The organism is Dactylosporangium maewongense (genome assembly GCF_039531485.1).
Classification (GTDB): domain Bacteria; phylum Actinomycetota; class Actinomycetes; order Mycobacteriales; family Micromonosporaceae; genus Dactylosporangium; species Dactylosporangium maewongense.
This window is the reverse complement of record NZ_BAAAQD010000001.1, coordinates 1,191,276-1,541,469: the sequence shown is the minus strand read 5'-3', so window position 1 is coordinate 1,541,469 and position 350,194 is coordinate 1,191,276. Positions and strand designations below refer to the sequence as shown.

At 72.7% G+C, this 350,194-nt stretch carries 290 protein-coding genes, 1 tRNA gene, 2 pseudogenes and 1 CRISPR repeat array (1 of these 294 running past the window's edge); of the genes and pseudogenes, 119 read left to right on the top strand and 174 right to left on the bottom strand.

Annotation, left to right across the window (positions count from 1 at the left end; genetic code table 11):
• Positions 1–179: 179 nt before the first annotated feature.
• From ABD332_RS06850 to ABD332_RS06830, 5 genes are all read right to left on the bottom strand, one after another.
• The gene (locus ABD332_RS06850) at positions 180–2,258 is read right to left on the bottom strand and encodes an FG-GAP repeat domain-containing protein (RefSeq protein WP_344500650.1); all 2,079 of its coding nucleotides are present in this window, start codon (positions 2,256–2,258) and stop codon (positions 180–182) included.
• 200 nt (positions 2,259–2,458) lie between these two features.
• Positions 2,459–2,626 (bottom strand): hypothetical protein, encoded by a 168-nt coding sequence (locus ABD332_RS06845; RefSeq protein WP_344500648.1) that lies wholly within the window; start codon positions 2,624–2,626, stop codon positions 2,459–2,461.
• 343 nt (positions 2,627–2,969) lie between these two features.
• Positions 2,970–4,238, bottom strand: coding sequence for an MFS transporter (locus ABD332_RS06840; protein ID WP_344500646.1), 1,269 nt, complete (start codon positions 4,236–4,238; stop codon positions 2,970–2,972).
• A 141-nt stretch (positions 4,239–4,379) separates the two neighbouring features.
• Positions 4,380–5,234 (bottom strand): DUF4253 domain-containing protein, encoded by an 855-nt coding sequence (locus tag ABD332_RS06835; RefSeq protein ID WP_344500644.1) that lies wholly within the window; start codon positions 5,232–5,234, stop codon positions 4,380–4,382.
• Positions 5,235–5,315: 81 nt separating this feature from the next.
• Complete coding sequence (locus ABD332_RS06830) at positions 5,316–7,424, bottom strand: MMPL family transporter (RefSeq protein WP_344500642.1); 2,109 nt, start codon at positions 7,422–7,424, stop codon at positions 5,316–5,318.
• A gap of 134 nt (positions 7,425–7,558) precedes the next feature.
• Between ABD332_RS06830 and ABD332_RS06825 the strand changes: the two genes are divergently transcribed.
• From ABD332_RS06825 to ABD332_RS06815, 3 genes are read left to right on the top strand one after another with little or no spacing between them, the layout of a single operon-like run.
• Positions 7,559–8,842, top strand: coding sequence for a sensor histidine kinase (locus ABD332_RS06825; protein ID WP_344500640.1), 1,284 nt, complete (start codon positions 7,559–7,561; stop codon positions 8,840–8,842).
• Positions 8,794–9,444 carry a LuxR C-terminal-related transcriptional regulator gene (locus tag ABD332_RS06820; RefSeq protein ID WP_344500638.1) on the top strand — a complete coding sequence of 217 codons (651 nt, stop codon included), beginning with the start codon at positions 8,794–8,796 and terminating at the stop codon, positions 9,442–9,444. The genes ABD332_RS06825 and ABD332_RS06820 overlap by 49 nt, the downstream gene beginning before the upstream one ends.
• Positions 9,445–9,491: 47 nt before the next feature.
• Entirely contained in the window at positions 9,492–10,061 is a 570-nt protein-coding gene (locus tag ABD332_RS06815) for a hypothetical protein (RefSeq protein ID WP_344500636.1), read from the top strand.
• Between the two features lie 8 nt (positions 10,062–10,069).
• Here ABD332_RS06815 and ABD332_RS06810 read toward each other — a convergent pair whose 3' ends face one another.
• Positions 10,070–10,837: a helix-turn-helix domain-containing protein gene (locus tag ABD332_RS06810; RefSeq protein ID WP_344500634.1), complete on the bottom strand. Its 768-nt coding sequence runs from the start codon at positions 10,835–10,837 to the stop codon at positions 10,070–10,072.
• 85 nt (positions 10,838–10,922) lie between these two features.
• On the opposite strand from ABD332_RS06810, the gene ABD332_RS06805 reads away from it, so the two are divergent.
• On the top strand, positions 10,923–11,345 hold the full coding sequence (locus ABD332_RS06805) for a hypothetical protein (protein WP_344500632.1): 423 nt from the start codon (positions 10,923–10,925) through the stop codon (positions 11,343–11,345).
• A gap of 33 nt (positions 11,346–11,378) precedes the next feature.
• Here ABD332_RS06805 and ABD332_RS06800 read toward each other — a convergent pair whose 3' ends face one another.
• Positions 11,379–12,080, bottom strand: a complete 702-nt coding sequence (locus ABD332_RS06800) for a Clp protease N-terminal domain-containing protein (protein ID WP_344500630.1) — start codon at positions 12,078–12,080, stop codon at positions 11,379–11,381.
• Between the two features lie 75 nt (positions 12,081–12,155).
• On the opposite strand from ABD332_RS06800, the gene ABD332_RS06795 reads away from it, so the two are divergent.
• The gene (locus ABD332_RS06795; protein WP_344500628.1) at positions 12,156–13,268 is read left to right on the top strand and encodes a hypothetical protein; all 1,113 of its coding nucleotides are present in this window, start codon (positions 12,156–12,158) and stop codon (positions 13,266–13,268) included.
• A 7-nt stretch (positions 13,269–13,275) separates the two neighbouring features.
• On the opposite strand, the gene ABD332_RS06790 is transcribed toward ABD332_RS06795, so the two are convergent.
• The 11 genes from ABD332_RS06790 to ABD332_RS06740 form a co-directional block, all read right to left on the bottom strand.
• Positions 13,276–14,787, bottom strand: a complete 1,512-nt coding sequence (locus ABD332_RS06790; protein ID WP_344500626.1) for an ATP-binding cassette domain-containing protein — start codon at positions 14,785–14,787, stop codon at positions 13,276–13,278.
• The gene (locus ABD332_RS06785; protein ID WP_344500624.1) at positions 14,784–17,492 is read right to left on the bottom strand and encodes a cysteine peptidase family C39 domain-containing protein; all 2,709 of its coding nucleotides are present in this window, start codon (positions 17,490–17,492) and stop codon (positions 14,784–14,786) included. Before ABD332_RS06785 ends, ABD332_RS06790 begins: the two co-directional genes overlap by 4 nt.
• 2 nt (positions 17,493–17,494) lie before the next feature.
• The gene (locus tag ABD332_RS06780) at positions 17,495–18,589 is read right to left on the bottom strand and encodes a tetratricopeptide repeat protein (protein ID WP_344500622.1); all 1,095 of its coding nucleotides are present in this window, start codon (positions 18,587–18,589) and stop codon (positions 17,495–17,497) included.
• A 110-nt stretch (positions 18,590–18,699) separates the two neighbouring features.
• Positions 18,700–18,966: a hypothetical protein gene (locus tag ABD332_RS06775; protein WP_344500620.1), complete on the bottom strand. Its 267-nt coding sequence runs from the start codon at positions 18,964–18,966 to the stop codon at positions 18,700–18,702.
• Positions 18,967–19,300: 334 nt separating this feature from the next.
• A complete protein-coding gene (locus ABD332_RS06770; RefSeq protein WP_344500618.1) occupies positions 19,301–20,329 on the bottom strand; it encodes a hypothetical protein in 1,029 nt (342 codons plus the stop codon).
• Positions 20,330–20,351: 22 nt separating this feature from the next.
• A complete protein-coding gene (locus tag ABD332_RS06765; RefSeq protein ID WP_344500616.1) occupies positions 20,352–27,254 on the bottom strand; it encodes a polymorphic toxin-type HINT domain-containing protein in 6,903 nt (2,300 codons plus the stop codon).
• Between the two features lie 448 nt (positions 27,255–27,702).
• A complete protein-coding gene (locus ABD332_RS06760) occupies positions 27,703–28,770 on the bottom strand; it encodes a TFIIB-type zinc ribbon-containing protein (protein WP_344500614.1) in 1,068 nt (355 codons plus the stop codon).
• 3 nt (positions 28,771–28,773) lie between these two features.
• Positions 28,774–29,883 carry an SPFH domain-containing protein gene (locus tag ABD332_RS06755; RefSeq protein WP_344500612.1) on the bottom strand — a complete coding sequence of 370 codons (1,110 nt, stop codon included), beginning with the start codon at positions 29,881–29,883 and terminating at the stop codon, positions 28,774–28,776.
• A gap of 160 nt (positions 29,884–30,043) precedes the next feature.
• On the bottom strand, positions 30,044–30,994 hold the full coding sequence (locus ABD332_RS06750) for a glycosyltransferase family 2 protein (RefSeq protein WP_344500610.1): 951 nt from the start codon (positions 30,992–30,994) through the stop codon (positions 30,044–30,046).
• A 191-nt stretch (positions 30,995–31,185) separates the two neighbouring features.
• Entirely contained in the window at positions 31,186–31,986 is an 801-nt protein-coding gene (locus ABD332_RS06745) for a class I SAM-dependent methyltransferase (RefSeq protein WP_344500608.1), read from the bottom strand.
• A complete protein-coding gene (locus ABD332_RS06740; protein WP_344500606.1) occupies positions 31,983–33,143 on the bottom strand; it encodes a glycosyltransferase in 1,161 nt (386 codons plus the stop codon). The genes ABD332_RS06745 and ABD332_RS06740 overlap by 4 nt, the downstream gene beginning before the upstream one ends.
• Positions 33,144–33,237: 94 nt before the next feature.
• On the opposite strand from ABD332_RS06740, the gene ABD332_RS06735 reads away from it, so the two are divergent.
• The gene (locus ABD332_RS06735; RefSeq protein WP_344500604.1) at positions 33,238–34,236 is read left to right on the top strand and encodes a lysylphosphatidylglycerol synthase domain-containing protein; all 999 of its coding nucleotides are present in this window, start codon (positions 33,238–33,240) and stop codon (positions 34,234–34,236) included.
• A gap of 19 nt (positions 34,237–34,255) precedes the next feature.
• On the opposite strand, the gene ABD332_RS06730 is transcribed toward ABD332_RS06735, so the two are convergent.
• The 3 genes from ABD332_RS06730 to ABD332_RS06720 form a co-directional block, all read right to left on the bottom strand.
• Complete coding sequence (locus ABD332_RS06730) at positions 34,256–36,409, bottom strand: hypothetical protein (protein WP_344500602.1); 2,154 nt, start codon at positions 36,407–36,409, stop codon at positions 34,256–34,258.
• A 114-nt stretch (positions 36,410–36,523) separates the two neighbouring features.
• Entirely contained in the window at positions 36,524–38,095 is a 1,572-nt protein-coding gene (locus ABD332_RS06725; protein ID WP_344500600.1) for a hypothetical protein, read from the bottom strand.
• Complete coding sequence (locus ABD332_RS06720) at positions 38,092–39,654, bottom strand: DUF2079 domain-containing protein (protein ID WP_344500598.1); 1,563 nt, start codon at positions 39,652–39,654, stop codon at positions 38,092–38,094. Before ABD332_RS06720 ends, ABD332_RS06725 begins: the two co-directional genes overlap by 4 nt.
• 125 nt (positions 39,655–39,779) lie before the next feature.
• Here ABD332_RS06720 and ABD332_RS06715 point away from each other — a divergent pair, with 125 nt between their 5' ends.
• Positions 39,780–40,094, top strand: a complete 315-nt coding sequence (locus ABD332_RS06715; RefSeq protein WP_344500596.1) for a PadR family transcriptional regulator — start codon at positions 39,780–39,782, stop codon at positions 40,092–40,094.
• Positions 40,091–40,942 carry a hypothetical protein gene (locus tag ABD332_RS06710; protein ID WP_344500594.1) on the top strand — a complete coding sequence of 284 codons (852 nt, stop codon included), beginning with the start codon at positions 40,091–40,093 and terminating at the stop codon, positions 40,940–40,942. The genes ABD332_RS06715 and ABD332_RS06710 overlap by 4 nt, the downstream gene beginning before the upstream one ends.
• Positions 40,943–41,111: 169 nt before the next feature.
• Here ABD332_RS06710 and ABD332_RS06705 read toward each other — a convergent pair whose 3' ends face one another.
• Positions 41,112–41,510, bottom strand: coding sequence for a nuclear transport factor 2 family protein (locus tag ABD332_RS06705; RefSeq protein WP_344500592.1), 399 nt, complete (start codon positions 41,508–41,510; stop codon positions 41,112–41,114).
• Between the two features lie 59 nt (positions 41,511–41,569).
• Between ABD332_RS06705 and ABD332_RS06700 the strand changes: the two genes are divergently transcribed.
• Positions 41,570–42,139 (top strand): TetR/AcrR family transcriptional regulator, encoded by a 570-nt coding sequence (locus ABD332_RS06700; protein WP_344500590.1) that lies wholly within the window; start codon positions 41,570–41,572, stop codon positions 42,137–42,139.
• Between the two features lie 12 nt (positions 42,140–42,151).
• On the opposite strand, the gene ABD332_RS06695 is transcribed toward ABD332_RS06700, so the two are convergent.
• Positions 42,152–42,994, bottom strand: coding sequence for an SCO6745 family protein (locus ABD332_RS06695; RefSeq protein ID WP_344500588.1), 843 nt, complete (start codon positions 42,992–42,994; stop codon positions 42,152–42,154).
• A gap of 188 nt (positions 42,995–43,182) precedes the next feature.
• Here ABD332_RS06695 and ABD332_RS06690 point away from each other — a divergent pair, with 188 nt between their 5' ends.
• A complete protein-coding gene (locus ABD332_RS06690) occupies positions 43,183–44,193 on the top strand; it encodes an ATP-binding cassette domain-containing protein (protein ID WP_344500586.1) in 1,011 nt (336 codons plus the stop codon).
• Entirely contained in the window at positions 44,190–44,981 is a 792-nt protein-coding gene (locus ABD332_RS06685) for an ABC transporter permease (protein WP_344500584.1), read from the top strand. Before ABD332_RS06690 ends, ABD332_RS06685 begins: the two co-directional genes overlap by 4 nt.
• Before the next feature lie 61 nt (positions 44,982–45,042).
• On the opposite strand, the gene ABD332_RS06680 is transcribed toward ABD332_RS06685, so the two are convergent.
• The 4 genes and pseudogenes from ABD332_RS06680 to ABD332_RS60005 form a co-directional block, all read right to left on the bottom strand.
• On the bottom strand, positions 45,043–48,288 hold the full coding sequence (locus ABD332_RS06680) for an ATP-binding protein (protein ID WP_344500582.1): 3,246 nt from the start codon (positions 48,286–48,288) through the stop codon (positions 45,043–45,045).
• Between the two features lie 135 nt (positions 48,289–48,423).
• Positions 48,424–48,551: transfer RNA gene (locus ABD332_RS06675), tRNA-OTHER, on the bottom strand.
• Positions 48,552–48,675: 124 nt separating this feature from the next.
• Positions 48,676–49,383, bottom strand: coding sequence for a DUF4386 domain-containing protein (locus ABD332_RS06670; RefSeq protein WP_344500580.1), 708 nt, complete (start codon positions 49,381–49,383; stop codon positions 48,676–48,678).
• 172 nt (positions 49,384–49,555) lie between these two features.
• Positions 49,556–49,612 (bottom strand): annotated as a pseudogene (locus tag ABD332_RS60005) (transcriptional regulator); the annotation flags it as partial.
• Here ABD332_RS60005 and ABD332_RS06660 point away from each other — a divergent pair.
• Both ABD332_RS06660 and ABD332_RS06655 read left to right on the top strand, forming a co-directional pair.
• Positions 49,587–49,790 (top strand): YciI family protein, encoded by a 204-nt coding sequence (locus tag ABD332_RS06660; RefSeq protein ID WP_344500578.1) that lies wholly within the window; start codon positions 49,587–49,589, stop codon positions 49,788–49,790. The pseudogene ABD332_RS60005 and the gene ABD332_RS06660 overlap by 26 nt on opposite strands.
• Positions 49,791–50,107: 317 nt before the next feature.
• On the top strand, positions 50,108–51,595 hold the full coding sequence (locus tag ABD332_RS06655) for an arabinofuranosidase catalytic domain-containing protein (RefSeq protein WP_344500577.1): 1,488 nt from the start codon (positions 50,108–50,110) through the stop codon (positions 51,593–51,595).
• A gap of 24 nt (positions 51,596–51,619) precedes the next feature.
• On the opposite strand, the gene ABD332_RS06650 is transcribed toward ABD332_RS06655, so the two are convergent.
• Positions 51,620–52,534, bottom strand: coding sequence for an SDR family NAD(P)-dependent oxidoreductase (locus tag ABD332_RS06650; protein WP_344500575.1), 915 nt, complete (start codon positions 52,532–52,534; stop codon positions 51,620–51,622).
• Positions 52,535–52,636: 102 nt separating this feature from the next.
• On the opposite strand from ABD332_RS06650, the gene ABD332_RS06645 reads away from it, so the two are divergent.
• From ABD332_RS06645 to ABD332_RS06635, 3 genes are all read left to right on the top strand, one after another.
• Positions 52,637–53,488 carry a helix-turn-helix transcriptional regulator gene (locus ABD332_RS06645; protein ID WP_344500573.1) on the top strand — a complete coding sequence of 284 codons (852 nt, stop codon included), beginning with the start codon at positions 52,637–52,639 and terminating at the stop codon, positions 53,486–53,488.
• Positions 53,489–53,513: 25 nt separating this feature from the next.
• A complete protein-coding gene (locus ABD332_RS06640; RefSeq protein ID WP_344500571.1) occupies positions 53,514–53,783 on the top strand; it encodes a hypothetical protein in 270 nt (89 codons plus the stop codon).
• A gap of 218 nt (positions 53,784–54,001) precedes the next feature.
• Positions 54,002–54,577, top strand: coding sequence for a TerD family protein (locus tag ABD332_RS06635; RefSeq protein WP_344500570.1), 576 nt, complete (start codon positions 54,002–54,004; stop codon positions 54,575–54,577).
• Positions 54,578–54,773: 196 nt separating this feature from the next.
• On the opposite strand, the gene ABD332_RS06630 is transcribed toward ABD332_RS06635, so the two are convergent.
• The 3 genes from ABD332_RS06630 to ABD332_RS06620 all read right to left on the bottom strand — a co-directional run bounded on the left by ABD332_RS06630 (position 54,774) and on the right by ABD332_RS06620 (position 56,556).
• Positions 54,774–55,337 (bottom strand): DedA family protein, encoded by a 564-nt coding sequence (locus ABD332_RS06630; protein ID WP_344500750.1) that lies wholly within the window; start codon positions 55,335–55,337, stop codon positions 54,774–54,776.
• Positions 55,338–55,375: 38 nt separating this feature from the next.
• Entirely contained in the window at positions 55,376–55,900 is a 525-nt protein-coding gene (locus ABD332_RS06625) for a phosphatase PAP2 family protein (RefSeq protein ID WP_344500568.1), read from the bottom strand.
• Positions 55,901–56,151: 251 nt separating this feature from the next.
• A complete protein-coding gene (locus ABD332_RS06620) occupies positions 56,152–56,556 on the bottom strand; it encodes a hypothetical protein (RefSeq protein WP_344500566.1) in 405 nt (134 codons plus the stop codon).
• 198 nt (positions 56,557–56,754) lie between these two features.
• Between ABD332_RS06620 and ABD332_RS06615 the strand changes: the two genes are divergently transcribed.
• From ABD332_RS06615 to ABD332_RS06580, 8 genes are read left to right on the top strand one after another with little or no spacing between them, the layout of a single operon-like run.
• Positions 56,755–57,036 carry a hypothetical protein gene (locus ABD332_RS06615; RefSeq protein WP_344500564.1) on the top strand — a complete coding sequence of 94 codons (282 nt, stop codon included), beginning with the start codon at positions 56,755–56,757 and terminating at the stop codon, positions 57,034–57,036.
• A 10-nt stretch (positions 57,037–57,046) separates the two neighbouring features.
• Entirely contained in the window at positions 57,047–57,427 is a 381-nt protein-coding gene (locus ABD332_RS06610) for a COG4705 family protein (RefSeq protein ID WP_344500562.1), read from the top strand.
• A gap of 8 nt (positions 57,428–57,435) precedes the next feature.
• Positions 57,436–58,122, top strand: coding sequence for a response regulator transcription factor (locus tag ABD332_RS06605; protein WP_344500560.1), 687 nt, complete (start codon positions 57,436–57,438; stop codon positions 58,120–58,122).
• On the top strand, positions 58,122–58,883 hold the full coding sequence (locus ABD332_RS06600) for a phosphatase PAP2 family protein (RefSeq protein WP_344500558.1): 762 nt from the start codon (positions 58,122–58,124) through the stop codon (positions 58,881–58,883). Before ABD332_RS06605 ends, ABD332_RS06600 begins: the two co-directional genes overlap by 1 nt.
• On the top strand, positions 58,799–59,140 hold the full coding sequence (locus ABD332_RS06595) for a hypothetical protein (protein ID WP_344500556.1): 342 nt from the start codon (positions 58,799–58,801) through the stop codon (positions 59,138–59,140). Before ABD332_RS06600 ends, ABD332_RS06595 begins: the two co-directional genes overlap by 85 nt.
• Positions 59,137–60,126 (top strand): UDP-glucose 4-epimerase GalE, encoded by a 990-nt coding sequence (galE, locus tag ABD332_RS06590; protein ID WP_344500554.1) that lies wholly within the window; start codon positions 59,137–59,139, stop codon positions 60,124–60,126. The genes ABD332_RS06595 and galE overlap by 4 nt, the downstream gene beginning before the upstream one ends.
• Positions 60,127–60,166: 40 nt before the next feature.
• Positions 60,167–60,544, top strand: a complete 378-nt coding sequence (locus ABD332_RS06585) for a BlaI/MecI/CopY family transcriptional regulator (RefSeq protein ID WP_344500552.1) — start codon at positions 60,167–60,169, stop codon at positions 60,542–60,544.
• On the top strand, positions 60,541–61,449 hold the full coding sequence (locus ABD332_RS06580) for a M48 family metalloprotease (RefSeq protein ID WP_344500550.1): 909 nt from the start codon (positions 60,541–60,543) through the stop codon (positions 61,447–61,449). The genes ABD332_RS06585 and ABD332_RS06580 overlap by 4 nt, the downstream gene beginning before the upstream one ends.
• Before the next feature lie 123 nt (positions 61,450–61,572).
• On the opposite strand, the gene ABD332_RS06575 is transcribed toward ABD332_RS06580, so the two are convergent.
• The gene (locus ABD332_RS06575) at positions 61,573–62,958 is read right to left on the bottom strand and encodes a sensor histidine kinase (RefSeq protein ID WP_344500548.1); all 1,386 of its coding nucleotides are present in this window, start codon (positions 62,956–62,958) and stop codon (positions 61,573–61,575) included.
• Between the two features lie 57 nt (positions 62,959–63,015).
• Positions 63,016–63,756, bottom strand: a complete 741-nt coding sequence (locus ABD332_RS06570; protein WP_344500546.1) for a methyltransferase domain-containing protein — start codon at positions 63,754–63,756, stop codon at positions 63,016–63,018.
• Positions 63,757–64,005: 249 nt separating this feature from the next.
• Between ABD332_RS06570 and ABD332_RS06565 the strand changes: the two genes are divergently transcribed.
• The 3 genes from ABD332_RS06565 to ABD332_RS06555 all read left to right on the top strand — a co-directional run bounded on the left by ABD332_RS06565 (position 64,006) and on the right by ABD332_RS06555 (position 67,894).
• Positions 64,006–65,166, top strand: a complete 1,161-nt coding sequence (locus ABD332_RS06565; RefSeq protein ID WP_344500544.1) for an alkaline phosphatase PhoX — start codon at positions 64,006–64,008, stop codon at positions 65,164–65,166.
• A gap of 178 nt (positions 65,167–65,344) precedes the next feature.
• Entirely contained in the window at positions 65,345–65,863 is a 519-nt protein-coding gene (locus ABD332_RS06560; RefSeq protein WP_344500542.1) for a GAF domain-containing protein, read from the top strand.
• 48 nt (positions 65,864–65,911) lie between these two features.
• Entirely contained in the window at positions 65,912–67,894 is a 1,983-nt protein-coding gene (locus ABD332_RS06555) for a sensor histidine kinase (protein ID WP_344500540.1), read from the top strand.
• Between the two features lie 84 nt (positions 67,895–67,978).
• Here ABD332_RS06555 and ABD332_RS06550 read toward each other — a convergent pair whose 3' ends face one another.
• The gene (locus ABD332_RS06550; protein WP_344500539.1) at positions 67,979–69,082 is read right to left on the bottom strand and encodes a hypothetical protein; all 1,104 of its coding nucleotides are present in this window, start codon (positions 69,080–69,082) and stop codon (positions 67,979–67,981) included.
• A 339-nt stretch (positions 69,083–69,421) separates the two neighbouring features.
• Between ABD332_RS06550 and ABD332_RS06545 the strand changes: the two genes are divergently transcribed.
• Entirely contained in the window at positions 69,422–71,365 is a 1,944-nt protein-coding gene (locus tag ABD332_RS06545; protein WP_344500537.1) for a DUF4118 domain-containing protein, read from the top strand.
• A gap of 78 nt (positions 71,366–71,443) precedes the next feature.
• Here ABD332_RS06545 and ABD332_RS06540 read toward each other — a convergent pair whose 3' ends face one another.
• Together ABD332_RS06540 and ABD332_RS06535 are read right to left on the bottom strand one after the other, a co-directional pair.
• Positions 71,444–73,969, bottom strand: a complete 2,526-nt coding sequence (locus ABD332_RS06540; protein ID WP_344500535.1) for a cellulase family glycosylhydrolase — start codon at positions 73,967–73,969, stop codon at positions 71,444–71,446.
• Between the two features lie 121 nt (positions 73,970–74,090).
• The gene (locus ABD332_RS06535) at positions 74,091–75,122 is read right to left on the bottom strand and encodes a glycoside hydrolase family 26 protein (RefSeq protein ID WP_344500533.1); all 1,032 of its coding nucleotides are present in this window, start codon (positions 75,120–75,122) and stop codon (positions 74,091–74,093) included.
• Positions 75,123–75,436: 314 nt separating this feature from the next.
• On the opposite strand from ABD332_RS06535, the gene bglS reads away from it, so the two are divergent.
• The gene (gene bglS, locus ABD332_RS06530) at positions 75,437–76,177 is read left to right on the top strand and encodes a beta-glucanase (protein WP_344500531.1); all 741 of its coding nucleotides are present in this window, start codon (positions 75,437–75,439) and stop codon (positions 76,175–76,177) included.
• Positions 76,178–76,184: 7 nt separating this feature from the next.
• Here the strand turns inward: bglS and ABD332_RS06525 are convergent, their stop codons facing one another.
• The 7 genes from ABD332_RS06525 to ABD332_RS06490 form a co-directional block, all read right to left on the bottom strand.
• The gene (locus ABD332_RS06525) at positions 76,185–77,198 is read right to left on the bottom strand and encodes a LacI family DNA-binding transcriptional regulator (protein ID WP_344500529.1); all 1,014 of its coding nucleotides are present in this window, start codon (positions 77,196–77,198) and stop codon (positions 76,185–76,187) included.
• Positions 77,199–77,423: 225 nt separating this feature from the next.
• Entirely contained in the window at positions 77,424–78,713 is a 1,290-nt protein-coding gene (locus ABD332_RS06520) for an FAD-dependent monooxygenase (RefSeq protein WP_344500527.1), read from the bottom strand.
• Positions 78,714–78,862: 149 nt separating this feature from the next.
• Positions 78,863–79,444, bottom strand: a complete 582-nt coding sequence (locus ABD332_RS06515; protein WP_344500525.1) for a dihydrofolate reductase family protein — start codon at positions 79,442–79,444, stop codon at positions 78,863–78,865.
• A 65-nt stretch (positions 79,445–79,509) separates the two neighbouring features.
• Positions 79,510–80,349 (bottom strand): helix-turn-helix domain-containing protein, encoded by an 840-nt coding sequence (locus ABD332_RS06510; RefSeq protein ID WP_344500523.1) that lies wholly within the window; start codon positions 80,347–80,349, stop codon positions 79,510–79,512.
• A 926-nt stretch (positions 80,350–81,275) separates the two neighbouring features.
• A complete protein-coding gene (locus ABD332_RS06500; protein WP_486303837.1) occupies positions 81,276–83,192 on the bottom strand; it encodes an ABC transporter permease in 1,917 nt (638 codons plus the stop codon).
• Between the two features lies 1 nt (position 83,193).
• Positions 83,194–83,910 carry an ABC transporter ATP-binding protein gene (locus ABD332_RS06495; RefSeq protein ID WP_344500519.1) on the bottom strand — a complete coding sequence of 239 codons (717 nt, stop codon included), beginning with the start codon at positions 83,908–83,910 and terminating at the stop codon, positions 83,194–83,196.
• On the bottom strand, positions 83,907–84,446 hold the full coding sequence (locus ABD332_RS06490) for a PadR family transcriptional regulator (protein ID WP_344500517.1): 540 nt from the start codon (positions 84,444–84,446) through the stop codon (positions 83,907–83,909). Before ABD332_RS06490 ends, ABD332_RS06495 begins: the two co-directional genes overlap by 4 nt.
• Before the next feature lie 273 nt (positions 84,447–84,719).
• Between ABD332_RS06490 and ABD332_RS06485 the strand changes: the two genes are divergently transcribed.
• The gene (locus ABD332_RS06485; RefSeq protein ID WP_344500515.1) at positions 84,720–85,208 is read left to right on the top strand and encodes a hypothetical protein; all 489 of its coding nucleotides are present in this window, start codon (positions 84,720–84,722) and stop codon (positions 85,206–85,208) included.
• Between the two features lie 16 nt (positions 85,209–85,224).
• Here the strand turns inward: ABD332_RS06485 and ABD332_RS06480 are convergent, their stop codons facing one another.
• Together ABD332_RS06480 and ABD332_RS06475 are read right to left on the bottom strand one after the other, a co-directional pair.
• On the bottom strand, positions 85,225–89,433 hold the full coding sequence (locus tag ABD332_RS06480) for a hypothetical protein (protein WP_344500513.1): 4,209 nt from the start codon (positions 89,431–89,433) through the stop codon (positions 85,225–85,227).
• A gap of 457 nt (positions 89,434–89,890) precedes the next feature.
• Complete coding sequence (locus ABD332_RS06475) at positions 89,891–93,433, bottom strand: tetratricopeptide repeat protein (protein WP_344500511.1); 3,543 nt, start codon at positions 93,431–93,433, stop codon at positions 89,891–89,893.
• A gap of 247 nt (positions 93,434–93,680) precedes the next feature.
• On the opposite strand from ABD332_RS06475, the gene ABD332_RS06470 reads away from it, so the two are divergent.
• Complete coding sequence (locus tag ABD332_RS06470; RefSeq protein ID WP_344500509.1) at positions 93,681–95,912, top strand: Hsp70 family protein; 2,232 nt, start codon at positions 93,681–93,683, stop codon at positions 95,910–95,912.
• Positions 95,913–95,994: 82 nt separating this feature from the next.
• On the opposite strand, the gene fumC is transcribed toward ABD332_RS06470, so the two are convergent.
• From fumC to ABD332_RS06455, 3 genes are all read right to left on the bottom strand, one after another.
• Positions 95,995–97,449 (bottom strand): class II fumarate hydratase, encoded by a 1,455-nt coding sequence (gene fumC, locus ABD332_RS06465; RefSeq protein ID WP_344500507.1) that lies wholly within the window; start codon positions 97,447–97,449, stop codon positions 95,995–95,997.
• Positions 97,450–97,453: 4 nt separating this feature from the next.
• On the bottom strand, positions 97,454–99,169 hold the full coding sequence (locus ABD332_RS06460) for an NAD-dependent malic enzyme (RefSeq protein WP_344500505.1): 1,716 nt from the start codon (positions 99,167–99,169) through the stop codon (positions 97,454–97,456).
• 86 nt (positions 99,170–99,255) lie between these two features.
• The gene (locus tag ABD332_RS06455) at positions 99,256–101,313 is read right to left on the bottom strand and encodes a hypothetical protein (protein ID WP_344500503.1); all 2,058 of its coding nucleotides are present in this window, start codon (positions 101,311–101,313) and stop codon (positions 99,256–99,258) included.
• A gap of 172 nt (positions 101,314–101,485) precedes the next feature.
• On the opposite strand from ABD332_RS06455, the gene ABD332_RS06450 reads away from it, so the two are divergent.
• The gene (locus tag ABD332_RS06450; RefSeq protein ID WP_344500502.1) at positions 101,486–102,475 is read left to right on the top strand and encodes an LPXTG cell wall anchor domain-containing protein; all 990 of its coding nucleotides are present in this window, start codon (positions 101,486–101,488) and stop codon (positions 102,473–102,475) included.
• 68 nt (positions 102,476–102,543) lie between these two features.
• On the opposite strand, the gene ABD332_RS06445 is transcribed toward ABD332_RS06450, so the two are convergent.
• Complete coding sequence (locus ABD332_RS06445) at positions 102,544–103,710, bottom strand: TetR/AcrR family transcriptional regulator (RefSeq protein ID WP_344500501.1); 1,167 nt, start codon at positions 103,708–103,710, stop codon at positions 102,544–102,546.
• Positions 103,711–104,023: 313 nt separating this feature from the next.
• Here ABD332_RS06445 and ABD332_RS06440 point away from each other — a divergent pair, with 313 nt between their 5' ends.
• Positions 104,024–105,217 carry an oxygenase MpaB family protein gene (locus tag ABD332_RS06440; RefSeq protein WP_344500499.1) on the top strand — a complete coding sequence of 398 codons (1,194 nt, stop codon included), beginning with the start codon at positions 104,024–104,026 and terminating at the stop codon, positions 105,215–105,217.
• Here ABD332_RS06440 and ABD332_RS06435 read toward each other — a convergent pair.
• The 5 genes from ABD332_RS06435 to ABD332_RS06415 are packed head-to-tail and all read right to left on the bottom strand — an operon-like array spanning position 105,214 to position 111,804.
• Entirely contained in the window at positions 105,214–105,552 is a 339-nt protein-coding gene (locus ABD332_RS06435) for a hypothetical protein (RefSeq protein WP_344500497.1), read from the bottom strand. The two genes, ABD332_RS06440 and ABD332_RS06435, sit on opposite strands and share 4 nt — an antisense overlap.
• Positions 105,553–105,571: 19 nt before the next feature.
• Entirely contained in the window at positions 105,572–106,606 is a 1,035-nt protein-coding gene (locus tag ABD332_RS06430; protein WP_344500495.1) for an ABC transporter ATP-binding protein, read from the bottom strand.
• The gene (locus ABD332_RS06425; protein ID WP_344500493.1) at positions 106,603–108,204 is read right to left on the bottom strand and encodes an ABC transporter permease; all 1,602 of its coding nucleotides are present in this window, start codon (positions 108,202–108,204) and stop codon (positions 106,603–106,605) included. Before ABD332_RS06425 ends, ABD332_RS06430 begins: the two co-directional genes overlap by 4 nt.
• A complete protein-coding gene (locus ABD332_RS06420; RefSeq protein WP_344500491.1) occupies positions 108,188–109,213 on the bottom strand; it encodes an iron ABC transporter substrate-binding protein in 1,026 nt (341 codons plus the stop codon). Before ABD332_RS06420 ends, ABD332_RS06425 begins: the two co-directional genes overlap by 17 nt.
• Positions 109,192–111,804 carry an AMP-binding protein gene (locus tag ABD332_RS06415; protein WP_344500489.1) on the bottom strand — a complete coding sequence of 871 codons (2,613 nt, stop codon included), beginning with the start codon at positions 111,802–111,804 and terminating at the stop codon, positions 109,192–109,194. The genes ABD332_RS06420 and ABD332_RS06415 overlap by 22 nt, the downstream gene beginning before the upstream one ends.
• A 113-nt stretch (positions 111,805–111,917) precedes the next feature.
• Here ABD332_RS06415 and ABD332_RS06410 point away from each other — a divergent pair, with 113 nt between their 5' ends.
• Positions 111,918–112,268, top strand: coding sequence for a hypothetical protein (locus tag ABD332_RS06410; protein ID WP_344500487.1), 351 nt, complete (start codon positions 111,918–111,920; stop codon positions 112,266–112,268).
• Between the two features lie 59 nt (positions 112,269–112,327).
• Positions 112,328–113,614 (top strand): YibE/F family protein, encoded by a 1,287-nt coding sequence (locus ABD332_RS06405; RefSeq protein ID WP_344500485.1) that lies wholly within the window; start codon positions 112,328–112,330, stop codon positions 113,612–113,614.
• Positions 113,615–113,635: 21 nt separating this feature from the next.
• Here the strand turns inward: ABD332_RS06405 and ABD332_RS06400 are convergent, their stop codons facing one another.
• Genes ABD332_RS06400 through ABD332_RS06385 form a run of 4 tightly spaced genes read right to left on the bottom strand, consistent with a single transcriptional unit; the run spans position 113,636 to position 117,433 of the window.
• On the bottom strand, positions 113,636–114,526 hold the full coding sequence (locus tag ABD332_RS06400) for a dihydrodipicolinate synthase family protein (RefSeq protein WP_344500483.1): 891 nt from the start codon (positions 114,524–114,526) through the stop codon (positions 113,636–113,638).
• An 11-nt stretch (positions 114,527–114,537) separates the two neighbouring features.
• Entirely contained in the window at positions 114,538–115,968 is a 1,431-nt protein-coding gene (locus tag ABD332_RS06395) for an FAD-dependent oxidoreductase (protein WP_344500481.1), read from the bottom strand.
• On the bottom strand, positions 115,968–116,204 hold the full coding sequence (locus ABD332_RS06390; protein WP_425552136.1) for a (2Fe-2S)-binding protein: 237 nt from the start codon (positions 116,202–116,204) through the stop codon (positions 115,968–115,970). Before ABD332_RS06390 ends, ABD332_RS06395 begins: the two co-directional genes overlap by 1 nt.
• Before the next feature lie 56 nt (positions 116,205–116,260).
• Positions 116,261–117,433: an NAD(P)/FAD-dependent oxidoreductase gene (locus ABD332_RS06385; protein WP_344500477.1), complete on the bottom strand. Its 1,173-nt coding sequence runs from the start codon at positions 117,431–117,433 to the stop codon at positions 116,261–116,263.
• Between the two features lie 174 nt (positions 117,434–117,607).
• Between ABD332_RS06385 and ABD332_RS06380 the strand changes: the two genes are divergently transcribed.
• The 4 genes from ABD332_RS06380 (at position 117,608) to ABD332_RS06365 (ending at position 122,388) form a co-directional block, all read left to right on the top strand.
• Positions 117,608–118,354, top strand: a complete 747-nt coding sequence (locus tag ABD332_RS06380; protein WP_344500475.1) for a GntR family transcriptional regulator — start codon at positions 117,608–117,610, stop codon at positions 118,352–118,354.
• Positions 118,355–118,498: 144 nt separating this feature from the next.
• Entirely contained in the window at positions 118,499–120,070 is a 1,572-nt protein-coding gene (locus tag ABD332_RS06375) for a diguanylate cyclase domain-containing protein (protein WP_344500473.1), read from the top strand.
• Between the two features lie 91 nt (positions 120,071–120,161).
• The gene (locus ABD332_RS06370) at positions 120,162–121,364 is read left to right on the top strand and encodes a PucR family transcriptional regulator (protein ID WP_344500471.1); all 1,203 of its coding nucleotides are present in this window, start codon (positions 120,162–120,164) and stop codon (positions 121,362–121,364) included.
• A gap of 88 nt (positions 121,365–121,452) precedes the next feature.
• Positions 121,453–122,388 carry a proline dehydrogenase family protein gene (locus tag ABD332_RS06365; protein WP_344500469.1) on the top strand — a complete coding sequence of 312 codons (936 nt, stop codon included), beginning with the start codon at positions 121,453–121,455 and terminating at the stop codon, positions 122,386–122,388.
• A 19-nt stretch (positions 122,389–122,407) separates the two neighbouring features.
• Here ABD332_RS06365 and ABD332_RS06360 read toward each other — a convergent pair whose 3' ends face one another.
• The 3 genes from ABD332_RS06360 to ABD332_RS06350 form a co-directional block, all read right to left on the bottom strand.
• Complete coding sequence (locus tag ABD332_RS06360; protein ID WP_344500467.1) at positions 122,408–123,772, bottom strand: aldehyde dehydrogenase family protein; 1,365 nt, start codon at positions 123,770–123,772, stop codon at positions 122,408–122,410.
• Complete coding sequence (locus ABD332_RS06355) at positions 123,769–124,770, bottom strand: proline racemase family protein (RefSeq protein ID WP_344500465.1); 1,002 nt, start codon at positions 124,768–124,770, stop codon at positions 123,769–123,771. Before ABD332_RS06355 ends, ABD332_RS06360 begins: the two co-directional genes overlap by 4 nt.
• Before the next feature lie 177 nt (positions 124,771–124,947).
• Positions 124,948–126,294, bottom strand: a complete 1,347-nt coding sequence (locus tag ABD332_RS06350; protein ID WP_344500463.1) for an aminopeptidase P family protein — start codon at positions 126,292–126,294, stop codon at positions 124,948–124,950.
• Positions 126,295–126,659: 365 nt separating this feature from the next.
• Between ABD332_RS06350 and ABD332_RS06345 the strand changes: the two genes are divergently transcribed.
• Positions 126,660–128,474 (top strand): ABC transporter substrate-binding protein, encoded by a 1,815-nt coding sequence (locus tag ABD332_RS06345; protein ID WP_344500461.1) that lies wholly within the window; start codon positions 126,660–126,662, stop codon positions 128,472–128,474.
• A 65-nt stretch (positions 128,475–128,539) separates the two neighbouring features.
• Here ABD332_RS06345 and ABD332_RS06340 read toward each other — a convergent pair whose 3' ends face one another.
• Positions 128,540–131,101 (bottom strand): collagenase, encoded by a 2,562-nt coding sequence (locus tag ABD332_RS06340; RefSeq protein WP_344500459.1) that lies wholly within the window; start codon positions 131,099–131,101, stop codon positions 128,540–128,542.
• A 292-nt stretch (positions 131,102–131,393) separates the two neighbouring features.
• Between ABD332_RS06340 and ABD332_RS06335 the strand changes: the two genes are divergently transcribed.
• Complete coding sequence (locus tag ABD332_RS06335) at positions 131,394–132,110, top strand: response regulator transcription factor (protein WP_344500457.1); 717 nt, start codon at positions 131,394–131,396, stop codon at positions 132,108–132,110.
• On the opposite strand, the gene ABD332_RS06330 is transcribed toward ABD332_RS06335, so the two are convergent.
• The 5 genes from ABD332_RS06330 to ABD332_RS06310 form a co-directional block, all read right to left on the bottom strand.
• Entirely contained in the window at positions 132,098–132,985 is an 888-nt protein-coding gene (locus ABD332_RS06330; protein ID WP_425552125.1) for an ABC transporter ATP-binding protein, read from the bottom strand. The two genes, ABD332_RS06335 and ABD332_RS06330, sit on opposite strands and share 13 nt — an antisense overlap.
• A 104-nt stretch (positions 132,986–133,089) precedes the next feature.
• Positions 133,090–134,118 (bottom strand): ABC transporter ATP-binding protein, encoded by a 1,029-nt coding sequence (locus ABD332_RS06325; protein WP_344500453.1) that lies wholly within the window; start codon positions 134,116–134,118, stop codon positions 133,090–133,092.
• On the bottom strand, positions 134,115–135,092 hold the full coding sequence (locus tag ABD332_RS06320) for an ABC transporter permease (RefSeq protein ID WP_344500451.1): 978 nt from the start codon (positions 135,090–135,092) through the stop codon (positions 134,115–134,117). Before ABD332_RS06320 ends, ABD332_RS06325 begins: the two co-directional genes overlap by 4 nt.
• A 75-nt stretch (positions 135,093–135,167) precedes the next feature.
• Positions 135,168–136,922 carry an ABC transporter substrate-binding protein gene (locus tag ABD332_RS06315; RefSeq protein ID WP_344500449.1) on the bottom strand — a complete coding sequence of 585 codons (1,755 nt, stop codon included), beginning with the start codon at positions 136,920–136,922 and terminating at the stop codon, positions 135,168–135,170.
• 123 nt (positions 136,923–137,045) lie between these two features.
• The gene (locus tag ABD332_RS06310) at positions 137,046–138,047 is read right to left on the bottom strand and encodes an ABC transporter permease (protein WP_344500447.1); all 1,002 of its coding nucleotides are present in this window, start codon (positions 138,045–138,047) and stop codon (positions 137,046–137,048) included.
• Positions 138,048–138,172: 125 nt separating this feature from the next.
• Between ABD332_RS06310 and ABD332_RS06305 the strand changes: the two genes are divergently transcribed.
• The 4 genes from ABD332_RS06305 (at position 138,173) to ABD332_RS06290 (ending at position 141,587) form a co-directional block, all read left to right on the top strand.
• Positions 138,173–139,135 (top strand): LysR family transcriptional regulator, encoded by a 963-nt coding sequence (locus tag ABD332_RS06305; protein ID WP_344500445.1) that lies wholly within the window; start codon positions 138,173–138,175, stop codon positions 139,133–139,135.
• Positions 139,136–139,428: 293 nt separating this feature from the next.
• Positions 139,429–140,457 carry a Bug family tripartite tricarboxylate transporter substrate binding protein gene (locus ABD332_RS06300; RefSeq protein ID WP_344500443.1) on the top strand — a complete coding sequence of 343 codons (1,029 nt, stop codon included), beginning with the start codon at positions 139,429–139,431 and terminating at the stop codon, positions 140,455–140,457.
• A 124-nt stretch (positions 140,458–140,581) separates the two neighbouring features.
• Positions 140,582–141,328, top strand: coding sequence for an ABC transporter permease (locus ABD332_RS06295; protein ID WP_344500441.1), 747 nt, complete (start codon positions 140,582–140,584; stop codon positions 141,326–141,328).
• 10 nt (positions 141,329–141,338) lie between these two features.
• The gene (locus tag ABD332_RS06290; RefSeq protein WP_344500439.1) at positions 141,339–141,587 is read left to right on the top strand and encodes a hypothetical protein; all 249 of its coding nucleotides are present in this window, start codon (positions 141,339–141,341) and stop codon (positions 141,585–141,587) included.
• A gap of 118 nt (positions 141,588–141,705) precedes the next feature.
• On the opposite strand, the gene ABD332_RS06285 is transcribed toward ABD332_RS06290, so the two are convergent.
• Complete coding sequence (locus ABD332_RS06285) at positions 141,706–143,490, bottom strand: EAL domain-containing protein (RefSeq protein ID WP_344500437.1); 1,785 nt, start codon at positions 143,488–143,490, stop codon at positions 141,706–141,708.
• Between the two features lie 243 nt (positions 143,491–143,733).
• Positions 143,734–144,525, bottom strand: a complete 792-nt coding sequence (locus ABD332_RS06280) for an SAM-dependent methyltransferase (protein WP_344500435.1) — start codon at positions 144,523–144,525, stop codon at positions 143,734–143,736.
• 152 nt (positions 144,526–144,677) lie between these two features.
• Here ABD332_RS06280 and ABD332_RS06275 point away from each other — a divergent pair, with 152 nt between their 5' ends.
• Entirely contained in the window at positions 144,678–145,142 is a 465-nt protein-coding gene (locus ABD332_RS06275; protein ID WP_344500433.1) for a hypothetical protein, read from the top strand.
• Complete coding sequence (locus tag ABD332_RS06270) at positions 145,139–145,432, top strand: winged helix-turn-helix domain-containing protein (RefSeq protein ID WP_344500431.1); 294 nt, start codon at positions 145,139–145,141, stop codon at positions 145,430–145,432. Before ABD332_RS06275 ends, ABD332_RS06270 begins: the two co-directional genes overlap by 4 nt.
• Here ABD332_RS06270 and ABD332_RS06265 read toward each other — a convergent pair.
• The 8 genes from ABD332_RS06265 to ABD332_RS06230 all read right to left on the bottom strand — a co-directional run bounded on the left by ABD332_RS06265 (position 145,410) and on the right by ABD332_RS06230 (position 153,580).
• On the bottom strand, positions 145,410–146,663 hold the full coding sequence (locus ABD332_RS06265; RefSeq protein ID WP_344500429.1) for a sugar efflux transporter: 1,254 nt from the start codon (positions 146,661–146,663) through the stop codon (positions 145,410–145,412). The two genes, ABD332_RS06270 and ABD332_RS06265, sit on opposite strands and share 23 nt — an antisense overlap.
• 151 nt (positions 146,664–146,814) lie before the next feature.
• The gene (locus tag ABD332_RS06260; protein WP_344500427.1) at positions 146,815–147,639 is read right to left on the bottom strand and encodes an HTD2 family dehydratase; all 825 of its coding nucleotides are present in this window, start codon (positions 147,637–147,639) and stop codon (positions 146,815–146,817) included.
• On the bottom strand, positions 147,632–148,462 hold the full coding sequence (locus tag ABD332_RS06255; protein WP_344500425.1) for an HpcH/HpaI aldolase/citrate lyase family protein: 831 nt from the start codon (positions 148,460–148,462) through the stop codon (positions 147,632–147,634). The genes ABD332_RS06260 and ABD332_RS06255 overlap by 8 nt, the downstream gene beginning before the upstream one ends.
• On the bottom strand, positions 148,459–149,364 hold the full coding sequence (locus ABD332_RS06250; RefSeq protein ID WP_344500423.1) for a polysaccharide deacetylase family protein: 906 nt from the start codon (positions 149,362–149,364) through the stop codon (positions 148,459–148,461). Before ABD332_RS06250 ends, ABD332_RS06255 begins: the two co-directional genes overlap by 4 nt.
• Positions 149,365–149,377: 13 nt before the next feature.
• Positions 149,378–150,157 (bottom strand): SDR family NAD(P)-dependent oxidoreductase, encoded by a 780-nt coding sequence (locus tag ABD332_RS06245; RefSeq protein WP_344500421.1) that lies wholly within the window; start codon positions 150,155–150,157, stop codon positions 149,378–149,380.
• Positions 150,157–150,804 (bottom strand): cysteine hydrolase family protein, encoded by a 648-nt coding sequence (locus ABD332_RS06240; protein WP_344500419.1) that lies wholly within the window; start codon positions 150,802–150,804, stop codon positions 150,157–150,159. Before ABD332_RS06240 ends, ABD332_RS06245 begins: the two co-directional genes overlap by 1 nt.
• On the bottom strand, positions 150,801–152,888 hold the full coding sequence (locus ABD332_RS06235; protein WP_344500417.1) for an MmgE/PrpD family protein: 2,088 nt from the start codon (positions 152,886–152,888) through the stop codon (positions 150,801–150,803). The genes ABD332_RS06240 and ABD332_RS06235 overlap by 4 nt, the downstream gene beginning before the upstream one ends.
• A 101-nt stretch (positions 152,889–152,989) precedes the next feature.
• Complete coding sequence (locus ABD332_RS06230; protein WP_344500415.1) at positions 152,990–153,580, bottom strand: MarR family winged helix-turn-helix transcriptional regulator; 591 nt, start codon at positions 153,578–153,580, stop codon at positions 152,990–152,992.
• An 80-nt stretch (positions 153,581–153,660) separates the two neighbouring features.
• On the opposite strand from ABD332_RS06230, the gene ABD332_RS06225 reads away from it, so the two are divergent.
• Entirely contained in the window at positions 153,661–154,404 is a 744-nt protein-coding gene (locus ABD332_RS06225; protein ID WP_344500413.1) for a maleate cis-trans isomerase family protein, read from the top strand.
• An 83-nt stretch (positions 154,405–154,487) separates the two neighbouring features.
• On the opposite strand, the gene ABD332_RS06220 is transcribed toward ABD332_RS06225, so the two are convergent.
• From ABD332_RS06220 to ABD332_RS06200, 5 genes are read right to left on the bottom strand one after another with little or no spacing between them, the layout of a single operon-like run.
• The gene (locus tag ABD332_RS06220; protein ID WP_344500411.1) at positions 154,488–154,958 is read right to left on the bottom strand and encodes a hypothetical protein; all 471 of its coding nucleotides are present in this window, start codon (positions 154,956–154,958) and stop codon (positions 154,488–154,490) included.
• On the bottom strand, positions 154,955–156,412 hold the full coding sequence (locus ABD332_RS06215; RefSeq protein ID WP_344500409.1) for an aldehyde dehydrogenase family protein: 1,458 nt from the start codon (positions 156,410–156,412) through the stop codon (positions 154,955–154,957). Before ABD332_RS06215 ends, ABD332_RS06220 begins: the two co-directional genes overlap by 4 nt.
• The gene (locus ABD332_RS06210) at positions 156,409–157,779 is read right to left on the bottom strand and encodes a UbiD family decarboxylase (RefSeq protein ID WP_344500407.1); all 1,371 of its coding nucleotides are present in this window, start codon (positions 157,777–157,779) and stop codon (positions 156,409–156,411) included. The genes ABD332_RS06215 and ABD332_RS06210 overlap by 4 nt, the downstream gene beginning before the upstream one ends.
• Entirely contained in the window at positions 157,776–159,287 is a 1,512-nt protein-coding gene (locus tag ABD332_RS06205) for a 4-hydroxyphenylacetate 3-hydroxylase family protein (RefSeq protein ID WP_344500405.1), read from the bottom strand. The genes ABD332_RS06210 and ABD332_RS06205 overlap by 4 nt, the downstream gene beginning before the upstream one ends.
• On the bottom strand, positions 159,284–159,844 hold the full coding sequence (locus tag ABD332_RS06200; RefSeq protein ID WP_344500748.1) for a flavin reductase family protein: 561 nt from the start codon (positions 159,842–159,844) through the stop codon (positions 159,284–159,286). Before ABD332_RS06200 ends, ABD332_RS06205 begins: the two co-directional genes overlap by 4 nt.
• A gap of 97 nt (positions 159,845–159,941) precedes the next feature.
• On the opposite strand from ABD332_RS06200, the gene ABD332_RS06195 reads away from it, so the two are divergent.
• The 3 genes from ABD332_RS06195 to ABD332_RS06185 are packed head-to-tail and all read left to right on the top strand — an operon-like array spanning position 159,942 to position 163,181.
• Positions 159,942–161,141 (top strand): CoA transferase, encoded by a 1,200-nt coding sequence (locus ABD332_RS06195; protein WP_344500403.1) that lies wholly within the window; start codon positions 159,942–159,944, stop codon positions 161,139–161,141.
• Between the two features lie 28 nt (positions 161,142–161,169).
• Positions 161,170–162,381, top strand: coding sequence for an acetyl-CoA C-acetyltransferase (locus tag ABD332_RS06190; protein ID WP_344500401.1), 1,212 nt, complete (start codon positions 161,170–161,172; stop codon positions 162,379–162,381).
• A complete protein-coding gene (locus ABD332_RS06185; protein ID WP_344500399.1) occupies positions 162,378–163,181 on the top strand; it encodes an enoyl-CoA hydratase/isomerase family protein in 804 nt (267 codons plus the stop codon). The genes ABD332_RS06190 and ABD332_RS06185 overlap by 4 nt, the downstream gene beginning before the upstream one ends.
• Before the next feature lie 4 nt (positions 163,182–163,185).
• Here ABD332_RS06185 and ABD332_RS06180 read toward each other — a convergent pair whose 3' ends face one another.
• The 18 genes from ABD332_RS06180 to ABD332_RS06095 all read right to left on the bottom strand — a co-directional run bounded on the left by ABD332_RS06180 (position 163,186) and on the right by ABD332_RS06095 (position 182,703).
• Positions 163,186–164,106 carry an SDR family NAD(P)-dependent oxidoreductase gene (locus ABD332_RS06180; protein ID WP_344500397.1) on the bottom strand — a complete coding sequence of 307 codons (921 nt, stop codon included), beginning with the start codon at positions 164,104–164,106 and terminating at the stop codon, positions 163,186–163,188.
• Between the two features lie 76 nt (positions 164,107–164,182).
• A complete protein-coding gene (locus ABD332_RS06175) occupies positions 164,183–165,016 on the bottom strand; it encodes an enoyl-CoA hydratase/isomerase family protein (protein ID WP_344500395.1) in 834 nt (277 codons plus the stop codon).
• Positions 165,013–165,882, bottom strand: coding sequence for an acyl-CoA dehydrogenase family protein (locus tag ABD332_RS06170; RefSeq protein ID WP_344500393.1), 870 nt, complete (start codon positions 165,880–165,882; stop codon positions 165,013–165,015). Before ABD332_RS06170 ends, ABD332_RS06175 begins: the two co-directional genes overlap by 4 nt.
• The gene (locus tag ABD332_RS06165; protein ID WP_344500390.1) at positions 165,879–167,030 is read right to left on the bottom strand and encodes an acyl-CoA dehydrogenase family protein; all 1,152 of its coding nucleotides are present in this window, start codon (positions 167,028–167,030) and stop codon (positions 165,879–165,881) included. The genes ABD332_RS06170 and ABD332_RS06165 overlap by 4 nt, the downstream gene beginning before the upstream one ends.
• A 17-nt stretch (positions 167,031–167,047) precedes the next feature.
• Positions 167,048–167,851 carry an amidohydrolase family protein gene (locus ABD332_RS06160; protein WP_344500388.1) on the bottom strand — a complete coding sequence of 268 codons (804 nt, stop codon included), beginning with the start codon at positions 167,849–167,851 and terminating at the stop codon, positions 167,048–167,050.
• Positions 167,838–168,887: an LLM class flavin-dependent oxidoreductase gene (locus ABD332_RS06155; RefSeq protein ID WP_344500386.1), complete on the bottom strand. Its 1,050-nt coding sequence runs from the start codon at positions 168,885–168,887 to the stop codon at positions 167,838–167,840. Before ABD332_RS06155 ends, ABD332_RS06160 begins: the two co-directional genes overlap by 14 nt.
• Positions 168,884–170,965, bottom strand: a complete 2,082-nt coding sequence (locus ABD332_RS06150) for an acetate--CoA ligase family protein (RefSeq protein WP_344500384.1) — start codon at positions 170,963–170,965, stop codon at positions 168,884–168,886. The genes ABD332_RS06155 and ABD332_RS06150 overlap by 4 nt, the downstream gene beginning before the upstream one ends.
• Before the next feature lie 7 nt (positions 170,966–170,972).
• Positions 170,973–172,715, bottom strand: a complete 1,743-nt coding sequence (locus ABD332_RS06145; RefSeq protein ID WP_344500382.1) for a thiamine pyrophosphate-binding protein — start codon at positions 172,713–172,715, stop codon at positions 170,973–170,975.
• A gap of 85 nt (positions 172,716–172,800) precedes the next feature.
• Positions 172,801–173,688, bottom strand: a complete 888-nt coding sequence (locus tag ABD332_RS06140) for a polysaccharide deacetylase family protein (protein ID WP_344500380.1) — start codon at positions 173,686–173,688, stop codon at positions 172,801–172,803.
• Positions 173,675–174,391 carry an isochorismatase family protein gene (locus ABD332_RS06135; protein WP_344500378.1) on the bottom strand — a complete coding sequence of 239 codons (717 nt, stop codon included), beginning with the start codon at positions 174,389–174,391 and terminating at the stop codon, positions 173,675–173,677. The genes ABD332_RS06140 and ABD332_RS06135 overlap by 14 nt, the downstream gene beginning before the upstream one ends.
• 117 nt (positions 174,392–174,508) lie before the next feature.
• Positions 174,509–175,666: an acyl-CoA dehydrogenase family protein gene (locus tag ABD332_RS06130; RefSeq protein WP_344500376.1), complete on the bottom strand. Its 1,158-nt coding sequence runs from the start codon at positions 175,664–175,666 to the stop codon at positions 174,509–174,511.
• Between the two features lie 22 nt (positions 175,667–175,688).
• Positions 175,689–175,847 (bottom strand): hypothetical protein, encoded by a 159-nt coding sequence (locus ABD332_RS06125; RefSeq protein ID WP_344500374.1) that lies wholly within the window; start codon positions 175,845–175,847, stop codon positions 175,689–175,691.
• A complete protein-coding gene (locus tag ABD332_RS06120; RefSeq protein WP_344500372.1) occupies positions 175,844–177,415 on the bottom strand; it encodes a GMC family oxidoreductase in 1,572 nt (523 codons plus the stop codon). Before ABD332_RS06120 ends, ABD332_RS06125 begins: the two co-directional genes overlap by 4 nt.
• Positions 177,416–177,419: 4 nt before the next feature.
• Positions 177,420–178,283: an ABC transporter ATP-binding protein gene (locus tag ABD332_RS06115; protein ID WP_344500370.1), complete on the bottom strand. Its 864-nt coding sequence runs from the start codon at positions 178,281–178,283 to the stop codon at positions 177,420–177,422.
• Complete coding sequence (locus tag ABD332_RS06110; RefSeq protein WP_344500368.1) at positions 178,280–179,191, bottom strand: ABC transporter permease; 912 nt, start codon at positions 179,189–179,191, stop codon at positions 178,280–178,282. Before ABD332_RS06110 ends, ABD332_RS06115 begins: the two co-directional genes overlap by 4 nt.
• Positions 179,191–180,201: an ABC transporter permease gene (locus tag ABD332_RS06105; RefSeq protein WP_344500366.1), complete on the bottom strand. Its 1,011-nt coding sequence runs from the start codon at positions 180,199–180,201 to the stop codon at positions 179,191–179,193. The genes ABD332_RS06110 and ABD332_RS06105 overlap by 1 nt, the downstream gene beginning before the upstream one ends.
• Positions 180,198–180,995: an ABC transporter ATP-binding protein gene (locus tag ABD332_RS06100; RefSeq protein ID WP_344500364.1), complete on the bottom strand. Its 798-nt coding sequence runs from the start codon at positions 180,993–180,995 to the stop codon at positions 180,198–180,200. The genes ABD332_RS06105 and ABD332_RS06100 overlap by 4 nt, the downstream gene beginning before the upstream one ends.
• 133 nt (positions 180,996–181,128) lie before the next feature.
• Positions 181,129–182,703 (bottom strand): ABC transporter substrate-binding protein, encoded by a 1,575-nt coding sequence (locus ABD332_RS06095; RefSeq protein ID WP_344500362.1) that lies wholly within the window; start codon positions 182,701–182,703, stop codon positions 181,129–181,131.
• A gap of 218 nt (positions 182,704–182,921) precedes the next feature.
• Between ABD332_RS06095 and ABD332_RS06090 the strand changes: the two genes are divergently transcribed.
• Positions 182,922–184,385 carry an aldehyde dehydrogenase family protein gene (locus ABD332_RS06090; protein WP_344500360.1) on the top strand — a complete coding sequence of 488 codons (1,464 nt, stop codon included), beginning with the start codon at positions 182,922–182,924 and terminating at the stop codon, positions 184,383–184,385.
• A gap of 66 nt (positions 184,386–184,451) precedes the next feature.
• A complete protein-coding gene (locus ABD332_RS06085) occupies positions 184,452–185,723 on the top strand; it encodes a glycosyltransferase 87 family protein (protein ID WP_344500358.1) in 1,272 nt (423 codons plus the stop codon).
• A gap of 587 nt (positions 185,724–186,310) precedes the next feature.
• On the opposite strand, the gene ABD332_RS06080 is transcribed toward ABD332_RS06085, so the two are convergent.
• The 3 genes from ABD332_RS06080 to ABD332_RS06070 form a co-directional block, all read right to left on the bottom strand.
• The gene (locus ABD332_RS06080) at positions 186,311–188,659 is read right to left on the bottom strand and encodes an Hsp70 family protein (protein WP_344500356.1); all 2,349 of its coding nucleotides are present in this window, start codon (positions 188,657–188,659) and stop codon (positions 186,311–186,313) included.
• Positions 188,660–188,813: 154 nt separating this feature from the next.
• Positions 188,814–189,722 (bottom strand): LysR family transcriptional regulator, encoded by a 909-nt coding sequence (locus ABD332_RS06075; RefSeq protein ID WP_344500353.1) that lies wholly within the window; start codon positions 189,720–189,722, stop codon positions 188,814–188,816.
• An 80-nt stretch (positions 189,723–189,802) separates the two neighbouring features.
• The gene (locus ABD332_RS06070; protein WP_344500351.1) at positions 189,803–190,825 is read right to left on the bottom strand and encodes a YeiH family protein; all 1,023 of its coding nucleotides are present in this window, start codon (positions 190,823–190,825) and stop codon (positions 189,803–189,805) included.
• 166 nt (positions 190,826–190,991) lie between these two features.
• Between ABD332_RS06070 and ABD332_RS06065 the strand changes: the two genes are divergently transcribed.
• The gene (locus ABD332_RS06065) at positions 190,992–192,443 is read left to right on the top strand and encodes an alpha-amylase (RefSeq protein WP_344500349.1); all 1,452 of its coding nucleotides are present in this window, start codon (positions 190,992–190,994) and stop codon (positions 192,441–192,443) included.
• A gap of 10 nt (positions 192,444–192,453) precedes the next feature.
• On the opposite strand, the gene ABD332_RS06060 is transcribed toward ABD332_RS06065, so the two are convergent.
• The 3 genes from ABD332_RS06060 to ABD332_RS06050 form a co-directional block, all read right to left on the bottom strand.
• Positions 192,454–192,927 carry a hypothetical protein gene (locus ABD332_RS06060; RefSeq protein ID WP_344500347.1) on the bottom strand — a complete coding sequence of 158 codons (474 nt, stop codon included), beginning with the start codon at positions 192,925–192,927 and terminating at the stop codon, positions 192,454–192,456.
• A gap of 126 nt (positions 192,928–193,053) precedes the next feature.
• Positions 193,054–193,785 carry a hypothetical protein gene (locus ABD332_RS06055; RefSeq protein WP_344500345.1) on the bottom strand — a complete coding sequence of 244 codons (732 nt, stop codon included), beginning with the start codon at positions 193,783–193,785 and terminating at the stop codon, positions 193,054–193,056.
• 148 nt (positions 193,786–193,933) lie between these two features.
• A complete protein-coding gene (locus ABD332_RS06050) occupies positions 193,934–194,896 on the bottom strand; it encodes a hypothetical protein (RefSeq protein WP_344500343.1) in 963 nt (320 codons plus the stop codon).
• Positions 194,897–195,042: 146 nt separating this feature from the next.
• On the opposite strand from ABD332_RS06050, the gene ABD332_RS06045 reads away from it, so the two are divergent.
• Complete coding sequence (locus tag ABD332_RS06045) at positions 195,043–195,570, top strand: SigE family RNA polymerase sigma factor (RefSeq protein WP_344500341.1); 528 nt, start codon at positions 195,043–195,045, stop codon at positions 195,568–195,570.
• Positions 195,554–196,801 carry a WD40/YVTN/BNR-like repeat-containing protein gene (locus ABD332_RS06040; RefSeq protein ID WP_344500339.1) on the top strand — a complete coding sequence of 416 codons (1,248 nt, stop codon included), beginning with the start codon at positions 195,554–195,556 and terminating at the stop codon, positions 196,799–196,801. Before ABD332_RS06045 ends, ABD332_RS06040 begins: the two co-directional genes overlap by 17 nt.
• A 67-nt stretch (positions 196,802–196,868) precedes the next feature.
• On the opposite strand, the gene ABD332_RS06035 is transcribed toward ABD332_RS06040, so the two are convergent.
• On the bottom strand, positions 196,869–199,823 hold the full coding sequence (locus ABD332_RS06035; RefSeq protein ID WP_344500337.1) for a fibronectin type III domain-containing protein: 2,955 nt from the start codon (positions 199,821–199,823) through the stop codon (positions 196,869–196,871).
• 172 nt (positions 199,824–199,995) lie between these two features.
• Between ABD332_RS06035 and ABD332_RS06030 the strand changes: the two genes are divergently transcribed.
• The 4 genes from ABD332_RS06030 (at position 199,996) to ABD332_RS06015 (ending at position 205,612) form a co-directional block, all read left to right on the top strand.
• A complete protein-coding gene (locus ABD332_RS06030; RefSeq protein ID WP_344500335.1) occupies positions 199,996–201,327 on the top strand; it encodes a sensor histidine kinase in 1,332 nt (443 codons plus the stop codon).
• Complete coding sequence (locus ABD332_RS06025) at positions 201,324–201,962, top strand: response regulator (protein ID WP_344500333.1); 639 nt, start codon at positions 201,324–201,326, stop codon at positions 201,960–201,962. Before ABD332_RS06030 ends, ABD332_RS06025 begins: the two co-directional genes overlap by 4 nt.
• 125 nt (positions 201,963–202,087) lie before the next feature.
• Positions 202,088–202,522 carry a DUF6326 family protein gene (locus ABD332_RS06020; protein ID WP_344500331.1) on the top strand — a complete coding sequence of 145 codons (435 nt, stop codon included), beginning with the start codon at positions 202,088–202,090 and terminating at the stop codon, positions 202,520–202,522.
• 36 nt (positions 202,523–202,558) lie between these two features.
• Positions 202,559–205,612, top strand: a complete 3,054-nt coding sequence (locus tag ABD332_RS06015; RefSeq protein ID WP_344500328.1) for a hypothetical protein — start codon at positions 202,559–202,561, stop codon at positions 205,610–205,612.
• 73 nt (positions 205,613–205,685) lie between these two features.
• Here ABD332_RS06015 and ABD332_RS06010 read toward each other — a convergent pair whose 3' ends face one another.
• Both ABD332_RS06010 and ABD332_RS06005 read right to left on the bottom strand, forming a co-directional pair.
• Entirely contained in the window at positions 205,686–206,042 is a 357-nt protein-coding gene (locus tag ABD332_RS06010; RefSeq protein WP_344500326.1) for a DUF1214 domain-containing protein, read from the bottom strand.
• Positions 205,931–206,176 carry a DUF1254 domain-containing protein gene (locus ABD332_RS06005; RefSeq protein ID WP_344500324.1) on the bottom strand — a complete coding sequence of 82 codons (246 nt, stop codon included), beginning with the start codon at positions 206,174–206,176 and terminating at the stop codon, positions 205,931–205,933. The genes ABD332_RS06010 and ABD332_RS06005 overlap by 112 nt, the downstream gene beginning before the upstream one ends.
• Between ABD332_RS06005 and ABD332_RS06000 the strand changes: the two genes are divergently transcribed.
• On the top strand, positions 206,061–207,194 hold the full coding sequence (locus ABD332_RS06000) for an oxygenase MpaB family protein (protein ID WP_344500322.1): 1,134 nt from the start codon (positions 206,061–206,063) through the stop codon (positions 207,192–207,194). The genes ABD332_RS06005 and ABD332_RS06000 overlap by 116 nt on opposite strands.
• A 39-nt stretch (positions 207,195–207,233) precedes the next feature.
• On the opposite strand, the gene ABD332_RS05995 is transcribed toward ABD332_RS06000, so the two are convergent.
• Complete coding sequence (locus tag ABD332_RS05995) at positions 207,234–207,362, bottom strand: hypothetical protein (RefSeq protein ID WP_344500320.1); 129 nt, start codon at positions 207,360–207,362, stop codon at positions 207,234–207,236.
• A gap of 108 nt (positions 207,363–207,470) precedes the next feature.
• Here ABD332_RS05995 and ABD332_RS05990 point away from each other — a divergent pair, with 108 nt between their 5' ends.
• Positions 207,471–207,920, top strand: a complete 450-nt coding sequence (locus ABD332_RS05990) for a DUF4440 domain-containing protein (protein ID WP_344500318.1) — start codon at positions 207,471–207,473, stop codon at positions 207,918–207,920.
• A 254-nt stretch (positions 207,921–208,174) separates the two neighbouring features.
• On the opposite strand, the gene gad is transcribed toward ABD332_RS05990, so the two are convergent.
• On the bottom strand, positions 208,175–209,575 hold the full coding sequence (gene gad, locus ABD332_RS05985) for a glutamate decarboxylase (RefSeq protein ID WP_344500316.1): 1,401 nt from the start codon (positions 209,573–209,575) through the stop codon (positions 208,175–208,177).
• 161 nt (positions 209,576–209,736) lie between these two features.
• Between gad and ABD332_RS05980 the strand changes: the two genes are divergently transcribed.
• Positions 209,737–210,927, top strand: a complete 1,191-nt coding sequence (locus ABD332_RS05980) for a cytochrome P450 (protein WP_344500314.1) — start codon at positions 209,737–209,739, stop codon at positions 210,925–210,927.
• Between the two features lie 12 nt (positions 210,928–210,939).
• On the opposite strand, the gene ABD332_RS05975 is transcribed toward ABD332_RS05980, so the two are convergent.
• The 13 genes from ABD332_RS05975 to ABD332_RS05915 all read right to left on the bottom strand — a co-directional run bounded on the left by ABD332_RS05975 (position 210,940) and on the right by ABD332_RS05915 (position 226,998).
• A complete protein-coding gene (locus ABD332_RS05975; protein WP_344500312.1) occupies positions 210,940–211,878 on the bottom strand; it encodes a hypothetical protein in 939 nt (312 codons plus the stop codon).
• A 35-nt stretch (positions 211,879–211,913) separates the two neighbouring features.
• Positions 211,914–212,924: a type I glyceraldehyde-3-phosphate dehydrogenase gene (gap, locus tag ABD332_RS05970; protein ID WP_344500310.1), complete on the bottom strand. Its 1,011-nt coding sequence runs from the start codon at positions 212,922–212,924 to the stop codon at positions 211,914–211,916.
• 25 nt (positions 212,925–212,949) lie between these two features.
• Positions 212,950–213,969, bottom strand: a complete 1,020-nt coding sequence (locus tag ABD332_RS05965) for a GlxA family transcriptional regulator (protein ID WP_344500308.1) — start codon at positions 213,967–213,969, stop codon at positions 212,950–212,952.
• A gap of 99 nt (positions 213,970–214,068) precedes the next feature.
• Entirely contained in the window at positions 214,069–216,471 is a 2,403-nt protein-coding gene (locus ABD332_RS05960; RefSeq protein ID WP_344500306.1) for a beta-glucosidase, read from the bottom strand.
• 168 nt (positions 216,472–216,639) lie between these two features.
• Entirely contained in the window at positions 216,640–217,599 is a 960-nt protein-coding gene (locus ABD332_RS05955; RefSeq protein WP_344500304.1) for an alpha/beta hydrolase, read from the bottom strand.
• Positions 217,596–218,285, bottom strand: a complete 690-nt coding sequence (locus ABD332_RS05950; RefSeq protein WP_344500302.1) for an N-acetylmannosamine-6-phosphate 2-epimerase — start codon at positions 218,283–218,285, stop codon at positions 217,596–217,598. Before ABD332_RS05950 ends, ABD332_RS05955 begins: the two co-directional genes overlap by 4 nt.
• A gap of 27 nt (positions 218,286–218,312) precedes the next feature.
• Positions 218,313–219,263 (bottom strand): ROK family protein, encoded by a 951-nt coding sequence (locus ABD332_RS05945; RefSeq protein WP_344500300.1) that lies wholly within the window; start codon positions 219,261–219,263, stop codon positions 218,313–218,315.
• Positions 219,260–220,240 carry a dihydrodipicolinate synthase family protein gene (locus tag ABD332_RS05940; RefSeq protein WP_344500298.1) on the bottom strand — a complete coding sequence of 327 codons (981 nt, stop codon included), beginning with the start codon at positions 220,238–220,240 and terminating at the stop codon, positions 219,260–219,262. Before ABD332_RS05940 ends, ABD332_RS05945 begins: the two co-directional genes overlap by 4 nt.
• Positions 220,237–221,295 (bottom strand): oligopeptide/dipeptide ABC transporter ATP-binding protein, encoded by a 1,059-nt coding sequence (locus tag ABD332_RS05935; protein ID WP_344500296.1) that lies wholly within the window; start codon positions 221,293–221,295, stop codon positions 220,237–220,239. Before ABD332_RS05935 ends, ABD332_RS05940 begins: the two co-directional genes overlap by 4 nt.
• On the bottom strand, positions 221,292–223,247 hold the full coding sequence (locus tag ABD332_RS05930; RefSeq protein ID WP_344500294.1) for a dipeptide/oligopeptide/nickel ABC transporter permease/ATP-binding protein: 1,956 nt from the start codon (positions 223,245–223,247) through the stop codon (positions 221,292–221,294). Before ABD332_RS05930 ends, ABD332_RS05935 begins: the two co-directional genes overlap by 4 nt.
• Entirely contained in the window at positions 223,244–224,206 is a 963-nt protein-coding gene (locus ABD332_RS05925) for an ABC transporter permease (RefSeq protein WP_344500292.1), read from the bottom strand. Before ABD332_RS05925 ends, ABD332_RS05930 begins: the two co-directional genes overlap by 4 nt.
• Positions 224,207–224,315: 109 nt before the next feature.
• Complete coding sequence (locus ABD332_RS05920; protein WP_344500290.1) at positions 224,316–225,917, bottom strand: ABC transporter substrate-binding protein; 1,602 nt, start codon at positions 225,915–225,917, stop codon at positions 224,316–224,318.
• A 355-nt stretch (positions 225,918–226,272) separates the two neighbouring features.
• Complete coding sequence (locus ABD332_RS05915; RefSeq protein ID WP_344500288.1) at positions 226,273–226,998, bottom strand: FadR/GntR family transcriptional regulator; 726 nt, start codon at positions 226,996–226,998, stop codon at positions 226,273–226,275.
• 164 nt (positions 226,999–227,162) lie between these two features.
• Between ABD332_RS05915 and ABD332_RS05910 the strand changes: the two genes are divergently transcribed.
• Together ABD332_RS05910 and ABD332_RS05905 are read left to right on the top strand one after the other, a co-directional pair.
• Positions 227,163–227,906 carry a FadR/GntR family transcriptional regulator gene (locus ABD332_RS05910; RefSeq protein ID WP_344500286.1) on the top strand — a complete coding sequence of 248 codons (744 nt, stop codon included), beginning with the start codon at positions 227,163–227,165 and terminating at the stop codon, positions 227,904–227,906.
• A gap of 189 nt (positions 227,907–228,095) precedes the next feature.
• A complete protein-coding gene (locus ABD332_RS05905) occupies positions 228,096–229,847 on the top strand; it encodes an exo-alpha-sialidase (protein WP_344500284.1) in 1,752 nt (583 codons plus the stop codon).
• A 70-nt stretch (positions 229,848–229,917) separates the two neighbouring features.
• Here ABD332_RS05905 and ABD332_RS05900 read toward each other — a convergent pair whose 3' ends face one another.
• From ABD332_RS05900 to ABD332_RS05880, 5 genes are all read right to left on the bottom strand, one after another.
• A complete protein-coding gene (locus ABD332_RS05900; RefSeq protein WP_344500282.1) occupies positions 229,918–230,538 on the bottom strand; it encodes a dihydrofolate reductase family protein in 621 nt (206 codons plus the stop codon).
• Entirely contained in the window at positions 230,538–231,044 is a 507-nt protein-coding gene (locus ABD332_RS05895) for an SRPBCC family protein (protein WP_344500280.1), read from the bottom strand. The genes ABD332_RS05900 and ABD332_RS05895 overlap by 1 nt, the downstream gene beginning before the upstream one ends.
• 3 nt (positions 231,045–231,047) lie before the next feature.
• Positions 231,048–231,389, bottom strand: a complete 342-nt coding sequence (locus tag ABD332_RS05890; RefSeq protein WP_344500278.1) for an ArsR/SmtB family transcription factor — start codon at positions 231,387–231,389, stop codon at positions 231,048–231,050.
• Positions 231,390–231,481: 92 nt separating this feature from the next.
• On the bottom strand, positions 231,482–232,567 hold the full coding sequence (locus tag ABD332_RS05885; RefSeq protein WP_344500276.1) for a hypothetical protein: 1,086 nt from the start codon (positions 232,565–232,567) through the stop codon (positions 231,482–231,484).
• Complete coding sequence (locus ABD332_RS05880; RefSeq protein WP_344500274.1) at positions 232,564–233,073, bottom strand: SigE family RNA polymerase sigma factor; 510 nt, start codon at positions 233,071–233,073, stop codon at positions 232,564–232,566. The genes ABD332_RS05885 and ABD332_RS05880 overlap by 4 nt, the downstream gene beginning before the upstream one ends.
• A 79-nt stretch (positions 233,074–233,152) precedes the next feature.
• Here ABD332_RS05880 and ABD332_RS05875 point away from each other — a divergent pair, with 79 nt between their 5' ends.
• Positions 233,153–234,823 (top strand): aminotransferase-like domain-containing protein, encoded by a 1,671-nt coding sequence (locus ABD332_RS05875; RefSeq protein ID WP_344500746.1) that lies wholly within the window; start codon positions 233,153–233,155, stop codon positions 234,821–234,823.
• Positions 234,824–234,872: 49 nt separating this feature from the next.
• On the opposite strand, the gene ABD332_RS05870 is transcribed toward ABD332_RS05875, so the two are convergent.
• Positions 234,873–235,424 (bottom strand): hypothetical protein, encoded by a 552-nt coding sequence (locus ABD332_RS05870; protein ID WP_344500272.1) that lies wholly within the window; start codon positions 235,422–235,424, stop codon positions 234,873–234,875.
• Positions 235,425–235,509: 85 nt separating this feature from the next.
• Between ABD332_RS05870 and ABD332_RS05865 the strand changes: the two genes are divergently transcribed.
• Together ABD332_RS05865 and ABD332_RS05860 are read left to right on the top strand one after the other, a co-directional pair.
• Positions 235,510–235,959, top strand: a complete 450-nt coding sequence (locus tag ABD332_RS05865) for an NUDIX hydrolase (protein ID WP_344500270.1) — start codon at positions 235,510–235,512, stop codon at positions 235,957–235,959.
• Between the two features lie 144 nt (positions 235,960–236,103).
• The gene (locus tag ABD332_RS05860) at positions 236,104–238,422 is read left to right on the top strand and encodes a putative bifunctional diguanylate cyclase/phosphodiesterase (RefSeq protein WP_344500268.1); all 2,319 of its coding nucleotides are present in this window, start codon (positions 236,104–236,106) and stop codon (positions 238,420–238,422) included.
• Positions 238,423–238,440: 18 nt separating this feature from the next.
• Here the strand turns inward: ABD332_RS05860 and ABD332_RS05855 are convergent, their stop codons facing one another.
• Positions 238,441–239,628: a ThuA domain-containing protein gene (locus tag ABD332_RS05855; protein ID WP_344500266.1), complete on the bottom strand. Its 1,188-nt coding sequence runs from the start codon at positions 239,626–239,628 to the stop codon at positions 238,441–238,443.
• 187 nt (positions 239,629–239,815) lie between these two features.
• On the opposite strand from ABD332_RS05855, the gene ABD332_RS05850 reads away from it, so the two are divergent.
• Genes ABD332_RS05850 through ABD332_RS05835 form a run of 4 tightly spaced genes read left to right on the top strand, consistent with a single transcriptional unit; the run spans position 239,816 to position 244,968 of the window.
• Positions 239,816–240,574 carry an ABC transporter ATP-binding protein gene (locus tag ABD332_RS05850; protein WP_344500264.1) on the top strand — a complete coding sequence of 253 codons (759 nt, stop codon included), beginning with the start codon at positions 239,816–239,818 and terminating at the stop codon, positions 240,572–240,574.
• Entirely contained in the window at positions 240,571–243,063 is a 2,493-nt protein-coding gene (locus tag ABD332_RS05845; RefSeq protein ID WP_344500261.1) for an ABC transporter permease, read from the top strand. The genes ABD332_RS05850 and ABD332_RS05845 overlap by 4 nt, the downstream gene beginning before the upstream one ends.
• Positions 243,064–243,082: 19 nt before the next feature.
• Positions 243,083–244,336, top strand: coding sequence for a sensor histidine kinase (locus ABD332_RS05840; RefSeq protein WP_344500259.1), 1,254 nt, complete (start codon positions 243,083–243,085; stop codon positions 244,334–244,336).
• Positions 244,324–244,968: a response regulator transcription factor gene (locus ABD332_RS05835; RefSeq protein ID WP_344500257.1), complete on the top strand. Its 645-nt coding sequence runs from the start codon at positions 244,324–244,326 to the stop codon at positions 244,966–244,968. Before ABD332_RS05840 ends, ABD332_RS05835 begins: the two co-directional genes overlap by 13 nt.
• A 132-nt stretch (positions 244,969–245,100) precedes the next feature.
• Positions 245,101–245,556: a CRISPR direct-repeat array (repeat unit 29 nt; unit sequence GGGACCATCCCCGCGTGCGCGGGGAGCAC).
• 499 nt (positions 245,557–246,055) lie between these two features.
• On the opposite strand, the gene ABD332_RS05830 is transcribed toward ABD332_RS05835, so the two are convergent.
• Both ABD332_RS05830 and ABD332_RS05825 read right to left on the bottom strand, forming a co-directional pair.
• Positions 246,056–246,565: an HD domain-containing protein gene (locus tag ABD332_RS05830; RefSeq protein ID WP_425552123.1), complete on the bottom strand. Its 510-nt coding sequence runs from the start codon at positions 246,563–246,565 to the stop codon at positions 246,056–246,058.
• A gap of 64 nt (positions 246,566–246,629) precedes the next feature.
• Entirely contained in the window at positions 246,630–247,691 is a 1,062-nt protein-coding gene (locus tag ABD332_RS05825; protein WP_344500255.1) for a helix-turn-helix domain-containing protein, read from the bottom strand.
• Positions 247,692–247,882: 191 nt separating this feature from the next.
• On the opposite strand from ABD332_RS05825, the gene ABD332_RS05820 reads away from it, so the two are divergent.
• Both ABD332_RS05820 and ABD332_RS05815 read left to right on the top strand, forming a co-directional pair.
• Complete coding sequence (locus tag ABD332_RS05820) at positions 247,883–248,368, top strand: hypothetical protein (protein WP_344500253.1); 486 nt, start codon at positions 247,883–247,885, stop codon at positions 248,366–248,368.
• 157 nt (positions 248,369–248,525) lie between these two features.
• Positions 248,526–248,912, top strand: coding sequence for a hypothetical protein (locus ABD332_RS05815; RefSeq protein ID WP_344500251.1), 387 nt, complete (start codon positions 248,526–248,528; stop codon positions 248,910–248,912).
• Here the strand turns inward: ABD332_RS05815 and ABD332_RS05810 are convergent.
• Positions 248,884–250,221 (bottom strand): MFS transporter, encoded by a 1,338-nt coding sequence (locus tag ABD332_RS05810; protein ID WP_344500742.1) that lies wholly within the window; start codon positions 250,219–250,221, stop codon positions 248,884–248,886. The genes ABD332_RS05815 and ABD332_RS05810 overlap by 29 nt on opposite strands.
• 143 nt (positions 250,222–250,364) lie before the next feature.
• Between ABD332_RS05810 and ABD332_RS05805 the strand changes: the two genes are divergently transcribed.
• Positions 250,365–251,354 carry a LysR family transcriptional regulator gene (locus tag ABD332_RS05805; RefSeq protein WP_344500249.1) on the top strand — a complete coding sequence of 330 codons (990 nt, stop codon included), beginning with the start codon at positions 250,365–250,367 and terminating at the stop codon, positions 251,352–251,354.
• Here ABD332_RS05805 and ABD332_RS05800 read toward each other — a convergent pair.
• On the bottom strand, positions 251,323–251,943 hold the full coding sequence (locus tag ABD332_RS05800) for a TetR/AcrR family transcriptional regulator (RefSeq protein WP_344500247.1): 621 nt from the start codon (positions 251,941–251,943) through the stop codon (positions 251,323–251,325). The two genes, ABD332_RS05805 and ABD332_RS05800, sit on opposite strands and share 32 nt — an antisense overlap.
• An 87-nt stretch (positions 251,944–252,030) precedes the next feature.
• Here ABD332_RS05800 and ABD332_RS05795 point away from each other — a divergent pair, with 87 nt between their 5' ends.
• Both ABD332_RS05795 and ABD332_RS05790 read left to right on the top strand, forming a co-directional pair.
• Positions 252,031–252,396 (top strand): ester cyclase, encoded by a 366-nt coding sequence (locus ABD332_RS05795; RefSeq protein ID WP_344500245.1) that lies wholly within the window; start codon positions 252,031–252,033, stop codon positions 252,394–252,396.
• A 260-nt stretch (positions 252,397–252,656) separates the two neighbouring features.
• Positions 252,657–253,343 carry an alpha/beta fold hydrolase gene (locus ABD332_RS05790; RefSeq protein WP_344500243.1) on the top strand — a complete coding sequence of 229 codons (687 nt, stop codon included), beginning with the start codon at positions 252,657–252,659 and terminating at the stop codon, positions 253,341–253,343.
• A gap of 335 nt (positions 253,344–253,678) precedes the next feature.
• Here ABD332_RS05790 and ABD332_RS05785 read toward each other — a convergent pair whose 3' ends face one another.
• On the bottom strand, positions 253,679–253,876 hold the full coding sequence (locus tag ABD332_RS05785; RefSeq protein ID WP_344500241.1) for a hypothetical protein: 198 nt from the start codon (positions 253,874–253,876) through the stop codon (positions 253,679–253,681).
• A gap of 178 nt (positions 253,877–254,054) precedes the next feature.
• Between ABD332_RS05785 and ABD332_RS05780 the strand changes: the two genes are divergently transcribed.
• Positions 254,055–254,687 carry an AAA family ATPase gene (locus ABD332_RS05780; RefSeq protein WP_344500239.1) on the top strand — a complete coding sequence of 211 codons (633 nt, stop codon included), beginning with the start codon at positions 254,055–254,057 and terminating at the stop codon, positions 254,685–254,687.
• A gap of 53 nt (positions 254,688–254,740) precedes the next feature.
• Here ABD332_RS05780 and ABD332_RS05775 read toward each other — a convergent pair whose 3' ends face one another.
• The 4 genes from ABD332_RS05775 to ABD332_RS05760 all read right to left on the bottom strand — a co-directional run bounded on the left by ABD332_RS05775 (position 254,741) and on the right by ABD332_RS05760 (position 262,318).
• Entirely contained in the window at positions 254,741–258,016 is a 3,276-nt protein-coding gene (locus ABD332_RS05775) for a glycosyl hydrolase family 95 catalytic domain-containing protein (protein ID WP_344500237.1), read from the bottom strand.
• Entirely contained in the window at positions 258,013–258,369 is a 357-nt protein-coding gene (locus ABD332_RS05770; protein ID WP_344500235.1) for a beta/gamma crystallin family protein, read from the bottom strand. Before ABD332_RS05770 ends, ABD332_RS05775 begins: the two co-directional genes overlap by 4 nt.
• Positions 258,366–260,864, bottom strand: coding sequence for a discoidin domain-containing protein (locus tag ABD332_RS05765; RefSeq protein WP_344500233.1), 2,499 nt, complete (start codon positions 260,862–260,864; stop codon positions 258,366–258,368). The genes ABD332_RS05770 and ABD332_RS05765 overlap by 4 nt, the downstream gene beginning before the upstream one ends.
• Positions 260,865–261,130: 266 nt before the next feature.
• Positions 261,131–262,318 (bottom strand): ROK family transcriptional regulator, encoded by a 1,188-nt coding sequence (locus ABD332_RS05760; protein WP_344500231.1) that lies wholly within the window; start codon positions 262,316–262,318, stop codon positions 261,131–261,133.
• 139 nt (positions 262,319–262,457) lie between these two features.
• On the opposite strand from ABD332_RS05760, the gene ABD332_RS05755 reads away from it, so the two are divergent.
• On the top strand, positions 262,458–263,321 hold the full coding sequence (locus ABD332_RS05755; RefSeq protein WP_344500229.1) for a LacI family DNA-binding transcriptional regulator: 864 nt from the start codon (positions 262,458–262,460) through the stop codon (positions 263,319–263,321).
• A gap of 124 nt (positions 263,322–263,445) precedes the next feature.
• Here the strand turns inward: ABD332_RS05755 and ABD332_RS05750 are convergent, their stop codons facing one another.
• Positions 263,446–264,354 carry an alpha/beta fold hydrolase gene (locus tag ABD332_RS05750; protein WP_344500227.1) on the bottom strand — a complete coding sequence of 303 codons (909 nt, stop codon included), beginning with the start codon at positions 264,352–264,354 and terminating at the stop codon, positions 263,446–263,448.
• A 368-nt stretch (positions 264,355–264,722) separates the two neighbouring features.
• Here ABD332_RS05750 and ABD332_RS05745 point away from each other — a divergent pair, with 368 nt between their 5' ends.
• The 5 genes from ABD332_RS05745 (at position 264,723) to ABD332_RS05725 (ending at position 272,290) form a co-directional block, all read left to right on the top strand.
• Entirely contained in the window at positions 264,723–266,006 is a 1,284-nt protein-coding gene (locus ABD332_RS05745) for an ABC transporter substrate-binding protein (protein ID WP_344500225.1), read from the top strand.
• Between the two features lie 100 nt (positions 266,007–266,106).
• Positions 266,107–267,060 carry a carbohydrate ABC transporter permease gene (locus ABD332_RS05740; RefSeq protein ID WP_344500223.1) on the top strand — a complete coding sequence of 318 codons (954 nt, stop codon included), beginning with the start codon at positions 266,107–266,109 and terminating at the stop codon, positions 267,058–267,060.
• Complete coding sequence (locus ABD332_RS05735; RefSeq protein ID WP_344500221.1) at positions 267,057–267,893, top strand: carbohydrate ABC transporter permease; 837 nt, start codon at positions 267,057–267,059, stop codon at positions 267,891–267,893. Before ABD332_RS05740 ends, ABD332_RS05735 begins: the two co-directional genes overlap by 4 nt.
• Complete coding sequence (locus ABD332_RS05730; protein WP_344500219.1) at positions 267,890–270,427, top strand: glycoside hydrolase family 2 protein; 2,538 nt, start codon at positions 267,890–267,892, stop codon at positions 270,425–270,427. The genes ABD332_RS05735 and ABD332_RS05730 overlap by 4 nt, the downstream gene beginning before the upstream one ends.
• Positions 270,428–270,637: 210 nt before the next feature.
• Positions 270,638–272,290 carry a glycoside hydrolase family 71/99-like protein gene (locus ABD332_RS05725; protein WP_344500217.1) on the top strand — a complete coding sequence of 551 codons (1,653 nt, stop codon included), beginning with the start codon at positions 270,638–270,640 and terminating at the stop codon, positions 272,288–272,290.
• A 28-nt stretch (positions 272,291–272,318) separates the two neighbouring features.
• On the opposite strand, the gene ABD332_RS05720 is transcribed toward ABD332_RS05725, so the two are convergent.
• Positions 272,319–273,518, bottom strand: coding sequence for a hypothetical protein (locus ABD332_RS05720; RefSeq protein WP_344500215.1), 1,200 nt, complete (start codon positions 273,516–273,518; stop codon positions 272,319–272,321).
• A 265-nt stretch (positions 273,519–273,783) separates the two neighbouring features.
• On the opposite strand from ABD332_RS05720, the gene ABD332_RS05715 reads away from it, so the two are divergent.
• From ABD332_RS05715 to ABD332_RS05685, 7 genes are all read left to right on the top strand, one after another.
• Positions 273,784–275,163 carry a cytochrome P450 gene (locus ABD332_RS05715; protein WP_344500213.1) on the top strand — a complete coding sequence of 460 codons (1,380 nt, stop codon included), beginning with the start codon at positions 273,784–273,786 and terminating at the stop codon, positions 275,161–275,163.
• A 5-nt stretch (positions 275,164–275,168) separates the two neighbouring features.
• Entirely contained in the window at positions 275,169–276,794 is a 1,626-nt protein-coding gene (locus ABD332_RS05710) for a prenyltransferase/squalene oxidase repeat-containing protein (protein WP_344500211.1), read from the top strand.
• A 187-nt stretch (positions 276,795–276,981) separates the two neighbouring features.
• Positions 276,982–279,441, top strand: coding sequence for a sensor histidine kinase (locus tag ABD332_RS05705; RefSeq protein ID WP_344500210.1), 2,460 nt, complete (start codon positions 276,982–276,984; stop codon positions 279,439–279,441).
• 33 nt (positions 279,442–279,474) lie between these two features.
• Positions 279,475–279,894: a roadblock/LC7 domain-containing protein gene (locus ABD332_RS05700; RefSeq protein WP_344500208.1), complete on the top strand. Its 420-nt coding sequence runs from the start codon at positions 279,475–279,477 to the stop codon at positions 279,892–279,894.
• Entirely contained in the window at positions 279,891–280,271 is a 381-nt protein-coding gene (locus tag ABD332_RS05695) for a DUF742 domain-containing protein (protein ID WP_425552122.1), read from the top strand. Before ABD332_RS05700 ends, ABD332_RS05695 begins: the two co-directional genes overlap by 4 nt.
• A complete protein-coding gene (locus ABD332_RS05690; RefSeq protein ID WP_344500206.1) occupies positions 280,252–280,845 on the top strand; it encodes a GTP-binding protein in 594 nt (197 codons plus the stop codon). Before ABD332_RS05695 ends, ABD332_RS05690 begins: the two co-directional genes overlap by 20 nt.
• 15 nt (positions 280,846–280,860) lie before the next feature.
• Complete coding sequence (locus tag ABD332_RS05685) at positions 280,861–281,736, top strand: terpene synthase family protein (RefSeq protein ID WP_344500204.1); 876 nt, start codon at positions 280,861–280,863, stop codon at positions 281,734–281,736.
• Positions 281,737–281,803: 67 nt separating this feature from the next.
• On the opposite strand, the gene ABD332_RS05680 is transcribed toward ABD332_RS05685, so the two are convergent.
• Together ABD332_RS05680 and ABD332_RS05675 are read right to left on the bottom strand one after the other, a co-directional pair.
• The gene (locus ABD332_RS05680; protein WP_344500202.1) at positions 281,804–282,643 is read right to left on the bottom strand and encodes an MBL fold metallo-hydrolase; all 840 of its coding nucleotides are present in this window, start codon (positions 282,641–282,643) and stop codon (positions 281,804–281,806) included.
• Positions 282,637–283,233 carry a dihydrofolate reductase family protein gene (locus tag ABD332_RS05675; RefSeq protein WP_344500200.1) on the bottom strand — a complete coding sequence of 199 codons (597 nt, stop codon included), beginning with the start codon at positions 283,231–283,233 and terminating at the stop codon, positions 282,637–282,639. The genes ABD332_RS05680 and ABD332_RS05675 overlap by 7 nt, the downstream gene beginning before the upstream one ends.
• 74 nt (positions 283,234–283,307) lie before the next feature.
• Between ABD332_RS05675 and ABD332_RS05670 the strand changes: the two genes are divergently transcribed.
• Positions 283,308–283,835: a winged helix-turn-helix transcriptional regulator gene (locus ABD332_RS05670; protein WP_344500198.1), complete on the top strand. Its 528-nt coding sequence runs from the start codon at positions 283,308–283,310 to the stop codon at positions 283,833–283,835.
• Between the two features lie 111 nt (positions 283,836–283,946).
• Entirely contained in the window at positions 283,947–284,288 is a 342-nt protein-coding gene (locus tag ABD332_RS05665) for an STAS domain-containing protein (protein ID WP_344500196.1), read from the top strand.
• Between the two features lie 12 nt (positions 284,289–284,300).
• Here ABD332_RS05665 and ABD332_RS05660 read toward each other — a convergent pair whose 3' ends face one another.
• The gene (locus ABD332_RS05660) at positions 284,301–286,226 is read right to left on the bottom strand and encodes an amino acid transporter (protein WP_344500194.1); all 1,926 of its coding nucleotides are present in this window, start codon (positions 286,224–286,226) and stop codon (positions 284,301–284,303) included.
• A 108-nt stretch (positions 286,227–286,334) separates the two neighbouring features.
• Positions 286,335–287,426: an AI-2E family transporter gene (locus ABD332_RS05655; protein WP_344500192.1), complete on the bottom strand. Its 1,092-nt coding sequence runs from the start codon at positions 287,424–287,426 to the stop codon at positions 286,335–286,337.
• Positions 287,427–287,568: 142 nt separating this feature from the next.
• On the opposite strand from ABD332_RS05655, the gene ABD332_RS05650 reads away from it, so the two are divergent.
• The 9 genes and pseudogenes from ABD332_RS05650 to hpnH all read left to right on the top strand — a co-directional run bounded on the left by ABD332_RS05650 (position 287,569) and on the right by hpnH (position 297,048).
• A complete protein-coding gene (locus ABD332_RS05650; RefSeq protein ID WP_344500190.1) occupies positions 287,569–288,282 on the top strand; it encodes a polysaccharide deacetylase family protein in 714 nt (237 codons plus the stop codon).
• A gap of 144 nt (positions 288,283–288,426) precedes the next feature.
• The gene (gene hpnC / locus ABD332_RS05645) at positions 288,427–289,293 is read left to right on the top strand and encodes a squalene synthase HpnC (protein ID WP_344500188.1); all 867 of its coding nucleotides are present in this window, start codon (positions 288,427–288,429) and stop codon (positions 289,291–289,293) included.
• Positions 289,290–290,171 carry a presqualene diphosphate synthase HpnD gene (gene hpnD, locus ABD332_RS05640; RefSeq protein WP_344500186.1) on the top strand — a complete coding sequence of 294 codons (882 nt, stop codon included), beginning with the start codon at positions 289,290–289,292 and terminating at the stop codon, positions 290,169–290,171. The genes hpnC and hpnD overlap by 4 nt, the downstream gene beginning before the upstream one ends.
• Positions 290,168–291,565 (top strand): hydroxysqualene dehydroxylase HpnE, encoded by a 1,398-nt coding sequence (gene hpnE / locus ABD332_RS05635; protein WP_344500184.1) that lies wholly within the window; start codon positions 290,168–290,170, stop codon positions 291,563–291,565. The genes hpnD and hpnE overlap by 4 nt, the downstream gene beginning before the upstream one ends.
• A complete protein-coding gene (locus tag ABD332_RS05630; RefSeq protein ID WP_344500182.1) occupies positions 291,562–292,575 on the top strand; it encodes a polyprenyl synthetase family protein in 1,014 nt (337 codons plus the stop codon). Before hpnE ends, ABD332_RS05630 begins: the two co-directional genes overlap by 4 nt.
• Positions 292,575–294,485: a squalene--hopene cyclase gene (gene shc / locus ABD332_RS05625; protein WP_344500180.1), complete on the top strand. Its 1,911-nt coding sequence runs from the start codon at positions 292,575–292,577 to the stop codon at positions 294,483–294,485. Before ABD332_RS05630 ends, shc begins: the two co-directional genes overlap by 1 nt.
• A pseudogene (locus ABD332_RS05620) lies at positions 294,482–294,919 on the top strand (phosphorylase family protein); the annotation flags it as partial. The gene shc and the pseudogene ABD332_RS05620, both read left to right, overlap by 4 nt.
• Positions 294,920–295,093: 174 nt before the next feature.
• Positions 295,094–296,047: a 4-hydroxy-3-methylbut-2-enyl diphosphate reductase gene (locus tag ABD332_RS05615; RefSeq protein WP_344500738.1), complete on the top strand. Its 954-nt coding sequence runs from the start codon at positions 295,094–295,096 to the stop codon at positions 296,045–296,047.
• On the top strand, positions 296,044–297,048 hold the full coding sequence (gene hpnH / locus ABD332_RS05610) for an adenosyl-hopene transferase HpnH (protein WP_344500178.1): 1,005 nt from the start codon (positions 296,044–296,046) through the stop codon (positions 297,046–297,048). The genes ABD332_RS05615 and hpnH overlap by 4 nt, the downstream gene beginning before the upstream one ends.
• Before the next feature lie 7 nt (positions 297,049–297,055).
• Here hpnH and ABD332_RS05605 read toward each other — a convergent pair whose 3' ends face one another.
• Complete coding sequence (locus tag ABD332_RS05605) at positions 297,056–297,808, bottom strand: SDR family NAD(P)-dependent oxidoreductase (RefSeq protein ID WP_344500176.1); 753 nt, start codon at positions 297,806–297,808, stop codon at positions 297,056–297,058.
• Between the two features lie 75 nt (positions 297,809–297,883).
• Between ABD332_RS05605 and ABD332_RS05600 the strand changes: the two genes are divergently transcribed.
• Genes ABD332_RS05600 through ABD332_RS05590 form a run of 3 tightly spaced genes read left to right on the top strand, consistent with a single transcriptional unit; the run spans position 297,884 to position 300,333 of the window.
• Entirely contained in the window at positions 297,884–299,035 is a 1,152-nt protein-coding gene (locus ABD332_RS05600) for an MGDG synthase family glycosyltransferase (protein ID WP_344500174.1), read from the top strand.
• A gap of 18 nt (positions 299,036–299,053) precedes the next feature.
• Positions 299,054–299,962, top strand: coding sequence for a DMT family transporter (locus tag ABD332_RS05595; RefSeq protein ID WP_344500172.1), 909 nt, complete (start codon positions 299,054–299,056; stop codon positions 299,960–299,962).
• A gap of 26 nt (positions 299,963–299,988) precedes the next feature.
• Positions 299,989–300,333, top strand: coding sequence for a transketolase C-terminal domain-containing protein (locus ABD332_RS05590; RefSeq protein WP_344500170.1), 345 nt, complete (start codon positions 299,989–299,991; stop codon positions 300,331–300,333).
• Here ABD332_RS05590 and ABD332_RS05585 read toward each other — a convergent pair.
• Both ABD332_RS05585 and ABD332_RS05580 read right to left on the bottom strand, forming a co-directional pair.
• Positions 300,324–301,226 (bottom strand): DMT family transporter, encoded by a 903-nt coding sequence (locus ABD332_RS05585; protein ID WP_344500168.1) that lies wholly within the window; start codon positions 301,224–301,226, stop codon positions 300,324–300,326. The genes ABD332_RS05590 and ABD332_RS05585 overlap by 10 nt on opposite strands.
• 284 nt (positions 301,227–301,510) lie before the next feature.
• Positions 301,511–301,987, bottom strand: coding sequence for an SPW repeat protein (locus ABD332_RS05580; protein ID WP_344500166.1), 477 nt, complete (start codon positions 301,985–301,987; stop codon positions 301,511–301,513).
• 273 nt (positions 301,988–302,260) lie between these two features.
• Between ABD332_RS05580 and ABD332_RS05575 the strand changes: the two genes are divergently transcribed.
• A complete protein-coding gene (locus ABD332_RS05575; protein WP_344500164.1) occupies positions 302,261–304,195 on the top strand; it encodes a multicopper oxidase family protein in 1,935 nt (644 codons plus the stop codon).
• Positions 304,196–304,270: 75 nt separating this feature from the next.
• Here the strand turns inward: ABD332_RS05575 and ABD332_RS05570 are convergent, their stop codons facing one another.
• Positions 304,271–304,519, bottom strand: a complete 249-nt coding sequence (locus tag ABD332_RS05570) for a helix-turn-helix domain-containing protein (RefSeq protein ID WP_344500162.1) — start codon at positions 304,517–304,519, stop codon at positions 304,271–304,273.
• Positions 304,520–304,532: 13 nt separating this feature from the next.
• Positions 304,533–305,954 carry a Fic family protein gene (locus tag ABD332_RS05565; protein ID WP_344500160.1) on the bottom strand — a complete coding sequence of 474 codons (1,422 nt, stop codon included), beginning with the start codon at positions 305,952–305,954 and terminating at the stop codon, positions 304,533–304,535.
• Positions 305,955–306,200: 246 nt separating this feature from the next.
• Here ABD332_RS05565 and ABD332_RS05560 point away from each other — a divergent pair, with 246 nt between their 5' ends.
• Positions 306,201–309,413, top strand: a complete 3,213-nt coding sequence (locus ABD332_RS05560) for an ATP-binding protein (RefSeq protein WP_344500158.1) — start codon at positions 306,201–306,203, stop codon at positions 309,411–309,413.
• A gap of 92 nt (positions 309,414–309,505) precedes the next feature.
• Complete coding sequence (locus ABD332_RS05555; RefSeq protein ID WP_344500156.1) at positions 309,506–310,648, top strand: beta propeller repeat protein; 1,143 nt, start codon at positions 309,506–309,508, stop codon at positions 310,646–310,648.
• On the opposite strand, the gene ABD332_RS05550 is transcribed toward ABD332_RS05555, so the two are convergent.
• The 13 genes from ABD332_RS05550 to ABD332_RS05490 form a co-directional block, all read right to left on the bottom strand.
• Complete coding sequence (locus tag ABD332_RS05550; RefSeq protein WP_344500154.1) at positions 310,649–311,257, bottom strand: thioredoxin-like domain-containing protein; 609 nt, start codon at positions 311,255–311,257, stop codon at positions 310,649–310,651.
• On the bottom strand, positions 311,247–313,016 hold the full coding sequence (locus ABD332_RS05545) for an ATP-binding cassette domain-containing protein (RefSeq protein WP_344500152.1): 1,770 nt from the start codon (positions 313,014–313,016) through the stop codon (positions 311,247–311,249). Before ABD332_RS05545 ends, ABD332_RS05550 begins: the two co-directional genes overlap by 11 nt.
• A gap of 82 nt (positions 313,017–313,098) precedes the next feature.
• Positions 313,099–314,799, bottom strand: a complete 1,701-nt coding sequence (locus ABD332_RS05540; RefSeq protein WP_344500150.1) for an ABC transporter ATP-binding protein — start codon at positions 314,797–314,799, stop codon at positions 313,099–313,101.
• Between the two features lie 76 nt (positions 314,800–314,875).
• The gene (locus tag ABD332_RS05535) at positions 314,876–315,004 is read right to left on the bottom strand and encodes an ALQxL family class IV lanthipeptide (RefSeq protein ID WP_344500148.1); all 129 of its coding nucleotides are present in this window, start codon (positions 315,002–315,004) and stop codon (positions 314,876–314,878) included.
• 66 nt (positions 315,005–315,070) lie between these two features.
• Positions 315,071–315,199 (bottom strand): ALQxL family class IV lanthipeptide, encoded by a 129-nt coding sequence (locus ABD332_RS05530; protein ID WP_344500146.1) that lies wholly within the window; start codon positions 315,197–315,199, stop codon positions 315,071–315,073.
• Positions 315,196–317,922: a class IV lanthionine synthetase LanL gene (gene lanL / locus ABD332_RS05525; RefSeq protein WP_344500144.1), complete on the bottom strand. Its 2,727-nt coding sequence runs from the start codon at positions 317,920–317,922 to the stop codon at positions 315,196–315,198. The genes ABD332_RS05530 and lanL overlap by 4 nt, the downstream gene beginning before the upstream one ends.
• 191 nt (positions 317,923–318,113) lie before the next feature.
• Entirely contained in the window at positions 318,114–319,205 is a 1,092-nt protein-coding gene (locus ABD332_RS05520) for a Gfo/Idh/MocA family protein (RefSeq protein ID WP_344500142.1), read from the bottom strand.
• Positions 319,190–319,807, bottom strand: coding sequence for a ThuA domain-containing protein (locus ABD332_RS05515; protein ID WP_344500140.1), 618 nt, complete (start codon positions 319,805–319,807; stop codon positions 319,190–319,192). The genes ABD332_RS05520 and ABD332_RS05515 overlap by 16 nt, the downstream gene beginning before the upstream one ends.
• The gene (locus tag ABD332_RS05510) at positions 319,804–320,631 is read right to left on the bottom strand and encodes an NAD-dependent epimerase/dehydratase family protein (protein ID WP_344500138.1); all 828 of its coding nucleotides are present in this window, start codon (positions 320,629–320,631) and stop codon (positions 319,804–319,806) included. Before ABD332_RS05510 ends, ABD332_RS05515 begins: the two co-directional genes overlap by 4 nt.
• Positions 320,628–324,488, bottom strand: coding sequence for a glycosyl hydrolase family 28-related protein (locus ABD332_RS05505; protein WP_344500136.1), 3,861 nt, complete (start codon positions 324,486–324,488; stop codon positions 320,628–320,630). Before ABD332_RS05505 ends, ABD332_RS05510 begins: the two co-directional genes overlap by 4 nt.
• Positions 324,485–325,315 carry a carbohydrate ABC transporter permease gene (locus tag ABD332_RS05500; protein WP_344500134.1) on the bottom strand — a complete coding sequence of 277 codons (831 nt, stop codon included), beginning with the start codon at positions 325,313–325,315 and terminating at the stop codon, positions 324,485–324,487. The genes ABD332_RS05505 and ABD332_RS05500 overlap by 4 nt, the downstream gene beginning before the upstream one ends.
• Positions 325,312–326,229, bottom strand: coding sequence for a carbohydrate ABC transporter permease (locus ABD332_RS05495; protein WP_344500132.1), 918 nt, complete (start codon positions 326,227–326,229; stop codon positions 325,312–325,314). The genes ABD332_RS05500 and ABD332_RS05495 overlap by 4 nt, the downstream gene beginning before the upstream one ends.
• A 5-nt stretch (positions 326,230–326,234) precedes the next feature.
• Entirely contained in the window at positions 326,235–327,611 is a 1,377-nt protein-coding gene (locus ABD332_RS05490) for an ABC transporter substrate-binding protein (protein ID WP_344500130.1), read from the bottom strand.
• Positions 327,612–327,693: 82 nt separating this feature from the next.
• Between ABD332_RS05490 and ABD332_RS05485 the strand changes: the two genes are divergently transcribed.
• A complete protein-coding gene (locus ABD332_RS05485; RefSeq protein ID WP_344500128.1) occupies positions 327,694–328,959 on the top strand; it encodes an enolase C-terminal domain-like protein in 1,266 nt (421 codons plus the stop codon).
• A 9-nt stretch (positions 328,960–328,968) separates the two neighbouring features.
• Here ABD332_RS05485 and ABD332_RS05480 read toward each other — a convergent pair whose 3' ends face one another.
• Together ABD332_RS05480 and ABD332_RS05475 are read right to left on the bottom strand one after the other, a co-directional pair.
• Positions 328,969–330,201: an ROK family transcriptional regulator gene (locus tag ABD332_RS05480; protein WP_344500126.1), complete on the bottom strand. Its 1,233-nt coding sequence runs from the start codon at positions 330,199–330,201 to the stop codon at positions 328,969–328,971.
• A gap of 142 nt (positions 330,202–330,343) precedes the next feature.
• Complete coding sequence (locus ABD332_RS05475; RefSeq protein WP_344500124.1) at positions 330,344–330,880, bottom strand: ABATE domain-containing protein; 537 nt, start codon at positions 330,878–330,880, stop codon at positions 330,344–330,346.
• Positions 330,881–330,929: 49 nt separating this feature from the next.
• On the opposite strand from ABD332_RS05475, the gene ABD332_RS05470 reads away from it, so the two are divergent.
• A complete protein-coding gene (locus ABD332_RS05470) occupies positions 330,930–331,469 on the top strand; it encodes a GNAT family N-acetyltransferase (protein ID WP_344500122.1) in 540 nt (179 codons plus the stop codon).
• 155 nt (positions 331,470–331,624) lie between these two features.
• Positions 331,625–332,308 carry a hypothetical protein gene (locus tag ABD332_RS05465; RefSeq protein ID WP_344500120.1) on the top strand — a complete coding sequence of 228 codons (684 nt, stop codon included), beginning with the start codon at positions 331,625–331,627 and terminating at the stop codon, positions 332,306–332,308.
• Positions 332,309–332,353: 45 nt separating this feature from the next.
• On the opposite strand, the gene ABD332_RS05460 is transcribed toward ABD332_RS05465, so the two are convergent.
• From ABD332_RS05460 to ABD332_RS05450, 3 genes are read right to left on the bottom strand one after another with little or no spacing between them, the layout of a single operon-like run.
• Positions 332,354–333,373, bottom strand: coding sequence for a zinc-dependent alcohol dehydrogenase family protein (locus ABD332_RS05460; protein WP_344500118.1), 1,020 nt, complete (start codon positions 333,371–333,373; stop codon positions 332,354–332,356).
• Between the two features lie 26 nt (positions 333,374–333,399).
• Positions 333,400–333,726: a carboxymuconolactone decarboxylase family protein gene (locus ABD332_RS05455; protein ID WP_344500117.1), complete on the bottom strand. Its 327-nt coding sequence runs from the start codon at positions 333,724–333,726 to the stop codon at positions 333,400–333,402.
• Between the two features lie 52 nt (positions 333,727–333,778).
• Complete coding sequence (locus ABD332_RS05450; RefSeq protein ID WP_344500115.1) at positions 333,779–334,657, bottom strand: helix-turn-helix transcriptional regulator; 879 nt, start codon at positions 334,655–334,657, stop codon at positions 333,779–333,781.
• A gap of 524 nt (positions 334,658–335,181) precedes the next feature.
• On the opposite strand from ABD332_RS05450, the gene ABD332_RS05445 reads away from it, so the two are divergent.
• Positions 335,182–338,028: a M36 family metallopeptidase gene (locus tag ABD332_RS05445; RefSeq protein WP_344500113.1), complete on the top strand. Its 2,847-nt coding sequence runs from the start codon at positions 335,182–335,184 to the stop codon at positions 338,026–338,028.
• A 59-nt stretch (positions 338,029–338,087) separates the two neighbouring features.
• Here the strand turns inward: ABD332_RS05445 and ABD332_RS05440 are convergent, their stop codons facing one another.
• Positions 338,088–338,528 carry an ester cyclase gene (locus ABD332_RS05440; RefSeq protein WP_344500111.1) on the bottom strand — a complete coding sequence of 147 codons (441 nt, stop codon included), beginning with the start codon at positions 338,526–338,528 and terminating at the stop codon, positions 338,088–338,090.
• An 88-nt stretch (positions 338,529–338,616) separates the two neighbouring features.
• Here ABD332_RS05440 and ABD332_RS05435 point away from each other — a divergent pair, with 88 nt between their 5' ends.
• Together ABD332_RS05435 and ABD332_RS05430 are read left to right on the top strand one after the other, a co-directional pair.
• Positions 338,617–339,729 (top strand): helix-turn-helix transcriptional regulator, encoded by a 1,113-nt coding sequence (locus ABD332_RS05435; RefSeq protein WP_344500109.1) that lies wholly within the window; start codon positions 338,617–338,619, stop codon positions 339,727–339,729.
• A 128-nt stretch (positions 339,730–339,857) separates the two neighbouring features.
• Positions 339,858–340,529, top strand: coding sequence for a hydrolase (locus ABD332_RS05430; protein WP_344500107.1), 672 nt, complete (start codon positions 339,858–339,860; stop codon positions 340,527–340,529).
• A gap of 72 nt (positions 340,530–340,601) precedes the next feature.
• Here ABD332_RS05430 and ABD332_RS05425 read toward each other — a convergent pair whose 3' ends face one another.
• A complete protein-coding gene (locus tag ABD332_RS05425) occupies positions 340,602–342,143 on the bottom strand; it encodes a glycosyltransferase family 2 protein (protein WP_344500105.1) in 1,542 nt (513 codons plus the stop codon).
• Positions 342,144–342,323: 180 nt separating this feature from the next.
• Positions 342,324–343,310 (bottom strand): glycoside hydrolase family 5 protein, encoded by a 987-nt coding sequence (locus tag ABD332_RS05420; RefSeq protein WP_344500736.1) that lies wholly within the window; start codon positions 343,308–343,310, stop codon positions 342,324–342,326.
• A gap of 380 nt (positions 343,311–343,690) precedes the next feature.
• Between ABD332_RS05420 and ABD332_RS05415 the strand changes: the two genes are divergently transcribed.
• The 3 genes from ABD332_RS05415 (at position 343,691) to ABD332_RS05405 (ending at position 347,563) form a co-directional block, all read left to right on the top strand.
• The gene (locus ABD332_RS05415) at positions 343,691–345,031 is read left to right on the top strand and encodes a condensation domain-containing protein (RefSeq protein WP_344500103.1); all 1,341 of its coding nucleotides are present in this window, start codon (positions 343,691–343,693) and stop codon (positions 345,029–345,031) included.
• An 82-nt stretch (positions 345,032–345,113) separates the two neighbouring features.
• Entirely contained in the window at positions 345,114–346,451 is a 1,338-nt protein-coding gene (locus ABD332_RS05410) for a type I glutamate--ammonia ligase (RefSeq protein WP_344500101.1), read from the top strand.
• Entirely contained in the window at positions 346,439–347,563 is a 1,125-nt protein-coding gene (locus ABD332_RS05405; RefSeq protein WP_344500099.1) for an amidohydrolase family protein, read from the top strand. Before ABD332_RS05410 ends, ABD332_RS05405 begins: the two co-directional genes overlap by 13 nt.
• Positions 347,564–347,620: 57 nt before the next feature.
• Here ABD332_RS05405 and ABD332_RS05400 read toward each other — a convergent pair whose 3' ends face one another.
• Together ABD332_RS05400 and ABD332_RS05395 are read right to left on the bottom strand one after the other, a co-directional pair.
• A complete protein-coding gene (locus ABD332_RS05400; RefSeq protein WP_344500097.1) occupies positions 347,621–348,274 on the bottom strand; it encodes a DUF2306 domain-containing protein in 654 nt (217 codons plus the stop codon).
• A gap of 138 nt (positions 348,275–348,412) precedes the next feature.
• Entirely contained in the window at positions 348,413–348,964 is a 552-nt protein-coding gene (locus ABD332_RS05395) for a TetR/AcrR family transcriptional regulator (protein ID WP_344500095.1), read from the bottom strand.
• A gap of 133 nt (positions 348,965–349,097) precedes the next feature.
• On the opposite strand from ABD332_RS05395, the gene ABD332_RS05390 reads away from it, so the two are divergent.
• Together ABD332_RS05390 and ABD332_RS05385 are read left to right on the top strand one after the other, a co-directional pair.
• Positions 349,098–349,538 carry a Rossmann-fold NAD(P)-binding domain-containing protein gene (locus ABD332_RS05390; protein WP_344500093.1) on the top strand — a complete coding sequence of 147 codons (441 nt, stop codon included), beginning with the start codon at positions 349,098–349,100 and terminating at the stop codon, positions 349,536–349,538.
• A gap of 100 nt (positions 349,539–349,638) precedes the next feature.
• Positions 349,639–350,194: the 5' portion of an SGNH/GDSL hydrolase family protein gene (locus ABD332_RS05385; protein WP_344500091.1), read on the top strand. The gene runs 188 nt beyond the window's last position; 556 of the gene's 744 nt are visible here — the first part of the coding sequence; its start codon is at positions 349,639–349,641; its stop codon lies beyond the right edge, outside the window.

Here is a 350,194-nt window from a genome sequence, read left to right as displayed (position 1 = left end):
ACGCGCTGTTCGCCGAGACCTCCAACGCAGCAGCCACGCCCAACGCCGTGACGCCCTCCGCGAACAGCTCCCCGGCCCGACGACGCACCAACTCCCGCCGCTCCCGCGCAGCCGAGTTCAGACCACCACCATCGCCGTACCGCATACCCCCAGCACACCGCCGCCACAGGCCAAAGCGATCACCCACAAAGAAGGAGCAACCCAAACCCTGACCCCGAAAGGTCTCTAGCCAGCCGCCACTTGCCGGTCGCGTCGTCCAGGACCAGGTCGCCGGAATGGCTGCCGAACATGACGGTGGCGTTCTGCGACCGCCAGCACGAGTCCGAGGTGGCATTGGAGTAGAACGGTGCGTAGCTCGCCGCAGTCTTGCTCGTGTTCAGCCACGCCCGCAGCGTGTCCCCTTCACGGCCAATGATGTCCGTGGCACCGTCGCCGTCGAAGTCACCCGCCGTGAGCAGGTTGACGGAGTACCAGACGTTGCTGTTGAACACGCTCGCGGCCTTCGACGGCGCACCGGGCGTCGAGGTGTTCTTGTGGAAGTACATGTCGGAGCCGTAGACCGTCATGATGTCCGGCTTGCCGTCACCGTCGTAGTCCTTCAACGGCAGGAACGTGCCCCAGATCGCCCAGCCCGTCCCCCAGACCGTCGCCGCCCCGAGGCTCAGCGTGCCCGCCGCGCCGTTGCCGGGCCACAGGTACAACGCGTCGCCGGACCGGCCGAGAATGTCACGCTTGCCGTTGCCGTCGAAGTCGCCCTCCATGAACGAGTTGACGGACCCCCACCCGGCACTCAACAGCGACGACGACACCGAAAAGGTCCCCGGCGTCGATGTGTTCTTGTGGAACCACATCTGCCCCGACGAGTTGACCGCCAGAATGTCGACCTTGCCGTCGTTGTCGTAGTCCGCCATCGGCAGGAACGTGCTGTACCCCGACCAACCCGACCACACCACTGGCGCCGCCGTCGAGAACGTCCCCGGCGTGCTCGTCCCCCGCCAGATGTACAGACTGCCACCAGCCCGACCGACCAGATCCACCTTGCCGTCAGCGTCGAAATCCCCAGCCATGAACGAGTCGACCGAACTCCAGCCGCTGCTCACGAACTGCGCCGCCGCCGTCGCCGCACCCGCATGCGACGTGTTCCGCCAGAACCACATGTCCGCCCCGGCCACCGCCAACGCGTCGACCTTGCCGTCACCGTCATAGTCCAACGTCGGCAACATCTTGCCATACCCCGACCAACCCGACGACACATCGATCCGGTTGTTGTAGTCATCCACACACGACCGGAACGACCGCTCGATGTACCCAGGCTCGTAACCCCAACCCTCACCCACCCACGACGTCTGCGCCCCACTCGCATTCGTCCGACCGTCAACAGCGCTCGACGAATACCCCAACGACACATCCGGCACAGGCCCACCCAGCGCTGGCGGCGCTGCTAGCGGGTACGTCCAGGAGAACTCACCGGACTGCGTGCCCGCCTGCCACGACGCCGACGCCGCCAGCGGCGTGTGCGAATAGTCCGGGCCGTCCGCCGACGAGGACAACGCCGTCACCGCGAGCACCGTCGGCGACGATGCCACCGAGGTCCCCGACCGCGACGCCTCAGCCAGATCCGCCTTCGACGCAACCTGTGCCCCCACCGAGATGTCCGCCGTCAGCCGACCGGTCACAGTGTCGTTGCGGGTGGCCAATGCAGTGCCTAGTTGGCACGCCTTCATCTGCGGCGTGCTCACCGCACACTCCGGAAGTTGCACCAAGCTCAGCCGCGCGGACCAGTCGCCGCCGTACGCATCCCGGAACCCGGAATAGTCGAACTCCACCGACGCCGACCCGACCGCGGACACGTCATCCGCCCACGACATGCGCAGCACCACACCCGCCACGCCGACGGCCGCTGCCGCTGCCCGGTCGAACACCTCGACCTTCAACCTTGACGGGCCGGTGCCAGTGGTCTTCGCCTGCGCCGAACGACCTGCCCGTACAGGCGAACTCCCCGCTCTGGTCCGAGCGCCGGCCGCCGGCACGGAGATATCCACCTCCGACGACCCCGCCGCCGGCCAGGTCACCGGGCGCGGCGACCATCCGGCAGCGGTCTCCGTCGCTGACATCGCCTTCGACTTCGTGGGCAGCGTTGAGACCGTCGCCGACTTCTGTGACGGCACGTCCGGCTTGACCGGCGCCGGCGCCGCTTGTGCCGGCAGCGCCACAAACACAGCAGCGACCAGCATGCCTGCCGCTGCGACCGCGGTCACCCGCCGACCGATCCACGTGCGAGCAACCACGACATGCCTCCCCGTTCAGGACATCGAGCAAGAGGAAGGCTAAGGATCGAACGACGTTTTCCGACAGAGTATTCACCGCAAGATCACGCACCGCTACGACCTCCGCAGACCGAACGCTCAGCCAGCCAGCATTGCGTGCCCGCCGGGGTGACGCACATCACGGGAGGCGCTCACCGCACGCATTCAATCGTGCCCATGTGTTCGCGGATTGCCCGAGCGATGAACTCGTACGGGCGGGAGGCGTCATTGGCATCCGGCAGGTGCATCAGTCCGCGGTGCTCCGGGCCGGGCCTCGCGAGCGCCATCAGGAGATCGACCTCAACGACGAACGCCGCCATGTCGTCCGACCCGAAACGCGTCACTCTGTATGGATCAACTTGGCTGAGCAGGGGAAACGCCGCTGTGAACCCGGTTCAACAGTGCCCGACGCAGAGTCACGAGGGTGGAAACGACGGGCGCGTCCGGGGTAGCGAGGTGTTTCCGCCGGTCCCGCCCGCGCTTGCACCCGAGACCGATGGCACCGACCCGACGGGCGGCGAACAGCGCCCCGGCGTATCACTCACCAACTTCCGCTTCGCCAGCAGCGCGGCGACCGCCCGCATCCGGGCGCCGGTGCCGTGTGCGTCCCGGACGTTCGGCACGCCGGTGCGGCCTGAAGCCGGGTCCGCGGGCGGTGGTGGGTCACGGGACAGGGGTCTGGGTCGGGAAGTCGCGCAGGGTGCGGGTCTCGGTGGTGAGCAGGGGCAGCGGGGCGATGACGTACAGGGCGGCGAGCGCCCACATGGCGGGGCGGATGCCGAGTGTCGAGGCCAGCAGGCCGGCGGTCGCCGCGCCGAGTGGGACGGTGCCGAAGACGAAGATGCGGGAGGCCGCGGTGACCCGGCCGAGCAGGTGTGCGGGGACGAAGCTGCCGCGGAAGGTCATGGTCATCACGTTGGACATCGTGGCTCCGGCGAGGGCGATGAAGGAGCCCGCCGTGAACAGTGCCAGGCGCCAGCCGTGGCCGCCGAGCGGCAGCAGCAGGACGAAGGGGGCGGCCGCAAGGTTCGCCAGCAGGTAGGTGCGGGCGCTGCCGAAGCGGCGGGACGCGCGGGAGGCGAGGGCGGCGCCGAGGATGGCGCCGAGGCTGCCGACGCCGATCACGAGGCCCGCGGTCCCCGGTGGAGTGCCTTCGGCGCGGACCAGGAAGACGACGCGCAGCGCGGTGATGCCCAGCATCGCGAAGTTGGTCACCGCCGCGACCACCAGCATGGCCTGCAGGAGGCGTCCCCGCATGATGAAGCCGATGCCGTCGGCGATCTGGCGCAGCATGCCCGGGCGGTCGCCCGCGGCGGGGCCCGGCTCCGGGTCGGGGCGTAGGCCGAGCAGGCAGGCCGCCGACACCAGGAAGGTGCCGGCGTCGATGAGGATGCCGCTGACCGGGCCGGCCGCCTGGGCCAGCAGGCCGCCGAGGCCAGGTCCGGCGACGAGGGCGACCGACGCGCTGGTCTGCAGCTTGGCGTTGCCCTCCATGAGGTCGTCCGCGCCGACGAGATGGGGCAGGAAGGCGTTGAACGCCACGTTGGCGAAGACCCCGGCGGTCCCGGCGAGCAGCGCGGCCACCAGCAGGACGGGCATGGTCAGTACATCGGTCCAGGCCGCGATCGGGACGGCCGCGAGCACCGCCGCGGAGGCGACGTCGGCGATCAGCAGGGTACGCCGGCGCGGCCACCGGTCGACCCAGACGCCGACCGGCAGACCGATCAGCAGCCATGGCAGCCAGGTGGCGGCCGTGAGCAGGGCGACCATGGCCGGACCGGCCTGCAGGGTCGTGACGGCCACCAGCGGGAGCGCCACCGTCGTCATCGCGGAGCCGACCGCGCTGGTCGACTGCCCGGTCCACAGCAGGGCGAAGTTCCGCGTCCGCAGCAGCCCACCCGCGGGCCGTACCGACGCCGGAAACGACTTCATGGACGGAGCGGCCGATGCGTCAGACCGTCGATCATCTGGGCAGCGTCACACGACGGGCCTGGAACGTCGACTGGTTTTTGCAGCCAACCATGTGCGGCGGTAGCTGGTACATCTTCTGGATGCAACCCGACGGCGAACGCGTCAGGGTCGGTTGTGCACGAACCACGCGTCGCCGGCGGTCAGGGCGACGGCGACCTCCCACCGGCTCAGGTCGAGGTTGCCGGCGAGCCCCTTGAGCTGACCGGCCGCGGTCCACGCCTCGTCACCCGCGGCCGGGCGGCGACCCACCTGGAACTGCAGCATGGTGCCCCACGACGCGACCAGCCGGGCATCCCACCGGTCCTGCCACTGCGCGAGGAGCTCGGCCAGCTTGTACTGGTACTCCCGGGTCTCCGCCCCGTAGAAGTCGACCCAGTACGCCGAGCTGCGGACGTCGCCGGTGGGCAGCAGCATGAGCAGGACGCTGTCGGGCGTGTACCAGTAGCCGGTCTGCGTCACGAACCGCACGCTGTCCAGCACCCGGGCGTGCAGGTCGGGGTCGGCGAGCACCCTGTCGTACAGCGCCCGCTCCAGCGCCTGCCGCGGCACCGGCAGCGCCACGTCCGACACCAGGCCCGTCAGGTCGACGCCGGCGATGCTCCGCGCGTAGTACTCGAGCTCGCCCTCAACGACTTCGTCGTCCTCGCCGTAGTGGCGGTACGCCAGCCACGGCTCGGACGCCCGGGCCGCCTCGGCGAACGCGCGCAGCTCCGGCTCCGACGGACCCGGCTCACTCTCGGACAGCATGCGCATCGAATCGTCGAAGTCGTCGGTGACCAGGACCGGCCGGCGCCCGGTGACCGGCACCAGCGCCTCGGCCGCCCGCCACCCCTCGTGCAGCCGGTCAGGGTCGACGTCCGCGACGATGACGGTGCCCGACGGGCCGTGCCCGACCGGCAGCCCGGCCAGCGGAGTACCGACGAAAGCCGCCGTAATGAGGTCGAGGTCATTCAACACGGTGACAGTCTCTCCGATGCGGCGGCATGGAGGTGCCCGGGCTGCCCCGTGGCAGCCCGGGCGGACAAGGGCGAGGAGCGGTCAGTGCACCGGCACGGCCGGCTGGTCGGCGTGGGCCGGAGGGTGGGAGCCGGTGCGGGACAGGCGGCCGGGCCACCAGGCGGAGCGTCCGATGTGGAGGGTCAGGGCGGGCACGAGCAGGCTGCGCACCAGCAGCGTGTCGATGAGGACGCCGGCGGTGACGATGACGCCGATCTGGGCCGAGGGCACCATCGGCAGGATGGTCAGGGCCGCGAACGTGGCGGCGAGGACCACGCCGGCGCTGGTGATGACGCCGCCGGTGACCGTCAGGGCGTGCAGGACGCCCGCGCGGTGGCCGAGCTGGGCGGTCTCCTCGCGGGCCCGGGTCATCAGGAAGATGGTGTAGTCGACGCCGAGGGCCACGATGAACAGGAACGTCTGCAGCGGCACCGCGCTCCACAGCCGCGGGTGGCCCATCGCGTCGAGGATGAAGCCCGCCGCGCCGAGCGCCGCCGCGTAGGACAGCACGACGCTCGCCAGCAGCACCAGCGGTGCCACGACGGCGCGGAGCAGGAACATCAGGACCAGCAGGATGACGGCGAGGACGAGCGGGATGACGACGAGGTTGTCGCGGCTGGTGACGGCGTCGCCGTCGGCCTCGAACGCGGTGTCGCCGCCGACGATCGCCTCCGAGCCAGGAACCCCCCGCACGGCGGCCCGCAGCCGCTCCAAGGACGCCAACGCGACGTCGCTGGTCGGTTCGGCGGTGAACGTCGCCTCGATGCGCACCCAGCGCCCGTCCGCCGAGCGCACCGGCGCGCCGACGGTCGCGACGCCGTCGACGGCGCGGGCCGCCTCCAGCACGGGCGCTTCGGAAGCGGCCGTGGCGAGGACGACGGCGGGTGCGAGGGTGCCGCCGGGGTAGTGCCGTTCGATGAGCCGCTGCCCGGTGATCGAGCCGACCTCCTTGGTGAAGATCTCCGCGCCGGGCAGGCCGATGCTCAGGTTCGTGACGCCGAACGTCAGCGCGGCCAGCACCGCCGCGGTCGCGAGCCAGACCGTGCGGGGGCGGGCGCCGACGACCCGGGCGATCCGCGCCCAGACCCCGTGGTCGGCGGCGACGTCCTGGTTCGCGATCCCCGGCGTGTACCGCGGGACGAACGGCCAGAACACCCACCGGCCGAACAGCACCAGCACCGCCGGCAGCAGGGTCGTCATCGCGCACAGGGTCGCGACGACCGCGACGGCACCCACCGGTCCGAGGCCGTGCGTGGCGGGCAGGTCGGCGGCGAGCAGGCACAGCAGGCCGATCGCGACCGTCGCCGCCGACGCGCAGATCGCCGGGAAGGACCGGCGCAACGCGATCGCCATCGCCTCGTGCCGGTTCTCGTGCCGGCGGAGTTCCTCGCGGTACCGGGCGATGATGAGCAGCGCGTAGTCGACGCCGACGCCGATGGCGAGGATCGTCATGATGTTCTGGCTCTGCAGGTCGACGGCGAGCCCGGCGTGCTTGGCGAGCAGGTAGACGACGCCGCCGGCGACCTGGCTGGCGACCGCCGCGGTCAGCAGCGGGATCAGCCACAGCACCGGGCTGCGGTACGTGAGCAGGAGCAGCAACGCGACCGCGCCGACCGTGGCGAGCAGGAGGGTGATGTCGACGCCTTCGAACGCGTCGGCGAAGTCGTCCTCCGCACCGGCGGATCCGGTCAACGCGACCTGCAGCCCGTCCGGGCGCTGCGCGGCGAGACGGTCCTTCACCGGGGCGACCGCGGCCGTCTGCTCCTCGTCGGTACCGGCGAGCGCGAACGACAGCAGCAGCGCCTTGCCGTCCGCGGCGGGCACCGGCTCCGGCACCGTCCCACCGGCGGCGTGCGCGGCGAACGCGGCCCGGTCCCCGGCCACCTTCGCCCGGTCGGCGTCGGTGAGCCCGGACTCGCGGACGTACACGGCGACGGCGACGAGCGTGTCCGGCTCGGGGAACGCGGCCTCGGCGAGGGCGGCGGCGCGGCTGGCCTCCGCGGACGCGGGCAGCGAGCCGAGCGAGTCGTTGTCCTGCACGTCGGTGAGCTTCAGCGCGAGCGGGCCCAGCACCGACGCGATGACGACCCAGAGCGCCAGCATGAGCAGTTTCGTACGGCGGCCGGACGGCAGCCTGGACAGCGTGGACATCGCGGGTTCCTCCCTGGAGTGGCGATGCCTTCGATCCAACGCACCGCGCGCCGCGCGGGCAGGAGTGGCACGTCCCGAACCGTGGTGGTGATAGCACCACCGCCACCGCCGGGCGCGTGGGCGAGAATGGGACCGTGCCTGCATCCGATCGCGTCAAACGCGGACTGCTGGCGGGATTGCGCAGCATCCTGCTGGCGATCGGCACGCTGTCCACGAACATCGCCCTGCTCGTGCTCTTCGTCGTGTCGGTCGTGCTCACGGTCGCCGGCGTCGGCATCTTCCTCGTGCCGCTCGTCGCGGTCGGCGTCCGCGCCGTCACCGACCTGCACCGCCGGCTGCTGACGGAGTGGACCGGTGTCGTGATTCCGCGTCCGTACCGGCAGCGCCCCGCCGACGCCGGCCTGTGGCGCCTGTACCGCTGGGTGGTGACGGACCCCGCGACCTGGCGGGACCTGCTGTGGCTGGTGTTGTCCGTGCAGGTGGTGGGGCTGCTGCTGATCACCCCGCCGGCCCTGATCGCCAGCGGCGTCGAGGGCGTGCTCGGCGTGCCGGTGCTGCTGTACTTCGTGATGGACTGGTACGGCTACGGCGTCTTCTGGCCCATGGACAACCTCGCGAAGGCGCTGGCGAGCTGGCCGCAGGGGGTCGGCATCCTGGCCGCCGGGCTGACGCTCACCCCGTACACGCTGCGCTGGTACGCGCAGTTCACCCAGTGGTTCCTGGCGCCGACGCGGGCAGCCGCGCTCGCCCAGCGGGTCGACCGGCTCACCCAGACCCGCACCGACACCGTCGACGCGCAGGCGACCGAGCTGCGGCGGATCGAGCGGGACCTGCACGACGGCGCGCAGGCGCGGCTCGTCGCGGTCAGCATGAAGCTCGGCCTCGCCGAGGAGCTGATGGCCCGTGACCCGGAGGCGGCGATGCGGCTCATGGCGCAGGCCCGCGAGCACAGCGGCCTCGCCCTGGCGGAGCTGCGCGACCTGGTCCGCGGCATCCACCCGCCGGTCCTCGCCGAGCGCGGCCTCGACGGCGCCGTCCGCGCGCTCGCGATCAGCGCGCCGCTGCCCGTCGACGCCGACGTCGACCTGCCGGGCCGCCCACCGCCGCCGGTGGAGTCGGCGGCCTACTTCGCGGTCGCCGAGGCCCTGACGAACATCGCGAAGCACAGCGGCGCGTCCGGCGCGCGGATCCGCCTGTCGTACCGGCGCGACCGCATCCTCATCGAGGTCAGCGACGACGGCCGGGGCGGCGCCGACCCTGCCGCCGGCAGCGGGCTGAGGGGGATCGAGCGACGCCTCGCCGCGTTTGATGGCACCATGTCCGTGGCCAGTCCGCCCGGCGGACCCACCACCGTGACGATGGAGCTGCCGTGCGAGTTGTCATCGCCGAGGACCTCGCCCTCCTCCGCGACGGACTGATCCACATCCTGCAGGCGTTCGACTTCGAGGTCGTCGCGGCCGTCGACAACGGTCCGTCGCTGCTGCCCGCGCTGCTCACCCACCGCCCCGACGTGGCGGTCGTCGACGTGCGGCTGCCGCCCACCTTCACCGACGAGGGGCTGCAGGCCTCGATCGCGGCCCGCGCCGAGGTCCCCGGGATGCCGATCCTCGTGCTCTCGCAGCACGTCGAGCAGCTGTACGCGCGGGAGCTGCTCGCTTCGGGCGCCGGCGGCGTCGGCTACCTGCTGAAGGACCGGGTCTCCAACGTGGGCCAGTTCATCGACGGGGTCCGCCGCGTCGCGGAGGGCGGCACCGTCATGGACCCGGAGGTGATCGCGCTGTTGCTGGCCCGCCGCCCCGCCGACCGGATCGCCGACACGCTCACCGCCCGCGAACGCGAGGTCCTTGCCCTGATGGCGGAGGGCCGCTCCAACGCGGCGATCGCCGGCCGGCTGTTCGTGACGGAGAAGGCCGTCAGCAAGCACATCAACAACATCTTCAGCAAGCTCGGCCTCCCCCCGTCCGGCGACGACAACCGCCGCGTCATGGCCGTGCTCACCTACCTCGACCAACTCGCCTGACGCAACTAATCTATATATCTGGGGTGATGCTCTGCGGGGGAGACGGCATGAGGTTCTATCGCGGTCCACGGTCGTTGCGCGGTGTGCTCTGGTTCTTCGGTGTCTGGATCACGTTCGCGACCGTCCTGGTCGGGCTGGGCCTGTGGCTGACGTGGGAGGACACCCACGGCGGCGAGGCCATCGCGACCGTCCAGCGGGTCGACCGGTACCCGACCCTCCCGAGTGAGTTCGCCGCGATCGACGACGCCGCATGGTCGAACACCGATCAACTGCAGTGGCAGTACACGTCGGTCTTCGTGCTGCCCGACGGCACCCGTTGTGAGACGACCGCCCGGCTGTTTCCGGACGACCGGCGGGTCGAGGTCGGCGATGCCACCGAGGTGCACTACTCGCGCTGGCAGCCGTGCTCGAACGTGCAGCGGGCCGACCGGCCGCGCCCCGACATGTCCACCGTGCTCGGCGGGGGCGCCACCATGCTGGGCATCAGCCTGGTCGTCTTCGTCATGACGATCGCGTTCGTCCGCGCCCTCCCCGCCAGAGCGGCGGCCGGGGTGACCGGTCCCGAGGATCACGGGCCGGCCCAGTCCGCGCGGCGGCTGCCGGGCTGGCGCCCCTGACGGCTGCCCTATCTCGCGTCCACCAGGTCGTTGAGTGCGGCGGCGGTCGCGTCGTCGGCCGGCAGGAACGCTTCCAGCCGCAGCTCCGCCACGGTCACGTCGGTCGCGGTGCCGAAGTGGGTGAGGGTGGTGACGAGCCGCAGCTCGTGACCGGCCGCTCGCAGCCGTAGCGGCACCGCGAACCCGAGGTGGTCCTGCGGCACCTGCCGTGGCGGCGCGTACCCGGCGAGCTCTTCGGCGAGGCGGGCGAGCCGGTCGCTCGGGTTGCGTTCGCTCTCCGCCCCGACCCGGTCGATGACGTGCCACGCCCACTGGGCCAGGTTCACGATCCGTGGCGCGAGCCCTTCCGGGTGCAGGAGGATCCGCGGTACTGACACTGGCGCCGCCCGCAGCGACGGGGTGACGCCGCGGGTGATGGCGTCGAATCCGGCGTTGGCGGCGACGAGGTCGCCGTGCCGGTCCACGACGACCGCCGGGTACGGCAGGTGCCCGTGCAGCACCCGTTCGAGCGCCGTCCGGACCGACCTGAGCTCGGGCCCGTCGAGGTCGCCGTGCGGGTACGCGGGCGCGAACCCCGCGGCGAGCAGCAGCTCGTTGCGCTCCCGGATCGGCACCTCCAGGGACTCCGCCAGCCGGATGATCATCGAGCGTCCGGGTGCCGACCGCCCGCTCTCGATGAAGCTGACGTGCCGCTGGGTGGTCCCGGCCCGTGCCGCCAGCTCCAGCTGGCTGACCCGCCGCCGGGTCCGCCACGTCCGCAACGCTTCGGCGATCATGCCTTCTGTCTACCGGTTCGCCGGCCGCCTGACGATTCCCTGCGGGGAATTGCCGGTAGGCGGTGGACGCAGCACAGTTCGGCGCATGTCCGATCACGATCTGCAGCAGCTCATCGACCGTTACGTCGCCGTGTGGGGCGAGCCCGACCCGGCCCGCCGCCGCGCCGCCGTGTGTGACCTGTGGACCGGCGACGCCGTGCACGTCCTGCAGCCGCCGCTGGAGATGCGCCAGGCGGCCGCCGGTCTCGGCTTCGGCCGGCTCGCGCTGGAGGCCCGCGGCCATGACGCGCTCGAGTCGCGGGTGTCTCGCGCGTACGAGGAGTTCGTCGCGCCCGGTGGCTACGTCTTCCGCGCCCGGGGCGACGCCGACCGCCTCCACGACGTGGTCAAGTTCCACTGGGAGATGGTGCCCACCGGCGGGGGCGCCCCCGCCGGCGTCGGCCTGGAGATCCTCGTCCTCTCCCCCGACGGCCGGATCGCCGCCGACTACCAGTTCATCGAGGCCTGACCCGTCCCATGCGGCCGCGATGGACCGACGGTCCTACGCGGCCGCGATGGACGCTTCCGCCGCGGCCTTGTCGACGCCCAGGCCGGCGAGGACGCCCGTGCCGTCCTCGAGCTCGAGCAGCGCGAGCAGGATGTGCTCGGTGCCCACGTGGTTGTGGTTCATCCGCAGGGCCTCCCGGAAGGTCAGCTCCAGGCCCTTCTTGGCGTGCGCGTCGAACGGGATGAGCGCGGGCACGGCGTCGGCGGCCGGCGGCAGGGTCGCGACGGCGGTCTCCCGGACGGCGTCCAGCGACACGCCCTGGGCGACGATCGTCTGGGCGCCGAGCGCGGTCGGGTCGGCGACCAGGCCGAGCAGCAGGTGCCCCACGCTGATGTGGTCGTTGCCTCTGGCACGGGCCTCCTCCTGCGACGCGACGACGACCTTCCGGGCCCGGTCGGTGAAGCGGCTGAAGCCCTGGCTGGCGTCGAGGTCGGGCGCCTCGCCCTTGGCGACGAACCGCTTCTGGGCCGCCTGCTTGGTGACGCCCATGCTGCGGCCGATGTCCGTCCAGGAGGCGCCGGAGCGGCGGGCCTGGTCCACGAAGTGCCCGATCAGGTGGTCCGCCACGTCGCCGAGGTGGTCGGCGGCCAGCACCGCGCTGGTGAGCTGGTCGAGGGCCTCGGGGTGCGTCTTCTTGATGGCCTCGATCAGGTCGTCGAGCCGGATCTGGCTGGTGGCGGGTTCAGGTGTCGTCATGCGTCAACCATAGGTTGACGATTCGGTTTGCGTCAACTCAGCGTTGACGATCCTGGTGGCCATTAGACTGCCGAAGTGACCGAAGCTGGCAGGCAGACGGGGAGCTACACGGACAGCTGGCACCGGCAACCGCTGCCCCCGCCGCTGGACGGCGCTCCGTGGCCGACGTCGGCGCAGTGGTCGGCGATCGCCGCCGTGTGGCTGCTGGCCGCGTGGACCGGCGAGGCGACGCCCGGCTGGCGCGGCGAGTGCGTCACCGGCACCGCGCCCAGCCGCGACGCCGAGCAGTGGCCGCAGCCGCCGGCGCTGGAGTCGATCGCGGCCATCGGCGGCTTCCCCACCGGGCCCGTCGCGGCCGAGGTCCTGATCAGCCTGGTCCAGCCGGCCCCCGGCCGCCCGTTCGACTCCGCCCGCCCCGAGGCCGACGTGGCCGCCGACGTCGCCGCGCTGCTGGCCGCCCGGATCCCCGCGACCGACCACCGGGCCGCCGTGCTGCTGGAGTACCTCGCCGGGCGGCTGACCGGGCCGTACACCGACCTGCTGCGCGTCTCGACCGGCCACGACGACCTGCACCTGCTGCACCGCGACCCGTCGCACGGCCGGACGCTGCGCCTGACCGTGTCCCCCGCGGCCACGACCGAGCCGCCGCCGGTGCTCGCCGCCGACGGCGCCGACGGTCCGCTGCGCACCCGGCTCGCGTGCCTGCTGACGCTGCTGAGCGCCGAACTGTGGGTGAACAACAACAACCCCGTGACGTTCCGGGTGTGGATCGGCCCGCGCGACACCGCCGACCCCGTCGCCGACGCCACCTCCTGGTGGACCCGCACCCGCGAGGAGCCACCCGACGAGCCGCCGCACCTGCACCCGGTCACCGTCGAGGAGCTCGACCTCGGCGTGTACACGATCGTGCGCGGCTCATTGCGCGACCTGTTCGACGACGACTGGGACGGCGTCGAGGAGTGGCCGCACGTCCCGCAGAACCACCTCACCCGGCACCTGTACCGCGACCTGCTCGACCTTCTCCTGACCCGCACCGCCGGCCAAGGCACCCCGCCGGACGTCCTGTACACCGGCTACCTGCCGATCACCGGCCGCCCCGACGACACCGAGGACGACGACTTCCTGGGCACCGTCATCTTCGTCGGCCCCACCGACGTCGCCGTCCTCGACCTCGACCTCAACTGCTGACCACCGCTCACTGGCGGATGACCAGCAGCGTCCTCGCGCGTTCCCGGGCGACCGCGAGCGCCCGCTCCAAGGTGTGCGGGTCGAGCGCGCCGAACGTCTCGTCGAGCACCAGCACCTCCGGCTCCTGCAGGAGCGCCCGGGCCAGGAACACCAGCGACCGCTCGCCGTGGGACAGCTGCCAGCCGGTCTCACCGACGATCTGCGCGAGCCCGGACGGCATCCGGTCGAGCAGGTCGCCGAGGCCGAGGGCGCGGCAGACCGCGTCGGCGTCGGCGAGGTCGCCGGGCGTGGCCGGCCAGCCGCGACCGATGAGCAGGTTGAGCGCGAGCGGGCCGAGCATCAGGTGGTTGTGGTCCGGCTGCGGGACGGTCAGGACCCGGCCGCGCCACCCGGCGGCGCCGACCTCGGCCGGCGTCGCGCCGTGCAGGCGCAGGACGCCGCTGGACGGGACGCGCTGCCCGCCGAGCAGTCCGGCGAGGGTCGACTTGCCGCTGCCGGACGCGCCTTCCAGCAGGATCCGATCGCCGGCGTCGACCCGCAGCGTGACCTGTTGCAGGACCGGCCGCTCACGCCCGGGATAGGTGTAGCCGACGTCATCGGCCTCCAGCAGCGGGACACCGTCCGTCCCGTCCGGACACAGTGGACCGTCCTCTGTGGAGCCGCTGGGCAGCAGCGGACGCAGCGCGTCCCAGGCGCATCTGGCGTCGGCGACCCCGGCCAGGCCGCCCACCAGCCGGCCCAGCGCGCCGAAGGTGAACAGCACGCCGCCCGCCGCGGCGGCCACGCTCACCCGGTCCGCGCCCTGCGCGGCCCGCGCCGCGAGCAGCACGACGCCGGTCAGCGCCCAGCCGCGCGGCACCAGCGCGGTGAGCGCCGTCCAGCTGCGGTCCATCCGGCGGGCCAGCGTGGCGTACAGGTCGTGGGTGCCGTCGCCGGGCGGGTCGTCGGGCTGCTGCACAGCCCGCGTCCGGTGCCCGGCGACCTGCTCGGCGAGCGTGTTGCCCAGCGCCAGCCGGACCGCGCTCCACCGGCGGCGGCGCTGCTCGTACCGGCGCAGCAGCACCGCGGCGACCACCAGCCAGGCGGCTAGCAGCAGACCCGCGACCGGCCCGAGCGCGGCGGTGAGCAGCACACCGGCGAGCACCAGCTCCAGCCCGCCGGCCAGCCCGGCCAGCGCGCCGCCGACCGCGAGGTCCTCCAGGCTCTCCGCCTCCAGGACCCGGCCGAGGAGGTGGCCGGTGCCCTCACGCCGTACGTGGGACTCGTTGAGCGCCAGCGCGCCTCGCAGCAGCCGGCCGCGCAGCCGGCGGCCGATCACCGTCGCCAGCTCGCCCTGCAGCCGGACCGCCGCCGCCCGGCAGAGCAGGCTCCCGGCGAGCGCGGCGGCCCAGAGCGCGATGCTACGGCCGGTGACGTCGCCGTCCAGCGCGGCGCCGCCGAGCACCAGCCAGGAGCCGAGGAACAGCCCGTACTGCGCGGCGTGGCAGACCGCGAACGCGACCACGAGCACCCGGATCACGCGTCCACCTCCACCGCGACGGTGCCGCCGGCGACCCGCACGCGCCGCCACGACGGGTCCGCGAACCGCGCGTCGACGGTGCTCTCCGCGTCGAGCAACGCGCGGAACCGGGACGCCGGATCGGCTGCGAGCGCCGAGGGGATGCCGTCCTCGGCGATCCGTCCACCGTCGACCACCAGGACCCGCGGGAAGGTCAGCGTGTCGGCGACGTCATGGGTGATGAACAGCAGGGTCGCGCCCGGCCACCAGCCGCGGGCCCGGGCCAGCAGCTGCCGGCGCCGGTCCCGGCTCAGCCCGCGGAACGGCTCGTCGAGCAGGACCAGCCGCCGGCCCGGCTGGTTGCGGGCGCGACCGAGCCGGACCCGCTGCGCCTCGCCGCCGGACAGCAGCCCGCCGCGCTCGCCGAGCACTCTGAAGAGTCCCGAGCCGGGCCCCGGAGCGAGCTCCGGACCACGTCCCGAGCCGGGCCCTGTGTCGAGCGCGTCGACGACCGGCCCGAGGTCGGCGTCGATGATCGCGCCGGACAGTGGCGCCACCGGGTCGCCGCCGTAGCGGAGGTTGTCGGCGAGGGAGGCGTTCCACAGCGTCACGCCCGGCTCGACCCATGCGGTCACCCGGCGCAGCGCGGCCGCGTCGAGCGCGACGCCGTCGACCTCCACGACCCCGGCCGCGGCGGTATGCCAGCCGAGCAACAGCCCGGCGAGCGTTGACTTGCCCGAGCCGGACCGGCCGACGACGGCGATCTGCGCGCCCGCGGGCACGTCGAGGTCCGTCACGCTCAGGATCGGCCGCCCGCCGGCGACCACCTCGACATCGCGAAGCCGAAGCCGTGTACCCCCGGGATGCGGACGGTCCGCAGTGGCCGGCGGCTCGGCGGCGGCCGGCGGCTCGGTGATGGCCGGCGGCTCGGTGATGGCCGGCGTCGCGAAGGGCTCGACGAGGCGCAGGGTGACGCTGCGCAGTCCGGGAAACCGTCGGGCCAGCACCGCCAGCTGCTGGCCCAGGGCCGGGATCGCCGCCGCCCAGTACACCAGGAGCAGCAGCGCGGCGGGGTCGGTGACCCGGCTGGTCGCCCCGGCCAGCAGCCACGCGACACAGCCCAGCCCGATCGCGCCCTGGACCAGGTCCGCAGCGGCGGCGGTGCGGTGCACGGCGCGGACGGCCGCGGCCCACGGGCCGAGCATCCGCTCGTGCATGCCCTGCACCACCGCCTCGGCCCGGTGCGCGCGGATCGCGGTCAGGCCGGTGAGCGCGTCGAGGTAGCAGCGGGCGATCGCCCCGACGTGGCTGCGCATCCGCAGGTCGCGCTCCGCCTGCACCGGCAGGAACAGCCAGCCGGCGAGCGTGCCGAGCACCGCCGCGCACGCGGCCGGCAGGGCGCTGCGCGGGTCGACGAGCCCGATGACGACCGGGAGCAGGAGCAGCAGGGTGCCCGTGCGGGCGGCGTCGACGACGAGCGCCGGCAGCTCCCGCAGGCGGTGCAGCCGGTGTGCCCGCTCGGCCAGGTCGGACAGGGGACGGCTGCGGATGTACCGGTCGGGCAGGCGCGGCAGGCGGCCGGCGAGCGCGGTCCGCAGGCCCTGTTCGAGGCGACGGCCGGCGGCGGCGACCTGGCCGGCCACGACGCCGTCCAGCGCGAGCAGCGCCACCGCGAGCGCGACGAGCGCCGGCACGACCCGGCCCGGGTCCGCGGAGAGCAGCGCGCGCACGAGCACCACCTCGGCGAGGACGCCGGCCGCCGCGAGGACGGCACCGGCGGCGACCGCGACGAGCCGGAGACGACCGAGGCCGCGCAGCCGCTCCCGCAGGAAGCGCGACGGTGCGGGGTCCGGCCCGGCGAGCGCGGCACGCAGGTCCGGCGGAAGCGCGGCCGGGTCTGGAGGGTCGCCGGCCCGGCCGCGCACGGCGACAAGGACCGCGCCGCGGATCGTGACCGTGCCCGTCTCGTCCAGCTCCGGCTCCAGGTCCGGCGATGACTCAGGCGATGACTCAGGCGATGGCGATGACTCAGGCGATGGCTCCGGCGATGGCTCCGGGCGGGCGAACCAGTGCTCGTCGGCGATCGACGCCGGATCGTCGGCGAGCGCCCGCAGCGCCGCCTCACCGCGCACGCCGGTGGCCGCGGCCTGGCGGGTGGCCGCGTCCAGCGCGGCGAGCGGCTGCCAGCCGTCCCGGGCCGCATAGTCGTCCAGGACGGTCCCGGGCACGCGTACGCGCGACAGCAGCGCCCGCAAGGGGTCGCCGAACGCGGCCGATCGGATCCAGCGCTCGAACGCGTCGGCCGGGACGCCGAACTCGTGCAGGTACAGCTCGTCGCGCCGGAACGCCGCGGCGGGCACCCAGCGGCGGCCGACCGCCGGGTCCATGATCTGCAGCAGCCCGCCGTGCCGCCGCCAGACGACCACGAAGTGCGTGAGACCGTCGGGGTTGCGGCTGACGACGATCGCCGGCAGCGCGCCCGCGGCGTCGAGCTCGAGATGGTCGGCCGGCAGCATCACCTGCTGGACCTGCAGGCCGAGCTGCGCGGCCGCGTCTTCCAGCGCGTCGATCGAGGTGCCGTCGACGTCGGTCTGGCAGGCGTCGCGCAGGCGGGCATAGCCGGCCCGGATGCCGAACCCGGCGAGCAGGCTGGTCAGCGTCGCCGGGCCGCAGTCCATCGTGGAGGTCTGGACCACCTCGGGCGCCAGGAGCCTGCGCGTTCGCATGCTCAGCCCCGCCCGGCAGGTCGCAACGACGCGAGGTTGGTCTCGGCGGCGCGGCGGGCGGGATGTTCGGCGTCGACCGCCGCGGTGAGGATCCGCAGCGCCTCGGTGGCCAGTTCGGTCGCGTGCCGCAGGTCCCCCGCGTCGGCAACGAGGACCGCGAGGTTGTTGAGCGTGAACGCGAGCTCCGGATGGTCCGGGCCCAGCGTCGCGCGTTTGCCGGTGAGGGCCTGCCGGTAGAGCGCGCCGGCCTCGTCGACCCGCCCCTGCGCGGCGAGGACGGCCGCGAGGTTGTGCTGGTTGACGACGACGTCGTAGTGCTCGGGGCCGTACCGGTCGGTGAAGTATCCGACCGCGTCCCGCAGCAGCGGCTCGGCATCGGCCGGTTTGCCCGCGGCGTGCAGGATCACGCCGAGGTGCGCGGCGTCGGCGACCACGGCGGGGTGATCCGCCGGGTACGCGCGACGGTGCAGCCGCAGCGAGCGGCGCGCGCGCGACTCGGCCTCCGCGGGCCGCCCCCGGCTGTGTTCCAGCCCGGCCAGGTTGTGGCACAGGCCGGCGAGCGCCGGATGGTCCGCACCGTGCCGGGCCGTGAGGGCCGCCTCCACCTGCTGGTAATGCCGCTCGGCGTCCGCGAGGCGCCCGGCGAACTTGTAGAGCACTCCGAGTTCGTTGTGGATGGAGGCGAGCGCGACGTCGTCGTAGGCCTGCGACGCCTGCGCCGCGTGCAGCGCGCCGAGCAGCAGCGGCTCGGCCTCGGTGTACCGCGCCTGGCGCCGCAGCGTGCCGGCCAGCCCGACCCGGGCCGCGACGAGCAGCCGCAGCAGGTCGCCGTCGCCGTGCGGCAGCGCCTCCATGACCCCGACGGCCCGGCGGTGGTGTTCCTCGGCAGCGGTGTGCCGGCCCAGCTCGTCCTCGGCGGTCGCCAGCAGCGTCAGTACGTTTGCGACGTCGGGATGCCCGGGACCGCAGTGCGCCTCGAACGCGGCGAGCGCGGCCCGGCACAGCAGCACCGTCTCCGGGAACCGGTGCAGGGCCATCGCGGACAGCGCCCGGTCGTGCAGTGCGACCGCCTCGTCGAGCGGGTCCGTGATCGTCATGGTCCGGCGTGTCTCCGTGCTGTGGTCCGGCAGGGGTACGGGCTGGGGGCACGGGCCGGCGTCCCGGCGCCGGCCGGGACGGTGCCCGCCCCGGCCGGCGATCTTCGGTCCTACGCCTGGCTGCGGGCGGTCAGCGCCTCGCTGTGCTGGGTGTGGAAGCCGCCGGCCGGCAGCCCCGTGCGGACGGTCAGGGCGGTGCTGTGGTTCAGGATCCGGATCCCGCCGGCCTTGACGGCGCTGCGGACGGTCAGCGCCTCGGTGTGGTTGGCGATACGGATCCCGGCGGTGATGCTGGTCCTGGTGGTCAGGGCCTCCGGCTGCACCGGCGGGCGCCGGTCCGTCTCGCCGTCGGTCTTCTTCGACGTCTGCTCAGACATGCTCACTTCCTTCTGCTCGGATCACACGGGCCGCCGGCGGCGCGTGGCGTCCCGGTCCCCGGGTCGGAGCACGTCTCGCCGGTCGGGTGCCACGAGGGTAGAAGCGCTGTTCCGGCGCGAATTGTCGGTAAGAAGACCACCGAAAAGTGGCCGGGGTCACACCGGTGAGGCCCTCTGCCCCGAATGTGCGTGACCGTCTCCGGGCCGTTGTTCGCACTGATGGCGAGGTCACAGGCACCGCAGGAATCGATCACACCCGGTGTCAAGCGGCCGGGCCCACTGTCACCTTTCCGCCAAACACGAGCGCGTTCGCGCAGCGACCTGTCCGGCGCTGTCAGGCGGCGTCGCGCAGGACCTCGGACGGGTCGGTGTGCAGGGCGCGCAGCAGGGTCCCGGCGGCGTTGTCGGGGACGGTCAGGGCGGCGCTGAGCAGCTGGGCGCTGCCGGCCGGGACGCCGGCCGCGGCGGCGGTGGTGCGGGCCTGGTCCGCCGCGGCGGCCGCGGCGGTGGACCAGGGTGGGTTGTTCGGGTTGGTGCGCCAGGCTCTGCGCCGGGCCGGCCCGGCGACGGCGGGGTCGTCGGTGTCGGTCGCGGTGGTCGCGGCCAGGGCGGCGTCTGCCGAGGTGAGGCCGCGGACCGTCAGGAGGCTGCGGTGGGCCTGCACGGGTCGCAGCCGGCGGGCGGCCAGCTCGTCCTCGAAGGCGGCGACGGCGAGCACCAGGTCGGCGGTCGTCACCCGGTCGCGGCCGAGGCGCACCGCCTGCCGGATCGCCTCGAGCTCCAGGTTCGCCAGGACGACGTCGGCGCCGGCGGTCAGCGACGTGTAGGCCGACACCCATCGGGCCGGGGGTTTCTGCTGCGGCTGCGGGTCGGGCGTGACATACCGCCAGTGCAGCAGATAGTCGGTCAAGGGACGCAACGGCCGGTCGTCGTCCTTCGGCCAGGCGATACCGCCGGTGCCGGGCAGGGCGGAGTAGCCGGTGAACAGCACCGCGGCGAGGTCGCCGGTGCCGACGGCGGGCCGGGCGGGCGGGGCCAGGTCGATCGCGCGGCGGATGGCGGCCGGCACGTCGTCGCCCCAGTGGATGGCGTCGCCGGGGCGCCGGCGGCCCGGCGACCTGAACGCCTCCCAGCGCGCCTGCCGGAGGGTGGCGGCGACCTCGAATCCGGCCCAGCCGCCGGGCCGGTCCGCGAGGGGACCGGCGCCGGCGAGCCTGCCCGGGACGAAGTTCGGGATCCTGCGCCGCATGCTTTCCTGGATGTCGTCAGCGCCGATCGTTGCCTGCTGCCGGCTCTTCGCGACCTGGCAGGCACCGACCAGGATCCGGTACAGGCCCTGAGCGACGAACACATGCTGTCCCACGGACGACATCTCTCCTACCCAGCTATTTCGGGTGCCGGATCGCTCGATAGCCCTTCACGTAACCATACGCGAACATGACTCCCCGGCCGCCCCACAGGACGTACCCGCTGAAGGGCTCCTTGATCAGGCCGATCGACGCGCCGAACCGGTCGGTGAAGTTGCTCTGCGCCTGGTAGCCGGTGTTCACGCCGTTGCGGTGGGCCAGCGAGCGGTCGAACCAGTTGAGCGGACGGTGGCTCCGGACGCCGTTGTCGATCTCCCACTTGCGGTGCTTGCCGACGTGGTCGTTCGGTTCGGCCTCCTCGTCCGAGGCGTGCCGCGGCTGGTACTCCTCGGGCTCGCCGTCGCCGGCGCCTTCATCCTCGTCGTCCCCGCAGTTGTGCACGAGGACCGGCTTGCTGCCGGCGAGCACGTAGTACGTGTGGAGCTGCGCGACGGTGAGGTCGTGCATGTACTTCGCGCCGGTCCACACAACGGAGCCGGTGACGACGGTCGTGGAGCCGTTCGGCGCGACCAGCTGGTCGCCCGACGCCAGGTCGCCCGCGCGCTGCCACTGGTCGAGCGACTCGTTCCAGAACGGGTGGTTGGCGGTCGTCTCCAGGGTGGCCTTGACACCCGCTCCGTCCACCACATCGAGGGTGGCGAACTCCTTGTCGAGGTTGAGGTGGGTGACCTCGACGGCCTCAGCGCGGGTTTCGCCGGTCTCCGGGTCGGTCGCCAGGACCTCGTCGCCGATCCGGACGTCCTTGATGGCCTTGACGGTGCCGCCCGCCATGAGCACCTTGGTGTCCGGGTCGAAGCTGTGCTTGCACGAATCGCCCGAGTCATCGTCGGTCTTGCCCGGCTTCTCCGGGTCCTTCGAGTCGTCGGTGCCGTCCCCGTCACGCTTGGGCTTGTCGGTGTTCTTGTCGGACCCTGGAACGCCGGAGTCGTTGTCGGGTGGCGAGCCGTTGCTGCCGCCGTTGCCGTCGTGATGGTCGTGGTGTGAGGGTCCGGTATCGATGCCGGGGATCTTGACGTGGAACTTCTCGGCCAACCGTTTGGCGAGGCCGGCAGCCTTGGCGGACACGCCGCCCGCGCCGCCGGTCAGGGCCGACATCGCCATCTCGACCACGAGCTCGCCGATGGTCACGCCGCACTCGTAAGCGCTGGCGTCACCGCCGATGCACGAGGCGATCTGGTCGCAGATCCCACTGAGTGCGCAGGCCCAGCCCATGAGCCAGTTGCCGGTCTTCTCCTCCCACTTCTTCGCGTCGCCCTCCATGGCCTTCCAGGCGCCCTTGGGGTCCTGGAACATCTTCTTGAGGCCGCGGTACATGGCGAGGATGTTGATGGCGTTCCACATGCCCTTGAGCAGGCCGCGGAGGAAGTCGCCGGCGTCGGACTTCAGGCCGCTCGGGTCCGACCACGTGGTCGGGTTGTTGTTCGAGTACGAGTAGCCGTGCAGCTGTTGCGGGTCGTTGAAGTCGACGATCGGGTCGACGGAGATGAACCGCCCGGTGTTCGGGTCGTACTCGCGGGCGCCGAGATGCACCAGGCCGGTCGGGTCGGTGTCGCCGCCGACGAATCCCTTCTTGTTCGGCCACGTCACCGCGGCGCCACGGGCTTCTCCGTACGGCGTCTGGCGGCGGCGGGTCACGGTCTGCGCGGCGTCGGCGCTGATCGCGACGGTGCCGGTGCCCTGCTGGTCACCGCAGAGCCAGGCGATGCCGCTGCCGGTCCGCTGCCCCACGACCTGACCGTTGAACATGTAGTAGCGGGTGGCGGACAGGGAGGCGCCGGTGAGCCGGATCTCCATCCCGCCCAGGTACAGGGTGGCGCCGGTGCTGTCCTTGGCCAGCAGCCGGTTGCCGGTCCCGTCGTAGACGTACGACGTGGTGCCGGTCGGGTCGGTCACTGAGGTGAGGTGCCCCTCGGCGTCCCACTGCAGGTCCTGCTGCCCGTTCGGACCCGGCCGGGAGACGGTGTTGCCCGTCTTGTCGTACTCGAAGGTCGAGGTCTTGAGGACCTGCCCGGTGGAGTTCTTGAGCGTGGAACCCTTCAACAGGTGCGGCTGCGTCCCGGCGACGCCCTGGTTCGGGTACGTGTAGTCGGTGGTCTGCAACCCGGTCGGGGTGAGGTGGTCGGTCTCCTTCAGCCGCGAACCCGTCCGCCCCTTGGGGTCGGTGGCGGCACCGAAGTCCCACTCCTGCCAGTACGGTGCCGGACCGCCCATCGTCGTGGACGCGGGCGCGGTGGAGCAGTCGCCGCTCTGCGGGGTCCACGCCTGCTTGAGCCGGCGCACGTGGTCGTACTCGAAGCACTGCGTGTCGCGCTGCCCGTTGAGCGGGTTGTCGTCGATCTTGATCAGGTTGCCGGCGGGGTCGTACTTGTACTCCGCGTCCGCGACGTACGCGGAGCCGACCGACTTGAGGACCGCCTGCCGCTTCACCTGGTGCGTGACGTCGTCGTACTCGGACTTGCTCTGCACGAAGGGTGCACCGGTCAGCGCCGTGGACCGGATCACCGAGCTCGACTCGCCGAACTCCGTGTAGGTGGCGTCGGTGACGTAGTGGGTCACGTCGCCGTAGTTCGTGCTCAGCGCCTTCGGCAGAGCAGAGGTGCTGTCGTACTCGTACGTCAGCGTCTCACCGGCGAGGTTGCCCGTGGTCGGCAGCACCACCGTGTTCGGGCTGCCGTCGACCTTGTACGTCATGCGCACCGAGTACGACGTGCCCAGCAGACCCTCGGAGGTCGGGATGGTCACCCGGGTCTGGGTCGGCCGGTACAACGTGTCCGCGGTGATGAGTTCGGTCTTGTATTCGTTGGTGCCGACGAACCGGGACACCGACTTCGTCAGGCCCTTCGCGGGCAGGTCGTAGACCGTCTTCGTCCGCAGCGCTCCGGTGATGCTGCCGTCGCGGGTCGTCTCCGGCCGGCCGAGGTCGTCGTAGGTGAACGCCAGGATCCGGTTCTCGGCGTCCTTGCTGGTCTCCACCTCGTCCCAGGCGTTGTACGTCAGCTCGACCGCGCCCTTGTCCGGATCCACGGACTTCTTCAGCCGGCCGAGGTCGTCGTACTCGTAGGACCACACGTTGCCGGACGCGTCGGTGACCTTCTCCAGCTGGCCGGTCTTGCCGTACCCGTAGCTGAGCTCGTCGTACGTGCCGGTCGGCGTGCCACCGTGGTACTGACGCAGCTTCGTCGTCTGCCCACGGTTGTCGGTGAACGTCGCACCCGCGGTCCCACCCAGCGGCGGCGTGACCGTCGTGTAGTCGCCGTAGTAGTTCACGAGCGTGCCCCACTTGCGCACGTTCTCGGAGTACAGCGCGGTCTCCGTCGTGCGGCCCAGCGTGTCGAACGAGACCCGGGTCTGCGCCGGCACGTCGAGATCCGCCGGCTGGTGCAGGGTCGTGCCGGCCGTGCCGGTGGTGTCGTAGGCCTGGTTGGTCTTCCACACCCGGCCGAACGAGTCGTAGAAGTTGGTGTCGGCGATGATCCTGCCCCCACCGACCGCCTGGGTCTGCTTCTGCCGGGGCCGCAGCAGCCCGTCGTACAGGTCGAACAGCGACTGGTAGTTGCCGTTCGCGTCCTGGGCGCGGGTCTCGACGGCGTTCACCGAGGTTTTGCTGATGGTGTACCGGTATTCGACGCTGGGCGTGTTCAGGTTGCTGGCCTGCGGCCGGTCGGCGTACCACACCTTCGTGCGACGGCCGAGCCCGTCGTACTGCGCCGAGGTGATGCGGGTGTTGATGTCGGACTCGGTGAGCACCTCGCCGTGGGCGGGGTCGATGGTGACCGTGGTCTCCCACAGCTTCGGGTTCTTCGTCGTCATCCCGACCAGCGGGCCACCCGTCGCCGGCGAGTAGTCGGTCTTCGACAGCCGTCCGGCGATGTCGGTCGACTCGGTCGTGCGGCCGTGGACGTCGTGCTTGTACGTGCCGACGGTCTGGAACTGGACGTTGCCACCGTTCCAGGCGCTCATCCGCTCGATCTTCGTGACCAGGCCCGTGGTCGGCGTTGCGCCGTACGCCAGGTCGTCATACGTGAACCGCATGTCGGAGATGACCTGATCCGCCGCGGACGGCGCACTCGCCGAGCAGTCACCGGCCCAGGACCGCACCCGCTTCACCGAGTGCAGAAGCCACACGTTCGGGTCGGTGTTCGGCAGGTACTCCTGCAGCGTGCACTTGTCGTCGGTGGTGTCGGCGGGGTTGCCGAGGTCCTTCACCTTGAGCGGCACACCCCGCTGATCGTTCTCGATCACCGTCTCGAACCGGCGCCACTGGTTGTTGCTGATCGACGCCCGGGTCGCGGTCTTCTCGGTGCCCGCGTACCGGGACTCGGTGACGACGTTGTTGATCGTCCGGCTCGCGGCGGCCGTCGTCGACCGCCACGGCGTCGTCACCGTGCCGGCGTTGACCGCACCGTCCAGATAGACGAGCTGTTCACGAGGCGACCCGGCGAACTGCTCGTAGTCCGGGAACGGACCACCCTCGAGGCCTTCCACGTTGACCGTGCGGGTGCCGGATGCCGTCTTGTCGCCGTGCATGCCGCGGAAGTACAGGGTCTTCATCACCTGCTGCTTCGCGCCTTCACCGAACTTCGTCTTCACGTACGGGTAGCCGCGCCACTGACCCCACGACTTGTACTTCGCCTGGACCAGGCCGTCCTCACCGTCCCAGTGCCACAACGGAAGATTCTGCGGGTTCTCGTACTCGTAGAACGTCTTCGTCGCACTGCCACCGGCGGTCAGGTCGATCTGCTGCACCGAATCGACCACGTACGTGTGGAAGTAGTCCGTCCTGGGCTGCGTGTACCCCTGCGGCACCCACTTCACCGGATAGCACCGCAACGTGTTGCTGTCCAACGCGTTCACGTTCGGCAGCCGGCCCGGGTTCACACAGTCGGGGTCGCTGTAATCAACAGCGATCTCCGCACCCGCCTCGGTGCGGATGGACGTGATCCGCCACCAGTTCATTGCCGGCGCGAAGTCCGACCAGACCGCGTCGACCCGGTTCGGTAGCTGGATGCCCTCGAACGTCACCTCGGGAAGCGTCACCGCGGTGCCGTTGAGGCCCTTGTGGGTGATGCCTTCCAGCCACAGGCCGGCGCGGGTGCCGTCGCCCGGGTCGGGGAACGACTGCCGCAGGATCCACTGGTCGACGTCCTGGTATCCGCTGCCCTTCCGCACCTTCGTGGTGACGCTGGTGAGCCGCTTGCTGCTCCAGAACGACGGCCCCGACTGCCAGCACGTCCCGCTCGACGCGCAGTTCTGGTCCCACGGCGTGTCCGGCCAGTTCGTCTTGTCCTTCGTCCCACAGTTCGCCGTCACGCACCGGTCCGACACACCGAAGTGCACCTGAGCCGGCGCGGCCGTCCCCGTGTACGCGGAGTCCGTCCGGGCCCCGTTGACGACGGTGCGGTTGTCGGTGCCGTAGTCGATCCGGACGGGGTAGGCGTCGCGGTGGTAGACGACCGGCGAATTCTCCTGCTTGTTCTTCGCGTAGTAGTTCGTGTCCCGCGCGTACCACAGCGACGCCGTGTTCCCGTACACGTCCTCGATGTAGTCGAGGTTCCACCGGTACGCCTGGGTGCAGAACGACGCCGCGAACGTCGCAGCCTTGCACGGCTCGCCCGTCTGGTTACCGGCGACCGGAACGGTCTGGACCGAGTTGGTCTCCAGCTTCCCGGCTGTCCAACCCTGCAACCGGCTCCGCCCGAAGAAGTACTTCGTGCCGTCGGACGCGGTGACCTTCCAGTACTCACCGTTGTCGTCACCGTTGGTGTTGGCCCCGCCGACCACCTTCTCGATCCGCGACCCGTCATCCTGCACCGGATGCCACAGACCGTTGGCGTCCTTGAGCAGCTCGCCACCGCCGCCGTTGAGCGACATCACCGCATTGTCCGTGGCCCAGCACAGGTCACCGGTGTCCTCGGTGTTGTTCCCGTTGGTCTTGTCGTCCGCGCAGCCCACGTACCGGCGCTCGATGAAGCCCGTGTCGTACGAGAACCCCTCACCGATCCAGCCCGGCTGGTTGTTCGACGCCGCCTGCCGGCCATCCACCGACTGCGACGAGTAACTCAACCCCACCGTCGGGGCGGGTCCACCGACCGCCGGCGGGACGCGCATCGGGTAGGACCAGGAGAACCCGCCGGCCGAACCACCGTGCGACCACGTCGAGGACGGCGCGAGGGTCGTGGCACCGAAGTCACCAGCACCGCCTGACGCCCCCGCCGCCAGGGCCACCGTGACACTGCCCGAGGTCAGCTTCGATGCGGCCGCGGTCGTGACGGCCGCCGGCAGCGTCACCTCACCGGACACCGTCTTCGTCTTCACGTTGTTGTCGGACTTCACCGGCACCGGCCGGCACGCCGCGTCATCCGGGGTGGTCTGGTGGCACTCCGGGACGACCAGGAGCCGCAGCCGGCTCCCCCAGTCCGCACCGAACGCCGACTCGAACGCCGCGTAGCTCGTCTCCAGCTTCACCGCACCCGTGGCGGCGGCGTTGTCGGTCCGCGCGACCCGGAACATCACGCCCTGCACGCCCGCCGCGCGGACCTCGTCCTGCGACAGCGTCTGCACCCGGACCCGCTCCGGACCCTTCGCGCCGGACACCACCCGCAACGGCGCACCAGGCACCGACACCGACGTCTCCGCCGGCGACGCGCTGCCAGAGGCCCGCAGCTGCGACCGCGCCGCGGCGATGTTCACGTCCGCGGTCGCAGCGGCCGGCCACTGCACCGAGCCGACCGACGCGCGGCGCGCCGCCGCCGACGCCGTCCCCGGCTGCGGCTCCTTCACCGCCACCGTGCCACCAGGCACATCCTTGTAGCGCTGCGCCGCCTCAGGCTTCGTCACCTGCGGCGCCGCCTGCACCGGCGGCACGACAAGGTTGGTGGCGGCCAGCGACAGGATCGCAGACGCGGCGACGACACGCGTCACGCGCCCGAACAGCCGGCGAGACCGGCGTGGCAGCAATGGCAGGGCAGGGCTGAAGGACACGGTTCCTCCGCGGCAATGAGTGAGCGGCCACCGTCCACAAGTGACGGCGGCTGGGCGAAAGTCGAACGACGGCAGATGAAGAAGAGGAATCCGGCCGGTCTACGCCGGCATACAGAGCATCCGCGGACTCAATGTCGGCCGCTGTCTCGAGCGCAGCGCGCACCCATCACTGAACATGTGAAGCCTCCCCGTCAGGCCCATGCAGTCGCACCGGGATCAATACCCGGGCAGGGCGAAATCTAGGGGCTCACATCCACCGAAGTCAAGGTCTCGCCTTGTGTACGCGCCACGGCTCCACCGAGCTCGTACTGCTCAGGCACGAAAATGAGGGCTTCCGCAGGCTTGTGACCTGTGGAAACCCTCACGCTTTCGGGACGGCGGGATCGCGCTATCGGCGTAGGACGAAGAACGCGACGATGGCGGCGATGAGCAGGACCGCGGCGGCGATGGCGGCGGCGATCTTTGCGGTGCTGTAGGGGCGTTCGCCGGCTACCTCGCCCGTGCGGCCGTTGACCTGGATGTTGTAGGTCTTGCCGGCGTAGATGTAGCAGGCCAGCCAGACCGGCAGGAGCATCAGCTTGAAGGTCAGGTCGTGGTACTCGGTGTCGACGTGGTCGACGCGCTGCTCGTCGCCGCCGATGTCGTGGCGGCAGTCCTGCTCGATGGCCGGGGCGATCTTGCGCTTCGCCTGTTCCAGGCCGGTTTCGGGTTCGACGTCGTAGCGGAGCGTCTCGTGGCCCGCCAGGTACTGGGCGTGGAAGGGCTGGGCGTCGGGCAGCGGCCACGGCTCCAGGGCGTCGAGGTGCTCCTGGGTGACCTTGGTCGTGCCGGTCACGAGCACGTCGTCGAAGGCGCGCCCGACGGTGCCGCTCGCGTGGTGCCACCGGGTCTTGCGCACCTGGCGGGTCTTCGTCTCGCCGTTCTCGGTGTAGGTCTCCGTCACCCAGTAGTGCTCGCCGCGCTGGCCCTGGTAGTGCGAGACGGTCCGGGTGTCGTAGGTCCAGTGCGGCAGGTAGGTGCTCTTCGCGGACTCGGCCTCGGAGACCTTCTTCAGCCCGTTGGGTGCGAACCAGCGCGACGCCGCCCACGTGCGCAGCTGCTCACGCAGCTGCTGCTTGGTGAGGGTGAACGGCAGGACCGCCTCGGGCACGACCTGGTCGCCGGGGTTGACCTCGGCGACGACGGCCGCGCCGCAGAACCGGCAGCGGTCGGAGATCGCGTCGGACTCGGTCGCCGCGCCGCAGTTCTGGCACTTGAAGACGTGCTTGGCCAGCAGCGCGATCGGCTTGCGGGGCAGGCCGGCGAACTGGTTCCAGTCGTGCTCGGCGATCTGGCGGGTGGCGGGGGCGATCTGGGTCTCGTGCCCGCAGTACGGGCACCGCAGCGCGGTGGTGCCGGGCGCGAACTCGACGTTGGCGCCGCACCCGGCGCACGGGTACTGCGTCTGTGTGATCACGGCTCAGCCCTGCGGCGGCAGCGGCGGCGGGACGGCGGCGAAGAGCGCACCGAGCTCGGCGACCTGACCGGCGGGGGTCCACTGCGCCATGCCGTTCTTCCAGACCAGCGTGGTGCGGCTGACGGTGCCCGACCGGACCTGCGCGCCGAGCGCGTCGAGGTCGAACGGCCCCGCCTGCTGGCCGTTGACGCCGGCGAACCACTGGTCCTGCTGCGGCAGTGGCGGTGGGCCGGCCGGCGGTGGAGGGGACGACACCGGCTGGTTGAGCGCGTTCGCCATCCGCTGCCCGGCGGCCATGCCCAGGCCCAGGCCGAAGCCCTCGCCGGCGCCGCCGCCCGGGTTGTTGGCGGCGTCCTCCATGGCGTTGGCGGCCTGGAACGTCGTGTAGGCGTTCAGGTTGCCGACCACGCCCATGGAGGTGCGCTTGTCGATGGCCTCCTCGACCTCCGGCGGCAGGGAGATGTTCTCGATGATGAACTTCGGGATCTGCACGCCGTAGCCGGTCAGCTCCTCGGTCAGCACCCCGGCGAGCTTCTGCCCGATGACCAGCTGCTGCGCGGCCAGGTCGAGCGCCGGCACCTGCGCCGCCGCGAGGGCGCTGCCGAGGTGGCCGACGATGAGCTGGCGCAGGAACTCCTGCACCTCCTCGGTGCGGAACTGCGGGTCGGTGCCGACCAGCTCCCGCAGCAGCTTCGCCGCGTCGACGACCCGCAGCGAGTACGCGCCGAACGCCCGCAGCCGGACCATCCCGAACTCGGCGTCGCGCATCATCACCGGGTTCTGCGTGCCCCACTTGAAGTCGGTGAACTGCCGCGTGTTGACGAAGTAGACCTCGGCCTTCCACGGCGAGTCGAACCCGTACTTCCAGCCCTTGAGCGTGGTCAGGATCGGCATGTTCTGCGTCTGCAGCGTGTACGTGCCGGGGGTGAAGACGTCGGCGACCTGGCCCTCGTTGACGAACACGGCCGTCTGCGACTCGCGCACGATCAGCTTGGCGCCCATCTTGATCTCGTTCTGGTACCTCGGAAAGCGCCAGACGATCGTGTCACGACTGTCATCGAGCCACTCGATGATGTCGATGAACTCGCCTCGTAGCTTCTCCACCAAACCCATGACGGGTGCTCCTAACTCCGCATGCACCGTTCACACCGCGGCCAGACCATAGAGAATCCCATGATCCCGGACAAGCACCATAGACACTGTGTCGGCTTGTCGGCACTCACCGCGGGCACCTGGCGCTCAGCCATCTGGCATTGCCGGGTGGGCGGTCCGCCTACGGCTCGGGCCGGGACCGCACGATGAGGTCGGCGAGCAGGGCGAGCGACCCGATGATCAGACCGGTCAGGAAGATCATGACGGTGTTGTTCGCGAGCCTGATCGGGTGGACCGCGAGATCGAAGATGCTCTTGACGACGCCGATCATGACGAGCCACAGCGCGAGCGGCATGAGGGCCTTGAGCGGATCGAAGTACATCACCATCCGCAGGACCTGGAGGATGTACCGGTAGGCGTCGGCGATGAACCGGAACTTCGACGTGCCCGCGCGCTTCGCGTATTCGATCGGCACGTAGAGGATGTGATGCTGGTTGGACAGGAACGCCAGCGTGATGGTGGTGACGCAGGAGAACCCCGGGGGCAGCAGCCGCAGGTAGGGCTGCGCGACCTCGCGGCGGAAGGCCCGCATCCCGGAGTTGAGGTCAGGGATCGACTGGCTGGTGAGCCACTCGGCGATCTTGCGGATGACCCACTTCGCCGGGACCCGCAGCAGCTTGTGGCTGCCCTCCTCGGTCGTGCGCGCGCCGACGACCTGGTCGATGCTCGGGTCGTCGTGCAGCAGGCGGACGAGCTCGGGAATCCGGGTGTTGGGGTAGGTGAGGTCCGCGTCGGTCCAGACCACGATGGCGCCCGCGGCCATCCGGGACCCGAGCCGGCGGACGGTGCCGGATCCGCCGTTGCGGTGCAGCGCGACGACCTTGAGGTGCGGGAACGACGGTTCGGCCTCCCGGAGCACCTCGAGGGTGGCGTCGGTCGACGCGTCGTCGATCGCCAGCAGCTCGTAGGTGTAGCCGGACTCGTCGAGCGCGGCGCAGATCCGTTCGATCTCCTGGCGCACGTGCGCCTGCTCGTTGTAGCACGGCAGCACGACCGTGACGTCGAGGCTGCTGCTGGAACGGGCCGGCACGCTCCCGCCGCCCGCGATCGGGACCTGTTCTGTCAACGTCACTGCTGCCTCACTCGTGGACGGTGGTGCCGGCACAGCGTGCCGTTTTGCGTTCGGGTGCTCGCGCCGGGGCTACGGCACAGGGGGTGACCGTCACAGTAGGCCGCTCCGGTGCCGGTCGCGAACCAGGGCGGCCTCGGTGAGGCGTATCACTCGCCCCGCCCTTGCCCGGGCGGCCGCACGCCGGTGACGGTCTACGGTCCCGCCGGCCGGCGGGCCGCGGCGACCAGGCCCGGCCCGGTCTTCGGGAAGGCCCGTTGCAGCAGGCGGAAGGGTGCGGAGCCGCACCGGTTCAACGCGCCGCGCAGGCCGGACGAGGGCTGCAGGAGCCGCCCGGATCCGGCGCTGCGCTGCTGCGGTGACGTCGAGCCGGCCGCCCGGAGCCGTCTGCGGGCGATCACGTTCCGGCCGCCTTCCAGCACGTAACCCAGCGGCATCCCGTAGTGACGGATCCGGACGTCGACGAGTCCGGCGGCGGTCAGCAGGTTGTGCAGTGGTCCGGGGTCGTACCGGCGGAAGTGGCCGACGAGCTCGTCCGCGGCGGCGTACCGGCGCTGATACGCGGGCACGGACAGCAGCAGCAGGCCGCCGGGCCGCACCCGCTCGACCCAGGCGGCCAGCGCCGCGGTGTCGTCGTCGAGGTGCTCGAGCACCTCGAACGCGCACACGACGTCGAACTGGCCGGGCTCCAGCAGCTCGAGGCGGGCGTTGCGGACCTCTCCCCCGCCGGCGTGGCGCAGCCGCTGCTCCGCCACCGTGAACGACGCGTGGTCGGGTTCGATGCCGAGGTACCGGTGCCGCTGGGCGAGCCTGGCACCGAAGCCACCCTGCCCGCACCCGATCTCCAGCACGTCCGTCGCGCCGGAGGACGGGAACAGGTGCATGACGGCGTCATGGCGGAGCCAGCCGTTCGGCGACAGCGGCGCGACGGCGTCCATCCGCCAGGCCGACATCGGCGCCCGCGGTGGCCCGGACCGCACACTCGGATCGCTCATCGACGCCCCCGGGACGCGAGCCGTCCGGCGCCGGCGGGCTCACCGGCGCCGCCGTCACCGAGCCGCTCCCACAGGGGCGTCACGACGTGTTCGGGGGTGAACCGGGCCTCGGCGAGACGGCGGGCGGCCTGCCGCAGCCGGGCCGTCTCGGACCGGTCCGTGGCGAGCCGCCGCAGTGTCGTGGCCAGCGCGTGCGGGTCACCGGCCGGGACGAGCAGCGCCGCGTCGCCGAGGGCGCGCCGCTGCGGCGGGGAGTCGGACGTGACCACGGCGCAGCCGGCGGCCGCACCCTGGAACACCTTGTTGGGCACCACCCGCATCGCCTTGTCGCTGGTGCCGAAGATGCCGAGGCACACGTCGTGCCCGGCAACGAGCGCGGGAAGGTCGCCGGCCGGCACCCAGGGCAGCCAGGCGACGTCGGCGCCCTCGGCGGCGTGCCGGGTCGCCGCCTCGTCCTGCCCCTGCCCGACCATGGTGAAGGTGACGCCCTCCCCCGCCAGCAGGCGCGCCGCTTCGCCGATGACCGTGGCGCCCTGCAGCGGCGTGTAGAGGCCGAAGAACACCACCCGCAGCGCGGGTGCGTCCGGCGCCTGCCGCGCACCGGCGTCCGTGGCCTGCTCCCGGCCGGCCGTGAACCAGGCCGACGGCGCGCCGACGGCGACCGCGACGCTCCGGGCGTGGTGCCGGGCCGGGAGCGCATCGCGGTGTTCGTCGGTGTCGACGACGATGAGGTCGGCGCGGCGGAGCGCGGCCCGGTCGACGGCGGCGAGCAGGCGGCGGCGCAGCCGGCCCCCGAGACGGCGGTCCGCGGCGGTGTCCCCGGCGCCGGTCATGTGGTCCAGCACGATCGGCACCCGCCGGAACAGCAGCCGCGCCAGGTGGACGTCCAGCAGCCCGAGATACCCGACGACGACGGCGTCGACGGCACCGACGCGGCGGGCCGCCCGCGCCAGCGAGACCCAGCGCCGCGCCACCGTGAGGACCAGGCTGGGCAGGCGCCACGGCTGCGCCACCGCCGCCACCCGTGCGGCGGTGCCGACACCGAGCGGGGCGTTGCACTCCACGACGTCGGCGCCGTGACCGCGGAGCCCTTCGGCGAGCACACCGACGCGTGGGTGCATCGCCGTGTCGTACGTGCCGAAGAACAGGACCCGCATGGCGCCCTAGCCTAGGTCATCGCCCGCGGCGGCCTTGGCGCACGTCAGCGGGGACTCCGGCGGCGGCCCGTCGCCAGGACGGTAGGCTCGCCCGGTGCCTGATCGCGGAGCCGAAGCCGGGCAGCCACCCGCGAAGGCCGGCACGCGGAGGCGCATCGCGTCACTCGTCGGGCGAGCACTGACCAACCGCTGGACCAAGTGGTCGCTGCTCGGTGTCGCGGTGGTCGGCGGCGGTGTCGCCGTGGCGCGGCAGCGCGCCGACGTCGGCGCCGCGGTCACGCAGATCGGTGCCGGGGCGACCGCCGCCGCGGCCGCGCTCGTCGCCGTCGGCCTCCTGGCCACGATGCAGGTCTGGCGGACGCTGCTGGGCGGGCTCGGTTCGCCGTTGCCGGTCACCACGGCGGCCCGGATCTTCTTCGTCGGGCAGCTCGGCAAGTACCTACCCGGGTCGATGTGGCCGGTGGTCGCCCAGATGGAGCTCGCCCACGCCCACCAGGTGCCACGCAGCCGCACCGCGACCGCCGCCATCCTGACGATGGCGGTGTCGCTCGGTGCCGGCCTGGTCACCGCCGCGGTCGTGCTCGCGGCGGGTGCCGGGGCGGTGACCGAGCGGTACTGGTGGGCGCTGCTCGGCGTGCCGGTCCTCGGTCTGCTGCTGCGCCCGAAGGTCGTCAACGCCGTCATCGGGATGGCGCTGCGCGTGCTGCGCCGCCCGCCGCTGCCCCAGCCGCTGTCCGGCCGGACGATCGTCGTGTCGCTGGCCTGGGCGGTGGCGTCGTGGCTGCTGCTGGGCGCGCACGCGTGGCTGCTGAGCTGGCCGCTGACCGGCAGTCCGGGCGGGGTCGCGGCGCTGGCGGTCGGCGGTTTCACGCTGGCCTGGTGCCTGGGGTTCCTGGCGGTGATCACGCCCGCCGGGGCCGGTGTCCGCGACGTGCTGCTGGTCGCGATCCTCGGCGCGCAGCTCAGCACCGGCCAGGCGACCGCCGTCGCGGTGCTGTCCCGGGGCCTGCTGACCGCCGGTGACCTCGTCCTGGCCGGCGTGACGGCCGTCGCCGCCTACGTGGCCGGGCGCGACCCCGGCCGGTCACGGTGAGCGACGCGGCGACCTCGCGTCAGGGGCGGACCAGCCAGCACTCCAGCCGCCGCGGGTCGGTCCCGGTCGGGCGCCACGTGAGCACGTGCTGGTCCTCGTGGGTGTCCAGGTAGACGATCCGCTCCAGCGGCAGTCCGTAGGGCAGCAGCGTCAGCGTCGACGACGACATCAGCACCGGCACCTGGCCGGCCGCGCGGATGCCGGCGACGACCTGCTGCATACGCTCCACCGTCGGGTCCTCCAGGGCCGCCACGGGCAGGCCGCACTGGTTGCGGATCGTGGGTGACCACTGCGTGTCCATCATGACGACCGAATCCGTCGGCCGCAGCGCCCGGCACACCGCGGCCGCGGCGTCCGGCTCGCCCAGCTCGGTGCGGTTCGGCCCGAGCCGCGCGGTGACCACCAACGCCGGTGCGGCGATCGCCAGCAGCACGAGCAGCCGGGCGAGCGCACCCGTCGGCGTCGGCGCGAGCAGGCGTCCGGCCGCACGCCACCCGCCGGTCGCGGCTGCCCGGATGCGGCCGGTCTCGCCCGAGCGGGTCAGCGCGGCAAGGGTCCAGGTGGCGAACAGCGCCACGGCGGGCAGCACCTCGACGACCAGCCGGCGGTCCGCCCACGGATGGTCGGGGGTGATCGCGGGGCGCAGCAGGGAGGCCACCCCGGATCCGCCGTACACCAGCAGGATCGGCAGGAAGCGCCAGCCACGGCCGCGGGTGGCGGCGTACACGACCCCGGCGGCGCCGATCCAGGCCAGCACCAGCACCGGCCAGCCCGTGTACCACGAGACCCAGGACACCGTCTGCTCCGCGTAGCTGCGGGTGCCGTCGACCGGAAGCCCGAACTGCTCCTGATGCGACGCGACGTACTCGATCGTGTTGGCCGCGGTGATGGAGCGGTCGACGTACAGCAGCGGCCGCGCGGCAAGGAGCAGCCCCAGCACGAGGGTGCCGGCCGCCGCGACCGGCGGTGCCCAGCGCCACCAGCGCATGGTCCGCACGTCACGGTGCCGGCGGCGCAGGAACAGCGCCAGCGCGGCGGTCACGACGGGCGAGAGCACCAGGACCACGATCATGAGCCGGACCGACGACCAGTTGACCAGTACGTACGGCCAGGTCACGAACCGGCAGTCGATGAATCCCAGGCCGCCGCCGATCACGGCGCCGCCGGCGAACGGCCAGACCCCGCCCCGCCGGCGCAGCCACCACCAGCCGATCGCGGGGATCATGAGGGCGAAGTCCACCCCCATGTCGAGGCGGACCAACTCACCGGCGGACAGCAGCAGGCCTGACAGCGCCATCGACCAGCCGACGTCCCGGCGGGACGCGGCGCTCCTCGCCGACGCGCCGGCTTTCCAGGCACCGGCGACCAGGCACAGCCCGGCGGCGAGCATGAGACACGCCAGCGGTTCGGAGTACGTCGTCTGGCTCACCCGCAGCATCGGCCACGCCGAGCCCAGCAGCAACGCGGCCACCGGCGCCCACCGCGCCCCGAACAGGCGCCCGGCCAGCCCGCCGACGGCGAGCAGGGCCGCGCCACCGACCAGCGCCGGCAGCACGAACATCCCCTGCCAACCGGCGACCCAGTGGGCGGCGGCGAGCATCGTCGGCCAGCCGGTCATGAACTGCGGCACGATCATGCCGTCCTGCACGTAGAAGCCGGGGTGCGCGAACGTCAGTTGCGCCGCCGCGGCCCCGAAGGCGTCGACCGGCACCGGGGTGGCCAGCCCCGGATGGTCGCTCAGCCAGAGCCCGACCTGGGCGTAGGTGCCGGCGTCACGGTGCAGCACCGCCTGCTGGCTGGACCTCACCGCGGCGAACCCGGCGAACCCGACGGCGATCGCCGACGTCGCGACGACCGCCGACCACGGCGCGGTGAACGACCCCGCGCCGCTGCGTCGCGGCAACCGTGTCGCGCACCGCACCAGCGGGATCGCCAGCACCACCGCGGCCGGCACCACGACACCCGGGCGGAAGTGTCCCGTCGCCGCGAGCGGCACCGCGACCAGCAGCCATGCCGTCACCGTCACCGCGGGCACCACCGCCAGCAACAGCAGCAGCCGACCTGCCCGGGCGCTGTCCGCCGACGCGGCGTCGAGCAGACGACGGACTGCGGGGGCACGACGCGAAGGCGGGGCAGCGGGCTGCCCCGGCACGGTCGCCGCGGTAAACGACACGATGAACCAGACTCCACATCCTCGACCGGCACGGATCACCACGGCACCCGATGTCCGGGACCGGCGATCCGCCGCGGAGAGCATAGTCGGACCAACTGGGAACCGACCGGGACGTCAGCGCCCCGTCCGGTGACCGGGCGTCTGGAGGACGGTCAGCGTCGCCAGCGGCTCGGGTCCGACCGCGATCTCGTCCACGACGCCGCCGGCCAGGGCGGCGTGCCAGGCGGCCCGTTCGTCGGCATTGACGTGGCTGCGCACGAGCCAGATCCGCCCGCCCGCGCCGGCCAGCCGCTCGGCGGTGGCGACGAGGTCGGCGACCGCGGCCGTGTCACGTCCGGACGCGACGAGGATCCGGCTGCCGTCGGCGTACGAGACGTGCCATCCGGTGGCCATCGGGCCACCACGCCGCAGCAGCGGCGGGTCTTCGGACCAGTAGTACGCGAAGCCGAACTGACCGGACATGTTCACGGCGATCACGTCATCGGGCCGGCGGTGCGACGCGACGTACGCCACCTGGGCACGGACGTCCTCGCCTGGGTCGCCGGGGGCCGGCGGGTGCAGCAGCACGCGGCTGTTCGCCATCGCGTACGCGGACATTGCGGTGACGACCAGGACCGCCGCCACCGCGCTCCGTGTCCGTGTCCGTGCCCTTGTCTGTGCCGGCAGGTGGCCGGTCAGGTCGGCCGCCGTCCGCACCAGGCCGGTCCCGGCCACGGCCGCCGCGACGACCAGCAGGAAGTGCGACGTGCGCTGGTCCAGCAGCGGGTACACGCCGGCCAGCGCCGCCGCGACGGCGATCACCGGAACCAGCAGCAGGGCCAGCGCTGTCGCCGGCCGGCCCAGCCGCGCGACCGCCACCACGCCCACCGCCGCCGCGGCGGCCACCAGCTGCCACGGGGCGCCCAACGCCGGCGTCAGCTCCGCCAGCCGGTTGCCCAGGTAGGACGGAAGCCCGCCGACCGTCGGGAAGAACCCCGACCAGTAGTCGGCCAGCGCGACATTGCGGTTCGGCCGGTCGAGCACCACGTACACGAGCAACGCCGCCACCGCGGTCCCGGCGCTGACCAGGGCGGTGTCCCGCAGCCGGCCCCGACGCCCGCCGACGGCCGACGTGAGCAGGAGCGCGCCGAGCACCGCCGCGCCGATGAGCGCCGCGGGATGGCTGAACAGCATCCCGGCCACCACGCCCGCCCCGACAAGGACCAAGCGGCGCCGGGACCAGGCCGATTCCAGCCACGCGGTCATCGCCGGCAGCAGCAACGCGACCGCACCTTCGGCCGTGTACTGCTTCAGGTCGTGGCGCACCACCTGCGCCGGGATCAGCAGCGTCGCGGCGCCCGCGGACAGCCCGGCGGCGACGGCCCAGCCGCGGCCCGGCCAGCCGAGGAAGCGCCCGAAGGCGTAGCCGGCCAGCACCGAGCCGGCGAGGAACAGCAGCGGGATCAGCCGCTGGAGCTGCCCGCCGCCCGGCACCGACCAGACCAGCAGCGTCCATCCGAGCGGTGTCGACGCCGTCACCCACGGCAGGTCCACCAGGGGCGCCTTGGCCGCCAGCGCCACCCACGACTCGTCCAGCCAGTAGGGAGCGTCCAGCGCCGGGCCGATCCGGTGCACCACAGGCACGGCCGCCAGCAGCGCACCCACGGCGACGGCATCCGCGCGCCGCGCCGCTCCCGCGTCGGTCACGATCCGCCGCATGGTGGTGCGGGTGGGGCCGTCAGCCGCGGCACCGCGTCCGGGTTGTGCAGCACGACGAAGTCACGTTCCCGGAAGACGACCCGGTAGCCGCTGCCCTGCAGCAGGTCGACCCGCGCGCGCTGGTCGTCGAGGCCGCAGAACGGGAACTGCGGGCGGGCGACGTCGGCGACCACCCACGGGGCCCAGCGGGGGATCCGGTCCCACAGCAGCACCTGGGTGCGGCTGCTCAGGCGCGGGCCGAGACTGGAGGCGGTCTCCACCAGCGCCCCGTCCGGGACCTGCGCGGCCGCGTGCTCCATCGCCCGCATGTCGTCGGTCCACCGCCACTGCGACGGCCGGGCCAGCTGACCGAACGCCGAGCCAGGCAGCGCCAGTACCGCGGCGACGACCACCACGGCCGTCCAGACGGTGCCGGACCGGCGCATCCGCCGGTGCCGCGCGATCCGGGCCGCCCCGTCGACACCCGCGCACAGCAGCGGGACCACCACGAAGGCGTTGTAGTGCGCCCCGGTGTCCCACCAGCCCGGCGACTCCGACAGCATCCGCTCGGCGATCAGCGGCAGCGTCACCGCCAGATACGGTGAGACCAGCGGCGTCAGTCCGGCGAACGCCAGCAGCATCAGCATCGTGTGCGTCTTCGTCGCCGGGTTGAAGAAGGTGTACAGCGCATCGCCCGGCTGGCTGACCACGTGCCACAGCACGGCCGGGACGGTCGGCCCGAAGTGGTCGTACGACCAGTAGTAGTCGGACCGGCCGCCGAACGCGGGGATGACGACCTGGGTGGCCAGGACCGTGTACGCCGGCCCGCCGAGGAGGCAGCCGAGCCCGAGAAGCACGTCACCGCGCCGCCGCGGCCGGCCGCGCTGAGGCAGCAGCGGGGGCAGCAGCAGGCACACCCCCACCCCGGCCAGCGCCAGCCCCATGTCCTCCTTCACGAGCAGCAGCGCCGCGCAGGCCAGCGCCACGTGCCGGCGCCGCCCGCAGCCGTGCCGGTAGGCGGACAGCTGGTCGAACAGCACGGCGAAGAGCAGCGGGGCGAACGCGACCTCGTGGAAGTCGAACCCGACGGCACCCGCCACCGGCCACGACAGCGCATACGCCACCGCCACCCCGTGGGCGGCCGTGACACCCAGCTCACGGTGCGTGAACCGCCACAGCGGCACGACCGCGCCGGCCAGCAGCACGGCCTGCGCCACCAGCAGCGTGCGAGGGTCGTCGTACACCAGGTACAGGGGGGCGAGCAGCACCAGCAGCGGCGACACGTGGTCACCGAGCACGCTGAAGTGCGGCCCGAACCCGTTGTGCACGCCCTTGACGATCGCCACCGGCAGATGCCCCTGGGCGTAGGAGCGCACCGCCTGGTCGAAGATCACCAGGTCGTACGTGGACGAGCGCCACGTGCGGAACCGGTTGAGGGCGAGCACCGAGTAGCACAGCGCCGCCGCGACCACGATCGCGGCGACGGCGACGCGGTGCGCCGACCCGGTTGCCCGCCGTGCCGGGACCACGGCGTCGCTGACCGCCGTGACCGCCCCGGAGCTGGTCACGGTCGCATCAGCCCGGCCACCGTCATGGCGGCCAGCGTAGCGCCCGCGCTTCCGCCCGCCGGCGTGGAGTTGACGGCCGCTACTACGTCCTGCGATGCTACGTCCCACGTAGTAGTGGAGGTGGCATGTCCGGACTCACCGAGTTCGGCCGGTTCTCAGAACCGGCGTTGCTCGTGCTCGTCAGCCTCGCCGAAGGCCCCAAACACGGGTATGCGATGCAGGACGACATCGCCGCCATCACCGGCGACCGCCCCGGCCCCGGCACGCTGTACGGGGCGATCCGCCGCCTCGAGGACCTGGCTCTGATCGAGGCCCTGCCGGAGCGCGAGCGCCGCAAGCCCTACCAGCTCACCGCCGCCGGCCGGGCCGCGCTGCAGGCGGAGCTGTCGCGCATGCGGGCCGTCGCCGGCACCGGCCTGCGCCGGTTGGCCCTGTCGTGAACCGCGCGGTCCGGCTGGTCATCGCCCTGTACCCGCGCCACTTCCGGGACCGGTACGGCCCGGAGATCGCCGACCTGCTCAGCCACTCCCAGCGGCCGCTGCGCGACCTGGCCGACGTGGCACGCTGCGCGCTCGCCGAACGCGTGCGGGCACTCACGTACGCCCGGCTGCGCCCCTACGTGCACGCGACCACCGGCCTGATCGCCGCCCCCGTGGCCTTCGCCGGCGCCTTCCTCGTCTTCTACACCCTCTGCGCGTGGCTGTTCGCGGCCGTTGCCGCCGTCGCCGGCGCATCGCTCACCGCCGGTTCCGCGCGCCTCGTGCCGGCCGCAGCGGCCCTGCCGGTCGCCGCCGGTGCGGTCTGGCTGGCCGGCCACGCGCGGCTGCCGTTCACGTCGGCGCTCGCGCCGGCCGGGCTGACCCTCGGCGCCCTGCCGGTGATGCTGCTCGTCACCGATCTCGGCGGCTGGCCCGTGACCGCCGCCGTCGGCACCTGGGGCCTGACGACGTGCGCACTGTCCACAGTGGCCACCGCCCTGACCCGCCGGGGACACCGCCGCCGCGCGGTGCTCGCGATGGCGTTCGGCGGCCTCCTGGCCTGCGAGCTGGCGGTCGCCGTGTACGGCCTGGCGGTGTTCGGCTCGATGGGCATGGCGGTCGCCGCCTACCCGGTCACCTCGCTCGGCATCGACCCGTCCCTGATGGGTGACCCGTCCGGCCGCATGGCCGACGCGATGACGATCCTGCCCGCGCTGCTCACCGCCTGCACCGCCTACGCCCTCGGCCTGGCCACCACCACCCGACCCGACACCTCGACGCCCGCTCCCACACCGCAGGGAGCCGCATGAGCCACACCGCGATTGTCATCCAGACTCGGCGATGATGGTGAGCAGCCTCGTCACGACATCTTCGTACTCGCCGAAGCCGGCTACGCTGCGATACGTGCCACGAGCGCGGAAGTGGGACCGCACCGGCTCCATCTGCGATTCGTACCTCGGCAGCGCCCGGAGGGCATCGTCATGGCTGCAGGGGGACGCGGCGGGGGCGGACGACCCGGTGCGTGATCCTCCAGCCGTCGTCGCCGTGTCTGAGGGTGTCCTCGTAGGTTCCGCTCGCGACGGACCCGTCCGTCATGACGCCGAGGTACTTGGACAGGGCCTGGACCGTCCCGCCCGGCGCTTCGTCGAGGACGATGTTCGTGACGTGGTGGGCCAAGGGGTTCGCCTCGCCGAGCGCGAGTGCGGCGTCCCGCGCGCCGGCCAGCCCGGCGAGCACGCCGCCGCCGAGGGCGGTGACGTCGTACGTGACGTCCTCGATGAACAGGTCGGGCATGCCGGCGAAGTCGCCGCGGTCGGTCAGGTGCCCGTGCAGGTTGATGACGTCCTCGATGGCGAACCGGTCCTCGGTGCTCAGCATCGTGTACCCCTCCACTGAAGTGGGGCTGTCCCCGTTTACTTGCCGTACCATATTCGGGGATGTCCCCGGATAGCAAGCGCCGGCCTCGATCCGACGCGCAACGCAACAGAGAACGCCTGCTCACCGCCGCACGTGAACTCGTGGCCGAGGTCGGCAGCGAGGTCGCCCTCGACGACGTCGCCCGGCGCGCCGGCGTCGGCAACGCGACGCTGTACCGGCACTTCCCCACCCGCGCCGAGCTGCTCGCCGCCCTGTACACCGACGAGGTGACGGCACTGTGCGACCACGGCAACCAGCTCCTCGCCGCCCCCGCACCGGTCGAGGCGCTCTTCACCTGGCTCGACGCGTTCGTCGCCCACGTGGCGACCAAGCGCCCGCTCGCCCTGGCGGCCACCGACGTCCCGGACGGCCGCCGCACACCGATGTTCGAGGAGTGGCACGCCGCCATCACCACCACGGCCACCGCCCTGGTACGGCGCGCTCAACCGGCGCTCCGGCCGGACATCACCGCCACCGACGTGCTGGCCCTCGCCAGTGGCGCGGCACTCACCACCGACGCCCAGAACGCACGCCGCCTGGTCGCGGTGCTCCGTAACGGTCTGACCGCCCCGCACGACAACGACAGGTGAGCGCTGCGCCGGCTATCGCGAGCCGGCGGCGTCGAGCACCGCGACGATGGGTTCGAGGTCGGCGATGAGCTGGTCGCGCTCGCCCGGCTCCAGGATGGCCAACGCCGCCGAGGCGAGGTCGTCGGTGACCGCCTCGATCTGCTGCTTCGTCTCGCGGCCGACCTCGCTGAGCGAGCCGGAGTCGTCGATGAGGCCACGGACGCGCATCCCGTCCACAACCGCGGCCAGCTGGTCCGCGGGCAGGTGGTGGACCCTGCCGTACTTCTCCGCAGGGATGCCCTCCGACAGCGCGTGCAGCACGTGGGCCTCCGTCCCGCCGATGCCGGCGGCGACCAGGGCGGCGTTGTGACCGTCCCCGCGGTGCTCGCGCAGCAGGGTGGCCGCGTGCCAGAGCCGGGCCACGGGCTCCTCGGGCACCGGCAGCGTCCGCAGCGCGGCGTACAGGACCCGTCCTTCCGTCGGGGCGCTGGTCGCTGCCTTGGTGGCCAGGTCGGCGGCGCGCACGACCGTGTCGGAGTCGGCGAGATCGCCGAGGATCCGCCGTAGCGCCGCGGCGCTGCCCTGCTGGCGGGCGGCGGCCGCCTCCTCGGGAGTCGTGATGTCCCAGACGCGCGGGATGTGGCGGGCGACCTCACCGGCGGCGAAGTTGTAGAAGACGGCGTCGACCACCTCGGCCGGGACCCGGCCCAGCGGCGCGGCCCGCCCGGCGAAGTAGGCGTCCCAGGTGTTGCGGAGCCCGAGCGCGAAGAGGGCGACGTCCGGCTCGTCAGCGAAGTACGTGACCAGGTGGATCGGCTCCACGAGCTGGTGCAGGCGGCGGGCGGTGTCGCCGGCCACGGGAACCAAGGACTGCATCCGGAACATCTCCTGTGATCGAGGACGGCGACCCCGCGATCGGGGCCACTCACCTCTGCTACGAACGACTCCACCGCGATCCGACACCGCCTCCCGAATTTTCTGCACCTGACGCGGTTCAGGCCGGACCGGGGCGCTGAAACCACGGTAAAACCGCCGTGATCCGGCCCGACGGCACCGTCGTGCGCATGACGAACATCCCGACCGGGCCGGCGATAGCAGTGACCGGCCTGCGCAGGTCATACGGCCGCCAGGTGGTGCTCAACGGCATCGACCTGCAGGTGCCTGAGGGCATCATCTTCTCGTTGCTCGGCCCGAACGGGGCCGGCAAGACCACCATGGTCCAGATCATGTCGACCCTCATCCGCGCCGACACGGGTGAGGTCCGCATCTGCGGTCACGACGTGCTCCGTGATCCCGATCGCGTACGGGCGGCGATCGGTGTCACCGGCCAGTTCTCCGCGGTGGACAACTTCCTCACGGGCGAGGAGAACCTGCTGCTCATGGCCGACCTGCACCACCTGCGCCGGGCCGAGGGGCGGCGACGGACAGTGGATCTGCTGGAGCGGTTCGATCTCGGGGAGGCGGCGAGGAAGCCCGCCGTGATGTACTCGGGCGGCATGCGGCGCCGGCTTGACCTCGCCATGGGCCTCATCGGCAATCCTCGGGTGATCTTCCTGGACGAGCCGACCACCGGGCTGGACCCGCGCAGCCGGCGCGACATGTGGCAGATCGTCCGGGACCTGGTCACCCAGGGTGTGACGATCTTCCTCACCACGCAGTATCTGGAGGAGGCGGACCAGCTCGCCGACCGGATCGCCCTGCTCGACCACGGCCGGCTCGTTGCCCAGGGCACCCCGGCCGAGCTCAAGCGGCGGGTGCCGGGCGGGCACGTCGAGCTGCGGTTCGCCGACGGCCGCGCCCTGGCCGCGGCCGCCGCGATCCTGGACGTCGTGCCGGACCCGGTTGACGAGTCGCTGGTGCTGAGGGTGCACGGCGACGGCGGCGTTCGCTCGCTCAAGGCTCTGCTCGACCGGCTCGATGCGGCCGTGGTTGAGGTTGACGGGCTGACCGTCCACACGCCTGACCTCGACGACGTGTTCTTCGCTGTGACCGGCCAGCCGGCCTCGACGGCCGCTCCCGCTGCTGCTTCGGCAGCCGTTTCCGCTTCCAGCTCCGGGAAGGTGACCGCACGGTGACCACGGTGACTTTGGCCGTCCGTGACTCGGCCACGATGCTGCGCCGCCAGTTGCGGCACATGTCGCGCAACCTGTCCACGATGCTGATGCTGCTCGCCGTGCCGATCGTCTTCTTGCTGCTGTTCGTCTACGTGCTCGGCGGCACGCTCGGCGACGGCCTTGGCGGCGGGTCGGGCGGTCGTGGCGTCTACGTCAACTACGTCACGCCCGGCATCCTGCTCATCACCATCGCCGGCGCCGTCCAAGGCACCGCGATCGCGGTGGCGATCGACATGACGGAGGGCATCATCGCGCGGTTCCGGACCATGGCGATCGCGCGGGTGTCGGTCCTGACCGGACACGTGCTGGGCAGCGTGTTGCAGACCCTGCTCCAGCTCGCCGTCGTTCTCGGAGTGGCCGTGCTCGTTGGCTTCCGGCCCAACGCGACCACGATCGAGTGGCTGACGGTCGCCGGGGTCCTCACCGCGACGACGTTCGCCCTCGTGTGGCTGGCCGTCGCGATGGGCCTGGCGGCGAAGACCGTCGCGGGGGCGAGTAACGTGCCCATGCCCCTGCTGTTGTTGCCCTTCTTCGGAAGCGGGTTCGTGCCCACCGACTCGTTGCCGGTCGGGCTGCGGTGGTTCGCCGAGTACCAGCCGTTCACTCCGATCATGGAGACGCTGCGCGGCCTGCTTCTCGGCACGCCGATCGGCAACAGCGCCGTGATCGCGCTCGGCTGGTGCGCCGTGATCTCGCTGGTCGGGTACGTGTGGGCGAAGCGGCTCTACAACCGGGACCGCACCCGCTGATCAGTCCCGCCTCCCAGGCCCGGCGGTTTGCCGGGCCCGGGAGGCATCGTCGGGCCCGATCTCATACCGTCGGAGCCCAGTGATCGGGCGGGCGCTGGTCCGCGGTCGCGTCCTGATCGGTCGGGCGTTCGCGTAGCAGGTCCAGCGCCGCCGCGCGGAGCCCGGCCCGGTCCAGGTCGGCGTAGGACGACACTGCCTCCTCGTACGCTGCCCGGTCGGCCTGCTCGGCGTCCGCGCGGGCCGTCGCGGCGGCCATCGTCGGCTGGAAGTTGCGCAGGAACCGGAACCGCTCGGCCAGCGCGATCATCTGGGCCGCTGACCGCGCGAGGGCCGGGGCATCGGTCCGTCGGGCGCGCGCCAGGTCCGCCATGGCTATGGCCAGGAGCAGGGTGCCGCAGATCGCCTGCTCGATCAGGTGCGGCGGCGGATTGACCAGCGGATGGGTCAACAGGTGCGTCAGGCGCCCGGGCAGCGCGTCGGCGACGTCTGCGACGAGGTCGGGCCGGCCGTGCCGGGCGTGGGCGACGACGGCCACCGACCGCGCCTCCACCACCCACGGGTCCAGGTCGAGTGGGACGCCGGAGGACGCGACGATGCTGACGTCCCGGACCTGGTCGACGACGCGGCGCCACAGCCGCAGGCCGGCCTCCACCTCACCCTGGGCGAACAGCACCTCGCCCCGGATGCCGAGGTCGTAGCCGACCGTCCTGGCCTCCTCCTCGTCGAGCGCGGTCTGCGTGAGCCCTTCCAGCCACCGCTCGGCCTCGACGGTGTCGCCGATCTGCAGGTTGGCCAGCACGAGCCACGCCCGGACACCGACCGCGTCGACCCGGGCGCCGAGTCGCTGCAGCAGCGGCAACGCCGCAATCAGGTGGTCGCGGGCCTCCGCGCCCTGCTCCAACCGCAGACAGAGTTCGGCTGTCCGGCCGTGGCCGAGCGAGCGCAGCCACGGCAGGTCCCGGTCGGCGAAGAGCTCGAGTGCCCGCCGGGCCGTCTCCAGCGCCGTGTCGATGTCGCCGGCGGATTCCCAGTAGTAGCTGGCGAGCATGTTCGCGGCGCCGGACAGCAGCGGCTCGGTGCTGTCGCACAGCCGTTGCAGCTCCACCGGGTCGCCCAGCGCGCCGATCACCCGGCCGATCGCCCGAATCACCGTGTCCGGCTGCGCCAGGCCGAGCCGGCGCAGCGCGACGACCGCCCGCACCGGCCGTGGCCCCTCGAAGCCGAACGTGGACACCACGGCGATGGTCAGGGCGGTCCGGGTCATCTCGACAAAGGCCGGCTCCGGCCGGTAGTGCGACAGCGGCCAGGAGGTCTGCCGGATCAGCGTCGTGAGCCGCGGGTGGTTGGACTGAACGCCCCACAGGCCGCCGAGGACCGCGGCGATCGCCGCGATGGTGGGCCGGTCGTCGCGGACGAGGGCAAGCCGGAGCGCCTGGACCAGATTCTCCTGCTCCGCCTGGACCGCGACGACCGTGTCGTAGGGGTCGGAGCCGAGCAGGTTCGTGTGGTTGGCCAAGCCGAACACCCGCGCCCACCCCAGAAACGCGGTGGTCACGTCGTCGGTCTCACCCGCCGCCGCCAAGCGCGCGGCACTGAACTCCCGGACCGTCTCGAGCATCCGCAGTCGGGTGCCCGACGGGGTGTCGAACACCTTGATCAGCGAGTGGTCGACCAGGTGCTCGAGCACCATGAGCACGTCCACTCTGCGCGTGTCCGTGGGCGACGCTTCGAGCAGCAGGCGCGCGGCGTCGGTGGTGAACCCGTCGGTGAACACGGACAGCGCCCGCATCGCCGCCTGACCAACCGGATCCAGCAGGTTCCAGCTCCAATCGACGACCGCGTGCAGCGTGTGGTGGCGCTGCGGCGCATCCCGGGCACCGCCGCGCAACAGGCCGAACCGGTCGTCGAGCCGCCGGGCGATTTCCGCCACAGACATGATCCGCACCCGGGCGGCGGCGAGCTCGACCGCAAGCGGCAGCCCGTCGAGGTGGCGGCACAGCTCCTCCACGGCCGCCGTGGGCAGGTCGACGCCCGGCCGCGCCGCCCGCGCCCGCTGCCCGAACAGCTCGACGCTCGTCGACAGGCTCAGCTCCGGCAGCTGGTGGACCGACTCCGATGACAGTCCCAGCGGCGTCCGGCTGGTGGTGAGGATCCGCAGCTCGGCGGTCATCGACACCAGGGTGCGGACCAGGTCGGCGGCGCCGGCGACGACGTGCTCGCAGTTGTCCAGCACCAACAGGGACGGGGCGGCGAGCGCGGCCGCGATGGCGACGGCGACGGCACCAGTACCCGCGGTGTGCCCGACCGCGCCCGGCGTCCGGTGCTCGCCCACACCGAGGGCCGTCGCCACCTCGCGGGCCACGTCGTCGTCGGCGACGATGCCGGCGAGCGGCACGACGGTGACCGTCGGCACCTCGGCGCGGCGGGCGACGACGTTGGCGAGCCGGGTCTTGCCGAGGCCGCCCGGCCCGACGATCGAGGTCACACGGGAGGTGCGCAGCAGAGCCTCCACCGCGGCGATGTCGTCGTCCCGGCCGAGCAGCGGGTTGGGCTCGTGTGCGACGCCGTGCCGGACCGTGGGCACCAGGCCCTGGAGCAGCCGCCGGTGCTCGGCCTGCAGCGCCGCGCCCGGATCGGCGCCGAGCTCATCGCGCAGCGCCCGCCGGTAGGCGTCGTAGCGGCCCAGCGCCGTGGCTGGACCGACCGTCACCGCCTCGCACCGCAGCAGCTCGAGCAGCACCTCCTCGTCGCGCGGTCGCTCGGCGGCCAGCTCGGCCAGCCGGTCCACCGCCTCGGCCAGCCGGCCGAGACGAGCGAGGGAGAGCGCCCGGCCCCGCACCAGCGTGCGGTAGGTGCGCCGCCGCTCCGCCCGTAACGCGCTCACCGGGCCGTCGGCGTCATCGGCCGGGCCGGGCCCAGCGCCACCCCACAGCGCCAGGCCGGCGTCGGCGTGTGAAAGCGCGGCGGCATGGTCGCCGGCACGCGAGCACCGGGCGCTCGCAGCGGCCCGGATCTGCACCGCCGCGCTGTCGACCTGGTCCTCGGTCAGCGTCAGCCGATAGCCGGTCGGGGTCCGGTCGATGACGTCGGCGCCGAGCTGGGACCGCGCCCGGGAGACAAGGATCTGCAGGGCCTTGGGCGGGTTCTCCGGCTGCTCGTCCGGCCAGAGCCCTTCGACCAGCCGTCCGACGCCGCAGCCGGTCCGCAGGTCACCGGCGAGCAGGGCGATGAGACCTTGCAGCCGTGGACCCGCGATCTCCTGGCCACGGAAGGCTATCCGTGACAGCAGGACAAGATCAGGGGTCACGGCACCAGCCTATCGATCCCAGACGCGGCATGTGCTGGTCAGCGAGGCGGACCACCTCCGCCGGTCTCGTTGCTCGGCCGGACCAGTAGCTGGGCGACAGGAAAGCGCCTGCCGCACCGGCAGATCAGGGGCTGTCGGACCGGAGGGGATTTGAACCCCCGGTGGGGCTTGGCACGCCAGCGACCCCACGCGCCTTCGAGTCGCCCGGGCGTGCCCGGCATTCGGCTCTGAGCGCTGCAATAACCCGGCTCTGCCACCGGTCCGGACACAGTTTGGTCCGATCTCGCCGACCACGCAGCCGAGTTGCTGTCCTCGTCCCAGCAGACGACGGTCCCGTCAGCTGTTCGACCCCATTCGGCGGGGAAGGCCAGCACGAGGCCCTCTGCTTCAGGTCGCCGCCGGGGTCGGGGTGTGGACGGCTGGCGGCGCTTCGGCCAGGGCCTGCCGGCGTACGCCGCGGATGAGCAGGTAGCCGACCATCCAGAACTCGCCGATGGAAGCGGGATACGCGGGTGCCTCGGCGACGACCTGTGCGTCCGGGGCGAGGTACCTGATGAACGCGCTGAGCACGTATCCGGCACCGCCACCGACGAGGACCCAGCCCAGGGCGCGGGGCATCCAGCCCGATCGCAGCACGCACCAGCCCATGGGGATGAGCCACAGGCCGAAGAACAGGGCTCCCACGCCCCACAGGTTGTCGCTGACCAGGTACAGCACCTGGACGTTGGCCGCCGCGTCGCCGACCGGGTCGGACGACAGCCCGACCGCCGTGGCCAGCATCGCTGCGCTCGCGAGGCCCACGACCGCGTTGACCAGGCCGAAGGCGGCGATCCCGCTCGCGGCGACGGGGTCCGCGGTGCGGAACAGGCGGGCGAACCAGACGGCGGCGAGGGTCTGGGTGACGACCATGCCCAGCTCCAAGGCGACGCCGGTGCGGGCGAGCGACTCGTGCGCGACCAGGTTGGCCAGCGTCGCGCCGGGGTCGTCGGCGGCGAAGAGCTGCGGGCGGACGATGAGGAACCCGAGTATGCCGGTGATGGCGTTGCCGAGGTAGAACAGTCCGGTCAGGCGGGCGGTACGGGTCAACGCGTGCATCGTGGCTCCTTCTCGGTCCGGGCGAGGCCCTTGGTTTCGGGTGCGTGGAACCGGGCCGCGAGGTGGTTGCCTCGCGCGCCGTGTCACGTTGTGGGGTCTGTTCCTGGGTGTCGGAATATCCGAAGACGTCGTCGAGCGGCACCTGGAACACCCGCGCGATCTGGAAGGCCACCTCCAACGACGGCGAGTAGCGGCCCTGCTCGATGGCGATGATGGTCTGGCGGGTCACGCCGATGCGGTCGGCCAGCTCCGCCTGGGTCATCTCCCCGTGCGCGAAGCGCAGCGCCCGTGAGGAGGCGCTGGGGTGGGCCGCCAGGTTCGCCGCCGCTTGCCGCAGCGCGCAGGAGGTCCGGGAGATCATGCACAACCAGGAGCTGGACGCGATGCTCCGTGAGGCGGCCGGGTGACGGTACGCCTGACCCGCCATGGCAGCGCGGCGTGGATCCGCGCATCGCCCTGAGACAGGGCACAGGGCGATGACCCGCGAGGTGATCCGCGGTCCGAGGGCGGTGCCGCTCGGGCTGATCGTGCCGTCGGTGGGGCTGCGCAGACCGGCGAGCCCTGCGCGGCCGCGCCGACGGCGTCCCCCACTTGACATCGTCAATGTGAGCGATAACACTCACCCTCGAAACACCAGGGGCCCCTGTGTCGGATTCGAATGTGATCGCTCACATGAAGGCAGCGTCCGCCAGTACAGCTGCCGACACCCCGGGAAAGGCGCACCATGCATCTCAGGTCTCTGCGGCGCACGGCACTCGCCGCCGCCGCTGCCACGGCGATCGTCGCCGCGGCGCTGGTCGCACTGTCGACCACGGTCGCGCAGGCGGCCGGCACGGGCCCCTGCGACCTCTATGCCGGCGGCGGCACCCCCTGCGTCGCCGCGCACAGCACCACCCGCGCGCTGTTCGGCTCCTACAGCGGCTCGCTGTACCAGGTGCGACGCTGGTCCGACGGCGCGACGTCGAACATCGGCGTGCTCAGCGCCGGCGGCTACGCCAACGCCGCCGCGCAGGACTCGTTCTGCAACGGCACGTACTGCACGATCGTGCGCATCTACGACCAGACGTCGCGGCACAACGACCTCACGATCGCTCCCGGCGGCGGCGCCAACCCGACCGCCGACCAGGGCGCGAACGCGGCGGCGCTGCCCATCACCGCCGGCGGGCACAAGGTGTACGGCGTGTACATCTCGGCCGGCAACGGGTACCGCAACAACAACACCAACGGCGTCGCCACCGGCAGCCAGCCCGAGGGCATGTACATGGTGACCGAGGGCACCCACGTCAACGACCGGTGCTGCTTCGACTACGGCAACGCCGAGACGAACAATCTCGACACCGGCAACGGCGACATGGACGCCATCTACTTCGGCAACCTGTGCTGGTTCTCCCCCTGCTCGGCCGGGCCGCGGGTCGCCGCGGACCTGGAGAACGGGCTCTTCGCCGGCGGCAACGGGTCCTGGACGGCCAACACCGGCCGCAACAGCGCGTTCGTGACCGCGATGCTGAAGAACAACGGCACCACGACGTACGCCATCAAGGACGGCAACGCGCAGTCCGGCAGCCTCGCCACACGGTACGACGGCGGCCTGCCGACCCAGTCCGGTTACCGCCCGATGACCAAGCAGGGCGCCATCATCCTGGGCATCGGCGGCGACAACAGCAACGGCTCCGTCGGCTCGTTCTTCGAGGGCGTCATGACCAGCGGCTACCCGAGCGACGCCACGGAGAACTCGGTCCAGTCCAACATCGTCGCCGTCGGGTACAGCAAGAGCGTCACGTTCCCCGTCAACGGTGCCACGTACCGGCTGACGAACCTCGCCAGCGGCAAGGTCCTCGACGCGGTCAACTGCGGCACCGCCAACGGCACGCAGATCGACGTGTGGCAGGCGCTGGGCAACACGTGCCAGCAGTGGCGCTTCAACAGCGTCGGCCCCAACAAGTGGACGATCACCAACGTCAACGCCAACAAGGTCCTCGACGCCGTCAACTGCGGCCTGGCGCTCGGCACCGCCACCAACCTGTGGCAGTCGCTGGGCAACACCTGCCAGCAGTGGGCGGTCATCCCGGCCGGCAACGGCCGCTACGAGCTCGTCGTCGAGAACAGCGGCATGGTCCTCGACGACCAGAACTGCGGCACCGCCAACGGCACCAAGGTGCAGCTGTGGATGTGGCTCAACAACACCTGCCAGCTCTGGCAGATCGCGGCGTAACGCACGCGGTGGGTGGCGCGGTCGTCAGACGGCCGCGCCGCTCGCGGCGAGCAGCTCCGCGGTGGCGGTCCACAGGCGGCGCTCCCGCTCGCGGTCGTGGGCGACCGGGCGGACCTCGGTCAGCCGGTCCTTCACCACGAACGCGCCGTCGCGCAGGTGCGCCCACCGCTCGTCCAGCGCCACGGAGGCGAGCATCGGGCCGGAGCGGCGCGGGGTGGACACGAACGGCAGGCGGCCCAGCCCGTGACCGATCGCCTGCAGCGCCCGCGGGGCCCCGCGGCTCAGGGCGGTGCCGGGCATCCAGCCGGGCTCGAACACCGACACGCCCGCCCCCGGGGCGTGCCGTTGCAGCTCGTGGGCGTAGTACAGGATCGCCAGCTTGGCGGTGCTGTAGGCGACTCCCGACGCGGTCATGTCCGGCTTCGCGCCGGCGGGCGCAGGCCGGGCGAGCTCCACGGGGTCGCGCCACCGCGCCTCCGGCACCCCGAGCACCCGGCGCCAGAAGTTGGCGCTGTACGTGTTGGAGCCGAGCAGCACGATCCGGGCCGGCTCCGCCGGCGAGCCGAGCAGGTCCGCGATGAGCTGGGCGTGCGCGAGGTGGTTCACGGCGAAGGTCAGCTCGTAGCCGTCGGCGGACGCGGCCCGCGTGTCGGCCGACATGTGGCCCGCGTTGGCGATCAGCGCGCCGATGGGGCGCACCGTCCCGGCGGCGACGAGGTGCCGGACGGTGGCCGCCGCTGCCCGTACATCGGCCAACCGCGACAGGTCGCAGCCGATCTCATGGACGGTGGCGCCACGCGCCCGCGCCTCGTCGGTGACCTCGCGCAGCGCGGGCCCGGCCCGGCCGACCAGCAGGAGCTCGGCGCCCGGCCGGTCGGCCGCGGCGAGGGTGGTGGCGCGGCCCAGACCTCGGGTCGGGCCGGTGATGAGCGTTGTCATGCTCCGAGCGTGGCCGCCCGGAACGCCGTCAGGCAGTCGTCGCGTTGTCGTAGGACTGCCAGGGCCAGGACACGCCCGCCGGCGTCGGTGGAGACTGGGCGGGTGGAGCAGTGGGAGTTCGGCCGGGCGGTGCGCCGCTGGCGTGACCGGGTCGCGCCGGAGACCGCCGGCCTGCCGGTCGGCCGGCGCCGCCGCGCCGCGGGACTGCGCCGCGAGGAGCTCGCCGGGCTCGCCGGGATCTCCGCGGACTACCTGACCCGGCTGGAGCAGGGGCGGGCGACGGCGCCGTCGGTACAGGTGGTGCAGGCCCTCGCGCGGGCGCTGCGCCTGTCCGGTCCCGACCGGGACCTGCTCTACCGGCTCGCCGGCCACGCCCCGCCCGGCGCCGACGTCGTGCCGTCGCACGTCCCGCCGAGCGTGCAGCGGCTGCTCGACCGGCTCGCGCACACCCCGGTCGTCGTGTACGACGCCACCTGGACGCTGGTGGTCGCGAACGCCCCGTACGACGCGCTCATGGGCGAGACGTCGGGCTGGCACGGCCTGGAACGCAACGCCGTCTGGCGCAACCTCGCCGGCTTCCCGACCCGTGTCGTCCACACCGCGCAGGAGCAGGCCCGTCACACGGCGCTGCTGGTGGCGGACCTGCGCCAGACCGCGTCGCGGTATCCGGCGGACCGTTCGCTGCGCCGGCTGATCGACGACCTCGCGGCCGCGAGCCCGCGCTTCACCGAGCTGTGGGAGGGCGAGGCGCCCGCACCGCCGTCGGAGCCGTCGCGGCACAAGACCGTCGAGCACCCGGCCGTCGGCCGGATCACCCTGGACTGCGACACGCTCGTCGTCACCGCCGACGACCTGCGCATCACCGTCTACACGGCCGAGCCGGGCACCGACGACGCCGACCGGCTCGCCCTCGCCGTCGTGCTCGGCACGCAGACCCTGACCGGTTCCGCGTGACGGCGCTTCGATGGACAATGCCGCCATGCAGGTTTACCGGGGTGTGTCGGCGTTCCACCTGACGGCGGTCAACGAGGGCGTCGACATGGTCGAGCAGGCGCTGCTGGCCGCCGGGATGACGTTCACCCGGACCGCGGTGACCGTCGGCTGGCCGGGCGGCCGCGGCGAGGGCGCCGAGTTCGTCTTCGTGCTGCCCGGCACCAACCAGCGCCCCGGCCTCGACCTCGTCCAGCACCTGCGGTCCACCGGCATGTGGCTGCTGATTCGTAAGGTCGACGGCACGACGCCAGGGTGACGATGCAAAAATTGGTCGTGTCTCGTCGTGACTCACAGCGAACGTCCAGGGTCGCGGAGCATGATGGACCGGCGAGCGGTGACTGCATCCTCGCTGGGGGGTCTGTGCTGCACCCGGCCTGGCCGGCGTCGCAGGGCAGTTCGGCGTCACCTGTAGCACCGTCTGCAAACGTCAGCCGGCGCGGACCGCACTCGTGCCGGCATCGATCTGGAGGATTCATGGGAGTCAGCCTCAGCAAGGGCGGCAATGTCAGTCTGACCAAGGCCGCGCCCGGCCTGGCCGCGGTCAACGTGGGTCTTGGCTGGGACGTGCGCACCACCACCGGCGCGGACTTCGACCTGGACGCCAGCGCGCTGCTCGTGGGCGCGGACGGCAAGGTCCTGTCCGACCAGCACTTCGTGTTCTTCAACAACCTCAAGTCGCCCGACGGCACGGTCGAGCACACCGGTGACAACCTGACCGGTGAGGGCGAGGGTGACGACGAGATGATCAAGGTGAACCTCGCCGGGGTCGCCCCCGAGGTTGACAAGATCGTCTTCCCGGTGTCCATCCACGACGCCGACGCCCGCAACCAGTCCTTCGGGCAGGTCACCAACGCGTTCATCCGGGTGGTCAACTCCGCCGACAACAACGAGCTGGCCCGGTACGACCTGAGCGAGGACTACTCGACGGAGACCGCGCTGGTCTTCGGCGAGCTGTACCGCAACGGCGGCGAGTGGAAGTTCCGCGCCGTCGGGCAGGGCTACGCGTCCGGCCTGGCCGGCATCGCGAAGGACTACGGCGTCAACGTGTAACCAGGCGTCACCAGACCGGCGGGCCCCTCCGATCCTGGATGGGCCCGCCGCGCTGTGCGTGAGCCGGGCGGCCTGGAGACCATCGACATGAAGGCCTTCCTGGCCGAGGCGCAGAAGGGTGCCGGCGGCGCTGGCAAGATCGTCGGCTGAGCCGGCGGGGCGCGGACGTGCGTTCAGGACGGTGGTGCCGGACCGCTCACCGCCGGCGCGAACGGGCCCGCAGGAACTCGACGCCGATCGGCACCACCGACAGCACGACGACGCCGATGAGGATCAACTCGATGTTGGACTTCACGAACGCGATCTGCCCCAGGAAGTAGCCCAGCACCGTGACGCCGGTGCCCCACAGCGCGCCGCCGACGGCGTTGTACAACACGAACGTGCGGTAGTGCATGCCGCTGGTGCCGGCGACGATCGGGGTGAACGTCCGCACCACCGGCACGAAGCGGGCCAGGACGATCGACCGGGCACCGTACCGGGCGAAGAACTCCTGCGCCTTGGCGAGGTGCTCCTGCTTGAACAGCCTCGAGTTCGGCCGCCGGAACAGCGCGGAGCCGACCCGCCGGCCGAACAGGTAGCCGAACTGGTCGCCGGCGAACGCGGCGACCGACACCAGCAGGCACACCAGCCACAGCGGCTGGTGCAGGTAGCGGCCGTCGGCGACGAGCAGCCCGGTGGTGAACAGCAGTGAGTCGCCCGGCAGGAAGAACCCGATCAGCAGGCCGGACTCGGCGAAGACGATCGCCAGGATGCCGAGCATCCCGAAGGTGGAGATGAGCCATTCGGGGTCCAGGAACTTCACACGGTCTTCCTTACGACGGTTGCGGCCGGAGCTGATGCGACGAGGGCGACCGCCGCGGCGGCGATGCCGAGTGCGGCGAGGATGTCGCCCGGGTAGTGCACGCCTACCCAGATCCGGGCCACCCCGACCGCGACTGCCGCGACCAGCAGGGCGACGCCCGCGCCGCGGTGCAGGAACACCCCGACGGCCAGAGCGATCGCGAACGCGGCGGTGGCGTGGTCGCTGGGCAGTGACACCCCGCCGGCGTGCGCGACGAGCTGGTGCACCTGGTGCGTCTGGAACGGGCGCAGCTGCCCGTTCAGGTGGTTCAGCAGCTGCGCGCCGAGAAACGCCACCAGCAGCGCGGCGAACACGTAGGCGACCTGGCCGCGCCGGCCGCCCCGCAGCGCCCACACGACGACCGCGGCGAACGCCGCGAACACGACGTAGATGAACGGGCCGGCGAGGAACTCCATGATGTCATCGACCCCGTCGACCCGGCCGGCGTGGTCGTTGATCAGCTGGAACAGTCGGTAGTTCATCCTGGCCAAGGTAGGGATCCGAACCTGAGAATCCGATGAAGGCGCCGCCGGCCGTCACGGGCGCGCGACGACCGCGGTGCGCGGCGCGGGCCGGAAGAACAGGGCGAGCACGACGCCCGCGAACAGCAGCCAGGCGGTGACCTCCAGGACGCAGACCGTTCCCACGAGCCGCTCCGAGCGTAGGCTCACCTAACGTCGCCAATCTCCTACACGTTGTGGGAATACGCAAGCGGAGCGGCCGTGGCGGCCACTCAGGGCGTCGGGCTGGCGGTCGGGGACGCGCCGGCAGGGGGCACGGACGGGGAGGCGGTGGCCACCGGCCCGTCGTCGTCGCGTTCCCCGCCTTCGTCCCGGTCGGCCTGTTCGCCGCGGTCCCGGCGGTCGCCGTGGTCGGCGTGCTCCCCGTGCCGGTCGCCACCCTCGCCGTGCAGGCCGACGATCGCGGCTCCGGCGACCGCGCCCAGGGCGGCACAGGGAACCACCGCCAGGACCAAGGTTGCCGCGACGGCCACCGCTGCGGCACGGCCGGGCGTGGCGACGAGCCCCGACCAACGGGACCGCGTCGTCGCTGAGGCCGGCGCCGGGCCGGGCCACAGAGGTTGGCCGTTCTCGATCTCGGGCAGGTCCGGAGCTGCGGGTTCGTGTTCAGCACTCATGACCGGCGAAGGTAGGGCGGCGAACCTGAGAATTCGATGAACGGCGTGCTCAGCGCAGCTGGAGCGGAGCGCGTCCGGCGGACTCGCCGAGCGGCGGCAGCCCGTACCACTGCTGGACGGTGCGCAGGATCGAGTAGTGGTCCTGCTGTGGCCGATGACGGCGTCGTACCGCTGGTTCTCCATCACCACGATCACCACATGGTCGGCGGCCCGGGATCGGCCGCGGGGCCGGTCGTCACCGGCGTCCCAGATCCCGGGGTCGTCGTCGGCGCCGCGATCTGGGACGTCCTGGGCTCCCGCGCCGCGTGGCCGTGGTGGACCGCGTCCGCGTGCCTCGGCCTCTTCACCGCCCGGTGGGTGCCGATGCCGGACGCCGCGCACGGCTGGCTGACGCTCGCCTACGTCGTGGCGTGCGCGGCCCTGCTGCCCACCCCGTTCGGGTGCGGGCGCTTTCAGCGACCGTTCAGGTCCCAACTGTGAGGCTCCCGTCATGAAGGTCGCCCGCCGTACGGCGAACAAGGTGCCCGAAGTCACCGTCTACTTCTGGATCATCAAGGTCCTGGCCACCACGGTGGGCGAGACCGCCGCCGACCTGCTCGACATGAACCGGCTGCGCGCCCTGGGTCCGGTCCTGGCGTTCTGGGCCGCGTACGTGCTGACCCGACCGCTCGGCGCGTCGCTCGGCGACTGGCTTTCGCAGTCCCGTGACGCCGCCGGTCTGGGCCTGGGTACGGTCGGACCGAGCGTGGTGTTCCTGCTCGCGTCGGTCCTGCTCGTCGTCCACCTGACCCGCAGCCGGGTGGACGTCGTCGACGAACGGGCCGGCGGGCCCGGCGAGCCGGTCCCGATCAACGCCCGGACCTACCCCTAGGAGGCGGAGTGCGGCTGCTGCTGGTCGAGGACGAGGTCGGGCTGGCCGAGACGATCCGGGACGGCCTGCGCATCGAGGGCTTCACCACCGACGTGATGTTCAACGGTGTGGACGGACTGTGGGCGGCGACCGAGTCACCCAACGGCGCCTACGACGCGATCGTGCTGGACATCATGCTGCCGGGGCTGAGCGGCTACGAGGTGTGCCGGCAGCTGCGGCAGCGTGACGTGTGGACGCCGGTGCTGATGCTGACCGCGAAGGACGGCGACTACGACGAGGCCGACGGGCTCGACCTCGGCGCCGACGACTACCTCACCAAACCGTTCTCGTTCGTGGTGCTCGTCGCCCGGCTGCGGGCCCTGATCCGCCGCGGCGCGCCGCAACGGCCGGTCGTGCTCAGCGCCGGCGACCTGCGCCTGGACCCGGCCCGTCGGCGGGTGACCCGCGGCGACGACGAGATCCCGGTCACGCCGCGGGAGTTCGCGCTGCTGGAGTTCATGATGCGGCACGCCGGTGACGTGGTCACCAAGACCGCCATCATCGAGAACGTGTGGGACGCCGCGTTCGACGGCGACCCGAACATCATCGAGGTCTACGTCGGCTACATCCGCAAGAAGATCGACCACCCGTACGGACGGTCCGCGATCCGCACCGTCCGCGGCGCCGGCTACCGCATGGACCCGGACGGCGGCTGATGCGTCGCGTCCCGGTGCTCTGCGCGGCCGCGCTGGGCCTGCTCACCGTCCTCGTCGTCGTCCGGTTCGGCCCGCTGGTCCGCCTCGACTCCGCGGTCAGCGAGGCGGCCCGCCACGCCGCCCTGCGGCACGACGGCTGGCGCGCGGTGATGTCGGCGATCACCCACAGCGCCGACAGCCGGGTGCTGGTGCCGGCCGGGCTGCTGCTCGCCGCGGTCCTGCTGTGGAAGCGGTGGCGGACCGGCCTGTGGTTCCTGCTCGGCACCGCCACGGCCGCCACCGCCGTCCGGCTCACCGTCATGACCCTGGTGCACCGGCCGCGCCCGGTCGACCGGCTCACCCCGACCGCCGGATGGGCGTTCCCGTCCGGGCACACCACGTCCTCGGCGGTGACCGCCGGCGTCCTCATCGTGCTCGGGTGCGCCGTCCTGACCGGCCGCCGGTCGCGCCGCGTCCTCGTCGCCGTCGCCGGCACCTGGGCCGTGCTCGTCGGCGTCAGCCGGGTCGCGCTGCTCGCGCACTGGCCCAGCGACGTCCTCGGCGGCTGGCTCCTCGCCACCGCCGTCACCGTCGCCCTCGCCCGCGGTCTGCGGGTTCAGCGTTCCTTCAGGACCGCGCGGCCACCATCCCCTCAGCGTGACGACGGCCGGACGCACCGGCCGGAGGGGAGCCCGGAATGCACCATCCAGCGGCACGACAGCGCACCGTCGTCGTCTCGGCCAGCTTCGGCGCCGGACACGACGGCGCCGCCGCCGAACTGACCCGCCGCCTGCGCGCCAGCGGGCACCAGGTCGACCGGCACGACTTCGTCGACCTGGTGCCACGGCGGGCCGGGGTGCTGCTGCGCGGCCTGTGCCGGCGGCAGCTGACCACACTCCCCCGCACCTGGGGCTGGCTGCTCGCCCTCGCCGGCTCGCAGCGGCTCACCGGCGGCGCCGCCGCGCTCACCGCCGCAACCGACGCCGCGATGCAAGCCGCGGTCGGCACCCTCGCCGCGCATCAGGCGGTGCCGCGATGACGTGGCTCGTCACCGGCGGCGCCGGATACATCGGCGCGCACGTCGTCGCGGCGCTCGTGGCGGCCGGGGAGCCGGTCGTCGCCCTCGACGACCTGTCCACCGGCGACCCCGCCCGCCTTCCCGCCGCGGTGCCGCTCGTCGTCGCGGACGCCGGCGACCCGGTGCTGCTGCGGGCGACGCTCGAGCGGCACCGCGTCACCGGGGTCATGCACCTGGCGGGCAGCAAGTCCGTGCCGGAGTCGGTGCGCCGTCCCATCTGGTACCACCAGCAGAACGTCGGACTCGTCGCAGCGCTGCTCGCCGCGATGGTCGACACCGGTGTGCGCCGGCTGGTGTTCTCGTCGTCGGCCGCCGTGTACGGCGTGCCCGGCACCGCGACCGTCGCGGAGGACGCGCCGGCCCGGCCGGTCAACCCGTACGGGCAGACGAAACTTGTCGCGGAGGACCTCGTGGCCGCCGCGGGCCGGGCGCACGACCTGTCCTGGATCGCGTTGCGCTACTTCAACGCCGTCGGCGCGGGTGCCCCGCACCTCGGCGACCGCGGCGCCACGAACCTGCTGCCGCTCACGTTCGCGGCGCAGGAGACCGGGGTGCCGTTGACCATCGCCGGCACCGCGTTGCCGACCGCGGACGGCACCGGCGTGCGCGACTACGTGCACGTGGCGGACCTCGCCGAGGCGCACCGGCTCGCCGCCCGCCACCTCACCCGCGGTCACCGTGCCGCGGTGTACAACGCCGGCGCCGGCCGCGGGCACTCGGTGCTGGACGTCGTGCGGGCCGTCGCCGCGGTCACCGGCGCGCCGGTCCCGGTCAGGTCCGGCCCGCCACGTCCGGGTGACCCGCCGGAGGTCGTCGCGGCGATCGACCGCATCCGTGCCGACCTGCGCTGGCGGCCCCGGTACACGCTGCTGGACGCCGTCACCTCGGCCTGGCAGGCCCGCACCGCCACGCTCACCGCCGCCGGCGGGCGCGGACAGCACGGGTAGCGCGCGGGCCGCCGGGCAGGTCACGGATATGGTGGTGATCGTGGCTGACTCCAACGCGCGCCGTGCCCCGGGCTCACTGGAGGCTCAGGCGATGGCCGCGCTGTGGGCCGCCGGCGAGCCGCTGTCCCCGGCCCAGCTGCAGGCCGCGCTCGACGCCGGCCTGGCGTACAACACCGTGCAGACGATCCTCGTGCGGCTGCACGACAAGGGTCTGCTGGAGCGCCGGCCCGCCGGGCGCGGGCGGGGTCACGTGTACTGGCCGGCCCGGGACGCGGCGACGGCGGCGGCCCAGCAGATGCGGGCGGTGCTGGACGGGCCGACGGACCGGCAGGCGGTGCTGCGCCGGTTCACCGACGACCTCGCCGAGGACGACCTGGCGACGCTGCGCGCGCTGCTGCGGCAGGAGCCGCCGGCGTGACCGTCGCCGTCTACCTGCCGCTGCTGCTGCCGGCGCTGCTCGCGGTCGCCGCGCGCTCGCTGGCCGCCGCGGCCGCGCCGGAGCGGACGGCCCGGGCACTCGCCGCCGCTGCCGCCCTGGCGGCCACGGTCAGCACCGGCAGCCTGGCGCTGCTGGCGCTGACGCTGCTCGATGACCTGCCGGCGCTGGAGGCCCGGGAGCACGCGGCCGCCTACCCGCTGCCCGAGCCGGTCCCAGGCGTGGTGGCGCTGGCCGCGGCGGCCGCCCTGGTCTGGGTCGGCCGGCGTTGCGTGGCGCACCTGCGGCAGGAGCGGGCCGTCACCCGGGACCTGCTCGCCGCTGGGGTGCCGCACGACGGGCTGCTCGTCGCCGACCTTCCCGAGCCGCACGCCGTGGCGGTGCCGGCGGGCGCCGGCCGGGCCGGGCACGTGCTGGTGACCGCGGGCCTGCTGCGGCTGCTGGACCGCACCGAACGCGCCGCGGTCCTCGCCCACGAGCACGCGCACCTGCGCCACCGCCATCACCGGACGGTCGCGTTCGCCGCCGCGGCCGCGGCCGCCAACCCGCTGCTGCGCCCGGTCTCCCGGGTCGTCGCGCTGCTGGTGGAGCGCAGCGCGGACGAGACGGCCGCCGCCGCGGTCGGGGACCGGCACGTCGTGGCCCGGGCCATCGCGAAGGTCGCCCTGGCCGGCGGCGGGCGGCGTCCCGCCGGTGGCCTCGCGGCCGGCGGGTCCGACGTCGTGCGCCGCGTCCAGGCGCTCACCCGGCCGGCCGCCGGCCGTTTCCGCGCCGCGGGCCGCTTCCGGGCCGCCATGGCCGCGAGCACGGCGGTCGTGGTCGTCTGTGTGGCGGCGGGCGGCGCCGCGGCCGCCGACTTCGTCGCCGTCGCCCGCGCCTGGCTGTAAACCGCGCGTGGTGGCCGATCACCGGGCGGGCAGCGCCGCGGGCGCCGACTCGTCGCCGTCGCCCGCGCCTGACTGGAGTGGCCGCGGTCGCATGACGGCCGGGCCGCGCGGGGTGGTGTCCGGTCAGCCGGGCGCCATGGGCAGCCGGATCCGCAGCAGCGCGCCGCCGTGGGGCCCTTCGTGGACGGTGAGCGTGCCGCCGTGCGCGGCGACGACGTCGCGGGCGATCGGCAGCCCCAGTCCTGTGCCACCGGCCTGGCGGGAGCGGTCGTCGTCGAGCCGCACGAACCGGCCGAAGACCCGCTCCCGCTCGGCCGCCGGGATGCCGGGCCCGTCGTCGGCGACGGTCAGCTCGGCCGTGCCGCCGGCCGCGCTCAGGTCGATCTCGACGCGGCCGCGGGCGTGCCGGGCGGCGTTGTCGAGCAGGTTGCGCAGGACCCGCTGCAGGTGGTGCGGGTCGCCGTCGACGCGGACGGGGCTGACCCGAGCCTCCACCCGCAGGCCGGGGTGGCCGGCGCTGAGCCGGTCGCGTTCGGTGTAGACGATGTCGTCGAGGTCGACGTCCTCCCGGCGCAGCTGCGGACCGGACTCGTCGATGCGGGCGAGCAGCAGCAGGTCGGCGATGAGCCGGGCCATCCGGGCGCTCTCGTGCCGCATCCGGGTGACGTGGACGCCGGCGGCCGGCGGCAGGTCGGCGGCGGCCAGCAGGTCGAGGCCGGCGTGGATGGTCGACAGCGGGCTGCGCAGCTCGTGGCTGGCGTCGGCGACGAACCGGCGCTGGGCGTCGGAGGCCGACTCGATCCGGTCCAGCATCGTGTTCATCGTCGTGGCGAGCGCGGCGATCTCGTCGGCGGTGGCCGGCACCGGCAGCCGGGTGTGCAGGTTGCGGGCGGTGATCGTGTCGGCCTGGCGGCGCATCGCGTCGACCGGGCGCAGCGTACGGCCGACGAACAGGAACGTGGCCGCGCCGACGACGAGGGTGAGCAACGGCATCCCCACGGCGAGCGCGCCGATGACCGCCTCGGTCCCGTCGTTGACCTCGTCGAGCGACTGCGCGACCAGGACCGTCCGCGGCCCGTCGGGGGTGCTGACCCCCAGCGCGACGATCCGGAAGTGATCGTCGCGGGCGAGCTCGAGCCCGCGCTGCTCGCGCAGCGTCTGCCCCGGCTGGGGTCGCAGCGGGGAGATCGCGCCGCTCCCGGCGACGGCGGCCGACGCCGCGACGACCCGCCCACCCCCGTCGACCACCTGGACGACGGTGCGGTCCCGCGCGGTCGGCCGCAGCGTGGCGGCGAGACCGGCCCCATCCGCGGTGCCGAGCGCCGCGGCGACCTGGGTGGCGCGCTGGCCGATCGCCTGGTCGATGTTGTCGGTGAGGATGAACCGGGCGGCGACCACGAGCGTCGCCCCGCTGGCGAGCGCCGCGACGGCGACGACGGCCGCCGCGGCGAGCGCGGACCGCATCCGCACCCCGAACCGCCCCGTCAACCGCCCCCACCACCTGGTCATACTCCTGAACCTAGCGGTGGCGACCTGAAGCGGCGCTGAAGACGCCCCCGAGCGTGGTTACCCGCGGCGCGCGACGTAGACGACGTTGACGGCGAACTCGTCCGCGCCGGGCACCTTCCCCGCGACGGCATCGAAGGCGCGCGCCGCACGGTTGAGCCCGGGCCGCTCGTACCAGCCTTTGCTCAGCATCGCGAACCCGCGCCGCTGCACGACCTCGAACCCGTGCGACCGCAGCAACCCGTACATCTGCCGGTGGGACAGCTCGGCGAACCACGGGTTGTCCGCCTGCCGGCGGGCCCGCAGGTGACGCACCGACCGGGCGTTGCCGTGGTTCTCGACGACGAGCAGCCCCGCCTCGGCGTTCGGCAGCGCCTCGGCGGCGAACGACAGGGCCCGGTGCCGGACATCGTCCTGGACGTTGAGCATCAACCGGAACATGGTCACGATCGCCGGACCGTGTGTCGGCACCGGCGCGGGCACGGGCCCGCCGGCCGCCACCTGGTGAAACGCGGCATTGACGCCGAGCTCGGCGGCCTTGGCCATCATGTCGGCGGAGGTGTCGTAGCCGTGCGCCTCATGGACCAGGCCGTGCAGGGCACGGATCGCCCGCCCGGTCCCGCAGGCGAAGTCGTGCTGCGTCGGCCGCCAGGTCCGGAACGTCCGCCGCACCAGCGCCCGCAGGTACGCCCGTTGCCGGCTGCCGACATGCGACGCGTACGTGCCCGGCGCGTACGTGGTGTGCTCGTACTTGTCGACCGCGTCGGCGTTCTGGAACACCTTCGTGTAGCCGTTGGTCATGCGCCTGCCCTCCCGGGCGGCCCCCGCCTGCCCGCCCACGTCACCTACAACGAGTAGGAGCCAGCTGGGACACCCCCTCACACGGCCGTTGACTCAAACGGAGGACACCCGCCGCCGAGCAGACACCTCGCGGGCAGGGCCGCGGCTCGTGGCCGTGTGATGTTCAGACAGCCATAGACTCACGTTCATCGATGACTCGGGACGGTCCGGAAGGGTCGGTCTCCTTGGTTCCGCAACCTGGGAGGGCTCATGGATCGTCGTACGTTGCTGCGCGCCACCGTCGCTGGGGCCGGCGGGCTGGCGCTGCCCTTCACCGCGTGGTCGGCGGCGTACGCCGCGCCCGCGCAGAACGCCGCCGGGCCGTACGGGGCGCTGCAGGCCGCCGACGCCAACGGGATCCAGCTGCCCGCCGGGTTCACGAGCTCGGTCGTCGCCCGGTCCCGGCAGACGGTGCCCGGCACCTCGTACGTGTGGCACGACGCGCCCGACGGCGGCGCCGTCATCCCCAACGGCACCGGGTGGATCTACGTGTCCAACGCCGAGACCAGCTCGGGCTCGGGCGGCGGTGCGTCGCGGCTGGTCTTCGACGCCAGCGGCGCCGTGGTCGGGGCGTCGCGGATTCTCTCCGGCACCAACAACAACTGCGCCGGCGGGAAAACGCCGTGGAACACGTGGCTGTCGTGCGAGGAGATCAGCCTCGGCCGGGTCTGGGAGACCTACCCGCTCGGCGGCACCGCCGTGGCCCGTCCGGCGATGGGCCGGTTCAAGCACGAGGCCGCCGCGGCCGACCCGGTTCGCCGCGTCATCTACCTGACCGAGGACGAGACCAACGGCAAGTTCTACCGCTTCGTGCCGACCACGTGGGGCGACCTGTCGTCGGGCACGCTGCAGGTGCTGGTGGCCGGCAGCGCCACGTCCGGCTCGTTCACCTGGGCGAACGTCCCCGACCCGGACGGCTCCCCCACCGCCACCCGCAGCCAGGTCTCCGGCGCGAAGTCGTTCAACGGCGGCGAGGGCTGCCACTACGCGGACGACACCGTCTGGTTCACCACCAAGGGTGACAACCGCGTGTGGCAGGTCAACCTCGCCGGCGGCACGTACGAGCTGGCCTACGACGACAACCTGGTCAGCCCCGGCACCGCCCCGCTCACCGGCGTCGACAACGTCACCGGGTCCACCGCCGGGGACCTGTACGTCGCCGAGGACGGCGGCAACATGGAGATCTGCCTCATCACGCCGGACGACAAGATCTCCGTCTTCCTGCGCATCACCGGGCAGAGCTCGTCGGAGATCACCGGACCGGCGTTCACCCCGGCCGGCAACCGCCTCTACTTCTCCTCTCAGCGCGGCACGACCGGCGCCTCGTCGGGCGGCATCACGTACTGCGTCACCGGCCCGTTCCGCACCTGACCCACCCACCGCGGCAGCGCCGGGCGAGGCATCCCGCACCGCCACGCCCGGCGCTGCCGCCACCGAACCACCCGCCCGACGTTTGCCGGCACGGCCGGAGCGTCGAATACTGGAGCTGAGGGTGTCAACCGAACCACCTCGAGGGCGTGCGACGTCGTGACCGGAAGGACCATCGATCATGGATGCGTCCGAGCTACTGAACACCGCGGTGGCCGATCTGGCCCTGGTGCAGGACGTCGAGCAGGCTCAACGCATCATCCGGGGCGCCGCGAGGCGCCTGGCGAACGCGCACGGCTCCACCGTGGTGCTTCTGGAAGATGGGTACTGCTTCTACGCCGACGAGGACGCGGTGAGCCCGCTGTGGAAAGGGCAACGATTCCCCGTGCGGCAGTGCATCAGCGGGTGGTCGATGCTCAACCGTCAGCCGGCCATCGTGCCGGACATCCAGTTCGACGAACGGGTGCCGCAGGAGGCGTACCGGCCGACATTCGTGAAGAGCCTCGCCATCGTCCCGATGCGTGTCGAGGATCCGCTGGGGGCGATCGGCGCCTACTGGATCCAGCCGCACCGGGTCACCGACGAGGAACTGGCCCGGCTCGAGGCACTGGCCGGAGCCGCCGGCGCGGCGTTGACCCGTCTCATGGCCCCGGAGACGGCCGAGCTGGTGAGCGCAGAAGCAGCCGGCGCACTTGCGTAGCGCGGCACATCATCGTGCGATCCGGCTCGCCAGCGCGGGCCGGGACGAATGGCGGGCTGCGTGCGTCCGCTCCGCGATCGGCGGGCCGCCGGCGCGATCACACCGCTGCCGTGCGGTAAGATACTCGTTCAGGAATTGTGTCAGCACGACCGCAATTGCGGGCGTCGTGTTGACGGCGAGGCGAAAGAACGATCGCCGGTGTCGGACTACCTGGTGCCGTTGCTGCTGAGAACGAAGCCTCCGCCCGCCTGGCTCGGGCTGGTCGTCGCCTTCGCGTGCGTCGCGGCGGAGACCCTTGTGATGTTTCCCCTCCGGGACGGCTCTCGGACGGCCGCCACCGGCGTGGTCTACCTCTGCGGCGTCCTGGTCGTCTCGATGGTGTGGAAGCCGTGGCTCAGCGTCCTGACGGCCGTCGCCAGCGCCTTCGCCTTCAACTACGTTCACGTCGCGCCGTACTGGACGCTGGACTTCACCGCGCGCCGGGACCTGCTGACCGTCTTGGTGTTCATCGCGGCCGGGCTGGCGGTCGGTCACCTGGCGGATCTCGCCCGCGCCCGAGCCGCCGAGGCGGCCGAACGCCGCCAGGAAGCCACCCTCGCCACCGGGCTGGCCAAGCGCATGCTGTGCGCAGCCGATCTGCATTCGGCGCTCGGCTCGGCGTCGCAGCGGCTCGCGCAGGCGCTTGAGCTACGGTCCGCGGTGATCGAGCTCGACGTGATTCCCGGGGACGGGCAGCGGGTCGCGCTCCCGCTGTGTGACGGTGCGACCCGCCTGGGCACCCTGCTGGTCCCGGCCGACCTCCCCGAGCGGACGCTGGAGCGCCTGCGGCAACACGTGGTGCCGACGCTGGAGTGGCTGCTGTACGCGGCACGTGACCACGACGCGATCGTCGACTCGCTGAACGCGAGCCGCAAGGTCGCCCTGCTCGTGGACGAACAGGCCGCGTGGCGGCGCGTGGCCATGCTGGTCGCACGGGGCTGCGCACTCATCGACGTGTTCGACGCGATGACGGAAGAACTCTGCCGGGCCCTCGGTGACGTCCGCACGGCGCTGATGCGCTACGAGCCGAACCGCACCGCCACCTGCCTTGCGGGTCTGAGCGAGCTGGGCGCCCCGATGTCGATCCCGCTCGAAGAAGACAGCATCGTCGCGACGGTGCTGCGCACGAGGCGTCCGGCCCGGATCGACAGCTACGACGGTGCCCCCGGTCCGGCCGCGACGACCGAACGCGGACTGGGCATACGTGCGGCGGTCGGCGTTCCCGTCATGGCCAACGGGCGTATCTGGGGCATGCTCGCCGTCGTGTCGTTCACGACCGAGGCGGTGCCGCCCGCGGCCGAACGGCGCCTGGCCGACTTCAGCAACCTCATCGCGAGCGCGATCGCCAACGCCGAGCATCACGCGCAGCTCGCCGCATCCCGTGCCCGCATCGTCGCCGCCGCCGACAACACCCGGCGACAGTTCGAACGGGCGCTGCACGACGGTGCGCTGCAGCGGGTCGTCTCGCTCGGACTCGAGCTCAGCATGACCGAGGCGTCGATGCCACCGGAGCTGAACAGGTACAAGACGCAGCTGTCACATACCGCACAGGGCCTGAACGGCGTGTTCGAGAGCCTGCAGGAGGTCTCGCGGGGCATCCATCCGGCGATCATGTGCACGGGCGGGCTCGGCGCCTCGATCAAGTCGCTCGCCCGCCGGACCGCGATTCCGGTGGACCTGAACCTGAACATCGACCGGCGGCTGCCCGACCACACCGAGGTGGCCGTGTACTACATCGTGTCCGAGGCGCTCGCCAACGCCGTCAAGCACGCCAAGGCGACCATGGTGCACGTCAACGCCGAGGCGGAGAGCGCGGTGTTCCGGCTCTCGGTGCAGGATGACGGCGTCGGCGGAGCCAGCCTCGGCAAGGGGTCCGGACTGATCGGCCTGCAGGACCGCGTCGAGGCCCTCGGCGGCCACATGGAAGTCGTGAGCCCGGTCAGGCACGGCACTGCGCTCCTGGTCAAGATCCCTATCGACGAACGGTTATAGCTGTTCACCGCCGGCCCGGCGCTCCGCGAGCGCGTCCCACGGCGCCCGCCCAGCTCGGTAGCGAGCGGACGCCGTGGACCCTGATCACTGCGGGAAGTCGCCGGGGTCGACCGAGTCGGTGTCGGCGTTGCCGCCGACGCTGGCCTTGAGGGTGATCTCCCAGGTGGTGTACTGCCTGCTCGTGGTCTTGAACTCGAAGAGGTCCTCGAACTTCTCGAACTCGCAGGAGCGGGTGAACCCGGCGACGCCCGCGTCCCAGTCGACGCCGGTGGCCATGTACACCTGGTAGTTGCCGTCCTTGACCTTCTTGACCTTGTACGTCTTGCCGGCCGAGACGTAGACCGTCCAGGCCGCGACCTTGCCGCCGTTCGGGACGAGGCTCACGACGACGTCGGTCGTGCTGCCGCTGTTGTTGATCGTGAACTCGCCGGACCCGTTGAGGGTTCCCTTCTTCACCATGGTGCCGTTCGCCAGCGTGCGGGTCTGCTGGGCGACCGGCGCCGGCAGCCACGCGCCGAACTTGAAGGCGGCCCCGAAGGCCTTGACCGCGTCCCGGAGGTAGGTCGCCGCCGGCAAGCCGCTCACCTGGGCGACCGCCGCGGGACCGGCGCAGATCTCGCCGTTCTTCGCGTCTCCGGTCAGCGCCACGAAGTCGCTGCCCAACGCGTCGAACGCCCGCTTGAGCTGCTCGTGGCCGGCGGCCGCCTCGTTCGGCGGGGTGACGGACGTGAACCGGGGCGCGCTCGTCTTGACCGCATCGGCCAGGGCCTGCGCGGCCTCGACCGTCGCCGCCTGGTTCTTCGCCGCGGCGACCTTCTGCCACGCCGGTCCCATCACCGCGTCGGCGTCGGTCAGGAGCGTCTGGTACGCGGTGGCGGTCAACGGCTCCGGCGCCTTGCTCGGCGTCGGGCTCGCCGATGCGCCGCCCGCCGCACCCGAGGAGGTCCGCTTCTGGTCGGGGTCACCGCCGACGAAGGCCGCAGCCACACCGACACCGCACACGAGCAGGAGCACGGCGGCGACGACGCCGATGATCAGCTTGTTCCTCGACCCCGTGGGCGTGCCCCGGTCGCCGCTGGGCCACCCCGCGCCCGGGCCGCCGATGACGGGACCGGTGGGCGGCGCGTTCCAGCCGGGCGCACCCGTGGGCGGCATCCCGGACGCGTCCGGCATCCCGTACGCGGGCATGCCAGAGGTCGGCGCTCCATACGCGGGCATACCAGAGGTGGGCGCTCCATACGCGGGCATACCGGAAGTGGGTGGACCGTACGCGGGCATGCCGGAGGTCGGCGCACCGTACGCGGGCATACCGGGGGCGGGTGCACCATATGCGGGCATACCGGGGGCTGGCGCGCCAAATGCCGGCATACCGGAGGCGGGTGTCGCGGAGGTAGGCATGCCGGACGTGGGAATGCCGGAGGTCGGCATGCCCGGGGCGGGGGCGTCAGGTGCGCCCCACGCAGGGAAGTCCGGGTTCGGCCCGGTGGGAGAGGGCGGCGTTGTCACGCGTGCACCGTACCGGTTCAGATGCAAGTGCAGGTGCCCCGACCGGCAGTTGAAGATCACTCTGGCGGACCCCGGCGCCGCGACGGCGAGCATCCGATGCGCCGTGGTCGGACTAGACTGATGTCAGTGCAGATCGGTGCGCTGTCCCGGCTGGTGCGACCGACACCCCCGCCCATTGAGTTGGGGATCGCGGTCGCCACTGGACTGACCGTGGTCGAGACCCTGCTGGTCTATCCACTCCGGCAGGCCATGGTGCCGTATTTCCCGGGCATGATCTACATCGTCGGCGTGCTGATCACCTCAATGGTTTGGGGTATGTGGCTCGGGATGGCCACCGCGGTGGCGAGCACCCTGGCGTTCGTCTACTACCACGTCCGGCCCTTCGAGAGTTTCGCCGCCGGGGACGTACGGCAGGTCGTCGACCTGGCGGTCCTGCTCATCGTCGCGGTGGCCACGAGCGCGGTGGCGAATCTGTCCCGGGTGCGTGCCGTCCAGGCCGAGGAGTCCGATCTCACCGCTGAGATGGCCCGGCTGCTGCTGTACGCCGAGGACCTTCCCGCGGTGCTGCCCGCCGTCGCACAGCGCATCGCGCGATCCCTCCAGCTGCCGGACGCCGCGATCCACCTCGCGACCGTCCCCGGCGATGACCGGCACGCGGCGTTTCCCCTGTACATCGACGCCGCCCAGCGCGCGACCCTGGTGGTGCCCGCCGAGACGCCCAAGCAGACGATGCAGCGGCTGCGGGACAGCATCGTGCCGTCGTTGACGCCGCTGCTGAACGCCGGCTGGGAACGTGCCGCCGTGCTGAACTCCCTCGAGACGAGCCGGGAGCAGCTGCGCCGGCTCGCCGCCGAACAGGCCGCGCTGGGGCGGGTGGCGAAGCTCGTGGCCGGCGGCAGTCCTCCGGCCGAAGTCTTCGACGCGATCACCACCGAGCTGCATGGACTGATGAGCGAATACAGCACGTGGCTGTGCCGCTACGAACCCGACGGCACGGCCAGCGTCGTCGCGACCAACCTCACCGACGACCTCACGACCGACGTGCGCTGGCCCATCGACGGCGAGAACGTCCTGGTCAAGGTGCGGAACACGGGGTGCGCCGCCAGGGTGGACACCTTCGACGGCGCGGCCGGCCCCGTCGCCGCGTACGCCCGTGACATGGGTATCCATTCCGTGGTCGGGGTGCCGATCGTGGTCGACGGGCGGCTGTGGGGCGTGGCGGGCGTGGCGTGGGTCCGGTCCGAGCCGCTGCCGCCCGGCACCGAGGCACGCGTCGCGGAGTTCACCGACCTCGCCGCCATCGCCATCGCCAACGCCGAGGGCAAGGCCGAGCTCTCCGCGTCCCGAACCCGGCTCGTCGCCGCCGCGGACCAGGCCCGCCAGCGCATCGAACGCAACCTGCACGACGGCGCGATGCAGCACTTCCTCGCCGTGGCGATGCAGCTCGGTGCCGCGGAGGCCATCCTGCCGCCGGAACTGACGGAGGCCAGGGCGGAACTGTCGCACGCCCGGCGCGGTCTGATCAGTGCCATGGACAACCTGCGCGAGATCTCGCGGGGCATCCATCCGACGTTGCTCGCCTCGGACGGTCTGCCGACCGCGCTCAGGGCGCTCGCCCGCAGATCCCCGGTGCCGGTCGACCTCGACGTCCAAACCGACCAGCGCATGCCCCCGGTGGTCGAGACGGCCGCGTACTACATCGTCTCCGAGGCGCTGACCAACGCGGTCAAACACGCCCACGCCACGGTCGTGCACGTGCAGGCGACCCGGAACGACATGCTGCACCTGTCGATCGACGACGACGGCATCGGCGGCGCCGACCCGCACCGCGGCACCGGCCTCACCGGCCTCCAGGACCGGGTCGAGGCACTCGGCGGGCACCTCACCATCAGTAGCCCCGCCGACGGCGGCACCCGGCTGTCGGCCACCATCCCGACCGATTCCATCCCCCTGCAACTGTCCTGAGTCGGCGCACCGCGGCGGGCCGCCGGTCGAGACGCTGCGGCGGATCAGCCGGCCGGCTGGGTCCCGGGCAGCCCTCGGTCAGGTGGCAGCGATGGAGTAGGCGCCGCTCGCGCAGCCGGTGATGCGCCAGCCGCCCGGCACCCGCTCGGCCGACGCGTTGCGGACGTTCGTGGTGCGGACGGTCGGCTCGGCCTCGCCGGGGAACCAGACGTCGACCTGGCAGTTCGCCGGGTCGGGCGGGGCGGTCGCGGTGATCCGCAGGTCGGTGCCGCGCGGGCCCGCCGTCAGTGACGCCAGGCGGCCCGGGAAGGCCCGGGGGTAGGCGCGCGACAGCGGTTCGGCGAAGGGTGCCGGCGGTGGGATCGATTCGCCTGTACGGCAGTCGACCGCGACCAGGTTGCCGGACCTGGTCGCGTCGGCGCCGGTCTCCGGTGAGCCGCAGCCCTGCCGCCAGACCCAGAACGCGCCGCCGATACCGAGCCGGTCCTGGGCCGCGGCGAACCGCCGCACCTTGGCAGCGTCCGTCGCGGGTTCGCCGAACCAGCCCCATTCGCCGGGCCACAGTGCGGCGCCGTAGGCGGCGGCCGCGCGGGCCGACACGGTGAGGTTCCGCTCGATCGACGCGATCGTCAGGCCCAGGCTCTGATCCATGCTGATGGACTCGCTGTACGGGTGCGGGGCGAACACCAGTTGCCGGTCCGCGGTGAACCCGGGTGGCGGGGCCACGTCGAAGCCGAGGCCGGACCACAGCACGCTCGGCTGGAAGAAGACGAGGTGGGGGAAGCCGCCGGCGGCGCCCTCGGCCGCGCGGATCGCGGTGATGGCGGCGTCGTAGAACCGGCCCAGCAGCAGCCCCGAGCTGGTCGGCGGGTTGGGCCCGATGCCCGGCTCGTTGAGCAGGTCGTACCCGGCGACGGCCGGTTCGCCGGCGAAGGCGCGGGCGACGAACGCCCAGGCGCGGACGAGCTCGGTCTGGAGGCCGTCGCGGTCGGCGTACAGGTTTCCGTACGCCGTCGCCACCGCGGGCGCGAGGTCCCGGGCCAGGAACTGGCAGTGTGCCGTGCCGTCGGTGATCGTCGCCCAGGCCGGCGCGCCGTCCCAGCCGGTGGTCGGGGTGGTGCCGCCGCCGCATTGCTCGGACGGCCGCGCGAGGGCGTTGCCCCACGCGTCCTGGTGCATGTCCAGCACGGTGTAGATCCCGTGTGCCTTGGCGCCCGTGACCGCCGCCTGGATCTCGCGGAGGTACGACTGGTCGAACCTGCCCCGCTCGGGCTCCAGCCGCGACCACGACATGCCGAGACGGATCACGTTGAAGCCCATCGCCGCCATCTGGGCGAAGTCGTCATCGGTCAGCGGCCGCGTCGCCGGTACCGCCGGATCGCGCAGGTAGTAGTCGATCAACTGGTTCACGTTGACGCCCCGCAGGATCACCTGCCGGCCGGTGACGTCGCCGATCGTGGCCGTCCCGTCGCGCCGCGACGCCGGGTGGACCAGGAGCCGCTGCATGCCGCCGGTCCCCGCGACCGCGGCGACGGACGGCGGTCCGGGCTGGACCGGCGCGCCGATGACCGGCGCGAGCGCGAGGAGCAGCACCCCGACCGCCACGAGGACCACCAGCCGCGGTCGCGTGTCGGGACGCAGCAGCAGCACGGACGGCCACCGCGAGCCGATCCCGGCAACGACGAGCGCCGCGGCCAGGCCGAGGGCCGCGCCGTAGCTGAGCCCCGTCGCGACGCTGATCAGCGCGGTGCTGATCCACCAGCTGTCCGGCCCGGCGCCGGAGAGGTGGTCCGACAGCGGCGCGGTCGCCGCGCCGACGACCCCGAGACCGAGACCGCCGACCACCGAGGCCAGCCACACGGTCACGCCGCTGCCGGACAACCTGCGCCCGAAGGCCCGCACGACCGCCGCGACGACGGTGAGGAACACGGCCATGCCGAGGAGGAAGCCGAGCACGCCGTTGGCGGCGGTCGGAGCGATGAGGAACCCCGCGAATGCGTACCCGACCGGGCCGCCGCGCCACCACTGCGCCGCCGGTCCCACCGCGGCGAGCACGGCCACGGCGAACACCACGAGCACTGGCGCGAGGACCGGCTGCGCCGCCGGGGGCTCGTCCCGGGAGCGGGCCGCCGGGCCGACGCGGACGGCGAGCGCGGCGCAGCCCGCCACCAGCGCGCCGACGACGACGTACTTCAGCGCCGCGAAGCCGCTCGTGCTCACCGCGTACCGCAGCGCCGAACCGACGGAAAGATGCCGTCCCAGCACGGGAATCGCCGACACGAAGCCACTCGCGGCGCTCGCCCAGGCGCCCGCGCCGATGGTCGCGACCCAGGCGGCGACGAACACCCACCGGGCCGCCAACCGCCCGCCGGCGAGCAGGACCGGGAGCGCCGCGCCGGCCAGCAGGACCGGAAGCCCGACGACGAGGGGTGCCCAGCGGTAGGTGCTGCCGGTGCCGGCGAGGGGCAGCCCTCGACCGCCGACCGGCGCGAGCAGACCCGAGGGATCCGTCGCGGCGCCGACCGCGACGACGGCGATGAGCAGGGCGACCACGGTCGCGGCGGCGCGGGCCTGCGGCGCGGCCCAGATCCGTCGGAGGGTCATGAGCGCGAGTTGGCAGTCATAGTGAACGCGATTCTTACTCGCGTTCGGCGGTTTGTCAGCCCCTTCCAGCCACGTCGTCGGCCGGTGTGGCGGCGGGTGCAGCACCCGCCGCCACAGCAGCTCACCTTCTGTAGTGCACGGCGATGCGGGCCAGCTCCGCTCCTCGCCCCTTCATGTACCGCTGCCCGACCCAGGACGTGAAGGCGGCGAGCGCGGCCGGCGACGAGCCCGGCGACCACGCCTCCTCCTTGGTCAGGTCGAAGTAGGTGAGCAGTTTGAGATCGGGGTACGCGCCCGTGCGCAGCGTCGCGTTCATGTTCCTCAGCCACTGCGCCTTGTCGCCGCCGTCCTCGGTCGACGCGAACTCGGCGATCGTCACCGGCCGATTCGGCGCGACGGCGCGGGCCTTGGCGTACGCGGCGGCGAACGTCTCGTCGAACGTGGTCCAGTGATCGCCGGCCGGGTCCCACGACGGGCCGAATCCCCAGTTGTATCCGTCGATGCCGACCCAGTCGACGTACGCGTCGCCGGGGTAGGCGGCCGCCGGGTCGTTGTAGGGCGCGTCCGGTGACGAGCCGTTGTTGTAGGCCCACACCCATTGCACGTTGCGCGCGCCGGCGGCCACGACGAGGTCGTGCACGTGGCGGTACGCCCGCACGTACTGGGCCGGGTCGGCGTTGTTGTTGGCGATGCCCCACGGATACCAGTTGCCGTTGAACTCGTGGCCCCAGCGGACCAGGATCGGCATGCGCACGGCGGCGAACTCCTTGGCGCGCGCCGTGATGTAGCCGTCCCACGAACCGTCGATGATGTCCTGCAGGTGGATCTGCGCGGGGTCGTCGGGGCCGAGGGCGGTGTCCCAGGGTTCCCAGGTGTAGTGCGGCATGATGCCGTGGCGCCAGAGCGTCCTGGCCTCCGCCACCGGGAAGGGACGGCCGCTCGCCCAGCTGTCGAACCACATCACGCTGGCGGGCGTGACGCCGTACAGGCTTCTGACGTTGGCGGCGATCGTGGTGGGGTCCTCCTCCCGGAATATGCCCAGGTACCGCGTCGGCGCCGTGTCCCGGCCGGCGCCGGCCGCGGCGGTGCCAGCGCCGGACACCACCAACGCGACGGCGGCGGCCGCCGCGCACAGCAGTGTTCGCATCCGCATGTTGCCTCCCTGTCGATGTTGAGAGCGCTCTCTCGTCGGCCCATTGATAGACGCCGACAATTGGTAGCGCTTCCAGTTTCAAGCTAGCGGCGGGCGGTCACGACGTAAAGAGGCAGGGCTCGATCCTTGACAACAGCGCCGCAGGGTCACACGCTGTCATCGACGCAGCCGGGTCAGATCGACTGGAAGCGCTTCCGGTCTCCCCCAACCTGCCGGCACCGCGTCCGGGATCCCGCCAAATCCCCGTTCGTCGTGCGTGAGCAGCGGCTCCGCACGGCTTGTAGGACTGGAGACCTCACATGTTGCGGACTCGATTGACCGCGTTGGTCCTCGCCACCATCGGCCTCACGGCCGTGCTGAGCGTGCCCCACGCGGAGGCCGCCATCGGACCCAGCTTCGTGGACAACCTGAACTCGTTCGACACCGGTCGCTGGCACAAGGCCGACGGCTACAGCAACGGCGGCATGTTCAACGCCGGCTGGCGCGCCGACCACGTCTGGTTCAGCGGCGGCGTCATGGGCATCAACCTGGACACCGCGTCCTGCCCGGGCGGCTGCTCCGGCAAGCCCTACGCCTCCGGCGAATACCGCAGCAACGACCTGTTCACGTACGGGCGATTCGAGGCCCGACTGAAGGCCGTCAAGAGCCCCGGCACGGTGACCTCGTTCTTCACCTACACCGGGCCCAGCGACGGGCAGCCGTGGGACGAGATCGACGTGGAGATCCTCGGCAAGAACACCAACCAGCTGCAGACCAACTACTTCACCGGTGGTGTCGGCGGGCACGAGACCGTCATCAACCTCGGGTTCGACGCCTCGGCCGGCTACCACGACTACGCCTTCGAGTGGTGGAACGGCGGCACCATCAACTGGTTCGTCGACGGCAGGCTCGTCCACCAGGAGAACGGCTCGCGCGGGGCGCTGCCCACCCACCCGCAGCGCATCATGATGAACCTGTGGCCCGGCGTCGGCGTCGACGGCTGGCTGCAACCGTTCAGGTACCCGGGCAGGACCCTGACCGCCACCTACGACTGGGTGAAGTACACCCGGTACTGAACCGGGGTCAGGCCGACTCGCGCACGACGAGCTTCGCGGGCAGGATCAGCGACGCCGGCTGGGCCCCGTCCAGCAGTTCGACCAGCATCCGGGCGGCCTCGCGACCCAGCGACTGCACCGGCTGGTGCATGGTGGTGAGCGTCGGGTCGGTGTGCAGCGCGATGGGCATGTCGTCGAAGCCCACCACGGCGACGTCGCCGGGCACCGCGCGGCCGGCGTCGCGCAGCACCCGCAAGGCCCCGGCCGCCATGTTGTCGTTGGCGGCGACCACGGCGTCGAGGTCCGGATGCGCGTGCAGCAGCGCGCGCATCGCCTCGGCGCCGCTCGCCTCCAGGAAGTCGCCGGGAGCGGTCGCATACGGCTCGAGGCCGGCCAGGAGCAACGCCTCCGCATAGCCGCGAAGGCGCTCCCGGCCCACGGCGGTGTCCTCCGGGCCGGTGATCATCGCGATGCGGCGGCGCCCGGCGCGCAGGAGATGCTCGGTGGCGGCCCGCGAACCGCCGGCGTTGTCGACGTCGACGTAGTACGGCGGCGTCCCGTGAACCGGCAGGCCGATGAACACCGTCGGCAGGCCCGACTTCGTGGCGATGTCGATCATGGGGTCGGCACCGCGCGTCGCGACCAGCATCACGCCGTCGGCCCCCCGGGTCTGCAGGAAGTTCCGCAGCCGCCGCTGGCCGTGATCGTTCGTGGCCAGGCTGAGCATGAGGTGCAGGTCGGTCTTCTCCAGCGCGGCGGACGCGCCGACGATGACCTGCGCGAAGAACGGGTCACCGAACACCTCCGGCCCCTCGCCGGAGACCGCCAGCACGACCACGCCGGTCTGGCGGGTGGCCAGCGCCCGCGCGCTGCGGTTGGGGGTGAACCCGAGCTCCCGGATCGCCTTCTCGACGGCGTCCCGCTTGGCGCGGCTCACGTTGGGCCCGTTGTTGATCACCCGGGAGGCGACGGTGCGGGACACCCGGGCGCGCTCGGCGACCTCATCGAGGGTCGGCGGTCGAGACGGGACCGGTGACGGCATGCGTGGTCCCTCCGCTCACGGTCCAGCCATGGTAGGTAGCCCCGCACGGACCTGTAAAGTTCCCCGACCCGCGGCTTCGCGGTGCGGCCGGCGATGCCGCTCGGCCCGGTCGTCGGCATGCTGACCGTGTGCCTCGGCCTGCTTGAGCGGGCCGGCATCGGCACCGTGGCCGGGGTTGGCGCTGCTGGTCCTCGTCCTGCTCGTCAGCTCCAAACCCGGTGACACCTATGGATTGGCTGACGAGGTGATCGGCGATCCGGCCGGGGCTGCGGAGTCCGGCACCCCCGCGTAGTCGGGCAGCTCGATGCCGTTGATCGCGCGCCCGACCAGCTCGGTGAACCATTCGCCGGCGAAATCGGGGCCCGGCTCGGCGTCTGGCCCGGGGACGTCGCGGGTGCGGGCGTTCAGCCGGCCGATCTCCTGGTTGGCCTCGACGAACGAGCGCATCCGCGCCTCGTAGCGGGCGAACCCGGCGTCGGGATCCCACCCGGCGGCGGCCAGCTCTCCGGCCAGCAGGTAGGCGCCGACCAGGGCCAGCCCGGTGCCCTGCCCGGACATCGGCGACGAGCTGAACGCCGCGTCCCCGAGCAGCCCCACCCGTCCGCTCGACCAGCGGTCCATCACCACCTGGGCGACCTGGTCGAGGTAGAAGTCCGGGGTGTCGTCCAGGTGCGCGAGGATGTCCGGGCTCAACCAGCCCAGGCCGGCCATCCGTTCACGCAGCAGCACCTTCTGGGCCGCGACGTCGCGGTAGTCGACGTCGAAGTCAGCCGAGGCGAAGTAGAACATCGCCATCGCCCGGGTGGCGTCCTGGATGGGTCGCAGGAGGGCTGAGCGCCCGGACTCCTGATCCTGGTGCTCGAGCAGCCAGCGGTCCAGCCCGAACTCGTTGGGCACGCTGTAGAAGGCCAGCACGTGCCCGAGGTGGCGGAGGAACCGCTCATGCGGCCCGAAGACCATCGCCCGCAGCGCCGAGTGCAGCCCGTCGGCCCCGACCACCAGGTCGAAGCGCCGCCGGTCGCCGCCCGCGAAGGCCACGTCGACCCCGTCGGCGTCCTGGGTGAGTTCGGCGATCCGGTCGCCGAAGATGTACTCGACGCCGTCGCGGGTGTCGTCGTAGAGCACCCGGGACAGGTCCCCGCGCAGGATCTCGATGTCCGCGATGAACCCGTCGCCACCGTCGTCGTCGGCACGGAAGGTCTCCAGCACTCGCCCGTCCGCGTCCACGGTGTGCGCGCCGGCGGTGTCGGTGCACGCCGCGCGCACCGCCGCGTCCAGCCCCATGCGCCCGATGACCTCCTTGGCCACCCCGCGCGCGTCCACCGCCTGCCCGCCGGGACGCAGCTCGGGGGCCCGCTCCACCACGGTCACCTCGGCCCCCCGCCGGCGCAACCAGTGGGCCAGCGCGGGCCCCGCGATGCTCGCCCCCGCCACCAGCACCCTGGGACCGCTCACCCGCGTCCCCTGCTCGCCGGTCCAGATGGTGTGCTCCTGCTTGAAGTCGTCGGCGCTCATCACTGCCTCCATGTGCTTCCTCCCGCGCTGGAACGTTCCAGCACAGGCCCACTTCTGTCGGTGTGTCCAGCCGTATCGACCACGGATCCGCACAAACCTATCGGGAGTCGGCCAAGATACGACGGAAACCGGCAAACAGTGATCTCGGGTTAACGGTGCACCTGGAAGCGCAGGTGAAGCACCCGGTTGCCCTGAATCACCACGTCAGGTTCCTCCAGCAGGTGCTGCGCGTGGACCGACCCGAAGTAGCGCTTGCCGGACCCGAACACGACGGGGACGACGTCCATGCGCACCTCGTCGATCAGGCCCGCGGCGAGCACCTGGCCACCGACGTCGCCGGCGGCGACCTCGACCACGCGGTCACCCGCAAGCTCCTGCGCCTTGGCCACGGCTGCCTCGACGCCATCGACGAAGTGAAACGGCGCCTCGGGGTCCCAGCCCTCGGGCGCCGGCCGGTGCGACACCACGACCACGTGGTCGATCCCGCCCGGGGGCTTCCCGTCCCAGCCGTCCGTCAGGTCGAAGACGTGGCGGCCGACGACTGTCACCCCGATCTGGTCCCAGTACGGCCGGGTGTAGTCGTAGGACGTCTGCGACACCTTCAACGCGCCGCTGTCGTCCAACGGGACGTCACCGCTGGACAACCAGTCGAACAGCGGTCCGGGCTGGTCGTTCTCGTCCGCGACGAAGCCGTCCACAGACACCGAGCTGTACATGACCACCTTGCCCACGCGGCTCTCCTCTGCTTTGGGATGCCCCAAATTAGCGTGCCGTGAGCTGTCGCTCTTGTAAGAAATCAATCGGCCGGCAGCGGCCAGCCGTCGAACACGTGGCCGGGATGTTCGCGCAGGAACCGCCGCCGGACCTCGACGTACCGGGTCGGCGTGAGCCCGGTGAACGCCCGGAACTCGTGGCCGAAGTGGGCCTGGTCGAAGTAGCCCGCGCGACCGACGAGGTCGCCCCAGTCGATCGGTCCGGTGGGGTCGATCGCGAACACGGTGGCGGCGAAGCGGTGGGTGCGGGCCAGCCGCTTCGGCGTGACGCCGATGAGTTCCTTGAACCGCTGTGCCAGATGGGTGCTGCTGACACCGGCTGCCACGCTCAGGTCGCCGATCGCCACCGCCCCGCCGGTCGCCGCGATGACGCTGCTCGTATGGCGGACCAGGCCCAGGCCGGCGGTCTCGCACAGCCGGCGCATCAGCTCCTCCTCGAGCAGCGTCAGCATCGCGTGCGGTCCGTCCGCGGTGGCCAGCCGGTCTCGCAGCTCAGCAACAGCGGGCCGGCCCCAGACCTGCTCCACCGTCACCGGCCGGTCACACAGCTCGGCCGCGGGCATCGGCAGGAACGGCGCCAGCCCCCACGGCTTGACGTGCACGCCGACGGACCGGGTCGGGAGTGGGTAGCTGAACTCCAACGCGCGGGTGGGCGTGGTGACCACGCAGCCGTCGGCGTACTCGGCCGTCTCGATGTCGGTGCCGGCGCGGATGCGGAACGGCGCCCCGAGGTTGACGATGAGCAACGCCGCCGGCATCGGCGGCAGCGTCAGCCGGGCGTACGGCGGCGCACCGTCCAGGTAGTACAGGTCGTCGATCAGCCCGTCCAGCGGTGGTCGCGGCACTCTGGACACGTACTCCACGCCCACAGCATCCCCGACGCCCGCCGGCATCGCGCGCCGGGGATGGTCCAGCAACGTCACACCAGCGGGCTCGCACAGGGGTACTACCCTCCGCGGCATGTCTGAAGATCATGTGTACGGTGTGCGGTTTTTCGTCCCCGGGGTCGCGGCGACGATGGCGCAGTGGCAGGACTCGCTCGGACGGTCCGGGCTGACCCTGGACGGCAAGTCGCTCACATCGCAGCGCCTCAGCTTCCGCGCGCCGGTGGACTGGGTGGAGAACGACGGCTCGTTCGGCCAGGCGTTCGGCTACGGCACGATGTCGGCGCAGGAGCAGTCCGCCATCGCCGCGGCCGGCAGCGCTCTGGTCCTGGATCTGCCGGTGTACCTCGGTGCGGCGGCGGACGAGGTCGCGACGCTGATCGCCGCGCTGGGCGACGCCGGAGCGCTGGGCGTACGGCTCGAGCAGTCGAAGCTGGGCTGGTCCGTCCCGCACTGGCTGGAGAGCCTCGAGGGCGGCGACCCGTGGCTGCTCTACCGGTGCGCCGTCGTGGTGCTGCAGGACGGCGGTGTGTCGCGAACCTGCGGCATGCACGCGTTCGGGCTGCCGGACGCGGAGGTCGAGGCCGCACCGTCCGAGGCCAACCGGCTCCTCGGCGAGCTCAACGTGTACCAACTGGACGAGGACCCCGTGCTGGTCAGCGGCGACACCTTCCGGCCCGACCTGGACACCCCTCGCCGCCGCCTCGAGCGCTGGCCCGACGACGGGTACCCGACGGGCCACCCCTGCAACAACCCCTTCGGCACCTGGCGTCTGGGCCCTGAGGGAGGCGAGCCGGATCCGCGGCACGAGCTTCGACCCGTGTTCATCCCCGCGCTGGTGGCCCTCCTCCACGCCGCCGAGGCGGAGGCCGGCCGGCACCTGCAACGCGAAGAGGTGGAACGCGTCACCAACGAAGGCGCCTGCATGATGATGACCCACGCCGACGCGCAGCAGCTCGAACGCAGCCGCGGCTACGCGGACCTCGAGCCCGACCTCGCCTGGTGGCAGTGGCAGCTCGTCCGCGAATCGCAAGGCTGACACCGCAGCGATCCCGGCGGTCAGGTCGGTGCGGACCGGAGGGTTCCACGACCGGGTGGCGGGTGGCGGCGATCGCGGGGATGGCGGTGAGCGCGGCGACGGCGAACAGGACGCCGAGTGCGGTGGCGAGCAGCCACGGACCGGGCGGGTACTGGACGTCGCCGGTGCTGACGAGCGCGACGAGCCCGATGCCGGCCGGGATCCCCGCGGCGACGCCGGGTATGGCGGGAAGCAGCTGCGCTGCCGCCAGGCCCGCGCCGGCCTGAGCGGGCGTGGCACCGAGCGCCCGCGCGACGGCCAGCGGCTGCCGGGCGTCGAGGACCGCGGTCCAGGCGCTCACGACGGCGTTGATGAGCGCGAGCACGCACAGCACGACGGTGAGCAGGAGCGCGGCCTGCTCGCCCCGTTGCCACCGGGGGTCGGCGAGCTCCGTGTAGCCGAGGTCGAAGCGCACCACCCGGGTGTTGACCATGAGGATGGCGACGAGCGCGGTCGTGGTGATCAGGGTGTTCACGGTGACCAGCCGGGCTCGGCCCGGCCGGCGCGCGTTGATGCGCACCCCGATCAGCAGGGCGGTGGGCAGCCGCCGCGACAGCCGGATGCGCCACCGCCGGCGCCGCGGTGGCGCCGCGCCGTCGGCCAGCGCGTGGACGGTGCTGGTGGTGGCGGCGCGCACCACCGGCACCAGCGTCGCCGCCACTGCGATCGTGAGGGCGAGGGCCGTGACGGCGACCGCCGTGCGCAGCGTGGGTGGCTGGGCGTTGACGGAACCGACGAGCCCGGCGCTGGGGCGGATCAGCACGGGTGCGGCGAACCAACCCGCGGCCAGGCCCGTTGCGGCGGCGGCGAGCCCGATCACGAGGTACTCGGCGAGGTGGCCGGCGGCGATCATGGCCGGTCCGGCGCCGGCGGCCTTGAGCAGCCCGACCCGGCGGCGCCGGGTGATGATCCGACCCGCGACGATGCCGGCGACCCCGGCCAGCGCGAGGCCGCTGAGCAGCCAGCTGCCGACGAGCAGCGTGATCTGCGCGTCGCTGTACAGCCGGCCGTTGAGGTGGCCGATCTCCTGCCACGTGGTGAGCTGGTCGCCGACGGCGTACGTGGTGCTGGCCGCCGGGTCGGCGAGTTTGAGGTTGAGGGTGTACGACAGCGGCTGGCCGCCCGCGAGTGTGGCGATGTCGCTGCCGTCGACCCAGACGAGGCCGCCGCGCTCGACCAGGATGCTGCCGGGGTAGTGCCATCCGGCGTACGGGTACGTCGCTCTGGCGGCGGTGACGGCGGTCCCGGTCACGCGCCGCGGATGGCCGCCGATGTCGACCGTGTCGCCGGTGCGGATGCCGAGGGCGTCGGCGAAGGCGCGCTCGACGACCACGCCGCCGGGGTGCACCCAGGTGCCGCCGGTCACGGCGGGCCGGTCGATCGGTGCGGGTGCGGTGTCGCGGCCCTGGACGACGACGTGCGCGGACGTGCCGCCGGCCGTCATCGTCAGGTACGCGATCGGGAAGGGGCCGCTGTGACCGGTGACGCCGGCCGCGGTGGTCAGCGGTGCGAGCTCGTCCAGCGCGGCCTGGCCGGTGGCCCGGGGTGTCACGATCACGTCCGGGCCGGCGGTGGCGGTCCGGGTCTGCTGGAACGGCCGTTCGGCGAGCTCGTTGAGGGTGAGGCCGAGGGTCAGCGTGGCGGTGGCGGCGGTGATGGCGACCAACAGCAGGACGGTCTCGGTCCGGCGGCGGCGCAGGTCCCGCACCAGCAGCCGGCAGAGCAGCAGGAGGCGACCGGACACGTCAGCGCCGCCCGTCGTGGACGGTGCCGGCGAGCTGGCTGTCGTCGGCGAACGCCCCGTCACGCATGGAGATCACCCGGTCGGCGACCGCCGCGATACGGGCGTCGTGGGTGACCACCACGAGGGTCTGTCCCGCGGTGCGCAGCTCCTCGAACAACCGCAGCACGTCCAGGGTGGCGGCGCTGTCCAGGTTGCCGGTGGGTTCGTCGGCCAGGACGACCAGCGGCTCGTTGCTCAGCGCGCGGGCGATGGCGACCCGCTGGCGCTGGCCGCCGGACAGCGCCGAGGGCAGGTGGCCGGCGCGGTCGGCGAGCCCGACCCGGTCGAGCAGGTGCAGGGCGCGCCGGCGCGCCTCGCGGGGCCGCCGGCCGGCCAGCAGCGCGGCCAGCTCGACGTTCTCCACGGCGGTGAGCTCGTCCATGAGGTGGAACGACTGGAAGACGAACCCGACGCTGTCGCGCCGCAGCCGGGCCAGGGCCCGTTCGCTCATCGTGTCGATCCGGTGGCCGGCCAGCCACACCTGCCCGCCGGTGGGGCGTTGCAGCCCGCCGAGCAGGTGCAGCAGGGTGGACTTGCCGCAGCCGCTGGGCCCCATGATCGCCAGTGCCTGCCCGGCGGGCACGTCCAGGTCGACCTCGTCGACCGCGCGGACCAGCCCGTCGTCCTCGCCGTACCGCCTGGTCAGCCCGCGCGCCCGCAGCACCGTCGATCCGGTCACGCCCCCGCCTTCCGTCCGGTCCGGTCACGCGCGGTCCAGATGCGCTCGCACGCCTCCAGCCACTCCAGGTCGGCCCGCAGCCGCAGCACGACACCCTCCAGCAGCAGCCCGGCGACCGGGTCCATCGACCGGTCCAGCGCGGCCCGCTGCGCGTCGCGGAGCCGGCGCAGCACCTCGCGCCGCTGGGCGTCGACCAGGGCCACGGGATCGGCCAGCCGGGCGGCCGCGGCGGCCACCAGCTTGAGATGGAACTCCGTGAGGTCGGGCTTCGGCCAGCTCACCTCGGTCAGCCAGGCGCCGACCCGCTGCTGCCCTGCCGGGGTCAGCGCGTGGACCCGACGGTCGGGCCTGTCCGGCAGGCCCTCGACCCGCTCCGAGGTCACCAGTCCGGCCTTCGTCAGCCTGGTCAGCGTCACGTAGATCTGCCCGGCGTTCATCGCCTCGCCCAGCGGGCCGAGCGCGTCCCGCATCCGGCCGCGCAGCTCGTACCCGTGCGCCGGCTCCTTCGCCAGCATGGCCAGCACCACGTCCTGCACCCAGCCACACCCCCTCAGATGGATCGCCAATAGATAACCGCTAGCTATGGCGCTGTCAACCTCGGCGGTGGCGATCTCGGTGCGACGCTGCTCGCACTCGGCCTGGCCGCCGTGGTGGGACCAGTACTGCTGACCCTGGCCCTCGCCGCTCAAGGCCGGCGCTCGACAGGTGGCCGGCCGCTGCCGGCCCACTGCCCGACTTGCGGCGCCCCGTCAAACTCCGCGTAGTACGCCACCGGCGGTCGGATGCACACGGATGGAAGGACGCACGGCGTGGAGGAATGGGAGTTCGACGACGACGTCATGGAGCGGTTGACGGCGTCCGACGGGTTGACCGTCGAAGCACCCGCGTTTCGACCGGAGCTGGCACAGGCGGTGGTGACGGCACTGCGCGCCGAGTACGACATCGATGTCGTGGTGGGCTGCTTGTCGCTGGGAACGCTGCCGACCCTGCTCGAGACCGCAACGGCCGAGCCCGACGAGGAAGCCCGTGACCTGCTCGACGAGGTCATCGAGCAGCTGCTGTCGTCCCAGCCCGACGAGGGCTACGCCGCGGTCCGGCAATGGGCGGCGGCCGACGACTCGCGCGTGCGCGCCGCCGGACACCTCGGCCTCGGCCGCTTCCGCGCCGCCGGCGACGACTCCTGGCTCGTCGGCCCCTGGCGCGACGAGGACGAGGCACTCGTCGAGCACGGCCTCGCCGACCCCGACCCGGCCGTCCAGACAGCCGCCCGCACCGCATACCTGGCCGCCGACGAGTGATCTGGACGGGTGACGGTCAGGTGAGGAGGGCGAGGAGTTCGTCGGCGGCGGATGTCGCGGCGACGCGATGGATGCGCGCGAGTGCGTCGAGCGCTGCTGTGATTGGTTCGGTCCGCAACGTCTCGGCGATGAGCGCGGAGCATGCTGGGTGTTCGGGTGCGGTTTGAGCGAGCAGCAGCAGCGTTTCCCGACGTCGTGACGGTTGACCGGTCGCCCTGATCGCCGCGGATGCCGCCGCGATGAGGTCATCGACGAGGTCGAACCGACCGTCGCGTCGGGCATCTTCGATCGCCGTGATGAAGTCCTCCGGCGTTGCGCTCGAGGCACGGGGTTCCGCGTTGGTGGGCGCCGGCTGTGCGGTGCCGGCGGTGCGGGCCTTCGCCGTGTCGGTGAGGATTCGGTGTGCCCACTGCCGCAGTGGGTGGTCGTCGATGCGGTTCGCGTCTCGGGTCAGGCGGTCGAGGTCGGCGGTGCGGGCGCCGTGCAGCACGATGGCGAACCATGCGTGGGCGGCGCCGCTTGGCGGGCGTACCTGGGCGGCCGCCTGTTCGGCGGTTGTCAGGTCGCCCGCGGCGGCGGCTCGGGCCGCAGCGTCGATGAGTGTGTCGGTCCGGCGGTCTGGGATGTCGATTGCGGTGGCCAGCTCGATGGCTCGGGCCGGTGAGCCTGCACTTGCGACGTAGGCGAGGGCCAGGGCTCGCTGGTCCGGGTGGTTGATCGCTCGGGCCACCTCGGTGGCCGCGTCGAGATTGCCTGCTGCGATGGCTGCTGCGACGTGGGCCTGCTCGGCGCGGGAACGTTCGTCCGGGTTGCTGATGGTGGCGGACAGGTGACGCATGACAGCCAGCAGTTTGTCGGTGGTGGCGTGGTCGGTGTCGCGGGCCGCGACCCGCACGCGGTCGGCAAGCCGCTCGACCGGTCCGCAGGTCAGCGGTCCCACCTCGGCCAGCAGTGCGGCCGCGGCCGGCGGTTGCATAGCCATCGCGACCGCGACGAACGCCTGGGCCCGTTGGGCCGGGTCGGTGACGAGCCGGGCCGCGTGTTCCGCGGCGGCGGTGAGCCGGGCCGATCGCGCGGGGTCGGCGGTGAGGGTGCATGCCGCGGAGGCGAGGGTCTCGGCCTGCCATTGCGGATCGGGCACGGCGCGGGCAGTGGCTGCGGCGATGTCCAGCAGCGCCCGGCCGCGGGCGTTCTCACCAGCGGTGACGGCACCGTCTGCGACGAGGATGAGCAACTCCAGGTCGCCGTGCTCACGGGCGATCTCCTCGGCCGGGCCGAGGTCGCCGTGCTCGATCGCGATCGAGGCGATCCGCGGGACCGCGCGTGCTCGGACCTCGGGGTTGCCGATCCGGCTGGTTGCGGCGGTCGCGGCGGCGTAGTCACGGCGGACCGCGTGAGCCAGAGCGATCTTCTGATCCAGCCGGTCGTGGCTGCCGCTGGGATGGCGGATCAGTTCGGCGGCCCGCTCGGCGGCGGCGATGTGCCCGGCGTCGGCGGCTGCTTCGGCAATTCGACAGAGGGCGTCATGTCGCCGGTACGGCTCGGCAGCGGTTACGGCGGCCGCCGCGGCGGTGTCGGCGTCGCCGAGCTCGGCCATCGCCGTGACCGCGGCGTAGAGCGGATCGTTCCGTCCTGCGGGTTCCTGGCGGGCCGCGACGACGACCGCGTCGGCGAGCGCGGTGCGGGCCTCGACGACGTTGCCGCGTTCGCGGTGGATGAGCGCCACGGTCACCAATCCGTCCGCCCTGCCGGCCTTGGCGGCGTCGCGCCCTTCGACCTCGGCGACGGCGATGTCGCCCAGGGTCGCGATGGCGCGCACCGCGCTGAGCCAGGCATCCCACTGCGACGTGTCAGCGTCGGGCTCGGGCCGGACCAGTGCCTCGGCCAGCGCTGCCAGGCACGCCTCGGTGTGCTCGCTCGTAGCGGTGGCGATCGCTGCGAGCGAGCTCATCCGCTCGAACGGATCGGGCACCGCCATGGCCCGCGCCACTGCTTGCTCCGCATCGCCGACAGCGGCGAGGGTGCTGACCAACTTTGTGTGGTCGAACCAGCGCCCACCGGTGAAGGCTTCGGCGGCCGCGGCGTCGATCCAGGTGCGGGCCCGGGTCTGGTCGCCTCGCTCATACATCGCCCGAGCCACATGGGCCAGCGCCGAGGGCCCGAAGGACAACGACAGACGCTCGGCCCTGACGACGTCGCCGGCGGCTACGGCGGCCAGAGCGATCATTTCGAGGACGTCGTGACGGCGGTTCCGGATCGCGTCCGCGACGGCCTCGGCCTGATCGAACTCGCCGGCATCAGCCGCGGCGACCGCCGCCCGCTCGAACAGGTCGTCTTCGACCCGCCAGGGATCGAGGGTCCGCACATCCGCCATCTGCGCCGCAGCCGTGTCCTCGTCGTCGCTGGGCAGGTCTGGTCGCCTCCGGGCCCAGACGATGGAGTTCCACAGTGCGGCGCGTTCGTCGGGATCGGTGCTCGCGAACGCGCTGCGTTCGGCCGCGCGCAGCAGATGGCCGGCGCGGTCGGTGTCACCGCGACGAGACGCGGTGCGGGCCTCATCGACGAGTGCTTCAACCGTGAGCCCGGGACTCTCCGTGCGGTCTGCCGGCTCGGCGGGAGGTGGCGGGCTCGGCACGGCGGGGGTGGCCGTGGCCTCGGCGATGGCCGCCAGGGCGGCGTCGCGTTGGGTCGGGTCCGGGATCGACCGGGCCAAGGCGTCCGCGCGGGCCGACTCGCCCAGCCGGGCCCACAAGGCCGGCAGCGGCACCGGAATGTTGCGGTTCCGGCGGGTCAGCACCGAACGGTGGACGGCAAGACGGGCCAGAGCGACGAGGTCCGGGCGACGCTCGCCGGCCAGAGCATCCTGGGCTGCGACGATCTCCGTCAGTGCGGCACCGTCCGCGCCCGACCGGTCGAGCAGACGGGCGTGCCGGGTCGAGTCGGTGGCCAGCGCGACGATCCTCGGGAGGTCCTTGGTGTTCAGCAGCAGGCCGAGGTACCCCTGCAGGAGGTATCCGGGTGTGTCCACCGGCCAACGCCGCCGCCGGTACGTGTCGGCCCAGTCGTGCAACTGTTGGCGGCGCGCGTCCAGCGCGCGGTCGCCAAGCAGGGCAAGGGCCTCTCGCTGCAGCTCCTCGTGACCCAGCACGTAGGTCTCGGCGCGATTCGGGTCGCGCTGGTGTGTGCCGCCGGGTTGGTCGCCCTGGCGCGGATCGGCCGAGGCCCAAGGGTCGCGGCGGACGGTGAAGGTACGGCCGGCGACTGCGCCCAACCGGTCTTTGACCTGCCACGGGCGGCGGCCGGTGAGTTCGGCCAGGTCGGCCGCGCTCAGGCCGCCTCCGGCCGCGGCGACGAACGCCAGCAGGTCACCGTCGGGGTTGTCGGCGGCGAGCAGACGCTTGAGCTCGTGTTGGGCTGTGGTCCGGATGACGGCGGCATGTGGGGAGGGGGTCAGCGGGCGAACGATCGCCGGGTCGCGCAACGGATGGCCCGGCGGCACGTCCGGCGGCAGCGGCGGGTTCGGCCTGCCGGTGACGATGACCCGCAGGCCGGCCGTAGGCCGGGCGGGCAGCAGGGCGGCGATGCTGTGGCCATCGGGTCCGGTTGCGGTGCCGTGGTCCTCGTCCAGGCCGTCGACGACGAGGACCAGGCGCTCACCACGGGCCTGGCAGTCCGCTGCCGCCTCCTCCAGCACGGCGAGCAGATGAGCCTCGCGAGTGGCGGGCGTCAGCAGCGCGGGAGCCGGGCGGCCGAGCAAGGTCAGGAGCTGTTCCAGCACGACGTCAGCGAAGGCGACGCTGTCGTCCTGACGGGCCAGTCGCGCGGTGACGAAGAACGACACCAGCCGCACGTCCTGCGGAGGGTGCAGCACAAACCAGGCGATGAGGGCCGACTTGCCGACCCATGCGGGGGCACGCAGCCAGAGGTACACGTCTGCGTCCGGCGCGGTGCAGAAGTCTCGCAACGCGGCCAGCTCCGCCTCGCGTTCCAGTAGCTCGGCGGGGGCGATGCGGGCCACCTGCTCCAGATACGCCGACCTGACCGGCTGAACCGGCGGCAGCGGACCGGCGGCCTGGTGATACTCGATCGTCACGTTGCCTTCGACGACTCCGGTGTTCGCGAAGCCGCCGTTGCTGGCTGTGGCACTGCCGGAGTCATTGACACTGATCCGACCATCATCGGACACGGCCGACACGGCCTGGCCGGACGCGTCGAGGTCGGTCACGACCGCGAGCGACGCACGACACCGGAAATGGCGGATGAGCCGGTGCCCTCGGCGACTGCGTCTCCGGACCTGACCACCCGCACTGGTCCACCATCCCCGGTAAGATCAGCCCCGGTTACAGCCTGACCGCCACTCGTCGCCTCAGCGTTGCCGGTGTCCTCGACATGATCAGGATCGGACATCGATGCTCCTCCAGCCACCGGCAACAGATACGGAGCGCCCAACGCCAGCAGCGCCACCACAAGCCCCGCAACACTGATGAACGCGTCCGCCTCACCGGGGCCAACCACGACCAGGTACACCGACACCCCGACCACGAGCGCACCGAAGACCGTCCGCCCCGCCCACACCCACCGCCGACTCCGAACCGGCATCACGATCCACCCCCCGCCGCGCTGGCCCACAAGCGACGCACGGTCAGCGTATAAGCACCCATCAACCTGAGGTGATCATGCAGTCACCCATTCGAGATCCCGCGGTCGCGATCCCACCTGACGGACGGCGACGTCACGAACTGGTCGAGGAAGGTCCGGATTGTTGCCGGGTCGATTCGGGCGATCTGCTCGAGCGGAGTTGTCCAGCGCCCGACGGCGAGCGCCTCTGCGATCAACCTTCGGGCGCGGTCGGGTTCAACGACATCGGCAAGGTTGGCCAACGCCGCCGCCTGCGACCACGGATCGGAGTCGGACCGAGCGGTCTGTTCAGCTTGCGCTGCCAGGGCCGTGGCGCGCTCGTGGTCGCCGGCGGCGGTCACAGCGGCAACCAGCTCGACCAGCGCCTTCGCCCGCCAGTACGGCTCAGCGATGTCCTGGATGACCTGTTCCGCGCGGGCAGCCAGTGCCTTGGCCTTCGGGTGGTCGCCGGCGGCCGTGGCTGCCCCGACCAGGCCGATCAACGCGCGCGCGTACTCGTCCGGGCTGGCGACGATGCGGACCTGCGCTATGAGGGCCTCGGCTCGTTTGTGGTTGCCGGCAGCGGCGAAGGCAGTAGCCACGCCGATCAACGCATGTGGTTGCCGGTAAGGGTCAACGATGGATCGCGCCATCTTGCCGCTCCGGATTGCCGAGGCTTGTGCCTCGGCGTGACGGCCGGCGGCAGCCGCCGCCGTAGCCAGCCCGGTCAACGCCAGTGATCGCCAGTACGAGTCGGCGATGGACCTGGCGATCTTCCGGGCCCGGTCGTGGTCGCCGGCGGCGATGACCACGGCGGTCAACGCCTCCGCCCGCGGGCTGGAGCCCGCGATCGCTCGGGCGATCTTCTCGGCTCGCTTGATGTCGCCGGAGGTCGCGACCGCCTTGGCGACATCGGTCAACGCGGCTGCCCGCCAGTATGAGCCGGCGAGGGACCGCGCGATCTCCTCGGCTCGGTCGTGATCGCCGATGACAGCGAGCGCTGTGGCCACCTCGGTCGACACATGTACCTTGCGGTCTTTCTCGCCGGCGATGGAGCGGACGTTCTGTTCGGCTTCGATTGCCAGCGCTTTGGCCCGGTCGAGGTCACCGGCTGCGGCGATCGCGGTTGCCAGATCAGTCAGGGCCTGTGCCTGCGCCTCCTGATCGGCCAGGGAGCGGGCGATCTCGGCGGCACGCTCGTGGTCACCGGCGGCGGTGACTGCGGTGGCAAGCCCATGCAACGCCCGTGACCGCTTGTCCGCATCGATGATGGAGCCGGCCAGCTGTTCGGCTCGGGATGCCAGCGCCATTGCCTTGTCACGGTCGCCGGCCGCGCTGAATACGGCGATCAGGCTGGTCAGCGCCCGCGCCTGCTGGTCAGGGTCGCGAGTGGGGGAAATCGTGTTCTGTTCGGCCTGGAGTGCAAGGCGTCTGGCTCGGTCGTGGTCACCCGCTGCGGTGGCCGCGGTCGCCAAGTTGGTCAACGTGGCGGGCCCGAAGAGTGAGTCGGCTCCGGAGCGGGCGATCCGTTCGGCTTCAGATGCCATGCCCTGGGCCCGGTTGTGGTCGCCGGCCACGTCGAGCGCGGTGGCAAGCTCGAACAACGCTCGCCCACGCGAGTACCGGATGAGGGAGCGGACAATCAGTTCGGCCTCGGTTGCCAGCGCCCCGGCCTTGTCGTGCCTGCCGGCGGCGGCCGCTGCGGCAACCAAGGCGGTCAAAGCACGAGCCAGGCAGTGCGGCTCGGTGAAAGAGCGGGCGATCCGCTCGGCCCGTGCGTGATCCCCAGTGGCAGCGACCGCGATGGCCAGGTCGCTCAGTACCCTCGCCTGCTCCTGCGAAGTGCCGATCGCGTCGGCGATCTGTTCGGATGCGTCGTAGTCACCGGAGGCGGTGACGACGGCCGCCAGGTCGATCAACGCCCGCTCGCGTTGGTCGAGGTCGGTAATGGATCGGGCGGCGGATTCGGCTTGGGCCGCCAGGACCCTGGCCAGGCTGTGGTCGCTGGCGCTTACGGCGCCGGCCAGGTCGATCAACGCGTTCGCCCGCGAACTCGGACTGGTGATGGAACGGGCGACCTGTTCGGCTTGGGCTGCCAGTGCGTTCGCCCGACCGTGGTCGCCGACGGATGCGGCCGCGGTGACGAGGCCGGTCAGCGCTTTCACTCGCGCGTCTCGACTGGTGATGGACTGGGCGAGTGCTTCGGCGCGGTCGGGTTGGCCGAGCGTGACCCAGACCGCCGGAAGATTGGTGGGGATGTTGGCATTGCGGTCGGCGAGTCGGTTTCGGTGCCAGGAGAGGCGCAGCGCGGCCAGCAGGTCAGGTGGCGGCTGTGCGATCAGCACCGAGAAGGCGGTGGCGATGTCGGTGAGCGCCGCGGTGTCAGCCCCGGTGATGCCGAGGAGCCGATCCTGGCGCATGGTGTCGGTGACAAGGGTGACCAGCCGGGGAAGATCGCCGAGCTCGGCGAGCAGTCGGGGGTAGCCGTTGAGGAGATATTCAGGTGTCTTGGGCGGCCAACGTTCGCCGCCGGGTGGAGTGCGGTAGCCGTCGGCCCAGCTGTGCAGCCGCTGTTGGTAGCCGACGATGCGGACCCCGATGTAGCTGATCGCGGCCGCCTGAAGTTCTTCGTGCCCGAGCAGGTAGACGTCGCGCCCGGTCGTCGGGTTCCATTGCGCCAGGCGGCGGGTAAGGGTTCGACCGGCGACGGTGTGGAGAACGTCTTCGATGTGGACCAGCCCGGCGCCGGTCAGCTCACACAGGTCGCCGCTGGACAGGCCGCCGCGGGCAGCGGCGAGAAAGCCGAGCAGATCCTGTTCGACCCGGGTGCCCTTCAGGAGGCGTTTGATCTCGACCTGCCCGAGACGCTGCAGGTCGCGGGCGTGCGGCGAGTCGTCGAGGAGCCGGATGATGCCGGGGTCGCGCAGGGGGTGCCAATCGGGGACGTCGTCCGGGACGGGTGGGTTGGGACGGCCGGAGACGATGATCCGCATGCCCGCCGGTGGGTTGGCAGGTAGGAGTGCGGCGATGCTGTGGGCGTCGGGTCCGAGGGTGACACCGCGGTCTTCGTCGAGACCGTCCACGATCAGGACCAGACGTCCGCCGGCGGCGTGGCAGCTGGCGGCGGCTCGGGCGAGAAGGTCGTGCAGGTGCGCTTCGCGAGTGGCTTCGCTCATCGTCGCGGGCAGGTCCTGCCCGATCAGGGCGGCCAGTTGCTCGAGAACGACGGTGGTGAACGCTTCCCGGGTGTCCTGCCCGGCCAGCCGGGCTGTGATGAAGAACGACACGACCCAGATCCGCCCGGCACGCCCTTCGCCGGCGTGGAGGACGAACGTCGACAACAGCGCCGACTTCCCCGCCCACGGCCCGGCCCGCCACCACACATACGGACCACGCTCACCGTCCACACAGAACGCGGCGAGCTCCGCCAGCTCCGCGTCCCGGCCCAGCAACACCGGCGGAGCGATCCGCCTCACCTGCTCCCGATACGCCGACCTGACCACCCGAACCAACGACACCGGGGCGGCAGCGTGAAAATGCTGGTGAACCTCGGTCGTCACGCGTCCCGGATATTGATTGATCTGGACATTGTGATCACCGATCTGCACACCTTGACCCGACTCGACGTCAACGTCGAACCGCCCGACAGCGGGCCTCCTTTCAGGCCCAGACGAGGAAGCCGTGCCGGACGACGCACTCACCGACGCCACACCTCCGACCACTCGCATCCCCGTCTGATTCTGACGTACGGACAGCCCGACCACCGGGCGTGGCGGCCGGGACGTTGACGACCTCCACTGAACGGAGGTGGTTTCCACACGTTCGTCGGAGCGTGGGGGCCCTACACTTCGCCGTGTGGCGGGGAACGCGTTCGCGGATTCGTGGCTGGCTATCGATTACGGCACCTCCAACACGGTGGCGATGCTCTCGTATCCCGACGGCAGGGTCCGGCCCATGCTGTTCGACGGGTCGCCGCTACTGCCGTCGACCGTCTGTGTCGGCGCCAACGGGCAGATCCTGACCGGTCGGGCGGCGCAGCGGCAGGCGCGGCTCGTGCCGGAGTCGTGCGAGCCCAACCCGAAGCGCCGCGTCGACGACCGTAACCTGCTGCTCGGCGAGCAGAGCGTCCCCGTCGTGGACCTGGTCGCCGCGACCCTCGGCAGGGTGCGGCAGGAGGCCACGCGGGCGCTGTCGATGTCGCCGTCGCGGGTCGTCATCACGTACCCCGTGGAGTGGGGCCCGGCGCGCCAGTCGGTGCTCGTGGACGCGGCCCGGCAGGCAGGGCTGCCGCAGGTGGTGCTCGTCCCCGAGCCGACCGCGGCCGCCACGTACTTCGCCACCGTCCTCGGCCGGGAGCTGCAGCCCGGCGGCTGTGTCGTCGTCTACGACCTCGGCGCCGGCACGTTCGACGTCAGCGTGGTGCAGCGCGGGCCGACCGGGTTCGCGCCGCTGTCGTACCGCGGACTCGACGACTTCGGCGGGCTCGACCTGGACGAGAGTGTGCTGTCCATCGCCGGCGACGCGGTCGCGGCGGCCTCCCCGCAGGAGTGGCAGCGGCTGCGCTCGCCGCAGAACACGGCGGACAGCCGCGCCTTCCGGACGCTGTGGCAGGACGCCACCGAGGTGAAGGAGGCGCTGTCGTCCCAGTCGTCGGCGGCCATGCTGGTGCCGCTCGTCGACCGCGAGGTCATCGTGGGCCGCGAGCAGTTCGAGGAGCTGGCCCGGCCGCGCCTGGCCGACACGGTGCGGATCACCACGCAGTGCATCCGTGAGGCCCGCATCGAGCCGCACCAGATCGGCGGTGTGTTCCTGGTCGGCGGCGGCACCCGGATCCCGTTGGTGTCGACGCTGCTGCACACCGCGCTGGGCGTCGCGCCGACGGTCCTGGACCAGCCGGAGCTCGTCGTCGCCGAGGGCGCCCTGCGCGCGATGGTGACCACCGGCGAGCCCACGGCTCCGGCGTTCGCGGCGGCCCCGTCGGGTGGCCCGGTGCCGGCGCAGGCGGGGCCGGCTCCGGTCAGCGCGCCGCCGACGGTGACGAGCGTGCCGCCCGCCCCGGCCAGCGCACCGCCCACGGTGACGAGCGTGCCGCCCGCCCCGGCGCCGGTCAGTGTCCCGCCGGTCCCGACCTCGCCGGTCGTCGGCTACCCGGGCACCGCTGAGTACGCCGCGCCGCCCGGACCGTTCCCGCCCGCGGTGTCGAGCGACCCGTTCCCGTCGAGCAACGAGTGGCCCGCCGCGGCACCCGTCTCCCCCACCGTCGCCGCGCCGGCGCCGCAGCCGCGCCGGCCGGCCGAGTTCGCCACCGCGTCCGGGGGTCCCGTCCTGCGCGTCCTCCTGTCCTTCGTCGTGGGCATCGGGGTGTCGATCCTGGGCACGTGGATCGCCTACAAGGTGGGCGAGAACCACGGTGACCACTGGCACCACGGCAACTACGCCGCCGCCATGCTGGTGCTGATCACGGTCCCCGGCGCACTGCTGGTCACGCAGGCGTTCGCCGGTATCGGCCGGTTGTCGCGCCGCACCAGGCTGCACATCGACGAGGCCGGCATCCGTGTCCTGGCCGGCGACCCGGAGTCGGAGGGCCGCTGGCGGGCGGCCGGCTGGGCGGTGCCCGCCGTCGCGTTGTCCGCGGTCTGCCTGTACTTCTTCCCGTTCTGGGACGTCAGCGACGATGGCCAGTGGACGATGGCGGTCCTGTCCGGGATCGGCCTGGTCGGGATCGTCGTCGCGGTCGTCCAGCTGGGCCGGGGGCAGGCGCGGCGGATCACCTGGCTGACGCTGCACCGCCGGTCGCCGCAGGCCGGTGACCCCCGCGCCGTCATCGAGGTCGACAGCTACCCGTGGCCGCAGCTGCGGGGCGTCGCCGTGCGGCGGGTCGGCGCCGCCCGGCGCCAGGCGCTCGTCGTCGTGCCGGTCGACCGGGGCGAGCTGCTGCGCCGTCCCTCGGTGCACCGGCGGGCCATGCGCGACGGCATCGGCTTCGTCGCCGCCGATCTCACGTCCGCCGGCATCCCGGTCGCGCCGGTCATCAGCGTCCTGCACGACCACGCCGGCGACCGGCTCGTCGGCGCGCTCGCGATCTGAGCCACCGACGCGCTCGTCAGGCCACGACCAAGAGCAAAGCCAAGCGCAAAAGCCAAGCGCAAGAGCCAGGAGCAAAGCACGGTCAACCCGCGTGGGTGAGGTCCTCGGGCACGACGATCCGCTCGTACATCTCGTCGCTGACGCCGCGCCGCAGCGCCGCCTCCTTGAGGGACAGGCCGTCGTCGATGGCGAGGTGCGCGATCTCGGACGCCTTGTCGTAGCCGATGACCGGCGACAGCGCGGTGACCATCATGACCGAGCGGTCCACGTTCTGCCGCAGCTGGTCGCGGTCGAGCCTGACGCCTTCGACGAGGAACTCGCGGAAGTGCTCGGCGGCGTCGGCGAGGATGCGGATCGAGTGCAGGACGTTGCTGATGACGACGGGCCGGAAGGCGTTGAGCTCGAAGTTGCCCTCGTTGCCGCCGATGGCCACGGCGGTGTCCGACCCGAGCACCTGGACGCACACCATGAGCATCGCTTCGGCCTGGGTGGGGTTCACCTTGCCGGGCATGATCGACGATCCGGGCTCGTTGGCGGGCAGGAGCAGCTCGTGCAGGCCGGTACGCGGTCCTGAGCCGAGCCACCGGATGTCGTTGGCGAACTTGAACAGCGCCGTGGCGATCCCGCGCAGCGCGGCCGACGTGCGCACGAGCGGGTCCAGGGAAGCCTGGGCGGCGAACTTGTTGGGCGCGGTGACGAACGGCCGGCCGGTCAGCTCCGCGATCACCGCGGCGGTGTCCTCGCCGAAGCCGGTCGGGGCGTTGAGGCCGGTGCCGACGGCGGTGCCGCCCATCGCCAGCCGGTACAGGCCGCGCCTGGTCGAGGCCAGGTGTTCGACGGCGTCCTCGAGCTGGGCGGCGTAGCCGGACCACTCCTGGCCGACGGTGAGCGGGGTGGCGTCCTCCAGGTGTGTCCGGCCGATCTTCACGACGTCGGCCCACTCGCGGCTCTTGACCACGGTGGCGTCGTGCAGCCTGGCGAGCGCCGGTAGCAGGTGCTCCTCGATCGCGACGACCGCGGCGATGTGCATGGCGGTGGGGAAGGTGTCGTTGGAGGACTGGCCCATGTTGACGTCGTCGTTCGGGTGTACCGGCGTCTTGCTGCCCAGTTTCCCGCCGACGAGCTGGATCGCGCGGTTGGAGATCACCTCGTTGACGTTCATGTTGGACTGGGTGCCGGAGCCGGTCTGCCAGACGTACAACGGGAACTCGCTGTCGAGGTCGCCGGCGATCACCTCGTCGGCCACGCGTGCGATCAGGTCGGCCTTCCACTGCGGCATCCGCCCGGCGCGGGCGTTGACGATCGCCGCGGCCTTCTTGACATAGCCGTAGGCGTGGTAGACCGCCTTGGGCATGCGGTCGTCGCCGATGTCGAAGTGGACCAGGGAGCGCTGGGTCTGCGCGCCCCAGTAGTGGTCGGCCGGGACGGCGACCGGGCCGAGCGAGTCGGTTTCGGTGCGGGTGCCGGTGGCGTCGATGCCGATCGGCACGTCGCGCACCTCGGGCACGCGACGGCCGGCGGGCTTGGGTTCGGCCATCTCGTCACCCTGCCTTGACCGGACGGTACTCCGGTTGCCACATCGCATCCCGTACCTGCCGTGCCGGGTCGGTGAGCTCGGCACGGGCCAGATCCTCGTCGGCGGCCCGCTGCGCCACGGCGGCCGCGACGGTGGCCGACACGTCCCGCAGGTTCTCCACGTGCGGCAGCAGCGACGCGCCGGGTGTGCTCACGTCCACCAGGCCGGCGACGGCTTCGGCGGCGGCCGCGAACATCCCGTCGCTGATCCGCTTGGCCCTGGCGACGATGGCGCCGAGGCCGAGCCCGGGGTACAGCAGGGCGTTGTTCGCCTGCCCGATGCCGTAGGTGACGCCCTGGTAGGTGACCGGCGGGACCGGGATGCCGGTGGCGACGAGGCCACGGCCTCCGGTCCACGCGATGAGCTGGTCGGGCATCGCCTCGATGCGTTCCGTCGGGTTGGACAGCGGGAAGATGATCGGCCGGTCCACGTGCCCGGCCATCTCCTTGACGATGCCTTCGGTGAACGCGCCGTGCACGGTCGAGGTGCCGACCAGCATGGTCGGCCTGCCGTTCGCGACGGTCTCCCGCAACCCGATGCGGCCGTCCCGTCGCCAGGCGGCGACCTCGCCGGCCGGGCGGGCGTACGGGGTCTGGTAGTCGCGCAGGTCCGTCATGTCGTCGGTCAGCAGCCCCTGCTTGTCGACGCACCAGATCTGCCGGATCGCGGTGTCCCGGTCCGCTCCGTCGCGGACCATCGCGTCGCGGAGCTGGTCGGCGATGCCGACCCCGGCGGTGCCGGAGCCGAAGATGACGATCCGCTGGTCCCGCATCCGGGTGCCGGCCACCCGCACGGCGCTCAGCGCCGCGGCGAGCACGATCGCGCCGGTGCCCTGCATGTCGTCGTTGAACGTGCACACCTGGTCGCGGTAGCGCTCCAGGATCCGGCGGCCGTTGCTCGGGCCGAAGTCCTCCCAGTGCAGCAGCGCGTTCGGGAACAGCTTGGTCGCCGCCCGCACGTAGGCGTCGATGAACTCGTCGTAGCGTCGCCCGCGTTCCCGGGCGTGCCGGTTGCCGAGGTAGTCCGGGTCGTTGAGCAGTTCCCCGTTGTCGGTACCGACGTCGAGCGCGACCGGAATCACCCGGCCCGGGTCGATGCCGGCCGCGGCGGTGTAGACGGCCAGCTTGCCGACCGCGATGTCGATGCCGCCGGAGCCCCAGTCGCCGATCCCCAGGATCTCCTCGGCGTCGGAGGCGACGATCAGGTCCACGTCGTCGGCGCCCAGCCCGGTGTCGGACAGCGCCTTCTCCACCCGGTCGGGTTCGTCGACCGACAGGTACACCCCGCGCGGGCGGCGGTACTCGTGGCTGTACCGCTTGATCGCCTCACCCACGGTCGGGTCGTAGACGACCGGCAGCATCTCGCGCAGGTGCTCGGCCAGCAGCCGGTAGAACAGCACCTCGTCGTTGTCCTGCAACATGGCCAGGAAGACGTTCTTGTGCAGGTCGGAAGGCTGGCGGTGGTACTGCTCGTACACCCGCCGCACCTGGTCGTCCAGGGACAGGACCGCCGGCGGTAGCAGCCCCTCCAGCCCCAGCGCGGTGCGCTCCTCGTGGGTGAAGGCCGTGCCCTTGTTCAGCAAGGGTGTGCCGAGCACCTCCGCGCCACGGGCCGTGGTGACGTATGCGCCGTTTTCCGACCGGAACTTCCGCTTCGCGGCCACCCGCGTGCCTACGGTCATCGAAACGCCTCCGAGTCTGCTCAGTCACGTTCACAACCGCCGGTCCCTCTACCCGCTGTCGGCCGAGTACACCTCGGGCCGGGGCGTCACGGCGGGCTGGTCGCGGCGAGAACGGTGCGACCGTCACGGAGGAGGGCGAGGTCGAGGGCGACCTGTCTGGAGGACCAGCCGTTGAACGCGGCGCTGTGCCGGAACCGCTCCCGCAGTTCGGCGGCGACGAGATCGCGCATCGGCCGGGCCGCCGACCCGATCGTGGCGAGGTGGGCGGCGATCTCCAAGCGGCGTCGCGGCTCGGCGGTCCAGAGCCGGGTGAGGGCCGGCAGCGGGGTCTCGGCGTCGCCGGCGATTCGCCAGAGGGCCTGGGCCACGGCGACATGGATGTCGTCGTCGGCGGTGTCGAGCAGGGCGCGCAGCGGTGCTTCGAGGGCGGCCCCGGCCGGTCCGAGCCGGCCGGCCGCTTCGGCGGCGAAGGACGTGGCGTCCCACGGGTCGTCGAGGTGGCCGGCGAGCAGCTCGACCGACTGCCTCGCCTCGCCCGTGACCTGCCACAGGGCGACGGCCGCGACGACCCCGCCGTCGCGGCCGAGCGTGGCCCGCAGTGCCGGGACGGCCGCCGCCGCGGCCAGGCCGATGCTGCCGAGGGCGGTGGCGGTGATCAGGTCGATCGGTCCGGCGAGCAGCTCGGGCACGGCCTCGGCGCCCGCCGGGCCGAGCGCCGTGGCGACCCGGGTCAGGACCCTGCGGTGTCCGGCCGCGGCATCGCCGGTCGACCCGGCGCAGCGGCGCAGGACGGTGGGCAGGAGGTCGGGCGCCGTCGTGGCATACCGGGCCGCGAGCGGGGCGGAGTTGCCCGGCGGGATGTCGCGGTCGACGATCGCCCGGACGGCGGGCAGCGCCCGGTCGTCGTCGAGCGCGGCCAGCGCCCACACGGTCGGGCCGACGGTCGGCTCCCACCCCCGCCAGGTGACGACCCAGGGCGGGGGCCCGTCGCCGTACCGGGACTCCGGCGCGGCGGATGCGACGGCGGCGGCCAGCGCGTCGGCGGCGGGTGCGGCGAGCGCGTCGAGATGGTGCAGGACGAGCGCGGCCCGGCCAGCCAGGCGACCGTCGGTGAGCTGGGCGCCGACGAGCGCGACGAGGTCGGTGTAGTCGCCGCGCCAGTACCCGACGAGGCCCAGGGCCGGGCGCAGAGCGGCCGATCGCGCCGCCGGCGGGCCGGCCGACAGCAGGCCGGTGAGCAACGCGACGCGGTCCTCGATCCGCTCGTCGAGGGCCAGGCTGAGGTCTTCGACGAGCGCGTCCCGGCCGCCGGCCGCCGGCCGCAACCCGCTGATGTGTGTGGGCGTCACCACCGAGGCGAGGTCCCCCCAGCGGGACGCGTCCAGGGCCGGCAGTGTCTCCGGCGCCACCCCCTGCAGGTCCGCCCGGAGCAGCTCAACGACGGCAGGGATCAGGTCACCGGCGAGCGCTTCCGGGGCCGTGTCGACGAGGTCGGCGGCCGCGGCGAGCCTGCACCGCACATCCGCGTCGGCCGGGTCGGGCTCGGCGGACCAGTCTGTGAACCAGGTGCCGACCGCGGCCGGGTCGACGCCGGAGACCAGGCCCGCGGCGGCGAGCCGGCCCAGGCCCGCGACCGCCGCGGCGAGCGCGCCGCGGACGTCGGGGTCCGGCTCGGCCGCGACCCGGGCGTGCAGCGACGCCAGGATCGTGCCCGCGTCGCCGCGCTGGACGAGCAGCGTGGCCGGCACGGCGCGGCGCACGTCCGGGTCGGCGTCCTCGAGCAGGCGCAGCAGCAGCGGCGCGGCGCCGGCGACCGCCGCCCGGGCGGCGACGAAGTCCGGCCCCGGGTCCTCGCGCCGGGTCGCGCCGCCGATGTGGGCCAGCAGCCCCAGCACGCCGGCCCGGTCCGGCACCCGGGAGTCGCCCGCGAGGCCGAGCAGGAACGGGATCGCGGCGACGGTGCTGTCGAACACGTCACCGTGCAGGTGCACCGCCCCGCGCAGCCCGTTCAGCGCGTCCGCACGCGCCTCCGGTTCCGGCCCGACCAGCCGGCGGAGCAGGTCCGGCACGTCGTCGGCGGCGCCCCAGGCGTGGCCGAGCGCCGCCCAGTCGACCCCGTCCAGATCGTCCAGGTCCTTGATCACGGCGGCAGCGTGCCAAACCGGCGCAACGCCACGGCGCCTCCCGCCGGTCCGGTTGAAGCCACAAGGCGTTTTGGTTGTGTCCGCTGCTCGACACGCGGTTCGACAACCGGCCTCTCAAGTCCAGGCGTGATCGATGTGTCCGACATCCACACATCGTCATGAGGAGATCACCGTGCTGCTTCGCATCGGCACCGCCGCTGTCGCGCTCGCCGCCACCGCCCTGTTCGTCTCGCCCGCCGCGGCCGCTCCGGCGGAAGGGCCGATCGACGCCATCTCCGGCAAGGTCGGCCTGTCCGGCGACCCGTACACCCCGTCGGCCGTCGCCGAGATCGGCGTCATCAACAGCGGCGCGACGGCGCTCGAGGGCCGGTTCATCCTGGAGCTGCCGACGGGCTCGGTCACCGTCGAGCCCGGCCAGTGCGACACCGGCACGAAGGCGGGCACCTGGATCTGCTCGGCCGGCACCGTCGCCCCGAACGTGGGCAACCCGAAGACGGTCGGGATCAAGATCCGTTCAACGACCGGCGAGCCCGTCTTCCAGGTGTCGACGCTGGGCTACCTGCAGGGCATGGCGCCGGACGGCACGCTCGGGAGGCGCAACGACTTCGTGGTCGCGTGGCCGGACAAGGGGCCGCTGCGCCTGTCCGCGCAGGCCGGTCCGGTCAGCGACGGGCACGTCGACGTCGCCGTCCGCGTCACGAACGCCGGCAGCTTCACGTTCGGCCAGTACTACCTCGTCGCCTACACCCCGGGCGGCGTGCGCGCCGTGTCGCCCGCCTGCACCGCCAGCGGCCGGATCCCCGCCGAGCAGGGCTGCGAGATCCACCGCACCGGCCCGTTCGCGGCCGGCGCGCAGGACACGTTCACGATCCGCCTGTCCGTGCCGGCGAAGCGGTCGGAGGTCGAGCTCGTCCTCACGCCGACCAACCGGTACACCAACAAGGACACCAAGGTGAAGCTCACCGTCGGCACCACGTCCGCGACGACGCCGGCCCCGACCTCCCCGGCCGTGACCTCTCCGGCCGCGAGCGTCTCACCGGTCCCGGCGCTGCCGAAGACCGGGACGAACGTCGGCCTGCTCGCCGTGTCCGGCGGGCTGCTGCTGGCCGCCGGTGCGGGCCTAGTGCTCGTCGGCGCCCGCCGCCGCTTCCGTACGGGCTGAGCGTAGGGCGATCGCGGCGGTGGCGGTGCCGGTACAAGAGCACCACCGGCACCGCCGCGGCCGGAGGCTCATCGGATGCCCAGCGCGCTCATGAGCAGCGCGGCGACGGCGTCCCGGTGCTCCGGGCTGTCCCGCCAGCGCAGCCTGCGTCCGGCCTCGACCACCACGCCGAAGCCGGCGTGGATCAGCACCCGGGCCTGGCGCGAGTCGAGCTCCGGACGCGCCGACCGCAGCTGCTGCTCCCACACGGCGATGTGCTCCCGCTGCGCGACGACCAGCGGCCGTTGCAGGTCGGCCGGCAGGCCGGCGAGCTCGGCGTTGGCGACGCTGGTGAGTGCCGTGTGCTCGAAGCTGTACGCCACGTAGGTCGCGGTCAGCGCGACCACCGCGTCGTGCGGGTCGGCCGTCCCGCGGAGGTTCTGCTCCACCGCCTGGGCCAGCAGCCCCGCCGCCTGCAGGCAGGCCGCCGCCAGGATGTCGGCCTTGCCGGGGAAGTACCGGTAGATCGCGGACGGGACCAGCCCGACGGCCTCCGCGATCCTGCCGTTCGTGACGTTGGCGAAGCCGTCCCGCTCGAACAGCGGGATGGCGGCCGCGAGGATCTCCGAGCGCCGGGTGCGTGCCACGGGCTGGGCGGGCAGGTCGACGAGGCGCGCGATGCCGGTGGCCGCCGCCGGGTCGGTCGCGGCCACGCGCAGGGCGGACCCGACCAGCACCTCTTCGAGGCGGCGCTGCGCGATCGCGGTGTGGTGCATCGTGATCGACCCGATCGCGCCGAGTGCCGCGACGGCCCGCAGGTGCTCGTCCGGGAGCGGATGCTCGCGGTGTACCGCGTCCGCCACCCGGGCGACCACGTGCGCGAACTTCGCCCTGAGCGCCTGCCGGTCGCCGCGATCGAGGTACCTGGCCTCCCATCGGTACACGCCGCCCGACGCGCGATGCGCGACGGTGACCCGGGCGGCGGCGGCGAGGACGTCGGCCAGGGATGCTTCGGCGGGCACGTCGTCGAGCGCGGCGACGAGCCGGTCCGCCATGACGTTCGCACACTCGGCGAACAGCGCGTACTTGTTCGGGAAGTGCCGGTAGAGGGCCGCCGCGGTGATGCCCATGCTGGCGGCGATCTCCTCCATGGACGCCGCGTGGTAGCCCCGTTCGCTGAACATCCGGCCGGCCGCTTCGATGACGAGCTGCTTGCGGTTGCGGGGCCGGACGGCCGCGGTCGACTCGGTGGTCACAGCGGCGACCGACCAGGCGTGTGCGGGAGCCCGCCGGACGCGCCGGTCAGGGGTCCGCACCGCAGCGGCACGGCGATGTCCCATGGCATGCCGCCGATCCTGACACATGACCGGGCGTCGGCCACGGTACCGGCGGCGACGGCCGCCCTCCGGCGCGGCGGAGATTCCCTGCGCGGACGCCCTTGCCGACCGGCGGATTGTTTCGTATGTTAACGGAGAATCACACATCGACTTCCGTAAGGTTGTCGCTGTCCGCCACTGCTTAGCCCCTGCATGAGCAGCGCCCATGCCTTCACGGAACCGGGGTAAGTAAATGAGCAATCTCAACCTCAACCGACGGAGCGTCCTCTCCCTCGGCGTCGCGCTCGGCCTGGTGAGCGCGGTGGGCGCCGTCCCGGCCGCGGCAGCGCCCGCCGCCGCGGGCACCGACCCGTGGTGGGCCTGGGACGACGAAGTGGACCAGCTGGTCGCCGGGCTGCTCGACAACGGCCAGGTCCCAGCGGTCAACACCGCGATGCGGTCCTGGGTCAACAACAGCGACGCACTGCCCAGCGGCCTGCCCGCCAACCTCCGCACCTACCTGCAGCAGGTCAACACGCTGCCCTCCTGGGCCGACCGCAGCAAGCTGCGTCTCGCCGCCGACTTCAACCGGCGCAAGGACACCTACCTGTTCATGCTGTACGGCCTCGGCAGCGGCATCATGAGCACGGTGATCCCGCGTGAGGCCAAGTCGGTGTACTGGTCCGCGGGCGGCGCCAACATGCAGGACCGCGCGGCCAAGACGTTCACCTTCGGCTACGACCTCAGCGAGCTGACCGCGTTCGAGCCCAACGGCCAGTTCGTGGTCACCGCCAACAAGACGCGCCTGGTGCACGCGGCGGTGCGGCATCTGCTGCCGCAGTCGCCGCAGTGGCGGGCGGTCGCCAACGAGCCGGGCGGGATCCCGATCAGCAACGGCGACATCCTGGTCACCTTCCACAGCCTCGGCACCTTCGTGCACAAGAAGCTGAAGGAGTGGAAGGTCCGGATGACTGCCGCGGAGGAGACCGCCTTCCTGCACCAGTGGCAGGTCGCCATGCACCTGCTCGGCGTGCGCGACGAGTTCATCCCGCAGACGTGGGCCGCCGCATACGCGCAGTCGGCGTCGGCGCTCACCCCGATCCTCGCCCCGACGCAGGAGGGCAAGGAGCTGGCCGAGGACCTGCTCGGGCTGACCGCGCAGATCGACCTGGGCGTCACCCGCGGCTTCCTCAACGAGTTCGTCCGGTACGTGCTCAGCAACGAGATCGGCGACTGGCTGCGCCTGCCGCGCGACTACGCGGCGGCGACCCTCGTCCGCACCGCCTGGCCCACCTACATCGCGTTCCGGGAGGGGCTGATCCCGATCGCGCCCGCCAGCTTCTACATGTTCGACCAGTTCATCCGGGCGCTGGCGATGCTCTTCCTCAACAAGGGCGCCTCCGGCACGACCACCCTCATCACGATCCCCACCGGGAACCGGGCCTAGCTCGGTCCTGACGCAAGGGAGCCGGGAGGATTGCCTTCCCGGCTCCCGCGGGCCTCCTCAGCACGGCGCCGGGCCAGCTCGTCGAACTTCCTCGCCAGTGCCGCCCGGCGGGCGGCCGCGTTGGAGCCGTCCAGCTGACCGGCGAACACCGCCCGGGCCGCGGCGACCAGGTCGTCGGTGACGGCCGGGTAGGCGCGGGCGATGGCCCAGAGCGCTTCCTCGGTCTCCATGTCGAGCCCGTTGCATGAGTAGATCCCGCCGCCGGTGGAGACCGACGTCAGCAGCTCCTCGAAGATCGCCCGCTGCTCGTCGTCGTCGGGATGGTCCAGGCGCACCGGCCCACCTTAGAACGGGTCAGCGGCGGGGGAACGAGCGGACGGGTGCGGGCACCGTGATGCCCACCTCGTCGCCCGGGCGAGGTGTCCGGTCGCCGGGGACACGCGCGACCAGGTGTGTGCTCTGGCCGGCCAGGTCCAGGCGGACCATCGCGTCGGCGCCGTGGTAGGTCACCGACGCGACCGACGCCGTGGTGCCGGACGGCTCGCGCAGAACGAGCTGCTCGGGTCGCACCATCACCAGGACGTCGCCGGTGGCCGGTTCGGCCAGGTCGAGCCGGCCCAGACAGCAGTGGACAGCCCGGCCGTCGGCCTGGCCGCGCAGCAGCATCGCGTCGCCGAGGAACCGGCCGACCTCGGGCGTGGCCGGTGCGGCGTACACGCCGGCCGGGCTGTCGACCTGGGCGAACCGGCCGTCGAACATGACGGCCACCTGGTCGGCGAAGGACAGGGCCTCGCCCTGGTCGTGGGTCACGAGGACGGTGGTCGCGCCCCGTTCGGCGAGCGCGGCACGGGTGGCCTCGCGGGTCGCGGCGCGCAGCGCGGTGTCGAGCGAGGAGAACGGCTCGTCGAGCAGCACCACCGACGGTTCGCGGGCCAGGGCGCGGGCGAGCGCGACGCGCTGCTGCTGCCCGCCGGACAGCTCGTCCGGCCGGCGGCGGGCCAGGTCCGGTGACAGCCCGACGAGCTCGAGCAGCGGCTCGACCTGGGCCGCCCGGCGCCGCTCGGCCCGCGGCAGCCCGAAGGTGATGTTGCCGGTGACGTCGAGGTGCGGGAAGAGCGCGCCGTCCTGGCGGACGTAGCCGATGCCGCGCCGCTCCGGAGCGACCAGGGCCGGTCCGTCGGTGAGCACCTCGCCGCGTACCTCGATCCGCCCCCGGTCTGGCCGGATGAACCCGGCGATCGCCCGCAGCAGCGTGGTCTTGCCGCTGCCGGAAGGGCCGAGCACGGCGGTGATGCCGCCCGCGCGCACCCGCAGGTCGACCTGGTCCAGCACCGGCGGGCCGCCGTAGCCGACGGTGAGCCCGGTGACGGAGATGCCCGCGCCGCTCACCGCTGGTCCAGGATCTGCCGGCGCAGCAGGATGGTGAGGGGGGCGGACAGGGCGATCATCGCCGCAGCGTACGGGGCGCTCGCGACGTAATCCAACTCGTCGCTCGCCGACCAGAACGCGGTCGCGAGGGTCTCGGTGCCGGTCGGGGCGAGGAGCAGGGTCGCGGTGAGCTCGGTCGACGTCGCGAGGAAGACCAGCACGAATCCGGTCAGCGCCGACGGCAGCACCAGCGGCAGGACGACCCTGATGAGGGTCCCGAGACCGGACACCCCGAGCGACCGCGACGCCTCGAGGAGCTCAGGCGGGGCCGCGGCAAGGCCGGACCGCCAGGCGACCATGGCGCGGGGCAGGAAGAGCACCGTGTAGGCCAGCACGGCGAGCGCGGTGGTCTGGTAGACGGGACGGGCCCACTGCACCGCGAGCGTCACCAGCGCCAGCCCGATGACCACCCCGGGGAGTGCGCTCGCGATGTACGTGACCCGCTCCAGCGCGGTCGCCAGCCGGGACGGGTACCGGTGCAGCAGCCACGCGGCGGGGAGCGCCATGACCGCCGCCGCCAGGCCGGCCAGCGCCGCGAGGCCGACGGTCGATCCCGTCGCCGCGAGCAGCGGACCGGCGACCACCGCGCCGGACGTCATCGCCCGCACCAGCCAGCGCAGCACCAGCACCAGCGGCACGACGAGGGCCAGCCCGACCAGCCCGACGAGGGCGGCGGACGCGGGGACGGTCCACGCGCCCAGGCGGTACGCGACCGGACGCTGCCGGGTGCCGGAGCCCACCCGGGCGATCCGTGCGCGGCCGCGCAGCGGCACCTCGAGGGCCAGCAGCCCGACGCAGAGCACGATCAGCGCGGCGGCGAGGATGCTGCCGGCGGCGTTGCTGAACCCGACCGCGAACTGCTGCAGGATCGCCGTGGTGAAGGTGGGGAACCGCATCATCTGCAGGACGCCGAACTCGGCGAGCAGGTGCAGGGCGACCAGCAGCGCGCCGCCGGTGATGGCCGGACGCAGCTGCGGCAGCGCCACCCGCAGTACCGCCGCCGGACCGGACGCGCCGAGCGACCGGGCGGCGTCCAGGTGTCCCTGGTCGAGGGCCCGCAGCAGGGCCGCGGCCGGCAGGAAGACGAACGGGTAGTAGGCCAGGACGGTGATGAACACCGCGCCGCCCAGTCCCTGCACCGACGGCAGCACCGACGTCCAGGCGTAGCTGCTGACGAACGCCGGGATGGCCAGCGGCGCGAGGAGCAGCGTGCGCCACGCGCCGGCGCCCGGCAGGGTGGTCCGCTCCACCAGCCAGGCCGCACCGCACCCGAGCAGCACGGTGATCGGGACGGTCAGCAGGACCAGCAGCATCGTGTTGCCGAGCAGCTCGGCCGTCCTCGGCCGCAGCAGCAGCCGCGACACCTCGTCGCCGCTCGTGGCCGCCTGACCGATCACGACCAGGACCGGCAGGATCATCACGGCCGCGACCAGGACCGCGGCCGCCACGACGAGCCACGGCATCCGGGTGGACCGGCGGGCGCGGACGGCCGGCCGGGACGGCGCCGGCACGTCGTGCGCCGCGGCGGGCGGCTCGCGCAGGTCAGAGGATGCCGGCATCGGTCATCAGCTTGTTGACCTTGTCGGAGTTGAGCGTGAAGGGGTCGACCGGCGGCGCCTGCAGGCTGTCCAGCGGCGGCAGCGCGGGCGCGGAGGCGACGCCGTTGCCCACGGCGTACTCCATCGACTTGGAGTCGACCAGCACGCGCTGCCCGGCCTCGCTGGTGATGTAGGCCAGGAACCTGTGGGCCTCGGCCGGCTTCTTCGACCCGGCGAGCACGGCGCCGCCGGACAGCGAGACGAACGCGCCGGGGTCCTGGTTGCGGAAGTAGTGCAGGGCCGTGTTGGCGCTGCCTTCCTTGGTGCCGGCCTGGTCCCGGTACCAGTAGTAGTGGTAGATCACGCCGCACTCGATCTCGCCGGCGTTGACCGACTTCATCGTGGCGATGTTGTTCTGCAGCGCCCGGGCGTTGGACTTCAGCCCGGCCAGCCATTCGGTGGTCTTCTGCTCGCCCTGGCCGGCGAGCATGCCCGCGACGATGGCCTGGAAGTCCGCGCCGCCGGGGGCGCACGCCCAGCGGTCCTTCCACTGCGACCCGGCGAGGTCCATCAGCGACTTCGGCAGGTCGGCCTTGTCGAGCTTGGTGGTGTTGTAGACCAGTACCGTGGACCGGGCGGCGATCGAGGTCCACACCTGCGACGACGGCGTCAGGTTGGCCGGCACCTGCCGCCGGGTCTCCTCGTTGAGCGGGGCGAGCAGCTTGTTGCGCTCGACCAGCGTCATCGCCGGGCTGTTCTCGGTGAGGAACACGTCGGCGGGCGACGCGGAGCCCTCGGCCACGATCTGGTGCCCCATCGAGGCGTCGGAGCCCTTACGGACCTGCACCTTGATGCCGGTCGCCGCGGTGAACGCCTCGGCCCACGCCTTGGTGAGGTTCTCGTGCTGGGCGGAGTAGACCTGCAACGAACCGGGGTCGGCGACGTAGCCGTCCTCGGACTTCGAACCGCACCCCACCAGGCTCACCGCCCCGACTGCCCCAAGGCCGGTCAGGAACGTGCGTCGACGCATGTCATGTCCTCTCTCACGAGTTGCCTCGCCGCCATGCGACGGCGGATGACCTCGACCGGCGGTAGCGGCGGCAGCCGCCGGTGCAGGACGTGGTTGCCGGCCGCGCAGAACCCCAGGCCGGCGGCGATCGCGACCGCGAACTTGAGGATCGGCGCGCCGAAGAACGCGAACACCTGGAACTGCACGAGGTAGATGTGCAGCGAGGCGGCCGCCAGTGCGCCGAGCGGGCGGACGAGCAGCCGCGGCACCGGGAGGGCGGGCACGAGCGCCAGCAGCGTGAGCCCGAGCATGATCGCCAGGTTGCGTGCGGGTTGTCCGGGGAAGAAGCCGACGGCGGCGGCCACCGCGACCGCGGTCGTGACCAGCCGGCGCTTCCGGCTGTCGGCCACCGCCATCGCGACACCCGCCACGAACAGCCACGCGACCGTGCCCGGCAGGCCACGCAGCGGGCCGTCGTACAGCGCGATCACCACGTAGCGGGGCACCAGCAGCACCACGAAGGCGACCATGGTGGTGCGCCAGGCGTCGGCGGCGTATGCGGCCCGCAGCCGCGGCACCGCCAGCGCCGCGACGGTGACGGCCACGATCACCAGGTAGGCCTCGACGAACCAGAAGTTGTTGGAGGCCTGCGGTCGGACGAGCCAGTGGACCAGCGCGACGTTCGACCAGTGGACCGTCCCGAACCCGAACAGCATCACCGCGGCGACGGTCACCGCCGGGACGGCGACCCCGACGGCGATCCGGGCGCTTCGCCGCACGCGCTCCGCGGTCGCCGGCGAGGTGAGCACGTAGCGGGCGAAGAGGAAGCCGGCGACCGCGAGCAGGATGTGCGCCCCGCCGGCCAGCCGGAACAGGCCGACGTGACTGCCGCAGATCGTCACCACGGCCACGCCGCGCAGCACGACGGTCGTGTCGACCCGCTGCACCAGCGGACTCCACCAGCGCGACGGTGGCCGCCGGTCGGCGAGCGCGACCAGGTCGCGGACCGGGCGGTGGTGCCAGTCGGGCGGGAGGTCGCCGAGCAGCCGCGTCAGGCCGACGGACGCGACGACGTGGCTGAAGGAGTCGCCGCCGAGCTCGACGAACGACCGGTCGAGGTCGACGCCGTCGCTGCCCACCAGCGGCTCCAGCACCGCGACCACCGCGGCGGCCGTCTCCGCCTGCTGGCCGGAGGTCTCCGTGACGTGCAGGTCGGCGCTGCGCCGGCGGTCGGGTTTGCCGTTGGGCAGCAGCGGGAGCTCGTCGACGGCGCGGGCCGAGATCACCGACCGGCTGAGACCGGACACCTGCGCGGCCAGGTCACGGACCTGGTCCGGCGACTGCTCGCCGCGCCGGTAGGTGACCTGCAGCTGGTCGTCGCGGCCGGTGACGCAGGACCGCAGCCCGTGGCCGCGCAGGGAGCGCTCGACCTGACCGAGGTCGATGCGGATGCCCATGATCTTCACGAAGTCGGACCGGCGGCCGACGATCCGGACCAGTCCGTCGGCGTCGATCCGCGCGAGGTCGCCGGTCCGCAGCTCGCTGTGTGTCCGCCCCAGGGCCAGGTGGTCGGGGTGCTCGGCGTATCCGAGCATGACGCCCGGGCCGGTGAACACGAGCTCGCCGACCGGGCCGTCGGGTGCGGCTGGTGCGGTCACCGGCTCGTCGACGCCGGCCGGGTCGAGCCGGAACGCCGATCCGGCGATCGGCCATCCCACCGCGTCGGGGTATCGCTCCGCCAGCTCGGGTGGCAGCACCGCCATGCGTGCGGTGGCCTCGGTCTGGCCGTACATCACCGCCATGCCCCAGCCGGCCGCGCGGCCCCGGGCGGCGAGCTCCCGCACCCGCTCGGGCGGCAACGCGCCGCCGGCCTGGGCGAGCAGCCGGAGCGAGGGCTGATGGTCCAGCACGCCTTGGACGTCGAGCAGGTCCACCACGTGCGGGGTGGCGGCGACCAGGGTGACCCGGTCGCGGCGCAGGTCGTCGGCGAAGCCGGGGTCGGTGACCGACCCGGGTCGCAGCACCGTGGTGGCGCCGGCGCGGAGTTGGGCGTGCAGCACCGACAGCCCGAAGCAGTAGTGCAGCGGCAGCGAGGTGACCGCGCGGTCGGCCGGGGTGATCGACAGCGCGGACGCGATCGCCTCGGCGTTGCTGAGCACGTTATCGTGGCTGAGCCGGACCAGCTTGGGTGAGCCGGTGCTGCCCGACGTGCTGAGCAGCACCGCCAGGTCCGGGTGCAGGAGGTGCCGCGGCGCGTCGGTGTCGCTGGCCGGCGTCGCGGCCTCGAAGGTGCCGTCCGGGTGGAGCCACAGGTCGGGCTGGTAGACCGCGGTGATCGACCGGTGCTCGGGCGGGGTGATCAGGGCGACGTGCCCGGCCGACAGCACCGCCAGATATCCGAGCACCAGGTCGCGGTCCGGGGCCAGCGGCACGTGCACGAGCCGCCGGCCGGCCTGTGCTGACGGCAGGGCGGCGGCGAGCGCGGCCACCCGATCGGCGAGCTCCCCGTAGCCGAGGCATCCGGCGGGGTCGATCAGGGCAGGGTGATGCGCGCCGGCAGTGTCGGACACCAGGAAGGTGGCGCGCACCTGCCGGGGATCCAACAGAGGCATAGTTGGTGAGGCTAACCTAACTATCCGCAGGTGTCGAGCGGTGGGCAAACGATCACCGCGCCCGCGGCCTTCAGGTACGGTGGCAGCCACTCCGTACTCGAGGAAGGCATCCGATGCGTCGTCAGGGCAGCTGGCAGCCGCTGTTGTGGCTGTTGCTCGCCTTGAGCGTCGTGGGCTACACGGTCCACCCCGTCGTGCTGCTGCCGGAGCGCGCGCACGCCGTGACCGAACTGGTCGCCACCGCCGGCGACTGCGCATCGTCGAATCCGTCGGGTGCCGCGCAGGCCTCCGAACGCCCGATCGCCGACCACTCTTCGGCCCGGACGGTGGCGCCGCCGGCCGTCGATGCCGGCACCGCGCGATGCCACGAACTCACGCCACCGGCCGTCGGCACACGGCCGCCGGGATCGGCCGGGCCGCGCTCGGCGGTCGACCGCGCCCTGCTGCAGGTGTGGCTGCGCTGATCGAAGAGGCACTACACGCCTCAGCACCGAGATCACGCGACTGCCCCAGGAGAACATGCATGGGAACCGGGCACGACCACGCCACCGGACCGGCGGCGTCGCGGCGCATCCGCGTCATCATCATCGCCGTCATGCTGCCGGTGATCGCCGCGACCCTGGCGGCGATCGCCGTGCTCTGGCCCCGCGCCGAGCCGGCCCGCGTGGACGGCGACACCGGCAGGCGCCACCTCGGCACCGTCACCCGGGTCGAGCAGCGCGCCTGCACCCCGGACGAGATCGTCCAGACCCCGACCGGCATCGTCACCAGCCGGTGCGGCACGGTGGAGGTCCGCGTCGAGGACGGACCCGACGCCCGCCGCACCATCCGGACCCCGCTGCCCGACGGGCCGCAGGCGCCGCGCGTCTCGGTCGGCGACGAGGTCGTCATGCTGCTCGTCGACACGCCGGAAGGGCCGGAAGCCCAGCAGTACACCATCATCGACCACCAGCGCGGCAAGCCCCTGATCTGGCTCGCCCTCCTCGGCGCCCTCGTGATCGTGGTGTTCGGCCGATGGCGCGGGCTCGCGGCGCTGGCCGGGCTCGGGGTCAGCTTCGCCGTGCTGCTGCTGTTCGTCGTGCCCGCCATCGCCGCCGGTCAGCCGCCCCTCGCCGTCGCGGTCGCCGGCTCGGCGGCCATCATGCTGGCCGTGCTGTACCTCACCCACGGCATCTCGGTGCGCACCTCCGTGGCGGTCCTGGGCACGCTCGCCAGTCTCGTCCTCACCGGTGTGCTGGGCGTGTGGTCGGTCGACCTGACCCACCTCACCGGCAACGGCGGCGAGAACGCGACCACCCTCGCCATGTTCTTCCAGGCCGTCGACCTGCACGGACTGCTGCTCGCGGGCATCGTCATCGGCTCGCTCGGCGTGCTGGACGACGTCACCGTCACCCAGGCCGCGGCGGTGAGCGAGCTGGCCGCCGCCAACCCCGGTATGACCCGGCGGCAGGTGTACCGCGCCGCGACCCGCGTCGGCCGGGCACACATCGCCGCCGTGGTGAACACGCTGGTCCTCGCCTACGCGGGCGCGTCGCTGCCGGTGCTGCTGCTCATCGCGGCCGGCAACCAGCCCTTCGCGGAGACGATCACCAGCGAGTTCCTCGCCCAGGAAGTCGTCCGCAGCGTCGTGGCCACGATCGGCATCGTCGCCGCCGTGCCGATCACCACCGCGCTCGCCGTGCTCATCTCGGTGGAGCGGCAGACGGTGCCCGAACCGGAGCAACCGGCGGCCGCCACACCACCGGACGACGACCCGTGGCGCGACGACGACGGGGACGACCTGTGGAGCTCCGCACGCCCCGCCGGGTAGCCATGACCGGTTCGGCGGCTGTCATCGCATGCCTGCCGCGAGCGCGTGTTCGACGGCTGTCCGGACCTCCCCGTCGTGCTGCGGCAGCAGCGGCATGCGGGGAGGACGGCAGGCGCCTCCGTGGCGTCCTGTGAGGTCCATGGTGAGCTTGATCGCCTGGACGAACTCGGTCTTCGCGTCCCAGCGCAGCAGCGGGTGCAGCGTCCGGTAGAGCGGCAGTGCCGTGTGCTGGTCACCGCTGACGGCGGCTCGGAACAATCGCACACAGGCTTCCGGCAGCGCGTTGGGGAAGCCGGCGATCCAGCCGGTCGCTCCGGCCAGGGCCATCTCGACGACGAGATCGTCGGTGCCGATCAGCACGTCCAGGTCGGGGGCCAGCTCGGCGAGCTGATAGCCGCGACGCGCGTCACCGCTGAACTCCTTGACGGCGACGATGGAGCCCTCGGCGTGCAGTCGCGCCACCAGCTCCGGGGTGAGGTCGACGCGGGTGTCGTAAGGGTTGTTGTACGCCACGACCGGCAGGCCCACCTTGGCCACCTCGGCGTAGTGCGCGAGCACGGCACGCTCGTCAGCGCGATAGGCGTTGGGGGGTAGCAGCAGCACCGCGTGCGCTCCAGCCTCTGCCGCCTGCTCGGCCCAGCGCCGCGCGTCGCGAGCGCCGTAGGCGGCGACGCCAGGCACGACGGAGAATCCGTCCGGGGCCGCGGCGACCGCGGCGCGCACCACGTCGGCGCGTTCGCGTTCGTCGAGCACCTGGTACTCGCCCAGGGAACCGTTGGGAACGACACCGTCGCAGCCGGATTGCGCGAGCCAGCGCACGTGCTCTGCGTAGCCGTCCAGGTCGACGGACAGGTCATCCCGGAACGGCAGGGCGGTCGCTACGACGACACCGCGCCAGGGTGTGGTTGCCATGGTGGGTTCTCCTAGGGTTGAGGTGCGGACAGATCTGGTACGGCGTCCGCGAGCAGACGCAGCGGCACCGGCTGAGCGATGGGCCGGTTGGCCCAGGTCGCGAGATCGGCCGGCGACGCCGGCCGTCCTCCGAAGTGGGTGATGAGCGTGGATACCGCGTGGGCACAGACCCGGCCCTGGCACCAGCCCATGCCGGCTCGGGTGAGCAGTTTCCCGGTCCGCGGTCGGGTGGCGCCGTCCTGCTCGACCGCCGCGCGCACGCGTTCGGCGGGGACCTCCTCGCAGCGGCAGACGACCGTCTCCGGCGTGAGCCAGTCGACCCAACCAGCAGGGACCCGGTAGACGTCATGCATGGCGGCGGCGAAGCGGCGCAGTGCGGTCCGGCGGGACAGCAACCGGCGGGGCACCCTGCCAGGTTTCCCGACGCCGGCTCGGATCGCGAGGCCGGCGATGACGCCTTCCACCTCGGACAAAGCCGCGCCGCCGATACCGGTCACCTCGCCGGCGGCGTAGACCGACGGCACATTCGTGCGCTGCCCGGCGTCGACGTCGGCGACCACGCTGCCGTCGACGCCGACCCGCGTGGCGCAACCGAGCTGCACCAGCAGCTCGGTCTGAGGCGTGAACCCGTAGCCGATCGCCAGGGTGTCACACGGCACGCGGCGCCGGGTGCCCGGCACAGGATTGCCGGCACGGTCCAGTCGCGCGACCGTCACCGCGGCCAGATGTGTGTCCCCGTGCGCGGCGACGACCGCCCAGCCGCTGTGCATCGGGATGCGATGGCGCAGCAGAGTCGCGTGGTGTCTCGCGGCCTCGACGAGCTTGCCGGCGTTCTGCGCGAGGGTCGTCGCGTGGCGCAGGAACCGGCTGGTACGCGCAGCCTCGTAGACCCCGACGACGGTGGCGCCGGCCCGGCCCAGCCCGGCGGCGACCGGCAGCAGGAACGGTCCCGACCCGGCGACCACCACCCGCTGGCCCGCGAGCACGAGACTTCCCTTGAGCAGCGCCTGCGCCGCGCCGGCGGTGAGCACTCCGGGGAGATCCCAGCCGGGGAACGGCAGTTGCCGGTCGTAGCCACCGGTGGCGATCAGCAGCGCCCGCCCGCGGATCGTGACGCCCACGGGCCGGCGCAGGTCGGTTACGGCACGCACAGTGATCAGGCTGTCTGCCTGTTCCACCGACCAGACGTGGTGATCGGGCAGGTGGGTGACTCCGGGGAGGTCGGCGAGGCGATCGCGTAAGGCGGAGAAGTGCCGCCAGCCGTGATGCAGCGCCTGCGGCCGGGTGGCGCGGAACGCGGCCGGCGGGTGACGGTGGTACTGCCCACCCAGGCGCGGTCCGGCATCGACGAGTGCCACCTGGAGACCTGCCTGCCCGATGGTGTGGGCTCCGGACATGCCGGCCGGACCGGCGCCGATGACGACCGCGTCGTAGGTCGTCATCACATGGTCCCGGTGCGCACGACGTCGCCCGGGCGGGCCTCGATCTGGCATACGCGAAGCGCCGGACTGTCGTTGACGGTCATCAGGCAGTCGAAGCAGATCCCGATGCCGCAGAACATCCCTCGACTGCGGCCGGTGCCGCGCGTGTGCCGGGTGCTGCGCACCCCGGCCGCCCACAGCGCGGCACCGATCGTCTGCCCTGGGACGGCGCGCACCGGCTGGTCGTCCACGGTGATCTCGAATGGCGGATCAGGATCGGCATGGACGAGCCGCCAGGGCTCGGGTGGTGGATTCACATCGCCTCCTCGGTGGGCGCACCGGTGCGCACGCCGTCCGCCGGGTCGTTGAACCGGTCGGGCCGGAACGGATACAGGTCGAGGGTCGGCTCGGCACCGGTGAGCACCTGGCCGATGAGGTGGCCGGAGGCAAGGGCGAGTCCGATCCCGGCGCCCTCGTGGCCGCACGCGTGCAGCAGTCCCGGCACCCGGGGGTCTGCCCCCAGCACCGGCAGGTGGTCCGGCATGTACGGCCGGAATCCCAGGTAGGCCCTGATGACCGAGACGTCGGCGAGCACGGGGAACAGCTCCGTCGCGTGTCTGGCGAGCCGTGCCAGCACCGGTATCGGCATGGCGCGGTCGAACCCCACCCGCTCCCGGCTGGCACCGATGAGGACGGTCCCGGCGCGGGTGCCCTCGATGACGGGTGACACCTGCAGGTCGGTGGCGTCGCTCATGACGTCGGTCGTGTAGCCGGCGCCGTACACCTTGTGCCGGACGATCGCCGGTAGCGGCTGTGTGACGAGGATGCATCCGCGTCGTGGGAGCACCGGCATCCGTACACCGGCGAGCGCGGCCATCTGGCCTGCCCAGACGCCCGCCGCGTTGACCACGGACCCCGCCGGGATCGTGCCGCCCGGCGTGCTGACGCCGATCACCCGTCCGTGCCCGTCACGACGTATCGCGATCACCGGAGTGTCGGGGTGGATGGTGGCTCCGCGTTCACGGGCGAGGCGCAGCAGCAACGCAGCGGCAAGCATCGGCTGCACCTGGGCGTCCTGCGGGTATCGGACCCCGCCGGCGAGTCCCGGGGCCAGGTGCGGCTCGAGTTCGGCCAGGTCGTCCGCCGTGACGACCTGCGTCTGCACGCCGCCGGCTCGCTGCTCGGCGGCGAACCGGCGCAACGCCCGCATGTCGGCCTCGCCGGCCGCGACCACCAGGCCACCCTTCGGCTCGTACTCGATGGCGTCGCCGTGCTCGGCGCCGAACTGCCGCCACAGCGTGCTGGACAGCACGGCGAGGTCGAGCTCCGCTCCTGGGCCTTTGTCCGAGACGAGGATGTTGCCCTCCCCCGCGCCCGTCGTGCCGCCGATGACCGGGCCCCGATCGAGGACCGCCACCCGCAGGCCCGCACGTGCCGCGGCGAAGGCACAGGCAGCGCCGACGATCCCGGCACCGATCACCACCACATCGGCTCCACGAGCCACATCCGACACGGCAGTAATATGTCACACACCACTGACGACCACAACATCCCGCGAAACCAGGACCGGACCGCCTGCCGCACCCCGCATGTCCGCCGTGCCGGGAGTAGGCGAAAATGCCAGGACACCGAGCGGGCGCCCGCGCCCGGCACATCGAGGGTGGAAGGTGGCAAGCAGATGAGTCCGGGAGATCCATCAGAGGCGGGCGGACACGCCGGCCTCGGCCTACCGGTCATGCGTCACCGTCGCAGCCTCCGCGAGGACATCGCGCAAGCGCTTCGGGCCGCCATCATCGCCGGGCGACTGCGCCCGGACGTGCTGTATTCCGCACCCACGCTGGCGAGCGAGTTCGGCGTGTCCCCCACACCGGTGCGCGAGGCGATCCTCGACCTGGCGAAGGAAGACCTGATCTCCATCGCCAAGAACAAGGGCTTCCGGGTCAACTCCATCTCCGACGAGGAGCTGGACGAGATCACCCAGATCCGCGAACTGCTCGAGGTGCCGACCGTCGCGGGACTGGCCGGCCGGCTCACCGACGAGCAGCTCGGAAACCTGCAGTCGCTGGCAAGCAGCATCGTCGCGGCCGCGCAAAGGTCAGACGTCGTCGGATACATCGAGGCCGACACCGCGTTCCACCTGACGTTGCTCGGCTTCGCCGGCAACGCGCGGCTCACCACGCTGGTCGCGGACCTGCGCAACCGCAGCCGGCTCTACGGTCTCGGCACGCTGCTGAACGAAGGCACGCTGATCGACTCGGCGAACGAACATCTGCAGCTGGTGGAGCTGCTGCGCGGCAAGAACGAACGTGCGATCGTGAAACACATCCGCGGCCACCTGCGGCATGTCCGCGGAATCTGGGCGGATCGCTCCGAAACCACCCATCCGGCCGCCGGCGCTCCGAGCTGACGTCGCCACACGACACGCGACGCCGGCCGGGGATCGGATCAGGTGGGCGCTCATGTGCGGCCGGACCCCGCCGATGAGCTGATCGCCGTGTAGCCCTGAGCTCCCGGTGCGGCAGGAAGGCCACGAAGCGGATGAGGTGATCCGATGAGCGCGGTGCAGCCCCCGGAGCAACGAACAGCGTTTCGAGCCTTCACCGCCGTGTCAGCCGTCATCGGTGTCGCTGTCCTGGCGCTGTCCGGGACGCAATGGGCCGAGAAGGTCGGCCGGCCGCACGTGCTGCAGATGGATGCGGCCGCTGTCGCACTGACCGCGCTCGCGATCGCCGTGCTCGCCAGATCGCCCTTGGTGATGTCCGGCCTGCGCGCCGAGGTGACGATGCTGCTCGACACCACGGTGTATGTCGTCGTGGCGCACATCGTGCCGTTCAGCGTCGCCGTGCAGTGCGTCGCCGTCGGGATGATCGTCGCGTGCTGGACGCTGTCCATGAACACCATGGTCAGGGTGGCTCACCTCACCGCCGCGACGGCGGTGTGGGCAGGTGTCATCGCGGTCAAGCCGCTCGTGGAGATGTGGCTGAGCGGCTTTCCTCAGCTCCTTGCCAGCACGCTGGTGCTGGGCGTGCTCGGTGAGACCGGCACGCTCGCCGTCGTCGCCGTGACCGCCTACTTCGCTCGCGGCCGCAACGCGGTGGCACTGTTCACCGCGAGCGTCGGTGTCGAGTTCCTGGTCGGGTGCGCGCAGGGCGCGCTGGCGTGTCTGACGGTCGCGATCTTCCGCGACGCACCGGCCGCCACGCCGCTGCTCATCGTGCCGATCGGGATGCTGATGGTGATCTCCCGTGCGCTGGTCCGCTCCCAGCTGGCCAACATCCGCAGCACGGTGCTCTCAGACGCCGTGCTGCACCTGCAACGGTGCACGGACCCGGCCGCGATCCAGCACGCCACGCTCGACTACGCGGCACGCATGCTGCGCTCCAGGCACACCGTGTACACCGACAGGCCGGCCGCCAAGGGCGAGATCTGCGCGGTCGTCCACCAGCCGGACGACACACCGCTGCGGCTGCTCGCCGAACCACGCACCACCAACGAACGGTTCCGCGCCGAGGACGAGCAGGCGCTGGCCGCCCTCGCCGCGACCTCGTCCGCGGCGCTGCGGGCCATCGATCTCATCGCCACCATGCGCTGGCGGGCCATGCATGACGCGCTGACGCAGCTGCCCAACCGGGCACTCTTCCTGGAGCGCGCCGACGACGCCTTGACCCGACGGCGGGAGGGCGAGTCGGTCGCGATCCTCTTCGTGGACCTGGACGGGTTCAAGGCGGTCAACGACACGCTGGGGCACGACGTGGGCGACACCCTACTGCAGGAGACCGCCACCCGCCTCGCCGAGATCGTCCAGGCCCCGAACACGATCGCCCGGCTCGGCGGCGACGAGTTCTGCGTGCTGCTGCGTGACGTCGTCTCCCCCGCGGCCATCGATGACATCGTCGACGACATCTGCCGGCGCGTCGCCGAACCGGTCGTCGTCGCCGAGCGGCAGGCACGTGTCGGCGCGAGCATCGGCATCGCGATCGCCCCGGACGACGGCACCACCACCTCCGCGTTGATGCACCATGCCGACGAGCGGATGTACAGCCGCAAGCGCTCCCGGCGCAGCGCCGCCGCGGCGGTCGCCTCAGACGCGGGTCACGAGCTGTCACAGACCGGGGCGCTGTAGCGTCCGTCCTGCGGCGTCGCGCCGGGTCGCCGATACAGTGGGCGCCGGGGACGCCGGTCCGCTCGCACGGGCCCGTAGCAGCGTCAGGTCCGTGGTGTCGGGCCTCGGCGGCGGCGTCTCCGCGATGACATCGAGGGGCGCTGTGCACGACGAGATCGACGAGCTGGTCGACGACCTGGCGGCGGCGGCCGGGCTCGCCGTGCAGCTCACCGACACCAACTTCAACTCCCTCACCTTCGGCCCGCACCGCGGCAAAGTCGACTGGATCCGGCGCGAGACACTGCTGACCCGGACCACGTCGGCCGAGATCCGCCGGTATCTGGACACCTTCAACGTGCGCACCGCCATGGGACCGGTGCACATCCCGGCCGACCCGTCCCGCGACACGATGGCCCGGTTGGTCGTGCCGGTCCGCAGCAACGGGCGCACGGTGGGCTTCCTGTGGTTCCTCGACGACGGCACCGCCGCGCACCCGGCCGTCCTCGATCGGATCGTCGCGGCCGCCGAGCGGCTCGGCCGCCTCCTCAACCGTGACGCGCACCGGCAGCAGCTCGTCGCAGACCGCCTGCGCGACCTCGTCGGCGAGCACGAACCGAGCCGCCAGGAGTCGATCCGCTTCTTCGAGGACCAGGGCTGGTCCGCTCGGCGCGTGGCGGTGACGGTGGCCGCGGCTGTCGATCCGGCGGCGCAGCCGATGGACCAGACGGCGGTCACCGAGGCGTTGGACGCGCCGCGGGGGCTGGACCGGAAGGTGCTGCGGGCCGTCCACGACGACGCTGTCGTGCTGCTCTCCCCCGCGGCGGCCGCGGAGGACCCGCGCCGCACGGCCGGACGCGCACTGGATGTCCTCGCCGCGGGCGGCGTCGCCGGCTGGGTCGCCGGGGTCGGCGGCGTGCATCCGACGCTCGCCGGTGCGGCGGACAGCTACCGGCAGGCGCGCTGCGCGCTGCGGGTGGCCCGGTCGATGTCCGAACACCGCCCGATCGCCGACTGGCCACGGCTGGGGGCGCTGCGGGTGCTCACACTGCTGCCCGTCCAAGCGCTCCAGCAGGCGATCGAACCGCGGCTGCTGCCGGTCCTCGCCGACGCCACCCTCGTCGAGACGCTGCGCACCTACCTCGTCGAGGCCGGCGACATCCGTCGCACCTGCGCCGCTCTGCACGTGCACCGCGGGACCGTCTACTACCGGCTTCGCAAGATCGAACAGTTGTCGCAGCTGTCCCTTCGCGACGGCGACGATCGGCTCACCATCCACACGAGCCTGCACATGGCGCGGCTCGCCGGCATGGCCTGACCGTCGTTCGACAATTGTCGAAAGCCTGCCCGGCACCGTTCGACAGCCGGCGATAGCCCGCGTGCCAGGACGAACCTACGGTGAGCTCATGCCGAACCAGCTGTTGCTCGCCGCGTCCCGCAGCCCGCGCACCCGCACGGCGGTGTCGCGCTTCCGCCTCACCCGGCGGCTGGTCGACCGGTTCGTCGCCGGCGAAGGCGAGCAGCAGGTCGTCCCGGTGGCAGATCGCCTGGTCCGGGCCGGCCTCACCGTGACGGTCGACCACCTCGGGGAGGACACCCGCACGGCGCAGCAGGCACGTGCGACCCGCGACGCCTACACAGCGCTGCTGGCAGCGCTGCACGGTGCCGGTCTCGCCGCGGCGGCGGAGGTGTCGGTGAAGCTGTCGGCGCTCGGCGCCGCGGTCCCCGGCGACGGTAGCCGGTACGCGGACGAGTACGCCCATGATGTCTGCGCCGCCGCGGCCGCCGCCGGCACGACGGTCACCTTCGACATGGAGGACCACACCACCGTGGACACCACTCTGTCGCTGGTCGGCCGGCTGCGCCTGCAGTTCCCCTGGGTCGGCGTGGCGGTGCAGACCTACCTGCGGCGCACCGCGGCCGACTGCAAGGATCTCGCGTATCCGGGCAGCCGGGTGCGCCTGGTGAAGGGCGCGTACGCCGAACCCGCCTCGGTGCTCGTCCGTAACGCACGGGAGGTCGATGCGGCGTACCGTGCGTGCCTGGAGACGCTGCTGCGCGCCGGTGCCTATCCGATGGTCGCCACGCACGATCCGGCGCTGATCGCCCACGCCTCGGCACTGACCGGTGAGCTGTCCGTGCCGTCGGACGGGTACGAGTTCCAGATGCTGTACGGCGTCCGCTCACAGGAGCAGCTGCGGCTCGCGCAGGCCGGCAACCGGATGCGGGTGTACCTGCCGTACGGCGACGACTGGTACGGCTACTTCATGCGCCGCCTCGCGGAACGGCCCGCCAACCTCCTGCTCCTGACGCGTTCCCTGCTGCCCGGCGCGCACCGATGACATCCGTACGCGGACCGGGTCAGCCGGGCTGGACCGTCACCGTCCGCACCGTGGTGTAGAAGTCCATCGCCGCCTTGCCCTGTTCCGGCGGACCGTAGCCGGAGGCCTTGACGCCTCCGAACGGCAGATGGAAGTCGACGCCGGTGCTCGGCGCGTTCACCTTCACCAACCCGGTCCCCAGCTCCTCCACGAATCGCAGCGCGTGTCCCAGGTCGGCGGTGTAGACCGCGCTCACGAGCCCGTACGCACCGCTGTTGGCCATCGCCACCGCGGTCGGCACATCCGCGGCGGTCTGCAGCAGGCAGAACGGTCCGAACGTCTCGTGCCGCGCCAACGCATGGCCTTCGGAGAGGCCGCCGACGAGGATCGGCGCGACCAGGTTGTCCGATGCGGTGCCTCCCGCCAGCACGGTGCCTCCCGACTGGCGGGCCTCACGGGCCGCGGCGAGCATGCGGCCGCGGGCCACGTCGTCGATCACCGGGCCGCACATGGTCTTGGGGTCGCCGGGATCCCCGCACGGCAGCTCGTCGATCGCCATGAGCAGCGCCTCACGCAGCGGCTCGCTCGCCGCGCCGACGCCGATGATCCGGCGCGTGGCCGTGCACTTCTGTCCCGCATAGCCGTAGGCCGCGGCCACGATGTGCCGGGCCGCCCGGTCGAGGTCGGCGTCCGGCAGGACGATCGCCGGGTTGTGCCCGCCCATCTCCGCCTGCACCGGGACACCGGTGGTGACCGCGCGCGCCGCCACCACCGTCCCGGCCTGCACCGAGCCGGTGAACGACACCACATCGGTGGTGGAGGTCAGCACCTGGCCCTCGCTCGCATGCCCGGGGACCACCTCGACGAGCCCGTCCGGCAGGGGGCCGGCCAGCAGTTCGAACAGCCGCATGGCGCACGCGGTCGCCTGCGGCGCGGGTTTCAGCACCACCGCGTTGCCCGCGGCGAGCGCGGGCGCGGCCTTCCACAGGGGGATGGCGAACGGGAAGTTCCACGGCGTGATGAGACCGGCGACCCCGAGCGGGCGGCGGCGGGTGTACAGCAGCCCCGTCCCGGTCGGCTCGTGTACGGCACCCGCCGGGTCGTAGACCTGTTGCGCGTAGTACCGCAGGATCGCCACGGTCCGGTCCACTTCGGCGGTCGCCTCGGTGACCGGCTTGCCGACCTCCCGGACGGCGAGCGCGATGAGCTCGTCACGGGCCGCGTACACCCGTCCGGCCGCCTCGGTGAGCGCGGCCGCGCGTTCGCCGGCGCGGCATCCGCCCCATTCGCGCTGCGCCAGGCGGGCCCGCTCGACGGCGGCGACGACGCCGCCCATTCCGGCGGCGGGAACGGTGACGACGATGTCGTCCGGTTGTTGTGGTGATCGGCTCTGCACGGATCTCACAGCAGGAAGCCCTTCGGGAAGGGATCGGTCGGGTCGAGCAGGTACTGCGCGGTCGCGGTGATCCAGGCACGGCCGGTGATCGCCGGGACGACCGCGGGCCGGCCGGCCACGGTCGTCGCCGCGACGAGCCGTCCGGTGAACTCGCTGCCGATGAACGACTCGTTGCGGAACTCGGCGTCCAGCGGCAGCTCGCCGCGGGCGTGCAGCTGGGCCATGCGCGCGCTGGTGCCGGTGCCGCACGGGGACCGGTCGAACCAGCCTGGATGGATCACCATCGCGTGCCGCGACCGTTTGGCGTCCGAACCCGGCGCGGCGAGGTAGACGTGCCGGCAGCCGGCGATGCCCGGATCCTCGGGGTGGACGGGTTTGCGTTGCTCGTTGACCGCCGCCATGACCGCCAGTCCGGCCTCGACGATGCTGCCGGCGGCGCCGCGTTCGAAGGGCAGTCCCAACTGCTCCAGCGGCAGGATCGCGTAGAAGTTGCCGCCGTACGCCATGTCGTAGCGGACGTCGCCGAACCCGCCGACGGTGACGGTCAGGTCCGCCGCGTCCAGATACGCCGGCACGTTGGTGAGGGTGACGGCGGTGGCGGCGCCGTCCTGGACGTGCACGTCGACGACGACGAGGCCGGCGGGGGTGTCGAGGCGGATCGTGGTGACCGGTTCCACCACCGGCACCATGCCGGTCTCGACCAGGACGGTCGCGACGCCGATCGTGCCGTGCCCGCACATCGGCAGGCAGCCGGACACCTCGATGTACACCACGCCCCAGTCCGCGTCCGGGCGGATCGGCGGTTGCAGGATCGCACCGCTCATCGCGGCGTGGCCGCGTGGCTCGAACATCAGCAGGGTCCGCACGTGGTCGAGGTGTTCGATCACGTACCGGCGGCGCTCGGCCATGCTGTTGCCGGGAATCAGTCCGACTCCCCCGGTGATCACCCGGGTCGGCATGCCTTCGGTGTGCGAGTCGACGGCGTGGAACATGTGTCTGGAACGCATCGGGTGGCCTCCGCGGCGCTGGTCCGGTCGTGACGGTGTTCGGGGTCGTCGGTGGCTGGTCGGTTCGTCCGTGGGGCCTGCAAGCCGGTCAGCGCAAACCGTTGCCCCCTGTCCAGGCATCCCGGACAGGGGGCAACGGCCCCACCCCACGGAAAGGTCTCGGCGGACGCCCGTGCGTCAGGCGGCTGTGCGGTGCATCCACGACTCGACATCCGCCGCGGTGCGCGGCAGGTCGGCCGACAGGACCCGGTGGCCGTCGGAGGTGATGAGGATGTCCTCCTCGATACGGAATCCCATGCCCCGCAGTTCAACCGGGATGAGCTCGTCGTCAGGCTGGAAGTACAGGCCCGGTTCGACGGTCAGGACGTGCCCCGGTTCGAGCACCCCGTCGAGGTACCGGTCGGCGGGTGCCAGCGCACAGTCGTGGACGTCCAGGCCGAGCATGTGTCCGGATCCGCACAGGGTCCACCGGCGGTGGACGCCGGACTCCTCCTCGAGCGCCTCGGCGGCCGTGCACGGCAGGACCCCGAGGTCTTCCAGGCCCTGGGCCAGCACCGCCATGCCCGCCCGGTGGAAGGCGCGGAACGGTGCGCCGGGGCGCAGGCAGGACAAGGCCACATCGTTGGCCCGCCGGCACAGCTCGTACAGGTCGCGTTGCAGCGGGGTGAACCGTCCCGAGATCGGCAGGACCCGCGTGATGTCGGCGGTGTACAGCGTGCGGGTCTCGACGCCCGCGTCGAGCAGCAGCAGGTCGCCGTCGCGAACCGGGCCGTCGTTGCTGGTCCAGTGCAGCGTCGTCGCGTGGGCGCCGGCCGCGACGATCGAGTGGTATCCGACGTCGTTGCCCTCCACGCGCGCCCGCGTCCAGAAGACGCCTTCCAGGTATCGCTCCGACGTGTCACGTGCCTGCGGCAAGGCCCGGACCACGTCCTCGAACCCGCGGGTGGTCGCGGCGACCGCGTGCTCCAGCTGCGCGATCTCCCAGTCGTCCTTGATCAGGCGCAGCTCGTCCAGCGCCGCGGCGAACTCGGCGTCGGCGCCGCTGCCGTCCGCCGGAACGAGCCGGTCGACGCGCGGATCGACGTCGCGCAGGACGAGCGTCGGCGCGGACAACCGCAGCTCGTGCTCCAGCTCGGTGATGTGCCGGGTGGGAATGTCGCAGCGCCGCGCGGTTTCCAGCAGCGTGGGACGCCGGCCGTTCCACAGCTCGCCGTAGCGACGGTCGCGGTAGAACTCGTCGTCCTTACGGTCGCTGCGCGGGCGCAGGAACAGCGTGGCGGACCCGTCCGGCGAGATGACCAGGACCCCGTCGGAGGTCTGATCGCCGGTGAGCCAGGTGTAGTTGGAGTGCGGGCGGAACCGGAAGTCGGTGTCGTTGCTGCGGCGCAGGTCACCGCCGGCGGGCACGAGGAGGCGATGGCCGGCGAACTGGGCGTGGAGCCGCTCCCGACGTGCTCGGGTGAACGGCGCGACCGGGTCGGCCGGTAGGTCGGCCCGCTCGGTGTCCGCCCAGCCGGTTCGCATGAACTCGGCCAATGTTCGGCTGACGGCTAGGTCATGGCTGCCGGTACGCAGCGGCGGCTGTGTCACGAGGTCCTTCTACGGGGTCGGTGGCGCTGGACGGCCTGCGCTCCGCTGGTCCGACTCGCGGCTGACGCGGCAGGCGTGCAGCCAGAGTCGCACCGCCGGTGCCGGGCGACTCATCAGCCGAGGCATAGAAGTTCGCTATGGCAGCGCGCGGTCGCACCGGTTCGGCCTCCGGCCGCGTCCACGTGTCACCGAGCCGGGCCCAAGCATGGACACTGTAATATGTTACAGATAACATCGCACGCTGCACGGGGGCTAAACCCACGCGGGCCGTATCGGCCCGGTCCAATCGAGGGGTCGCCATGCAGCTGCCGCACCCGAAACCGTCGGCAACCGTCCCGCCGGTCCTACCAGCACCGGTCCGAGCACGAACCGACCCGCCGCCGGGCACGCCGTTCCCGGCCGGCCGGCCGCCGACCGGCGGCACGACCCGACCCGGGATCGGGTTCGTGCTCGTCGCAGCGCTCGCGCTCGGCGCGTGCCAGGACGACGGCGGCGGGCGGGAGCTCGTGCCCCACGACGGCGGAACCCTGCACGTGGTGATCGGTGGGGCGCTGGCGCATCTCGACCCACAACGGGTGTACGCCGTCACCGAGGCCAACGTGAGCCGGCTGCTCACCCGGACGCTGACGACGTTCAGGTCGGTGCCGGGGGCGGCCGCGAGCGAGGTCGTCGGCGACCTGGCCACGGACGCGGGCCGGCCGAGCGAGCGCAATCAGGTCTGGGACTTCACGCTCAAGGACGACGTGCGGTGGGAGGACGGCACCCCGGTGACGTGCGCCGACGTGAAGTACGGCATCCAGCGCAGCTTCGCGCCGCAGTTCGACGACGGGGCGAAGTATCCCGGCCAGTACCTGCAACCGAATCCGAAGCCGTACACCGGCCCGTTCACGACCGGCGGCGACAGCGCGGGCCTGCGCTCCGTCGAATGCCTGACGTCGCAGAGCATCCGCTTCCACCTCAAGCAGCCCGTCGGCGACTTCGGGTACGCCGTCGCGCTGTCGGTGTTCGCGCCGGTGCCCGCCACGAAGGACACCGGGGAGGCCTACGACCGGCGGCCCTACTCCAACGGACCGTACAAGATCGAGTCGGCGACGGCGCAGGAGCTGGTGCTGACCCGCAATCCGTTCTGGCACCGCGGCACCGACACCGTTCGCGGCGCGCACCCGGATCGCGTGGTGGTCACCTGGCGCAACGACACCACGGCGGTGACCGCGAGCCTCATCGACAGCGACGGCGCGTGGGCGGACACGATCGCGATCGACCGGGACGCCGCACCGAACTTCGTCCAGCAGATCATCAACGATCCGGTACTGGCCGGCCGCGCGGTCATCGGCAGCACCGGCGGGGTGCGGTACTTCGCCCTCAACACCCGCACCTTGCCGGACCTCGCCTGCCGGCAGGCGCTCACCTACGCGTTGAACAAGCGGCGGCTGCGGGCCTCGCTGGGCGGCTTCGTCGTCGGGGAGTTCGCGACGACCATGCTGGCGCCGCAGTTGAAGTCGCACCGGGCGTTCGATCTCTACGGTTCGGCGGCGAATCCGGACGGCGACCCGGAGCGTGCGCTGCGGTTGCTCCAGCAGGCGGCGGCGACCGGCCGGCCGTGCCCGGCGCGCATCCGGTTGGCGTATCCGAACTCCAGCGACGTCGCGCGGGCGATCAGCACGGTGGTGGAGTCGTATCAGCGCATCGGTGTCGAGGTGGTCCGTAGGCCGTACCCGTCCCAGTCGTATTACTCGACCGGTATCGGTGACCCCGCCAACGGCAACGACATGATGTGGGCCGGCTGGGTGCCGGACTGGCCGAACGGCTCGGCGGTGATCCCGCCGCAGTTCGACGGCCGGAACCTGCCCAGGGACGGCTCCACGGGCAACACCGACTACGCCAACTTCAACGACCCGCGGATCAACGCCATGATCGACGAGGCGCTGGCCGAGTCGAACCTGGAGCGCCAGTACCGGTTGTGGGGCGCGTTGGACGAAGCGATCCAAGCCCAGGCCGTCAGCATCCCCGTGTTCTACATCAAGGCGTTGCGGATGGCCGGCGCGAACGTCCGCAACGGTTTCATCCACCCGCAGTTCGGCCAGCCGGATCTGTGCGCGCTGTACCTTTCCTGACCGGCCACACGGGGAGGCTCCCCGCGCCGGGTGCGGCGCGGGGAGCCTCGTGAAACGGATGCCGGTCAGTAGCGGGTGCTGACCGTGACGCCGGAGCAGGCGGTCCGGCCGTACAGGCTGATGTAGTTGTAACCGGCGGGCGGGTTGGTGATGGTGAGTGTTTCGGCGTTGGTGCTGCCGGTGGAGGATCGGGAGTAGTTGGTGGTCGTCGCCCAGCTGGTCGGGCTGTAGTACAGGTCGCAGTTGCCGGTTCCGCCGCTGGCGGCGATGGTGAGGGTCGTGACGCCGGACGGCAGGTACATGTACAGGTAGTTGTAGTTGCCGGCGGTCGCCGACCGCGCCGAGCGCTGGCAGTTGCGGTCGAGGACGCGCGTGTCGGATCCGGTGCACTCCGGCAGGGTGGTGCCGCCGCCGGTGGACACGGAGACCGACTGGGTCGTCGTGGCGGTGGCGCCCTGGTTGTCGGTGACCTTCAGGGTGACCGTGTAGGTGCCGGCCGCGGTGTAGGTCTTGCTCGGGTTGGCGGCGGTGGAGGTGGTGCCGTCACCGAAGGTCCACTGGCGCGACGCGATGCTGCCGTCGCTGTCGGTGGAGCGGTCGGTGAAGGTGGCGGTGAGTCCGCTGGTGGCGACGGTGAACGAGGCCGTGGGCGGCTGGTTGGTGGGCGGAGTGGTGCTGCCGCCGCAGTCGCCGGCGGCGCAGCGGGTCAGCCACGCGTCGAAGTCGGTGTCGTACCGGCTGCCGATGGTGCTGGTCAGGTAGCTGCGGGCGGTGGTGTACGCACCGGTCCGGTAGTAGCCGAGGAGGGTCATCATCTCGGCGCGGTGCGACTGGAGCATGTACCGGACGGCCAGGTAACCCCAGTTGTAGATACGGGTCTGGTCATTGCTGTAGGTGGTGTCGAACAGCGTACGCAACGTGTAGGTGTGGTAGCCGGCCTGCGTCTGCGCGGAGGTGTAGGCCACGTTGCGGTACGAGTACGAGATGTACTCGGCGAAGCCCTCGATCCACCAGATGGTCGGCGTGGTGACGTTGGCGTTGAAGTCGCCGTACATGTCGAAGCGACCGTCGAGGAAGTGCGTGTACTCGTGGTTGAGGTTCCAGATCTGGAACACGGGCCGGACCCACTCGGCCTCGTAGGCGATGAACCGCGCCTGGTTGTTGGGGTCGGACGGGGTGCCCTCCAGGTACATGCCGCCGTTGTTGGTGTCGATGCCGTAGATCGCGCCGGCGTACGTCTGGTAGTCGGTGCTGGAGTCGAACACCACGACCTCGATGTCCGAGTTCACGTCGCCGGCGACGGGCCCGCTGTCGGCGACCACGCCGTGGAAGTACGCGTCCTGCGACAACAGGCTGCTGCACGACTGGCTGAGCTCGGACGAGGTCATGCTCTGCGCGACGATCCTGATCGACGCGCTGCAGGTGTAGTTGATCGGCAGCACCGAGCTGGACAGCCGGGCGGAGAGGTTGCAGGTGTTGTAGTAGCTGCAGTTCGCCGCGTCGTAGTACTGCGTCATCTCGGCCACGCCGACCCACAGCGGCGCGGTGCGGCCGGTCATGCTGCTGCTGGACAGCAGCCCGCCGGCCAGCGGCCGGACGGTGGGCTGCAGCGCGGTCTCCTGCAGGAACCGGCCGAGCTCCCGGCCCGCGTTGGAGGTGAGGTAGGCGTTGTCGGTGCCGAGCAGGTCGAGGTGGCCCGACGCGAAGTTGTACAGGTTGTTCAGCACGGTGCGGTCGGACTGCACCGCGGTGACGAACGCGGGCACCTGGTGGCCCCGGAAGAGCACCGTGTAGACGTTGTTGACGGCGCTGAGCATGTACCACGACGCGTTGTACGACGAGTTGTAGCCGGTCAGGAGCCGGTTCACGACGTACAGGTACCGTGCGTTCTCCTGCGCGCTGTCGATCAGCGTGACCGCCTCGGCGAGGGTCTCGCCGTTGGCGTCGGTGACGTCCCAGGCGCGCGAGCCGGCGAAGAACGCGTCCAGGCCGGACCGGATCGCCGTCTGCAGTGATGTGCCGTAGGTGCCGACAGAGGTGTCGTACCACTGCACGTAGTAGCCGGCGCGCAGGTAGAGCACCAGCTGTGGCATCCCCGTGCTGGAGTTGCCCGGGTAGCTGGATGCGCCGTCCCGCACCGCGTACGCGACGCTGGCCATCTGCGCCTCGCGGAAGGCGTTGTACGCGTCGCTGCCGGAGAGGCTGAACAGGCTGTTGATGCAGTCCACCGACGACGACTTGATCTGGCTCACCAGCGCGGATCCGGTCCGGCTGGTGAAGTCGGAGGTGTTGCAGGCGGCCGCCGCGAGCGAAGCGCGGTCCGACGGGCGGGACTGGCGGACGGTGGCGGCCGGCCGGTCGTAGTCGGTGCGGGTGACCGTGTTCGCGGCCGGTTGCGGCGCCCGGCGGTTCACCGGCTGCGCCTGCCTGTCGAGGTGCCGGTCGGTGGTGGCGAGGTCGGCCGCGGCGGGCGGTGCCTTGGTCGTGCTCGCCGAGGCGGCCGCCGCACCGGAAGGTGAGGCGGGGCCCGCGGCCGCCGGCACCGCCGTCAGTCCGCCCGCGAGAGCGAGCAGCAGTGCGGCGCCGGACAGCCGGGCGATTCTTCGCCGGAGCTGGCTTGTGGTCATGCGATCTCCTTGGGGGTTTGGCGAGCCGAAGCACGGACCACAGGTCACGTGATTACATGCTTCGATGTGTTGCTCGGCGCTGGACGCTAACCAGCGCGGGAGATCGGCGACAACCGGTCCACATGGGACAGTCAGGTTCGGTGGGGCGCCAGCTTTCGGCAACCTTTACGGCGCCGGCCGAGCCGCGGGGCGAGCCGCTGCGATCAGTGGACGCTATGGTGCCGGCTATGGGGATCGAGGCCTTCGACGTGAAATTCTGCGGACGTTCGGACCCCGACCTCGGATGGCTAACGTGGCGAACCTCCTGCTCATCGACGAGGACTCCGCATACCGGCGGGCCCTGGCCAGTGAGCTGGCCCAGTACGGACACGTCGTGTCGGACGTGTCGCTGCACGCGGCCGGCCGGGTGCTGGCCGACCTCACCTGCCACACCCACCAACGGCCCGACGTGGTGCTCATCGACCCGTTCCTGCCGACGGTGGACGGATTGCTGCTGCTGCGGTTGATGTGCCTCGGATCCCGCCGGCCGGTCATGCTGCACACGGCGGAGTGTCCCGAGGAGCAGGTGCTCCAGGCCCTGCGCGGTGGCGCGGACGGCTACCTGCCCAAGCCGGCTCAGCCGGCGGTGGTGGACGCGAAGGTCGGTGCGTTGCTGCGCCGGGTGCCGGCCGCGCCGCCACCGGCGCCCTGTGTCGTCGGCGCCCTGCGGGTCGACGTCGCCGAGCGCCGGGTGTCACTGCACGGCGTGCCGGTCGCCGTCACCCGCAGCGAGTTCGACCTCCTGGCGTGCCTCGCCGAGCATCCCGGACGCGTGGTGTCCCGCACCGTCCTGCGGACCCGGCTCGGCCGCGGCGGGACGACGTCGATCAACGGCATCGACGTGCTGGTGCACCGGCTGCGCGCCAAGCTCGGTGAGCCGGCGGCGCCGGTGCGCTACCTGCACACGGTCCGCGGCAAGGGCGTGTCACTGCACGCCGCCGACCGTGGGGTCCAGCATCACCGGATGTGACAGGCCGCCCGGTGCCCGCCGGCACGAAGTGTGAGCGCCGGTTCCGACGAGGCGCACACCGGTGCGGCCACCGGGCAGCGCGCCCGGAACCGGCATCCCGACCGCTGCGCGCCCGCCTCCGCGGCGACCGGGGACGCCGACGGGACACGGATGCGTCGCGGGCTCCCCCCGCGCAGCCAGGCGATGTCCGGGACCGCGGCCATGAGGGTCTGCGTGTACGGATGCCGCGGGTCGGCGTAGATCTGCTCGCGGGCGCCGATCTCCACGATCCGGCCCATGTACAGCACGGCGACCCGGTCGCAGAAGTGCCGCACCACGGCGAGATCGTGGGAGATGAACAGGAACGCCAGGCCGAGCTCGGCGCGCAGGTCCTCCAGCAGGTTCATCACCTGCGCCTGGATCGACACGTCGAGCGCCGACACCGGCTCGTCGGCGACGATGAGCCGCGGCCCGACCGCGAGCGCGCGGGCGATGCCGATGCGCTGCCGTTGCCCGCCGGAGAACTCGTGCGGGTAGCGGCCGGCATGGGCCGGGTCGAGGCCGACCTGACCGAGCAGTTCCCGGATCCGATGCGCAACCTGCGATCTGGGCACCGTGTCGTGGACCCGCAGCGCCGTGCCGAGGATGTCGCCGACCGTGTGGCGCGGGTTGAGCGAGGAGTACGGATCCTGGAAGACCAGCTGGACGTCGCGCCGGAACGGGCGCATGGCCCGCCCGGACAGCGTCGAGATGTCGCGCCCGGCGAGCCGGATCTCGCCACGATCCGGGCGGAGCAGCCGGGTCACGAGCTTGCCGATGGTCGACTTGCCGCTGCCCGACTCGCCGACCAGGCCGAGCGTCTCGCCGGGACGCAGGTCGAACGCGACACCGTCCACCGCTGTGACCGTGCGCCGGCCGCCGGGTCGCGCACTGAACTGTTTGACGAGGTCTCGAACCTCGAGCAACGGTACGTCGGGCACGGTGTCAACCTTTCGGGCGCTCAGATCAGACGGGGCGCGATCTCGCCGGCGAAGACCGCGGCGGGAGCGGTGAGATGGCATCGGGAACGATGGGCGCCGTCGCCGGCGCGAACGGCGAGGTCGGGCAGCACCGTGCGGCAACGGTCGCCGGCGACCCGCGCGTGATACTCGCACCGCGCATGGAACGGGCAGCCGGGCAGCGCCTCCAGCGGGTCAGGCGGCGCGCCCGGGATCGGGTGCAGCCGGCCACCCGCCGGTCCGGACAGCGAGGGCAGGCTCTCCAGCAGGCCCCAGGTGTACGGATGGGTCGGGCTGCCCAGGACGCTGCGCACAGGTCCGTGCTCGACACTGCGGCCCGCGTACATGACCAGGACGTCGTCACACACATCGGTGACGACACCGAGGTCGTGGGTGATGAGGATGACCGCCGAACCGAACTCGTCGCGCAGGCCCGCGATGAGCCCGAGGATCTGCGCCTGGACGGTGACGTCCAGCGCCGTGGTCGGTTCATCGGCGATGAGGAGCTTCGGGTCGTTGACCAGCGCCATGGCGATCATGACGCGCTGGCACATGCCACCAGAGAACTCATGAGGAAAGTCGCCGGCGCGCCGGGCCGGGTTGGCGATCCCGACCCGGCCGAGCATGTCGACGGCGTGCGCGCGGGCGGCCCGCCGGGTCGTGCGGTGGTGCAGCCGGTAGGCCTCGGCGATCTGGTAGCCGACCGTGAGGTACGGATGGAGGCTGGCTCGCGGATCCTGAAAGATCATCGCGGCGGTGTTGCCGCGGTGGTGGCGCAGCTGCTCTTCCGGCATGCCGATGAACTCGCGACCGCCGATCCTGACTGAGCCGGTGATGATGCTGCGCCGCCGGTCATGCAGCCCGAGCAGGGCCAGGCTGGAGGCGCTCTTGCCGGAGCCGGACTCGCCCACGATGGCCAGCGTGCGGCCGAGCTCCACGTCGTAACTGAGGCCTTGGACGGCGCGGACCATGCTGCCGGCAACCGGGAACCGCACGGTCAGGTCCCGCACTTGAACGAACGGATCAGTCATGCCAGCCGCACCCTCGGGTCGAGCACCGTGTACAGCAGGTCGACCAGGAGGTTCATGGCGACCAGCACCACGGCGCCGACCAGGACACCGCCCATGAGCACGGGCAGGTCGAACTGATTGAAGGCGCGCAGCGTGAGCACGCCGAGCCCGGGCAGGCCGAAGATGCTCTCGGTGAAGATCGCACCGGTCAGCTGCAGCGCCAGATCCAGGCCGAAGATCGTGGCGACCGGTGTCAGCGCGGCTCGCAGGCCGTGCCGGTAGACGACCCGGCGCGGCGAGGCGCCCTTGGCCCGGGCGGTACGCAGGTAGTCCTCGCTGAGAATGTCGACCATCGCGGCGCGGGAGTAGCGGGTGTACGCGGCGGCGTTGGCGAGCCCGAGCGTGAGCCACGCGGCGCTGAGCCCGCCGGCCCAGGCGAGCGGATCGTCCAGCAGCGCGTGGTAGGCCGAGCGCGGCAGTGCGGTCGCGTACAGGGCGACGATCAACGCGACCACGAAGTAGGGCACCGAGCTCACCGTGAGGGTGACTCCGACGGTGGCGCGATCGATGAATGTGCCGCGCCGGCGCGCGGCATACGTCCCGGCGAGCACGCCGACGCTCAGGTACACGACGGCCGCACCGACGACGATCGACAGCGTCACGGGCACGGCCTGGGCGAGCAGGGTCGTCACGGGCTGCCCGAGCGTGTACGAATAGCCCAGACACGGCGCCGAGCAGTGCACGACGGTACCGCCGATCATGAAGTCCCGGCCTACGGCGATGCCCGCGACGTAGTCACGGAACTGCACCGCGACCGGTCTGTCGAGACTGAGACTGTGCGTGATCTCGGCGACCCGCTGCGGCGTGCAGCGGTTTCCGCAGATCGCGGCGGCCGGGTCGGTTGGCGCGACGAAGAACAGGGCGAAGCTCACCACGAGGGTGGCCACGATGACACAGACGGCGCTGACGAGCCGTTTGAGGATGTACAACAGCACGGTGTCCTGCCTGGGTGGCTGCCAGGCCCGGCCCGACGAGTTGAACGCCTGACCGGGCCCGGGATCGGGTGGCGGTCAGCCCTTGAGGAACATGCTCTTGTAGTTCGGCATGCCCATGGTGGAGTCGACGAGCGCACCGCCGATGTTGGTGCCGATCACGACGGCGACCTTGAAGTAGTACCGCGGGAGCAGGACGTAGCGGCTCATGATCTCCCGGTCCAGGTCTGCCCACTTGCCGACCGCTTCGTCCGGCGGGAGCGCGGCGATCGCGTTGATTTGGGCGTCGAGGTCCTTGTCGGTGAGCATGCCGAGGCTCTGGCCGTCGGCGATGCTGTGCGTCTGGAACAGCACCGGGAACCAGCTGCTGCCGGAGGGCCAGTCGGAGCACCAGCCGGCCGGCGAGGCGCCGAGGTTCGTCGGGGCGTTGTAGTCGCCGACCTTGCCGCGCAGCTCGGCGGTGGAGACGCCGATCGGCTTGGCGGTGAACCCGGCAGCGGTCAGCGCGTCGGACAGGATCTGCGTGGTCTGCTGGGTCAGCGGCTTGGTGTTGTCGTAGTACCAGCTCACCTCGAAGTTGAGCTTGCCGGCGTCGGTGAGCATCTTCTTCGCCGCGGCGGGGTCGCCGGCGCCCTTGCCGGACAGGCCCGGCAGCGGTTGGTAGGCACGGTAGCCGGGGACGCTCGGCGGCATGATGGTGCTGGATGCCTGCTGACCGTAGTCGTTGAACCCGGAGGCCTTCCACAGTTGGTCGTACGGGTAGGCGACGGCGATCGCCTTGCGGACCTCGAGCGGGATCTTGCGCGAGTCCAGCTGGGTCATCTGGTGGCAGGGGCTGGCGCCCCGCAGCAGCTGGCCGGCCTTGGCACCGGTCAGCTGCGGCACCAGTGAGGCGTCGATGTTCTGGTAGTTCAGCGCGTTGGCGTCGGCGCCGTTGCTGTTGAGCACCTGCTGTTGGGTCTTGACGTCCTGCTCGCCGAACTTGAAGTCCCAGCCGTCGACGTACTGGTGCCGGGCCGGGTCGGTGTTCGCGTCCCAGTTCGGGTTGCGCTTGAGCTTGAGCTGCGCCCCGGGGGTGTAGCTGTCGAACTCGTACGGCCCGGTCGCCATCGGCTTGTTCTTGTAGTCCTGGCGGGTGTCCTTCGCCTTGGGAATCGGCGTGAACAGCGGGTAGCTCATGTAGAACGGCAGGTCCGGGAACGGCTGCGCGAGATGGATGACGAGCGTGCCCGGGTCGGGGGTCTCGACGCCGGCGTACGTGTCGCCGCTGGTGTATGGGCCCTTGTACGCACCGGGTTTCGCCGGGTCGCCGTCCTTGAAGTAGGTCATTTGGTACGTCGGCCCGTTGGGGTACACATCGTGCGCGAAGGACCGCTTGATGGCGTACGCGAGGTCCTCGACCTTGACCTCGCTGCCGTCGGCGTACTTGATTCCGCGCTGGAACCGGAACGTCCAGGTGAGCTTGTCGGCCGACACGGTGCCGAGATCGGTGAGATCGGAGACGAGCACCGCGTCGCCGTTCGGGCGGATGTCGAACTGGGTGGGGGTACGGAAGACCAGCTTGTCGATCTCGTTGGCGTCGACGTAGTACGTGTCGGTCGGGTCGAAGGTGTTGGGTGTCGGCTGGGAGTACACGGTGATCGTGCCGCCCTTGCGAGCCCCCGGGGCATCCTTCGCGGGTCCCTTGGCGTCGCGGTCCATGATGACCTTGTCGGTGGCGATGGTCGACCTGCCGTCGTCCGCGGAGGTCCGCTTCGACGACGGACTTCCGCAACCGGTGGCCGCGGCGGCCATCACGGCGGCCACCACCACGACCGATCTGACGTGCTTCATGCAATGCCTCGATTTCTGCGGGATGTGTGCGGCCAGCGGTGCGCCTGCGGGATGTATGCGATCAGCGGTGCGCCTGCCGGTTCTGCGTGCGGTCAGCGGTGCGCATTCGGGCTCTGCGTGCGGTCAGCGGTGCGTCTTCGGGTCGAAGGCGTCCCGGACGGCGTCGCCGAGCAGGCTCAGGGTGAGCACGAGCGTGGTGATGCCGAGCACGGGCAGCCAGAGGTACAGCGGATCGGCGCGGTAGTAGTTCTGGGCCGCCGCGACGGTGACGCCCCACGACGGCGTGGGCTCGGTGAGCCCGACCCCGAGAAAGGTCAGACCGGCCTCCGCGACGATGTAGCCGGGCAGCGAGAGCGACGCCGACACCACGACCGGCGCCACGAGATTGGGCAGCAGCTCCCGCAACAGCACGGTGCGGGTCGGCAGGCCGAGGACCGCCGCGGCGGCGACGAAGTCGAGCTCGCGCATCGACAGCACCTGCCCGCGCACCAGCCGCGCAAGCCCGGCCCAGCCGAAGAACGACAACACGACGATCAGGGAGATGAAGCGAACCCTCGCCACCTGTTGTGGCGGCGCCTCCGCGCCACCGGTCACGGACAGCAGCACCGCCGGGGTGGCGATGGCGAAGAGAAGGTACGGCAGGCTCAGCACAAGATCGATGAGCCAGGACACGATCCGATCCAGCCAGCCGCCGACGAAGCCGGCGAGCATGCCCGCGATCAGACCGACAACCGTGGCCACGAGCGTTGCCGCCCCGGCGACCAGCAGCGAGGGCCGGGCGCCGTAAACCCAACGGGCGAACAGGTCCCGGCCCAGACGGGGTTCGACGCCGAACCAGTGCTCGGCGCTCGGCCCGACGGTCGGGAAGCCGTAGTCATCGATGAGGTCCTGATGCAGCGCGGTGGGACTCTGGCCTTCCAGCGCCGCCAGCACCGGCGCGAAGACGGCGACGGCCACGAACAGCACGACGATTCCGACGCATACCATCGCGACCCGGTCGCGACGGAGCCGGCCGAGTGCCATCCGGGTGGGTGACCGGCCCGCCGCCGCGGTGGTGGCGGTGCTGGGCCGGTCGGTTGGTGGACCGGGGTGCGGTCCTTCGGCGGCCACGACGATCGGGTCCATTCGCGGCGCCCTTTACAGTCGGGGGTGGAGGCGGGTTTGTGTGCCGGGGTGTCCGGTGCGGTGCGTGTCGGAGTCTCACAGCGGTTGTCGGTGCGGGGTCATCGTCGGCGGCATAATGTTTCGCTATGGGCATTGACGTGCGGCACCTGCGCGCGATCTGCGTCATCGCCGAGGCGGGTAGTGTGACCGCCGCGGCGGCGCAGCTGAATCTGTCCCAACCGGCGTTGACCGCGCAGTTGCACCGGATCGAGGAGTTGCTCGGTGGGGTGCTGTTCGTGCGGAGCCGTGCGGGCGTGGAGCCGACCGAGCTCGGCCGGCGGGTCCTGAGTCGGGCCCGGGTGGTGCTGAACGAGGTCGACGCGTTTGTCGACGACTTCCGTGAGCCGCACCGGGCGCCGGGGTTCGTCCGGTTCGGCACGGTGCACCTGGCGTGTGCCGCGAGCCTGGTCGACCGGGTCAAGGAGGCGTTTCCGGACACCGAGGTCGCGTTGCGGATCGAGCCGTCGTCGCGGCTGCTCGTGGACGCTGTCACGCATGGGCAGCTCGACGCCGCCCTGATCGGGATCATGGAGGGGTTCGACATTCCGCTCGGTGGGATGTTGGCCAACCGGACCCTGATCCCCCGGTATCCGATCTTCATCGCGTTGTCCGCGTCCCACCGTCTCGCCGGGCAGGACAGCGTCGATCTGGCCGATCTGCGTGACGAGCGGTGGGTCGGGCCGCCGGGTCCGGACGACGGCTCGCTCACGTCGCTGCGGCGGGCGTGCCGCGCGGCCGGGTTCGAGCCCGACATCCGCTACGACGCTCCCAGCGGCGCCGGCCAGCCCTTGGTCCGCTCCGGCAACGGCGTCCGGCTGGTCGACCCCACCTGGCCCCAGCCGCCCGGCACCGCCGTCCTACCCCTGCGCGGCGAACCGCAGATCGCCCGTCTCCTCGTCATCTGGCGCCGCGACGCGTTCAGCCACACCGAATGCGAACAGCTCTACCGCGCGGTCACCCACGCGTTCCTCGATCACGTGCCGAACAACCCGGCCTTCGAGCGCTGGTGGAAGGCCAACCCCCAGACACACCCGATCCTGCAGCAGTAGGACGCACCCGTCTGAGCCCTCGGCGAGGCTTGCGCTGCTCGTCTCGCCTCGCCCACGCCCGTCCTGGTCAATTCGACCGACTGGGCGACCTCGGTGACGGCTTCGGCGACCCGGCGCCCCATGTCGGGGGTCTGATCGTGCGCAGGTGCAGCACGTCAACCCATAGCCAAACATTATGCCGCCGGTGATGACCTCACACCCGCGACCACAGTGAGACTCCGATGCGCGTCGGAACGCCCCGCGCGCGACCCGTGCCCGGCAATCCGCCTCCACCCCGACCGCACGTTGCGCCATTGCTGTACCTGGAAGGAATTCAGTTGGGCGAGCGGAGATGGCTCCGGGTCGCGGCAGCCACGGTCCTGGCACTTGTCCCTGTGATCACATCGGCGTGTGACGCAAGCGTCGGCGACGGCACCTCCGGCGCTGTCCGCCGGCCGGTCGACGGGTTGAGGATTCTGGTGCCGAACAGCCCGGGCAGCGGCTACGACACCACGGCACGCACGGCGGCCAAAGTCATGCAGGACGCCGGTCTGGCACGGGACGTCACGGTCTTCAACGTCGCCGGCGCCGGCGGCACGACAGGGCTGCGGCGCGTCGTCGACGACGGGAGCGACGAGAACCTGCTCATGCAGATGGGGCTCGGCGTCGTCGGCGCCATCCACACCAACAGGTCACAGGTGACCCTGATGGACACCCTGCCTGTTGCGCGACTCATCGAAGAGATGGAAGCGGTGGTGGTGCCGAAGGATTCGCCGTACGACACCCTGCAGGATCTCGTGACGGCCTGGAAGGCGGATCCCGCAGGGGTTCCCGTCGGTGGCGCGTCGGCGTCGGGCGGGCCGGACCACTTGATGCCCATGCTGCTGGCGCAGGCGGTCGGCGTGGCGCCGAAGAGCGTCAAGTTCGTCAGCTTCGGCGGCGGCGCTGAACTCCTGGCCGCGGTGCTCGGCAACAAGGTCGCCTTCGCGGCCACCGGCATCGGTGAGGTTGCCGAGCAGGCCAGGGTCGGTGAGGTGAAGATCCTCGCGGTGACCGGGGCGCGGCGGACCGGCGGCCTTGATGCACCGACGCTCAAGGAGCTGGGCGTGGACCTGGTCTTCGCGAACTGGCGAGGACTCGTTGCCACGTCCGGTCTGACCGCCGCGCAGCGGCAACGGCTGGTCGACCTCGTGACGAACATGCGCAACTCGCCGGAGTGGAAGGTCGCGCTGGCCACGAAGGGCTGGACCGATGCCTTCATCGCCGGCGACGAGTTCGCCGCGTTCGTGGCGAGCGAGAACGACCGTGTCGCCAAGGTGCTACGAGAACTGGGACTCGGATGAGCGCTGAGGGAGTGCCTTCATGAACATCAGCATGCGGACGGCGCGCCGAGGACAGACCATCGCACCCGGAAGCGTGGCGGCGGCCAGGGCAAACCTTGTCCGGCAGGCGCGACGTCGTCGCGTCGTGAATCGATCGGCACAACTCGCCGCCTTGACCATGGCGATCGCCGCCTGGCAGCTGGCCGGGATGTACTGGCTCGACTCCTACCTCTACAGCACACCTGCTGCGGTCTGGCAGCGCTTGGTGGAGTGGTTCACCGTCGGCACGCCGATCGGCTCCGTCTGGAAGCAGATCTTGACGTCCCTGTCGGAGTCCGCCGTCGGCTTCGGCGTGGGTGCGATCGCCGGGGTCTCGTGCGGCGTCCTGGTCGGCGCCAGTCGCACGCTCTCGGACTTCTTCGGCCCGTTGATCAGGGCCGCCAACGTCGTTCCCAGCATCGTCCTGGTCACCCTGCTGTTCATCTGGTTCGAGCTCGGCACGTCCTCGAAGGTCGCGACCGTCATCGCCATGGTCTTCTTCGCGACGTTCTTCGCCACGTTCAGTGGCATCCGCGACGTCGACGCGCGAATGCTCCAGGAAGCCGAGCTGTTCGGGGTGGGCGCCGTCGCCCGGATCACGACGGTGATCGTGCCGCTCGTCGCCACGCGCATCGTTGCCGGGCTGCGCTCGGCCGCCGAACTCGCCTGGATCGGGGCGGTCATGGCGGAGTTCATCGGCGGCCGGCAGGGGCTGGGACTGCTGGTTCGCTACGGGGAGGCGACGTTCGACGCGACCGGCGTCCTCGCCGGGATGATCGTGATCACCGTGATCGCGGTCGCCGGCAAGGTTCTCCTGAGCAGCATCGAACGGTGGCTCCGCGGGGCAAACTGAGCGCGACGTCGTGGTCAGCGGTCTGCCGTGGGCGGCATTCACCGAAGCCCGGCAGCGCGACCTGCTGTCCGCTGTGGTCGAGGCGTTGTCGCCGCAGGGCGCGTTCACCACGTTCGCCTACGTCCACGCACGCCACACCCGAGCGGCCCGCAACCTGCTGCGCTCGCTCGAGTCGCTGTTCGACGAGGTCGTCACCAGCCGGACGGTGTGGACGAACCTTCCGCCGGCGCTGGTCTACCACTGCCGCCGACCCACATGAACCGGGGCGGGCGGTCATGAAGGGGCACCGCGACCGCTACGCGCCGGCAAGGGGTGTCACGCCGCACCGCTCAGCGGATCCGGAGGTGCGGCGGGCGGGGTCGGTGGGTGTCGTGGCGTCACCTTGGTGTGGGCGGTGGCCGGTTGCTGGGGTTGAAGAGCTGGTCGGCCGCTGTACCCGTCATGGGGTGTGCGAGGTAGCCGCCGCGGGCGGTGTCGCAACCGACGTCGTTGAGGGCCTCGAGCTGGTCGCGGTGGTCGACGTCGATGGCGGTGACGGTGCGGTCGAGGTCGTGGAACATCGCGATGAGCCAGGCGAGCGTCGTCGTGCTCAACAGGTACGTCGGCAGGTAGGCGTCGATGCCGTCGAGGAGACGCGGGTCGAGGATGACGGTGCTGACCGGGGACTCGGCGAGGTGGGCGGGGCCGCCGGTGTTGTTGACGGCGACGTGGATGCCGGTGCGGGCCAGTCCGTCGAGCGTGAAGGCGATGTCGTCGCTGAGGTCGTGCAGCGCCTCCTGGGCGATGGCGAGCTGGAGCCGGCCGGGTGGCAGGCCGCTGGCGTCCAGGGCCGCGGTGACGGTGGTGAGGATGGTGGGGTCACGGAGCTGGCTGATGGTGCAGTCGACGCTGAGCATCGGCGGCTCCGGGGTGCTCTGCCAGGTCGCGGCCCGGGCGCAGGCATCGCGCAGCAGCCGGGCGGCGAGCGGGATCAGGACTCCGACGCGTTCGGCGAGGTCGAGGAACTCGCTCGCGGGCACCGGCCCGAACTCGGGATGGGTCCAGCGTGGTGTGGCGTGCATGCCGACGATGGTGTTGTCGCGCAGCCGGATGATCGGCTGGTAGGTGAGGGTGAGCTCGCCCCGTCCCACGGCGCCGGGCAGTGCGTGGGTGAGCTGGTGGCGACGGACGTCGAGCGCTTCCCGGGCCGGCGCGAACAGCGTCCATGACGCCGCCGGGTTGTCGTGCCTCGCCCAGGTCAACGCCATCGCCGCGGCGCGGAGCAGGTCGCCGGGGCTGCTCTGGGCGGCGGGGCGCTCCACGATGCCGGCCATGGCGGTGACGGACAGGTCGTGCCCGTCGATCCGGCACGGGTGCCGCAGCAGCGGCAGTGCGGCGTCCGCGGCCTTGATGGCGTCGTCCGGGCCGGTGGTGTCCTCGACCGCCAGGGCGAAGGTGTCGGCGCCGAGGTGGGCGAGGTAGTAGTCGCGCCCGGTGGCCAGGCCGTGCAGCCGGTGCGCGGTGAGCTGCAGCAGCTGGTCCGCCGTGGTGGTGCCGAACGTGTCGTTGATGGCGCCGAACCGCTGGATGTTGAGCAGGCACACACCGATCCGCGCGGTCGGTTTCCCGGCGATGACGACCTCGAGGTAGGCGGTGAACGCCGCCCGGTTCGGCAGACCGGTCAGCGGGTCGTGCAGCAACGCGTGCCGGACCTGCTGCTGCAGGTGCTGCTGGTGGGTGCGCCACGCCACGCGTTCGTCGCGGCCGACGTCCTCCGCCGCGCGGCGGATCACGTCCTGCAGCGTGGTGGCGAATCCGAGCGCCAACTGGTCGGTCAGCACGGTGAGCCGGTCCGCCGCGTCCTGTCCGGTGATCCGGAGGTCGGTCAGGAGCCGCAGCCGCAGGACGCGCACGCTCGCCGCCATGATCTGCGGGTCGGACATGCCGCTGTCGACGAGGTCGCGGCCGACCCGGAAGCCGGCCTGCGGGTCGGCCGCGGGGCCGGTCACCGCGGTGAGCATCTGACGGGTCAAGGTCTGGAGCACCTGGAGGCGGCGGGCCCGCCCACCGGGCACGAAGTTCGTCCTGGGCAGGCTCCGCTCCCAGACGGCCGCGAACTGCGTGACCTCGCCGGCGGGCTCCCGCAGCGGGTCGGCTTGAGGGCGTGGTTGAATGCCGGTCACAGCTCGCGACTTCTCCCGCCCGACCGCGGGCGTAACCCCGGTCGCGGGTCGCCGGCATCGCGTGTCGCCGACGATGGGCAGCGCCTCGTGCAGGGCCTGGTCTTCGCGGGTACCGCCCTCGGCTGCCGCATGCACCTGCCCTTGCCATTCGTGGCGGACGGGAGTCCTCTGGATGCACAGTGTGAACCGCGGCCGGGGTCGCGTACCACCCCGTCCACCCGAACGGGTGAACGACCTCTGGACCTAACCGGTGCTGAGCTTGCGGGCCACCCCGCCGAACGCCGACCGCTGTGCGGGATCGTCCGCGTCCTCCGGGTCCGGGTGCCAGTCGCTGATCGGGACCAGGCCGGGGTCCAGCACCTGCCACCCGGCGAGCAGGCCGACCACTTCGGCGGGGGTACGCACGTGCAGTGACGTCGGCGTGCGCTGGTAGAGCCGTCGCACGTTCTCCTGCCCGGCGGCGTCTTCCGCCGGTACTGAATGCGAGACGGCGACGTAGCTGCCCGCCACGGTGGCGTCGGCGAACTCCCGCAGGATCCGCGCGGGGTCGTCCGGGCCGCCGATGAAGTGCAGCACCGCGACCATCAGCACGCCGATGGGCCTGGAGAAGTCGAGCAGGTCGGTCACCGTGGGGTGCCCGAGGATGTCCTGCGGCCGCCGTACATCGCCCTGGACGGCGGTGGCGTGCCGGTTGCCGGCCAGGATCCGCTGGCTGTGCGCGACAGCGACCGGGTCGATGTCGACATACACGATCCTCGCGTCCGCGGCCGCGTACTGCGCCACCTCGTGAACGTTGCCCAGCGTCGGGATGCCCGAGCCGATGTCCAGGAACTGCCGGATCCCGTTGCCGGCCAGCCACCGCACCGCCCGGCCCAGAAACGCGCGGTTGTCGTGCGCCAGTTGGATGACGCCCGGCCAGGCGCGCTCGGCGTCCTCGGCGAACCGCCGGTCGACCTCGAAGTTGTGGAACCCGCCGAGCGCATAGTCGTAGACCCGCGCCGCGTTCGGCGTGGTGATGTCGACACCATCAGGCACCCACTCCGGCAACACCGCCAACCCCCTCTGCAGCCACGTCCATCCATCAGCGTGACACACAGGTCACCTTCAGTGGTGCATCCGGGCCGCGGCGACTCGAGGAGCCGGCATCAAACTTTCCAAACTGGAAAGTACTCGCTATAGTTTCCAACATGGAAAGTATAGAGGCACGCGACCAGTTGCTCCTCGCGGAGCGCGCCGCGGCGGCGCCCTACGTCCAGTACCCGCCGACCCCGTGGTGGTATGCCCCGGTCATCGGCGCGTGGACCGCCGCGTTCATCGGATGCTTCACCTGGTGGCGGGACAACGGCGCACTGTTCGCCGCCTCGCTCGCGATCCTGCTCTCGGCCGAGGTGTTGTTCCTGGTCTGGATGCGCCGGCGGCACGGGGCGCTCCCGATGCCCGGCCACGGCAAGCCGCCCGTGGAGATCGCCGCGGTATGGCGCGGCTACTTCGCCGGCCTCGTGGTCATCGTGGCGCTGGTCGCGCCGGCCTGGTGGTTCGTCGGCGTGCCGGCGGCCGCGGCGGTCGCCTTCGTGCTCGTCACCGCCGGTCTCGTCATCTACGAGCGCAAGTACGCCGTCGCCGCGGGCAGAGTCCGGGACCGGCTGGCGTGATCGGCGACCTCGACCCGGTCATCCACGTCCCCAAGCGGCTCGCGGCGATGGCGATCCTGGCCAACGCACCGTCGGTGTCGTTCCGGTTCCTCAAGGAACAGCTGCAACTCACCGACTCCGACCTGTCCAAGCAGATGTCGGCACTGGAAGCCGCCGAGTACGTCAAGTCCGCCAAGGACGGCCACGGCCGCGGCGCGAGCACGACATTCTCGATGACCCGCACGGGCCGCAAGGCCTACACGGCACACTGCGCGGCACTCCGGGCGCTCATCGATCCCGGTCTGGCTTGACCCCGAGCCCCGGGGCGCTCCCTACATCGTGCAGGACGACCAAGAGTTCGTCACGTGGCGGCTGCCGGGCGCTGATGAGCAGCAGGCAGCCCGCGGCGCTGATCAGCCCGCACAGCAGCAGCGCCGCCCGGTAGCCGAGAGCCTGCGCGGTCGCACCCGCGACGAGGCCGGAAACCAGCGAAGCGGTGATGAACGCGTTGCCGAACAGCGCGGTCGCGCGGCCGGTGGCCTCGGGCATCAGGTCCTGCATGTACGTGATACCCAGCGCGTTGACCGCGGCGATGGCCAAGCCCCGAACCACCTGGGCGACGAGCAGCAGCGGCAGGCTGGAGCCGGCCGAAACGAGCACGAAGTACACGACGAACAGCAGCATGCCCAGCAGGATCACCCGCTGCCGGGGTACCCGGGCCGGCAGCAGGATCAGGCTCAGCGCCGCCGGTATCTCCGCCAGCGCGCCCGTGCTGGCCAGCAGCCCCACGTCCTGGTCGGTCCGGCCCAGGGTGCGCGTGACGTACAGCGGCAGCGCGACCGAGCCGGCGCACATCGCGGTGTTGAACAGCATGAAACTGGCCGCCACCAGCAGCACCGGCCGCCGCAACCGGGACGGCGCCCGCGACTGCGGCGCGGTCCGGGGTGTGACCGGCGCCGGGCCCAGCAGCAGCAGCGGCGCCGCGATCAGCGCGAACGCCAGGGATGTCAGCAGCAGCAGGCCGCTGTATCCCCGCCACGCCAGCGCCGCTGACCCGAGGATCGGGCCGATGGCCCAGGCCAACGAGAACACCGACCGCAGCGCCAGCGTTCCGCGTCCCGACGCGTCACCGGACGCCCGGTCCAGGTGGGTACGCGCCAGCGCGAACACCTGCGAGAAGCCCGCCAGGCCGGCGCCGAGCAGGCCCGCCCCGATGACCAGCAGCAGGGCGTAGCTGGTGGTCGTGCTCAGCGCGAGGTACCCGACGGCGGGCGCCAGCACGGCGACCAACGCCGGCCACCGGCCGGCACCGCGGTCGAACCGGCGACCGAGCCAGGACGTCACGAACAGTCCGCTGACGGCGATGACGGAGAGGAATACACCAACCTGCAGCGGAGACAGGCGCGCCCGGTCCGCACCGAACAACACCAGATACGGCCCGATCATGGAGTCGGCAATGCCCAGCAGCAGGACGCAGACCAGCAGGTGCGGCAGCTTCGTCCCGACCACACGCCCCGCGTCGAAGCCCATCTGCATCCACATCCCTGGATCGCGACGGCAGCACCACCCACCACAGTTGCATCGATGATGCTCCATGCAGTATCGGGCTCGCCGAGGACCGTACCAGGCTCACTACCGTCACCGTCACCCCTGACGCACGCTCCGCAGTCCAGGCGTGTCCTCGCGGCGAAACTTACGCGCTGACGCCCGGGGATCCGCCGGCGACGTGGGCGGTCACGTGGACGCCGTCCACCGTGGACAGTGACAGTTCGTCGGTGCCGGTGATGCGGGCCTCCTGGCCGCAGAACAGGGGCCGCATGTTGCGGTGGGTCACCTCGGTCACCGGGGCGGCGTCGCGCAGGCGGACGGTTTCCAGCAGGGCCAGGGTCATCAGCGGTCCGTGCACGACGAGGCCCGGGTAGCCTTCCACACCCATGGCGTAGGCCAGGTCGTAGTGGATGCGGTGGCCGTTGGCGGTCGCGGCGCTGAACCGCATGAGCCGGACCGGGTCCGTGCGCAGCACCCACTCCCCCGGTCGGTCGGCCGGTGACAGCAGCGCGTCGACCGAGGACGCCTCCGGCAGTACGGGTGCCGCTGAGGCCGGGGGTGAGGCCGGGCGGTACACGATGTCCTGGGTCTCGACCACGGCCAGCACCCCGTCCGCACGGGTGAGGCGGATCTGCACCGTGGACAGGACGAAGTCGCCCTGCCGGCCGGACTTCGGGGTGGTGGAGAGGACCTCGACGGTGCGGTCGACCGTCGAGCCGACGGTGAGGTCGGCGAGCAGGCGCACGGTGCCGCCGGCGAACATGCGGCGCGGGAACCCGGGCGGGTGCGGCGGCGTCACGTGGCGCGGGTGGCCGTCGGGTCCGGTCTCCCCGGCCGGCGGCCACGTCGGCAGCGCGGCCCAGTGCCACAGCGGCGGCAGCGGGTCGCCGAGGCCGGGCGCGGGCAGCCCGGTGTCGAACAGCGCGGCCAGCGCCTGCACCGGGCCGGCCTGCAGCAGTACCTCAGTCACCGGCTTCTCCTCGCTCCAGCACGCGGCGGGCCCGTTCCACGACCGGGCGGTCGACCATGCGGCCGTCGACGGTCACGACCGCCCCTCCGGCGGCCGCCGCGGCGACGATCCGGGTCGCCCAGGCCGTCTCGTCCGCCGACGGGCGGAACGCGGCACGGACGAGGGGGACCTGCCGCGGGTGGATGCACAGTTTGCCGGTGAAGCCGAGGCCGCGGGCGTAGGTGACGTCGTCGGCGAGCAGCGCGTCGTCGGACAGGTCGGTGGTGACGCCGTCGATCGGGCCCGGCAGGCCCGCCGCCGCGCTCGCCAGGACCAGCGTGTGCCGGCAGGTGGCCAGCGCCGACCGGTCGGCGGGATCGACGCCGAGCTGGGCGGCGAGGTCGAGGTGGCCGAACGCCAGCCGGGCGACGCCGGGGACACGGGCGATGCGGGCCGCGTCGAGCACCCCGGCCGCCGTCTCCACGAGCGCGATCACGGCGGGTGTACTGCCCAGCCGGCCGGTGAGATCCTCGATCGCCGACGGGTCCTCGGCCTTCGGCAGCATGACGGCGGCGTCCACGGTGGACAGTGCGGCGACGTCGTCCGCGTGCCACTCGGTGCCGATGGCATTGATCCGCACCGCGGCCGGGTTGCCGGCGGCCAGCCAGGCGAGCGCCGCCGACCGGGCCGTGGCCTTGTCCTGGGGTGCGACCGCGTCCTCGAGGTCGATGACGACGGGAGCGCCGGTGCCGGCCGCGCGGTCGAAGCGCTCAGGGCGGCCGCCGGGCACGAACAGCACGCCTGTGGCTCGGGCGATCCGGTCGGCGATGGCGGCACCGGTCATGCGGTCACCGGCCGGCGCCCGGGCTGCGACGGCGACGCCGCCGGCACCTGGGCGGTGAACCAGTCGGCCACGGTGCCCGGGTCGGCGAAGGTCACCGCCGGGTCGGCGGCGAGCTCCTGGACGACCTCGAAGAACCCGCCGACGCGGTGCGGCACGCCCAGCAGGTGCGGGTGCATCGGCAGCGCCAGGACCCGGGCGCCGCCCTCGGCCCGGGCCTCGGCCTTGAGGACCGCGACGGTGGCCCGGACCCGTCGCACGTACTCCGGCATCGGCTGGTGCTCGACCGCGACGACCACGCTGTCGTTGAGCTCCAGGTTGTACGGCAGGGCCAGCAGCGGCGGCGTGGTGCTCATCCACAGTGGATGGTCCGCGACCGCCCAGTCGAGCACGTAGTCCACGCCGAGCTCGGCCAGCACCTGCGGGGTGTGGACGGTCTCGGCCAGGCCGGGGCCCATCCAGCCGCGCGGGCGCCGGCCGGTGCTCGCGGTGAGCAGCTCCAGCGACTCCCGGATCGCTGCGCGTTCGTCGGGGGCGCCGGTCACCGCCTCCTGGCGCACGCCGTGGGCGACGAACTCCCAGCCGGTGTCCAGCAGCAGCTCGAACACGGCCGGGTAGTCGGTGTGGATGGCCGCGTTGACGCTCAGCCCGACCGGCAGGCCGCGGCCGGCGAAGCCGTCCACGAGCCGCTCGATGCCGGCGCGCAGGCCGTAGTCCACCCAGCTGTAGTTCGGCACGTCGGGCACGTTGTCGCGGCCGTGCGGGGCGGTGAGCAGCTTGCGTGGCATCGGCCGGTCGAAGGGCCACGACTCCACGTTGAGGATCGGCATGAGCACCAGGTCGGCGCTGTCCGGGCCGGTGAGCCGGGGCAGCTGGGCCGGCAGCTGGTGCGGTATCCACGTCATCGCGACTGTGCTCCTATCGGGTCTGGCCGCCGTCGACGGTGATGCTGGTGGCCACGAGGTGCGCCGCCCGCGGCGACAGCAGGTAGGCGGCGGCCGCGGCGACGTCGGCGGGCTCGGCCGGGTGGCCGGCGGGGATCTGCGCGTCGAGGGTCGCCGCCGCGGTGGCCTCGTCGACGCCGGCGGTCGCCGCGCGGTGGGCCAGCAGCGCCGTGTACCGGCCGGTGCGGGTCGGGCCGGGGTGCAGCCCGGCGACGCCGATGCCGTGCGGCGCGAAGAAGCGGCCGGCGCTGGCGACGAGGCCGTCGAGGGCGGCGTTGATGGCGGTCGAGGTGACCATGCCGGGCGGCGCGTCGCGGGCCGCGTTGCCGGCGACGAGCACGATGCGCCCGCCGTCGCCGCCGCGCATCAGTGCCGCCGCCGCACGCATCACCCGGACCGACCCCAGGAACTTGGTGGTGAACGCCGCCTGCCAGGCGGTGTCGTCGATCTCGTCGAACGTGCCGATCGGGGTCGATCCGACGCAGGCGAGCAGCCCCCACAGCGGCGCGTGCCGGGCCGCGGCGGCCGACAGCGCGGCCACGCCGTCGGTCGTGGTCAGGTCGGCGGCGACGACGGTGACCTCGGGCGCGCCGGCCTCGCGGGCCTGCGCGGCCAGCGCCTCGAGGCGGCCGGGGTCGCGGGAGGCCAGGAGGAGCCGGGCACCCTCGGCGGCCAGTTGCAGGGCGGCGGCCCGGCCGATGCCGGCCCCCGCGCCGGTGACGGCGACGAGCCGGCCGGCGAGCTGCAGGTCCATCAGGCGTCCCTCCAGAGCGCGGTGAGGTCATCGGTGGTGCAGACGGTGGCGTAGCGGTGCCGGGCCGTTTCCAGCGTGGCCTCGTGCAGCGGCACCGACCAGGAGCCGCAGGCGTCCTCGGGCAGCACGACGTAGTAGTCGGCGCTGAACGCCTCGCGGGCGGTCGCCTCGACGCACACGTTGGTGGAGACGCCGGCGCAGATCACGGTGCGCGTCCCGGCGGAGCGCAGCAGCAGGTCCAGGTTCGTGCCGGCGAAGGCGCTGTAGCGGTACTTCTGCACGACCACGTCGTCGCCCTCGGGGGTGAGCTCGTCGATGATGCGCTGCCCCCAGCTGCCCTGCACGCACAGGTCGGTGACGGAGAACGTGGCCCGGGACCGCGCGTCGAGCCACGGTCCGGAGTCGCTGGCGTGCTCGGGCAGCGTGGTGTGCTGCGCGTGCACCACGAGCAGCCCGGCCGCCCGCGCCGCGGTCAGCAGCCGGCGCATCGCCGGGATCACCCGCCGGCCGTGCTCGAGGGACCGGCCGCCGCGGGTGGCGGTCTTGCCGCGCGGGTCGAGGAAGTCGTTGCACATGTCGACGAGGACGAGGGCGGTGTGCGCCGGCTGCACTTTCTGCGCGAGGGTGCCGAGGATCTGCGGTGTCATGCCCGGACCAGCTCGCGCAGGTCGCCGCCGGGGGCGTCGACGTTCATCGCGGCCCGCCAGCGGCGCGCGGCGCCGTCGTCGCCGAGCACCGGCACCGTCAGCAGCCGGAACTTGGCCTCCAGCTGGGCGTCGGTCATCGGTGCGGCGACGCTGCCGGTGGCGTGCTGGACGGTGAACGTGTGGGTGACGCCGCCCGGCAGCCACACCTGGACCCGGCACGCGTCCTTCGGCATCGCCGGGTCGGTGACCGCCTCGACCTTGCGCCGCAGCCCGACCACCTGCGGGTCCGTCGCCCGCGCGTCGGTGTACTGCGCCGGTCCGGCCCCACCGTCGAGCATCCCGACGGCGAAGCAGTGGTACACCGAGAACTTGCTCTGCAGCCCGTCCACGGGCTCGCGCACGCCCATCACCTCCAGCACGACCGGCCGGACCGTCGCCACGACCCGTTCGATGTCCGCGGCCGGCAGCCCGGCGTCCCGCGCCGCGATCGCCGCGTCGATCACCGAATGGGAGACGATGCCGCAGCTGTACGGCTTGAAGGCGTTCTCCTCGACCTCCCAGCCGTCGCCGAGGCGCTCCAGCGCGGCGTCCGGGTCGTAGGCGGGTGCGAGCGCGGCGGCGAGACCGGTGGGCGCGCCGAACGGGTCGGCGGCGCCGGTCAGCCCGGCGCCGGCCAGCAGCACCGCCTGCAGCCCGTCCGCGGCTGACCGGCCGACATGCAACGCCTTCGTCATCGAGCCGAGCTGCTCGGTGACGCCGGCGGCGAGCGAGCCGGCGATCGCCAGGGCGTGCCGGGTCTGCTCGGCGTCCAGCCGCAGCACCCGGGCGGCGGCAGCGGCAGCGCCGACGTGCCCGGCGGTCCCGGTCACGTGCCAGCCGCGGTCGAAGTGCCCGGGCCCGAGCGCGATGCCGACCCGGCTGCCGACCTCGATCCCGGCCACCACGCCGGCGAGCACGTCGCGGCCGTCGGCGCCGACGAGGGCCGCGGCGGCGAGGGCGGCGCCGACGACCGGGGCGCCGGGGTGCAGCACGGTGCGCAGGTGCGTGTCGTCGAAGTCCTCGACGTGCATGGCGTACCCCATGAGCAGCGCCGCCGCGTATCCGGACACGGTCCCGCCGCGCCCGGCTACGGGAACGTCGCCGCGCAGCCCGAGGTCGCGGAGGGTCTCGGCGACTCCCAGCACGGCGGGGTGGGCGGCGGCGTCGACGGCGAGGCCGACGACGTTGGCCAGGGCCCGGCGTCCGGCGTGGCGGGCGCTCTCGGGCACGGCGTCGAGATCGAGACCGCTGGAGAAGGCGGCCAGCCGCGCCGCGAGATCCGGTCCGGCGGGCACCGGTCGGGCGGGCACCGGCGTCGCCTGCTCCTGGGGTTCCAGGACGGTCCAGACCGTGCCGAAGCCCTCCAGGAGGGTGGCCGCGGCGGTGCGGTCGCCGTAGGCGAACAGCAGACCGCGCGGCCCTTCGAGGGCGGTCGGTGACGCCGTGACGCCGTGGCCGGCCAGTGCGGCGGCGAGCACGCCCGCGGCGGCGGCGAACCCCGGCGTCAGGTCGCCCAGCGGCGTCCCGTCGTGCACCCGGTGGCCGCCGGTGAGGCTGGCCGCGATGCACAGGGCCGTGGTCAGCCGGTCCTGCGTGGCGCCGCCGGCGAGGCAGGCGGTCACGGCCGCCCCGAGCACACCGACGCTGCCCGCCGGGTCCCAGACGGCCGCGTGACGGGGGCCGAGCGCGGTGGCGAGCCGCACGGCCAGTTCGGCGCCGATGAGCACGGCCACGGCGGGGTCACGGCCGGCGGCGGGTTCGGGGACGGCGGTGGCCGCGGCCGCGCACACGCGCCACGCCCATGCCGGCCCCGCGGGCCCGTCCTGGCGGTGCCGGTGCTCGGGCAGGGCCCCGGCCAGGAGGGCGGTGGTGAGCGGGTCGGTGGTGTCCGGGCCGTACGGCGTCTGTGCGGCGATGCGGTGCAGCGCCGGCGCGGGCGGTGCGCCGGCCGCTGCGAGGGCCGCCTTCGCGGCGGCCAGTGCGGACGCGTCGACCGGCGCGGCGCAGGTGCGCAACACGCGGTCGGCGAACGATGATGCGAGCACGCCCCACCCCTAACACTCAACTACAGTGCTTAAGCGAGGTTAACTACTTAGGGACGGCAAGTCCAGGACGGGTCGGTCACAGCGCCACCCGGGCGGGCGCGTCAGGCCGGCGTCGCCGCCTTGGCGGTGCGGCCGGGCTTCGCCGCGGCCTCGTCGGCCGACGCGAGCTGCAGGCTGGCCCGCAGGCTCTCCCCCACCGGCGATCCGGCCTTGATCCCCACGAAGAACGCGAGCACCACCAGTGCCGCCTGGCGCTGGTCGTCGGTGAGCTGGCGGTGGAACAGCGCCGCGTGCGCCTGGACCTGCTCGTTGATCTCGGCCAGCACCGGGCCGACCTCGGCGGTGGCGACCACGCGGGTCATCCGCTTGTCCTGGTCGGTGCGCTGCCGCTCGACCAGCCCGCGCCGCTCCAGGTCGCGGACCAGGCGCGAGGCGAACGCCGGGACCACGTCGAGGCGCTCCGCCAGCTGGCTGACCGTCAGCGGCTCGTCCATCACGCCGAAGATCTGGATCAGCGCCTGGTGCGCCAGCGGGTCGAACCCGTGGTCGCGGGCGGCGTCGTCGACGATGCGGATCACCTTGCGGATCACGTAGCGGGCGGTGGCGACGGCCTGCACGTACGTCTTCTGATCGGTGACCTTGTCCTGGCCGTTCTGCACCCAGGCAGCCAGCGCGATCTCGGTCTCGTTCACGTGCGTCCCCTTCACCGTGCCCGGTTGAGCCTCAAGTATCACACTAGGAATAAGTACCCAGGATCATTATGCTGATGGCCATGGTACCTCCGGCAGCCATCCGCAATAAATGGGGCGTCATCATTCCGTCGACGAACATCATGGTCGAGCATGACCTTGCCATGCTCTGCCCGTCCGGCGTGACCTTCCACGCCGGGCGCGCATACATCAGTAAACCGTCGATGGCTTCCGACGCCGACGCCGAGGCCCTGCTCGACCAGATGGACGCGTCGTTCGACGTGGCCCTGCGCGACGTGCTGACCCTGACCCCCGACCGCATCGTCATCGCCATGTCGGCCGAGGTGATGCGGCGCGGCGTGCGGGGCGGCGCCGAGTTCGTCGACGCCGTCGCCCAGAAGGCCGGCCTGCCCGTCACCACCGGCCCGGCCGCGGTCATCGCCGCGCTGCAGCGCATCGGCGCGACCCGCATCGCCGTGCTGACCCCGTACCAGCCCGAGTCGGACCGGCTGACCAGCCAGTACATGCGGGAATGCGGCTTCGACGTGGTCCACGTCGAGGGTCTGCGCCGCACCTCCGCCACCGACATCGCCGAGACCACCCCCGGTCAGGTCATCGCCGGACTGCGCGCCCTGGCGGCGCACCGCCCCGACGCGCTGGTCGTGGTCGGCACCAACCTGAGCGCGGTGAAGCTGGCCGCCGAGGCCGAGCACTGGCTGGGCCTGCCCACGGTCGCCATGAACGCCGCCACGGTCTGGCACGCGCTGCGCGAGTCGGGCATCACCGACCGCCGCGCCGACGCCGGCTTCCTTCTCCGCGACTTCTGACGGCCACCCAAACGCCGGCTACCCCGAACGGCGGCGGCGGCACTGGGACGCACCCGGTGCCGCCGCTGCTCTCTGGCGTCTGGTTAGCGCAGCGCGGTGAACGTCCAGCGGCGGGAGCTGGCGTACCAGGGCAGCGCCGCCACCTCCGCCCGCTTGGGGGCGCGGCCGGCGGCGGCACGCTCGGGACCGTCGAGCACCTGCAGGTCGGCCAGCTCGTGCAGCACGAAACAGTTGCGCTCCCCCGCCGGGACGTCCGGCGCGAGCAGGCGGCGGACGCGCAGCCACGACGGGGCGGCCAGCAGCAGCGGGGTGTGCTCCGTGTCGTACCAGTCGTCGAACTGGGCCAGCCCCGACGGCGGTACCGCGAAACTCACCATCAACAGGAAGGCACCGGGGGCGGACGCCGGACCGGAGTCGGCGCGCACCTCGCACAGCGGGCCGCCGTCGACGGGGTCGTGCGGGACCAGGGCCAGGCCGTCGGCCGGGTCGTCGACGGAGATCCAGCGTTCGACCAGTGGCAGCGTCCCGACCGGGCCGCGCAGCAGTGTGATCACCAGCGTGTCCTCATGTTGACCGCCTTCACCTCGGCGTACGTGCGCAGCTCGTCCAGGGTCTCCTCGCGGCCCAGGCCGCTGTCCTTGACACCGCCGAACGGCTGCCCCCAGTAGTGCCGGCTCACGTCGTTGACCCAGACGTAGCCGGTGTGCAGGCCGCGGACCACCCGCATCGCCTGCCGCAGGTCGTTGGTCCACACCGCGCCGGTGAGCCCGTAGTCGACCGCGTTGGCCTGGGCCAGCACGGTGTCCACCGAGGACCAGCGCAGGACGGAGACGACCGGGCCGAAGATCTCCTCACGGGCGATGCGCATGTGCGGCTCGACCCGGTCGAACAGCACCGGCGGCTGGAAGAACCCGCCGGACAGGCCGGGATCCGCACCCGTGGCGACGATCCGGGCGCCCTCACCGCGACCGGCAGCGACGTAACCGGCCACCCGGTCGCGGTGGGCGGCGGAGACGAGCGGCCCCATGGCGGTACCGTCGACATAGGCCACACCCGGCACGAACCGGGCGATGCGCTGCTCCACGGCGGCGACCACGGCGTCGTGGACGTCCTCATGGACGAAGACCCGCGACGTGGAGCCGCACGACTGCCCGGCGCAGCTGTCGAGGTTCATGCCGGCCACGACCGCGTCGGCGACGGCCTCCACCGGCGCGTCCGGGAACACGATCATCGCGTTCTTGCCGCCGAGCTCCAGCGACACGTGCTTGACCGCGCTCGCCGCCGCGGCCCGCTGGATCGCCAGCCCCGTGGCGACGCTGCCGGTGAAGCCGATCCGCCGGATCAACGGGTGGCCGACCAGCGCGGCTCCGGCCTCGGCACCGCCGGTGACGACGGTGAACACGCCCGGCGGCAGCACCTCCTGGGCGATCTCGGCCAGCCGCAACGCCGACAGCGGGGTCTGCTCGGCCGGCTTGAGCACCACGGAGTTGCCCATCACCAGCGGCGGCAGCATCGCCTTGATCGCGAAGTACGCCGGGTGGTTGTAGGCGACGATGCGGGCCACCACGCCGAACGGCTCGTATTCGGTGAAGTGCAGGTCCCGCGGGTCGATCGGGATCGTGGCGCCGCCGGTCATCCCGGCCACGGCGGGCCAGGTGACGAACTGGTGCAGGCAGCGCTCGACGTCGGACAGCATCGCCGGGAACGGGTTGCCGCCGTCCAGCGCGTCGAGCATCGCCAGCTCGTGCCGGTGCTCGCGGACGGCGGCGCCGAGCGCCTCCAGCAGCCGGCGGCGGCCCGGCACGCCGAGGTCGCGCCAGGCGGGCTGGGCGGCCGCGGCGGCCCGCACGGCGCGGTCGACGGTGGCCGCGTCGGCGACCGGCACGTCGGCCAGCGGCGCACCGGTCGACGGGTCGACCGTCGGCACGTGGCGCAGGCCGGCGACCGGCTCGCCGGCGACCAGGATGCGCGGGGCGATCCGGTCCCGGACGTCCTGCGGATCGATCATGAGGCACCTGCATCGGGGAACAGCTCGGACCAGCGGGCGCGGACCTGGTCGCGGACGCCGGCCGGCACGTCGACGAGGACCGAGCGCTCCGGGTCGGCGCCCAGCGGGCGGGTCGCATCGATGCCGAGCTTGGAGATGGTCCGGCCGACGGACATCGGGTCGACCGGGTTGGACTTCATGCCGGGCACCACCAGCAGGTCCTCGTGGGCGCGCATGCGGGTGGCGACCGCCCACTCGACCTGCCGGGGGTCGGCCGGGTCGATGTCGTCGTCGACGACGGTGACGTGCTTGATGAGGTCCTGGGTACTGAACGCGGCCAGCATCGCCAGGCGGGCCTCACCCGGGTTGCGCTGCTCGATCGCGATGACCGCATGGAAGCGGCAGCTGCCGGCCTCGGTGAGCACCACGCGGCGGGTGCTCGGCACGACCGCGCGGACCGCCCGCAGCAGCGTCGCCTCCCGCGCGACGGCGCCGGTGACGAGGTGCTCGGGGTGGTTGCCGCCGACGATCATCGTCAGCCACGGGTCACGCCGGTGGGTGACCGCGGTGACCCGCAGCACCGGGTTGTCGCGCATCGGCGCGTACAGGCCGGGGAACTCGCCGAACGGGCCTTCCGGGGCGCGGTCGCCCGGGTGCAGCAGCGCCTCGATCACGATCTCGGCCTCGGCCGGGACGAGGACGTCGACCGTGCAGCCGCGGACCATCCGCAGCGGCTCGCCGAACAGCGCCCCGGCGGCGTGCGCCTCGTCGAACGGCACCAGCAGCTGCGAGGCGGCGACGACGGCCGGGTGGCAGCCGAGCGCGACCGCCACCGGCATCGGCTCGCCGCGCGCCCACCACTCCTGCAGGAACTGCCACGAGTGGGTGGGGGCGAAGTTGACGCCGAGCCGGTCCGGGCCCTGCACCTGGAGCCGGGCGATGGCGAGGTTCTGCCGGCCGCCGCCGGGCGGGGCGCACAGCAGCACGCCGGCGGAGAGGTACCGGCCGCCGTCGCGCTCGCTGATCGCCGGGATCGGCAGCAGCCCGGTCAGGTCGATGCCGTCGGTGACGACGACCTCCTGGCAGGGCGCATCGTCGACGACCGCCGGCGGGACCGGCGAGTCGAGGGCGGCGGCGAGCACCTCGCCGAGCCGCTCGTCGTCCACGCCGAGCACGCAGGCGAGCTTGTCGCGGGTGTTGAGCAGGTTGCCGACCAGCGGGACCCGGTAGCCGGGCACGTCGTCGAAGCGGACCGCCGGGCCGTGCGCCAGCTCCCACAGCACGGCCGCGGCCTCGTACTCCCAGCCGACCGGCTCGGCGACGACGACGGCCTTGCCGTGCCGCCGCAGCGTCTCGAACGCACCCCGCAGGTCCTGCCCCAAGGTCACCCCCGCACCGGGTCGAGCGCGTCGCCGGCCGGCGGGAGCGCCGTGTCGCGCAGCCCGCTCAGGTCGTAGCTGTCCAGCATCGTGTCGACGAGCCGGCGGCCCGCGCCGAAGTCGTAGGCGTCGTACATGCGCATCTTCACCACGAACGGAGCTCCCGCGTAGAACATCTCGTACTGGTGGTGGCGGCTGGCGAACTCCGAGCCGACCATGTCCCACACCAGCTTGAGCAGTTTGACGCGCTCCGTGGCGGGATATCCCGGGGATTGCACGAACCGGTTCACGTCGGCGGCGATCGCCGGGTTGGCGAAGTCGTTGGCCGAGGACGGCAGCTGGATCAGCCCGCCGCCGCACAGGTCGCGGATCATCACCAGCAGCTTGGCGTACAGGTCGGGCTGCAGTGCCATGTTGGCGAAGCACTCGGCGCGGCCGGGCCAGGCCACGCCGTGCTCGTCGACGGTCGCGTGCTGCTCCTGGGCGAGGACCAGCCCGGTGACGGTGGCGACCTGCGCGGCCATCTCACCCAGCGCACCCTTGACCGGCGGCAGGTTGACCGAGCCGTTCATCTCCGCGACCCGGTGGGCGAGACCGATCAGGAACTCCAGCTTGGTCCAGAACCGGATCTGGGCCTGGTTGTTGCCCAGCAGGTGCCCGGCGGTGGCGAACCACTGGCGCTTGACGACGTCGAGGTTGCGGTAGGCGAACACATGTTCCCACGGCACGAACACGTCGTCGTAGACGAGCAGCGAGTCGGTCTCGTCGAAGCGGGCGCTGACCGGGTAGTCGAACAGGCTGGAGGAGGCCGCGGCGTAGGAACGGCGGGCGTAGATCTTCACGCCGGGCGCGCCGACCGGGACCATCGCGGCGAGCGCGTACGCCTCGTCGCCGGGCTGCAGCGGCGCGATGTTGCTCAGGTAGACGTAGTCGGAGATGGCGGTGCCGGTGCCGAGCATCTGCGCGCCGCGCACCACGATGCCGCCGTCGCGCTCGGCCACCACGCCCGCGTAGAGGTGCGGGTCGGCCTGCTGGTGCGCGGGCTTCGAGCGGTCGATCTGCGGCGGGAGGATGGTGTACGTCATGTACAGGTCCTCGTCGCGAGCCTTGGCGTGGAACGCCTCGACGTTGCGGGCGAAGTGCTCGCCGCCGGCGGCGAAGACGTGCGAGTGACCGGCGAACCCCGCCAGGAACCCGGCCACGTGCTCCGGGCCGCGGCCCATCAGCCCGAAGGTCTGCTCCGCCATCACCTTGAGCGCGATCCGGCGGCGGGTCAGGTCCGCCGGCGAGCGCGGGATGAGGTGGGCGAGGCTGACCGGCTCGCCGGTGGCCGGCGAGGCGAACGTGAGCTGATCACGGTTGGCCTTGTCGTCGACGGTGTCGTAGAGCGCGGCGACGGAGCGCACGGCGCCCTTGAACGCCGGGTGCCGGGTGATGTCACCGACGAGCTCGCCGTCGATGAAGACCTGGCGGCCGTCGCGCAGCCCCTCGAGGTACTGGTCGCCGCTACGGGTCATCGGACGCTCCCGTTGCTGGTGAGCGGTGCGGTGAATGGCATGCGCGTCGTCTCCTGTAGCGGGTGCAGTGCCTGGTATCCGCGCTGGTAGTGCACCAGCGGGCCGGGATCGGGAGCCGGGCCCAGCCCGATGCCGCGCACCCGTCCCACGATGACGTGGTGGGTGCCGGCCGGGAAGTGCCGGTAGGTTTCGCAGTCCACGAAGGCGAGCGAGCCGGCCACCGCCGGCGCCGTCCACTGTGGAGCGTCGATGAGCCACTCCGACGGGAGCACCTTTGACCCCCCAGGGCGCGAGCAGTGCTCCGCGATCGGCTCGGCGCCGACGCCGAGCAGGTTGACCCCGAAGTAGCCCGAGCGCAGCACCCGCTCGTAGGTCCGGGTGGCGCCGTGCACGCAGATGAGCACCAGGGGCGGCTCGCTGGACACCGAGCTGAAGGCGGTGGCCGTCATACCGACCGGCGCACCGTCGGCGTCGTGGACCGTGATGAGGGTGACCCCCGACGCGTAACGGCACATCGCTTCCTTGAAACTGTCCGGCGTCAAGCCGGCCGGTGTCATCGTCACAGCGACTCCCGTATTCTAGGTCTGGTATAAGACTAGCTTACCTAGGTACAATAACCAAGACCTTTCATTTCCGGTGGCGAGCGAGGAACCGATGAACCACACCGGCGACGGGCCACTGCGCGGCCTGCGCGTGATCGAGCTGGCGAGCTACATCGCCGCACCGCTCTGCGGCCTCACCCTGGCCCAGCTCGGCGCCGACGTGCTGCGCGTCGACCCGCTCGGCGGCACCCCCGACCGGCACCGATGGCCCCTCGCCCCGAGCGGCGCCAGCCTGTACTGGACCGGCCTCAACCGCGGCAAACGCTCCATCGCCCTCGACCTGCGCGCCGAGCAGGGCCGGCGGCTGCTCGCCGAACTCGTCGCCGGCGCCGACGCCGTGCTCACCAACGCCGGCAACCGCCCCGGGCAACGCTACGAGGACCTGCGCGCGACCCGCGACGACCTCATCTACATCGAGGTCGCCGGCGCGCGCGGCCGCGGCTCCGTCGACTACACCGCCGACGCCGCGGCCGGCTTCCCGCTCGCCACCGGCACACCCGAGACGTCCGAGCCGACCGGGCACGTCCTGCCCGCCTGGGACGTCGCCTGCGGGCTCTACGCCGCCGTCGGGCTGCTCGCCGCCCAGCACGACCGCGCCGCGACCGGCCGCGGCGCGCACCTCGTCATCGGCCTGGACGACGTCGCCCTCGCCACCGCCGGCAACCTCGGCTACCTCGCCGAGGCCGAGCTCACCGGCGCCGGCCGCCCCCGCGTCGGCAACGCCGTCTACGGCACGTACGGCCACGCGTTCGCCACCCGCGACGGCCACATGATGATCGTCGCGCTGACCGCCCGGCACTGGAACGACCTGCTCGCCGCGACCGGCCTCACCGTCGCCGCTCACGCGATCGAGGTGGCGCTCGGCACCGACTTCACCCGCGAGGAGGAGCGGTTCCGCCACCAGGGCCTCCTCGACGCCCTGCTGCAGCCGTGGTTCGCCGCGCGGAGCACCACCGAGGCCGAGGCGGCGCTGCGCCCCACGTCCGTGCTGTGGTCACGGTTCCGCACGTTCCGCGAGATCGTCACCGACGGCCGCGACGAACTGCTGGCCGGGCCGCTCTTCGACGTGCTCGACCAGCCTGGCGTCGGGCCGCACCTGGCCCCCGGATCCCCCATCACCGGCGGCGGCCGCACCCTCGGCGGCCCGCGCCCGGCGCCCGGGCTCGGCGACTACACCCGCGAGCTGCTCGCCGAGCTCGGCCGCTCCCCCGCCGACATCGACCAGCTCATCGACTCAGGCACCGTCGCCTGACACAGCCACACCACAAGGAGGTCGACGGATGCCCGACGCCGTCATCTGCGCCCCGCTGCGCACCCCCATCGGCCGCTTCGGCGGCGTCCTGCGCGACGTCCCAGCCGCCGAACTGGCCGCGGCCGTCATCCGCGCCGTGATGGAACGCACCGGCCTGGACCCGGCCGCCGTCGACGACGTCATCCTCGGCCAGTGCAGCCCCAGCGGCGAGGCACCGGCCATCGGCCGGGTCGCCGCCCTCGACGCCGGGCTGCCCGAGACCGTCGGCGGCGCCCAGGTCGACCGCCGCTGCGGCTCCGGGCTGCAGGCGGTCCTCAACGCCGCGATGCAGGTGCAGACCGGCGCCAGCGACCTCGTCCTCGCCGGCGGCGCGGAGAGCATGAGCCAGGTCGAGCACTACGCCACCGGGCTGCGCTGGGGCGCCGGCGAGCACGTCGCGCTGGTCGACCGGCTGGCCCGGGCCCGCGCCACCGCCGGCGGCCGCGACCATCCCGTGCCGGGCGGCATGGTGGAGACGGCCGAGAACCTGCGGCGGCACTACGGCATCCCCCGTGCCGAGCAGGACGAGCTGTCGCTGGAGTCGCACCGGCGGGCCGTCGCCGCCCAGGACGCCGGCGTCTTCGCCGCGGAGATCGTGCCGGTGACGGTACCGTCGAAGAAGGGACCGCAGACGGTCGACACCGACGAGCACCCGCGCCGCGACAGCACCCTCGAAGCGCTGGCCCGCCTGCGTCCCGTGCTCGGCCGCGACGACCCCGACGCCACCGTCACCGCCGGCAACTCCAGCGGCCAGAACGACGGCGCCGCCATCTGCGTCGTCACCACCCCGCAGCGGGCCGCGGAGCTCGGCCTCACCCCGCTGGTGCGGCTCGCCGGCTGGTCCCTCGCCGGCGTCGCGCCCGAGGTGATGGGCCTCGGGCCGGTCCCCGCCACCCGCCGCCTCCTGGCCCGCACCGGCCTGACGCTCGCCGACATCGACCTCATCGAGCTCAACGAGGCCTTCGCCGCGCAGGTCCTCGCCGTGACCCGGGAATGGGGCCTCACCGCAGCCGACTTCGCGCGGCTCAACGTGCACGGCTCCGGCATCGCGCTCGGCCACCCGGTCGGCGCCACCGGCGCCCGCATCCTCACCACCATGGCGTACGCGCTGCACCGCCGCGACGCCCGATACGGCCTGGCGACCATGTGCATCGGCGGCGGGCAGGGTCTGGCCGCACTGTTCGAGCGGGTCGGCGCATGAACGGGCCGCAGTCCGACGTGCTGCTCGACGTCAAGGACGGCGTCGCCCGGATCACGCTCAACCGGCCCGAGCGCGGCAACGGCGTCACCTACGCCCTCGCCGCGCGGCTGCACGACGTTGTCGCCGAGGTCGCCTCCCGCCGGGACGTGCGGGTCGTCGTGCTCACCGGCGCCGGCCGGCAGTTCTGCGTCGGCGGCGACCTGGCCGGTGACGCGTTCGCCGCCGCGCGCCAGGACGTGCCGGTGGACGACGACGTGCGGGCGCAGATCGAGCGCGGGCGGCTCACCGAGGCGATCCGCGCGCTGCCGCAGATCACCATCGCCGCCGTCAACGGCGGCTGCGCCGGCGCCGGGCTCGCCCTGGCCCTCGCGTGCGACCTGCGGATCGCCGCAGAGCACGCCGTGCTGCGCACCGCCTACCTCGACGCCGGGGTCAGCGGCGACTACGGCATCACCTGGCTGCTGCCGGCCCTGCTGGGCGAGGCGCGGGCGAGGGAGCTGCTGCTGCTGTCGGAGAAGCTCGACGCGCAGACGGCGCTGCGGTACGGGCTGCTGCACCGCGTCGTGTCCGGCCCGGCGCTCAACGGCACCGCCGACGCGTTCGCCGAACGGTGCGCTGCCCGCGCGCCGCTCGCCGTCGCGGCCATCAAGGAGAACCTCGCCGGCGCCGCCGGCGTGCCGCTCGGCGAGCACCTCGCCGCCGAGGCCCGCCGCCAGGTCGCCACCGCCCGCTCCGCCGACGCCGCGGAGGCGGCCGCGGCGTTCCTCGCCAGGCGGCCGCCCGTCTTCCACGGTCGGTAGGGGCTCAGCCCTGCGCCACGGGGCCGGCCGCCCGCTTGCTGCGGTCGGTCATCGAGAACCGCAGCCGGGCCATCATGTTCTCCACTTCGGGGTCCCGCCCGGCCTGCGCGAACAGGCCCGGCACCCCGGCGGCCAGCTCGTCCTGGGTCCAGCGGCGCTCACCGTTGCGGATGAACGCGACGCTGGTGAACGGCTCGTACAGCTCCACGACGTCACCCTGCACCCCGAACACCTTGCCGGAGATCGTCCCGGCCGCGTCGCTGCACAGGAACGCCACCATCGGTGCCACGTTGTCCGGCGACCAGAAGTCCCAGCCCTCGCCGCCGCCGATCTCGCCGTAGGCGCCGGACGTCATCCGGGTCCGCGCGGCCGGGCACACGACGTTGCTGACCACACCGTAGCGGGCCATCTCCTGCGCGATGATCGACGACATCGCCACGACGCCGGCCTTCGCCGCGCCGTAGTTGGCCTGGCCGAAGTTGCCCAGCAGCCCGGCCGTCGACGAGGTGCCGACGAGCCGGCCGCCGGTGCCGGCGTCGCGCCAGTGCACGCACGCGGCGTGCGCGACCGCGTAGTGCCCGCGCAGGTGCACCCGGATCACGTCGTCCCACTCGTCCGCCGTCATCTTCACGAACGTGCGGTCGCGCAGGAACCCCGCGTTGTTCACCACCGCGTCGAGCCGGCCGAACGTGTCGACGGCGGCGGCCACGATCGCGTCGGCGACGGCGGTGTCCGCCACGTCACCGGCGACCAGCACCGCCCGCCCGCCGCCGGCCTCGATCTCCTTCACGGCCTCGGCGCCCGCGTCGGCGTCGAACTCCGCGACCACCACGCTGCCGCCGAGCGCCGCCACCTCGAGGGCCTCGCGGCGGCCGATGCCGTGCCCGGCACCCGTGATCGCGACGACCTTGTCCACCAGGCTCATACCCACTCCTCCGCTGAGCTCCTGTCATTCCGGTGAGCGGCTCCTCCGCGGTACCGCGGGCCGCTCCTGCCGCCGCTCATTCCGCCTGCGGGTAGTCGCCGGCGAGCAGGCCCTGCTGGACCGCCGCGATCGTCTCCTTCATGCCCAGCTCCGCGCGGCGGGCCGCGATGAACTCCGCGCCCGGCGCCTGGTGGCTCACCGCGGAGAACTCCGCACCGGACAGCACGGCGTCGCGGAAGCCCTGCAGGTTCATGGTGCGGTTCAGGGCGTACTTCTTGACCGCCAGCACGTCGCTGGGCGTGTTCGCGATCCGCGTCGCCAGCTCGTGCGCCCGCTCGTGCAGCTCGCCGGCCGGGTACACGTGGTTGGCCCAGCCGAGCTCGACGGCCTCTTGGGCGCTGAACCGGCTGCCGGCGATGTACGCCAGCTCGCGGGCCTTCTTCGGCCCGACGAACCAGCTCGCCACCGGCGACAGCAGCCCGCCGCCGACCGGCAGCTGCGGCCAGCCGATGACGGCGTCGTCGGCGACGACGGTCAGGTCGCACATCACCGCCATGACCGTCGCGGTGCCGAGGCAGTAGCCCTGCACGGCGGCGACGACCGGCTTCGGCGAGTCCCAGATCCGCAGCCAGCGCTCCAGGCTCGCGCGCTGCCGCTGCCAGTCGGTGTACGAGGAACGGTGCCCCGCCGACGCGGCCCGGCCCGGGCCGGACATGTCGCCGCCGGTGCTGAACGCGCGGCCGGTCGAGCAGACCACGACGACCCGCACGTCCGGGTCGGCCTCGTGCGCGGTGAGCCCGGCGGTGAAGCCTTCGAGCATCTCCGGGGCGAGCGCGTTGAGCTTGTCGGGCCGGTTGAACCGCAGATACCCGACCCGGTCTTTCGTGAAGACCTCCAACAACTCGGTCATGCCGCGCTCGCCGTCAGCGCCGCCACGACGAGCCGGTGCGCCTGGGTGACGTGGCGCAGCGACCAGTGCAGGTCGCACTCCCAGGTGTAGCCGATCCCGCCGTACACCTGGATCGCCCGCTCGACGACGGAGGCGCACAGCTGCAGCACGTACGGCGCGCCGCTTGTCATCGCCGCTGGGTCGTTGCTGAACCAGGTGACGCCGCTGCGGGCCAGCTCCACGTCGCGGTGCATGTCGGCGAGGGTGTGCTTGACCGCCTGGAACGAGCCGATCGGCCGGCCGAACTGGACCCGGGTCTTGGCGTACTCCACGGTGTCCTGCAGCGCCCGGTCGGTGGCCCCGACGGCCTCCGCCGTGGCCAGCAGCGCATAGTCGCGCAGCGCACCGGCCGGGGCGAGCGGTCCTGGCGCGGTGTCCGCGCGGCCCAGCGGCAGCGACGGAGCGTGGTCGTCGACGGTGAACTCCCCCGTGACGGGCGCGGTGCCGTCGGCGGACAGCGCCAGCGCCGCCTGCATCGGGTACGGCAGCAGGAACCGGTTCCACTCGGGCACCACGAGGGTGATCGGCGTGCCGGCGGGCGGCCGCTCGGCCAGCCAGCGGCGCGCGGCCAGGGTGCTCAGCAGCGGCAGGCCGACCAGGGCCCGGCCCCACGCCTCGGCCATCACGCACAGGTCCAGCAGCGTCACGTCGGCGTCGGTGCCCGGGGTGTCGCCGTCGGCGAGCTCGGTCCAGCCGCCGGCGGCGAGCTCGCCCCACAGCTTCGCCGGGGACCAGCGGTCCTCGCCGGTCGTGCCCTCGACCGCCATCTGGTGCACCGCGTCGGTGACCTCCAGGCCCAGCGGGCTGGGCAGGTATCGCGTGCTCACGCCTTCGCGCTCCCTTCGCGGGGCAGGCCCAGGACCCGCTCGCCGATGATGTTGCGCTGGATCTCCGACGTGCCCGACACGATCGTCGAGGCCCGGTGGAACAGCAGCCGGGTGCGGTACAGGTCGGTGTGCTCGGGGCAGCCACCGAACGCGGCCAGGTGCACGATCTCCTGCACCAGCTCGCTCCAGGTCACCTTCAGCACCGCGCTGGAGCGCGGCGAGGCGTCGCCGCCGGCCATCTTCTCCAGTGAACGCATCATCTGCCAGCGCAGCAGCTCGACCCGGGTGACGAACTCGGGCAGCCGGGCCGCGATCGCGGGGGCGTGCGCGGCGCAGTGGTCGGTGAACAGCCGCAGGTAGCCGTGCAGCTGGTTGAGGGCGATCGCGCCGAAGCCGACGCCGCGCTCGTGGGTCAGGATCGTGCCCGACACCAGCCAGCCCTCGTCCTCGGCGCCGACGAGCAGGTCGGTGCTCGTCTCGGCGCCGTCGAAGAACACCTCGTTGAACTCGTGGGTGCCGGTGATGTTGATCAGCGGCCGGACCTCGACGCCGGGCTGGCGCATCGGCACGAGCATCAGTGACAGCCCGCGGCTGCGGGAGCCGGCCGCGCCGGTGCGGGCCAGCAGCAGGCACCAGTCGGAGAACTGTGCGTACGTCGTCCACACCTTCTGGCCCTGGATGCGGTACACGTCGCCGTCACGCACCGCCCGGGTGTGCAGCGAGGCGAGGTCGGAGCCGGCGCCGGGCTCGGAGAAGCCCTGGCACCAGTTCTCCTCGCCCTTGAGAATCGCCGGCAGGAACCGGGCGCACATCTCGGGCGTGCCGTGGTGGATGATGGCCGGCCCGGCGAGCAGCCGCCCGACCCGGCCGAGCCCCTCGGGGGCGTCCATGCGGGCGGCGATGTCGTTGAACGTGAAGTCCTCCACGACGCCGAGGCCGCGGCCGCCGAAGCGCTCGGGCCACGACAGGCCCGCGTAGCCGGCGTCGAAGAGCTGCCGGTCCCAGGCCCGGCGGATCTCGATCTCCTCGTCCATCGTGAGGTGGTCGCGACGCTCCCGCCACTCGGCGGGGATCGCGGTCGTCAGCCACGCCGTCACCTCGCGGCGGAACTCGTCCACCGCGGGGTCGGCGAATGATGTTGCCGGCACTCGTGCAGCCTCCTGATTCAGCGGTCCCAGCCCAGGCGGCGAAGCAGCGCGCCGCCCATGACCAGGTCGAGGTCGTCGTCCTTGAGGAACGGCAGCTCCTCGGTGAACATCGCGACCGCCTGCGCGTAGGTGCACGGCAGGCGGGTCGCATCGGTACCCCAGAACACGCGCCCGGCACCGAAGGCGTCGACGACGCGCTCGATGCGGGGCGCGAGACCGCGGTAGGGGTAGGGCTCGTCGGTGGCGCACGGCAGCGCCGACGCCTTCACCGACACGTTGTCGTGCGCGGCGAGCGCGACGAGCTCGTCGAGGATCGGGTCGAGGGCGTCGTCCTTGTCGTCGACGAACAGCCCGAGGTGGTCGACGATGAGGTTCAGGCCGGGGTGGGCGGCGGCGACCGGGCCGAGCTTGGCCAGCTGCGCCGGCGCCCACACCATGACGGGCAGGCCCTGCTCGGCGGCGACCGGCCAGAACCAGTCGGCGGTGCCGTCGTCGAGCCAGGAGACCTTGTGCCACGGCGGGAACCCGACCCGCACGGCCACGACCGCGTCGTCCGGCCACGCCTTGACCTGCTCGCGCGCCTCCGGCTTGTCGAGGGCGAGGTGGGCGGTGGTGCGGAAGCGGTCGGGGTGGGCCGCGACCGCGTCGAGGCTGATCTGCATCGCGGCCGGGAACGGCGGGACGAGCACGGCCCGGTCGATGCCGGCGGCGTCCATGTCGGCGAGGATCGTGGCCAGGGCGATGACCCGCTGCCCGAACTTCGCGGCCCGCTCCTCGTGGCCTTCGGGGAAGAGGTGGATCTGGCTGTCACAGGTGAGCATCGGCCGTCCTTTCCGATCGGGCGTGCTGGACGGCGGCGACGAGCGCGAGGCCGTTGGCCCGGGTCTGCTGGGGTGTGCCGCCGGAGGTGAGCTGCAGGACCAGTTCGTCGACGCCGGCGGCGGCGAACCGCCCGGCGGTGGCGGCGATCTGCTCAGCGCAGGAGTCCCGGTCGCCGGCGACGGAGTAGGCCGCCACCATGTCGTCGGGCACGAGCGCCGCCACCGGCCCCCAGTCGCGGAACCGCAGCTCGGTGGCGAGGTCGCGGATGCGCTGGGCCACCTCGGTCCACGGCGTGCCGGCCAGGACCGGGTGGTAGCTGGGGGTGGAGAAGTAGAACGCCAGCTGCCGGCGTACCGCGTCGGCGGCGGCCGCCGGGTCGTCGTCGACGACGCAGATCTTCCACGCCGCGAGCTTCGGCCGGTCCGGACCGGCGACGGCGGGGGCGACGACGTCGCGCAGGTAGGCCGGCGCGGTGGCGAGGCTGTGCAGGGCGATCCCGTCGCAGGAGCGGGCGGCGGCGCGCAGCATCACCGGGTTGAGGGCGGCGGCGTACAGCGGCACCCCGGCGCGCAGCGCGGCGTCCTGCGGCATGTCCAGCTGCGGGAAGTCGCACTGGTAGAACCGGCCCTCGAAGCGCAGCCCGCCCTCGGACCGCAGCGCGGCGCGGACCAGCTCGGCGTATTCGGCGGTGCGCGGCGCCGGGTGGTCGTAGCCGGCCGCGTCGAAGCGTCTGGTCCGCACGCCGCGGGTGCCGGCGCCCAGCCCGAGGGCGAACCGGCCGCCGCTGAGCTCGGCGAGGTCGGCGGCGGCCATCGCCACCGCGAGGGGTGCCCGGGTGAACGAGTAGGCGATGCCGGTGCCGATGCCGATGCGGCTGGTGTGCGCCACCAGGTGGCCGGCGCGGACGATCCCGTCGCCGCCGAAGCCCTCGGTGGTCCACACCCGGTCGAGGCCGGCCTCCTCGGCGGCCCGGGTGATGTCCAGCAGCGGGCCGAGGTGGCTGGTGGCCAGCGCCATCGAGACGCGCACGGTCATACCGGCTCGCCCTTGGGCAGCAGCACGATGTCGAGGATCTGCGGGCCGGCTGTGGCGTCGACCATGACCGGGTTCAGCTCCAGCATCGACCAATTGGCGAGCCGGCCGCCGACGAACTCGGTGGCGAGCCGGGCGATGAGCGCGGCGGTGGCGGCGCGCTGCCCGTCCGGCACCGGCAGGCGGTCCAGGGCCCGCTCGACGGCACCGTCCGTGGCGGGCAGCGCGATCAGCGACGAGTCGGTCTTGGCCTCGACGTCGCCGCCGCCGGATCCGACGATGAGGTACGGCCCGTACCACGGGTCGCGGTTGAGCGACACGAACAGCTCGACGCCGGTGCCGGTCTCCTCGACGAGCACGCCGCGCACGCCGGGCAGCCCGGCCGCGGCGGCGGAGGCGAGGACCCGCCGGGCGGCCGCCCCGGTCTGCTCCGCCGTGGCGCAGCCGAGCACGACGCCGCCGACCTTCACCTTGTGCAGCAGCCCGTCGGCGACGATCTTCACGACGTGCGGGTGCGCGAGGCCGGCCACGGCCCCGGCGACGCCGTCGACGTCCTCGGCCGCCACGAAGACCGCCTTCGGCATCGGCACGTCGAGCGCGTCGAGCAGGTCCCGGGCGGTGCGGCCGTCGGGCGCGTCGCCGATCACGTCTGCGAGCCCCGTCGCCCGCGGTGCCTCCGGCTGGGTGCGCGGGTAGAGCCGCGCCAGCATCCGGGCGGTGGTGGCGATCCCCCGCACCAGCAGCGTCTCCGGGTGCCGCTCCCGGAACGCGACGGCCCAGTCGGTCCACGCGAAGTCGCTGAGCGTCGACACGATGGTGGGGCAGCCGGTGGCGGCACCCAGGTCGGCGTAGCGGTCGAGCGAGCGGCGGTGCACGTCGCGCTCGTCGTCGGCGTCCGGGAAGGTCAGCGCGTACGGGATGACGACGGCACGCACGGCCGGGTCGGTGTAGACGGCGTGGAACGCGGCGGTCACCTCCTCGTACGGTTTCGGCGAGGCGGTCAGGTCGATCGGGTTGCTCACGTACGCCCCGTCGGGCGCGACCGCCCGCAGCGCCGAGGTGGCCGCGTCGCCGAACGTGGCCAGCCCGACGCCCTCGTGGGTGAGCAGGTCGGCGGTGAGGGCGGCGGCGCCGCCGGACGTCTCGATGACCGCGACGCCGCCACCGACGCCACCGACGCCACTGGCGCCGTGCCGGCTGAGGTATTCGGCGATCGCGGCGGCCCGGGTCAGCTGCTCCATGCTGCGCACCCGGATCACGCCGTGCGCGGTGAGCACCTCGTCGACGAGCCGGTCGGGGCCGGCCAGGGCGGCGGTGTGCGATCGGGCGATGGCCGCGCCGATCTCCGACCCGCCGGACTTCGCCAGCACGATCGTGACGCCCTGCTCGCGGGCGCGGGTCAGGGTCCGCTCCAGGCGGGCCCGGTTGCCGCCGAACGACTCGAGGTAGGCGGCGATGACGGTGGTGGTCGGCCGGTCGAGCATCGTCTCCATCGCGTCGATGGGGTCGAACGCGGCGCCGTTGCCGATCGACACGCACAGGTCGACGCCGGCGCCGTCCTCGGCCAGGCCGCCCATGATGGTGGTGGTCAGCGAGCCGCTCTGGGACACCACGGACACGCCGCCGACCCGCAGGTCCGGCGGGATGGGCGCGCCGAGCGGGGCGATGCCGGCGCGGAAGTCGGCGAACCCGACGCCGTTGGGCCCGTAGAGCCGGCTGCCGGTGCCCTCGACGATGCCGACCAGCTCCCGCTGCAGCCGGATGCCCTCCTCGGTGCCGCGCTCGGCGTACCCGTCGGAGATGAGCACGATGTGCGGGACCTTCATCTCGACCGCCTTGGCCACGACCGAGTTCGCGGCGGCGGAGTTGACGATGAGCACGGCGACGTCGGGGGTCCGCGGCACGAGGCCGAGGTCGGCGACGGTCGGCACGCCACGCACCTCGGGTCGGGTGCGGCTCACCGGCCAGATCTCGGCGTCGCCGAAGGTGCGCAGGTTGTGGAACAGCAGGTAGGTCCAGAGGCTTCCGTCGCGGGCCCCGACGAGCGCGACGCCCGGCCGGGGCGTGCTCTGTGCGGTCATGTGGTGTTCAGCTCCGATCGCGGTTCATGACGGCGTCCACCAGCACCGGACGGCGCTCCTCGCGCACGATGCGCGCCGCGCGGGCGAGCGTCGCGGGCAGCTCGGCCGCGTCGGTGACGGGGCCGATGCCCTCCACCCCCTGGCTGCGGGCCAGGGTGGCGAAGTCGACGTCGGGGCCGGTGATGTCGATGCCGGCGGCCACGTCGGTGTCGCGGCCGCGCTGGTGGCCGATCTCGGTCTGGTGCATCCGGTCCTGGTTGTAGGTGCGGTTGTTGGCCATCACCACGAGCAGCGGCAGCCGCTCGTGGGCGGCGGTCCACAGCGCCTGGGCGGTGTAGAGGAAGTCGCCGTCCGGCTGGATGTCCACGACGAGGGTGTCGTCGTGGCGGTGCGCGAGCGCGGCGCCCAGGGCCGCGGGGACCCCGTAGCCGAGCCCGCCGCCGCCGGAGATGCCGAGGTAGCAGTTGAACTCGTCCATGTCGAACGCGCGGCGCGAGTTGCCGTACAGCGCGCCGAACGCGAGCTGCCACGCGCCGCCGCGGACCGCCTCGAACGTCTCGGCGGCCAGCCGGGCCGGGCCGAACGCGCCGGGCGCGCGGGACAGCCGCTCGCGGAACACCGCCGGGCCGCTCGCCGTGGCGCGCAGGGCCGCGGTGCGCTCGGCGGCGCCCGGCACCGGCAGCTCGGCGACGATCTCGGCGAGGCGCGGCAGGGCCACGGCGGCGTCGCCGGTCAGCACCGCCTCGACCCGGTCCCAGGCCGCGGCGGCCCGGTCCAGCGGGGCCCGCTCGATGAGCGCCGCGCCGGACAGCACGAAGACCCGCGCGCCGGGGCGGGGCAGCCAGGCGAAGTCGCGGTTGGCGACGTCGGTGCGGCCGAGGGCGAAGTACGGGTCACGCACGTCGACGGCCAGGATCACGTCGGCCTCGGCGACGTCGGCGTGGTGGTGCTGGGTGCGGTCGGCCCAGTGCGTGTTGGGGAAGTTGTGCCGGGCGCCGAGGTCCACGACGCCCGCGCCGAGCCGTTCGGCGAGCGCGACGAGGGCCCGGTACGCGGCCTCGCTGCGCCCGGCGGTGTCGGCCAGCAGCAGCGGCCGCTCGGCGGCGGCGAGGGCCTCGGCGACCGGGAGCAGGTCGGCGTCGGCGACCGTCGGCGTGCTCTGCCGGGCCAGCGCGGTCGCGGGCGACCACAGCGCGTTGCGCGGCTCGCCGCTGACCACGTCCTCCTGCAGCCCGGCGTCGAGGGCGACGTAGACGGGCGCCTGCGGGAAGGCGGTGGTGATGCTGTGGGCGCGGGCGAGGCTGTGCACGGCGGCGTCGAGGCCGGCCGGCTGGTCGTCCCACTTGGTGTAGGCGCGGACCTGCGCGGCCTGGTCGCGGCTGGCGTGGATCCAGTCGATCCAGGGCCGGCGGCGGGCGGCGTCGGCCGGGCCGCTGCCGCCGACGACGAGCATGGGCACCAGGTCCAGGAACGCGTTGAACAGCGCCATGGAGCCGGTCTGCAGCCCGACGAGGTTGTGCAGCGCGACACCCATCGGCCGGCCGGTCGCCTTGGCGTAGCCGTGGGCCATGCCGACGGCGACGTTCTCGTGCAGGGTCAGCAGCAGCTCGGGCTTGCCCGCGCGGACCAGCGACTCGTGCAGGCCGCGCAGGGTCGCGCCGGGGTTGATGGCGAGGTGCTCGATGCCGAGGCGGGCCAGGACGTCGACCATGACGTCGCTGCCGTACCGCACCGCGTCGTCCGCGCTCATGCCGTCCCCTCCGCTGCGCTCCGGCGCCGGCCTGAGCTCCACCCTGTAATCCCGATTCGCAGCCCTCCGCTGCGCTCCGGCCTGCTCATGCCGTCACCTGCGCCGCGTAGTGCTCGGCGATGGCGCCGGGAGTGGTGAGCCAGATGTCGTCGCGGCGCTCGGCGAGCAGGTCCAGGACCCGGCGCAGGGCGTGCAGCCGGTGCGGCTGGCCGGCGGTGAACGGGTGCAGGCTCAGCGCGTACACCAGCGGCGTCCGCGCCGGGCCCACCTGGGTCAGCATCTCGGTCAGGTGGTCGTGGGCGATGTCGGCGAACTCGCGGCCGGTGTGCCCGCGGGACAGCACCTGCGGGTAGTCGTTGGTCTCCAGCGGGTACGGCACGTTGAGCAGCGGCCCGCCGCGGGTCGACAGCCACACCGGCTGGTCGTCGATCGGCCAGTCGAGGGTGTAGGTGTAGCCGGCCTCGGCCAGCAGGTCCGGGGTGTTGGCGCTCTGCGTGGCGCCCGGGGACATCCAGCCGGCCGGGCGGGTCCCGAACGCGGCGGTGAGCAGCGCCGTGGACTCCTCGATCAGGGTCCGTTCCTCGTCCTCGGCCATCCCGCCCTGCAGCTCGGAGTTGGTGCGGCCGTGCCCGACGATCTCGCCGCCGGACGCGCGCAGCGCCTCGGCGACCGGCGGGTACAGCTCGGGAACCCACGCGTTGAGCAGGAACGCGGCCGGCAGGTCGCGGGCGGCGAGCTCGTCGAGGATGCGCCACAGGCCGACCCTGATGCCGTAGTCGCGCCAGCCGTACCGGCGGTGCTCGCTGTTCGGCGGGTCCATGCCGGGCGTCAGCGTCGCCCCGCCGCCGCCGTAGGCGAAGCACTCCACGTTGACGGCGACGTAGGCGGCCAGGCCGCCGCCGTGCGGCCAGGCGAACGCGGGCCGGTCGGTGATGGGGCGGTAGGCGTAGCGCCCGGAGTCAGGCAGCCGCATGGAACGGCCCCTTCTCGGCCCGCGCGACGTAGTCGTGGGCCTCGGCCAGACCGATCACGTCGGCGTACTTCTGGTCCAGGTCGAACAGGTTGATCCAGTGCGACGCCTCGATCCGGTCGAACGTCAGCTCCTGCACGACGCCGACGCGGTAGTTGAGCGAGAACGCGTCCAGGACCGTGGAGCGGATGCAGCCGCTGGTGACGCCGCCGCCGACGAGCAGCGAGTCGACGCCCCAGTCGGTGAGGTACGCGGCCAGCGGGGTGCCGAAGAACGCGCTGGGCTTCTCCTTGTCCAGCACCACGTCGGTGGGGGCCGGCGTGATCGGGTCGACGATGTCGAAGGCGCGCGGCGCCGGCTTCATGTCCTCGCGGCCGCGGCGGTTCTTGTCCAGCCAGCGGCCGCGGTTGAGCCCGTCGGGGCGGGGGCGCACCGGCCGGGTGTAGACGACCGGCAGGCCGCGCTCGCGGGCGGCGGCGGCGAGACCGGCCATGGCCTCGACGGCCCGCCACGCCGCCGGGCCGCAGGAGTTGCGGTACAGCGCCAGCGACTCAGCCTCGCTGAGCCCGGGGTCGCCGCAGAACAGGTAGGTGGCGTCGATGAGCAGGACGGCGACGTTGCCGCCGAGCCCCATCCTGGCGCCGTAGCCGGCCTGCGCGGCGATCTCCCGGTCGTGCTCGGTCAGAAACCTGTCCCACCCGCTCATTCCGCCACCTCCGCTGCACTGGGGTACCGCAATGCTTGCACGGTATCATGTACTCAAGTTCTATACTAGAGATAAACATATTCCTGAGACCCCTGCTCCGGGGCGCGCCCCCGCCGGTCAGGCGTCGATCCCGCCGCGCTCCACGAGCTGGCGGGCGATGACGTTGCGCTGGATCTCGTTGGTGCCCTCACCCACGATCATCAGCGGGGCGTCGCGGAAGTACCGCTCGATGTCGAACTCCGTGGAGTAGCCGTAGCCGCCGTGCACCCGCATCGCGTCGAGTGCGATCTGCATGGCCGTCTCGGACGCGAACAGCTTCGCCATCCCCGCCTCCAGGTCGCACCGCCGCCCGGCCTCGGTGCGCTCCGCCGCGTACAGCACCAGCTGCCGGGCGGCGGTCAGCCTCGTCGCCATGTCGGCGAGGTAGTTGCCGACCGACTGGTGCTGCCAGATCGGCCGGCCGAACGAGTGCCGCTCCTGCGAGTAGCGCAGCGCGTCCTCGAACGCGGCCCGCCCCACGCCCAGCGCCCGGGCCGCCACCTGCAGCCGCCCCGTCTCCAGCCCGGTCATCATCTGGGCGAACCCGCGCCCCTCGACGCCGCCGAGCAGCGCTCCGGCCGGCGCCCGGTAGCCGTCGAACGACAGCTCGCAGCTCTCCACGCCCTTGTAGCCGAGCTTGGGCAGGTCCCGCGAGACGGTCAGGCCCGGCCCGTGCTCGACCAGCAGGATGCTCACGCCCTTGTGCTTCGGCACGGCGTCGGGGTCGGTCTTGCACAGCAGCGCGATGAGCTGCGAACGCCGCGCGTTGGTGATCCACGTCTTGGCGCCGCTGATCACGTACCCGTCGCCGTCGCGGCGCGCCGTCGTCGTCATGGCCTGCAGGTCGGAGCCGCCACCCGGCTCGGTGAGCGCCATCGTGGCCCGGATCGCGCCGGTCGCCATCCCCGGCAGGTACCGCTGCCGCTGCTCCTCGGTGCCGAACGCGAGCAGCAGCTTCGCCACCACCGTGTGCCCGCCCATCGCGCCGGCCAGGCTCATCCAGCCCCGGGCGAGCTCCTCGGTGACCTGCACGTAGCAGGACATGGACACGCGCGCCCCGCCGTACTGCTCAGGGATCGCCAGCCCGAAGACGCCGAGCTCCTTCATCGTGTCGATGAGCCGCTCCGGGTACTCGTTCGCGTGCTCCAGGTCGCGGGCGACCGGGCGCACGTCCCGGTCGACGAAGTCGCGGACCAGGTCGACCACGGCGCGTTCCTCAGCGTTCAGGTCCGTCACGCCGCCACCTCCTTCTGCTGGTTCAGATGGCGCCGGCATCGCGTAAGGCGGCGATCTGCTCGGCGCTGCGGCCGAGACCGGCCAGGATCCGTTCGGGGTGTTCGCCGACCGCCGGAACCGGGTCCATGCGCACGCCGGCGCCGCCGGGGCGCCAGCGGGTCAGGCCGGGCGGCGGCGTCATCGCGGCACCGGCGCCGTCGCCACCAGACCGGCGGCGATCTTCTCCGCCATCGCGTAGACCGTCAGGATCATCATGCCCCGCGGAATGCTGGGCATGAGGCTGGCGTCGCCGATGTACAGGTTGGTGAAGCCGTGGACGCGCCCGTCGAGGCCGGCCACCGCCAGCGGGTCGCGGGCCGGGCCGAGCCGGCCGGTGCCGGTGGCGTGATGGAACAGGAAGATGTTGCGCCGGACGTACTCGCGCAGGTCCGCGTCCCCTACGGCCGACTCAGAGGCTTCAGGGGCGGCTTCAGGGGCGAACCAGTCGCGCACCGCCGGGTCGGCCAGCCGCCTGCGCAGCCACCGCAGGCCGCGGGCGATCGCGTCGAGGTCCTCGTCCCGGCCGATGTCGAGGTCGATGACCGGATGCGAGTGCGGGTCCGCGTCCGCGATCGTCACCGAGCCCTCGGCGGCCAGGTGGACGAGGAACACCGTGATCGGCAGCAGGCCGTCCGGCGGTGCGGTGTCGCCGTGGTTGACGCCGATGCTCAGGTCGTACGCGGGCAGCGCCGGGTCGCTCTTCACCCGGGCGAACAAGGACTGGCGCGTGCCCGGGACGTGCCCGCGCGCCGCCAGCCGCTCGGCGAAGCCGGGCGCCGTGCGCATGAACAGCCGGCTGCCGTAGTGGTCGTGCAGGTTCCGGCCGACGCCGGGCAGGTGGTGCAGCGGCACCCCGTCGCCGAGGATCGGCGCGAGGGCGGCCGCGTCGCCGATGCCGGAGCGCTGCAGGACCGTGGGCGTGCCGATCGCGCCGGCGGCCAGCACGACCCGGCGGGCGCGCAGCTGCGACGGCCGGCCGTCGCGGACGACGGCCACGCCGGTCACCGTGTCGCCGTCCCACAGCACCCGGTCGATGAGCGTGTCGCCGATGACCGTGAGGTTCGGCCGGTCGCGTACGTCGTCCAGGTAGGCCCGGGCGGCGTGATACCGCTCGTCGCCGTCGGCGTTGCGGGTGCCGTCCCCCCAGCCCTCGGCGGCGTCGGGGCCGGAGGCGTCGATCGGGCCGGGGAGGCCGGCCGCGGCGTAGGCCCGGCGCAGGTCGTCCAGCAGCGGCGACGTCGCCCGGTCGCGGGAGACGAACAGCGCGCCGTCCCGGCCGCGGCCCGGGGCGTCGTCGCCGCGGAGCCGCTCGACCTTCAGCAGGAACGGCCGGAGGTCCTCGAACCCCCAGCCCTCGGCGCCGAGCTCCACCCACCGCGCGTAGTCCTCGCGCAGGCCCCAGTTGATGCCGGCCGCGTTGATGACCGAGGAGCCGCCGAGGACCCGGCCGCGGATGAACGGGATGTCGTAGCCGTACGGCGCGACGTGGTACCCCCAGTCGTACGGGGTCGGCACGTACCTCGCGTCGTTGAGCACCGGCGGCCAGGCGCCGCCGCGGCTGTGGCCGAAGTCCGGGCCGGCCTCGACGAGGGCGACCCGCTCGCCGGTGGCCGACAGCCGGTTGGCCAGCACGCAGCCGGCGGTGCCGCCGCCGGCGACGACGGTGTCGAACGTGAGGTCGGACAGGTCTTCCGGCAGGGCTTCCGGCATGGGCTCAGGACCGGTCCCTTCGCTTCACGACCTTGGTCAACTTCTGGTTGGCGACGAGCCCCTGCGTCACCGGATGCCGCGGCGCGGTCATGATCTCCTCGACGGTGCCGGTCTCCACGATCCGGCCCAGGCTCATCACGACGATCCGGTCGGCCAGCCGGCGCGCGACGCGCAGGTCGTGGGTGATCACCACGAGGGTGTTCGTCCGCTTCAGGACGCCGAACAGCTCGATGACCTCCTTCTGCGTGGTCGGGTCCAGCGCGGTCGTCGGCTCGTCGGCGACGATCACGGCGGGCCGGTTGACCAGGGCGAGGGCCACCATCACGCGCTGGCGCATGCCGCCGGACAGCTCGTGGGCGTAGCGCCGCATCGCCGCGTCCGGGTCGAGCTCGGCCGCGGTCAGGGCCTCCCGGGTCCGCGCCACGATCTCGTCCTTGCCGGTGGTGCCGTGGGCCTTGAGGACGTCGGCGAAGATCTTGTCCAGGCGACGCACCGGGTTCAGCGCGGAGGTCGGGTCCTGGAAGATCATCGTCACGGTGGAGCCGCGCAGCGAACGCAGCGTCTTGTCGTCGGCCTCGAACAGCGACGTACCGGCGACGCGCACCGAACCGCCGGTGACCCGGCCGCCGGGGCCGAGCATGCCGAGCAGCGCCTGGCCGATGGTGCTCTTGCCGGCGCCCGAGGTGCCCACGACGCACACGCACTCGCCGCGCCCGATCCGCAGGTCGACCGGCCCGATCCGCACCCCGTGCCCGCGGTCTGGGTCACCGAGCTCGACGGTCAGCTGCGACACGTCGACCACCAGCTGGGTCGCCCCGGCCGGCCCGCCCGCACCGGTCGGCTTGGTCGTGTTGGTCGTCTCGGTCATCGCGCTCCCCGATCTGCCGGTGCGGTCGCGTCCAGGTCTGCGGCCTCGGCCGGTGCGAGCACCTCCGTCATGGTGGCCGCCGTGCCCGACCGGGACGCCGCCGCGGCCAGCCGGTCGGCCAGCATGTTCACGAAGACCAGCAGCACGACCAGCGCCAGCGCCGAGCTCAGCGCGATCCAGGGGTCGCGGTTGAGGTACTGCTGCCCGTCGGCCAGCATGTTGCCCCAGGAGGACGTCTCCAGCGACGGCCCGATGCCGAGCAGGGACAGCGCCGCGGCCGCGCCGAGCACGTCGCCGAACACGAACGCGCTGACGACCGCGACCCGGATGAGCAGGGCCGGCACCAGGTGCTCCCGGATGACCCGCAGCCCGTTGCCCCACACGAGGTTGCTGTAGACGACGTACTCCTGCTCGCGCAGCTGCAGCGTCTCGCCGTGCACGACCCGGGCGACCAGCGGCCACAGCGCGATACCGAGCACCAGCGCGATCTGCAGGGTGCCCCGGCCCAGCACGCCGATCAGGACGACCGCCATCACGACGAACGGGAACGCCACCTCGAAGTCGACCAGCCGGAGGATCGCCCGCGCCCACCAGCGCCCGTACCAGCCGGACGTCACCCCGACGAGCGTGCCGACGACCGCGGCGATCAGCGTGGCGAGCAGCGCGACCTCGACCGACCAGGGCAGCCCGTGCAGCAGCTCCTGGAGGTTGTCCCGGCCGGCGCCGTCGGTGCCCAGCCAGTGCTGCGCGCTCGGGCCCTGCAGGCGGCTGCGGATGTCCTGCTCGGCGTGCCCGGCCCCGTGCTTCCACACGGTGAGGCCGAGGATGAGCAGGCTGATCAGCCAGTACAGCGAGCTCTTCACGCCGCGTGGCAGCAGCCGCCAGGTCCGGGTGCCGCTGGTGGCCATCAGCCGTTCCTCCTCAGCCGGGGATCGGCGATCCGGTACAGCACGTCCGACACCGCGGTGACGGCGAAGACGACCAGGCCGATGAGGGTGACGCCGGCGGCCAGCGACGGGAAGTCCGCGTTCTGCACGCTGACGACCAGCAGCTGGCCGAGGCCGTTGATGCCGAAGAGCTGCTCGACGATCACCGCGCCGGACAGCAGCAGCGTGAACTGCGTGCCCGCGGTCGCGATCAGCGGCACCAGAACGTTGGGCAGCACGTACTTGGTGCGGATCGTCGCGGGCGACAACCCGTACGCGGTCGCGGTGTGCACCAGCTCCGAGGACCAGACCTGCCGCGCGGCGCTCTGCACGACCCGGGCCAGGCGCGGCGCCGCCAGCCAGGCGAGGCTGATGCTCGGCAGGATCCACGAGTCGGCCCGGTCGAACCCGATCGCCGGGAGCACCTGCAGCTTGATCGCGAACACGGTGATCAGCAGCAGCGCGATGATGTAGTACTGGATGCCCTGGGTGGCCAGCACGATGCCGCTGACGACCTTGCGCAGCGGGCGGCGGCGGCCGGCGGCGGAACCGGTGCCACCGCCGATGTAGATGCCGATCGGCGTGGCGACCGCGACGTTGATGACCGTCGCGATCACGCACAGCAGGAGCGTCGTGCCGAGCCGGCCGGCGGCGAGGTCCAGCGCGGGGACCCGCTCGGTGATCGAGTTGCCGAAGTCGAACAGCAGGAACTGCCGCAGGAAGTTGAGGTACTGGATGATCAGCGGGCTGTCGAGCCCGTAGATCACGCGGATCTGGGCCACGTCCTCGGGGGTCGCCTCGGGGCCGGCCAGGATGACGGCCGGGTCGCCCTGGACCCGGGCCAGGAAGAACAGCACGGTGACGAGCAGGACCAGGAACCCGACCAGCTCGACCACCCGCACCCCGAGCCGCAGCGCGATGCGGCGGGCCACGGGGTCCTTGGCGTCCTGCGGCGGGGCGGCTGCGGGCCGCGCGGAGAGCTGCTGGGTCATCGCGCCGCCGCCGTGGTGAGTTCGGGGCCCGAGCCGTCCCATTCGTCGAGGTACCGGCTCGCGGCGATGAGCATGGCGGTGTGCGGGTGCTGCGGGTGGTCCAGCACCGACTCGGCCGAGCCGGACTCGACGACCCGGCCGTCCTGCATCACGTGGACGTCGTCGGCGAGCTGGGCGATGACCGACATGCTGTGCGAGACGATCAGGATGGCCAGCCCGACCTCGGCGTGCAGCTCCTCGAGGAGGCCGAGGATCTCCGCGGTGGTCACGTTGTCCAGGGCGGTGACCGGCTCGTCGGCGACGAGGATGGCCGGGCGCACCGACAGCGCCCGGGCGATGGCGACACGCTGGCGCTCGCCGCCGGACAGCTCGCGGGGCAACGAGTGCAGCTTGCTGGTGGGCAGCCGCACCCGGTCGAGCATCTCGCCGACGCGGCGGGCGATGTCGTCCTTGCTCATCGGCTCGCTGCCGCGCTGCCGGGACCGGGCCCGCAGCGGCTCGGCGATCGAGTCCGCCACCGACCAGCGCGGGTCGAGGCTGGCGTACGGGTTCTGCATGACGACCTGGATGCGGTTGCGCAGGGCGAGGGCCGCCTTCGCCGACACGGTCGACAGGTCGGTGCCGGCGATCTCGACGACGCCGCTGGTCGGCTTGGTCAGTCCCAGCAGGGCCCGCAACACCGTCGACTTGCCCGCGCCCGACTCGCCGATGAGCCCGACGATGCGGCCCCGCGGAATGTCGATGCTGACGTCGCGGGCGGCGTGCACCAGCCGGGCGCCGCGACGATAGGTCACACTCAGTGCCCGCACGGCGGCGGCTGATTGTCCCGTACTGATTCCGGTATCGGCCATTCGTATCGTCCTTCTGATCAGGTGCCGGCACCGTCTTGCCTGGTGCCGGCACCATTGAACGAGTCGGGAAGATCAGCTACTTGAAATACACTGTCTCCCAGGAAGTGTTCGTCGAGCTGTCGATTGTGTAACCGGCCACACCGCTGCTGTAGGCGATGACTTTGAGGCCGTTGTTGAAGAACAATGCCGGCGGGTTGTCGTGGATCGCCTTGGCGAGCGCCTTGAGCGTTTCCGCCCGCTCCGGGGTGCCCACGGTCTGAGTCAGGGCCTTGCTGATCAGGTCCGCCTGGGTCTGGTCGCACCACGAGCCGGGCTTGCGCAGGCAGCTGTTGAAGGAGTAGGCCTTCGTCGCGTCCTGGGTGGGCGCGGTGAGGTAGGCCGTGGTGAACATGTCGGCCGGCCACTGCCCCTTGAGCAGGTAGCTGGTCATGTTCGCGGTGGTCTCCTGCTTCATGGTCAGCTTGATCCCGACCTTGGCGAGGTCGCTCTGCGCCTGGGCCAGGAAGTCCTTGTCGCCGGCGAAGGCGCCGAGGGAGTAGACGCCGGTGAGCTCGAAGCCGTTCGGGTAGCCGGCCTGGGTGAGCAGGTCCTTGGCCTTGGCCTGGTCGTACGGGTAGGGCTGCAGGCCGTCGTCGTGACCGGTGGTGCCGGGGGCGGTGCCCTGGCTGGCCACGGTGGTCAGGCCCTGGAACACCGACTTGATGACCGCGTCCTTGTCGACGGCGTAGTTGATCGCCTGGCGGACCAGTGGGTTGTCCAGCGGCTTCGAGCCACCCGTGGACGCGATGAACTGCAGCAGGAAGACGGCCTGGTTCTTCAGCGGGAAGACCGTGAAGTTCTTGGCCTTGACGTTGTCGATCTGGTCGAGGTCCAGCAGGGTGTTGATGTCGGCCGCGTTGGACAGGATCGCGTTGGTCCGCGCCGTCTGGTCCGCGACCTGCTTGATCTGGAGGTTGCCGATGATCGGCTTCCGCCACGACGTCGGGTTGGCCTTCATCGCGATCTCGGTGCTGCTGATCGACGTGACCGTGTAGGGACCGGTGCCGATCGGGGCCTTGGCGAAGCCGTCCATCCCGACCTCGGCGAGGTACTTCGGCGGCACGATGTACAGCGCCGCGATCTCCTGCGGCAGCACCCCGTCGGGCTTGGAGCTGGTGATGTTGACGGTGGCGGCGTCGACCTTGGTCGCCCCGGACACCGTCGGGTTGTACAGCTTGGCGACGCTGCCGGTGCCGGCGGCGCCGAGCAGGGTGGTCACGGTCGCCACGACGGCGTCGGCGTCGACCGGCTCGCCGTTGGAGAACTTCACGTCGGTGCGTAACGAGAACTGCCAGGTGGTGTCGTTGACACGGTTCCAGGACTTGGCGAGCCACGGCACGGGCGTGCCCGTGTTGTCGACCCGGGTGAGCGCGTCGAAGATCGCCGAGGTGGACTCGGCCCGAGGGGGCGACGCCGCCTGGAACGGCTGTCCGAGGAACTGCGAGATCGAGGGCACGACGACGCGCAGCGTGGCCGCGGCGTTCTTGGCCTCGTCGGGCTTGCCGGACGAGGCGGCCGACGGGTCGGAGCTGGTAGAGGATCCGCCGCAGGCGGCCAGGGTGGTGGTCAGGGCCAGAATCGAGCAGGTCAGAGCCGTCCTCAAACGGGTCACCGGGTCTCCTTCACGTTAGCGAGAGATGGTCGCGACCGGGCTATGACGCGGAGCAATGCCTCCTCGCGCACGCGGCCGATCCCACCCGTGGCGTCGCTGCGGAAGCTGAGTACAGACACTACGCTCATGTACCGGAGTACACTATCAGAGTTAACTGACTCGTAATAAGAGCCGGTCAGGACCTTTTCCGAAGCGACGGAAGACACCAGGAGTTGTGTGTGGAAACCTACGTGAATCACCTCTACGTCGCAGGTCGCCGCGAAAGCGCCCACAGCGGTGCACGGCTGGGCATCACCAACCCGGCCACCGAGGAAGAATTCGGATCAATCGCTGACGCCGACGACACCGACGTCGACGTCGCGGTGCGCGCCGCCCACACCGCCCTGACCGCCGACGCCTGGCGCAGCCTGACCCCCGCGGCCCGCGCCGACCTGCTCGACAACCTCGCCACGGTGCTGGACCGACGCGCGGACGAGTTCGTCGAGGTCCTCCTGCCGCAGAACGGGTTCCCCGTCACCATGCAGCGCCTGCACGTCATGGGCGCCGCCAACCTCTACCGCTACTACGCCGGCGTCGTGCGCACCTACGAGTTCGAGGAACTGCGCACCTACCGCGGCTCGAACACCCTCGTGCGGAAGGAACCGGTCGGAGTCGCCGGCCTGATCGCGCCCTGGAACGGCCCCCAGCCCCTGGCCGCGTTCAAGATCGCGCCGGCGCTGGCGGCCGGCTGCACCGTGGTGCTCAAGCCCGCCCCGCAGACCAGCCTCGACGCGTTCCTGCTCGCCGACGCCGTCGCCGAGGCCGGCTTCCCGCCCGGCGTCTTCAACGTCATCACCGGCGGCGCCGCCACAGGCGCCGCGCTCGTCGCCCACCCCGGCGTCCGCAAGGTCGCCTTCACCGGCTCCACGGCGGCCGGCCGCGCGATCGCCCAGGCCTGCGCCGCGGACTTCAAGCCGGTCACCCTCGAGCTCGGCGGCAAGTCGGCCGCCATCCTGCTCGAGGACGCCGACATGGAGCTCTTCGCGGCCAAGGCCGCGCGGCTGTGCGCGCCGGAGACCGGCCAGGTCTGCTTCTCCCACACCCGCGTGCTGGCGCCCCGCGCGCGGTACGACGAGACGGTCCAGGCCGTCACCGCCGCGCTGGCCGCCACCGTCACCGGCGACCCGCGCAAGGAGGACACGACCATGGGCCCGCTCATCTCGCAGGCCCAGCGCGAACGCGTCGAGCAGTACATCGCGCTCGGCCGGGAGCAGGGCGGCCGGGTCGTGCTCGGCGGCGGGCGGCCCACCGGCCTGGACCGCGGCTACTACCTCGAGCCGACCGTCTTCGACCAGGTCGACAACAGCATGCGGATCGCCCGGGACGAGATCTTCGGCCCGGTCGTCGCGGTCATCCCCTACAGCGGCGAGGCCGAGGCGATCGCCATCGCCAACGACTCCGACTACGGCCTCGCCGGCTGCGTCTTCAGCCAGGACGTCGAGCGCGCCCTGCAGGTCGCCCGGCAGATCGAGACCGGTTCGATCGGCGTCAACATGTACGGCACCTCGCACGCCGCCCCGTTCGGCGGGGTGAAGGCCAGCGGCATGGGCCGCGAGCTCGGCCCGGAAGGACTGACCGCCTACCTCGCCTACAAGGCGATCTACGGCGCCCCGGACGACGCGGTCCTGGCGCCGGCGGGCTGATTCGCACCGACCCGCCATGGTCGAACGGTTGAGGCCCGCCGGACCGCCGGCGGCTACCGTGATCGCATGCGGCAGCGGGTGGCGTATGTCGCGACCGGCGCCGGCCTCCTCGCCGCCGTGCTCGTCAGCGCCACCCTGACCAGCTGGAACGGCCTGTTCGACCTGCGGGTGTACCGCGGCGCCGTCAGCTCCTGGCTGGCCGGCGGGGATCTGTACGCGTACCTGCTGCCCGGCAGCCCGTACGGGTTCACCTACCCGCCGGCCGCCGCGATCCTCATGGCGCCGCTCGCCGTCGCGCCCTGGCCGGTCGCCGTCGGCGCGAGCTTCGTGGTGAGCGCCGCCGCGCTGACCGGGGTGCTGTCCTGGCTGGTCGGCCCCCTCACCGCCCGCACCGGCTGGCCGCCCGGCGCGGTGCTGCTCTGCGCGACCGCCAGCGCCGCCATGCTCGACCCCGTCCGGGCGGTGTTCTCGTTCGGCCAGGTGAACCTGGTGCTGCTCGGGCTCGTGGCCGCCGATCTCGGGCTGCTCGTCGCGCGACGGCACCGCCTCGCCGGGATCGGCATCGGGCTGGCGGCCGCGGTGAAGCTCGTCCCGCTGGTGTTCGTGCTGTACCTGCTGGCGACCAGGCGATACCGGGCGGCCGCCACGGCCGCGGCCACGTTCGGTGCGGCCGGCGCCCTGACCGCCGCCGTCGCCCCGGACGCCTCCCGGCGGTTCTGGCTCGGCGCCCTCTTCGAGCTCGGCCGGGTCGGCGAACCCGGGTTCGTGTTCAACCAGTCGCTGTACGGCGCGCTGGTGCGGCTGCTGCCGGATGCGGCCGCCGTGCCGGCGTGGGTGGCGCTGTCGGCGGTCCTCGCCGCCGCCTGGTGCTGGGCGGTGCGCCGCACCGGCGACGTGCGGCTCGGGCTCGCGCTCACCGGGGCGCTCGGCTGCCTGTGCAGCCCGATCAGCTGGGGCCACCACCTGGTGTGGCTCATCCCGGCGCTGGTGGTGCTGGCCGAGGCGGGCGCGGTCGCCGTCGCGAGCGGGGCCTGGGCGGTGCTGTGCAGCCGGCTCATCTGGACCACCGAGGGCGATCGGGCGATCGTGGCCGCGGTCGTCGGCAACGTCTACGTCCTGGCGAGCCTGGCACTGTTCGCAGCGCTGCTGCGCACGGCGATCGAGACCGGCGCCCCGCACCCGCCGACGGCCGTGACTGGCGGCAGCACCCCGAACCCAGCGGCGTTCAAGACCGGCGACGGTGCCCCGGAGCCAGCGGCGGCCAAGACCGGCGGCGGCACCCAGGGTCCGACGGCGGCCTTGACGGCGGCGGCGCCCCAAGCCCAACGACAGCCTTGACCAACAGCCGCCCCCAGCTCCCGACGACGGCGGCGATCCGAGCCCGACCGCGGCCTCGACCGACAGCGGCCTTGACCGACGTCGGCACCCCGGCCCAGCGGCGGCCTTGACGGTGGCGGCGATCCGAGCCCGACCGCGGCCTTGACCGACGGCGGCACCCCGACCCGACGGCGGCGGCGCCCCAAGCCCGAACGGCGGCCTTGACCAACGGCGGCACGCAGGGCCTGACGGCGGCGGCACCGCGAGCCCAACGGCAGCCCTGACCGACGACCGCGCCCCGCACCCAGCGGCGGCCAAGCAGCCGAGCCCGACGGCGCCCTTGACGGCGGCGCCGCGAGCCCAACCGCGGCCTTGACCAACGGCGGCACCCCGGCCCGACGGCGGCCTTGACCGACGGCGGCAGCCCTGACCGACGACCGCGCCCCGCACCCAGCGGCAGCCAAGCAGCCGAGCCCGACGGCGGCCTTGACGGCGGCGCCGCGAGCCCAACCGCGGCCTTGACCGACGGCGGCGGCCTTGACCGACGGCGGCACCCCGCGCCCAGCGGCGACCGGGCGCCCCGGGCCCCGGCGGCGGCCGCCGTGCGCTCAGCGACCGACGGCGCCGCCCAGTTTGCCGCCGCTGACCTGCTCGATCGCGGCGGTCACCCGCCGCGCCGGCATCCCTGCGGCGTCGAGGTCCGCGAACACGAACGCGGTCCCGCTGAACAGGATGCGGCGGTGCGCGGACGCCGGACTGTGCAGCTCGCTGCGGTCGGCCGGCACGATCACGACCGAACGGTGCCGGTTGGCTCCGACCCGCTGCACGGTGACGGAGTGCACGTCCGCCCAGCGGTACGCATCCGTCTCGATCGCCATCCGCGCACCCGCGGCCGACGGCGGCGCCTGCCGGAGCTGTCCGAGCCACCGGTGGCGCCCGGCTTCGATCCGGCGGAGCTTGAGCACGCCGTGGGTCAGCCCGGCGAGCCCGGCCAGGAACGGCAGGATGAGCAGCCAGCCCTGGTCGCCGTCCTCGAACCAGTACTCGACGAAGCAGATGGACCCGATGGCCAGCGCGAGCGACGGCACGATCCAGCCGAACGCCTTGAGCCGCAGGTCCGGGCCGGGGTCCTGCTCGAGCAGCCGCAGCCCGGTGCCGTCGACGTGCAGCTGGCGGCGCCGCAGCAGCCCGCCCACCGCAGATGCCGCCGCGACGAGCATCAGGCACCCGGGCAGGCACAGGAACAGCAGGGCGCTGGCCGCCTCCTCCTCACCGTAGAACGAGGTGGTGTAGGAGTAGGAGCTGTAGTAGGTGCGCGCCTCGTCGGCGGCGAGCGTGATGCCCAGGAGGTAGGCGGCGATACCGATCACGGTCAGCACCACGGCTTGCACCGTGGTCCCGGCAGGCATCGTGATGAACTCGGTCGGGCGGCTGCTGCCCTGCGGCGGCACCGACGGCACCGATGGCACACCTGGGTAGCCCGTGCCGAGTCCCGGCTGCGGCGGGTACGGTCCGGCCGGCCACTCCGCCGACGGCTGGAACGCCCCGCTCACCGGCGAGTCCATCCCGACCGGCGCCGACACCGGCGCATTCGGCCCGCTGACCGGCGCGACCGCCGGCGACCCGGGCGGCGTGAACGGCGCGCTGACCGGCGCGGCGAACGGCCCGCTGACCGGCACCGAGACCGCGGGCGACACCGGCCCGGCCGCCGGTGAGGCGGGCGCGACCGGCGCTCCGTGCGGGAACCCCTGCGCGCCCGGTGCGGCAGCGGGCGAGGCGGGCGCCGCCGGCGCAGCGGCCGGGGTGACGGGCGCGGCGGGCTGGGCGAGCGGCGCCGAGACCGGTCCGGCGGCCGTGGCGAACGCCGGTGCCGGCAGGTGCGCCACCGACCGCAGCGCCCCCTCGGCCACCACCAGCTCCGGCTGGTCGAGCACCGTCGGTGCGATCCCCGTCGCCTGATGCAGCATGGTGGCGATCAGCGGCATCCGCGTCCCGCCGCCGACCAGGAACACCGCGCCGACCTGCTCCGGCGCGACCCGCGCCTCCCGCATGCACTGCGTGGTGATCCGGATGGTGTCGGCGAGCCGCGGCCGGGCCAGCTCCTCGAACTGCTCGCGGGTGACGAGGACGTCCTGGTCGACCAGCGGCACGAGCAGCGCCGCCGAGGACTGGGCGGACAGCGCCTCCTTGACCTCCGACGCGTCCTGCCACAGCGTCCGGAACGCCCGGCTCTCCGCGGTCGTGCTCGGGTTGCGCAGCCGCCGCCACTCGTCCGGGGCGGTGCGGCCGACGATGTCCCCGACGATCGACAGCACGATCTCGTCCAGGTCCAGGCCGCCGAAGTCGTCGAGGCCGCGGAACGACAGCGGCTCGAACGTCTCCGGGCCGCGGCGCACCACCGACACGTCGAACGTGCCCGCGCCCAGGTCGTAGACCACCAGGCAGCCACCCTGGGGCAGCTCGCGGCCGAGCACGGTCGCGAAATACGTCGCCGCGGCCGTCGGCTCCGGCAGCAGCGTCACCTCGGGCAGGCCGGCGTGCCGGGCGGCGTCGAGCAGCACGGACTGGCGGGCGGGGCCCCACTCGACCGGGCAGGTGATGACGACCCTCGCCGGTGGCTCCGACAGTGCCCGCACGGCCTCCTGCCAGACCCGGCCGAGGGTCGCGCCGACGAGCGTCACGATCGGCACCGGCTGCTCGCCGAGCAGCAGCTCCAGGTCGTCGACGCGGCGCTTCGGGTTCGGCTCGTAGGCCTGCGGGACCAGCCGCGCCTTGCGCTGCGCCGCCCGGCCCGTCAGCAGCCTGCCGTCGTCGTCGACGCAGACGGCGGAGGGCAGCAGCGGGGAGCTGTCGAACAGCAGCGGCCGCACCCGGCCGTCCGGCCAGGACAACATGGCCACGGTGTTGGAGGTGCCGTAGTCGATGGCCAGCCATGACTGTGCTTGCGGGTACGCCACGGGGCAGAGCTTAAGGGAGCCCTACGACGATTTCGGGACGGAAGATCACGACGTCCGGACGGTTTCATCGGCCGAACGACCCATCGTTTTCAGTCAGTGCACGTCACGGCCAGGTGCACTTCCGGCGCGCCGACTTGGGTGCTCGTCGCGGCGTTCACCGCGCCGCGATGTCGAGCAGTTCCGCCGCCACGGCGGTCGGGGTGCGGCCGAGCCACAAGGCGTGCAGCGGGCGGGACAGGTGCAGGCCCGCCACCCGGAGCTCGACCAGGTCGCCGGCGGCGACGGCGGGCGCGGCGGCGCGGGCGCTGATCACGCCGACGCCGCCGCCCGCGCGGACAGTGGCGAGGATCGTCGTGGTCGAGCCGAGGCTGATGGCGTGCGGCAGTACAGGAGGGAAGCCGAGCGCCTGTTCGAGCGCGTTCAGGAAGGTGTCGCGGGTGCCGGAGCCCGGCTCCCGCAGCAGGAGCGGCTGGTCGGCGAGGTCGCTGGGCCGCAGCTCGCGCCAGGCGTGCGCGGCGAGCGGGTAGCTGGCGGCGACGACCAGGGCGAGCCGGTCCTCACCGACGGCGCGGGAGCCGAGGTCCGCGGGGATGTCGGGCGACTCTACGAAGCCGAGGTCGGCCACGCCGCGGCGGACGGCCTCGACGACGCCCTGGCTGTTCGCCACGTCGGCGGCGATGTCGAGGCCGGGGTGGGTGCGGCGCAGGCTCAACAGCCAGCCCGGCAGCAGGTGCTCGGCCACGGTGAGGCTCGCCGACAGGCGCAGCCGCGCCTGCCGGTCGGCGCGCAGGGTCAGCACGCCGTCGGCGAGGGCGTGCGCGGCGTCGATGACGCCGTGCGACCAGGCGACGACCGCCTCGCCGGCGGGGGTGAGCAGGCTTCCCCGCCGGGAGCGCACCAGCAGGGACACGCCGAGGCGGCGCTCCAGCTTCGCCAGCCGCGCGCTCGCGCTGGGCTGGGTGATCCCGTGCGCCTGCGCCGCGCGCCCGACGCTGCCGGTCTCGGCGACGGAGACCAGGAGGTCGAGCGCCGGCAGGTCGTTCATCCAGGGCGGCAGCGGCATCGTGCGCAGTCTGTCACAGCCGCCCTCCGGCCGGGCCGTCATCCGGTAAGGCCGGGCCGTCATCCGGTGGGGCCGGGCCGTCATCCGGTGAGCAGGTGCTGCAGCCCGAGGCTGGTCGCGCTGACCGCGACCCAGAGGATGAGGCCGAGCAGCAGCGGCCGGACACCGGCCCGGCGCATGGCCGCCACGTCGGCGGACAGGCCCACCCCGGCGAGGGCGATCGCGATGCACAGCAGCGCCAGCCGGTGCAGCGCCTCCTGCCCCCCGGCCGGGATCAGGCCGCCGGTGTTCAGCGCGGCGACGCCGAGGAACGCGATCAGGAACCACGGGACGAGGGAGGCCGCCAGACGCGCCTTCGACGTCCGCACGGGCTCCTCACGGCGGCGGGTCCAGGCGGTCACGGCGAGCACCACCGGAATGATCATCAGCGTCCGGGCCAGCTTGACGACGACCGCGTACCGGTCGGCGTCGCCGCCGAAGGCGCCCGCGGCGGCCACCACCGAGCTGGTGTCGTTGACCGCCGTGCCCGCGAACAGCCCGAACGCGTGCGGGCTCAGGCCGAGCGCGTGGCCGAGCGGCGGGAAGACCAGCACGGCGGCGACGTTGAACACGAAGATCGTCGAGATGGCGTACGCCACGTCGCCGCCCTTCGCCCGCAGCGCGGGGGTGGTGGCCGCGATGGCGGAGGCGCCGCAGATGCCCGTGCCGACACCGATCAGCGTGCGCAGGTCGCCGGACACCCCGAGCCGGCGGCCGGCCAGCCAGGCCAGCAGCAGGCACACCGCCAGGGTGCCGAGCATGACCGGCAGCGACCCCGCGCCGACGTGCAGCACCTCGCCGAGCGACAGCTGGGCACCCAGCAGCACGACGGACATCTGCAGGACCGGCCCCTTGGCCAGGTCCAGCCCCGGTCGCAGTACCTCGGACCGGCGCCGGGCCAGCGGGCTCAGCAGCACTCCGGCGACGACGGCGAAGACCGGCGCGCCCAGCACGGGCACCCGCGCGCCGAGCGCGGCCGCGGCCGCACCGAGCACGACGGCCGCACCGAGCCCGGCGGCGTGGACCGGCACGCGACGCCCACGAGCCTCAGCAAGAACGATCACCAATTCAGGCTCCGGCCCGGCGGAACGCTCCGGTAGCAGCCGATCCGGAACCACGGTCATAGACATCGCCTATGACCTCGCCGGTACACCGGCCGCGTCGAGGTTGCCGGTAGCAGGCACGGTCATCGATACTTGGGTTTCCGCCGCCTTGTCATTGGAGCACCCCATGCCGAGCTGCCGGCCCCTGGCTGCCGTCCTGTCCGCCGTCGTGCTCGCGACGCTGACCACCACCGTGGCGACCGTCGCGACACCGTCCCAGGCCGCCACCGCCGGGCCGAAGACCGTCATCGCCAACCTGTTCGAGTGGAACTGGACCTCGGTCGCGTCCGAGTGCTCCGCGTTCCTCGGGCCGCGCGGCTACGGCTACGTCCAGGTCTCCCCGCCGCAGGAGCACGTGCGGGGGCAGGAGTGGTGGGTCGCGTACCAGCCGGTCAGCTACCGCATCGAGTCGCGCAAGGGCACCCGGGCGCAGTTCCAGTCGATGGTCAGCGCCTGCCACGCGGCCGGCGTCAAGGTCATCGTCGACGCGGTCGTGAACCACATGGCCAACACCGACAAGAGCGGCCCGGGCTGGGGCGGATCCGCCTGGACGCACTACGACTACCCCGGCACGTACCAGACCCAGGACTTCCATCACTGCGGGCGCAACGGCAACGACGACATCGTCAACTACAACGACCGCTACGAGGTGCAGAACTGCGAGCTGGCGAACCTGGCCGACCTCGACACCGGCGCCACCTATGTGCGTGACCGGCTCGCCGGCTACCTCAACGACCTGCTGTCGCTGGGCGTCGACGGCTTCCGGATGGACGCCAGCAAGCACATGCCCGCCGCCGACATCGCCGCGCTGAAGGCCAGGCTGTCCCGGTCCGTGTACATGGTGCAGGAGGTCATCTACGGCGCGGGCGAGCCGATCACCCCGCAGGAGTACACCGGCAACGGCGACGTGCACGAGTTCCGGTACGGCAAGGACCTCGCCCGCGTGTTCCGCAACGAGCGGCTCGCGTACCTGTCCAACTTCGGCGAAGGCTGGGGGTACATCCCGAGCAACGTCGCCAACGTGTTCGTCGACAACCACGACACCCAGCGCGACGTCCCCGGCACCCTGACCTACCGCGACAACGGCATCTACGCCCTGGCCAACGCGTTCATGCTGGCGTGGCCGTACGGCTCCCCCACGGTGATGTCCAGCTACGAGTTCACCGACCGCAACCAGGGCCCGCCGTCGGACGCGTCCGGGCGCACCAACAACAGCACCTGCTTCACCGGCGGCTGGCGATGCGAGCACCGCTGGCAGGCCATCGCCAACATGGTCGCGTTCCGCAACGCCGTCACCGGCACCGGCGTCGTCAACTGGTACGACAACGGCTTCCAGCACATCGCGTTCGGCCGTGGCAGCGCCGGCTACATCACCATCAACGACGAGGACTTCGCGGTCACCGGCCGCTCGTACCGCACGAACATGCCCGCCGGCCGCTACTGCGACGTCATCCACGGCGAGAAGAGCGGCACCACCTGCACCGGCCCGGTCATCACCGTCGACGCGACCGGCTGGTTCCGCACGGACGTCGCCGCCCACGACGCCGTCGCCATCCACACCGGCGCCCGCATCTCCTGAAGGAGCTGCCTCAGTCCGACTCGCCCCGCCATACCTCGGCGAACCGGACACCCTGCTCCGAGTCCAACGCCTCGACCAGCTGCCGCGCGCAGAACATGGGTCCGTTCGGCACCTGGAGAATCCGGAATGCGACGGTGTCCGCAATCTCGGCGCCCTTGAACGCATGTCGTTCCACGTACATGACGTTTCCCCCGGAAAAGCGAACGATGTGGGAGCGTGCCTCGTCCAGCACGTCCCTCACCTGCGGCACGAACATCCAGAACTCTCCGTCATCGCAGGTCAGCTCGACGAACTGCCCGTCTGCGCCAACCACCGGCTCGACCTGACGCTTGAGCTCGGGAGTCATGGCGAGCGCCAGCGACCCCAGCCAGAGCAGTCCGGTCGGCTGCAGCCGACCGCCCCGCTCGGTGACGTCGATCAGCCGGACCCGGATTCGAGCAGGACCCGGCGGTGGCGGAGCAGTACGGCGCCGACTTCCGCTCACTGTTCACCTCGTGGGCCCATGTCGCGTCCGCGCAGGTCATCACCGAAGCGAGGCAGGTTCTGGGCTTCTAAGAGGTCCGCCGGAATTCCTGGAAGCCGGTAAACCGGATGCCCGCCCGCCGTTGACCTAGAGGTCGGCCGAGATTCGATCCATGACGTTGCCGGCGAGCGCGTCTATCTGGAAGGCCGTAACCGGCTTCTCAAAATCGCGAATACCGTCGCGAAGCAGGATGCCCATTGCCTGGGCCTCCTCCAGCGAAAGCGACGGCGTAAGCCATCGCACCCATTCGACAAGTTGGCGGATGTCGTACGTGAACAGACCGCGGTCGACGGCAGCGCGCCGAGCGACGCATGCGATGGCCCGAGACAGGCGCTGAAGCGGCCGGTCGTACTCGGCCAACCAGAACTCCAGCTCCGAACCCGCGTCGTCACCGTCGGACAAGCGCACCGACCCGATCCCGGCGGCGGCGCCGGAGGTCCCGACTCGCGGCGACGCATCGATTGCCAGGTGGACGCGCGAAGCCGCCCCGGGATCGTCCACGAACACGCACACCCGGTGGCGGCCGGGGCCGCCGATCCGCCGGGAGTAGAACACGGTCTTGTCCGTGTCGAACACGTGCACGAACGTTGTGGGAAACTCCAGAACAGCGTCCACCACGAGCGTGCCAGCCTTGATGCCGACCTGACTCCAGAAAGCAACACGGACCGGTGCTATCTGTGCGCGGACTCTGAGCAGGATCTGCGTCGACGACGCAACCGCGGCGGCACCGCTTTCCAGCTTCAGCGTCTCAGGCTCGGGGTGCACTCCGATCATCAGTTCCGGATGGCTCAGGTACGCCTCGATCGCACCGTCCAACATGCTATGACCCTATGTCCTGGATGTGCCAAGGCTCGTCCTTGATGATGCCGTAAGCCACCGTCGCGGTGGGGGATCCACAGATGCGGGTCCCCCGCCGCCGTTGTGGTGTCTCAGACCTCCACCCGTCCCGAGGTGGGACGACGGCCGGTCACAGCCAGTGGATGTCCCAGTCGGGCGATTCGCCCATGGGTTCACCCCGGATCGGCACCGGTGTGTGGCTGCCGTCGCGAGCGAGTCGCTGCCACTGGCCGGAGGTAGTGCGGATGATGAAGTCCTTGCCGTCCGGGGACAGGGCGGCCGCGTACACGAAGATCTGCGACGCGGGCATGACCTGCTCGAGTGAGACCACGGCCTGCGTCTTCAGGTCGAAGGTCGCGATGGCCAGCACGCCGAACGGCTGGGTCTTGTCGGCGTCCTGCTCGTCGGAGCTCGCAACACAGAAGAACCGGATGTCGTCGATCGCCTGCTTACAGAAGTACCGGAACCGCGGGCCGCTGACCTCGCGCAGATCCGCGGCCGTGACCCGCAGACCGCTGAGTTGCACGGTCCCGGTGCCGGACCGGCCGGTCATCGTGAGCTTGGCCGGGTGGATCGCGGCGACCGGCTCCTCCTGCCGCAGCGTCTGTGCCGCGGCGGGGTCGAGGGTGAACCACGGATTGGTGTCGGTGACCTTCGAGTCCGGGTCGCGCGTGGTCTCGATGCGGAACCGGCCCTCGCGGAACGTGGCGTGGTCGAAGCAGAGCCCGGCGGGCTGCGGGTGCTCCTTCTCCAGCGCGAACGTCTGACCGGTCCAGCGGTACACCTGCAGCTTGCAGCGCCGCAGCCCGACGGCGGTGGTCCCTCCGGGCGCGACGGTGAGGCGGCCGGGGTGCTCGCCGCCGGACACTGCTGCCTGGTGCAGCACGCGACCGTTGGACGGGTCGAAGACGCCGACCGTGCCATCGAGCTCGTCGTACCAGGTGATTCCCGACGGCAGGCGGGACGGTCCGGCGGCCTGAGACGGTGATGTCGATGGGCGGCCCTCGGGCGACGGTTCGGTGTCGCAGCCGGCGGTGAACAACGTTATGGCGACCAGGACCGCGGTCCCGGAGGTGAAGCGGTTCGGAAACATGCCAGGCACAGTGGCACGGCACGTCAAGGCCAGGACGCGCGGTGATGAGCGGGCGCATCGGACCGGCGCTCGTGTGCGCCGAATTCCCTGTCGGCCGGTAAACCGGATGCCCGCCCGCCGTTGACCTAACTGGTAGGGAGGTGTCCATGCCGAGAGAACCTGTGCCGCCGCCAGAGTTCGACGACTATTTCGCCGCGCGCCGTGACGCCGTGCGCCGCACCGCGTTCCTGCTGTGCGGCGACTGGCACTGGGCCGACGATCTGACCCAGGCCGCGTTCATGCGCCTGGCGGTGAGCTGGGGCCGTGTCCAGGACCACGGTGCCCTGGACGCGTTCGTCCGCACGTGCCTGGTGCGGGCGTACCTGTCCGAGACCCGCCGCGCCTGGCGGCGCCGCGAGCTGACGCACGCCGAGGTCCCCGACCAGCCGGCCGGACCCGACGACGCCGAGCGGTCCGCGGCGCGGGCGGCGTTCACGGCCGCGCTGGGGCAGCTGCCACCGCGGCAGCGGGCGGTGCTGGTGTGCCGCTACTACCAGGACCTGTCGGTGGCCGCGACGGCCGAGGCGCTGCGGTGCTCCGAGGGGACCGTGAAGAGCCACGCGGCGCGGGCGCTCGCCCGGCTCAAGGAGCTCCTCGGCGACGACGAAGGGGTGCGCCATGACATCTCTGCGTGAACGCTTCGACGACGCGGCCACCACGGCACCGCCGAGCCGGCTGTCGAGCCGGGCGGTGTACGCCGCCGCGTGGCGGCGCCGACGCGCCCGGCAGCGGTGGGCGGCCGCGGCCGCCGGCGGTCTCACCGCGCTCGTCGTGGCGGTGGTGGTGGCCGTGGCCGGCAGCGGGGCGCCGCAGTCCGGCCCGGCCAGCACGGAAAGTCCACGGCCGTCGGCGCCCGGCACCACGGCCGTCCCCGCAGTGGGGATTCAAGGGCCGGTGGCGGGCGAGGGCAAGCACCTGTACGTGCAGTGGGCGCCGTTCCAGTGCGAGAACATGTCGAAGTACGGCTGCCCTGGCCGGCTGCTCGGCTCCGACGACAACGGCGCCACCTGGACGGAGCGGTACAGCGGCATCGTCGACGACATCTCCGCACCCGCGCCCGGCGTGGTCCTGGCCCACTTCGACGGCGAGTCCGTCGACGTCAAGCACGTCAGCACCGACGGGGGGCGGACGTGGAAGCTGGTGCGGCCGGTGGACGGCACGGTGGGCACGGTGCCGGCCGGCGGCTGGGCGACCTGCACGGACGAGCGCAGGGAGCAGGATTACACCGGCCCGTACCGGTGCGGCCTGCGGGGCGTCGACCCGCGGACCGGCGAGGCCCGGACGCTGGCGAACCAGCCCGACATGCGGCCGGACACGGTGCTGTCCACGCCAGTCGGCGCCGGGCTGTGGGTCGGCGGGACGGCCCCGGACGGCCGTCTCGGCCTCGCGGTCAGCCACGACGGCGGCCAGACCTGGCGCACGCACGTGTTCGCCGAGTCCGACCCGGCCGACCCGGGCATCGTCTCGGTCGCGACCGTCGACGGCACCAGCGCCTACGCCGTCGTCACGACCGGCCAGCCGCGCCGGGTGCTGATGTACCGCACCACCGACGGCGGCCAGACCTGGACGACCGCCGATCCGGAGCACACGGTGCCGTACAAGGACCACGGTCAGGACACGTACCTCGCCGCCGACGGCACCCACGTGATCCGCACGGTGCACGACAAGCTCGCCGAGTGGTACGCCGGCAAGGGCGGCACATACCGGGCGCCCGCGCCGGTGACCGGCCTCGCCGACCACGACGGGTTCTGGCCGGTCCTGACCACGGCACCCGGCCGTTACGTGACCAACGACCTGATGGCGCTGTACACGTCGCCGGACGGGCTGCACTGGACCCGGCTGCCGGTGGCGGTGCCGCCCGGCTGAGGCCCCCGCTCCCGACCCCGCCCGGCCGGGCCCTGTGGTCCGGCCGGGTTCACGCGCGCGGGCGGATTCACGCGCGCGGGCGGCCGATGGCCGTCAGCGTGGCGCCGGTCAGGACCGAGGCGACGCCGAGCAGCAGCATCCAGGTCAGGGCGAGGCCGGTCACCGGCAGGCCGGCACCCGCCGCCTGGACCGTCACCGTGAACGCCAGCGTGTGTGTCACGCCCGACCGGTCCACGCCCAGCGCCACCACCGTGTGCTCGCCGGCCGCCAGGCTCGCCGGCACCGTCACCGGCTGGCGCACGTCGCCTTGCGCGTCGGCCACCGCGGTGGCCAGCAGCGCCGGCGCCGAATAGATCGCGATGGTGACCGTCGAGTGGGGGGCGAAGCCGTGACCGACGACGGTGACCTCCTGGCCCGGGGTGGCGGTGTGGATGTCGCCCTGGTCGGTGGTGAGGGTCGCGTCGGGGGCCGGGGTGCTGGCCGGCACGGGTGGCGACGTCGCGGTCGCCGCGTTGGTGACCGCCGGCGCCGAGTCGCGGCCGAAGGTGCCCTCCGCGACGATCTTCACGGTGTACGAGGTGCCCGCGACCGCGCCCAGCACACAACTGGTGTCGGTGGCCTCGGCGTGGCACGTGGCGGGTCCCGGGTCCGCGGTCAGCAGGTAGCCGCCGATGCCTGAGCCTGCCGCGGGCGGGGTCCACTGCACGGTGATCGAGGCGGCGCCGCCGGTCGCGGTCGCCGTCGGGGCGTCCGGTGCGGCGCTCGGCGTCGCGGTGACCGGCTGGCTCGGGTCCGAGTCCACGGCTCCCGACGCGTACACCTTGATCGTGTAGGCGGTGGCGTTGGTCAGGCCGTGGATGACGCAGGTGAGGGCCGGGGTGGTGGCCTGGCAGTCCGACGCCGGGGTGCTGGAGCCGGCCGGATACGCGGCCGCGTGGTAGGTGTCCGCGGTCGCGGGCAGGCCGGCGGTCCACGTGACGGTGACCTGCCCGTCGCCCGCTTCCGCGCTCGTGATGGTGGGGATGCCCGGCGCGGCGACCACGGTGAACGGGGCCGACCCGTCGGACGGGCTGCCGGTGCCGGCGGCGTTCACCGCGGTCACCCGGGCCCGGTAGCCGGCGCCGGCGTCGAGGCCGCCGACGTCGCACGGGCTCGCGGTGGGGCCGGCGCAGTCGCCGCTGGTGACGGCGGTGTACGCGCCGCCGCCCTTGGAGAGCTCGACGGTGAAGCGCGCCGCGGGGGTTGCGCTGCTGGTCGGGTAGGTCCACGCGACGCGCAGCCTGCGGTCGCCGGCGACGGTCAGCACCGGCGTGCCGGGCGCCAGCGGGCCGGCAACGGCGGTGACCTCGGCCGACGGGACGGACTGGTTGCCTTCCATGGCCGACGCCACGGCGGAGATCTTGAACCGGTACGCCTGGCCGGGGGTCAGCCCGGTGACGGTGCACGGGCTGCTCACCGGCGTTCCGGCACACGTGCCCGAGCCGGCCGCGGTGTACGGGCCGCCGCTGGACACGTACACCTTGAACCCGGTGACGCTGCCGGACGGGCCGGTCCAGGCCACGGTGACGGTGCCCGACCCGGTGACCGTGACAGCGCCCGGCGTCGGCGCCGACGGTGCGGCCACGGCGGTGACGGCGGTCGACGGGTCCGACGCGGGCCCGCTGCCGGCGGCGTTGACCGCCACGATCTTGAACTGGTAGCTGCCGCCGCCGGTGAGGCCGGTGACGGTGCAGCCGCTGGTGACGGTGCCGGCCGCGCAGGTGCCGGCGGTGGCCGCGGTGTACGTGCCGCCGCCGAGCGACACCAGCACCTGGAAGTTGGTCGTGGGCCCACTCGCGGTGGCCGGGTCGGTCCAGGTGACGGTGAGGGTGCCGTCGCCGGTCACGGAGGCCGCGGCGCCGGTCGGGGCGGCCGGCGGGCCGATGGCGGTGATGCTGACCGGGCTCGACGGCGAACCTTCGGCGCCGCTCAGCACGCTGGCGACGGTGAAGTAGTAGACCGTGCCCGGGGTGAGGCCGCCGACCGTGCAGGCCGTGCCGGTGACGCCGGAGCAGCTGCCGGAGGTCACGGCGGCGTACGACCCGCCGCTGGTGAGGCTCTGGTAGACGACGTAGGAGTCGGCGCCACCGCTGGGCGCGTCCCAGTCGAGCGCGACGTCGCCGGTGCCAGCGGCGACCTCGGCGGTCACGTTGTCGGGCTCGGGCGGGCCGAGGGTGGTGAAGGAGATCGAGCCCGCACCGTAGTTGTCGTCGCTGGCGAACGTGGACGGCGAGTCCTCCCGGGCGGGGTCGACGTAGCTGCTCCCGCCGCCGCCCGGGCCGCCCTCGGCCGACGGGTTGGCGGTGGCGCCGCCTCCCCCGCCGCCGTAGTAGCCGCCGCCACCGCCGCTGCCGCTCTTCGAGCCGCTCGGGCCGCCGTTGCCGCCGTAGCCGAGGGTGCCCGCGCCACCCGGGGACGCGGCGCCGAATGCCGCGCCGCCCGCGCCGCCGGCGCTCTGGGTGCCGCCACCGCCCGGGGACGCGAAGCCGCTGCCCGCCGTGTTCGACGGGAAGGCCGGCGACGGGGGCTTGCCGCCACCGCCGCCGGGATAGACCGTCCCGCCGCCGCCACCGCCGGCGATCACGGTGCGGTCGCTCAACCCGCAGGAGTCCGTGGCGGCGCAGGTACCTTGGCGGATGTCGGAGGCGTCGCCGCCGGCGCCGCCGCCCGGCGCGGACAGGCCGCCACCGTTCCAGCCCGCGGTGCCGCCGACCATGACCTGGATCTTGTTGCCCAGCCCGGCGGGCGTCGTGATGACGGCGGTGACGGTGCCGCCGCCACCGCCCACACCGCCGCCGCCCTGGGAGCCCTTCACCACGACCTGCAGCTTCGTGGTGCCGGCGGGAATGGTGTACGTCTGGACCGAGCCGGTGTAGGTGAACGTCGTGGTGGCGGCGTAGGCCGGCGTCGCCGAGACGGCAACGAGACCGCCCGTTCCGAGCGCGGCAGCCAGGACCGCCGCAGCCTGTCGGACGAACTTCATGCACCACTCCAGACACCTAAGGTAATCGCACAGTAACGCTACGCATCCACGCGGGAGGCCCTTCGGCACAATCCGGGCGTCATCACGACGGGGTCGAACGGCGAGCAGGGCGGGCGTCGACGCCCCGGACCGCCTGGCGCGACGGCACCGGCACGGCTGGCACGATGTGCTCGTGACCGGCCGGGAGCTACGGGAAGCGGGGTACCTCCTGCTCGGCGCCGTCTTCGGGGTGTTCTGGGCGGCGCTGGTCGGTTCGCTCTACCTGTCGGGCATCGTCACCCGGTTCGCGCCGGTGACCGTGGTGCTGCTGCTCGCCGCCCACCTGTTGCTGCGGCCGATCGGGCGGTTCGAGCGGCTCCTGGCCCGGGTCCTGCTGGGGCAGGACGTGGCGGCGCCGGCGCCGATCGGGTTCCGGCGCGCGGTGTATCCGCGGCACCCGCGGTGGCGGCGGCTGGCCGACCCGTTGCGGTGGACGGCCTCGGCGGTCCGCGACCCGCACAGCTGGCGGGTGCTGGCATGGACGCTGGTCCGTGCCGTCAGCGGGCCGCTCGGCGCCGCCGTCGTGCTGCTGTACGCCGCCTCGCCGCTGCTCGTGCTCTGGCCGCTGGTCGCGCTGGCCGACCGGATGAGCGACCGGATCGAGGTCGGTGCTGCCGGGACGGCCTGGTCGCTGCTCGGCCCGGTCGCGTTCGTCGCGGCGGTGCCGGTGCTGCGCGGCTCGCTGCGGGCCCTCGCGGGATGGCACCGCCGCCTCGCGGTCTGGGCGCTCGGCCCCGGCCGCAAGGAGGTCGAGGCCGCCGTGCTGGCCCGCGCCGTACGGGCCGAGGAACAGGTACGCATCGACCAGGAGCTGCACGACAGCATCGGCCATCTCCTGTCCATGATCGTGGTGCAGGCCGGGGCGGGCGCCCACGTGTTCGACCGTGACCCCGCCTTCGCCCGGGCCGCGCTCGCCACGATCGAGGAGCGCGGGCGGGCCGCCCTCGGCGAGCTGGACCGCATCATCGCCGGCATCCGCGGGCACGGGCCCGACGCCCTCGCGCCGCTGCCGGGCGCCGGGGACCTCACGGCGCTGCTGGACGGCGCGGCCGGCGCCGGTCTGCGGGTGCGGTCCCGGATCCGGCTCGGTCCGCTGCCGCCGGTCGTCGGCCGCGGCGTGTACCGGGTGCTGCAGGAGGCGCTCACCAACGCCGCCAAGCACGCCCCCGGCGGCGACGTGGACGTCGACCTCGCCGCGGACGAGCGGATCGTGGCCCTGTCGGTCGTCAACCCGCTCCGGGAATCATCGCCGGTCGCCGGCACGGGGCTCGGGCTGGCGTCGATCCGCGACCGGGTCGCGCTGCTCGGCGGGCACGCCACGGCCGGACGCACCACCGAAGGCGGGTTCGCGGTCCGCGCCGTCGTGCCGCTGGGCGCCGCCCTGCCCGACGGGGCCGCCGCCTGCCGCCTGACCGCCGGGTGCGACTGCCTGGGCTGCGCGCTGCACCGTACGGTGTGGCGATGAGGATCGCCATCGTCGACGACGATCCGCTCGTCCGGATCGGGCTGCGGGCCATCCTGGCCTCCGAGCCCGGCTGGGAGGTCGTCGCCGAGGCCGGCGACGGGGACACCGCGGTCGCGATCGCCGCCGCCGATCCCGCGCCCGACCTGATCCTCATGGACGTGCGGATGCCCGGCACGGACGGGATCGAGGCGACCCGCCGCATCACCGCCGGCGGCACGGCGGTGCGGGTGCTGGTGCTGACGACGTTCGAGGTCGACGAGTACGTGTACCGGGCGCTGCGCGCCGGCGCCAGCGGGTTCGTGCTGAAACGGACCCCGCCAGCGCGGCTGATCGAGGCCGCGCGGGTGGTCGGCACCGGCGAGTCGCTGCTGTTCCCCGCCTCGACCCGCGGCATCATCGAGCGCTTCGCCACCCCCTCCGGCGCGGGCCTGCCGGAGCTGTCCGAACGCGAACGGGACGTCCTGCGCCTGCTGGCCCGCGGCCTGTCCAACGCCGAGATCGCCACCGAACTGTTCCTGTCCGTGCAGACCGTCAAGTCGCACGTGGCGACGCTGCTGGCGAAGCTCGGCGTCCGCGACCGCACCCAGGCCGTCGTCGCCGCCTACGAGTCCGGCTTCGTCACCCCCGGGCAGTGAACTGATTCCCTCCAGAGGACCAGCCAGGTTCCCTCCGCGGAGGGTACGACCGCCGAGCCGCCACACATACCGTCAGAACCGCCGCGCACCGGCGCGGCACTGACGCGGAAAGGCGGCCCACCACCGTGACCGGGACGACCCTGCTCCCCGACCAGACGACCCGCCGTGACCGGGCCGTCCTGCTCTCCACCCTCTGGATCTTCGCGGTGCTCAACTACCTGTACTGCGACGTCCTCGGCCACATGGACTCAGCCGTGCTGACCGACCTGCTCGACGGCGAGGTCGACGGCATGCGCATCAGCCCGGGGTTCCTCCTCGGCGCCGGCTTCCTCATGCAGCTGCCGATCTGGATGGTGCTGCTGTCACGGGTGCTGCCGCAACGGGCCGCACGCTGGGCCAACATCGCCGCCGGCGCCGTGATGACCCTCGTCCAGGCGGCCTCCCTCGCCGTCGGCACACCGGCGACGTACTACGTCCTGTACAGCGTCGTGGAGATCGGCTGCACCGCGTTCATCGTCTGGTACGCCTGGACCTGGCGCACGGCGACTCGCACGGCTTGAGCGTGCGGGTTGACCCGGCACGCCATCATGATCGGCGTGACGGGACCGGACCTCTCCCCCGACCGCTACCTGACGCTGTTCGGTGGGCTCGACGCCGGCCTGCCGGCGCTCGCCATCGACCCGCTGCTGGCCGGCGTCGACGACCTCGCCCCGCTGCGGACCCTCGCCGCCGCCCTCGCCGCCTCCGGCCGCCACCGCGACCTGCGCCGCCTGCTGCTCACCGGCACGCTCGTCAACGTCTGGTTCGAGGCGCACGAGGCCCACGACGACGTGGAAGGTTTCCTCGCCGACGTCGACCTCGCCCGCCGGCACGCCGCCGCGGAGACCGACGCCGCCCTCGCCGACGGCGGCCCGGCACCGTCACTCGCCGACGAGGTGTGGCTGGGCCTGGTCGCGGCGAGCGTCCACAGCCGCCGCGACCGCGCCTCCACGGAGGTCGCGGCCCGGCTGCGCGCGGCCGGGATCGGCACCGTCGACCGGCTGGCCCGCCGCGACACACCCAGCTGGGTGGACTACTGGCTCGAGCAGGGGCGTGCCAGCGGCGGGTACTACCGGGTGCAGATCGTCGTGGACATGCTGCCGGCTGTCCCGTCCGGCGACCGCCCGGCCCTGATCGCCGATACCCTCGAGCACACGCTCGCGTTCCGGCCCCCCGTGCCTGACCCCGACCGGCTGTCGGACGACGAGAACCACTGGCGCGGCGCCGCGATCGCCGACCTGGCCCCGCACCTGGATCCGGGCCAGGCCTCGGCCGCGCTGAACGCCCTCGCCACCGTCGAGAACCCCGACTTCTACGAGGCCCTGGCGTGGGCCGCGCTCGTGCCAGTACTACCGCCCGACCGACGCGACGAGGTCATCGCCCGGGCACTGTCGGTGGCCGCCACGATCTTCAGCGCCGGGCACCGCGGCGAGGCTCTCGCGGCCGTCGCCCCGCACCTGGACGCCGCGCAACTGCGGCGGGCCGTCGAGGCGGCCGCCGACTTCGACTGGCTCTACAAGGCCGAGGCGCTGACGCCGCTCGTGCCGCACCTGCCCGCCGAGCATCTCGCCGGGGTGCTCGCGTTCGCCGTCGGCCACCCTTTCGAGACTCCCCGGGCCGCGCTGCTCGCAGCCCTTGCCCCGCGGCTGCCGGACCGGCTGCTGCCGCACGCGTTCGCCGCCGCCAAGGCCATGACGTACCCGGAGCCGCGCGCCAGGGCCCTGACCGCGCTCGTGCCGCACCTGCCGGAAACGGTCCGCGCTGCCGCCGTCCGGCGAGCTTTGGACGCCGCCGCCACCAGCCCGGGGTGGCAGCGCGTCCGCACCCTGACCGGCCTCGCCGCCCACCTGCCGGACCGGCTCACCGACCGGGCCCTCGACATCGCCGCGGCCATCGCCGACGAACAGGAGCGCGCGGCCGCCCTCGCCGGGCTCGCCCCGCACCTGCCGGCGCGGCACGTCGACGCCGCGCTCGCCGCGGCGACCGCGATCCACGACGAGGAGCACCGCGCCTGCGCGCTGGAGGCCCTGGTCGCCCACCTGCCGGCCGATCGGGCCGCCCAGGGCCTCGCCACCGTGCCGACCCTGCACAGCCCGGCGCTGCGCGCCCGGGTCTGGACCGCGCTGGCGCCACGCCTCCCGGCCGGCATGCGCGCGGTGATTCTCCGCCGCGCGGTGGCCGCCGCCACGGCCGTCGGCGACCACGACTGGCGGGCCCGCGCCCTGACCGCACTCGCCCCGACCGCTCTCCGCCGGGCAACCGGCGCCCCAGACCGAGACCCCGGCGCCCGCGGCCAGGAACACGGCGTCCCCGGCCGCGACGACGTGACGGCCGATGGGGTGTTGGACGCCGTGCGCGGCATCGTGTCGGCCTCGGCGCGGGCACAGGCGCTCGTCGGGGTCACGCCGCATCTGCCCCCGGACCGACTCGGCGACGTGCTCGACATCGCCGCGACGATCACCGACCCGCGGGTCCGGGCGGAGGCCCTCGCCGGGCTCGCGCCGCATCTGCCCGCGCAGCAGTGCCGGGACGCCGTCGCCGTGGCGGCCCTCGCCGCGGACCGGGGCGCGCGGGGGCAGGCGTTGGCGGGCCTCACTCCGTATCTGCCCGAAGACGACCGCGCCGCAGCCCTCGACCTCACGCTCGACATCGCCGAGGCCGAACCGAAGCACCGGGCCCGGATTCTCGTCGCCCTCGGGCACGCGACGGCGGCAGGCACGTTGCCGCCGCACGTGGCAGACCGGGCGCTGCGACTCGCCGCCGCGGTCGTCAACCACTACCAACGGGCGAACGCCCTGGCCGCACTCGCGCCGCACGGCCGGGACGCGCAGCCGGGCCCGCCCGCGGCCGCCGCCGGCACCCCCACCGAACAGGCGGACCTGCTCGACCGGGCAGTCGACAGCGCACTACTCATCGACGACGAGCACTCCCGGGCCCGGGAGCTCGGCCGCCTCGCACCGCGCCTGCCCGCGCACCGCCGCGACCATGTGCTGCGGGCGGCGACCGGGATGTCCGGCGCGTACCCGCGGGCTCTCGCCCTGACCTGGCTCGCGCCCCACCTGCCGGCACCCGCCCGCGACGCCTCCGTCGCCGGCGCTCTCGCGGCCGCGGCCGAGGTCGACGACCTCAAACTCCGGGTGAGTGCCCTCAGCCGGCTGCTGCCCGTCCTTCCGGAGCACCAGCGCGTCGAGACCGGCGCCCAGGCCTTGGACGCCGCCGAGGCGATCGCCACCGAACCAGACACCGTCCGCGATCGGGCAGGGCAGCCCGGACAGGCCCGGGCAAACGCCGTCGCCGAGATCGCCCCGCACCTGCCGGCGGCGCTGCTGCCCCGGGCCGCCACCGCGGCGGCCGGCACCGCCGGCGACCCACACAGCGACCACGCCGCGCACACGATGCTGGCGGTCGCCCGCCGGGCCCGCCAGTGTCTCGACGCACAACCCGGTGCCGCGACCGCCCGGACCGCCGTGCTCGTCCTGCGGACCGGCCTCGACGCCCAGGACCGGCGCATCGGCCTCGCCGCCGTCACCGGCCTCGCCGGAGCCATCGAGACGCTCGCCGGGACCAGCCCCGCGGCAGCCGTTCTCGGTACCGCCGCATGGTGGGCCTGACCGCCCAGCGACTCCAGCTGCGGTCGGGCGGAAACCGGCCCGGTCGCCGCCGGGCCGGTGACACCCGGCCGCCTCAGTCGCTCAGGTTGATCGGCGGCGGGTTGTAGGGCGGGTTGTAGGGCGGGTTGTTGTCGGGGTCGGTGTTGTCCTCCGGCCCGTACACCCGCAGCATGATGTTGAACGGGGCGTCGGACACCGGCAGCCAGTTCTCCGCGGGCGCGTTCGCGGACTGGGTGCGTCCGATGTAGACGGTGATCGAGAGCTTGAGGATCTCGGTCGCGCCGGCCTTCGGGCAGACGAGGTAGTTCTGCAGCGTGGTCATCCGCACCGACGTGCGGAACTCCTCCGCCAGGTCGGTCTGGTCGACGCCGGCGGCGGAGTACTTGTCGGCGCGCAGGTTCCAGATCGTGACCGGCAACGGCACCGACACCGACGGGATAGCGAGTAGGTGGCGTCGGTCGACGGGATCGTCAGGATCACCGGGCCGTTGCGCAGGTCCACGAACGCCGACGAGTACAGCGTGTCGTCGTTGATCGCGACCACCGACCGGTACTCCGGGCCCATCCCGTCGGGTCCGACGAGCGTGTTCGCGCCGTGCTTGCTCCACAGGAACGTCTGCTTCCGGCAGCGACGGATCCGTGGCACGCTGACGGCGGAGGTGGGTGCCGTGGTCGCTGACCGGATGCGCTGGCGCAGACGGATCGAGCAACTGGACCCGGCGCGCGACCACGAGGAGATCTACCGGATCTCCGCCGGTCACGAGTTCCCCTGGGACTACACGAGGGCGCTCGAGTTCGCGTTGTTCCGCACGTACTGCGTGCCGTCGATCTCGGCCCTGCTCGACGCGACCGGCGAGTTCCGGGACCGGCCGCAGCGCCGCTACGACGACACGCAGCTGCTCATGGCGGAGCTGGCCGCGCACGGCTACGACTCGCCGCGAGGCAGGGAGGCGCTGCGGGTCATCAACCGCGCCCACGGCCGGTATGCCATCGACAACGACGACATGCGGTATGTGCTGGCCACGTTCGTCTACGACCCGATCGACTGGCTGGACCGCTTCGGCTGGCGGCCGCTCACCGAGCACGAGCGCCTCGCCGCGTTCCACTTCTACCGCCAGGTCGGGCTGCGCATGGCGATCCGCGACATCCCGTCGGACTTCGAGGAGTTCCGGGCGTTCAAGCGCGACTACGAGGCGGCCAACTTCCGCTACAGCGACGCCAACGCCCGGGTCGGGCAGTACACGGTCGGGCTGTTCGCGAGCTGGTTCCCGGCGCCGCTGCGGCCGATGGCCCGCCTGGGGGTCCGCGCGATGCTGGACCCGCCGATGCTCGCCGCGTTCGGCTTCCGCCCCGCCCCACGCTGGCTGACCGCCCTGTCCGGGGCGACGCTGCGGGCCCGGGCGGCGGCGGTGTGGCTGCTCCTGCCGCCCCGACGGGTGTCGAAGCTGGGAACGTCACCCCGCAACCGCACCTACCCGGGCTACCCGACCGGGTACCGCCCGGCCGACCTCGGCGCCCCCGCCCCGCCGGCGTCGCTGGACGAGCGGTGGCTGCGCCGGGACCCGGCACCCGAGCCGCAGTAGCGGCTCGCCGCCGCACTTGCCGTGGCGGCCCGCACCCGTTCAGTCCTCCGGTTCCGGGAACAGCCCGGGGATGACCGCCTCGCGTGAGTAGTCGGCGAGGAAGCCGAAGATCTCGGCGTCAGCACTGGCGCAGCGGACCCTGTCGTTGCGTTGCCGCGCGTCGCGCACATCTCTGGCAGCCCGCGTGCCGTCATCCCGGCTTCGAATGCGGTTGCCGGACGGGCGGAGCGCGGTTACTCTCTACGGCGTACAGAGAAACTGATCCAAGGAGTGACGTTGTCCGACCAGAGCCCGATCACCAGCGCCGCCTACACGCCCGAGGACGAGGACGTCACGCGGCTGCTGGACTGGTTCACCGCCTACGACGCGCTCGCCGAGCGGGGTGACGTCGAGCGCATGGCCGACGTCGCGCTGTTCCCGCTGACGGTGACGACGAACGACTCGGCCGGCGAGTGCGTGACCCAGCAGTGGGACCGCGCCACGTTCATCCAGGCGATGGGCGCCGCCGTCGGCGAGCCGCGGCCGCGGCTGGACAACCACCGCCGGCCCGTGTTCCTCAACGCCGACCTGGCGGTCGTCGTCACCGACAGCACGGTCACCACCGGCGAGCAGGTGCAGCACATGCGATACGTCGACGTGATGGCCAAGACGGGCGGCGAGTGGCGCTTCACCAGCATGATCCAGGCCGGCTGGGGCGACATGCTGCGCGGGGCGTTCAGCGCCTGACCGGCGCGCCGGGGCCCCGGTGCTGGAGTGCTGCCTGGGGCCGCGTCTGGGGACGCAAATTAACCTGCGAGGCGATCTACCCTCTCCGGCGCTACCGGTTCAGGTATTCGACAACACCGATCGACCTTTCGATCTCCTGGTGCTATCCGGCTCCACTGTTTTACCAGCTTCGCCCGGTCGTCTCGCAGGCAAGTCCCATGCTACGCCCGGCCGGTGCCGGCATCGGGTGAGTGAGCGGGTGACTGTAGCGGCCCTCAGTGGTGGAATCCGGTGGCGTCGCCGGCGGTGTGCAGCGGCCCGGGCTGGGCCTCCAGCTCGGGCAGCAGCCGCCGCAGGTCGGCGAGCAGCAGGTCGGCCAGGTCGTGGGTGAAGCCGTTGCGGACCACGACCCGGAGCACGGTGAGATCGGTGCGGTTGGCGGGGAAGGTGTACGCCGGGACCAGCCAGCCGCGTTCGCGCAGCCTCCGGGACACGTCGAACACGTTGAACGCCTCGACGTCGGCGTTGGTGGTGAACGCGAACACCGGCAGCTGGTCACCGCGGGTCAGCAGCCGGAACGGGCCCATGGCGGCGATCTCGCCGGAGAGGTGGAGGGCCACGTCGCGGGACGCCTGCTGGACGGCGCGGAAGCCGGCGCGGCCGAGGCGGAAGAAGGTGTAGTACTGCGCGACGACCTCCGCACCCGGCCGGGAGAAGTTCAGCGCGAAGGTCGGCATGCTGCCGCCGAGGTAGTTGACGTTGAAGATGAGGTCCTCCGGCAGGGCGTCGCGGTCGCGCCACAGGACCCAGCCGACGCCGGGGTACACCAGGCCGTACTTGTGCCCCGAGGTGTTGATGGAGGCGACCCGCCCGAGCCGGAAGTCCCACTCCAGGTCCGGGTCCAGGAAGGGCGCGATCATCGCCCCGGAGGCGCCGTCGACGTGCAGCGGGATGTCCCATCCGGTGCGCCGCTGCAGGGCGTCGAGCGCCGCCGCGATCTCGGCGACCGGCTCGTAGCTGCCGTCGAACGTCGAGCCGAGGACCGCGACCACGCCGATGGTGTTCTCGTCGCAGTGCGCCACCGCCTCCTGCGCGGTCAGGTGCAGCCGGTCGCCCTCCATCGGCACCAGCCGGGGCTCGACCTCCCAGTAGTTGCAGAACTTCTCCCAGCAGACCTGCACGTTGATGCCCATCACGAGGTTGGGCCGCCGGACCTCGCCGGCCGCGCGCCCGGCCGACCAGCGCCGCTTCAGGGCCAGGCCGGCGAGCATGCACGCCTCGCTGGACCCGGTCGTCGAGCAGCCGACCACGCCGGCCGGGTCCGGGGCGTGCCACAGGTCGGCGAGGATGCTGACGCAGCGCCGTTCGAACTCGGCGGTCTGCGGATACTCGTCCTTGTCGATCATGTTCTTGTCGACGCACTCGGTCATGAGGCGGACCGCCTGCGGCTCCATCCAGGTCGTCACGAACGTGGCGAGGTTCAGCCGGGCGTTGCCGTCGAGCATGAGCTCGTCGTGCACGAGCTGCCAGGCGGTGTCGGCGGGCACCGGATCCTCGGCCAGCGCGTCGCGGGGACCGGACACCTGCTCGGCCAGCGCCGGGTTGGCGACCGTCGCGAACGGGTTGCCGTCCGCGACCGGCGGCCGCCGTTGCTGGCCCGCCCTGTGCAGCACCATCGTCCGACCTCCTGCCAGCCTGCGGCACCCGTCCGCTCGGGAAGCCCGCCTACCCGCTGGCGGGGCCGTGACACGGGGCTGACGGGACCGCACGGCACGGTTTGCGGGTCCGTCCGGCGGGTAGCCCGCGACCGGCGTACCCGCGAGGGGAGTGACCGGAGATGACGACCCGCACGCTGCCGGACCTGTTCACCTGGCTGGAGCACGCGCGCCTCGCCGGCGACGTGCACTACGACGAGCGGCAACGCTCCTGGCTGGTGCTCGGGCACCCCGAGGTCACGTCGGTGCTCGGCGACCCGCACCGGTTCTCCTCCGACCTGGGCGACCTGCTGCCCCGCCAGGAGGACCTGGAGCTGTTCCGGCGCGGCAACTTCGTCCAGATGGACCCGCCCCGCCACGACTCGCTGCGGCGGCTGGTGAGCCGGGCGTTCACGCCGCGGGTGGTGGCCGGCCTGGCCCCGCGCATCACCGCGGTCACCGAGGAACTGCTCGACGAGGTCGCCGATGCGCGGCGGTTCGACCTGGTCGACGACCTGGCGTACCCGCTGCCCGTCATCGTCATCGCCGAGCTGCTCGGCATCCCGGCGGAGGACCGGCCGGTGTTCCGGCGGTGGGCCGACGCGCTGTTCGAGCGGCCCGAGATCGGCCCGGACGATCCGCTGACCCGGATGATGGACGACCAGCGGGTCCGCGCGGTCGCACCGGTGCTGCGGGAGATGAACGAGTACCTCCTGCGGCACGTGCGCGCGCGTCGCGCGGCCCCCGGCGACGACCTCACCAGCGGGCTGGTGCACGCGGAGGCCGACGGCGAACAGCTCGACGACGAGGAGATCATCGGGTTCGTCGGGCTGCTGCTGCTCGCCGGGCACATCACGACGACGGCGACGCTGGGCAACACGGTCGCCACCCTCGACCAGCACCCGGACGCGGCGGCGGCGCTGCGGGCCGACCCGGCGCTCCTGCCGGACGCTATCGAGGAGGTGCTGCGCCTGCGCACCCCGTTCCCGCGCCTGGCCCGGCGGGCCAGCACGGACACCGTCGTCGGCGGGGTGACCGTGCCGGAGGGCGACGTCGTCGTCGCCTGGCTGGCCGCCGCCAACCGCGACGCCCGGGTCTTCGCCGACCCGGCGCGCTTCGACATCCGGCGCACCCCGAACCCGCACCTGACCTTCGGGCACGGCATCCACTTCTGCATCGGCGCGCCGCTGGCCCGCCTGGAGGCGCGGATCGCGATGGAGCTGCTGCTGCGGCGGTACCGGACGATCGCCGTCGACACCGAATCGGCGGTGTTCCGCAACCCGTGGGTGATGCTGGCCCCGACGAAGCTGCCGGTGGAGGTCACTCCCGCCTGAGCCCCGGCCCGGTCAGCACCGCCGCACGGATCCCAGCAATGCGTCGATCTCCTGTTCGTAGGCGACGTCCCCGGTCTCGGCCATGGCGTGGACGAACTGCCCGCCGCCGTCCTCGACGAGCGCCTCCCGCAGGTGCCGGGGCGGGGCGCCGTCGTCCTTCGGGAACACGTGGATCCAGTCGGTCGGCAGCCCGAGCAGCCGCCCGCCGGTCCGGGTCACCGCGTCCTGCGGGAAGGCGGTGTGCACGAGCGACGGTGCGCTGCCCCGGTACACGCTGCCCGCCACGTACGGCCCGTCCAGCGGCGTCAGCCGCCGCAGGCGCAGCACCGCGAACGACAGGCCGAACTCCTGGTAGGCGACCCAACCGGCCGGCGCGTCCAGGGCCAGGACCGGCCGGCCGTCCAGCCCGGCCAGCGTCCTCGTGCCGGCCGCCGCGCCGGGCTTACGCCCGCCCGGGGTGACGGTGGACAGGATCCGCGCGGCGAGCCCGGCCAGACCGTCCGGGTCGTCGGCGGCGTTCGGCGACACGAACAGCTGCACCCGCACGATGCTCGCGTCCCCGGCCCGGACGAACGCGTCCGCGATCGGCACGGCCTGACGCGTCGTGTCCAGCGGCTGGTAGCCGTAGGCCACCGCGTCACCCGGGACCGGGATCGGCACGAGCCGCTGACCGGCGGGCAGTGGCCCGGACGCGACCATCGCACCGACGGTCGCCCCGAGATCACCGGCCACCGTCCGGAACAGCTCGGTCGCCAGCAGCACCAGCCGTTCGCCGTCCACGTCGTACACCACCCGGGTCTCGGTCCGCGCTGACGCCGCCACCCCCATCAGCGACTGCGGCCGCGCCTCGACCCGGGCCCCGTCCGGCGGCGCGATTCCCAGCCGCCCGTCCAGCAGCGACAACTCCGGTCCCGCCGCGAAGCCTGCGCCGACCCGCCCGAGTGCACCCACGGGTACCGAACCTAGTACCCGGACGGGCTCCGGTTCTAGGCGATCCGGCTCGTGCTCATCAGCGTCAGGGTGTCCACGACGCGGTTGGCGAAGCCCCACTCGTTGTCGTACCAGCCGACGACCTTCACGTGCCGACCGTCGACCCTGGTCAGCGCCGAGTCGAAGATGCACGACGCCGGGTCGCCGACGATGTCCGCGCTGACGATGGGGTCCGTGCAGTACGACAGGATGCCCTTGAGCGGACCCTCGGCCGCCTTCCGGTAGGCGTCCAGGACGGCGTCGCGCGTCACCTCCGTCTCGACGGTCGCGTTGAGCTCGACCAGCGAGCCGACCGGGACCGGCACCCGGATCGAGTCACCGGACAGCCGCCCGGCCAGGCCCGGCAGGACGAGCCCGATCGCCTTGGCGGCGCCGGTGGTGGTCGGCACGATGTTCACCCCGGCGGCCCGGGCCCGGCGCGGGTCCCGGTGCGGGCCGTCCTGGAGGTTCTGCTCCTGGGTGTACGCGTGCACGGTGGTCATGAACCCGTGCTCGATCCCGGCCAGCCCGTCGAGCACGGCGGCGAGCGGCGCGAGGGCGTTGGTGGTGCAGGAGGCGTTCGACACGATCGTGTGGCGGTACGGGTCGTACGCCTCGGTGTTCACGCCGTACGCGAGCGTCACGTCGGCCCCGGCGGAGGGCGCGCCGACGAGCACCCGCTCGGCGCCGGCCTCGAGGTGCGCGCGGGCCGCGTCGGCGGCGGTGAACCGGCCGGTGGTCTCGAGCACGATGTCGACGCCCAGCTCGGCCCACGGCAGCTTGAGCGGCTCCCGCTCGGCGAGCGCGTGGATGCGCCGGCCGTCGACGAGCAGGTCGTCGCCGTCGACCGCGACGATGCGCCCGAAGCGCCCGAGCGTGGTGTCGTACTTCAGCAGCTGCGCCAACGCCGCCGGCGCGGCGAGATCGTTGACGGCGACGACCTCGAGGTCGCTGTCGCGTTCGACGATCGCGCGCAGCACGCCACGCCCGATGCGACCGAACCCGTTGATGGCAATTCGTCCTGACATGCGTCAATCGTGCTGGTTTGCGAGGTCAGCCGACAGCGGATGGTTCGCCAGTCTCCGCAAGGATCCCGCCACCCGACCGCGCCGCCGCCGAGCCGTTCGGGCGGGCGAACGTCTTGCGGTACTCACTCGGCGACGTGCCCAGAATCCGCTGGAAGTGCAGCCGCAGGTTGGACCCGGTCCCGAGCCCGACCCGCGCCGCGACCTGCTCCACCCCGAGCCCGCTGCGCTCCAGCAGCTCCCGCGCCCGGTCCACCCGCGCCCGCAGGATCCACTGCGTCGGCGTGTACCCGGTCTCCTCCACGAACCGCCGTGACAGCGTCCGCGCCGACACGTTCGCGTTGCGGGCCAGGTCCTCGAGCGCGAGCGGCTCGTCGAGCCGTTCGAGGGCCCACTGCCGGGTCGCCGCGAAGTGCTCGCCGACCGCCTCCGGCACGCTGCGCGGGATGTACTGCACCTGTCCCCCGCTGCGGTACGGCGCCGCCACGAGCCGCCGCGCCACGTGATTGGCCAGCGCGACGCCGTGGTCGCGGCGCACGAGATGCAGGCACAGGTCGATCCCGCTGGCCGCCCCGGCCGAGGTGAGCACCTCCCCCTCGTCCACGAACAGCACGTCCTCGTCGACGAGGATCGCCGGATGGCGCCGGGCCAGCTCACGCGTGTAATGCCAGTGCGTGGTGGCCCGCTTGCCGTCCAGCAGCCCGGTCGCGGCGAGCGCGAACGCCCCGGTCGAGATCGCGGCGAGCCGGACCCCGCGCGCGTGGGCGGCGCGGAGCGCGGCGACGACCTCGGCCGGCGGCTCCTCGCGATCCGGGTTGCGGTACCCGGGGATGAACACGGTGTCGGCCGCGTCGAACGCGTCGAGCCCCTCGGCGACGTGGTACGCGAGCCCGTCCCCACCGGCCACCAGCCCCGGCGCGGCCCCGCACACGTGCACCGCGTACGGCATGCTCGGCCGGTTGGTGAACACCTGCGCGGGAATGCCCACGTCGAGCGGCTTGGCCCCGTCGAGCACGAGCACCACGACTCGATGCACCCCGTCGGTCACGGCTGCCCCTCCTCTCACCCGTGCAGCGTCACATCGGCACGGGCCGCCCGGACAGTGGCGGGAAAGCCACGTACCACAAGTTTCTCGCCACCGCGCCGGTCACCGCCGGCCCACCCGCCGGCGCACCGCCGTGGCGAGCGAGGTCAGCGCGCGGGCGGCGGCCCGGCCCGGTCGCCCGTTGAACAGGTGCACGAGGGCGTCGACGGTGCCCAGGCGCAGGCGGCCGTCGGAGAAGATGGCGGCGCCGCGCAGCGGCAGCTCGTTGATGCCGTGCTCGTACATGGCGAGCGCGGCCGGGTCCGCCCGGACGTCGTCGTCGATCGGGGCCATCCGCCACAGGATCGCCTTGAGCAGCCGGCCGGGGCGGGTCGTGCCGACCTCGTCGAGGGTGGACTGGCGGGTGAAGGGGCGCACCGGCCGGGGCCGCGGGACCGGGTGCCCCAGCCGCCGCTCGAACTGCTCGTCGCCGGCGGCGACCAGCGGCGCGCCGGCCGGCTCGGCGGCGGTGCTGACGCCGCCCTCCACCGCGATCGTGACCACGCCGACCACGTCCGCGCTGGACCGCGCCACCTCCAGGTCGTGGGCACCTGACGGGATCCGCCAGCCGGCGACGCGTACGTCGTAGAACGCGAACGCCCTGGCCGCGACGGTGACGGCGACGGTCCGCCGCTCCCCCGGCTCCAGGTGGACCTTCGCGAACCCGGCGAGCTCGCGGCGGGGGCGGGCGACGACCCCGGTGCGGTCGTGCCGGTAGATCTGCACCACGTCGGCACCCGGTCGCGGGCCGGTGTTGGTGACGGTCACGGTGACGGTGACGTCGTCACCCGCCTGGACGGTGGCGCGGTCCACGCCGATGCCGTCCCATTCGAAGGTGGTGTAGCTGAGCCCGTGCCCGAACGGGAACAGCGGCTCACGCTGTGCGGTCGTGTGGTACCGGTAGCCGACGTACAGGCCTTCCCGGTACTCGACCTGGTGGGGGTCGCCGGGGAAGTACGGGTCCGCGGCGACGTCCTCCAGCGACGCCGGGAACGACTCGGCCAGCCTCCCGGACGGTTCGACGTCGCCGTAGAGCACGTCGGCGAGGGCCGCGCCACCGGCCTGACCGCCGAGGTAGGACTCGACGATCGCCGCCGGGGCGTCCTTCCACGGCATGAGCACCGGCGCGCCGTTGGACAGCGCGACGACGGTGCGCGGGTTGGCCGCACAGACGGCCGCGACGAGCTCGTCGTGCTGTGCGGGCAGCGCGAGGTCGGTGCGGTCGAACCCTTCGCTCTCCTTGGCCGGCGGAAGCCCGACCATGACGACGGCGACGTCGGCGGCGCGGGCGGCGGCGACGGCCTCGGCGATCAGGCCGGGTTCGGGGCGCGCGTGGACGGGGTCGTACCCGGGCGTATAGGTGACGGTCACGCCGCGGCGGGTCAGCTCGTCCAGGGCGGTGCTGATCCGGGTCGGGGTGACCTGGGAGCTGCCGCTGCCCTGGTACCGGGGATGCTCCGCGAACGCGCCGATCAGCGCGACCGAGCGGCCGGGGTCCAGCGGCAGGACGCCGTCGTTGGTGAGCAGCACGGTGCCTTCGGCGGCGGCGCGGCGCGCCAGGGCGTCGTGGTCGTCGACGGGGATCGCGGGACCCCGGGTCCGCGCCGACCTCGCCACCAGGTCGAGCACCCGCTGGGCGGATTCGGTCACCAGCTCGGCGGGCAGGCGCCCGGACGTGACCGCCTCCTCGACCTCACGGTCGAACAGGCCGTGGCTGCCGGGCATCTCCAGGTCCATGCCGGCGGCGACGGCGGCGACCCGGTCGTTGGTGGCGGCCCAGTCGCTGACCACGAGGCCGTCGAAGCCCCACTCGTCGCGCAGGATGCCGGTGAGCAGGCGGTGGTGCTGGGTCGCCGGGTGGCCGTTGACGTTGTTGTACGCCGCCATGACCAGCCACGGCCGGGCGGCCCTCACCGCGTGCTCGAAGCCGGACAGGTACAGCTCGCGCAGGGTCCGCTCGTCGACGACCGCGTCGACGACGAACCGGTGGGACTCCTGGTTGTTGACCGCGAAGTGCTTGAGGCAGGCCCCGACCCCGTGCTGCTGCAGGCCGGTCACCATCGCCGCGGCGAGCCGGCCGCTGAGCAGCGGGTCCTCGGAGAAGTACTCGAAGTTGCGGCCGCACAGCGGGTGCCGCTTGATGTTCAGGCCCGGCCCGAGCACCACGTCGACGCCCAGGGCCCGCGCCTCGACGGCGAGGGCCTGCCCGATCCGCTCCGCCAGGTCCTCGTCCCAGGCGCTGGCGATGGTCACCGCCGTCGGGAAGCACGTGGACCGTTCGCTGCCGGTGACGCCGAGATGGTCGCCGGCGTCGGCCTGGAACCGCAGGCCGTGCGGCCCGTCGCTCAGCACGGCGGCCGGCACGCCGGCCTCGGGCAGCGCCCGGGTCCGCCAGACGTCACCGCCGGACAGCAGGCGGATCCGTTGCGCGAGGGTCAGCGCGGCGGCACGGGGCAGCGCGGTCATGGACGCTCCAGGCATGGTCGTTCGAGCGGCGGGCGCGTCCAGCATGCCCTCCGCACCGCGCGGCGACGATCCGGGCCCTGACGAAAACGCCCGGCGGCAGGCAGGATTGCGCATCTGCGATACATTGCGCCGAGCGGGCCTGACGCCCGCGGTGCCCGGCCCTGCCGGTCACCGCCGCAGCAGCCGGGCGATCCACTCGTCACGGGCCCGCACGGCCTGGCGGGCCATCGGCGACCGCGGGACGAGCTGGTCCCAGCCGTGCGTGCCGCCCGGCCACACGTGCAGCTCCGCGACACCGCCGTCGGCCCAGATCCGGGTGGCGAAGGCGACGTCCTCGTCCCGGAAGACCTCGGCCGAGCCCACGTCGATGAACGTCGCCGGCAGGCCCGCGAGGCTGGTCGCGCGGCCGGGTGCCGCGTAGATCGACACGTCCGCGGTGCCCCGGCGGTCGCCGAGCAGGGCGGTCCAGCCGGTGCGGATGCTGCCCCGGTCCCAGGCGCCGACACCGTCGAACTGCCGCATCGACACCGTCTGGTCCCGGTCGTCGAGCATCGGGCAGATCAGCATCTGCCCGAGCGGCGCCGGTCCCCCTCGGTCGCGGGCCAGCAGCGCCACGCCGGCCGCCAGGCCGCCGCCGGCGCTGGCCCCGACGAGCACGATCCGGGCCGGATCGGCACCGAGCTCGGCGGCGTGCCCGGCGACCCAGAGCAGCGCCGCGTAGCAGTCCTCCACCGGGACCGGGTCCGGGTGCTCGGGGGCGAGCCGGTAGTCGACGGTCACGGCCACCGCACCGTGCTCGACCACCCAGGGCAGCACGGCGGACATGCCGGCGAAGCGGTCCCCCAGCATCATGCCGCCGCCGTGGAAGTGCAGCACCACCGGCGCCGGTCCATCCACAGTGGACCCGTGGAACACCGACACCCGCAGGGCCGCACCCTGATGGCCGGCGATGGTCAGGTCCCGCCGGTCGACCGGGAACGCCGAGAGGTCCTCCGGCACGGCGCTCGCGCGACGCCCGGCGATCTGGTCCGCGGTCACCGGGACCAGGGTGCCGTCGGCGCGCATCCGCTCCAGCACCGTGTCGACGGCCGGGTCGAACGGGGGCCGCCCGAGCGGCACCGGCGTCATCGGTCGGTCACCTCGGCGAACCTGCTGGTGATCCAGGCCGGATCGGTGATCGCGGTGCCGACGACCACGGCGGCCGCGCCCGCGTCCAGGGCCTGCCGGACGTGCTCGGGCCGGTGGTAGCGCCCTTCGGCGACGACCGGCACCGACGCCACCTCGGCCGCCAGCTCGCGCACGAGGGCGAGGTCGGGGCCGGTGAGCTGCCTGCTGTGCGGGGTGTACCCCGACAGCGTGGTGGCGATGAGGTCCGCGCCGCAGGCGGCCGCCGCGACTCCTTCATCCACTGTGGACACGTCGGCCATGACGAGGCCGCCGGCGTCGTGCACCGCCCGGACTGTGTCACGCAGGGAAGCGCCGTCCGGGCGGGGACGGGCCGTGGCGTCGGTCGCCACGACGTCCGCCCCGGCCGCCAGCACCTCCAGCGCGTCGGCGACGGTCGGCGTGATGAACACGCCGCTGTCGCCGCGCTTCGTCAGCCCGATGACCGGCACCGTGACGGCGTCGGCGACGGCACGGACATCGGCCAGGCCACCGACCCCGCCGCAGCGCACGGCGGTGGCGCCGCCGAGCACGGCGGCCTCGGCGAGGCGGCGGATCGTGGCCGTGTCCCGCAGCGGATGCGCGGGACCGGCCTGGCACGACACGACGAGTCCACCGCGGATCGCCGTCATGAGATCGGTGAGGTTCATGTTGCTCCTGTACGGATGGCGAGAGGTTCAGCGGTGCGCGGCAGCGGCCGTGCGGGCCAGGTGCGCCGCCCCCAGCAGCGCGGTGTCGGCGCCGGTGGCCGGCACGAGGACGGGCACGGACCGCAGCGGCGGGAGCGCCTCCTCGCGGAATGCCTCGCCGACGGCGCCGCTGAACTCGGCGACGTTGAGCGCGACACCACCGCCGAGGGTCACCGCGTCGACGTCCACGGCGGCGACCAGGCCGGCCAGGGCACGACCGAGCAGGCGGCCCGCGCCGCGGACCACGATGTCCGCGACCCGGTCGCCCGCGCGCAGCCGCGCCACGACCTCGGTGAGCGACAGCGCGTCGACGCCCACGTGCCGCGCGTACACCGCGGCGATGGCCGGACCCGCGACCGCCGCCTCGAGATGGTCCATGCGCCCGCAGCCGCACGGGATCGCGCCGCGCACGGGGACGAGCAGATGCGCCAGCTCCCCGGTGCTGGCGTGCGGGCCCGCCACCGCGGCACCGTGCCGCAGCAGGGCGCCGCCGACACCGGTGCCGATCGAGACGTGCAGGACGTCCCGGAACGGCGCGACCGCCGGGTCCCGCGCCACGCCCATCGCGGCGACGCGCACGTCGTTGGCGACGGTGGTCCGCAGGCCTGTGCGGGCGGTCAGCTCGGCGCTCACCGCGGTCCCGGCCCAGCCGGGCACGATGTCGGTGGCCGAGCGGACCGTCCCGGTCGCCGGGTCGATGACGCCGGGGGCGCCGACGCCGGCGGCGCCCACCTCGACCCCCCACCGCTCGGCGAGCCCGTGCATCTCCCGGACGAGCCGCGCGGCTGCGTCGAGGATCGCCGGGCCGCCGCTCGGTGTGCCGACCTGGGTGCGTTCCAGGACCCGGTCGGTGTCCTCGACCAGCCCCGCCGCGATCTTCGTGCCGCCGATGTCGACCGCGATCCACGCGCGGCGCCGGCCAGTGGTGCCCTCGGTCACAGCAGCCCCGTCGCCACCAGCGTGCGCCGCACGGCGTCGATCTCGGCGTCGTCGAGCTGGATCTGCGGCGGCGCGGTGACCGCGTGGTCGATGACGCCGCGCAGCCGCAGGGCCGCCTTGAACGCGCCCAGCGCCGAGGATCCGCGGCCCATCCGCGCCGGCGAGCCCACGTGCACGATCCGCATCAGCCGCAGCAGCCGCTCCTGCTCGCGGGCCGCGAGGTCCCACTCGCCGGCCACCGCGTGCCGGTAGAGCGTCGCGTACCCGTGCGGATCGACGTTGCCCAGGCCGGGCACCACCCCGTCGGCGCCCATCCGCAGCGCGTTGTCGACGGTCAGCTCCGAGCCGGTGAGCACGCTGAACGTGGACAGCCCGGCGTCGTCGCGCGCGGTGAGCAGGTCCCGCAGCCCGGCGTCGTCGCCGGTGGAGTCCTTGAGCCCGGCGAGGACCCCGTCGGCGGCGAGCCGCAGGAGCATCTGCGGGTCGAGCCGGGTGTGCACCGACACCGGCAGGTCGTAGGCGTACACCGGGGTCTGGCACTGCTCGGCGACGCGCCGCAGGTGCAGCTCGACCTCCGCCGGGTGGGTCCGCGTGTAGAACGGCGCGGTGACGACGATGCCGGCGCAGCCGGCGCGCACGGCCCGGTGCGCGTGGTCCAGCACCCGCAGGGTCGTCATGTCGATGACCCCGACCAGCACCGGCACCTGCCCGGCGACGTGCCGCACGACCGCGTCGACGACCGTGGCGCGGTGCCGGTCCGGCAGGAACGCCACCTCGCTGGAGGAGCCGAGCACGAACAACCCGTCCACGCCGCCGGCCAGCTGGAAGTCGACCAGGCGCAGCAGCGACGCGACGTCCACCTCCAGATCCGGGGTGAGCGGGGTGCACACCGGCGGCACCACGCCGGTCAGGCCCCTGGGCACCGTGGATCCCGCGGTGGCCGCCGCGCCGGTCGTGGAGGTGATGGTGCTGGTCATACGTGCTCCTCAGTGGATCGATCGGCGCCGTCGGCCGAGCCGGCCGGGCGGTGCAGATCCGAGTAGTCGGTGACAGGGTGGTAGCAGCGGTACCGCTGGGCCGGGTCGGCGCTGTCCTCGGCGTAGGGCGGCATCGCGGTGGCGCACGTGTCGGTGGCGCGCCAGCACCGCGTGCGGAAGGGACATCCCGACGGCGGGCGCACCGCCGACGGGACCGGGCCGGTCAGCGGGATCGGACGCATCGGTCGCAGCAGTCCGGGTGTCGCGGAGAAGAGCGCCTGCGTGTACGGGTGGCGCCCCCGCTCGATGCGCGCGACCGGCAGCTCCTCGACCACGCGGCCGAGGTACATGGTGACGATCCGGTCCGACACGCGCCGGACCGTCTGCAGGTCGTGCGACACGAACACCATGGCGAGCCCGAGCCGCTCGCGCAGATCCATGAGCAGGTTGAGGATCTGCGCCCGCACCGACACGTCCAGCGCGGAGGTCGGCTCGTCGGCGACGAGCAGCGCCGGCTCCAGGGCGAGCGCGCGGGCGATCGCCACCCGCTGCCGCTGCCCGCCGGACAGGTGCGTGGGCAGCGCGTCGCGGGCCGAGGACGGCAGGCCGACGAGGTGCAGCAGCTCCCCGACGCGCTGCTGCCGTTCCCGCGGGCTGCGCCACCGCTGCACGTCCAGCGGATCGGCGATGATCCGCTCGACGGGCAGGCGGCGGTTGAGCGACGTCGACGGGTCCTGGAAGACCATGCCGACGGTGCGGCCGATGTGCCGCCGACGCTCGGTGGTGCCCAGCCGCCAGATGTCGCGGCCGCCGAGCATGACCGTGCCCGCGGTCGGCCGCTGCAGGCCGACGAGGACCTTCACCAGGGTCGACTTGCCGCATCCGGACTCGCCGACGACGCCGACCGTCTCGCCGGGCGCGACGGTGACGTCCGCGCCGGTGAGGGCGTGCACGCGGTCGCGGTTGAGCAGCGAACCGCCGGGCGCCCGGTGCTCGACGCTGACCTCACGCAGCTCCGCCAGGCTCCCCGGGTTCACGGGGGACGGTGCGGTCATTGGACAGCCACCTTCACATCGTTGTCGCGTGGTGCCGGGTGGTGGCAGGCCGCCAGGTGACCGTTGAGCTCGGCGAGCACCGGGCGCTGCCGGTCGCAGCGCTCGGTCGCGACCGGGCAGCGGTCGGCGAAGCGGCAGCCGGCCGGGAAGTCCGCGGGTGAGGGCACCGTGCCGCTGATCTGCACCAGCCTCGGCGCCTGCGACTCCAGCGACAGCACCGAGCCCAGCAGTCCACGGGTGTAGTGATGGGCCGGCGCGGCCAGGACGGCCGCGGTGGCGCCGTGCTCGACGATGTGCCCGCCGTACATCACCGCGATCCGGTCGCAGACGTCGCTGACCAGTGCCAGGTCGTGCGAGACGAGGACGAGCGCGAAGCCGAGCTCGGCACGCAGCCGCAGCAGCAGCTCGATGACCTGCGCCTGGACGGTGACGTCCAGCGCGGTGGTCGGCTCGTCCGCGACGACCAGCTTCGGGTCGCGGGCCAGCGCCATCGCGATGACGACGCGCTGCCGCTGCCCGCCGGACAGCTCGTGCGGGTAGGACGACAGTGTCCGGGCGGGATCCAGCCCGACGAGGGTCATCAGCTCCGGCGCCGTGCGCGTGCCGCCGCGGCGGATGACCTGCTTGAGCTGCGACCGGACGGTCATCGACGGGTTGAGCGCCGACAGCGCGTCCTGGTAGATCATCGCGACCTGCCGGCCCGTCACGGCCCGCCGGGCGGCGCCGCGCAGGGGGAGCAGGTCGGTGCCGGCGAAGTCGACGGTGCCGCCGACCCGGGCGCCGCGCGGCTGCAGGCCCATCAGCGTCAGCGCGGTGAGCGACTTGCCGCAACCGGACTCGCCGATGAGCCCGAGCACCTCGCCGGGGCGCACGTCGAAGCTCACCCCGTCGACGATGTCGACGCCGTTGTGGCTGCCGGGGAAGCCGACGCGGAGGTCACGCACGGACAGCACGGGCGCCGCGGTGACCGGCGGGCGGGCCGCGGCGGCGATCCGGGCCGCCGCCTCGGCCAGGCCCGGCAGGGCGACCGGCGTACGGTCACCGGCGACCGCCTTGTCCAGCGGCTCGCCGGACCCGCCGCGGCGCCGGCCGGCCGGTGCCGCCCAGGCGTCGGAGATGCCCTCCGCCAGGATGTTCAGGCTCAGCACGGTCAGCAGGATCAGCAGGCCGGGGAAGAAGGTCGCCCACCAGCCCTTGCTGGCCAGCAGCTGCTGCCCGTAGGCGATGACGCTGCCCCAGGACGACGGACCCGCCTCCGGCTGCAGACCGCCGCCGATGAACGACAGCGACGCCTCGAAGACGATCGCGTTGGCCACCATGATCGTCGCGTACACCAGGATCGGCGCCGCGCAGTTGCGGGCGACGTGCCGCACGACGATGTGCCAGCGCCCGGCGCCGATCACGCGCTCGGCGGCGACGTAGTCCTCGTGGTACTGGGCGGCGACGTTGGCCCGGACCAGCCGCGCGATCTGCGGGGTGAAGACGAAGCCGATGGCGCCGACGAGGACCGGGAGGCTGTCGTTGCCGTACGCGACGACCAGGATCGCGGCGAGCACGATGGTGGGGAACGCCATCACGACGTCCAGCACCCGCATGATGATCTCGTCGACGGCGCGCCGGCTGGTGGCCGCGACCGCGCCGAGGACCGCCCCGGCGAGCAACGCCAGCCCGGCGGAGCAGAAGCCGACGATCAGTGAGCGCCGGGTGCCGGCGACCAGGCGGGAGAAGATGTCCCGGCCGAGCCGGTCGACGCCGAACCAGAAGTCACCGTTCGGGCCGGTCGACGGCGCGGCGAGGGCGACCTGGGTCGGGTCGTGCCGGACGAGCCACGGCGCGGCGACCCCGACCGCGACGACCACCAGCAGCAGGCCGAGGCAGATCCTGGCCGGCAGCGGCAGCCGGCGGACGCCGGACCCGACGGCCTGGATGGCATGGACGGCCCGCGCGATCATGCCTGTGCTCCTCGGAGTCGGGGGTTCGCCGCCAGGTACAGCAGGTCGACGACGAGGTTCACGATGACGAAGCCGAGCGCGATGACGATCACCAGTCCCCGGGCCAGCCCGATGTCGTTCTGCTGCACGGCGCTCATGATCTGCGTGCCCATGCCCGGCAGCGTGAAGATGGCCTCGATGATGATCGCGCCACCGATCAGGTAGCCGACCTGCAGACCGAGGACGGTCATCGGGGTCAGCAGGGCGTTGCGCAGCACGTTGCGGCCGACCACCACGATCGGTGGCAGCCCGGCGCCGATCGCGGTGCGCACGTAGTCCTTGTCGAGCTCCTCCACCATCGAGGTGCGCACGACCCGGGCCAGCGCGCATCCGACCGGCACGGCGAGGGCGACGGCGGGCAGGATCATGTGCTGCAGCCAGCCGCTGAACGACTCCGACGGCGGCACGTAGTGCCCGCTCGGCAGCGACCCGCCGCCGATCGTCGACAGCTGCTGGATGAGCAGGATCGCCAGCCAGAACGACGGGATGGAGATGCCCGCCATCGACAGCAGCCGGGTGAGCTGGTCGGGCCAGCGGTCCCGGTAGAGCGCTCCGGTCAGCCCGAGCACGAGGGCCACCACGATCGCGCCGAGGACGCCGAGGAAGGTCAGCTGCAACGTGACGGGCAGCGCCTCGGAGATCACCGAGCTGATCGGCACGTTGAGGGAGAAGGTGTTGCCGAGGTTGCCCTGCAGCAGCGACCACAGGTAGTCCAGGTAGCGCACCAGCAGCGGCCGGTCCAGGCCGTTGGCCTTGTTGAACGCGTCGATCTGCTCCGCCGTCGCCTGGTTGCCCAGCACGGAGATCGCCGCGTTGTTCGGTGACAGCGCCATGACGAGAAAGATGAACAGGATGATGCCGAGCATCAGCGGGACGAGCGCCGAGAGCCGGCGCAGGACGATGCCGAGGATTGCGTTCACCCGCCGCTCCTTCCGTTGTCGGGGTGCGCCGCCGGGGTCACAGCCGGACTGGGATCACCGGTCCGGCCGGCCTCCGGCGGCATTCGCTCAAACCTCAGGGGGCGAGGCTTCACGCCCGCGACGTGTTGAGGAAGTACAGGCCGGTGGTCGAGGCGCCCTGGAAGTTCTTGAGCTTCTTGGGGTCGTGCGCGGTCACCATCTTGACGTGGAACACCGGGTACAGCGGGACCTCGTCGGCGATGATGTCCAGCGCCTGCTTCCAGATCGCCTTCTGCTCGGCGCCGGAGGCCTTCGCGGCTGACTCGATGAGCTGCGCGCACTGCTTGGCCTGGTCGTTGGTCCAGCGGTGCCGGTCCTTGGTCCACGTCTGGTTGAGGTAGAACCAGCGCAGCAGCAGGTCCACGTCCGGGCCGAAGGTCGTCGGGTCGCCTGAGGCGGCGAGGACCCGGAAGTTCGGGCCCGGCACGACGGTGCCGTAGATCGCCGAGGACGGCATGGTGTTGAGCGTGGCGTTCACCCCGATCGCCTTCCAGGCGTCGATGACGATGGGGGCGCTGTCCTTGATGAACGCGGCGTCGGTGGTGTGCAGCTCGAACGACAGGTTGCTCGCGCCCGCCGCCGCGAGGAGGCTCTTGGCCTTGTCCGGGTCGTAGTTGTAGACGGTGCCGGCCTGCTGGTAGCCGGTGTTGCCCGCGTCGAGGTAGCTCGTCGCCGCCGTACCGTAGCCCTGGAGCGCGGTCTTGATGACCTTGTCCTTGTCGATGGCGTAGTGCAGCGCCTGGCGCACCCGCTTGTCGCTGAAGGGCGCGGCCGTGCAGTTGAACATCAGGAACATGTGGTTGAAGGCCTGCTTCTCCTCGACCTTGCGGTCGCCGCCGCTGAGCGCCTTGACGTCGAGGTAGGGCACGGCCTCGATCGCCTGGGAGGAGCCGCCCCGCAGGTCGTTGAGCCGGGCGGTGCCGTCCGAGCTGGTCCGCAGCGTGATCTTCTCGACCTTCGCCGGGCGCGAGCCGTTGTAGGCGGCGTTGATGCCCATCACGACGCCGGCGGTGGCGTTGGCGCTGACCACGGTGAACGGGCCCGAGCCGGTCGGTGCGGTGTCGAACGCCTTGGACGCCGCGGCGTCACCGGTCTTCGCCTTCGGCACGATCTTGATGACCGCGATCCGCTGCGGGAACAGGCTGAACGGGTGCTTGAGGGTGAACTCCGCGGTGCGCGCGTCCTTGGCGGTGACCTTGTCGAGGAAGGTGATGAAGCCCGCCATGAGCGCCTTGTTGGCCGGGTCCATCGCCCGCTGGAACGACCACGCCACGTCCTCGGCGGTCACCGGCGTGCCGTCGGAGAACTTCGCGCCCTCCCGCAGGGTCACCGTCCAGGTCAGGCCGTCGGCGCTGGGCGTCGGCTGCGCGCCGGCCAGAGCCAGGTACGGCTCGCGCGTGATCGGGTCGAGGTCGATCAGCGCCTCGAAGACGTGCTGATTCACCGCCGTGGCCACCGCGCTGGAGGCGTTCATCGGATCGAACGCGCTGGACAGGGTGAAGGCGAGCGTGGCCTCGATCGTCTTGCCGGCCGGGCCGCCGTCGCCGCTGGTGGTGGTGCCCTCGCCGTCGCCGCAGGCGCCGAGGCCGGCGGTGATGGCGGTCGCCGCGCCGAGGACTCCCGTGTACCGCAGAAGGTCGCGCCGCGACACGCCTTCGAGGGTGTTCTTCATGCCTACTCCCGAGGTTGTAAGACATCGTATGTCTGATCAATGTGAGCGGTACGCTAGAAGCCTGCCAGGGCTGAGTCAAGACCGCGGCGAGAACCATCTGTAACGGATGCGCAACATCGATGCCGGCGGACCGCCGCGCCGACACGCGCCGTCCGACGAACCGGACGGCCGCCGCCGAAGACGCAACATGCCTGGTGGCAGCGTGCATTACCGGCCGCGCGCCGATCCGCCCGCGGCCACGACAGGACAGCGCGACGCGCCCACCGGACGGCGGCACACATCACGCTGCGTATTCATTCTCTCGGACCATAGCGCGCACCGGGACCGGCGCGGACCGGCACGGCGACCGCCGCGGTCAGCCCGGGCCGGCGGCGGCGATCCGCCGGCGGACCGGCGCATAGTGCTGCACCACGGCGGCGGCGAACGCGTCCACGTCACGCCGGCGGGCGGCCTCCACCATCGCCCGGTGCGCGGCCATGGCCTCGGCGTCCTCCCGCGGGCTGGACATGCCCAGGTACGGCGCGACGATGGCGTGCACGTCCCAGAAGGCGGTGGTGAGCTGGCTGACGAGGTGGTTGCCCAGCGGCTCCATGAGCAGCCGGTGGAAGTGGCGATCGGCCTCGATCTGCGGCGCGCTGCCGGGCGCGCACCGCTCCAGCTCCGACGCCGCACGCTCGAGGCTGGCCACGTGCGCCTCGTCGAGCCGCTCGATGATCCGCCCGGCCATGCCTTCCTCGAACAACTGCCGGACCTCCACCAGGTCGAGCAGCGCCCGCACATCGTCCCCGGGGCTGAGCAGGCCACGGAACGCCAGGCTCTCCACCAGCGACGACAGCGACAGCCGGCCGACGAAGGTGCCCGAGCCGTGCCGCACCTCGACGATGTCCAGCGCGGCGAGGGTCTTGACCGCCTCCCGCAGGCTGGAGCGGCTCGCGTTGAGCGCCTCGCACAGTTCAGCCTCGGTCGGCAGCGAGTCGCCGGGCCTGAGCCGGTTGTCGATGATGTACGTCTTGATGCGGTCCGTCACCGCCTGCCGCAGTGGCGTGCGGTCCGGACGGACCGGTTTGATGTCCGTGCGCATGAGAGCTGACCCTCCCTGAACCCGTACCCGAGGGCACCTCTGACATGACATCAGACATCATACGCCTGACATTCCGCAACCCTCGCCGGGCAGCAACGGATGTCTGATGTCGGACGCTTTGTTAGCATGGCCAGCACTTCTGGCAGCGGACGATCGGAAACGCCATGCGCACGGACATCAAGCCGGTACGGGCCAACCGCGCGCTGCTGCGGCACGCGGTCACCGAGCAGATCAAGACGTACATCATCGAGAACCGCCTGAAGCCCGGCGACTCCCTGCCCACCGAGGCCGAGCTGTGCGAGGCGCTCAACGCGAGCCGGTCCAGCCTGCGGGAGGCGATCAAGACGCTCGCCGCGCTGGACATCGTCGAGGTCCGGCACGGCTTCGGCATGTTCGTCGGCCGGCTGTCGCTGTCATCCCTGGTGGAGAGCCTCACGTTCCGCGGTCTGCTCAGCCCCGAGGACGACTTCCAGGTCCTGCTCGACCTCATCGAGGTGCGCCAGCTCTTCGAGCAGGGCATGGCCGGCAGGATCATCGAGCGGTTCGACGAGGGGCAGCTGGCCGAGCTCGACCGCCTGGTCGACCAGCTCGATGCGGGCGGCGCCGGCGAGTCGCTCGTGGACACCGACCGCGCGTTTCACGACCTGCTCATGCAGCCCCTGGGGAACCAGCTGATCACCCAGCTCAACGGCGCGTTCTGGGACGTGTACACGATCGTCGCGCCGTATCTGGGCATCGCCAACCGCGAGGAGAATGCCGACACCGTCTCGGCGCATCGGGCCATGGTCGAGGCGGTCCGCCGGCGCGACGCGGCGTCCTTCGCCGCCGCCGTGGTGGCGCACTACGCCCCGGTCCGCCAGCGGATCGCCGCCGCCACCCGGACCGCGGCGGAGCACCCCCAGCACTGACCCAGCCCTGACCGATCGCAGAGGCCGCCGGACGCATCCGGCGGCCTCTTCGGCATCCCGGCGCCACCTCGCGTCGCGCGACCTCGCTCCCTGACCTCCTTGACGCGGTATCCACGTCACCCTATGGTCGTCGGACATCGTATGTCCGATGACCTCAACCCCCGTGGTCATGCATCCGAAGGAGCCGATGTGACGCATCCGAGAGCCTTGATCCGAGCCGCGACGGCGGTGATCGCGGCGCTGACCTTCACCGCCGTGCTGCCGGCCGCCTCCGCCCAGGCCGCCGCACCCGCCGGCGTCATCGCGGTGGCCGGCGCCGACTGCGCCGCCAGCCGGTTGACGCTGAACCTCGTCAACACCAGCACCGCCGCACAGACATACACGGTCACCTGGCCCGGGCGGTCCGGCTCGCCGTGGACGCGCACGGTCCCCGCCGGCGGTTCCTTCCTGCACTACTGGACCCTCGCCCCTGGCACCGCGTACGACCTGCGCACCACCACCCCGACCGGGCTGGACACCACGGCCGCCGGGATCTTCCACTGCGGCACCGGCATGTCCGCGCTGGCCAGCATGGACTGCACCGCCGGCCGGCTGCAGCTCACGCTGGAGAACCGGACCGGCGCCGCGAAGACGTTCACCACCACGTGGCCCGGGCGGTCCGGCTCGCCGTGGACCACGACGGTGGCGGCGGGCGGCAACGCGCAGCTGTACTGGACCGTCCCGGCGGGCACCGCGTACGCGCTGCGCACCACCGCGACCGGGTTCGACCTTACGAACCAGGGCACCGCGACCTGCGGCCTCGCCGCCGGTGCCCCCGCGATGAACGCCGTCACGGTGCTGACCACCCAGAGCGTGATCCGCAGCCTCAACGGACCGAACGGCACCTACGACGGCACCGTCGCCTCCGTGCGCATCCCCGGTATGGCCGTGACGAACAACGGCACCGTGATCGCCGTCGCCGACGCCCGCGTCAATGGCAGCTACGACCTCGGCGGCGGCGACAACAACATCCAGATCGCCATGATGCGCAGCACCGACGGCGGCGCCAGCTTCGAGCAGCCGCGCATCATCCACCACGCGGCCACCGTCACCGAGGGGGTCGGCGACCCCAGCGTGCTGGTCGACCGCACCACCGGCGCCGTCTACGTCTTCTTCACCTACTCCCCCAGGCCCGGGATCAGCTACTGGTCGGCCGGCTCGGGCGTCAACACCGCCACCGATCCCAACAGCCTGCACCTGCGCTACATCAAGAGCACCGACCACGGCGCGACCTGGGGCGCCCCCGTCGAGCTCAACCCGCAGGCGAAGGACCCCGCGTGGAAGCAGGTCTTCTTCTCCTCCGGCCACGGCATCCAGACCAGTTCGGGACGGCTGATCCAGCCCATCTCCTACCGTGACGCGAACGGCGTCAGCAACGCCGGCAACGTGTACAGCGACGACCACGGCGCGACGTGGCGGCGGGGCGGCTCGGCCGGCGCAGTCATCAACGAGAGCAAGGCCGTCGAGCGCGGCACCGGCGCCGTGGTGCAGAACATGCGGCACGACAGCGTCCGCAGCCGCTACTACTCGACGTCCACCGACGGCGGTATCACCTTCGGTGCCGCGACGGCGAGCAGCCTGCTGCCCGACCCGGGCTGCAACGCCGACGAGATGAGCTACCTGCGCCCCTCCGACGTCGGGTCGAACGGCGCGCCGGCCCGCACGGGCACCGTGCTGTTCAGCAACAACGCGAGCTCGAGCGCCCGCAACAACCTCACCGTGCGGCTGTCCACCGACAACGGGGCGACGTGGCCGACCCGGGCGCTGCTCAAGCCCGGCGCCGCCGGCTACTCCACGATGGCGGTGCTGGCGAACGGACAGGTCGCGGACCTGTACGAGATCGGCAACACCGGCGGCATCGTCTTCACCCGGTTCTCCCTGGACTGGGTGCGCGGCGCCTGACCCACCGCATGACACCGCGGCGGGCACGTCCGACCTGGACGCGCCCGCCGCGCCGGCCGTGGTGGCCCGGCTACCGTTGGCGCACGGCGTAGGTCAGGTGCGTCGCCCTCGGGGAGGGCTCCGAGCGGACCTGCTCCAGGGCCACGCGGGCCGCGTCCACGCCCTCGAACAGGCGGATTCCGGAGCCGAACAGCACGGGCGACAGTGCGATCGAGCACTCGTCGACCAGGGCGGCGTTCACGTACTGCAGGATCGTCTCGGCGCCGCCGGCGATGCGGACGTCGCGGTCGCCGGCGGCCTCGCGTGCCTGGTCGAGCGCGGACTCGATGCCGTCGTTGACGAAGTGGAACGTGGTCCCGCCCGGCCGCTCCCAGGGGTCACGCTTCTCGTGCGTCACGACGAAGACCGGCGTGTGGAACGGCGCCTCCTCCGGCCACATCTGCTCGCCGGCGTCGAACATGCGCTTGCCCATCACGCTCGCGCCGGTGCGCTCGAACGTCTCCCGCACGATGTCGTTGTCGCGCCCTTCCTCGCCGCCGGCGCCCAGGTGGAGGTTCTCCCGGAAGAACCGCTGCGGGAAGATCCACCGCTGCAGCTCCATCCACTGCCGCCCCATCAGCTCCCCGGCGGACGCGGGCGCGACGAACCCGTCCAGCGACATCGACACGCTGAAGAACACCTTCCCGGCCATCAGCCCTCCGCCCCCTTCCGAACGGTCCCGGTGACGTAGGCAGCCAGGTTGCCCAGGGTCTGCCGGCCGCCCTCGATCGCGTGGTACTTCTCGACCGCCTCGTCGCGCAGTTCCTTCGTGGGGAACACCGTGCGCATCTCGACCCGGGTCGCCGCGCCGTCCGGCTCGAACGTCAGGACCGACTCGAAGGTGTTCGGGTCGTCGCGGGACTCACCGTGCAGCATCGCGATCCGCTCCGGCGGGACGATCCCGGTCCAGGTGATCCACTCGGAGTAATCGGTCCCGTCCGGGCCGCGCATCACGAAGTCCCAGACCCCGCCCTCGCGGAACTCGAAGGACCGCGTGGTGGTGGTGAACCCGTCCGGACCCCACCACCGCGACAGGTGCCGCACCTCGGTGAACGCCTCGAACACCAGCTCCCGCGGGGCGTCGATGATCCGGGAGATCACCACCTCCCGGTCGGCCGTCGCCGGCTCCGCCCCCGCCTCTTGCCCTGCCACTGCCATCGATCAATCCCCTTGCCGTGTCTGCTTGAGCTCCTGCACGTAGGTGTCGAGCCGGTCGAAGCTCTCGTTCCAGAACTGCTCGAACCCGCCGACCCACTCGTGGATCGGCCGCAGCCCGCGGGCGTCCAGGCCGTAGAGGCGCTGCTTGCCCACCTCGCGGACCCGCACCAGCCCCACCTCCCGAAGCACCCGCAGGTGCTTGGACGCCCCCGGCTGGCTCATCCCCAGCTCCCGGGCCAGGTCGGTCACCGGCCGCTCACCCGCCCGCAGCAGCGCCAGGATGTCCCGGCGCTGCGGCTCGGCGATCGCGTTGAACGTGTCCGACGTCGTCGCTGCTCGTGCCACGGCGGTAATCATATTCCGATAACGGCATGCGTCAAGCCCGACCGCTGCCCTGCCCGGCCGGGGCAGGGCAGCACAGGGCAGGGCAGCTGGGGTCAGGGGCGGCCGAGCACCAGGGAGGTGGCCTCGTCCGGGACCACGTCGGCGGGCAGCGGCGTGATGCGGCGGACCGCGCCGTCGAGGCCGAGCAGGACCACGCCGTCGGGGCGCGCCACGGCCAGCTCGTCCGCGCCCGTCCAGTACACGGTGCGCGCGTCGTCCTGCAGGGTGAGCACGGGCTGCCGGGTCGACAGGTCGATCACGGCGGCCTGCCGACCCTGGGCAGCGACGACGAACCTGCCGTCCGGCGACCACGAACGGCGGCCCGGGACCGCGCCCGGCACGGTGTCGCCGACGCGCGCGCCGGTCGCCACCGAGTACACGGCCGTGCCGTCGTCGATGAGCTTCTGGGTCAGCTCCGTGCCGTTGGATCGCCAGCCGGGCGCGCACTGCTCCAGGCACACGATGTTGGGGCCGACCTTCCTCGCGGTGGCCGCGGCGACGTCGGCGACCGCCATCTGGATGCTGTCCGGTTCGGTGCCGTTCGTCGCGTACACCAGCTGCGTGCCGTCCGGCGACCAGTCCGGTGTGGCGCTGACGATCTTCGGCCCGGTGACCCAGCGGACCTTGCCGGTGCCGACGTTCAGGATGCCCACGGACTGGCCGTCGACCACGGCGGCGAGGTCGCCCGACGGTGCCGGACGGACGGTGCCGTACTGGACGGTGCGGTAGCTGCCCTTGCTCCGGTTCAGGACCAGGGTGCCGTTGTGCACCGGCGCGGCCACGATGACGAGACCACCGCCGACGTCCACCGGGCCGGCCGAGAACGCCGGTGTCGGGCCCGGAGTGGGCGGGGCGCTGGGGACCGCCGATTGGGAGGCCGGCTGGGTCGCCGGCTGCGCCGGCACCGAGCTGACGATCGCGCCGGGCGTGATGGGTGCCGCCGTGTCGTCGGGCAGCACGGCGTAGGGGATCGCGAGCGCGCCGACCGCCGCCACCCCGGCCAGCCCGACCAGCGCGCGGCGCCGCCACAGCAGCCGCTGATACCGGCGCACCGCCGGTCCGGCGAGGTCGACCGGCTTGGCCTCGTCCACCAGATCCTCGAGCGCACCCCGCAGCGCGGTGTCGAAGGGGTTGTTCACAGCGGTACTCCATCCAGGGTCGGGGAACTGGCGGCGGCGCTGCGCAGCTTGGACAGCGCCCGCGACGTCAAGCTGGCGACGGTGCCGGTCGAGCAGCCGAGCAGGTCGGCGACCTGCTGCTCCGTCATGTCGTCGAGGTAGCGCAGCACGATGACGGCCCGCTGCCGCGGGGTCAGCACCCGCAGCGCCTCGCGGAGCACCAGCCGCAGGTCGGAGCGCTCGCTCGGGTCGGCGATGACCTCCTCGGGCGGCGTGGCCATCAACGTCTCCGGCCGGCGGCTGCGGTGCCGCCACCCGGAGACCCAGTCGCGGTACACGATCCGCTTGACGTATGGCTCGGGTTGGTCGGTGATGCTCGACCACTTCATGAGCGCCTTGGCCAGCGCTCCCTGCAGCAGATCCTCTGCGGTGTGTTGCGCACCGGTCAGCGCGTACGCGAACCGGAACAGCGCGTGACTGCGTTGCTCCACGAACTCGGTGAACTCGTACTTGGTCACTGCATCCACGTAGTGCACCTCCGCCGCTACATACGCCGCGCACCGGCGGAACCTTGCCGCTCCCGGCGACAATTTTCCGCCCGTCTCGCTGCTGTTCGAGCATCTGGTCCGCCCCGGCGACGACGTCGTGGTGGAGAAGCCGACCTACGACCGCGTGCTGCTGCGGCTGCGCGGGCTCGGCGCCAAGGTCCATCAGGTCACGCTCGACAGGGACGGCCTCGACGTCGACGAGTTGCGCCACCTGCTCGACGGAGGGTTGCGGCCGAGGCTCGCGTACGTCATCCCGACCTTCCAGAACCCGTCGGGCATGACGCTGTCAGAGCCGAGGCGGGCGACCCTGCTGGAGCTCGCGGACGAGTTCGGGTTCACCGTCGTCGAGGACGACCCGTACGCGCGGATCCGGTTCCGGGGTGCTCCGCTGCCCGATCTGCTGTCGCGGGACACGGCGGGCGTCGTCGTGCACGTCGGCTCGTTCACGAAGACGGTCTGTCCCGGTGTCCGGGTCGGCTACCTGATCGGTCCGGAGGGCTTGGTCGAGGCCATCGCACGCCGCGCCACGAACCAGTACCTGTCCCCGAGCATGGTGTCGCAGGGCATCGTGCACCAGTTCTGCTTGAACGGCGACCTCGACCGGTCGGTTGAGGTCACCCGTACCGCGCTGCGGCAACGGGCGACGACCCTCGCCTCATCCCTGCGCAAGCTCATCCCCGGAGCCAGGTTCACCGAGCCCGACGGGGGCTACTTCATGTGGGTGGAGCTGCCCGACGGCATCGACGCCGGCAGGCTCTGGCAGGAAGGGCAGCGGCACGGGGTCGCGTTCGTCAGGGGCACCGACTTCCTCCTGGACGGCGGCGAGAACGCGGTGCGCCTGGCGTTCTCATCAATCCTGGACGAAGACATCGACGATGCGGTCCGCCGCTTGGCGGACGCCATCACCGAGGTGCGGACACCAGGCGCCATCACGCGCACGCCCGAGGCCGGCCGCACGTTCCAGCACCGACCGGCGTCGATCAACCCGCCGGTTGAGCCGCCGGTCAAGCCGCCGGTTGAGCTGCCGGTTGAGCTGCGGGTCGAGCCGTCGGCAGCCGACACCAGCACCGACACCGGCGAGGCACTGGCCCGCGTCGCTCCCGCCCGAGCCACCCGCCCGGCGCCGACGGCTTCCGCGTTGGGCGTCGCGGGGGTGGGCGGCGTTCTTCGACGCGCTGGACCTCACCCCGCCCGCGCCCCCCACCGGCGTCGAGGCCACCGTCGACGAGTCGCTGGCACGGGTGGAAGCGCACCTCGACCAGATGCTGCACCGCCTCGGGCCGCCCGCCGCGACGGCCCACGACCGCGCGAGGAGCACGTCGTGAGCGAGCGCCGGACTGTCGCACGGCCTGCCGACCCCGCCGGTGCCGCCGCGGATCACGGCTGGCGTGACCTCGCCACCTGGGACAGGCTCGCCGAGTGGGAGAAGGCGTCGCCCGGCACCGCCGGGGAGCTGATCGAGCTGCTGAAGGCGGAGCGCCGCCACGCCCACCGGTTGGCCTGGGCCGACTGGGCGAAGCAGTGCGCGGGTGTGGTGCTCGGATTCGGCTGCGTGCTGACCATGGCGTGGCTCGCGTGGCACTACGCCGAGCTCGGCTCGCCGGTCGAGGGCGTGACCGTGATGGGCGCCGGCACGGCCTCGACCGTGGCCATCTTCGTCACCGGGCGGTACGTCGGTCAACGACGTCCCCGCGGCTCGGGCACACCTGACGCCGGTGCACGCCAGTGATGCGTCAGCGCATCCCGGTCCGGTCCTCCCGCGTGGGCGCCCGGCCGGGTCAGCCGACGCTGTAGGTCAGGGTGACCGCGTTGTTGGTCTCGTCGTACTCCGTCCACTGGTAGGAGTCGACGTCGATGCCGAACTGGTAGGTGCCCGGCACGGCCGGTGTCTGGAAGTAGTACGTGAACTGGCTGGTCGTGCCCGTCGGGAGGCTTTCGGCGTGGCAGACCACGTGGCCGGCGCCGCTGCCCCACCGGAAGCAGTCGAAGGGCACCCCGCTGTCGTTGGTGAAGAGGATGTCCAGTTCACCCGGCGCCCGGCGCAGGTGCACGTACACCGGTCCGGAGTCCGGACCGATCCCCGGCCGCGGCGCGGTGTTCCCGCCGACGCGCCAGCCCGTGTTGGTCACCTGGACCGTGTAGCTGTGGATCACGCCGGCGAGGACGGGCGTCGCCGGGTCGACCGTCGCGGCGACGGTGATGTCCGCGTAGTACCGGACGCACGTCACACCGGTGCAGGGGGCGGCCGCGGCCGGGCCGGCTGGGAGCATCGTCCCCAGCAGGACGATGCCGGCGGGAAGGGCGCGCCACAACCTCGGTAACCAGGACATGACCCGATGCTAAGAATCGATCATCGTCTCACCAAGGCGAGCGCAGGGAACCCGACAGACCCGCCGGCCACAGGAAGGGACAACCATGACCCAGTTCCCGCGCCACTCGGTCAGCGTCGCCGCGGTGGTCACCGACGACGGCGGCCGGGTGCTCGTCATCCAGCGACGCGACAACGGCGCATGGGAGATCCCCGGTGGCATCCTGGAGCTCGACGAGACCCCGCAGGCGGGCGTCCGCCGTGAGGTGCTCGAAGAAACCCGGGTGGAGATCGAACCGGAGCGGCTGACCGGCATCTACAAGACCGTGACCGCCGGCATCGTCGCGCTCGTCTTCCGGGCCCGTCTCGTCGCGGGCACCCCGGCGGCGACGGACGAGGCGGCCGCCGTCGACTGGTGGACCGCCGACCAGGTCACCGCGGGCATGAGTGAGGTCTTCGCCGTGCGCACCCTCGACGCGCTCCGCGCGGACCCCACGCCCGCCGTCCGCAGCCACGACGGCCGGCGGTTCGTCGACCGGCACGGCCAGTACACCTGACGAAAAGACGCGATGTTCCGCTTGGGACCGTCGGGATGAGCCGTTGCCGGCGGGCTGCGATCGCGGTGCGGATGGGCAATCCGCTCAGCGCCGGCCCGCGACCGCCGACGGTGACAGCAGTGCTGTGTTCGATCGGAGGCCGCGATGCATGACGGGAAGCTGCTGGTGATGTCACGGCGGCTCCAGCGTCGTGCCCAGGAGGCGGGCGGACCGACGCTCGCCTCGACCGTGCTGGCGGCGTTCGCCGTGGCCGTCTTCGCCGTCAACCTGTCCGGTCCCCGGACCCCGCTGGTGTTGCTGTGGCTGGCGGGACCCCTGTCGGTGGTGGTCCCGGTGTTCGCCGCGGCGAGGATCGCCCGATCGGCCCGGTTCCCGGCACCGACCCGGCGCTTCTGGAAGCACCTGGCCATCTGCGCGGCGCTGGCCGGGGTCGGCGTCGCCTCGAACGCCCGCGACGCGCTCGGCAGCGGCGTCGCCAGCCAGGACCTCTCCCCCGTCACCGTGGCCGCCTACAGCAGCGCCGTGCTGACCCTGCTGTGGGGTCTGTGGCGGTTGCCGCTGGGCACCACCAGCCGTGGCGACCGGATGCGGATCGGCATGGACGCCGGCACGGTGCTGGTGGCGGCGACGGTGTTCATGTGGCATTACCAGGCCCGCCCGCTGCTCGAGGCCGGCAACTACCGGGCGCCGTCGCTGATCGCGGCCAGCTTCACCCTCGTCCTGGAGCTGCTCGCGGTGTTCGCCATCGCGAAGGTCGCGCTCTCCGGGCACATGTTCGTGGCCCGCGGCGCGTTGCACCTGTTCGCCGCGGGCATGATCGGCGGCGCGCTCAGCGGCTTCCTGCAACGGTTCATCGTGGACCAGCCGCACCTGGGGCTGTCCCAGATCACCGTGCCCGTGGTGATGATCTGCGCGACGGCGGCGGCGAAACGGCAGTGGCAGGAGCCCACCGCGCCGGGCCAGCGACGCCAGGCGGGCACCCGGCCGTCGAGCAACCTCCCCTACCTCGCCGTGGCGGCCGTCGACACGCTGCTGCTGGTCGCCATCTTCACCGACGACGGTGACGAGCGCCTCGCGGCGGTGGCCGCCGTGGCGTTGACCGCGCTGGTGGTGTGGCGGCAGATCACCGTGTTCCGGGAGAACGCCCGCCTGGTCGCCCGCCTGGACCACAACGCGACCCACGACGCGCTCACCCAGCTGCCCAACCGGGCGCTGTTCAACGACCGGCTCGCCGCGGCGCTGTCGTCGACGACCGGGCACGGCGTCAGCGTCGCGCTCGTCGACCTCGACGACTTCAAGACCGTCAACGACACGCTCGGCCACGCGGCCGGCGACGCGCTGCTGCTCGCCGTGGCCCGGCGCCTCGTCGCGGCCGTCCGCCCCGGCGACGTGGTGGCGCGCCTGGGCGGCGACGAGTTCGTGGTGATCCTCGACGACGTCACCCCCGCCGTCGCCGAACAGGTGGCGCAGCGGATGATCGCCGCCCTCGGCGAACCGGTCGTGGCCGACGGGCACGAGCTGCTCGTGCGCGCCAGCATCGGCATCGCCGGCGGCCGACCCGGCGACGACGCCGGTGAGCTGCTGCGCCGTGCCGACATCGCGATGTACGCCGCCAAGCACGGCGGTGGCAGCAACTGCCTCCCGTACACCGACGGCATGGCCGGTGCGGTGGCCGGCTCGGCCGCGCTCGGCGCCCAGCTGCGCCAGGCCGTCGACAACGGCGAGCTGTTCGTGGAGTACCAGCCGATCGTGTCGCTGGACAGCGGCCGCATGACCGCCGTCGAGGCGCTGGTGCGGTGGGCGCACCCCACCCGTGGGACGCTGCCGCCGGCCGAGTTCATCCCGGTCGCCGAGCGGACCGGTCTCATCGTGGCGGTCGGCGACCTGGTGCTGCGCGAGGCGTGCCGGCAGCTGGCCTCCTGGTCGGCCGAGCACGGCCCGCTGGCACCGGCCGCCGTCAACGTCAACGTCTCCGCGCGTCAGCTCGCCGAGGCCTCCTTCACCGACCGGGTCGCCGCGGTGCTCGCCGACACGGGCCTCGCGCCGCACCGGCTCACCCTCGAGATCACCGAGAGCACCGCCGTGGCGCTGGGCGACGCCGTCACGCACCTGGAGGCGCTGCGCCGGATGGGCGTCCGCGTCGCCCTCGACGACTTCGGCACCGACCAGTCGTCGCTCACGCTGCTGCAGAACCTGCCGGTCGACGAGATCAAGCTCGATCGGTCGTTCGTGCAGCGTTCGGCCCCGGGACGCGCCGGGGCCATGCCGGCCGCGGTGCTGGCCCTGGCCCGGGTCGTCGGACTGGACGTCGTCGCGGAAGGGATCGAGGTGCCGGAGCAGGCGCAGCGGCTCGCCGCACTCGGCTACCGGACCGCGCAGGGCTACCACTTCGCCCGCCCGATGTCCGCGGACGCCGTCGACCGGCTGCTGACCGCCGCACCGGTGACCGCCGCGGCGACGTAGCGGACGGAGCCTCCCGGCTCAGCCGATGAGGTCGAACTGTTCCCAGGGGCCGATCGCGGTGCGGTTGGCGATCAGCGCGGCGTTGCCGCCGTTCTCCGCCGTGACGTACCTGCCGTTGACGTCCGCCTTGAGGCTGACCGTGCCGTCGCCGTTGCGGACGAGCTGGAACTTCTCCCACGAGCCGACGGCGCCACGGTTGGCGATCAGCGACGCGTTGCCGCCGCTCTCCGCGCAGACGTACTGGTTGTTGGCGTGCGCGCGCAGCGCGATCAGCCCGTTGCCCGCGTCGATCCTGTCGAACTGTTCCCAGGGGCCGATCGCGGTGCGGTTGGCGATCAGCGGCGAGCCGCCACCGTTCTCGGCCGTGACGTACCTGTTGTTGGCCCGGGCCCGCAGGCTGATCACGGTGTTCGTGGGCACCGCGCAGTCCCCGGCGACCGCGCCGGCGGTGGTGAGGATGCCGCCGAGCAGGATGTGCAGGAACGCGGCCTCGGTGTAGCTCTCGGCGGTGTGCCCGAGCGCGGTGTAGAAGGACCGGCCGCCGTCGTAGTTCTGGCACCAGGTGGTGGGGTGGTCGCCGCCCATCGTCGAGCCGGTGTAGGACGTGTTGTCGACCGACGTGAGCACGTGCACGGCACCGCGGGGGTTGGCCTGGAAGTCGTACCACTCGTCGGTCCGGGTGAACGACGCGGCCAGCCCTTGCGTGGCCGGGTGCGCGGTGTCCTCGACGACGAGCCGGGCGGGCTGCGGGGCCGGGTGCCCCTTGAAGTAGGCGCCGACGAGCTTGCCGTACCAGGCCCATGCGTAGCCGCTGTCGCTTGCCGCGTGCACCCCGACGAAGCCGCCGCCGCGCTGGATGTACCGCTGGAACGCGTCCTTCCCGGCCTGGGTCGTGACGGGGTCGCCGGTGGTCGACAGGAAGATCACCGTCCGGTACGGGGCGAGACCGGCGTCGGTGAAGACCGCGTCGTCCTCGGTGGCGTCGACGGTGAAGTTGTCGGCGGCGCCCAGGTCGCGGATGGCCTGGACGCCCGCGGGGATCGAGTCGTGCCGGAACCCGGTCGTCTTGGAGAAGACCAGCACCTTGAACGACGCGTAGGCGGGCGCCGCGTGGCCCGGCGCGGCGGCCACCAGCGAGCCGACCACGGCGCAGACGACGGCGAGTGCCACCAACAGGGCACGGCGGACAGCGGACCGGGCGATCATGCGCACTCCTGTGGGGTCGTCACAGACGGGCCCGCCCGCCTCTCGGCGACAACCTACACACGGTTCGCGATCGCCGCTGACCCTCCGCCGGGCCGGCGCCGCCGCGGGCAGGGTAGGGACAGCCCTACCACGAAGACCAGGGCCGGCCGTGTGCCCTGATCGGCGGCGCTCGACAACGCTGAGGTGCATGCGAAACACGGTGGCCGTCGAGCTGCTCGACGTGACGAAGACGTACCCGGGCGCCGGGGTCCGGGCGCTGGACGGGGTGTCGGCGGCGTTCACCGCCGGCACGTTCAACGCGGTGATGGGGCCGTCCGGCTCGGGCAAGTCCACGCTGCTGCAGTGCGCGGCGGGCCTGGACCGGCCGGACTCCGGCCGGGTGCTGCTGGCCGGTCAGGAGATCGGGCGGCTGCGGGAGCCGAAGCTCACCGAGGCCCGGCGGAAACTGGTCGGGTTCGTCTTCCAGTCGTACAACCTGATCGACTCCCTCTCCGTCTGGCACAACGTGCTGCTGCCCCAGCGGCTCGCCGGGGCGCGGCCGGACCGGGCGTGGGCGCGGGAGGTCGTGCGCCGGGTCGGGCTCGCCGGGCGGGAGGACGACCGCCCCGCGCAACTGTCCGGCGGGCAGCGGCAGCGGGTCGCCCTCGCAAGGGCGCTCGCCGCCCGGCCCGAGGTGATCTTCGCCGACGAGCCGACCGGCGCGCTGGACCTGACGACCGGCCGGGAGGTGCTCGACCTGCTGCGTGAGGCGGTCGACGGCCTGCACACGACGGTCGTCATGGTGACGCACGACCCAGCGGCCGCGGCGAGGGCGGACCGGGTGGTCTTCCTCGCCGACGGCCAGATCGTGACGGAGCTGGCGAACCCGTCGGCGGCCCAGGTCGCCGCCCAGATGACCGCCGTCACCGACCGCAAGGCCACGACGATGACCGGGAGCGCCCGATGATCCGCCTCGCGATCGCCACCCTGCGCCGGCACCGCGGCGCATACGCCGGCACGTTCGTCGCCGCGCTCCTCGCCGTGGCGCTGCTCGCCGGCGGCGGGCTGCTGCTGTTCTCCGTCCTCACCGCGAAACCCCCGGCGGACCGGTTCGCCGCGACCTCCGCGGTCGTGGCGGGCGAGCGGGAGATCAGCCTGGAGACGGTGACCACCAAGCACAAGAAGGTAGGCAAGACCAAGGTCAAGCGCAAGGTCAAGACCGAGCGGCTGACCGGCGCCGGCACCCTGCCGGTCGACCTCGCCGGCCGGATCGCCGCCGTGCCAGGGGTCAGCTCGACCGTCGCCGACTACGCGTTCCCGGTGCAGGCGACCACCGGGGACGGTCGCCCGCTGCGGGGCGCCGACGACGCGCCCGTCATCGGGCACGGCTGGGCGTCGGCGGTGCTCACCCCGTACACCATGAAGAACGGCAACAAGCCTGGCGCAGGTGAGGCCGTGATCGACGCGGACCTCGCGGCACGAGGACACGTCGCGGTCGGCGACGAGCTGCGGGTCACCACCCGGACCGGGGCCCGAACCGTGCGGATCAGCGGCATCGCCGCACCCGCCGGCCGGGACGGGCTGCCCGCGCAGGGCGCGCTGTTCCTCGCCGACGCCGACGTCGCCGCCGTGTCGGGGCTGCCGGGGCCGACCGCGGTCGGGATCTTCGGCACGGTCGATCCGGCGCGGATCCGCGCCGCCGCCGGTGCCGCCGACGTCCTCACCGGCGCCGACCGGGTCCGCGCCGACCTGCCCGGTGCGCTGCCGGACTACATCGGCCCGATCTCCATCTTCGGGTTCGTCATCGGCATCACCGCGTTCGCGGCGATCTTCGTCCTCACCGGCACCGTCACGCTCAGCGTCCGGCAGCGGCTGCGCGAGCTGGCGCTGCTGCGGGCGATCGGCGCCACCCCGAAGCAGCTGCGCCGCGTCCTCGGCCTGGAGAGCGCCGTCCTCGCCGCCGTCGCCGCGCTGCCCGCCGCCCCGCTCGGCGTGCTTTTCGCCGGGGTCGTCGCCGCCCGGTTCCAGACGCTCGGCGCGGTGCCGGCCCAGTTCGAGGTCCGCGCCAACGTGCCGGTGCTGCTGCTCGCGGCGGCTGCCGGGGTCCTGGTCACGTTCGTCGCGGCGCGGATCGCCGGGCGGCGGGCGGTGCGGATCGCGCCGACCCAGGCCCTCGTGGAGACGGCGACGGCACCGACCGGCGGCCTCGTCGTGCGGGTCCTCGCCGCGCTGGTCGCGACGGCGGGCGCGGTCGCGGTGCTCACGTTCGTGCCGCTGGACGGGCCGTTCGGCATGGGGATGAGCTTCATCTCCTCCGCCCTGCTGCTGTGCGCGGTCGCCGCCACCGGCCCGCTGCTCGTCCGCCTGCTGACCACGATCGTCGCCCGGCCGTTCGGGCTGGCCGGGCTCGTCGCCCGCGCCGAGTACCGCCGGGTCTCCGCCGTCGCCGTCCCGCTCGTGCTCATGTTCGCGATCAACACCGTCATGCTGCTCAACGGCGCGCTGTCGAGCCGGCTGGCCGGGCAGGAGCAGGTGGCCCGCTCGGCGCCCGCCACGGCCCAGGTCGCCGGTGCCGGCGGGCTGCCGCTGGACGCCGTGCGCCGCCTGGCCGCGGTGCCCGGCGTGACCGGTGCCGCCGCGCAGCTGCCGACCCGGGTGATCGTCGCGCAGGGCGGCAAGCCCGAGGACTACCCGGCGCAGGGCCTCCTCGTCACCGGCACCGACGCCGCTCTCGACCTCGGCGTCGTCGCCGGCGCGTACACCGCCGACGGGTTCGCGGCCAGCGCGGCACTCGTCCGGCAGTACAACTGGAACGTCGGCGACCTCGTCCCGCTGTGGCTTCCCGACGGCCAGCAGCAACAGTTGCGCCTTTCCATGGTGTACGAGCGATCGCGCGGCTTCGGCGACCTCGTGCTACCCGCCGAACTCGTCGCCGCCCACGACCCGCGCGGGCTCGTGCGCACGGCCGGCCTCCGGTACACGCCGGGCACCGACGAACGGATCCGCGCCGAGTTCCCCGGGCTGCGGCTCACCCCGACGCTCGACGCCGCGCCGCCCGGCGACGCGTCGAACCAGCAGGGCGCCTGGGAGCTCATGGTCGTCATCTCGCTCGGGTTCACCGCGATCGCCGTCGTCAACACGTTCGCGATCGCCGCCACGGCCCGCCGCCGCGAATACGCCGACCTGCGTCTCATCGGGGCGACCACCCCGCAGCTGCACCGCCTCGCCGGCGCCGAGGCCGTCGTCACCGTCCTCGTCGGGCTGCTGCTCGGCGCCGCGGTGACCGGGATCGTGGTCGGGGCGTTCAGCATCGCCCAGGACGGCGTCTTCCGGGTGTTCGTCGAGCCTCTCACGTACGCGGCGATGGCCGGCGGCGTCGCTGCCCTCGGGCTGATCGCCGGGTTCCTGCCCACGCGGCTCATGCTGCGGCGGCGGGCGCTGGCGAGCCGGGTCTGACCCCGTACCATCTGCGATGATGCGCAAGATCATGGGTTCGGTGCGGCCGCTGGCGTACCTGGCGACCGCACCGATCGCCGGGGTGGCCGGGTTCGTCTGGAGCATCGCCGCCACCGTGGTCGTCACGCTGCTGGCCGTCACCCAGCTCGGCGGGCCCGCGTTCCTCGGCGCGGCCTGGGTCACCCGCGCGTTGGCTTCCGTGGAGCGGCGCCGGGCGGGCTGGGTGCTCGGTGCGCCGATTGCCGCGCCGTACGTGCCGGTCGCCGGCGCCTGGCGTTCGCGGGTTGCCGGCGTCGCTGCCCAGCCGGCTACCTGGCGGGACCTTGCCTGGCTGGTCGTGCTCTTCCCGCTGGGCCTGGCCTGCGGCGTCGCCGGGCTTGTCGTCGCGATCGTCGACCTCGGCTCGATCGTCGCGCCGCTGTGGGCGTGGGGGGTGCCGAACCCGCACGCGCCGTGGCCGATGAAGCCGCTCATGACCACCGTTCCCGGCCGGTTCGGGCTCACCGTGGTCGGGCTGGCGCTGCTGCCGGTCGCCGCCTGGTTCGTCCGTACCCTCGCGACCGGCCTCGCCCGGCTGGCCTCAGCACTGCTCGCGCCGGGCGAGCACCGCCGGCTCGTCGAGCGGGCCGCACGGCTCGCCGAGACCCGCCGCCGGGTCGTCGACGCGCAGGCCGCCGAGCTGCGCCGCATCGAACGCGACCTGCACGACGGCGCGCAGGCCCGCATCGTCGCCGCCGGGATGACGCTCGCTCTCGCCGCCCGCAAACTGCGCACCGACGGCGACGCCGCGCCCGACGTGGCCCTCGCCCGCCGCCAGCTCGACGACGCCCTGGCTGAGCTGCGTCGCCTCGTCCGGGGCATCCACCCGCCGATCCTCACCGACCGGGGCCTGCACGCCGCGCTCGCCGCCCTCGCCGGCGACAGCCCGTTCCCCGTCACGCTGGGCGGCTCGCTGGGCGGCTCGTCGGGCGGGTCGCTGGGTGACGAGCGGTACCCGGCCGCCGTCGAGTCCGCCGCCTACTTCGTCGTCGCCGAAGGCCTCACCAACGCCGCCAAACACGCATCGGCATCGACCGGAGCCGTCGACATCCGCCGTACCGGCGACACAGTCCACGTCACGGTCACCGACGACGGCCGCGGCGGCGCCGACCCCACCGGCACCGGCCTCGACGGCCTGCGCCGCCGCGTCGAAGCCCTCGACGGCACCCTCACCCTGTCCAGCCCGCCCGGCGGGCCCACCGTCCTGCACGCGGAGCTGCCATGCGCATCGTGATCGCCGAAGACCTGCTCCTCCTCCGCGACGGCATGATCCGCCTCCTCACCGACACCGGCCACACCGTCGTCGCCGCCGTCGACACCGCCGACGCCCTCGTCGATGCCGTCACGGAGCACCAGCCCGACCTGTCGATCGTCGACGTCCGCCTGCCACCCGGCTTCCGCGACGAAGGCCTCCGCGCGGCGCTGAGGGTGCGCTCCGCCGACCCCTCCGCGAAGGTCCTCATCGTGTCGCAGTACGTCGAACGCGCCTACGCCGCCGACCTCCTCGCCGACGGCCGCGGCGGCGTAGGCTACCTGCTCAAGGACCGCGTCACCGACCTGGACGACTTCCTCGACGCCGTCGAACGCGTCGCCGCCGGCGGCACCGCCCTGGACCCCGAGGTCGTCCGCCAACTCTTCACCCGCAACGCCCGCAACCACGGCGTCGAAGGCCTCACTCCCCGCGAACGCGAGGTCCTTCACCTGATGGCCCAGGGCCTGTCGAACACCGCCATCTGCGCGACGCTTGTCCTGGCCCCTGTCTCGGTCGAGAAGCACATCACCAACATCTTCGCCAAACTCGACCTCCCCCCATCCGACGACGCCCACCGCCGCGTCCGCGCCGTCCTCACCTACCTCAACAGCTGACCGCCCTTACGAAGCCGCCGGCGCAGGCAACGATGGAGACGACGCAACTCGGGTACGCCCGAGTCCTGGCGACGCACCATCCCACGTGCGCGAGGAGCACCTTGTGGCCCCCGATGAACGGGTCGGCAACGCGGGCCCATCTCCGCGTGCGCGGGGAGCACAGGAACTGGCCGCTCTGGCGGCCTCGGGCGCGCGGACCATCCCCGCGTGCGTGGGGAGCATGCCGCGGACTGCTCCAGGCGAATCACGCGCCCGGGACCATCCCCGCGTGCGCGGGGAGCACCCGAACCCCCCGTACAACCCAACCTGCATCATGGGACCATCCCCGCGTACGCGGGGATCACGGCACGTTGCGCCACACCCGGTTCGGCTTGACGGGACCATCCCCGCGTGCGCGGGGAGCACACGCCCTGAGCCGTGACGCCCTGCTGGTAGTGGGGACCATCCCCGCGTGCGCGGGGAGCACCGAGCGGGTCCGCGGGGGCGGCCGGCGTTCCCGGGACCATCCCCGCGTGCGCGGGGAGCACAACACCTGGCACTTGACGGAGCCAGGGTCGAGGGGACCATCCCCGCGTGCGCGGGGAGCACTTTCCCCGGACAACTCCCGTATGACCGAACTCCGGACCATCCCCGCGTACGCGGGGATGGTCCGGGCTCTAGCCAGCGCAGCGGTGCGTCGGGTGGGTGCTCCCCGCGTACGCGGGGTGGCCCGTCCTGCGGCCTGCCGCTGCCCTCCGGGTACATCCGCGCACGCGCGAGTCCGACCAGGCGCCGGCCGTGAAGCTCCAGGATGCAGTTGCCCCCGCGCACACGGGGTGGTTCCGGCTGGTTGCCGAACTGCCCGGGCGTGAGTGGTGTTCCCCACAGACGCGGGGGTGGTCTGTGAGTGGGTGTTGCCGGACGTCGGTGTTGCCGTGTGCTCGCTCGTGCGCGGAGTTAGGTCTCAGTACCGTTGCCAACCACGTCCCGTATGTGCGCGGCCGTCACTCAGGCACCGGAATGTCCCACGGACAGGCGTCAACGCCGAAGACCTTAACGGACTCCTCGTCTTTGCCGCTCAATGGACGTGGAGGGGTTCGGTAGGGCATTACCGGTCGCGCCAGGCCAAGGGGGACAGCGTCGTCGCCGCGTCGGCGACTCGGCGGGCGGTTTCGGTCTGGAGGCTGGTGCGGGCCGACTCGATCCAGCCATCGACTCGCTGGATGCCTGTGTCGCGGTATTCGACGGCCTGCAGCAGCATCTCGAGTTTGTCGGCATCTCTGGCGCACACCGCCTCCAACGATTGGCGCGACTCATATTCGTCGACCGCTTGCTGGACCGCGTTGCGGCTGCGTTCCGGGAGTTGCCGGGTCTGGTCGGCGGTGATCCGGGACGGGTCCGGCTTGTCCAGGTACGCGATGGCGGTGTGTGGTAGGTCGCCGGTGCGGGTCTCCTGGCTGTCGTGCCACAACGCGAGGAACGCCGCTCGGGCGGGGTCTCCGCCCTCCTCGGCCGCGAGGATCGCGGCGAGCTGCGCGGCTCGCGCCGTGTGCTCGGCGACCGACTCGGGATCCCGGACGCCCGCATGCCACCAGCCGGATCGCCGGATGCGCTTCAACAATCCGAGCTCATACCCGAACGCGGCGATCGCTTCAGCGTCACCTGGCACGTCGTTGTCCTCTCTACCGGTCAGCGATGCGGACCGCGTACTGCAAGCCAACCAACTGATCGCGTTCGGCACGACCCACGGTCGGGGTGGCTATGAGCTTATCGACCACGCCGCGCAGCGCAGTCCGGACGGCGGGGTCCCCGTTCAGGAGCGCCGGCCTGGAGGCGACGAGCGCGTGCAATGTGAAGACGTGCAGCGGGAGTTGGGGCGACTGGGGCTGCATGCGGCGCATCAGGTGATGGAGCAGCCGGGTACCGGTCCACGACCGTGTATCGGGGTCGAGCATGAACGCGTCGCTGGTCTGCTCGTTGCTCAGCTCGCCGATCCAGTACGCCCAGTAGTTCAGGTTCGCCAGTTCGGCGGGGCCGTCGGTCATGTGGTTGACGAAATCGCTCAGGTACGTGCTGTCCCCCGCCGCGGCAAGGGCCACGGATGCTGAGCGGGCTTCCAGCATGCCCGTGATCTGCGTGGTGCCGGCCGTGCCGCGGCCGGCGCGGCGCCATTCGGCGCGCAGCCAGTCAACGACGTCGGGTCGGCCGTCGAAGCCCAGTAGGTACACCGCTTGCCGGCGCAGCAGCGCCTCGTCAGCGCTTGCGGCCCGCTGCGCCACCGTCAGCAGATGGTCAAAGAAGCGGGTCCGTTCCTCAGCGGTCAGAGTCGGCTGGGCCGGCACCGGGCCACGCCAGGTGGACGGGCGGCCAAACTCATGGAGGTGCTCCGGCACCTTGCTGAGGATCGGCCAGGTGATCAAGTTGGTGATCGTCCACCGGTGCACACTCGCGGCCAGGGGGTGCGTCTCCGGGTTCACCCACGCCGCTGCGGCAGTGATGCCGGTCGACAACACTTGATCCGCTTCGATCGCCTCTCGCAGGTGGCGTCCTGTCGACGCGGGTGCGCCCAGCCGGGTCAGCCGGACGCACAGTTGCAGGAAGTCTCCTGCGCTGACGGCCGCGAGCGGACGGCGGCCGGACTCCCAGCCCTGCACGGTGGTGACGTCCACGCCGACTTCCTCGGCCAAACGCTCCTGGGTCAGGCCGGTTGACTGTCGGGCGAGCTTCAAGACATAGCCCGACACCAGCCCGATCGCTCGTGTACCCGGACTCCGGGTCAGTGTTGTCCGCCTGCGCGTCACGACTATCTCCAGGATCGCCCAGTTGCTGCCCGGCATACCCGTACCGGCCGTCAGTTCCGCGTTCCGTCACCTGATCGTAGCCTCATGTCACCGACGAACCACTCGACCATCGATCACGAACGACGGGACTTGTGATGGGTTCAAGCCTCACAGCAATCCTCAGGCCGCGTGACCTCGAACTGGCGCTGCTGTGTTTCGAGGTGGCCATCGACCTCGTGCCTCTCATCTCGACCGTGGTCGAGGATCACGACGGTAGGGCAGTCATCGCCCGTGACGTTGTCGACTGTTGGCTCGAGCTGCCAATCGCCGTCCGCGCGAGGTACGCGGCCAAACGGCTGCCCACCGCGCCGGGATTCGCCGGCCACGCTCCGGTGCATGCGTTGAGCCGCTTCACGGGCGACTACGTCGACGCGATTGACGAATCCTGGATCCCGGAAGGCACCGACCCGTACACCGTCGACTCTGACACCGCAGAGCGGCTGCACCGGAACGCATGGCGCCGTCACGAACGGCAGATCCGCGAGCGGATCGCAGCGCGCCGCGGTCCGGACGAGCAGTTCCTGCACAAGCTCGCCGAACCGACCGACTTCACCGGCGATGGCTGGAATACCAAGGACTGAGCCATCCATGGTCCATCTCGCAGCACCGGGCGGCTTCGGCGATGAACGGAACGGGTGACCTGAACTCGGCCGAGCGGTACTGGAGATTTATGCCCGACTATGGTATGATTAGATGCCTTTGTGTCTACGGTGGGTGCACGCCTACGAAAGGACACACATGGCGACCTCAGCCAGCGACGTTGCACCGAACGTCCACGCGTTCCTGGCCGCGCTCGGCGGCGCGGGCAGTGTGGAGATGTTTGCGGACCCGTTCCTGTTCGCCGATGCGAGCGGCGCCCGGCCGGTCTCCCGGGCGGACTTCCTTGCGACACTTCCCCGTAGGGCCCAGATGTTCGCCGCCGCCGGCTACGGGGCCGCTCAGCTCACCAGCACCGACCAGCAGCGCCTCGACGAGCACTACCTGCTGGTCCGCACCGACTGGTCGGCGCCGAGTCTCACCGGTGGCGAGGCAGCCGAGCTCTCGTCGTCGTACCTGCTGCGTGAGGACGGCGCGTCGGTGTCCGTTGTCGCCTACGTCAACCACAAGACCGTGCCTGGCATGTAACCGAGTCCCGGGCGGGCGGGGCGTCGTACGCGGGACCACACGTGCGACGGCCCGCCCGGCCGCGGTTGTCAGCAGCGATCCGGTGCCGCGCACCTCGCAGTACGGGGTGGCGGCGGGTGGTGGCGGCGAGCGCGGCGGGTGAGGCGACGGCGATCACCGCCGTGAGCGCGGCCGGGATGAGCAGCGCGATCGGGAGGGATGCGTGGGAGGCGACGACGCCGATGATTGCCGGTGCGACCAGGCCGCCGCCGTAGCTGATGGTGGTGACGGTGGACAGTTGCCGTGCCGGTCCGCCGGCGGCGCCGAGCGTGCTCGTCACCACCGGCCACACCACGGCGATGCCGGCGCCGGAGAGGGCCCAGCCGGTCAGCGCGCACCCGATCCGCGCCGACGCGGTGGCCGGCAGCTCGCCGGCCAGTAGTACCAGGCCGAAACCCGCGGTGGCGGTGCAGCCTGCCAGCCGCACGGTGCGGGCGACGCCGAGCCGGGACCGGGCCGCGTCCCCGACGAAGCGGACGGCGGTCATCGCGGCGAGGAACAGGGTGTACGCAAGCGAACCCGTCGCGGCGTCCGCGCCGAGCACCCGGGTCGCGTGGAACCCGGCCCAGTCGGTCGCGGCCGCCTCGGCCACGAACGCCGCGCCGCCGAGCAACCCGAGCGCGACAACGACCACGGGCGACGTCGCAGCATCCGGCGGCGGCACAGCGCCCGGCAGCGTCGGAGAGGACGGCGGCGGCACAGCGCCCGGCAGCGTCGGTGAGGACGGCGGCGGCACAGCGTCCGGCGGCATCGGCGAGACGAGGGCGCGTCCTGCCACGGTCACCGCCGCCGCCGCCAGGGCGAGCGACCCGAGCAGCAGCAACACCCGCCCGTCCACGCCGGCGCGCAGCCCCGCGGTCACGGCCCCGCCCGCGGCGACCGCGCCGAGCGTCCAGACCCCGTGCATCGTTGCCATCACCGGGCGGCCGGCGGCGCGTTCGACCGCCACCGCCTGCACGCTCAAGGCGACGTTCAGCACACCGAGCAGTACGCCGAGGCCGGCGGCGGCGACCAGGAGCAGCTCGACCGAGCCGGCCAGCGCCGGTCCGGCCAGTGCGAGGGCCGCACCCGGTGCGGTCAGGCGCAGCAGCCGCCGGCCGGTCCACCGGTCGGCCAGCCGGCCGGCGACCGGCATCGCCACGAGCGCGCCGACCGCGACCGCCATGAGGACCGCGCCGAGCCGGCCCGCACCGAGGTCGAGCCGGGCGTCGAGCGTCGGCAGCGACGCACCCCACATGGCGGTCAGCGCGCCAGCTGCCGCGTACTGCATCGTCACAGCGCCTCGTGCGCCCACCGCGAACCACCTCGATTAGTCGTCGGTGATCCGATCGTGGCCCGGCCGGTGCGCCGGACTCCAACACCTGTTCAGCAGCGATTGACGCAGTACGCGTGTGAATCGGGTACAACGGACGGGTGCCCGAGGACCTCGACATCCGGCTGCTGCGTCACTTCGTCGTGGTGGCCGAGGAGTTGCACTTCAGCCGGGCCGCGCGGCGGCTGTTCGTGGCGCAGCAGGCGCTCAGCCGCGACGTCCGGCGGCTGGAGGAGCGGGCCGGGGTGCGTCTGCTCGACCGGACCACGCGGCGGGTCGTGCTCACCCCGGCCGGGCAGACGCTGCTGGTCCGGGCGCGGGAGCTGCTCGCGTTGCACGACACCACGCTGCGCGAGCTGCACGGCGAACCGCGTTCGCTGACGGTCGACGTCGTCGGTGCCGGCCTCACCCCGGCCCTCGTGCTGGCCGCCGCCCGCCGCATCGCGCCGCAGGTGGAGTTCTTCGCACGGTTCCACACCGGTACCGACGACGCGGTGCCGCACGTGCTGGCCGAACGCCTCGACGTCACGTTCGGGCGGGCCCCGCAGCACGTCGACGGGCTACGGCACCGTCCGGTCCGCCAGGAGCCGGTCGCGGTGCTGCTGCCCGGGCATCACCCGCTCGCCGAGCTCGACGCCGTCCCGCTGCACGCGCTGCGCGGCGCCGGCGTGTGCATCCGCGCCGGCAGCCATGCCACGCCGGGCTGGGAGCACGCGATGCTGCAGCTGCTCGCGCCGTTCGGCATCGACGTGGCCGGCGCGCACCCACACGTCCACGGCGTCGACGAACTGGCCCAGCACTTCGTCGACCGCAACGGCCCGATCCTCGTGATGAGCACCCAGCCGGCGGTACCGGGCGGCGTGCTGCGCCCGATCGTCCAGCCGATCCCACTGTTCCCGTGGGCGATGACCTGGCGCGCCGACGCGGACCACCCGGGCCTGCGCGCCCTGCACGTCGCGGTGGACGAGCTGGCTCCGGATTGGCCTGCCGTACCTGATGATCCGCGCGACACCTGGCTTCCCGAACCGGAGTCGGGCGGGGCGTCGAAGCCCGGCGCGATCACGATCGCGGGCGTAGCCCGTCGAGGATGATCTGGGCGATGCGTGCCGAGCGCTCGGGGCTGGTCTCGGCGCCGGCGTGACGGATCGCGCTGAAGGCGCCGGCGACGAGCGCCATCACGTCGTCGACCGTGACGTCCGGGCGTACGGCACCGGCGGCGTGCGCGCGGTCGAGCAGGTCTGCGACATGGCGGGTGAGGTCTGCCGCGACCTTCGGGGCGGCGGTGCGCAGGTCCAGCTCGGCGGCTTCGAGTGCGCTCTTGACGGTGACGTTCTCGGCGCCCGTGGCGATCATCCGGGACAGTTGCGTGAACAGGGCCGCGGGGTCGTCGGTGGTTGCGAGTTCCTCCGCCTCCACCACGAGTTGTTCGAACTCGTCGGTCGCGACGGCGAGGTACAGCGCCTCCTTGCTGGGGAAGTGCCGGTGGACGGTGCCGGGGCCGACGCCCGCGCGGCGGGCGATCTCGTCGAGCGAGACGCCGAGGCCTTCCGTCGCGAACAGCCGCTGCGCCGTGCGCAGGACCTGCTCACGATTGCGACGCGCGTCGGCTCGCAGCGTCCGGTCACCGCTGGGAGCGGCCGGCGACTCCGCTGAGGCCCGTTTGGGCGGTTGGCTGTTCATGGCACGCCTAGCTTAACCGGGGCGGCGCACCGTATGCTGGCGACATAAACGGGGCGGCGCACCGCTTATCACGAAGGAGACCATGCGATGACCACGCGCGACGATGCCAGCGCACTGGTCCTGCGGATGCAGGAGTGCTTCAACAGTCGGCAGTTCGACGAGGCAGAGGGCCTGTTCACCCCGGACTATTACAGCCATGCGCTCAGCACCATCGGCTTCGAGGCGGGCAAGGAGGTCTGGCGTCAGGTCGTGACACAGTTCCCTGACATGCGCGTCGTCGCCGAGGACGTGCTGGTGGACGGCGACAAGGTCGCCATCCGCTCGTCCGTCCACGGGATCACGACCCCGGACGGCGCCACGCAGCCGACGCTGATCGAGATCTTCCGTATCGAAGACGGCCGGCTCGCGGAGACCTGGGGAATCACCGAGGGCCCGGACCCGCGTGCGCGCTGACCCCGCTGATTGATGATTCGCCATGTCACAGGGCCAGACACCCGACGGATCTCGCGTCGAAGGCAGCTCAATGTCGAAGGCAGCTCAATTGGGAGCCCGAGAAATCAGAACCTGCGGAATATCGGCGCCAGATGCGGATGCGGCCAGGACGCCTCCGGTGCCATCGCCCGTTCCTGACACGCCATCTACTGACCTCAACGTGCCGACCGCGGCACGAGCGGACGGTGTCGAAGGTAACGTTGCCGGACGTGGAGTCTCGGATGGTTGCTGTCGGAGCTACGGCGCTGTACGTCGGTGTGACCGGCGATGGCCCGGACGTCGTCGTTCTGACCGGTGGTCCCGGTTGCGTGCAGTACCTGGAGCGGGACGACATTGCGCCGCTCAACCACCGCACCTGGTACCCCGAACCGCGAGGCGTCGGCCGCTCGAGCGGCGGCCCGCACACCATGGAAGAAGCCATCGCCGACCTCGAAGCGATCCGTAAGGCGGTCGGTGTCGGCGCCTGGATCGTGGTCGGCCACTCATGGGGCTGTGACCTTGGTGTGCGCTACGCGGTCGAGCATCCGGAGGCTGTGGTGGCGGTGATCGGTATCGCCGGCCGGGGACCGCAGCGCGACCGCACGTGGTCGGAGGCATACGAAGCCGGCAAGAGCATCGAACCTGTTGTCGAGATCGATTGGGTGCCTGAAGTCCATGCTGCGCTCAGCGATTCGTTCACCGACTGGATTCATCGGCCGAATCTTTGGCGGCAACTGGCCGACTGCAGCGTGCCGATGCATTTCATCGCCGCCGGGGATGACATCCGGCCGTCGTGGCCTGTGGAGCAGCTCGCTGCGCTCGTTGCGCGGGGACGGTTCTCGACCGTGCATGGCGTACCGCATGACTTCTGGTCCACCCACCCCGAGGTATGGACCGAGACCGTCACGAACGCCTGCATCGCCTCATGATCCTCACCCGCGTCGATCCACTCGACCGTGATTTTCTCCCCGGCGCGAAGCCGGTAGATCTCCGCGGTGGGCTCAAAGCCACCGTGATGGCGACTGCAGACCGAGGAGTTGGCTGAGGACGGCGGTGGGGAGTTGGGCGGCGAGGTCGATGAGGGCGCTGTTGCGGCCCAGCCGGGCTGGGATGCCGAGGCGCCGCAGTCGTGCGGCGTCGGGCCGGGCGCACGGTTCGCCGGCCAAGCGACCGTCCACACGCCGCCGCAGCGGCTGGAAGCGACGGCAGCGGATGCACGGCGCGCGCCGGACGTTGCGCGCACCCGCGTCGAGCAGGACACCGATCAACGTCTGCAGCAGCCGCGGCCCGTCAGGCTCCCGGAGGTCAGCAACCCCGGATCGACGTGCAGAGCACGCGCCAGGCGTCGCAGCTCGGCCCGGGCGACCGCCACCTGATCAATCACCGAGCTGATCAGCGCGGGAGCGAGCTGCGGTTCGGCGCCCAGCACAACTTCCATGACGACGGCCCGGGGATCGGTCATGCACCGCGCGGGCTGACCCGTCACCGTCACGGCTCCGCACGCAGGACCCGGGCACGGCGGGGCCGGAGGTCACCCACGCCCGCGTCGGCTTCCCCAGTGGTGCCCTGTGTGTCGGCCCCAGCGGCCTCGCAGGTCGAGGGAGACCGTAGCCAGGACTGCGCGACTGCTACGATTCCCCATGCCAGAAGGTCACGAAGCCGAAACTTCTTGCATCCAACGCAATTCCCCAGGGTTCCCGACCCTCGTTGTCATCCGGGGCAACTCGGGCAGCGGCAAGACGACCACCGCCCGTGAGGTGCGCCGCCGCTATGGCCGCGGCTGCGCCCTCATCGAGCAGGACTACCTGCGCCGGATCATTCTGCGCGAGCATGACAGCGACCGCATCGGGCCGGTCGCGCCCGCGTTCATCGCCGCGACCGCGCGGACCGCGCTGGATCTGGGCTATCACGTGGTCCTCGAGGGCATCCTGCACACCGCGCGGTACGCCGACGTCCTGCACGGGCTCATCGACCAGCATCCCGGGCCCAGCCACGTGTTCTATCTCGACGTCGACTTCGACGAAACCGTCCGGCGCCACCACACCCGGGCCGAACCCATCCCGGTCACCGCCGAGCAGATGCGCGAGTGGTACAGCCCGCGCGACCTCCTCGGCACCGCCGGCGAGCAGGTCATCGCCCAGGACACCACGTTCGACGACACCGTCTCCACCATCCTGCGGAACAGCGGACTCACCCACACCCCGCCGCGCACGCCGTGCCCGGTCCGCTGCCGCCACTGCGCCGACGACCCACCGACAACTGTGGAGCGCTGAGCGACCGGCCGCGCGGGAGGGGCGCCGACACCCCTCCCGTGCGGGCCGGGAGATCAGGCGTACACCTCCATCTCGTACAGCGAGTAGCCCCACTGCCCGGACTTGGCGGTGCCCAGCATGCGGACGTATCTGGCCGGGCCGGTCACCGCCAGCCGTTCCGTGCCGCCGGGTGAGTTGGCCTGGACGTAGGCGTCGCGCCAGGTGGTGCCGTCGGTGGAGGCCTGCAGCCGGTACGACTTGGCGTAGGAGGCCTCCCAGCGCAGGACGACCTCGCGCAGGTTGTACGTGGTGCCGAGGTCGACCCGCAGCCAGTTGTCGACGGCCTCGCTGGCGGCCCAGCGGGAGGACTGGTCGCCGTCGAAGGCCTTGGCGGCGGTCTGTTGCGCGTTGGACTCCGACGACGCCGTGGCGGGCTTGCCCTCGGCGAGGTTGGTGGCCGCAGCGCCGAGGGTCAGGTCGAGCGTGACGGTACGGCCCTTCTGCAGCGGCACGACGCGGGCGATGCCGCCGAGCGGCGAGCTCTGGACGGTGCCGCCGGTGACGGCCGTGATGCCGGAGCGCTGGATCAGGGTCAGGTTCTGGTCGATGCTCGAGGTCAGGGTCACCTGGACCTTGCGGGCGTCGGTGTCCCAGACGAGGTTGTCGATTTTGAACTGTCCCTTGCCGAGCATGCCGGCGACGGCGCCCTTCTTCAGGCTCTTGGGCAGGGCCGGCAGCAGCTCCAGGGTGCCCGGCCGGGTCGCGGCGAGCATCTCCATCATGATGGTGGGCACGGAGTTGACGACGTCGGTGGCGAACACGCTGTGGTTGTTGTAGTGCGACGTGGCCATGCTGCTGTAGTAGTAGTCGTCCTTGGCGAACCGCAGCAGTTTCGCGTTGACGGAGTCGGCGTTGTTGAGGTCGGCGGCGATCAGCGCGCCGTGCAGGAGGCCGTGGCCGGCGTTCTCGTAGCTGCCGGTGTCCTTCTTCTGCAGGAACACCTTGGCCGCGTTGTACTGGGCGAGGTTCGTCTCGGGGGTGATCTCGCGGTACGGCCAGACGGGCATCAGGCCGCTGGAGTGCCGGTGCTGGTACTGGTTCTGGTTGGCCAGGCCGGGCCACGCCCATTCGGCCAGCGCGCCGTCGTTGTTGATGAGGTACGGCGGCAGGTGGTCGAGCTTCTCCTGCCAGACCGGGATCTTGTCGGCGTCGCGGCCGAGGGTCCGGCTCGTCTGGATGAGCGTCGAGAGGGCGAAGCGGGCGCCGGAGATGTCGTACACGGAGTTGTTCGTCAGGGGTACGCCGCCGGCGGGCCGGTTCTCCGGTGAGATCGATCCGGCGAGGATGTACCGGCCGTTGGCGTCCTTCTTGACGAGGAAGTCCTCGTAGAAGTCGCCCATGTCGCGGATCAGCGGGTAGTACTTGTCGGCGAGGAACGTCGTGTCGCCGGTGACCTGGTAGTACTCCCAGAACGGTTGCAGGAGCCAGGATTCGCCGCCGGTGACGTACTGGTACGGGTAGTCGAAGTTGATGTTGGAGATGAGCCCTTCCTCGTTGGGGGTGTTGCCGCCGGTGAGCATGCCCCGGGTGCCCAGCAGTTTGCGGGCGTTGGTGCGGAAGTCGTTCTGCCACTGCTGGTTGAGGTAGAAGTACCCGGCCAGGGCCTCGGGCATGTTGCCGACGTTGCCGCCGGAGATCTGCAGGTTGAGGTTCGCGTCGAGGTGGTAATAGCCGTCCCAGCCGACGTTGCTGTCGCCCGTCCAGTTGCCCAGCAGGTCCGGTGCCGCCGTCTCGTTGCTGGAGGCCAGCAGGTGGTAGCGGCCGGCGTAGAACATCCGCTCGTACAGCGCCGGGACCGGGTTGCCGACGGCCTTCTGCTCGGCGAGCAGCTGCTCGGTGGGCTTGGCGCGGTCGGCCGCGCTCGCGCCGAGGTCGAGCGACACCCGGCCGAAGATCTCCCGGTGCTTGCTCGTGTGCCGGTTCAGCAGCGCCTGGTAGGAGTCGGTGATCGCCGACAGCCTCGATTGCAGCAGCTGCCGGTTCCATTCGGTCTCGGCGGTGACGCCGCCGTTGTAGGTGCCGTTGTACCGCTGGGTGAGCGACAGCAGCGTGACGTAGGTGGCGTTGGTGACGGTCACGTTGGTGCCGGACATGGTCTTCGTGCCGTCGGTGACGATGCGGGTGACGCCCTCGTATCCGGCGTTGTAGGTGCCGTTGGGGTACTTCACGCGCAGGTTGAGGAAGTTCGTGTTGGAGGCGTTGGTGGTGGTGACGCCCTTGTTGGTGAGGTTCATGCCCGGGTCGATCGACAGGCCGAGCGTCACGTTCAGCCTTTGCCCGCTCGGCGCCGGCAGCTGCTGCACGGTGACGCCGTCGGTCCTGGACACGAACGAGTCGCGTTGCCAGCTGCCCTTGTCGTCGGTCCACTTCACCGACACGACGCCTGAGGCGTAGTCGGTCGAGCGCACGTAGTTGCGCACGGCGCCGGCGTCGGGCATCTGCATGGTCATCTTGAAGCCGGGGTGTTTGCTGCCCTCGCCGCCGCCCTGGTACCCCTGGACGTCGGCGGCGAGCTGGTTCGCCTGCTGGTACTGCCCGGCGATGGAAAGGTCCCGGATCCGGTTGATGTTGTCGGCGCTGACGGTGTTGAAGGTGCGGTGCGGCCGGGCCTCGGAGCGGGCCATGAAGAACCGCTTGTCGTTGAAGACGACGGTCTCGTTGCGCGGGTTGCCGAAGACGATGATGCCCTGTTTGCCGTTGCCGGCGAGCAGCCCGTTGGCCCAGTCGCCGTAGGTCTGCGGGTAGGTGTTCGACGGCGCGACGGTCGCCGTGCCGGTGCCGCCGCCGGTCGGGCCGGTGCCGTACACCTCGAACTCCCACAGCGAGTAGCCCCACTGCGTGTTCGGCGTGACCCCCTGCATCCGCACATACCTGGTGGTCCGACCGATCGTCACCGTGTCCGAGCCGCCGTCGCCGGTGGTCGTGGAGTACACGTCCGTCCACTGTGCACCGTTGTCGGACACCTGCACCTTGTACGCCTTCGCGTACGCCGCCTCCCACGACAGCACCGCCGTCGTCACCGGGTACGCCGCACCGAGATCCACGGTGATCCAGGCGTTGTTGTCGTTGCTGTGGTCACTGGACCACCGCGTCGCACCGTTGCCGTCGATCGCGTTCGCCGCCGTCAACGCACCGTCCTGATAGGACGCCGTGGCACGGGCGCCGGGGTCGCGGGCGAGGTTGACGGGGGTGTCGGCCGCGGCCGACGGCAGCCGTACGGCGGCGGTGACGAGGATGAGTGCGGCGAGGGCGCCGCCGAGCAGTCTGCCGCGTTTCGAGATCGGTCTCACGGGGTTCCTTTCCGGGCGATGCGCAGCGAGGAGATGGCGTCGTTGCTGCCCGTGCGGGCGAGGTCGGGGGTGTCGGCGGTGAAGGTCCACGCGGTGCCGGTGAAGCCGGCTTCGGCGTAGGCGGTGACCGTGTAGCCGGCCGGCACCCGGATCGAGGAGATCGTGTCGTTGGCGATCCCGGCCGCGGGCAGCCGCGGCAGGTCGTAGCTGCCGGGGCCGCGGGTGGCCGCGGTGCCGCCGTAGCCGGCGGCGGTGTAGAACGTCGGTCCGGCGGGATCGTGGTCCGGCCACAGCCACACCGCTGCCGCGACGACGACCGGGACGGCCAGGACGGCGCCGGCGAGCCGGTTCATCGGGTGGTGACGCGCAGCGAGGAGATGGCGTCGTTGTTGCCGGTCGGCACGAGGTTCGGGGTGTCGGCGGTGAACGTCCACGCGGTGCCGGCGAAGCCCGCGTCGGCGTAGGCGGTGACCGAGTAGCCATCTGGCACCCGGATCGAGGAGATCGTGTCGTTGGCGATCCCGGCCGCCTGCAGCTGCGGCAGGTCGTAGCTGCCCACGCCGAGGGTCGCCGACGCGCCGCTGTAGTCGGCGGCGGCGTAGAACGTCGGGCCACCGGGAGGGGCGCTGGCTCCGCCGTACACCTCGAACTCCCACAGCGAGTAGCCCCACTGCGTGTTCGGCGTAACCCCCTGCATCCGCACATACCTGGTGGTCCGGCCGACCGTCACCGTGTCCGACCCGCCGTCGCCGGTGGTCGTGGAGTACACGTCCGTCCACTGTGCACCGTTGTCGGACACCTGCACCTTGTACGCCTTCGCGTACGCCGCCTCCCACGACAGCACCGCCGTCGTCACCGGGTACGCCGCACCGAGATCCACGGTGATCCAGGCGTTGTTGTCGTTGCTGTGGTCACTGGACCACCGCGTCGCACCGTTGCCGTCGATCGCGTTCGCCGCCGTCAACGCACCGTCCTGATAGGACGCCGTGGCACGGGCGCCGGGGTCGCGGGACAGGTTGACCGGCCCGGCCGGGTACGCCGGCGGCTTCGGCACGCTCTGCCCGGCCGGCGGCCACAGCGTGAAGGTGTTCGCGCCGTTCTTCGCGGCGGCGAACGGGCCGGCCATGACGTTGCCGGTGTTGACCGCGGCGCCGAAGAAGTCGGTGGTCACGTCGGCGGCGATGCTCTCGTTGGCGCGCGGGATGGTGCCGACGCGGGCCTTCGTCACCGGGGTCAGCCCGCTGATGCCGGTGGCGTTGAGGGTGAAGCTCAGCTGCATCGCCGTGTTGGTGGCGGTGTACTGCACGTTGGACACGACGCCGGTGAAGTTGCCTTCCTTGACGTGTGTCTTGCCGGTCGCGTTGTCCGGCAGTGTCGAGCCCTGGACGAGGTTGTTGAACCAGAAGTCCTTCTGCGGCGAGGTGAGCGCCGTCGACTCGTTCATCGTGCCGGGCTGGAAGTAGTAGGCGTCGCGGCCGCCGCCGTCGATGGCGAAGCGCCCATTGTCGATGAACAGGTTGTTGGCGAAGACGATGCCGGTGGCGTCCAGCGTGCGGATGTCGCTGTTGCCGATGAAGACGTTGTTGTCGACCAGGATCGGGCCGTGCACGGCCTCGGCGTAGTAGCCCCACGGGCTGTTCATGACGATGTTGCCGGTGACGCGGACGTTCTGGTTGCCCCAGTCGGTCCAGATACCGGCGGAGTTGCCGCCGCGGGAGTTCTTGATGTAGTTGCCCTTGATGAGGCCCTCGTTCATGTAGTGCACCTTGATCGGGGCCGTCTCCGCGCCGCTGAACTCGTTGCGGTAGTTGGTGTCCTCGATCATGTTGTAGAGGATGTCGGAGTTCCAGGAGAAGACGCCGGCGATGCCGGACTGCCCGGACCTGCCGATGTAGTTGTTGCGCACGACGTGCGAGCCGTACTTGCTCGTGTCGCGGAAGTTGGTGCGGGTCGTGCCGGGCCGGTTGCCCGCCCATTCGTCGTTGCCGAGGCCGATGTCGATGCCGATGGTGCGGGCGTTGAGCACGACGTTGTTCTGGATGATCCACCGCAGGCCGCCGTTGACGCTGATGGCGCCGGCCTGGCGCCGCGTCGGGCTGTCCGGGAAGTCGGAGTACGTGTTGGCCGCGTGTTTCACCGTGAACCCGTCGACGGTGATGTAGCCGAGGCCCCACGCGTCCGGCGCGAAGACCTGCCGGCGGACGTTGATCTCGCCCAGCCTGGCGTTGGGGTCGGCGCCGCCGAAGTTCGCCGAGATCGTCGTGCTCGACGCGCCCACCTGCGAGTACCAGGTGCCGGCCGCGGCCTGGACGTCGCTCAGCGCCGGCTTCTCCAGGTACGCCTGTTCGTCGAGGTAGACGTCGCCGGCGTTGTAGCCGGGGAAGACGCCGCCTCCCCCGCCCTGCGGGTGTCCGGTCGCGTAGGGGTTGTAGGCGCCGAAGAACGTGTTGGGCAGCGTGACGCTCCAGACGTTGCCGGTGCCGCGGGTCCAGGTGTTGACCTCCTCGGAGCCCTTGATCACCACGTCGCCGTCGCCGGCCCTGGTGTAGGTGATGCGGTTCGTGTCGCCGGTGCCGCCCCGGGCCGGCTTGACCGTCTCGCGGTACAGCCCGGCGTGCACATAGACGGTGTCGCCGGGCTGCGCGTCCTGTGCGGCGCGGTTGATGGTCAGGTAGGGCGCGGCGGCGGTGCCGGCGTTGGCGTCGTTGCCGTTCTTGGCGACGTGGATGGCGCGCACCGCTTGGACCGCGGTCTGCGCCGCGATCGAGGGCACCGCGATCCAGACGAGCGCGAGGGCGGTGCCGGCGGCGCCGAGCGCTTTGAGGTGATTGATGCGGGGGTACTTCATGTGGGGGTCCTTCACGAAGGCGGATTCGTGCGACGTGATCGCCGTTCGCAGGGCGCGTGGCGGTGCCGCCTGGCGAGGACTCAGGCGGTTGGCGGTTGCGAACGGGCGCCCGGCCGTGGCGGATGCGGCCGGGCAGCGAGGCGTCTCGGGCCGCCGATGACCCAGAGTGCCCTACTAAGTTAGATTAATAATCTATGCGTGCTGAAGCGGGACGTCAACCTGGCGGTCGTTGATCCGTGCACGGTACCCGGGCCCGGCGGGCGGCGCTAGACCCGAGCTGCGAGCTCGGGGCCGTGGCCGGGCGCGACCGAACCCTGCAGGACCAGGGCCGCGCCGCCGATCGCGGCGGAGTCGCGCGGGTTGCTCGACAGGTCGACCCGCACGTTGTGCACGTCGCGGGCGAAGGCCCGCTCCGCCAGCCGACGGCGGATCTCGGTGACGTAGATCGAACCGGCTACGGCGAAGCCGGGCCCGGCGAGCACGAGCGTGTCGATGTCCCACATGTTCGCCAGCAGCACGGCGCCCTCGGCGAGCATCGCCGCGGACTCGTCCAGCAGCGCGCGCGCCTGCTCGTCGCCGTAGATGGCGGCGCGGGCGAGCACGTCGAAGGCCCGCGCGTCGTCATCCTCCGTGCGGATGCGCAGGCGGCGGGTCAGCCCCCGGACGGCGCGGGCCCGGGCGACGAGCACGCGCGGCGCGGCGTACTGCTCCAGGCATCCGCGGCTGCCGCAGTGGCACGGCTCACCGTCGCGGACGATCGGGACGTGGCCGAGCTTGCCCGCGTTGGAGCTCGCGCCGCGGTGCAGGGCGCCGTCCAGCACCACGCCGGAGCCGATGCCGGAGTTCATGTACAGGCAGCCGAAGGTGCGCTCCCGCGAGACCTGCCGCCCCCAGAACTCCCCGACGGTGGCCGCCGCGGCGTCGCTGTCGACGAGGACCGGCACGCCGAGCCGGCCGGTGAGGGCGTGGGTGAGGTCGAGCCCGGCTCCTCGCGTCACCGAGCCCTCCCGGCCCGGCAGCGCGAGGAACCGGCCCCGCGTCACGTCGACCGGGCCCGGCCCGACGACGGCCATCCCGGCCACGCTCTGCGGCGGCAGGCCCAGACCGTGGGTGACCTCGTGGTACAGGGTGGCGAGCCGGGCCGCGACGCTCTCGGGCCGGCCGTCCGCGGGGGCGGCGACGAGCTGCCGGCCGACGGTGCCGCCGCGGGTGTCGGTCACCACGCACGTCAGCGTGTCCGCGCCGACGTGGATGCCCACCCCGTAGGCGGCGCGCGAGTTGATGACCAGCATGGCGCGCGGCTTGCCGCGGGTCGCGACGGTGTCGCCGGTCTCCCGCACGACGCCGTCGTCGATGAGTCGGCGCACGATGTTGGAGATGGTGGGCTGGGTCAGGCCGGTCGCGTTGACCAGCTCGACCCGGCTGATCGGCCCGGAGGAGCGGATCAGGTCCACGATGAGCGCACGGCTACCGGGGCCCGCGGCCGCAGACTCCCGTCGCGCCACGCTGAACCGCCTCTCGTCTCGCCGTACGCTGTCGCACGACTACATTACGGGGACGAGGCTAGACCACTGCGTCGGCGAGGAGGAGCGCATGCCCGCGGTACCCACCGCATCCGCGTCCGGGCCGCGGCTGGACACGCCGGTCGGCCTCGCCCTCGTGCGCGACGCGGAGGTGCTGGGCGCCGAGCCGTTCTTCCACGAGTTCATCGCCGGCATCGAGCGGGTGCTGGTCCTGCAGGGCGTGCCGGTGCTGCTGCAGGTCGTGGCCACGGTGCCGCAGGCGGTGGAGCGGATGCGGGCCTGGGCCCGGTACGGGCAGGTGCAGGGCGTCATCCTGATCGACCTGCTGCCCGGTGACGAGCGGGTGGCGCTGGTCAAGGGGCTGGGGCTGCCGTGCGTCGTCATCGGCGACCCGGTCACGGCCGACGGGCTGCCGACGGTGTGGACGCAGGACGAGGTGGCCATGCGCGACGTCGTCGGCGAGCTGGTCGCGGCCGGCCACACGCACCTCGGCCACGTCGGCGGCCCGGCGCAGATGGCGCACACGATCATCCGGCGCCGCACGTTCGAGACCGTCGCGGCTGAGCACAGCGTCCGCACGACGTCGTTCGACGGCGACTACTCCGAGGCGGCGGGCGTCCGCGCCGTCACCGCCCTCGCGGCGCTCGACGAGCGGCCGACCGCGCTGGTCTTCGACAACGACGTCATGGCGCTCGGCGCCCTGCACGAGGCGGCCCGCCTCGGCCTGGCGGTGCCGGCCGAGCTGTCCCTCGTCGCGTGGGACGACTCGGCGCTGTGCCAGCTGGCGGTGCCGTCGCTGAGCGCGGTCAGTCACGACGTGCAGGAGCTGGGTGAGCTCGTCGGATCAGTCCTGGCCGACGCCCTGTCGGGGGCGCCGCCGCGCACCGTCACCGTGGCACCGGCGCGCCTGACCGTCCGCCAGTCCAGCCGCTGACCTGCCACCGCGCCGCCCGTACTGGCTCTCACCGCACCGCCCGTACCCACTCCGGCCCACTCGGGGCCATGGCCGGGCATGGGTGGATCATGCCCGGCTGCGGCCCGGAGTGGGCGACCTGAGATCAGGTTGTGTGGCGGATGATCGAGTCGGCGATCCGCTCGGTGAGGCCCGGCGAGAAGAACGGGTGGTGGCCCATGCCCGGCACGATCTCCAGGCGCGCCGCCGGCATCTGTGCCGCGAGCGCTTCGCCGTGAGCCTGGGGCAACAGCGGGTCATCGCTGCCGTGCAGGACCAGGGCCGGTGCGGTGATGGCCGACAAGGAGGCCCGCCGGTCGTCGTCCCAGCGCCGTCCGGCGAGATCGTGATTCGAGGCGGCAGCGATGTTGCCGGCCCGGGCATGGCAGTGTTCGACGAACCGGCGCGCGGCAGGCTCATCGAAGGGCAGGACATCGCCGTTGAGCACCCGCCAGGTCTGCACGTCGGCGTCCATGCGTTGCTGCGGTGTCGTTCGGGGCGCCTTCACCGAGGCCATCAGGTGGTCGAGGAACCGTGCGGTCGGGGGCGGCAGCTCGCCGGCCGTAGCCGGTCGGCCCGCCACGGCTCGGGCCCACGCAGGTCCGGGGTTGTTGCCCATCGGAGACGACGCCATCGTGGTCAGCGTGTAGACCCGGGCCGCCTGGTGCACGGCAAGCCATTGTCCGATCGCCGCGCCCAGCGATGTTCCGACGATGTGCGCGGCCGGGACGCCGTAATCGTCCAGGACGGCGGCCGTGTCAGCTGCCATGTCGGCGAGCGCGTACGGATGCGTTGCGAAGTCGACGGAATCGGACCGGCCGGTGTCGCGGTGATCGAACCGGATCACCTGCCGGCCGCTGTTCACGAGCGCTTCCACCAGCTCTTCGGGCCAGCCGATGCCCTGCGTCGAGGTGCCCATGACCAGGAGAACGGTGGGATCGGCAGGGCTGCCAAAACGCTGAGTCCACAGCCGTAGCTGCCGGGAGCGAACGAACTTCTCGTCACCAGTAAGCATGCCGGGCACCGTAGCGGTCACCCAACTCACCAGAACCAACTACCGGTTGTAGTCGAGATTTACGTTCATGAGATAATGAACTTGCGGGCGAGGCCACTGAGACGCCTCCTGCGCCGTCGATCTCCTCGGCCGACTGCGCCGCATCATGACCATCGGTCACCACCCCTGCCGCCGGCTGCTCCGCCACGTTCGATCTCGCGTCGCAAGTTCATAGATTAAAAATCTTTGTTATTGACTTCGCTCGGGACGTCGGCGACGCTGTGTCGAGCACAGCCCGGGACACCCCTTCCCACGCGGCGAGCAGCGCCGGTCGTCACGTCGACGCGCTGCCGCCTTCCCCTGCCCAGAGACGCGTAAAGGAAGCCCTTATGGACCACCGCACCAGGCCGCGGGCCGTGCGCGCCGTGGCCGCACTCGTCGCCCTCGCCCTCACCCCTGCCCTCGCGGCCTGCGGCGACGACGCCGCCGCCCCGGACTCCATCGACGTCGTCACCCGCTGGTCGGCCGGCAACTCCGCCGCCGCCGCACAGAACCGCGTGTTCCAGGCGTTCACCGCCGAGACCGGCATCAAGGTGAACGTCACCGAAGGCCTCGAAACCATCGACGACCAGGTCGAGAACGCGGTGGCCGCGGGCAAGTCGCCCGACGTGGTCATCGTCAATCTGTTCGACAAGACGCTCGGCTGGCTCGACGCCGGCGTCACCGTGCCGGTCGACCAGTACGTCAAGGACTGGGGTCTCGCCGACAAGATCAAGCCCGCGGCGCTGGACGAGTGGCGCGCCGGCGGGAAGCTGCAGGGGCTGCCGTTCTCCGGGTTCAGCTGGCCGCTGTGGTACAACACCGAGCTGCTGAAGCAGGCCGGCGTCGACAAGATCCCGGCCACCACGGACGAGCTCATCGCCGCGGCCGCGAAGCTGCGCGCCAAGGGTGTCGCACCGCTCGCCGTCGGCGGCAACGACTGGACCGGCCAGAAGTTCTTCTACCAGGTCGCGCAGTCCTACACCGACGCCGCGACGATGCAGAAGGTCATGCAGCAGGGCGGCTACTGCGCGACGCCATCGGTCCTGGACGGCATCAAGCTGTTCACGCAGCTGCGCGACGCCGGCGTGTTCGTCGACAACGCCGCCGGGCTCATCGCCGACGGCATGTACGCGGCGTACTACTCCGGCAAGGCCGCGATCATGCCGGCCGGCTCGTGGGCCTACACCGAGTCGACGGCCGCCGGCACCGGCATCGACAAGCGCACGACCCTCGGCGGGTTCCCGGTGCCCAGCGGCGCCACGTTCAAGAAGCCGACGGCGTACCGCGGCTTCACCGGTGTCGGGTTCATGATCACGAAGCGGGGCGCTGAGCCCGGCCGGATCGACAACCTGCGCAAGTTCATCACCAGGTTCTACGCCGACGCGTCCGTGGGCGACTTCGTCAAGGACTCCGGCATCCTGCCCCCGACCACCGGCGACTTCGCCGCCTACGCCACCAACCCGCTGCTGACGCAGTCGCTGGGCCTGGACGCCACGGTGGACTACGCGGTGCTGCCCGACGTCTGGATCGGCTCCGCGTCCGACCGCATCATCCAGGTCCTGACCGGCGCCTACGGCAAGTCGACGCCGCAGCAGATCTGCGCCGGACTCGACACGGCCACCAAGGGCTGACCCCGGAAACCGGCCTGACACGGCCACCAAGGGCTGACCCCCGCAAGCCGGGCGGGGACGGCGCGCACCGCCGCCCCCGCCCGCAGCGACGAAGGAACGCATGATGTCATCCACCAGCACCCTGGTCCGCACCCGCGCGCGGCCACCGGCCGCCCCGACCGGCCGGCGACGCGGCGGCGGCCTGCACTCGCCCCGCATCCTCTGGCTGACGGTCCCGTCCCTGCTCTGGTTCGCCGTCTTCGCCGTGGGCCCGCTCGCCGCGATGTTCGTCATCGCGACGCTGCGGTGGAAGGGACTGCTGTACGAGCCCACCTACGCCGGCACGGAGAACATCGGCAAGGTCCTCGCCGACCCGGCGTTCTACGCCGCGGTGCGCAACAGCGCCGTCCAGGTCGCCGTCGTGATCCCGCTGATGATCCCGCTGTCGTTCATGCTCGGCTACCACCTCAACACCAAACCGCGCGGCTACCGGGTGCTCTCGGTGCTGTACTTCTCCCCCGGCCTCATCTCCATCTCCGTCACCGGCATGGTCTTCTACGGCGTGCTGTCCCCCGACGGCGGCGTCAACGGCCTGCTGCGCGGCGTGGGTCTGGACACGTGGGCCACCGCGTGGCTCGCCGACCCCGACACCGCCCTGGCCAGCCTCATCGTCATCGACCTGTGGCGCGGCATCGGCTGGACGGCCGTGCTGTTCGCCGCCCGGCTGGCGAGCCTGCCGGCCGACGTCCTGGAGGCCGCGCGCATCGACGGCGCGGGACGGTTCCGCACGATGTGGCAGATCGCGTTCCCGATGGTCAAGGACTACGTCCGCACGCTCACGATGCTGCAGTACCTCTGGACGCTGTTCACCTCCGCCGCCCTGATCCTCCTGCTCACCAAGGGCGGGCCGGGCACCTCCTCCACCACCCTGTCGTACCTGGTCTACGCGAAGGCGTTCGCGCAGCGGGACCTCGGCTACAGCCAGGTGGTCGGGGTCGTGCTCCTGCTCCTCGGCATCGCCGGGATGGCCCTGATCCACGTCCTGCTGCGCAGCCCACGGGAGAACCCTCGATGAACCCCCGCACGACCCGGCGCACCGCGGGCCGCACCGCGACCGTGCTGTCCTGGCTGTACGCGCTGCTGCTCGCCGCGCCGCTGTACTACCTCGCGGTGAGCGCACTGAAGACGAACGTCGAGATCTTCACGCGGCCGTTCGCGTTGCCGTCGCGGTGGCTGTGGGGGAACTTCGCCACCGCCTGGCGCACCGCCGGCCTCGGGCAGGCGCTGTTCAACTCGCTGCTCATCTCGGTCGTCGCGATCGCGCTGACCCTGACGCTGGTGGTGCCCGCGGCGTACGCCCTGGCCCGCCAGGACAACAGGCTCTCCCGGTGGATCACCGGCGCGTTCTCCGCGGGCTTCCTCATCCCGCCGTTCGCCGCCCTGATCCCCACCGTCATCCTGGCGATCAAGCTGGGGCTGTTCTACACCCGAGAGTTCCAGATGCTGTTCCTGCCGGCCAGCGCCCTGCCGCTGTCGGTGCTGCTGCTGACCCAGTTCATGCGGACCGTGCCGCCGGCCCTCGTGGAGTCCGCCGCGCTCGACGGCGCCGGTCACCGGCGGCTGCTGACCAGCGTGTTCATCCCCATCGCCATGCCGGGCATCGTCAGCGTCACGATCCTGCAGCTGCTCACGTTCTGGAACGAATACCTGTTCTCGCTCACCGTCACCGGCACCGCCCCGAACGTACGGACGGTCCAGGTGGCACTGCCCACCCTCATCTCCGACGCCACCAACGTCGGGGTGCTCACCGCGGGCACCGTGCTCACCCTGCTGCCGGTCTACATCACCTACGCACTCGCCAGCCGTCGCATGCAGGAAGCACTCACCGCAGGGGCGGTAAAGGGATGACACTCACCACGCAAGCGACGACCGCCGCTGCCAGCCGGCTCGACCTCGGGGGCACCTGGGAGCTGGCCTGGGAAAGCGGGCCCGCCACCGTCCCGGAGTCCGTGCAGGCGGCGCGGATCGCCGCGCAGGTGCCCGGTGAGGTGCACACCGCGCTGCTCGCGGCCGGGCTCCTGGACGACCCCGACATCGGCTGGGGCGAGCTCGCGCAGGAGTGGGTCGGGCGCTCCCGCTGGACGTACCGCCGCCGCATCCAGTGGGCACCGGTGCCGGGCGCCCGCACCGACCTCGTCGCCGACGGCCTGGACACGATCGCCGAGGTCTACGTCAACGGCCGGCACGTCGGCGCGGCCCGCGACCAGCACCTGACCTACCGGTGGGCCGTCGACGACGTGCTGCGGCCCGGCGACAACCTCCTCGAGGTGCGCTTCGCCTCCGCGTGGGACGCCGCGCTCGCGCACGAACGCGCGCACGGGCCGCTGCCCAGCCCGTACGACGAGCCGTACGCGCACGTGCGCAAGGCTGCGGCGAACTTCGGCTGGGACTGGGGTCCGCACCACGTCACCGCCGGCATCTGGCGCGGCATCCGCCTGGAGACGTACACCGGCCGGATCGAGCACGTCAGGCCGCTCGTGACGCTGGAGCCGGCCCATGACACCGCGCACGTCACCGCGCACGTCCGTTGTGACGCGCCGGAAGGTGCGCTGGTGCGGGTCGAGCTGACGGATCCTGCCGGACGCCCCGCCGGAGCCGCGACCGGCACCTTGACCGGGGACGAGGTGGCGCTCACCGTGCCCGTCGAGGACCCCGAGCTGTGGTGGCCGATCGGGCTCGGCGCGCAGCCGCTGTACGGCGTGCAGGTGCGGCTCGAACACGCCGGCACCGTGCTGGACACCGCGGCCACCCGCGTCGGCCTGCGCACCGTGACCGTCGACGAGTCCCCGGACGCGCTCGGCACCCGCTGGGCGATCGTCGTCAACGGCCACCGGGTCCGCGTCCGCGGGTACAACTGGATCCCCGACGACACGTTCGCCGGACGCGCCACGCCGCAGCGCGTGACCGCCCGCATCGAGCAGGCCGTCGCCGGCAACGCCAACCTCCTGCGGGTCTGGGGCGGCGGCCACTTCGCGACCGACGAGTTCCTGGACGCCTGCGACGAACGTGGCCTGCTCGTCTGGCACGACTTCCTGTTCGCGTGCGCCGCCTACTGCGAGGACGACGACATGCTCGGCCTCGTCACCGCCGAAGCCGAGCAGGCCGTCGCCCGCATGTCGGCGCACCCCAGTCTCGTGCTGTGGTGCGGCGGCAACGAGAACGTCGTCGGCTGGCACCACTGGGGCTGGGCCGACCAGCTCGGCACCCGCGGCTGGGGCGCCGCCTACTACCTCGACGTGCTGCCCCGGGTCCTCGCCCGCCTCGACCCGACCCGGCCGTACCTGCCGAACTCCCCGTGGTCGGGCACGGTCGACCGCGACCCGGCCGCCGACACGCACGGCCCGAGCCACCTGTGGCACCCGTGGAACGAGGCCGACTACGCGCACTACCGCGACCACGACCCGGCGTTCGTCGCGGAGATGGGCTGGTGCGGGCCGGCCGCCTGGAGCACCCTCGAACGCGTCGTGGACGGCCAGACACTCGGGCCCGGCTCGACGCTGACCCGCCACCACCTGCGCGCGATCGACGGCATGCACAAGCTCACCCGCGGTCTCCAGCCGCACGTGCCGACGCCCGCCGACGGCGCCGACTGGCACTTCGCGACCCAGGTCGTGCAGGCCCGCGCCGTCGCCACCGGGGTCGAGTGGCTGCGGTCCCGCGACCGCTGCGGCGGCGTCGTCGTGTGGCAGCTCAACGACTGCTGGCCGGCCATCAGCTGGTCCGCAGTCGACCACGCGGGCATCGAGAAGCCGCTGTGGCACGCGCTGCGCCGCTCGTTCGCGCCGCGGCTGGCCACCGTCCAGCCCGTGCATCCGGGGCCGACGCACGACCCGACCGGCGACGCGGGGCTCCTGCTCGCGCTCGTCAACGACACCGGCACCGCCTGGCACGCCGACGTCCTCATCCGGCGGATCGGGCTGGACGGCACGGAACACGCCCGCGCCCGGCTGCGGGCCGGTTGTCCCGCCGGTGGGCTCGTCCGCCTGCCCGTCGACGCCGGCGTCGGCCGTCCCGCGTACCCGCACGCCGAGCTGCTCGTCGTGGACGCCGACGGCGTACGGACCACGTGGAGCTACCGGCCCGAGCGGGAGCTGACCGCGCCCCGCCCCGAGCACCGCGCCGACGTGCGCGTCGTGGACGGCGCGCTGCACGTCACGGTCACCGCCGTGACGCTGCTGCGGGACGTGTGCGTGTTCGCCGACCGGCTCGCCGGGCCGCTCGGCGTCGAGGCGCACGAGCTGGTCGTCGACGACGCCCTGGTCACCCTCCTGCCGGGCGAGCGCCACACGTTCCGTGTCGCCCGCCGCGACGGCGGCGCCGTCGCGTTCGGTGGGCGGCTGCCCGACCTCGTGGTGCGGTCGTTCGGTGAGGTCGCCCGCTGACACCACCGATGTCTGCACGGTTTACGTTTGCCTTTGGTGCGGTTCAAAACTGTCTTGGGCAGCCATTCATCCGATGTACACATTGACAGCTCGCCATGCTCTTGACACAGTCGTCAACGGCGGTGATCCCTCCCCTCCCTCACGGGAGGTCCCGTCCCAGCAGGTGCGTCGGCGCGCTCCTCCCCGCGTTCCCTCTGGAAGGAACCTCCCATGAGCCTGTCCCGCCGCCAGGTCCTGTCCACCGGGCTGGCCGTCGCCGGTCTCGGCGCGACCGCCTACGTCGCCGGCACCGCCGACGCGGCCAGCGCCCCCGGCGACGTCGTCGGCAAGATCTCCGTCGGCTACCAGGGCTGGTTCGCCTGCCGCGGCGACGGGTCACCGATCAACGCCTGGTGGCACTACAGCGCGAACAACAGCCAGCCGCCGTCGCCGAGCAACACCACCCTCGTGTCGTGGCCCGACATGCGCGAGTACACGAAGACGTACGCCACGGCGTACGCGAACCTCGGCAACGGGCAGCCCGCCACGCTGTTCTCGTCCTACGACCAGCAGACGGTCGACACCCACTTCAAGTGGATGCGCGACTACGGCTGCGACACGGCCGCGTTGCAGCGCTTCAACCCGTTCGGTGGCGAAGGACCCATCCGCGACGCCATGACCGTCAAGGTCCGCAGCGCCGCCGAGGCCTACGGCCGCAAGTTCTACATCATGTACGACGTCACCAGCTGGACCGACATGCAGTCGCAGATCAAGACCGACTGGACGACGAAGATGTCGGCGTACACGGCGTCACCGGCGTACGCGCGGCAGAACGGCAAGCCGGTCGTGTGCATCTGGGGCTTCGGCTTCAACGACTCGGGCCGCCCGTTCGCGCCGGGCCCGTGCCTGGACGTCGTCAACTGGTTCAAGGCCCAGGGCTGCTACGTCATCGGCGGCGTGCCGACCTGGTGGCGCACCGGCGTCAACGACTCCCGCCCCGGCTTCCTCGACGTGTACCACGCCTTCAACATGATCTCGCCGTGGATGGTCGGCCGCACCGGCGACATCGCCGGGCTCGACTCGTACTACAACAACGTCAACGTCGGCGACCAGGCCGACTGCAACGCCCGGGGCATCGACTACCAGCCCTGCGTCATGCCCGGCGACCTGTCCGCCGGCGCCCGCGCCCACGGCGACTTCTACTGGCACCACATCTACAACATGACCCGGCTCGGCGCGCAGGGCCTGTACGTGTCGATGTTCGACGAGTTCAACGAGGGCAACCAGATCGCCAAGACGGCGGAGAACGCCTCGATGCAGCCGACGAACTTCGGCCGCCCCGCGCTGGACGCCGACGGGGTGGCCTGCTCCTCCGACTACTACCTGCGCATCACCGCCGACGGCGGCCGGATGTTCAAGCGGCAGACGCCGCTGACCGCCACCCGCCCCACCCAGCCGATCGCCGGCGGCCCGTCGACGCCCCCGCCGTCGACCGCGGTCGCGCTGCGCTCCCGGGCGAACAACCGGTACGTCTCCGCGCAGAACAACGGCGCCGCGCCCCTGCTCGCCGCCGCCACCGCCGTCGGCGCCGCGGAGCGGTTCGAGCTCGTCGACCTCGGCGGCGGGAACGTCGCGCTGCGTGCCCAGGTCAACGGCAGGCTCGTCTGCGCCGAGAACGCGGGTGCCGCGGCGCTGATCGCGAACCGTACTGCGGCCGGCCCGTGGGAGACGTTCCGGCTGATCCGCAACAGCAACGGCACGGTGAGCCTGCTCGCGACGGTGAACAACCGCTATGTCTGCGCGGAGAACGCGGGCGCCGCGGCGCTGATCGCCAACCGCACCGCGATCGGCGCCTGGGAGCAGTTCGACCAGGTGCCCGCGTAACGGGCCCCGTCATGCGGCCGGTGCCCGGCTACAGGGCCCCGGCCGCGGGCTTCGGGGCGGGACGGCAGAGGTGCGGTGGCACGCCCGTCCTGGCCAGGGACGCGTCGAGCAGCGCGGTCCACTGTGGACGCCACCGCTCGGTGCGGGCGGCCGTCTCCTCGCGGAGCAGCGGCAGGCCTGCGGTGGGGTGCGGTGCCCGCCACCAGCCGGGGGCGTGGTCGTAGGCCCGTTGCACCGTCGCGTCGGGTCCGGTGACGTCGACGCGCAGGTAGAGCCAGCGCCCCGAGGCGGGGTCGGCGTCGGCCTCGTGGAGCGCCGTCACGAGGTCGGTGAGCGCGCCGGTGACCTGCTGGCCGGACTCGGCGCTGAACGCCGTGCGGTGCCGCGGGCCCCACTGCACGGTCAGGACGGCGGTGCCCTCGGCGCGCAGGTGTGCCGCGAGGTCCCGCAGCGCGCCGCCGTCGGCGGTCGCCGGCCGTGGCTGCTCCGGCGCGTCGCGCATGACCCGCTCGACGAGGGCGGCCTGCTGGTCGGGGCCGCTGAACGGCACCGTGCGCCCGGCCGGTTCGCCGTCGCCGGCGGGGTGTTCGGGCCAGCTGCTGCCCGGTGTCAGCCCGGCCCGGGTCGCCGCCGCGAGGGCGGCGGCCGGGTCGATCGCCGGTTCGCGCGCCGATGTGCGGGCCTGCTCCACCGCGGCGAACAGGGCCAGGTCGGCGGTGCGGTCCCGGGCCGCGTCGCGCAGGCGGTCCAGCAGCCGCTGCCGGTCGGCGGCGTCGTCGGTGAGGTCCTCGACCGCCTCGGCGAGCGCCGTGGCCGCCTCCTCGAGCAGGATCCGGCAGCCGTCCTCGCGCAGGTCCGCCGGGTACCGGGCCCGGCTCCACGCGGTGCCGTCCCACCAGTACACGAAGCCGACCACCTCGCCCGCGAGCAACGCCTGGAGGAAGGACCACGGCAGCCACGCCGGACCGCCCGCGAGCAGGTCGACGGGCTCCCGGCACATCTCGATCTCACTGTTGTCCAGGTCGAGCCCGAAGAGCACCGCCCGGCCGCCGGCCACGGGCAGCAGCGCCCACCAGCCGTTGCCGACGTCGCGCATCCGCAGCCCGTCGGCGGTGACGGCGTAGCCCGGCATGATGCTGGGCGCCCGGCCGGCGGCCAGGGCGGACAGCAGGGCCGGCTCGGCCCACAGGTCGTGCGGCGGCGGCAGGTCCGGCACGCGCACTGTCATCGTCGATCCCCCGTCTGGTCCGGTGCGTGACCGCCGCGAGTGTACGGCGCCCGGCCAGACGCTCAGGACCGCGCGGCGGGGTCGTTCTGCCACAAACGACATCGTCGATCTTCGCACCCGTATGCGGGCAGTCCGGGCAGGTGGGAGCGGCCGATGTGGAAACGCTCTCACCTTTCACCATTCCCTTACCGATCGTGATCACGTAGCTTCGTGAGGTGGCATCGGTGGAAAATGATGGATGCCCGGGCACAAAGGGGCGAATGACTTGCAGGCGAGCACCCCTCAACAGCGGCTGGCACCGCACCATGAGCTGCCACGGGACGCGGCCACCGTCGCCGCCTACCGCACACCGGTCAGGTTCGCCCGCGACCCGCTCGCCGAGCTCGAGGCGATCTCCGGCCGGGCCGCAGGCGCGGTCGTGCGGCTCAACCTCGGCTTCCTGCGGCCCTACCTGATCACCCGGCCCGACGACGTGCAGCACGTCCTGAGCGGCCACGCCGACCGGTACGTGCGCGAAGGCATGATGTGGCAGCCGGTGCGCCGGCTGACCGGCAACGGCATCTCCGGCGACGGCCCGCAGTGGAAGGCCAGCCGCGAGGTGCTGCGCCCGATGTTCGCCGCCCGGCACGTCGCCGCGCTGACCGACCTGCTCGCCGTGACCGTCAACGAGGCCGTCGACGCCCTCGACGAGCACGCGAAGACCGGCCGGCCGTTCGACGTGGCCGAGGCGATGACCCGCGTCGCCGACCTCGCGCTGGGCAGGGCCTTCTTCGGCGGCGGCATCGCGGCGGCCGACGGTGACCGGCTCGGTCAGGCCGTCGCCACCGCGTTCACCTCCCTGACCGCCCGGATACTGCTGCCGTTCGCGCCGCGGTGGCTGCCGCTGCCCGGCGACCGCGCGTTCCGGCGGGCGGTGCGCACCGTCGACGAGGTCATGTACCCGCTGGTCGCGCAGCGGCGCCGGCAACCCGACGCCGACGACGTCGTGGCGCTGCTCTGCCAGACCCGCGACGGCGACGGGCAGCCGCTGGACGACCGGCGCATCCGTGACGACGTCGTCGGCATGTACGTCGCCGGCACCGAGACGACCGCGATGGCCCTCACCTGGCTGTGGGTGGCGCTGGACGCCAACCCCGCCGTCGCGGAGCGGCTGCGGGCCGAGGTCGAGGACGTGGTCGGCGACGAGCGCCCGGGTGCCGCGCACCTGCCACGGCTGCGGTACACCCGCATGGTCGTGCAGGAGGTGCTGCGGCTGTACCCGTCCGGCTGGTTCCTGCCGCGCACCGCACTGGCCTCCGACGTGGTCGGCGGGGTGCGGATCCCGGCCGGCAGCACCGTGGTGATGAGCCCGTACCTGACCCATCGCATGCCGTCGCTGTGGGAGCGGCCGGACGTGTTCGACCCCGAACGGTTCGGGCCCGAGCGGACCGGCCGGCACCGGTTCGCGTACCTGCCGTTCGCGGGCGGCCCGCACCAGTGCCTCGGCAGCCAGCTGTTCATGGTCGAGGCACAGCTGGTGGTGGCGGCGATGCTCAGCCGGTTCCGGCCGCGGCTGCGCGACGACGGACCGGTCCATCCGAGGGCCGCGGTGACCCTGCGGCCCAGCCGGCGGCTGGCGATGACGATCACCCGGCGGGAGCGGTGAGCGGCGTGGCCGGCGCCGCGCCGGACCCTGGCTCGGCGCCGGCCGGACCCGCCCTCCAGGCCGCCGCGGCCGACCTCGTGGACGAGGTCGCCGCCACGCGGTGGGGGCGCATCTCCCCGTCGGTGTACGAGACCGGCCGGCTGGTGTCGATCGCGCCGTGGCTGGTCGACCACGCCGCCCGGGTCGCGTTCCTGCGCGCCACCCAGCGCCCCGACGGCGGCTGGGGCCAGCCGGGCGGGTACGCCCTCGCGCCGACCCTCAGCGCGACCGAGGCGCTGCTGGCCACCGCCCGCGACGGCGACCCGTCGGCCGCGGAGCCCGCCGGGCAGGGCCTCGACCGGCTCATCGGCTGGCTGGCCGGCCCGGCGCCGCTGCGCGTCGCGGACGTGCCGGACACGCCGGCGGTCGAGCTGATCGTGCCGGCCCTGGTCGACCTCGTGAACGCGCACCTCGACGCCCTCGCCGACCGGCCGGTGCCGGGCCTGGACAGGTTCGCCGGCGTCCGGCTGGCGGCACCGGCCGGCATGGACGACCGGCCGCTGCGGGGCATCCGCGCGATGCTGGACGCGGGCGCGCCGGTGCCGGACAAGCTCATGCACTCCCTCGAGGTCGTCGGCCCGCTCACCGCGAACCAGCCGGTGCGGCCCGCGCCGATCGGCGGGGTCGGCGCGTCGCCCGCCGCCACCGCCGCGTGGCTGGCCGGGCATCCGGCCGGCCCGACCTCGGCGACGTTGCGCTACCTGGAGGCGGTCACCCGCCGGCACGGCGGGCCGGTGCCCAGCGTCGTCCCGATCGCGCCGTTCGAGCGGGCCTGGGTGCTCAGCCTGCTGATCGGCGCCGGGTTCCCGGTCGGGCGCCCCGACCGGGTCGCCGCCGCCCTGGCCGCGCCGCTCGGCCCGGGCGGGCTCGCCGGCGGTGAGGGCCTGCCGCTGGACGCCGACACCACCTCGGTCACCCTGCTGACGCTGGCGCAGCTCGGCGCGGCGCAGCCCGTCGACTGCCTGTGGCCGTTCGAGGTCGACACCCACTTCAGCACCTGGCTCGGCGAGCGGACCCCGTCGACGACCACGAACGCGCACGTACTGGAGCTGTTCGGCCACCACGTCGCCGCGCACACCTGGGCGGGCGCGCGGGACCGCGCGGTCGTCGCCAAGCTCACCGCGTGGCTGTGCGCGCAGCAACTGCCCGACGGCAGCTGGATGGACAAGTGGCACGCGTCGCCGTACTACGCGACGTTCTGTGTCGTGACGGCGCTGCACCGCCACGGCCGCCTGGGCGGCGGCGAGCCGGCCGCCACGATCCGCAGGGCGGTGCGCTGGATCGTCGCGACCCAGGCGGCCGACCGGTCCTGGGGGCGCTGGCACGGCACCGCGGAGGAGACGGCGTACGCGGTGCAGACCCTGCTGCTCACCGCCGCGCTGGACGAGCCCGGGGCGCACGCCGCCGCGGCCGACGGGCTGGCCTACCTCGCCGCGACGTCCGGGCAGCAGCCGGACCCGCCGCTGTGGCACGACAAGGATCTCTACGTGCCGCCGCGCATTGTCCGGGCCGCGGTTCTCGCGGCATTCCGGCTGGCCGGATCGGACAATGCAATGCGTTACGGAATTTCGTCGCCGGCCGCCACGGATTAGTGCCGGCGCCGAAGTCCGCACACCGGTCACCAGGCAACTTGAGTGGCCGATCGCACGCTGCTACGGTGCCCGTTGTCGAATGACGGTGACCACACCACTGCATGTCCAACATCAACAGCGCATCGCGTGATCGGGGTTTATCCCAGGTCAATCCGTTGGGCGCGTGGGCTTTCGGGAGACAATGTCAATGAGATCCGGCAGCTCACACGTGCGGGTGAAGATCGTCGCCCTGCTGGCGTCGCTCGTCGCGCTCTGGGGGTTCGCCGCGTTCGTGACGCTGCGGGAAGGCCTCAACCTGCTGACGGTCACGACGCTCGACGAGACCGTCGGCCGACCCTCGGAGTCCCTTGTGGAGGCGCTGCAGCAGGAGCGGCGGCTCACGGTCGTCTACGTCGCCAACCCCACCGCCGAGCGCCGGCAGGCACTCGCCGACCAGCGGACCCGCACCGACTCGGCACGCCAGGACTTCGAGCGGCTCGCGCGCGGCGGGGATGCCAGGGACGCCGGCAGCGACACGCTCGACCGGCGTATTGAGAATGTCGCCGGAAAGCTCGGCAAGCTCGGTGAAACGCGCGCCGGTGTTGACGCCCGCACGGCGGACCGGACCCAGACGGCCGCATTCTTCAGTGACATTGTTTCCGACACGTTACTGGTATTCGGTGCGCTGTCGTCACTCGACGACCCGGCAATCATCAACGACGGCCGGACACTCGTCGAGGCCAGCTATGCCCGTGAAATCCTGTCCCAGGAGGACGCGTTGCTCGCCGGTGTCCTGGCCGCGGGCAGGTTCACCGTCGCCGAGCACACCCAGTTCGTCAAACTGGTCGGGGCGCAGCGGGTCCGGTACGCGGAGGTCGCCGCCGCACTGCCCGAGGCGGACCGGGCCGCGTACGACGAGCTGGTCAACGGCGACGCGTTCAACAAGCTGCGCGCGACCGAGGACATGGTCGTCGAGCGGGGCCGGGTGAACGGGCCGCCGCCGACGGACCTGGCGACCTGGCAGGCCACCGTGGAGCCGGTCTTCGCCCAGCTGCGGGAGCTGGTGCTGCGCGCCGCCGACCACCTCATCGACCGCGCCGGCTCCGCCGCGATCGGCGTCATCGTGCGGATCTCGCTCGCCGGCGGCCTCGGCCTGCTCGCCGTCATCGCCTCGATCATCATCTCGATCACCACCGCACGGTCGCTGCTGCGCCAGCTGGAGCGGCTGCGTAACGCGGCGTTCACACTCGCCAACGAGCGGTTGCCCGGGGTGGTCGACCGGATCCGCCGCGGCGAGACGGTCGACGTCGCGACCGAGGCGCCGCCCCTGGCGTTCGGCCGCGACGAGGTCGGGCAGCTGGGCACCGCGTTCAACCTGGTGCAGGAGACCGCGATCCGCACCGCCGTCGAGCAGGCGGAGATGCGCCGCAGCGTCCGCGACGTGTACCTGAGCCTGGCCCGCCGCACCCAGGGGCTGGTGCACCGGCAGCTGACGCTGCTGGACGACATGGAGCGCCGGGAGAACGACCCGGACAACCTCGACGGCCTGTTCCGGCTCGACCACCTCGCGACCCGCATGCGCCGCAACGCCGAGAACCTGATCGTGCTGGCCGGCGCCACCGCCGGGCGGACCTGGCGCCGGCCGGTGCCGGTCATCGACGTCATCCGCGCCGCCGTCGCCGAGGTCGAGGACTACACCCGGGTCACCGTCGCGCCGCCGAACCCGGCCGGTGTCGCCGGTGTCGCCGCCGGTGATGCCGCCCACCTGCTCGCCGAGCTGATCGAGAACGCGACCGCCTTCTCCCCGCCGCACACCCAGGTGCAGGTGAGCGGCCAGCTGGTCACCAACGGCTACGTGGTGGAGGTGGAGGACCGCGGGCTCGGGATGAACGAGGAGGACCTCGCCGCCGCCAACGCCGAGCTGAAGGCACCGGCGGAGTTCGTGCTGTCCAGCACGGTCCGGTTGGGTCTGTTCGTCATCGGCCGGCTCGCGGTCCGGCACGGCATCCGGGTCGAGCTGCGCAGCTCGCCGTACGGTGGGACGACCGCCATCGTGCTGATCCCGGCATCGCTCATCGTGGCCACCGACCAGGTGGGGCCGTCCCAGGCGGCGCCCGCGGAGGCGGCGCAACCCGAGCTCACGGCGGGCGACGAGGGCGCTCAGGTCACGGCGATGCACGCGACCGCGCGCACCGGCGGCCTCCTGGTCGCCGCTCCCCCGGCGCGGTCCGCCCCGCCCGCCGCACGCCCTCCGGCGGCGGTCCCCGTGCGGGCCTCGTTGCCGGCCTCACCGCCGGCCGCCGTGGAGCAGGCCGCGCCGCCCGCGGCCGCCGTGCCCACCGTGCCTGCCGGGCACTCCGTGTCTTCCGTGTCTTCCGCGCCCGCTGGGCCTTCCGTTCCATCGGCGCCGTCTGTACCGGCCGCGCTGCCGCCGACGCCGAACGGCCTGCCCCGCCGGGTCCGCCAGGCCGCCGCGAACGGCACGGCGCAGGACAACACCAACGGGGCGGCAGGCGAGCCCCTGAGCCCCGACGAGACCCGCCGCCGCTGGGCCAGCTACCAGCAGCAGACGGTCCGCGGCCGCGAACAGGCCGAGCAGGTTGGACAGGCGTCCGACGGCACCGGTGACCCGGGGCCGGGGGCCGACGACGAGAACCGGACCCGGTAAGTGCGGCGGGACCTGGTAGAAGGAGACAGTTCGGTGCAGCAGAAACATCCGGTCGCTGAGTTGCAGTGGTTGCTCAACGACCTCGTCAAACGCGTCGGGCACCTGCAGCAGGCCGTGGTGCTGTCGGCCGACGGGCTGCTGCTCGCGGCGTCCGACGGCCTCACCAAGGACGACGCGGACCACTTCGCCGCGATCGCGTCCGGCCTGCAGAGCATCGCCCGCGGCGCCGGGCGCCGCTTCGGCACCGGCGCGGTGCGGCAGACCATCGTCGAGATGGAGTCCGGGTTCATGCTGGTGACGGCCGCCGGACACGGTGCCTTCCTGGCGGTCCTGACCGGCTCCGACGCCGACATCGGCCTCGTCACCTACGAGATGGCCATGCTGGTCGCCCGGGTCGGCAAGTACCTGGCCACCGCCGAGCGCACCCCCGCGGACCCGGTTGACGCGAAGTGAGCGGGCAGACCGACGGCCCCGGCTGGGCTGACGACGAGGCCGGACCGTTCGTCCGGCCGTACGCGATGACACAGGGTCGCACCCGGCCGTCGGAAGGCGAGTTCGACCTCATCGCGGTGGTCGTGTCCACGCAGCCGGCCGCCTCGATCCGCGGCGACCTGCCGCCGGAGCAGGCCGCGATCCTGAGCCTGTGCCAGCGGCCGCTGTCCGTTGCCGAGGTGTCGGCGCACCTGCACCTGCCGCTCGGCACCGTGCGGGTGCTGCTCGGCGACCTGCTCGGCGCCGGGCTGATCCTGACCAGCGGCCCCAGGCCGGCCGCGCAGCCGCAACGTCACCACCTACTCAAGGCGGTCATCAATGGTCTCAACGCTCTCTGAACCGGCCGGCGGGGTGCTGCCCTCCACGGTGAAGATCCTGATCGCCGGCGGGTTCGGTGCCGGCAAGACCACGTACGTCGGCGCGGTCAGCGAGATCGAGCCGCTGACGACCGAGGAGCGGCTGACCGAGGTCGGGGTCGGCATCGACGACACGTCCGGCGTCGATGCGAAGACCACCACCACCGTGGCCATGGACTTCGGCCGGATCACCATCACGGCCGACCTGGTGCTGTACCTGTTCGGCACCCCGGGCCAGGACCGGTTCTCGTACCTGTGGGACGAGCTGGCGCTGGGCGCGATCGGCGCGGTCGTGCTCGCCGACACCCGGCGGCTGGCCGACTGCTTCCCCTCGGTCGACTACTTCGAACGCCACGGCACGCCGTTCATCGTGGCCGTCAACTGCTTCGACGGCGCTCCCGTGTACGACGCGGAGGAGGTGCGGATGGCGCTCGACCTGGACCCGCAGGTCCCGCTGGTCCTGTGCGACGCGCGGAACCGCAAGAGCGCCAAGCAGGGGCTGATCAGCCTGGTGCAGCACGTGATCGCCGCGGAGGAGCCGGCGCCGGTCGGCTGACCGTATGATCATGCGGTGACCGCGATCGCTGATCTCCTCGCGCCGAGGGAGGCCGGCGCGGTCTGCGCCGTCGCCAGCCACGTCCAGCGGGACCTGATCGCCTGCGCCGGGGCGTATCCGGAGCTGTTCCCCGCCAAGCCGTTCGACGGCCCGTTCTTCAGTACGATCGCCCTGGCGAACACGTTCTGCGCGCCGTGGCTCGACGCCGGCCAGCTCCGCCCCGCCAACCGGATCACGATGTGGATCTTCGCGGTCGACCGGTTGATGGACCTCCTCGCCACCTCCCGGGCCGAGATCGACGAGATCGTGGCCCGCTGCCTCGCCGTCGTCGACGGCGGCCCGGCCCCCGCGGGCGACGAGCTGGCCGGTCTCCTCGCCGACATCCGCGCCGAGCTCGCCACCTCACCGGCGTTCCCCGGCCTCGCCGAGATCTGGCAGGACGACGTCCGCAGGATGCTCGAGTCGATGACCCGCGACTGGCAGTGGAAGGCCGACCCCGCCGCGGCACTGCCCACATTGGACGAATACCTCGCCGGCGCCGAGTTCGGCTACTCCCTGGTGTTCCTGTCGCACTGGATCGCCACGACCGACACGCCCGTCACCGACACCGGCGCGCTGGTCTCCGCCGGCCGGCTGGTCCAGCAGATCATCCGGATCCTCAACGACTACGGCACCTACCAGCGGGACGTGACGTGGGGCGACGTCAACGCGTTGCTGCTCGGCGTCGACCGGGAGGTGGTCGACGCCAGGCTGGCCGCGCTCATCGAGGAGGCCGGCGAACGGCTCGCGCCGCTGATGGAGACGGACCGGCCGCTGGCGGTGTTCCTCGCCCGGCACATCACGTTCAACCAGGGCTTCTACGGCCTCGCCGACTACTGGGGCAGCCGCTGACCCACCGGCGCCCGTCGCCCGCGGTGCGGCAGCACCACCCCCGTGGCCGGTGCTGCCGCACCGGTCGTCAGCCGCGGGTGCCGTCGCGTCCGGTGCGTGCGGCGAGACGGTGGACCTGCCCGTTGTGCACGTCGCTGACCCACTCCCAGCCCGGCTTGGCCGACGGGCCGATCCGCGGGTCGTCGGGGACCCGGCCGTCGCGCAGGGCGAGCACGTACGCCCGGTCCAGCTCGATCCGTGCGCGCACCTGACCGGCGCCGCCGACCGACCCGTGGCCGGGGACGACGACGTCGGCGTCGCCCGCCACGTCCTCCAGCAGCCGCAGCGCGGCCAGGTAGTCCTCGACCGGGTCGGCGGCGGCGCCGTGCAGGTCGAGCATCGGGATCAGGACGTCGGAGAGCATGTCACCGGCGACGAGCACCCCGCGCTCCTCGATGAGCAGCGCCGCGTGGCCCGGGGCGTGCGCCTGATGCTCGATGATCCGGACCTGCGGGCCGTCCCACGGAATCCTTGCCGTCTCTGCGGGCAGGGCGGTGACGAGGCCGTACAGGTCCAGCGGGACCTGGCCGGCGATTTCCGTCTCGGCCAGGTGGGCGGTGATGTTGACCTTCGCGTCCGGGTCGGACAGCTCCTCCCGGACGCTGTCCGCGCAGCTGGCCGTGCAGTACCGCGGGGGCGCGCCGAGCTGGGCGTGCCACAACAGGTGGTCCCAGTGCGGATGGGTCGAGAAGCCGGCCACGACGGTCTGGCCCGAGGTGGCCAGGTCGGCCGCGAGGCAGGCCATCTCGTGGTCCTGCACCCCGGGGTCGATGAGCAGCACTCCGGCGCGGCCCTGCACGGCGATGGCGTTGCTCTTCAGGAACTCGCTCTCGTGGACCAGCACACCGTCCGCGACCCGCGTCAGCACGAGCCCGCCTCCTTCGCGTCCCGCACCGAGTAGCGATGCATCGTGACGCCGTGCTCGAACGATCCCTGCTCCAGCAGGTCGAGATCGATCGGCAGGTCGTAGTCGTCGAACAGCGGCCGGCCGAAGCCGAGGATCGTGGGATGGGTGAAGAGCAGCAGCTCGTCGAGGAGCCCCGCCCGGAGCAGCTGCGTGGCGAGCGTCGCGCCGCCCACCCCGATGGCGCCGTCGGTCTCGGCCCGGAGTGCGGCGAGCTGCTCGATCGCGTCGTCGCCGCCGATGACTCGGGTGTTGTGACCGGCGGCGTGCCGGGTGCGGGAGACGAGCACCTTGGGCGCGGTGGTCCAGATCTCGCCGTACTCACGCATGACGTCCGGCAGCGACGCGTCCTCGCGGGCCCGTGGCCAGTACTCCTCCATCGTCTCGTAGACGACGCGCCCCTGGACCATGAGCGCGAGCGCTCGCGCCCGCGCGTTGAACTCGCGGTGCAGCTCCTCGTCGATGCGCAGCCACTCGCCGGCACCGTTGTCCCCGGGAACCTGCTCGATCCGCAGGTCGAGGGACACGTTCATCCAGTAGACGAAGCGGCCCATCCTCACCCTCACCCCGTAGTGGTTGCGTTCTGCAACCACTATATTGGTGGCGAATCACCTGTCAAGGAGGAGTCGTGGAACCACGGTCCGGGTGTCCGATCAACGCCGCCGTCGAGGTCCTCGGGGACCGCTGGTCGATGCTCGTGCTGCGTGACGTCATCTTCGGCGACCGCCGCTACTTCCGGGCGCTGCTCACCGGGTCGATCGAGGGCATCGCCTCGAACATCCTCGCCGACCGCCTCGTGCGGCTCGTCGAGGCTGGCATCCTCACCCGCGGCACCGCGTTCCGGGGGCAGCGCGCCCGCTACAGCCTCACCGAGGCCGGCATCCAGACACTGCCGATCATCTACGCCCTCGGCAACTGGGGCCTCGACTGGCGCCAGGGCAGCGACGAGCTGCGGATCCGGCAGCAGCTCATGCGCGACGAGGGTCCGGCGTTCATCGAGGAGCTCATGGACGAGCTCCGGGAGCGCCACCTGGACGCCCCGCCGAAGCCGCGCCACGGCCCGGGTCCCCTCGAGCGTCTGGACGCCGCCTATGCCGCCAATGCCGCTGAGCAGGAACGCCTCGGACGCGAGGGTGCCGCAGGCCGACAGCCCTGACAAGAAGGACCGTTCGAACACTTTACAAAGCCCACATCCGCCGGTGTTACTGAGTGAGGACTTTCGCCGTTAGGGTCGGACTCGGGTTCCTCACTGGTGAGGGAGAGCGCGGTGGCTCTGTCGTTCGAGGTGCAAAATGAGGCCGCTGGGCGGGTGCTCATCGTGCTGCACGGCATGCTCGACAGCCACGGGGTGGCGGTGTTCCACCGGGCCCTCGCCGCGGCGCTGGAGTGGTATCCGACGCTGGTGGGCGTCGACCTGACCGAGGTCACGTGGATCGACTCCGCCGGCGTGGGCGCGCTCGCGGCCGCGTTGCGCGTCGGCGGGCAGGTGGGATACCGGCTGGTCGTCGCCGCCGTCAGCGCGACCGCGGATGAACGCCTGCGGCGCAGCGGCCTGGCCGACTCCCTCAACGTCGCCGGGCGGGAGCGTCCCAGGCGCCCGGCGGGCTGACGTCGCTTCTTACTATCCGACGTGGACGTGCGGCCGGTGGATGCGGTCGGGCTCCTGCCGGCGCAGTACCTCGCGGGTGACCGGTGCGACCTCGCCCTGCCCGAAGATCAGGAAGCGGAGGAAGTTGACGGCCGGGTTGCCCTCCGTCCACTCGAAGTAGATGTGCGGGCGCCGGCCCGTGCGGTCCCGGATGCCGAGCAGCAGCGCCGCGATCGCACTCGCGACGGCCGGGTTCTGCAGGGCGAGCACGCGGTACCGGCCGTGCATGACCTCGCCACGCACGACGACGGCGGACGCGAAGTCGGAGGCGTCGGTGATGGACACCTCGACGAAGATCACGTCGGCGGCATCGGGGATGTCGTTGTCGGCCTGGATCTGCTGGAGCTTCTCCCGGTAGTCGAGGGCCGTGCGACGCGCGGGCTCCTTGGCGACGAGCCGGATCGTACGCCGGGCGCATTCGTGGATGAAGGTGCTGGCGGTCGCGTCGAACTGCAGGTCGGTCACCCGCAGCTCGAACGACCGGTCGATCCGGGACAGCACCGACACCAGCACGATGCCGACGATGAAACACCCGGCGATCTTCACCCCGTCCGGGCGTTCGACGACGTTGGCGATCGTGGTGTACGTGAGGACGGCGGCGATGACCACGAACGAGACGAACTTGCGGTGCTCGCGGTGCCGGTGGGCGGACAGCGCGGCAGCGACCGCCGCCGAGGTGATCAGCACGAGAACGCCGGTGGCGTAGGCGCCGCCCTGGGCGTTGACGTCGGCACGGAAGTAGACGGTGATCACGACCGCGATCACGAGGAACACCAGGACCAGCGGCCGCACCGCCCCGGCCCAGTCAGGTGCCATGCCGTAGCGGGGCAGGTACCGGGGCACCAGGTTCAGCAGGCCGGCCATCGCCGACGCGCCGGCGAACCAGAGGATGGCGATGGTGGACAGGTCGTACACCGTGCCGAAGACCGGACCGAGGTGCTCATGTGCCAGGTAGGCCAACGCCCGGCCGTCGGCCTTCCCGCCCGCCTTGAACTCCGCCGGCGGAATCAGGACCGTGGTGACGACGCTGGTGGTGAGCAGGAACCCGCTCATGATCAGCGCGGCCGTGGTGAGCAGCTTCCTGGTGTCACGGATCCGCCCGGCCGGGGCTTCCTCGCTGTCGGCCGGGTCACCGCGCACGTGCGGCATCACCGCCACACCGGTCTCGAACCCGGACAGGCCCAGCGCCAGCTTCGGGAACACGACCAACGCGATCGCCACGACCAGCAGCGGATTGCCGTGCTGGGCCGTCAACGCCGCCGACCAGTCGGTGACCGTCGACGGGCGGGTCACGATCAGCCACAGGCCCTCGACGACCACGACCAGGTTCAGCGTCAGGTACAGCCCGACGATCGCGACCGCGATGCCGACCGCTTCGGTGAACCCGACGAGGAACACCGCGCCGAGCAGCACCAGCAGGACCAGCGTCACCAGGACCTCGTGGTCGCGCAGCGCCGCCGGCCAGAACGGGTTCTCGTCCAGGTGCGCGGTCGCGTCCGCCGCGGACAGCGTCATCGTGATGACGAAGTCGGTGGCGGCGAACCCCAGCAGGACCAGCACGAACAGCTTCCCCTGCCAGAACGGCAGCAACCGCACCAGCATCGCGATGGACCCTTCACCGTGCGGGCTCTCCTGCGCCACCCGCCGGTACACCGGCAACGCCCCGAACAACGTGACCAGCACCAGCACCACCGTCGCCACCGGCGACAGCAGCCCCGCGGCGAGCGCGGCGATCCCCGGCTGGTAGCCCAGCGTGGAGAAGTAGTCCACCCCGGTCAGGCACATCACCTTCCACCACGAGTGCCGACGGTCCGCAGCCGGTTTGGCACCCGGACCCGCGTGCTGCAACGACCGGTCGTTGATCCCCGACAGCAGCCAAGCCCGGAACCCGGCCGTCACCGGGCCCGACATACCTGTCCACCGAGACCACCTCGCGAAGCGTCGGACATGTCCTGCACGGCGAGCCCCTACCCGACGGGCCCGGAAGTAGTAACCGACAACGGATGACTACTCAGCGGTGTCGTCGGGCGGCTCGGGCGGGGCTGATTCCGCCAGGGCGGCGGCGCGGTAGCCGGTCACGGCGTGGTAGACGAAGGCGCACGTCGGCACCGCGACGACGGCGCCCGCGATGCCGGCGAGCAGGGTGCCCACGCCGATGGCGAGCAGGGTCACCACCGGGTGCAGCCGGACCGCCCGGCGCATGACCAGCGGGTGCAGCAGGTGGCCTTCGGTCTGCTGGACGAGGAGCACCGCTGCCAGGACGAGCAGGGCGGTGGTCGGGCCGCGGGTCACGAAGGCCACCGCCACGGCGATCACACCGGCGACGGTCGCGCCGACGATCGGCACGAACGCGGCGATGAAGGTCAGCAGGATCAGCGCCAGGGCGAGCGGGACGCGTAGCACGATCAGGGCGATGCCGATACCGATCGCGTCCACCGAGGCGATCACGACGATGCCGCGCACGTACAAGGTGACGGAGCGCCAGCCTGCCGCCGCCGCGGCCGTCACCCTGGCCCGGCGGGACGGCGGCACGAGCGTGGTGGCCCGCTGCCACGCCGTCGGTCCGTCCCGCAGCATGAAGAACAGCAGCAGCAGGGTCAGTACGCTCGCGGTGAGGATCTCGGCGGCGCTCACCGCTGCCGCCGGGCCGGGGATCGCGCTACGGAGCGCCCGCTCCGCCGCGTTCGTCAGCTCCGTGATCTGCTGGGCGTCGAGGTGCAGCGGTCCTGACACCAGCAGCTCGTGCACCCGGCCTGCGCCGGCGGTCAGCTGCCGCCGCAGGTCGCCGAACTGGCTCACGACCCGCACGCCGATCAGCACCAGGCTGCCGAGCAGGACGAGCAGGAGCAGGAGCACAGTGAGCAGCGAGGCCAGCCAGGCGGGCAGTCGCAGTGTTTGCAGCAGCCGGGTCAGCGGCCCGAGGAGCGCGCTGAGCAGCAGCGCCGCCACGACCGCCAGCACGACGGGAGCGATCACCACGAGGACGCGGATGAGCGCGTAGACGCCGGCGCCCAGGACGAGCAGGCATCCGGTCACCGCGGCGGCGGTCAGCAGCCATCCGGGCACGCGCGCGGCCAGCCGCACCGAGTCCGGTCGCATCCGGCCGCCGTACCCCGTCCAGGATCTCCAAACCCACCAGCGCGACCCGCCCGATCTCCGAACCACACCCGCGCGGGCCGCCGTTTCGAGGCCACGCCACCGGGTAGCCGCCCCGGCCACAGGGCGAGCGTGGAGGTGTCGCATGCGCAGACGGCTGCTGGCGGCGGGTGTGGCCGCGGCCGTCGTGGCGCTGCACGCCGGGCCCGCGGTGACGGCTCTGCCCCTGGTCCGCCGGCGCCTGCGGACGTTGAGCGGCGCCGGCCGCCCGGGCACCGTCGCGCTCACCCTGGACGACGGCCCCGACCCCGCGTCCACGCCGGCCTTCCTGGGATCGCTGGCGCGGCTGCGCGTCCCCGCGACCTTCTTCGTGCTCGGCGCCATGGCGGCGAAGGCACCCGGCCTGCTGCGCCGGATCCAGGAGGACGGGCACGAGATCGGGGTCCACGGCTGGACCCACCGCGATCACCTCCGGATGACGCCGGGCCAGGTCTACGACGAGCTCGCCCGGACCGCCGAGCTGATCGCCGGGACCTGCGGGGTCCGGCCCGCCTGGTTCCGGCCGCCGTACGGCATCCTCTCCGCGGGGAGCCTGCTCGCGGCGGCCCGGCTCGGCCTGCGTCCGGTGCTGTGGAGCGCCTGGGGCCGCGACTGGGAGGCCGGCGCCACCCCCGGCACGGTGCTCGCCCACCTCCGGTCCGGCGGCATCCGCGGCGGCGCCACCCTGCTGCTGCACGACAGCGACTGCGCGGCGGCTCCGGGCGCCTGGCGGTCGGCGCTCGGCGCGCTGACCGCGGTCGCCGGTGAGTGCGAGCGGCAGGGCCTGCGACTCGCCCGGATGAGCCAGCACGTCCCGTGACGGGTCGCCACGTGCGAGACAGCCGTCGCGCCGGGCGGCGGTGCCGGTTACGGGCGCGTGATTGCGGGTAGCGCGCCGCCATGTGCGGCACGGATCTCTTCGCGGCGTCACGGGCCACCTCCTGCGCCGGGGCGGGCGCCTGACATGAGCAGTGCGACGAGAGCGCCGGCGGCACCCGTCCCGCTGGAGGCGCGGGCCCGGGCGGAGAACTTCCCGGTGGCGCTGCGGATCCTGCCCAGGGCCACCCGCGGGCACCTGTTCGCGCTGTACCGCTACGCCCGGTTCGTCGACGACCTGGGTGACGAGCCGGTCGTGGGGGTGACCGCGGCCGACCGGACGGCGATGCTCGACGTGTTCGAGGCGGAGGTCCGGCGGCTGTACGACGGGCGGCCGGTGCAGCACCCGGTGGTGTGCGCGCTCGCCCCCACGGTGGACGCGTGCCGGCTGCCCGCCGGGCCGCTGCTGCGGCTGATCGAGGCGAACCGCGTCGATCAGGTCGTCACCCGCTACGCCACCGTCGAGGAGCTGGTGCGGTACTGCTCGCTGTCCGCCGACCCCGTCGGCGAGCTGGTCCTGCACGTGTTCGACCAGGCCGGCCCGGCACAAGTACAGCTGTCGGGCCGCATCTGCACCGCGCTGCAGGTCGTCGAGCACCTGCAGGACATCGCGGAGGACCACCGGCGCGGCCGCGTCTACCTGCCCGCGGCCGACCGCGACCGGTTCGGCGTGCCCGAGACCGACCTGGCCGCGGCCACGGCGAGCGGCGCGCTGCGGGCGGCCGTCCGGTTCGAGGCCGACCGCGCGAAGGCGTGGCTGGACGCCGGCGCACCGCTGCTCGCGACCCTGCACGGCTGGGCCCGGGTGGCGGTCGGCGGCTATCTCGCCGGCGGGTACGCGACGCTGCGGGCGCTGGAGCGCTGCGGATACGACCCGCTGCCCGGACCGCCACGCCCGCGCCGGCGCGACATCGCGGCGTCCTGGCTGGCCGCGATGGCCAGGAGCATCGGGTGAGTGCGGCCGAGGACGTCGACGAGGCGTACCGGCGGTGTGAGGAGATCACCGGCCGGGAGGCCCGCAACTTCTCCTACGGCATCCGCCTGCTGCCGAGGCACAAGCGACGCGCGCTGTCCGCGGTGTACGCCACCGCCCGCCGCATCGACGACATCGGCGACGGCGACCTGCCCGCGGACGAGAAGCTGGCCCGGCTCGACCGGGTCCGCGAGTCGCTGCACCGCCTGCCGGAGGCGGCGGTGCAGCAACTCGTGGACGACCCGGTGCTGCTGGCCCTGCACGACGCCGCGCGCCGGCTGCCCATCCCGCTGGACGCCTTCGACGAGCTGATCGACGGCTGCGCGGCCGACGTCCGCGGCACCACGTACGCCACCATCGACGACCTCCTGTGGTACTGCCGGTGCGTGGCCGGCTCCGTCGGCCGCCTGTCCCTGGGCGTGTTCGACACGGGCGCATCCGGACGGGCCGCCGAGCTGGCCGACGCGCTCGGCATCGCCCTGCAGCTGACCAACATCCTGCGCGACCTGCGGGAGGACCGCCACAACGGCCGCGTGTACCTGCCCAAGGACGACCTCGACCGGTTCGGCTGCAACCTGGAGCCTGACGGTGACGGCTTCGCCGACCCGCCCGACCGGTTCAGCGCCCTTGTGCGCTTCGAGGCCGAGCGGGCCGAGCGCTGGTACGAGACCGGCCTGCGGCTGCTGCCGATGCTCGACGCGCGCAGCGCCGCCTGCACCGCCGCCATGGCCGGCATCTACCACCGGCTGCTGGCCCGCATCGTGAGCGACCCGATGGCCGTCACCCGGACGCGGCTGTCGCTGCCGTCCCGGGCTAAGGCCACGGTCGCCGTCCGCGCGCTCGTCAGGCGGACGGCATGACGCCGGGCCCGCCGGCGGCGGACGCGGGCCGCGAGGTGTGCGTCGTCGGCGGCGGGCTCGCCGGCATCACCGCCGCCGTCCGCCTCGCCGACGCCGGGCACCGGGTGACGCTGCTGGAACGGCGCGGCGAGCTGGGCGGGGCGACGTACTCGTTCGACCACGGCGGTCTCGTCGTGGACACCGGGCAGCACGTGTTCCTGCGCTGCTACGAGCGGTACCGGGATCTCCTGGACCGCCTCGGCAGCACCGGCCTGACCCGGCTGCAGCCGCGGTTCTCCGTCCCGGTCCTGGCGCCCGGGCGGGCGCCGCACGTGCTGGCCCGCGCCCGTGGCCTGCCCGCCCCGGCCCACCTGCTCCCGCCCCTGGCCGGGTACTCCCTGCTGAACGTCCGGGAGCGGTGGCGCGCGATCACGGCGGCCAACGCGTTGCGCGCCGTGGATCCCGACGATCCGGGCAACGACCGGATCAGCTTCGGCGGCTGGCTCGCGGACCACGGCCAGGGTTCCCGCGCGGTGCGCCGGCTGTGGGACCTGATCACCGTCGCGGCGCTCAACACCCCCGCGGAGCAGGCGTCGCTGGCCCTCGCCGCACGGGTGTTCCGGACCGGGCTGCTGGAGCGGGCCGACGCCGGTGACATCGGGCGCCCGATCGCACCGCTGTCCAGCCTGCACGGCCGTCCCGCGCTGCGGCTGCTGACCCGGCTCGGCGTGCGGGTGGACACCGGGCGGCGGGTGGAGCGGGTCGAGCCGGACACCACCGGGTTCCGGGTCGCGATCGGCGGCGCCGCCGGTCGCGCGGGCCGGGACGAGCTCGCCGCCGACGCGGTCGTCCTGGCCGTGCCGCACACCGCGGCCGCGCGGCTGGTGCCGGCCGCGGCCTGCGACGACCGGGCCGGCTGGCAGGGTCTGGGCAGCGCCCCGATCGTGAACGTCCACCTGCGCTACGACTCGGTCGTCACCCGCCTGCCCTTCGCCGCTGCGGTGGAGTCCCCGGTCCAGTGGGTGTTCGACCGTACGCCGCCGTCGATGCCCGACGGTCAGTATCTCGTGGTCTCGATCTCCGCCGCGGACGACACCATCACGGTGCCCGCCGGGCCGCTCGCCGCCACCTACGCCGCCGCCGTCGCCGGGCTCTTCCCGGCGGCGCGGTCGGCGCGGGTGCTGGAAACGTTCGTCACCCGCGAGCCGCACGCCACGTTCCGGCAGGCTCCCGGCACCCGCGCGCTGCGTCCCGGCGCGGCGACCCGCCTGCCCGGCCTCGTCCTGGCCGGCGCGTGGACCGACACGGGGTGGCCGGACACGATGGAGGGCGCGGTCCGCAGCGGTCACCGCGCCGCCGACGTCGTGCTCGCCCACCTCATGTGTTCGAACCGAAACCTGGAGGGCACCCGTTGACCATCGCATCCGTTGCCTGCCTCGATCAGGTACCCGCCCTGGTCGAGCCCCGGATCAGGGACCTCCTCGGTCGCCTCGATCCCCGCAACCAGCGCGTCGGCGCCTACCAGCTGGGCTACTGCGACGCCGGCGGGGCACCCACCGCCGCCGGCGGCAAGGGCATCCGCCCGGCGCTGGCCCTGCTGTCGGCCCGCGCCGCCGGTCACCCGCCCGAGCAGGGCGCGGCCGCGGCCGCCGCCGTCGAGCTCGCCCACAACTTCTCGTTGCTGCACGACGACGTCATGGACCAGGACACGATGCGCCGCCACCGCCCCACCGCCTGGGCGGTCTTCGGCACCGCCGCGGCGATCCTCGCCGGCGACGCCCTGATGGTCCTCGCGCACGACGCGCTCGCCGGCGACGGCCGGCCGGGCAGCGCGCAGGCGGCCCGGCGGCTGGACGCTGACGTGCAGCGGCTGATCGCCGGGCAGGCCGCCGACCTGGAGTTCGAGCGCCGCGACGACGTCAGCCTCGACGAGGCCCTCGCGATGTCCGCCGACAAGACCGCGGCGCTGATGTCGTGCGCCTGCACGCTGGGGGCGCTGCTGTGCGGCGCGCCCGCGGCGCTGACCCAGGGCCTGTCCCGCTTCGGCACGCACCTCGGGATGAGCTTCCAGCTCGTCGACGACCAGCTCGGCATCTGGGGCGAGCCCGCGCGCACCGGCAAACCGGTGGGGTCCGATCTGCGGGCGCGCAAGAAGTCGGTGCCGATCGTGCACGCGCTCACCTCCGGTACCGCCGCCGGCGACGACTTCCGGTCGCTGTTCGCGTCCACGGAGGAGCTGCAGGAGGCCGACCTCATGACCGCCGGCCGGCTCCTGGAGGAGTCCGGGTCCCGGGACTGGGTCCAGGACGAGGCCGACCGGCACCTGGCCCGCGCGCTGGACCAGCTCGCCGCGCTCGAGCTGCCCGCGGACGTGCACGACGACCTGGTGGACCTCGCCCGCCTGGTGACGGGACGGGACCACTGATGACCCAGGTGCTGACGCAGGTCCCCGCCGTCGACGAGCTCTACGACCGGGCCCGGGCCGGCCTGGACCGGGCGGCGGCACACCTGCTCGGCCTGCAGGACGCGGCCGGCTGGTGGAAGGGCGAGCTGGAGACCAACGTGACGATGGAGGCCGAGGACCTGCTGCTGCGCCGGTTCCTCGGCATCTGCGACGAGCAGCTGACCGCGCAGACGGCCCGCTGGATCCGCTCCCGGCAGCTCGACGACGGCGCCTGGGCGACTTTTCACGGCGGGCCGGGCGACCTGTCCACCACCATCGAGGCGTACGCGGCGCTGCGGCTGGCCGGCGACGCGCCCGACGCGCCGCACATGGCGGCGGCGTCCGCGTTCGTCCGGGACCACGGCGGCGTCGAACGCAGCCGCGTGTTCACCCGCATCTGGCTGGCGCTGTTCGGCGAGTGGCCCTGGCACCAGGTGCCCGCCATCCCGCCGGAGCTCGTCCTGCTGCCCGCGTGGATGCCGTTCAACGTGTACGACTTCGCGTGCTGGGCCAGGCAGACCATCGTGCCGCTGGCGGTCGTGCGGGCCACCCGGCCCGTCCGGTCGCTGGGCTTCTCGCTGCCCGAGCTGCGCACCGGGCTGCGGCCGCCGCCACCGCCGCCGCTGTCCCGCCGGGCCGGCTGGCTGCACCGCCTCGACCTGGCCGTGCGCGGCTACGAGCGGGTCGCCGCCCGCTCGGTGCGCCGCCACGCGCTGCGCCGCGCCGCCGAATGGATCGTGGCCCGGCAGGAGGCCGACGGTTCCTGGGGCGGCATCCAGCCGCCGTGGGTGTACTCGCTCATCGCCCTGCACCTGCTCGGGTATCCGCTCACGCATCCGGTGCTGCGGGCCGGGATCGAGGGGCTTGAGCGCTTCACCGTCCGGGAGCGGACGCCCGACGGGACCATCCGCCGGCTGGAGGCGTGCCAGTCGCCGGTGTGGGACACGGCGCTCGCGGTCACGGCGCTCGCCGACGCGGGGGTCCCGGACGACCATCCCGCCCTCGCCCGTGCCGGGAGCTGGCTGGTCGGGGAGGAGATCACCACCCGTGGCGACTGGGCCGTGCGCCGCGCGGGCGTCCCGCCGAGCGGGTGGGCGTTCGAGTTCGACAACGACGGATACCCCGACACGGACGACACCGCCGAGGTGATCCTGGCGCTGCGACGCACCCCGCTGCGGGACCACGCCGTGCTGGACCGGGCCACCCGCTGGCTGGCCGGCATGCAGTCACGCGACGGCGGGTGGGGCGCCTTCGACGCCGACAACGACCGCGCGCTCGTCGCCGAGCTGCCGTTCTGCGACTTCGGCGAGGTCATCGACCCGCCCAGCGCCGACGTCACCGCCCACATCGTGGAGGCGCTGTGCGCCCAGGGCCTGGCCGGCTCGGCCGTCACCCGCGGCGGCGTGCGATGGCTGGTGCGGGCCCAGGAGCCCGACGGTTCCTGGTTCGGCCGGTGGGGCGCCAACCACGTGTACGGCGTCGGCTGCGTCGTCCCCGCCCTGGTCGCCGCCGGCATCCGGCCGCAGCACCCGACGATCCGGCGCGCCCTGGACTGGCTGCTGCTGCACCAGAACGGCGACGGCGGGTGGGGTGAGGACCTGCGCTCCTACGACACCGAGGCCATGCGCGGGCGCGGGGCGTCGACCGCGTCGCAGACCGCCTGGGCCCTGCTGGCGCTGCACGCCGCCGGCCAGCACCGCGCGCCCGCCGCGCGCCGGGCGGTCGCGTGGCTGCTGCGCACCCAACGCCCCGACGGCACCTGGGACGAGCCGCAGTACACCGGCACCGGCTTCCCGGGCGACTTCTACATCAACTACCACCTGTACCGGCTCGTGTTCCCGATCAGCGCCCTCGGCCGCGTGCTGCGCGACGCCCCGCAGGAGGACCGATGAACGCGCCGGCACGGCAGCGGGCGGACGGTGACTGGGTGCTCTGCGCACCGATGCGGATGGAGGCGGCGCAGCTGCGCCGCGCCCTGCCCGGCTCGGCCGGCACCGTCCTGCACACCGGTGTCGGGCGCCGCCGGTCCGAGCGGGCCACCCGCTCGGCCGCCATGACCGGCGCCGGGGCGCTCGCCGTGGCCGGTGTCGGCGGTGGGCTGGACCCGGCGCTGAAGCCCGGCGACGTCGTTGTGGCCACCGAGGTACGGACCGCCCCGTGGGTCACCTGCCCGCCGGCGACGACCGTGCTCCCAGCGGCCGGCCTGCTCGCGGGCGCGCTGCGCCGACGCGGGCTCACCGTCCGGACCGGCCCGGTGGTCAGCACGGAGTGGCCGGTCGGGGGGACGACGCGGGACCGGCTCGCCGGCACCGGTGCGCTGGCGGTGGACCTGGAGTCGACCTGGCTGCTCGCCGGGCCCACGGACCGGCCCACGGACTGGCCGGTGGACCGGCCCGCGGTCTGCGTGCGGGTCGTCGCCGACACCGGTGCGCTGGTCCGGCCGGGCACCCTGAGGCAGCTGCGCACGGCGCTGGCGGCCCTGCCGGCCGTGGCCGCCGGGCTGGACGAGTGGGCAGCCGCCACCACGCTCCGCCGGGTCGTGCTCGCCGCGCCCCGATCGTTCTGCGCCGGGGTCGAGCGCGCCATCCTCGTCGTGGAGCGCGCCCTCGAGCTGCACGGGCCGCCGGTGTACGTCCGCAAGCAGATCGTGCACAACACGCACGTGGTCGCCGACCTCGCCGCGCGGGGCGCCGTCTTCGTCGACGACGTCGACGACGTCCCGGAGGGAGCCGTGACCGTGTTCTCCGCGCACGGCATCTCGCCCGCGGTCCGGTCGGCCGCCGCCGATCGGCGGCTGGACGCCATCGACGCCACCTGCCCGCTCGTCACGAAGGTGCACAGCGAGGCCCGCCGGTTCGCCGACCACGGCGACACCGTCCTGCTCATCGGGCACGAAGGTCACGAGGAGACCGACGGCGTGCTCGGCGAGGCACCCGACCGGATCCGCCTCGTCCAGGACGTCCGGGACGCCGAGCAGGTGCGGGTCGACGACCCGCGGCAGGTGTCGTACCTGGTGCAGACGACCCTCGCCGTCGACGACGTCGCCGACATCGTCGCGGTGCTGCGGGACCGGTTCCCGGACCTGGCCGCCCCGCCGTCCGACGACATCTGCTACGCCACGACCAACCGGCAGCTCGCGGTGTCCGAGGTCGCGGCCGCCTGCGGGGCGATGATCATCATCGGATCCGGCAACTCGTCCAACTCCCGCCGCCTGGTCGAGGTCGCCGAACGCGCCGGGACGCCCGCACACCTGGTGGACGGCGCGGCCGGCATCGACCTGCGGTGGCTCGCCGGGGTCCACACCGTCGGCGTGTCCGCCGGCGCCTCGGCACCACCTGTCCTCGTCGACGAGGTCGTCGGCGCCTTGTCCGGGCTCGGCGCGCGGGCCGCCCACGAGCACATCGCGGCGAGCGAGGACGTCGAGTTCATGTTGCCCAAGGAGGTACGGCGATGAGCATTCCACTGCGGCAGCGACTGCGGATCGGCCGGTACCTGGTCGCGCAGAAGCTGCGGCGCCGCGAGAAGTTTCCCCTGCTGGTCGAGCTGGAGCCGCTGTTCGCCTGCAATCTCAAATGCGCCGGCTGCGGCAAGATCGAGCACCCGGCCGACGTTCTCAAGCGCCGCATGCCGGTCGAGCAGGCGCTCGCCGCGATCGACGAGTGCGGCGCGCCGATGGTGTCCATCGCCGGCGGCGAGCCGCTCATGCACCCGCAGATCGACACCATCGCCGCCGAGCTCGTCAAGCGCAAGAAGTACGTGTTCCTGTGCACCAACGCGGTCCTGTTGCCGAAGAAGATCGACAAGTTCCGGCCGTCGCGGTACTTCGCGTTCACCGTCCACATCGACGGCCTCCGGGACCGCCACGACGCCTCGGTGTGCAAGGACGGCGTGTTCGACGAGGCCGTGGCCGCCGTACGGGAGGCGCAGCGGCGCGGGTTCCGGGTCACGACCAACACGACGTTCTTCAACACCGACACCCCGCAGACCGTCGTCGACGTGCTCGACCATCTCAACGACGAGCTGCGGGTCGACGAGATGATGATCTCCCCGGCGTACGCCTACGAGAAGGCCCCGGACCAGGAGCACTTCCTCGGCGTGGAGCAGACGCGCGAGCTGTTCCGCGAGGCGTTCGCCAACGGCCGGCGGCGGCGCTGGCGCCTCAGCCACTCGCCGCTGTTCCTCGACTTCCTCGAGGGCCGGGTCGACTTCCCGTGTACCGCCTGGGCGGTGCCGTCGTATTCGCTGTTCGGCTGGCAGCGACCCTGCTACCTGATGGCCGACGGATACACCGCCACCTACCGGGAGCTGGTGGAGACGACCGAATGGGAGCGCTACGGCCGGGGCCGCGACGCGCGCTGCGCCAACTGCATGGCCCACTGCGGCTACGAGCCGACGGCCGTGCTGGCGACGATGTCGTCGCTCAAGCAGTCGCTGCGGGCGTTGCGCACCGGATAGGACGGCGTCAGCCGAACCGGGCGGCCAGCCGCCGGTACAGGCCGGGGGCCGCCCCGCGGACCGCGACCGGCAGCCGCAACCAGCCGGGCGCGTAGCGTTCGGCGCTGCCGGTCGCGATCGCCCGGACCAGCAGGTCCGCGACCCGGTCCACGGGCAGCGGCCGGGGTCTGCTGCGCTCGTAGGGCCGGCCGCGGCGCCGGAAGAACTCGGTCTGCACGACGCCCGGCACGAGCACGCCGACCCCGACGCCCGAGCCCCGCGTCTCCAGCCGCAGGCTCTCGGCGAACGTGTCGAGGCCGGCCTTGGTCGCCGCGTAGACCGCCTCGCCGGCCACGCCCGTCCGGCCGGCGATCGACGTCACGAACATCACGCACCCGTCCCCGCGGGCGCACATCGCCGGCAGCAACGCCCGGGTGAGCCGCACCGGCGCGACCAGGTTGACCGTGACCAGCCGGTCGATGTCCGGCGGCGTCATCTCTCCGAACGGCCCGGCCCAGCCCACGCCGGCGTTGTTGACGAGGATGTCCACCCCGCCGGCGAGCCGCTGCGCCTCCGCGGCCAGCCGGTCCGCCTCCTGCGGGTCGGCGAGGTCGCCCTGCACCGGCAGCCCGCCGGTGCGCCCGGCCAGCGCCGACAACCGCCGCCGGTCCCGGCCGTGCAGGACGAGCCGCGCACCCGCGTCGGCGAGCCGGAGCGCCGCCGCCCAGCCGAGACCCGAGGAGGCGCCGGTGACGAGCGCGACCCGGCCCGCGATCCGCATCGGATCTCCCGTTCCGCGAGCTTCCGGCGACGCCCGGCGGTTAGAACCGCACGGTTTCGCGGTAGATCGCCTGTCGTGTCAATCACCGAGTCTGGTCCGGTCCACGCGGACCCGCACCGCCGCATCGTGGTGATCTCTGCCAGCGTCGGCGCCGGGCACGACGGCACCACCCGCGAGCTGGCGGCCCGGCTTCGCGATCACGGCTTCCAGGTCGACTGCCTGGATTTGACCGACGTGTTCCCGTGGCGGCTCGGGCGGCTGCTCCGTGGCACGTACCACAGCCTGCTGCTGCGGCTGCCGTGGATCTACGACGGCCTGTTCGCGATCGCCTGCCGGTTCCGGGGTGCCGGGCCGGTCATCCGCGCCCTGCTGCGCCCGGTGCGTTCCCGGATGCTGCGGGCGTTGCCCGCCGGCGCCGCCGCGGTCGTGTCGACCTACCCGATCGCCAGCCAGCTGCTCGGCCCGCTGCGCCGCGACGGGCGGGTCACCGTGCCGGTGATCACCTACCTGACCGACTTCGCCGCGCATCCGATCTGGTTCTCCCCCGGCGTCGACGCCCACTTCGTGGCGCACGAGACCGGCCGGCTCCTGGCGCTCGCCCACGGAGCGGGCGACGTCCGGGTGGCCGGCCGGGTGGTGTCCCAGCGGTGCCGCCCGGCGTCCGCCGCGGCGAAGCTGCGGGCCCGGCAGCGGTTCGGTCTGCCGCCGGACGGCCGGCTCGCGCTGCTCGTCGCCGGCGCCTGGGGGGTCGGCGAGGTCGCGCCGGCGGCCGCCGAGATCGCGGCCACGGGCGCGGCGATCCCGGTCACGGTCTGCGGGCACAACACGGCGCTGCTGCGCCGGATGACACGGGCCGGCACCGGACACGTCCTCGGCTGGGTGGACGACATGCCGGAGCTGCTGCGCGCCGCCGACGTGCTCGTGGAGAACGGCGGCGGGCTCACCGCGCTGGAGGCCATGGCCAGCGGGCTGCCCGTGCTCACGTACCGGCCGCTTCCCGGCCACGGCAAGGCGAGCGCGGCCACCATGGCCGAGGCCGGGGTGACCACGCTCGTGCGCGGCCCGGACGAGCTCGGGCGGGCGCTGGCCGAGGCCGCCGGTGGCGAGCGGGGCCGGCGGTCCCGCGACGCCGGGATGGCGCTGTTCGCCACGGATCCGGCGATCGGCATCGCCGGCATCGCCGCACGCGGACGGCCGACGCTCGCGGGTGCCGATGCCCGCGGATGACACCCGCGGTCGGGCGTCATGAGCGCTGTCGCGGTTGTCGCGGCGCTGGGTTCGGCGGCGGCCTTCGCCGTCGGTGCCGCGCTCGAGCAGAGTGAGGCCAAGAAGGAGGAGCGAGCGCCGCCGCTCGATCCCCGGCTGCTCCTGCGGCTGGTGCAGCGGCCCAGATGGCTGCTGGCCTGGGTGCCGGAGGGCATCGGCACCGCACTGCAGGCCGTCGCGCTCACCTTCGGGCCGCTCATCCTCGTCGAGCCGCTGCTGATCACCGGCCTGTTCCTGGCCATTCCGCTGTCCGCGGCCCTCAACCGGCGACCCGTCCACACGCGCGACTACGCCGTGGTGGCGCTCGGCGGCGCCAGCCTGGCCGCGTTCCTCATCGCCGCCGACCCCCGCCCCGGCATCACCGAGCCGTCGGTGAAGGACTGGCTCGGGGTCGCACTGTGGGCCGGGCCGATGCTCGGGGTGTGCCTGGCCGGCACGTTGTTCGCCCACAACGGGCTGCGGGCCGTGCTGCTCGGCGTCGCCAGCGGCCTGCTCTACGGCATCGCCGCGTCGTTGCTCAAGGCGTTGACCGAGCAGCTGTCCGTGGAGCCGATCGCCGTCCTCACCCGCGGGCAGACCTATGCGCTCATCGTCGTCGGGCTCGCCGCGGTGATCCTCAACCAGAACGCCTTCCAGAGCTCGCGGATCGCCGTGCCGCTCATGGCGATCACCATCGTCGACCCCGCCGTCGGCGTCGCGATCGGGGTCACCGCGTTCCACGAGCAGATCGCCACCGACGGGCCGCGGCTCGCGATCCAGGTGGTCGCCGGGCTCGCCATGATCGGCGGCATCTGGCTGGCCAGCACCACCCGGTCGGACATCCACCAGCAACAGATGGCGAACGGGCACGCCGGCCCGGCACTGCGGCGCGGACCGGAGACGAGCTGACGCTCACACAGAAAGGACGATGCCCAGTGATCGACTCCGGAGACGTCGTCGACCCGCGCTGGGTGCGCCCGGTCAACCCGGCGCTGGCCGACCTGGCCCGCGCGCACCGCCTGGTGGTCCCCGTCGAGGACGGCATCCGTGCGGGTGGGGTGGGCGCGGCGCTCGCGCAGTACCTGTCCCGGCGCGGCGTGAGCACGCCGGTGCGCACACTCGGGCTGCCGACCAGGTTCGTGCCGCACGGCGGCCGCGATGAGCTGCTCGGCCGCTACGGACTCGACCCGGAAGGGATCGCCGCCGCCGTCCTCGACGGCCTGGCGGACACGCACGGGGCGGACGCGGGCCCGCTCCGCGGGCACCCCGCTCAGCGGTGATGACCGATCCCGACGCGCAGATGGGGCGCGTGGAACCGGTGCTGGTGGTGCGCCTCGACCAGCCGCGAAGCGGCCACCGCGTAGACGCCGCCGATCATCACCGCGAGCGCGGCCACCTGCGCGACGATCAGCAGCGGCCCGACCTGCAACGCGCCGCCGAGCACGCTGACACCGATGGCGATCCCGGCGAGCGGCTCCGCGGCGGTCACCGCCGGATAGGACACCGACAGCGGCGCCAGCTTGTACGCGCTCTGGGCCAGCAGGATGCCGACGGCGGCGACCGCCACGACCGCGTACGGCGTCCAGGACGTCAGCACCGCAGGCAGCCCGGCGTCGAACAGCCGGTGCGCGGCGGTGCTGGTCAGCGCCGCCTGGAGCCCGAACAGCATGCCGGCGCCGACGCCGAGCACCGACGCCTCGTGCTGCGGCCGCATCCGCCGGGCCACGTGGACCAGCCCCCAGGTGACCGACCCGATCGCTCCGGCGGCGAGCCCCCACTGCCACAGCGGGGCGTCCGCCCGTTGACCTGGCTCCGGCTGGCCGGCCACCAGGAAGGCGGCCAGGCCGAGGACGACGGCGAGCGCGCCGATCCACTCGCGGGGGCCGAGCCTGTACCGGCTCCAGATCGCCGCGACCGGCAGTGCGAACAGCAGCGACGTGACCGTCAGCGGCTCCACCAGCGTGACGGTGCCGAGACCCAGCGACGCCCCGGTCATGATGTTGCCGGCCACGGCGATCGCGAGACCGGCCAGCCACAGCCGCTGCCGGAGCAGGTACGCCAGCAGCCGCCAGTGCAGTGCGCTGCCGGCCGGTGCGCGCACCGCCGCGCGCTGCTGGATGGCGTTGCCGACGCCGCTCAGCGCCGCGGCGCACACCGCGAGGACGTAGATCATCGCCGCGAGCTATCCGACGGCGCGGTGCCGGGCATCCGGGGCCGCTGTCATACCCGTCGTTCCTCCTCGCGTCGTCGAACCGGGACGCCATGCGTCGCGCGGGCCGCGGGGTTGCGTCACGCGATGCCGCGGGACCGCGTCAGGCGGGCCCGGGATGTGGAGGTGGCGCCCGAACCGCAACGAGCGCCACCGACTGTCACCACGCCTCACGCTACTCGCGGCACGGACCGGGCCGTCGCCACCGCTGGGTGATTGGCGGCCCGGGGTCCGCGCTCATCCGACGCTCACCGCGGGCCCTCGGACCCTGTCGTTCTGCCGCCCGTCCGGGTCCCGGTCCGGCCCGTCGTGAACAGGATCCCCACCGCCGCCAGGCCGAGCAGCAGCGTCAGCCCGCCGGTCACCGCATTGGTCCAGATGATGCCGGCGTTCCACTGCCGGGTCACGAACGGCGCGATGATGACCCAGCCGCCGATCGCCGCCATCGCCCAGCTCAGCCGGTACATCCGCGCCGGCGCCCAGGTCAGGCCGAGCGCGATCACACTCACCATGACCCCCAGGATCAGGTTGTTGATCGTCACGCTGGGCGCGGACATGTTGAAGTGCACGATCCACGGGGAGATCGCCAGCCACGCGCCCGCCAGCAGCACGAGGCCGTCGATGACGATCGCCTGGCCGCTGGCGGTGATTCGCTCATAGCGCTCACGCATCTCGGCGACGTCCGGATGTTCCGAGATCGTCCGGTAGCTCGATGCCTCGGACATGACGCACCTCCAAAAACTCATCTGCGTCGTCCTTACAAATTCAGCTACCCCTCCCGCCGCCGGAATGCACGTCGACCCGCCCGTCAGCCGGGCGATAAACCGGGTGATTCCTGCACCCTGCGCCCTGTTGCCGCCGCACGTCAGCCAGCCACCTCGCACCCGGACATGGGTCGTCGGCGGAGGCCGACGCGTGGGGCCGGCGCCTCAGGGTCGCGGGGTATGGTCCGCGGGACGCGGCACGGCTGTGCGAATCGTGCCGGGGTGGAGGGTCGGATGTTTCTGTGGGTGCATTACGCCGACATGGTGACCGCGTTGGTGCAGTTGCCGGTCGCGGTGGTGGCGTGGTGGGCCGCGACGGGGAGGCGAGCCACGGCGGAGAGGCCCTCCCGGACGTCGGCGGTGGCGTTCGCGGTGCTGCTCGGTGCGGCCGTGCTGCGGCTCGCGGCCGGGGTGGTGCTGCTGCGCTGGGGGTGGGAGTTCGCCGGGCCGCGGCTGGTGTGGGTGGCGCCGGCGCTGCTGGTGGCGGCGACGGCGTACCTCGGGTGGCTGCGCCCGACCGGGCGACGGCCGGGTGGGGCGGGCGCGGTGGCAAGCGCCGCGGGCATCGTGTCGGTGGCGGCGCTGGCGCAGCTGGCCGGGGTGGGCGCCGCGGCGGTCACCGGCGTCGCGATCGTCGCGGCTTCGGCGATGGGCTATGCGTACCGGAGGCTGCCGCGCCGTCCGGTGCCGGCGCGGGCCGGGCGGTGGCGGGCAGCGGTGCGGGCGGCCGTCGGTGTCGTGGCGGTGGCCGCGGCGACGGTGGGCCTGTCCATGGCCAGCGCGCTGCCGGCACGTAGCAGCATGAGCGGTGGCGCCGTGGACGACGGCGGCGGCGCCGTGGCGGGGCACCAGCACTCCGGCGGGATCAGCGTGACCGAGCTGACCGGCGCGGACGGTGGCGAAGCGGCGGTGCGCCGGTTCACGCTGACGGCGCAGGAGGCCACGGTACGGCTGGACTCCGGCGCACAGGTGGCGGCGTGGACGTTCAACGGCGTCGCGCCGGGGCCGCAGCTGGTGGTGCGGCAGGGCGATCTGGTGGAGGTGACGCTGGTCAACCGGCTGCCCGGGGCCGGGGTGACCGTGCACTGGCACGGCGTCGACGTGCCGAACGCCATGGACGGGGTGGCCGGGGTGACGCAGGACGCGGTCGCGCCGGGGGCCACCTTCGTCTACCGCTTCCGGGCATCGCGGGCCGGCACGTACTGGTACCACTCCCACGAGATGGCTTCCGTGCAGGTGCGGCGTGGCCTGTTCGGCGCCCTGGTCGTGCTGCCCCGGGACGCGCCGGCGCGGCAGGACGCGGTCGACGAGACGGTGCTGCGGCACACGTGGGGCGACGAGGACGGGGTGGCGACGCTCGGCCTGGCCGCCGGCGTGCAACGGCGGTCGGTGCCGGTCGGCCGGCCGGTGCGGCTGCGGCTGGTCAACTCCGACGGCAAGCCCGCCACGTTCACCGTGACCGGCGCACCGGTGCGCGTCGTGGCGATCGACGGCACCGGCGTGCACGAGCCGGGCGTGCTGCCCGGGGTCCGGATCCTCGTCGGCGGCGGCGCCCGCTACGACGTGGAGTTCACGATGCCCGACGCCCCGGTGACGCTGCGCGCGGACGGGCCGGGCATCGTCTACAGCCCGAGCGGCGACGCGGGCCCGGACCGTGCGGCGAAGGAGCCGGCGCTGCTGGACCCCGCCCGCTACGGCACCCCGGCCGCGACCCCGTTCGCGGCGGGCAGCCACTTCGACCGGCGGTTCGTCCTGCGCATCGACGAGCGGCTCGGCTTCTACGACGGCCGCCCGGCGGTGCGGTACACCCTGAACGACGCCTCGTTCCCGGACGTGCCGATGCTCATGGTCGCCGGCGGCGACCTGGTCGAGGTGACCTACGTCAACCGCAGCGGCCAGCACCATCCGATGCATCTGCACGGCCACCACATGCTGGTGCTGTCCCGCGACGGCCGGGCCACCACCGGCAGCCCGTGGTGGGTGGACACCCTCGACGTCGGACCGGGCGAGACGTTCCGGGTGGCGTTCCGCGCCGACAACCCCGGCCTGTGGATGGACCACTGCCACGACCTCGAACACGCCGCGAACGGCATGATCCTCCACCTCGGCTACACCGGGGTCACCAGCCCGTTCCTGACCGGCTCCGGCACCGCGAACCATCCGGAATGAGCCGGTCGGCGCCGCGGTGCCTCACCCGCGGCGATCCCGATCCTGGACCTGCTGCACTGCGGCCCGATCGCCGCGTCATTCGCGCAGGGTCTGGCTGGGCAGTTCGCCGTAGGTGGCGTGGTGGTGCTGGCTGAAGCGGCTGACGGTGAAGCCCCACCGGGCGGCGATCGCGGTCACGGTGCGCCCGTCGCCGGCGGTTGCGGCCAGGAGGTCCCCGCGAGCCCGGCTCAGGCGGACGCCGCGCAGGAACGCCATGGGGGTGGTGTCCAGGTGGCGGCGGAAGGCGAGTTGCAGCGGTGGCGCCCACCGGGCCGCTGAACGCACGGCGGCACCGCCGTCAGCGGCGGGTCCGCTCGACGAGCGCGGCGACGAACCCGGCCAGACCTTCGGCGCCGCGCGGGTCGGACGCCGGCCAGCGGGTCATCAGCAACGGCGCGGCGCGGTCCAGCACGACGCCTTCGCGGGCGAGCACGAAGTACAGCGCGAGCGCCGCCGACCGCCCGTTGCCGTCGGCGAACGGGTGGAAGAACAGCACGTCGAGGTACACCCGCGCGGCCCGCGACGGCAGCGGCACGGCCGGGTCGGTGGCCTCGGCGAGGCACGCGTCGAACGCCGCCGGCAGCTCGTCGTGGTACGCGTACCGTTCCCTGCCGGCCCTCGCCCAGGCCGACGTCGTGCGGAACGGTGCCGTGGCCACGGCGAGCACCTCCCGTTGCCAGGTCTCCAGGCGCGCGAACGTGAGCGGGCCGCCCTCGGCCGCGTCCGCACGCACCAGCTGCAGCGCGGCGAGGGCGCGGCCGGCGCCGTACTTCCGCTTCGCGAGGTGCTCGGCGATGCCGTCGCGTGCCGTGCGCGCCGGCCCGGAGACGTGCCCGGCGGCGTGCTCCCACCGGGCCGCCCGCCGGACCTGCCGCCAGGCCGCGAGGGTGTCGGGCACCACCGGTGGCTCTGCCCGCCGCGGCGCCCGCGCGGCGGCGGGCAGCTCGGTGCTGCGCAGGCTCGGCCAGTCCTGCGGCCAGGTGTCGGGCCACGCGTCGTCCGCTGGCGGCGTGACGCCGGTGAGCGCCGCCGCCAGGGACTCCGCCGCGTCGCCCACCTCAGCGCCCAGCGGGGAGACGTAGCTCCAGAACCGCCCGCCGATCGCGGCGTCGACGAGCGCGTCGTGCCCGTCGCCCGGCACCTCGGCGACGGCGAGGAACCACTTCAGGGCCAAGGTGCACATGGGAAACCAGTGCTCGTCCGCGCCGGACCGCGCCGCCACCGTCGCGACCAGGCCGGCGGCCGTGGCCTCCCAGGCGACGAACGCCGCGCGGGGCTCGGCGGGCAGCGGCAGGTGCCGCGCGAAGAGCTCGGCCAGGTCCTCGAGGAACACCCGCCAGTCCAGCAGCGCCCCGGCGACGGCCGCGAGCGTCTCCTCCGGCATCGTGATCGAGTCCCGGGCGCCGCTCCACCGCAGGATCAGCGCACCGTCGGCCGTGCGACCACCCATCTGGGCGGTCCAGCCGCAGGCCCAGGAGCCGTAGCGCTCAACGAGGGCGAGGGTCATCGCCCGCTGCCAGTCCCAGCGCGCCTCGTCCGCCGCGCGACCGAAGCCGCGGCCGGGTTCGTACTGCAACGGCGCCGGCACGCCACCCGCCGGAGCCACCGCGCGCACGACGTCGAGCACGGAGTCCGGGTCGAACGGGTGCCGGAAGGAGTCGACGTCCGCCCAGGTGAGGTTGTCGATCCGCGGCAGTGGGTCGTCACGCTCGATCGTCATCGCCGGCCATCATGCCACGGTGCCGGCAGGGACGGTGGCCCGCTTCACCGGCGCCGTCAGCACATTGTGGTAATGCCGCGTGGTCGACGGCTGCCAATTCCCGCGCATTGCATGCCACACAGTCGGATATGCGTCCGGATTCCGGCAACCGGGCCCGGTACCGGCTGGTCAAAGATAGCGCGGGGGCAATGCGACGCCAATGGCGAAGCCGTGCACGCATTGACGCATATGCATGGAAGGGGAGGCGTGGCCGAAACGACGACGGAGACGACCGGAGACTTCGATCCAGCCCGGATCGCCGCCGTGGACACCCTCGCAGGGCTGGCGCGCCTGCTGCGCGAGCTGCGCCGTCGGGAGGCGCGGCGGCAGGGTGAGCGCGAACTGACCTACCGGGAGCTGGCCGCCGCCACCGGCTGGTCCAGCTCGGTCATCGGGGCGTACCTCACCGGCGAGACGCTGCCGCCGACGAACCGGTTCGACGCGCTGATCCAGGCGCTCGGCGCCGGCCCGGCCGAGCAGCGGCTGCTCGCCACGGCGCGGGACCGGGTCGAGGAGCGGCCGCGCGGCAGCGGGAAGGGCACCGTGCGCCTCGGCGGGCCCGCGCTCGTCGGGCGGTCCGCGGAGCTGGCGGTGCTGCGTGCGGCCGTCGACGCCACGGTGCGCGGGGGCGGCGGCGCGGTGTTCCTGGTCGGCGACGCGGGCATCGGCAAGACGCGGCTGGCCACCGAGGCCGCGCGGTGCGCGGAGGCCGCCGGGCTGCGGGTGCTCAAGGGACGGGCGGTCTCGCCGGCGATGCAGTTCCGGCCGCTGCGTGAGGCGGTGCTGCCGGTGCTGCGCCACGACGGGCCACCGGACGATCCGATGCTGGTGCCGTACCACGCCGCGCTGTCCCGGCTCGTGCCCGAGTGGCGCACCGACCGGCCCGACGGCGCCGACGGCTCGCTCGTCGTCCTGGCCGAGGCGGTGCTGCGCCTGGCCGTGACGATCGGCCGGCCGCGCGGCTGCCTGTTGCTGCTGGAGGACCTGCACGAGGCCGACCCGGAGACCCTCGCCGTCGTGGACTACCTCGTCGACAACATCGCGGCGGAGCACCTGCTGATCCTCGGAACCACCCGGCCCGCGCCGGGCAGCGCGGTCGAGCTGTTCCGGGCCGCGCGCCAGCGGCGGTCGGCGGACCTGGTCGCGCTCGGGCGGCTCGACGAGGAGGCGGTCCGCCGGCTGGCCGGTGCCTGCCTGGACGCCCCGGACGAGGAGGTGCCGGCGGCGGTGCTCGCCCGGCTCGCGACGATCGCCGACGGCGTGCCGCTGCACGTCGAGGAGCTGCTGGCCGGCATGGTCGGCGACGGCGTGCTGGTGCACGACGACGGCGGCTGGACGCTGTCCGGCCCGGTCGACGCGACCCTGCCGGCCACGCTCGCCACCACGCTCGCCGGCCGCGTCGAGCGGCTCAGCGGACCGGCGCGCGCGATGCTGCACGCGGCCGCACTGCTGGGCCGGCGGTTCCGCGCCGAGACCGCGGGCGCGATCGCCGACGTCGCGGGGCTCGCGCTGGTGGCCTGCCTGCGCGAGGCGGTCGGGGCGCAACTGCTGGTCCCTGACGAGGACGACCCCGCGCAGTACCACTTCCGCCACATGCTCACCGCCGAGGTGCTGCGCGCCCAGCTGCTGCCGGTCGAGCGCGCGCTGCTGTCGGGCCGCGCGGCCGCCGCGGTCGAGGCCGCCGCCCCCGACGGCTGGCCGCTGCTCGCCGCCGAGCTGTGGTCGGCGGCCGGCGAGCCGCTCAAGGCGGCGACGCGGTTCGCCACCGCCGGCCGCCAGGCCACCGCCGAAGGCGCCCTGAGCACCGGCATCGCCCTGCTGGAACGGGCCCTGAGCCTGACCGGCGCCGACGGGTCCGGGCCGCGGCCGGAGATCGTCGTGGCGCTGGTCGACGGGTACGCCGACGCGGGGCGCATCGAGGACGCCCACGCCGCGGCCGCCCGGTTCAGCGGTCATGCCGAGATCCATCTGCGGCTGGCCCGGGTGGCCGCCGCCGCCGGTGACTGGCTGCCGGGCCTGGAGCAGGTGGCCGTGGTGCGTGACCTGCTCGGCCCGGACCCGGATCCAGCCGTCGCCGCCCGCGTCGACGAGGTGGAGGCGCGCCTGGCGTTCGGCAACCCGACCGCGGACCGGCGCGCCAGCGCACGGGAGCTCGCCCAGCGGGCGCTGGACGCGGCCGGCGCGACCGGGCAGCCCGACGTGGCGGTGGGGGCGCTGGAAACGCTGGGCCGGTGCGCCCGGCTGCACGACATGGCCGAGGCGGACGAGCTGTACCGGCGCGGGCTCGCCCTCGCCGACGAGCACGGCCTGGCCGCGCGCAGGATCGGGCTGCTGTACAACATCGGCGCCCACGACGGCATCCGCGACGGCGACGTCGACCGGCTCGTGGAGGCGCTCGCCGTCGCGCGGGACGCGGGCGCGGTCGTCACCGCGCTCGACATCGAGATCGAGCTGTGCATGGCGCGGATCTGCCGCGGCGAGTACACGCAGGTACAGGTGGCGGCCCGGCGCTGCGAGGAGACCGCGGCGCGGCTGCGGCTCACGCACTCGCGGCTGATCGCGCTCGGCGTGCGGATCATGGCGGCCGCGCACCGCGCGGAGCGACGCGAGGTCGACACGCTGATGGCCCGCTTCCGGGACCTGGGCGGGGAGGAGGACGACTTCTCCGCCGCGGTCCACGGCGTCGGTCTCGCGTTCGGGCATCTGCTGTACGAGGAGCACGACCTCGCCCGCGACGAGCTGGCCCGGTCGGTGGCGCAGGAGTCGCACCAGCCGACCTCCTACGTGTCCTTCATCAACGCCCCGCACCTGCTGCTGTCGGTCCGCGACGGCACGGCCGGCCGGGCCGAGTGCGCGGCCTTCGCCGCCTCGCCGCAGGCCGAAGCCGGCTGGAACCGGCAGTTCCTGCACCTCGCCGAGGCCCTGGCGGCGGCCCGGGCCGGTGCGCCGGCGGAGGCGGCGGCGAGCATGGCCACGTTCCTGGCGTCCTCCGAGCGCTTCCCGATGGCGCGGTTCCTCGGGCTGCGCCTGGTCGCCGACGACGCGGTCGAGCGCGGCTGGGGCGAGCCGGTGGCGTGGCTGCGCACCGCCGAGGCGCACTTCCACGACTCCGCCCCGCACGTCGCCCGCGCCTGCCGGGACCTGCTGCGCCGGGCCGGCGCACCGGTCCCCCAGCACCGGCAGGGCAGCGCGGTCCTGCCGCCGACCGCCCGCGAGCTCGGCATCACGGTGCGCGAGTTCGAGGTGCTGGCGCTCGTCGGCGAGCAGCTGAGCAACGCCGAGATCGGCCGGCGGCTGTTCCTGTCGCCGCGCACCGTCGAGAAGCACGTGGGAAACCTGCTGGCCAAGACCGGGCTGCCGGACCGGGGCCGGCTCGCCGGGTTCGCCGCCGAGGCGGAGACCGGCACAGAACATGGGTAGCCGCCCGCATGAACCTACGGGCGTTCCCCGCCGCCGGGGGCCCGTCCGCCGTTCCAGGATGGCTGCGTACCCGCACAACGAGAGGAATGCTCATGCAAGCCAAACGGTCGATGACCGTCGCGTTCACCGTCGCGGCAGCGCTGCTCGGCGCGCAGCCGGCGCACGCCGGCGCTGGGGTGAAGTGGTCCGCCGCGCCGGCGGTGCCGCTGCGCTTCGGTGTCACCGCCGCCCAGCTCAACGACGTGGCGGTGCTGTCGGCGAACGACGCCTGGGCGGTCGGGGAACAGGCGGACGGCCAGCGCCATCCGATCGCCGCGCACTGGAACGGCACAGGCTGGACGACCCCGAACCTGCCCGTCCCCACCGGCCCGCAGGGGCAGTACGGGCTGAGCACGGTCGACGCCACCGGCCCGAACGACGTCTGGGCGGCCGGCACCGACGCCTCCACCGCCCCGGTGTTCCTGCACGGCACCGCGACCGGCTGGCAGCGCGTGCCGTCGTCCGTGCCGGCCGGCACCGTCGAGGACCTCGACATGCTCTCCCCGTCCGACGGGTGGGCCGTCGGGAAGACCGCCCGGGGCACCGGGCAGCCGCTCGTGCTGCGCTGGCAGGGCGGCTCCTGGGCGTCCGTGGCCGCGCCCGAGATCGACGGGAGCCTCACGGCGGTCCACGCGGTGACCGCCGACGACGTGTGGGCGGCCGGCAGCCAGACGGAGCCCGACGGCAGCACCTCCGGGCTGCTGCTGCACTGGGACGGCACCGCGTGGACGGTGGCGGGGCAGCTGCCGCCGCTGCCGGGCGCGGGCGACGTGGCGTTCGACGACGTGAGCGCCGCCGCACACGGTGACGTCTGGGTGGTCGGCGCCCGCTGTACCGGCGAGGACGACTGCACGCCGCTCGCGCTGCACCTGGGTGCCGGCGGCTGGCAGGTGGTGCCGAGCGACGAGACCGCGACCCGGCTCACCGGCGTCATCGCGTTCGCCGCCGACGACGTCTGGATGACCGGCTACGTCGCCGGCACGCTCGACGCGGAGTCCGTCCACGTCGAACACTGGGACGGTGTCCGCTTCACCACCGACCAGCAGGCCGGGCGGGACCCGTCGTCCCCCAACGACGGCCAGGGACAGCCCGCGTCGGGCCTCACCGCGATCGCCGGCGACCCGGTGAACCGGGACCTGTTCGCCGTCGGCTGGTCCCTCGAGGTGCACGTCACGCCGTACGCGATCCGTCGCTGATCACGTCAGGGGAGCGCCCGTGCCGCCGTGGCACGGGCCTCCCCGCTCCGGCGTGAGCGGTCCTTCGCGGTACACGTCCAGGAACCGCTGCAGGCGCTCGTCGGCGGCGTCGTCCAGGCGCAGCTGCCGGCCCCACGCGCTGGCCACGACCGGCGCCGGGAGCCCCGGATAGGGGCTGACGACGGTGTACGGCCGGCGCCCGAGCAGCCGCAGCGCGGCAACCTGGCCGGCGGGGAGGTCGGGCCGGTAGGTCACCCACACCGCGCCGTGCTCCATCGAGTGCACCGCGTTCTCCGGCGGTACCGGCGCCGCGTAGACACCGCAGTTCAACCACACCGGCGCGTGCGGGCCTCCGGCCGGTGGGGTCCGGTCGTAGCGCACCGGATCGGTGGTGTGGAAGCGGGTGTGGATCGCCACCCGCTCGACACCTGGGATCCGCGGCTCCGGCTGCGGCCCGAACCGCCGGTACGCGACCACGTCTGCGGTGAGCACGAGCCCGGCGACAGCGACCGCTACGCCTGCGGCAACGGTGACGACGCCCCGTCGCCGTCGCCGGACCGGCTTGCCGGTCCACGGATCGACGGGCGCCACGGCGGTTTCAGATGCCATCGTCTGTTCCCTTCTCCGGCTCCCACAGCCCGACGAGCTGGCGGTAGCGCGGGCTGCGATCGACGAGCTGGTGGTGCGGTCCGGCCACGACCTTGCCCGCGTCGACGAGCAGCACCCAGTCGGCCCGGCTCGCGCTGCTGATGCGGTGCGCGATGACGATGAGCGTGCCGCCGCGCCGGCGCATCAGCAGCTCCGCGCGCAGCTCGGCGTCGGGGTCGAGGTGCGAGGTGGCCTCGTCGAGGACGACGATCGGGGCCGCCGCGAGGTAGGTGCGGGCCAGCGTCACCAGCTGGCGCTCCCCCGCCGACAGCCCGGCCCCGCCGGCGCTGAGGCGCTCGTCGAGGTCGAGCCGCCCGAGCCCGAACGCGTCGGCGGCATCGCGCAGGACCTCGTCGGAGGCCGCCGGCGCGAGGTACGCGAGGTTCTCCCGGACGGTGCCGGCGAAGACGTACGGCTCCTGCGGCGCCAGCGCCAGCACGCCGGATCCGGGCGCCGGTGGCGCGCCGCCGACCAGGACCGTGCCACCGGCCGGCTCGCGCACGCCGCAGAGCAGCGCGGCGAGCGTGGACTTCCCGGCGCCGCTGGGCCCGACGACCGCGACGTGCGCGCCGAACGGCACGGTGAACCCGGCGCCGTCGAGCACGGGCGCGGCGTCCTTCGAGTACGCGTAACCGACCGACTCGGCCACCACCACCGGCCGCGCCGCTGAGCCGGAAGGGCTGGACGGCCCGACCGGCCGCGGTTCGCCGGCGGTGGCTACGCCGCTCAGAGGGCCGCCGGCGGCGATGGCGTCGCTCAGGCGGGTCATGAGGCCGAGGAGCTCCGCGAGCCACCCGGCGCCGCCGTAGACCAGGAAGCGCAGCGCTGGGCCGAGGGCGAACATCACGTAGTAGACGGCGGCGACGAGCTCGCCGGTGCCGAGGCGGCCGCGGCCGATGAGGACCGGGGCCAGGGCGAGGAGCAGGACCAGACCCAGGTCGACGCCGACACCGACGACACCGTCGTGCATCGCGTCGGCCCGGCCGAGCGCCCGCGCCGCCAGCCGGGCCCGCTCGACCCGCTCCAGCACGGGCCGGGCCGCCGCGTCCTGGGCGGCGAAGGCGGTGACGTCCCGCCGGGCGCCGAGCGTCCTCACCACGTGCTCGGCGAGGTCCTCCTCGGCGAGCAGGGAGCGGCGCTGGCGGCGCAGCACGGCCCGGACCAGCAGCCAGTAGCCCGCCACGGAGGCGACCAGGCAGGGCAGCTCCACGAGCAGGATCGCCGGGTCCAGCACGGCGAGCCCGATGACGGCCCCGACCGCCACCGAGCCGGTGGCGTGGGCGTTGCGCAGCACCGAGGCGACGAGCATGCGCGCCTGCTCGACCTCGTCGACCGCCTGCCGGACGGCCGCGCCCGGCACCGGCACGTCCTCGCGCACGGCTCGATGCAGCCCCGCGGTGACCATGGCGGTGACGAGCTCGTCGCGCAGCGGCTCGACCACCCGCACCAGCGGCGGGAACAGCAGCCGCCCGGCGACCGCGGCGACCAGCCGCACCTGCACGAGCAGTGCGACCCAGAGCAGCCCGGTCCCGGCCCGGTGGGCGAAGAACCCGTCGTCGAGCGCGTGCGCGACGGCGATCCCGGCGACCGTCGTCGGCGCCGCCAGCACGACCACCAGCCCGCCGACCGCGAGTAACGGCCGCGGCCGCCGACGCAGTACGCCCCACAAGAGCCGCCACCCGTCCCGGACGGATCCGCCGCCCCCCATACCGGGGGTCATGCCGCCACCTCCGCTACGCTCCGGCGTCGGCCTGAGCCAAACCTGCTACATGGTGAGCGGCCCGAGACGCTTCGCTGGCCGCTCACGCCGCGCTCCCCTGGGGCACCGGGTCGTGCTCCACCGCGCCGAACAGGGCGCGGTACCCGGGCGCGGACCACAGCGCCCGGTGCGGGGCGTAGCCGCGGACGCGGCCGGCGTCGAGCCACAGCACGAGGTCGGCCGCGGCGGCCGTCGCCGCCCGGTGGGTCACCACGAGCGTGGTACGGCCGTGCCAGGCGTCCCGCACCGCGTGCGCGACCTCCGCGGCCGTGGCGGTGTCGAGGCTGCTGGTCGCGTCGTCGAGGACGAGGACCCGGGCGGGCTGGGCGAACGCGCGGGCCAGCCCGAGCCGCTGGCGCTCGCCGCCGGACAGCGGCGCGTCGCCCGGCGGGGTGTCGTAGCCGGCCGGCAGGCGCCGCACGAACGCGTCCGCGCGGGCCAGGCGGGCCGCCCGCATCACGTCCTCGTCGCGCAGGTCCGAACCGGCGGCGATGGCCGCGCCGAGCGTGGCGCCGAACAGGTTCGGCTCCTCGAACGCATAGGCCACCGCCGCCCGCACGTCATCCGCCGGCACCGTGCGCAGATCGTGGCCGTCGAGCAGCACCCGCCCGGCGTCGGGGTCGGCGTGCCGCCCCACGAGCGCGACGAGCCGCGACTTGCCAGACCCGGACGGCCCGACGACGGCCACGTGCGCGCCCGCCGGGATCGTGCACGAGACGTCGCCGCCGCGGCCGTCGAGGCGCACCCGGTCGAACGTCAGCCGGCCCGGCCCGGACGGGAGGCGGGCCGTGCCGCCCGGGTCGGGGGGTGGGGCGGCGAGCAGCTCGGCCAGGCGGCGGGTCCCCGCGAGGGCGCGCACCCCGGCCGCGAGCGAGTCGACCTGCTCCAGCACCATGAGGGTGAGCTGGCTGTACAGCAGCACGGCCAGGACGGAGCCGGGGCCCAGCCTGCCCGCGACCGCGCTCAGGCCGGCGACGGCGAGGACGACCGCGTTCAGCAGCGGGTCGAGCAGGCCCATACGCCAGCCGACGTCGCGCTGGGCGCGCCAGGACAGGCGGCCCGCCGCGCGCAGGTCGGCGAGCGGGGCGAGGACGCGGCGCAGCTCCCGGTCGTGGGTGCCGAGGGCGGCGATGGTCCGGGCGCCGCGGTGGGCGTCGACGAGGAGGTCGGCGAGCGCACCGCGGGCGGCACGGTAGCCGGCCTCGGGTTCGGCGCTGCCGCGCAGGAACGCCCGGACGACGAACCAGGACACGGCGAGCTCGGCGGCGACGACCACGGCGCTGCGCCAGTCGATGGTGCACAGCAGCACGAACGCGACGAGGCCACCCACCGACGTCACGGCCGAGCCCAGCACGATGTTCGCGATCCGCGCCGGGGTCTCGGCGTCGGACGAGCAGCGGGCGAGCAGCTCACCGTCGGGGAAGCCGGCGTCGTACGGCGGCCGACGCAGCGCCGCGGTGAACGCCGCGCCGCGGTGGCGGGCGGTGGTGGCGCTGGCCCGGTCGGCCGACGCTCGACTGGCCAGCGCCGATCCGGCCAGCGCCCCGGCGAGCACCAGCGCGAGGACGAGCACCGGCCGGGCCGCCGGTCCGCGGCCGGACATGCTGTCGATCACGGTGGCGAGGGCCATCGGGGCGGCGAGCCCGAAGCCGATCGACGCGGCGAGCCCGAGCAGGCCGACCGCGGTGCGGCCGGGGTGGTGGCGCAGCAGGTCCTGGGCGATGAGTCGGTACACATTCGGCACGGGTGCTCCACAGTGGACGCAGGTGGCGGTGGGCCCGGCCGGTTCGGCCGGGCCCACGCCGGTGTTCAGGCCGGGATCAGTTCGTCTGGCAGGTCTTGCCGCAGGAGTTGCCGCCGCACGTGAACGAGCAGCAGCCGCCCTCCGGCGCCTTCGGCGCGTCCTGGTCGGCCGGAACGGCCTGCAGCGCCATGACATCGATGGTCATTGGATTTCACCTCCTCCGCTTCCGACGGGTCCGTGGACGGTGCGGACCCGGGGGCCCGCGCCGGGGTCAGTTCGTCTGGCAGGTCTTGCCGCAGGAAAGCCCGCCGCAGGTGTACGAGCAGCAGCCCGCCTCCGGGGCGTTCGGCGCGTCCTGGTCGGCCGGAACGGCCTGCAGCGCCATCACATCGATGCTCATTGCATCTTCACCTCCTCCGTGGTCCGATCGGTCGGGGACGGCGCGGCGAACACCGCGCCGGGATCAGGGGCCGTCACCGGCGGGTGGAACAGGCGGTCGCCGCCGTGCCGGAGGCGGGTGAGGAACGCCAGCGGGCCGGCGGCGCCGACGCCGTAGGCGGCCGAGAACTCGTGCCCGGACTCGTTCATGAGCACTGGCCGGCCGTCGCGGTAGACCCGCTCGGCCCACAGCTGGGCCGCCAGGTGCCGCGCCCAGTCCCCGAACTCGTCCAGCCCGGTGGCGGCGGCGAGGTCGAGCAGGAACTCGCCGCTGCCGGCCAGGCCATGGCAGTGCGAGGTGCCGACGTCGCAGCGGGTCGCGACGACCGCGCGGCCGGCTGCCACGGCGGCCTCGCCGTAGCGGGCGTCGCCGGTGTACGCATAGGCCCGGGCCAGGAACGTGCCCACGCCGGCCGATCCGTTGCACCACCAGGTGTGCATCGAGGCCGAGCCGGGCCGGTCGGTCCAGTAGGCCGCGTCACCGCGCCGGACGGCCACCGCGAGCAGCTCGTCCGCGCAGTCGCGGGCGGCGGCGGCGAAGTCGTCCCGGCCGGTGTAAGCGGCCGCGGCGAGCAGGAACGCACCGATGCCGGCGGTGCCGTGGGCGTACCCGTAGGAGCGGTGACCGGCGAGCGTGGAGTCGAAGCCGGCCGGCACCGTCCAGGCGGTCGCGCCCGGGTCGCGGGCGGCCAGGATCGCCTCGGCGCAGCGGACCGCACGCCGGGCCGTCCCCGGTCTGCCGGTGGCCGCCGCGAGGTGCAGCAGCGTCGTGCCGAGGCCGGCCAGGCCGTGCGTCTGGTCGGGGTTCGGCCACACCGTCGGCAGCCCCTCGGCGAGGGCGACCGCACGGTCGGTGAGGTCGGGCCGGTCGAACGCGGCACCGGCCTCGAACAGCGCCCAGGCGGTGCCCGCGAAGCCGAAGTGCAGGCCGGGCAGCCGGTGCGGGACCGTGTCGAGGTGGCGGGTGAGCCGCCGCAGCACGACCGGGGCGAGCTCGTCGACGAGGCCGCCGATCGTCCCCCCGACGCCGTGGCGGCGCAGGCCGCTGAGCATCGCGAGCACGCCGCCGCTGCCGTACTGCACGGCGCACGGCTCGGCCGTCTCGCCCAGTGCGTACTCCCGCCACAGCCGGGGCCCGGTGTCGGGCGTCACCGTCGCGGCGAGGTGGCCGAGCACGCCGCCGACGAGCTCCTCCCACCAGCCGTCCGGATCGTCCGGCCGGTCCGTGGTGACGTCTGCGGGCGGGGTCTGGCGGGCCAGAGCGATCACCTCGGCGAGCGGCATGCGCTCACCCGGCTCGGCGCGCAGCAGCCCGGTGACGATCCGGCGCACCGGATCGGCGAGCGTCTCCGGCACCGCCGGCGCGACGGTCCGGCCGGCGATGCGCTCCTCGAGGGTCCGGTGCGGCGGCTCGTCCAGCGCCAGTCGCGGGTTGCGCCGGGTCGCGTGGAACAGCACCAGGGCGCCCAGCGAGTACAGGTCGACGGCGGCGTCCACGGGTGCGTTCCGGAACTGCTCCGGCGCGCTGAAGCCGGGGGTGCCGTGGCCGTCGCCATGGACCGGATCCGCGGACCCGGGCCCGGTGCACCGCGCGGACAGCTCCAGGTCGATCAGGCGCAGCGTGCCGTCCGGCAGCGCCAGCACGTTGTTGGGGCTCAGGTCGCGCAGCACGACGCCGCGCCCGTGCACCGCCTTGAGGATCCGGGCCAGCCGCAGCGCGACGCCCAGCGTGTCCGCGGGCTCCGGCGGCGCGTCCGCGCCGCGCACCGACGCCCCGCCCGTCTCGGCGAGGGTCCGCCCGTCGAGGAACTGCTCGACGAGGAACGCGTGGCCGCCCTGCTCGAACTCGTCGACGAACTCGGGCACCACGCCCAGCCCGGCCAGGTGCCGCAGCATGGCGGCCTCGTGCCGCAGGTAGTCGCGGGCGTCGCGGCCCTCCGCGTCGGTGCCGACGTGCGGCCGGGCCTCCTTGACCAGCACGGTGGCGCCGGTCGTGCGGTCCAGGGCGCGGTACACCCCGCCCTTGTTCGCGTGCCGGATCGCGCCGCGGACCTCGTAGCGGTCGTTGAGCAGCACCCCGCCGCCCCCGCCGGCAGTCGGCGGATCAGCGGCGAACGGCAGCTCGGCCCACGCCGGCGGGTCGAACACGGCCGGCCGCTTGTCCTCGACCGGGTTCGTCTCCGGGTCCAGGACGCAGTCGCGGTACGTGCCGTCGTTGCCGAGGACCCGGAAGCCGTCGAACGCGCCGTACCGGTAGTGCACGAGGCTGCCCGGGCGGTAGGCGCGGTCGGACAGGATGACCGGACCCGGCAGGCCCGCCGTCGCCTCGTGCAGGCGCTCGGCCAGGTCGGTGAGCGTGGCCCGCTCCAGCGGGTACACCGTGATGAACTTGCCGGACTGCCCGCGGGGGCACTGGAAGTCGTTGAGCCGCTGCACGTCCGACGCGGTGCTCGCGAACTTGAACGACGTCGCGGTCGCCGCGATGAGGTCGAGACACCGGCGCAGCACCTCCGGCGCGGACCACACGGTCGCCGACACGTGCAGCTTCCAGCCCTGCACCCGCTCCGGCCGCCCGGGCGGGTCGAGCACGGTCCACATGTCCCGGGTGGTGACCGTCCAGCCCTCGAGGCGGCAGGCGTCGATCCGGTCGGCGACGAGACTCGGCGGCTCGGGCAGCTCTGGCATGGCGGCTTCCTCAGGATCGGCGTCAGCGGCGAGAGCCACCTTGCCGATGTGCGACGCGCCGCGACGCCGATTCCGGACCCCGGCGGACGCCGGCGGACACGGCCGGACGTCCGGCACCGTCCCGGGCAGCACGATCCCCGGCGCCCCGCACCGTCACGACGGTGCGGGGCACCGCATTCAGGCCGCCGGCGTCAGGCGAGCGGGACCGGTGCCGGAACCTCGCACGTGCTGCGGACCGTCACCGCGGCGCCGGTCTCGGCCGCCGTGTGCAGACACTCCATGACGTCCAGGACGTGGTAGGCGAGCTCGCCGTTCGCGCGGGGCGGCGCGCCGGAGCGCAGCGCCGCGGCGAGATCGGCCACGCCGGTGCCGCGTCCCGCGTCGCGGTAGCCGGCCCGCTCCGGCAGGCGCGTCCAACCGTCTCCCGAGGCCGAGGCCGAGGTGAACACCTCCACCGGGCCGTCGAAGTGGTTGGGGTCGGGGACGCTCAGGGTGCCGTCGGTGCCGTACACCTCGATGCGCGGCAGCCGGCCGGCCCACACGTCGAAGCTCATCATGATGGTGGTCAGCGCGCCGCCGGCGTGCTCCAGCACGCCGGTCTGGTGGGTCGGGACGCGCACCGGGAACACGGTCCCGGCGCGGGGGCCGTCGCCGATCGTGCGGGTCGCGCGCGGGGTCGAGGCCAGGCCGGTGACGCGGCGGACCGGGCCGAGCAGGGTCACCAGCGCGGTGAGGTAGTACGGGCCCATGTCCAGCAGCGGGCCGCCGCCGGGCTCGTAGTAGAACTCCGGGTCAGGGTGCCAGCGTTCGTGGCCGGGCGTGACCATGAAGGCGGTCGCGGCGACCGGGACCCCGATCTCGCCCGCGTCCAGCGCGGCACGGGCGGTCTGGACGCCGGTGCCGAGCACGGTGTCGGGTGCGCAGCCGACGGTGCGACCGGCGGCGCGCGCCGCGTCGAGGATCGCCCGCCCTTCGAGCGTGGTGGCGGCGAGTGGCTTCTCGCCGTAGACGTGCTTGCCGGCGGCGAGCGCGGCCAGCGCCACCTCGGCGTGCGCCCGGGGCACGGTGAGGTTGAGCACGAGGTCGACGGCGTCGTCGGCCATCAGGTCGGATACCGACACCGCCTGTACACCGGCGAAATCCGCGGCCAGGGCGCTCGCCCGGTCGGCGGCGAGGTCCGCGACCCGCGTCAGGGCGACGCCGGGCAGCCGGGCCAGAGTGGTGGCGTACTGCCGGCTGATCTTCCCCGCGCCGACGATGCCGACCCTCAACGGCTCGCCCATGCCAGCCCCCGCATGATGATCTCGTCGTGCTCGGGGACCTCGAGGTCCTTGAGCTCGTGGCCGACGGTGGTGACGAAGACGCGGCCGGCGCCGAAGCGGGTCGTCCACACGACCGGCACCGCGACGGAGTCGACGACGGTGACGGCGTGGACCTCGATCGCCGGGTCGACGTGCACCTGGTACCGCTCGGTGTGCACCGTGAACGGCGGGATGCCGGCCACGACCGGGTGGGTGCCGATCGGGGTGACGTCGTACGTGACGAACTCGGCCGGGTGGTGCACGAACTGGCCGCCGGTGATGCGCTGGTAGTCCGGCGAGCCGCGGAACGAGTCGATGATGCCGCCGTGCCAGCCGGCGAGTCCGGTGCCGGCCCGCACGGCGGCGGCCAGTCCGGCGACCTGCTCGCCGGTGGCCGTGCCCATCGTCCAGCAGTGCACGACGAGGTCGGCGCGGCGCAGCAGGTCGGCATCGAGGTACGTGTCGAGGGTCCCGGACGTGACGACCTCGTGCCCGAGCTGGCGCAGCCTGGTCACGTAACGGTCGGTGGCCTCGACGGGGCGGTGCCCCTCCCAGCCGCCGCGGACCACGACGACGGTGCTCACGAGCTCCGCCAGGTGTGCACGGGCGTGAAGCCGAGCAGTTCCCGGCACAGGTGGGTGGAGACGGGCACGGCGTATCCCTCCAGCGTCTCGGCGAGCATGGCTGAAGGGTGATACTCCGCCAGCAGCCGCGCCGTCGGCAAGGTCGCCGTGGTGTCGGGCGCGGCCACGTTCACCACGGCGTGCCCCTCCAGCGGCGCGGTGAGGGCGGCGGCGACCGCGGATACGGCGTCGCGGGTGTCGAGCCAGCTCCACAGGTCCCCGCGGTGGCCGCCGAGGTCGGCGGCCACGTGGTCGAGGTGGTGGCGCAGCCGGGCACCGGTGCCGATGAACGGCAGGCGCAGGCTGACCGCGGGGATGCGGCACCGGTTGCTGACCGTCGCGGTCACGAGCTCGCCGACCCGCTTCGACAGGCCGTAGGGGTCGTCGCCGACGTACGGGTGGTCCTCGGTCAGCGGCAGCCGCACCGGCGAGGCGCCGCGCCCCGACCAGGCCAGGCCGACGGCGGAGAGGCTGGAAACATACACGATGCGCCGAACGCCGGCGGTCGCCGCCGCCTCGAGGAGGTGGAACGCGGAGCCGACGTTGTTGTCGAACACGTCGGGCTCGACCGGGGCCGGGATCGCGGCGGCGTGCACCACCGCGTCGATCCCGGCCACGAGCCCGTCCAGGCTGGTGTCGCGCAGGTCCCCGGTGACGGTGTCGTCGGCGATGCCGGCCGGTGGCGGGGTGCGGTCGTGAGCGCGCACCGAGTGCCCACTGGCCAGCAGACCGGCCACAACCGCGCGGCCGAGCATCCCGGCGGCGCCGGTCACGAGGATCTTCACGTGGCGTCCGCGACGAACGTGGCGGTCAGCGCGACCGGGGCGGTGACGGTGAACGGATAGGTCGGCGCGGTCGACACCACGGCTCCCCCGGCGCTCCAGCCGGTGAACCGGAAGCCCCGGGCCGGCCGCGCCACCGCGGTGACCACGGTTCCCGGCTCGTAATGACCGGGGCGGGTCGCGTTCCCGGTGAGCCGGACGGTGCCGGCGCCGTCCGGGACGGCCGTCACCTCGTGCTCGACGATGTTGATGACCATGACGTTGTACAGCGTCACGGCGCCCTGGCTCGTCGCGCCGTTGTACCGCATGAGATTCACGACGCTCGCCCGACCGCCGTCGACCCGCACGGTGTGGCCGTCGCCGCCGAGGTTGTCGGTGCCGAGGTTGACCGCCCGCACGTCACCGGACTTCACCACGAGGCCGTTGTGCAGGCCGTAGCCGAACGCACCCGCGACGGTCAGCCGGCGGGCGCCGTCGACCGTCACCAGGTCGGCGTTGGTGCGCGTCCAGGCGTCGATGACCTGCGGGAACAGGTCGGCGCCCAGCACCCAGCGGGGCACCGCGAAGCCGGTGCGCACGAACGTGTTGCCGTTGGACAGCACACCCTCGACGCGCCCGTCGGCGCCGCGGGCGGTGACGCCGTGCCGCACGAACGTGCCCTTGATCTTCCGGACGAGGAACCGGTCGCCGGCCATGTCGAGCGCGTTCCAGGCGTTGGGCAGGCCGAGGTTGACCGCATAGGTGCTGTCGCCGAGGCCACGCACGACGTACGGGTAGGGCACCAGACCGCCGGGCGCCGCGGGGTTGTTCTCCGGGTGGAACACCCGCAGCCCGGCGACACCGGCCCGGTCACCCCGTAGCGTGATCGCGGCCGGGTCGGTGTCGGCTGTGGCGCTGCCCCGGCCGGCGAAGGCCCAGAGCACGGTGCCGCCGCTGCGGCCGTCCTCGTCGCGGTTGGGCACCGGCGAGGCGCCGAGCAGCTGCACCCCGGCGGGCACGCTGAGTCGCCCGGCGAGGCGGTACCAGCCGGCGGGCAGGTAGACCACGCCGCCACCACGACCGGCCTTGTCCAGGGCCCGCTGGATCGCCGGGGTGGCGTCCGCGGCCGGCAGGTAACCGTTGCCGTGCGGCGCGTCCGCCTGGAACAGCACCCGCCGCGCCGGGCGGGTGGCGGTGCGGCTGCCGTCGTCGTCCGGCAGCGCGCCGTCCATCTGGTGCACGGTCCCGCGGACGGCGCCGCTCACCTGCGTGCCGGTGAGCTTCACGTAGCCGCCGCCGTTGTTGACCACGGCCGCCTCGTCGCCGCGCAGCTGCCCGCCGGCGATGGCCAGGCCCCACCGCTCGTCGAACCTGTCGACCTGCAGCGCGACGCCGGTCCGCTCGATGCGCACCCGGTCGAACACGCCGGTGAACTCGGCCCGCAGCCCGGCCACGACGTGGATGCCGATGCGGTAGTCGGCCGCGGCGAGGCCGGTGAACTGGTCCCACTCGAGGTCGCCGAGGACGAACCCGGTGCCGTTGGCCCGGGTCCAGGCGTCCACTGTGGAGCGTGCCGGCGGCTGGTACGCGGCCGGGGCCTGCGCCCAGTAGGCGTTGCTGAACCGGACGTCCTCCCAGGTGCCGACGTCCGCGCCGTTGTACGCCTCGACGCCGCGGTAGAGCACGGTGCCGCGGACGTCGCGGACGGTCGCCGACTCGTGGGTCTGGCCGTTGCCGGGTGGGCGGCCGCGTTCGTCGCGCATGGTGCTGATGCCGATGCCGCGGAACGAGTTGAGCATCGTCACCTCGGCGACGGTGCTCATCATGTAGTTCTCGTCGGCGCCCGAGGCACCCTTCCAGGCGCTGCCGGGGATCTCGAAGGTGAAGTTGTAGTGCACCGGGGCGGCCGCGTTCTGCCGCGGGTAGTAGGTGGTGAGCCCGACGACGCCGGCGCTGCCGCCGATGCGGAACAGCACCGGGCCGGCGTCCCCGGCCGGCAGGTCGGCGCTGACGACGGTGCCGTAGGAGCCGCCGCCGCTGTCGGGGTCGCGGCGGTCACCGCGCAGGGTGCAGAACGCCGGCACCTCGACCGTGCCGGTGACCCGGTAGGTGCCCGCGGGCAGCCAGACGGTCCCGCCGCCGGCGTCGTAGCAGTCCCAGAGCGCCGCCTGCAGGGCGGCGGTGGCGTCGCGGCGGCCGGTGCCGTCCGCGCCGTACGCGGTCGCGTCGAAGTCGGCGACGACGACGTCCCCGGTCGGGAAGCGGGTGTCGACGAGCCGCGGCGACGGCGTCACCGTGCGCCGGTCACGGATCTCGAACGCGGCGACGTCGACGTGGTCGAGCCCGGTGGCGTACGCGGCGACGCTCAGCCGCACATACCGCGCGGTCGTCTCGGCGAAGCGGGTGCGCACCGCCTGGCCGCCGTTGTGCCCGGCCTCGGTGTACCGCACGCCGTCGGTGGACAGCTCGACGCGGTAGTCCGGGGAGAAGGCGCCGCCCCACCGGACGAACACCTCGTCGACCGGGCGGGCCGCGCCGAGGTCGGCACGCAGCCACGCGCCGGTGCCGCCGCCGGTCCACACGGTGCCGGGATCGCCGTCGTTGGCGTTGCCGGGCGCCGACCCGGCGGCGGTGCCGCTCGCGGTGAGCAGCGCGGCGCGGGCGAGGTCGGTGTCGACCGCGGACGAGCGGAACGCCCCGAGGACGTCGTACAGGTCGCGCAGCGCGGCGCGGATCCGCTCCTCGGTCGCCGCGGCGTCGTCGAGGACGGCCCGGGCGCGGCCGATCGCGGCGGCGAGGGTGGCCTTGGCGCCGGCCGGGAACTGCCCGTCGCGGCTGCCTTCGCGCGCCGAGTAGTGGGCGAGGTCGGCGGCGGTGACGAGGTCGCGCAGCCCCGCTTTCGCGTCCAGCTGCCGCGGCACGACGGTGACCCGCACCGCGGCGATGGTGAGCTCGACCGGCGACCCGTCGTGGGTGATGCGGAGGTCGGCGCCGTTGGTGCGGTTGGTGAGCACGGCGTCGTCGAGGACGAAGTCGTGGGTGCGCCACTGCCCGGTGTCACCGTACGTGACGGCCGCCGACGGCTTGAACCGGTCGGGCAGGCTCTCACCGGGCGAGTCGTAGTGCAGGTACAGCGTGCCGCTGCCGGCGTCGAGGTAGTCGACGCTGACGAGGACGATGTCGCGGGTGTCGTAGGCGTAGCCGTCGGCGACGTTGAGGTACACGTAGTTGGTGCCCGGCGCGGGCGCGGCGGCGTTGGTCCGCCAGAAGCCGCGGCCGGCGGCCGTGCCGGTGACGAGCCCCGCCTCGTTGTCGCCGGCCCGGGCCGACAGCCCGGTGTCCGACGCCGTGGGGCCGAGGACCGCCTGCGGCCCGCTCGCGGTGATCCGCACCCGGGCGACGGTGATGTCGGCGGTGCCGCCGAGCCGCAGCTCACCGGCGGCGAGGTCGGCGCCCGCGAGCCCGATGGCGGCGAGCTTCCACGTGCCGGTGCCGGCGAGCTCGGCGACCGTCGTCGTCTGCCCGGCCGCGGTGCGCAGGGTCAGGGCGCCGGCCCCGTCGTCGTGGTAGGTGACGACCACGACCAGGCTGTCGCCCGCGACGGACGCGGCGTAGGCGGTGTCGGCGGTCAGCCCGAGGTACGTGGTGCCCGCGGCCACCTGCGTCTGCCAGTAGCCCTTACCGTCCAGGGTGCCGGTGCGCAGCCCGGCCGCGGCGTCACCCGCGCGCACGGACAGCCCCAGCGTGCTGGGGACCGGGCCCAGGTCGGCGCCGACCCCGCGCGGGTACATGACCGGCCCTGGTCCGGCGGCCGCGGCGGTGCCGGGGGCGACGAGCGCCACGACGAGCAGGACGAGGAACAGAAGTCTGCGGGATGTCATGCCTTCACCGCTCCCATGAGGCCGTTGACGACGTACCGCTGCGCGGCGGCGAACAGCAGGATCACCGGGATGACCACGATCAGCGCGCCGGCCATGAGCACGTTGTAGTGCTGCACCGCGCCCGACTGCAGGTTCTGCAGGGCGATCGGCAGCGTGTACGTGTCTGGGTCGTTGAGCGAGACGCGGGTGAGCAGGTACTCGTTCCACGTCGGGATCGCGGTCAGCACGGCGATGGTGATGAGCACCGGCCGGGCCAGCGGAAGGTAGATGGTGCCGAAGATGCGCAGCTCGCCGGCACCGTCGACGCGGGCGGCCTCGCGCAGCTCGGCCGGGACCGCCTCGAAGGCGTTGGTGAGCATGAGGACGGCCAGCGGGGCCGAGCCGTTGACGAACGGCAGGATCAGGCCCCAGTGGCCGCCGAGCAGCCCGAGCCGGTTCTCCAGCAGCACGATCGGCAGCAGGACGGCGACGCCGGGGACGAACAGCAACGCCATGAACATCCGGTACAGCGCGGTGCGGCCGGGGAACCGCAGCACCGCGAACGCGTAGCCGGCGGCGGCGTAGATGGCCAGGACCAGCACCACGGTCAGCGCGGTGACCTTGAGGCTGTTGAGGAAGTAGTCGAAGAAGTGCAGCTCCTGCCAGGTGTCGACGATCGTGCGCAGCGTCGGGCGGTGCGGGATCAGGTGCCCGCCGGCGACGACCTCATGCTGGTCCTTGAACGCGGCCGAGACCATCCACAGGAACGGGTACAGGCTGATCGCGGCGTACAGCAGCAACAGCCCGCCGACCACGATCCGCGCCGCCCAACTTCTGACTGCACTCATGTCGCCCGCCGCATCACGCGCAGGTTGACCGCGGCGAGGACGAGCGCGGCGACGAACAGCATCCAGCCCAGCGCGCTGGACAGGCCGAGCGTCGGGTCGAGCTGGGAGAGGAACGCGAGCCGGTAGGTCTCCAGGCCGAGCACGTTGGTGTGGTTGCCGGGGCCGCCGTTGGTCATGATGAGGAACGTCTGGAAGCCCTGCAACGAGTCGCGCAGGGACAGCAGGACGACGATCGCGGTGATCGGGCGCACCAGCGGCCAGACGATGTCGCGGGTGACCCGCCACGGTCCGGCCCCGTCGATCTGCGCCGCCTCGGTCAGGGCCGGGTCGACCGCCTGCAGGCCCGCGAGGTACAGCATCATCGCCACCGGCACCGCCGACCACACGGTGATGACGATCAGCGTGGGCAGCGCGGTGTCCGGGTTGCCCAGGAACCCCTGCGGCTGGCGCAGGCTGCCGAGGCCGAGCGCGCCGAGCAGCGCGTTGACGGCGCCGTCGGGTTGCAGCACGTACTGCCATGCGAAGTACACGGCGATTCCGGCGGTCACCTGCGGCACGAAGTACACGGAGCGCAGCAGCGTGCGCAGCCGGCGCACCGAGTTGAGCAGCACGGCGAGGGGGAAGCTGACCACGACGGTGAGCACCGGCACGGCCAGCATCACCCAGAACGTGTTGAGGGCGGCCTGGTGCACCCGTGGTGCGTAGCGGGGGCTGGCCCACAGCAGGTCGGCGTAGTTCTGCAGGCCGACCCAGATCCAGTGCGGCTGGAAGCCGTTCCAGGTGGCGAAGCTCAGCGAGAAGCCGTAGACGATGGTGTAGACGCCCATCACCAGGAACAGGCCGATGGCGGGCAGGACGAAGGCGTAGCCCCAGACCGCCTCGCCCGGGGCCCGCCTCTTCGGTTGACTCGCCACCGTCATTACTGCTTGGCCCAGTAGGAGTCGATGACCTTCGTCATCTCGGCGCCGGCCTGCTCCGCCGACTTCTTCGCCAGCGGCGTGTAGTCCATCAGCGCCGAGGCGACCGTGGGGCCGTCGTAGCTGTTGGGCCGGTAGGAGGTGTCGCCCGGGTTGTACGCCGACGGGCCGGAGCCGAACGCCTTGATCATCGCGCCCAGGGCGGGGCCGACGGCGGCGGCCGGGTCGGCGCCGAGGTCGGTCGGCGGGACGTCGAGGGCCTCCTTGGCGAACGTGGCGGACACGTCGGCCTTGGCGAGGTACTTCAGCCACTGGATGGCGCCGGCCCGGTTCTTCGTGGTCGAGGAGACCGACACACCGGTGAGCGTGAACGGGGCGAGGGTCATGTTCTTGATGGCACCGGCGGCCGGCACCGGCACCGGGAACGTGATGACGTTGCCGGCGTCCATGCCGTTCTGGGCCAGGAACGCCAGGGTGAACGTCCCGCCGATGTCGAATGTGGACTTGCCCTGCGCGAAGGCGAGGTCGGCGGCGTCGATGTCGAGGCTCTGGGTGCCCGGGTGCCAGTACGGCTGGACCTGCCCGTAGGTCTGCAGCGCCTGCACGCCGGCCGGGGAGGAGAACGTGCCGGCCTTGTCCTTGCCGAACAGGGCGTGGAACTTGTCGGCGCCGAGCATGCCGTACGCCATGGGCTGCAGGAACCACTCCAGCCCGGTCGTCGGCGACTTCAACCCGATGCTCACGCCGCCGTTGTCGGGGTACTTCGCCTTGACCTTGCCCAGGGCGGCGATGAACTCCTCCCAGGTGGCCGGGGCGCCGGTGACGCCGGCGTCGGCGAGGCGCTGCTTGTTGGCGTAGACGATGCCGAACGTGCCGACGGTCAGCGGGACGCTGAAACGCTGGCCGAGCTTGATCCCGTGGGTCTTGGCGTCCTGGGCGAGGGACTGCTTGTAGTACTGCTCGGTGACGACGCCGTCCTGGCGGACCGCCGGCAGGTAGCCGGCCAGCCATGCGTCGTCGACGTCCTTGGCGAGGTCGGTGAGCAGGCCGGGGGCGCCGAACGCGAGGTCGTCGCCGTTGGTGTGCACCTCGAGCAGGTCGGGCAGGTTCTTGGTCTGCGCGGCGGCCTGCACCTTGGTGACGAACGCGTCGTCGGGGCCGTAGGCCTCGACCTTCACGGTGATGCCGGACTCCTTGGCGAAGGAGTCGGCGACCTTCTGCAGCGCCTTGACGTGCGACTGCTTGAACGTCCACATCGTCAGCGTCTTGCCGCCGCCGGACGTGTCGTCGCCGCCGCACGCGGCGGTGCCCGTCGCGGCGAGGGCCAGGGTTATCAGGGCGGCCAGAGCCGGCCGCCACGCGCTTCGTGGGGGTGTCATCGCGCGGCCTTCGCGTCTGGGGCGCCATCGACGGGCGCCGCTTGCCGAGAACGTAAATCGAATTGATGTACTCTGTCAATCCATGGACGAACTTCGGTACGATCCTTCGAAACTCATCGCTGCGGCGCCCTGGCCCGCCCCGGCGGACGCCGCCCGGATCACCCGGGTCCGCACCTTCCTGTGCGGGCCGCAGGGCTGCCCGTACCTGATCGTCCGGGTCGAGACGAACCAGCCCGGCCTGTACGGCCTGGGCTGCGCCAGCGACCCGCAGCGGACCCTGGCGGTGCGGTCCGTCCTCGACGACTACCTCGGCCCGCTGCTGCTCGGCCGCGACGCCGGCGACATCGAGGACATCCACCGCCTGCTGCGCAACGCCGGCTACTGGCGGGGCGGCTCGATCGCCGGCAACGCCCTCGGCGCCGTCGACGTCGCGCTGTGGGACATCAAGGCCAAGGCGGCCGGCCTGCCGCTGCACTCGCTGCTCGGCGGCCGGGCACGGCACGGCGCCGCGGCCTACACCCACGTCGACGGCGACGACCCGGCCCGCATCGCCGAGGACGTCCTCGCGGCCGCCGAGGCCGGCTACCGGCACGTCCGGGTCCAGGTCGCGGTGCCCGGCGTGCAGAACTACGGCACCGCGTCCACCGGCAGCGCGTGGGACCCCCTGGCGTACCTGCGGCACGTCCCGCCCGCCCTGGCCGAGGTCCGCCGGCGGGTCGGCGACGGCGTCGAGCTGCTGCACGACGCGCACGAGCGGCTCACCCCGGCCCAGGCGGTCCGGCTGGTCGCCGCGCTCGCCGGCGCGCGGCTGTTCTTCCTCGAGGACGCCCTCGCCCCCGAGGACAGCGACCACTTCCCGCGGCTCGCCGCCGCGGCCGGCTCAGCCGGCTCGGTGCCGCTCGCCGTCGGCGAGCTGTTCGACGACGTCGGGCAGTTCCTGCCGCTGCTGACCGCGCGGGCGATCGACTTCGTGCGGCTGCGCATCCCGACCCTCGGCGGCCTGACCCCGGCGCGCAAGCTCACCGCGGCGTGCGAGCTGTTCGGGGCCCGGATCGCCCCGCACGGCCCGGGCGACGTGAGCCCGGTCGCGCAGGCCGCCAACGTCGCCCTCGACGTGTCGACGCCCGCGTTCGGCGTGCAGGAGGCGGCCCGGTTCCACGAGGCCACCCTCGAGGTGTTCCCGGGCGCTCCGGTGCCGGTCGGCGGGGTCCTGTACCCGTCGGAGTCCCCCGGCCTGGGCGTCGACTTCGACGAGTCGGCGGCGCGCCGCCACCCCGCTCCCCCTCCGCTGCGGCACGACCGCTGGGCCCTCGTCCGGGGCGTCGACGGCGCCGCGGAACGCCCCTGACCGCCGTTCTCAGCCGAGCAGCAACGAATGGGGCTGGGCGGAGAGGAACTGCTCCAGCACCAGGCAGGCGGCGCCGATCGCGCCGACGTCGATGCCCAGCCCGGTCGTCGTCACCACCGTCGGATGGATGCGCTCCACGAACGGCGAGCTCTCCACGATGCCGGGGACGATCGCCATGAACCGGTCGGCCAGCAGCGGCCAGATCGGGCCGCCGAACACGATCATCTCCGCGTCCACCAGCGTCGCCGCGGCGCTCACCCCCCGGCCGACCCGCACCGCCCAGCGGTCGATGATCTCACCGGCCGTCCGGTTGCCGGCCTTGGCCTGCCGGCACAGCGCGCGCAGGCTCTGCTCGGCGTCCCGCGGCCCGGTCGGCTTGGACTCCGGCCCGAGCACACCCTCCTCGATCGCCTCGGCGACCAGGGCGTTCGTGGTGCAGGCGGCGTACAGCCCGCCGACCTCGCCGGCGTTGCCGGACAGTCCGCGCAGCACCACGTCGTCGACGACGAGCCCCATGCCGGACCCGGTGCCCAGGTAGAAGAACAGGAAGTTGCCGGTGCCGGTGGCCGCGCCCGCCCAGCGCTCGGCGACGGCGGCGGCGATCACGTCCTTGTCGAGCAGCACCGGCAGCCCGGTCGCCCCGGCGAGGTGGTCGCGCAGCGGCACCCGCCCCCAGCCGACCAGCTCGGGCGGCGCGATGACCAGCCCTGCCGCCACGTCGACCGGGCCCGGCGCGGCGATGCCCAGCCCGAGCATCGCCTCCCGGGCCACCCCGGACTCGGCCACCAGGGCGTTGATCGAGTCGCCCATCTCCGCGAGGGTGTGATCCGGATCCGCGGCCGGCGGCGTCGGCCGCTGCGCGCGGGCCACGACCCGGCCCAGCAGGTCGAGCACGACCATCGTCACGACGGCCGGGTCGAGGTGCACCCCGACCGCGTACCGCGCCTCGGCGTTGACCTGCAGCAACCGGCGCGGCTTGCCGCTGCCCGTGACCCGCGTGCCGGCCTCGTGGGCCAGCCCCGAGTCCAGTAGCCGCCGGCAGATGTTCGACACCGTCTGCGCCGACAGGCCGGTCGACTCGATCAGCTCGACCCGGCTGAGCCCCTCGGGCACCCGGCGGATCGCGTCGAGCACCACCGACTCGTTGAAGTCGCCCATGCGCGGCAGGTTGGTGCCGCGCCGCATCGGCAACTGTTTGCCCATCGCCATCCTCTGCTCGCCCGCCCGGAGGAATTTATCCATCGAATTGATTTAGCCTAACATCGACCGTCACCGGTGCCCGGCGCCAGGCTATCGCCCCGCCCCGGGCGACGGGCGCGGTCCTCACGGTCCTCTCGGCCGTGGCGTCGCTGCGGGCTGGCGGCACGCCGTCCGGGCAGCGGCTTCAGGACGGGGCGCGGCGGCGGTAGTACCTGGCCTGCCGGTCGCGGTGGGCGCAGGACTCGTGGCAGTACCGGCGGCGCGGGTGGTGCTGCACGAAGAACAGGCAGCAGTCCGGGGTCTCGCAACGGCGCAGCAGGCGGGCCCGGCCGTCGGTGAGCAGTCCGGCGCAGGCGGCGGCCAGGGCGCCGAGCAGCGCCGCGTCGCCGGTCGCGGTGCCCCGGTCGTCCGCCACCAGCTCGCCGGTGGGCTGCCGGGTCAGGTGCGGGTACGTCGGCGCCTGCGCCGCTGCGGTGTTCACGTGCGCGATCGCGGCGGCGGGTGGTGCGGTGCCGGTGACCGCCGCCGTGAAGAGCGCGTGGATGCTGTCCCGCAGGGCCCTGGCCGCGGCCGCGTCGCGTGCCGGTCGCGCGCCGGCGGTGGTGAACCACAGCCTGGACAGCTCGGCCGTGCCGAGGAAGTCCTCGCCGCCGTGCAGCGTGTTGGCGAACTCCACCACCAGCGGCTCGGTGCCCAGGATCGGCAGCTCCTCGTCGTGCATGCGGAATATTCTATGCTGACGGTAAGCGGATGCTGTTACCGTCAGCGGCATGATGACCTGGCGGCACGTCACCCCGCGGGACTTCCCGCTGCTCGCCCAGTGGCTGGCGGCCCCGCACGTGGCCCGGTGGTGGAATCACGAGACGTCGGCGGAGGCCGTGGAGCGCGACTTCGGGCCCTCCGCCCGCCGCGAGGAGCCCAACGAGGATCTCCTGGCGCTCCTGGACGGCGTACCGCTCGGGCTGGTGCAGCGCTCGTTCTGGCACGACTACCCCGAATACGTGCGGGAGATGGCGCCGACCATGGCGGTGCCGCCGCGGGCGATGACGATCGACTACCTGATCGGCGACGTGGCGGACGTCGGGCGCGGGATCGGCACCCGCATGATCCGCTCGGCGCTCGAGCACCTGTGGGCCGAGCACGGCGACGCCGAGTGCGTGATCGTGCCGGTGCACGCCGACAACATCGCGTCGTGGCGGATGCTGGAGAAGGCCGGCCTGGTCCGCGTCGCCCACGCCGAGCTGGAGCCCGACAACCCGATCGACGACCGGCGGCACCACGTCTACCGGGTGGACCGCCCCACGGCCTGACCGCCGGCGGCACGGCCCCGTTCGGGTGTCGTGCCCCCGGATCCGTGGCCCGCATGACCGGATCCGGGGACGATTGTCCTGTCCGCACCGCAGTGCGTTCGATCGACCGGCGCGGCGGGTACCAGGTAGCCGACCCTGATCGAAGGAGGCGGCTCATGCAACCCATCGACGTGGCCACGCTACGGGCCGCACCGCGGCAGGCCCGCGTCTGGCTGCGCGCCGCGGGGCGCCAGGCCGGCCCCCTGAACGGCGTGCTCGGCTGGTGGGCGGTGACGAGCTTCGGCCTGCTGAGCCTGCTGCTCGCGGTCTTCGCGATGGTGTGGCCGTCGTCGGTACGGACGTTCGGCGCCGCCGCGGTCGGCTCATGGCTGCTGTTCGTCGCGCTCGGCCGGTTCGGCGGCGGGCAGCTGCTACGCGCCCGGTACGGCGGCGCCCGATGGTTCCAGGCCGGCGCAGCGCTGCTGGCGGTGGCCGGTGTGATCGTGATCCAGCTGCCGGCGTACGACCCGACGGTCGCGGTCGCGGCGATCAGCCTCGCCCTCGGTGTCGCGGCGGCCGGCGACGCCGGGGCCGCGGCGCAGTTCCCCAGCCTCGCCCGCGGCTGCCTGCGGATGCGGGCCCTGTGCGGACTGGTCGCCGCGATGACGGTCGCCGTCGCGCCGGCGACCGGCCTCGTCGTCGCCGCCGCGTGCGTGGGCCTCGGCGAGCTCATGTTCGCCGCGCGCCTCCTGCCGGAGGTGGAGCGGCTGTCCGGGATGCTCGACCGCGAAGCACCCTGGACAGACCCCGACGACGACCTCGGTTTCGTGCTGCCGTTGCCGGACGCCGACCGGCCGTAGGGCACCCCTGGTCTCTGCCGCCGACGGAAGCGCGACGCCCGGACGTCAGGGCTGCAGGAGGACCTTGACCGCGCGGCGCTCGTCCATCGCCCGGTATGCCTCGGCGGCCTGCTCGAGCGGGAGGGTCAGGTCGAACACCTTGCCCGGGTCGATCGTCCGGCTGGTGATGAGGTCGATCAGTTCGGGCAGGAACCGCCGTACCGGAGCGGGCCCGCCGTGCAGGTGGACGCCGGAGTAGAACAGCTCCCGCCCCGGCAGGCTGACGTCGTGGGAGACGCCGACGAAGCCGACGTGCCCGCCGGCGCGGGTGGCGCGGATGGCCTGCAGCATCGACTCCTGCGTGCCGACGGCCTCGATGACCGAGTGCGCGCCGAGCCCGCCGGTGAGGTCCTTGATCCGGGCGACGCCCTCGCCACCGCGCTCGGTGACGATGTCCGTGGCGCCGAAGTCCAGAGCCAGCTTCTGCCGGTCGGCGTGGCGGCTCATCGCGATGACCCGCTCGGCGCCGAGCTGCCGGGCGGCCAGGACGCCGAGCAGGCCGACGGCGCCGTCACCGACGACGGCGACGGTCCTGCCGGGTCCGGCCTGCGCGGCGTCGGCGGCGAACCAGCCGGTGCCGAGCACGTCGGACGCGGTGAGCAGGCTCGGGATCAGGTCGGCGTCCGGCTGGCCGGGCGTGGCGACGAGGGTGCCGTCGGCGAGCGGGACGCGGGTGTACTGGGCCTGGGAGCCGGTGCAGCCGGGCTGGCGGTTGACGCAGTGGGTCTGGTACCCGGCCCGGCAGATCTCGCAGGTGTTGTCGCTGGCGAAGAACGTGCCGACGACGAACTGCCCCGGCTTGACCGTGCGGACGTCGCTGCCGACCTCCTCGACGACGCCGACGTACTCGTGGCCCATCGGCGCCGGCTCGCTCACCGCGTCGGCGCCGCGGTACGGCCACAGGTCGGAGCCGCAGACACAGGCCGCGGCCAGGCGGATGATCGCGTCGGTCGGCTGCTCGACGGTCGGGTCCGGGCGGTCCTCGACGCGGACGTCGCGGGGGCCGTGCAGGACGGTTGCTCGCATGGTGCTGCTCCTCCGTGGATGTGATGTCAGCCGGCGAAGACCTGCTTGGCGACGGTGATCGCGGTCATGGCTTTCGGCCAGCCGGCGTAGAACGCGAGATGGGTGATGGCTTCGATGAGCTCGGTCTCGGTCAGGCCGTTCTCCCTGGCGCGACCGAGGTGGAAGCGCAGCTGCTCGGCGTCACCGCCGGCGACCAGGGCCGCGACGGTGACGAGGCTGCGGTCGCGGGCGGCCAGCTCGCCGCGGTTCCACACATCGGCGAAGAGCACGTCGTCGGTGAGCTCGGCGAGCTTCGGGGCGATGTCGCCGACGGCGCGGCGCCCACCGCCGACCTGCTTCGGCTGCTCGGGCATCGGGAAGTCCCTCCGGTCGGGATGGTCGGGATGGTCGGGGGGGTCGGGATGGTCAGGCCTGGTTGCCGGCGACGTACTGCACGGCTTCGGTGGCGGCCCACGAGGCGAGCAGGGCGAGGGCCTGCGCGGCCGGTGAAGCCGGTGCGGCGGCGTAGATCGTCATGCAGATGCCGTCCTCGGCCCGCAGATCCATGGTTTCGTAGGCCAGCTCGAGCTCGCCGACGATGTGATGGCGGAACGTCTTGGTGCCGGTGCCGTGGATGCGCACGTTGTGCGCCGCCCAGCGGCGGCGGAAGTCGTCGCTGCGGGTCGACAGCTCGCCGACCAGGTCGTGCAGTCCCTTGTCGCGCGGATCCTTGCCCGCGGCGGTCCGCAGGTTCGCCACGAGCATGTCGGCGGCGAGGTTCCAGTCCGGGTAGAAGCGGCGCGCCGCGCTGTCGAGGAACGTGAACCGGCCGAAGTTCGGCGCGCCGGCGGCGCTCGCGTAGACGTCGCTGTACATGGCGCGGCCGAGCAGGTTGGCGGCGAGCAGATCCTGCCGGTTGTTCACCACGATCGCCGGTGCGGTGATCGAGTCCAGTGTCCATTGCAGACTCGGCCGCGCGGTGAATCGCTTGGGCCGGTGACTCGGCCGGACCAGCACGCTGCTGCCGTTGGCCTCCTGGGCCAGGCGCATCAGATGCGCGCGTTCGGCGTCGTCGAGCCGCAGGGCGCGGGCGATCGCCTCCAGGACCCCGGCGGAGACGCCGGCCAGCGCGCCGCGTTCGAGCTTGGCGTAGTACTCGACGCTCATTCCCGCCAGCGACGCCACCTCGCTGCGGCGCAGCCCGGGCACGCGCCGCTGCCCGGCCGTCGGGACGCCCGCCTGCTCCGGGGTTATCTTCGCGCGGCGCGTGGTGAGAAAATCTCGCACCTCGGCTCGGTTGTTCACACCTTCGACGGTACGGCGCGGCCTGCTGAGCTGCGATGTACTCCTGGTACACGCCTCAGAGTCGCGACAGATGTCGAACTGCGATATGGCATAATGCATTGGCACGCGAACGGTTGCCCATTCTTTGGGCTTGTGCGGCGAATGTCGGTCATCGCTATTGGTGAACATTCGCGCGAATAAAGCCGTATCCGGAAGTTCCCGTAAATCGCCGGGCACGCCCGTTGATCGATTTGCCCCTTGTCGCCCGAAGCGCCGCGCCGGCCGCCCAGCCGGGCCGGACCGGCTCCGAGCAAACTCCGAGCTATCCATTGTGGACGAAAGTGTGCGCGACCTGGTGTCCCTGCGCAGGGCCGTGATAGGCCCTATGAGATCAACTGGCGCCCCCGGAGCAACACACGCGCCCCCAACCAACCAGAGGAGAACCGATCGTGCGCAAATCTGGGTTGAACCCCAGGCGCTGGCGGGGCAGGACGCTAGCCGCGTTCACTGCCGCCGCCGTCGTGGCGACGGGTGCGGTAACCGCCGTGCCCGCCGCTGCCGATCCCAAGCCCAACCCCGGAAAAGCCCATGACGTCGACGGGCACGGCCCGCGCGACGTCGACAACCGCCGCGGCGGCAAGGCGCCGACCGCGAAGCAGAAGGCGGCCGCCGACCGTGTCGGCGGCGCGAAGGTCCGCTGGAACTCGCTCGGCCAGCCCGAGTCCGTCGGTCCGGACAAGGCCCTGGCCACCGGCCTGACCGGCGACCCGGTCGCTGCGGCCCGCCAGTACCTGCTCGGCAACCAGGACCTGTACGCGCTGGACGCCCCGGCCGTCGCCGCGATGGAACCCCTGCTGGTCCAGCAGCTCGGCACCGGCAACGTCGTGCTGCTGCGGCAGACCTTCGGCGGCCTGCCGGCCGGCCACGACGGGCTCGTGTCGATCCTGATCGACAAGGGCAACGTCGTGCGGGTCACGTCGTCGCTGACGCGGGACACCGCCGCGCCGGAGCCGGCGACGCTGTCGGCGGCCGACGCCGTCGCCGCGGCCCTCGCCGACGCCGGTCTCACGGCCGGTCAGGTCAGCGAGCCCGACGTCATCGAGGTCGGCGTGCCCACTCCGGAGGACGGCGTGCGCGCCGCCTACCAGGTGAGCCTGGTCTCCACCGATGCCGACAACCCCACGGCGTACTCGACCTTCGTCGACGCGCGCACCGGCGGCATCCTGGTCCGTGAGGACATGGTCGACTTCGACTCCGACAACCCGACCTGGGCCGTCTTCCCGGCGACCGCGCCGCAGACGCTCCCGGCGGGCACCGACCCGCGGGTGACGTGGTGCTTCACCCCGGCGGCCAACTGCATCAAGCCCGTGAAGGACGCCGCGTCGGGCAAGGCCTGGGACGTCAACCAGGTGACCGGCCAGCCGACGTTCACCTCGTCGGGCAACGCGGCCAACAACGTGGTGCAGTGGGGCGGCGGCGTCGCCGCGTTCCCGGCGGCGACCCGGACGGACCGCAACTACACCTACCCGTTCACCGACGCGTGGCACGAGGCCAAGTGCAACCCCGACGTGTTCACCGCGGCCGGGCGCAACGACGGCGACGCGGCCGTGTCGAACCTGTTCGCCATGCACAACCGGATGCACGACTTCAGCTACCACCTGGGCTTCACCGAGGCCGCGTGGAACATGCAGGTCGTCAACATCCAGCCCGGCGGCCTGGGTAACGACCCGGAGCAGGGGCGCGCCCAGTCCGGCGCTCTCAGCGGCAGCCGCAACAACGCCAACCAGAGCACCGGCCGCGACGGCCAGGCGCCGACGACCAACATGTTCCTGTGGCAGCCCGTGGCCGGCTCGGCGTACCCGCCGTGCGTCGACGGCGACTACGACATGACCGTCATCGGCCACGAGTACACCCACGCCATCACCAACCGCATGATCGCCGGGCCGAACAACGGCATCACCGGCACGCAGGGCGGCTCGATGGGTGAGGGCTGGGGCGACCTGGTGGCGGCCGAGTACCTGTTCGAGAACGGCCTGCGCGCCGCCGGCGACACCCCGTTCGTCACCGGTGCGTACGTCACCGGCAACATGCACGAGGGCATCCGCGACTACGACGCCAGCAAGAGCCCGCTGAACTACTCGGACTTCGGGTTCGACCTGGTCGGTCCCGAGGTGCACGCCGACGGCGAGATCTGGGTGGCCACCAACCTGCGGGTGCGGCAGGAATTCATCAACCGCTACGGCCTGGGCACGCCCGAGCTGCAGCAGCAGTGCGCCGACGGTGCCGTCGACGCCGCCTCCTGCCCCGGCAACCGGCGCTGGATCCAGCTGATGTTCGACTCGTACCTGCTGCAGGCGGCCAGCGGCGCCACCATGACCAGCATGCGCGACAACATGCTGGCCGCGGACCTCGTCCGCTTCGGCGGGGCCAACCAGGACATCATCTGGAAGGCGTTCGCCGAGTCGGGCCTGGGTGAGGGCGCGACGGGTTCGTCGTCGGACACCGACCCGACGCCGAGCTTCCACTCGCCGTACGCCGACAACGCCACGGTGACCCTCCGGCCGATGGCCGGTTCCTCGGGCGCGAACGTCACGCTGTACGTCGGCGACTACGAGGCACGGGTGACCCCGGTGGCCGACACCGACCCGTCGACCCCGCTGCCGGACACGTTCCAGATCCTGCCCAACACCGAGTTCCACTTCGTGGTCAACGGCAAGGGCTGGGGCAGCCAGAAGTTCACCGCTTCCTTCAAGCCCGGCAAGGCGCAGGACCTGAAGCTGAAGCTGCCGCAGAACGTGGCCTCCTCGACGCTGGGCGCGGTGGCGTCCGGCGACGGCGTCAACGTCGACAAGATCAACGACGAGACCGAGGGCACCAACTGGGCGTCGGTGAACGGCGTGGCCGGCAAGCAGGTCACGATCGACCTGGCCGGCGACAAGCCGGTCAACGTCCACTCGCTCAACGTCAGCGCCATGCTGCGCCCGGCGCTGCGGGGCGACGTCGACGCCAGCACGGCGAACCAGAACCGGTTCAGCGCGCTGCGCTCGTTCGCGGTCCTCACCTGCGACGCCACGAAGGCCGACTGCAGCAAGGACGCGAGCTACACGGAGGCGTTCCGCAGCACCGACGACGCCTTCCCGGGCGGCGCCTGGCGTCCGGTGGCGCCGCAGCTGAACCTGCGCGCCTTCGACATCCACCCGACGCTGGCCACGCACGTGCGTGTGGTCGTGCTGACCAGCCAGTGCACGGGCAACCCGCTGTACGCCGGTGAGCAGGACAACGACCCGCGGGCGAACACGGACTGCGCTGCCAACAGTCAGTTCCGCAACGAGGTCCGCATCGCCGAGGTGCAGGTCTTCGGCTCCAGCGGCAAGATCACGCCGGAGCAGTAGCCCGGCACCGTCAGGGCCCCGTCGGCGTCGTCCGGCGGGGCCCGCACGCGTTCAGGCGCCTACCCGATCAGGCCGAGCTGCTGCAGGTGGCTGACGTCGTCACGGACGCCCCAGTGGTCGGTGACCCGGCCGTCGGCGCCGAAGCGCATCCAGTGCATCTGCCGGAACCGGAACGGGCGCCGCGTCGGGGCGTTGCCGAGGAACGGGCCGAGGTGGGTCCCGGCGTACCAGTTGCGCATCACCACCACGTCGCCGGCGCCGGTCATGTCCTCGATCTCGGTGCGGGCGTCGGGGAAGGCGGTGCGCAGCATGGAGACCAGCCCGGCGACCGCCTCCGTGCCGGTGCGCAGCGGCTCCGGCGCGGTGTGGTTGACCAGGCCCGGGGCGAAGTGCTCGGCGATCAGGTCGGTCCGGCCCTGATCCATGATCAGCTCGTAGATGCGACGCATGGTGTGCTTGTTGCGCTCGACGGCGTCGTCCGCCGGCAGTGAGATCGTCATGACCCGAACGGTAGGGACGCGCCGGCGGGCCGCCCATCCCCAGAATTCGGGGGTCCCCGCCGCGGGGCTGGGCACTAGCGTTGAGTCCATGCCCGAGACCGCCCAGGAACGCACCCGCCGCGCGGTGCTGCGCCTGTCGCATCTGGGGCTGGACCTGACGGCGTACCGCACGCGGCTGGACGCCGTGCTGCGCGCCGCGGTCGGCTGGGACCTGGCCGCCTGGTCCACCACGGACCCGGCGACGCTGCTGTTCACCAGCTGCGTGCTGGTCGGCCGCGACGAGGACCACGCCCTCGAGCAGCGGCTGTTCGACCTGGAGTTCGGTGAGCCGGATGTGAACACGTTCGCGGCGCTGTTCGCCGACGGCACCGTCGCCGCCGGACTGCACGAGTCCACCGGCGGCGACCTCGCCCGCTCGCCGCGCTGGCGCGGGCTCCTGGCCGGGGTCGGGGTGAGCGACGAGCTGCGGGCCGTGTTCACCGACCGGGGCGAGTGCTGGGGCACCCTCGTCGCCTACCGGCTGGGCGGCCCGCCGTTCACGACGGCGGACGCGCAACTGCTCGCCACGCTCGCCCCGGTCATCGGCGACGGGCTGCGGCGCTGCCTGCTCAGCGCCGCCGCGGACGCGCCGCCCGGCCTGCCGGAACCGCCCGGGGTCCTCGTCATCGACGCCGCCGGCGCGATCACCGGGCGCAGCGCCGCCGCCGAGCGGTGGCTGGCCGAGATGGACGGCCCGGACGCGCTGCCGAGCGCGGTGCGCTCCGTGGCCGCGATGGCCAGGGCCGCGGGTGCCGGCACGGACGGCGCGACCCCGGCGCAGGGCCGGCTCCCGCGGCGCGGCGGCGGCTGGCTGCTGCTGCACGCGTCCCTGCTCGGGGGCGACGCCGGCCAGGTCGCCGTGGTGATCGAGCCGGCCCGCCAGACGCACCTCGCCGACGTGCTGGTGCGGGCCTACGCGCTGACGGGCCGGGAGCGGCAGGTCACCGAGCTGGTCCTGCAGGGCCGCTCCAACGCCCAGATCGCGCGGGCGCTGGGCATCGGCGTGCACACCGTCGGCGACCACCTGAAGTCGGTCATGTCGAAGCTGGCGGTGTCGAGCCGGACCGACCTGGTCGCCGAGCTCTTCGGGCGCCACTACCTGCCGGCGCGGCTCAGCGGGTCGCTGCCCAGCCCGTACGGCTGGTATCTGCCGCCGGCCTGACCGGACATCAAGGGCCGCGGAGAAGTCCCGCCGCATGATCCGGTAGGGCGCGGGTAACTGTGGGCGAGCCGGATCAGGACGCCGGAGGAAACCAGGATACGACCCTCAGCACCAGCTAGGAGGACGTCATGGTAAGCCTGCCCAAGCGGAACCCGGAAAAAGACCACCTGCTGACTCCGGAGAACGCGGCCCTCGTCATCATCGACTACCAGCCGCCGCAGATCTACACGGTGCGGTCCATGGACACGGGCCGGATGGTCAACAACATCATCGCCCTCGCGCGCCTCGCCCGGGTGTTCAATGTTCCGACCATTCTCTCGACCGTCAACGTGAAGTCCGGCGTGAACCCGGACACGATCCCGCAGTTGAGGAACGAGATCGCCGACCTTCCCTCGTACGACCGGACGCAGATCAACGCGTGGGAAGACAAGGAGTTCCTGGACGCGGTGAAGGCCACGGGCCGCCGCAAGCTCATCATGTGCGCGTTGTGGACGGAGGCGTGCCTGCTGTTCCCGAGCCTGGACGCGCTCAACGAGGGATACCAGGTGTTCCCGGTCGTCGACGCGCTCGGCGGCACCACGATCGAGGCGCACGACAACGCGCTCGAGCGCATCAACCACGCCGGAGCCCAGCCCACGACGTGGAACTCGGTGGCGTGTGAGCTCCAGCGCGACTGGGCCCGCACGGAGACGGTCGAGGGCTTCCTGCAGACCGTCATCGACCAGAACGAGGACTGGGGCTGGTACGAGGAGATGCGGGGACGCGGCAAGCGGCTCCAGGTCCCGGTAGGCGCGCGATAGCCGGCCGGATCATCTCCCGCACCGCGTCGGCCTTCGACCCGCCGGAAACGGGTCGAAGGCCGATCCTGTGGGTCATGAGGGCTTCCGGATGACCATGAACCTGTGCTCGGTGCGCCGGGCGAACTTCATGGATCCGCGCAGTCCAGGGATGCTTTCCATCATCCCGAAGACCGGGATCAGCAGGATGACGACCGGAGGCTCCCACCACTTGCGCCGGCCGTCGCCGGACACCACGGCGTTGAGCCGCAGGCCCTCCCAGTACATCCAGATCGTGTAGGCCATGTTCAGCGCCCAGAACGGAATGATGAAGAGCGCCACCGGAGAGGTGTTGCGTTCGGCGACAAGGATGCTGAGCGTCATGACGACCGCGACGTTCGTGATCGGGCCGACGACCCACGACGCCACCGAGTACCCGAGCAGCAGCCGGTTCCGCAGCTGCAGCGACCGGTTGAACACCAGGGCCGTCAGCCCCCACGACCAGCGTTCGCGCTGACGGACGAAGTCACGGAGGCCGGCGGGCGACGCGCCGTAGCACCGCCCGCTGAACCAGGCGCTCCGGCCCTTGTAGCGGGCACTGAAGATCAGCGCGAACTGCGCGTCCTCGACGATGCTCCGGGGACCGAAGTCCCAGCCGATCGTCGCCTCGATCGACGCCCGCACCAGCAGGAGCTCGCCGTGCACGCCCGCGCGCGGGGTGCCGCTGCCGGTCCAGGCCGAGAAGCGCCCGACGTCCTCGGCCGGCCGGACCGAGTCCGCGAGCCAGGTGAGCGTGTTCACGGCGTATTCGCGCGGGTACGTCAGGACGCCCTGAGCCAGGTGCTTGGCGTCGGCGCCGGCCTCGAACTGCTCCTCGATGAACCGGGCCATGGTCAGGGCGGTGTCGGGCCCGACACCGGTGTCGTCGTCCATGTGCAGCACCCACACGTCGTCGCGGTTCTCCCGCTCGTGGATCCGCAGCTCGTGCGAGTAGTTGGTGACCCGCGCCTTGAACTTCGTCCCGTTCGCGGTGTGGTACCGGCTCGGCACGACGACGAGCCGGATCAGCTCGCTCCGCGCGGCCAGCCCTGCGATCCTGTCCGCCGCCTCGCAGCCCTCGTCGATGACGATGTCGATCCGCAGCCGCGGGAAGCACGGGGGCAGGTAGGTGAGGTAGGACTGGACCGAACGCTTGAGCGCGGGGTAGGTGTCGTTCCGCCCGATGGTGGGGACGACGACGATCAGGAAGCCCGCGCTCACCGTCACCCCGCGGCCGGACCAGCGCGCCTCCGACTCCCGCAGTGTCCTGCGGGTCCGCCGGATACCGACGATGCCGGTGATCGTGGTGATGATGGGCCAGGTCCACAGCACGGTCAGCGGCCAGCTGAGCACGCCGGTGGCGAACGGGTTGACGAACCAGAAGTCACTCGCCACGACGACCAGATAGGACAGGATCAGCGGCCAGTACCCCGGCCGCCAGCGGGCGAGGCCGCGGTGCGGCCCTCGCGCCTGCCTCGGGCCGGACACGGTCTGCGTCACCTGCGGCTGCCCTGTGGCCTGCGCTTCCCGGTCCGCGAGCCAGGCGTCGCGATGATGCCAGGCGTCCCGGTCAGGAGTCGCGGTCTTCGACGCTCTCACGTTCGCCTCCCCCTGCGTGCGCGTTGTCGCTGGGCGATGGGCTACTACCCGTGGACAGCTCAGGGGTGGCTTGGGTGATGGTGCGGAAGTCGGCCCTACTTTCGGAGTAGTACCGATGTAGCGGGCCGTTGCCCTTACAGTCCGGCGGGGGCGGCGGTGCCCCCGCCCGCGACTGCCGCTCTACCGGGCCATCGCCCGATCGCCGTAGACGGTGGCTTCCTTCGCGGTCGCCTTGATGCCGTTGGCGCTGTTGAAGAGGTGCTGGCCCCACTCGGTCAACCGGCCGGGGTCGAAGCCGGTGGCCAGGTCGAGGTACTCGACGCCGCCGCTGTTGCCGCTCCACGACCAGCCCAGGTATCCGATCCCGCGGGACTGCGCCTCGTTCATGATGGTGTCCTCGTCCACGTCGCCGTCGGTGTGCTTCCACCCGAACTCACCGACCACCAGCGGCAGCCCGGCGTTCTGGAAGGCGTCGTAGTAGTCGGTGACCTTCGAGGCGGTGCCGTACACGCCGTACATGTGGACCGAGAACACGATGTTGCGCCGCGGGTCGCTGTTGAACACCGACGTGGCGTTGCTGCGCATGACGCCCGACCAGTCCTGTCCCCAGTTCGGCCCGTCAACCATGATCAGGTGTCGCAGGCCGGCGTCGCGCAGCTTCTTGACCGCGCCGCTCGTCGCGCCGGCCCAGCCCGCGGTGTCGGTGTTGCCGTACGGCTCGTTGCCGACGTTGATGACGACGAAGTTCTCCTGGCCGGCGAGGACGCTCTTCAGCCCGGTCCAGTACCCGGCGGCCGCATCCAGGTCGGTGGCCTCGTCCTTCTCGCCGTGCCCGGTGGTGTCGTGGTACTCCAGGACACAGATGAGCCGGTTCTGCTTGCACCTCGCGATGACGTCGGACACCTCGCCGGCGCCGACATCGTTCGTCAGCACGACCCGCAGGGCGTTGGCACCCAGCCGTTTGATGTCGGCGAACGCCTGGTTCTGGTCCTTGTGCCAGGCGTACGGGTGACTGACGCCGCGCATGACGAAGCTGTTGCCGTTGGCCTCGACGATGTTCCTGCCGCTGACGTGGAGCCCGACCCCGGTCCCCGTCTGCAGCGACTGCGACGACCGGGACGGGTGCTTGACGGCGAGCATGAACGCGATGAGCGCGGCGCACACCATTCCCACGGTAATGACTGCTTTTCTCATGATCTCCCTAGGCTTCGGTCGCCGACCGGAGAAGGCACGGGCGACTCCACGCCACGCGGCAGGCGCACACGTGGCGGGGTTGGGTCGGGCAAGGAAGCGGGCGGCGCCGGCGGCCACCTCGCCACCGGGTGGCCACACAGGACCCGAAGGACGCCCTGAACCCGGCGACGTGCCGCCGAGTGTACGGCCCCGCCGATCACCCGCAAAGTCATCCTGGCGCGTTGCCGCACGTCAGCGGCCCTGACGACCCACCATCCGGAGCGTCGGCATCGCGGTACACCTATCTGTAAAGAAACTGTACGATGCTGCCGGGTGATCGATGAACGCCGCGGTGACACGGAAGGACCGGTGGCATGGCAGAACAGATCATGGTCGCCTTCGAGGGTGAGGGTGCCGGTGTCGACGACCTGTCCTGGGGCCAGCTGGACCTGTGGATGGCGATGCGCCGCCAGAACTCCTGGCTGCCCATGGGCGGCGCGACGCCGCTGCCCGACGACACCAGCCTCGCCGACGTCGTGGAGAACCTCCGCTACCTGATGAGCCGCTACCAGCCGATGCGGACCCGGCTGCGCTTCGACGCCGACGACCGGCCGTCCCAGGTGGTCTCCAGCTCGGGTGAGATCGCGCTGGACGTCGTCGAAGCGGGCGATGACGACGACCCGGCGGAGCTCGCCGACGCGATGCGGCGGCGGTACGAGGAGACCGACTACGACTACGTGACGCAGTGGCCGATGCGGATGGGTGTGGTGGTCCGGTCCGGACGGCCGACGCACCTCGTCGCCATCATGTGCCACCTGGTCACCGACGGCTCGGGCGCCGCGGTGATGATCGCCGAGTCCGGCGCGCGGGTGGCCACGCCGGTCAAGGGGATGCAGCCGCTGGAGCAGGCCCGCTGGCAGCGCTCACCGGCCGGTGTCCGGCAGAACGAGGCGGCGCTGCGCTACTGGGAACGGCTGCTGCGGACCATCCCGTCCCGCCGGTTCGCCGGCTCGGACGACCCGCGGCAGCCACGCCACTGGCGGGGCGAGTTCAGGTCCCAGGCCCTGCACCTGGCGACGCAGGCGATCGCCGCCCGGGCCGGCATGGACGCCTCGCCGGTGCTGATGGCCGTCTACGGGGTGGCCCTGCACCGGATGACCGGGATCAATCCGGTGGTGTTCCGGCCCACGGTGAACAACCGGTTCCGCCCCGCCCTCGCCGACGTGGTGTGCACCGTCGCCGAGAGCGGTCTCTGCGCGCTGGATGTCGCGGGGGTACCGTTCTCCGAGGCGCTGGCGCGGACCCAGCGGGCGGCGATGACGGCGTACAAACACGCCTACTTCCATCCGGTACACCTGCAGGACCTGATCGCGAGCGTGGCCGCGGAGCGGGACCCCGACTTCGACCTCGGCTGCTTCTACAACGACCGGCGCATCACCACCCGGGCGGGCGCCACCGGCCCGGCCCCGACGCCGGACCAGATCCGCGAGGCGCTCTCCGGCGGCAACACCACGTTCCGCTGGACGATCCGGCAGGACGACCCCTTCGAGCGGCTGTTCGTCCACATCGACGACGTGCCGGACACGATCCAGATCACCGTGTTCATGGACACCCACTTCGTCTCGCCCGGCGACGCGGAGGCGTTCCTGCGCGGAATGGAGGAGGTCGCCGTCGAGGCCGCGCTCGACCTGGTGCCGCAAGGCCAGACCCGGTAGGACGACGCCTTCCCGGTTCAGCGGGCCCGGCGCGGGTAGGTGTACATCTGCCCCTGCGCCCGCCTCCGGGAAGGACGCGTCGATGGATGACACCGCACGGGCCGGCAGGATCGCCGCCGAGCTTGCTTCCCGCGACGTCCACGCGGTCGCCCTCACCTGGGTCGACAACGCCGGCATCACCAGGGTGAAGACGGTGCCGGTCCGCCGGCTCACCCACGCGGCCAGCTGGGGCGTCGGCATGTCGCCGGTCTTCGACGTGTTCCTCGTCGACGACTCGGCCACCACCAGCGAGCACGTCGGCGGGCCGGCCGGGGACCTGCGGCTGTTCCCCGACCTGGACCGCGCCACCGTCCTGGCCGCGCAGCCGCACTGGGCCTGGGCGCCGGCCGACCGGCGGACCCAGGAAGGCGAACCGTGGCCGTGCTGCCAGCGGACGCTGGCCCGCACCGCCGCCGCCCGCGCCGCCGAGACCGGCCTCGAGCTGCGGATGGCGTTCGAGGTGGAGTGGTACCTCGCCACCGCCGACGGCGAACCGGCCGTGACCGGGCCCGCCTACGGGATGACCCGCGTCGTCGAGGCGGCGGCCTACCTCGACGAGCTGTACCAGGCCCTCGACGCGCAGGACGTGCCCGTCGAGCAGATCCACCCGGAATACTCGCCGGGCCAGTTCGAGGTGTCCGTCGCCGCCGCCGACCCGGTGCTCGCCGCGGACCGGACGGTGCTGGTCCGCCAGACCGTCCGGGCCGTGTCTCAGCGGCACGGCCTGCGGGTGTCGTTCGCCCCCGTCGTCAGCGCCGGCCAGGTCGGCAACGGCCAGCACCTGCATGTCTCGGCGCGCCGCGACGGGCAGACGCTGTTCAGCGGGGGTGCCGGGCCGCACGGGCTGCGCCCGGCCGGCGAGGCCGCGATGGCCGGGCTCCTGCGGCGGCTGCCGGCGCTCGCCGCGCTCGGCTCCCCCGGTGTCGCCAGCCGGCTCCGGCTGGAGCCGCAGCACTGGGCCGCGCCGTTCCGCTGCTGGGGGCACGAGAACCGGGAGGCCGCCCTGCGGCTGGTCACCGGCAGCCCCGGCGAACGCGACCGGGCCGCCAACGTCGAGGTCAAGTGCTGCGACGGCGCCGCCAACCCGTACCTCGTCGTCGCCGCCGTGACCGAGATCGTCGCCGCCTCGTGCGGGTACGACCTGCCGCTGCCCGCCGAGGTGCCGGGCGACCCGGCGCTCTTGCCCGAGGACCGCCGCCCCGAACGGCTGCCGCAGACGGCCGACGCCGCCGTCGCCGCGCTGCGCGCCGACGACCTGCTGGCCGGCCTGCTCGGACCGGCGCTGCTGGAGGCGTACTGCGCGGTCCAGCTCGCCGAGGCCGACCGGTTCGCCGGCGCGACCCCGCAGGAGATCGTCGAGGCGACCCGGTGGAGGTACTGACCGACGGGCTGATCGACGGGCTGATCGACGGACACTGTCACCGGGTGCTGGCCCGCGATCTCGACCGGGCCGCGTTCGAGACCGCCTGCACCGAGGCCGACCTGCCGCCCCCGCCGGGTGTGTCCTATCTGGACAGCCGGGTCGGGCTCGCCGTGCGCCGCTGGTGCGCCCCCGCCCTCGGCCTGCCGGTCCACGCGCCCGCCGACGACTACCTGGCCCGCCGCGCCGAGCTCGGCTGGCGGGCCACGACCGAGGCCCTGCTGCGCGCCGCCGGCCTCGCCGAGCTGCTCGTCGACACCGGCCTCGACGACCCGGACCTGCTCGGCGAAGCCGGCCTCGCCGCGGCCTCCGGCGCCCGCGTCCGCGAGGTCGTCCGCCTCGAACGCGTCGCCGAGACGCTCCCCGCCGACACCGGCGCCGCCGAGTTCGCCGCCGCCTTCGCGTCCGCCCTCGACGGCCGGGTCCGCACCGCCGCCGCCGTCAAGTCCGTCGCCGCCTACCGCCACGGCCTCGCCGTCCCCGCGCGGCCGCCCCCGCCGCGCGCCGTCCAACGGGCCGCCGGCGCGTGGCTGCGCGGCGGCCGCGGCCGGATCACCGACCCGGACCTGCTCGGCCACCTGCTGTGGGCGGGCGTCGGCACCGGCCTGCCGCTGCAATTGCACACCGGCTTCGGCGACCGCGACCTCGCGTTGCACCGCGCCGACCCGGCTCTCGCCCAGCCGTTCCTCGCCGCGCTCGACCCGCGGGGTGCGCCGGTCGTCCTGCTGCACTGCTACCCGTTCCACCGCAACGCCGGCTGGCTCGCCCAGGTGTACCCGCACGTGCACGTCGACGTCGGCCTCACCCTCACCCACGCCGGCGACGCGGTCCTGCCCGAGTTCTTCGAGCTGGCGCCGTTCGGCAAACTGCTGTTCTCCACCGACGCCTACCTGCTGCCCGAGCTGTACCTCGTGGGCGCCGCCCGCTTCCGGCACGCCCTGCGCCGTCTGCTCGACACCTGGCGCGCCGACGACAGCGTCAGCATCGCCGACGCCGAGCGGATCACCGCGCTGGTCGGCGCCGGCAACGCCCGCCGGCTGTACGGCCCGGGAACCACCACGACCGTGCGGTGACGTGAACCGGAGCCGGTGGCGGGACCGTCAATTGCCAGCTCAACGCCAACGGTGGAGTCAGGCCACCGCTCGATCGGGCCGGCCGGTTGCTGCGGTCTGGCGTCGTTGTTGGCGGCGAGCCAGCGGGGTGAGCATTCGTTGGATGATGAAGTATTCCGGGATCACCGCACAGATCACGATGGAGGCCCACACGCTGGACGTGTAGATGTCGGCGAAGGTGATCCAGGGGTACGGCTCCTGCAGTGCGAGCCCAAGGCCGAGGAAGGCGCGCAGGACGACCGCTGCGAAGGTGAGCGAGTAGTTGCGGATCATCCAGATGCGGTGAAGCTGCACTTCGCCTCGGCGGATCGTGCGGTAGCCCCGAGCGAGGGTGTAGACCCACGCGGCGATGAGCAGCGCGAACCCGACCTGCACCGGCACGCCGTCCAAGGTGAAGATCGTGGCGAAGGTGGCCGCGATCGTCGCCGCCACGATGCTGATCATGTAGATCCGGCCGACGATGCGATGCAGGCCCGGACGTTTGACGCGCAGCGGGGTGATGAACTGCAGCGGGCCGAGGAACAGGGCGAGGCTGGCGGGCAGGGCGTGGATCACGATGGACAGGTAGTGGGGCGCGACGTCTGGGTTGACCGGGATCCGGCTCTGCGCGGCGTCGCCGGTCAGGTATGCGGGGGCAGAGAACGCCGCGACGCCCATCGCGGAGATGGTCATCAGGAGGATGGCAATCCACCACCATCGGCGGCGGCTCGGTTGGGTTGGCGATGTAACGGTCACCGGGAACTCCAATGCTAGTGAGTGGTCACTATCAAAAGGGCAAAAAAACAGGCCGCTGGGCAGCGGCCGACTGGCTCAGCCGGAAAACAGAAAACGGGCCCCCCAGTCCTCCTCCGTGGGCTCACTGTCGAGCTTCATGACGGCGCCCACCATGAAGATGAGGCCCTCCGCGAAGAACCGGTGTGCCTGCCCGGCGTCGACGCCGGGCATCCGCTCGACCCGCTCGAAGATCGCCCGGGTCGCCCGCTGCATGACCGCGCGGATGTCCGGGTCGTGACAGGCGGCGTAACCCTGCAGATACATCGACATCAGATCGTGGTCGGCGATCAGTTCGCCCCAGGCGGCCTCCATCGCGGGCAGCGGTGCCTCGGCAGCGGTGCCGCGCTGGATCATCTCGCGTTCGATCGTCGCGAATACCTGCTGCAGCGCCGCGATGAACAGCTCCTTCTTGGTGGAGAACAGCCGGAAGAGGTTGGGGTGCGACAGGCCGGCCTCGGCGGCGATCGTCGTGGTGGAACCGCCGTGCAGACCCTTTTGGCTGAACTCGCGAAGCGCCGCGGCGAGCACATCCTCCCGCCGCTGCTGAGCCGCGACACGAGGACGCCTCCTGGATGCTGATTCCGACATGTTGATAGTGTGCACTCACTATCTAGCGCCGTCAACTCTGGTCCCGGCCGTCGCTTCCCCGCCGCCGGTCTGACGCTCGTCGCACCGTCGCGGCGCGGCCAGGTCGCGGACCGCACCGCTGACCGCGCCGGAGATGCTCGACTTCGAGGCCGTGGCCGACGTCCTCAGCGACCTCACCGGACGCGCCGTCGCCCGGGTCGTCGTGGACGACGAGGAGTGGAAGGCGACGGCAATCGACCGCGGCATGCCGCCGCAGGCCGCCGACTTCACCCTGGACATGTTCCGCGCCGCCCGCCGGGGCGAGTTCGCCGTCACCGATCCCACCCTGGAGACCGTCATCGGCCGCCCCGCCGTCCCGGCCCGCACCGTCCTCGAGACGATGGCCGCCGCGGTCCGGCGAGCCGGTCCATCGGCGGCGCGACCGGCTCGGCACAGCGGGAGACCGGCGCGTTCGCGGCCGCGTCCGGTCTCCCGCCCCGCGGGACGCCGAGCCCTACCAGCCGACCGCGATGAGCATGTACTGCGGGTTGTTCAGGGCGATGAAGCTCGACTGGTCTGCGGGTCTGGCCGTTGAACGTCCATTACCCATCCGACATCGTCAATACATATTGGTAAGAGTCCGGTACGGACGACCCTGATCGGGCCGCGATGATCGACTCGGTATCGTCGGGGTCATGCGGTACGTGGCGATCGGTGACAGCTTCAGCGAGGGTATGGGTGACGAGCGGGCGGACGGCATCCCGCGCGGGTGGGCCGATCTGGTCGCGGCCGCGCTCGGCGCCGCCGACCCGCAGTGGCGCTACGCCAACCTGGCGATCCGGGGCCGGCTGCTCGAACCGATCGTGACCACCCAGCTGGACGCCGCCCTCGCCATGTCGCCGCTGCCGACGCTGATCTCGCTCAACGGCGGCGGGAACGACATGATGCGCCGCGGCGCCGACCTCGCGCACCTCGTGCGGCTCATCGAGGGGGCGGTCGAGCGCTGCGAGGCGGCCGGGGTCCGTCTCATGGTCCTCAGCGGCGCCGACCCGTCGGACCACCTGCCGCTCGGTCGGGTGCTGCGCCGCCGCGCCGAGCAGCTCACCGAGGCGGTGCGGGAGCTGACCGCCCGCCACGGCGTGCTGTTCGTCGACTGCTTCGGCGACGCCGAGCTGCGCCGCGCCGGGTACTGGTCGGCCGACCGGCTGCACCTCAACGCCGCCGGCCACCGGCGGGTCGCGGGGCTCGTCC

What these genes read in the sequence shown, in the direction of transcription:
- ABD332_RS06075 (WP_344500353.1), bottom strand. Translation starts at nt 189,722, where the DNA reads ATGCCGCTGCCGCCCTGGATGAACGACCTGCCGGCGCTCGACCTCCTG.
- ABD332_RS06600 (WP_344500558.1), top strand. Translation starts at nt 58,122, where the DNA reads ATGCGTCGCGTCCCGGTGCTCTGCGCGGCCGCGCTGGGCCTGCTCACC.
- ABD332_RS06415 (WP_344500489.1), bottom strand. Translation starts at nt 111,804, where the DNA reads ATGCCTCTGTTGGATCCCCGGCAGGTGCGCGCCACCTTCCTGGTGTCC.
- ABD332_RS05675 (WP_344500200.1), bottom strand. Translation starts at nt 283,233, where the DNA reads ATGGGCCGCTTCGTCTACTGGATGAACGTGTCCCTCGACCTGCGGATC.
- ABD332_RS06350 (WP_344500463.1), bottom strand. Translation starts at nt 126,294, where the DNA reads ATGCGAACCGGCTGGGCGGACACCGAGCGGGCCGACCTACCGGCCGAC.
- ABD332_RS06190 (WP_344500401.1), top strand. Translation starts at nt 161,170, where the DNA reads ATGCCCGACGCCGTCATCTGCGCCCCGCTGCGCACCCCCATCGGCCGC.
- ABD332_RS06145 (WP_344500382.1), bottom strand. Translation starts at nt 172,715, where the DNA reads ATGAGCGCGGACGACGCGGTGCGGTACGGCAGCGACGTCATGGTCGAC.
- ABD332_RS06085 (WP_344500358.1), top strand. Translation starts at nt 184,452, where the DNA reads ATGCGGCAGCGGGTGGCGTATGTCGCGACCGGCGCCGGCCTCCTCGCC.
- ABD332_RS05470 (WP_344500122.1), top strand. Translation starts at nt 330,930, where the DNA reads ATGATGACCTGGCGGCACGTCACCCCGCGGGACTTCCCGCTGCTCGCC.
- ABD332_RS06195 (WP_344500403.1), top strand. Translation starts at nt 159,942, where the DNA reads ATGAACCACACCGGCGACGGGCCACTGCGCGGCCTGCGCGTGATCGAG.
- ABD332_RS05955 (WP_344500304.1), bottom strand. Translation starts at nt 217,599, where the DNA reads ATGACGCCGGTGCCGCTCGGGCGGCCCCCGTTCGACCCGGCCGTCGAC.
- ABD332_RS06570 (WP_344500546.1), bottom strand. Translation starts at nt 63,756, where the DNA reads ATGACCAACGGCTACACGAAGGTGTTCCAGAACGCCGACGCGGTCGAC.
- ABD332_RS06345 (WP_344500461.1), top strand. Translation starts at nt 126,660, where the DNA reads ATGCAGCTGCCGCACCCGAAACCGTCGGCAACCGTCCCGCCGGTCCTA.
- ABD332_RS06520 (WP_344500527.1), bottom strand. Translation starts at nt 78,713, where the DNA reads ATGAGCGCCGACGACTTCAAGCAGGAGCACACCATCTGGACCGGCGAG.
- ABD332_RS06180 (WP_344500397.1), bottom strand. Translation starts at nt 164,106, where the DNA reads ATGAGCCTGGTGGACAAGGTCGTCGCGATCACGGGTGCCGGGCACGGC.
- gad (WP_344500316.1), bottom strand. Translation starts at nt 209,575, where the DNA reads ATGGTGCTGCACAGGGCGGGCCAGCAACGGCGGCCGCCGGTCGCGGAC.
- ABD332_RS05580 (WP_344500166.1), bottom strand. Translation starts at nt 301,987, where the DNA reads ATGTCCGAGGCATCGAGCTACCGGACGATCTCGGAACATCCGGACGTC.
- ABD332_RS05395 (WP_344500095.1), bottom strand. Translation starts at nt 348,964, where the DNA reads ATGTCGGAATCAGCATCCAGGAGGCGTCCTCGTGTCGCGGCTCAGCAG.
- ABD332_RS05820 (WP_344500253.1), top strand. Translation starts at nt 247,883, where the DNA reads ATGGGTTCAAGCCTCACAGCAATCCTCAGGCCGCGTGACCTCGAACTG.
- ABD332_RS05605 (WP_344500176.1), bottom strand. Translation starts at nt 297,808, where the DNA reads ATGCGGATCGCGGGCCGGGTCGCGCTCGTCACCGGCGCCTCCTCGGGT.
- ABD332_RS06340 (WP_344500459.1), bottom strand. Translation starts at nt 131,101, where the DNA reads ATGACCACAAGCCAGCTCCGGCGAAGAATCGCCCGGCTGTCCGGCGCC.
- ABD332_RS06425 (WP_344500493.1), bottom strand. Translation starts at nt 108,204, where the DNA reads ATGCCGGCATCCTCTGACCTGCGCGAGCCGCCCGCCGCGGCGCACGAC.
- ABD332_RS05655 (WP_344500192.1), bottom strand. Translation starts at nt 287,426, where the DNA reads ATGCGACCGGACTCGGTGCGGCTGGCCGCGCGCGTGCCCGGATGGCTG.
- ABD332_RS06245 (WP_344500421.1), bottom strand. Translation starts at nt 150,157, where the DNA reads ATGGACCTGCAGCTCGCCGGCCGGCTCGTCGCCGTCACCGGCGCGGGG.
- ABD332_RS05575 (WP_344500164.1), top strand. Translation starts at nt 302,261, where the DNA reads ATGTTTCTGTGGGTGCATTACGCCGACATGGTGACCGCGTTGGTGCAG.
- ABD332_RS05565 (WP_344500160.1), bottom strand. Translation starts at nt 305,954, where the DNA reads ATGACGATCGAGCGTGACGACCCACTGCCGCGGATCGACAACCTCACC.
- ABD332_RS05440 (WP_344500111.1), bottom strand. Translation starts at nt 338,528, where the DNA reads ATGACGATCTCACTGCCGGCGGACGACGCCGTCGAGCGCAACAAGCAC.
- ABD332_RS05460 (WP_344500118.1), bottom strand. Translation starts at nt 333,373, where the DNA reads ATGCGAGCAACCGTCCTGCACGGCCCCCGCGACGTCCGCGTCGAGGAC.
- ABD332_RS05650 (WP_344500190.1), top strand. Translation starts at nt 287,569, where the DNA reads ATGCGCAGACGGCTGCTGGCGGCGGGTGTGGCCGCGGCCGTCGTGGCG.
- ABD332_RS06205 (WP_344500405.1), bottom strand. Translation starts at nt 159,287, where the DNA reads ATGACCCGTAGCGGCGACCAGTACCTCGAGGGGCTGCGCGACGGCCGC.
- ABD332_RS06240 (WP_344500419.1), bottom strand. Translation starts at nt 150,804, where the DNA reads ATGACACCGCAGATCCTCGGCACCCTCGCGCAGAAAGTGCAGCCGGCG.
- ABD332_RS06785 (WP_344500624.1), bottom strand. Translation starts at nt 17,492, where the DNA reads ATGCGAACGCGCAGGCTCCTGGCGCCCGAGGTGGTCCAGACCTCCACG.
- ABD332_RS06275 (WP_344500433.1), top strand. Translation starts at nt 144,678, where the DNA reads ATGGAAAGTATAGAGGCACGCGACCAGTTGCTCCTCGCGGAGCGCGCC.
- ABD332_RS06695 (WP_344500588.1), bottom strand. Translation starts at nt 42,994, where the DNA reads ATGCAGTCCTTGGTTCCCGTGGCCGGCGACACCGCCCGCCGCCTGCAC.
- ABD332_RS06575 (WP_344500548.1), bottom strand. Translation starts at nt 62,958, where the DNA reads ATGACCAGGTGGTGGGGGCGGTTGACGGGGCGGTTCGGGGTGCGGATG.
- ABD332_RS05855 (WP_344500266.1), bottom strand. Translation starts at nt 239,628, where the DNA reads ATGATCGCCCGGTCCGCTGTCCGCCGTGCCCTGTTGGTGGCACTCGCC.
- fumC (WP_344500507.1), bottom strand. Translation starts at nt 97,449, where the DNA reads ATGGCCGAACCCAAGCCCGCCGGCCGTCGCGTGCCCGAGGTGCGCGAC.
- ABD332_RS05870 (WP_344500272.1), bottom strand. Translation starts at nt 235,424, where the DNA reads ATGTCCTGGTTACCGAGGTTGTGGCGCGCCCTTCCCGCCGGCATCGTC.
- ABD332_RS05895 (WP_344500280.1), bottom strand. Translation starts at nt 231,044, where the DNA reads ATGGCAGTGGCAGGGCAAGAGGCGGGGGCGGAGCCGGCGACGGCCGAC.
- ABD332_RS05780 (WP_344500239.1), top strand. Translation starts at nt 254,055, where the DNA reads ATGCCAGAAGGTCACGAAGCCGAAACTTCTTGCATCCAACGCAATTCC.
- ABD332_RS06185 (WP_344500399.1), top strand. Translation starts at nt 162,378, where the DNA reads ATGAACGGGCCGCAGTCCGACGTGCTGCTCGACGTCAAGGACGGCGTC.
- ABD332_RS05940 (WP_344500298.1), bottom strand. Translation starts at nt 220,240, where the DNA reads ATGACCAGCACCATCACCTCCACGACCGGCGCGGCGGCCACCGCGGGA.
- ABD332_RS05790 (WP_344500243.1), top strand. Translation starts at nt 252,657, where the DNA reads ATGGTTGCTGTCGGAGCTACGGCGCTGTACGTCGGTGTGACCGGCGAT.
- ABD332_RS06775 (WP_344500620.1), bottom strand. Translation starts at nt 18,966, where the DNA reads ATGTCTGAGCAGACGTCGAAGAAGACCGACGGCGAGACGGACCGGCGC.
- ABD332_RS06610 (WP_344500562.1), top strand. Translation starts at nt 57,047, where the DNA reads ATGAAGGTCGCCCGCCGTACGGCGAACAAGGTGCCCGAAGTCACCGTC.
- ABD332_RS06160 (WP_344500388.1), bottom strand. Translation starts at nt 167,851, where the DNA reads ATGCTCACCTGTGACAGCCAGATCCACCTCTTCCCCGAAGGCCACGAG.
- ABD332_RS05550 (WP_344500154.1), bottom strand. Translation starts at nt 311,257, where the DNA reads ATGGCATCTGAAACCGCCGTGGCGCCCGTCGATCCGTGGACCGGCAAG.
- ABD332_RS06715 (WP_344500596.1), top strand. Translation starts at nt 39,780, where the DNA reads ATGTCCGGACTCACCGAGTTCGGCCGGTTCTCAGAACCGGCGTTGCTC.
- ABD332_RS05415 (WP_344500103.1), top strand. Translation starts at nt 343,691, where the DNA reads ATGGCAGAACAGATCATGGTCGCCTTCGAGGGTGAGGGTGCCGGTGTC.
- ABD332_RS05705 (WP_344500210.1), top strand. Translation starts at nt 276,982, where the DNA reads ATGAGATCCGGCAGCTCACACGTGCGGGTGAAGATCGTCGCCCTGCTG.
- ABD332_RS06755 (WP_344500612.1), bottom strand. Translation starts at nt 29,883, where the DNA reads ATGGGTTTGGTGGAGAAGCTACGAGGCGAGTTCATCGACATCATCGAG.
- ABD332_RS06655 (WP_344500577.1), top strand. Translation starts at nt 50,108, where the DNA reads ATGCATCTCAGGTCTCTGCGGCGCACGGCACTCGCCGCCGCCGCTGCC.
- ABD332_RS06050 (WP_344500343.1), bottom strand. Translation starts at nt 194,896, where the DNA reads ATGTTTCCGAACCGCTTCACCTCCGGGACCGCGGTCCTGGTCGCCATA.
- ABD332_RS05420 (WP_344500736.1), bottom strand. Translation starts at nt 343,310, where the DNA reads ATGGTGTGCGCCGCGCTCATCGCGTTCATGCTCGCCGTCAAGCACCCG.
- ABD332_RS05720 (WP_344500215.1), bottom strand. Translation starts at nt 273,518, where the DNA reads ATGACAGTGCGCGTGCCGGACCTGCCGCCGCCGCACGACCTGTGGGCC.
- ABD332_RS06635 (WP_344500570.1), top strand. Translation starts at nt 54,002, where the DNA reads ATGGGAGTCAGCCTCAGCAAGGGCGGCAATGTCAGTCTGACCAAGGCC.
- ABD332_RS05920 (WP_344500290.1), bottom strand. Translation starts at nt 225,917, where the DNA reads ATGAAGAACACCCTCGAAGGCGTGTCGCGGCGCGACCTTCTGCGGTAC.
- ABD332_RS05750 (WP_344500227.1), bottom strand. Translation starts at nt 264,354, where the DNA reads ATGCTTACTGGTGACGAGAAGTTCGTTCGCTCCCGGCAGCTACGGCTG.
- ABD332_RS05900 (WP_344500282.1), bottom strand. Translation starts at nt 230,538, where the DNA reads ATGGCCGGGAAGGTGTTCTTCAGCGTGTCGATGTCGCTGGACGGGTTC.
- ABD332_RS06595 (WP_344500556.1), top strand. Translation starts at nt 58,799, where the DNA reads ATGCACCATCCAGCGGCACGACAGCGCACCGTCGTCGTCTCGGCCAGC.
- ABD332_RS05785 (WP_344500241.1), bottom strand. Translation starts at nt 253,876, where the DNA reads ATGACCGATCCCCGGGCCGTCGTCATGGAAGTTGTGCTGGGCGCCGAA.
- ABD332_RS05815 (WP_344500251.1), top strand. Translation starts at nt 248,526, where the DNA reads ATGGCGACCTCAGCCAGCGACGTTGCACCGAACGTCCACGCGTTCCTG.
- ABD332_RS05475 (WP_344500124.1), bottom strand. Translation starts at nt 330,880, where the DNA reads ATGCACGACGAGGAGCTGCCGATCCTGGGCACCGAGCCGCTGGTGGTG.
- ABD332_RS05400 (WP_344500097.1), bottom strand. Translation starts at nt 348,274, where the DNA reads ATGACCATCTCCGCGATGGGCGTCGCGGCGTTCTCTGCCCCCGCATAC.
- ABD332_RS05850 (WP_344500264.1), top strand. Translation starts at nt 239,816, where the DNA reads ATGCGAAACACGGTGGCCGTCGAGCTGCTCGACGTGACGAAGACGTAC.
- ABD332_RS05770 (WP_344500235.1), bottom strand. Translation starts at nt 258,369, where the DNA reads ATGAACCGGCTCGCCGGCGCCGTCCTGGCCGTCCCGGTCGTCGTCGCG.
- ABD332_RS06540 (WP_344500535.1), bottom strand. Translation starts at nt 73,969, where the DNA reads ATGACCCTCCGACGGATCTGGGCCGCGCCGCAGGCCCGCGCCGCCGCG.
- ABD332_RS06405 (WP_344500485.1), top strand. Translation starts at nt 112,328, where the DNA reads ATGGGAACCGGGCACGACCACGCCACCGGACCGGCGGCGTCGCGGCGC.
- ABD332_RS06395 (WP_344500481.1), bottom strand. Translation starts at nt 115,968, where the DNA reads ATGACGACCTACGACGCGGTCGTCATCGGCGCCGGTCCGGCCGGCATG.
- hpnH (WP_344500178.1), top strand. Translation starts at nt 296,044, where the DNA reads ATGAGCATTCCACTGCGGCAGCGACTGCGGATCGGCCGGTACCTGGTC.
- ABD332_RS05465 (WP_344500120.1), top strand. Translation starts at nt 331,625, where the DNA reads ATGCAACCCATCGACGTGGCCACGCTACGGGCCGCACCGCGGCAGGCC.
- ABD332_RS05430 (WP_344500107.1), top strand. Translation starts at nt 339,858, where the DNA reads ATGGTAAGCCTGCCCAAGCGGAACCCGGAAAAAGACCACCTGCTGACT.
- ABD332_RS06560 (WP_344500542.1), top strand. Translation starts at nt 65,345, where the DNA reads ATGGATGCGTCCGAGCTACTGAACACCGCGGTGGCCGATCTGGCCCTG.
- ABD332_RS06660 (WP_344500578.1), top strand. Translation starts at nt 49,587, where the DNA reads ATGGCGATGATGGTCTGGCGGGTCACGCCGATGCGGTCGGCCAGCTCC.
- ABD332_RS06120 (WP_344500372.1), bottom strand. Translation starts at nt 177,415, where the DNA reads ATGCCGGAAGCCCTGCCGGAAGACCTGTCCGACCTCACGTTCGACACC.
- ABD332_RS06745 (WP_344500608.1), bottom strand. Translation starts at nt 31,986, where the DNA reads ATGAGCGATCCGAGTGTGCGGTCCGGGCCACCGCGGGCGCCGATGTCG.
- ABD332_RS06305 (WP_344500445.1), top strand. Translation starts at nt 138,173, where the DNA reads ATGGGCATTGACGTGCGGCACCTGCGCGCGATCTGCGTCATCGCCGAG.
- ABD332_RS05735 (WP_344500221.1), top strand. Translation starts at nt 267,057, where the DNA reads ATGAACCCCCGCACGACCCGGCGCACCGCGGGCCGCACCGCGACCGTG.
- ABD332_RS05520 (WP_344500142.1), bottom strand. Translation starts at nt 319,205, where the DNA reads ATGGGCGAGCCGTTGAGGGTCGGCATCGTCGGCGCGGGGAAGATCAGC.
- ABD332_RS05765 (WP_344500233.1), bottom strand. Translation starts at nt 260,864, where the DNA reads ATGAAGTACCCCCGCATCAATCACCTCAAAGCGCTCGGCGCCGCCGGC.
- ABD332_RS06065 (WP_344500349.1), top strand. Translation starts at nt 190,992, where the DNA reads ATGCCGAGCTGCCGGCCCCTGGCTGCCGTCCTGTCCGCCGTCGTGCTC.
- ABD332_RS06250 (WP_344500423.1), bottom strand. Translation starts at nt 149,364, where the DNA reads ATGACGTGGATACCGCACCAGCTGCCGGCCCAGCTGCCCCGGCTCACC.
- ABD332_RS05690 (WP_344500206.1), top strand. Translation starts at nt 280,252, where the DNA reads ATGGTCTCAACGCTCTCTGAACCGGCCGGCGGGGTGCTGCCCTCCACG.
- ABD332_RS05730 (WP_344500219.1), top strand. Translation starts at nt 267,890, where the DNA reads ATGACACTCACCACGCAAGCGACGACCGCCGCTGCCAGCCGGCTCGAC.
- ABD332_RS06225 (WP_344500413.1), top strand. Translation starts at nt 153,661, where the DNA reads ATGGTACCTCCGGCAGCCATCCGCAATAAATGGGGCGTCATCATTCCG.
- ABD332_RS05490 (WP_344500130.1), bottom strand. Translation starts at nt 327,611, where the DNA reads ATGACACCCCCACGAAGCGCGTGGCGGCCGGCTCTGGCCGCCCTGATA.
- ABD332_RS05595 (WP_344500172.1), top strand. Translation starts at nt 299,054, where the DNA reads ATGAGCGCTGTCGCGGTTGTCGCGGCGCTGGGTTCGGCGGCGGCCTTC.
- shc (WP_344500180.1), top strand. Translation starts at nt 292,575, where the DNA reads ATGACCCAGGTGCTGACGCAGGTCCCCGCCGTCGACGAGCTCTACGAC.
- ABD332_RS05935 (WP_344500296.1), bottom strand. Translation starts at nt 221,295, where the DNA reads ATGACCGCACCGTCCCCCGTGAACCCGGGGAGCCTGGCGGAGCTGCGT.
- ABD332_RS05480 (WP_344500126.1), bottom strand. Translation starts at nt 330,201, where the DNA reads ATGGATAAATTCCTCCGGGCGGGCGAGCAGAGGATGGCGATGGGCAAA.
- ABD332_RS06055 (WP_344500345.1), bottom strand. Translation starts at nt 193,785, where the DNA reads ATGTTGGACGGTGCGATCGAGGCGTACCTGAGCCATCCGGAACTGATG.
- ABD332_RS05810 (WP_344500742.1), bottom strand. Translation starts at nt 250,221, where the DNA reads ATGCAGTACGCGGCAGCTGGCGCGCTGACCGCCATGTGGGGTGCGTCG.
- ABD332_RS05930 (WP_344500294.1), bottom strand. Translation starts at nt 223,247, where the DNA reads ATGATCGCGCGGGCCGTCCATGCCATCCAGGCCGTCGGGTCCGGCGTC.
- ABD332_RS06365 (WP_344500469.1), top strand. Translation starts at nt 121,453, where the DNA reads ATGCCGAACCAGCTGTTGCTCGCCGCGTCCCGCAGCCCGCGCACCCGC.
- ABD332_RS06155 (WP_344500386.1), bottom strand. Translation starts at nt 168,887, where the DNA reads ATGACCGTGCGCGTCTCGATGGCGCTGGCCACCAGCCACCTCGGCCCG.
- ABD332_RS06400 (WP_344500483.1), bottom strand. Translation starts at nt 114,526, where the DNA reads ATGGCAACCACACCCTGGCGCGGTGTCGTCGTAGCGACCGCCCTGCCG.
- ABD332_RS05835 (WP_344500257.1), top strand. Translation starts at nt 244,324, where the DNA reads ATGCGCATCGTGATCGCCGAAGACCTGCTCCTCCTCCGCGACGGCATG.
- gap (WP_344500310.1), bottom strand. Translation starts at nt 212,924, where the DNA reads ATGTCAGGACGAATTGCCATCAACGGGTTCGGTCGCATCGGGCGTGGC.
- ABD332_RS06255 (WP_344500425.1), bottom strand. Translation starts at nt 148,462, where the DNA reads ATGACCGGTGCCGCCATCGCCGACCGGATCGCCCGAGCCACAGGCGTG.
- ABD332_RS06150 (WP_344500384.1), bottom strand. Translation starts at nt 170,965, where the DNA reads ATGACCGCACAGAGCACGCCCCGGCCGGGCGTCGCGCTCGTCGGGGCC.
- ABD332_RS05500 (WP_344500134.1), bottom strand. Translation starts at nt 325,315, where the DNA reads ATGAGTGCAGTCAGAAGTTGGGCGGCGCGGATCGTGGTCGGCGGGCTG.
- ABD332_RS05950 (WP_344500302.1), bottom strand. Translation starts at nt 218,285, where the DNA reads ATGAACCTCACCGATCTCATGACGGCGATCCGCGGTGGACTCGTCGTG.
- ABD332_RS06625 (WP_344500568.1), bottom strand. Translation starts at nt 55,900, where the DNA reads ATGAACTACCGACTGTTCCAGCTGATCAACGACCACGCCGGCCGGGTC.
- ABD332_RS06460 (WP_344500505.1), bottom strand. Translation starts at nt 99,169, where the DNA reads ATGACCGTAGGCACGCGGGTGGCCGCGAAGCGGAAGTTCCGGTCGGAA.
- ABD332_RS05755 (WP_344500229.1), top strand. Translation starts at nt 262,458, where the DNA reads ATGCCCGCGGTACCCACCGCATCCGCGTCCGGGCCGCGGCTGGACACG.
- hpnC (WP_344500188.1), top strand. Translation starts at nt 288,427, where the DNA reads ATGAGCAGTGCGACGAGAGCGCCGGCGGCACCCGTCCCGCTGGAGGCG.
- hpnE (WP_344500184.1), top strand. Translation starts at nt 290,168, where the DNA reads ATGACGCCGGGCCCGCCGGCGGCGGACGCGGGCCGCGAGGTGTGCGTC.
- ABD332_RS06200 (WP_344500748.1), bottom strand. Translation starts at nt 159,844, where the DNA reads ATGACACCGGCCGGCTTGACGCCGGACAGTTTCAAGGAAGCGATGTGC.
- ABD332_RS06025 (WP_344500333.1), top strand. Translation starts at nt 201,324, where the DNA reads ATGAGGATCGCCATCGTCGACGACGATCCGCTCGTCCGGATCGGGCTG.
- ABD332_RS05800 (WP_344500247.1), bottom strand. Translation starts at nt 251,943, where the DNA reads ATGAACAGCCAACCGCCCAAACGGGCCTCAGCGGAGTCGCCGGCCGCT.
- ABD332_RS06045 (WP_344500341.1), top strand. Translation starts at nt 195,043, where the DNA reads ATGCCGAGAGAACCTGTGCCGCCGCCAGAGTTCGACGACTATTTCGCC.
- ABD332_RS05435 (WP_344500109.1), top strand. Translation starts at nt 338,617, where the DNA reads ATGCCCGAGACCGCCCAGGAACGCACCCGCCGCGCGGTGCTGCGCCTG.
- ABD332_RS06620 (WP_344500566.1), bottom strand. Translation starts at nt 56,556, where the DNA reads ATGAGTGCTGAACACGAACCCGCAGCTCCGGACCTGCCCGAGATCGAG.
- ABD332_RS05740 (WP_344500223.1), top strand. Translation starts at nt 266,107, where the DNA reads ATGATGTCATCCACCAGCACCCTGGTCCGCACCCGCGCGCGGCCACCG.
- ABD332_RS05585 (WP_344500168.1), bottom strand. Translation starts at nt 301,226, where the DNA reads ATGATCTACGTCCTCGCGGTGTGCGCCGCGGCGCTGAGCGGCGTCGGC.
- ABD332_RS06420 (WP_344500491.1), bottom strand. Translation starts at nt 109,213, where the DNA reads ATGCGTCGACGCACGTTCCTGACCGGCCTTGGGGCAGTCGGGGCGGTG.
- ABD332_RS05545 (WP_344500152.1), bottom strand. Translation starts at nt 313,016, where the DNA reads ATGACCCCCGGTATGGGGGGCGGCGGATCCGTCCGGGACGGGTGGCGG.
- ABD332_RS06110 (WP_344500368.1), bottom strand. Translation starts at nt 179,191, where the DNA reads ATGGCCACCAGCGGCACCCGGACCTGGCGGCTGCTGCCACGCGGCGTG.
- ABD332_RS06565 (WP_344500544.1), top strand. Translation starts at nt 64,006, where the DNA reads ATGGATCGTCGTACGTTGCTGCGCGCCACCGTCGCTGGGGCCGGCGGG.
- ABD332_RS05390 (WP_344500093.1), top strand. Translation starts at nt 349,098, where the DNA reads ATGCTCGACTTCGAGGCCGTGGCCGACGTCCTCAGCGACCTCACCGGA.
- ABD332_RS06740 (WP_344500606.1), bottom strand. Translation starts at nt 33,143, where the DNA reads ATGCGGGTCCTGTTCTTCGGCACGTACGACACGGCGATGCACCCACGC.
- ABD332_RS06810 (WP_344500634.1), bottom strand. Translation starts at nt 10,837, where the DNA reads ATGATCGCCGAAGCGTTGCGGACGTGGCGGACCCGGCGGCGGGTCAGC.
- ABD332_RS06630 (WP_344500750.1), bottom strand. Translation starts at nt 55,337, where the DNA reads ATGCTCGGCATCCTGGCGATCGTCTTCGCCGAGTCCGGCCTGCTGATC.
- ABD332_RS06410 (WP_344500487.1), top strand. Translation starts at nt 111,918, where the DNA reads ATGCGTCGTCAGGGCAGCTGGCAGCCGCTGTTGTGGCTGTTGCTCGCC.
- ABD332_RS06525 (WP_344500529.1), bottom strand. Translation starts at nt 77,198, where the DNA reads ATGCCGTCACCGGTCCCGTCTCGACCGCCGACCCTCGATGAGGTCGCC.
- ABD332_RS06265 (WP_344500429.1), bottom strand. Translation starts at nt 146,663, where the DNA reads ATGTGGATGCAGATGGGCTTCGACGCGGGGCGTGTGGTCGGGACGAAG.
- ABD332_RS06105 (WP_344500366.1), bottom strand. Translation starts at nt 180,201, where the DNA reads ATGACCCAGCAGCTCTCCGCGCGGCCCGCAGCCGCCCCGCCGCAGGAC.
- ABD332_RS06830 (WP_344500642.1), bottom strand. Translation starts at nt 7,424, where the DNA reads ATGTCCACGCTGTCCAGGCTGCCGTCCGGCCGCCGTACGAAACTGCTC.
- ABD332_RS05795 (WP_344500245.1), top strand. Translation starts at nt 252,031, where the DNA reads ATGACCACGCGCGACGATGCCAGCGCACTGGTCCTGCGGATGCAGGAG.
- ABD332_RS06175 (WP_344500395.1), bottom strand. Translation starts at nt 165,016, where the DNA reads ATGACCGAGTTGTTGGAGGTCTTCACGAAAGACCGGGTCGGGTATCTG.
- ABD332_RS06135 (WP_344500378.1), bottom strand. Translation starts at nt 174,391, where the DNA reads ATGAGCGGGTGGGACAGGTTTCTGACCGAGCACGACCGGGAGATCGCC.
- ABD332_RS06040 (WP_344500339.1), top strand. Translation starts at nt 195,554, where the DNA reads ATGACATCTCTGCGTGAACGCTTCGACGACGCGGCCACCACGGCACCG.
- ABD332_RS06780 (WP_344500622.1), bottom strand. Translation starts at nt 18,589, where the DNA reads ATGACGATCACGGACCCGCTCGACGAGGCGGTCGCACTGCACGACCGG.
- ABD332_RS06315 (WP_344500449.1), bottom strand. Translation starts at nt 136,922, where the DNA reads ATGAAGCACGTCAGATCGGTCGTGGTGGTGGCCGCCGTGATGGCCGCC.
- ABD332_RS06705 (WP_344500592.1), bottom strand. Translation starts at nt 41,510, where the DNA reads ATGCTGAGCACCGAGGACCGGTTCGCCATCGAGGACGTCATCAACCTG.
- ABD332_RS06115 (WP_344500370.1), bottom strand. Translation starts at nt 178,283, where the DNA reads ATGACCGAGACGACCAACACGACCAAGCCGACCGGTGCGGGCGGGCCG.
- ABD332_RS06535 (WP_344500533.1), bottom strand. Translation starts at nt 75,122, where the DNA reads ATGCGGATGCGAACACTGCTGTGCGCGGCGGCCGCCGCCGTCGCGTTG.
- ABD332_RS05505 (WP_344500136.1), bottom strand. Translation starts at nt 324,488, where the DNA reads ATGACATCCCGCAGACTTCTGTTCCTCGTCCTGCTCGTCGTGGCGCTC.
- ABD332_RS05725 (WP_344500217.1), top strand. Translation starts at nt 270,638, where the DNA reads ATGAGCCTGTCCCGCCGCCAGGTCCTGTCCACCGGGCTGGCCGTCGCC.
- ABD332_RS06545 (WP_344500537.1), top strand. Translation starts at nt 69,422, where the DNA reads ATGCAAGTGCAGGTGCCCCGACCGGCAGTTGAAGATCACTCTGGCGGA.
- ABD332_RS06355 (WP_344500465.1), bottom strand. Translation starts at nt 124,770, where the DNA reads ATGCGTTCCAGACACATGTTCCACGCCGTCGACTCGCACACCGAAGGC.
- ABD332_RS06805 (WP_344500632.1), top strand. Translation starts at nt 10,923, where the DNA reads ATGTCCGATCACGATCTGCAGCAGCTCATCGACCGTTACGTCGCCGTG.
- ABD332_RS05455 (WP_344500117.1), bottom strand. Translation starts at nt 333,726, where the DNA reads ATGCCCGAGCAGCCGAAGCAGGTCGGCGGTGGGCGCCGCGCCGTCGGC.
- ABD332_RS05980 (WP_344500314.1), top strand. Translation starts at nt 209,737, where the DNA reads ATGACGACCCGCACGCTGCCGGACCTGTTCACCTGGCTGGAGCACGCG.
- ABD332_RS06845 (WP_344500648.1), bottom strand. Translation starts at nt 2,626, where the DNA reads ATGGCGGCGTTCGTCGTTGAGGTCGATCTCCTGATGGCGCTCGCGAGG.
- ABD332_RS06125 (WP_344500374.1), bottom strand. Translation starts at nt 175,847, where the DNA reads ATGACGCCGCCGCCCGGCCTGACCCGCTGGCGCCCCGGCGGCGCCGGC.
- ABD332_RS06325 (WP_344500453.1), bottom strand. Translation starts at nt 134,118, where the DNA reads ATGACTGATCCGTTCGTTCAAGTGCGGGACCTGACCGTGCGGTTCCCG.
- ABD332_RS05915 (WP_344500288.1), bottom strand. Translation starts at nt 226,998, where the DNA reads ATGCGCACGGACATCAAACCGGTCCGTCCGGACCGCACGCCACTGCGG.
- ABD332_RS06550 (WP_344500539.1), bottom strand. Translation starts at nt 69,082, where the DNA reads ATGCCCGCGTACGGGATGCCGGACGCGTCCGGGATGCCGCCCACGGGT.
- ABD332_RS06815 (WP_344500636.1), top strand. Translation starts at nt 9,492, where the DNA reads ATGAGGTTCTATCGCGGTCCACGGTCGTTGCGCGGTGTGCTCTGGTTC.
- ABD332_RS05410 (WP_344500101.1), top strand. Translation starts at nt 345,114, where the DNA reads ATGGATGACACCGCACGGGCCGGCAGGATCGCCGCCGAGCTTGCTTCC.
- ABD332_RS05860 (WP_344500268.1), top strand. Translation starts at nt 236,104, where the DNA reads ATGCATGACGGGAAGCTGCTGGTGATGTCACGGCGGCTCCAGCGTCGT.
- ABD332_RS06690 (WP_344500586.1), top strand. Translation starts at nt 43,183, where the DNA reads ATGACGAACATCCCGACCGGGCCGGCGATAGCAGTGACCGGCCTGCGC.
- ABD332_RS05910 (WP_344500286.1), top strand. Translation starts at nt 227,163, where the DNA reads ATGCGCACGGACATCAAGCCGGTACGGGCCAACCGCGCGCTGCTGCGG.
- ABD332_RS06215 (WP_344500409.1), bottom strand. Translation starts at nt 156,412, where the DNA reads ATGATCGATCCGCAGGACGTCCGGGACCGGATCGCCCCGCGCATCCTG.
- ABD332_RS06800 (WP_344500630.1), bottom strand. Translation starts at nt 12,080, where the DNA reads ATGACGACACCTGAACCCGCCACCAGCCAGATCCGGCTCGACGACCTG.
- ABD332_RS06375 (WP_344500473.1), top strand. Translation starts at nt 118,499, where the DNA reads ATGAGCGCGGTGCAGCCCCCGGAGCAACGAACAGCGTTTCGAGCCTTC.
- ABD332_RS06670 (WP_344500580.1), bottom strand. Translation starts at nt 49,383, where the DNA reads ATGCACGCGTTGACCCGTACCGCCCGCCTGACCGGACTGTTCTACCTC.
- ABD332_RS05865 (WP_344500270.1), top strand. Translation starts at nt 235,510, where the DNA reads ATGACCCAGTTCCCGCGCCACTCGGTCAGCGTCGCCGCGGTGGTCACC.
- ABD332_RS06440 (WP_344500499.1), top strand. Translation starts at nt 104,024, where the DNA reads ATGAGCAATCTCAACCTCAACCGACGGAGCGTCCTCTCCCTCGGCGTC.
- ABD332_RS05840 (WP_344500259.1), top strand. Translation starts at nt 243,083, where the DNA reads ATGCGCAAGATCATGGGTTCGGTGCGGCCGCTGGCGTACCTGGCGACC.
- ABD332_RS05485 (WP_344500128.1), top strand. Translation starts at nt 327,694, where the DNA reads ATGGACGAACTTCGGTACGATCCTTCGAAACTCATCGCTGCGGCGCCC.
- ABD332_RS06615 (WP_344500564.1), top strand. Translation starts at nt 56,755, where the DNA reads ATGGTCGGCGGCCCGGGATCGGCCGCGGGGCCGGTCGTCACCGGCGTC.
- ABD332_RS06140 (WP_344500380.1), bottom strand. Translation starts at nt 173,688, where the DNA reads ATGCGGCTGCCTGACTCCGGGCGCTACGCCTACCGCCCCATCACCGAC.
- ABD332_RS05535 (WP_344500148.1), bottom strand. Translation starts at nt 315,004, where the DNA reads ATGACCATCGATGTCATGGCGCTGCAGGCCGTTCCGGCCGACCAGGAC.
- ABD332_RS05555 (WP_344500156.1), top strand. Translation starts at nt 309,506, where the DNA reads ATGCAAGCCAAACGGTCGATGACCGTCGCGTTCACCGTCGCGGCAGCG.
- ABD332_RS05960 (WP_344500306.1), bottom strand. Translation starts at nt 216,471, where the DNA reads ATGACCGCGCTGCCCCGTGCCGCCGCGCTGACCCTCGCGCAACGGATC.
- ABD332_RS05745 (WP_344500225.1), top strand. Translation starts at nt 264,723, where the DNA reads ATGGACCACCGCACCAGGCCGCGGGCCGTGCGCGCCGTGGCCGCACTC.
- ABD332_RS06640 (WP_344500571.1), top strand. Translation starts at nt 53,514, where the DNA reads ATGCAGGTTTACCGGGGTGTGTCGGCGTTCCACCTGACGGCGGTCAAC.
- ABD332_RS06555 (WP_344500540.1), top strand. Translation starts at nt 65,912, where the DNA reads ATGGCGGGCTGCGTGCGTCCGCTCCGCGATCGGCGGGCCGCCGGCGCG.
- ABD332_RS06650 (WP_344500575.1), bottom strand. Translation starts at nt 52,534, where the DNA reads ATGACAACGCTCATCACCGGCCCGACCCGAGGTCTGGGCCGCGCCACC.
- lanL (WP_344500144.1), bottom strand. Translation starts at nt 317,922, where the DNA reads ATGCCAGAGCTGCCCGAGCCGCCGAGTCTCGTCGCCGACCGGATCGAC.
- ABD332_RS06005 (WP_344500324.1), bottom strand. Translation starts at nt 206,176, where the DNA reads ATGGGCCCGGAGTACCGGTCGGTGGTCGCGATCAACGACGACACGCTG.
- ABD332_RS06840 (WP_344500646.1), bottom strand. Translation starts at nt 4,238, where the DNA reads ATGAAGTCGTTTCCGGCGTCGGTACGGCCCGCGGGTGGGCTGCTGCGG.
- ABD332_RS06310 (WP_344500447.1), bottom strand. Translation starts at nt 138,047, where the DNA reads ATGGACCCGATCGTCGTGGCCGCCGAAGGACCGCACCCCGGTCCACCA.
- ABD332_RS06700 (WP_344500590.1), top strand. Translation starts at nt 41,570, where the DNA reads ATGTCCCCGGATAGCAAGCGCCGGCCTCGATCCGACGCGCAACGCAAC.
- ABD332_RS05845 (WP_344500261.1), top strand. Translation starts at nt 240,571, where the DNA reads ATGATCCGCCTCGCGATCGCCACCCTGCGCCGGCACCGCGGCGCATAC.
- ABD332_RS06035 (WP_344500337.1), bottom strand. Translation starts at nt 199,823, where the DNA reads ATGAAGTTCGTCCGACAGGCTGCGGCGGTCCTGGCTGCCGCGCTCGGA.
- ABD332_RS05530 (WP_344500146.1), bottom strand. Translation starts at nt 315,199, where the DNA reads ATGAGCATCGATGTGATGGCGCTGCAGGCCGTTCCGGCCGACCAGGAC.
- galE (WP_344500554.1), top strand. Translation starts at nt 59,137, where the DNA reads ATGACGTGGCTCGTCACCGGCGGCGCCGGATACATCGGCGCGCACGTC.